Below are 438,132 nucleotides of genomic sequence, written 5' to 3' on the forward strand. Positions count from 1 at the left end.
CCATAGGGTAGTTTGGCCACGTGTTACTGAGCTATCTGCTACGAATATGAATTCGTACAACTAGCATGGCTAAATCGAACTCCAATAGCAATGACCTCCGGCAGGATCAACCGGAATGTTCCCACACGGAAGTGTGGGGGTTGGCGGAAATTGCGTATTCGAGGTGTATGGTGTTCGACGAGATCCGATCGGATATCGCCGAACCAACCAAGGCTCATATCAGATTCAGTCTTGACGGCGGACCGCAGGGGCTGAATCCTCATACGTGGGTGGACGCACCGTCCTAGGGTGGGTCCTGGGCACCCCGTCGCCCGGGGCGCCCTTCACATTATGTACGAATGCCCGGTCAATATAAAAGGCCTACGAATCGGGGGCGCACTGACAGGCAATCTCACCGATGAATGTTCGATAACAATAGGGCAACGCATGGCAGGGAGATTCACCATACGGATTCAAGTTCGGAAAGTCCGGGATTCGATATAATAGTATGTTCGTGTGCGTGCGCGTAGAGCATCAAATCGTCCCAACGAGTTCCACGTCACCGTCACCATTCGGGTACGTCCCTGCGGCGTCACGAGAAGGGACTCAGACCGGCATCCGGGTCCCTCGTCGACGGCAGCATTGTCTCTCGAATCGGCGACCGACAGTTGATGCACGAGACCGTCGACGAGGTCGTCTCGAATCAGCACAGCACGCCGAGTCACACCCGCCCGAGGTGGGAAACGTCGATCGTCTCTGTGAGGGCCGAGTCCATCGACGCGCCAGTTGCGCTCGACGGCCACAGCGGCGAAAGTGGGCCACGGACCGACGAGCCTCAAGAAAATTTTGCCGGTACTTCAACGGAACAAACATATTATTACAGATATTTTCCCCGTTCGTTATTCGGAATCAGGTGTGGTAAGAGCCGTTGGATGGGCCACTTGTGTGGGTACTGCTCCCAAATCACGGTGTCTCCGGGCGGTGGAAATGAACCGAAAGCTACTAATATCCTATGCTGATTACCGTTGGCCCGGATGTCTGACAAAGACACACAACCGTCACGGCGTAACATTCTCAAGGCGACCTCGGGCGCACTTGCGGGTATGGGCGTCATCGGCCTCGGTGCTGCGGCACCTTCCGACAAGGTGGAGGTAAACGTCGGCTTCGACGGCGCGAGCGGACGACGCGCGACGCTGAGTGCAGCTGACGACGTCGTACGCGAGTTCAACTTCGACGCGGCGACGATTCAGCTGCCGAAGAAGGGCGCAGAGGCACTCGCCCGGAACCCGAACGTTCGGTACGTCGAGGAGAACGGCACGATGTACGCTCTCGCCCAGACCCAGGGCTGGGGTATCGACCGTACCGACGCAGACGTCGCACACGCGAACGGAGAGACGGGGTCGGGCGCGGACATCGCCATCCTCGACACGGGTATCGACTCAGACCACCCCGACCTGCAGGCAAACCTCGGCTCCGGGAAATCGTTCGTCCAGTGTAGTACGAAAGGTGGCTGCCGCTTCGGCGCGAAGCCAGCGGACAACACCTGTTACGAGTCCTGGGACGACGACAACGACCACGGCACGCACTGCGCGGGAATCGCGAACGCAGTCGACAATACGGAGGGCGTCGTCGGCGTCTCCACGCAGGCGACACTCCACGCGGTCAAGGTCCTCGACAAGTGTGGGTCGGGTTCGTTCTCCGACATCGCCGCCGGTGTCGAGTACACGGCCGACCAGGGCTGGGACGTCGCCAGCATGAGCCTCGGTGGCTCGTCAGGCTCCCAGGCGCTGCACGATGCGGTCCAGTACGCGGTGAACAAAGGTGTGTTCGTGGTCGCGGCTGCCGGTAACGACGGCCCGTGTTCGGACTGCGTCGGCTACCCGGCAGCATACTCCGAAGTCGTCGCGGTCTCTTCCACGAACTCGTCGGACGGGCTCTCGTCGTTCTCCTCGACCGGTCCGGAGGTCGAGATCGCGGCACCGGGCACCGACATCTACTCGTCTGTCGCCACGAACGGTGGCTACGACACCTTCTCGGGAACCTCGATGGCCTGCCCGCACGTCGCGGGTGCGGCCGGCCAGCTGATGGCGAACGGCTACACCAACACGGAAGCCCGGAACCAGCTTACGTCGACCGCCGAGGACATCGGTCTCGCGTCGAACGAGTCCGGTGCTGGCCTGCTCGACGTCGCCGCAGCTCTGGGACTCGACTCCAGCGACAACTGAGCGGCTCCATCACTCTCGGCGCTGTTATTTTTGTCGTATTGATTTTTTGCGTTTTCCCAGCGAACCCATGGTTTTAATCACTTCTGTATCCATTGGCTATTCGTAATGGCATACCACGACATCGATGGTTCGCGTCGACAGCTCCTGAAGGCGACTGGCGGTGCACTCGCAGCCGGCGGTCTCACCGGGCTCGCGTCGGCGGGCGCGACAGACGAAACGGTACAGGTGAACGTCGGCTTCTCCAACACCCGCGGGAAGCAGGCGGCCGAAGCCGCGGCCAAGTCGATCGTCTGGGAGTTCGCGTTCGACGCGATGACCATCGAGGTCGCAACGGCGGCGGTCGACGGTCTGCAGGAAGCAGCGGGCATCCGGTACGTCGAGCCGGACGAGGAGATGGAGGTCCTCGCGCAGACCGAGCCGTGGGGTATCGACCGCGTCGACGCCGAGGTCGCCCACGCGAACGGTGAGACCGGCGACGGCGCAGACATCGCCATCATCGACACGGGTATCGACCGGGGCCATCCGGACCTCGCCGACAATCTCGGGGAGGGCGTTTCGTTCCAGGGCGGAATCCAGACCAACCAGTGGAACGACGACAACGGTCACGGCACCCACTGTGCGGGTATCGCCGACGCCGTCGACAACTCCCAGGGGGTCGTCGGCGTCTCGACGAACGCCACACTGCACGCGGTCAAAGTTATGAACGCGGCAGGGACCGGTTCGACCTCCGACATCGCGAAGGGTATCGAGTGGACCGCCGACCAGGGCTACGACGTCGGAAGCCTCAGCCTCGGTTCCTCCTCGGGGTCGGAGACCCTCAAGGACGCGGTCTCGTACGCCGCCGACCACGGCGTGTTCCTCTCGGCAGCTGCCGGCAACGACGGAGAGTGTAGCGACTGCGTCGGCTACCCGGCAGCCTACCCCGAGTGCGTTGCGGTCTCCTCGACGAACCAGAACGACGAGCTCTCGAGTTTCTCCTCGCAAGGACCGGAGGTCGAGATCGCCGCACCCGGTTCCGACATCTACTCGACGTACCTGGCTGGCTCGTACAACACCCTCTCCGGGACCTCCATGGCCTGTCCCCACGTGTCGGGGGCGGCTGCCCAGCTGATGGCGAACGGCCAGACCGCGAGTGAGGCACGGAGCACGTTGAAGAGCAGTGCGGAGGACATCGGTCTCTCTGCGAACGAGTCCGGCGCCGGCCTGCTCGACGTGGCGGCGAGTCTGGGACTGAACTCGAGCGACGACTGACCGTCCGGTCGTAGCACGACCGTTCTCTCCGGAGTGCAGATTCGAAGACGACGCGTTTCCACTAGAGTTCCGTTCATTCCGATTGTTAATTTTGTAGTTAGAAACTCTAATTCACAGCCATCAACCGATAGATTTAATCGTGGCGCGATGGTCGTCACCAAGTGTCATGCCATCGGGCAACAACCGAATGTCGCGGCGACGGCTGCTACAGGCAACTGGTGGAACGCTCAGCGCGGCCGGAGTGGCCGGACTCGTGAGCGCCAGCCGGGGAGAGAAGGTCGAAGTGAACGTCGGATTCGACGGCGCACGGGGACGCGCACGCGTCGAGCGGGCGGCGAGTTCGGTCTCGCGCCGCTTCTCGTTCGACGCGATGACCATCGAAGTGCCACGGAAGGCGCTGAAAGGACTCCGGAAGAACCCGAACGTCCGGTACGTCGAGGAGAACGGACGGATGCACGCCATCCCGAACCGGCCGAGCACCCACAAGCCCCCGGGCAAGTGTAGTCCGTGGCCCGACTGCAAGGACGGCGGCAGCGGCGGCGGCGACACCAGCCAGACCCTGCCGTGGGGCATCGACCGCGTCGACGCCGAGGTAGCCCACGCGAACGGGGACACGGGCGCGGGCGCGGACATCGCCATCCTCGACACGGGTATCGACTCCGACCATCCCGACCTGCAAGCGAACCTCGGCTCGGGCACCTCGTTCGTGAAGTGCAAGGGCAAGGGCTGCAACTACGACTGGGACGACGACAACGAGCACGGCACCCACTGCGCCGGGACCGCCGGCGGAGCCGATAACTCTCAGGGCGTCGTCGGCGTCTCCACGCAGGCGACCCTGCACGCGGTCAAGGTCCTCGACAGCCGCGGTTCCGGAAGCTTCTCCGACATCGCGGCCGGCATCGAGTACGTCGCCGACCAGGGCTGGGACGTCGCCAGCATGAGCCTCGGGGCATCCTCTGGTTCCCAGACGATTCGCGACGCGGTCCAGTACGCCGACCAGCGTGGCGTCTTCCTCGTCGCCGCGGCCGGGAACTCCGGGCCGTGTTCTGACTGCGTCGGCTACCCGGCGGCCTACCCCGAGGTCGTCGCCGTCTCGTCCACGAACGACGCCGACGGGCTCTCGAGCTTCTCCTCGACCGGCCCCGAGGTGGAGATCGCCGCTCCCGGCTCCGACGTGTTCTCGACCGTTCCCGGCGGCTCCTACGATACGTTCTCCGGGACCTCGATGGCCTGCCCGCACGTCGCCGGTGCCGCCGGTCAGCTGATGGCCGGCGGGGCCTCCGCCTCGAACGTCCGGAACACCCTGACGAGTACCGCCGAGGACCTCGGCCTCCCGTCGAACGAGCAGGGAGCAGGTCTCCTCGACGTGGCCGCGGCGCTGAACCACGACTCTTCGAACAACTGAGCGGAGCTTCCCTCGGACGGCCTCCGGGGACTCCGCTGGTCCCCTCCACCGTCAGGGCGGCTGCATCGTCGCCGCCGGGAATCGACGGGAGAACGATTCTCTTCCCCTGTGAGCTGTCACCGTACAGCATCCTTAACCGTCCTGAGGACTACTGACTACATGGAGCGACGTTTCTCACGTAGAGCACTGCTTCGGGCCGCGACCGGAGCCATCGCGACCGCCGGCCTCGCCGGCGTCGCAGTCGGCGATACACCCGGAACCGAGCGCGTCCGTGTCAACGTCGGGTTCGACGGCCCACGAGGACGCGCGGCCGCTGTCCGGGCAGCTATAACCGTACATCACGAGTTCGCCTTCGACGCCCTCACCCTCACGGTCCCGCGGGCAGCCATCGAGGGGCTCGCACGTAATCCGAACGTCAGGTACGTCGAGGAGGACGGGACGTGGCAGGCGATTCCCCGGTGGCCGGGAGCCGCAGCCCCACCCGGCGGCTGCACGCCCTGGCCGGAGTGCAAGAACGGCGGCGGGGACGAACCGGCACCCGCCGAGACGCTGCCGTGGGGCATCGACCGCGTCGACGCCGAGGTCGCCCACGCGAACGGGAACACGGGCGCGGGTGCGGACATCGCCATCCTCGACACGGGTATCGACTCCGACCACCCCGACCTGCAAGCAAACCTCGGTGCCGGCAAGTCGTTCTACAGCTGTCAGGAGCAGGGCGGCGGCGGCAAGGGGAAGAAGCCGAGAGAGACTCGCTGCATCGAGACGTGGGACGACGATCACGACCACGGCACCCACTGCGCAGGCATCGCTGGTGGAGTCCACAACGACCTGGGCGTCGTCGGGGTGGCACCTGGTGCGACCTTGCACGCCGTCAAAGTCCTGAACAAGGACGGCTCGGGGCGCTGGAGCGTCATCGCGGCCGGCATCGAGTACGTCGCCGACCAGGGCTGGGACGTCGGAAGTCTGAGCCTGGGCGGCTCGTCGGGTTCACAGGCAGTCGCGGACGCCTGCAAGTACGCGGTGGACAACGGCGTCGTCCTCGTCGCCGCGGCAGGGAACGCAGGCCCGTGTTCTGACTGCGTCGGCTACCCCGCCGCGTACCCAGAGGTCGTCGCCGTGAGTTCGACCGAGAGCGACGACGACCTGTCGTACTTCTCGTCTACCGGCCCTGAGGTCGATATCGCCGCGCCCGGCACGTCCGTCTACTCGACGGTGAAAGACGGCGGCTACGACTGGTTCTCGGGGACGTCGATGGCGACGCCGCACGTCTCCGGTGCGGCGGCACTGCTGCGGGCGGCTGGAATCGCCCCCATAGACGTGAAAGGCGTGTTGACCGGGAGCGCCGAGAACGTCGGCCTGACCGATACCGAACAGGGTGCGGGATTGCTCGACGTCGCCGCAGCCCTCGGGCTTGACTCGTCGGACGACCTGAACTGAGTCACCCGGCCTGTCGGCGCTCGCGCCACTCCCGCGCCAGCAGCCCGTAGGTGTGGACGTCGTGACGCGAACCGCGCGCGAACCGGGCTTCGCGCCGGACTCCTTCGTGCGTGAACCCCAGTTTCTCCAGCAGCGACTGCGAGGGGTCGTTGAACTCGTACGCGTACGCGCAGATTCTGTGGAGTCCGAGTTCGTCGAAGGCGTAGTCGAACAGCAGTTCGCAGGCCGCCGTCGCGTATCCATTCCCGCGTTCGTCCGGGACGACGTGGACGCCGGCGTTGGCAGTGTCGTCGGGGCGACTGATGCGCTTGAGCGTGACCATCCCGACGTACTCGCCGTCGCGACAGATCGCGAGGGCGACCGTGTCGTCGGCTCGGAGCCACTCCATGTAGTCGTCCATCTCGTGTTCGTCGAACGGTTCCGGTGGCCCGCCGGCGCTCACTCGCGTCTGGGGGTCGTTACGGACTCGCTGGAGGTGAGGGCGGTCCTCGTCTTCGATGGGGCGCAGTTCGACCCGGTCGTCGCGGACGAACACCGGTCCGGGCATCTCAGTCCTCGTACTCCGCGCGGAGCTCTTCGAGAAGCTGACGGGCCGCCCGCCTGACCGCCTCGTCGCTCGACTGGCTCGGCTCCCAGCCGAGCGCGGAGAGCTTCTCGATGGACAGGCGCATCTTCGGGACGTCGCCGGTCCAGCCGCGGTCCCCGCCGGTGTACTCGTACTCGGGGTCGAGTCCCATCTCGTCGGCGACGATGTCGGCGATGGTGTTGACCGAGGTTGTCGTCCGCGTCCCGAGGTTGTAGACGTTGTAGTCCTTCTGGGCGGTCTCGACGACGTGACACATCGCGTCGATGCACTCCTCGACGTGGAGGTAGGACTTCTCCTGCAGGCCGTTGCCGAGGATGGTCAGCGTCTCCGGGTTCTCGAGCAGTTTCTCGATGAAGTCCGGGACGACGTTGCCCCGCTGGTTCGGACCGACGATGTTGGCGAAGCGGTAGACCCACGCCTGGACGCCGTAGGAGTGGGCGTACGTCGAGATGATCGCCTCGTCGGCGAGCTTCGACGAGCCGTAGATGCTGATGGGTTCGAGCGGCGCGTAGTCCTCCGGCGTCGGCATCGGGGCCTCGCCGTAGACGGTCGAGGAGGAGGTGAAGGCGAGCTTGTCGCAGCCGACCTCGTCCATGCGCTCGAGCACGTTGTAGGTCATCACGCCGTTCTCCTCGAACAGCTTCCGGTCGTCGTCGTAGTTCGTGTCGGTGTAGGCCGCGAAGTGGAAGACGATGTCAGTCTCCTCGGTGATGACGCGAGCCACGTCGTCCGGGTCGCACATGTCCGCCTTGTCGAACTCGACGTCGTCGGGGACGCGCTCGCGTGTTCCCTTCGAGAGGTCGTCGGCGACGAGGACGTCGTTGTCGTCGGAGAGCTTCGCAGCGAGGTGCGAACCCACGAGGCCGGCACCGCCGGTCACGAGGACTCGCTTTCCGGTGAGTTCCATGCTTTCGGGTGCACAGGCGGCGATTAAGTGCGTTCTGGTGTCGTCGGGCGGCGCGCCGTCGCGAGCGAGACACCGGGTGCCCGCCGGAGATTGGTCCGCGACGGCGACGTGAATCCCGCCGATTCGAGCCAGCCCGCTATCGACTCGTACGGGTAGACGCGCCCCCCGAGCAGGATACGGTAGTTCAGTCCGACGAGTGCGTTCATCGTTCGGGCGGTGGCGACGGGGCCGCTTCCCTCGAACTGGTCCAGCACCACGATTCGGCCACCGGGGGCGAGCGCGTCGAACAGACGGTCGAAGAGGCGGCGGTTCTCGGTGGGGTCGAACCCGTGGACGACGTTGAAGACGAGTGCGAGGTCGTACCCCGTCCCGAGTTCGTCGGTGAGGAGGTCGACGCCTCGCGTCTCGATGCGGTCGCCGAGTCCCGCGGCCGTGACGTTCTCGTCGGCGACAGCGAGGGCTGCCGGGTCGTCGGCGATGGTCGCCGAGACGCCGGGCGCCGACTCGCAGAGCCCGATTGTGTATCGGCCGTGCCCGCCGCCCGCATCGAGCACTCGTTCGACGCCGGACAGGTCGATAGCGTCGATGACCGCGGGGAGGGTGAGCCGGGCTGTGGCTTCGAACCCGCGTTGGGCGGAGGGCCAGCGGTTCTCGTTGTCGCCCAGCCACTCGTAGACGGTTCGGTCGGGCTCGCCAGTGCGAACCACTTCGGCCGCGGTGTCGTCCCAGAACGGAAACACGACGCGGTCCCAGAAGACGAACCAGTCGACGAGGGAGACCTCACCGACCATCCAGCGCTCGCTCAGCGGAGAGAGCGAGAACGCGCCGCCGTCCCGGTCCAGGTAGCCGGTCCTGACGAGGAAATCACAGAGGAGGACGAGCGAATCAGGATGGGCGTCGAGGGCGTCCGCGAGTTCGTCGGGTGTCGCCGGCGCATCCGCGAGCGCGTCGAAGAGCCCGACCTCGGCGGCGAGCGCGACCGACTTCAGGGTCCCGGCACCGAGCAGGTCGTAGATCGAACCGGGTGCCCGGTTCGCCCTGAGGACGTAGAGACGTTCCAGGAACCCGGGAACGTGTGGCATGGTCCCCGGTTGTCGCGCGGGCGAGAAGTAATTGGTGCAGGAAGGAGTGATGCTGGTGCAGGAGGGGATGAGGCAGGCACTAATGGTGTAGGAGGGAAGCGTCCCGGAGAGGACCCCGGGCCGGCTGCCCCTGGAGCCATCGCACCTGCACCGGAAGCGAAACCCCCTAACCCCTGTGCAGGCAAGGAGCGCCCATGCAAGGCGAACCCGAGGTCGCCGTCTGTCGGCTGGCACACCGGCCGGGGCGAGACGACCGGATGACGACGCACGTCGGGCTCACGGCGCGAGCCCTCGGCGCGGACCGGGTCATCTACCCGGACAACGCCGACCAGTCGCGCCGAACCGTCGAGGACATCACCGGCCGGTTCGGCGGCCCGTTCGAGGTCGAACTCGTCGAGTCGACGAGCCGCATCGTTCGGAACTGGGACGGCTCGGTCGTCCACCTGACGATGTACGGCGAGCGCGTACAGGACGTCGAAGAGGAGATCCGCGCCGTTCGAGCGGGGGACGGCGACGCCGACGCGGGCGACCCGCTCCTGGTCGTCGTCGGCTCCGAGAAGGTCTCGTTCGACATCTACGAGACTGCCGACTGGAACGTCGCCGTCACGAACCAGCCCCACTCCGAGGTCGCCGGTCTGGCCGTCTTCCTCGACCGGCTGTTCGACGGCCGCGAGCTCGACCGCGAGTGGGCCGACGCGGAGAGTCGAGTCGTCCCGATGGAGACGGGCAAGAGGGTCGTGCCCGCGGACGAGGAGTGAGACTGTCCGGGAGACGTGGCTGCGGGATAGCACATCGGTGGCGATAGAGTAACCGGTTGCACAGGCGTCCTCGAGGCAGGAAAATATCGAACGGCGAGTGACAAGACTTAATGGCGATACGGCCCCCAATTCGACGTAATGGCTTTTGAGGGACTGCTGGAAGACCCCGTCATCCAAAAGTATCTCCACGAACTCGTCGGTCCGAAGGGGATGCCCGTCGCCGCAGCCCCGCCGGACGGCGAGGTTACGGACGAAGAGCTCGCCGAAGAACTGGACCTCGAACTCAACGACGTCCGTCGCGCCCTGTTCATCCTCTACGAGAACGACCTGGCGACGTACCGTCGACTCCGTGACGAGGACTCCGGCTGGCTGACCTACCTGTGGACGTTCCACTACGAGAACATCCCGGAGAACCTCGAAGAGGAGATGTACCGTCTCCTCGACGCGCTCGATGAGCGTAACGACTACGAGCGAGACCACGAGTTCTACCTCTGTGAGGTCTGTTCCATCCGCTTCGAGTTCGGCGAGGCGATGGACTTCGGCTTCGAGTGTCCCGAGTGTGGCTCGCCGCTCGAGTCGATGAACAATCAGCGCCTCGTCGAGGCGATGGAAGACCGGCTCGACGCGCTTCGAGACGAACTCAACGTCGAGGCAGACGTGGAGCCGAGCGCATAATGGTCGTACTCGCGACCAAAGTCTACGTCTCCGGCGACGCACGCGACCGGGCCCTGGACGGCCTCCGTTCGCTGGTCGACAACTCGATCGGCGACCTCGACGTCGAGTACGACGTCGGCCTGCGTGGTGACGACTTCCCGAGCGTCACCATCTCCGGCGACGACGAGGTCGTCGCCCGGAACGTCCTCCGCGAGGAGTGGGGCGAGGTCGTCCCACAGCTCGAAGACGGGGAGACCTACGTCGGCACGCTCGAGTCGTGGGACGACGAGGGATTCGTCCTCGACGCCGGCCAGGACGTCCGCATCCCCGCCGACGAACTCGGCCTCGGCCCCGGCACCCCACAGCAGATTCGCGACCGCTTCGGGCTGGTCCAGCACCTGCCGATGCGGTTCGTCTACGGCGACACGCCCCGCCTGGCGGACGAAGAGCGCGACCGGCTGTTCGAGTGGACACGCGGGAACGGCCGCGTGAACGTCAACAGCGCGACCCGCGGCGAGACCCGCGCGACGGTCAACCGCGCCGGCCACGCACGGGACATCGTCACGGTCGAGCGGCTCGGTCTGCTCGAGCAGTCCATCGTCTGCACCGAGGGGACGGACCCGCCGGGTCTGCTGTCGAGCATCGGCGGCTACCTCCCGGCCGAACTGAAGTGCGTCGTCCCGTAGGATTATGAACCGGCGACTCCTCCTCGGCGTCGGGCTGCTGTTCGTTCTCGTCGCCAGCGCCGGCTGTACCTCTATCTTCGGTGGCGGTGTCTCGGACGAGAAACTCGACGAGAACGCCACCTACGACTGGGACCAGGTCCACGGTTGGGACGTCGACGAGAACGGAACGGCCAGACCGGTGAAGTCGAGCGAGACGACCGACGCCTACGTCAACGTCACGGGCGAGTCCTACCACGCGGTCTACCACCTCGAGAACTACTCGAAGGAGGACTTCGAGATGTGGACCCGCGGCATCAGCAACGAGGACCCCATCGACATCTGGGCGCTCCGGTACCGCTACCCGAACGGGACCGTCGTCAAAGGGTCGGAGCTGAACGTCTACAAGACGAACTACCGGACCCACGTCGAGCTGCCGAAGAGCGCGAACGGCACGAACGGGACCATCGCGTTCAGTGCCTCGGCAGAGCCGAAGAGCTTCTACCAGCCGAACTACATGGAGGGCTCGTACGAGGTCGTCCTCCCGAAGGGGATGCGCACCTCGTTCTTCCTGTTCGGTCAGATAGTCCCCGGCCCGGACGAGACGAACATCGAGGACGGCCGCCTCCACATCCGCTGGGAGAACGTCGACCGGACCATCTCGGTCAAGTACTACCTCCAGCGTGACTTCTACATCTTCATGGGGGCGGTCGGCGTGCTCGGATTGGCGACCATCATCGGGATGGCCTACTACTGGTACCGCATCAAGGAGCTGACCGCGCTCCGTGAGAACCTCGGGATGAGTATGGAGTTCGAAGACGACGGGAACGACCCACCCGGCTTCTGAGGGTCGGACCTCCCTCGCCCACGAGGCCAACTCGAACACCGACGAATCCGCCGCGGTGCTGGCATTCTTTACCGTCCACCACGAACGACGAGCCATGCAGGCAGCCGTGGTGACGGTCGGCGACGAACTGCTGAGTGGCGACACGGAGAACACGAACGCGACGTGGCTCTGTCGGCAGTTGACCGGCCGCGGCGTCGACGTCGAGCGGGTGTTCACCATCCCAGACGACATCGGTGACATCGCACAGATAGTCAACGAGAGCCACGCCGCCTACGACGCCGTGGTCGTCACCGGTGGGCTTGGGCCCACCCACGACGACATGACGATGGCGGGCGTCGCGGCCGCGTTCGGGCGAGACCTCGAGCGGAACGAAGCGGCTGAGGACTGGCTGACGGAGCACGGTGGATACTCGGCCGAGGACCTCGCGGAGGGCACGACCCACCTGCCGACCGGGGCCCGCGTCCTCCACAACGAGGTCGGCGTGGCCCCCGGCTGCGTGGTCGAGTCGGTCTACGTCCTCCCGGGCGTACCCGCGGAGATGAAGGCGATGTTCGAGCGCGTCGCCGACGAGTTCTCGGGGACAGTCGACCACGTCGAGACGGTCGAGGCCGCGGAACCGGAGTCGTCACTCGTCGGTCGGCTGGAGGAGCTCAGAGAGCGCTTCGACGTGACCGTCGGGAGCTATCCCGGTGAGCACGTCCGTGTCAAGCTGTCGGGACCGGACGAATCCGAGGTCGAGGAAGCGGCCGCCTGGCTCAGAGAGCGCGTCGAGTCCCCAGAAGGAGTGTAATCGGTCGGTCACCGCGCCGTCACTGGTCGGTCGCAGACCAGTCACCTGTCTCGCCGGTTTGTCGCCCGTCTCGCCAGTCGGTCACTCGTCTCGCCGGTCAATCGCCGCTCTTCAGGAACCCGTCGCGTATCTTCGCGGCGACTCGCCGGAGCATCGCTCGGGGCGACCGGTCGTCGAGGCCGAGCTGCTCGGCGACGCCCAGGGCGTCTTCGAAGCGCCAGACCTCCGCGATGCGGCCCTTCTCGAACCGGAACCGGAACACGGTCGGGACGCGGAACCGCCGCCCGGTCGCCGGGTAGACTCCCCGGCCCGGGATGGGGAGGTCACCGGTGTGGCGGCCACGGACGGTACAGTGCGCGACGAGCTCGTCGCCGTCCGTGACGGTGGCGTCGACGCCGATGGAGCAGTCGGAGAATATCTCGTGTTGACGGTCGATGTGTCGGCGGAGTGCACGCTGGCCTCGGACCGAGGTCCCCCAGCGGGCGAGGTGCAACACGGCGTCGGGAGTGAACAGCTCGTCGACGACGTCGGTCTCACCACGTGAGAACAGCTCGTCGAGTGCTCGTCGGGCCAGTATCCTGTTCGCGACGGCGCCGGAGCGCTCACCCACGCGTAGCTCGGTACTCATGCCCTCGATACGCGATGGGAGAGGATAGCGGTTCCGTCGTTTCAGTTCGTGTATATGTGGTACAGCCAGCCGACGGTGATGAGCAGGCTGGCGACGAGGACGACCCATCCCGTTCCTGCGAATGGCAGGGCGTTTCCGGTCTCAGCGAGTAGGACGTTCATGTGGGGGCGGTTCCGGGCGCGGTGGCTTAAGCGTTCACATCCGAGACAGCGGTCCGGGGGTCTCGGACGCGCCGTACCCGTCGGTGGGCCGTACGACTGCGCGGCGAGGTTCCCGGAAACGCGGGCTTTTTCCTCGCGTGTGCGTAAGCCGACGGTATGCGAATCGGGTTCGTCGTCAATCCCATCGCCGGGATGGGCGGCCGTGTCGGATTGAAGGGAACCGACGGGAAGGTCGACGAGGCACGGGCGCGCGGCGCCGAACCGAGGGCACCGGACCGGGCCGTCGACGCGCTGACCACGCTCCGCGAGACCGCACCCGACCTGACCCTGTTCACTGCAGCCGGCGAGATGGGTGCCGACGAGGCCCGGGAGGCCGGCATCGAGCCGGTCGTCGTCTACGGAGAGGAAGCGAGTGGAGACGGCTCGGCTGCGGAACCAACGGAGACGAGCGCCGACGACACTCGCGCCGCCGTCTCGGCGTTCCTCGATGAGGGCGTCGACCTGGTGCTGTTCGTCGGCGGGGACGGGACCGCCGTCGACGTTGCCGAGACCCTCACCGCCGCAGGAAGCGACGTCCCGATGCTCGGTGTGCCCGCGGGCGTCAAGATATACTCGTCCGTGTTCGGGGTCACGCCCCGCGCCGCTGGCCGTATCGCCGGCTCGTTCGACCGGGTCGAGGAACGGGAGGTGAACGACATCGACGAGGACGCCTACCGGGGCGGCGAGGTCGAGACCGAACTGAAAGCCGTCGTTCGGGTGCCCGTCGCAGAGCAGGTTCAGTCGTCGAAGCAGGTCGGCGGCGGGACGGTCGAATCCCTCGCAGAGGGATTCGCAGACGACGTCCGTCCGGGCGTCACGTACGTCCTCGGGCCGGGCAGCACCGTCGGCGCCATCAAGCGGGCGCTCGGGTTCGAGCCGTCTCCGCTGGGGGTCGACGTCTGGCGTGACGGCGAGGTACTCGTCCGCGACGCGACCGAGGCGCAGATTCTCGATGCACTGGGCGAGCACAACGAGGTCGTCGTCTCCCCCATCGGTGGCCAGGGCTTCGTCTTCGGGCGCGGGAATCACCAGATCTCGCCCGACGTCATCAGACGGTCAGAGGTGACCGTCGTCGCCTCGCGGTCGAAGCTCGACGACGTCGGCGTCCTGCGCGTCGATACCGACGACGAGGCGGTCGACGAATCGCTCCGCGGCTGGCAGAAGGTCCGCGTCGGCCGATACGAGCACCAGTTGTTGAAGGTCGTCTGAACCCTCGCCCCCGCCAGCGGCCAGTTACTGACGGCATACCGACAGTTTCAGAGTTGCCACCACCGAAGAATATTTGTACAACGTATTAGTCTATGCTGCTGAATATAAGGTACACACAGTCAGATATAAGGCTATGCTGGGGGTACGGGTGGACATGGAGACGCGAAAGGTGCAGCGGCTGGGTCCGTCCACGCTCGCCATGACGCTACCGGCCGAGTGGGCCAAAGAACACAACGTCGACAAGGGCGACGAGGTGTCCCTCCGCATGGGCGGGAAGGGCACCCTGACCGTCCTGTCCGAATCGGCGAGCACCGAGGAGTCGGAGGCCATCATCCACGCCGACAACCTCGACGCGGACGCCGTAGAGCGCGCCATCGTGGCACAGTACGTCCTCGGGCGTCGAGTCATCCGCGTCGAACACGCTGACGGCACGCTGCCGTCGGCGCACATCAACGCGGTCTATCGCGCGGAGACACAGCTGATGGGCCTCGGCGTCATCGAGGAGACGCCCGAGAGCATCTCCATCCGCTGTTCCGTCGACCCCGAGGACTTCACGCTCGACAACCTGCTCGAACGGCTCGAATCGACCGGCAGCACGATGCGAGGCGAGGCCATCAAGTCCCTCGCCCACGGCAACCCGGACCTCGCCCAGCGAGCCCTCAACCGGGAGCGACAGGCGAACAAGATCTTCGTCCTCCTGCTCCGCCTCATCTTCACGGCGTACCAGAACCCGAACCTCGCGCGCGCGGTCGGTCTCGACTCCGGCTTCCCGCTCATCGGCTACCGCTCCATCGCGAAGAACCTGGAGCTGACCGCCGACAACGCGGAGGACATCGCCGACATCGTCCTCGAGGCCGAGGGTCACTCGCTCAACGTCGATTCCGCGACGATGCGTCGCATCCGGGAGTTCACCGAGCAGGTCGACGAGCTGACCGCACTCGCCGTCGAGTCCGCGGTGACCCGGAACTACGACAAGACCATCGAGGCCCGCGAGCTGTTCCACGAGATCGGCGACCGGGAACGGGAGATACTGAACGACCTCCCGGAGATGGACAACGGCGACCTCTTGCAGGTCCGTGAGGTCCTCGTCAGCCTCCAGCAGACGGCCCAGTACGCGATGCGGAACGCGGAGATCGCCGTCAACCTGGCGCTCAACGAGGAGTCCGAGCACACGACCATCAACTGAGTCGGTACCGGCTCGTGCGGTCGGCTCTCCGTTTTCACCGAGGACATCCGTTTCGAATCTCACGCGGAGACAGCGGCCGCTGTTCACCGGCAGTGGTTACCTGAGACGTCCGAGAGACGGCACCACCGCTATCCGAGATGGTCTCTCTGCGCAAAAGGACGACGTCGACGACGGTGCCTCAGTCGGCTGAGGCGGTCACCCCGTCGGCGACGGTCTCGGGCTGGTCCGACTCGGTCCGCTCGGCTTTCGCGACCTGCAACGGACTCCGACTCGTTATCGAACAGTCGAACTCGGGATGCTCGGCGAAGTGGCGGACCAGCATGTGCCGGCGGGAGCCGGTGATGCCCGTCCGTCCAACCGCCTCTGCACCGAACTCGTCGGGGAGTCGGTCGTAGAGCCGTCGCAGTTCGGTGAAGCTCGCGAACACCTTGGCGTTGCCGGCGGAGTCTGCACCGCGTCTCGTCACCTCGTAGGAGCCGTCCTCGCGGTGGGCACCCGCGGTCCGGAAGAACTCGCGGCGCTCGACGAGGGCATCGCCGATCTGTTCCTGGAGGGCGATGGCCTCGCGTCTGCTCAAGGTACGCTCTGTCTCACCGATAGAAACGACGACCGATTCACAGTCTGATTCGACGGCAATCTCGTTACCGTCGGAGAACTCGACCAGGAGACTGGGTACTCCGGTTCATGTACTCATAGCTGTGAGAGCCCGGAAGTTAAACGTATCGCCGGTGGCACGAATCGCCAGTAGCCCGCTATCGAGGAGCCCGTCGTCGGTGGTGGTCGTCGACCCCTCCCCTCCGTCGCCAGCCGTGGTGGTCGGCTCAGACGTGGTTGTCGAGCCCGTGGTCGTGGACTGCCCCGCCGTGGTCGTTCCGCCGTCCGTCCCACTCGAACCGTCCGAGGAGTCGGTCGACGTCCCGTCGTCACCGTCGGTCGTCGACCCAGCGCCCCCGTCGTCCGTCGACCCAGCGCCCCCGTCGTCCGTCGACCCAGCGCCCTCCTCAGTCGTGGTCGTTCCCTCACCGGTTCCTGCAGAACCGTTACCGGTGGCGTTGGCCTTGTTCCCGAAGATGTCGGTCTCGATCGTCTCCTCGTAGGTGAACTTGTCCATGGGCACCCGGACGCTGGTCCCGCTCACGTCGAGCGTCGCGTCGAAGTCTATCTTCAGGTCGGTCGTCTGGTTCCGTTCGATGTGGGTCACCCACCACTCGTCGAGCTTGTCGTTGTCGATGCGGGTGACCGTCGTCACCTTCGTCACCTGACCGGACTGCAGGACGTACTCACGGGTGTTCGTCCCGTTACCGACGGAAACGTTGTTCATCGTGATGTCGTACTCTATCTTCGAGACCGGAATCGGGTACGGCTTCGGGTTGTAGAGGTAGAAGTCGAGTACGATGGGCGTCTCCTCGCTGGTGACGTTGCCCCACTGCCCGGCCGTCTCGTTGACGTAGAGGACCGGGTCCGAGACGAACGCTCTGTTCGCGTTCACCTCGCGGGTCTCGGTGGAGTTGAACGACGAGAGGATGTCGGTCTGCACCGTCTGCTGGTTCGTCACCGGGAACGACCGGCCGATGAGACCAGAATCGATGGACGCCTCGATCTCTACGTCCGTCTGCTCGCCGTTCTGGAGGTGGCTGACCCACCATGCGGGTATCTTCTCGTTCTGGAGTCCGGTCCGCATCGTCACCGTCGAGTTCCCCGGTGGCGTCGATATCTCGTCTTTGTGCCCGCTCGCCATCTCGATGCCGTTCATCGAGACGGTGTACTCTGCGGAGGCGTCGAGGAACTTCGAACCGATGGGATTCGGATTCGAGACGTGCAGGTCGGAGACGACGACGGTCTCCGACTCGTTGACGTCGCCGAAGCGGTTGTCGACCCCGTCGAGCGTCGGCAAGCCGACGCCGAGGACGCCCGCGACGACGACGAGTGCGAGCACGAGCGAGAGGAGCGCGATGCCGGCGATGCGTAATTTGCTCCCGAACAGTGCCGACACCACGCCGAACCCGCCGTCGTCTCCGTCCGATTCGCCCGAACCGTCGGTACCAGTCGCCATTCGGTCAGAAACACGCACCACGGGCTAGAAATAGGTGACGCACCCGAGCCGGATCGACGCAGGGCGGCGGCGACCCCCGCGTCGGGGGTCGACCCGGCCGCCGCGGACAGTGAGAACTAAGGGTCTGCCCCGGGAAACGACGGCTATGACCGCGACATCGAGCCAGTCGTCCGACAAGGGACTCGGCATGGGCCTGCTGTTCGGAGCCGCGACGATACTGAGCGCCGCCGGGATGGTTACCTTCGGCGTCGAAGCACTGACCGCGGAGGGCCACGGCGCACAGCACGCAGGAGCGTTCGCCTTCGCCGCCGCCACCATCTTCGCCATGCTGTCCATCGTCGCTATCCAGTGGTACGAGGCGTAGACGAAACTGCCCAAGCGACAATCGTTATTAGCGTGAGTAACGTAGACACCGCTAGACGATGAGCGACTACTCCGAAGAGGAGACCAAGATTCTGGCGTACCTGCACGACAGCGTGTCCCGGGGCCAGCAGTACTTCCGCGCGAAGAACATCGCGGACGCCCTCGGCCTCTCATCCAAACAGGTCGGCTCGCGGCTTCCGCGGCTCGCCGAGAAGTCGGAGGACGTCGAGATCGAGAAGTGGGGCCGCTCTCGCTCGACGACCTGGAAGGTAACGCTCAGCTGAAGGGATTCCACGACGCTTTTTACTGTATAGCGACCAGCAATCGTATGACAATCCGGGTAGAGCGGACGTTCACGTTTCCAGTTCGACCCGAGCGCGTCTGGGAGTTCATCGCAGACCCGGAACGCCGGGCACGGCCCATCAGCGTCGTCTCCGACTTCGAACTCGACGACGCCGAGGGCCGACGAGCCACCTGGTACGTCGAACTCCCGATTCCACTCCTCAACAAGACCGTCCCGGTCAAGACGCGCGACGTCGAGCGGCGCGAACCCGAGTTCGTGAAGTTCGTCGGACGCTCGCGCGTGATGGAGGTCACCGGCGAACACGAACTGACGGCGACCGACGACGGCTGTCGGCTCACGAACCGGTTCGTCGTCGAGGGGAAGCTCCCGGGCGTCGAACGGTACTTCAAACGTCACCTCGACGGTGAACTCGACAACCTCGAAGCAGCCATCGAGGACTACCTCGCTGCAGAACGATGAAACTCGCACTCGCACAGCTGGCGGTGGAAGCCGCTGACGTGGAGGGTAACCTCGACCGCGCCGAGACCGCCATCGCGGACGCCGCGACGGCCGGTGCGGACCTCGTCGCGCTGCCGGAACTGTTCGACGTCGGCTACTTCGCCTTCGACGTGTACGACCGGTTCTCGCAGGGGCTCGGCGGTGAACGCCTCGAACGTCTCTCGACGGCCGCCGCCGAGAACGACGTCGCCCTCCTCGCGGGGAGTATCGTCGAGGACCTCGCGGAAACGGCGGCCGAGACCGACGTCGAGACGCCCGCCGACGAGGGACTCGCGAACACGGCCGTCCTCTTCGATTCGAACGGAGAACGACAGCTCGTCTACCGGAAGAACCACCTGTTCGGCTACGACTCGGCCGAGTCCGAACTGCTGACCCCGGGCGAAGCGACCCCGGTCGCGGAACTCGGCGGATTCACCGTCGGTGTCACGACCTGCTACGACCTCCGCTTCCCCGAACTGTACCGGGACCTGGTCGATACTGGTGCGGACCTGGTGCTCGTCCCCTCTGCGTGGCCCTACCCCCGCGTCGAACACTGGAAGACGCTCCCGCGAGCCCGCGCCATCGAGAACTTCTCCTACGTCGCCACCATCAACGCGAGCGCCGAGTTCGACGACGCGACCCTCGTCGGTCGCTCGACGCTGTACGACCCGTGGGGCACGCCCGTGGCGACGACCGACGACCGTCCAGACATCGTGTTCGGCGAGGCCGACCCCGACGAGATCGCTCGCGTCAGGGAGGACTTCCCCGCGCTCGACGACAGGCGCCGGTGATGCGTGCCGAAGTCACGGGGTTTATACGTGATGACGGCGAAGGTGCTGTTGCCGGTTAGGCGCTTTTCACGTCGATTCCGGCAATCCAACGCCCGTCGCACCCACGCCCGCGCCCACAGGCCGCTCCGCGGGGCTACCTAGGAGCCTAGCGCGGAACGGCCACATCTCGCCTCTCGTCCTCATTCGTTCAGTACCTCCGACTCGTCTTCAGTCACGACGCCGGCTGCCGGACTTCCGAGCGACAGCTATGCCGAGCTATCGGACGTCGGCTGGAGAATCGGGCTGGCGGCGTTCGCGTCCTCAGTGGCGCTGTCGATAGAGCTCTCGTTCGGTCTCTATCGCACGTCTCTGTACCGTATCGAGGGCTTTCTGCCGGTCATCCATCGTCGGCCTGGGTCGTTCCGGGTCACGGCGGAAGACGCTGGACAGTCGGGACCGTACGCGACCAATCATGCCATTGTGTAGCATTGTCTCAGTCTTAAATGTTCGCCGTCTGCCGGGTGTCGTCTGTTTCGACCAGGAGTAGGCTGTTCCAACAGCGGGTCGACGGATGAACGCGTCGCTCGGTCGGGTAGGAACCGAAAGAATCGTCGGTTGGGTGAGTCGCAGACCGGTTCAGTCGTCGGACGTCTTGATGTCCGCAGAGAGACCCTGGGCCATCTCGATGTCCTTCGAGTTGTTGAGCGTCCAGGCGGTCCGCTCGGTGACGGCCTCGATGACCTCACGCGCGGACGGGTAGCCGTTACCGGACTTCTTGACACCGCCGAACGGCAGCTGGACCTCGGCACCGATGCACGGCAGGTTACCGTAGGCGAGGCCGACCTCGGCGTTGTCGCGGTAGTAGTTGATCTGGCGGTAGTCCTCGGAGATGATGGCGCCGGCGAGACCGTACGGCGTGTCGTTGTGGATCTCGACGGCGTCCTCGATGTCGCCCGAGTACTTCATCAGGGCGACGTGCGGGCCGAAGCACTCCTCCTTGATGCAGCGGAGGTCCGGGTCGTAGTCGACCTCGTAGACGAACGGGCCGACCCAGTTGCCTTCCTCGTGGCCGTCCGGAATCTCGTCGTCGTCGAGTTCGAAGCGGTCGACAAGCACGTTGGCACCCTCCTCGCGGGCGAGCTCGTTGTGCTTCTGTATCTTCTCGACGTGGCCGGGCTCGATGGCCGGGCCCATGAACGTGTCCTCGGAGAGCGGGTCGCCGACGGAGACGTTCTTCGCGACCTCGACGTAGCGCTCTTTGAATTCGTCGTAGACGTCCTCGTGGACGATGAGGCGCTCGGAGGAGACACAGCGCTGGCCGGTCGTCTTGAAGCTCGACATCACGGCCGAGTGGACGGCGATGTCGAGGTCCGCCTCCTCGGTGATGACGATGCCGTTCTTGCCGCCCATCTCACACGCCGCGAGCTTGCCGGGCGTGCCGCCGACCTTCGAGGCGACCTCGTGGCCGACCTCGGCGGAGCCGGTGAACAGGACGGTGTCGGTGCGGTCGTCGTCGACGATCGCCGCGCCGACGTCACCGTAGCCCTGGACCATGTTGAACACGCCGTCCGGGATACCGGCGTCTTCGAACATCTCCGCGATGATCTGTGCGCACCACGGCGTCTGTTCGGCGGGCTTGAAGACGACCGTGTTGCCCTCGACCAGTGCGACCGCCATGTGCCAGTACGGGATGGCGACCGGGAAGTTCCACGGGGTGATGCAGCCGATGACGCCGCGCGGCTTGCGGCGCATGTAGGCGTCCTTCGCGGGAATCTCGGAGGGAACGACGTCGCCCTTCGGGTGGCGGGCGTCGCCGGCCGCCCACTCGACCATGTGGTACGCCTCGATTACGTCGGCGCGACCCTCGGAGATCTCCTTGCCACACTCCTTCGTCACGACCTCTGCGAGCTCCTCGGTTCGCTCTCGGAGCTCGTGGTATACCTCCCAGAGGTACTCGGCACGGTCGATGTGCGAGAGCTCTTTCCACTCCTCGAAGGCGTCCTCCGCGGCCGCCATCGCGGCGTCGACGTCGCTCTCTGTCCCGCGCTGGAACTCGCCGAGGGTCTCGCCCGTCGCGGGGTTGACGCTCTCGAAGGTCTCGTCACCCTCACCGTCGGTCCACTCACCGCCGATGTAGTGCTGGTAGGTTCCGGTGGCCTGCTGGCTCATAACAGGAGAAAATTTCTCTGGGCCGGGTCAAAAAGCCTGCTATGTGACGGACGAACCGTCGTCCGGACGACGGTTCGCGACCTTCTCCAGCTCCCCCTTGACCTGTGCCGCGTCGAAGTCGTGGTCCGGGCGCATGTTGACGAAGTCGAGGAACTCACGCGCCGCCAGCAGGTCGTCGACCGGGTAGACCTCGGCGGCGACGGCGACGGTCTCTCGGGCACCGATCATCGGCGCGAGGACGGCGAGCGCACAGGCGAGGTCGTACGCGCGAGCACCCGCGATGCCCTCGTCGCGCACGCTCGTCGCGTCGATGAAGAATATCTCGCCGTCGACGACGAGTACGTTCTCTCCGCGGACGTCACCGTGGGCGAGCCCGTTCTCGTGGAGCTGCTGGAGGACGCGAAAGAGCGGCTCCGCCAGTTCGCGCGTCTCCTCTGTCGAGACGTCGTCCAGCGTCCGGAAGTCCGGGAGGAACTCCAGAACGAGGACGCCGAGGTCGTCGACGGCGAACGTCTCGACCGGTTCCGGGGCGTTCAGACCGATGGCACGCATCCGTTCGGTCGCCTCGAACTCGTGTTCGGCCATGTGGAGCGGACTGGCGAAGTGGTCGAAGAAGCCCTCGGTGCCCGACGAGAACGCGCCGAGGTTCCGTCCCGCGGTGAACAGGGCGTGCACGAACGAGTTCTGCGGCGAGACGACCTTGACGAACCAGCGCTCGTCGACCACCATCGGCGTCGAGAGCCAGTTGTCGGCGTCAAGGAACTCGATGCGAACGGCGTCGTTGGGACTCCGCCGGGCCAGCTCCTGCCCGACCCGTTCGAGCTCCTCCCACGGTACGCTTCCGCGCACCCAGTTCCGCAGAGACATCTACTGGTTACGACGAGGCGACGGGGAGAGAAAACTCTTGTCTGGATGGGAGACCGCGCCGGCTCACAGAAGACTTTATTTCCGTTCTGGGCAAGCATTGCGTATGGACTTCGCTCTACCGGACGAGCACCGGATGATCCAGGAGGAGGTGCGCAAGTTCTGTGACGAGGAGATAGAACCCATCGCACAGGAGATAGAGAACGAGCACCGCTTCCCGGAGGAGATCTTCGACGAGCTCGGGAAGCTCGACGTGATGGGCGTCCCCATCTCCGAGGAGTACGGTGGACTCGGCGGTGACACGCTGATGTACGCAGTCGTCGCCGAGGAGCTCGGCCGCGTCTCCGGCTCCGTCGCCCTCTCCTACGTCGCGCACACCTCGCTGGCCTCGAAGCCGCTCGAACTGTTCGGAACCGAGGAACAGAAGGAACGCTGGCTCACACCGCTCGCCTCGGGCGAGTACATGGGTGCGTGGGCCCTCACGGAACCGGGCTCGGGCTCCGACGCCTCCGACATGGACACGACGGCCGAGAAGGACGGCGACGAGTGGGTGCTCAACGGCACGAAGCAGTTCATCACGAACGCCAACGTCGCCGGCAGCATCCTCGTGAAGGCAGTCACCGACCCCGGCGAGGGCTACGACGGCATCTCGACGTTTATCGTCGACCCCGAGGAGGACGACGGCTTCGAGGTCACGACCGTCTGGGACAAGATGGGCCTCAACGCCTCGCCGACGTGTGAGATACAGTTCGACGACGTCCGCCTCCCCGAGGACCGCATGCTCGGCGAGCGCGGCGAGGGCTGGAAACAGACGAAGAAGACGCTCGACGGCGGCCGCATCTCCATCGCCGCCATCTCGACCGGTCTGGCCCAGGGCGCCTACGAGGCCGCCAAGTCGTACTCGAAAGAGCGCGAGCAGTTCGGCCAGCCCATCTCGAAGTTCGACGCCATCCGCGACAAGATCGTCGACATGGAGCGCAAGATAGAGCGCGCCCGCCTGCTCACCCACAAGTCCGCGTGGGAGTACGACCAGGGCCAGCGCGTCACCAAGTCCTCCGCACTCGCGAAGCTCGACGCCTCCGAGGCCGCACGGAAGGTCGCCGAAGAGTCGGTGCAGGTGCTCGGCGGCTACGGCTACACCGAGGACTTCTCCCCGCAGCGGTTCTACCGCGACGCCAAGCTGATGGAGATAGGCGAGGGCACGTCCGAGATCCAGCATCTCGTCATCGGCCGCGAACTCGGGCTGTAGAACGGGTCGAACAGCCGCTCCTCTCTCGGTCTCAGAATCCGCGTCGCTCGTCGTCGTTCCGCTCTCGAAGCGTCTCCCTCGCCTTGTCCAGGTTCGCCCTGAACACCACGAGCATCCCCGCGAGCAGGACCACCCCGATGAGCGACCCGAGTAACTGGTGTCCCTGCGCGCGCAGCCACGGGAACAGGATGAGACCGTAGAACAGCAACACGGCGGCGTAGAGCCGGGAGTGGTTCTTGATGAAGTCGGTGGCCTGCGTGAGCGGCGAACGGGACGAGTCCTGCATGTTCGGCAGGCTACCGTTCCTGGCGGCAAGAAAATACCGGAGCAGTCGGTCGCTGATGCGCTGATTCCGGTCTACGGCCAGTTGCCGGCGCCCTCGTAGGCGTCGACGACGCGCTGGATGGCGTTGACGTAACAGGCCGTCCGGAAGTTCGGCGCGTCGTTGTTCTCGTAGGCGTCGGTCATTCGGTCGAAGGCGTCGACGATGATGGTCTCCAGTTCGTCGTTGACGCGGTCTTCCGACCAGTAGAAGCGCTGTCGGTTCTGGACCCACTCGAAGTACGAGACGGTGACGCCGCCCGCGTTCGCGAGGATGTCCGGGACGACGTAGACGTCGCGCTCGGTGAGCACGTCGTCGGCCTCGGGCGTGAGCGGTCCGTTCGCGGCCTCGACGATGACGTCGGCCTGCACTTCCTTCGCGAGGTCGCCGTCGATGGCGTTCTCGAGTGCGGCGGGGACGAGGAGGTCGACGTCCATCGTCAGCAGGTCGTCGTTGGAGAACTCCTCTTTCGCATCCTCGTAGCCCGTGACGGAGCCGGTCTCGCGCTTGAAGTCCTTGACGTCGACGGGGTCGAAGCCGTCGGGGTCGTGGATGGCGCCGGAGGAGTCGGAGACGGCGACGATGTCCGCGCCGAGCTCGTCGATGAGCTTCGCGGCGATCCAGCCCGCGTTCCCGTAGCCCTGGACGGCGACCTTCGCCTGCGAGATGTCGCGGTCGAGATAGTTGAAGACCTCGCGGGCGGCGAGCATGGTGGAGCGACCCGTTGCCTCGACGCGGCCCTCACTGCCACCGGACTCGATGGCCTTGCCGGTGATGACGCCGGGGGCGGTCGTTCCCTCGAGCGTCTCGTACGTGTCCTTGATCCAGTTCATCTCGCGCTGGCCCGTGTTCACGTCCGGCGCCGGGATGTCTTTGTCCTCGCCGATGATGGGGCGCAGCTCCGTCGCGAACGACCGGGTGACCCGCTCGAGTTCGTCTGCCGAGTACTCAGCCGGGTCGATGACGATGCCACCCTTGCCGCCCCCGTACGGGATGCCGACGGTCGCGCACTTGTACACCATCCAGCCGGAGAGGGCTTTGACCTCGTCGCGGGTGACGCCCGGGTGGTACCGGATGCCGCCCTTGTACGGGCCTCGGTCCCCGTTGAACTGCGACCGGTAGGCTCGGAACAGTCCGATGGAGCCGTCGTCGAGTTCGACGGAGAGGTTCGTCTCGAGCACGCGCTCGGGATTCTTGAGGCGTTCGAGGACGTCGTCCCCCACGTCGAGGTAGGCGGCCGCGTCGTCGATCTGCTCCTGGAGACTCTCGAACGGATTGGCCTCGTCTGTCATCAGGTGACAGCACTCAGACGGGCGGGTTAAGCGTGGCGAAAATATAATGGATGTCTACGATTAAATCCAAACTAAGGTCCTTATATCTTGTCGGCGGCCCGAGCCCGCTCGAGCACCCGCTCCGCCTGCGTGATGAGCGGCGCGTCTATCATCTCGCCGTCGACCTGGAAGACGCCGCGACCGTCTTCGTCCGCCTCCGCCTTCGCCTCCATGACCGCCCGGGCCCACTCGATACGGCCCTCGTCGGGGGTGAACGCGTCGTTGATGACGTCGACCTGCACCGGATGGATGGCCATCTTGCCGTCGTAACCGAGCTGGATGGCGAAGCGGGTCTCCTCAGCCAGCCCCTCCGAGTCGGAGAAGTCCGTGTAGACAGTGTCGATGGCGTCGACCTCGTGGGCCGCCGCCGCGACGACGACCTTCTCGCGCGCGTAGAGCACCTCGGTTCCCTCCTCGGTGCGCGTCGCCCCCACGTCCGCCGAGAGATCTTCCGCCCCGAAGACGAGCGCATCGGTCGACTCGGCCGCCGCGATGTCGGCTGCACCGAGTACCCCCGCCGCGGACTCGACGAGGGCGAGGACCGGCGGCGTCTCACCGACGTAGGCCTCGTCGAGGGCATCGACGTCCTTGCCGCTCGTCGCCTTCGGGAGCATCAGGGCGTCGAGCCGGAGGTCGTCGAGGTCGCCGTCCCCGGCGAGCCCGGCGATATCGTCCACCATCCCCGTGTCGACCGGATTGACCCGGACACAGACCTCACACTCGGGGTCGAACCCGTCCTCGGTGAGCAGCTCGCGGACCGCAGAACGGGCCTCGTCCTTGCGCGAGGGTGCCACGGCGTCCTCGAGGTCGAAGATGATGGTGTCGGCACCCGTGCCTGGCGCTTTCCGCATCAGTTCCGGTCGGTCGCCGGGAGAGAACAGCACACTGCGTCGAACCATGAAGGAGGCGACGGCGGCGGGGGTGTTGAATCCTGCCGTCCGTCCGTGTTCCCGGCCGTCGCAAACCCTGCTACTGGAGCCAGCGGAGCCACCGCCCGTGCCCCTCGTACCGGGCCAGTGTCGTTGTCTCCCGCTTTCGTCCGTCGCCACCGAAGTCCGTCCAGGTCAGCGTCATCCCCGGGTCACCGTCGTCCTCGACGGTCGCGTCTCCGGACAGCCAATGGAGCGCCCGCCCGGCCGCGACGGCCGACAGGACCTCGTCGAACCGCTCGCGTTCCGCCTCGGTGAACTGGTACCGGACCTGCGTGTCGAAGCCGACGACCGGGAGGCCATCGGGCAGGGCCGCGACGACCTCGGGGAGTACGTCGAGCGCGTCACCAGCCACCAGCCGCGGTGGGTCGCGCCGGGCCAGCTCACAGGCCGCGGTCAGCCGTTCCAGTCTGTCGGTGTGCTCCGGCCAGACGAGCGCCCGGAGCCAGTTCACGTCCGCCTCGTCGGTCACGTCGAGCGGGTTGACGTCGATACCGGCGCGTTCGGCCACCGTCGGCGGGGTTGGCGGTAGCGTCGGGTCGCCGCCGCGCAGAACGGTCTCGACCGAGACGGAAGAGTGCTCGTGGCCGACCCGCCGCTCGCCTGCAGCCGTCTCGTAGCGATACCGGTACCGGTCGAACAGCAGGTTGAGCCCGGCGCTGCAGCCGACCTCGACGAGCGCGAACGGTTCGCCGACCCGTTCCGCGACGTGGGCGAACGCCGGGTAGAGGGCGGCACACCGCCCGACCGCGTTCGTCTGGGTTCGGCGGGTCGAGACGAACTCTCGAATCCGTTCCTCGTTCGCGACGACGAACTCCCGGAACGCCGGGACAGGGTCGACGTCTTCGGGAGAGACAGGGTCGTCGACGACGCTCGGGTAGAACCGACGAACCGGGTGGTCGACCCCGTCGAGCAAGAGCGCGTGAACGGCCGCGAAGAGGTTGTTGGGGCCCGGCTGGTCGGCGGGGACCGCGCCGGCGATGGCGAGCAGGTCGTCGTCCGCGGCCACGCCCCTCGCGAGTCGGGCGTACAGTGGCGACGTGCCGTCGCACCAGCGGGCGAAGTCGGTGAAGGCGGCTGGGTCGGTCACAGTGACGCTTCTCACGGGGACGAGAAAACTGCTGAGGTGTCGGAGACGAAGTTCGTCGAGATCGCCGAATCAGGGCCAGAGTCCGCGTGCCTCGTGCGCCTCGGCGACGCGGGAGAGGGCGACGATGTACGCGGCGTCACGCCAGGTGACGTCGCGTTCCTCGACCTCGTCCTTGACCGCGTTCCACGCCTTGAGCATCTCCTCGGAGAGCTCCTCGTTGACGCGCTCCAGCGACCACTGGCGGCGGTTGATGTCCTGGAGCCACTCGAAGTACGAGACGGTGACGCCGCCCGCGTTCGCGAGGATGTCCGGAACGACGGGGATGTCGCGGCGCTCGAATATCTCGTCGGCGGCGATGGTCGTCGGGCCGTTCGCACCCTCGACGATCATGTTCGCCTGTACGTCGTTCGCGTTGTCGGCCGTCAGCACGTTGCCGATGGCGGCCGGGATGAGCACGTCGACGTCGAGTTCGAGCAGTTCCTCGTTCTCAAGCTTCTGGGGGGCATCGTAGCCCGAGACCATGCCGGGGCGCTCGTCGTGGCCCTCGACGTCCTGGGTGTCGAGCCCGTCGGGGTCGTAGATGGCACCCTTCACGTCGGAGACGGCGACGACCTTCGCGCCTGCTTCGTCGAGGTAGCGAGCCGCGTTCGCGCCGACCGAACCGAAGCCCTGCACGGCGACGGTCGTCTCCTCCATGTCCCAGTCGTAGTACTCGATGGCTTGCTCCGCGATGATGCCGACCGAGCGACCGGGGGACTCCTCGCGACCGTAGGAGCCGCCGATGACGGGCGGTTTGCCGGTGACCACGCCGGGCGTCGTCTCGCCTTCCTGCATCGAGTAGGCGTCCATGAACCACGCCATCTCCTGCGGCCCGGTGCCCATGTCGGGCGCCGGGATGTCGTGTTTCGGCCCGATGACGTCACGAAGCTCCTCGGCGAAGCGGCGGGTCAGCCGCTCCTTCTCCTCGGTGCTCAGCTGCTTCGGGTCGACGACGACGCCGCCCTTGCCGCCGCCGAAGGGGATGTCCATCACGGCACACTTCCAGGTCATCCACATCGAGAGGCCGACGCACTCCTCGGCGCTGACGTGCGGGTGGAAGCGGAGGCCACCCTTGAACGGGCCGCGGACGCTGTCGTGCTGTGCGCGGTAGCCGGTGAAGACCTCGGTCGAGCCGTCGTCGCGTTTCAGCGGGACGGAGACCTGGTGGACCTTGTGCGGGTAGTTCAGCCGCTCGATGATACCGCTGTCGACGTCGAGATGCGCAGCTGCCCGCTCGAGCTGTCGTCGGGCAGTCTCGACTGCGCTCTCTTCGTGCTGTTCTTCGTCGGTCTCGGAAGATGTCGCTGATGCCATGATTACTGGGTGCAGTGATGGAGTGGTTGTGCGTCGCAATGACACGGGGCCAGTCCAGAAGCCACCAGCGGTCGCGTCCCACTCGTGGGGCGTCGCTGGCGCATCTAGGCGAATTTCCGTGGACGCGCACAAAAACCCTTCGTATAATACTTCGGGTTTGTGCAGTAGTTGCACGGCACAAAAAAGGCGGAATCGACGGGCCGAGCGGCGACGTTAGTTCGCGCGGTGCAGGCCGATGAGCGCAGCCAGGGAGACGCCGAGGACGACGGCGACCGGACCGAAGCCAGGCGAGCCGCCCGACTCACCCTCCTCGGTGGTCGTCTCGCCAGCGGTCTCGGTGGCGGTCTCAGTGGCGGTCATCTCGCCGGTCGTGGTCTCTTCCTCGCCGGTGGTCGTGGTCTCTTCACCGGTGGTCGTCGTTTCGTTCGTGGTTGTTGTCGTCTCGGTAGCCGTCGTGGTGGTCGTCGTCTCGTTGGTCGTCTCCTCCTGCACGGCGACGGCTGTACCACTGACTGCGGCGAGCGCCAGCAGCCCAACTGCGAGAACACTCAGGATTGCGGACTTTCTTTCTGTCATGTTGTGTAGATTGCGCCGGTTGCTGTCCGGCGTCGGTTCGCAGTTGAACCGAGCGCCTCACACCACCTAACCCCCTGGCCAAATCGACTAGGAAAGTGCCTGAAACAACCGAAATCAGCACTTTAGTGGTTTCGATAATGTGGGCGGTGATGTCGTGGTTTCTCGCTTGCCCCCGTTCCCCGCGAACCGCACCGGCTTTGAGTCGGGGCCGAGACCTCTCGGTCATGCCCGGACTGTACTACGAGGAGTTCGAGGTCGACGAGACGATCGAACACGAACGGCGACGGACCATCTCCGAGAGCGACAACCAGCGCTTCTGCGACATGACGATGAACCAGCAACCGCTCCATCTCGACGAGGACTTCGCGAGCGAGACACAGTTCGGCGAACGCCTCGTCAACGGCATCTACACGATGGCGCTCGCGGTGGGCATCTCCATCCCGGAGACGACGGACGGGACGATCGTCGCCAACCTCTCCTACGACGACGTTTCCCACCCCGCTCCGGTCTTCCACGGCGACACCATCCGCGTCCAGTCGACGGTGACCGACAAGCGCGAGACGAGCGACGGCCAGCGCGGCGTCGTGACGATGAAGGTGGAGGCTTTCAAGCTCGAGGACGACGGCGACGAGACCCTCGTCTGTGAGTTCGAGCGGACGGTCCTCTCTCTCAAGCGCGAGAACGCGGAGTGAGTCGGTCTGGGTGCGGTGACGTCCCCTTACAGCCAGCCTTCTCTCCGGAAGTAGACGACGAGGACGGTGGTGATGCCGACCATCCCGAGCATCGTGGCGTGGTACGCGTACTGCCACTGTAGCTCCGGCATCGTCTCGAAGTTCATCCCGTAGACGCCGACGACGAACGTCAGCGGGAGGATGATGGTCGCCACGACGGTCAGTGTCTTCATCACTTCGTTCATCTGCATCGACAGCGAGTTGAGGTAGATGTCGCGTGCGCCGGTCACGAGGTCACGGTACGTCTCCGCGAGCTCGACCAGCTGGACCAGCGAGTCGTAGACGTCGCGGAAGTACTTCTCGTGGCGCTCCTCGATGAACTGGGAGTCGCCCCTGGAGAGCATCGCGACGGCGTCGCGGGACGGCCAGAGGACGCGTCGCACCGAGAGCAGCTCGCGCCGGAGACTGTTGATGTCGGAGAGCGTGTTCGGGTCGGTCGCCTCGAGGACATCCTCCTCGACGGCCTCGATGTCGTTCTCTATCTCGTCGATGACGTCGAAGTACCCGTCGACCACGTTGTCGAGTATCTTGTAGGCCGTGAAGTCCGGGCCTCGGCCGACGATACGCTGTTCCGCACGGGTGACGCTGTCCCAGACCCGACTGACGGCTCGGAGCGTGCCCAGCGAGAGCGTGACGATCCAGTCCTTGCCGACGAACATCCCGACGGTTTCGGACTTGATCTCCTCGGCGAACGTCGTTTCGCCGGCTCGCAGAGCTGCACTCTTCATGAGGATGAAGACGTGTTCGTCGAAGATTTCGGTCTTCGGCCGAACCTCGTTGCGGATGTCCTCTATCTCCAGCTGATGGATGCCGAACACCTCCGCGACGCGCTGTATCTCGCGGTCGTCCGCGTCGGAGACGCGAATCCACGTGGTGCCAGGGGCGTCGCGGGCTACGTCCAGCCGGTCGTAATCGTCGACGCCGTTCGTCGAGAAGACGTGCGACTGGATCGTCATTCTCCACCACCCCGGAGACCGGCCGGTTCCTCCCAGCCGACGGCCAGAAGCGTCAGCCCCACCATCACGGCCGTCAGCGAGAACGCTCTCCCCGGGTACGGCACCGCGATGCCCACGAGATAGCTCACCGCGCCGAGGGCAGTGAGCGTGATACCGGCGGCGAACGTCGCATCCATGCTCCGGTGGTCGCCCGCCCGGGGCAAAAACGTTCGCGCCGACGCCCGAAACCGTGAGAGCGATGACCCTGGGAGACGGACGCTCGGCCATGGCCACAGTGACGCAGCTGTTCGGTGGAGACGAGTCGACGACAGGGGCGGCCGGCGCGCTCGCACTCGCGGACACGCTCGTCATCGTCGGACTCATCCTCTCGGGCGAGCTCCGCCACGGCGTCGACCCCATCGCACAGGCACCACGCGTCGCGGCGACGGTTCTCCCGTTCCTCCTCGGCTGGTACGCGGTCGCCACGCTCGCCGGTGCCTACGGCGAGCCCGCCTTCGCTGGGGGTCGTTCGACGGCTCGGATCACGGTCGCTGCCTGGCTCGGGGGTGTCAACCTCGCACTCATCGCTCGTGGGTCGCCCTACCTCCCCGGCGACTCGCCGTGGACGTTCGCGCTCGTCATGAGCGGTCTCGGTGCGGTCGTACTCGGTGGCGTGCGCCCACTGGTCGTCGGCTGGCTGAAAGACTGACGGACGGATTCATCGCCGGGCAAGGACGAAACTCGCCACGCCGCCGAACAGCCCGATACCCGCGAGGGCGTAGAAGAGGGCCGCCGTATCCGCGTAGGTGAGCAGCGCGCCCGCGAGCACGCCGCCGAGTGCACCGATACCGAACACGCCGAGGTAGGTGTAGCCGTACGAGAGTCCACGCGTGCCCGCGGGCGTGTGCTCGGCGACGGCCGCCTGGTACAGCGGCTGGGGGACGAACAGGACGAAGCCGAGTAGCCCACACAGGGCGAGGAACGGGACGAGTCCGAGCGACGACACCGGCAGGAACGCGAGGGCGATGACGCCGAGGGCGGGGAAGACCACCACGAGTGCACGGCTCGGTTCGACGTGGTCCGTGAGCCGGCCGCCGACGTACTGGCCGACCATCCCGACCATCAACAGTCCGGCGTAGACGTACCGGGCGGGCTGGAGCTCCTGCCCGGCGAACTCGATGGGCGCGAGCGACGGGAACCCGCCGAGTATCTCGGGCAGGAACGTCAGGACGCCCCGGTAGTAGAGGCCCGAGGCCATCACGACGGCGAAGATGACGAGGAAACCGCCGGCGAACAGCCGCCGGCTTCCGGTGACGAACTCTCCGAGCGAGGAGACAGCGTCTGCTTTCGAGTCACCGTCACCGCCGTCAGCGACCGCGGCTCGCTCGTCGACGTCGATGGTCACCGCGACGAGGGCTCCGAGGACCGCCGGGACCGCGAGCACGAGTGCGACCTCGCGCCAGTCGAGGAACAGCAAGAGCATGGTCGTCGCGAGGGGGCCGAGTGCGATGCCGAGGTTACCCGCCATCCCGTGGTAGGCGAATGCACTCCCGCGGGACTCGACGCCCCGACTGATGAGCGACAGGCCGGAGGGATGGTAGACGCTCGCCGCCGCACCCCAGAGGAGCAGGGCGACGGCGACGACGGGAATGCTCGGAGCCACCGAGAGCAGGGCGAACGAGCCCGCCATGCCGAGCAGACAGCCGACGATGAGGCGTTTCGAGCCGATGGAGTCCGCGAGGACACCACCGGGGAGTGCGCCGAGTCCGAACAGACCGTAGCCGACCGCAACCACGACGCCAACCGTCGCCTCGCTCACGCCGAACACCTCGGGCGCGAGCCAGACGCTGACGAAGATGGGGATGGATAGCTCGTACGTGTGGACCATCGCGTGCCCGAGCATCACGAGGCCGACGATGGCGCGGTCGTTCCGGTTCACGAGACAGGCGTGGGTTGTCTGTCGCTTCAACGCATCGGTTACGGCAGATGCGGGAATGGGAAAGCATATAACAGAAACTCAGAATCCAGATGAACCATTGGTAAATTCGGGAAAATCGCAAGACGGCGCGGCTTTCAGAACTGGATAACGTATCCATAAGTTATGAGAATGCGATGCCGCATTTACGAATCATTCACTGGTGGAATATCGGGCACCTATGGCCGTAAGATTTATAATGTAGATTCCCCTATTTTCTAATAGATTATGACTGGGTATTACGACGTCGTGCTAGGATTGATTCCAGTATCGCTCCTCGGTGGAACCGGTGCGCTCACAATGCTCGCGGATCTCGAACTCACGACCGCAGTCCCAATCGCTGCACTGTTCGCCGCGTTCCTCGTCGGCCACGCGATGTTCGTCCGCGGCCCGACGGACCACCACCCGGAGGCCGAGCCCTCCCAGTCGTCCGCACCGAACGTCAAACCGCCTCACGCAGACTGACGACTCGTACCCAGCACATCATTTTAGTCGCTGGTTCTCGAACCTTCGCCCATGACGGACGCGCTGTTCCTGACAAGTGACGACGTTGCCGGACTCGCAGAACCCGCAGAGTACGTCGATGCCGTCCGCGACGGCTACCGACAACGTGGCGAGGGCGCGCCCGCGAAACCCCGAACCACCCTCCGGAACGACGACCCGCCGGGGATGCTGTTCAGCTACTCCGCCGTCCTCCCGGAGACGGGCGCGATGGGCGGTTACATGTACTCGGCCGGGTTCGCTCGGACCGACGCCTGGTTCATGACGCCACTGTTCGACGCCGAGTCGGGCGCACCGCTCGCTCTCCTCGACGGCGCGAGCATGAACCCGTACAAGACCGGCGCGGCCGGCGCGGTCGCCGTCGACGCGCTCGCTCGCGACGACGCCTCGAACCTCGCCATCATCGGGACCGGTGCACAGGCACGCGGCCAGCTCAAGGCGACGATGACCGTCCGCGACTTCGAGACGGTCAACGTCTTCTCCCCCACGAAGGAGAACCGCGAAGCGTTCGCCGCAGAGATGAACGAACGGTACGACGCCACTATCGCAGCAGTCGCGTCCTCGTCGGCCGCCGTCGAAGGGGCCGACGTGGTCATCACGGCCACGACCGCCTCGGAGCCCGTGTTCGACGGCGACCTGCTCGACCCGGGGACGCACGTCACCGCGATGGGGCAGTACAATCCGAAGAAGCGGGAACTCGACCACACGACCATCGAGCGTTCGACCTACGTCCCCGACCTTCGCGAGCGCGTGACCCAGGACGCCGGCTCGTTCATCAGCGCGATGGAGGCGGGCGTCGTGAACGAGGACCACGTCCACGCGGAACTCGGCGAGGTCGTCGCGGGGGCTGCTCCCGGCCGAGAGAGCGACGAGGATATCACCGTGTTCGACTCCGGCGGAACGGGTATCGAGACGACAGCCGCCGCGCACCTGCTCTACGAACGGGCGAACGAGCGCGGCCTGGGGCAGACGGTCTCGTTCGCCCCCGCGAGCGAGGCGCTGACGGGGGAGTAGTCCGCCCCCGGAGAGACGGTACCGGAACCCATAATTTCTGGACGTTCGTTATCGATTCCGTTACTTTCATTCACTAACTGGGTGAGATTTGGGTGGCTTTCTGGAAAATCCTCTTTCATAGGTCGTCCGTCGGTTCGATCGTGCCCACCCGGCACGGTAGTACCCAGATGTCCGACGACACCACCCAGCCAGACCGTGACAGCATCGAGACACTCACCGAATCCGTCCGTGACCAACTGCGTTCGCGCCGGAGCTTCCTCGGCGGCGCAGCGGCGGCCGGCGCAGCCGCCGTCGGCCTGACCGGCTCTGCGGCAGGGCAGCCCGCCGGCAGTTCCGGTACGAGTGCAGCTGCGTCGCTGCAGTCCCAGGAGGACGCACAGACCGACCTCGACATCCTCAACTACGCCCTGACGCTCGAACACCTCGAGGCGACGTTCTACGAGAAGGGCCTCGAGGACTTCACCGGCGAGGAGATGATGACCGCAGATGCGGTCTGTGACCGCCTCTGCATGGAGACCCGCGAGAAGATTCCGGAGTACGTCCAGATGGTCGGCGAGCACGAGGCAGCCCACGTTGAACAGCTCACGACGGTCATCGAGGACCTCGGCGGTGACCCCGTCGAACCCGCCACCTACGACTTCGGCTACGACTCTCCAAGTCAGTTCCTGCAGGTCGCGAAGGACCTCGAGAACACCGGCGTCGCCGCCTACGCGGGCGCGGCACCGGCCATCCAGAACGACCAGCTCCTCGCGGCCGCGCTCTCCATCCACAGCGTCGAGGCCCGCCACGCAGGGACGTTCAACTGGGTCGCAGGCCACTCGCCGTTCCCGAACGCGTTCGACGAGGCGAAGTCGATGGAGGAGGTGACGGAGATAGCCGGTCAGTTCATCGTTCAGGACTGACGCCTCCGACGCCCTCGGTCCGAGCTGTTCTCCACCCCTCTGCACGCCGTTTTTGAACCCGTACTCGTCGCACACGCGGCCAGTGACACATAGGTTTCGGCCCGCCTAAAAATCGACGGGCTTTTCAATTGTTAGGCGAGCCTAAAACGTATGCAAGAGACGAGTTCGACGCGGAGGGAGTACCTGCAGGGGGGAATCGCTGGAATCGGCAGTCTGCTGGTTGCCGGCTGTCTGGGCGGTTCGTCGGACGACGGCTCGACCGAACAGCCGGGTTCCAGTGAGGACGGTCAGACCGCGACCGACGGAACGTCCACCGACGGGGGACAGGAGCAGACCGGTGGACCCTACACCGTCTCGATGGCACCCGTCGGCGAGGTAACCTTCGAGAGCGTCCCGGAGACATGGGTCGCCAACAACGGGAGCTGGGCCGACATGGGTATCGCGCTCGGCCTCGAGCCGCCGAAGGGCGTCTGGCTCACGAGTCGCTACCACACCCAGTACTACGACGAGATACCGGACGTCTCGGTCAGCAAAGAGGAGATGGTCTCGCTCTACCAGGACGGCGTCAGCAAGGAGCTGTTCTACGAACTCGACGCCGACGTCCACGTCATGGACCCGAACTTCCTCACGAACCGCTTCAAGAACTGGAGCGAGGCGGACGTCGAGGAGATCTCGCAGATCGGCCCGGTGTTCGGCAACTCCATCTACGCCAGCCACTACCCGTGGCACGAGGACTACCGCTACTACACCCTCATGGAGGGCTTCGAGAAGCTGGCGCAGGTGTTCCAGCGGACGGACCGGTACGAAGCGTTCGTCGGCGTCCACGACTCCTTCCAGCAGAACCTCTCGAGCGTCGTTCCGAGTGAGAGCGAGCGACCGTCCGTCGCCGTCGTCTGGGGCAGCGGCGACGCGCCCGAGAAGTTCTACCCGTACATCATCGGCGACGGCACCGGGTTCAAGCACCTCCGCGACCTCGGCGTCTCGGACGCACTGGCGAACACCGACGTGAAGGACTTCCACGGGAGCCGCGCCGCCATCGACTACGAGACCCTACTGGAGGTCGACCCCGAGGTGCTGTTGCTCCGCGGGCAGGAGTCGAAGACGGCCGAGGAGTTCCAGAACACGGTCGTTGCGTCGATGGAGGACCACCCAGTCGGGAAGGACCTCACCGCCGTACAGAACGGCGAGGTCTACCGCGCCGGCGGCCTGTACCAGGGCCCCATCACGAACCTCGTGCTGACCGAGCGACTCGCGGCAGACCTCTACGGCGTCGAGAAGGAACTGTTCGACCGGAAGAAGGTCGCAGACATCGTGAACGAGGGTGCGTGACCGTGCGAGAAGACTCCGGCACAGACGACCCCGCGCCCGCGCCCCAGAGTCGCCGCAACTACCTCCGGGCTACGGCTGCCGCCGTCGGTGGCGGCCTGCTCGCCGGCTGTCTCGGTGGCGACTCGAGCGACTCGGCACCGACGGGGACGACGAACGGTTCACAGGCTACCGATAGCGACTCGACGGCCGGAACGGACACGGCAGGAGAGGTCACGGTCGAGATGGCACCCATGGGTGAGGTCGCCTTCGACCAGCCTCCGGAGACGTGGATGGCCTACTTCAGCACCTACGGCGACATGGCCATCGCCCTCGGCCAGCTCGACGGCCTGGCGGGGCTCATCTTCACCGAGAACTGGCCGATGGCGTTCTACGACGCCCTCCCGGGTGTCGACGTCGCGTTCGACGACGTTCCCCAGCTGATGGGTGACAACGGTATCGACAAGGAGGTGTTCTACGAACTCGACGCGGACGTCCACCTGTTCGACCCGAACTTCATCGGACTACTCGACGACAACTGGAAGGAGGCAGATTTCGAGGAGATATCGACCAACGTCGCCCCCATCCTCGGGAACTCCATCCGTCGCCGCAACGAGGACTGGCACGATTACGAGTACTACGAGCTCTACGAAGCGTTCGAGACGGTCGCCACGGCCTTCGGTGAGCGAGAGCGGTACGAGGCACTGAAGCAGATCCACGACGAGACCATCTCGACGGTCCAGGAGCAGCTGCCCCCGGAGCCCGACCGCCCGACGGTCGGGCTTCTCTCGGCCAACTCGAACTTCGAGAAGGGTGCGTTCTACGCCTACCCGGTCCACGGCGGCAACGGCCACAAGCAGTACCGCGACCTCGGGATGCGAGGCGCGTTCGACGACCACATCGAAGGCAGTTACGCCGAGTGGGACTACGAGCAGCTGCTCGAAGTCGACCCCGATGCGCTCGTCTTCCAGTACGGCTTCTCGCACGTCTCCACCGAGGCGTTCCAGTCCCGTCTGGACGCCATGCGTGACCACCCGGTCGGCTCGGAGCTCACGGCGGTGCAGAACGACCGGCTCTACCGCGGTGGGACATCCTACCAGGGACCGCTCATCAACCTGTTCCAGACGGAGGCCGCCGCGAAGCAGTTCTACCCGGAGACGTTCGGCGAGTGGAACGGGCTCGACACCCTCTCGAACACCGACATGCCGCTGTTCGACCGGCAGCGAGTCAGCGACATCGTCACCGGAGCGAACTGAGCATGGACCACCCAACCCAGTTCGACCACGACGTCGCGGTCGTCGGGGGTGGGCCAGCCGGCTGCGCCGCGGCCGTCTTCACCGCGCGGTACGGCCTCGACACCGTGGTCTTCGACCGCGGTAACTCGTCGCTCCGGCGGTGCGCATCCCTCGAGAACTACCTGGGTTTCCCCGGTGGCGTCGACATCGACACCGCTCTCGGTCTGTTCCACGACCACGTCGAGGTGGCGGGTGCGGCCATCGTGTCCGAGCTCGTCGAATCGGTCGAACAGCTCTCTCGAGAGATGGACGAAGGGGCGACCACCGGCTTCCGCCTCGAAACACAGGACGGTGACGCCCTCACGGCTCGCGCGGTCGTCGCCGCAACGAAGTACGACTGTTCGTACCTCCGCGGGCTGGACGACCCCGACCGACTGTTCGAGACGCGCGGCCACGGCGAGAACACGTACCAGCACGTCGCAGAGGGTTACGTCGGGCGCGATGGATCGACGCCCGTCGACGGACTCTACGTCGCCGGGCCGCTCGGCGGGAGCGGCGACCAAGCCATCATCGCGGCGGGCCACGGCGCACAGGTCGCCCGGACGCTCGTGGGCGACCGTCGCCGCGCCGCCGGCTGCTGGGGAGACATGGTCACCCACTACGACTGGCTCCGGCGGGAGACGGAACTGACCGACGAGTGGCGAGACCGCGAACGGTGGCGAGAGTACTTCGGAGACCCGCCGGGCGACAGTGACGTCAAAACCGACGCAGACCCGGAACGGGTCCGGGAATCGGTCATAGACGACCGGCTCGGCACGTATCTCACGGACGAGGAGATCGAGCGCCGCACCAGTCGAGGGCATCGTCGTATCGCCCGACAGCTCGACCCCGATGCCGTTCTCGACGCGCTCGACGACGAGGTAATCCGCGCGTACCTCGAGGAGCGAGAACGCGGAGCCGGATCGGAGGTGTCTCAGGCGTGACGCGGGAACCCAGGACATCACCCGGAGACGACGAGGCGCGAACCGACGGCGGAACGACCGCCCACCACGGGTCGAGCCGGTTCGACTGGCTCGACGGCTCGCTGTTCACGCTCGCCGTCGCGAGCAGTACGATAATCGTCCTCGGCGGCCTCGTGCAGGTGAGCTTCGGGACGTACTCGATGTCCATCGAGGAGGCGTGGCAGGCGGTCTTCGACCCGGTCGTCTGGACGAATCCCGGAGTTCTACTCGGGTTCTTCCTCGGCGACGACCTGACCGCCTCGCTGCTCGGGCTGTTCGGTATGACCCCGACTGCGGTCGACCTCCCGCGCGAGACGCTCATCGTCTGGAACATCCGGCTCCCGCGCGTGCTCGTGGCCGTCTTCGTCGGCGCGAACCTCGCCATCTCGGGCGCGATCTTCCAGGCGGTCACCCGGAACGAACTCGCCTCGCCGTTCGTCCTCGGCGTCAGCTCCGGTGCTGGCCTCGCGATACTGGCGACGCTCGTCGTCTTCAGCGGCCTGACGACGATCCTTCCAATCGTCGCGGCCCTCGGGGGAACGGCCGCGTTCCTGCTCGTCTACGCCATCGCCTGGAACGACGGTACGAGTCCCGTCCGACTGGTTCTCGCCGGCGTCGTCGTCTCGACGGTGTTCAACTCCATGCAGCGCGGGCTGTTCTTCTTCGCCGAGGACCTCGCGGTCGTCCAGTCCGCGCTCGCCTGGACGACCGGCTCGTTGACCGGCGTCGACTGGGTACAGGTCCGGATGCTCCTGCCGTGGTCCGTCGTCTCCATCGTCGCGGCCATCGTCGCCGCCCGCCAGCTGAACGTCCTGTTGCTCGGCGAGCGGACCGCGAGTGCGCTCGGCATGTCCGTGGAACGGGTCCGGTTCGCACTCTCGGGCATCGCCATCGTCGCTGCCGCGGCGAGCATCGCGGCTGCCGGTATCGTCAGCTTCGTCGGACTGGTCGTCCCGCACGTCGTCCGGAATCTCGTCGGGAGCGACTACCGGCAGGTGCTCGTCGGCTGCCTGTTCGTCGGGCCGGCCCTCCTCGTCGGGGCCGACGTGGGAGCCAGGCTCGCGCTCAGCCCGACCCAGCTCCCGGTCGGGGTCGTCACCGGCCTCGTCGGGGGCCCCTACTTCCTCTACCTGATGCGGAAGAAACAGCAGGTAGGTGGTCTCTGATGCCGCGGGAGCTCACCGGCCGAAACCTGGCCATCGGCTACTCAGGGTCGGACGAACCGGTCGTGGAGTGCGAGACCGTCGTCGTCCCCGAAGGCGAAGTCACGGCGCTGGTCGGCCCGAACGGCTCCGGAAAGTCGACGCTCCTGAAGACGCTGGCAGACCAGCACGCGCCGACCCGGGGTCGCGTCCTGCTCGACGGCGAGGACGTCCAGACGCTCGGTGCGAAAGAGCTCGCCCGGACGGTCGGCCTCCTCTCACAGGAGAACACGTCGCCGGGGAGCCTGACCGTCGAGGACCTGGCCTACCACGGCCGGTACCCACACCGTGGCTTCTTCGAGTCCGTCACGGAAGACGACCACCGGGCGGTCGAGCGCGCACTCGACCTCGCCGGCGTCGACCACCTCCGCGACAAGCAGCTTGCGAACCTCAGCGGCGGTCAGAAACAGCTCGCCTGGATCGGGATGGTCCTCGCCCAGGAGACGGACGTCCTCCTGCTCGACGAGCCGACGACCTACCTCGACCTGCACCACCAGCTCCGCGTGTTAGAAGTCCTCCGGACGCTCAACCGCGAGACCGGCATCACCGTCGGCGTCGTCCTCCACGACATCGGCCAGGCGGCCCGGTTCGCGGACAACCTCATCGCGATGTGCGACGGCGTACTGTACGACTGGGGCCCGCCGACGGAGGTCGTCACCGAGGACCTGCTCGCCGAAGTGTTCGAGGTCGACGCACGGGTCGAACCGGGCGAAGAGGGTCCGAACATCGAGCCACGGCGGGCGCTGGGAGGCGATTGAACTGGCCAAACGGGCCACTCGGTGCACCGTCCCCACGGTTTCCGGCGAATGCCGCACGAACGAGCCCCCGTCGTCGACGGAGTATTCTATAGAGCGACATACAGTATACGAGTCGCGTCTGGGACTGTCATTCGCTCCCACGGCTCGTCAGCGTGAAGCTGCAGAAACCGGCTACGGCCGAAAAACGCGCCATCTGCGACGGGCTGGACCGCGGTGTTCCCGCACTCGACGATGAGTCCTGGAACTGGCTCACGAACGAGATCCGTACCGTCGAACCGGTCCACGAGTAGCTGGCCGCGCTCGACCGACGGCCGCGAGTCGTGCCGCAGCAGCCGCGCTCAGACGCTGTCCGTGATACCGCCGTCGACGCGGAGGTTCTGTCCCGTCACGTAGCTCGAATCGTCGGAGGCGAGGAAGCCGACCGCGTCGGCTATCTCGTCGGTCTTCGCGGCCCGCCCCATCGGTATCTCCTCGAGCGTCTCGTCGTCGACATCGTAGCTGTCGGCGAAGCCGGGGAGGACGCAGTTCATCCGGATTCCATCCGCAGCGTACCGGTCGGCGTAGAGCTTGGTGAAACTGCCGAGCCCCGCCCGGAGTGCCGACGAGACGGGGAAGTCGAGCGAGGGTTCGTACGCGGAGAACGTCGAGACGTTGACGATGCTGCCACCACCCTGTTCACGGAAGACGGGCGTGACGAGACGGGCCATCCGGACCACGTTCAACAGCACGAGGTCGAGCCCGTCGTGCCACTCCTCGTCGTCGATGTCGAGCAGGTCTCCCTTCGGGGGGTGGCCGGTGTTGTTCACGACGACGTCGATGCGGCCGTACCGGTCCATCGCCTCGTCCACGAGCGCTTCGAGGTCGGCCGGGTCGGTCACGGAGCCCTCGAAACCGACGCCGCCGAGTTCGTCGGCGACCTCGCCAGCGGCACCCGATTTCGAGAGGAGAACTGGCGTGTACCCGTCGCCGGCGAGTCGCCGCGCACAGGCGGCCCCGATTCCTCGTCCCGCTGCCGTCACGACTGCGACTGGCTGATCGTCCATGCGACGAGAATCGAGGAACGGTGGTTTGGCTGTTCTGGAAGCGGAAGTAGACGCGGGAAGGCGACCGGTCTCAGAGGCCGAGTGCAGCGAGCAGCGGAATTCCGCTCGCGAGCGCACCGACGAGGTAGCCGCCGATCGCACCGCCGTTGAGGAGCGGGAGGCCGGCGTGAGCCCGTCCCTTCATCACCAGCCAGAGAAGGACGAGCAGACCGGCGATTGTCCCGATCATCGCGGTCAGCGCGGGGAGGTTGAGCAGCACTGGGTCGGTGAGGAGCGGTTCGACCGTGTTCGCCGCTCCGCTGTGGAAGTAGGCCGCCGAGGCCACGATGATGGTCGGCATCACGGCGTCGCCGAGGCCGATGAAGAACGCGTCACGGTCGAGGGCGGCGTCGCCATCGTCGGCTGTTTCGGGGTCACTCTCCGCGGGAGCGGCTACGTCGTCAGTACCGTTTCCGTCGGCCGCCGCCACGGCATCCACGTCGGTTCCCTCGACCGATTCCTCGTCGTTTGCGCTCCCCAGTTCGAGGAACGAGAACGAGAGGGTCGTCGGGATGACGAGGATGACGGGCACCTTCATGTCCATCACGCCCTCCGCGAGGGTGAGCATGTGCTCGGTGCCGTAGACGGAGATGGCGTCGTAGACTGCGAGCAGCGAGAGGAGGACGATGGCGGGGAACAGCCCGAAACTGATGCCGAACAGGCCGGCAGCTGCAGCGCCCATCACGACGCCGGCGATGTCGATTACGTACCACTCGGGATACACCAGCAGGGTGAGTGCGACCGCCCCGCCGGCCCCCAGCGCGAGCGGTGTCGAGAGGAACACCTCGAAGACGTAGTACGAGAGCATCCCGCTCGTCAGGACGATGAACCCACGGATGACCCACTGGAGGTCGTACTTGAACGCGAGCAACATCCCGCCGGTCGCGACGAGGATGGCGACGATGTAGACCAGGCTGTTCGTCGCGTCCTGGGGGTTCTCGACGACCTGCCGGCCGCCCTCCTTGAACGGTTCGAGCAACGAGAGCGCGCCGAGTTGCACCAGCAAGAAGATGGTGACCGCGAGGCCGACGGCCCCGAGTACCCGGATTCGGTCGTTCATATTCGGGAGTTCTGGCCCGCGCTATTTCGGTGTTCCGTTCGGGAAACCCCGACTCAGCGAGCGTAGAGCGTCTGTCCGAGCAAGAGCGCCGGGTCGCCGTCGCCCGAGACGGCCACGTACGGCCGCGAGACTGGCCCGAAGACGTCGACGATGCGCCCCACGTCGTCGAGGTTCTCGTCCACGACCGACTGTCCCATCCGTGGCTTCTCCTCGTCGTCGGTGCGGGCGATGGCGAGTCCCTGTGCGACGCGGACGACCTGCCCAACGCGCTTCATTCGCGGAGGGCGTTGACGTAGGCGGCAGCCGCCTGAACGATGTCGTTCTTCGAGTCGTCGGTCGGGTTCTTCACGAGGACACGACCACGGGTTCGGTGTCCTTCACGGGAGTACGCGACGTCACGCTCGATGACGGTGTCGTAGCCGACCTGCTGTACTGCCTTGGCGATCTCCTCGACGGTCGGCTCTTCGACGGCGAGGGCCTCCGGGACGCGTCGCCCTTTCTTCCGGGTGAGCTCGGCGTCGAGGTAGGCGGGCCAGATGACGTTCTCGACCATATGTGCGAGAATAGTGGGGTCGGCCGTTAACAACCTTTCCGAGTCGGCCGGCCGACGGTCGGCATAGAGAAGAGGATAGCGTCGCTGCTCAGTCCCGCCGTGCGAGCGCCGTGAGCGAGACCAGTGCGGCGAGTGCACCGACGGCCGTGAAGCCGGGCGAACCGCCGTTCTCACCCGCGGTGGAATCCTTGGAGGTGGTGGCGGTCGCAGTCGCGGTCTCGGTGGCACTCGTCGTCGCCGTCGTGGTGTTCGTACCGGCGCTGACGTCACCGCGGACGCTCGCGTTCGCCTCGGCGTACGCCTCGGGGTACCAGGTCTTCGCGAGCTGGCGCATCACCTCGATGCTACGCGGAGCGGGCTGGCTGACGAGGTTCGCGTCGAGGACGACGGTCTGGTTCTGCTTCACCGCGACCGTGTTCTGGTACGCGGGCGAGTCTGGGACGCGCGGCTCGGGCGCGTCGGAGTTGAGCAGGAGCCACTCGACCTCCATGTCCGCGACGACTTCCGGGTTGATCTGGGCGTACCCGGCCGCGGAGTACTCGAGGTCGGCGTCGGCAGCGAGGTTGGTCGCACCGGCGGTGGTGATGAGGTCGTGGATGTAGGTGTTCGGTCCGGGCGTGTAGCCGCCGAAGACGTAGAGCGCCTTCGGTGATTCGGCGTTCGCGGACGCCTTCTGGACGACTTCGACCTCGGTCTTCATCTCGTCGACCGATTCGGTCGCGCCCTCACAGGCGCCGACAAGTTCGCCGGTCCGTTCGACCTTCTGGTAGACGTCCTCGAGCGAGGAGGCGGAGTCGAACTTGTAGACCGTGATACCGGCCTGTCGGAGCTTCTCGACGGTCTTGTCCTGCACGATGTTCTCGGCGAGGACGAGGTCCGGCTCCTGTGCGATGACCGCTTCGACCGAGACGAACGCGAAGCCGGACCCGGAGACGTTCGCGCGCGAGTCGGCGCCGTCCAGGTAGCTCGCGTACTGGGTGGTCGCGACGACCTTGGACTTCGCGCCGATCTCCCACATCGTCTGGGCGGATGCGGGGCCGAGCGTCACGACCTTCTCGGGGGCCTCGTCGAGGGTCACTTCGGTTCCCGTCGCGTCTTCGGCACTGAACGGGAACGAACAGTCCGCGGTCGTCTGCTGGCTCATCTCGGGTGCGGGTGCCCCGGAAACAGGCGCCGCGACGGCGCCAAACGCGGCGACCACGACGAGCAATGCAACGAGCAGTTCGCGTATTCGTGTCATCACATCCACCTCGACACGTATGCAATAAGTATTTACCTAAAGCAAGTGCATTTGCGATAGATACACGGCACGATGCACACCGCCTCGCGGACTGTCGGCTGGTCAGCGGCGCTCACGCTCCTGTTAGCCGTGACTGTGGTCGCGTGTGCGGCGGTCGGTCCCGTCTCGATACCCTACGCTATCGTCGCGAAGTCGCTTCTCTCCCAGCTCGCCGTCGTCGACTTCGCGGTGCCGAAGACCGCCCGCCTCATCGTCGTCGACGTGAGGATGCCACGCATCGCACTGGCGGCGGCGGTCGGCTTCTCGCTCGCCGCGGCTGGCACCGTCATGCAGGGATTCTTCCGGAATCCGATGGCCGACCCGTCCATCGTCGGCGTCTCGTCCGGCGCGTCGGTGGGTGCGGTCGCCGCCATCGTCCTGCCGCTCTCGGTGCCGTACGGGATAGAGGGCGCTGCGTTCGTGGGGGCGCTCGTCACGGCGTTCGTCGTCTACGCGATCGCCACGGAGGGCGGTCGGACGCCGGTCGCGACGCTGTTGCTCGCGGGCGTCGCGGTCCAGACCTTCCTCGGTGCGGTGGTCTCGTTCCTGCTCGTCATCAGCGGCGAGAGCCTCCGGAGTGCGCTCTACTGGCTGATGGGGGACCTGAGCGCGGCCTCGTGGGGCGACGTCGGGTTCGTCCTGGCGTTCACCCTGGCCTGTTTCCCGCTCCTGTTGCTGTTCACGCGCGACATGAACGTCCTCCTGCTCGGCGAGGAGGACGCTCATCACCTCGGTATCTCCGTCGAGAAGACGAAGTTCCTGCTCCTCGCCATCGCCAGCCTCGTTACCGCCGCCGGCGTCGCACAGGCCGGAGTCATCGGCTTCGTCGGACTCGTCGTCCCGCACATGATGCGCCTACTCGTCGGTCCGGACCACCGTATCCTGCTCCCGACCAGTGCGCTCGCCGGGGCGTCGTTCCTCGTCGCGACGGACACGATCGCGCGGTCGACGGCGGAGGTCCTGCCCGTCGGCATCGTCACGGCAGCCATCGGTGCACCGTTCTTCCTCTTCTTGCTCCAGCGGCGGGAGGTGCACGCTCTGTGATCCGACTCGACGACGTCTCCGTGTCGTTCGGTGACGCGACCATCCTGGACGGAGTCTCGCTCTCGGTCGACGACGGGTCGTTCGTCGGGCTGGTCGGCCCGAACGGGGCCGGAAAGACGACGCTCCTCCGCACCGTCAGCGCGGCGCTCGCCCCCGGTTCCGGAACCGTCCGGGTCGGCGGCGACTCGATGCAGGTGCTCGGCTCGAAGGCCGCGAGCAGGCGGGTCGCCGTCGTCCCGCAGGACACGACCATCTCGTTCTCGTTCCCCGTCCGTGACTTCGTCGCGATGGGCCGGACGCCACACCGGTCGCGTTTCTCGCGGGCCACGGCCGAGGACGAACGAGCCGTCGACGACGCGCTCGCCCGGGTCGGTATCGAGGAACTGGCGAGCCGACCGGTCGACCAACTGAGCGGCGGCGAACGCCAGAAGGTCGTCATCGCGCGTGCGCTCGCGCAGGAGACGCCCGTCCTGCTGCTAGACGAACCGACCGCCAGCCTCGACATCAACCACCAGGTCGAGACGCTCGAACTCGTCCGGGAACTGGTCGCCGACGGGAAGACCGTCGTCGCGGCCATCCACGACCTGACGCTCGCGGCCCGCTACTGCGACGAACTCGTGCTCCTCGCCGACGGCGACATCGTCGCGACCGGGGAACCGGATGAGGTACTCACGCGCCCGCGCCTGCGAGACTCGTTCGATGCGGAGACCGTCCTCACCCGCAACCCCGTCACGGAGAGCGTGACCGTCACGCCGCTCGCTCGCGCTCCCGACGAACTCGACTGCACCGTCCACGTCGTCGGCACCGGCTCGCCCGCCGCGAGGGTCGTCGAACGGCTCGTCACCGCGGACGCGACAGTCAGCGTCGGGCCATCGCCCCCGGGCGACGCCGTCGTCGAGACCGCCCGGCTCCTGGACGTCGACACGACGCTGAGCGACCCGTATTCGCCGCTATCTGGGGAGGCAGTCGCGGAACTCGAAATGCGGGCCGCCGAGAGTGACGTCGTCGTCCTCGCCGACCTCCACGTGACGGACGGCAACCGGGCCGTGCTCGATGCAGTAGCCGATTCGGACTCACTCGTCTTCGTGGAAGACGGCCCCTGGCGGTCCCGCGTGGCGAGCGACTATCATACAACCTATCAGCGTATCCGGGACCGGGCCGTCGTCGCCGAGCCGGAGACGGTGCTCGGCGCCGTCGTCTCCGCGCGAACGCGTAAAGAACCTGCCTCGGACTGAGCCGAGAGTTGATGGTGGTTCGATATGTAGTCGGGAGCGATGCGTCCCCGACCCGCCATCTGCTGTGCCCTCCTCGTCGTCCTCGCCGGCTGCGGTGGCTTTGCCGGTAGCCAACAGACACGGGACCCGTTCACCGTCGACGAGACGGCGACCCCGGCTGGAACCGACACGCCGACGACCGCTGGCGGCTCGTCCGGCCAGTTCCACCCCGACCCGGAGAACGACACCATCGGCGACCCGAGAGTGTTCCTCACCTCGCAGGCCAGGGCGCTGAACGGAACCAGCTACACCGTCGGGAGTAGCTACAGTGTCCACGCGGGCAACGGCAGCCTCCTGTACCGCTCGACGGGGGGCGGCTCGTTCGCAGCGAACCGGACCCGGTTCGTCTCGTCCATCCAGACGGGCGGGTCGATACCACCTCGGGAACAGTTCGTTGCGGTGTTCGCCGACGGCGAGAGGGTCTACACGAAGGAGCGCAGGAACGGCTCGTCGCAGGTTCGGCTAGAACGAGGGCCCGACGGCGACCCCATCGACCCCTCCCAGGCGACGGTCAAAGTCACCGGGCGTGGACAGGAGACGCAGTTCCTCTACACCTTCTTCGACGCGGTGAACGTCACGAGCGTCGACAAACGCTTCGAGGACCGTCCGGGACTCGACGGCCCTCTGTACGCGATTCGCGGGACTGGTACGGCCGAGGACCTCGTCGTCAATCCTGTCCCGAACGTGGCGGGGAACGCGACCAACCTGTCGCTCACGGCCCTGGTCGACTCGCGTGGCTTCGTCGTGGAGTTCCACGTGAGCTACGACGTCCATACCGAGGACGGAGTCGTCCACGTCGAACGGTCGCTCTACTACGAGGACATCGGCGAGACGACCGTCCAGACGCCGCCCGAAGTCGAGTCGTACCTGAACGGGACGAACGAGACGACCACCTCGACCCCCGCAGTTCGCTAACGGGAAAGACGGCTGCGCAACCAGCCTGTTGGTCGACGACACGCCCACGCCCAGCGTTGAAGCCGTCTCCCCCCGAACATCAGTCGATGCGCATCCGCCACGCCGCTCTCCTGGTTCTCCTCGTCGTGCTCGCCGGCTGTGGCGGATTCGCCGACGGCAAGACCACCCGAGAACCGTTCAGAGTCGACGACACGGCGACGGCGACGGCGACCTCGACCGATGCGCCTGACGCACGGGGACCGGTCGTGGTCTCCTTCGACACCGGCGAGAACCGGATAGAGAACCTCGAGATCCTGGCCGGCCAGCAGGAGCGCTTCCTGGACGGGACGAGTTACCGGGTCACTGCCGTTTCACGCGTGGTCGCCCAGAATGGGACCGTGGTCCGCGAACTCGTCAGGGACGGCTCCTACGCCCGGAACCGCTCGCGATACGTCTACACCGAGGAGGCAACCGGCACGGCGGTCGAAGAGACGGGCGAGACCACCCTGTTCGCCGACGGTGACAGGGTGTTCCGCCGGCAGTCCGTCGGGAACGAGACGCGAATCACCGTTCTGCGAGACGACGGCGGCGCGCCCTTCTCACCGACCGAGATGGGTGTGTTCCGGGGCGAACAGGCGTCGGTCGTCACCCTCGCATTCGAGACCATGGCCGTGACCGACGTGGACCAGCTCGCCAGAGCACCCAGCGACGCCGACGAACCGCTGTTCAGCGTTCGCTCCGACCGCATTGCAAACAGAACGCTGCTGGAAGGCCAGGTCGGCGGAGCGGTCGAGAACGCGACGCTCGAAGCCATCGTCACCCAGCGAGGGTTCGTCCGCGAGCTCCGCTTCGAGTACGTCGTCGTCCGCGACGGGGAGCGCCGAACCGTCACGCGACTGCTGGTCTACCGTGGGGTCGGCACGACGACGGTGGAGCGACCGGGCAGGGCCACGCCCGATTCTCAGACCAGCGGGTGAGCGAACCATCGCGAGCCGTCGACGAGGAACTGGTTACAACTGGACACTGGCGCTTCTCGATGCGATTTTCCGCACATTCGGTCGAAACGAGAGCGGTTGTTCTGCCACCACATTCGATATAGCGACATACGATTCATTTGTGCGGTCTCGGCCGCACGCCGACCCCGGTTTCGATGAACCGAGAGACCATTCATCGCGAAAATCGGCCTCAGAGCAGGGAGTAGACGTTCGCTTCGTAGACCTCGCGGACGCGGCCACCCCAGTTGTGGGTGTAGGTGTCGACGATGTCGCTGGCGACGTCCCCGCGGAGGTACTTCACGATGCCTCTATCCCCGGTTCGGTCCCGCAGATGCGTGGTGAAGAAGTGCCTGAAGTAGTGCGGCGTGACGTTCTCGGTCGCACCACCGCCGGTCCGGTACCAGCCCCACGCTTTCGCGTGCTTTCTGACGACGTGGCGGACGGACTGGGCGGTGACGCGCTCGCCCCAGTCACCACCGGTTCCAGTGAAGAGAGCCGGGGACGGACCGTCCGGCCGGAGGGCCAGCCAGGCCACGAGCACCCGCTTCAGTTCGTCGTCGACCGGGACGACGGTCGAACGCTTCCGCTTGTTGGAGTCGACGCGGACCTCGCCGTTGTACTCCGTTCCCCGGGCTGGTTCGGCGGCGACGAACAACGAATCGGGACGTCCTTCCAGCTGAACCCGGTCCCCGAGGTCGTACTCCTGCCGTACCTCGGGCGAATCGAGCGACAGATCCCGGACGTCGAGGTTGCAGAGCTCCCCGACACGCATCCCCGTCTTCAGCAGTGTCACGACCAGAGCTCGCTCCAGTGGGTGGCCGATACCGGCGACGAACTCCCGCATCTGCGGTACCGAGAGCTCCCGTCTCGTCGGGTCTTTGTCGATGGATTCGTCCATCTCTTCCACGACGAGCGCCATCGGGTTTGCCTCGAACTCGCCGACCTGGGTCATGTACGCGTAGAATCGGTGGACGTAGGAGGCGTACGAGGCGACCGTGCTCGGCGCGAGCTCACCCCGTAGGGAGTGTACCCACGCCATGCACTCCCGCCTACCGGCATCCGCGGGCGTGAGCGACTCGCCCGCCGGACCGCAGGCAGGGTCGTCGAGGAACGACTCGAACCGGCGCAGGACCCGTTCGTAGGCCTCCTGCGTCCGTTCGGCCTTCCCGTGGTAGGTCTGGTCCTCGAGGAAGTACGCGACGGCGTCGGTTGCCGCCATCTCAGCCCTCCGTGACGACGTAGCCGCCGTCTCTACCACTGTATCGGACGCGTCCTTCCCCCTGGAGCGACTGCAAGGCGTCGTCGAGGCGGCTCTCGACGTCGTCGCTCACGTCGGCGAGCAGGTCGTCCCACGACTTCGCTCCCTCTGCGTCCCGGAGGATGTCGAGAACGCGGGGTTCGAGGCCCGAATCGGCCGGCGTTCCCGACTCACCCGATACGGGGCCGTTCGCCGGACTGGCCGACCCGCCATCGGGTGACTCGGGGACGCCGAACTTCTTGCGACCCGCCTGGACCATCGTCCGGACGAACTCGCTCTGACTCATCTCGAGTTCGTCGGCGTGGTCGACCCACGCCGATTTCTGGAACGCCGGCACGGTCGTCTTCACGACGACTCGCTCGTCGGTATCCTCGCTCATTGCTGACACCCCACACACCATGCATATTCATGCTCAGGGGGGTGTGTCTGGAACGGTGTTTTGGAGGGTCGAACCCCAGGGGTTGCGTGCTCGAAAGAGGGTCGCAGGAAACGCCGCATTTTCGGCAAAAGTTGCCTGTTCTGGTGGTTCGACGTCGTTCCCGAGCGTCGTCGACGTCGCGGAGAGCGGCCCGGCACAACTATATCAGATTCTGGAACGTTCGTCTGCACGGTCGGTCTGGTTCGACCAACTCAGTGCCGATACTTCAACTTGTCCCCCAGTTCGGGATAAGAGACCTTATCTTCAACAGCAGACCACTCAATCGGCGCAGCAACCCAGCTTATCTTGAATAGTAGTACTACGATTCCAGCACTATTGTACCACAGTTCGAGATATTATCTGCGAACTCTGTCCCACGACAGTCAACACGTTTCTGGATTCGCAGCAGCTCGCTCGTGAGAATCGTATCGAAACGGATTCGAAATCTTGTTCGTATTTCTGTTATTTTTGCCTGTCATCGGTGTGGTGTCGTCGCCTAACGGGAGGAAGCCGGCAGTCGTCGTGGTACAGAAAACGGGCCTTGCTGGGGAGGTCGTTCGACGAGGGGTCTCGTCGATCTCTGGTCGTCCGGTCGAGGACCTCTCGGAGTCGACGCAAGGGGTTGTACTCACTACCGAGAAAGTTCGGTCTGAACGTACTGCTGTTTCAGTTCTGGTTCCCGCCTGTCTCGTCGCCTGGTCGCACCCTGGGAGGTGTGAGTGTGACGTTCGACCTGGAGGCTTCAGCTCCGGATGCATCCACCCCTCACCCTACAGCACACAGAGGACCGCCGAACAGCCTGTGCTGCTTCAACGGTTGAGAAACGGTCCAGGAGCGCCACGTTGTCCACGAGATGGACGAAGACGTTTTCGAGTGGTGAAACACCTCAGCGGCGGCCTCAGACGCTTCTCGCAGCCCGCCGGTTATCCGAGTGAAAGGACCGGACGGCCGCGAGCGAACTGATGAACTTCATGTCGCTATATCGTTTCACCACTCCCAGTCCCGATGGACGGAAGTGAGAGCCGGACCGTCGAACGGTAGCCTGAGCGGTCAGTTGACGGCGAGTTCCGTATCGAGGTCTGCCTCGCTGAACAGCTGTTTGACCACCGTTGCGGCCTCGCCCGACTCGGCTTCGTTCTCCATCAGGACCGTCTCGCTCGGGAACAGTCGCGTCCCGAGTTCGAGGCCGTGGTCGCGGGCGGTTGACCCCGTCATCGTGAGGTAGACGCCTGCGCCGACCTCGGCGATGGCGGCCTCCTCCTCGACGCCTTCCGGCGGATAGCAGAACTCGATCCCCTCGATGGCGTCGGTCCCGAGGACCGCCTCGACGAGTCGCTCGTACCGGGGAGAGATGCACAGCGGCCCGGTGTAGTCGTCGATGAACTCCCGCGACGCCCCGTCGGCGTAGCCGTCGAGGAGTTCGGGCGTGGCCATCAGCGTGTGGTAGACCGTGTCGCCGAGACCGGTGACGACTCTGACGTCGGTGTCGTGCGGGTCGATCCGGGCGTTGACGTCCGCAATGTCCGAGAGCGGCTCGGGGCGAAGGCCGACGACCTCCTCGAGGACGAGGTCCGCGCTGTCGAATCCGAGCGCGAACGAGTGCGTGCGCAGGGCGCGGAACGGCTCCTCGCGGCCGACCAGCTGGACGTCGTAGCCGTCGACCGGGATGGTGACGCTGTCGAAGACGATCCGGCGAGGCATCCCCTCGCGGTCGTCCCGGAGCAGGGTGAACTCCGGCAGGCGATGGTCCGACAGGTCGCTGTACGACGCGAGTCGGTCGTAGACGTCGCGCTCGTCGACCTGCGAACCTTTCGTGATCGCCTTCTCGTAGCGCAGGGTCGAGATGATCTCGTCGGCCACCTCGGTGGCTCCTGCACGGTTCGCGATGCGCTCGAGGACGGCTTCGAGCGGCCGCCCCTTGCGCGGCACCGCGACAGCTATCGAATCGGCCATTTTGCGGGAGAACGGGACGGGCGCTAAAAACAGGTTCGCTTCAGGAGAACATCTCGCCGAGCTGGTTGCGCCACTCGGTTATCTCGGTGACCTCCTCGTCGAGTTCCTCGACGGTCTGCTCCAGTTCGTCGAGGTCGTCTCTGAGCTCGTCGAGCTCCTCGCGCGTATCGCTCACGGCGTCGGCGTTGTCTGCGGTCTCCTCCCGGACGGATTCGAGTCCGGTCTCCAGGTCCTCGGCCGTCGCCTCGGTCTGCGAGCGAAGGTCCTCCAGTTCGTCGTCGAGCGCGGCAAGGTCGTCGTCGACCGCGGCGACCCGTTCGTCGACGGCCTCTACGTCGGAACGGACACCCGAGAGGTCCTCGAGAACGGATTCGATGGCCTCGTCGTTGGTCGTGACCGCCTCACGGAGTTCGACGACGTCCTCACGAAGGGAGGCGACCTCCGCCTTGTACTCTTCGAGCAGCTGCTGGGCGGTCCCCTCGTCGTCGAGGAACTCCTCGAGCGCGCCGGTGTAGGCGGCGACCTCCTCGATTCTGGACTGGAGGTGTGCTATCTTCGCCGTCTCGCTCCCGGACGGTTCGAGCGCGAGTTCCGAGCGCAGGACGTCGCGTTCCGCCTCGGAAACGGAGCCGTCTCTGAGTTCTGCCACGAGTGCGTCGACCACGCTCTCGACGGCGAGCTCGGGTTCGTCGTCCTCGTTCGCAGAGACCTCCCGCTCTTCGGACTCTGCTCCATCCTCGGGTGAGTCCTCGTCATCGAGTTCCACGTCTATGTCGTCCGACGAGTCGTCGGCCGCGATGTCGGCTTCAGGTTCGTCGGTCGCGATGTCGGCTTCAGGTTCGTCGGTCGCGTCATCGGCTCCGGACTCGTCAACCTCGGTATCGGATTCCGCCTCGTCGGCGTCCAGCTCGGGGTCGGCGGCGTCTGCAGCGACCGCTTCGGCGTCTTCCTGCGCTTCGGGCTCGTCCTGCCGAACCTGGGCCTCGGCCGCTTCGAGGTCGAGCTCGATGCCGCCGTCCTCGCTCTCTTCGTCCTCTTCCCCGCTCGAATTGTCGATGTCCTCGTTCCCTTCAGGCGCGTCTCCCTTCTTTTCGAGACCGGGAATCTCGTCGTCTCCGGCGAGCATGTCCTTCACGACCTGATTGGAGTCGTTTCCGACGATGTCGTCGATGGTGGTCTCGGCGTCGACCTCGCCGTCTGACTCGCTCTCGTCTTCCTCGCCTTCGACGGCGACGTCTGCGATACTCGGTTCGGTGAGGAACTTCGGGACCTCGGACTCCCCATCGATTCTGATTCCGTAGACCGTCGTCAGATCCTCGCCCGGCTCCAGCGTCCGGCGGAACTCGACGTGGTGGTCCTGGAAGGCGGTCCAGTCGTCGCTGTAGTAGTCGGGGTGGAACCCGACGCCATCCATCGGGAACGATTCGGGGATGTCTTCTCTGAGTCGGACCGTCACCGACTCGTCGCGGCTCGAGCTGATGACGAACCGGATCGCGGGGACCGGAAACTCGTCGGCGGCGAACGACTTCTCGACAGAGACGCCGTTGGCCTCGACTTCGATGGTCCGCTCTAGGTCGACCTCTGAACTCATACCCACACGTATCCCCACCACCATCATAAAGGGAATGGGCGGGTAGACACCCGGTTTCTCCGCCGACGAGGCGAGGTCCCTTGGAACACGACAACGCTTACGGGCGTCCCTCCCGCACTGTCGCGCATGACGCGAAGCGACTGGGGAGACTGGCTCCCACGCGCGGTCGAATCGGCGACACCCGACGGTATCGCGGTCTGGTACCTCGGCTGCAACGGCTTCGTCCTGAAAGCGAGCGACGGTACCACCCTGTTCGTCGACCCATACGTCGGCCTCGGCGACCCGCCACGGACCGTCCGGATGATACCGGTCCCGTTCGACCCGACGGACGTCGAGGAGGCGGACGCGGTCTTCGCCACCCACGAGCACACCGACCACGTCCACGGCCCCAGCCAGGCACCCATCCTCGAACGGACCGGTGCGGAGTTCTACGCACCCGACGACAGCCTCGCCGTCGCCTTCGAGGACGAGGCGTGGCCCGAGGAGTACGACGTGACCGACGAGCAGTTCACCGAGGTCGGCGAGGGTGACACCGTCGAGGTCGGCGGCTTCACCGTGCACGTCGAACCCGCATACGACCCCGACGCCACTCACCCCGTGAGCTACGTGTTCGAACACGAGGGCCGGACCGTCTTCCACGGCGGCGACACCAAGCCGAGCGAGCAGTTCGCCGACATCGGCGAGTCCTACGATATCGACCTCGGCATCCTCGCGTTCGGGACCGTCGGGAACATCCCGGACAAACAGACGCGAGAACCGAAGCGAACCCGCTGGTACAACGACGAGAACCAGATCGTCGAGGCCGCGAGCGACCTCCAGCTCGACCGCCTGCTTCCGAGCCACTGGGACATGTGGAAGGGATTGACGAGCGACCCGAAGGTGCTCCACCACCACACGAAGAGCTTCGAGTACCCCGAACGGCTCGACATCGTGGAAATCGGCGACCGCGTCGACGTCTGAGCCTGCCCGTCGACGCCTGAGCTTCTCCCGCCGGCACACCAGAACGACTGATTCTCCGCTCGTCCGTCGTCAACACCTCCGAAGAGCACGAAGCCATTTGTACGGTGAAGCCCACCAGCCGTACATGAGTCTGCTGTCGCTCGGCATCGTTCTCCTCGTCCTTCTCGCACTCGCGGGGTCGCTGGCGGTGGTCGTCCACCTCGATCGGCCCAGGGGGACGTGGGGCCGCCACCTTCGTTCACGCCTCGTCATGGGCGTTCCCTGGGGGACGTTCGTCCTGGTCGTGTTCGTCGTCACGATGTACCTCGTCGTCCAGGACGGCTGGTCCCACTGGCACGCGCCCACCACCATCCCGTTCCGCGCCTGGTCGTACCTCTACCCGACCGGGATGGTTCTCGCACCGTTCTCCCACGCCGACGCGGGTCACTTGACGGGGAACATGCTCGCGACGCTCGTCCTCGCACCCATCGCCGAGTACGCCTACGGACACTTCCCGGACGAACGAGGGTCGTCGACGTTCTCGTCGCTGTCTCACAATCCCTGGGTCCGGGCGCTCGTCGTGTTCCCGGGGGCGGCCCTCGCCGTGGGGCTACTCACCTCGGTGTTCGCCATCGGCCCGGTCATCGGATTCTCCGGCGTCGTGTTCGCGTTCGCCGGGTTCGCGCTCGTCCGCTACCCGATGACGACAGTCGTCGCGGTCCTCGGCGGCCAGCGGCTCCTCTCGTTGCTCTACAGTTCGTTCCGAGAGCCCATCGTCACCGCGACCGCCCAGCCGTCACCCCCGTCGCCGCCGTGGTGGGCCGGTATCGCCATCCAGGGGCACGCGCTGGGGCTGTTCCTCGGCATTCTCCTCGGACTGTACGTCTTCATCGGCCGAGACGACCGGCCGAGTGCGCTCCGGCTCTGGCTCGCTGTGCTCTTCTTCGCGGTCTCGAAGAACCTCTGGGCCATCTACTGGTACCAGGGCGACCAGACGTTCCAACTGTTCCGCGGCCCCGGACTCGTCCTCGTCGTCACGCTCTCCGTCGTCGTCGCGACCGCCTTGCACCTTCGCGAGCGAGACTTCGATTCCTTCGGCCTTCGCTCCGGTTCGTTGCTCGTCCTCGTGGTCGTGACCGCGCTCATCGTGGGTCCGGCGGTTCCCGTCAATCTCCTCACGGTGAGCGACGACACCGTCCCGGGCGAGTCGGTGACCGTCGGCGACTACGAGGTCACCTACGCCGAGAACGTCCGGAACGAGATGGTCTCGGTCATCGACGTGGAGGCGTTCGGCCAGAGCACGAACATAACCTCCTCGGGCGTCATCGTCGTGAGCGACGACCGAAACATCTGGTACGAGGCCGTCTCAAAGGGCCGGCTCGCCTACAGCGGTGGCTCGCGTGTGAAGCTGGGTGGAGTCGGCTGGCACGAGACCGTCCAGGTCGGCCGCGACGGCTGGTCCGCCGTCGGCGGGGGGACGACCTACCGCGTGTTCATGAAACCACCTGACGGCGACTGGCGACAGGTACACGCGTCCGGTAACGCGACCGCCGAGGCGACCATCGAGGGGAAGAACGTCTCGCTCACCGCGACCGAGGACGGCTACACGCTGCTCGTCCACGCGAACGAAACCGTCTTCGACCGGACTACCATCCCGAGCGGAAACGGGACCGTCACCGTCGGCGGAATCGACTTCGTCCGCGAGCCGAGGCAGAAGGGGGGAGACCGCATCTACGCCGTGATGGGTGATACCCGAGTTCGGGTGTTCGTCAAGGAGACGTACGAACGCTGACCGAGGGAACCGTTCGAACGCGCCAGCGAATCACTCGTCGTTCCACTCGATTCTGAAGACCTCGGTCTCGATGTCCTTCGAGGCCTCCTCGTGGAAGTCGAACTGCCTGTCGAGGGTGAACTCCGCGGCGTAGGCGTGGGTGACCTCGCCCCCCTCGTCCGCGGCGAACGCCTCGATGAACTCGTGGCTTCCGGCGTTGTGGATGGAGTAGGAGACGTCCGAGAGCGCGGCAGCCGACTCGAGGAAGGCCCTGTCTGCGTGCTCGTGACCGCGCTGGGCCCCGAACGGCGGGTTCATCACGACCGTCACGTCGCCGCCGTCCGACGGGCAAAGCGGCGGACGAGTCGCGTCACCGCAGACCCAGTGGACGGTGGCGGCCGCGCCGACGCGACCTTCGTTCTCGCGCGCGGTGTCGAGTGCGTCCCGATCGACGTCGACGCCGACGACCTCGCGGGCACCGCGGAGCGCCGCGCCGAGCGCGAGCATCCCCGTTCCGGTACCGAGGTCGACGACGGTCCGGTCGGCCACGTCGTCCGCCATGTCCGCGACGTGAATCAGCGATGCCGCTACCTCGGGTGGTGTCGGGTACTGTTCGAGTTCGACGCTGGGCGAATCGAAGCCTGCGACCACGCCGAGTTGCTGGGCGAGGGCGCGACGTGTGCTCATCTGTGAGGATCAGCGGCCGAGACTGATGGGTCCGTCGAGTTCGAGGGCGACGCCGTCGCGACGTGCGCGCTCGGCACAGGCCTCCAGCGCCGGGCGGACCTTCTCGGGGTTCGCGACGTCGGTACAGGTGACGACGACGGTACCCACGCCGAGAAACGCCGCAGCGCGCACGTGGTCACGGACCTCGTCCGCGACGCGCTGGGTCGCGAGGGAGCAGTCGTCGTCGAACCGCGCCCTTACCTCGAGCACCGACGGGACATAGCCCTCGACGGCGAGTTCGTGTTTGAGGTCGCGCAGGTACTCCGGCGCGGTCGATTCGAGCGTCGCGGCGTCGAGCCGGACGGGCTGCGCGTCTTCGGGCTGACACCGTTCGATGGTCCGCTGGACGTCGGGAGAGGGGGTCGCGCTCATGCTGCTAACGCATACATCGTAGGAATACAAAAAGGTTGGTGTATGCATAGTAGTAATCCATTTCCGGATTCGGGACCCTTCGACTACGATACATCACTGCCCACCGTGAGAGAATGGAACACGCTTATTATTCCGGCAAAATAGAAGCGCGTATGAAAGAGTGCCCGCGGTGTAGTTCGTCGCTCAGCCACTACGCGCTGAGCGACGTGGAGGCGTACGGGTGCGACGGCTGCGGGTGGGTCGGGGTGGACGTCGAACACCGGTCGGAGCCGGTCCGACTCGAATCGTGGCAGGACGCCATGCAGCGCTTCTACCAGCAGTTCCGGTACGACGACCTGCCGGAACACGCGGCGAACCTGGAGCGGGTCGAGGCTGAGCGGCGGGCGGTCGTCGATGCGGACGACGTGGCGGCAGCAGGTGAGGACGCAGACGATTCCGCCGCGGAGTCCGGGTCGGAGTCAGAGGACTCCAGTGCGGACGAGCCGTCGACTGATAGCGAGCCGTCGACTGATAGCGAATCGTCGAGAGACGTCGCGGGCGACGGCGAAGAGGCAGACGACACGGACCACGGCCAGGAGGCGGGCGACGAAACTGGAGAGAGCGCGGACGCCGACGGGACCGACGTCGCAGGCGACGAGATGGACGACGGAGCCGGCGACACGAGCAATGCAGCTGACAACACGGACGACGCAGCTGACTCGACAGACGATGCGTCAGACGCCGCTGCTGACGCATCCAGCGACACGGACGACGAAACAGTGAACGATTCCAGCGACGACACCGCGGGCGACCGGGAGCCGGCCGCATCGCAAGCGAAGTAGTTCTGAGTCCTCTTCTCACGGCGAAGTAGTTCTGAGTCCTCTTCTCACGGAGTAGATCACGCTCGAAGTGTAGCGTCGTAACTCTGCGTGCTCGGCAATCGCCAAAAATTGAGGATACGGTCGAGCCGCGTTTACTCGTCCGCCGTCGGCGCTTCGGCTTCCTGTTCGCGCTCGTCGACGTCCTCGTCGGAGCGAGCGGCGACCAGGGAGCCACGGGCGACCGAGTAGAGGGGTTCGGTCGCGTGCGAGACGCCGCTGATGGAGAACGGGATGTTCGCGTCCTCGAGATGGTCACGGAACAGCGCCTCGAAGCCGCTCGGGCTGGAGGTGCCGCCGGTGACGACGACGGGGACGTCGAGGCCCTCCTCGATGTCCTCCTCGTCGACCTCGCGGACCACGTTCTCGATGACGTAGTCCAGCAGGTTCTCGTAGTAGATAGACAGCGCGCCCTCGACACCACCGACGTCGGTCGTGAAGTCCAGCTCGAAGTCGTTCTCCTTGATGGACGTGACCTTGTCGACCGGTGTACCCGTCGCCTGCGCGGCCTGCTCGTCGACCCAGTCGCCACCCCGGGCGACCGAGAACTTCATGACCGGGACCGCGTAGTACGCGAGACAGACGTTCGTCATCCCCGCCCCGAAGGAGATGCCCAGTCCCGTGAAGTTGTTGTCCGCCAGCTCGGAGTAGATGACCGCCATCCCCTCGTTGATGGGCTCCGCGTCGTAGCCCATGTTCGAGAGGAACGACTCGATGGTCTTCTGGTGGTAGAGCGTGCTCAGGCTGGAGTCGCTCGGGTCTGCCGGGACAGAGAAGTAGAGCTTCTCGTCCGGGTAGTTGGGTTCGCCGACGACCTGCTCGATGATGAGCTTCATCATCGGGATGGCCGACTTCTCCTGGCTGGAGAGGATGCCGTGCTTCATCGGACGGCGGGTCTCCTTGTTGAAGATGTTCGCGAAGTTCAGTGCGTCGTCACCCACGACGTACACCTTGTCGTCCTTCCGGATGTGGAGGACCTCAGAGCGCGAGAGCATCTGCTCCGCCATATCGGAGTACTCGATCTCGACGAACGAATTTCGCTGCTGTACGAACACCGTGTCGTTCCCATCCTGTTGCGCCGACAGGATGTTCATCGTGCCAACGTCAAGGCCTTTCGCCATATCAGGCAAGTCCAACCCACCGATTGATAAAACTATGTGAGATTAGTCTTTCATTATCGGTATCGGAATTATCAAGAACTAAAACAAATGTGTTGTGGCCGGCCTGTCAGCGACCGAGCGCGCGCTTCACTCTCGCCACGAGCCCGCCGACGGAACGCTCGTTCTGGGCCGACGCCGACGCAGCCTCCTTGCGTTCTTTCTCTCGTTCTCGTCGCTCTCTGAGTTCCTTGAGCTTCTGCGTCTGGTCGTCGACGGTCGACTTGGAGGTGGCCGTCTTCTTCTCCCCACCTTTCATCGCCTTGAGATTCGCGATCTGTGAGTCGACTCCCTGCGACCGGGTGACCGTCGCGGTCTTTTGACTGAAGCCCGAGGCATCTATCTCAGCGTCGTCGATGTCGAACTGAAGACGACGATTGTCGCTCTTCTCGACGCCTCCCCACGATAGATTGACACCTTCCATCGCGCTGTCGATGTCGGCCTGGATGTCCGCGTCGGACCACGACTCCTCCTCGTCCTCGTCGTCATCTTCCATCGGCTCGATGTCCGCGGGACCGGGCATCCGCTGGCGTTCGAGCTGTGCGGCGACCAGCGCTGCGCCGGTCGAACCGACGACGAGCACCAGCCCGATGGCGTAGACCGCGACGATGGGGATGGTGTAGTCTGCGCCGTAGCCGTTCCAGTTACCCGGATACGCGGCAACCCAGAAGAACCCGACCGCGGCCAGGTCGATGACGGCCCCCGTCACCGAGGCGTAGACTGCGCGTTGTTCGACCGGTAGCAGTACCACGATGCCCATGATGAGCGTCGGAAGCGAGAGCATCCCGAAGCCGTAGGCCGGTCCCATCCTGATGAAGTACGCCGGCGTCCGCGCCTCGTACGTCCCGCCCCAGACGAACAGTCCGAGCGCGACGATCGCGAGCGCGATTCCACCGAAGAACAGACCGAAGCCGAGATAGACGTCCGTCTCCTCGTCCGGTTCACCGATGTATCGTTCGTAGAGGTCGTACAGCGGATTGACCGGGGGCCCACCCTCGGAGCGACCCGCCGACGCTCCTGTTTCCTCGTCTGACATTGTCCCTCATTACAGGGTCATCTCTCAAGACTGTTTGGTACACATTTCAATCGAAGAATACGTCTCCCGGGGGGTGCGCGTCAGACGCCCGTCTGACGCGTCAGTCCTTGCGCTTCACGACGTCCCCGAGTGTCTGGGTGGTCCCGGCGGAGTCGCTGCTCCACTCCTTGTCGTCTTCCCCGCTGGAGCCGGCACTCAGGCTGATTCCGAGGTGCTTCTCCAGCTTCTTCTGCATCCGGTCGGAGGGAAGCGTGTCGCCGCGTTCGAGCTTACGGACAAGACTGGCCTTCTCGTTCAGCTCTCTTGCGAGGTCCTCCTGGCTGATCCCCTTCTTCTCCCTGGCGTTCCGGATCCGCGAGTCGTAGTCCTGGGCGATCTCCTCCATATCGTCGAACATGTCCGAGCGGCGGCGAGAGCCGCCGGAGCTCGACGAACCCGACGAGGTGGACGCTCGGCTCGCCTTCGAAGAAGAAGAACTCGAGGAGCTGGTAGAGTACTTGGTAGAGGAACTCGAGGACTGCTGGGTCCGGACCTCGGTCCCGAAGCCGGCGCAGTTGTCACAGACGTCGAGCTCTGCGCCCTCGACTTTCACCGTCTTCGGTTGCGACGTGTCGGCACCACACATCTCACACTGAACCATGCTCGACAGTTGCGTGCCAGCGATGATAAAAGGTACGCCGCGTCGCCGTCGGGGTCGAGTAATAGGGGAAAAACATCTCGAGCGGTCGGTCTCCGGACCGGAACCGTCCCGCGCGGTCAGTTGAGCGCCTTCCAGGCACCCCAGAATCGCTGGAGTGCGGTGACGTGGCCGACGACCGCGAAGACGACGAGCAGCCAGCCGACGACCGTGAGTCCGAACGCCGACCCGGTGACGAAAGCGGCGAGGAAGCCGACCGCACCGGAGAGTGCGAGTCGGTCGGCCCGGCCCAGGTAGCCCGCGTAGACACGGCCGACGCCGACGGCCTGCGCCTGCGTTCCGAGGTAGGAGGTCATCAGGACGCCCGTGACCGCGGCCAGTCCGAGGTCGTACCGCCCAAGCCCGGCAGCGAACCCCGCGATGATGACGAGGTCGGCGTACCGGTCGAGGACGTGGTCGAGCATGTCGCCCGCATCGCTGGCGACGTTCTGCGCCCGGGCGAGTTCGCCGTCGATGACGTCGAGCCAGCCGTTGAGGGCCACACACAGGCCGCCGACGGCGTACCAGATGGGGTCGCCACCGCCGACCGACGCGAACTCCGGGCCGGCGAAGCCGAACGCGAGCCCGGCGCCGACGGCCAGTGCGAAGGCGATGACGCTGACGCCGTTCGGCGAGAGCCCGACCGAGTCGGCCAGTCTGACCCACGGGTCCAGCAGCGAGCTGATCCGGGGGCGGAGCTGGTCGAGCGTCATAGGTAGTCGATGAAGTCCACGTCGCCGGCACTCGGGTCGCGCTCGCCTTCGACGACGGCCGCGATGTTGGCCGCCACCTCTTCCGGGGACCGGCCGGTCGTGTCTATCTCGTAGACGTTCTCCAGCCCGTGACGGTCGACTGCCTCGGAGAGGACGACGTCGAGTGCCTCGCTCTCGGCGTTCTCGCTCGCCTTCGATTCCGTCTCGCCGCGGCCGAGCAGCCGTGCTTCCAGTTCCTCGGGTGCACAGCGAAGCACGACGACGCGGTCCGCTTCCAGGTAGTGCGCGAGGTGGGAGTCGAGCAGCACGTCGTCCCGGTCGCCGACCCAGTCAGCGAGTGCGTCGAGGTCGACGACGACGCTGTCTCGCTCCTCGTCGACCTCGGAATACAGCTCTTCACGTTCGATGACCTCGTTCAGGTGGACCACGTCGAGACCGATGCTGAACTCCTCGTTTCCAGCGAGGATATCGGTCGCCGTCGTCTTCCCGGTTCCGGGGGTCCCCGTGACGACCACCCTCACCGGGCGAGCACCTCGTTGAGGACCTCGACCGCCTCGCGCGTCTCCGCCTCGGTCCCGCAGGTGACGCGGACACAGCCGGGCAGGCCGAAGCTCGTACAGTCGCGGACGATGACGCCCGCCCGCTGGCTCTCGTCGGCGACGGAGGCACCTGATTCGGGGCCACGGGCCTCGGAAACGTCCACGAGGACGAAGTTGCCCTCTGATTCCCAGACCGGTGCGTCGAGTTCGTCGCGCATGTACTCGCGTGCCCAGCGAGCCGTCTCGACAGACGTCTCCACGTGCTCGTCGTCCTCCAGGGCGGCGAGCCCGGCCCGGCAGGCGAGCTCGCTGGCCGCGAACGGCGTGTTGACCCGGGCGTAGGCGTCGGACCACTCTTCGGGGACGAGTGCGTAGCCGAGTCGGACGCCCGCCAGGCCGTACGCCTTCGAGAACGTCCGGAGGATGGCGACGTCGTCTCGCTCGTCGAGCAGAGAGCGGGCGCTCTCGGTCTCGGCGTACTCGCCGTACGCCTCGTCCACGACGACGAGCGTCTCCTCGTCCGTCTCGGCGGCGATGGTCTCTATCGAGCCGAGCGAGAACGTCCCGCCGGTCGGGTTGTGGGGGCTGGTGAGGTAGACGACGCGCTCACCGTCGTAGTCCGCGAGGACCGTCTCCGCGTCGAGCCTGAACTCGGGCCGCGAGAGGCCGTAGGTCGAGACGTCACCGTGGTGGAACCGGGCGCTCATGCCGTAGTAGGCGAATCCCGGGTCGGGGACGAGGACGGTGTCGCCCGGCTCGAGGGTCGCACGAGCGAGGTAGTCGAGTGCGCCGTCGCCGCCGTTGGCCAGCCAGACCTGCGCCGGGTCGCAGTCCCAGCGGTCGGCGATGGCCGCGGTCAGGTCGGCGTGGGCCGCCTTCGGGTACGAGGAAATTCCCGGTGCGGTCTCCTGGATTGCCTCGATGGCCGCCGGCGAGGGGCCGTGCGGGTTCTCGTTCGACGCGAGCTTCGTGAGGGTCGCCGGGTCCACCCCGAGGTCCCGGGCGACCTCCTCGATGCCGCGCCCGGCCTGGTAGGCGACGTGGGCCGAGAGGTCGCGTGGTTGCATGTGCGAGGAACCGGACCGCGGGGCCTTAATCGGCCCGGTCCGTCCCGCAGCAGGCGGTGCGTCGCTCTCGGCGGCGGTCATCGGCGCGGGACCGCGCCTTCGCGACGACTGGTGGCCGGCCGCTGAGGGTGAGTCGAACACGCTCGCCGTACTCGATGGACCCAACGGTCGCGTGCTCGTAACACCACGAGACGAACCGCATCGACTCGTCACTGTTCGGTATCTCGAACGTGGCCGATTCGGTCGGAAGTGGCTCGACCACTCGCTCGCGAAGCGTCTCCAGTCCGGCATCTTCGACGGCGCTCACGGGGACGGGGTCTGGTGCGACGTCGGCCAGTTCGGCGGCCTTGCGTCGAATCTCCTCCTCCGGGGTGAGGTCGGCCTTGGTGAACGCCGTGACGACCGTCGCGTCGGTGTCGAGTTCGGCGCGGCAGGTCTCGATTCGCTCGCGCATCTCCCGTACGCCGTCGCTCGCGTCGACCGCGAGGACGACCACGTCCGCGTTTCGAACCTCGGTCAGCGTCGAGCGGAACGCTTCGACGAGGTCGTGAGGCAGGTCCCTGACGAAGCCGACCGTGTCGCTGACGAGTACGCGGCGACCCTCGATGGTCGCCCGGCGGGTCGTCGTGTCGAGCGTTTTGAACAGCCGGTCCTCGACGGCGGCGGTGCCGTCGCCGAGGTCAGCGTGGGCCGGGGTTTCGTCGATCGAGAGGTCGTCCGCGAGTCGGTGCAGGAGCGTCGACTTCCCGGCGTTCGTGTAGCCAGCGAGGGCGACGAAGTCGAACCCGTCCTCCCGTTTCCGGTCCCGCGGAGCGGTCGGGTCGTCCGGCAGGTCGTTCAACCGGTTCTGCGCCCGGTCGATCCGCTGTTTGACCTCTCGAATCCACTCTCCCTCCGGGTCGCGGATGGTCTGGAGTCCCTGCCACTCCTCGTTTCGGCGTTGCTCCTCGCGACGGTGATGTAGTTCGTGACGGAGTCTGGCGAGTTCGACCTGTAGCTGGGCTCGTTTCGTCTGCGCACCCGCCTCGAAGATGTCGAGGATTAGCCGGTACCGGTCCCGGACCTCGGTCCCGTCGGGGAGCCTGTCGGTGAGTTCGAACAGCTGGGCTGGCGTGAGCCGGTTGTCGACGATGACGGTCGACGCGCCGGTCTCCCGGACTGCATCGGCGACCTCGTCGACCTTTCCCGGCCCGAGGTTGTAGGTCGCGTCCTCCGGGCGCGTCTGTGTCAGGATTCGGGTCACCTCGAATCCGGCTGCCTCGGCGAGGGCCTGAATCTCGGTCGTGTCGGGCTGTTCCTGTGCTGTGCGTGCGGCGAGTACTGTCTGTCGTGACATCTGGGGTCTGGTAACTGGGCGATCGGTGAACTGGGCGATGAACGGCGGGGCGCGATATCGAACGTAGCTGTGCCGACTGCACGGCCTGATACACTCGTCCGACACGCGGACGAATGTCGCCGCTCATGGGGTGACGAGGAACGAGGGTCGGAGCGGCGACGCCATCGTCTCTGCGAGCGGCGTCGCTCGTCGCGTGCGGACCTCGTCAGAAAGTGGATAGGGTCTCCATTCGACCTGTCAATAAGTCGTCGATGGCGCGACATAAAGTTTCGCGCGGAGTGTGGGGTGGTGGCATGGTGGCTCGTCGGGCTCGGTGCGGTCGCGGGTGTCGATCGAGCCCCGAGACATCCCTGGGGGAATCGAGACGGAGTCGGAGCCAACCCGCCCGAAATCGAACCAGTGGTGACGATTTTCCAACTATTCTGCCGAATTATGGCTGTCTGTTGCGAGCCATATACACCATATTTCGCTATACGAAATTGCCTTCGGTCTACCACTGGTATGCGTTCCAGCGAACAGCCGTTTCAGGGCGGCAGCGGTCCCAGTTCGTCGTCGATGTCGACCCGAGAAGGGTGACCGGACGAAGCGACTCGGACAGCAGTGACCTGATGACTCGACACGCGAACCGCAACTGCATTCCCCACCTGCACAGAAAATCCGACCATGTCCTGGCCTATCCTGTTCGTCGCCGCCCTGTTCGAGGTCGGCTGGGCCGTCGGCCTCGAGTACACCGAGGGCTTCACCCGGCCCGTCCCGAGCGTGCTGACCGTCCTGTCGATGGTGGTGAGCATGGGCCTGCTCGCGCAGGCGGTGAAGACGCTCCCAATCGGGACTGCCTACGCGGTCTGGACCGGCATCGGCGCGGTGGGGACCGCGGTTCTCGGTATCTATCTGTTCGGCGAACCGCGCGGACTCCAGCGGTTGCTGTTCATCGGCTGTATCGTCGTCGGTGTCGTCGGGCTGCAGTTGACGGGGAACCACTGAACGCGAAGTTCAGAGTTCGGCGCCGAGTCGGTCCGCCACCCGGAGCGCGAGCGCCGCAATCGTGAGTGTCGGGTTGAGTCCCCCACCCGTCACGAACACCGACGACGATGGAATCCACAGGTTGTCGAGGTCGTGGGCCCGGCAGTTCCCGTCGACGACGCTCTCTGCGGGGTCCTCGCCCATCCGCGTCGTCCCCATGTGGTGGAACGCGGGGCCGGTGTTGTCCGGACCGACGACCCACTCTATCTCCGCGCCGAGTTCCTCCATGATGGCTCGCTGTTTCTCGACGGCGGCCGCGACCGTTCGACGGTCACGGTCGCTCAGCGACCAGTGTATCTCAGGGACCGGGTTGCCGTGGTCGTCGGTCACGTCCGGGTTCAGGGTGATTCGGTTCTCCTTCCGGGGCTCTTGCTCGCAGAGTCCAGTGACTTCGAGGTAGTTCCCGTAGGCGTCCTGAAGCTCGGACAGCAGCCCGTCGCCCCAGGCCTCCTCGGTCTCGCCGGAGAGTGCGAGGCGAGCGGGCGACGGGCCCGCGTAGTTCGAGAACTCCAGTTTGAACGGCCCGTGGTCGTCCGTCGACTCGTAGAACTGGTGGCTCTCGCTCGTGATGAAACCGACGTGCTTCTGTCGGGTCTCCCGGTCGAGACGGCCCCCGACGCGGGCCCCGAGGTGGTCCATGAAGTACCGGCCGACGAGTCCGGACGAGTTCGCCAGACCGTCCGGGTACTGGTCGGACGCCGAGAGGAGGAGGAGTCTCGGTGTCTCGACGCCGCCGGCGGCGAGGACGAACTGGTCTGCCTCCTGTCGACGTGTCTCGCCATCCGGAGTGGCATAGACTGCCGCCGTGACGGTTCCGCCGGCGCTGTCGTGTTCGAGCCGCTGCACCGGGACCCGGTCGAGAACCGTCGCACCGGCGGCCTCGGCGCGGGTGACGTGGACCGTCGCGTCGTACTTCGCACCGGAGGGACAGACCGGCTTGCAGGTGCCGTAGCCCTGGCAGGGGACCCTGCCGTCGAACGCCTCGCTGTTCCGGGCGTTCGGCGACGAGTGGGTCGTTATCTCGAGCGACTCGCACGCCTCGGCGAAGATGCTGTCCGAGTGCGACGGCGGGAATGCCGGCATCGGATACGGTTCCTCGCGTGCGGGCGCGAAGGGGTTGTCGTCGGCTCCCGCGACGCCGAGTTCGGACTCCGCCTCGGCGTAGTACGGCTGGAGGTCCTCGTACCCTATCGGCCAGTCCGTCGCGACGCCGTCGCGGCTCTGGCGCTCGAAGTCCGCCTCGTGGAGCCGGTAGACCATCCCCTGCCAGTGCAGCGTGGTGCCGCCGACGCCCTTCACCCGAGACAGGTTGAGGGGATAGTGGTGCTCGCCTTCGTTGGTGAAGGCGTCCCGGTCGCCGCCCACGTCCCAGACCGATTCCGGACCGTGAGATGGGCGAACGTGTCGTTCCATGCGTTCCACCCGGTCCGACCGGTCGAACCGAGGCCCGGCTTCGAGGACGACGACCTCGCGTCCCGCCTCGGCGAGCTGCGCCGCGACGAGCGCCCCGGCCGGGCCGGCACCGACGACGCAGACGTCGGCCCCGGGAACGGGGGCCCGGTCTCCGCGAGACACGTCACTCATCGGTCGGCCCCCGCTGGTAGCTCTGCGTTCCACCGGGGTGACCGATGGGGTTCTCGATACCCACCAGTTCGCCACCCGTGGGCGAGGTGTAGAAGGCGTACAGCAGCTCGTTGACGAGGTAGTAGCGGACCTGTTCTGCGGACGTCCCCTCCGGGTCGGGCCCGACCCCGTCGACGCCCATCGACCGCAGGAGGTCGCTCCGGGCGGTCCGGTCGAGTGTGCCGAAACTGGCGTCCTCCCACGTCTGTGCCCGGTCGTCGACCACCGCGAGCGCCTCTGCCATCCCGGCACGGTAGTCGGGGCGGTCGGCGGTTCGACCGGCGACGTACGTCCGGACGAACGACTCGACGTTCGAGACCTCCGAAGGATAGACCGCTTCTGCGACCGCGACGAGCGTCTCGATGTCGACGGAACGCGCGACCTCGTCTTCCGCATCGCGGAGGGCGGATTGCGATAGTGCGGCCGCACCGCTTCCGACGACGATGCCCGCCGAGGTGAGCGCCGCCAGCGCATCGCGTCGCGTCAGTTCCATGTCGGCTGGATTAGGCCGATACGAACCTTAAGCGCTGGGAATCTCGACGGTGTGCACCAGTCTCCCGACGCCCTCGACCTCGACGACGACCTCGTCGCCGTCTTCGAGTCGGCCGACGCCCTCGGGCGTCCCTGTCGCGACCACGTCGCCGGGTTCGAGCGTCATGTACGACGTAATCTCCGCGATGAGCTCCGGGACGGAGAAGATCATCTGGTCCCTGCTCCCGTCCTGCCGGAGCTCGCCGTTGCAGTACGACCGGACGTAGGCGTCCTCGGGGACCTCGTCGGGCGTCGCGAGGACAGGGCCGACCGGGGCCGCTCCGTCGAACGCTTTCCCGCGGACCCAGTTCGTCTCCTGACGCTGGTCGTCGCGGTTCGAGAGGTCGTTGACGCAGGTGAAGCCGGCGACGTAGTCCATCGCATCCTCCTCGGCGACGTCCCTGGCCTGTTCGCCGATGACGACGCCGAGCTCTGCCTCGAAGTCGAGTCTGTCTTTGCCCGCCGGCAGCGTGACCCTGCTTCCGTGCGCTGCAAGCGTGTTCGGCGGCTTCAGGAACAGAAGCGGACGGTCCGGAACGTCCGAGTCCATCTCCGCGGCGTGGTCGGCGTAGTTCCGGCCCACGCAGACGACCTTGCTCGGCTCGCACGGCGGGAGGACCGTGACCTCCTGCTCGTCGTACCGTCGGCCTGCCGCGTGAATCGTGCCGTCGTCCCACTCGCCCGTACGCGTCGCCCCCGCGGGGTCGCGAAACCGAACTCGTTTCATGCAAGAGGCCTCTCCGCGGGGCAGGATAAGGATTGAGGCACCGGCGAGCCTCCGTGACTACCACTCCCAGACGCAGCACGTAACGACAGGTTTAAAATCGAACGACGGAAATTATCGAATGCGCTCGGTTGGTGTAGTCCGGCCAATCATTTCGGCCTTTCGAGCCGATGACCGGGGTTCAAATCCCCGACCGAGCACTTCTCACGAAGCAAGTCACCGAGCGATAGCGAGGTGCTTGCGAGAATAGAAGCGCACAGGGAGTGGGATTTGAACCAGGCGGCGAACGGAGGAAATGAGTTCAAATCCCAGACCGGAAACTCGGTACTCGACAGAACCAGGCCGTGACACCCCTGGATATTGGGCACAAGAAGTTATACGGTAGAACGATAGAACCATTGACATGGTCGACGTCGGCGACGCTGCCCCCCAGTTCACACTCCCAGGAACGGACGGTTCAGAGATAACCACGTACTCCCTCGCTGATTACACCGAGGACGGAATAGCCGTCCTGGCGTTCTATCCGTTCGACTTCAGCCCGGTCTGTACGGACGAGCTGTGTGAGTTCAACGACGTGGAGTGGCTGAACTTCACCGAGGACGTCTCGCTGTTCGGTATCTCGACCGACAGCGCGTACGCCCATCGAGCGTTCATCGAGGAGTACGGTCTGACGTTCCCCCTGCTCAGCGACAGTAGCGGGCAGGTCTGTGCCGACTACGGCATCCAGTACGACAGCTGGGAGGAACACGAGAGCGTCTCGAAGCGTGCGCTCTTCGTCGTCGACGAGGAGAACACGGTTCGCTACCGGTGGATGACCGAAGACGCACTCGAGAGTCCGTCGCTCGACGACGTGCTCGCGGCGATGGAGTCGGTCGGCACGTTCTCGCTCTGAGCCGCTGGCGGTTCCGCTGGTGCCTCGGTCGGCAGACGTTACACGGCCTCGTCCTCCCTCCGTACCGCGTGTTCGCCGCTCGCGACGAACCAGTAACCCTATTGTGGACGATGTGGAGTGAGCACCAACGGCGCAGACCATGACATCACAGGGTGACACGAAGAAGGAGGTCGAGACCGACGGAGGGACGAGCTTCGTCGAGTATGGCATCGAAGACGAACCACCGCTGCTGACGTCGCTGTTCCTGGGCGTCCAGCACTATCTGACGATGGTCGGCGCGAACATCGCGGTCCCACTCATCCTCGCGGGGGCACTGGGGATGCCGGGTGACGTGACGGCGAAGTTCGTGGGAACGTTCTTCGTCGTCTCGGGTGTCGCGACGCTGGCGCAGACGACCATCGGGAACCGCTACCCCATCGTCCAGGGTGCACCGTTCTCGATGCTCGCACCGGCGCTGGCCATCGTGGCGACGGCGCCAGTGCTCCCGGGAAGTGCAGGGTGGGAGAGCAAACTCCTGTTCCTGCAGGGGGCCATCATCGCGGCAGCGACGACCGAGGTGTTCATCGGCTACCTCGGCATCGTCGGGCGGCTTCGTCGGCTCCTCTCACCGGTCGTCGTCGCGCCGACCATCGCCCTCATCGGGCTGTCGCTGTTCGGCGTCCCGCAGATAACCTCGGCGACGCAGAACTGGTGGTTGCTCGGCCTGACGGTCGGGCTCGTGGTCCTCTTCTCGCAGTACTGGGGTGACAGGCACAGGGTGTTCGACCTGTTCCCCGTCCTGCTTGCCATCGTCATCGCGTGGCTGGTCGCGGCGCTTCTGAGCGTCGCGGGCGTCTACACGAAGGGAACGCCCGGTTACGTCGACCTCGCATCCGTCACCGACGTGAGCCTCGTCTTCGCCATCTACCCGCTGCAGTGGGGGATGCCGCAGTTCGAGGTCGCGTTCGCGGTCGGCATGTTCGCCGGCGTGCTCGCGTCCATCATCGAGAGCTTCGGTGACTACCACGCGGTCGCCCGGCTGACCGGTAACGGCGCGCCGAGCGAGTCCCGTATCAACCACGGCATCGGGATGGAGGGCCTGATGAACGTGTTCGCGGGTATCATGGGCGCCGGGGGCTCGACCTCGTACTCGGAGAACATCGGCGCCATCGGCCTGACCGGCGTGGCCTCCCGTCGCGTCGTCCAGGTCGGTGCGGCCGTCATGCTCGTCGTCGGCTTCTTCGGGCCGTTCGGGAAGCTCATCGCGACGATTCCCAACCCCATCGTCGGCGGGCTGTTCGTCGCCATGTTCGGCCAGATCGTCGCGGTCGGCCTCTCGAACCTGAAGTACGTCGACCTCGACTCCTCGCGGAACGTCTTCGTCATCGGCATCTCGCTGTTCACGGGGCTGTCGATTCCGAGCTACATGAGCAACGTCGGCGGCGTGTCCGCGCTCCAGTCCAGTCTCGCCGAGGTCGTCCTCGTCGGGCCGGTGCTCACGGCGCTCTCGGAGATTCCCGTGCTCGGGGCGGTCCTCGGACTGGAGGGCGTCGCCAACATCATCTTCGTCATCGGTGGTACCGGGATGGCCGTCGGTGGGCTCGTCGCACTCGTGCTCGACAACACGATTCCGGGCACCGAGGAGGAGCGCGGCGTGACGGCGTGGCAGGAGATCGCAGAGGACGACGACGACTTCGAACCGGTCTGGGAGTAGCGGGAACCGTTCTCACCTCGACCCTCGCGGGTCGAGCGCATCGCGGATGGCGTCGCCCAGAATCGAGGCGGCGACCACCGTGAACGCGAGCGCGAGGACCGGCCACAGGGCGATCCAGTAGACGTAGGGGAAGGAGGCGCTGAACGTCGACATCCCCTGGGCGGCGAGTTCGCCCCACGATGGGACCATGATGTCGTTCATGTTCATGTACGAGATTGCCGCCTCGATGACGATTATGACCGGAATCTGGCGCGTCAGTCCGATTATCGCGGCGTTGGAGACGTTCGGCACGACGTGTCTGATGAGGATGGAACGCTCCGACGCCCCGGCGCTCTTCGCCGCGAGCACGTAGGCGTCCTCGCTCCGCTGAATCGCCTCCGACCGGACGAGCCGGGCGATGCCACCCCACGAGAGGAGGCCGAACACGACGACGAACAGGAACAGAGACCGTCCCCAGTACGTGAGCACGAGGTAGGCGACGAACGCGGGGATGGTCTGCTGGACGTCGACGTAGCTCATCAGGAGGTTGTCCACCTTGCCGCCGTAGTACCCCGCGACGGAGCCGACCAGCGTCGCGACGGGGACGATGATGGTCCCGGTGACGAGCGCGACCTTCACGGCGACGTGCGCACCGGAGAACAGCACCGGGACGATGTTCTTTCCGTACGGACTCGTCCCGAGTGGGTACCGGAGCGTCCCGTAACATCGGTCCGCGGTCTCGACGCCGAGACAGGGATCGGCGAGCCGCGCAGGCCCCCAGAGGAACGCGGGCGGCTGGAACGCGTGTGCCATGTTGAGGTCGGGTCGCCAGAGCGAGGAGCCGACGAATCCGACGAAGACGACGAGTAACAGGTACGCGAGACTCACCAGCGCAACGGGCCGCCGTCGGATGACCGGCCAGTAGGTCCCGCGGACGCGCGACGAGGTCGCGAGCGGCCAGCAGACGAACACCAGCACGGTCCAGGCCGAGCCGACGTACAGCCAGTCGACCTGTACGAAGTTCCAGGTCAGCGGGGTGACGAGGAAGAACCCGAGATCGACGCGCGGGCCGAGAGCGGCCAGAGTCGGTCTCGACGCCGGGAGAACGAAGGAATCGTAGAAGAAGAGGGTGGCGAGTCCGAACAGACCAATCAGATACGTAGCAACGCGCCGACTCGGGAGTCTGGTCCCACCATCGAGCTCGTCCCAGTCGACCGTCTCGAACGTGTCGGTCATCCTCGCACCCTCCTCCGAACGGGGACTCGAACGGGTCGTGACGTCATTCTGCGTCGCTAGACGGAGACGTAGTGTAAATACGCAACAGTATGTGAAACAATCACTGTCGTCACCGAGATACTTTTGCGCACGGCAGGCGTCGTCGCCGGACGATGGACGTTCTGACAGTCGATGGACAGGGGTGGGTCGCGTGAGCCGTCTCACGTACCTCGCCCGCCGACTCGGCTTCTCGGTCTTCGCCGCGTACGTTGTCATGACGATATCGTTCGTCACCGTCGCCGTCGTCCCCGACCCGAACGTCGGGTTCGCCGCCTGGCTCGCGAAGGGCGATAGCGACGCCGCGGCGAATGCGGTCAGACAGGCGAAGAACCTGGACGAACCCCTGCTCGACCGGTATCTCGACTGGGTTGTCGACATCGCGACGTTCGACTGGGGCCGGTCCATCGGAATGTTCGGCGAGCCCGGCGCGCCGGTCACGCTCCTCCTCGAGCAGTCGCTCCCCGTCACGCTCGCCTACCTCGTGCCGGCCCTCGTCATCTCGACCGTTCTCGCGCTCGTGATCGGCTCGTACGTCGCCCTACGGCCGACGTCCCGGGTAGCCCGCGGCCTCTCGTACGTCAGCTATCTCGGTCTCGGTCTCCCGAGCTTCTTCGTCGCCGAACTGGTCCTCTTCGCGGCCTACAACGAGGTCGACTGGTTAACGCTCGAGTTCCCGCGCGTCGTCGACCTCACCGACCCGGTGTCGCTGTGGCCGTACCTCGTACCAGCGACCGTCGTCGGGACGACGCTCGCGGCGGGCCAGTTGCGCTACGTCCGGGCCGAGTCCTCGGAGATACTCGGTGCCGAGTTCGTGAAGGTGGTCCGCGCCAAGGGTGCGACCGACCTCCGGGTGCTCCGCCACGTCCTCTCGAACGCCGCCCTCCCCCTGGTCTCGCTGTTCTTCGCCGACCTCGTGTCGACGATGGTCGTCCAGCTGTTCGTCATCGAGTACGTGTTCAGTCTGCCCGGACTCGGCTTCCTCGCGCTACAGGCAGCTAGCGCCCGGAACATGCCCGTCATCCTCGGGACCACGATGGTCATCGCGTACGCGGGCATCGGCGTCAACTTCCTGCAGGACGTGGCCTACGCCTGGTTCGACCCGCGGGCAGATTTCGAGTGACGACGCGCTTCGACTTCGAATGAACAGGTTAATTAGCGCCGTGGCAGTGAGTTTTCCGTACTGACTATGTCCGATAAACCTGCCTCGATGTACCGGGAAATCGACAAGCCCGCGTACACTCGCCGCGAGTACATCACGGGGATTCCCGGTTCGAAGATCGCCCAGCACAAGATGGGCGACACGAGTTCGGAGCCCGACGACTGGCCGGTTCAGATTTCGCTGGTGCTCGAAGAGGAGTGTCAGATCCGCCACGGCTCGATGGAGGCGTCGCGGCTGTCTGCGAACCGCCACCTCATCAAGGAGCTCGGCGAGGGCACGTACTACATGATCCTGCGGAAGTTCCCCCACCAGGTCCTGCGCGAGAACAAGCAGGCGACGGGTGCGGGTGCGGACCGTGTCTCCGACGGGATGCGTCTGGCGTTCGGGAAGATCGTCGGCACGGCCGCACGCTGTCAGAAGGGCGACCGACTGTTCACGTGCTGGTGTACGGTCGAGCAGGCACCGGTCGTCAAGGACGCGCTCCGCCGCGCGTACAACAAGGTGTCGCCGCCGTGCCGCATCGTCGTCGAACGCGGCGAAGAACAGCTCATCGCGTAGACTCGTCGTTTGCGACTCCGTCGTTTGTGTCTCCGTCGATCCGTTCGACGATTCGAGGCCGCGACTGCGAGCCGAACCGTTTCTCTCCGGCTGACCGAAGGTGGACGATCGCCACGGTCGCGAGCGTCCAGACGAACAGCCCCGCATACGTCAGGTCAGGTAGCATCCCGAACGGCGCGACGTCGAGCCAGGCCAGCCCGGTGAGGAGCCCGAATACGATGGCGAGACCGAGATAGAACTCGCTCCAGAGGAGCTCTTCTTTCGGCACGACCTCGAGGTAGATCTCGAACTCGGAGAGGTTGTCCGTGGCCGCGACCGTGCCGCGCGATTTGTCGTAGTGGATGATACCGGATTTGTCCATCGTCGGCAGATGCGTCTGGACGAGAGAGGTGTACACCCGTTTCCGTTGCTTGTAATCGAGCGCTTCGGCGGCGACGCCACATTCGGCGGCGGCCACGTATGCGGTGAGCTGGCGGACGGTGAGCTGGTCGTGGTCGGCGAGCGCCTGGAGCACGAGTCGCCGACGTTGATTGCTCAACGTCTGGAAGACGGTGTCCTTCGAGAACACGGGAACGAGTGCGTCCTCCTCGACGGGTGGTCGTGGCACTGGTAACGACTGCGACCCACCGTCTCCTCCCGGTCGTGGGGTGATATCGGACAGTGGAGACATGTGGTTCACTAGTAGTTTACAGGAGATGGAGGAATCTTAACCTTTCCCCTGAGCTAACGAGTCGTCTGAAACCGTCCGAAACAGTCTCACGACCCTCAGAATAAATAGGTGTGTTCCGTCGGAGAAGTATGGCGGCTGTACCCGTAGAGCGGCCCGGGACCGCGGCGGGTAGCCCTGTCATACCTATCCACGTATCACGTGTACGTAGCGACATGGATGGTCGCACGTTCGTCGGCCGTCCGGGGAAACACATGCAACAGACAGGGATTTCGTCGGGGGTTGACTCGATAGTGGAACGGATACGGCGCCCGGAGTACACCGGGGAGAACCGTTGCATCCCGTGTACTGCAACGAACCTGGTCATCGGGGCGGGGCTCACGGCTGGCGCATTCGTCGTCGCACCCATCGCGTCGGTGCCGGTGGCGGTGACGTCGATCGCGATGATCTACTTCCGGGGCTACCTGATTCCGGGGACGCCGGAACTGACCAAACGGTACTTCCCGGACTGGCTGCTCCGGAAGTTCGACAGGGGACCGACGCAGTTCGACCCCACGGGATTCGATATCGAGACCGCGCTGGTCGACGCCGGTGCGCTCGAAGAGGACGTGACGGGGACGGACCTGCAGCTGACCAGGGGGTTCGCGGCCGCCTGGGAAGAGAGGATGGAACTCGTCGCGATGCGCGACGCGGACGTCCACGAACTGGCTCGCATGCTCGACGTCGAGCAAGACCGACTCGCCCTGACCGAACAGGACGGCGACGCCTTCACCGCGTGGGTCGACGGCGACTGGCTCGGCCAGTGGGAATCCAGGGCGGCCTTCGTCGCAGACGTCGCGGCGACGAAGGAACTGGAACGGAGAGTTGACCGCTGGGCCGACCTCCCGATGGTCGTCCGGTCGGAGCTCCTCGGCGGTCTTCGCCTGTTCGTCGAACACTGCCCGGGCTGCGGTGGCCAGGTCGCCTTCGGTCAGGAGGTCGTCCAGTCTTGCTGCCGGTCGTACGACGTCGTTGCAGCATCGTGCCAGGACTGTGGCTCGCGACTGTTCGAGAGCCAGGTCGACCTCGATACGCTGCAGCGGTCTTCGGCGTAAGCGGCTCTCTTTTTGCGACTCTTGATCTTCCGTCGGTGGGCGTAGATTCGTACGCTGGTAGCCTCGGAGATACCGTACGCTGGCACCCTCGAGACCGAGGGATTCGCGGTTACACGTCGAAGACAGTGGACCAGTAGTCAGGGGCTCAAACAGCGAGAAAAGCGCGACTCAGCGTTTCAGGTTCCGCAGCAGTGCGAACCGGGACTTCCAGAGCTGATACGTGGTCGACCCGGCGAAGATTGCCAGGAAGCCGCTCGCCCACAGGAGCGGGTCGACCAGCGCGAGGCCGGGGACGCCGGCCAGCGAGCTGACGACGGTGAACAGGCCGAGGACGCCCATCCCCCGGTAGTACTCCGCCCAGGTGATTCCGTGTGCGGTCACGACCTCCATGTAGATGTTGACGTCGCGAACGCCCTCCAGCAGCGCGACCGACTTCCGGTCGGCGTCGTACTCGAGCACGCCGAGCTCGTCGAGCTTCGGCAGGTGCGTCTGGTGCAACGAGACGTAGACCGCGTCGCGAACGTTGCGCGGTGCCGGAGTCTCGCCCGACTCGATGGATGCGATGAGCTCCGAGAGCTCACGCAGGCTCACCGTGTCTGTCATCCGGTTCAGCGCTCTGAGCGTCTCGCGACGCCGTGGATTGCTCAGAATCTGGTGGATATCACATTCCTGTAGCTGGTTCTTTCGTGTAAGTGTCGGTAACATCACTTCCCCCGCACGCTGGCCGCGGTGGCAGCTCGTAGCGTGTCCAAGACGGGTGTACGACTGTTCGGGGGTTATGTATTCGTCGCTTACCTGATGGTATGGTCCCAGCTCACTGTTTCAGGTGAAACCGAAAGACTGGGCCACGGTATGCAACGGTTCAGGGTGGACGAACTCCCCGTGAGACCGCCTCGAACCGGCCGTTCGTTCGTCCTATTCGCCCGTTCAATCGGTCTAGGTAACACTTCAGAACACCTAGGAGCAGCCTCGAAGTTCTCGAAGTCGGTCATAAGTAAACCCACATACGACCGAGAGAGAGCCAACCCACAGCCGTCGAGGACTCCCCGGGGGAGAACCAGGGGGCGGGGTACCCGAACAACACACGAAACCAACCATGACACAAGACAACAAGATATCGCTGTCTCGCCGCCAGGTACTGGCGGGGCTCGGAACCATCGGGGTCGCGAGCGCGGGTGCCGGACTCGGCACGACCGCGTTCTTCAGCGACACGGAACGACTCTCCGGCTGGTACGAGGCGGGCCGCGTCGACCTGTTACTCGACTACCGGACCACGTACATGCCGTGGGAGCGCTACGACCTGCAGATGGTCCCCGAGGACCAGCGCCCACCCGTGGTCCCCGAGACCGGCGGGATGACCTACCAACTCGACTCCGTCCCGGACTTCGGTGAGGTCCTGACCCACGACGAGTGGGGCCGCCGCGTCATCGAGCTCGACGCGTGTGCGGACCCGAAGGACGAGTTCTCGGCCCAGCTCATCGACGGCGAAGCGGGGATGTTCATCGACCTCGACGACATCAAGCCGCTCGACCGCGGTGAGACCACCTTCTCGCTGCACCTCTGTGGCAACCCATCGTACCTGAAGATCCGAGCGGCCGACATCGAGTACGCCGAGGACTATCGCGAGGGAGTCAGCACGCCGACCGAGCCCGAGCGCGAGCACGGCGACGACGACGAAGTCGGTGAGCTACAGGAGTTCATGCACGTCTGCCTCTGGTACGACCCGAACTGTAACAACCTGCGAGACACCGAGCAGCAGACCGTCTGCGTCCAGCTCGCGCTGGACAACAGCGACTCGATGGATGCGGAGTACGTCCCGGGTGGAGAAGCAGACCCGACCAAGCTATCGACCGTGAAAGCCGGTGCGCTCGCACTCATCGATGCGCTCGAGGACGAGGTCGACCCCGACGACGATGACCTCACGCCGAAGAAGGTCGGCGTCACCCTGTTCAACGGTGACGGCGACGAGAACCCGGTCATCAACGCCGACAGTATCGACCCGACGGCGGACGCGGCGACCCTGCGGACGCTCATCAACGACGAGTACAACGGTGACCAGGCAGACGCCGACGGTAGCGTCGCAGCAGGCATCACCGATGCGGCAGACCGCGTCGAGGACTGCGCAGACTACAACATCGTCGTCGTCGTCTCGAACGGTGTCGAGAACATCGTGGACGCTCGTGACGCCGCCGACGAGGCGCTCGGCAGGGACGGCATCGACGAGGTCATCATGGTACTCATCCAGCCCGGCGACGCCACCGTGGCCGAGTTCGCCGACTTCGATGGACAGGTCTTCGAGGTCGATACGCCCGAGGACATGGAAGACGCCTGGCTCAGCATCGTCCAGCAAGTCGTCGCCGCACAGGTCGTCGCCGGTGAAGAGGTCTGCGTGTTCGAGGGCACCCTCGCACAGCTCCTCGACGTCATCGACGACGGCGACGTCATCCTTCCGCCGGCGACCGGCGAGGGGGCGTCATGCACGCTCGGTGAGGCGACCAACACCGCGGACAACTGCTTCAAGGAGGGTGTCCACTGCTACGCGCTGGAGTGGTACATCCCGTGCAAGCTGTTCGGTACGCCGGAGGAACCCGGCTTCGCCGACCTGAACGTCTGTGGGTACGAGAACATGGCCCACTACCTCCTGGAGCGGTTCGAACTGAACGACCGCAGTGAGATCGAAGGGCTCGTCAACGTCGCACAGACCGACACGGTGCACTTCGAGCTGATATTCACGGCCGAACAGTGCCGCCACAACACGGTCGAGAAGGAGGAGGAGGAGCCACAGGAGCCGATATCGACGAACTGAGCGGAAACCACACGTCGGTTCGGAGACAGACCGACGACCTCCGTCTCGTCTCTGGAGAGACGGGGCGGGCCGCTGAGAGTGCCTATCTTCGACCCACACTGGAGACGCGATAAATCGCGTCAGGGCGGTTCGATTCCGCCGGTGGGTTCTGACCCGTGACGAGGGGCCATCCCGGGACGGGTGAGACACGGCTCGACCACTACCATGACGAAACAGACTTCCATCGGACTATCACGCCGTCAGGTACTGGCGGGACTCGGGACGCTCGGCGTCGCGACCGCGGGTGCCGGGCTCGGTACGACCGCGTTCTTCAGGGACGACGAACGACTCGCGGGCTGGTACGACGCCGGCCTCGTCGACCTCAAACTCGACTACCGGACGACGTACCGCCCGTGGGAGCGCTACGACCTCCAGCAGGTTCCCGGGGACCAACGACCACCGGTCATCCCTGGGACGGGCGGGATGACGTACGAACTCGCCGCTGTGCCCCGGTTCAACGGCGAGAACGAGCCGCCGCTGACCCACGAGGAGTGGGGCCGGCTGGTTCGGGAGATGGTCGTCTGCGAGGGGGAACCGGGATACGACCGCGAACTCGACGCACAGCTCGTCGACGGCGAGGCGGGAATGTTCGTCGACCTCGACGACCTCAAACCGAAGGACGAGGGGGAGACGACGTTCTCGCTACATCTCTGTGGCAACCCCGCCTATCTGCTGGTGAGGTCGCTCGCCGAGGACGGGAACGGGAACCCGCTCCCGCGGTTCCCGGAGTCGGAGACGACGGAACCGGAGCGAGAAGCCGGCGACGATAGCGCGACGGAAAACGGCGACAACGCGATGGGCGACGGCGAGCTGGCCGACTACATGCACGTCACCATCTTCGTCGATGGCGACTGCGACAACCGCGAGGAGCAGGGAGCGGACCTGGTACTCTACGCCGGGTCACTCCGCGGCTGGCTCGACCTGCTCGACGACCAGGGAGCGGTCGCACTGCCGGGCGACAGCACGGCGCTGACGGGCTGTTTCACGCCCGGGGCGCACTGTTTCGTGCTTCGGTGGGTGCTCCCCTGTGATGAGGCCGACTTCCGCGAGCTGCCGTCGCACGCTGACGCCATCTTCGGGTTCGAGAACGTCGACGGAGACGACTCGTTCACGTTCAACGACGAGCTCCGCGAGCGCGGCTACGTCGTTACCGACGCCACGGGCACCATCCGGACCGCGAACAGTAACGTCACCCAGACCGACGGGGTCCACTTCGGACTGGGCTTCCGCGCCGTCCAGTGTCGGCACAACGCCGACATCGGTCGCCGACCGGTAACGCCGTCCGGGGAGAACGCACGGCCCGCTACAGAGGCAGCGACGACGGTCGGGACGACTGCTGACGACACCGGCACGACCACTGCAGACACCGGCAAGACCACTGCAGACACCGGCACGACCACTGCAGACACCGGCACGACCACTGACGACGCTGGCACGACCTCGACCGGACCCGGGCCCACCACGAACGGTCCCGGCACCACGACCACCACGAGCGATGCTGGTACCACGACTACCGACAGAGCACCCTCGGAGGAGGGTACGCAACCGGCCACCGGGCCGAAGAACGGCCGAGGGCAGCCGGTCCAGTTCCTGCCGCGCGTCTCGGCGACGGGTACCGGCGGCGAATTCGGCTGTCTCGAGTGTACGCTTCCGCTGGACTCCGACCCATCAGACGAGCTCGTCATTACGTCGTTCGATACCGAACGGTTCCCGTCCGTGGGAGTCCGGCTCCAGACCCCGCCATTTCGGGCGGTTGACCTGGAGACGGGGGCCGTCTGTGAGGACGGCTGTGGACGGCAAGCGACGCTCGAACAGCGCGACGCAGGCGACCAGGTCGACGTCGTCTTCCTGGTCGACGTGTCGACGAACATGGTCGACCCGCTCGGCGACGTGAAAGCCCGGCTCACGTCCGTCGTCGACGGAATCGAGGCCGACGGATACGACGCCCGCTACGCCTACGTGGTCTACGCGGACGACGACCGTGTGTCGTGGGACGACGCGACCCGCGCCGCGGTCCACGTCCACACCGACTTGGACGATGCGGCCTCGCCGTTCGTTAACGCCGGCACGTTCCTCGCTGCGCTGGAGGGGACCAGACCGGGGGACGACGTCGGGTTCGGCGGGTCCGACGGGTCACAGGACGGCTACGAGGCGATACTCGCGGCCGATAGCCTGTCGTACCGAGAGGGCGCCCAGCGCGTCATCGTACAGGTGACCAACTCGCCGAACGAGGAGGACGGGCCCGGCGAGAGCAGAGCCGATGCGGAGTCGGTCCTGGCGGACTACACCTACGTCGCCGTCTCCAGCAACCTCGACGGGCGGCACCAGCCGAAGTCACTCGCCGCCGCGACGGGTGGCCCGTGGATACACATCGACGACGGCGACTGGTCCGCGATCAACGCGGCGGTCGAGCTCGGGACGCGGGCCGAGTATGTACTCTGGTACGTCTCGCCGAACGAGGGGCCGGACGGGTCAGAACGGGAGGTGACGGTCGGCGTAACCGTCGACGGCGCGGTCCACCACGCCCACGGAGCGTACGGTGCGCCGTGACGAGCCCCCGGCGCGCCGTGCTAGCAACGGGCGCAGCGAGCCAGCGTATCCCGAAACTCGACCTCACGAGAATCGAACGCCCGCGACGCCTCGAACGGGTCGTTCGACCTGCTCGGCCAGCTCGCACGTCTCGTTCGGGGGACCGACACGAGCCGATACCGGTCGATAGACCGACCATACCTAACCTATCAAACAACCTATGGGAGTTGGACGCGGGTGGACCGAGGAGATACAGTCCTGTCGCGAGCAGCACCGTCGTCCTGTAGATCGCAACGTGAACGGTTCCCGTCTCCGGTGAAGGGCGAGTCGCAGTGATTCGTCCGGGTGGTTCGACCCCACCGACGGGCGTCCCTTCGGGGAGAGTGAGAGTCGGGCCGTGTGGCCCGAACGAGGGGAGATACCATGTCGAAGAAACCTACATCTACCCGGCGATGGCACGGAGGGACACCGCACAGGGCCGCGTTGAGCGCGGTCGCGCTACTACTGCTGGTTGCGCTCGTCGTTCCATTCGTCATCTACTCGGTCCCACAGGTGGTGGGCGCCGACCAGAGCTACGTCGTACTGACCGGCAGCATGGAGCCCGCGATATCGCCCGGCGACGTCGTCGTCGTGGCGAAGGTGAGTCCCGCTGCCGTCGAGGTCGGGGACGTCATCATCTTCAACCGCGAGGGACGGTCGGTTCCGACCACGCACCGCGTCATCGAGATCGTCGAGACGCAGTCAGGTGAGCGTGGCTTCCGGACCAAGGGTGACGCGAACGAGGACGCCGACTCTGGAGTCGTGACGCCCGCGGCGTTCATCGGGAAGATATCGATGACCCTGCCGTACGTCGGGTACGTGGTCGAGTTCGCGAACTCGACCACCGGGTTCATCGCGCTCGTGCTCCTGCCGTTCGCCCTGCTCATCCTGAACGAGCTCTGGAGCATGTTCCGTATCTGGCGAGGCGACGGAGGGGAGACCGCAGCTGTCGAGACTGATGCCGGCGCGACGGCCGAGGTGGATGCAGCTACGATAGATTCAGGCGAGACGGAAGCAGCCGAGGCGGGGGCGGCTGCGGTGGGGGTGGCGGAAGCGACCCCGATCGAGACGGTGCGGCCGGCAGTCACTACCGCGGCGGGCGGTCGACCAACCGACGACTCGTTGCTCACCCTCACGCGAGACGGCGTCGCCTTCGGCGCCGGCGTCGCGGGGCTGTTGACGCTGTACAGTGGGGCGGTCCTCTGGATAGCCTACTCGCGGGCGCTCGCGTTCCAGCAGTTCGTGACGCTGACCATGATAGCGTTCGTCGCGTCGGTCGGCCTGCTGCTCGTCCTGCTGCGGGCGTACACGACGCTCTCGGAAGGAGGCGACCGGTTCGACGGTCCCGTTCCCGTCGACGGTCCCGTTCCAGCCGACGAGCCCGACGAGGGTCGGTCGTCGGCCACCGACGGTGGCCGGGACGTCGACCTGACTGACTCGGCAGCGGACCTCGGAGGCGACGGCGATGAGTAACCTTCGACTTGTCGGCGTCGTCCTCGTCGTTCTCACACTGCTGACCGCCGGGACGGTCGGCGACGGCTCGACTGTCTCCTCGCTCCGCGACGGCGAACGGCTCGCCGGGACGTTCAGCGCGGGTACCTGGGAGTCGGACACGCGAACCCTGGCCGGCTTCGTCGTCCTCGAGGACGGCGTCGTCACCAGCGACTGGAACGACTCGATTCGCGTCACCGACGAACGCGGCGAACCGCTCACCATCGAAATCGTCTCCGGCGGCCAGGGGCAGCTCGAGCTGCGCGTCTCTCGGGAGATTCCAGATTCGGTCCGAGTCTACTTCGAGACCGGCAAGCTCGCTACTGCACTCGGCGTCTCGGAACGTGACCTCGCGTCTGCGTCGCTCGAACTGGACGGCGTTCCGCTGGCTTACGAACTGGTCACGGCCGACGACGGGTACACCTATCTGACGTTCGTCATCGACCACTTCTCGGTCCGCACGGTGATGTTCGTGGTCGAGCCCGAGCCGGCATCAGACGACACGTCGTCCGAAGGTGCGGCAGGTGTCGGGAACGAGAGTACCGACCCGGACAACGTGAGTACCGGAACGGGCAACGAGTCTGCAGAGATGGACAACGGTACTGTCGGAATAGACAACGAGACCGCTGGCGCGGACAACGAATCTACCGCAACGGACAACGAGACTGCCAGCGCAGATACCGAGCCTGCTGGCTCGGAAAACGAGTCCGCTGACTCGGAAAACGGGACCGACTCTGGCTCCGAAGCCGGGAACGAGAGCGCCTCTGATTCCGGGGCCGGAAACGTGACCGACGACGGGACGAGTCCGGTCGGCGAGTCCGAACCGCCGGAAACCAGCTCTGCCACGGTGACCGATACCACCGACGACGGTGTGTCCACTCGTGAGGATGGGACCGTCTCGGTAATCGACAATCCTGCCGCGCTCACCGGTTCAGATCCCGTGACCGATGGCTAGACAGTCGGAGTCGGGGGCTGGTCGACGCGGGTCGGCTATCAGGACTCTCCTCAGTCTCGTCGGCTCATCTCTCAGTTTCGGACGCACCGTTTCGGTACTCCGGCGGTCGAGCTATCGGGTCGTTCACGTGCTCGGGTTCCGGGCGAACTCCCCGAAACGCAACGTCCTGCTGCTCGTGGTCTACCTGGTCGTTTCAGTGTACGTGGCCGGAGTCGTCGTCAGCATCCTCTGAGACGAAGACCAGACCGCACCCGGGGGTTACTTCTGTGTCGGAGGTAGTTCACGGAACCCGGACTTGTGCCGTGGTCGACGTATCGTTTCGTCGGGGCAGAAAGAACCGAATCGGCGGGATTTAAGCGGCCACAGGGCGGCGGTCCAAACGCAATGAAACTACACGAATACCAGGCGAAGCAAGTCTTCGCTGACGCCGGTATTCCGACGCCGGACTCGTCGCTCGCCGACAGCGTCGAGGACGTCGTCGCGGCGGCCGAGGAGATCGGGTATCCGGTCGCCGTTAAGGCGCAGGTACAGGTCGGTGGCCGCGGCAAGGCGGGCGGCATCAAGCTCGCCGAGGACGAAGCCGAGGCACGCGAGGCAGCCGAGTCCATCCTCGGGATGGACCTCAAGGGCTTCCACGTGGACAGCGTCCTCGTCGAAGAAGCCGTCGACTTCGTCGACGAGCTCTACGTCGGCGTGACGATGGACCGCGGCGAGGGCAAGCCCGTGGCCATGGTCTCGACGAAAGGCGGCGTCGACATCGAAGAGGTGGCGGAGGAGACGCCCGACGCCATCGTTCGAGAGCACGTCGACCCCGCGTTCGGGATGCACCCCTACCAGGCCCGCAAGGCCGTCTACGAAGCAGGTGTCGACCGCGACGTCGCCCGTGACGTCGCCTCCGTCCTCCAGACGCTCTACCAGCTCTGGGACGACAAGGACGGCGCCGACGCCGAGATCAACCCGCTCATGGTCACGTCGGACCGCGAGGTCATCGCGGCTGACGCAGTCATGAACATCGACGAGGACGCGCTGTTCCGCCAGCCCGAACTCGCCGAGATGGAGGATGACGCAGCCGGCGGCGACGAGCTCGAGCAGAAGGCCGACGAGTACGGCTTCGACTACGTTCGTCTCGACGGCAACGTCGGCATCATCGGCAACGGTGCGGGCCTCGTCATGACGACGCTCGACCTCGTCGATTACTACGGCGGCAAGCCCGCCAACTTCCTCGACATCGGGGGCGGCGCGAAGGCAGACCGCGTCGCGAACGCGCTGGACATGGTGTTCTCCGACGACAACGTCGACTCCGTCGTGTTCAACATCTTCGGTGGTATCACACGCGGCGACGAGGTCGCCAAGGGTATCAACGAGGCGCTGGAGCAGTTCGACGAGATCCCGAAGCCGGTCGTCGTCCGCCTCGCGGGCACGAACTGGGAAGAGGGCATGGAGATCCTGAACAAGGACCTCGTCACCGTCGAGAAGACGCTGGAAGACGCGGTCCAGCGTGCGGTCGAGTTCTCCAAGGAGGTGAGTGACGAATGAGTGTACTCGTCGACGACGACAGCAAGGTAATCGTACAGGGTATCACCGGCGGCGAAGGCAAGTTCCACGCCGGCCAGATGATCGAATACGGCACGAACGTCGTCGCCGGTGCGGTGCCGGGCAAGGGCGGCCAGGAGGTCCACGGCGTCCCCGTCTACGACACCGTCCAGAAGGCAGCCGAGGAGCACGACGCCGACGCCTCCGTCATCTTCGTGCCGCCGGCGTTCGCGGCAGACGCCATCTTCGAGGCGCTCGACGCGCCCATCGACCTCGCGGTCGCCATCACGGAGGGCGTCCCGACGCAGGACATGGCGAAGGTCTACAAGCGCCTATCCGAGGTCGACACGCGCCTCATCGGGCCGAACTGTCCGGGCATCATCACGCCGGGCGAAGCGAAGCTCGGCATCCTGCCGGGCAACATCTTCGAGGCCGGCAACGTCGGTCTCGTCTCCCGTTCCGGGACCCTCACGTACCAGGTCGTCTCCAACCTGACCGAGCGCGGCATCGGCCAGTCCACCGCCATCGGTATCGGCGGCGACCCCATCATCGGGACGGACTTCATCGACGCCCTCGAGCTGTTCGAGAACGACCCCGACACCGACGCCATCGTCATGTGCGGTGAGATCGGTGGCGAGGACGAGGAGGAGGCCGCAGCCTACATCGCAGAGAACGTCGACACGCCGGTCGCCGGCTTCATCGCCGGCCGCACGGCGCCGCCGGGCAAGCGCATGGGCCACGCGGGCGCCATCGTCTCCGGCTCCGGTACCGGTACCGCCGAGTCGAAGATCGATGCACTGAACGACGCGGGCGTTCCGGTCGGCGACACCCCCGAAGAGGTCGCAGACCACATCGAGAGCTTCCTCTAACGAGGACGCTACTTTCTTCTCTCCACCGCACCGACAGCGACGCCGCCGGTCGCTGTCAGGTCTGCAGAACGCGTTCGAATCACCGAGTCGCTGTCCGGTCTGCTGTCACGAAGTACGTGGGTTCCGCGATGAGAGAATTGTGACCAGAACGGACCGACCGGTCAGAACAGACCGCGAATCGCACCGAGGAGCTTTCCGACGAACCCTGTCGACCCACCGGACTCGTCGGCGCGTCCCGGTTCGTCGGTATCGCTCGACCCGTCGGCAGTGGTCGGTTCGGCAGCGCGGGTGCTCGAACCATCGGCCACAGTCGGCTCGTCGTTGGCGACAGCGGCCGACTCCGTCGCTCGCGCGCCGTCTTCCGAAGCACCGTCAGCGCCGGCGGATTCCGTCGACGAGGGGCCGGTCGTCGCGGCGGTGTTCGTCACCGCCCCTTCAGCCGCGATGGGTTCAGAGTCGTCGGCCGTCGACTGCGTCTCCGGCTCGGATTCCGGTTCCAGCTCCGGCTCCGGCTCCGGTTCTGACTCCGGCTCCGGCTCCGGTTCTTCTGCGACCGGTGCAGATTCGACCTCCCGCACCTCCGGTGCCGGCATCGATTCGGCCGACGAGTCGGCTGGTTCCGCCGTCGGCTCGACTGCAACCGGCTCGTCCGAAGTGGTCTCGGCCGCGGCGGAAGGCTCTTGCGCCGGTTCTGGGGTGTCTGGTGCCGGTTCCGATGGACTGCCGGCCGACTCCGGCTGTCGCGCGGGCGCCGGCGCCGGTTCGGATGGGGGGGCAGTTCGACCGGAAGTCGAATCCGAACCCGATTTGGCCACGTCGTCGACAGCAGGCTCGGTATCGACTGAGGCCGAATCGGACGCCGGTTCGGATGCTGCACCGGTGGTGACCGGCTCTGCCGAGACGAATCCGTCGGCTGGCTCGGCCTCCGGTGAGGCTGGGCTTTGCTCGTCAGCCCCCGTACCGCCGAGCAGTTCCTCGAGCGACCGGCCGCTCGACTGGAGTTCCACGCCCGTATCGCCACCGGCCCCGGCCGACGCCTCGATGGACTCGAAGATGTCGTCGAGTGCGGTCTCAGCTTCCGTCTTCGCCGACGATTCGGCCTCGGCGGCGACCGCATCGTCGTCGCTCCCGTCGAGGTCCACGTCGCTCAGGTCTGCGACGCCGTCGCCCAGCCAGCCCTCGGTCGAGCCATCGACGCCGATGTCCCCCCTCGACGAGTCCGACGCGGTCGCATTCGATGCACTTGTCGAGGCCGAACTCGCCCCCGCAGCATCTCCTCCAGCGCCGACGGCGGTCGCCAGGTCTGCTGGTCGTTCGTCGTGCAAGAGCGGCTCGCCGAAACACTGGATGCCCGTTCCGTAGTGCTTTTCCAGGGCGTCGAGCCGGTCTGATTCGAAGAGGACGAACCGCCAACGGTCCGCTTCCCAGTTGGAGAGCATCGCGAAGGTGAGCGGAACGCCGTCGAGCAGGTCGTTCTGGACGGCGGCGATCAGTGCAGGATAGTTGTTCGACCCCAACGAGCTCTCGGGATATTCGAAGGTGGTGGTCCGCTGGTTGCCGTTCGGGTCCTCCAGCGCGATGCGGAAGGGCTGGACGGGGTCTGCACCGGGTCCGATCGGGTCGCCGGACCCGTCGAGGAAGTGTATCGAGAACCCGAACCGTCCGAAGACGGTATCCAGCTGCTGCGGGACCGCACTGTCGGGGTACTCGCGTGGGACGTCGATACCTCGACTCGACGTCGCGAGCACCCGGTGCGTCTGGTCGTAGAGGTTGCGTGGAGTGACGTCCCCGTCGAACGACCGTTGTACGACGACCTCGGGTGTCACGTCGTCTGGTGGGTCGGTGACGCCGTACACCTCACAGATCTCCGGGTCGGACAGTCCGCAGCGTCGCAAGATGGTGATGTGATGGGAGAGGAGATTCTCGGTTTCGACCATACGACATGACACCGGGGTCGGATGCTTAGGCGTATTGGCCGTTTCGGAACCCTCGAACCGACCGGCATCGGGTGGATTCAGGGGCGACACGAGTCCTCCGCTCAAGCATGTCGTTGATGAATACTGGTTCGAAAACCGACTCGAACCGTCGTCCACCGGCAAGCCGGAGATGGTCAGCCCGTGAGGATGGACCGAATCTTGCTTGCGATGCCACCGCCGCTGCTGTCGTCATCGTCATCGGACGCTTCGTCGGTGACATCGTCGTCGTCATCGGCGTTCCCGGTGACATCGTCATCGGCCGTTTCGTCGGTGACATCGTCGTTCTCGTCGGCATCTGCCGGTTCCGGTGCGCTCTCACCCGCCGATGGCCCGGGACCGACTTCTGACTCGTCGCCCGGCTCCTTGCTTTCAGCCGTCTCGCTCTCCCCTGAGAGGGTCTCGGCCTCCTTCTCCTCGCGCAACTCAGCGGTGAGGGGGATGTCGGACGGTACTTCATCTTCCTCCGCTTGGGGCACGCCGGCGAAGATGGATTCGGGCTTCTCGTCGGGGACGCCGGTCGTCACCTCTGCTGGACTGGGGATGTCGCTCGCGTCACCGAGGTCGATGTCCTCAGAGGTGGGGACGGCCTCGTCTCCGGTCCGGTCCCTGGAATCGGTGTCTGTACCGGTCGCGGTGTCTGTACTGTCGGCCGGGTCGGAACCTGCGTCACCGTCGGTACCATCGTCGACCCAGAGGAAGCCGTCCTCCTCGGTTCGACCTTCGAGAAGCAGGTCGTCGAGGAGTTCGTCGTCGGCCGCGATCGCGTCGTCTACGGCCTCTACCTCCTCCGGCTCCTCGTCGGCGGAGGCGATTATCTCCTCGGGCGATTCGTCAGAGAGCTCGTCGTACAGCTCGGGGTCGTCGGTGGCTGAGTGATCCGCGCTGAGCTGCTGGAAAAGTTCGCCTGCTGTCACGTCTTCGATGTCTTCTTCTGACGGGTCTACCGCGACCGACGGCTCTGTCTTTAACTCCGTCGGCGGGGCTTCTGCATCGGCGAAGAGGGCGTCGAGGTCGAGTTCGTCCGCCGACTCGCCGCCGAACCCTGTTGGGTCTGCGTCCGGCTTACTGTCGGTCATCGGGCAGTTACCGCGTGAGTTGGTCCCACAGACGGTTAGTTGTTGCTATCGCACCATCGGAGAACACCGTCGAGAAACTCTGGGCCGGGTGGGACTGCCACACTGGGTATTTTACGAGACGGTCACGATGGTTGTCATATGAGATTCGGCGTCCTCTCGACAGCGAACATCGGACTGAAGTCGGTCCTCCCTGCAATCCGTGGGTCAGAACACGACCTGGTAGCCATCGCATCCCGGAACGGAGACCGAGCTAGCGAGGTCGCAGAGGCGTACGACATCCCGCAGGCGTACGGGTCCTACGAGAACCTGCTTGCCGAGGCGTCCATCGACGCGGTATACATTCCGCTTCCCAACGCCCTCCACGCCGAGTGGACGAAGCGGGCCGCCGACGAGGGGCTGCACGTCCTCTGTGAGAAACCCCTCGCAGTCGACGCAGCGGAGGCGCGTGAACTCGGCGAGTACTGCGACGACGCCGACGTGACGCTGATGGAGGCGTTCATGTACCGCTTCCACCCACGGACCGAACGGGCGGTCGAGGTCGTCCGGGAGGAACTCGACGTCGTTCGCGGTGCGAGCGCGACGTTCCAGTTCCCCCTGCGAGGCCGTCCCGACGACATACGTCTCGACCCCGACCTCGCGGGTGGCAGCCTGATGGACGTCGGCTGTTACGCGGTCAGTGCGATACGGACACTGCTCGGAGAGCCAGAACGCATCTACGCCCGGACCCTCGACACGCGGGACTGCGGCGTCGACACGCATCTCGCGGGCACCCTCGAGTACCGGAACGCGACGGCACAGGTGTCGTGCAGCTTCGACACCCAGACCGTTCAGCGATACCGCATCGAAGCCGAGGACGGGTGGCTCGAGGTTCACGACGCGTTCAATCCCGCGAACCCCGACGACGTGACTCTCGAGTACTCTGTCGACGGCCGGACGGTCACCGAGACCTTCGACGAGGTCGACCAGTACCGGCTGCAGGTCGAGCACTTCGCCGAGTGCGTCGAGCGTGGCGAGAGTCCGCGAACCGACGCCGACGAGGCGGAGGCCAACATGCGCGTCATCGATGCACTCTACGAGAGCGCAGATTCCGGGAAGACGGTTCGGCTGGATTGAACGTGGGACTTCCCGACGACTGCTGACTGCATTCTTCCTCGACGGCGCATCTCTCAAGACCGTCGCGGCCCCAGACGAACCATGAGCCGATTCGACGGTGTGATCCTCGACGTGGACGGGACCGTCCTCCGGGGCGACGAGGCGCTCCCGGGTGCGCCAGCCGCAGTCACAGCCCTGCGCGAAGCCGGCTGTTCTGTCTGTTTCTTCTCGAACAACCCGACGATCTCTCCCGAGGCACTCGCCGCGAGACTGACGCGGGCGGGTGTCGAAACCGCGCCTGCGGAGGTCCTCACCTCCGGGTCGGTGACGGCCGAGTTCCTCGCGGCTGACCGGCCAGACGACCGGCTGTTCGTCGTCGGAGAGGACGGCTTCTGCGAGCAGCTACGCACGCGTGGCCTCGAACTGACCGGCGACCACGCGGCCGCCGACACGGTCGTCGCCTCCATCGATAGAGCGTTCACGTACGACGACCTGAAGCGGTCGCTGTGGGCGCTCACAGACGACGCGGTCGGCTTCGTCGGCACCGACCCTGACCGAATCATCCCGACCGCCGAGGGCGACGCGCCCGGCTCGGGTGCCATCGTCAACGCTGTCGCGGACGTCGCAGGGCGGAGGCCAGAGGCCATCCTCGGCAAGCCGCACGAGGGTGCGCGCGACGCGGCACTCGCCGTGCTCGACGTCCCGCCGGAACGGTGTCTCGTCGTCGGAGACCGCCTCGATACGGACATCGCGATGGCCGAGTGGACCGCGATGGAGAGCGCGTTGACCCTCTCGGGCGTCACCACCACCCGCGACCTCGCGAGTGACGTACGTGACCCCCACGCTGGTCTCCCGGACCACGTCGTCGACTCGCTCGATGAGGTGGTCGACCTGCTCTGACTTGACAGGACCCGGTCCGTCCCGGTGGTCGTTCTCTGCGTTCTGTCGTGAACGCCTGTATTCTCACTAGAGTCCGGCGGAATCGCTTTTCTCGGTTCGACGACTAGTATACGGGATACCATGACCGGCATCGAGTACGACGACTTCCTGGACCTGGACTACGAACCGACCGGTACCGACCTGCTCTGTGAGTTCAGGGTCGCCCCCGCCGAGGGGATGTCCTGGGGTGCCGCGGCATCGCGGGTCGCGAGCGAATCCTCGAACGGGACGTGGGCCGCGCTCACCGTCGACGAGGCCGAACTGACCGACCTCTCGGCGGTCGCCTACGACATCGACGAGGAGTCGGGTACCGTGCTGGTCGCGTACCCGTCGGACCTGTTCGAGGCGGGCTCGATGCCGCAGATACTCTCCTGTATCGCCGGCAACATCATGGGCATGAAGGCGGTCGACAGCATCCGCCTGAACGACTGCGAGTGGCCCGAACAGCTCGTCTCCAGCTTTCCCGGCCCGCTGTATGGCTCTGCGGTGATGACCGAGAAACTCGACGCCGTGGGTCGACCCGTCCTCGCGACCGTGCCGAAGCCAAAGGTGGGCCTCTCGACCGACGCCCACGTCGCCATCGGGGAACAGGCCTGGCGCGGCGGCGTCGACCTCCTGAAGGACGACGAGAACCTGACCGACCAGCCGTTCAACCCCTTCGAAGAACGGGTCGAACGCTCCCTCGCGAAGGCGCACGAGCTGACCGAGGAGACCGGCGAGAGGAAGGACTACCTGGTGAACATCACCGCAGAGACCGAGGAGATGCTCCGCCGGGCCGAGTTCGTCGCCGACCACGGCGGCGGTTTCGTCATGGTCGACGTGGTCACCGCCGGCTGGGCCGCCGTCCAGACCGTCCGCGAGCACTGCGAGGACCTGGACCTCGCCATCCACGCTCACCGGGCGATGCATGCCGCCTTCGACCGCGTGCCGACCCACGGCGTCTCGATGAAGGTTATCGCGCAGGTCTCTCGCCTCTGTGGCGTCGACCACATCCACACCGGCACTGCCGGACTGGGGAAACTGGAGAACGAGGACACGCCGGGAATCAACGCCTGGCTCAAGTCCGACCTGTTCGGCATGAACGACGTGCTGCCGGTCGCTTCCGGTGGGCTGCACCCGGGCGTCGTCGGCGAACTCATCGACGTGCTCGGCCCCGAGATCGGCATCCAGGTCGGCGGGGGTATCCACGGCCACCCTGGTGGCACGGAAGCCGGCGCACGTGCCCTTCGCCAGGCGGTCGAGGCCAGTATGCAGGACGTCTCGCTTTCGGAGTACGCCGCAGATGGACACGACGAGTTACAGGCAGCACTCGACACGTGGGGGAGTGAGACGCCGCGGTAGGAGCTGTGGGTGAGATCGACAGGGAGCGGCGGGGAAAAGTCCCGCTACTGTGTATCGGGCCCACACGACCGAGGTGCGCTTACTACCCGCCACGACAGTTCTCGGACGACGATGAGACTCGAAGACGACCCACTCGACTGCGAGAACTGCGGTGAACTCACCCACGACGAGATAGAGACCATCGAGAACGTCCCGCAGATAGACCCGGAGACCTTCGCGATGGGCCCGGACGCGACCGACGTGTTCCTCTGTGCCGGGTGCAAGGACGTCATCGGGGTCAGGTGAGTTCCAGAATTCTGAACCGGTCAACTCGAATATTCCGAGCCCTCTACTGACCGATTCCACTTTCAGTCCGAGGTGTCGGAGACGGCCGGGTTTCGCCCCCAACCCTTTCAGTCGTCGGCGGGTTCGGCGGTCGCCAGCTCCGAGGGTGCCACGGACTCGAACCTGACCACGGCGTCGAAGTGCTCCAGTGCGAATCGGTCGCCCGAGGTGATGCCCCGGGCCTCGTGGTTCCGGAGGGTCCGGTCGACGAACCGCTCGGCGACGAGGGCGGTTCTGGCGTCATCCAGCTCGGCGATATCCGTCTGCGCCTCGGCCAGTAACAGCGAGGCGGTGAACGCGTCGAAGATAAGGTCTGCGAGTTCTTTCGCCCGCAGCTGGGCGTACTCGGTATCCTCGGTGGCGAGCGTCGTGAGGGCGTCGCTCAGTTCCTTTAGCCCGACGGCGACGGCCTCTCTCGTCTCCGAAAGGACGGGATGGTCGACGTCGTCGAGATTCGACTGGATAGCCTCGAGTAACGGTTCGTGGGCGTTCTCCCGGTCGAGCGCCCGGAGTACGTCGAGGGCGAGGACGTTCGAGGTTCCCTCCCAGATGGGGAGCACCTGTGCGTCCCGAAGCAACCGGTGGGTCACGAATTCGTTCACGTAGCCGTTGCCCCCCTGTATCTCCATCGCGTAGGAGGCCGTGTCGACGGCCATGCGAGCGGTCCGGGACTTCGCGATGGGGACGAGAAGTCGCATGAGGCGATGGGCGTCGTCGCTGTCGTCACCACCACGCTCTCGCCGGTCGAACACCCGTCCCGCCTCGAAGGTGAACGCCGTTGCCGCCTCGTGGTCGATTGCCATGTCGACGAGGTCGCGCTTCATCAGCGGATACTCCTGGATGGACGAGCCGAACGCCTCGCGGGTCGCCGCCTGCACCTTCGACTCGAGGAGACACCGACCCATCAGGGCGACCGAGGCGGCGGCGTTCGACAGCCGCTCGAGGTTGAGCATGTCGGTCATGTACCGGAAGCCGCAGCCCTCCTCCCCGACGAGGTAGCCGGTCGCCCCGTGTAGTTCGACCTCTCCGGTCGGCACCGATATCGTGCCGAGTTTGTCCTTCAGCCGGCGATACAGCTGGTCGTTCAGCTCGCCGTCGACGGTGTGCGGGACGAGAAAGAGCGAGAGCCCCCTCGTCCCGTCGGGTGCGTCCGGTGTGCGTCCCAGGACGAGCGTCCCCTCGGCGTCGACGTTCGAGCAGAACCACTTCTCGCCGGTGAGGCGGTACTCCCGTCCCTCGACGTGCTCGGCGAGCGTCTCGTTCGCACCCACGTCGCTGCCACCCTGCCGCTCGGTCAGGAACATCGCCCCCTCGACGTTCTCGTCGCCGTCACGCGTGACGAGTCTCTCGTAGTACGACTCGAGGACGGGGTCGCCGTCGGCGTACTTGTCCAGCACGAGGGCGACGCCCGCCGTCATCGCGACCGGACAGGTGAAGCCCGGGTCGGCGTAGGAGAGCAGGTACTCCATCGCGAGGTGGTGGGTGAACGGCATCGGTTCGTCACGGCCGGGCGGTGCCTCGAAAACGTCGGAGACGATACCTGCTCCGTAGGCCAGCCGTTCGTTCTCGTGCTGTTTCGGGTGGTACTCGACGTGATTCCAAACATCGCCGTGTGCGTCGTAGGTGTGGAGAATCGGACCGTGGCTGTCGACGGTGTCGGCGTTGTCCGCGATGGTGTTGCCGACGACCGACCCGAAGTCGGCGAGGCGCTCGTGTGCCCACTCGTAGTCGGGCTCGGACGTAACGCGCGAGACCTCGCGCTGGAGGGTCCGGTCGAGTTCGAAGTAGTTGCAGTGTCGTCCCGACTCGAACCGACCGTAGTCGATGGGGTCCATACTGCCCCGTCGACGGCCGGTACCGAAAAAACCATGGTACGGGATGACAGGCCGTGCTCGGCGTGGGGGGCCGTCAGGCGACCCGCCCTGCGAGTCCGAGCACGACGACGGTGGCGAACACGCCCAGCGCGAGCAGCAGCCAGTTCGCGACCGTGTTGTCGGCCCGCGTCAACCGCAGCGAGTAGTTCCGCGAGGACAGCGGCCGGAGCGGTTCGATTCCCATGGGCGTGAGGACGTCACCGAGGAGGTGGGCGACGATGGCGAACGTCCCGACGGCGAATCCGAATCGGGCGAGCGTCATCGGCGCGAGTTCGAACAGGCCCGCCGAGTAGTACCCGACGGCTCCTGTCCCGGCCCCGACCACGAGCGCGAACCAGAGCGTGTGAGTGGGACCGCGGTGGGGAACGAACGGAATCCGGAGGTCGACGTCGGGAAACGACGCGAGGGCGACCATCACGGTTCCGCCGAGGACCGCGAGTAGTGGCGCGTCGGCCCGAAGCAACGCGGCGCCGACCGGGGCGTAGACGAGCAGCGAGACGCCGTAGTGGCCGGTTCGATACACGGAGGAAGTTTCGAGGCGGGCCCTCTCGAACGTTTCGACGGCGAGCCGTCCAGCCGAACGCCGGGCCGTAGGTCGGTTACAGGAACGGGACGGCCGGCCGGCGACTGCTCTTAAGAGACCCGGGAGGAATAGGGAGACCATGGTCACCGAACTCACGGCGTTCCTCGCGGGGTTCTCGCTCTGGGAGCGGACTGTCATCGTCCTCGGCATCTCCCTGGCCGCTGCCGTGGTGCTCGAGGTCGTCGTCCTCCGGGCCGCCCGGCGATTCGTCTCACGCACCGAGAGCGTCTTCGATAACATCCTCATCGAGGAGCTCCGCTGGCCACTGGTCGTCTCGGCGGCGCTCGGTGGCGTCTGGCTGCTGACGACGCCCGACGCCATCGGGGCGGACGTCGCCTTCCAGACGGAGCTGCGACAGTTCTTCGGGAACCCCTCGCTGGTCGTCATCGTCCTCGTCTGGGCGCGAGCGCTCAACAACATCGTCAACCGGTTCGTCGACGAAGTCAAGGACCACGGCGGCCGGTACGACTTCGCACCGGTTTTCTCGAACGTCTGGACGCTGGTGGTCCTCGTCGGGGCGTCGGCCGCGACGCTCGCCATCCTCCACATCGACATCACGCCGCTGCTCGGGGCAGCCGGTATCGCCGGCATCGCTATCGGTTTCGCCGCGAAGGACACCGTCGCGAACTTCTTCGGCGGACTCGCGCTCTACTTCGACGACACGTACAAGATCGGCGACTACATCGTTCTCGACACCGGCGACGCCGGAACCGTCGTCCGTGTCGGCATCAGGTCGACGACCCTGCTGACGCGAGACGAGGTGATGGTGACCGTTCCGAACTCCGTCCTCAACTCCGCGCGCATCATCAACGAGTCCGCACCCCAACGAAGGAAGCGCATCCGCATCCCCATCGGCGTCGCCTACGGGACCGACCTCGACGAGTTCGAGGAGGTCGCGATGACCGTCCTCGAGGAAGAGGATCTCACGCTCGACTCCCCGAAGCCGCGGCCCCGGTTCCGCCGGTTCGGCGACTCCGCGCTGGAGTACGAGCTGCTCGCGTGGGTGAACAACCCCAATCGCGAGCAACGCGCTCGTCACTCGATAAACCGGACGCTCCACTCGGAGCTGAACGACGCAGGCATCGAGATACCGTTCCCCAAGCGCGACGTCTCGGTCTCGGTCGCGGGTGAAGCCGGCTCGGAGCGACTCGGGGCACGACCGGGGGCGATAGCCGAGCGGCCGGTCGACGACGCCGAAAGATAGACCGAAGTACCGTCGGGCCGTCAGTTCGTGTATGCTCTCGCTGGTCGGCGACCTCTACCAGACGTTCGGCCCGTTCGTGATACCCGCGACGTTGTTCGCGCTCGGTATCGTCTTCTACGCGATCCTCGTCTACCTGAACCAGATCCGGCTGTAGCGGCTCACTCCTTGACGACGACTGTGCCCGTCATCCCCAGATTCTCGTGTGGCGTACAGACGTACTCGTAGGTTCCGGGCACGGTGAACTCGAACTCGTAAGTGTGGGGCGGGTCGTACGTCTTCGTCTGGTCGCCGGTTCCCTGCCACTCTGCATCGGCCGGCTGACTCCGGACGAACACGTTGTGTTGAAGCGACTTCCAGTCCCACGTCACGGTCGTCCCCGCCGACACCGTGATTTCGGCGGGAGCGAACAGGTACTCGCCCTCGGGTCCGACCAGGACCGTGTTCTTCGGTGCGTCGTAGCCCTCGTCCTCACCGCCGCCGAGACAACCTGCGAGTGCGACCGGGAGCGAGAGGCCGGCGACACGAAGGAACGCCCGACGTGACCGTCGTTCTGTCATCACCGGAGATAGTGATGCGACCGGTAAAAGCCCGTCTGTCGTTCCCGGCGGATGAGAACCGACGCCGCGAGTCGCCGGCACCTCGGCGGCGAAACTACTTCACACCGCGGGATAATCGTCCTGCATGCCGAACAATCGTGCCCGGTCGTTTCGGTTCGACGCGGAGGTCGACCCCGGGGAGAAACGCCACTTCAAGTACGAGATAGGCGAGACGTATCTCGGTGACTCGGTCGAGATTCCGGTCACAATCATCAACGGGGAACAGGACGGGCCGCGGGTGTTCTGCTCGGCGGCGATCCACGGCGACGAGCTCAACGGCGTGAAGGTGATACAGGAGGTCTCCGCCCGCTGGGACCCGGCTGACCTCCACGGCACGCTGATATGTCTCCACGTCCTCAACGTCCCCGGTTATCTCGCCCAGCAGCGGTACATCCCCATCTACGACCAGGACCTCAATCGGTCGTTCCCCGGTAAGAGCCACTCGAACACGGCCGAGCGCATGGCGAACGCCATCTACCGGACGTTCATCAGCCAGTGCGACGTGGGCATCGACTTCCACACCTCGACGCGGAACCGGACGACGATGTACCACGTTCGAGCGGACATGAACAACCCAGTGGTCGCTCGACTGGCGCACGCTTTCGGCGCGAACGTCATCCTCTCGGGCGAGTCCGAACCGGGGATGCTCCGGACGGTCGCGACCAACGACGGGATTCCGACCATCACGGTCGAGATGGGCAAGGCACACCGGTTCCAGCCCGCCCTCATCGACCGGGCCGTCGAGGGCGTCGACAGCGTCCTCGCGGAGTACGGCGTCCTGCCGACGGAGCCGGTCGTCTGGCCGGGTTGGCGCAAGGTCATCGACGGGGCGAAGGAGAAGACCTGGCTCCGCGCAGATACCGGCGGGCTCGTCGAGATGGAGTGGGGACCGTACCCGCTGGTCCACGAGGGTGAAACCATCTGTACCATCTCGGATCACTTCCAGACAGAAGAGCGGATCATCACCGCGCCGTTCACCGGGCTCATCGTCGGCGTCCTCGAGAACCCGCTCGCCCAGCCAGGGCATCCGCTCTGTCACCTCGTCCGTATCGACGAAGACACGCGGGTCGAGATAGAGGCGGAGATAGCCGCGGGGAACGGGACCGGCTACCGGGCCGACGGCTTGCAGTGGGCGAACTCCGGCGAAGCGGAGTGACCAGCGTCGGCGGCGCTCGCGACGTTACGTGATTATCTCGGCGTCGTACCCTGCCATCCTGATCTTCTCGAGGACCTCGTCGGGGTCCACCTCGCCGACGGCGGTCACCTCGTTCGAGTCGTCGGCGAACTCGACCCGCTCGACGTTCGCCGCCATCTCGATGGCCGTTTGGACCACTTCCTCGTGCGTACGGTAGGTCATGTCGGTGACGCGGATTCGCGTCGTCATAGGTCGTTATGCGACTCCGTACCATAGAAACGTTTGGGTGCGACAGCGAGAACTGGCCCGACGTCTCCGGCCACCAGTGGAGGCATATCCCGAAACCTTTTGCTTTCCACCGTCTACCACGCTGGTATGAAGGACTCTCTGATGGACATCCTCTGCTGTCCGCTGGACAAGGGCGAACTGACGCTCGAAGACGAGAAACGAGACGGCGACGAGGTCGTCGCCGGGTCGCTCGTCTGTGCGGACTGTGGCGAATCCTACCCCATCGAGGACGGAATCCCGAATCTCCTGCCCCCGGACATGCGCGACGACGTCCCGGCCTGAACCGCCAGCTGACGCTCCCACGAGTAACGTATGCCGGACAACTCACTACAGCTCGACATCAGCAAGTCGGCCCTTCACAGCATCGAACCCGCTGTCGAAGCGTTCGAGACCGACGGGTCGTTCACCGTCTTGCTCCGGAACCACGGCCGCTCGGTCCACGTCCACTGCAACCTGGACGACGACCTGGCGAGCGTCGCGAGCATCGAGGAGACGAATCACTTCGTCGAGACGGACTCGACCACCGGTGTGAGGGTGGAGGTCGCACCCGATGCGCCCCGTCCGGTGAGCGGGCGACTGAAACTCGTCACCGGCTACGGTGCGGAAGAGAAGTTCGTGCCGGTGAAGCTCGTCGACTCCCGGGGCGTCGAATCGCGAACGGTGCCCGAGGCGGCATCGACCGAACCGTCACGGTCATCGTCGGTCGAGCGACCCATCGACCTCGATGGCTCGTTGCCCATCGTCGCGCTCGCTGGCGTCGCGCTGCTCCTCGCCGTACTCGCGTTCGTTTTCGCGAACAGCCTCGCCGTGATGCTCGGCGTCCTCGTCGTGCTCGGCGGAATCGTGGCGGCGCTCGTGCTGTTGTACCGGTAACGAACCGCGGGTAGCCTCACGGTGGCTGTTCCCGGGCGCTCCCCGGCCGTCGTGAGTCGCTCCCCGGCCGTCGTGAGTCGCTCCCCGGCCGTCGTGAGTCGCTCCTCGACCGTCGCCGAGTCACTCCTCGCGCTCTCTGCCGATGTGACCCTCTTCGTCGAAGTGCTTCGCTCGAAGGTAGCGCGTCCGGTAGCGGTTCGCACCCTTGTACACGTCGGCCTCGCGGATCTCGTCGACCGTACCGTCGGCGACCGCGTCGATGATCGCCTCGAGCTGGTCCATCTCGCTCTCGGTCAGCGTGAGCTCGTAGGTTCTCTCGTCCTCCTGCTCGAGCTTCGTCCACTTGCGAGCCGCCGCGACGACCAGCGAACAGGGTTCACGGCAGGGGAACGCGCCGTCACCGCCGGGTACCGCGAGCTGGTCGTCCTCGTCGTACTGCCACTCGCGCCGTTTGAGACACTGGGAGTCGACGCAGCACGATTCCGCGACCCACTCGACGGCCTCGCGTGGGAGCTCGTCGATGATATCGTAGATACCAGTCTGCCGCTCGGCGGTCTCGCGCCAGTGACTCACGTCGAGCGTCCCCTGCTGCTCGAGGTGCCAGTTGGCGACCGTCGCGGGGTAGAGGAAGTCGAGCGTCGAGAGCAGTTCGCGACTCGTCAGGTCGGGGAAGACGAAGCCACCGGGAAGAGTGGGCGCAGTCTTCAGCGGCCGGTACCGGCCGCGTTCGTCGTACTTCGCGAGCTGTATCGCCGACCGGGGCTCCTCGTACGTCTCGAGTTCGTCGCGGTCGACGTCGACGTCCTCCCGGTGACGTATCTCGTACCGACGGTAGCCAACGGTTCCGAGGTCGACAGTGAGTCGGAGTTCGCCCCATTCGGTGACGAGCTCACCCGACTGGAGGGCGTCGTACCGTTCGGCGACCGGAAGACTGTCGCCCGCTTCTAGCTTCCGGAGGAACGCCCGACGTGCTGTGCCGTGGCCGGCGACGACCTCCTCCCAGAAGTACCAGTTCGTGACCCAGTCGGCGTTCGCCCGGCAGACCCGCTCCAGCTCGGATTCGGAGAGGTGCTTCCGGGTGAGGTCGGGGACCTCGAACACGTAGCCGTCGTCCTCGTAGCCGACCCACAGCCCATCGAAGTCGATGGGACCGCTGCGGACCGCCTCGACGAGCGCGTCGAACTGGTCCGGTTCGACGGAGTCCGATTCGGTGGCCGCCATCGTCAGTCACCCGTGGCGGAGACCCCACCGGTCGCGTCACGAACCCGTTCGATGGCCGTCTCGACGTCGGCGCCGGCCTCCAGCGTCCGCTCGAGGATGACGTCCGCCATGAGCGGTTCCGTCCCGACCGCACCGGCGTACCAGATGCGGTGGCCGTCGACCTCGGCAGGGGTCTCCCAGCCCTCGCGGTAGTCGTCCGTCAGGCCCATGTCCTCGGGGATGTCCTCCTGGGTGTGGTAGCCGTCCGCGACGAACAGTGGAACGACGACGACGTCCTCCGACTCGAAGTAGTCGGTCACGTCGTCGACCTCCGGTTCCTCGTCCATGTAGAGCGCCTGCACCTCGTCGAACCGGGCCATCTCGCGGATGCGGTCGGCGTGGTACTCGATGGCCTTTGCGGAGTTCTCGTTTCGCTCGGTGCCGTGGCCGACCACGGCGATACCGAAGCCGGGACCGACGTCGGGGTCGCCCGTCACCGTCTCGGCTCGCTTAACGATGACGTCCGACATCGCGTCGTGGGTCCCGACCGGCCCGCAGTAGTGGACCGTCTTGTCGACGTCCGTCGCCCGGAGCGTCGCCTGTGACGCGCTCGTCCCGTCGGAGTCCCACAGTTCGGTCTCCCAGCCGTCGAGTCTGAGTTCGCGGGGGATGACCTCCTCGGTGAAGTAGCCCTCGCTGATGAACAGCGGAACGACGTACACCTCGTCGGACTCCACCGTCCGGAGTACCTCCCGGACGCTCGGTTCCTCCTTCCAGAACGCCTCGCGAACCTCGTTGAACCCACCCGCGTTCCGGATGGTCTCTGCGTGCTCGAACGTCGGCGTACTGGACGCCGGGTTCAGGTGCGACCCGTGTGCCACGATGACCAGCGCCTGCATGGTCGGTGGTCAGGACGGTGGCGACTTAGCAACTTCGTCTCCGGGTGTTTGGGAGACAGTATGCGGACCTTACCGCAGCTGGGGGTCACCTTGAAATCCCCGACGTCTACAGTCTGTAGGTCGATTCGATATATCTTTGATTGGTTCCCTGAAGTTCCTACTCGGCTAATAACGATATCTTCCTTCCAACTCCCCCTGAAGGGACTTCAACAGATTTCTCGACCCGAAAACAGCTTCAAATTACAACCCTCTCCCTGTAAGACACGTTTAACAATGTACGTCCGAGGCGGAATTCCCGACAGTACACGCCGAGCTCCCACCTATGACTCTCTCAGCGATCACCGATAATCTCGATGTAACCGCACTATACAATCGGATACCCGATCGTGTACAGCCTGTCGTCAAGAAGTGGTACTACCGTGTCAATCCCTGGCTTTCCTGGAGAGACCGGAAGCGAAAGCGGGAGACAGAGGAAGCGTTCCTCGGGCGGTTCTTCGACGATAGATCGGAGTATTTGCACTACCGGGACGAGTTCAACGCGGGCAAAGTCCCTGCCGTTATCACTGATTCGATGCAGGAGTTCCAGAAAGAGGATCGCAAACGGTTGTTCGACTCCCACCTCGAAGAGTGCCAGAAAATCTATGCGTACATCCGAAAGTACGAGCCGGAGGTCCTCGTTGAAACCGGCGTGTACAACGGCGTCTCGACTGCCTCGTTGCTTTACGCACTACACCGGAACGGCCACGGGACGCTCTACTCCCTCGACCCCTCCACCTATCTCCGGGGCATCGACGACGAAGACCCGGCCTTTCGTTCGTGGCGTCGGTCTCGGCCCTCCTGCTCTGAAGCCGGGAGCGCCCGGTGCCCGTCGTCCAAACAGACCGGGTGGCTTGTCCCGGACGACCTGCGGCAGTACTGGAAGCAGTCGTCCGGCTGGAGCCGACGTAAATTGCCATCGCTCCTCGACGACGTCGGGGAAATCGATCTCTTCTTCCACGACTCGGATCACTCGAAATCGACCATGCTGTTCGAGTTCGAGCACGCGTGGACGCACCTGGCTCCCGGTGGAATACTCTTTTCAAACCACGTCGGGTGGAACGACGCATTCGAGATCTTCACTGGCGACCGGACTGACGACTGCGGGCTCGTCACCTGGCACTACAACCCGAAGCGGGACTATCCGATGCCTGGTCGTGCCGGCTACGCGGTGAAGCCTGCGGACGGCGTCAGTCCCGACATTCAGGGCTGAAGAGACGCGCTCCCAGGTGTGGTCCAATCGAACGTGACCAAAAGGGGAAGTCGTGTGTTCAGTCACCGTCAGAAGGCAGAAAGAAACCGGATACGCCGGTTGGTTAACGTTCTGTCCCCAGTCAGACGCTCGGCTCTGGCTGCACCGATGTCTCGAAATCCGCCTGCTTGGCCGGAATCAGCAGCAACACCTCACCCTGCTGGGTCTCGACGAGTTCTCGACCGGTCTCCTCGTCCCAGAGCTGTGGCGTCCACTCGTCGGCTTCGATATGTTCGACGACCTCGGACGCCGTGTAGTAGTTCCCGTCCGAACCGACGAACACTGCCATCTACTGGACCCTCGCGGGTGCCGCCTTACGGTCAGCTGCCTCTCTCGCCTCGGCTTCCGCGTCCGATTCGATGGTCGAGATCCTGTCTTCGACCGTCTCGACTGTCCCGTCGTTGATACAGGGTGTGACGTTGACGAGCTCGCCGTTCTCGTACTCGGCGAGCGCCAGGGTCGGCAGCTCCTGCACCATGTACTGTTGTTCGACGAGCTGCGATTCGAGGACTCGTTTCGGGAAGAACTGGTCGACGTTGGCTCCGTTTCTGTCGGCCCACGAGCGGAACTCCTCCACGGTGTCGAGTATCTCCGACCCCTCTTCCGTGCGGGCCGCCATCGTCGAGAACCCGACGCGCTTTCCCCACAGGCGCGCGGTCACGTCGTCGAAGTAGCCCTCCGATTCCAGCGATTCGAGGGAGTCGAGCACCGTCGCGCGCTCGCGCGACGCGCCGAAGGGTGAATGCGACCGGACCCACAGTTCTGCGGTTCGTTCGTCGGTCGAATGTTGGCTAGTGTGAGGCACGTCTCTATATCTGCGTTCTGCTCCCTAAAACGTTCCTGTATTACGACAATCTCTGCCGAATTCCGTAAAATGGGTGCTGTATATATAGACGCGCCCTGCGTGGTCAGGGCCGATGGCAATTTCCGGGTTACCGGTCCTCTTCTCGCTCTCGTCGCTCGTCTCCTCGATTCCAGACGTTGGTGACTGAGTCGCCGTTCGGTGGAGTGTGACTGACGTCTTTCATGGTGCGCTTGTCGCGTTTCATGTGTGTTGCTTCATAGCACGATGCCGGTAGATAAGCTTTTCTGGCAAATCATTATAAGATTCATTAGCATATAAGGTCCTTAATGTTTGGTTCCTCGTCCGCAGGACCCGCCTGCGAACGAACGCCGTTACGTCAAGGCATTTACTCGCGCGTGCCGAAGAGGGCCTATGGAATACACTACCGTCCGTGACACACGAGTCCCTCGAATCGGTCTCGGAACGTGGCAGCTCTCAGGGCAGACCTGTTACGGCGCGGTGAAGACGGCGCTCTCGGTCGGCTACCGCCACATCGACACGGCACAGGCGTACGACAACGAACAGTTCGTCGGGAACGCCCTCCACGACTCTCCCGTCGAGCGCGAGGACGTCTTCCTCACGACGAAGGTCCGACCAGACCGCTTCGCACCGGACAAACTGAAGCGCTCCGTCGAAGACAGCCTCCGTAAACTCGATACCGAGTACGTCGACCTGCTGCTGCTCCACTGGCCCAACCCGCTCGTCGACCTTCGGGACACGATGCAGGCGATGGCCGACCTCGTCGAAGAGGGGTCGGTTCGGCACGTCGGCGTCTCGAACTTCTCGAAGAAGCGACTCATGCGCGCGCAGCGCGTCTCTCCGGAACCCATCTTCACGAACCAGGTGAAGTTCCACCCGTTCAAACCACAGCGCGAACTCCTCCGCTACTGCCAGGATGCCGACATCCTGCTCACGGCGTACTCCCCGCTCGGGACCGGAGGCCTGCTCGACGACGACGTCCTCCGAATCCTCGGGCGGAAGTACGACAAGACGCCCGCACAGGTCGCGCTCCGGTGGGCGACCCAGCACGAGCACGTCTCGGCCATCCCCAAGGCGACGAGCCGGGCGCACATCGAGGAGAACATCGACATCTTCGACTTCAAGATGACCCGCGACGAGCTGGATAGGATCGCACGACCGTCGCCCGTGAAGAACGGACTGACGTTCGCCAAGGCGACCCTCGGCCTCTGAAGACGACGGACACAACGCTAATCCACACCCCGACCGTACCCGCGACCGAGACGCTTCGATGGCAGGTCCTGGTGACCGAACACCGACCGGCGAGCGACTCCCCGGCATCGACCCCGAGCCCGGGGACGAAGAGCGCATCGTCTGTCACGTCGACATGGACTGCTTCTACGCGGCCTGCGAACGCCTCCGAGAGCCCAGGCTCCGGGGCGAACCCGTCGTCGTCGGGATGGGCTACGAACCTGGCGATTCGACGGGCGCGGTCGCGACCGCCAGCTACGAGGCGCGCGAGTTCGGCGTCGAGAGCGCACAGGCGATAACGACCGCTCTCGAACGGCTCCCGCGTCGGGAGTCGTCGGACGACGAGGGCGACACCGGCGGTTCCGGAGACACAGCGTTCTACCGACCCGTCGACCTCGACTTCTACAGCGAGGTCGCGAGCGAGGTCAAGGACATCCTCCACGACTGTGCGGACGTCGTCCGCGAGGTGAGCATCGACGAAGCGTATCTCGACGTGACCGACCGGACCGCCTGGGAGGTCGCAGACGGACTGGCTCGACACATCAAACAGCGCATCGAGCGCGAGGTCGGCGTGGTCGCCAGTATCGGCGTCGCCCCGAACATGAGCGCCGCCAAGGTAGCGAGCGACCACGACAAGCCGGACGGCCTGGTCGTCGTGCGACCCGAGGACCTCCGCGAGTTCCTCGCGCCACTACCCGTCGAGGAGATACACGGCATCGGCCCGGTCACGGCCCGGACACTCCGGGACGCGGGAATCGAGACCGCAGGGGACCTCGCGACGGCCAGCCGGACCGAGCTCGTCGACCGGTTCGGCGAACGCGGCGGCGAACTCCACGACCGGGCACGCGGCGTGGACGACCGGGAGGTGACGCCGCGCGGACTCCCGAAGAGCTTCTCGCGAGAGTCCGCCTTCGGCGACCCCGTCACCGACGCCGAGCCCAAGCGAGAACAGGTTCGGACGCTCGCACAGGCCGTCGCCGACCGGGCCCAGCGCGAGGGAGCGCTCTACCGGACCATCGGCATCAAGGCGGTCGAACCGCCGTTCGAGGTCAACACCCGCGAGCGCTCCCTCTCCGGGCCCGTCGAGGACGCCGAACTGCTAGAATCGACGGCGCTGGACCTGCTCCGCGAGTTCGCGGACGTCCCAGTCAGGAAAGTGGGCGTTCGCGTCTCCAACCTCGTCTTCACCGAGCGTGAGCAAGCGAGTCTCGACGCCTGGCCAGGGACGGCCGACACGTCGCCGTACCGCCCGCCTGCGGCTCGTCGTGACGACGGCGACGACGAGACCGGCGACGATGGGACCGGCGAAGAGACGGGAGAAGATGGAAGGAGGACGGTCGGTACGTCTCCCGACGGTCAGTCGTCGCTGACCGACTTCTGAAGGTATCGTCTCGACGCCGGCTGTGATTCCTCGTAGCACGGATGCCATTGCAACTATAAGCCCCCGTCTCCTCTTCCGTGATTGACGAGAGCGCACACGCATGTCAGACGATGAGATGACCTTCTACGACCTCCTCAAGCTGGACGAGGACGCGTCGCAGGAGGAGGTGAAGAAGGCGTTCAGGACACAGGTCCGCCAGTATCATCCAGACCTCAACGACCACCCTGACGCACCGGCACAGTTCAACGCTCTCAAGAAGGCGTACAACACCCTGAGTGACCCGGCCGAACGAAACGCGTACGACCGGCTCGGTCACAAGGACTACGTCCACAAACGGAAGATGAGCTTCCCCTCTGGTGACATCTGGAACCGGGGGAAGAAGGGCTCCTCGAGCGGGAGCTCGTCGACGTCCCGTTCTACGTCGGGCTCTCGGACCACCTCACGAAGCGACGGGAAGACGAGCACGAGTTCCACGCGGTCGAGTAGCCGGTCGTCCCGCTCGGGAACGTCGTCGTCGCGCTCCAGAACGTCCTCGTCGGGTTCTCGAACGTCCGGGTCGACCTCGCGTGCTTCGAGTACCGGTTCGACCGGCTCTTCCGCACGGTCGACGAGTTCCGGCCGGTCGTCGAACTCGGCGTCTACTGGCTCCACCTCGGCAGCGGCGAAACAGCGGACACGGACGAGCGACGGACGCGAGACCGCGTCCACTGACAGCTCCATCGGCACCGGAACCGGTGGACGAACGAGTTCGTGGACGGACAACGCCCTGTTCAACTGGTGGAACGGTCTCCGGCTGGGCTGGCCGCTGATGCTCACCGCAACCCTGCTCTACGTCGGTGGACTCGCACAATACTCGCTCGCCTCCCTCGGCGGGGTCAGAGAGCTGGTCGCCGCGCTCACTGCAGCGGGAGCTGACCCGGACGCCCTGTTCGCGGCCGTATCGGGCTCCAGATACGGCATCCCACAGCCGGTCGACTTCGTCCTCGGGAGCGCCGCACTCGTCTCGGAACCGCCGCTGCCCACACGGCAGTGGTACGGCGCCCTGGCAGCCGTCGTCCTCCTGCCGATTCTCGGTTTCGCGGTCAACCGGGGCTGGCGAGCGACCAGACCGTACAAGTGGGTGAGCATCAACGAGCTCGTCGGTATCTCGCTCACGATGGGGCTCGCGGCCGCGGCCGTCGGCGGGGCCTTCCTCGCGGGCGTGCTGGTGATGCCGTTCGTCTTCCTCGTCATCATCAAGCACACGCACAAGTCCCAGCAGTTCCGGCCGTCGTACCTCTACATCGTGGGGGTGTCCACACCGCTGGTCGGCCTCGCGCTCGATTACGCGGGCGTCGCGCCGATGCTGTACGTCGACCTCGCGGCCCTCGTGCTGCCGGTCCTGACGGTCGTCGTGTTGCTGCTGTCGGCGTTCGTGCGGCCGAGAATCGCTTCCCTGTTCGACTAACCGACCAACGTCGCGACGCCCTTCGTCTGTCTGTAATCGGAGTTCAGGATAGCCGTGAGCCTCTTTTCGAGCGCCTCAGCGTCCCCGTCGGCCCACGAACCCGGGTCCTTCACCGGGACGACCATGAACCCGCGGCCGCGGATTTCGGTCGCGTGGATGGCGTCTTCGTCCAGCTGCTCCGGGAACCGGTGCCTGAGCGTCGAGTACTCGCGAAGGACGTGATCGATGGCGCGCGAGCCGACGGGGAGCAGGATGTGGGCGTTGATCGCTCGCAGTTCCGAGTCGAAGTAGCGCTCGAGCTCCCAGTAGGCGTCCTCGCTCGGCGGCTGCCCGTTCGAGACGCGGGGGAAGAACAGGTAGTTCAGGAACAGGTTGTCCGCACGTGGTTCGTCGGCGTACTCGTCGGCGAGGAAGCCGACCGCGTGAAGCACGCGCTGGAGGCGCTCGCTCCCGACCGTCTCGGTGAACGGGACGCCGGTCCGGTCGCCGCCGTGGACGCCACTGTGGTCGCCGATGACGTGGAAGTCGGCGTTGGCGTCGCCGTAGCCCGGGACGGCGACGGGGCCACCGTCTGTGGGGAGGTACTTCTCGGGCGGGCGGAAGTCGAACGGGTTCGACACCCTGTCGGTAACGTTCTCCACGACGCAATCTAACGGCGAACCAGGGTATAATCGTCTCGCTTGCCGGTGGCGGGTCGGACGTACGTCGTGGCCGCTCACTGCGGTTCCGCACGCGTTCGAGCCGGCTCGCGGCTCCGCCGAACAGCACTACGATTGATAGCCCACGGGGACGTCCGGTCGGCCATGAGCGACGACGAACCCATCGACGACTCGGCGCACGACGAGGTCCCGGCGATGACGCGGTTCGAGGTTCCGGACCGCAGCGAACTCCCCGAGGACCTCCGGGAGCGGATCGACGAGGAGGAAGAGCGCGCCGGCTTCGTGCCGAACGTCTTTCTCGCGTACGGCTACCGGCCCTCGCACTTCCGGGCGTTCTTCCAGTACTACGACGCGCTCGTCGAACACACCGAGCTGGAACGCGAGGAGATAGAGATGATCATCGTCGCCGTCTCCGGCGTCAACGACTGCTACTACTGCAACGTGGCCCACGGGGCCCTGGTGCGCATCTACGCCGACGACCCGTTGCTGGCCGACCAGCTCGTCTCTAACCACCGGACCGCCGACCTGAACGACGCCCACCTCGCCATGCTCGACTTCGCGGTGAAGCTGACGGAGGAGCCGGCGAAGGTGGACGAATCGGACTTCGAGACGCTCCGGGGCCACGGCTTCTCGGAGAGGGCCATCTGGGACGTCGGCAGCGTCACCTCGTTCTTCAACCTCTCGAACCGGATGGCCCACCTGGCGGATATGCGCCCGAACGCGGAGTTCCACACGCTCGGGCGGTGACGTCGGGGATGCCGATAGGACGGTGACCACGGTCCGGTGGCCCCCTGGTGGTGACTACGGGAGCGGGAAGCTGACTGGTCGGGCGTGTCCGATACCCGACCGGATGCGGTCAGAAAACGATTCCGAACGCTGGTTCGGAACGGTTCCGAACGCGGGTTCAGAATGATTCCGAACGAGGGTTCAGAACGGGTCGTCGAGGACGACCGTGTCGTTCCGGTCCGGTCCACAGCCGACGGTCATCACGGGCGCGTCGAGCTGCTCGGAGACGTAGTCGAGGTAGGTCCGGGCGTTCTCCGGGATGTCCTCCCACGTCTCGACGTCGGTCCAGTCGACGTCCTCCCAGCCGTCGAACGAGCGGAAGTTCGCCTCGCACTCGCCCCATTTCTCGGTCGTCGCCGGCATCGTCATGATCTCCTCGCCGTTCAGCGTGTAGGAGTGCCCGACCTTCACCTCGTCGAGTCCGGCGAGGACGTCGACGTGGTTCACCGCGATGGCCGTGAAGCCGTTGACGCGAGCGGCGTGGCGGAGCATCGGCATGTCGAGCCAGCCGACGCGGCGGGGGCGGCCTGTGACGGTACCGTACTCGCCACCTTCGTCGCGGATGAACGTCGCGAGTTCCTCCTCGTCCGCGGGCTGGTCACCCTCGTAGTCGGGTGTCTGGCCCTCGACGCCGCCGAGTTCGGTCGGGAGCGGGCCCGTTCCGACACGGGACGTGTACGCCTTCACGATGCCGATGACCTCGCCCTGTCCGACGGTCGTCGGCGGGAGGCCGGTTCCCGTACAGGCACCGCCGGTCGTCGGATTGGACGACGTGACGTACGGGTAGATGCCGTGGTCGATGTCGATGCTGGTGCCCTGTGCGCCCTCCATCATCAACTCGTCGCCCTCAGCGACGCGCTCTGCCAGGAAGGTGCCGCAGTCGACGGCCATGTTCTCGTCGGCGATGCGCTCGCCGAACTCGCGGTACTGCTCGAACAGGGCGTCCACGTCGAACGCCTCGTCGGTCTCGATGCCGAAGACGTCCTCGGCGAGTGCCTTCTTCTGCGGGACGACGTACTCCAGTCGCTCGCGCAGTATCTCGGGGTCGAGCAGGTCGCCGATACGGACACCGCGGCGTCCGGCCTTGTCCTCGTAGGTCGGGCCGATGCCGCGGCCGGTCGTCCCGGCGGCGAGGTCCCCTTCGGACTTCACGTCCTCTTCGATGCCGTCGAGAACGCGGTGGTACGGTAGGATGACGTGCGCGCGTTCTGCGACCCGTACGTCGGGGTCGAGTCCGCGGTCACGAAGCTTGTCTATCTCCTCGAACAGCGTCGCCGGGTTCACGACGCAGCCGTTGCCGAGGACGCCGACCTTGCCGCGGACGACGCCGCTCGGGACGAGCGAGAGCTTGTATTCGGTGCCGCCGTGGACGACGGTGTGGCCGGCGTTGTCACCGCCCTGATAACGGACGACAACGTCGACGTCACCGCCGAACAGGTCGACGACACGACCTTTGCCCTCGTCGCCCAGCTGCGACCCGACTATGGTTACGGTCATTTACACGGCCCGATTCTGTAGCTCCCGGTAAACCGGTTTCGGTACGCACAGCGTTGTCCCATTCCTCGCAGGGTCCGTTCTCTTCGGTTCCGCTGGAACGATGATGTGAAATGGTCTCACTGAACAGAAGACCTATACCTGACCTCTTCTTACCCTCGGACTCCCCCTTCTCGTATGCCATCTGTACAACAAGGTTTAAAACCTACAAAGACAAGTTAACAAATGCCATGATAGACCGACTGGAGAAGGAAGTCGATATGCTGGAACGCCATCTGCAGGTTCTGAAGATGGTGATCGAGAACGAACCCATCGGCATCGTCAAGATGTCGAACGAGACGGGCTACCCCCACCACAAAGTTCGCTACTCCCTCCGCGTCCTCGAAGAGGAGAACCTCATCGAGCCCTCCAGCCAGGGTGCGATCACGACCGAGCGCACCAGCGAGTTCGTCGACGAGCTCGACGGCAAGATCGACGAGATCGTCGAGAAGATGGATGGCATGAAGATCGAAGGCGCGGCAGAAGTCGAGAACTGAGGATTCGTTTCGTCCCGCTCTAGAGTTCCGGGACGTTTATGTGGAACTCCCCGCCACGCGACTCCACCAGACACAGGTGGTAGCCCGACTTTCGTGAGAGTTTCACGTAGCTTTTCTTCGAATCGCGGCTGAGGAAACTGCCGCTCGTCGCCTCGGCCGCGGTCTCGAGTGCGCCCGGGTCGAAGAAACTGGAGGTCACGAGGAACGCACTGGAGAGCTCGTCGCTCGTCTCCTTGACGCGAGAGGCCCGGTCCTCCAGGTCGACCATCATGTCCTCGGTCGCCGGGTCGCGCGAATCGTTGAGGTTGGCGACCGCGAGCGGGTTGCCCATGCGGTCACGGACGACCACGTCGAACCTGGTCTGTTCTCTGTGCTCCTCGCCGTCCTGCTGGTAGACCAGCGAGACCGACCCACCGAGTTCGGCCCGGTCGGCTTCAGGGATGGCGTCGTACAGGTCCGCCATCGCGTTCGCGTTGCCGGTCTCGCGGATCTCGTACAGGAGGTCACGGACGAACCACTCGACGAACTGGTACTCGATGGTCCCGTGGAGGAACTGTTCGAACGCGACGCCGTCGACGGCCGCGTCGCCGGCTTCGAACTGCGTGTGGTGTTCGAGTCGGAGGTTCCCGTTCACCTCTGCCGCGTCCGCGTCTCCGTCGCGCGCCGTCTCGAGGGTCGCCGCGCTCTTCGAGTCGTACCGCACGAACAGGTTCGTGCCAGCCAGCGCCTCCGCAGGGCTGAGCGAGAGACTCGCCGATGCGCCTGGACCGGCCTGCTGGGCGAGTCGGGACTCCAGGTCGGCTATCTGCGCTTCGAGATCTGCGACCTGCGTCTCGAGGTCGCTGACCGTATCGCGGAGTTCCTCGTTCTCCTCGTCGAGGCGGTCTCGCTCGGCGGCGAGTTCGTCGCGGACCTCCTCGACCTTCGAGAGTCGCTGCTGGAGCTGATCGATCTTGTCCTCACGCTCCAGCATGTCCCGTTCGAGCGGCTCGTTTCCGGGACCCTCACGCCGACGGGGCTTCGGCTGCCGCCCGTTCGCGCCCCCGCCCGAACGGGTCGGTCGCTCCGACGCCTCACTCGCCGATGGCGAGCGAGCTGGTCGCTGGGTTCGGGATTTCGCAGCCTTCGCGGGGGCACTGGTCGACTGCCCGGACGATGCCGAGTTGTCGGGGTTGATAGACGGAATCGACCGTGTCTCGCGCCACTGTGCCTCCTCTTGCAGGACTGGATCGGAGTCAGATTCCGCTTCCTGCTCGACGGCTTCGAGGACGTCGTCGGGAATCTCGACTGGTTCGGCCGAGACCTCTGCCGAGACCTCCTCCCACTGTTCCTCACTGCTGGGCTGTGAAACGTCGGTCGCCGGGTCCGACGGCGGGTGCTGTTCTGCTGGCTCCCGGGGTGCGTCCGTCGGTTCAGTCGCCTCGGGTCCAGCGCTCGCGGCCGTCCCAGCACGGGTTCGTCCGGTGTCGGCCCGTCCCGCCGAGTGGTCACCGGGTCGTGCAGCCTTCTCGCTCGTCTCGGAACGTCCGCGCTGGGCGGGGTCGGCCTCGGAGAGACGGTCTCCCGTCTCCGACGAAGTCGTCGGGTCCGCGGTCCCGGCCGTGCCGGGCTGTCGTCTCTCCGGTTCCGACGTTCCGCGCATCGGTTCGGCCGCCGGCTCGTCCGGTCTCCCCGTCTCATCGGCGTCTGCCGCGGGCATCGGCTCTGCCTCGGTCGCGACGGTCGATTCCGGCTCCGGTTCCGGTTCCGCGTCTGCCGCCGGTGCCGGTGTGGGTTCCGGCTCTGGCTCAGGTTCGGGCTCTCCGCCCGGGATGTCGATGATGTCGACGTCGACGTCCCAGACGGTGTATATGCCGACCTCGTCGTCGGCCCGCTCGAACGCCTCGTCCTCGGTGAGCAGCCGTTCCTGGTTGCCGACGAAGGCACAGCTCATCGAGCGCCCGCCGTGATAGACGACGTAGTAGTCGCCGCTGAGGACGTTCTCCGACAGTTCCACGTAGCCGGTGAAGTTCGCCGACGAGAGCGTCGAGTCAGCCTCGCTGATGGACGTATCGTTCGTGTAGTATTTCGCCCGCTCTTCGCCTCCCGTCTCTCGCATCGTGAACAGGAGGGGAAGCGACGGATGGGGTGCCTCGTACGCCGTCCCAGACGCACCGTCGTAGTCGTCGATAGAGCCGTCGAAGACGCCGACGACGCGCCCGTTCAGCATGAACAGGTGCGTCGGGCCGGAGACCACACAGCCCGAGAACGACGCGTCCGCGAGGGCACGAAGCCCCTCGAACCCGTCGCCGTACGGCTGGGAGTCCCAGCTTTCGACGTGCTCTAACGTGTGCGCATCCATATAATTGCTAAAACCGGAAGTGGGACAAATAGTTTCCGGGGATTTCCACCACCGGCCGCCCGTCCTGTTGGAAATCTAAACGTTCGTCTATATCTTCGACTCGGCGTCGTCGGCGAGCTCTTCCATCCGCTTCTGGATGCGGCCAGCACTGGAGAACTCGTCCTCGCTCATGGCGCTCGCGAGTGCGTTCCCGAGCACGAACACGGCGTGTTTGTGTTCGCTCTTCGACTTGTGGACGTCGGACGGGTCCACGTCGAGTTCGTGGTACTGCTCGAACAGTTCGTCGGGGATGTCGTCACGTTCCTCGAAGTACTCCATGATGGTGACCATCTCTTCGTGGAGTTCGAGAAGCTCGTCCTTGTGCATGCACAGGTGTATGTGAGTTCTCGATTTAAGCGTTGCCGCTCGTGTGGACCCTCCTCGTGCGGCATCGGGCACCATCCGGCCATGCAATCTTTTTTAAAACAGTCTGTCGTAGCCGTCGACAGATGCCGACCCTCCGTCTGGACCTCCCAGAGGCGCTGATACAGAAGCTCGACATGGAGACCGACCTCCTCGGGTTCGACGACGTCCAGACGTATCTGGCGTGGATAATCGGCAACCGTGCCGCCATCGAGGGCGGCACCGAACGCGACCAGCTGCTCACCGAATACGCCGCCCGGGTCGACGAGCTAGAGGAACAGCTGTCGGCGTCTGCCGACGGTTCCGACGCTACAGGGGACAACCAGGCCGACGGACGGGCGCAGACCGTTCCGATAGAGACCGGCGGTACCGGTGAGACGTTCGTGCCTGCGACCGCCGACACCGACCACGAAGGACTCGGCGGTAACTTCCGACCCGAACGGGTCGAGCGGTTCACCGACGAGGACCTCGACCAGCACGCCGGGGTCCTGGCGGGCGTCGAGGGCGAGCGGCTCGACGAGTTCGCCCGTCGCGCCGTGGCGAAGACCCGTAAACAGCTCGGGCGTGACCCGACGACGGGACTCAGCTACAGCTCGCAGACGAGCATCGCCCGCTCCGACAACGACGTTCGGCCGGGCGAGGATCTCGCCGACCTCGACGCCATCGATGTTCCCGGCAGGTCCCCCGAGAAGTGCGAGCCGCGACGCGAGGCGGTCGGCGCGGCCGTCGCCTACTTGAAGGACGTCGACCGGGCGAAACGGTCGGACTTCGTGGGGGCGCTGTACGAGGAGTTCCCGGCGGGCTACGACTCGGAGGCGGGCTGGTGGGACTGCATCAAGACCGGGTTGAAACAACTCGACACAGTCGACGGCGGTGACGGGAGCCGAGTGTGGCGCTTCCGACGAACCGAGATCTCGAACGAGGCAGGCACGTTGCGAGGCCGCGGGCCGAAACGGATCGTCGACTCGGGCGATTGAGCCGTTTCCTCCCGTTCGTCTCACTCCGATTACCTCCGATGACAGAACCTTCATAGGCTATACACCCCTTCTCCCGAACGTCAGATGGACAACCAGCGACGTCGCCTCGCCCTGTTCCTGCTCACGCTCGTTGGCATCATCCTGGTGTACACGAGTACCTACATGTTCGTCATGTCGCAGTTCGAGGGCGTACAGCGGTCGTTCTGGTCGTCGCTCAACGTCGTCGTCGAGTCGATGACCTCGGCCGGGTACGGTGAGGACTCCAGCATCTGGTCGCACCCGGTGACCATCATGTTCGTCATCCTCGTCCAGTTCACCGGCATCATCGCCGTCTTCGCGGCGCTCCCGCTGTTCATCGTCCCGCTGTTCGAGGCGCGGCTCAGCCGGTCGCCTCCGACCTCGGTCAAGGAACTCTCCGAACACGTCGTCGTCTGTGGCTACACGCCCCACGGCGCGACGCTCATCGACGAGCTCGAACAACGCGACGTCGACTACATCATCGTCGAGAACGACGAGGACCTTGCGACCGACCTTCACGTCGATGGCCGGTCGGTCGTCCATGGTAACCCCGAGCAGACGGACGTGCTCGAGACCGCGCACGCCCCGTCCGCCCGAGCCATCGTCGCCGACGGGACCGACGAGGAGAACGCGAGCATCATCCTCTCGGCTCGCGAGTGCGCAGACGGTGTCCCCATCGTCAGTCTCGTCGAGCGCCCCGAGAACGAGCAGTACCACCGGTACGCCGGCGCAGACCGCGTCATCTCGCCGGAGCACATCCTGGGACGCAGCCTCGCCGACAAGGTGACTCGACGGGTGACGGCAGAGCTGGACCGCGATTCCCCGCAGTCGGCGATGCCCACCGGAAAGGACTTCGAAATCGTCGAGCTGTCGGTCCAGCGGAACAGCAGGGTGTGTAACCGAACGCTGGCCGACAGCCGTATCCGCGAGCAGACGGGCGCGAACCTCATCGGCATCTGGGACCGCGGCGAGTTCACTGCACCGCCGTCGCCGGACATCGTCCTCGACGAAGGGACCGTCCTGCTGGCCGCAGGAACCGAGTCACAGCTCGCGAAGCTGACGGCGATGACCCGTTCGACCATTCGACACCACCGCACGGGTGAGGTCGTGATAATCGGTGCCGGCGAGGTCGGGTCGACCGTCGCCGACGTCCTCGCCAGCCGTGACATCGACACGACGATGGTCGACGTCACGGACAAACCAGGTGTCGACGTCGTCGGCGACGCACGGGACGAGTGGACGCTCCAGTCGGCCGGTATCGAGAGCGCACGAACCGCCATCGTCACCCTGCCCGACGACACCACGAGCGTCTTCACGCTACTCGTCATCCGCGAACTGAATCCGGAGGTCGAGGTGGTCGTCCGAGCGGCGACCGGCGAGAGCATCCCGAAGATGTACCGCGCCGGCGCGGACTACGTCCTCGCGCTGACGACCGTCTCCGGCCGGATGCTCGCCTCCATCGTCCTCGACGAGGACGTTATCTCGCTGGACACCCAGATCGGTCTGGTGCGCACCCCGCTCCCCGCACTCGTCGGACAGTCACTGGCCGAGGCGGATATCCGGGCGAAGACCGGCGTCACCATCGTCGCGGTCGAACGGGACGAGCGAGTCGTGACCGACATCCATCCCGACTTCGAGATACGCGAAGGAGACGAGGCGATCGTCGCGGGGACGGACGACGACATCAACGAGTTCCAGGCGTGGGCGTGCCCGACCAGCGCCGAGACGGCCGACTGATGCGCCGAGACGGCCACCAGACGCGCCGAGAGGGGCAACCGGTGAACTGAGGCAGCCTGTCGATACGCCGAAGCGGCCGACCGAAATCACTTCTCAGGCCGTCACGTTCCGCGCCGCTCGCTCGTACCGCCAGGCGGTCCAGAACGCCCAGCCACCGACCGCGACGGCACCGACCGCTTCCGGAACCGCGAAGAACGTCCAGATATCGTCGCCCGTGAACACCATCGCCTCGAGGACGACCCAGACGACCCAGACGAGTAGATGCACGACACCAATCCAGACAACGGCCAGGCCCGTCCGGGGCGCACCTGCGAGCACCCGGCCTGAGCCGTACAGAAGGAGGGCAACGGTTCCGAGGAAGAAGAACGTGACAGCGAACAGGAAGTGCAACGAGGCGAGGGGTCCGTCGAGGTAGGCGACGCCGACGCCGGCCATCGCGGCGAGTGCGACGACGAAGGTGGCGACGCCCGCTCGCTCCACGAGGTTCTCTGCGTCGAGCCAGAGCCGGTAGGCGAAGGGCTGCCCCAGAATCCCGCCCAGGACGAGGCCACTGTTGAACAGGAGGAACGCCAGCTGGTCGCGACTGGCGAGCGCGAACAACGAGTGTGGCGTCGCCTCTCCCATGCTTGAGAGCGAGCGCGTCGCCCACGAGTACTGTGGGTCGACGACTGTCGCGAGGAAGAGCGTACCGAGAGAGATGGCGGGAGTGAGAAGTCCGAACCGGTTGAGCAGTCGGCGGTCTATCATAGATTCGTCAACGACTTCTTTGGATAAATATGTGTTTGCCGCGTCGAGCTCTCGTCGCCTACTCCCCCGATGGCGCTTCTGCACAACGGATTTCGCCACCACGGGCGAACACCCACCCATGTCCGGAATCGTCTTCTTCGGCAGCGAGGACTACGAATCGATAGCTCGGTTCTACCGGGACGAAGTGGGTGCGTCGGTCTGGCTCGAACAGCCCGCCTGTACCATCCTGCAGTACGACAACCTGCTGTTCGGCTTCTGTGAGGCCGAGAGGTCGGAGACCGACGGCGTACTCACCTTCGTCACCGCCGACCGTGCAGGCGTCGACGAGTTCTACGACCGGTTCGAGGAACGAGCGCGTGATGAACCGTCGGGCGACGAGCGCTTCGACATCTACAACTTCTTCGCCGAGGACCCCGACGGGCGAACGATGGAGTTCCAGACGTTCCTGCACGAGACGGAGCCGATCTGACCTGACGCACGTGGCGGATTCCGGAATCCTCTCAGAAGACGTTCACGTTGGTGAACTCGAACCGTGCACCGCCACCGTCGCCTTCGGCGTCTGTGACGGCGACCAGCCAGCCGTGGGCAGTTGCGATCTGGTTCACTATCGCGAGTCCGAACCCGGTTCCGTCCTCTCGCGTCGTGAACCGCGTCTCGAAGACGTGCTTCTTCGTCTCCTCCGATATTCCCGGTCCGTCGTCCTCGACGAAGAACCCGCCCTCGGTCGTACCGATTCGAACTGTGACGTCGTCGCCACAGTGGACCAGGGCGTTGCTGAACAGGTTCCCGAACAGCTGCTCTAGCCGAGGCTCGTCGGCCGCCAGGACGATGTCACACCAACACTCGAGTGTCCCCCGCCCTCCGGACGCCGATTTCCAGGCGCGGGTCGCGACCGTTCGGAGTTCCGTCGGCTCCGGGTCGCGGATGCGCTCACCCTTCTTCGCGAGATCGAGAAGGTCGTCGATGAGCTTTCTCATCCGAGACAGGGCCGCGTCCGCGGCTTCGAATCGTTCCGTGTCGCCTGTCTCCATACCGGCGTGCAGGTTCGCCTGTGCAGTCGTCAGGGGATTGAGCAGGTCGTGCGAGACCGTCCCCGCGAACTGCTGTAAGAACTCGTTCTGTTTGATGAGCTCTTGCTCGCGAACCTGGTTCGTCATGTCCCGGGTAATCTTCGCGAAGCCGACAAGCTCGCCGTCGGTCTCGAGAGCGGTCAACACGACGTCGGCCCAGAACTCGCTTCCATCCTTCCGTACCCGCCAACCGCCGGTCGCCAGCCGGCCATTCTCGGCCGCCTCGGCGAGGTTCCGTTGGGGGATTCCCGCTTCGATGTCCTCGTCCCGGTAGAACAGCGAGAAGTGCTCTCCGACGGCCTCCGCCGCGGTGTACCCCTTGATCTTCGTCGCACCGCGGTTCCACGTCTTGATGACACCCTGCTGGTCGAGGAGGAATATCGCGTAGTCTTCGATGGTCTCGACGAGCAGTCGAAACTGGGTCTCCGTTCGGTCCGGCGCGAGTTCGAGCATCGCCCGGTACTGCGTGACCAGGTTCCTGATACGGTTCGCCAGTATCAGGAACTGGATTCGCCCGGCTTGTTTGTGGACGTACTCCGACAGACCAGCCGCCAGCACGCGAGTCACCACGTCCTCCGCCTCGCGTCTGGTGAACAGGACGAACGGAAGCGTCGCGGACCGCGACCTGACCTCTGCGAGCAGTTCCACCGCCGTCCCATCGGTGAGTCGGTAGTCGCTGACGACGCAGTCGACCCGTTCGCTGGAATCCAGGTACGTGAGTGCGTCGTCGATACCCGTGGCGGAGTCTATCACCGTGTCTGGACACTCCGCTTGCAGGTAGTCGACGAGCTCGGACGTGAGCGTCTCGTCGGAGTCGACGTAGAGGACGTGAATCGTTCCCCTCTGAAACCTGTCTGTCAGGGACGAGCCCCTCTCAGCGGCCGCCATAGCCTCGGGACCTGGTTCTTGCCTGACCGCTCCAGACGCCGCAACCGGACTGGCCTGTCAGCCCCGATATCGTGGGGCTGGACGGAGACCTCCTACTGTCGAGCAGATTGAATACTGGTAACATACACCAAGTAGGTGGGCCGTGAGAATACCGATGTTGGTCAGGTGTCGTCGACCGGAATTGTTGGACGTGTCCGGCCCGGAGCGAGGTGTGCAGAGGTAGCGGTCTCGAACGCGGTTAATCACCGGTCTTCCCACCATCTTTTTGGCAAGCCTAAAGTACCGGTAGACCCGAGGCAGAACCGATGAGTCAGGAGTCCACGGACGAGGAACCGTTCACGTTCGACGACGTGGCGGTCGTGATGGGGACGTACAACGAGGAGGAGGCGATATCGCACGTCCTCGAGGACATCGAACGTGTGACCGACGGACGAGCCGCCGTCGTCTGCGTCGACGGCTCGGACGACCGGACACCGGAAATCGCGAGAGAACACGGAGCGACCGTCATCGAACAGGAGCCACAGGGCTACGGCGTGGCCGTCCGCGAGGCCATCCTCACGCCCGACCGCCCGATCGTCGTCACGACCGACTGCGACGATACCTATCCGATGGACGCGCTGCCCCGGTTCCTCGAACTGGTCAACGAGGGCTACGACGTGGTCTCTGGAGACCGCCTCCACCACGGCGCGAAGGCGATGCCCGCCTTCAACCGGTTCGGGAACCACCTGTTCGCCCTCCTCGCTTCGGTGTTGATGGGTGAACGGGTCCACGACACGACGACCGGGATGCGGGCGTACCGACGCCAGGTCGTCCAGAACATCGGGTGGACAGAGAACACCGGCCTGTCCGCGGAACTGCTTATCCGTCCCGCGATGCGGGGCTACCGTGTCATCGAGACGCCCATCGAGTACGCCGAGCGGAAAGGCGAGACGAAGCTCGACCCGCTCGAGGGCGGTGCTGCTATCGCGAAGTCCATCGTGAAGGTCTGTCTGGAAGAGCGGTTCCGGTAGTCCGGACGCGATACCCGCGCCTTCTCCGATTCCGTTAGCGTGCCGTTGACCCAGACGCCCTCAAGATGGGTCCCAGGGTGGTCGGGCAGGTAGGTACCCCGAGTTCCACAGTCGGTCGTGAGCCGGCAGACCGAGGTTTGTGGCGGCCAGACCACCTGCACTCGGCCGTCCCGGACTCGGGTGGAGAACTCTTGTCGATACGTCAGCGTCGAGCCGCCGTCGTAGTTGAGGACGATGGCGACGGCGACCTCCTCGGCACCGTCCACATGGAGCCCAGACGGTCCGTTCCCGCCGAGTGCCCGGACGTTCTCGTCGGTCAGCCTGATTCCGTCTGAGGTGAGCGTCCAGTTGACCGAGAGCCGTTCACCCGCCGAGGCCGTGATGGGTTCGTCGAGGTAGAACTCGCGGACGTCACCACCGGCTTCCAGCCGGATGACGGCGCTCGTCGCACCCTGTGGGACGCCGATTCGCGTCGTCCCCGAGAACTGCTCACCCTCGCGAACCCCGAGGCGCTCGAGTTTCGGCGTCACTCGGCTCTCCGGGTCCGGGTCCCAGTGACCGTGGTAGGTGTACCGGTACGGCGTCCGGGTCGGATAGGCGTCGAGCAGTTCGAAGTCACTCTCTGCGTCCTGGTGGAGTCCGTAGACCACGTCGCCGTCGAATCCGGGGCGGTTCCGAAGCGACTGGAACGGGTGGTTCATCCAGTCCCCGTAGGGATTCGGGACGAAGACGAGGGCGTTCTCGAACTCGTGTGACTCGAGGGGCTCGTATGCACGGGTGTACTTCTGTGTGTGGTCCGCGTTGGTTTCGACCGGGTCCGACAGGGCCGCCTGCTCTGCGACCCCGACGATTGGGACGGTCAGAACGAGGAGCGCGAGGAACGCGACCCGGGCGGAGCGGCCGGCCAGTCGGTCCGTCACGAGCGTACGGAACCGCCTCGCACCGGTCACGATGCCGTGAGCACCGAACACCGAGAGCGGGAGCAACAGGTCGAAGTGGTAGAACGGCCCGAGCAGCCCCATGAGGCCGTCCCCCGACCGGTCGAGCCCGGCCTGCACGTTGTAGCTCCCCCAGAAGAAGAGGTTTCCGACGACGACGCAGGCAAACACGCCGATGACGAGCAGGCGGAGCGCACCCGGGGAGAGGTGAGGTCGGTCGAAAGTAGGTGAGGGAGCAGCCCGCGCCCGAGTGATCCACGCGCCGACTCCACCGAGGAACGCGACGGTTCCCAGCCAGCCGCCGGCGGTCCAGTCCAGCGCGAACTGCCGGAGCAGGGCGGCCGTCGTCCGCAGTGAGAGCAGTGGCGTCCAGACGAGCTCGTGGTCCAGGATGACCCGTCGGCCGAATCCGAGCCCGTCCAGCGGGGCAAACGCCTCGTAGGGGAACAGGAGCGCGTCGCCGGTGACGACCGCGTTGTACCCGAGGGTGACGCCGACGCCCGCCAGCCCGAGCATCGCGACAACCCCGTTCCGCACGAGGTGGGGACGCAACCGTCCCCCGTCGGCTCGAGCCGCGACCCAGAGGGTCCAGCAGGCGTGGCCGACGAACGGGAGCGCGAACAGCAGCGCCGTGAAGGGACGGGCGAAGAAGGCGAGGGCGACCGCGAGGCCCGCGGCAGTGGCGTAACCGAGGCTGGTTCGCGAGTCCCGTCGCCTGACGGCCCGGACGTACGCCAGCGCGAACAGCAGGTTCAGGAACGTGGTGGGCGCGTACGGCAGGAAGACCGAACTCGTGAGCAGGAACATCGGCGAGAGCAGGAGGAGGATACCCGCGGCGACGCCGGTTCGGCGGTCGAACGCCTCGGTTCCGAGTGCGACGACGAGGGCAGTGCTGGCGGCGGCGATGGCCGCGAGGACGAGCCTCGGAACGCCGACGGCCATCCCCAGTGCGAACATCGCGGCGGGGACCGGCGCGTACTTCGGGTACATCGCGCTCCCGTCGACGACGAAGAACCAGGGACGGAACTCGTCGGTCAGCTCGGCGGGCGGGCGGAGGAACAGCTGCCCGTCGAGGAGCATCGACGCCTGCTGGAGGTAGACGCCTTCGTCGTGGTTGTTGGAGTGGTACGGAAAGAGTTCGGTCGCGGTGGCGAAGACGACGAGCGCGGCGAGTAGCGCGAGCAGCAGGGTCGGGACGTACCGGCGGGTGAAGACGGTTCGGAACCGGTCGAACGCTGTCAGACCGGATCGGTCCGAGTATCGACTCATCCCGTCAGTCGTCGGCCTCTGCGAAGGTCCCGTCCTCGTCCATCTTCGGGAACCACGCCAGGTCGTGGTCGGCCGTCAGGTCGACGCGCACGTTCTGGTCGAGTTCGACCTGGTCGGTGTGGTTGTGCATGCACTCGATGACGTCGCCGTTATCGAGTTCGACCCGATAGAGGATGGTCGGTCCGAGGTACCGCCGGTAGACGACACGGCCGTTGGCCTCCCCGGACGGACAGGGGTTCGCCGAGATGTCGTCCGGGCGGACGAGCACGTCGAGTCGGGTCCCGTCGTACTCCTGTGCCAGCCCGTGCATCGTCTCGCGGTCGATGTCGCCGACACCGGTCTGGACCGTGTCGCCGCGGAGGAAGCCCGAGAGGAACGAGGCGTGGCCCAGGAAGCCCGCAACGAAGCGGGACTCTGGATGCTGGAACACCTGTTCCGGCCGACCGACCTGCTCGAGGTTGCCGTCGTTCATCACGGCGACGCGGTCCGAGATGGACATCGCCTCCTCCTGGTCGTGCGTGACCGAGATGGCCGTGACGCCGGCCTCTTTCAGGATGCGACGGACTTCCTCGCGCATCTCGACGCGGAGGTCGACGTCGAGGTTCGAGAACGGCTCGTCGAGCAGGAGGATGCGCGGCTCGGGCGCGAGCGAACGGGCCAGGGCGATGCGCTGTTGTTGGCCGCCCGAGAGCTCGTCCGGGTAGGCGTCGCGGTGGGACTGGAGCCCCACGAGGTCGAGCATGTCGTCGACGCGGCGCTCGGTCTCCGCGTCGCTCTCCTCGGTCAGACCGAACGCGATGTTCTCCGCCGCAGTCATGTGCGGGAACAGGGCGAACTCCTGGAAGACGACGCCGACGCCACGCTGTTCCGGCGGGACGTACGTCGTCGAATCGGAGACCGTCTCTCCGTTCAGCGAGACCGCGCCCCCGTCGATGCGCTCGAGGCCGGCCACGAGCCGGAGCGTCGTGGTCTTGCCACAGCCCGATGGGCCGAGCAGGGTCAGTATCTCGCCCTCGCGGACGGCGAGCGAGAGGTCCGTGATGACCTCCTCGCTACCGTAGGACTTGGCGACGCCCTCGAGTTCGAGGACCGTCTCCGAGTCCTCGACCGAGGGTCGTTCGTACACCGTCTCGACGTCTGCGGTTATCGTAGCTTCACTTGACATCGTATCCCTCCTGAGAGAGTATCACGAAGATTGAGACGGCGGAGACCCCGAGCAGGATGAGCGCGGGGACCGCCGCGTCGTAGAACGCCTGGTTCTTGTGGGCCTGCCAGATGTGCGTGACGACGGTCTCGTAGCCGGACGGCCGGAGCATCAGCGTCGCCGGCAGCTCCTTCATCGTCGTCAGGAACACGAGCGCTGCGCCGCCGAGCAGGCCCGGAGCGGCGAGCGGGAGCGTGATGGCCCGGAAGGCACCGACCGACGACCGGCCGAGCGTCCGGGCGGCCTCCGGCAGCGACGGGTTGACCTGCAGGAACGACGCGCGGGTCGACCCGACGGACTGCGGCAGGAACCGGACCACGTAGGCGAACACCAGAATCGGGAGCGTGTGGTACAGCTCCGGAACGGTCCGCGTCGTCAGGTAGACGAGTGCGAACCCGATGACGACGCCGGGTGCGGCGTAGCCCACGTAGCTCACGCGCTCGAACAGGTCGCCAACCACGGTGTCGTGCTTCGCCGAGAGGTAGGCGACCGGGAGCCCCGCGAGCGTCGCCACGACCGCGGCTCCGACGGCGAGGCTCATCGAGTTCCAGAGGTACTGCAGCTCGAACGGGATACGCCAGTTCGAGCCCGGACCGGCGAGCAGCCAGCCGACGAGAACGACGACCGGCACGACGAGTGCGACGAGGACGACGCTCCCACAGAAGGCGAGCGCGGGCCACTTCCAGTGTCCGAGCCGGGCGAGCGTCGAGCGGCCACCCTGGCGGCCGGAGGTGAACTTCTCGGTCGAGCGCATTCTGCTCTCGACCGCGAGGATGAACACCGTCACGACCAGCAGCTGGAGCGAGAGGAGCGAGGCCAGCCCCATGCTCCCCGTCTCCGTCTCGGACTTGATGACCGTCGTGAAAACCGGGTACCGCATGATGGCCGGGGTCCCGAAGTCCGAGAGTGCGTACAGTGCGGTCAACAGCGACCCGGCCGCGATGGACGGGCGAAGCTGCGGGAGCACGACCCGCCGGACGGCCTGGAGTCGCGTGTGTCGAAGCGTCCGGGCCGCGTCGATGAGCGACGTGTCGACCGTCTTCAATCCGGCGCGGGTCGTGATGTAGACGTACGGATACGTGTACAGCGTCAGGACGAGAATCGCCCCTTCCAGTCCCTTCACTGCCGGCAGCGACTCGATACCGAGGGGGGCGAGGACGTTCTGGAGTTCACCGCGCTGGCCGAACGTCGCCGTGAACACGAACGCGCCGATGTAGCTCGGGATGACGAGCGGGAGCGTCACGAGGACGGTCCAGACCCGTCTCCCAGGAAGGTTCGTCCGGACGGTGAGGTACGCGAGTGGGACGCCGATGACGATGGAGAAAGCGGTGACGCCCGTGACCATCACGGCGCTGTTGACGAACACCGAGACGGTTGTGTCTCGGGTGAGGAGGTCGAGCGCGTTGGGAAGCGCGACGTCGCCAGCCGCGACGAACAGCCAGATGAGCGGGAGGACGACGACCGTCGAGACCACCGCGCTCAACAGCGTGAGACCGAGGGGATACGACCCGCTCGAGCTGCCGGATTCGGCCGCCGAACTGGTCGCTGACTCCTCGGTCGCCATGGCTTACACCTGGATTCCGACGTCTCGCATCAGGTCGATGGTCGGCCCGATGTCCGAGAGCTTCGAGAGGTCGAAGTCGGGCGTCGCGAGCTCGTCGACCGGCGGGAGGTCACCGACCGGATTGACCTCGGGGATGACCGGGTACTCGAACGTCCGGGTCGCGAAGTACTCCTGCGCCTCGGACGAGAGCAGGTGCCGGACGAAGTTGACGGCCGTCTCGCGCTGGTCGGCCGACTGGTCCTTGTTCTCGGAGTTGTCGACGACGCAGGCGCCTGCGACGTTGAAGATGGCACCGGCGTCGTTCTTCGTGAACGCGGTCTTGATCGGCGCGTCGGGGTTGGCGTCGAGGACGCGCTGGATGTAGTAGTGGTTCGTGAAGCCGGCCTTGATGTCGCCGTTTGCGACCGACCGGGCGACGATGAACTCGTCGGGGTAGCGCTCGACACCGGAGTCGAGCATCCCCTTGAGCCAGGACTTCGTCTTCTCGGGGCCGTTCATCAGGCGCATCGCGGTGACGAACGCCTGGAACGAGCCGTAACCGGGGGCCCAGCCCATGTTACCGTCGAACTTCGAGTCGTCCGGGAATGCGAAGATGTCGTCCGGGATGTCCGACTCGGAGAACTCGTTCGTGTTGTACGGGATGGTGCGGGCGCGACCGGAGGTCCCGGTCCAGGCACCGCCGTCGGCCCGGTACTGTTTCGGGACCATCTCCTGAATGTCGCTCGGGAGTGCCACGGTCCGGCCCGCGTCAGCGAGCAGGCCGAGTGCGCCCGCGTTTACCGAGAAGAAGACGTCGGCGTCGGTCGCGGCGCCGGCCGTCTGGATCTCGTTCGCGAGCGTCGTCGACGCACCGTACTTCGTGACGAGTTCGAAGTCGTCGTACTTGCCCTCGATGAACTCGACGAGTTCGTTGACGAGGGGCTTGCCGCGGCCGGAGTAGAGCGTCAATTTGCCGGAGAGTTCGGGCATCTCGCCCATCGGCGTGCCGCCGGGCGCGGGGCGGCCGTCCATCCCGGAGCCGATGAGGCCGAGGTCGGAATCGTCGTTCGTCTTCGTCTCCTCGTCAGAAGAATCGGTGAGCGAGCCGAGGCAGCCGGCCGTAGCCGCGAGGCCGGAGACGGCGGCTGTCCCGAGGAAGCGCCGGCGACCGACGCGTCGCCGATACGAGTCACTCTCGTCCTGTCGTCTCATACATGAATTTAGGCCTGCCTAAACCACTTAAGAATGCCGATTCGATGTCGCACGTGCATGCGACTTACCGTGTACCCGCTAGCGTCTACCCACTAGCGTCGGTACGACCACAGGCGTCGGTAGAGAGCTACCACCAGCGCCGATAGAGCGGTGATCAGGTCGCTTTCAGACCCCTCAGGGTCTGCGAGCCGAACTCGTCGGTTCAGTCGTCCGCGGTCGCGGCGACGGGGTCGTGACCGGGAATCGGATCCAGTGCGTCGAGGCAGTCGAGCCAGTCGCGGCAGTACTCGCCGACGTGGTTGAGGAACTCACCGTTCTGGTAGTCGTCGAAGTCGCCCTCCGCCAGTGCGTCGGCCATCGCCGCCATGACCTCTGCGTAGCTGTTCGCGTCGTCGCCGACCTCGTCGACGACCTCCCAGAAGTGCTCGTTCAGTTCGAGCCCTGCGACCTCGTTCTGCAGGTCGTCGAACGTCGAGCGCGGGGCTTTGTTGTGCTCGCACAGCGGGAAGCCGTTGACGAGGGTGTCGTCGAGGACGTCCGCGGCGCGCTTGAGGAAGACGCCCGACCAGATGTCGTCGAACCGGCCGACGTTCCACGGGTTGTCGTCCATCGGGCACTGGTAGAACGCCGGGATGACCTCGCGCCGGAAGGCGAGGTTCATCGAGCAGACCGTGAGGTAGTTGCCATCCTCCGCGACGAACTCGCGGTCGAAGTCGTCCGCCGTGGTCCGGGTCTGGGCCTGTCCCTCGAGGTCGCCGTCCATCAGGATGCGGACGGCGTCGAGGTCGGGGACGTTCGTCCAGAGACCCTGCGATGCGACCGCGCCGTCGACCTCTGTCGTGTCCGTCTCGACCGTCTCGTCCATCGCGGCGTAGGGATAGCCGCGCGGGTAGAGGTCGTGACGCTCGGCGCTCTGGTAGAGGACGTTGACCCACCGTTCGTCGGACGAGACGGACTCCAGTTCACCCTCGTACTGCAGGTTCTCGAGGTGGCGGCCGAAGAAGTCCTCGTCCATGTGCGGGAGGGTGTCGTCGTCGATGAAGAAGCCGTACTCGAACTCGTCGTGCGCCCACATGTAGAGAAGCCCGAAGGAGGTCTGGGCGTGGCTCGCAGCCGGAACGAGGTGTGAGAACTCGGCGACGTCGTTGGCGTCGTACCACGCTTCTCTGTCCGACTCGTCGAAGACGCGGCCCGAGACGTCGAGATCGTCGAGCATCGTCCGCATCCCCTCGGTGTCACAGAAATCCTCCGTGACGAGCACGACGTGTAACCGTTCGGTGTCGAAGCCGTGCTCTCGAGCGTTCTCGATGTATGTCCGCATACACTCGTACTCCCGGATGGTCGGGACGACCACGCAACAGTCCTCGCTCATTCGTGTGCTAGCCTGTTTAGGGCAGCCTAAAAGCCTGTCTATCTTCGCTCGCACTGCCCACTGGCCGTCCCTACCACTCTGCAACGACGTCTCCGATGCAGCCGACGTCGGGTCTGTCGTAGTCGAAGTGGCTCGGCACGTAGTCGACGTTGTGGTCCTCGTAGTTCGACGGTTCCGGGCCCTCACAGCCTTCCTCACCGACCGCGGAGTCCCACTCCGCACTCGTGTACGCCCAGTTGAGCACGTTGTCCTCGTCCTTCCAGAAGTTGTCTACCTGGCCGACGGCGCCGGCGAGGTCGGGACCGTATCTCCCCTCCGTCGAGACGGCGTCGTTGTCGGCCGCACCACCGAGCAGTGAGAGCGAATCGACGTAGTCCGTCACGCCGGAGTAGTTCAGAACCTCGATAGCCCGAAGGACGACCCGCGCCCCGAGCGAGTGTGCGACGAGTCTGATGCTCGTCCCGGGGTTCCGGTTCCGGTAGTCGTAGACGAACTGCGCCAGTTTCAGGCCGTTCTCTTCGGCGATCTCCGTCGAGTCCCACCAGCCGAAGACGCTGGAGTCGGAGTCCCAAGTGAAGCCGACGACCGGATGATTGTACCCCTCGTCGCGGTACGCGGCTCTCGCCTCGCGGAACCCCTCGACCGCCTGATTAGGCTCGTTCCGCCAGCCGTGGACGTGGACGAGCAGCTCGTCGGGTGCTCTCGAATCCAGGCCGGGGATGGTGCCGACCGTATCGTATTCCCACTCCGTGTGCCCGTCTTCGAGCACTACCGAGCCGTACCAGGTGACGTCGAAGTGCCCGCGCGTCGAAACGCGAGGGAAGGTCTCTTCGGCGGTGACGCCGGTACTCGTGACGCCGACGAGGCCGAGACCGGCGGTCGTGACTCCGGCCGCTCGCAGGAGACCCCGTCTGCTCGTCGTACTCTCGTTCGCCGTCTCCGTCGTCTCCACCCTCTCCGTCGAATCTGGCGTCTCCGTCGAATCTGACGTCTCCGCCGTCTCTGTCGTTCCTACCCACTCCATGGTCGCTCGTGTCTCTGCCGTGGCTCGGGCCGTGTTCGTCGTGGCGCGTGCGCAGTGGTGACGTGCATCGGTGTCGCGAGACATTACCTCACAACACATGCCCAGGTAATTTATAGTAATACCATTACTGCGATGTGTAAAATTTAACTACGTTCACAGTACTCAGCGAGTCGGCTCGTCGGTCGGCGTCGAGCGTATCGACTATCGCTGGGACACTGCTGGATGCACGGGGTGCTACCCACCTGCCCTGCGTGGTCTGCGTCTGCTCCGCGAACACCCGTACTGCGTCGAACGTAGACTCGTCACTCGGGGAGTTCGTCGATGAGGACGACGGCTTCCCCGTCGATGATGACCGTCTCTTCGGTGTCGTCTTCGATGACGGTCGAAAGCCGGTACTGGCCGTTGCCCAGAGATTCGATTACTTCGACGGTCGCGGTCACGCGGTCACCGATACGGACCGGCGCCTGGAACTCCACGTCCTGCGAGAGGTAGATCGTCATCCCTGGCAGGCGCGCGAGCGCGGCACTGATGAGCCCGGAAACGAGGGTCCCGTGGACGATGGGCCCCTTGAACCGCGTGTTCTTCGCGAACTCCTCGTCGAGGTGCAGTCGGTTCGTGTCGCCGCTTGCGCTCGCGAACTCGCGTACGTCGCGGTCGTCGATGATCTTCGAGAACCGGACGACATCGCCCACCGTGATGTCCCTCGGTCTCTCGACGGTCCGCTCGAACGTCCAGTCGGCCTGCTCGTACGCGAGCGAGTCGATGGTACTCTCGAGCACTTCGACGTCGGGCTCGGCCGACTTCGAGCGCACCCGGAATGAGGGGGGTGTGAACGCAGCGAACGCAGCACGGTTCGCAGCAGTGGCACCCCTGAACGCGTTCTCAGCGAACCGTGTCCAGGCCGTGGTCATCGCCGCGAGGGGAGACGCCGTGTCGCTTGCTCCTTCAGTCATGCTACCCTCCGTAGTAGGGTACACGCGTGTATACCTCCTTTGGCTGTACAGCCGGTTTCGCGTACATTCTCGTACATATCGTGGAACGACCCCATTGTGGGACGGTCGCTGGGTGTCCGCACCTTCATACCATTGAATGGTTCCCAGCGGTATTGAATGGTTCTCAGCGGAAACCTTAAGTTCACCGGCACGATACATTGTGGTGATGACGGACGATTCGCCGAAGATGCCCTGGTCGCCGTTCTCCATGCAGCAGATGCAACAGCAGATGCAGCGGCAGATGCAGGAGGCCGGAGAGCAGATGATGGGCTCCCCGCAAGACCTGTGGAAACAGTTCTTCCAGATGGGGGGCCAGTCGTCCGACACGATGTCGGAACTCAGTGCGATGAGTCTCGGGACGGCGATGTTCAAAACGCGCGTCCAGAGCGGCGGCCGAATCAGCATCCCCGATGCAGAGCGCGAAGCGCTCGACATCGGAGAAGGCGACATCGTCCAGACCATCGTCATCCCGGTCAAACGCAAAAGTGATTCCAATGAGTGAAACCCAGTTCCAGAACCCGATGAAGCCCGTCTTCCAGATGCAGCGCGCCATGATCGAGCAGAGCCAGAAAACGACACACGACGTCATCGAGGCCCAGAAGGAGGCCGTCCACCAGATGACGGAGTCGATGAAGAACTTCCAGAAGCTCTCCGAGCAGAACAACGAGCTCTCGAAGAAGGCGCTCCACGCCTACTTCGACGCCGTCGAGTCGATGATGCCGGAGGACTCCGTCGACTTCGAGGAGTTCGAGAAGGCACTCGACGAGCAGTACGACGCGCTCACCGAGAGCCAGAAGCAGATGATGGAGTCGACGCTCGACGCCTGGAAGGAAGGCGAGAAGGCGTTCGACGACTACGCTGACTCCTACGCCGACGCATTCGACAACGGCTTCGACAGCTTCCTCGAGGCGCACGAGCGCGTCGAGGGCAGCTTCGAGGACGTGTCGAAGGACCTCTCCGCCTAATCAGGCGGTTCCTTTTATCAATACCCCACACCATATTTCGAACATGACAGACTCTTACCCCCAATCCGGCGTACCGACAGACTGGAACAAATTCGCCTCCCAGATGAACGAGCAGTTCTTCGAGGCGATGGAGAAGAACATGGAGGCACAGGCCGAGTTCGTCGAGAAGTGGTCCGAGACCGTCGAAAGCGGCGAGTTCGGTGAGATGAAGTTCGGCGACAGCGTCGAGGGCTACAGACGCGCCTACGAGGCGTGGATGGACGCCGCCGAGCAGATGGTCGAACGCGCGAACGACTCGATGGAAGGCGAGGACGTCGAGTTCGAGGAGTTCCGCGACATCTGGCTCAACACCGCGAACAAGGCGTTCAAGGAGGTCATGAACACGACCGCCTTCGCCGCCTGGACCGGCTCCTCCGTCGGTCAGATGCTCGAGATGCAGCAGCAGGCCGACGAGGCTGCCGAGGAGACGCTCCACCAGCTCGGCTTCGCGACCGAGGGCGACGTCACCGAGATCGGCGACCGCCTCGTCGAGCTCGAACGCCGTCAGCACGCCGTCGAACAGAAGCTCGACCGCGTCCTCGAGCACCTGGAGGAATAAGATGCAGAACCCGTTCGCGGCCACCTTCGACGTCCAGAGACAGGCGTGGGAGAACGCCGCAGAACTCGTCGAGAAGGCGCGTGCTGCACCCGACAGCGCCAAGACCTTCCAGGACGTCGAGGTCGGCCAGACACCCAGTGAGGTCGTCTACGAGGAGAACAAGCTCAAACTGCTCCACTACGAGTCGACGACGGACGAGCAGCACCCCGTGCCGATACTCATCGTCTACGCCCTCATCAACCGGCCGTACATCCTCGACCTGCAGCCGGACCGGTCGGTCATCAAGACTCTGCTCGACAACGGCTTCGACGTGTACATGATCGACTGGGGCGAGCCGTCCAACATGGACCGGTCGCTCACGCTCGACGATTACGTCAACCGGTACATCGACAACTGCGTCGACGTGGTCCGCGAGCGCTCCGATCAGGAGAAGGTCAACGTGCTCGGCTACTGCATGGGCGGCACGATGTCGACCATGTACGCCGCACTCCACCCGGAGAAGGTCCACACGCTCGGACTGATGGCGGCTGGCCTCTGCTTCGCCGGCGACGCCGGCGTTCTCGAACTGTGGGGCGCGGGCGAACACTACGACCCGCACAAGGTCACGGACACGTTCGGCAACGTTCCCGCGGAGTTCCTCGACATCGGCTTCGCGCTGATGGACCCGGTGCAGAACTACGTCACGAAGTACATCCGACTGTACGAGAATGTCGAGGACGAGGACTTCATCGAGAACTTCGCCCGGATGGAGGAGTGGCTCGGTGACGGTATCGACGTGGCCGGTGAGACGTACAACCAGTTCATCACCGACGTCTACCAGGACAACAAGCTCTACGAGAACGAGCTCTACCTGGACGGCAAGCACGTCGACATCGAGAACCTCACGATGCCCGTGCTCCAGATCGTCGCCGAGTACGACCACCTCATCCCGCCGGAGGCGTCGAAGCCGTTCAACGACGCCGTCCCGAGCGAAGACAAGACCATCATGGAGTTCCCGACCGGTCACATCGGGATGTCCGTCTCCTCCCGCAGCCACGCCGAACTCTGGCCCGATGTCTGCGAGTGGTACGAGGAACGGATGGTCGAGGACACCGGCGAGCCCGAACCGACTCTCGAAGACGTGAAGGGCATCGGCCCCGCCTACGCGAACCGGCTCCGTGACGCCGGAATCGACTCGGTCGAACTCCTCGCCGAAGCCGACGCCCAATCTGTCGCCGAGAAGACCGACATCAGCGTCGAGCGGGTCGAGGACTGGATCACGAACGCCACCGAGCTACTCGACTGAATCTGGCAACCGGCCAGTCAGTGGCGGTCGACTCCGACCATCATCTATCCGGTCGACTCCGGCCATCATCTATCCGGTCGACTCCGGCCATCATCTATCCGGTCGACTCCGACCACCGTCTGGGCGGCTGGCTGCTCGCTCCACCGCTCTGAACCACACTCGACGGCTCGAGAGATATCACCCTCTTCTGAGGAATACTTAAGTCGATTATGCGCGACAGTTCCCCTAGAGTCGGACGGTCAGTGGCGCCTCGCCCTGTCAAATCGAAGACCGGCGGCTAGGCAGACGCGTATTCCGTGGCGAGTACTTCACCCACCGGACCGCCCGCAAGAGATTTACAAATTATGTCAATGGATGGACGAACGTGCCTCGTCACAGGCGCAGGACGCGGAATCGGGAGCGGTATCGCAGAACACCTCGGAAAACGAGGAGCCAACGTCGTCATCAACTACCGGTCGTCGGCGCACGAGGCTGAGGAGGTCGTCGACACGATCCACCAGCACGGTGGACAGGCCATCACCTCGCAGGCGGACGTCACCCGCATCGAGGAGGTCGAAGCGATGCGAGACGAGGCGCACGACGCCTTCGGCCCCATCGACGTCCTCATCAACAACGCCGGTATCACGAAGGACACCCGCTTCGTCAACATGTCCCGCGAGGAGTGGGACCAGGTGATGGACGTGAACCTCGGCGGCGTGTTCAACTGTACGAAGACGTTCTACGACGACATCTGGGAGTCCCCGGAAGGCCGGCTCATCAACATCTCGTCCATCGTCGGCAAGCAGGGGAACTTCGGACAGGCGAACTACGCGGCCGCGAAGGCCGGGATGTTCGGGTTCACCCGGACCATCGCTATCGAACTCGCCTCGGGCGGTTCGACCGCGAACTGCGTCGCCCCCGGGTTCACGCGCACCGAGATGCTCGAAGCCGTCCCGGACAAGGTCAAAGACCGTATCGTCTCACAGATTCCGCTCGGCCGATTCGCAGAGGTCGAGGACATCGCCGCGCTCTGTGGCTTCCTCGCCAGCAAACAGTCCTCGTACATCACCGGCGAGGTCATCGACGTGAACGGCGGCATGGACCTCTAGCGCGGGGCGACGTCGGTCATCTTCTCGATTTTCACCACCTCTCCAGAACGGAATCTGTGCGGAAGTCCTGTGTCGCGTCTCGCCGGGTAGTATAGTGACCTCCACGCCTCCGTCCTCCACTAAACGCTCGGAGAATCAGCCGTCTAACAGGGGGTTCAGAGAATCAGCCGTCTAACAGGAGGTTCAGAGAATCAGCCGTCCACCAGATGCTCGGAGAGTCAGTCGCCCATCGGTGAAGACCTTACACTGAGTACATCTCGGGATACCTCTCTTGCCAGCAACAATCGTATGGAACGGTGACTGCGGGTCGGAAAAGCATACCGACGGAAGCCCTCGAGCCGAATCCAGTTCACCGAATCCCGTTGAGGTTGGCGACCGTCCGAAGGTCCGAGAACCGCTGCTTCATGTCGAGTTCGTCCTCGAGCGCGGTGAGCGCGGATTCGAGTGGCACGTCGAGCTCGTAGGAGTAGAAGTTCCCCCGGGACCCGGAGCGGTTCTCACGGGCGGTGAGGATGCCGAGCATCCGGAGGTCCGAGAGGTGGTTGTGGACCGACCGCTGGGCGAGGCTGTCGACGCCGTACCCGTCACAGATGTTCAGGTAGCGGTTGTAGATGGCGCGCGTCCGTTCCGGCGTGCCGCCCTCGGCGGCGATGGAGACGACCGCGAGCAGTGCGAGGTGGCCGTGCTGGGTCAGCTGACGGATGCCTTCCTCGACGCGCTCTCGCTCGAGGACGTGACGTGCTTCCTCGACGTGCTCCTCGGTGACGCGGTGGTCGTCCGCGTTCTCGGCCTGCTCGGCTGCGACGAGGAGCAGGTCGAGCGCCTGTCGTGCGGACCCGCGGTCCTTCGCCGCGAGTGCGGCACAGAGCCGGATGACCGCGTCCTCGTAGGTGTCCTCCCTGAGGGCGATCTCGGCGCGGGAAGAGAGGATGTTGTTCAGCTCCTGTGCGTTGTACGGCGGGAACTGGAGTTCCCGTTCACAGAGCGTGTCCTGGACGCGGGGGTCGAGCTGGTCGCGGAACTTGAAGTCGTTCGAGATGCCGATGATGCCGACCTTTGCCTCGGTCAGGTCTCCCTTCGAGCGCGCCCGCGGAAGTTCGTAGAGGAGTTCGTCGCGCTCGCCGATGGAGTCTATCTCGTCGAAGACGAGCAAGATGGTGCCCCCGAGCTTATCGAGTTCGTCGTACAGCTTGTTGAAGACGGTCTGTTGCGGATAGCCCGTCGTCGATATCTCGGCGCCGTCGGGGCGCAGTTCGTTGACGAGCTCGACCGCGACCTGGTAGGACGACGAGAGCGGCTTGCAGTTGAGCGAGATGACCGAGAGGTCGACGTCGTCGTACTGTTCGGCGTCCTCTTGCAGGAGGTTCATCAGGTACTCCGTGACCGCCGTCTTCCCCACGCCCGTGTTTCCGTACAGGAAGATGTTGTTCGGTTCCCACCCGTCGATGACCGGTTGGAGCGCGTCCATGTATGCCTCTATCTCCTCGTCACGCTCTTCGATCTGGTCGGGCTGGTAGCTCTCCCGGAGGGCATCCTTGTTCCCGAAGACCGCGCGTTTCCGCTCGAACCGGCGCATACCATCCCGGTGTCACTCCGGGTATAAAAGAACCGCCATTACAAGTGATTCAAGTGTTTCATGTGAAAGCTCACGGTCGTTCACTGTCGGTGGAGTTGTGAGGACCGGTAGTGGTCCATGCTAGCTCCCTCCATGGACACACAGACACCACTGTTACGAGTGAAGCTAGAACTAGCTAGTCTACTAGAGAGCAACACACCACCGTTTCCCGTGAAACATCGTGGTGCTATCTTGCCGGTTCTACCGAGGTGCCTCCCGAGCTAGTAGCGGCCAGACCCCAGACGAGGGAAGAGGTTGAAATTCAGTAGCACACTTATTGCTCTGATCGGTGATTCACTCGGGCTCGTATCAGCGAACCGGTATTCGTCCGAGGCGCCGCGAGGACGGGAACCCACTCACCACCATTGCAAGTGAAGATGCCCGAAACAAGCTCCATAGAGCTTTGATAGTGCCATTGGACACGGAGCACGCGTCTTACTCACGTACCGTTCCTCGCTCGTATCCTCTCCTCCGCGACGCCACCCACCCTCCCACCCTCGTTCGTCCCGCTTCACTCGTAACAGTGGTGTCTGTGTGTCTGGACCGGCATCGGCCATGTCGGGAAACGTTCACTCGAAACGGTGGTGTCTCTCTATCCGGAAGCGTGCCTCACGACTCGATGCCCCTCGTCACTTGCAACGCCGGTGGGGTCTACGCTGCTCGAAGGCCGAGTTCACTTGCAACGGTGGTGTGTGGGTAGCACGGGCCCGTCTCGGCCGTCTACTCGATCGCAACCGTCTACTCGCTAGACTGGTTTCACTCGTAATCACGGTGGGAGTGGAACACATCACGGCCGCCCTCTGTCGCATCATCGAGAAAAGTGGCGATGGTTCCGAGCGGGTGGTCCGAGCTACTGCACCTCCAGCGGACGAAAGGATATCGACGTCGAGTACCAGAGTCCGAGTGCGAACCGAGATTCACTTGCAACGGGGGTGAGTGGCGGGGACGGTAACGGCGGAACGTGAGGGCGGACCGAACTGACAGAAATTCCGGTCAGGAACAGAACTAAATCGTAGCCGTGAGTGGCTTCTGACATGGAACGCGTAGCAGTCATCGGCGCCTCGATGACGAAATTCGGAAACCGGGACGAGTGGATCATGGAGCTGCTCGCCGAGGCCGGGGAAGCCTGTCTCGACGACGCCGGAGTCGGTCCCGACGAGGTCGACCACCTCTACGTCTCGAACATGGCCAGCGGTGAGTTCGAGGGCATGACAGGCGTGATGAATGCACTCGCGCACGACCTCGGCTGTATGCCGGCGTACACCCAGCGCGTCGACCAGACCTCCTCGTCGGGTGGCGCCGGGATGTACGCTGCGTGGCAGTCCGTCGCCTCGGGTGCCTCCGACATGACGTTGCTCGTCGGCGGCGAGAAGATGACCCACAGGACGACGGAGGAGGCGACCGACGTCATCGCATCGATCACGCATCCGGTCGAGTACAAACACGGCCTCACGCTGCCGAGCTTCGCCGGGCTGACGGCGCGTCACTACCTCGAGAAGTACGATGCCCCGCGAGAGTCGCTCGCGAAGGTGGCCGTCAAGAACCACAAGAACGGCGTGAACAACCCGCACGCGCAGTTCCGTAAGGAGGTCGACCTCGAGACGGTGATGGAGTCGCCCATTGTAGCCGACCCGCTACGACTGTACGACTTCTGTCCCATCACGGACGGGAGCGCGGCCCTGATGTTCTGCCCCGAATCGGTCGCGAAGGAGTACACCGACGAGTACGTCACCCTGTCGGGCGTCGCAGGTGCGACTGACACTCACGTCGTCCACGAACGTGACGACCCGACCGTCATGGGTGGTGTCGTCGAGAGCGGCAAACAGGCGTTCGAGATGGCCGACCTGTCTCCGGAAGACGTCGACGTCGCAGAGCTTCACGACATGTTCACCATCCTGGAGTTCCTCCAGATGGAGGGACTCGGTTTCGCCGACCCTGGAGAGGCCTGGGAACTGGTCGAGGAGGGCTACACCGAGATGGACGGGGAACTCCCCATCAACACCTCCGGTGGCCTGAAGTCGAAGGGGCACCCGCTCGGCGCGAGCGGCGTCGCACAGGGCTACGAGATCTACCAACAGCTGGTCGGCGGTGCGGGCGACCGACAGCTCGACGACGTCGACGTCGGTCTCACGTGTAACGTCGGCGGATTCGGGAACTGTGTCATCACCACCATCATGGAGGCAGCACAATGACGATGGAAGCCTACGAGTACGAGGACGGAACGATCAGCTACCCGGGCCACCCCCGCAGTCGCGACGGGGCAGAGCCCGTCGGAACCATCGACCTGAGCGAGTACACCGCCGAGGTCGTCACGTGGACGACGAGTATGTCGACGCCACCGGGCGTCAGGACGCCGAACACCATCGCGGTCGTCGAGTTCGAGGTCGAGGGCCAGTCGGTGCGTGCTATCGGCCAGACGACGACCGACGACGTCCAGACCGGTGACGAGGTCCGACCCGTCTACGTCGACGAACTTCGGGAGCCCGGCGCTGGCATACGCGAACCCGCCAGCCAGGACTGGGACGGCTACCGGTTCGAACCGGTCTGAACCGGACGTTCGGTACCGCCGGGCATCCGGTACCGCGGGGGCGCTCGATACCGCAGCAACCGGTGTCGATTCCTGAGGCGAGAACTACTTCTTCACGACGGTCCGCTCGGGCAACTCCCAGTCGATATCGACGAGACCGGTCGGCGAGCCGCGTGCACCATCACGACTCACCACCTCGAACGTCCGGTCCTCGCTCTCTGGCGTAAACAGCGCCGCGACCATGAGACGTGCGACGTCGGCTCGTGGAATCGTCCCGCTGACCGTCTCGCCGCCCTCACCGACCAGGACCTCCCCGGTCGCCGGGCCACTGGTCAGGCCGCCGGGTCGAAGTATCGTGTACGAGAGCCCCGACGCTCGAAGATGGGCCTCCGATCGTCCCTTCGCGTCCAGTACCCGCCCGAGCAGCAGCCGGAACGGCAACGGTAGCTTCGACTTCGAGTTTCCGACACCGATGGACGACTCGTAGACGAACCGTGTGACGCCGGCACTCACGGCCGCATCGATTAGTTCGACGACCCCCGCTCCGTCGACGAGGTCGTCCCCGAGGACCAGCTTTGGACCCGGCCCCGTTCCGACGGCACAGAGGACTGCATCGACACCTTCGACCGCCATCTTGGCGTCGTCGGGATAGTGCAGGTCTCCGACGACGACCTCGTCGGCGCCCTGGATGCGGAGCGTCTCGACGTTCCGGGGGTTCCTCGTGAGCGCGCGCACACCGACACCGGCGTCGAGCAGCACGTCGACGAGTTCTCGTCCGGTTCTGCCGCTCGCTCCCGCGACGAGGACCGTCATCTCACCTGGCTGTTGCATAATCCTACACACGGGCCACAGGGGTATCTCGTTTGTGTGTGACTGACACGCCCCGCGGCCGGTCGACGACGCGGCCGTAAAAACAGCTCTCTTCTGTCACGACCTTCCAGCGATTCCTTCTCGCGGACCGTCGACGGCGCCTGTATGGCCCCATTATCCAACTCGGGCACGAACCCGGACCTCGGCCAGTTACTCCGGGGTGTCGGCTTCCAAATCGCGGTTCCGTCACACAGAATCCTTGTCACCGGAACTTCCGTCGGGGGAACCGGCGCCAGAACCGCATCAAGTGGTTGCGTCATCAGGGCCATCTTCGACGGCTTCGTCGCTCGAATCGCCCTCGCCATCAGCGCCGTTCGATTCATTCCCGGCATCAGCGCCGTTCGATTTATTCCCGCCATCCGCGTCGCCGTACCGTCGCCTCAACGTCTCGAGTTCGGCATCGACGTCTATCTCGACGGGTTCGTCTGCCGCCCCCTCGTCTCCCCCGTCCTGTTCGTCCCCGTGTCCATCACTCACGCCGTCACGCCCACCTGACTCGCGGGAGCCATCTCGCGTGCCGGATTCCGAACCTCGAGTGTATTCGTCCAGCGAGTGGTCTTCGCGACGGCTGGCTCCGAGCTGTCGCTGGATCTCCGCACGGATATCACGCGCCTCTTCGAGGATACTCCTCGCCGTCTCGTCCTCGGGCAGTTCGGTTCCTGCGAGGACGGACTGTAGTTCTGCGAGGGCGTCGCTGGCGCGACCGAGGGTCTCCCGGCTCAGCGACTCTGCCCTGGAGTGTGCGGACTTCCCGGCAGCTTCCCCGCGCTCTCGCGCCCGCTGCCCGCCCTCCGCGAGTCGAATCGCCCGCTGGAGCGCTTCGAGTAGTTTGATGTTCGTCTCGAGCAGTGCGATGGTCGCCGGAATGGCGACCTCGTCGGCGAACTTGACGAACTCGCGAGGAGTCGGTGGTCTGGGCACGCCGAACGGACCGCGGGGTGGTTCGGGCCGCTGACGCGCGAGCTCGGTTCGGAGTTCCCGAAGTTCTCTGGCAAGGGCCGCGGCATCCTCGGCCAGCTCGCGATCGTCCCTCGATTCGCTCATGGTACCACCTTCTCGCCTGACCGACAAAAACCGTCCGCCCCGTCGGTTCGTGCCGTCCATGGACTGGACGCACCGGGCGACTCCGGCCCGAAACCGCCCCGTTCCAGCCGTAGATGCGGGGAAGTGGGTGTAGACGAATTCTAGTCTGGTCCCCAACACAATATTTATCGGAGACCGACTCGTCAATTAGGACCGAATGAGGTCCGAGCACGGTGGGGGCGTGCCAGACAGTACGGCGTTCGCCCAGACGCTGAGGACGATGCGACAGGAGGGGAGTTGCATCCTCGTCGTTGGACCGGCCAGTTCGTCCGCCCACCGCGAAATCTGCCACCGACTCGCTGGCGAACTCGGCACCGAGTCGCGACAGCGGATTCTCGTCGACGTCCTCGACGACGCTTCGACGGCTCCGACCGAGGGCGGTGAGGGTCTCACGGTGCAGATTCACCGTGGGCGCCGCCCACCAGACGAAGGTCAGCGGGGAGCGACCGAGACGTCCGGCGCAGGACGAGGGACGAACGACGCAGGACGAGGGACGAACGACGAGAGGCAGCGAACTGCCGATGCAGGCGAGTCAGGAGCGGTCGTCCAGTCTCCGCTATTGAGTACCATCGGCGCAGCGGTACTCGAAACGGTAGACGAAGTGGCGGACGAGACCGACCTCGACTCAGCAGACCTCCGCCTCTGCTTCGACGCCGTGACACCCATGCTCGATGGACACGAGCCACAGACCGTTTTCCGGCTTCTGCATATGCTGACGTCGCGGACGCGCGAGCTCCGCGGAATCGGCCACTTCCACCTCCCGCTGGAGCGAGACGACGACTACGTGCGACTGCTCCAGCCGCTGTTCGACGCGGTCGTCGAAATCCGACGTTCCGAGGATGGCGACGAGCGAACCGGTGAGCTCGAACAACGCTGGTCGCTCCGTGACCACGACGGCGACAGTGGCTGGCTCTCGCTTGAAGACGAGTCAGTGAGCCGTGACTGAAGACGCGGACTCCCGCTGAAGCGGAACGTCTCCGGCTCAGCTGTACGATTCGACCAGTTCGACGAGCGTCGACTGTTCCTGAACGCCCACCAGCCGCTTCGCCTGTTCACCGCCCGCAAAGAGCAGTAGCGTCGGAACCCCGCGGACCTGGTGGTCCTGTGCCAGCGACTGTAGTTCGTCGATGTCGACCTTCGCGACGACGGCGGCCGTCTCGGTAGCGACCGTCTCGACGACCGGATCGAGCATCTGGCACGGACCACACCAGTCCGCGTAGAAGTCGACAAGGACGACGTCGTTCTCGGTGACGAGGGCCGTCAGGTGCTCCGCGCTCTCGACGTGGACCGGGTCCGAGTACTCCGTGGTCGCTGTCGAAACGTTGTCCGACTGTACTGTACGTTCGGATGGGCCGTCAGACTCGCTCATGTGGTCGGTAGGGAGAGTCGATACTTAGCGGTTGCTCGCGTCGTCGCCGCCGCCGCCGCACGACCATATCTTCGGAGGAAGCGGCCCAGCGACGCGGAACCGATCCGAATCAAGTTTCGATTTCGACCGAACCACTATTAGAAAACTCGTCGTAGACGGCTACCAGATACAATGGTCGAGGTCAGCATCGAGGTGCTGGCGGGCATCGCCGTCACCATCTTTCTCATGTTGTTGTTCCTCGGGGTGGTGGTGGCGTGGGACATCGCGCTCGCACTCCGGGACGTTGCGGAGAGGATAGACTCGCTCGAAGACGACGTGGACGAGGATCTGGGCACCATCGACATGACGCTCACCCGCATCCACGACCGGCTCGGCGGGCTGGCGCAGGGAGCCGCTGCTTCGAGCGACGCGACTCACGGCGACCCCGCCGGTGCCGGTGCCGTAGCGTCGTCACAGCCGTCGCCGAGCGCGGCCGCCGGGGCGAACGCCGTCGGTGTCGGGCGGCCGGGCGGCTCGACCGGAGCGGGTGTCGGGCAGTTCCAGCAGACCGGGCAGGCCGCCGCACCGTCGGCAGCGGCCCCATCGGTAGACGAGAGGGGCGATAAAGTCGACACGACGAACGCAACCGAGTTGGGCGACGATGCAGTGGACACCACGGGGGCAGACGAGAGCGGTACTGACGACGAGCAGGATGGAGAAGACGTCGCTCCCGACGACGCCACCGACGATGAAGGCTCGGACGACCTGGACGACGGCGACGGCGAAAACGACGGCGACGCCGATGAGGTGGACGAGGCCGACGACCTGGACGACGCCGATAACGCGGACGAGGCCGATGGGGCAGACAACCCTGCGCAGGACGCTGACGACGAGGACATTCGCGACGACGAGGACGTCCGCGACGGTTCGGAAGACGCGGACGACGGTTCGGAAGACGCGGACGACGATTCGGAAGACGCGGACGACGGTTCGGAAGACGCGGACGACGGTGAAGAGGGAGAAGGCGGCGACGGCAACGATGGCGAGGAGTCGCCCGATGACGACAGCGAATCAGGGATGCAGGACCCCATCGCACTCGAAGCATCCGCAGCCGAGTACAGTCAGGACGTCGACGAGGAAGCGGTCGCAGAGGCGCTCGGCGTCGACGTCGCCAAGCTCGATGATCTCGAGCCGGAAACCTCGACCGCGGAACTGGTCCAGAACTTCGGTCGAGAAGCCCGGACGAACCGCGGGCTCGCATCACCAGGTGGAGTCGAGGCGATGGGATTCGACGACGAATTCGAGTACGTGGACGCGGTGGTCGAGGACGTCGAGACGAGGACCATCGAGGACCTGGAAGCCACGGCGACCGACGAGGATACGGGGACTGCAGCCGCCAGTGGCGCCAACCTCGGTCGATTCGCCACGGAAGACGAAGCCTGGTACGAGGTCGACTTCGACGGACGCGTCGCCGGAGCGACCGACGCCGCGCGAGACAGAGCGGACGCCACGCGAGACAGAGCGACCGACGCCGCGCGAGACGGGGAGACCGACGACGTGGAAGGCGAGGCTGGTGACTCGGGCGGAATCGAGGATGCCGTCGAGAAGTCCGATATGGACGCCGCCGCCGAATCTGACGCCGTGACGGACGCAGCCGACGCCGAAATCGTGGACAGTCCCGAAGACGACGGGACCGCTCAGCAGTCGCCCGAACAGCCGGACACGTCGGACGACGACGCCGAGCAACCCGGTCGAATCGTCGACGTCGTCGACCAGCAGCTGACCTCGCTCGCGGAGGAGGCCGGTGGCAGCAGTCTCGGACCGGACGTCTCCGACATGGTGCTCACGCAGGCCGTCTCGGAGCTCGACGGCTCGAGCTTCAGGTTCCCCCTCTCGTCACGCACGTGGAACCTGTCGGCTGCAGTCGACGGTGGGGCGGCGTCGCTCCGTCTCAGCCCGGAGGAATCCGTCACCTTCGATGCAGCGCGCAAGCAACTCCTCCGGTACCAGCTCCGGAACTACCTGGACAAGGACCGGATGACCCACGCGGACATCGAGGTGGACGACTCCGACGTGGTCCTCGAAGTACCTGCCGCGACCGGCGAGTCGCTCGACGCCTGGGCCGACGCACTCGTCCAGATCGTCGACCGGACGTTCTACCTGACCGGCGACGACTGACCGTCCATCGCCTGCGACGATCGGCCTGTTCTTCGCCGCCGCCGACTGACCGTTTTTCTGCTGAGACCCGGATCCCGGTTCGACCCTTGTCCTCTGCCTCGTCCGAAAGCGGTAGGTTCCTTCGAGCCGGCCGTCAGGTATGGTCGGAACCCGCGACGAACCCTTCACGACAGACATCGACATCCGATTCAACGACGTCGACCTGGCCGGTCACGTGAACAACGCGATCTACGTCTCCTACCTGGAAGAGGCGCGCGTCGATTACCTGACCGAGGTCATCGGCGGTCTCGACTCGCTCGATGGCGTCATCGCTAACCTCGAGATAGACTACCACCGACCCGTCACGCTCGATGACGAGGTCGAGGTCGCGGTCGCCGTCACAGAGATAGGGTCGTCGAGTTTCGAGATGACCTACGAGGTACGGGCATCCGGCGACGTCGCCGCGACGGGCTCGACCGTGATGGTCGCGTACGACTTCGACACGGGCGAGTCGCGACCCATCCCCGAGGAGTGGCGAGAACTCGTTCGCGAGTACGAGGGCCTCTGAGCCGGGTCGGTGCCCGCCGAGTCGCACGGGAGAGACGACAGGTTTTCGACGGCCCTGCTCTTCGTTCGAGTGTGCGAATCGAGAACAGCTTCATCCCGGTTCGAGGGGTTGGCGAGCAGACCGAACGGAAGCTCTGGCAGGCGGGCATCACCCACTGGGACGACTTCGACGGTTCCGTGGTCGGATCGACGACGGCCGACCGTATCGAGGCGTTCATCGACACCGCGCGGGACCACCTCGCAGCGGGCGACAGCCGCTTCTTCGGTGACGCGCTCCCCTCGGCGGAGACCTGGCGGCTCTACGAGAACTTCCGCGACGAGACCTGCTTCTTCGACATCGAGACGACCGGCCTCTCCAAATCGCGCGACCACGTGACGACGGTCTCGTTCCATCAGGGTGGCGAGACGACGACGCTGGTACGTGGTGACGACCTGACAGCCGACGCCCTGCGAGAGCAGTTCGCCGACGCGGCGCTGGTGGCCACCTTCAACGGCGCACGGTTCGACGTCCCGTTCCTCGAGCGGTCGTTCGACGTGAACATCGACGCCCCGCACATCGACCTGATGTACCCGTGCAAACGTATCGGGCTCGACGGTGGCCTGAAAGCCATCGAGAAAGACGTCGGTATCGCCAGGGATGGTCCGGACATCTCTGGACGTGACGCCGTCAGGCTCTGGAACGAGTACGAACGCGGCAGCCAGTCGGCACTCGACACGCTCGTCGAGTACAACCGCGACGACACCCGGAACCTCCAGACGCTCATGGACGTCGTCGCGGACGGGCTCCATGCGGACCTGTTCGACGGTGCGACGAGCGCGTAGCTGATCACCGAGGCGGTCGGGTCTCCTCCCGACATATCTGAGTAACTCTCGACGTGTCTGAAAACGACCCACGGCCGGGGCAGGGCCGCGGTCGGAGTGGATAACGGAGTCGGCAGGCCGTGGACACGGCTGCTGACAGGCTGGTGTCCGAGGTCGCGCGGGTGGATGTCTTGACTGCGGGGAACGACCGGACGGCACGGCGGGGACGTTGCCGAGCCGCGGTCGACTGGTGGGCGACTGTCCTGCCGACATTCGAAACGTTGGGTGGAATTGTCATAAGAATGGCTCTAGGTGAAATCGCTCTTTTCGTCACCACCGGCCCGGCCGTGACCGCCCTACTCGTTGGCTTCGACGAACTCTACGACTTCTTCTGGCGTGTCGACCGTCTCGATTCCGGGTACGTCGTGCGTCCCGACGCCGACGAGTGGCTTGCCGAAGACCTGTGCGAAGCCGATCTCCGAGAGCGTGCCGGGCCCGCCGTCGATGGCGACGACGACCTCGCCGTTCATCACGACGAGGGCGTTCCGGGCGTGCCCCATGCCGGTCGCGATGGGGACGTCGACGAAGGCGTTCGCCCCGTTGTAGTTCTCGCCAGGGAGGATACCGATGGTCGTCCCGCCACCGTTGTTGACACCCTCACAGATCGCTCGCATCACTCCGGTCAGGCCGCCGCAGACGACGGTGTGTCCCCGACGCCCGAGCTGGTAGCCTATCTCCTCCGTGCGGTCGTACACTTCGTCTGGAACCGAGCTCCCGCCGATGACACTGACGCGCATTCGTGTGCCACCTCACTGGCGGAGAACAGGGCCGTTTCGGTTCGTTCTCTGCGACAGACACGACTGACGCCCCGCCTGCTCAGGCGGCCTCGATAGCCGCGAGGAGTTCCTCTTTCTGCTTCAGCCCGACTAGTCGCTGGACGGTCTCGCCGTCGCGGAACACCAGCAGGTTGGGGATACCCTGGACGCCATACTGGCCCGCCAGTCCCTGATGCACGTCGACGTCGACCTTCAGTACGGCGGCGGTCGATTCGGCGGCGACCTCGCCGATGTACTGGCCGAGGGCCTGGCACGGCCCACACCAGTCAGCGTAGAAGTCGACCAGGACGACCTCGTACTCGTCGAGCGCGGCCTCGAACTGCTCGACGCTCTCGACGTGAATCGGCTCGTCCGGTGTCGAACCAGGTCGCGCGGCGTCCACCGCGTCCTCGCTCGCCTGGGACAGAAGTGCCTGCTTCTTGGCTTCACGGATGGCCTCGAGTTCGTCGGAATCGGTCATCGTAGCCAGTGGTACGGATCGGAGAGACATAACGGTTGTGTGTATATCTCCCAAGACTGTTGGGGCGACACGTTTCGACCGCAACCCGAGCATTAACGACCCCCACTATCCAAGCCACGCATATGCCCAAAGCAGAGATTTCGATGTCCGACACGCTCGACGCAGAACTGGACCGGCTCGTCGCCAGTGGTGACTTCCTGAACCGCGAAGACGCCGTCGAAGAGCTCATCTCGCTCGGCATCTCCGCCTACGGTCCTGCCGAGGAGACCCGCGAGGAGCGCGGCGACCTCTTCAACCAGTCGCTCAACGACCAGCAGGACCCGGCCGCGCGGAACGATACCGACGGCTACGGGTACTGAACGACTCTCTCGATTCTCCGTTCTCGTGGTCGACGAGCGACGCACTCCCGGACTCGATTAGCAACGCGAATAACGACGCCGGGATGCAACGATTCGTACTACGGCCCCTCTCCCCGCTTCGCGCTCTGATTCGCAACACACGCCGTTCGCGCTCTGATCCGCAATCCCCACCGTTCGCTCTCCGTTCTCAGCGTGTTCGAAGAGGAGAGCCAGGGGTGGGATTCGAACCCACGAAGTCTCGATTACAAGTCGAGTGCATGAACCGCCCATGCTCCCCTGGCACGCTTTCGTACGTCAGTCGTGGTCCTTCGCGTTAGTATCACTTTCGACTCGGACTCGCTTCTCCATGACGACGCGATGTTCCTCGTAGCCCTCCCGAGCGTAGAACGAACGGGCGCGTTCGTTGCCGGCCATCACCTCGAGCTGGACCGAGTCGACGCCCCGGTTCTGTAACGCCGCTTCGGCAGCCGCGAGTAGGGTCGGTCCACGGCCTGCGTTCCTGTACTCGGGAACCACGTAGAGGTTGTGTATCATGCCCCGGGTGACGTCGAGCGAGAGGTCGCCGCCCGAGACCTCGAACATGACGAAGCCGACGATTCGGCCATCGGCGCGGTCGACCAGCACGCCGTCGTCCACGATGTGCCGGGCGAAGTTCGTCCTGATGACGTCGCGGTTCTCGAACGCTCGGATGTAGCTCCCGTGTGGTCGCTGTTCGTGGGCGAGATCGACCCACCGGTCCGCGAGTTCGTCCAGGTCCGCGAGCGTGGCGAAGTCGACCAAGGGTCTACCAGTTGGCGGCCTCGAGCGCTTCGACGGCCGGCAGGTCGCCGCCGGTCAACATCTGCAGGCAGGCGCCCCCACCGGTCGAGAAGTGGTCGAAGCGGTCCTCGAGACCGAACTTCCGGACGGCCGCGGCGGTGTCACCGCCACCGACGATGCTGTAGTCTACCTCGCCGGCGGCCGCGTACAGTTCACGCGTCCCTTTCTCGAAGGCCGGATCCTCGAAGACACCAGCCGGGCCGTTCAGGATGACCGTCTTCGCGTTTTCGAGTACGGAGCGGTAGATGCGGAGGGTCTCGTCGCCGATGTCCATCGCGGCCTCGTCCTCCCGGCCGGGGAGGGCGTTCAGACCGATTTCGCGACGTTCGCCGTCGCGCTCGACCGCGACGTCCTGGGGGAACCGGATTCGGTCGCCGTGTGCGTCCAGGAGATCTCTCGCGCGGTCTATCTCGTCCCAGTAGCCCTGGTCCATGATGAACTCGGTACTCGCGTCGCCGATGTCGACGCCGTCTGCGACGAGGAAGACGTTCCCGACGACTCCGCCGGTCAGTATCTGGTCGGCGAGACCCGACTCGAGGACGCTCCAGGCGACGTCGATGGAGTCGGGGACCTTCGCACCGCCGAGACAGTACACGCGCGGGCCCGCGGTGGACTCGATATCTCCGAGGACGTCTATCTCCCGTTCCATCACCCGGCCGGCGTAGCTCGGCAGATGCTGAGGGAAGCCGACGAGCGACGGCTGCGACCGGTGTGCGGCCGCGAACGCGTCGTTGACGTAGGCGTCGAGCACCGGGAGCAGTCCTGTTACGAGGTGCGTCTCACCGGCTTCGACCGGGTCCCAGGTCATGTACTCTTCGCTGTAGAACCTGGTGTTCTCCAGCACGACGGCCTCTCCGTCGTCGAGCGATTCGACGGCGTTCCGTGCCGCCGTCGTGAACGTCGCGTCGACGTAGCTGACGGGGTTATCGAGCAGTTCGTCCAGTCGCTCGGCGTGTGCCTCGAGCGTCTCGAAGTCGTCCCCGCCAGGGCGACCCTGATGTGCGAGAATCACGACGCGACCGCCGCGTTCGAGGAGCTCTGAGAGCGTCTCCTCGTGCGCGCGGAGCCTCGCGTCGTCGGCGAGACCGTCGTCTGAGAGCGGACTGTTGATGTCGACCCGTACCCCGACCCGACGGCCGTCTACCGCGAGGTCATCGAGGGTCCCTACCGGCATATGGATGTGCGTGCGAGGGGCCCAAGCATAGACCTTTCTCCTTGGTGGCTTGGGAACGGGCTTCGTTCGCTTTCGTGTGTTTGAGCGTCTCTACCACGATTTTCCGGCAAGACGTATCAGGTCCATCTCGTATGCTGGCGAGATGTCCGACACAGGGACGCTAGCGACGGTCTCACGTTCGTCTGGAGAGGCCATATATCCGACCAATCACGCGAATCAGAAACGCCGGATAGACGTTGGTATACCTATCCACGTGTGGCGTTATCAGGAAAGATTTAATGGGTGGTTCTCTCCATTGTGGGTAGGGATAGCGAATGGGTGTCAATAACACTGTAGACCGTGGCAGGCAGTTCGTCCTCGAGAATCCGGGGGCACTGCTCGTCGGGGCCATCGGCGTGTTCTTACTCGTCGATTTTCTCCGGCGCATCGCTACCGGCGACCTGGCTTTCTCGAAGGTAGCCACAAACGTCTATGACGGCCTGCTCCGTGGGCTCGTCATCGGACTCGCCGGTATCGGTCTGTCGATGACGTACAGTATTCTGAACTTCGCGAACTTCTCGCATGGGGACTACCTCTCGACCGGTGCGTTCGTCGGCTGGGGGACCACCTACCTCATCGCGGGACTCGGCGCCGAATACACGCTGGGGTCGCGCCTGCTGGTCGGTGCCGGACAGAGCGTCACCGGCTCCCAGCTCGGCATCGGTATCGCCAGTACGCCGCTGGCGATTCTCGTCGGTGTGGTCATCGCCGGCGGATTGACCGCGGGACTCGCGCTCGCGATGGACAAGATGGTGTACAAGCCGATGCGCGATGCAGACGGTATCAGCCTGCTCATCGCGAGTATCGGTGTCGCGTTCGCGCTCCGGTACCTGCTCGCGTTCATCTTCGGTCCCGCGAGCCGCGGGACGACGAGTTTCGACGCGAACCCCGCCATCTCGTTGTACTTCATCGACGGTAACTTCACCATCAGTGCACACGACATCACGCTCGTGGTCATCTCCGTCGGGCTGATGGCCGGCGTTCACTACCTGCTTCAGTACACCAAGCTCGGGAAGGCGATGCGCGCGATGTCCGAGAACGAGGACCTCGCCCGCGTCACCGGCATCCCGACCGAACGCGTCATCAAGTCGACGTGGGTCATCGGCGGCGCCCTCACGGGCATCGCCGGCTACATGCTCGTCCTCTGGAGCGGGACCATCTCGTTCCAGGACGGCTGGTTGCTACTGCTGCTCATCTTCGCAGCAGTCATCCTGGGCGGTATCGGTTCCATCTACGGCGCGATCGTCGGCGGCCTGGTCATCGGTGTGACCGCGTCCATCGCCGTCTTCTGGATTCCGTCCAGCTTCGCCCGCGTCGCAGCGTTCGTCGTGATGATCGTCATCCTGCTGTTCAAGCCGCAGGGTATCTTCAGTGGGAGGTCGACCTCATGAGTGCAGAGATGTCCACCGCAGACGACGGCGCACAGCCCGGCGACGGCGACGGTCGTGCAGAGGCCAACTCGTCGCTGATAGAGACGGTGTTCACCGAGGACTGGATGATGGTGCTCGCCGTCATGGTGAGCCTGTACGCCGTCTACATCGTCACCGGCCTGGTGCTCGGCTACCCGCTTCGCGGTCAGCTGAACTCCATCGGGACGTTGACGACCTGGATAGCCCTGTTCGCGATGTTCTCACTGGCGCTCAACCTCCAGTGGGGGTACACGGGACTGTTCAACATCGGTATCATCGGCTTCGCCGGCGTCGGTATCTACACGATGGCCATCGTCTCGAACTCCTTCTCCGCCCCCAGTAGCGGGCAGGTTGGAGGGTTCGGACTGCCGTGGGTCGTCGGCATCGTCGCGGGTGTCGCCGTGGCGACCGCATTCGGGTTCATCGTCGCGCTGCCCGCACTTCGCCTCCGCGCCGACTACCTCGCAATCGTGACCATCGCGTTCTCCGAGATCATGCGGTTCGCCTTCCTCTCGGGCGACTTCGAGGTCATCACACTCGGTAAGTACGGCATCCTGCCGGCACAGAACATCGGCCTGGGTGGCGGGAGTGGTATCATCTACGACTTCCCGTCCCCGATGGACGCCCTCGTCGGCGGGCTCGGGCTCTCGAGCTTCTACGGTGGTCTCGTCCACTGGTTCGGGAACGACCTTCCCGGCCTGTTCGGGGCGGCAGCCATCGAGAATCCGAAGCCCATCGTCGACCAGCTCGTCTACGGCTTCCTCCTGCTCGCAGGCGTCTACGGCTTCTACTGGCTCCTAAAGCGCACCGGCGAATCCCCGTTCGGTCGCGTGCTCAAGGCCATTCGTGAAGACGAGGACGTCGCCCGCGCGCTCGGGAAGGACACCGACCGCTTCAAGATCCAGGCGTTCATGATCGGCTGCGGTCTCATGGGTCTCGTCGGCATCCTCTGGCTCTGGGGCCAGGGGACGGTGACGCCGACCAACATCCGGCCGCGGATGACGTTCTTCATCTGGATCGCCCTCATCCTGGGGGGCTCCGGGTCGAACACCGGGAGCATACTCGGCGGGGCGGTCTTCGCGGGGACCCTGTTCCAGGGCCCGCTCTACCTGAAGAACGTGCTCAATCAGGTCCTCCCCATCCAGAATGCGCCGGCAACCTTCGGGCAGGCCGGCGGGGAGGTCATCAACGGGCTCGATCCGGTTCCGATGATCGCGTACATCTTCGCGAACATCCGGCAGTTACAGCTGGTCATCATGGGTATCGTCCTGATCCTCGTGATGATCTACCGCCCGCAGGGTATGCTCGGCCACCGGACGGAGACGGCGGCAAGCATCTCTCTCGACCGACCGCGGCTGCGTCGGTCCGCGGGGAACGACGGAGGTGAGTCCGATGAGTAGTGACACGAACTCCGAAACGACGCTCGAGACGGCGACCGGCGGCCCCGACCTCTCGGAGACGCCGCTGCAGGTCACGGACCTGAAGAAATCCTTCGGTGGTATCCAGGCGGTCAACGGTGCCTCGTTCGAGGTCGAATCGGGGACGCTGACGGGTCTCATCGGCCCGAACGGCGCCGGCAAGTCGACGACGTTCAACCTCATCACCGGCATGCACAAGCCCGACAGCGGGCAGGTGCTGTTCAACGGTGAGGACATCACCGGCTACGAACCGCACGAGATCGCGCTCAGCGGACTGGTCCGAACGTTCCAGATCGCCCGTGAGCTGGAGGAGATGACGGTTCTCGAGAACCTTATGCTCGCACCGCAGAACCAGCGCGGCGAATCGTTCGCGCAATCGGTGCTCCCCTGGACCCGCAGTGCCGTCCAGAACGAAGAGGAGGAAATCCTCGACCGCGTCTGGGAGACGCTCGACTTCTTCGACATCGAGCACCTCGCGCATCAGCAGGCCGGTGGCCTCTCCGGCGGCCAGCGGAAGCTGCTCGAACTCGCCCGTGCGATGCTGACCGACCCGGACATGCTCCTGCTGGACGAGCCGTTCGCGGGCGTCAATCCGACGCTCGAAAAGCGGCTTCTGGAGCACATCCACGAACTTCGCGAGCAGGGCTACACGTTCCTGCTCGTCGAACACGACATGGACCTCATCATGAACAACTGTGAACACGTCATCGTGATGCACCAGGGCTCTATCCTCACCGAGGGAACGCCCGCGGAAGTGAAGTCGAACGACCAGGTCATCGACGCGTACCTCGGAGGTGACGTATGAGCTCAGCGACCACGGAACGCGAGTTCCTCGTCCCCGACGAATCGCTGCTCGAGGTTCGGAACCTCGACGCCGGCTACGGCGACCTGCAGATCCTCACCGACGTCCAGATGGACGTCGCGGACGGGGAGTACGTGACCATCGTCGGCCCGAACGGCGCCGGCAAGTCGACGGCGATGAAGTCGGTCTTCGGCCTGACGACCCACATGGGCGGCACCGTCACGTTCGACGGCGTCGACATCACGGGTCAGAACCCCGAGGAGATCATCTACGAGGGACTGGGCTTCGTCCCCCAGAACGACAACGTGTTCCCGAACCTCACGGTGCGGGAGAACCTCGAGATGGGCGCGTACATCCTCGACGAGGTGCCACAGGACGCGCTCGACGCCGTCTGGGACCGCTTCCCCATCCTCAAAGAGCGCGAAGACCAGAAGGCGGGAACGATGTCCGGCGGCCAGCAGCAGATGCTCGCCATGGGCCGTGCGCTCATGCTGGAGCCGAAGCTGCTGATGCTCGACGAGCCGTCGGCAGGGCTCGCGCCCGACCTCGTCGACGACATGTTCGATCGCATCGACGACATCAACGACTCCGGGACGGCCATCCTGATGGTCGAGCAGAACGCCAAGGAGGCGCTCCGGCGATGCGACCGCGGCTACGTGCTCGTCCAGGGTGAGAACCGGTACATCGACACCGGCGAGAAGCTGCTCGGCGACGAGCAGGTCCGTCAGGACTTCCTCGGCGGATAAGCCGGTCACGACGCGGCTTCGGTGCGGTCTTTTCTTCGACTACCCGGCTTCTAGACGAAGCGCTCACTGGCGACGAACTGGCAGTTCTGTGCGTCCCTGGACCATAGATGACGGCCCTCTATCGGAGGCACGCTTGACTCCAGGAGACATCGTGTTCGGTGCTGCCGACGAATCCTGTGTGACCTCCCTCTACCGTCGACCCCGGGGAGACGACCACAGCGCCAGGTCGGCGACGGATACGACGACGCCGTACTCCGGCGTCCGGATCAGGTGGGTACCGCGGCAGCCGACGCGCGGCTCGCTCTCACGACCGTAGTAGTGGGAGCCTGCGGCTCGTCGCCTGTGGCCGGTCGAAAAAATTGCTCGTTCGTGTCCGGGCGCCGACTCAGGGCTTCGACTGTGCCTCCTCGATGACCGAGGTGTAGGAGGACTCGCCCTGGTTGTACGCGACCTGATTCCAGACCTCGCCGCCGTGCTTGTCCTTGAAGACCTTGGCGAACTGGTTCGAGAGCTGCTGGCCGTAGTCGTTGTTGACGTACAGCGTCGCGGCGGTCTTACCTTCGAGTCGCTTCGACGCGACCTGTGCCATCACGGCTCCCTGGAGCAGGTCGGACGGTGCGGTCCGGAAGATGTAGTCGTCGTCTTCGAGGTTCGTGACGCTGAGCGCCGTACTGGACGGCGAGCAGCCCACGACCTTGTTCGGGATGAAGACCTGCTTCGACACCGGGACGTTGACACCGGACGATGCGGACCCACAGACTGCGGGGTAACCGGCGTTGACCAGCGAGTTGGCGGCGTTGACACCGGCAGACGGATTCGTCTGCGTGTCTTCGACCTGCTGGTCGACCTCGAGGTCGAGGTCGGAGTCGTTGACCTGCTTGGCCGGGATCTTCGCGGCCTTGATCATCAGCTGCCCGACCGACGCGAGGGCACCGGTCTCCGGGAGGAGGACGCCGACCTTGATGGTCCGTCCCATCCCACCGGATGCGCTGTCCGCGTGCGGGCCGGAGCCATCGGGGTTGTCACCCTCGAACTGCTGGACGTCGACGTCGTTGGTGTCCTGGTTCTTGATGTTCCAGATGGAGTAGGCTGCGGACGCGGGGTCACCCTTGTCGTTGAAGTTGGTCGCACTCGAGGCACCCTGGTAGTTGATGTCCTCGCCCTTCGCGGCTGCTTCGACGCCTTCGACGAAGTTCTGGGGACCAACCTCCATCCCACCGGGGTTGGCGATACGGCGCATCTGGTCGCGGATGGCTGTACCGTCGTTCTTCCCTGCTGCGGCGTTCGCGAGGATGAGGATGGCGACGGAGTCGTAACACTGGGAGTTGAAGACACCCGGTGCCTCGCCGTACTCGTCCTTGAACAGCTGGTTGAACGTCTCTTTGTTCGGACCGCCCGCTGCCGGGGCGGTACCGGTCAGTGCCTTCATGTCACTGCCGACTTGCTCCGGCAGCTTGTCGTCGCGGAGACCGTCGGGGACCAGGATCTTCTGTTCACCTGGGTCTGCCGAGTAGTAGTCGCGGAAGAGCTGGATGCCGTCTTCTGGATAGCCGATTACGACCATCACGTCCGGCTTCCCGCCGCCGGAACCACCACCACCCCCGCCGATACACCCAGCGAGACCAGCGATTCCTGCAGCACCTGCACCCTTCAGCACGTCTCGTCGTTGTATATTCCGTGCCATGGTAGCGTCCTACAGGTTTCACTGTTATAAATATACCTGCCAGTTGTTTACTTCGTGACCGTAAGACGGGGCCGTGACACACCGTCAGATTTGTCGGCAGTCGGGGCAGACCAGCTGACCGTTCGCCTCGAACAGTGACGCTGTAAGGGCGCCACAGAGCTCGCAGACGCCCTGTGTCCCGAATTCGTCGCCGGTTCCACCGTTCGCCAACGGCTCCGACTGGGTGTCGTCGGCCTCCTCGGGGGGAGAATCCGACGTGGTGATGCTCCGCCGCGCTCTGAGCGGCCCGGTCGCATCGATGACGTCACGCTCGGTCAGGACGCCGACGATGTCGTCGCCGTCGGTCACGAGCAAGTTCCGGATCGTCTGTCTGGACATCACGTCTGCGGCCTCGGAGAGAGAACGGTCGGCAGCGATCGAGACGACCGGCCGAGACATCAGCTGGTCGACCGTCGTCTCGGCGGGGTCGGCGTTCTCTGCGACCATCTCGAGAACGTCGCGCTCGGTCATGATGCCGACCGGTGTGCCGCCACGCATGACCAGCACGCTCCCGGCCGCCTCGTCTCGCATGAGTCGAACCGTACTCAGAACGGTATCCGATTCGCTGACGCCGACGTACTCTCGCGTGGTCACGTCACGTATCGACACGTCGCGTTCCATGTGTGACTAGTTAGCAGTGTTCGTATAAAATCTACCCCCGCCACGTTTAATGCCGTACCCGACGAACGTCTCGGGTCAGTCGAACGGCCGAATCGGGCCGGCCGAGCCGATGAGTCCTTTCAGTCGAACGCGATACTCGTACCGTGGGCGCGACACTCCTCGAGGGCGTGTTTCGCCGCGAAGCCGGCGGCGTGCGCGTGGGCTCCCCGCCCGACACCGACCTGAAGGTCGATTCCCGTCTCCTCTTTGACGTGGTCGAGAGCGTCCCTGTACTCCGCGTCGCCGAGGTCCGGACAGGTAGCGATGATGTTGTCGCCGCCGACGAAGAACGAGAGCGAGTCGTGCGCGCTCCGCATGTAGCGCATGAGGGAGGCGTACGCTTGCTCAATCTCGATGAACGAGTCGTAGGCGTTCAACTCGTCGGTGAACTTGCCGGTCGCGTCGATGACGTCGAAGTGAGCGATCTGGACGTCGTCGTCGCGTCGGAACTCGTCGTCGATGGTCCGCCCGCGCAGTATCTCGCGGCGGGACTTGTCCTGTGCACTACCGGCGTCCTGTAGGAGGTCGGTGGCGTCCGCGAGCGCCTGTGCCGGGTTCGTCCCGGTCGCGACGGCGAAGCTGACCGTCACGGGATAGCGGTTGCCGACGGACTCCTGGATGAGCGCGTGGTCGTCCATGTCCAGCCCGTTCGTGACGGCGACCATGTTGTCGAAGCGGGTGAAGAAGACGTACCCGTCTCGGTTGCCGACCAGCTGCGAGAGGTCTGCGTACAGCCGGGACTGGAGCGTCTGGAGGTCCACCTCGCGTCGCGGTTCGGGTGTGACCGTCCACGGACCGTAGTTGTCGATCTGGATGAGGGTGACCTGCGTATTCGTCACTGTTGGCCGTGCCTAACGGACGAGACCGTATAAGTGAATCTGAACCGGTCGAACACGCTCGACCCGTTTTCGGTCGGTGTGATGTCGGTTCGACGTTACGCGGGCTTGACGTTGGACTCGCCCGCCTTCGGATGGTAGTCCCAGAAACCGCCGGACCGCATCGCCTTTCCGACCGCCTTGTGGAACGAGACGATGTCCTCGAACTCGTCTTCGGTGACGTGCTCGAAGATGTCTGCGACGCTGACGACGCGCTTCGAGTTGAGTCGAATCGGCTCGTCGGCGTGTGCCTCGACGAAGTCGGCCTTCTGGAGCGGGAAATCCTCGTCCTCGTCCAGCTTTTTCGCGAGAATCGCCATCCCGTACTTGCGCATCCCCTCGCTGCCCTCCTCGCCGTCGGGGTCGTGGGGCCACTCGTTGCTCATACCCGGTGCTGTGGCTGGCATGCGCAAAAGGATTACTGAAACGGCGGCAGTGAGAGCGGAATCAGTTCGACGATGCAGCGGTCAGTCGTCGCTGTTCGCCGTCGCGGTCCCGTCCCTGGCCCCGTCCGAACCGAGCAGTTCCTCGCGGTGCTCGTCCAGCAGGGGCGCCCGCCGCGTCGGGCTGGTCGACGCGCCCGAGAACTTGATGGGGCAGCCGGCGACGGTCACGCCGCGGTCCGCTCCGGGCTGTTCGACCTCGGTGAGCATCTCTCTCGCGTGCACGTGGTCATCATCGAAGATATCCGCGGTGTCCTGGACGGGGGCGACCGGGACGCGGCCTTCGAGCGCGTCGACGATTGTCGACTCGGTGTGCTGGCGCGTCCAGTCCGTTATCTCGGCGCGCAGCGTGTCCCGGTTCTGCAGGCGGCTTCCGGCGTCTGGGTAGTCAGCGACGAGGTCCGGTCGGTCCATCGCCTCGCAGAGGGCGCGCCAGTGGCCGTCGGAGAAGGCGGCGACGACGACGTGCCCGTCGGCCGCCTCGAAGGCGTTGTACGGGAACAGCGTCGGGTGGGAGTTACCCTGGCGAGAGAGCACCTCGCCCGTATACGAGTAGGTGTAGACGGTCCGCTCGCACATCGAGACCATGGCGTCGTACATGGCGGTGTCGACGTACTGTCCCTCGCCGGTCCGCTCGCGGTGGTGGACCGCGGCGAGGATGCCGACGGCGTTGAGGACGGCGGTGAACAGGTCGCCGATACCGGGGCCGACCTTCGTCGGTGGACCGTCCTCCTGGCCCGTTATCTCCATCACGCCACCGAGCGCCTGCGCGATGAGGTCGAAGCTCGGCTGACCCTGCCGTTCGGTCTCGCCCGTGCGGGGGTCGCCGAACCCGCGGATGGACGAGTAGATGATGGACTCGTTGCGTTCTCGCAGCTGTTCGTAGCCGAGGTCGAACTTCTCCATCGTGCCCGCGCGATAGTTCTCGACGACCACGTCGGCCTCCTCGACCAGCGAGAGGAAGTCCTCGCGGTCGCGGTCGTTCCCCAGGTCGAGTTCGAGCGAGCGCTTGCCCCGGTTGACCGACTGGAAGTAGCCGCCGTAGGACTGGTCGCCGGGGTCGGTCCCCTCTCCGTTCTCGTCGTCGACGAACGGGGGATTGGAGCGTATAAGGTCGCCGCCCGGTCGCTCTATCTTGATGACGTCAGCGCCCATGTCCGCGAGCAGCATAGTGCAGTACGGGCCGGCGAGAACCTGTGTCAGATCCAGTATCCGAAGGTCAGAGAGTGGACGCATGGGCGAATCGACCGACTGCGACGGGTAAAACCTTACGGATAGATGATGAGGGATTCCTTCCTGCCGTCTAAGCTCCTATGAGAATATAAGGAGTATTATCATGAACAATCATTATCTTTAAGGAATGTTCATGTTTAGTGGCAGATGCGCAATGCCCCCGACAGTCATACTCGGCGTCATCGGCTCCGATGCACACGTCGTCGGAATCACCATCCTCGACCAGGCCCTCTCGGCGGCCGGGTTCGAGGTCGAGAACCTCGGCGTCCAGACCTCGCAGGAGGAGTTCGTCGAGGCCGCGAAATCCCACGACGCAGAGGCTGTACTCGTCTCCTCCCTCTACGGCCACGCCGAACAGGACTGCCAGGGCTTTCACGAGCTGCTGGCGGCCGAAGGCGTCGACTGTGTCACCTTCATCGGTGGCAACCTCGCCGTCGGACAGGACGACTTCGAGCAGACGCGGAAGACCTTCCGCGCGCTCGGATTCGACCGCGTCTTCGACAGCGAGACGACGCCGGAAGAGGCCATCCGTGCCCTGGAACGTGACCTGAACGTCTCCCCCCGCGAGACAGAGACCGACCGAATCAGCGCCTGATGTTACGCGACGAAACACTCTCCACAGACGAACTGCGGCGTATCGACGAGCAGATTCGCGAGGACTGGCCCCCCGCCCAGACGATAGACTTCGAAGAAGCGGTCACCTACCACGAGACGCTGCCGGAGCACAAGCGATTCGCCGACGTGCTCGAGTCGGCGGACCGTCCCCTGCTCCAGCCTCGCGCCGGCGTCCCGCTGCTCGACGACCAGGTCGACCTGCTCCGTCACCTCCACCACGAGGGCGGTGCGGACCTGCTCCCTACGACCATCGACTCGTACACACGCGACAACGAGTACGGGAAGGCCCAGGAGGCCCTCGACAAGGCCCAGGAGTCCGGTGAGGATACCCTCAACGGCTTCCCGGCCGTCAACCACGGCGTCGAGGGCTGTCGACAGCTCATCGAGCGGGTCGACGCTCCCATCGAGGTCCGACACGGGACGCCGGACGCCCGGCTGCTCGCGGCCGTCACCTACGCGGGCGGCTTCCAGAGCTTCGAGGGCGGTCCGATCTCGTACAACATCCCGTACTGTAAGGACCGCGACCTCGCCCAGACCATCGAGCACTGGCAGTACGTCGACCGCCTCGCGGGCGCGTACACGGAACGAGGTATCACCATCAACCGCGAGCCGTTCGGCCCGCTGACCGGCACGCTGGTTCCACCGAGCATCTCCATCGCCATCATGCTCATCGAGGGGAAGCTCGCCGCGACGCAGGGCGTTCGCAGCCTGACTCTCGGCTACGGGCAGGTCGGCAACGTCGTCCAGGACGTCGCGGCACTCCGCGCCCTCCGAAAGCTCGGTAACGAGTACCTCCCGGACGAGGTCTGCGTCACGACCGTCTTCCACGAGTGGATGGGCGGCTTCCCGCCGGACGAGGCCCGCGCGAACGGCGTCATCGGGCTCGGCGGGACCACCGCGGCCATCGCGAAGCCGGACAAGGTCATCACGAAGTCCCCGCAGGAGTTCGCGGGAGTCCCGACCAAGGAGGCCAACGCGGCCGGCCTCCGGACCACTCGCCAGCTCATCGACATGGTCGTCGAGCAGGCCATCGGTCTCGACGGCGTCGACGAGGAGCAGGAGCTCATCGAGCGCGAGACCTGGTGTCTCATCGATGCCATCGAGGCCCACGGCGACGGCGACGTCGCCCAGGGAACGGTCGCCGCGTTCGAATCCGGCGCGCTGGACGTGCCCTTCGCCCCGAGCAACGCGGCCCAGGGAACCGTCCTCCCCGCGCGGGACGATGACGGGCGGGTCCGCATCCTCGAGTGGGGCGACCTCGCCATCGACGACGACATCAAGGAGATGCACGAGGCTCGCCTCGACACGCGAGCCCGGACGGAGGGCCGCTCCCAGTCGTTCCGGATGGTCGCCGACGACGTCGACGCCATCAGCGACGGGAAGCTCATCGGCCGTCCCGCATCCAAGCAGTCTCGCACCGACGGAGGTGAGACACGTGCGGATTGAGCGAATCCGGGCGGTTCCCACGGTGTCGGGGTTCTACTTCGACGACCAGCGCGCCATCAAGCGGGGCGCGACACAGGACGGCTTCGCCTACACTGGCGAACCGGTCACACCCGGCTTCGACCGGATTCGAGAGGCCGGCGAGGCGCTCACCGTCGAAATCGAACTCTCGGACGGGACCATCGCCTCGGGCGACTGCTGTGCGGTCCAGTACTCGGGGGCGGGCGGGCGCGACCCGCTCTTCCGAGCCGAGTCGTACCGCCCTGTCGTCGAGGGGACCGTCGCGAGCGAACTCCGGGGACTCGACCCCGCCGAGTTCGGTGAGAACGCGACCATCGTCGAGGAGCTACCGCCCGCGAGGACCGAGACGGACGGACGGACCGACCGCGACCAGCTCCACACCGCCGTCAGGTACGGCGTCTCGCAGGCACTGCTCGCGGCCGCGGCGTGCGCACGCGGAGAGACGATGACCGAGGTGCTCGCAGACGAACTCGGCACGGAGCCGGCGACGACACCGATTCCGGTCTTCGGCCAGTCAGGCGACGACCGCCGGGTCAACGCCGAGAAGATGATGATCAAGGGCGTCCCGGTCCTTCCGCACGGGCTGTTCAACTCCGTCGAGAAGGTCGGCGAGTCCGGCGAGAAGCTGCGAGACTACCTCGACTGGCTCTCGACCCGCGCCCGCGAACTCGGGCCAGATGGGTACGAGCCGACCATCCACGTCGACGTCTACGGCATCCTCGGCGAGGTGTTCGAGGCTCCCTACGACCGGGCGGAGCTCGCGGACTACTTCGCGAGCTTGCGCGATGCCGCCGCCCCCTTCGACCTGCAGGTCGAGGGCCCGATGGACGAGGGCGGCCGTGCGGAGCAGATCCACTCGATGGCAGAGCTACGCGACGGCCTCCGCGATTCTGGTGTCGCCGTCGACATCGTCGCCGACGAGTGGTGCAACACCTTCGAGGACGTCCGCGCCTTCGTCGACGCGGGCGCGGCCGATCTCGTGCAGGTCAAGACGCCCGACCTGGGCGGCATCCAGCGCTCGGGACAGGCGGTCCGCTATTGTGAAGGGACCGACACCCGGGCGTACCTCGGCGGCACCTGCAACGAGACGGTGACCTCCGCGCGAGCCTGCGCACACGTGGCCCTCGCGACCGACGCGGCCCAGACCCTCGCCAAGCCCGGCATGGGGTTCGACGAGGGGTTCATGGTCGTGACGAACGAGATGCGACGTACACTGGCGCGCATGGAGTCACCACCGACGGCGACGGCAGCCGACCGACCGAACCCGGCAGACGACTGAGAGACAGTGCAGCTAGCTTTCGATATGGATATCACAGATTCAGACACGTTCGAGACCGTCCTGCAACGAGTCGAGACGCGCGAGAAGGGCAACTGCTTCGAGGACTTCGCCGAGGGCGACGTACTCGAACACGCGCCCGGTCTCACGCTCTCGAATCACGCGCACGAACTCTGGGCCAGCCAGACGCTCAACCACGACCCCGTCTACTGGCGCACCGACGCCGCCCGGGAGGCCGGCTTCGAGGAGCCACCGGTCCACCCGGACTACCTCGTCGCGGCCGTGATGGGGCCGACCGTCGAGGACCTCTCCGAGAAGGGCGGCTACTTCCTCGGCCGGACGAACCTCCGCCATCACGAACACGAGATCTACCCCGGAACCGAGATACGGGTCAGGTCGACCGTTCAGGCGAAGAAGGCCTCGTCCTCGCGCCCCGAGTACGGCATCGTCACCTGGGAGACGGAGGGCGTCGACGCCGACTCCGGCGACCCGCTGCTCAGCTACGAGCGGACGAACATGATCCCCCGGCGCGAGCCGATGGCGACCGACGGCGGGGCGCAGGAGCTCGGCGACGAGCCAGACGACGACGGGCCGACGCTCCCGGCCGAGTTCCTCGCGCCGGACGGCCCGTACTTCGAGGACTTCCGGGCCGCGCTCGACGAGGCAGACTCTCGAGATGCGGCCGTCGCCTACCGACACGAGCGCGGTCGGACCATGGACGACGTGATGGTCGCCACGCTCCCGCTCGCGACGCTCAACACCGCGAAGCAGCACCACAACGTCGACGTGATGGCCGACTCGCCCTCGGGCGACATCGTCGCCTACGGGGACGTGACCCGGTCGGTCGCGCTGGGGCACGCCCGCTCCGACGAGGCGACCTACCGCGAACTCGGCTGCGACGACGAACGGTTCCACACCTTCGTCACGCCCGGCGACACGGTCTACGGGTTCACCCGAGTCCTCGACGCCGAGTCGACCCACGACTACGCCGGCACCGTCACCTTCGAACACGTCGCGTTCAACCAGCGCGACGAACCCGTCTACTCGGGCACTCGCCGGGCACTCGTCCGGACGCGCTCGAACTGAGCTTCAGAGATCATCTACACCCACTACGAGACACGACACATGGCAGGACTCGCACGCACGTTCCAGACCGCACCGGCCGCCGTCCCCCGCGACAACACGGCGAAGTACCTCGACTCGGCCCTCGGCGCAGAGGGATTCGAGTGCCCCGACTGGCTCATCCCCGACCTCGAGGACGGGACCGCACCCGACATGAAAGCGGAGGGCCTCGACAACATCGTCGACCGGCTCCCCGACCACGCGGACGGGTTCCCCGGCGAGATTCGCCCCCGCGTCCAGTGGGCACACGACGACGAGGAGACTCGCGACCGCGGCGCGACCGAGATACGCCGGCTCGTCGAGGAGGTCGGCGACTACATCGACGGCGTGGTCGTCCCGAAGGTCGGGCGGCTCGAAGACGTCGAAGAAGCCGCGGGCGTCGTCGCCGACGCCGAGCGTGAGTTCGGGCTCGCGGACGGCTCCATCGGACTCGCAGTCATCGTCGAGACGCCGGAGGCGAAGTCCGACCTGCGCGAGATATCGCTGTTCGGCGGAGGCTCTCGACTCGACGGCCTCGTCTTCGGCCCGGTCGACTACACGGCCGCACTCGGTGGGCGGGAGATCGGTGACGGCCGACCCCGCTGGGATGGCCTGCTGGAGGACCTCTCGAACGAGGCGAGCGCGAACGGCCTCACCGCCATCGGCGGGCCGTTCGACCGGCTGTTCAAGGAGCGCGCCGGCGTCACGTTCTACAACGCCGACGGCTACGCGGACCACGTCGAACGCGAGGCTCGCGTCGGACTCGACGGCTCGTGGTCGTTGTACCCGAAACAGACCGCACAGGCGAACCGTATCCACATGCCGACTCCGGAGGAGCTAGACCGGGACGTCCGCAAGATAGAGGCATTCCAGGAGGCCAAGGCCGGTGGAACGGGTGCGGTCACCGTCGAAGGCCAGATGGTCGACGAGGCGACGTTCAAGAACTTCGTCAACACCGTCGAGACGGTCAGAGAGATAGACGCCGTCCATCCGAAACAGACCGACGAACTGTACGAGGAACCGCTCCTCGAGCGGGCGCTCACCGTCGATACGACCTGGAACTAGTTCTCGAGCGAGCGCTTCAGCAGGTCGACGTTCTTCTCGTTCGCTTTCCACGCCGCGTCGAACAGGTCACCGATGACGGGTATCGCACCGATTCCCGCGTCGACGGCGACGTTGGCGACCATCCGGCCGATGGTCGGTTTGGACACGCCCGCGCGCCACGCTTCCACGATGACGTACAGTGAAAGTGCGGTGGCGGCCGCGTCACCGAGTCCGGGGACGAGGCCGAGCACGGGGTCGAGTCCGATACGTCGGTCCGTTCCGGGGATGCGAATCGACTCGTCGAGGAGCCATGCGACCAGCTCGGCTCGCCGCACTGCAGGGTGGGTCGTTTCTTCCATATCCCGAGAGAGGCACTGGACGGGCAAAGGGTTGCGCCCAGCATTGGAAGGGCCGCCCGCTCAAGCGGGTTCGATGCCGACGAACTCGAACCGTGCGCCGCCCTCGCTTCCCTCGGTCACCCGGCAATGCCAGCCGTGAGCTTCCGCGATTCGCTGAACGATGGCGAGCCCGAACCCCGTGCCGTTCTCCGTCGTGGTGAAGCCGGACTCGAACACCTGGCTCCGGTGTTCGGGGTCGATTCCCGGACCGTCGTCCTCGACGAAGAAGCCGATAGGGTCGACGACTGACCCGCCCTCGTCCGTCGTGCCGAGTGGTCCGACCCGAACCGTAACACACGCATCCGAGGCCGAATCGGCGTTTCGACAGCGGCGTTCGTATCCGCCCGTCTCGCCCCTCGACCCGTGAACGAGGGCGTTCCGGAAGAGGTTCTCGAGTATCTGGGTCACACGCGACGGGTCCGCCTCGAACTGGACGTCGTCGACGAGCTCGAGCCGTCCGGCTGGCGTCTCCAGACTGTCCCACGCCTCGGTCGCGAGGCTGGCGAGCGAGACCGGAACGGTCTCGTCGATGGTCTGTCCGCGCCGGGCCAGCGTCAGGATGTCCTCGATGAGCGCCATCATCCTCTCGAGCGCTCCCTCTATCGCCTCGAGGTGCTCGCCGTCGTGTTCCTCTCGCGCGAGCTCGGTCCGGAGGGTCGCGACGGTCAACGGGTTCCGGAGGTCGTGGCTCACGACGCTCGCGAACTCGTCGAGGCGCTCGTTCTGTCGCTCCAGCTCCTCCTGCCGTTCCAGTTCGTCCAGCGCTGTGGCCGCGCTCCGTGCCAGGATGTTGGCGAGGTTGACCTCTTGCTCGGAGAACTCGTACGGATCGAGCACTCCGCACGAGAGGACGCCGTGATGACCGATCGGGGCGATGACCGTCGCCTGAACCGGCATGTCGTTCGACAGTGTGTCCGAATCGACCGCTTCGGACACGATGGTCTTCCCGGACTCGAACAGCGACCAGAGCCAGCCTCCACGCGGATGAACGGGGTTCGGTTCCCCCGATTCGGCGAGCCGGCGTCGGTGCTCGTCGGTCCCGGCTGCAAGCTCCAGTCCGGACCCGTCCTCGCGAACGAACCAGACGGTCGGCGACGGGAAACCGAGTATCTCCTCCCCCGACACGACCGTTATCTCGGCGACTTCTTCCGGGCTTTCGGCGTCGACGAGTCGAAGCGCCGCGTCGTGCAGCAACTGCAAGGTCTCCTCGTGGCGTTTCCGCTCGGTGACGTCCCGGGCAGAGCCGACTATCTGGACGACCTCGTCATCGATTATGACGGGAGTTAGCTTGGTCTGCCACACCCGTTCCTCGCCCGTGAAGTCGAGGCGCTCCTCGTAGCTGATCGGCTTGCGCCGTTCCAGACACTGCCGGTAGTTCGCTTCGAGTTCGCTTCCGATCTCGTCACCGAACGCCTCACGTGGTGTCTTCCCGGAGATATCCTCGGTTCGCTTCCCGGTCGCCAGCTCCTCCGATGGATTGAACCGAGAGTACCGAAGCTCGTCCCCGTCGACCGTAACGAGGAACAGCGCGTCCTGCACGTTCTCGAAGACGGCCTCGTACTCTTCCTTGAGGCGGCGTAACTCTCGTTCGCGCGCGGTCATCTCCGTGATGTCGCTCGCGAGGCCGACGACACCGAGGATCTCGCCCGCCTCGCTCTCGTAGGGGAACTTGTTCTCGTAGAAGACGTGCTCGGTGCCGTCGACGCACGCGACGGTCTCGCAGGATTCGTGCTCGCCCGTCCGGATGATCCGCTCGTCGATCGCTCGAAGCCGTTCCGCGGTCTCGGCGTCGAAGAGGTCGTAGTCTGTGAGTCCTCTCACCTCGTCCGGCGTCATGTCGAAGTACGACGCTCCCGCCTCGTTGATGAACTCGTACCGACCCTCGGTGTCCTTGATGAAGATGGCGTCCCGGGTGTTCTCGATGATGGCGTTCAGCTGGCGTTCCTTCTGCTTTAGCTCCGTCACGTCTCGCGAACTCACGACCAGAGAGGGATTCTCGGCGTCCGCATTCCTTCCATGGACGGTCGCTTCTAGCCAGCGCCAGCGCCCGTCGCCGCCCTCGACACGGAACTGTATCGCGTCGACGTCATCGCGGACCGCTCGCTCGAACGCACACTCGACGGACTCCCTGTCTTCCGGATGGACGTAGTCGAAGACGCTCGTTCCGACGAGTTCAGCCTGGTCGTAACCGAGCACGTGCTCGACGGACGGACTGACGTACTCGATGCCGCCGGTAACGTCGTGGACAGTCACGATATCTGTAGAGTATTCGAGAATGAGGTTGTGCCCCTCGATACTGTCCATTGTGTTCAATAAATGGTAGTACGCGAATATAAGAATTGGGCGTTAAAAAGGACTAAATGAGTACAATCGATAGGGCTCTCATTTTATCTGTCATTTATCTATATTTGGAAAAACTTCGGCATTTAAATATTATCTGACATAAGTCGTCGCTGTCGACCCTCGTTATTCATCGTGAGAATGCGGTGGGATTGGGATTCGAACTCACTCGCAAATCACAGATTTGCTCGCTGCTCGAATCCCACTCGTCTACGCATCGCTCCTCGCGAAAGTGCTCGGAGCGAATGCGGTGGGATTGGGATTCGAACCCAAGAGGCCGAAGGCCACCTGCTTTCAAGGCAGGCGCAATAGTCCACTCTGCCATCCCACCTCGCTAGTCGATTACCGTGGGTCCCTATAAGGCCTGTCGGTCTACTGTCGTACGAGACGGGCTTCTCCTTCCTGGTGGACGACGGACAGTCCGAGGTCGTCGAAGAACGCGGTCGTGTGTTCCGGCACGATACGCCCAGCTCGCTGTCTGGCTCTGACGAGCGAGACGACGGTGCAGAGGTCGCGACCCGACTCGACCGTCGGATAGTGCGGCAGGAAGTCGACGTCCAGACCGGCGTCGAGGGCACGGTCGGTGAGCGTCTCGACGGTCGGCGGGGCGAACGCGCCGTCGAAGTCGACCGGTTCGGTGAAGGCGACTCCCCAGACCCGCCCGTCCGTCGCGGGGCCGAACACGGCGTCGTAGCGCCGCAGCTTCATCGAGGCGTTGTCGATGTCCTTCCGACCGACGAGCGGCGCGGTCGCGTCGACGACCAGGACCGAGGCGTGCTCCTCGGTGTCGAGGAGGTGCAAAACGGTGTTGCCGACGCGACCGTCGTAGGTCGAGCCGACCTGGACCTCGAAGCGGATCTCCTCGGCTGCGTCGCCCAGTGCCTCCTCGGCGACGGCCCGGACTTCGGATTCAGCGTCGGCGTCGCCCGTCCCCGCGAACTCGTCGGGGAGCAGGTCGTCGGAGCGGTAGTTCACGAGCAACTCCCCGCCGGAGGACTCCGCGGCGACCATCGCGTCGGCGAGCATCGCCCGGTAGCAGTCGGCGGCCTCGGCGGCCGATAGCGGTGTCTCCTCGGCGAGTCTCGGCAGACAGAGTCCCTCGCGCGGCGGGTCGGCGAGGAGGACCACGAGCGTCATACGCAGGGATGACGGGCCGAGGGCCTTCAACTCGCCGCTTCGGTCGTCGCCGCCGTCCGACCGCCGGGATTGAAGAGCCAGCCAGCCGTCGACGGAGGCATGACTCGATTCAAAGCACTCGGGATGCTCGTCCCTGTCGCCATCGTCTTCTCTGGGCTGGTCGCACTGGTCGCACTCGGCGTCAACCTCGGCTCCCTCGCCGACGTGGCCTCGTCGACGGCGGTCGCCGCAGGTATCGCGGTGGTCGTACTCGTGATGGGTGGGGTGAGCGCACTCGGGGCGCGCTCGAAGGAGTGGCTGGAGAACACGTACTGGTGAGTGGAGCGACGGCTTCCGTCGACGCTCATCGACTTCGCCGTCCCTTCGTCTGGCGGTAATCGGTCGCCATCAACCTCGCGAACCGCTCGACGAACGTCTGGGTCTCCTCTTCGGTCTGTTCTGCCGGGTCGATCATCGGCACGAGTTCGAAGCCGCGCCCGCGAATCGTCTCGCCGTGATGCTCGTGGACGTCGAGTTCGGCCGCCGGTTTCGTCGTGTACTCCTCGCCGAGTTCGGCCAGGGCTCGCTCGCCGACGGGGACGAGAATCTCGGGGTTTATCATCCGTATCTCGGCGTTCAGGTACGGTTCGCAGGTCGCGATCTCTTCGTCGGTCGGCCCTCGCTCCGGGTGTCGACAGCGGGTGAGCGTGGTACAGAAGACGTTCGCCAGCTGGGGGTCGTCGATGGGACTGTCCGAGGCACAGAGCATGAGCCGCTCGAGGATGGACCGGAACGTCTCGTCGGTCGCCAGCGGGACGCCTGCCGCTTCGTCGCCGGCCGACGGTGCCTCGCCGACGAACAGGAAGTCCGCGCCGACGTCACCGTAGCCGTGGACGACGCGCTCGCGGGTCTCGCAGAGACTGCAGTTCTCGCAGTCCTCGTCCATGCCGTACGGGTTGGCGAGGTCGTCCTGGTTCGCGTTCACGACGGGAACGAGGGTCGGCCCGGGGGTAAGCGCTTCGGACCGGTCAGCGGCCGAGCCCGCCGCGTTCTTTCACGTCGAGGATGAACTTCACGTTGCGGAGTATCTCCTCTGGCGACGTGTCCTCGTCCTCGTCGTAGAGGTCGCTCGTCCGGTAGAGGACGTTCGACAGCTGTGCCGACTCGGACGTCTCGCCGCGGATCTCGTCGGCTATCTCCCGGAGGAAGGCGACCTTCTCCTGGTCGGGCTCGAACCGGGGGGACTCCCTTTCGTCGTCGGTGGCTGAACCGTCGCCCTCGTCGCTCATCTGTTTCTCGTGTGCTGCTGTCGTCGGACGAAGCCGACGTTGTCGGCCACGTTCGCCGTTATCTCACGGAACGCTTCGCCCGTCTCGCTCTCGTGGTCGAGGACGACCGGCTTCCCCTCATCGCCGCCGGTCCTGACGGCTGGGTCGAGCGGGACCGAACCGAGGAACGGCATCTCGTGGTCGTCCGCGAACCGCTGGCCGCCGCCCTCGCCGAAGATGGCGTGTTCACCGCCGCAGTCGGGGCACTTGAACGAGCCCATGTTCTCGGCGATTCCCAGCACCACGGTGTCGTGCTTTCCGAACATCTCGAGGCCCTTGCGGGCGTCGTCGAGCGCGACCTCCTGCGGGGTCGTGACGATGACGCTGCCCGTGACCGGGACGGTCTGGAGCATCGTCAGCTGGGTGTCGCCCGTGCCCGGCGGCAGGTCGATGACCATGTAGTCGAGGTGGCCCCACTCGACGTCCTCCCAAAGCTGGGTCAGGACCTTGTGGACCATCGGACCGCGCCAGATGACGGGGTCGTCCTCGCCGACGAGGAACGCCATCGACATCAGCTTCATCCCGAACTTCTCCGGGGGGACGAGCTTCTCGTCCTTCGTCGCGCCCGGACGCTCCGTCGCGTCGACCATCCGGGGGACGTTCGGCCCGTAGACGTCTGCGTCGAACAGGCCGACGCTCGCGCCCATGTCGGCCAGCCCTGCCGCGATGTTGACCGCCATCGTCGACTTGCCAACGCCGCCCTTGCCGGAGGCGACCGCGATGACGTTGTCCACGTTCGGGAGGACCGTCTCCTGCTGGGAGACGCCGGTGTCTACCTCGGCCGAGAGGTCGATTTCGAGGCCGGTATCGGCGAGTACCTCCCGTACCTCGTTCGCGAGTTCGGTCTCCTTCGGGGAGTACGGTGCGCCGAGTGCGAGCGAGATGGAGACGGTGTCGCTCTCGACGGAGACGTCGTTCACCAGTCCGAGCGAGACGATGTCGTCTCCGAGTGCCGGGTCCTCGACCTGTCGTAGTCGGTCGAGGATCGCGTCTGCGTCCATGGGCGTCTCTCGGGACGAACGGGCGAAAAGGGTTGTGTTACCGCGAGTGTCAGCGCTCGACCGGTCGTTCGGCCGCAGGTCCAGTCACGGGTCCGCGTCCAGCTTCTCCGCGACGGCGAAGTCGTCCTCGACGCGCTGGACCTCGGCACGCACCCGCTGGCCTGGCTTCGTTCCTGGAACCATCACGACGAAGCCCTTCTGACGGCCGATTCCGTCGCCGCCGTCGCCGAGGTCTTCGATCTCCAGTACGATCTCGTCGCCGATCTCGACCGTGGCGGAATCTCGCTCTGCCATACTCGGTGGTACCAGCCGAGGGACCGAGAGCGAACTGCCGAAGGGAATTGGACCAGTGAATCCACCGGTCGGATACCGAGAAGGTGCGGAGAACGGTCTTCGTGCCGCGTTCGCCCTTCGAGCGCCCGGCGGGGACCCGTCGCGGCCCTCCACGGAACCGCACCGGCGGGAAGTCAACCGTGCTAGGAGTGACCATGTAACAGACAGATTGATGTGAAACGAGTGATACGATGTGTACGAGACAGACAGATGCTCCCGCTCATCCTCGTTCGCGCCTGATTCTTCGGGCCGCCCGCCCCGGGCGGCACGGGCCGGCACCGACGCGGCCATAGCCGCAGCACTGCGGCTATCTCAGCGAAACCGCCCCCCAGCCGTGACCTCGTCGCCGACGACGGTCCGGTCCAGCGACGACCGACGCCGTAGCCCAGACTGCCGAACGAAGCTACACTCACACATACACACGAATGACAGACACGACACGAGACGGCACAGACGACGAAGACGACACCTTCGAGGAGCAACGCGCCCGGGTCGACCGACCCATGCTGCGCCTGTTCCGCGAGTACGGACGCGAGCACTGGCTGGCGATCGTGGGGGGAATCGTCATGGGCATCGCCGCCCACACGATGGCATTGCTCCCGACCTACGTCCTCGCGGAGACCATCGACGCGGTCTTCCTGCAGGAGACCGCCCAGTATCAGCTCCCGCTGATTCCGCAGTGGGTCGTCCCGGCGACCAGGGCGGGCCAGTTCTGGTTCTCGGTCGGGCTCGTCGGACTGACCTACCTCAGTTCGACCGTGTTCACCTGGCTGATGGGCCTGGGGCTCAACTCGTTCGCCCAGTCCGTCCAGCACGAGGTCCGCTCGGACAGCTACGACGCCATGCAACGCCTGGACTACGAGTTCTTCGCCGACAAGCAGACCGGCGAGCTGATGAGCGTCCTGAACAACGACGTCAACCGACTCGAGCAGTTCCTCAACGGCGGCATCTTCATCGGCACGATGCTGTTCGTCAACGTCGGCGTGACCGCCGTCTTGCTCGCGCTGCTCCAGTGGCAGCTCGCCATCCTGACGATGGTGACGGTCCCGCTCATCGGCTACTTCACGTACAAGTTCGTCCAGGTCATCCAGCCGATGTACTCCGAGGTCCGCTCGACCGTCGGCCAGCTCAACTCGCGGCTGGAGAACAACCTCGGCGGCATCGAGGTCATCAAGGCGAGCACGACCGAGGACTTCGAGGCAGACCGGGTCGGCGACGCCTCCTACGACTACTACGAGAAGAACTGGGACGCCATCACGACCCGCGTGAAGTTCTTCCCCGGACTCCGGTTCACCGCCGGCATCGGCTTCGTGCTGACGTTCGCCGTCGGCGGCCACTGGGTCCTGACGGGACGGGCACCCCCGTTCATGAGCGGGAGCCTCACAGTCGGGACCTTCGTGGCGTTCGTCTACCTCGGCCAGCGGTTCATCTGGCCGATGAGCCAGTTCGGCGAACTCGTCAACCTCTACCAGAACGCCCGCGCCTCCGCGGAGCGGATATTCGGGCTGATGGACGAGCCGAGCACCCTCGACGCCGGGGCCGACGTCTCCGACCTCGTGGTCGACGAGGGCCGCGTCGAGTACGACCACGTCGACTTCGGGTACGACGACGACGAGACCGTCCTCAAGGACGTCTCCTTCGACGTCTCCGGCGGCGAGATGCTCGCGCTCGTCGGCCCGACCGGGGCCGGCAAGTCGACCGTCCTCAAGCTCCTGCTTCGGCTGTACGACGTCGACGACGGAGCCATCCGCGTCGACGGGCAGGACGTCCGCGATGTCACGCCCGATAGTCTCCGCGACGCCGTGGGGTACGTCTCGCAGGACACGTACCTGTTCTACGGCAGCGTCCGCGACAACATCGCGTACGGGCAGTTCGACGCGACCGACGAGGAGATAGAGGCCGCCGCGAAGGCCGCCGACGCTCACGAGTTCATCTCCGAGTTCTCGGACGGCTACGACACCGAGGTCGGCGAGCGCGGGGTCAAGCTCTCCGGCGGCCAGCGCCAGCGCATCGGCATCGCTCGGGTATTACTGCGCGACCCGGACATCCTGCTGCTCGACGAGGCGACCTCCGACGTCGACACGGAGACCGAGCTCCGTATCCAGGAGAGCATCGACGACCTCGTCGCGGACCGGACCGTCATCGCCATCGCACACCGACTCTCGACGGTGAAAGACGCAGACCAGATACTCGTGCTGGAGGACGGCGCCGTCGAAGAACGCGGCACCCACGAGGAGCTCCTGGAGGTGGAGGGTACCTACGCCGACCTCTGGGGCGTGCAGGCGGGCGAACTCGAGACCATCCCCGGGATGTGAGGTTCGGAGACGCTCCCGTCTCACCTCCGGCCGCGCGTAACCGTTCTCGGTTACGTCAGCCCCCATCTCGACGGCGGATTTAAGCACGTTCGACCGAACGTGTGAGATATGCTCTCAGACGAGTTCGGGCGCGAGGTCTCGGGGGTGCGTGTCTCGCTCACCGACCGTTGCAACTTCGACTGCGTCTACTGTCACAACGAGGGGCTGGGTGACACCAGGGGACCGATGGACCCCCAGGAGGACGAGATGACCGCCGACGAGGTCGTTCGGTTCCTCGAGGTCGTCGCCGAGTTCGGCGTCGAGAAGGTGAAGTTCACCGGCGGGGAGCCGATGCTCCGGCAGGACCTCGAAGAGATAATCAGCCGGACCCCCGACTCGATGGAGGTCTCGATGACGACGAACGGGACCTTCCTCCCCGGCCGAGCCGAGGGACTCGTCGAAGCCGGTCTCGAACGTGTCAACGTCTCGCAGGACGCGATGGAGCCCGAGGCGTTCGCCGAAGTCACGAAGACCGGCGCGTACGAGCGCGTCATCGAAGGCGTCGAGTCGGCGCTCGACGCCGGTCTCGACCCCGTGAAGCTCAACATGGTCGTGTTCGAGCGAACCGCGGGCTACGTCCCCCAGATGGTCGACCACGTCGCCGAGAACCCCGGCCTCCAGCTCCAGCTCATCGAGTACATGCCCGAGCTGACCGGCAAGCCCGAGTGGGCCATCGACATCGAGCGCGTCCACAACTGGCTGGCCGAGCAAGCCGACGAGATAGAACACCGCGAGATGCACGACCGAAAGCGGTACTGGATCGGCGGCACCTCCGACGAGGACGGCGGGATGGTCGAGATCGTCGACCCGGTCGAGAACCCGACGTTCTGCGCGAACTGCCACCGCGTCCGCGTCACTCACGACGGCTACCTCAAGGGCTGTCTGAACCGCAACGACGACCTCAAACCGATGGGCGACATGACGCGAGATGAGATTCGCGACGCCTTTCGGGAGACCGTCGCCCAGCGCGTCCCCTTCTACGGCGAGTACATGGTCAGAAACGGCGACGGCGAGTGGGAGATGAACGACGACTACCTCGACTTCGGGCAGGTCACGTCGGACTGACACCGTCTCGTCCTCGTTCTCTGGCCGTGGTGCCGTATCCTGTAGCGCTACTGCTACTGCATTCCTGTAGCGCTACTGCATTTGACTGTTCGCGTACGCGCGAGCGAAAATTCCCTGCCGGCACCGTCGTGACACGCACTCACAGCCGGCGGGCGTTCCGTTGGGCTTAAGTAGTGTACGGGAAAAGTTGCATCTGCAATCGAATGTAGGGGCGCCGGGTCCCGAGTCCACACGGGCGACAATAGACCACGAGTTGTGGTAGCCAAGCCTGGCCCAAGGCGCAGGGTTGCTAACTCTGTGGCGTCAAGCCTCCGGGGTTCAAATCCCCGCCACAACGTCGGACCTTTCACACCGCCGATTGGGCACGGTGTGAGTCTTCCAACCGAATCGGAAGTGCGACGAGCACTTCCACGACACACCACATATGAGTGCAGAAGAACCACAGGGCGAACAAGACGACGAAGACCTTCGGTACTTCGTCCGCATCGGTCAGACAGACCTCGATGGGACGAAGACGGTCGAGCGTTCGCTCAGCGAGATGAACGGCATCGGCCGACGTACGGCTCGAATCGTCGCCGAGGAGGCCGGCGTGGACCGAAAGGCCACGTTCGGTCGACTCGACGACGACGAGATCGACGCCGTCGTCGAAACCGTCGAGAACTACGCCGACAACGTCCCGAGCTGGCTCATCAACCGCCAGAAGGACTTCTACTCCGGCGAGGACCTCCACGAGGTCGGCAACGACCTCCAGATGACTCGACGCCACGACATCAACCGGATGAAGATGATCGACTCCTACAAGGGCGTCCGCCACAAGAAGGGACAGAAGGTGCGCGGTCAGCGCACGAAGTCCACCGGACGTACCGAGGGGACCATCGGCGTCAACGTCGAGGAGATCCGCGAAGAACAGGCAGCCGAAGAGGGTGGTGACGAATAATGGCGCTCGGTAGCAACACCAAGTTCTACGAGACGCCGAACCACCCCTTCCAGGGCGAGCGTATCAGCGAGGAACACAGCCTCGTCGACCGCTACGGCCTGAAGAACAAAGAAGAACTCTGGCGTGCACAGTCCGAGCTGCGCGACCTCCGTCGCGAGGCTCGTTCGCTGCTCGGACAGGCACAGTCCATGGAGGAAGCAGAGGCGCAGGCGACCGAGTTCCTCGGCCGCCTCAAGCGCATCGGCATCCTCGGCGAGGAGGACAAGCTGGACGCAGTCCTGGCTCTCGAGATCTCGGACATCCTCGAGCGCCGCCTCCAGACCGTCGCGTACCGCAAGGGTCTCGCGAACACGACCCGTCAGGCGCGACAGTTCATCGTCCACGGCCACATCACCGTCGACGGCGCACGCGTCCGCGTGCCCTCGTACACGGTCGACGTGGACGAGGAGGACAGCATCGCCTTCGACGAGAACAGTCCGCTTGCGGACGATCTCCACCCGGAACGCGCGGAGGGTCAATAACATGGCAGAAGAGACGAAGCAAGACAAGTGGGGCATCGCCCACGTCCACGCATCGTTCAACAACACCGTCATGACCGTGACGGACCTCACGGGCGCAGAGACGCTCGCGAAGTCCTCTGGTGGGACGGCCGTGAAGCAGAACCGCGACGAGGCGTCGCCCTATGCGGCGATGCAGATGGTCGAGTCCATCGCGGACGAGATCCGCGCGGCTGGCATCGAGGGTCTGCACGTCCGCGTGCGCGGCCCCGGTGGCAACCTGCAGAAGTCCCCCGGCCCCGGTGCGCAGGCAGCGATTCGCGCACTGGCCCGCGAGAACTTCGAGATCGGTCGCATCGAGGACGTCACGCCGATTCCGCACGACGGCTCTCGAGCACCCAAGGGTAAAGGCGGGTTCTAAGCCATGGACGAGGACTACGAGGTCGAGTTCGTAGAACGCGGCGAACGCGAGGCACTGTTCCTCGTACGAGGAGTGACGCCTGCGTTCGCGAACGGTATCCGACGGACGATGATCGCGGACGTTCCGACGCTCGCGTTCGACACCGTCCGGTTCATCGAGAACTCGTCGGTCATGTTCGACGAACAGATCGCGCACCGTCTCGGGATGGTGCCGCTTTCGACCCCCGAAGGCGAGTTCGACGAGGACAGCGTCGTCACGCTCTCGATGGACGTCGAGGGGCCGGCGACGGCGTACTCGGGCGACCTCGTCACGTCTGACAGCATGGTCGAGCCTGCGGACAAGAACGTCCCCATCATCGACCTGAAGGACGGGCAGCGACTCGAACTCGAAGCCGACGCGGTCCTCGATTCCGGAAAGGCACACGCCAAACACCAGGGCGGCGTCTCGGTCGGCTACCGACACCTCCAGCGAGTGGAGGTCGTCGGCGATGCCGCCGAGTTCGAAGAAGAGGAGCCCAACATCATCCGGGGCGTCGTCGAGATCGACGGCGAGCTCGTCAACACTGCCGAGTTCGACAACGACCTCACGAAGAAGTTCCCGGGCAAGGAGATAACGGTCGAAGACGTCGAGAAGGCGTTCGTCTTCCACGTCGAGACCGACGGCTCCATGACCGTCGACGAGCTCGTCAACCGCGCCATCGACTCCATCGAGGCGCGCGCTGCGGAACTGAAAGACGCGGTATCGCTATAACAGAAACGTGACCCCTTCCAACCACACCCTGACGGCCGCACGCCCCACCACGAGCGCTGGCTCCGCCACCGCTCGGTTCGCGAGCGAAGTCGCTCGCGTCGGGCGAACGCGGTCGATAATCGAAAGTGGTTTTAAGGGGGGCACGGAACAATTGAGTACCCGCAAGGGTGCGAGCAGGGATAGCCAAGTCTGGCCAACGGCGCAGCGTTCAGGGCGCTGTCGTGTAGACGTCCGCAGGTTCAAATCCTGCTCCCTGCATCACTTCTCTCGAAACTATCAGGAGGAAAGTCATGAGTAAGACGAATCCACGGCTCAGCAGTCTCATCGCCGAGCTGAAGTCGGTGTCCCGTACAGAAGACGCTGACATCTGGAGCGACGTTGCAGACCGTCTGGAGAAGCCCCGGCGTACGCACGCTGAGGTCAACCTCGGTCGCATCGAACGCTACGCACAGGAAGACGAAACCGTCATCGTCCCGGGCAAGGTGCTCGGGTCCGGTGCGATCCAGAAATCGGTCACCGTCGCCGCGGTGGACTTCTCGTCCAGCGCGAAGACGAAGATCGACCAAGTCGGCGAGACTCTCGAACTTGAACAGGCAATCGAACAGAACCCCGAAGGGACCAACGTCCGGGTGATCCGATGAGTCTCGCAGAGTTCGACGCCGACGTCGTCGTCGACGCCCGAGACTGCATCATGGGTCGCGTCGCGTCCCAGGTCGCAGAACGCGCACTCGACGGCGAGACGGTCGCCGTCGTGAACGCGGAACAGGCGGTCATCACCGGCTCGAAGGACGACATCATGTCGGTCTACGAGAAGCGTGTCGAGATCGGCTCGGACCAGGGTCCGTACTACCCGAAGCGACCGGACCGCATCTTCAAGCGTGCCATCCGCGGCATGCTTCCGTACAAGAAGTCGTACGGTCGCGAGGCGTTCGAGGGCGTTCGCGTCTACGTCGGCAACCCGTACGAGGACGACGGCGAGATCCTCGACGGCACGTCGCTGGACCGACTCTCGAACATCAAATTCGTCCAGCTGGGCGAAGTCAGCGAGAAACTGGGTGCTAACGTCACATGGTAACGAACACGTCCGGAAAGAAGAAGACGGCCATCGCCCGCGCGACCGTCAAGGACGGCAAGGGTCGCGTTCGAATCAACTCCAAGCCGGTCGAACTCGTCGACCCCGAGACGTCCCGTCTGAAGATGCTGGAGCCGTTCCGCATCGTCGACGACGTCCGCGACGGCATCGACATCGACGTTCGCGTCTCCGGTGGCGGTATCAGCGGTCAGGCAGACGCCGTCCGCACCGCCATCGCACGCGGTATCGTCCAGCACACTGGCGACGCCGAGCTCCGCGATGCGTACATGGAGTTCGACCGTTCGCTGCTCGTCAACGACGTGCGCCAGTCCGAACCCAAGAAGTGGGGCGGCCCCGGCGCACGTGCCCGCTACCAGAAGTCCTACCGCTAAGGTGATTCATCCATGATGGTACCAGTCCGGTGTTTCACGTGCGGCAAGGTCGTCGGCGAGCACTGGGAGGAATTCAAGGCGCGAACGCGCGAAGGCGACGAAGACCCGCAGAAGGTCCTCGACGAGCTCGGCATCGACCGGTACTGTTGCCGGCGGATGCTCGTCTCGCACAAGGACCTGGTCGACATCGTCTCCCCCTATCAGTGATGCCACGACAACGCTACAACCGATACGAGAAGGCCCGCATCCTCGGTGCACGAGCGCTGCAGGTGTCCTACGGGGCACCCGTGCTCATCGACACTGACCAGACCGAGCCGATACTGATCGCGGCAGAGGAGTACGACGCAGACGTACTCCCCTTTACGGTCAAGCGCGGTGAGGACAACGCATGACGCTCATCACCGACGTCCGACTCCGGCGCGTGCTCGACTCCCGCGGGAACCAGACGGTCGAGGCCGACGTGTTGACAGAGAGCGGTGGATTCGGTCGCGCTGCAGCACCCTCGGGTGCGAGCACGGGCGAGTACGAAGCCATCGAGCTCCCGCCGGGCGAGGCCATCGCGAGTGCTCGCGAACACGCCGTCCCTCGTCTCGAGGGCAAGGCGTTCGCCGGCAACCAGCGCGAGGTCGACGCAGCACTCCACGCCGCAGACGGCACCGACGACTTCTCCGAGATCGGTGCGAACAGCGCGGTCGCCATCTCGATGGCGGCTGCGAAGGCAGGCGCGGACATGCTCGGTGCGCCGCTGTACCAGCACCTCGGTGGTGCCTTCCGCGGCGAGAACTTCCCGATTCCACTCGGAAACGTCATCGGTGGCGGTGAGCACGCCGCCGACGCGACGCACATCCAGGAGTTCCTGGCGGCACCCGTCGGCGCACCGAGCGTCGCGGACGCCGTCTTCGCGAACGCGGCCGTGCACGCCGAGGTTGCAGACATCCTCGACGAACGAGACGAGCCCTGCGGGAAGGGCGACGAAGGTGCCTGGGCGCCGTCCATCGACGACGCCGAGGCCTTCGAGATCCTCGAGCAGGCGACCAGTAGGGTCGCCGACGAGTTCGGCTTCGAGATCCGTTTCGGCCTCGATATGGCTGGCGCGGAGCTCTACGACGCCGACGAGGACGGGTACGTCTACGGCGACGAGGTCAAGACGACGACCGAACAGGTCGACTACGTCGCAGAACTCGTCGACGAGTACGACCTCGTCTACGTCGAGGATCCGCTCGACGAGGACGACTACGATGCGTTCACGGAGCTGACCGAGCGGGTCGGTGACCGGACGCTCATCTGTGGAGACGACCTGTTCGTCACGAACACGGAGCGTCTCCAGACCGGCATCGACCAGGGTGCCGCCAACAGCATCCTCATCAAGCCCAACCAGATCGGGACGCTGACCGACGCGTTCGACGCGGTCGAACTCGCGGTCCGCAACGGCTACGAGCCGGTCATCTCCCACCGGTCGGGCGAGACCGAGGATACGACCATCGCACACCTCGCCGTGGCGACCGACGCGCCGTTCATCAAGACGGGCGCGGTCGGTGGCGAGCGAACCGCAAAGCTCAACGAACTCATCCGAATCGCAGACGACGCACTATGACAGAGCAAGAGCAAGAACAGGAAGGGCTCGACGCCTCCGACGTCGACGTGGACCCCGAACCCGCCGAGGGTGCGGGGCCGGCGGCCGAAGTCGAGGAAGCCGAGCCCGTCGACGCAGAGGACGCCGAAGCCGCGGAGGCCGAGGCTGAAGAGCCAACGTTCGACGAGGACGTCATGTCCGACGAGGAGGCCGACCTCCTCATCCCGGTCGAGGACTACCTCGGTGCCGGTGTCCACATCGGTACCCAGCAGAAGACCAAGGACATGGAGCGGTTCATCCACCGCGTCCGCACGGACGGTCTGTACGTGCTGGACGTCGGTAAGACCGACTCTCGTATCCGCACGGCTGCGGACTTCCTCTCGAACTACAACCCCGAGCAGATCCTCGTGACGAGCTCGCGCCAGTACGGTCGCTTCCCGGCGAAGAAGTTCGCCGACGCCATCGGGGCACGCGCCCGTACCGGCCGGTTCATCCCGGGCACGCTGACGAACCCGAAGTACGACGGCTACATCGAGCCGGACGTCGTGGTCGTCACCGACCCCATCGGTGACAGCCAGGCCGTCAAGGAGGCCATCACGGTCGGCATCCCGGTCATCGCGATGTGTGACTCGAACAACCAGACCAGCAACGTCGACCTCGTCATCCCGACGAACAACAAGGGTCGCAAGGCCCTCTCGGTCGTCTACTGGCTGCTGGCCAACGAGACGCTCGACCGCCGCGGCGCCTCGCCGAGCTACTCGCTCGACGACTTCGAGAGCGCGATTTAAACCTCCGTTTCGACTTCGTTTTCTCTCCCCAGCTCTCGTAGTGGCGACGCTCTTGCCCGATTCGCCCGCGACCGTCGTATACGGCGGCTGAACAGTATCGTTTCGTGTACGATTTCTGTACAAATTAGGGGGATTCAAGTAGGCGTCCGACCCTATTCACCGGCCGAGATGGACGCAGATGCACCCCCCTTGCGGCGAGCAGTCGCTGTTACGTTGCTCGTCGTCGCGGCTGCGGCGGTCGGTGGCTCGGCAGCCACCGCGACGACAGCATCGAACCTGCACGGTGGCTACGTCGACCCCGGAACTGTCGAAGAGAACTCCACGGTCGAACATACGATTTCGTTCGCCGTCGATAACGTGAGCGCTGACGGTGACACGGACCGGTTCTACGTCATCTTCCCAGACGACGTTGAAATGTCGCCGGACCACGTGATGGTGACGGATCGGTCGAACGGCCGGATGATTCGGGTGACCTCGTCGCCGGAGGTGGTCGACGGTCCCGATCAGGACGGCGTGGAGGACACGCTGACGTTCGCGATCAGTCCCGACGGCGAGGATCCGGTCGACGTCCGGGTTCGGCTCTCGAACACGGTGACCTGGCCGGATCTCGCGAGCACTCGTGACGTCCAGGTCGAGGGCTCGGTCGAGGATAGCTCCGGCGAGAACGTCGAGCCGACGCTGGTCGATACGGTGACGGTACGGGACTCGGGAGAAAGCGGCACGACGACCACGACCGAGACGCAGACCACCGTGACGACGACTCGAACCACCGCGACCGAAACGCAGACGACCAGGACGACAGCAACCACCACGGAGACGACAGTCACATCGACTGCGACGCCGAGTGACACCGTCGAGACGTCGGCGACCACCAACCAGACCGCCGCGGTGACCGGCGTCGACGAGGAGGGAACGGCCGGGACCCCGGGGTTCGGAGTCGGCGCGGCCGTGGCTGGACTGACGGCCGGCGGGCTTCTGGCACGCCGCCGAAACTGACGGACCCGACGCCCCGGAGTCGATTCCGTTCCGATGACAAGGTCGCTATCGGTGAGCCAGGAGACGTCGGCGACGTCGAACGGCTCCTCCGACGCTGGACGGCTCCTCCGACGCTGGACGGCTCCTCCGACGCGCCAACGGTCACCCGTGAACCGGTCATCGGGTCGGATACGGCGGTGGGGTGGTACCACACCACAGTTCCAGAGACCGAGTACGTGACCGAAGAACGGAGTATCCTCTCCCTACGACTGCCACCGGTTTTGCCGTGAAACAGTGTTAGGAGTGGGATAACTATGCCGTTAGCATTTCAGCTCTGTAATATGATTCTCGATGGAATCGTCTCGCGGCGGTCCGTTGCGATGGTCGGACTCCTCGTGGCGATCGTTTCACTCGGCGGCGTGGCAGGTATCACCGGCGCCGCATCTGATCTCACCGACGGCGATGTCGAACCGAACAACGTCGAGGAGGAATCGACGGTGGAACATTCGGTGCAGTTCAGCGTCGATAACGTCAGCGCAGATGGGGAACCCGACAGGTTCTACGTCATCTTCCCCGACGACGTCGAGATGTCACCGGATACCCTCCTCGTCACCGACGAGCGAGACGGCTCGACCGTCGCCGTGAGTTCGGGTCTCGATGTCGTCGATGGGCCGGACAAGGACGGCGTGCAAGACACGGTTACCTTCGCCATCAACCCGGATGGCGACCAGCCGGTTCCGGTGACGGTCAGGTTCGCGAACACCGTGACGTGGCCGGACGTCTTCGGCGACCGGAAGGTCGAGATTCTCGTGTCCGTCGACGATAGCTCGGCAGCCGACATCGGGCCCACGCAGATAGCGACCGTGTCGCTGTCGGACAACGACCAGCAGACCACGACGACGACGACGCAGACCACGACGGCGACGCAGACGCAGACCACGACGGCGACGGCGACCACGACGACGACGCCGACCACGACGCAGACGCAGACCACGACGGCGACGGCGACCACGACGACGACGCCGACCACGACGACGACGCCGACCACGACGGCGACCACGACGACGACGCCGACCACGACGGCGACGGAAACGCAGACCACGCGGGAAGGTGATGACTCGGGTGGAGATCCGACGACGACGGAGTCCGGCACGACGACGAGTTCCACCGAGGAGACCGAGACGACCGAGGATACGGCGACCGAAGAGACGGCGACCGCGTCCAGCACGTCGACCGCGGGAACGACGACGATCGGCACGTCCGACACGACGAGCGGTTCGACGGGGACCGACGCGACGGACACGACGTCGTCCGGTGAGACCGGCCAGTCGGCCACCGACACCGGCACCGTCAGTAACGAAGCCGGTACGGGCGACTCCGGCACCTCGGGGACGCCCGGATTCGGTGTCGGCCCGGTGCTCGTCGCGCTCGTGGCGGCCGCGATGCTCGCACACCGGCGGCACTGAACCGGCTGCGAACAGCCCGGACTCGATTCGACAACACTCTTTGTGGCGGCCGGGCGAGAGGCAGTATGCACACGGCAAGCGCTCCCGGGAAGGTCTACCTGTTCGGGGAGCACGCCGTCGTCTACGGCGAACCGGCGATACCATGCGCCGTCGAGCGACGGGCGACGGTCACGGTCGAGGGACGGGACGACGGACGGCTCCGGGTGGACGCGAAGGACCTCCAGATAGAGGGGTTCACGGTCGAGTACGGGGCGACCGACTCAGGGCCGGCGGTGGACGTCTCCGACTCACTGCTCGAGGCCGCGACGAAGTACGTCGACGGAGCCATCGAACAGGCACGGGACGCGGCGGACGCGCCGGACGCCGGCTTCGACGTCGAAGTGGAGAGCGACATCCCGCTCGGGGCGGGACTGGGTTCTTCGGCGGCGGTCGTGGTGGCGACTATCGCGGCCGCGACGGCCGAACTCGGCGTCGACCTCGACGCTCGCGAGGTGGCCGACCGGGCGTACCAGGTCGAACTCGACGTTCAGGACGGGCAGGCGTCCCGTGCGGACACCTTCTGCTCGGCGATGGGCGGCGCGGTTCGGGTCGAGGGCGACGACTGCCGGACGCTCTCGACGCCGGACCTCCCGTTCGTCATCGGCTACGACGGCGGCAGTGGCGATACCGGGAAGCTCGTGGCCGGCGTCCGCGACCTCCGCGACAGGTACGACTTCGCAGCAGACACCGTCGCGGCCATCGGGGATCTCGTGCGCGAGGGTGAGCGGCTGCTCGAACAGGCTGGTGAAGACGGCGGTGAGCCGGACGAGGAGGCACTCGAGGAACTCGGCGGCCTGATGGACTTCGACCACGGTCTGCTCGAGGCACTGGGTGTCTCTGCCCGCTCGCTGGACGACATGGTCTGGACGGCCCGCGAATCGGGTGCCCTCGGCGCGAAGCTCACCGGTGCCGGCGGCGGTGGCTGTATCGTCGCACTCGACCCCACCGACGGGACCGAGACAGCGCTGACCTACGAGTCGTCGTGCGAGCAGGTGTTCCGCGCCGAACTCGCGACCGAGGGGGTGCGTATCGAATGACGACCGTCCTGAAGCTGGGTGGGTCGGTCATCACGGACAAAGAGCGCGCCGAGACCGTCGACGGCCCAGCGCTCGACCGTGCCGCCGATGCGGTCGCCGGTCACGACGACCTCGTGCTGGTTCACGGCGGCGGCTCGTTCGGCCACCACAACGCGAAGGAGTACGGCGTGAGCACCACTGACGGAACGCACGACGTCGAGGGCGTCCTGGACATCCACAACGCGATGAAGGCGCTGAACGGACTCGTCCTGCGGCGACTCCACGCCCGGGACGTCCCCGCGGTTCCGGTCCACCCGCTCTCCGCGGCCAGCCGGGATGCCGACGGGGAGCTGACCCTCCCTGCACGACAGGTGGAGACGCTACTCGACGAGGGGTTCGTCCCCGTCGTCCACGGGGACGTCGTCGCCCACGCTGGCGAGGGGGTCACCGTGCTCTCTGGTGACGAGATAGTGACCTCGCTGGCGACGAGCCTCGACGCCGACCGTGTCGGCCTCTGCTCGACGGTGCCCGGCGTCCTGGACGCGGGCGACGTGGTCATCCCCCGGATCGGTGCGTACGAGGACGTGGCCTCCGTGCTCGGCGGCGCGGACACCACCGACGTCTCCGGTGGCATGGCGGGGAAGGTTCAGACCCTGCTGGCGCTCGAGACACCGGCGAGTATCTTCGGACTGGACGACCTCGCGGGATTCCTCGCCGGCGAGTCGCCCGGGACGACCATCGATTGACGCGGCCTGGCGGGCGGACTCGACCGTTCCCCTCCCTCGTTCTCCGGAGTCCGTGGCAGCAGTGTTGGCGCTGGCTCAACAGAAGTTCTGCGTGACGTAGACGTGCGTTCGGCCGTCGCGCTGGTCGACGACCACGCCGATACCCTCGCGGTTCCAGTAGTCGCGAAGCAGGTTCTCCCGGTGACCCGTCGAGTTCATCCAGCCGTCGACGGTCATCCGGGCGAGTTCCGCCTCGGTGTAGTCGTAGCCCGTGTACCGGGCGTAGTAGATGTTCTCGCCGCCGCTGGCGTATCGCCCATCGCCCGTCGACACCCGGCAGTCGTAGCCGAAGGCGTCGTACCTGTCGCTCATCGTCTCGCCGTCGGGTGCGGTGTGTGCGACGTACTCGTTCTGGGCCATATCCCGGCCGTGGTAACGGGCTATCTCGGCGAGGGCGGCATCCCGTTCGAGCGCCTCGAGTCCACGGCTCGTCCGGACCTCGTTCACCTCGCCGTGGACCAGCCGTTCGAGTCTCGCGACGTCGATATCCGCGCGCGGGGCGACCGTCGGTGTCCCGCGGCTCTCGCCGGTTTTCTGACCGCCTCCCTGGGACCTCGCGCCGTCACTGTCGGGACCGGATGCAGTCCCGGGCCCGTCCGTCACCCGGGGTGACGGGAGTTCGGGGTCGAACTGCCCGTCGTCGACCACGGAGTCGAACGTCTCTTGCAGGTCGACGACCCCGCCTGCCTGCAGGAGGACGAGGGCCGAGAGCGCGAGGGTGAACAGGGACCGGAGGGACCGTCTCATCGGAACTACTAGCGATTCCAGCGACAAAAGCAGCGTCCCTCACCCGTGCGTCCCCACTCGTGACTCCCGGGCGCGCGTCGCTGCATCAGCTCTCCCGGGCACGCGTCGCTGCATCAACTCCCACCCGTCGTGGTTGCTCAGACCTCTCTGCGGGCAGTCATTCGACGCGGCGGCGAAGCCGACGAAGCGGCAGCAACAGCCGGTCGAGCACGCTCGTGAACGAGGTGTATCCACCGTCGAATCGACGGGTCCGATCGTGGCGGTCGCCGGGATTCCCGATGAACGTACCGGCCCCCGTGGGCCTGTCCGCGATGCGGCCGAGCTGCTGACAGCGGTGGCGCTCCGGAAGCCGATGTGCTCCGCAGTGGGTCTTCCCGCACTCGTTGCAGGTGAACGGGAGCCCGTCGGGTGTTTCACCACAGAACGAGCACCGTGGCATACCGAACGCTAGCTCTGCAGCGACGTAAGCTTGTGCTATGATATCACGGGCCTGGGCGTGGCGGGTGGATGACCGCTCGACAACCCACGCGCTTTTAATCCTGGGGGTTGAAAGCCCCAATACCAGAGCCCGCGGGTAAATGTGGTGGTGGCCACGGCAGGGGTGCCGTCGGCCGTTTCGGGTCGCGCGCTACGACCACATAGCGGGATTCACGCCGACGTGCTGCAAGACGCCGGGGCGAGTGTCCTTACAGTCGCGGGTGTTTGCATACCGAGAAGCGGTATTTCGGTGCTACCAACAATGGAAATCGAAATTGCGACCATCGGCGGTTACGAAGAAGTCGGCCGGCAGATGACTGCCGTCCGCGCAGGCGACGACGTCGTCGTGTTCGACATGGGCCTCAACCTCTCGCAGGTGCTCATCCACGACAACGTCGAGACAGAGAAGATGCACAGTCTGGACCTCATCGACATGGGGGCGATTCCGGACGACCGCATCATGAGCGACCTCGAGGGGGACGTGCAGGCCATCGTGCCCACACACGGCCACCTCGACCACATCGGTGCCATCTCGAAGCTGGCCCACCGGTACAACGCACCCATCGTCGCGACGCCGTTCACCATCGAGCTCGTCAAACAGCAGATCGAAGGCGAGCAGAAGTTCGGCGTCGAGAACGACCTGGTGAAGATGGACGCGGGCGAGACGATGTCCATCGGGGACTCCGGGCAGGTCGAACTCGAGTTCGTCAACGTCACGCACTCCATCATCGACGCCATCAACCCGGTCCTCCACACGCCGGAGGGTGCCGTCGTCTACGGCCTCGACAAGCGGATGGACCACACGCCGGTCATCGGCGACCCCATCGACATGAAGCGGTTCCGTGAAATCGGCCGCGAGGGCAACGGTGTCCTCTGTTACATCGAGGACTGTACCAACGCGAACAAGAAGGGCCGCACGCCCTCCGAGGCCGTCGCGCGACGCCACCTCAAGGACGTGCTCTACTCGCTCGAGGACTACAAGGGCGGCATCGTCGCCACGACGTTCTCCAGCCACATCGCCCGTGTCAAATCGCTCGTCGAGTTCGCCCGTGATATCGGCCGCCAGCCGGTCCTGCTCGGGCGCTCGATGGAGAAGTACTCCGGTACGGCAGAGCGACTCGGCTTCGTCGACTTCCCGGGCGATCTCGGGATGTTCGGCCACCGCAAGTCCGTCGACCGTACCTTCAAGCGGGTCATGAAGGAGGGCAAGGGCAACTTCCTGCCCATCGTGACCGGCCACCAGGGCGAGCCCCGTGCGATGCTCACCCGGATGGCCCGTGGCGAGACCCCGTACCAGCTCGACGACGGCGACAAGGTCGTCTTCTCCGCCCGCGTCATCCCGGAGCCGACGAACGAGGGCCAGCGCTACCAGGCAGAGAAGCTCCTGGGCATGCAGGGCGCTCGCATCTACGACGACATCCACGTCTCCGGTCACCTGAACCAGGAAGGTCACTACGAGATGCTGCAGGCACTCCAGCCCCAGCACGTCATCCCGGCCCACCAGAACATGAAGGGCTTCTCCGGCTACGTCGACCTCGCAGAGAGCGAGGGCTACAAGATGGGGCGTGACCTCCACGTGACTCGGAACGGGAACATGATCCAGCTGACCGAATGATGAAAGACGCCGAGACGAGAGAACAGACCGTGCTCGATGCGGTTGGCCAGCGACGCGAGCTGGTCAACGACGCCATCACCGAGGAACTGCCCATCAAGCGTCCGGAGCGCCTGTACGAAGCGTCGCGCTACCTGCTCGACGCGGGCGGCAAGCGTCTCCGGCCGACCGTCCTGCTCGTGGTCGGTGAAGCGCTGATGGACGTCGAGCCGCTGTCTACGGACTACCGGGAGTTCCCGTCGCTCGCCGACGAACCGGTGGACCTGCTGGCAGCCGCGGTGAGCGTCGAGGTCATCCAGACCTTCACGCTCATCCACGACGACATCATGGACGACGACGACCTCCGCCGCGGAGTTCCGGCCGTCCACAAGGAGTTCGACCTCGACACCGCCATCCTGGCCGGTGACACGCTCTACTCGTCGGCGTTCGAGATCATGCTCAACACCGACGCCCCCGCGTCACAGGTCGTCGAAGCGATGGACACGCTCGCCTCGACCTGTACGAAGATCTGCGAGGGCCAGAGCCTCGACGTCGCCTTCGAGCAGCGCGAGAACGTACTCCCCGAGGAGTACCTCGAGATGATCGAGCAGAAGACCGCGGTGCTGTACGCCGCCTCGGCGGCGATCGCAGCCCAGCTCTGTTCCGCCGACCAGGAGGTCGTCGACGCCCTCTACGGGTACGGGCTCGACGTCGGACGCGCGTTCCAGATTCAGGACGACGTGCTCGACCTGACCGTCCCGTCGGAGAAGTTGGGCAAACAGCGAGGTTCCGACCTCGTCGAGAACAAGCAGACGCTCATCACGGTCCACGCACGCGACCAGGGCGTCGACGTGGCCGACCTCGTCGACACCGAGCGCGTCGAGGACGTGACCGAGGCCGAGATAGACACGGCAGTCGCCCAGCTCGAGGAGTCGGGCAGCATCGAGTACGCCAACGAGAAGGCCATCGAGCTGGTCGAGCGCGGCAAGGAGCGCCTCTCCGTCCTCCCGGACAACGAGGCACGCGACCTGCTGTGCGACATCGCCGACTACCTCATCGAGCGAGAGTACTGAGACGCGTATCGAGGCTCGTTCCCCTCTCTTCTCGCAGTTCTCGCCCGACTCAGTCGCTGAGTCGAGGGGTGATTCGACGCTCGAAACCGTCCGCGGTTTTACTGGGGTACCGGTACCAGTCGTAGCCATGCCACAGGACAGCACAACGATGACTCGACGGCGGCTGCTCGCCGGTGGGGCGGCGACGGTCGCGTTCGGACTCACCGGGTGCCTCGGTGGAACGGACCAGGTGGAGTCCAGTCAGCCGGACGGTGATGGCGAAGGAACGCTCGGTGAACTCAGGTGGATTCTGACCGAGGAACACGGCATGGACGTGACGAGTATGACGTACGCGGACGGGCTGGTGGAGCTCTCGTACGCGTCGCAGGCAGGAACCAGTGCAGAGTCGCGAAGCGAGATCGGCCTCGTCATCTCGGCGTACGGGCTCATCGTGGACCACGGCGGTCCATCCGAGCGCCTGGACGTCACCATCGAGGACCGGTTCGAGTCGCAGGCGACGTCCTACCACGTGGAAGCATCGTGGGTGAAGCAGTGGCGGAACGGAGACATGTCGGACTCGCTGGTAGCCCAGCGCGTGTTCAACACGCGCACTTTCCCGAAGGCGGCTACCCAGTAGGTTCCCTGTCAGTGGCTGTGTCGGCGACCCCGGCACTACGGGCGGATTCGCGGTGCGGGCGGAAGACGATCTCGGCGGTTCGCACGACCGGCGTATCCCGGTCACACGTGGAGGCAACCACAGGCGAACGGCGATGCGGTTCGGCGGAGGCAACGACTTCGGCAGAACGTGTAGGTTCGGAACGTTGGTGTAGAACGCACCGGTTCGACGATTCGGCCGGCGACACATCACGACTGTTTTGACGGCGGTGTCTGTACGTGTGGGTAATGGACGATGCACTCCGCGAGCAGGTCGAAGAGGAGGCAGAGAAACACGCCCTGTTCAACGCCATCAAGCACGAGAGCGAGGCGAACGTCGGGGCGGTGATGGGGCCGCTGATGGGCGACAACCCGTCGTTCCGCGAGCACGGCGACGAGATTCCGGGCATCGTGGGCGCGGTCTGTGGGCGCGTGAACGGCCTCGACCACGAGGGCAAGCGCGAGCGACTGGGTGAGCTGGCTCCCGAGATGCTCGAGGAGCTCGACGCCGAACCGGAGGAGGACGACCGCGTCCTCGGCGACCTCCCGAACGTCGACGCCTACGACCAGGTCCGGATGCGCTGTGCGCCGAACCCGAACGGCCCGTGGCATCTCGGTCACGCCCGCATGCCCGCCGTCATCGGGACGTACAAGGAGGTCTACGACGGCTGGTTCTGCGTCCGTTTCGACGACACCGACCCCGAGACGAAGCGACCCGACCTCGACGCCTACGACGGCATCCTCGAGGACGTCGAGTACCTCGGCTTCGAGCCCGACGAGGTCTTCAAAGCGAGCGACCGCGTCGAGACCTACTACGACCACGCTCGCGAACTCATCGAGATGGGCGGCGCGTACACCTGCTCGTGCTCGGGCGAGGAGTTCTCCGAGCTGAAGAACAGCGGGAAGCCGTGCCCGCACCGCGACAAGGACGCGGAGACGACGATGAGCGAGTTCGAGGACATGGTCGACGGGGAGTACACCTCCGGCGAGATGGTCCTCCGGGTCAAGACCGACATCGAACACAAGAATCCGGCACTCCGCGACTGGGTGGCCTTCCGGATGATAGACACGCCGCACCCGCGCGAGGAGGCCGAGGACTACCGGTGCTGGCCGATGCTCGACTTCCAGTCCGGCGTCGACGACCACCTCGTCGGCATCACCCACATCATCCGCGGCATCGACCTGCAGGACTCCGCGAAACGCCAGCGCTTCCTCTACGACTACTTCGACTGGGAGTACCCCGAGGTCGTCCACTGGGGCCACGTCCAGGTCGACGCCTACGACGTCAAGATGTCCACCTCGACCATCAAGCAGCACATCGAAGAGGGCAAGCTCGACGGCTGGGACGACCCCCGCGCGCCGACCATCAAGAGCCTGCGCCGCCGCGGCATCCGCGGCGAGGCTATCGTCCAGTCGATGCTCGAACTCGGAACCTCGACGAGCGACGTCGACCTCGCGATGTCGACGGTCTACTCGAAGAACCGCGACCTCGTCGACGACGAGACCGACCGACAGTTCCTGGTCCGTGAGGGAACAGAACTCGCCATCACCGGCGGCGCACCCGGTGCCGGCCACCCGGCGGTCCACCCGGACCACCCGGACCGTGGCGACCGCGACATCCCCGTCGGGAACGCGGTCCTGCTCGAGCCCGACGACCTGCCCGAGCGCGAGGAGCGCGTCTGGCTGAAAGGACTCGGCTGCTTCCGCTACACCCGCGACGCCCTGCAGTACACCGGCGACGACATCGACGCGGTCCGCGAGGAGGGCGTCGACGTGGTGCACTGGGTCCCCGCCGAGGACAACGTCCCGGTCGAGCTGTGGACGATGGACGGTGTGGTCGAGGGCCACGCAGAGCCCGGCTTCCGCGACCAGCCCGTCGACGCACTCGTCCAGTTCGAGCGCGTGGGCTTCGCTCGCGTCGATGCACACGGCGAGGACGGCTCTGTCGCGTACTTCGCGCACAAGTAGAACGGTCGCGTACAGTAAGACCGTCGCGCACCAGTAGAACAGGCGAAACGCGTCCCGGCCTCAGAGGAGGACGGCGACGACGAACCCCACGAGCATCGAGAGGGTCAACAGCACCTGGACCACCGCGCTGGCGAGGATGCCGACGGTCGTGTAGGCGGCGGCCCTGGCCGCGTGTTCGTGGTCCCCTTTCTGGTACAGCTCGACGACGAAGACGGTGCCGGCGACGCCGACGATGATACCCAGCGGGCCGGCGACGAACAGGAGCACGAGTCCGGCGAGTCCGGCCAGTGCGGTCGTCGTCCACGATGCGCCGCTCGCCTTCGTGGAGACGACGCTCGCGAGCTGGTCGACGACGACGGCGAACAGCCCGACGAGCACGAGCGCGATCGCGGCGAGCGTGCCGAGCCCGTCACCGACCCACCAGTAGCCGAGGACGGCGACCACGGAGACGAGTGGGCCGGGGAGCGAGGGGACGGCGCTACCGACCACGCCGACCAGTAGCAGGACCACGGCGACGATGAAGGGGAGGTCGATACCGCCCACGGTGGCGAGCGGAGCGGCGAGCGAGTGGCCGGTGATCGACGCGAGTGACGTGCCGGCGACCGGACTGGAGAAGGCCCCGGCGAGGGCGGCGACCGGAGTTGAGGGCATACGGTGAGTACTCGGGTCGGTGTCATGACTCTTTCTCTCACATCGGTTCTGAACGAATGGATACCCTCGATTCCCCACGAATCCAGCCGGCGTGATTCCCCAGACGAACGAAGAAATCGCCCGCGAGCGCCGTCGTTCACGAACGTAGATTTAAGTTCCTGCCGTTGGATGCCACTAGGTGACAATGGCCATAGACCCGAACTTCGAAGACAACCGAACTGTCGTCGATGAGCACAACGGACACGACGTGTGGGGCCCGGTCGACGAGCCGGAGGAGCTGGGTATCCACGGGACGCACGTCGCGGTGGACTTCGACATCTGTCTCGCCGACGGCGCCTGCCTGGAGGACTGTCCGGTGGACGTGTTCGAGTGGGTGGATACGCCGGGACATCCGGAGTCGGAGATAAAGGCCGATCCGGCCAACGAGGCGCAGTGCATCGACTGCATGCTCTGCGTCGACGTCTGCCCGGTCGACGCCATCGACGTGGACGCCGGCCGACAGGGGCGGGCCTGAGGTGGCCAGATAGATGCACATCGCAGTTCTGACCAAGGGGGTGCCCGACTTCCGCGAGGGGCAGGTGTCCTTCGACGAGAACGGCCACCTCGAACGTGGCAAGACACCGACGGTGATGAACCCGAACGACAAGTTCGCGCTCCGTGCCGCACTGCAGACGAAGGTGCGCCACGGCGGTGACGTGACGCTCCTGTCGATGGGACCGCCCGGCTACCAGGGTATCCTCGAGGAGGGGATGCGGGACGTCTACGCCGACGACCTCGTGCTGGTGTCGGACCGGGAGTTCGCCGCGGCGGACACCTGGGCGACCTCCATCACGCTCTCGGCGGCGCTGAACCAGATGGAGAACCCGCCGGACATCGTGTTCGCGGGCTTCAAGACCGCCGACGGGGAGACGGGCCACACCGGTCCGCAAACCTGCTGGTGTCTGGACTGGCCCATCGTGACGCACGTCCTCTCGCTCGATATCGACGAGGAAGCAGGGAAGCTCCGCGCGGAGCGACTCGTCGAGGGCGACGTCGACGAGATAGAGACGGTCGAGGCACCGCTACCCTGTTTCGTCGTCACCGACCCCGAGTTCGAGCCCTCGTACCGGCGGGCGGAGTACCGACTCCGGCACAAGGACCTCCGCGAACAGACGAAAGAGCGCGCCGAGAACTACGAGGACCACCTGGAGATGTGGGACCACGAGGCGCTCAACCTCGACCCCGACTACGTGGGCCTCGACGGGTCGCCGACCATCGTGTCCTCCGTGGACCCGATTCCGAAGGCGCCAGCCGAACGGGAGGCGACGATGGTCACGCCGGACGACACCGAGGGGATGGAAGCGGTACTCGAAGAGCTGACGCCGTTCGCGGCGGGTGACTGACGATGACAGAGTTCGATCCAGGGGAGTACGACATCTCGGAGCTGGGACCGGCACTGAAGGACATCGAGGACGTCGACGAGCTGACGGCCATCCTCGAGGCGGAGGAGGAGGGACAGGACCGTGCGGCCGCGAAGAAGCTCATCGAGAGCCGCATCGAGAAGTTCACCGCCGACGACGAGGCGCTCGACGCCGACTCACTCGACCCCGGCGACATGTCCGTCGCCGATATCGGGAACGCGGTGCGCGATATCGACGACGTGAGCCAGCTCGAGGCGCTGCTCGAGCGGGAGACGGAGGGGCAGGACAGAAAGAGCGCGAAGCGACTCATCGAGAAACGCATCGATGACCTCTCCGAGTCCGACGAGGAGGCCGAGGAAGGGGAGGTCGAGCCCGACCTCCCGCCCGAGGAGAAGTACCCCGAACTCGACCACCCGACCGCGGACAAACAGCACGTCAGGGCGCTCGCTGACGGTACCTACGGCGACATGTGGGTGTACTGTGAGACCCAGCGCGGCGACCTGCTCGACGTCTCGCGCGAGATGCTCGGCAAGGCTCGCGAGCTGATGGACGACTACAACGACGACTACGGCGAGGACGAACGAGTCGTCGCGGTCCTCATCGGTGACGACGTCGAGAAACACGCAGACGAGTGTATCGCCTGCGGTGCCGACGTCGTCGTCTACACCGAGGAGGAACGGCTCGACCGGTTCCGGCACAAACCCTACACCGAGATATTCTGCGACATGGCCCGCTGGGGCGGCGAACCCGGGGAGGGTGACCCCGAACCGTCCGACTGGCGCGACTACGACGAGCCGCGGTACGTCCTGTTCCCGGCGACGAACAACGGTCGCGACCTCTCCGCCCTCGTGCAGGGCGAGCTCGACTCCGGGCTCGCCTCGGACTGTTCGGGCCTGTACATCGACTCGGCGGAGATATCGAACCCCGTGAAGACGGGGAAACCGGGGACGACGAAGACGTTCGAGCGCATCCTGCACATGAAGCGCCCGGACTTCTCCGGCTTCGAGTACTCGACCATCCTCTGCATCGACAACCCGAATCGAGAGTTCCACCCGCAGGGTGGCTCGGTCATCCCGGGTAGCTTCGACCTGCCCGAGCAGGACCCCTCTCGCGAGGGCGAGGTGGTCAGGCGCGACACCGAACTCGACGACGGCTGGTTCCGGGTCGAGGTGCAAGACGCAGACGTCCTCGACTCGGGCGTCGACCTCTCGGGTCGCGACGTCATCGTCGCGATGGGTCGTGGAATCGGCGACGACCCGACCCGTGGGATGGAACTCGGCGTCGAACTGGCCGACAGCTTCGAGGACGCCGACGTCGGCGTCACCCGCGGCATCGTCACCGGCTCCTACCAGTTCGACGGGCACGTCGAACAGTACACGAAGGAGGAACGCCAGATCGGCGAGACCGGCCAGGTCGTCGAACCGAAGCTGTACATCGCCGCGGGCATCTCCGGGGCGGTCCAGCACAAGGTCGGCATGGACGAATCGGACGTGATAATCGCAATCAACACCGACCCCGACGCGCGGATTCGGGACTTCTCGGACTACTTCATCGAAGGAGACCTGTTCGACGTGATGCCACGACTCATCGAAGCCGTCAAGACCGGAGAACTGGAGGCCGCGATCGCAGACGCCGCGGTTGCCGGAGGTGACGACGATGACTGATCGAGAACACTACGAGGCGGTCGTCGTCGGCTGTGGCCCGGGAGGCGCGGCCGCCGCGGCCAGGCTCGCCGACCACGGTGTCGAGACGCTCGTGCTCGAACGCGGCGTCGACGCCGGCTCGAAGAACGTCTCGGGTGGCCTGCTCTACGCGGAGCAGTCGGCACCGTACACCATCGACGACCTGTTCGAGGACTTCCGCGAGGAGGCGAGCGAACGCCCCATCACGGACTACCACATGGACAACCTCGCCGGCGGGAAGGTCAAGTCCTACGACCTCACCCGGCTGCACGAGAACGACACCGAGTGGTGCGACGCGGTCCTCCGCCGGAAGATGGACTCGTGGCTCGCAGAGCGCGTCCACGAGAAGTGTCGCGAGACCGGCGGCGGCCTGCTGACCGAGGTTCGCGTCAACGGCCTCCTGCGCGAGAACGGCGAGATTATCGGCGTCACCTGCGACGAACTCGACGACATCGAGGCAGACGTGGTCATCGCCGCGGACGGCGTCAACTCCGAGCTCGCCCGCGACGCCGGGCTGATGGACTGGGAGGACCCAGAGGAGTACTTCCAGGGCGTCAAAGCAGTCGTCGACCTGCCCGAGGGGCACGTCGAAGACGAGTTCGACGTGGGCGAGGACGAGGGCGTCGCTCGCCTGTTCTCCGGCGACCTGTTCGAGGGCGTCCGCGGCGGCGGATTCATGTACACCAACCAGGACACGCTGTCCATCGGGACCGTGTTCCACCTCGACAGCCTCGCCGCCGAGCGCGCCGAGCCACACGAACTGCTCGACGCCCTGCTCACGCATCCCTACCTCGCGCGCTGGCTGCCCGAGGAGTACGTCGAACTGGAGTACTCCGCGAAGCTGGTGCCCGACTCGAAGAAGGCGGCGCTGTCGAATCCGCACCGGGACCGGCTCCTGGTCGTCGGCGACGCCGCCGGCCAGATGCAGGCCCAGGGCCCCATCATCAAGGGGATGAACCACGCGGTCTCCGCGGGCGCGCTCGCGGCGGACGCCTTCGTGACGGCTCGCGGCCGTTCGGGGACGACGGCCGGCCAGCGGTACACCGAGATGCTCCAGCACGAGGGAATCATGGAGAAGCTGAAGCCGCGCGCCTACCGGGCGTCGAGACGGCTCAGCGAACGAGACGCGGTCTCGGACCTGGTCGACACCGTCGCGACCTCCGCCGTCGGCCGGTTCGTCCTCAAACGCGGCGTCAGCGAGAAACTGGTCGGGCGCGCGTTCAACTCGCCGACGATGATGGCGATGCTGCCCGACATCCGGACGGCGTACGTGACGCTCCCGTCGCTCATCGGCGAGGTACAGGGTCTCCCCGTCGGGGGAGAGAGCCACGTCGAACCGCCGAGTCTGGAAGAGCGCATCGGCGACCTCACGTACGACACCGACGTCGGGAACCCGCACATCGTCGTGAACGACGAGTCGTACGAGGCGAGCGGGACCGCGGTCACGGCCTGCCCCGTCTCCGCGGAGGGATTCGGCGGCGGCTGCTACCGTTCGGAGACGGTGAAGCGGAACGGCTCCGAGGAGAGGGTCGTGAGCCTCGATACCCAGCCCTGCGTCGAGTGTGGCACCTGTGCGGTCGTCGCCGATACGACGTGGGAACACCCGCGCGGCGGGAAGGGCGTCGAGTTCAAGCAGGGCTGACCCGTGCCGGAGACGACGAGGAGTGGTGGCTCGGACGACGGTGCTGACGACAGCGCCGACGGGGTGAGTGCGAACTCGTCCGACGAGAACCCCGCCGTCACGGCCCGCGTCGACGAACTGGAAGCCGAGGTGGCGGCCGCCGAGTCGTCCTTTGCGGTGCCCGACGACCCCGATGCGCGTGCCATCCAGTACTGTCGCGAGGGCGTCGGCCCCACCGTCTTGCTGTACGCGGACTGCCGCACTGGCGGCCCGCATCTCCCGGCGGTCGAGTGCCGACGGCTCGAGCGCATCCTGAACCGGTGGCTTGACCTCTACGTCCGGTGCTACGGCATCGAGATGGACTGTTCGTTCGCCCTGCAGACGGCGGCCGAGGTGTTCGTCCAGACCCACAGCGCCCGCGACGTCGCACAGCTGTTGACGACGGTGCCGGACCGGAACTGAGTCGGGGCCCCGTCTCCACCATTCCTCGTGATTATCGCTCCCCGAGCGGTGCGCTCGACGACGACCTTCTCACGATAAATGATTAAGTAGCGTGAGATGGTAACAGATACCATGAAACTCACCGACAAACTGAGCTTCGACCACGAGGACCGCCAGCAGCTCTACGAGTACGTCGAGAGCCACGGAACGGTGAAGCGAAAGGACGTCGAGAAGGCACTGAAACTCGACCCACGAGCGGTGAGACACCACGTTGCCATCCTCAAGCGCGACGGCTACCTGTCCGACGACGACGGGGTACTGAGCGTCGCGTTCGAGGACGAGGGTGCGGCCGAGGAACACCAGGGCGAGGACTGCCAGTTCGTCATCCGGCAAGCCCACCAGTCCGACCTGTCCGGACTCATCGGTGCCGTCCGGCACGTCGCCGACGAGGGTACCTACATCGAGGCCGAGGAGGTCGCCGACATCCTCGACCACGAGGAGGTCCTGCTCCGGCATAACGAGCTCGAGTCGCGCATGTTCTTCGTGGCGACGGTCGACGACGAGGTCGTCGGCTGGGTCCACATCCGCGCCCCCGAACTGGAGAAGCTCCACCACACCGCCGAGCTGACCGTCGGCGTCCTCGCGGAGTACCGAGGGAACGACATCGGCGCCCACCTGCTCGAACGCGGCGTCAACTGGTCGAAGCAGAACGACTACGAGAAGCTGTACAACAGCGTCCCGGCGACGAACGAGGACGCCATCGGCTTCCTCGAGAAGCACGGCTGGGAGACCGAGGCCGTGCGTGCGAACCACTACAAGATCAGCGGCGACTACGTCGACGAAGTGATGATGGCCGTCTCACTGTAAGTCTCGACTTCACCCGTCCCTCTTTCTCAGCGCCACTCCGACTCCATCCCCTCGAGCGGCTCGGCCACGATTCCGTCCTCGTGTACCTGCGCCCGTGCGTGGGCGACACAGACGTCCCTGTTCTCGTCCCACGGGACGTGGAGTCTGACGGCGGCCTCCCGTTCGCAGTCCGGCGTCGCACACTGCATGGACGGTACTTGGGGTGCCAGCCTCTCCAATCTACCCCTGATTCGAGCCGTCCTCTTCGCGGTGGCGTCGTGCCTCTTCTGCAGCGACCTCGTCCCCGTAGGCGTCGACGAGGGGTCGGAGCCCTTCTCCGAGCGCTCGCATCGCCAGCCGAGAGGAGTGGTAGCCGAGTTCATCCGCGACGGTCTCGGCGTCTCTCGCCTGCAGGACCCGCATGACGAGGACCCGCTCGTGCTGCGGTGAGAGGTCGGGCGCGCCAGGGGCGGGGTCGACGAGGTGTTTGACGGCCAGCTCACGGAAGGGTGTCGGCGCGACGTCGTACAGGCCGGCCCCGTAGGCCGTCCCGGCGACGGCGCGCCAGTCTCGTTCGTCCAGGTCCAGGTCGACGGTCGCGTCACACGCCGCAAGCGCCGCCCGGACCTCGTCGGGGTCCATGTCCCGGAGCGCGTCCGTGAGGACGCCGCCGATTCGGCGGGCGAACCAGCCGGCGTGCCGGTCGTGGAGCGCTTCGCCGGCGGGTGAACAGGGAGAGAGCATCACGGCGGAGTACTCGCCGCTCACGTCGTTCCGGGTCGTCGAGAGGTGGACGGTCCGGTAGCCGTTGCGGTCCCAGAACCGGAGCAGTTCGGGGGTGGCACCGTAGCCGACGCCGAGCCAGTCGACCGCGTCGGCGAACTCCGCGCGGATGCGTTCGAGGAGGTGCGAGCCGAGGCCGCCGGAGCGGACGGCGTGGTGGGTCGCGATGCGGACGACGCGGTGGCCGACCGGCCCGGCGGCCGCTTCGTCCCGGAGCTGGCTGGTGAGCACGTCGGGTATCATGTTCCCGTTGATGCGGCCGCCCTCGTAGCAGGCGGCTCTGGTCCGGGCGTCCAGGCCGCCCTCGCGGGCGAGCAGGGCGACGCTGACGACGTGGCCCTCGTGGGTGAGTGTTCGAACCCTGAGGTTGGGGGCGTCGAGCAGCCGCGCGAGGTCGTCCGGGTCGGTCCGGTAGTGGGCGAGGACGAGCAAGCCGAAGGTCTCGCGCAGGAGCGTGGGGTCCGCGAGGAGGTCGGCCGGGGTGGGGCGGCCGTACTCGACGGTATCCGGCGTGGCGTCGGCGACGAGCGGGTCCACGGCGGGTCTGGCATCCAGTCCGAGCGCGGCGAACGACCAGACCTCGACGGGGTCACCGGCGGCGTACCGGATGGGTTCGGCGAGGCGGGACTCGCGAACCTCGTGGTCGCTCTCGTCGAGGTGGTCCCGAAACCGAACCGCGAACCCACGGCCGGCACCCTCGTAGCCGTGGACCGTGGATGCGTAGGCGACCCTGTCGGCCGCGAGCGTCGCGTCGAGCAGTCGGACAGATATCGCGGCGGCCTCGTCGACCACGAGCACGTCCGGTTCTTCGGCGGTAGCCGCCGCGACCTGCGGGGGTTCGTACCGGACTGCACCCCCCGTCGTCGTGACGAGATGGGTGTCGTTCGGGTGGTCGCCGGCGACGTCGAGCGTCTCGAGCAGGTCGCGGGCCCGGTCGAACGCCTCGGCAGCGTTGGCGAAGCTCGGTGCCGTCACGAGGACGTCTTCACCGTCGGCGGCGAACGAACCGGCGGCGATTCCGGCCGCGCTGGACTTCCCCCTCCCGCGGTCCGCTTCGAGTACGAGCGCCCGGTTCGACTCACGGAGGAACTCGAAGTCGTGGACGGTCTCGACCTGGTCGACGGTCCGGCAGGCCTCGTAGGCAGCACGGGGGAAGGTGTGGCCGGTCGGGACGGGGAGGTCGTCGGAATCGTTCTCGTCCGAACCTCCACGGACGAGTCGTGGTGCCGGTCGCGTCAGTCCGTCGTCGAGGACGGTCCCGTCGTTGACGTCGACGGTGGCGATACCACGGTGGGCGCGGAGCGTCTCCACGAACCTGGTCCGGAAGTTGCCGGTCACGTCGTCGACCGAGAACGGCGGGACGGCCATCCCTGCGTCGAACCCGTCCCGTCGAGTCGGCCAGTCGTCCAGCGGTGGTGCGAGCAGGACCAGTAGACCGCCTCCGTCGACCGCCCCGACCACCTTCCCGAGGGTGTTCGGCCTGAGCTGGTCGTGGGCGTCGACCACGATACACTCCGTCGTGGTCCCGAGCAGTTCGCCGGCCCGACGAGGCGTGACCTGTCGACAGCGGAGGAAATCTCGCTCGCCGACGAGCGCCGTGGCCGCGATGGGAACCGAGATTCCGTCGAGGACGACCGAGACCGCGTCGTAGCAGGCGTCTCGCTCGCCGGAGAGGACGAGCAGCCGCCGCTCGTTGGTCGCCTTCGCCTCCGCGCGGAGTGCCGTGGCGACGTCGACCGGATTCATGCCGACGGATTGGGTGGGTACCGGCAAGTGCGTTGTCGTTCGGCGGGTGGTTACGGACCTGATACGTACTGCGGTCAACTATAAGTTCGCCGGCGACTACTCTCACTCATGCCTGGGGGGCAACAGAACCTGCAGAGTGCAGAGTACGAACGGATAGTGCGCCGGCTGGTCACGATGGGCCAGGATGGGGGCGACCCGACGGTCTTCTACGAGCACGTCGCACCCGACTGCGTCCTGATGTCGGACCCCGGCCGACGGTTCGGCGCGCACGACCTCGCGGAGCGGATGAAACGCTTCCACGACGCCGTCCCGGACGTCTCCGAGAACGTCGAGAACGTCCACGTCGACGGCGAGACCGTGGTCGTCCGCACGACCCGGACGGGGACGTTCGAGCACGAGTGGCGACAGACCATCGACGGCGAGGAGCTCGTCTTCAAGCCGACCGGGATGCGATTCACCTGCGACCTCGTCTACACGGTCCGGTTCGACGGCGACCAGATCGTCGAGGTCGACGGCTACGGCCACAACGACCTGTGGTTCGCGATGGGAATCGTTCCCGACCCGTACACGTTCGCCCGCTGAACCGCTCTCCGACCGGCGCCAGCGGGTTCGTGTTCCGTCCTCGCACACCGCCGCGCGTTTGGACACCCTTATTAACGACCGTCTTGTATCGACGTGATACGCCCTACGCGGGGTTGATGATGCTCCTAGCCACACAGGAATCCGGCCGCCGTCTTCCCAGCCGGCGGTCAGTGGGGGATTCCCCCCACGAAGGCAGGGGAGCGCGAGCCCACGCGTGGGAGTAGGTGAACAACCATGCCAGTATACGTCAACAAAGAGATCCCAGCCGACCTCGCCGAGGACGCCCTCGAGGCGCTCGAGGTCGCCCGAGACACAGGAAGCGTAAAGAAAGGAACGAACGAGACGACCAAGGCCATCGAGCGCGGCAACGCCTCGCTCGTCTACGTCGCCGAGGACGTCACGCCCGAGGAGATCGTCATGCACATCCCCGAGCTGGCGAACGAGAAGGGCATCCCGGTCGTCTTCATCGAGACCCAGGACGACGTCGGTCACGCCGCTGGCCTCGAAGTCGGTAGTGCCGCCGCAGCCGTCGTCGACGCTGGCGAAGCATCGAACGACGTCGAGGACATCGCCGGCAAGCTCGAGGACCTGTAGAGGTAATCCATGAGTGCCGAAGAGTCCGAAGACGGATCCACCTCCGCGGAAGTCATCGAGATCGTCGGCAAGACCGGCATGCACGGTGAAGCCATGCAGGTCAAGTGCCGCATCCGCGAAGGGGAAAATCAGGGTCGCATCATCACGCGAAACTGCCTCGGCCCCGTCCGCGAGGGCGACATCCTGCAGCTGCGGGAGACCGCCCGCGAGGCCGACTCCATCGGAGGTCAATAAATGGTCAAAACCCGAGACTGCGAGTACTGTGGCGACGACATCACGCCCGGCACGGGCACGATGTTCGTCCACGTGGACGGGACGACCGTCCACTTCTGCTCGTCGAAGTGCGAGAAGAACGCATCGCTGGGTCGCGAACCGCGTGACCTCAAGTGGACGAAAGAAGGCTCCCGCTCGGCCGCACCGGAGGAGACCGAAGAATGAGCGAGCACGAGCGCACCTTCGTCATGGTCAAGCCGGACGGCGTCCAGCGCGGCCTCATGGGCGAGATCGTCTCTCGCTTCGAGGACCGCGGTCTGAAGCTGGTCGGGGCGAAGTTCATGCAGATCGACCAGGAGCTCGCCGAGGAACACTACGGTGAGCACGCCGACAAGCCGTTCTTCGACGGCCTCGTCGACTTCATCACGTCCGGTCCGGTTCTGGCGATGGTCTGGGAGGGCCAGGACGCCATCCGCCAGGTCCGCGGCATGATGGGCGAGACGGACCCGGCCGACTCCGCGCCGGGCACCATCCGCGGTGACTTCGGTCTGGACCTCGGTCGGAACGTCATCCACGGCTCCGACCACGAGGACCCCGGCTCCAACGAGCGAGAGATCTCGCTCTTCTTCGACGAGGACGAACTCGTCGACTGGGAGAAGGAGACCGCGACCTGGCTGTACGAGTAAGCCGGTCGTTTCGAGCGGTTTTCGGTTCTTTCGTTCTTTCTCGTCGTCGAGCGGCGCTGTCGTCTGTCCTTTCCTGTGATACTGGTACGTCTCTCGATTCCGTCGTCGCTCACCGTACCAAAGAAGCAGTTCACGAATCACGACGGGAGAGTGACGGCTCCGCCCCGGGAAACAACTATACGACGACCACGCCGTGTGTCAGGTACGAGTGACACGAGAGACGACGCGCCGTGCTATCCTCACGGCGGTCCTCGGGGCGGGGGTCGGCGGGATGACGCTCACCGACGCGAAGCGTTACCTCGACCGGTTCGCACCCGGGTCGGGGACCGTCTGGGGAGCGGCCGATGACGCGACCGACCGGAGGGTCGAGAGCCCGTACGGGTCGGCGACCGTCAGCTACGACGACGACCACGTGCCACACGTCCGGGCCGACGACGAGCGGGCGGCCTACTTCGCGGTCGGCTACTGCCACGGCGCGGACCGGTACTTCCAGATGGACCTCTACCGGCGGCTGATGGCGGGTGAACTGTCCGCCGTCGTCGGAGACGTCGCGCTCGACTCGGACCTCTTCCACCGGCAGATGGACTTCGCCGGAGCGGCCGAGGCGACCTGGGAACGGGTGGAGGGGACCGACACGGCGGCCGTGGTCGAGGCGTACGTCGACGGAGTCAACGCGGCGCGGGAACGGGAGACGACGCCGCTCGAGTACCGGCTGCTGGCGTTCGAACCGAAGCCGTGGACGCCCCGGGCGTCGATGCTCGTCGAGAAGCAGATAGCGTGGGGATTGACCGGCTCATTTCGGACCCTCCGGAAGGCGCTCGTCAGGAACCGACTCGGCGGTGCTGCGGCGGAGAGACTCTATCCGCGGCTGCTCCAGCACGACTCGCCCATCCTGGGAGAAGGCGAACCGGAATCGCCCGGAGAGTCGGCAGACGCGACGGTGCCCGAGCCCGGGCTCGTCTCGTGGCTCGCGAACTTCGAGACCCGGCCGGGTATCGGTTCGAACTCCTGGGTCGTCTCCGGCAAGCACACGGCCTCGGGAACGCCCATCGTGGCGAACGACCCGCACCTCCAGCTGACTGTACCGCCGGTCTGGTACGAACAGCACGTCGTCGGTCCGGACCCGCTCGACGTCCGCGGGGTCACGTTCCCGGGCGTCCCGTTCGTCGTCATCGGCCAGAACCACGCTGGTGCGTGGGGATTCACGAACGCTGGTATCGACGTCATCGACTTCTACCGGTACGATACGACCGGCGACGGTGGCTACCGGTACGGCGACGAAACTCACCAGTTCGACGTCCGGACGGAGACGGTCGACGTTGCGGGCGGCCCGGACCGCGAGGTCGACGTGACGAAATCGGTCCACGGCGCCGTCCTCTCGCAGTTCCCCGACGGCGACGAGCTCCGGGTCGCCGACCGGCTCGGGGTCGCCTGGACCGGCCTGTCGGCGACCCGGACGGTCGAGTCGATCCACGCGCTGAACCTCGCGAACGGCGTCGACGACGCGAAGGCGGCCCTTCGGCTATTCGACGAACCGACACAGAACTTCGTCTACGCGGACCGCGACGGCGAGACGCTCTACTGGGTCACGGGACAGATACCGATCCGGACGACCGAGGGCGTCGCCGTCTCCGGGACGCGAATCTTCGACGGGTCCGCCCGCGAGGGGGAGTGGGGAGACGGCTACACGCCCTTCGGCGAGTCGTCGTGGGAGGGGTTCGTCCCGTTCGACGAGCGCCCCCACGTCGAGAACCCTGACTACGTGGCGACCGCCAATCAACGGCTCGTGAACGACCCGGCGCACTACCTCTCGGAGGGGTACGCCCCACCGTTCCGGGGCGAGCGCATCGACGACCTCCTCGACCAGCGAGTCGCCAGCGACGACCCCGTCTCTTCCGAGTTCTGCGAGTCGGTCCAGCTCGACACCTACGACCCCCGGTTCGAGCTGTTCAGACCCACTCTCGCGGGTGCGAGCGCGGAATCGAGCCGGGCGGACTTCCCCGACCTCGAGTTCGATCCGTTCCGCGTCCTTCGAGGCTGGGACGGTCGGATGGACGCCGACTCGGTCGCGCCACTCGTCTTCGAGCACTGGCTTCGCGCCTACCGCGAGCGGACCTTCGAGCCGGAGTTCGCGGAGTCGGGGCTCCCCGAGGACTTCGCACTCCCGAACGACTGGGTGCTCGGAACGCTGGACGACGAGCGGTTCGACGCAGACGCCGTCGCGGCGATGGAAGCCGCGGCGGCGACCATCGCGGAGGAGAGCTGGACGGACTACGGCGACTGGAACCGCGTCCGGTTCACCCACCCGTTCGACCGGCCGTTTCTCAACTACCCGCGGCTGCCGACCGCGGGTTCGCCAGGAACCGTCCGGAACTTCCACTCCGAGGAGAGCACGGGCGCGAGCTGGCGAATGGTCGCGACGTTCGACGGGACCTCCCGTGCCATCCTCCCGGGCGGGAACTCGGGCTCGTACTTCTCCGAACACTACCACGACCAGCTCGAGCGCTGGGCGGCCGGCGAGTACAAGCCGATGGAGCGGTCGGTTCCGAAGGGCGTCGACCGCCGGTTCGTCGCCGTCGCCCTCGAGACCGATGAGGTGGTCGAACGGTGACCGTTCCGCGGCTGGCCGACCTGCGAGGCGACCGCCGGAGGCGGGCCGTCGCGACGGCCGCGGCGGTCGTCGTCGGCCTCGGTCTCGTGTGGGTCCACTGGCTCGGGCTACTACTCGCGGGCGCACTCGTCGCGCTGCCACAGGAGCGGGTCCGTCGGGGAATCGCCGCGGCCCTGTGCTTCGGGACGTTCGTCCTCTGCGTCTTCCTCGTCGAGTTCGCACTCGTCGGCGCGCTCGGGAAGTTCGGCGGGATGGGCACCGTCGCCACCCTGCCGGTCGCCATCGCCCTCGGACTGCCGACGTTCGGGTCGCTGTCGAGAGCTATCGTCTAGTTGGCAAACAGAGACAAGTAGTCCGGGTCTGGAGGTACAGCACGACCGACTGGTACATGTCGCCGTGACGACGACGGGCCGACCTCGATGACGTCTACAAATCCATATACGGTGGCGCTACTGCTCGTCACCGTCACGATGATCGTGCTGTCAGGGTACTCCTTCCGTGCCCGGTCAGTTCCGGGCGCACTCCCGTTCGCCGGATTGACGGCCGGAATCGCCGTCTGGACGGGAGCGCACGCGTACCGAATCTGCGCGACGGCCCAGGACACGTACTTCCTCCTCGCCAACGTCGAGTGGATCGGCATCCTCGTCGTCGCACCCACCTGGTTGCTGTTCACGCTGGCGTACACCGGCCGACGCGACGACATCTCATTCCGTCTCGTGACACTGCTCAGCCTCCAGCCCGCCGTGACGCTCGGCATCGTCTTCTCGAACGAGAGCCACGGCTGGTTCCGACAGGTGGAGTCGTTCCAGCCTGCGGGCCCCGGGCTGGCGACGTGGACGGGGACGAACGGGGACGTCTACTGGCTCGCCGTCGGCTACCTCTACCTCGTCGTCCTCGTCGGCTCCATGGTCCTCCTCGGCCTCTCACGACGTGTTCCTCAGCTCTACCGGGGACGCACGGCGGTCCTGCTGACCGGTATCCTCGTCCCGTGGCTCGGGACGGTCCCCACGCTGCTCGACGCCCGCCCGGTCGAAGGGCTGAACCTCGGACCACTCGGCTTCGCCGCGTCGACCGTGGCCTTCGGTGTCGCACTGTTCGGCCACCGGCTGTTCGGGGTCGTCCCCGTCTCCCCATCGGTTGCCACCGACGCGGTCGTCGAGGAGATGTCGTCAGGGGTCGTCGTCCTCGACGCTCAGGGTCGAATCGCGGAGACCAACCCCGCAGCCGACCACATCCTCGCGGTGAGCGACCCGGTCGGTGCGCAGCTCGGCTCGGTCCACGCCGAACTCGGGGAGGCCGTCGACGCCGGTGAACCGTCGAACCTCCTGTTGCACGATTTGGCCGGGCGGGAACGTTACGTTACCGTGGAGACGGCACCCGTCTACCGCTCGGGCGACCTGCTCGTCGGCCGTATCGTCACTCTGCACGACGTGACCGACCGGGTCCTCCGCGAACAGCGCCTCGACGTGCTCAACAGGGTCCTCCGTCACAACGTCAGGCACGAGACGAACCTCATCCTGGGACACGGCGAGCTGCTCGCGCCGGGCGTCGACACCGACGACCAGGTCCACCTCGACGCCGTACTGGACGCGGCGGAACAGCTGGTCGACTGGTCGGACCGGGCCAGGTACGTCGAACGGGCGCTGGACGACGCCGAGGCAAAACGCCGCGAGATACCCGTCGGCAGCGCTATCGACCGCGCCGCAGAACGGGTGCGAGAGGAGTATCCCGGCGCAGCCATCGTCACGCCCGCGAGTGCGACCCAGTCGGTCCTCGCACACACGACCCTCGAGTGGGCCCTGTACGAGCTGATAGAGAACGGGGTCGACCACGCTGACCGGCCGGACCCGACGGTCGTCGTCGGGGTCGAAGCCGACCCAACCCAGGTCACCGTCACGATATCCGACACCGGGCCGGGCATCCCCGAGGAGGAGCGTCGGGTTCTGGAGTCCGGGGAGGAGACGCCGCTCCAGCACGGGTCGGGGCTCGGCCTCTGGCTGGTCAACTGGACCGTCCGGGCGGTCGGCGGCGAGATAGAGTTCACCGACAACGAGCCGACGGGGACGGTGGTTCGGCTGACGCTGACCCGGGCGAACTGAGGTCGCAGCAGGGAACGGGGACCGCACACCTCCTGAAAGCTTTTGCCGGGAGACGAACCAGGGCTGGACGTGAACCACGAACGCGAGGCGAACCGCCGCAACTGGGACGAACGGGCGGCGGTCCACCCCGACTCCGACTACTACGACGTCGACGGCTTTCTCGCCGGCGAGTCGTCGCTCTGGGACCTCGAACGCGACGAACTTGGCCCCCACGTTGACGACGCGACGACGATGCTCCACCTCCAGTGCCACTTCGGGCTCGATTCGCTCTCGTGGGCCCGCGAGGGCGCACGGGTGACGGGCGTCGACTTCTCCGGCGAGGCGGTCAGAACGGCGGAAGAACTCGCTGACGAAGCCGACCTCGCCGACCGGACCGAGTTCGTCGAGGCGGACGTGCTCGAGCTCGAGCTCGACCGCGAGTTCGACGTCGTCTTCACCTCCTACGGCGTCCTCTGTTGGCTCGCCGACATCGAGGCGTGGGCCGACACGGTCGCTCGCCACCTCGCACCCGGCGGCGTCTTCTACATCGCGGAGAACCACCCGCTGGGCGGGATGTTCGAGTCCGTCGCGGGCGACACCGCCGAACTCGCCTACCCGTATTTCTCCGGCGAGACGATGCACTTCGACGTGCAGGGGAGCTACGCCAGCGACGCCGAGTTCGAGCACACCGACCACTACGAGTGGGCGCACTCCCTCGGCGACGTGGTGACGGCACTTGCGAGCCGTGGGCTCACCATCGAGTTCCTCCACGAGCAGCCGTGGTGTACCTGGCAGCGGTTCGAGACCATGGAGGAGGACGACCGCGGGCGGTTCTGGCTGCCCGAGGACGTACCGGTGGACCTGCCGCTGACGTTCTCGCTGAAGGCGCGAAAAGAGGAGCTGGAAGGGTAGAGAGGAGGCGTAGACAGGGTCGACAGAACGGGTGGGGCCGATTCTCTCAGTCGTCGGCCGGTGCCGGCGATGCGGCGACCTCTATCTCGCCGGCGTCGAGTTCGGCCTCTATCTCGCGGGTCGCCTCTACGAGGTTTTTCATCTTGCCGTAGGCGACCTTCCGGGGCAGGAGCTTCAGGCCGCAGTCGGGCGAGACGATGAGGCGCTCCGGGGGCACGACCTCGAGGCCCTTGCGGATGTTCTCCTTGATCTCCTCGACGGACTCGACCTCGGCGACGTGGGCGTCGACCACACCGAGGGCGAGGTCCTTCGTGAACTCGTCGGCGGTGAAGACGTCGAGCTGGTCGTAGTCGCCGTTGCAGAGTTCGAGGTCGAACTCGTCAACGGGGTAGTCGAGAATCTCGGGGTAGATGCGCGAGTAGTCGCCGTAACAGACGTGGAGGCCGATGCGGACGTCCTCCGGGATGTCATCCGCGATGCGCTCCAGACACTCGCCGACGATGGCGTGGTCGTCCGGAGTCGTCGCGAGCGCGGGCTCGTCTATCTGGATATAGCGAGCGCCGGCCTCGACGAGCTTCTCTATCTCCGTGTTGACGAGGTCCGCGAGGTCGTAGGCGAGCTGTTCGTCGTCGTCGTAGGCCTCGTTGAACGACCAGTTCGCGAGCGTGTACGGGCCGGTGATGGGCACCTTCACGGGCTTCTCCGCCACGTCGGCCGTGAACTCGTACTCGTCGACGAGCCAGGAGTCGGCGTACTCGACCTCGGAGACGACCGACGGCTTGTCGAAGTAGTTGTGGCCCCAGACCTTGACGGGTCCGTTGAACTCGTAGCCGTCGATGCGGTGGGCGAAGAACTCCACCATCTCGTTGCGGCGCATCTCACCGTCGACGATGACGTCGAGACCGGCGCGCTCGTGCTCGTCGGTGATGAGGCGGGAAGCGTCGTCCTTGGCCTCCTGCCAGTTCTCCTCGTCGAAGTCCGCCTCGTCGTCCTCGTACAGCTCTTTCGCGCGGTTGAGCCACTTGGGCTTGGCGTAGCTGCCGACGACGGTCGTCAGGATGAAGTGGTCGTTCGGGTGGTCCTCCGGCTTGAACTGGTCTCTGTTGGGGTTCTCTGTCGTCATGCTGTCACCTCCGCGTCGGCGAGGGCGACTGCCTCGCCGACGGCGTTCAGTTTGTCCTCGAACTTGGCGTAGGGCAGGTGGAACAGTCCCGTGTTCGGCGTCACGTACGCTTTGCCGAAGTCGGTCACGGGCAGGTTCTCCTGGACCCAGTCGACGCGGTCGAGGATGGCCCGGGGTTCCTCGACGAGCGTGTTCTGGCCGTCGAGGAGTCCGAGAGCCACGTCGTCCGTGGTGCCATACTCCTGTGCGTTGTACAGGTTCTGCTCATGGTCGCTGACGAAGTCGTAGCCCACGGCGTCGACCTCGGCGTCGAGCAGGTGTGCGTAGACCTTCTCCTCGAGTGCGCCCCAGTACGGGAAGACGACGACCTCGGCGTCGACCGCATCGGCGACCGTCGTCACTGCCTCGGGGACCTCCGCGTCGAGGTCTTCGCCGGGAGCGTTCTCGACGAGCGAGGGCTCGAGCAGGAACAGGGTATCCACGTCGGGGAAGGCGTCTGCCTCGCCCGCGAGGAAGTCCGCGACCGCGTGGAGGAAGTCTGCCTCGTCGCCGTAGTACTCGTCGGTCGCGAGGTCGGCCAGGGAGTACGGGCCGGGGAGTACCGCCTGCAGCCCGTCGTCGACGAGCTCCGCGGTCGCCTCGAGTTCGGCCGCGACGTCACCGTCGAAGGTGAGCTCGTCGCGCACGACCGGCTCGCGGTAGAAGTTGTTGTTGTCGTAGTAGCGGACGATGCCACGGGTCTCGACGTTGTCGTGCACCGTCAGCGGGTGCGCGAGCATGTCGTCCCAGCGGAGCTGGCCCTCGCCGACGAGGTCGAGGCCGGCGTCCTGCTGTGCCTGTACGACCTCCGCGCGCGTCTTCTCGTAGACCGCCTGAATCTCCGGTCCTTCGTCGCCGGAGATGAGATCGTGCTTCTGATGGCCTTTGAGGCCAGAAAGTTCCGCTTTCGCCCAGTCGGGGAGCGGGAACAGCCCCGGTGTGGTCGAGACGAGTTCTGTCATTCGTACTCCTCGCTTGGAAATGCGGGCCTTTAATATTTTCGAACCCGACAAATGAGCCGTAGTAATTCGAAGGGCGTGCGTCTCACCGCGTCAGTTTGAGCACGGTGAGCGTCTCGAAGGGGAACGACTCGTCCCTGAGAGCGACGGCGCTGAAGCCGTTCTCGGCAGCACGCTCGACGACCTCGTCGACGCCGGTCAGGCTGGAGACGAGCAGATAGACCGCCCCGCCGGGAGCGAGCACGCGGGGGACGGAATCGAGGAACGGGTCGACCACCGCACGGCCGTCCTCGCCGCCGGTGAGTGCGACCTCCATCCAGTCGTCGCGGGCGGCGGCCGCGTCCTCGGGGAGGTACGGCGGGTTGAACAGCACCGCGTCGAAGGCGCCGTCTCTGAACCCCGAGACGAGGTCGGCGCGGACGACCGAGACGCCGTGGTCCGAGCGTTCCCGGGCCTGCCGGCACGCGTGCGGATTGATGTCCGTGGCGACCACGTCCAGGGCCGTCTCCGCCGCGACCGATTCGGCGACGTAGCCGGAGCCGGTGCCGACCTCGAGCGCGAGTCCCCCGGTTCGACCGGCGAGGTCGTCGACCGCCGCCTCCGCCAACAGGTGCGAGTCCTCCGCGGGCTGGTACACCTCGGTCTCGACACCGCGTCGCTCCGCGAGGTCCTTCGGCATCTATTCGCTCCCTCCATCGTTGGCCCCTCCACCCGACGCATCCTCGCCACCGTCCGCCGACGCCGCAGGCGAGGTCTTCTCTGCAGCGACGCCCTCGTCCGCGATGCGGAACCCGCCGGTCTCGGCACGGCCGGAGAGCTCGCGTTGCGGGTAGGGGATCTTGATGCCCTCGGCGTCGAAGGCCTGCTTCACTTCCTTCACCACGGCGGTGTTGGCTCGCCACATCCGGCGGGCGCTCGGCTTGTCGATCCAGAATCGGGTGGCGAGGACGACGGAGGAGGAACCGAGTTCCTTCACCACCACCTGCGGGGTCGGAACGGTGAGTATCTCGTCGACCTCGTCCAGCGCGTCGTCGGCGACCGACACGGCGTGGTCGACGTCCGCGTCGTAGTCGATGCCGACCTCGACCTCCAGCCGGAGCCGACCCTTCCGCGACCGGTTGACGACCCGCTCGCTGCTCACGAGGTCGTTCGGAATCATCACGTACTCCCCGTCGAACGTCTGGATGCGCGTGTTGACGATGGAGATGTCCGTGACGATGCCTTCGCTGTCGCCGACCTCGACCCAGTCACCGATTTCGAAGGGGCGCGCGAACATCAGCACGAAGCCCGCCAAGACGGCGCCGAGCGTCTGTCGGGCGGCCATACCGACCACGATGCCGGCGAATCCGGCACCGACGAGTAGGCCGGTGAGTTCTATCTCCCAGACGCTCAGGACGACCAGCAGCGCCATTATCCAGATGACGACCTGGCTGACCCGGTAGGTGAGCCGTCGCTGATGCTCGGTCACGGCCTCGGACGTCTTCAGGAACTGCTCGACGAGTCGCTTGACGACGCGCGAGACCAGGTGGGCGGTCAGCCCGATGATGAGCGTGATGATGAGCTTCGGAACGTCGCCTCGGTCGATGAGGTTCGAGTCACGGAGCGCGGCGGAGAGGTCCTGTGCCATCGCCCAGACACCGATGACGATGATGGCCGAGGTGAGAAACGTCACGCCCACGATGGCGATGGTCAGGAGGTCCGCGATGCCATCGCCGAACGAATCGCGGAGCCGGGTCTGGAGTCTCGTCGTGAGGTAGCCGATACCGACCATCAGGCCCACCGCGAGCACGGTGACTGTGAGTTTCAGGACGGGATTGTCGACGACCGTCGCGAGCGAGTCTATCGGGTCGATGAGCCAGGACCAGTCCGGATGGGTCTGCAAGGTGAGGTACCCGTCCGACTGCGGCGAAAGCGTCGCGCTCGCTTCAGTCATCGCTCTCGTCACGGCCGACGTCCGCCGCCAGCGTGGCGAGTTCGGCGAACGTCGCCGGGGGAACGTTCCCGGCTCGTTTGCCCATCAGTTCCTCGTCTGCCGCGTCGACGACGGCGTCTGCGTCGTCAAGTCCCGAGATGTGTGCCGTGTTCCGGACGGCGTTCCGCATCGTCTTCCGGCGCTGGGTGAATACCGCCTTGACGAAGTCGAGGAAGAACGTCTCGTCGTCGACCTCGTAGTCGGGGTCGCGCGGCTCGCATCTGACCACCGCGCTCTCGACCGCCGGCGGCGGCGAGAACGCCTTCTTCGGGATGGTCTCGACGATCTCGACGTCGGCGTAGTGCTGCGTGCTCACCGAGAGCCGGCCGTAGTCACCTGAACCGGACTCTGCGACCATCCGCTCTGCGAACTCCTTCTGGAACATGAGGACGAGCGGACGGTCCAGCGGGAGGAGACGGAACGTTATCTGGCTGGAGACGCCGTAGGGCAGGTTCGAGACGCAGGCGGTGAAGTCGGGCAGGTCGACCTGCAGTGCGTCACCTTCGACGACGTCGAGTCGCCCCGCGGCGATCTCCTCGGCGAACTCCTCGCGAAGGAACGCAGCCAGGTTCGGGTCGCGTTCGATGGCGGTGACGTGGTCACCTATCGCGAGCAGCCGGTCGGTCAGTGCGCCGTTTCCTGCACCGATCTCGAGCAGGTGACTGGTGTCCGTCTCGTCGGGAAGATAGCTCGTCAGCCTGTCGAGGACACGGTCGTCGACCAGGAAGTGCTGGTCGCGGTTGGGGTCACCGCGTACGCCGGCCCGCGACAGCAGTCCGTCGGGGTCTCTCATCGATTGGCGGACGGTATGGGACCGAACGGGGTAAAACTGCCTACTCGTCGGCTCGCCCGACGAACGTCTTGTACTTGAGGTCCTCGTCGCGGAGCTCCTCGAGGATACGTTCGACGAGCACCCCCTGCGGGTCGTGGAGACCGGGGACACGCTCTTCGAGGTCCTCGAAGCTTTCGAACGGCCTCTGTTTGCGCTGGTCGAGGATTGAGTTGCGCAGCTTCTTGCCGATACCCGGCAGCAGGTTCAGCTGGTGGAGTCGGAGCGTGATCGGCTGTGCCTCGTTGAAGAAGTCGACGAACCGCTGTTCCTCGTTCGCCACGACGTCCTTGACGATGTACTCGAGTTCCGCCTGGGCGCCGCCGGAGATGTCCTCGTAGTCGACCTGCCGGATTCGCTTGATGCTGTCGGCCTGTGGCTCGACGTCGACGTAGTCGTCGATGCCGACGTCCGGTTTCTCGCGGAACGAGATCTCGAACAGCCGGAAGTCTCGCGTGCCGAGGGCGTACGCTAGCGGGTCCTTCCCGAACCCGCGCTGTCCGTCGTTCGAGCGGCCGTTCGGAAAGATATCGAGCACGACCGCCTGAACCTGTCGCTGCTCGTCACGTTCGGAATCGGTCATTCTAGTAGTATGATACGGGGAGGGCGTATTTAAAAGATGGGCGTCAGGCGTACTTCGCGACGACGTTCAGTATCTCGTCGAGCTCGTCGCCGGAGAGCGAATAGCGCTCCTGGGCGTACAGGGCACGGAGTTCGGTCCGGTCCTGGGGCAGCAGGTTCGCTATCTTGTACGCGGTCGGCTCTTCGACCTTCTCCAGTTCGAGCAGGTCCTCGACGAGCGCCTTGGAGTCCTCGACGGAGAGCACGGCGAACCGGTTCGCGTGCTCGATGGCCCGGGCGAGCTCGTAGCGCATCTCTCGGTCCTCGTCGAGCGCGCGCTCCTCTTCGATATCGGCGAGGAGCTCCTTCGTCTCCGAGACGGTGAGATACTCCTCGTCGAGCTTCTCCTTGAAGATGGTCATACGATTACTGCTGAGCCTTCAGGTGTGCGGGTGCGGAGATGAGCTTCTTCTCCTTGCCGCCGTCGGTGATGAGGACCTGGAACGCCGAGCCCTGTTTCCCGACGACTTCGCCGGTCTGGCCGTTGAAGCGCGGGTGGAAACGACCCTTCGCGACCGAGGGGTCGATCTTGAGGTGGACCTTCTGTCCCTCCTCGAACTCCTGGATGGAGCGCTGCGGCGGCGAGGTACCGCGCTCTCGAGGGTGGTTCTTCAGCTTGTTACGCGTCCCTTTGAGTGGGCCGTGCGAGTTGGGCATAGTCGTACGACCCTCTTGTTCCGTGCCCGTTATAAAACGCACGTTGTTCGTCCGCCAGCCGATGTTCCAGGGTCGCAACGCAAGAGTAACCCGTCCCGACGTCGATGTGCCGCGCATGGACGACGACGACTTCCGCATCGAGACGCGCTCCATCCACGCCGGCCAGGAACCGGACGAGGAGACCGGCGCGCTTATGACGCCCATCTACGCGAACTCGACGTACAAGCAGGACGGTCCCGGCGAGCACCGGGGCTACGAGTACTCGCGTACGGGCAACCCGACCCGCGCGGACCTCGAGGCGAACCTCGCGAGCCTGGAAGGCGGCGAGTTCGGTCGCTGTTTCTCCTCCGGGATGGGCGCCATCAACACCGTGCTCAACCTGCTGGAGGCGGGCGACCACGTCGTCACCGGTGAGGACGTCTACGGCGGGACCCACCGCATCTTCACGCAGGTCTACGAGCAGTACGACCTCGAGTTCACGTTCGTCGACATGACCGACCTCGACGCCATCGAGGAAGCGATGCAGGACAACACCGAGCTGCTCTGGCTGGAGACGCCGACCAACCCGCTCATGTCCATCGTCGACATCCAGGGTGCGAGTGAGGTCGCACACGAGTACGGCGCCCTCTGCGCCATCGACAACACGTTCGCGACGCCGTACCTCCAGCGACCGCTCGAACTCGGGGCCGACATCGTCAGCCACTCGCTGACGAAGTACCTCGGCGGCCACTCCGACGTGGTGGGTGGCGCGCTCATCACGGACGACGAGGAGCTCGACGAGCGAATCGGCTTCTACCAGAACTCAGTCGGCGCGACGCCCGGCCCGCACGACTGTTTCCTCGTCCTCCGCGGGACGAAGACCCTGCCCGTCCGGATGGACCGCCACTGCGACAACGCCCGGGCCATCGCCGGCTGGCTCGACGAGCACGACGCCGTCTCGAAGGTGTTCTACCCCGGACTCGACTCCCATCCCGGCCACGAACTCGCGGCAGAACAAATGGACGATTTCGGCGGCATGCTCAGCTTCGAGGTCGACGGCAGCCTCGACCAGGCCAGCACCGTCGTCTCCGAGACCGAGGTCTTCACGCTCGCCGAATCGCTCGGCGGCGTCGAGTCCCTCATCGAACAGCCGGCCGTGATGACCCACGCGGCCATCCCGAAAGAAGAGCGCCTCGAAGCGGGTCTGACGGACGGCCTCATCCGCGTCAGCGTCGGCATCGAGCACGTCGGCGACCTGAAAGCCGACCTCGAGCGGGCGTTCGAGGCGGCCGGGCTGTAGCGGGCCAGCTCTCCGTCTTCGTTCTCCGGCACTCTCGGCCCTCGTTCTCCGGCATCTCTCACGCTGGTCTCGCCAGTACGGACTGTAGCTGTGGAAGAAGTGGTTATGAAGCGACCAGCTCAGATACGGCCGACTTCGTCGACGCCGACGCTCTCGACGCCTTCGACGCCGCTGAAGGCCTCTTCGACCGCTTCCGTGCCACCAGCGTCGTCGGGGACGATGACGGTCGGGAAGAGCGCGACGAGACCGAACGCGACGTCCTCACGGTCGACGCGGTTGATCTTGGCGCCCTCCGGCAGGGAGTCCTCGAGACGGTCCTGGAGCGCGTCCAGGTCGACGTCCGGGCTGTTCGGCATGACCTTCATGCGGGCTGCGACCTTTCCCATGTTTACGGCCCCTCGAACTGGCAGTTCGGACAGTTGTACAGGTTGCTCTGCTTGCGGCACTTCGCGCAGCGGTAAATCTGCTGCCCGCAGTCAGGGCACTTGAAGGCGGCCGCGTTCGTCCCGGAGATGTTGATCCCACAGGAGACGCACTTGCGTCGTGCGCGCTGTTCGGATTCGCTCATATCGTGGCTTTCCGGCCGGTCGGTTTTAACGATTGTCTTTCGCTCACGTCGCCAGGGGGACGAGCAACACACCCATGCAGTAGACGCGCCGGGTCCCCAGCCGCGTCGGGACGAGCCCGACGCCCGTCGCCGCGACGAACGCGACCAGTCCCAGAAGACCCGCGAACAGCCACGACAGCGAGACGAGCAGACAGAGAGCGCCCGCCGATAGTCGCCACGGGTCGAGTCGTCCGACGACTGCGAGGTACCGCTCTCCGACCGTCACCACCAGTGCCGCGGCAAGCGCCCCGGCGACCACGACCGCTGCCAGTGCAACACCGAGCGACGGCGGCCCCCCGACCCGGTCGACCGCCACCAGCACACCGCTCCGTGGCGTCCCGAGCGCCACGAGCGCGAACAGCCCGAACACCGCGTTCGCCGTGTTCACCCCGCTGGTCGCCACGACGTAGCTCCTGTCGCCCGCGTCGCTGGGGAGCGCCGCCAGTGCCGCCGTCGCCGCGATGGCGGACGAGACGCCCGGAAGGTAGCCCACGGCGCCGCCGGCCAGCGTTCCGGCACCAGTCGAGACCGCGACGCGTCCGCGGCTGGTACAGAGCTGCGCGTCGTCCTGCGGCGGAACTCCCTCCCCCGAGAGTGCGTCCAGCAACACGGGCGCACCGAACAGCCCCGCGAACAGCGGCGTCAGGATGCTCGCAGGGAGTGGAGCCGCCGGTTCGAGTGGCAGCGTCACGACGCCGAGCCAGCCCGAGAGTGCGAGGACGACGACGCCACCGATTCGCGCCCGCCACGACGGTTCGATGGCCAGCGTGAGCAGGACGATGCCGAACAGGACGAGTGGCAGGTTCCCCCGAACCGTCGGGTACGCAGCCGTCATCATCCTCGTCGCCGGAACCGCTACCGGAATCGAGAGTGCGAGCGCTCCGAGACTCCCCAACGCCGACAGCAGGAGCGCCTCCCGTCCCCGGCCGGCCATCACCAGCCGATGGCCGGGCAGGGCCGTCACCGCCATCGCCGCGTCCGGTACCCCGAGCGCGAGCGCGGGGACCACGTCGAGGAACGTGTGGGTCACGCCCGCGGCGAGCATCGCGCTGACGACGCAGGTCGGCGGCGCCGGAACCGCTGGTGCCGCGGCTGCGAGCAAGAGTGCGAAGTTGTTCGCGTGGAGCCCGGGCGTCAGTCCGCTCGCCGTCCCGAGGGCGACCCCAGCGAGGACCGAGACGAGCACGAGGAGACTCCAGTCGTCGACGACCATCGCCCCTCTTGGCCGCCCGTTCGTACAAGAACTGTCGGGTGAGAAATCTAGATCCCACCGCCTCCGTCCGCCACCGAAATCTCGGCCTCTGCTCGACGCTCGTGGTCACTCTTCTCGTTTCCACGGTCGTCGTTGCGGGTCGTCGATTCGCGCTCCTTCTGGTTCGCTCCCTTCTGCGAGCGCATCGCGAGTACGACGACGAACGACGAGACGAGCAGCAGGGCTGCACCGGGAAGGAGTGCACCCGTCGCGAGGGCACCGACACCGAGCAGGGCAGCGGCGAGGGCTGCAGCACCGTACCCATCGAGTTCAGGGGATGGCAGTCACACGAGCGGCTCCTCACCAGACGGCGAAGTATCCTATCATTATATTGACAGTAACGGGGATGCGAACGAGCGACGGCGTCGCCACTCCGGGAGTGACGCGCGAAAGAATGTGTGTTTCGTGGGTACGGCGAGTTCAGCCGAAGAGGTTGCCCAGGCCCTCGCCCGAGGCTTCCTCTTCCTCGTCGTCGTCGTCGTCGTCGGCCGTGTCCGGCACGTCCGAGACCTCTTCTTCCTCGTCCTCGCCACCCTCGTCGGCACCGCCCGAGGCGCCACCAGCGGCCGCGCCGCCCGCGGGGACGGCGGCGGCCTCTGCGACGGCCTCCTCGATGTCGACGTCCTCGAGTGCGGCGACGAGCGCCTTCACTCGGGACTCCTCCACGTCGACGCCTGCGGCGTCGAGCACGGCGGTCAGGTTGTCTTCGTTGATCTCCTCGCCCGATTCGTTCAGGATGAGTGCTGCGTAAACGTACTCCATTGTAAGTTATCCGAACATGTTGCCGAGGCCCGCTGCGCCGTCGTCTTCGCCGTCGGCGTCGTCGGCGTCGTCTTCGTCCGCGGCGTCTGCGGTCTCGGTAGTGTCTTGGTCGTCAGTCGATTCGTCGTCGGAAGTCTCCTCAGCCGAGGCAGCGGGCGCCGAAACGCCGCGCAGTTCCTCGGGCAGAGCCTCCTCGTCCTCGATGTTGGCCGCGAGCGCGCGAAGCTGCGCGTCGGCCTTCCGGATGAGGTCGTCCGCGAGGTCCGGGCTCTCGATCGCTGCGTAGAGACCGAGGCTCTTGGCCTCGCCCGTCGCCTTGGCGATGAGCAGGTTGGCCGTCTGAGCCGTCGGGTACGCTGCGTTGACCGAGAGGTTCCGGGCCTGTGCCGCCGCAGCCTGCACGTCGCTGCGGTAGGCGTCCACGTCGATGTCGAGGTCTTCGGGGTCGAACAGGACTCCCTCACTGTAGACGGAGCGCAGGTCGAGACCCACTTCCTTCGGCTCGATGCCGAGTTCGCTCAGGACGTTGGCGAGCTGTTCGGAGACTTCTTCGCCAGCGTCGAGAACGTGCGAGTCCTCGGTGACCTGGATGGACCCGTCCATGATGCGGGCCTGTGCACCGACCTGCTGGAGTTCGCCGACGAACGGACCCGGGTCGACACCGGTGTCGCCCTCGGGAATCACGATGTCGTTCGGCGCGATCTCCCCAGCGTTGATGGGTGCAGGCGTCTTGGACGCCTCCAGCTTCTTGAACAGCGCGAACGGGTTGCTGTCCGTCGCGATCAGACCGACCTGGCCCTCGAGCTCCTCGGTGAGGACCTCGATGCCGTCGTCGACCTGCTCGAGCGCTCGGGTCAGCAGCGTGTTGCGGCTCATCCGGAGCACGGTGTCCGGGTAGAGCTCGGCGCGCATCGCCTGGAGCTGTCGGCTCGGGATGCCGGTCACGCCGACGACGCCGATAGAGTCGTAGGACTCGATGAGGTCGACGAGCTCGTCGACCTCCTCCTTCTTCCACTGCGGAAGGTTCTCGGTCTTGCGCTCTGCCTGTTGTGCGCTCATGCGTTCACCTCCACGGAGGGACCCATCGTCGTCTTCACGTAGATGGAGTCGACGTTGAGCGGTCCCTTCTCGAGGTTGGCGTGCAGCCGGCGGATGATGACGTCGATGTTGTCGGCGATGTCGTCCGCACTCATGTCTTCTGCACCGACACGGGTGTGGAACGTGCGCCGGTCACGGCTCCGGAGCTGCACAGTGTTCTTCATACGGTTCACCGTCTCAACAACGTCTTCGTCGAGGCCGAGCGGAGTCGGCATCTTACCGCGCGGACCGAGTATGGTACCGAGGTGACGAGCGACGTCTTGCATCATGTTCTCCTGTGCGATGAAGAAGTCGGTCTCGTCGGCGAGGTCCTTTGCACGGTCGTCGTCGTCGCCCAGATCGGCCAGTTCGGAGCCGCTGAATACTTCGTCAGCGACATCCTCTGCACGAAGGCCTGTCTCGCCTTCGGCGAAGACCACGATTTGGGTCTCCTGACCGGTTCCGGACGGCAGGACGACGGACTCGTCGACACGTTGCGACGGATCGTTGAGGTCGAGGTCGCGCAGGTTGATTGCGAGGTCTACCGTTTCGCGGAAGTTCCGCTCAGGTGCCTCATCTAGTGCGCGAGAGACTGCGTCTACTATTTCCTGGTCTGCCATCGTTCACCTCCGTAGTACGCGTAGTGCTCCTACGGGTCAGTGAAACAGGCAAAAGCCTGTCTCGTTCGGTCGGTGGCCCAGCGTGGACTTAAAGCCGTCGAACCGGAGATGGGTTGGGGAGCCCTCACATCGGCCCGTGAGACGGTCCTCGCGAGGGACCGACGGCGGCGCTCATCACGGTGCGTCGCTTCTCCGACTTCCGAACGGTTCCGGCGAGAGCCACGGCTGGGAGACGGGATGAAGAAGTGGTAGAACGGCGACGACCGAGATTATTCGTCGTCGAACTGGTCGTCGTACTCGCCGGCGTCGAGCTTCTCCTTGAACTCGCGGGGGTCGTTCCCCTCGATGGTGACACCGAGCGAGGTGCAGGTCCCGACAACCTCCTTCGCGGCGTTCTTGAGGTCGTACGAGAGCAGGTCCGACTGCTTCTGTGCGGCGACCTTCTTCACCTGGTCGACCGTCATATCGGCGACGAAGTTCTTCTGGGGTTCGCCGCTGCCGGTCTCGAAGCCGACCTCGTCCTTGATGAGGGCGGCCGTCGGCGGGACACCGACGTCGATGGTGAAGCTGCCGTCGTCCTCGTACTCGACGGTGACGGGGACTTCCATCCCGTCGAATGCAGCGGTCTGTTCGTTGATCTCGTTGACGACTTCCTGCACGTCTACAGGTGTCGGACCGAGCTCGGGGCCGAGCGGCGGGCCAGGGTTGGCCTTGCCACCCGGGACGAGCGCTTCGATAGTTCCAGCCATATGTGACAGGTGCCTCGCGGCGTTTTTAACGCTTACTTTTCGTGAGGACGAGTCCGGCCGGCCCCCAAACGTCGTGCAGCAGGGTCGCCATCCGTCACGTGGCGTCGCCGTCGGGCACATCGGCCGGCGAGTCGACCGCATCGGTGCGCCAGTCGGCGAACGAGGGCAGCACGAACGACTCCTCGAAGCGTTCGATGCAGGGGACGTCGTACGGATGCAACGATTCGATGCGCTCGACGAGCGCCTCGCAGGCCTCGTCGGTGGTCTTCACGAGCAGTATCACCTCGTCGTCGTCGACGACTTCACCCTTCCAGCGGTAGGTCGACCGGCAGCGCACGCGGTTGACGCAGGCCGCGAGCTGCTCCTCGACGAGCGTCGTCGCGAGTTCACTGGCGGCATCCGGCGGGGCGGTGACGTAGAGGGTGGGCATGGGCGCACGGTCGCCGGCGACGGAGAAAAGCGTACTCCCGCCGGCGCCGTCACAGCGTCACTCCTCGCAATCGCGGCGTCACTCCTCGCAATCGCGGCGTCACTCCTCGTCGTCCGGCTCCGTCCCGGCCTTCCGTTCCGGTCCCGACTCGTCGCGCGCGGTCCGCGTGACGGCCCTTACCTCGACCGACTTGTCTGCAGCCTCGGCGGCTGCAGCTTCCTGCAATCCACGAGCCACACCGTCTGCGACGACCTTGTACGTGAGGCCCACCAGCCCACTGAGCGAGATGACGGCGCCGACGACGATGAGGATGAAACCCAGGACGGGTGCGATGTCGCGGACGAACAGCACTGCGCCGAAGAACGTCGGCACGCCGCCGACGAACACGACTGCGGCGACGCGCTCAACCAGCGACAGTCCATACTCGAACGCCTCGTCGGGTGCGACCCTGTCCATACCTCGGCTGAAGGTTGGGGGTCAGAAGAATCTTCGTGACGAGCGACGGTCGTCGTGCTACTCGTCATCGCGTCTTCGATGGTCTCCGACCAGCACGCTACTTCGGGGGGGAAAGGAACCTGCTGTCACTACTCTTCGATGGGGCTGAACGTCCCATCGATGTTCCACTCGTGGATGCAGTGCGGGTTCCCGACCGCGTCCTCCGTGATACGCCACGCTTCCACCTCGTCGTTCCACCGCTCTTTCCTGTCGCACCGCTCACACTCGCGGGCGGTCGGCTTCCGGAGCTTCGTCATGCGGTATACTGGGAGCCGAGGGAATATAATGCCTCATCCTCATGGTGGCGGCGTCCGTACCATGTTGTGTGGTGGCGGCGACCACGGAAGACGGTTTCCGGCCGTGGCCTCGACGCGCCACGACCGACCAACTACGATGACTCCACGAATCACCAGCCAGTTACTGCTCGAGACGGCAGCGTTCACGGACGGCGATGCGATACCCGCGACGTACACCTGCGACGGGGAGGACGAATCCCCTGAGTTCGCCATCGGGCGCGTTCCACCGGGGACGGAGACACTCGCGTTCGTCGTGGACGACCCGGACGCACCAAGCGGGACGTTCGTACACTGGCTGCTGTGGAACGTCCCGGCGGACACCATCCGGCTGCCACGGGGCGTGAAACTGGGGCAGACGGTCTACGAACTCCGTGGCGCACGACAGGGGTCGAACGGCTTCGGGACCGTCGGCTACCGCGGCCCGTGTCCGCCGGTCGCGCACGGCCCACACACGTACCGGTTCACCCTGTACGCCTGCGACAGAGAACTCGACGTGCCGGCGGGTGCATCCATCAACGACCTCAGACCAGCCATCGAGGCCGCACAGCTCGATTCGGCCCGACTGACCGGAACCTACGAGCGCCACTAACCCGGCCACTGGTCTACTTTTCGCACAGTGGGGACACCCCACACATCGGTACATCCAAGACGGCACCGGGCGTTGCCCCGACTGTCATGATTAAACTGGTGAACCTGCTGGTTCGCAGAGACGGAATGAGCCACGAGGAGTTCCAGGAGTACTGGTACGAGGAGCACGTCCCGCTCGCGAAGGACCTGCCGAAGGCCCGCAAGTACGTCACCAGCGTCCCGGTCGACCCGACCCGTGCCGAGTACGACGGCATGGTCGAGCTGTACTTTGACTCCATGGGCGACCTGAAGGAGGCGTTCGACTCCGAGGTCGGTGAGGAGGTCATGGCCGACCTGCAGAACTTCGCCGACCCCGACGCCGGCCCGACGATGTACGTCGAGGAGACGGTACAGCACGACGAGGACGCATGAAGACGGCGGAGAGAGTCGTCGACGGACTCGCCGCGCTCGACACCGAGTTCGTCTTCGGCTATCCCGGCGGCCGCGTCATCGAGGTGTTCGAGGAGCTCGCCGACCACCCCGAGATACAGATCGTTCGCCCGCGCGACGAGCGCGAGGCCAGCGTCATGGCCGAATCCTACGGTCGGATGACCGGAAAACCGGGCGTCCTCGCCGGCCAGGGCCCGTGGATCGGCAGTCTCGGAAACATCGGCCAGATGGAGGCGCGGCTCGCCTCTTCTCCGATGGTCGCACTCACGGAAGCGTCCGAGCGCGGTGACTACTCGACGCTCGCACCGTATCAGCAGTCCCGCGGCGACTACGGCGGCCTCTCGCTCCCGAAGATACTCGACGGCGTCACCAAAGAGTGGTGGTTCCCGCGCACGCCCACGGAGACCGTCCGCTCCGTCCAGCTCGCGTTCAAGCACGCCACAGCCGGCCGCCCCGGCCCCACCGCTGTCATCCTCGACGGCGACGCGATCTCGGACGAGTACCCCGAGGACGCGACGCCGAAGGTGTGGGACGAGGTCGACCAGGTGAAGAACTGGGAGTCGCAGCCGACGAACCGCGACCTCGATGATGCCGTCGAGGCGCTCCAGACGGCTGACCGACCCGTCATCCTCGCCGGCAACGGCGTCCACGCCGCGAACGCGTACGACGAACTCGTCGCGGCCGCCGAGGCCTACGACGCGGTCGTCGCCACCTCTTACCTCGGGAAGTCGACCATCCCGGAGACCCACGAACGAGCCGCCGGCGTCATCGGGTCGTTCGGCCACGAGGGCGCGAACCAGGTCGTGAGCGAGGCGGACACGCTGCTCGTCGTCGGCTGCCGGATGAACCCGATGGACACCAACTGGCAGGCCGAGGACTTCATCCGACCCGACGAACAGACCATCGTCCACGCCGACATCGACACCCGCAACGCGGGCTGGGTCTACCCCGCCGACGTGGGCCTCATCGGCGACGCCGCCGAGTCGCTCGCCGCGCTCGCGATGGCCGGCGGCGCGACCAACGACTGGGCGCTCGACCGGGCCGCCGAGGCACGCGAGGACTTCTCCGCGCCGGAGTGCGAGTCCGATTCCGTCCCCATCAAGCCACAGCGCGCCTGCAAGGCCATCGAGCAGGTCGTCGATTCGGACACGGTCGTCACAGCAGACTCCGGGAACAACCGCTTCTGGCTGCTCAACTACCTCCAGACGCCCGACACGGAGACCTACTACGGCTCCGGCGGCGTCGGCGGGATGGGCTGGGCGGCACCCGCTGCGGTCACGGCCGCACTGCTCGGAAAGGACGCAATCTGCGTCGCCGGCGACGGCGGCTTCACGATGACGATGACGGCCGTCGAGACCGCCGTCGACCACGACGTCGCCCCGACGTTCGTCGTCCTCAACGACACGAGTCTGGGCATGGTCCGCCAGATGGACGACTCCATCCCCGGCGTCGAATTCCACGACACCGACTTCGTCAAAGTCGCGCAGGCGCTCGGCGGCGACGGCCAGCGAATCACCGAGCCCGGCGACCTCGTTCCCGCACTCGAGGACGCGAAGGCGAGCGACGTTCCGACCGTCCTCGACGTCCGTATCGACCGCGACGAGGACATGGCCGAGACGCTCCAGTCCTCGTTCTACGCACAGGTCGGCGGCCTGCACGAGTAGGCACCGACCGTGTTCCGGATGGTCGTCGGGGGGTTCTTCGTGCTGTTCGGCATGAGCTGGCTCGTCGGCTGGGCGGCCGCGCCGCCCGCGCCGTACGACCCGGTCCTCACGGTCGGTCCGGCTGGCGTCGCCTTCGACGGCTTCGGCGGTTCGGTTCCTGGGCTCGCCGCGCTTCTCGGGATGGGGCCGGTCGCTATCGGCGTCGTGCTGTTCGTGACGGGCTGGGTGGAGTCGACGGCGAACCGATTATGACGTCGGGTCCCGACCCGTTTCGTTCCGCGATTCACGTCTCCTGAGCAACCAGACCACGACCACCATCGGGACCCCCGCGACCGCCGCCGTCCCGAGCACGACCAGCCAGTCGACGACGCCGAGCGGGACGACGTGGAACGCCTCCTGAAGCGGCCGAACAGAGAGTACCGCGAGCTGGAGTATCATCGACCCCGCTACCGCGACGACGAGCCAGGGGTTCCACTCGGTGTGGCCGGGTATCCAGCGGACCGCGAACAGCTTGACGAACTCGACGACGACGAAGGTGGTGAACACCATCGTGACGACGTACTCGCTCGTGCTGTCGGCGAAGCCGTTTCCGAGGGTGCTCGCGGCGAACGCGGGTAGCCCCGACCCGTCGCCCGACAGCAACCACGCCGTCAGCGCGAGCATCACGACGCTGGTCGAGAGCCCGATACCGAGGATCGCGCGTTTCATCTCCCCATCCAGGATTCCCTCATCGCGGTCTCGCGGTGGTCGGTCCATCACGTCACCGCTCTCGGGGTCGACGCCGAGGGCGACCGCCGGCAGGCCGTCGGTGAGCAGGTTTATCCAGAGCAGCTGTGCCGGCGGCAGAACGAGGTAGCCGAACAGCGACGCGACGAAGACGAGTACCACCTCCGCGAGGTTCGCGGAGAGGAGGTAGGCGACGAACTTCCAGACGTTGTCGAAGATGGTCCGGCCGTTCCTGATGGCCGCGGTGATGGTCGCGTAGTTGTCGTCGAGCAGGACGAGGTCCGACGCCTGTTTGGCCACCTCGGTCCCGCGCTGCCCCATCGAGATACCTACGTCCGCGTGCTTCAGTGCCGGCGCGTCGTTCACGCCGTCACCGGTCATGGCGACGGTGTGCCCGTTCTCCTGCAGCGCCCGGCAGATGTCGACCTTGTGCGTCGGGAGGACGCGGGCGAAGACGTCGTGTGTCTCGACGACCCGCCGGAGCGCGCGCTCGTCCATCCCCTCGAGGTCGGAGCCGGTCACGACGTCGCCGCCGAGGCCGACCTGCGCGCCGATGACGCTGGCCGTCCGGCGGTCGTCCCCCGTGATGAGCTTCACGTCGATTCCCGCCGCCCTGGTCCGGGCGATGGCATCGGCGACCTCCTCGCGGGGCGGGTCCTGCATGCCCTGGACGCCGACGAAGACGAGGTCGGATTCCGGGTCGGATGGGTCGCCGTAGGCGAAGCCGAGCACCCGCAGGGCGTCGTCCGCGAAGTCGTCGACCCGGGAGCGAATACGGGCGCGAGCCGCGTCGTCGAGGTCGACCGGTCCCGACGCCGTGAGAAGTCGCGTCGACCGTTCGAGCACGGTCTCCGGTGCGCCCTTGACGAAGCTGTGGTCGTCGTGGACGGTCGCCATCCGGCGACGCTCCGAGGAGAACGGGTGTTCCGAGCGGCGGGGTCTGGCCTCTCTGGCCGTGTTCGGGTCGACCCCCGCCGCGGCCGCCGCCTCGACGAGCGCCACCTCGGTCGGGTCGCCGTGGTCGTGGGTCGCGTCGTTACAGACGGCACCGATCTCGAACAGCCGCCTCGCCACCTCGTCGTCGGCCTCGACGGCACCCGGTTCGAACTCCCGACCGTCCGCCCACGCCCGCGTGACGGTCATCTTTCCCTTCGTGACCGTCCCCGTCTTGTCGGTCGCCACGACGTCGACCGAGCCGAGGGACTCCACCGCCGGGAGCCGCCGAACCAGCGCGTTCTGGTCGGCCATCCGCCTGACGCCAAGCGCCAGCGTGAGCGTGACGACCGCCGGCAGGCCCTCGGGGACGGCGGCGACGGCGAGCGAGATGGCCGTCAGCGCTGCCCGGACCAGCTCTGCACCCCCCGCGACGAGTACTACGCCGACCACGGTGGCGAGCCCGAGGACGGCCACGCCGATGGTTCGACCGAACGCGTCGAGGTCGGTCTGGAGCGGCGTCTGGCCGGCGTCGACCGTCCCGAGCTCCGCCGCTATCTCTCCGACCTGCGTCTCCATCCCGGTCGCGTAGACGACAGCCCGACCCGACCCGCGGACGACCGTCGTCTGCTTGAAGACGAGGTCCTCCCGTTCGGTGACGATGCCCTCTGCAGGGTGGCCGTCGGTGGGGTGGCTGTCAGCAAGTTGGCCGTCGGCGGGCCGACCGTCGGCCGGTTCCTTCGACACCGGCACACTCTCGCCCGTGAGTGCTGCCTCGTCGACGGCGAGGTCACTGGAGGTGACCAGCTCGGCGTCGGCCGGGACCGCGTCCCCGGCGGTGAGGACCAGCACGTCACCCGGGACGACCTCGGTCGCGGGAATCGTCCGCGGCTCGCCGTCGCGGAGGACCGTCGCGGTCGGAGCGGCGAGCTCCCGAAGGGCTCGCAGGCTCGACTCGGCACGGTAGTCCTGTGCGAAGCCGAACAGTCCGTTCGCGACGACGATAGCCATGATGAGGGCGGCGTCGACGGGGTCGCCGACGAACGCGGCGACGAGAGCGGCGGCGACCAGTACCCAGATGAGGACGCTCCTGAACTGGTCGAGGAGGATGTCGACCGGTCCGCGCCGCTCGCCCTCGACGAACTCGTTCGGCCCGTATTCTTCGAGTCGACGCGCTGCCTCGGCTGCCGACAGCCCGGGCTCGTCGGTCTCGGAATCGTCGACGAGCGATGAACCCGACGTGCTGGCGGGGTCGTCGTGTCTCTCCACTGATACCGACTTCGACTGTCGACGACATTATAGTACGTGGTGGACGAGGTCTTCAGCGGCAGAACGGACCGGCGAACGTCCGGACGATCCCCGTGAGCAGGTTCGAGAGCCTGTAGCGCAGGCCCTCTCTCGGTGTGTCGACCGTCTGGAACGTCGCCAGTTCCTCTGACGGAACGCGCACGACGGTCCCCGTGTTCTGTCGGCGGCCATCGACGTCGGTCACTCGGAGCAAAGTCGCCCCGCCGGTCGACGGGCGTCCGACGACCGGTAGATACCTGGCTCACCGTCGAACGAATCCGGGGGTCGAGCGTGGTCGGAGGGAGCGAGCACAGTCACGGCTCGGACGAACGAGGGGGAGAGCCTGCCGATTTCTCCCGAGACACCTGTCTCGCCGGCGAGTCCTGCTCGGTCGCGATGGTCGGGAGGGTGGACCGTCCCTGCGGGGCGGTGACACGACTCGTTACGCGAAGCTTTTTGCGGATACTGGCAGATGTTGCGGACGATGACAGACAGCACGGTACTCGTCACTGGTGGAACGGGATTCATCGGCTCGTACGTCGCGAAGGACCTCGTCGACCACGGCCACGACGTGGTCGCCTACGACCTCTCGACCGACCCGCGCATCCTCGAGAAGCTCGGCATCGCCGAGGACGTGGAGATCCGCCGCGGCGACGTCAGCGACGCCACGGACGTGTTCCGCGCGGTCAAAGAGACCGGCACGACCCACATCGTCCACCTCGCTGCCCTCCTCACGAACACGGCCCGTGACAACCCCCGCGCCGCGATGCGGGTCAACATCGAGGGAACGAACAACATCTTCGAGGCGGCACGCGCACTCGATGACCAGGTCGAACGCGTCGCCTGGGCCTCCTCCGCCGCGGTCTACGCCCCGCCGCACAACTACGACGACGGGAGTGACTGGTGGGTCACCGAGGACGACCTGGTCTACCCCGACACCCTCTATGGCGCGACGAAGGAGTACAACGAGCACCAGGCTCGCGTCTACTACGAGGACCACGGCGTCTCCCACGTCGCCATCCGTCCGACCGTGGCCTACGGCCCCTACCGCGAGACCGGTGGCTCGGCGTTCCTCGCGAACATCATCGAGAAGCCGGCCGTCGGCGAGGCGTTCTCGGTCGAGTACGGCGACCAGGAGATCGACTGGCAGCACGTCGAGGACATCGCGCAGGCGTTCCGTCTCGCCGCGTTCACGCCGGACGACGACCTCAGCCAGCGCGTCTACAACGTCCGCGGCGAACTCGCGACCATCCGTGAAGCCGCAGAGACGGTCCAGAAGATCGTCCCCGACGCCGACATCGAGGTCTCCGACGAGGGCGAACTGCCGTGGACCCAACGTCTCGACATGACGAAGTTCCAGGAGGACACCGGCTACGAGGTCCAGTACGACCTCGAGTCCGGCTTCCGCAAGTACATCGACGTGCTCCGCGAGGAAGCCGGCATGGACCCGCTCTGAGCGGTCCCGTTCCGAAGAGATCGCCCATTATTCTTAGATAACCGACATAAGCACCAAGACCCATGCCCAACAACCGGTGGCTGATACTTCCACATGGTGGCTGGATTCGACATCGGGACGGCGGTGGTGACGGCGGCGCATTCTGCTGACGAGTTCGACTCGCTCCCCTCGCTGGTGACACCGACCGACGCGGACGACCTCGTTGCGGCAGGCTTCGACCCCGACGACCTGCTCGCACTCGAACGACGCGGTACGGTCTACGTCCTCGGGACCGACGCAGAGACCGTCGCCGCGGAACTCGACGCGACGGCTGAACCGCTTTTCGAACACGACGTGCTGGTTCCACACCAGTACGACCGGGTCTTCCTCTCCGAACTCGCAAGCGCCGCGCTCGGCGACCCATCCCACACTGGACAGGTCTGCTACACGACGCCGGGTCGGGTCCGGGACCGAGACCTCCCAACCGAAGCCCACCGCGAGACGGTCGCGGCAGCGCTCTCGAAGGCGGGCTACGATGCGACCCCGATTTCGGCCGGACTCGCTGTCCTCTACGACCAGCTCGACGGCGGTGCCTACACCGGCCTCGGCGTCGCGGTGCGGGAGGCCACGACCAGCGTGTGTCTCGCCTACTACGGCGTTCCCGTCCTCTCGTTCTCGCTCCCGAGCGGACTGGACTGGGTGGTCGAGACAGCCTCGGCCGACGCTGGCGAGTCCACCGAGATCGTCCGGAACGAACTCCCGACGTTCGCGCTCGACCTCGACGTCAGTTCGTCGGGCGTCGAAGGTGCGCTTGCGACCGCCTACAACGACCTCGCGGGGAAGGTCGTCGACGCCCTCAGGGCAGAGGCCGACGACGCGGACCTCCAGACCGGCGTCTCCGCGCCGGTCGTCCTCGCGGGAGCCGGCAGCGTCCCCGGGTTCGAGATGCTCCTCGGTGGCCGTCTCGACCCGGTCCCGCTACCCTTCTCGGTCGCCAGCGTCCGGCGAGCCGCCGACCCCGCCAAAGCGGTCGCCCGGGGCGCGCTGGCTGCTGGCGTTGCCGGAATCGACGGCTACGAGGGCGTTTCGTGGGACGCCGAGGAGGAGGGGTCGGGCGACGACGGTTCCTCGAGCCAGACGACGCTCGCCACCTCGGCGTCCGCGAACGCGGCTGCGACCACCACGTCTCCCACGAGCGCGGACCGGTCCGCCGACACCGAGAACCGGGCCATCGACCAGTTGTTCGAGCGACTCGGCGACCGAGACGACGAGATAGCGGCGGTTCGCGCCGACCTCGAGACGCTCTCCACCTCGCTCGACGACCTCCGAGCCGAGAGCGCCCTCGTCGACGACCTCGCCGCCCTCTCGGACGAGGTGGAGTCCGTCGCGACGAGGCTCGACGACCTCGCGACGGCGGCCGCGACCGAGGAGACGGTCGAGGACCTGGGTGAGCGGGTCGGAGATATCCGTGCCGAACTCACCGCCCTCGACGAGCGGGCAGCCGACGCGGCAGCGCTGACCACTCTGGACGAACGGGTGGACGGCCTCGCGGCCACGGTGACCGACCTGCGGCAGTCCATCGACGACACGGCAGCCGAGCTCACGCGACTCGAAGGGTCCCTCGTAGGCACCGACGAACGGGTCGACGAGCTCGAGGACCTGAGCGAGTCACTCCGGGAAGAGACGGAATCACTCGGAGCGGACGTGGATTCCCTGAACGAAGCGACCGACTCTCTGGGCGACGACATAGAGTCGCTCAGAACGGAGACGGCAGCGGTTCGAGAGACGAACGAGTCTCTCGACGAGGCGGTCCGGTCGCTCCGAGGGGACCTCGACGACCGACTCGGGTCACTTCGCGAGGACTTCGACGACCACGTCTCGCACGCGGCAACGGTGGCCGACCTCGACTCGGTCTCCGAGGAGGTGGCGTCGGTGGAGGCCGACCAGGACTCTCTCCGCGCGGAGGTAACCGACCTCACTGACCAGACCGCCTCCGAGGAGTCGGTGGCCACCCTGGCGGCCGACGTCTCCACGGTCGAGACCGCAGTCGAGGACCTCTCGTCGACGGTCGAAGACCACCAGCGTGCGACCGACGAGCGGCTCGGCAACCTCGAGGACGTCACCGACGGGATGGACGAACTCGTCACAGCCGTGGCCGAGGTACAGACCAGTCTACGAGCCGTGGACTCCGAGGTTGCCGAGGTCGAGCTCCAACTGGAAGACCTGGACGCCGAACAGACCGCCCTCCGAGCCGACCTCGACGCGAACGAGTCGAGGCTGCAGACGCTCGAAGACGATGCGGCGACCGCAGCCGACCTCGATTCCCTCGCCAGCGACCTCTCCACCGTGAAGGGACGTCTCGAGACGCTCGGAGACGACCAGGCGTCCGCCGAGGACCTCTCGGCGCTTCGCGACGACCTACTGGAGCTCGATTCGGCCGTCGCGGACGTGCGTGAAGAGCTTGCCCGGACCGAGCGAGAGAGCGTCGACGCCGGGCGCGTGGACGAGTTGACCGAGACCGTCGCGAGAGTCGAGGCCGCACTGTCCACGACGGAGGAGACCGCGAGGGCAGCCCGGGAACTCGCCGAGGGGGTCGACGACTCGGCTATCGACCGGAGCGACCTCGATTCCCTCGCGGCCGATGTCCGTGAACTGGACGACCGGGTCACCGACCTCGTGGATACGGTTCACTCCACGAAGGACCTTGCCGACCTCTCGGACCGCCTGGATTCGCTCGAAGCCGACGTCGTCTCGCGCGACGAACTCGAATCGGTCCGGACGGGCGTCGAGAGACGCGACGAGGAGCTGGAGCGCGTGAGCGCACTCGACGACTCGGTATCGACACTCGCCGAGGAGGTCGACGCGCTCCGTTCGGCAACCGCGAGCGCGGAGACGGTCGAAGACCTGCGGACGGAGCTCGAGGCCGTCCGTCGGGAACGTCAGGATGGGACGGCTGTCGAGTCCGTCGCCACACAGCAGGGCGCAGGGCTCCGGGGTCGATTCGGCGCCGGGCTGGCGGGTGGTGGCCTCGTCGCTGGCGCCCTCGGCCTGGCACAGGGGGCGGGGATGGCGGCCGAGACCGTCGGTGCCGTCCTGTTCCTCCTCGGGCTCGTCCTCGGGGTCGTCGTCTACTGGCTCGACGGCGAACGCTCGCGGGCGAGTGCAGAATAGTAAGAAAACATATACCTATTCTCTCGGGAGAGAGACGTTACGAAGCTCGCCTCCACACTTCGGACACTCGTTCTCGGGCGTCATCTCTGTTCGGAGGCCGCAGCTCAGACATTCGTACTCTGTAGATGCTGTCATGATGACTATCGTAGGAGACCAGATGTGATAAGTGTTATCGTGGCCTTCACTGACGGGTGCCCTCGGCACCGGGAGGTACCCACCTCCGGTACCGGCGACTCGTTCTCACTCCTGCGTCTGGCTGTACTTCGCCACCCACTCCTTCAGGGTGATGCCCATCGCGGACTGGGTGATGGCGTTCGACGACGCCGAGTTGGCCGACTTTACTAGCTCGGCCTCGAGCGTTCGCTTCGGTACCTCGCCGAGGAAGTGCGGGATGGCCCGCTGGACGGTGAGAGGAACGCCGACTTCGTGGGCCAGCGCGTAGCCCGAGATGGAGTGTGGTATCTCCTCGCTGGCGTAGCGTTCGCGGTCCGGCTCGTCCAGCGTCTCGTCGTCGACGTAGTCGACGTACTCGTAGCACTTTCCCACGTCGTGGAGCAGACAGGCGGCCACGATGACGTCCACGTCGGGGTCGGCACCGTGAAACTCGCGCTGTATCTCGGCGGACTCGATGGCGATCTTCGTCACGCCGCGGACGTGCTCGACGTTCGTGACCTCGTGGATGTTCCAGGCGTACGGGATATCGGCGACGTCCCGCCAGCCACCGCGTTCGAGGCCGAGACACCACGCTTCGACGACCTGGTCGCGGAGCCCGTCGTCCTCGATGCGGTCGAGCTCGGGGAAGGCGTCCCGGACCTGCGCGTCGTAGTCCGGCGCGGCCATCTCAGTAGCCCTCGAGGTCGCCGACCTCGTTCTTCACGAGGCGCTCCTGGCCGATGAAGCGGGGCCGCTTCTCGATGGCGAGGAAGTTGTCGACGTCCTCGCGGGCCGCGGCTGCGACCTCGCGGGTCGGGTCGTAGTCGCGCGAGCCCTCGCTGCCGAGTGCTTCGTGCAGGTCGTCGAGCGTCTCGAAGTACAGCTCGGCGACGCCGTCGAACTCGGAGTTCTCCGGGTCCGAGGGGTAGACGGTCTGGTAGCGGACGACGCCCTCGATGTCCTTCGCGAGCGGCGAGTGGTTGTTCTCCCAGTAGTCGCGGAACTCCTCGTGGGTCATGCCGTCCTTGCGGACGAGGAACGCGGAGTGCTTGTACAGGCCGTCGGTGTCGCCGTCGACCTCGTCCTTCCAGACCTTCTCCTCGCCGATGAAGCGGGGTCGTTTCTCGATGGCGAGGAAGTTGTCGACGTCGGCTCGGGCCTTCGCGGCGACCTCTCGTGTCGGGTCGTAATCGCGCGAGCCCTCGCTGCCGAGCGCCTCGTGGAGGTCGTCGAGCGTCTCGAAGTACAGCTCGGCGAGCCCGTCGAACTCGGAGTTCTCCGGGTCGTTCGGGAGCACCGTCTGGTAGCGGACGACGCCTTCGATTTCACGTGCAATGGGGGTGTGCTGGTTCTGCCAGTAGTCCACGAACTCGTCGTGGCTCATCCCGTCTTTCCGGACGAGGAGGGCGACGTGTTTGTACATACGGGTCCCACGTCGACTGCCCTGGCAATAAAACCCAACGGACCGCTCGTCGCCCAGAACTGCCGTTTTCGCAAGACGTGGCGACGATGTGTCAAACAAACACACCGACTGAAACACTTAAATGCCGCGCATATGCGGGCGAACTGCTTTACGGGATTTTTAACAATCAACAATGCATGGCACGGGATACCAATAACCGCATAGTGGGTGCCGAATCTCACCGGTCGACCGGGGGGTCGCGCCGGACGTTCCTGAAGGCCGCAGCCGGGACGAGCACGGTAGCGCTCGCAGGCTGTCTGGGTAACATCGGTGGTGCTGGTGGCAGCACCGACAGCCTGACCTACGGCGTCGTCAGTCCGGTGACGGGAGCGTACAAGGGGCTCGGACCGAACCAGCGGAAGGGTGCGAAACTGGCCATCGAACAGCTCCAGAACGACGACTCGTTCGAGTTCGAGGTCGACGCCGTCTACAAGGACACCGGAACCGACTCCACACAGGGAACCAAGGAGGCGAAGGCGGCCGTCGAGAAGGACGGCGCGAACTTCCTCATGGGGGCTATCTCGTCCTCGGTCGCCATCGCGATGAACAAGCTGGCGAAAGACCAGCAGGTCATCTACAACCCGGGTGGGGCGGCGGTCCCGGTCACCGGGTCGGAGTGCAACGAGTACGTCTTCCGGGCCGAGACGAACACGGCGCAGGTCGCGGAGGCGGTCTCGGACTACACCGTCAACAACCTCGGGACGAAGGTCTGGTTCCACATCGCCGACTACGCCTACGGCACGTCGGTCCAGAACCGCGTCCAGAAGCGCATGGAGAAGTCGAGTGCGGACGTCGAGATCGTCGGCACGTCGAAGTCGGAACTCGGCGCGCGAAACTTCGACACGTACATCTCCGACATCAAGAACTCCGACGCGGAGGTCGTCGTCATCGGAATGACGGGCGGTGACCTCATCACCTTCGTCCAGCAGGCCAACGACAAGGGTCTCAAAGAGCAGGTGAACCTGATGGCCCCGACGATGACCTTCCAGGTCGTCCGCGGCGCGCTCGGCTCCGCGGCGTACGGGACCTACGGCGGTGTCCGATACGTCGCCGACCTCGACGTCGGGACGAACAAGTCGTTCGTCGACGCCTACATGAACAAGCACGACTCGCCACCGGACAACTTCGCCCGCGTCGGCTACCAGTCCATCATGATGACGGCTGAGGGCGTCAAGAAGGCGGGCTCGACGAACTCCGACGACGTCATCGACGCCCTGGCCGGCCTCGAGATGGACACCATCCTCGGCACGAACCAGTTCCGCGAGTGCGACCACCAGGCGCTCAACCCCACCTGGATGGCCGAGCTCGTCGAACCCAGTTCGGGCGAGATGGCCGACGTGAAGGTCCTGAAGAAGGTCGAGGGCAAGGACGCGATGATTCCCTGCTCCGAGACCGGCTGTTCGCTGTAAGATGGCGGGGACAGAGGCACTCGTGCTGCAGGGCGGCACCGTCCTGCTCGACCAGCTCATCAACGGGCTCACCATCGGGATGGTGTACGTGCTGCTGGCGGCCGGGCTGTCCATCATCTTCGGCGTGATGGACGTCATCAACTTCGCCCACGGCGAACTGTTCGCACTCGGCGCGTACTTCGCGGTGGCCATCGCCGCTGCCAGCTTCGGGAGCTTCTGGCTCGCCCTGCTCGTCGCCCCGCTCGCCGTCGCCCTCCTCGGGGGAGCCATCGAACGCTTCACCATCAGACCCCTCTACGGGCGGAACCCGCTCTACCACATCCTGCTCACGTTCGGGCTGGTCCTCATCCTGATGGACACCATCGAACTCATCTGGGGGAGCCAGTCGCAGGGAACCCTCGACACCGGCGTCCTCTCCGGGACCGTCTCCCTGCTCGGCTACACGAACTCGCTGTACAGCTACTTCGTCATCGTCGCCGGTGCGCTCGTCGCCGCCGGCGCGTGGCTCGTCCTCGAGCGGACCCGGTTCGGTCTCATCGTCAGGGCCGGGTCGATGGACCGCGAGATGGTACGCCACCTCGGCATCGACATCGACCGGTACTACACGCTGGTCTTCGCCTTCGGTGCCTTCCTGGCGGCCGTCGGCGGTGTCATCCTCGCCGGTCGGCAGTCTGTCGAGCCGTCGCTTGGCGGCTCGGTCATCATCCCGGCGTTCATCGTCGTGGTGCTCGGCGGCCTCGGCAGCTTCCGGGGCGCGGTGGCGGGCGGCCTGCTCGTCGGCGTCGTCCAGACGCTCGTTCGCTGGCAGGCGGCCTACCTCGAGGGGCTCGTCGTCTTCCTGCTGATGATCGGCGTCCTGCTGGTCCGGCCCCAGGGTTTGTTCGGCAGTCCCGAGTGGCACGACCCTGGCGAAGGCGGCGACCTGCTGACGGGCGCCGGCGGCGGCGTCCTCTCGAGCGCGCGGCGGAAACAGCTGGGAATCGCTGCCGTGGTGTTGCTCGCACTGGCGCCGCTGGGGATCGGCGTGCTCTGGAAGGCGTACTTCGTGAACACCTTCCTCGTCGAGATACTCATCTGGGCACTGTTCGCGCTCAGCCTCGACTTCGTGATGGGCTACACGGGACTGGTCTCGCTCGGCCACGTCCTGTTCTACGGGGTCGGCGCGTACGCCGCGGTGCTGTTCGCGCTCTACATCGTCCCGTCCGTCTTCCTCGCGCTCGCGGTCGGTATCGTCGTGGCGGCCGCGCTCGCGTGGGTGGTCGGCCAGCTGTCCATCCGCGTCTCCGGCGTCTACTTCTCGATGATAACCCTCGCGTTCGCTGAGCTGTTCTACAGCCTCGCGCTGAAGATACCCTCGATACGCGAACAGCTGAACCCGACGCTGGCCGGCATCGGTCTGCCGACGGTTCCGCCGCTGACGAACGGCGAGAACGGCATCGGGGTCGACGAGATGGTCTACGGCCTCACGTCGGGGCCGGGCTTCGGCGACGTCTCGCTACTCGGTGAGATACACCTGAAGTACTACGTCGTCCTCGCGCTCGTGGTCGGCGGCTACCTCGTCGCGCGACGGCTCATCGGCGCGCCGTTCGGCTCCGTGATGCTCGCAATCCGGGAGTCCGAGCAGCGGGCGTCGTTCCTCGGCTACGACACGGTCGCGTACAAGCGCCGGGCGTTCGTCGTCTCGGGTGGGCTCGCCGGGCTGGCCGGTGGACTCGCCGCGACGGAGAACGTCTTCCGCGCATCCTTCGAGATGCTCCACTGGACGAAGTCCGGGGAGGTCATCGTCATGACCATCCTCGGCGGCATGGGGACGCTCTACGGCCCGATGCTCGGTGCTGGCGCGTACCTCCAGCTCGAGCAGTGGCTCCAGGACATCCTGCCCGCGGTGCTGGGGGCTCTCGGACTCGGAACCGAGTCCGGCGTCGTCCCCTGGCAGGGCTTCCTCGGCATCGTCTTCGTCCTGTTCGTCATCTACGTCCCGCGAGGGCTCGTCTCGCTGCCGGCGACGATACAGGACAAACTGGAATCGCGTTCCGGACAGGGTGGCGACCCGACGCCGGCGGCCGACTCCACGGAGGCGAGTGACTGATGGCGACCACCGAATCCACGACCACGTTCGAACCGACCGGGGACGTCGTCCTCGAAACGCGCGGCCTCACCAGACGCTTCGGCGAACTGGTCGCTACCGACCACCTCGACCTCGAAGTCGAGCGCGGCGAGTTCCGAAGCGTCATCGGTCCGAACGGGGCCGGCAAGACGACGCTGTTCAACCTCATCTCGGGTGCGCTCGCGCCCTCTTCGGGTGCCGTCGTCTTCGACGGCGAAGACGTCTCCGAGCTCCCACCGCACGAGCGGGTCAGACGCGGAATCGGCAGGTCGTTCCAGATAACGAACGTCTTCGGGGCGCTCTCCGTGCGTGAGAACGTCCGGCTCTCCGCACAATCGGTGACCGGCCAGCGCGGTCTGTTCGCGGACCTGTTCGGCGACAAGGACGGCTTCGCGGACGTGAACGACCGAACCGACGCGGTGCTGGACCGCATCGGTCTCGCAGACCGGGGGAACGAACGAGCCGGGGCGCTCTCCTACGGCGACCGACGCACGCTCGAGATCGGTCTGGTGCTCGCGACCGACCCCGAACTGGTCCTGCTCGACGAGCCGACCGCCGGCATGGGGGCCGAAGAGACCCGGGCGACGATGGACCTCATCACCGACGTGCTCGCCGACCGCACCCTGTTGCTCATCGAGCACGACATCGACCTCGTGATGAACGTCTCCGACCGGATTACCGTCCTGAACCGGGGGGCCGAACTCGCGACCGGCACGCCGGAGATGGTTGCTGCGAACGATCAGGTACAGGCTGCGTACCTCGGAGGTGTCGAGCCATGAGCGTGCTCGAACTCGACGACGTGTACGCCGGCTACGGCGAGACGGAGGTGCTCTCGGGCGTCTCCATGCACTGCGACGAGGGCGAGGTCGTCTCGCTGGTCGGCCGGAACGGCGTCGGCAAGACGACCACGCTCCGGAGCATCGTCGGCGTGGTCGAACCGCACGCCGGGACGATTCGCTATCAGGGAGAGGACGTGACCCACGCCTCGCCGGAAGCCATCGCCCGCACCGGCATCGGCTTCGTGCCCGAGGAGCGGCGCGTCTTCCCCGGTCTGACCGTGACGGAGAACCTCAGGATCGGCCAGTTCGGTGGGAGCGAGAGCGCCCACCGGCGGTCCGTCGAGGATATCTGGGAGTTAGACGCGTTCGAGAATCTGCGCGAGCGGAAGGAGTCCCGCGGCACTGACCTCTCCGGCGGCGAACAGCAGATGCTCGCCATCGCCCGGGCGCTGGTCGCCGGGGCGGACACGCTACTGCTCGACGAACCGACCGAAGGGCTCGCCCCGCTCATCGTCGAACGGGTCGCCGACCTCGTCGATGAGCTGAACGAGGAGGGCATCACGGTCCTGCTCGTCGAGCAGAACGTCGCCGTCGCGAGCGAACTCGCCGACCGCGTCTACATCCTCGACAAGGGCCGTATCGTCTTCGAGGGGACGCCCGAGGAACTGGACGAACAGCCCGAGGTTCGCGACCGCCACCTCGGGGTGCGGCTCTGACCGGCGAACCGACTCACAGCACCCCCCATCGACCGACACCCCACCGAACCGACCGCCAATCCACCGAATCGACTGACAGCAAGCCCACGAACCTATTTACCGATACGAAAGATGGTACGAGATATGGTATACAACGACATCGAAACCGCATCACGCGACGAACTCACGAGACTTCAGAACGAGCGGCTCCGAGAGACCGTCGAACACGTCTACGAGAACGTCCCGTGGTACCGCGAACAGTTCGAGGAGCTGGGAATCACACCGGCGGACATCGACGGCGTCGACGACGTCGAGAAGCTCCCGTTCACGACGAAGGAGGACATCCGCGACAACTACCCGGACGAGCTGTTCGCCGTCGACCACGACGAACTCCGTCGCGTCCACGCCTCCTCCGGGACGACGGGTAAGCCGAAGATCGTCGGCTACACCGAGGACGACCTCGGCGTCTGGCGCGAGGTGATGGCCCGGTCGCTCGCCGCGGCCGGCGTCGAGCCGGGGATGATGGTCCAGAACGCCTACGGCTACGGCCTGTTCACGGGCGGTCTCGGCTTCCACGACGGCATCGAGGAGCTCGGGGCGGCCGTCATCCCGACCGGCGGCGGCAACACGGCCCGACAGATATCGATGCTCCAGGACATGGAGTCCGACGTTCTCTGCTGTACGCCGTCGTACTGCCTCTACCTCGCCGAGCAGGCGGCGGAGAAGGGCATCGACGTCCGGGAGCTACCGCTCTCGCGGGTCGTCATCGGGGCCGAGCCGTTCACCGACCCGATGCGCGAGGAGATAGAGGAGGCACTCGGCGTCACGGCCGTCGACGTCTACGGCCTCTCCGAGATAATCGGCCCCGGCGTCTCCATCGAGTGCGCCGAGGCACAGGACGGCCTCCACGTCTGGGAGGACCACTTCTACCCCGAGGTTCTCGACCCCCACACCGGCGAGCCGGTCGAGCCGGGCGAGGAGGGCGAACTCGTCATCACCTCGCTCACGAAGCAAGCCTTCCCGATGATTCGCTACCGGACCGGCGACATGACGCGACTGAACTACGAGGAGTGCGAGTGCGGCCGCACCGCGGTCCGGATGGACAACGTCACGGGCCGCGCCGACGACCTGCTCATCGTCCGCGGCGTCAACGTCTACCCGAGCCAGATAGAAGAGGTCATGCTCGACATGGCGGAGGTCGCTCCGTACTACCGCATCGACCTCTACCGCGACGGGAACCTCGACACGATGGAGCTCACGGTCGAGCACCACGAGGAGTTCGACGGGACGGCGGGCGACCTCGAGGCCAGCATCGAGGCGCGCATCGAGGAGATTCTCGACGTCTCCCTCGACACCATCGAGGTCGTCGCCCCCGGTGAGATAGAGCGCACGGAGGTCGGGAAGGTCAAGCGCGTCTTCGACCACCGGGAGTAACGAGCACACCACTTCTCTCGTTCCCCAGATCGGGGGCGCGGTTCCACGGCTTCGCGGTTCAGTCCACGAACCGGTAGACCCGTCCTCGGAACGTCGCCACGCGCTCCCCGTCGTCGACAGTCTTCACGGCTATCTGGTACTCGGCGGTCCGGCCGGCCATGTGGCTCTCCTCGGCGGTCGCACGGACGGTCTGTCCGACCTCTGCGGCGGCGAGGTAGCTCATGTTCGTCTCCAGTGCGACGGCACTCGTCCCGTGCGAGTTGGACGCGGCGGCGAAAGCGGCGTCCGCGAGCGAGTAGATTGCGCCGCCGTGGGGCGTGCCGTGGAAGTTGCACATGTCGTCGGTGAGTTCGAGTTCGAGCGTCGCGGTGCCCTCGTCGAGGTTGACCAGCTCGATGCCGAGCGATTCACAGAACGGGTCCGCGGCTATCTTCTCCCGCAGTTCGTCGGGAATCCCATCGTCGCCGGCACCAGTTTCGTCGCTCATCGTGCCACCTCCTCGACCCGGGCGCCGTTGACGAACAACTGCTCGGGTGCGAGGCGCTCCTCGTGGTAGTCGTCGTGGTACTGCATAAGCTGGAACAGGGTGCCCGTCGCGTTCCGGGGCGAGACGAACGCCTCCGTCCAAGTGTCGAACTCGGCGCGGTCGACGACCCGGAAGTCGGCGGCCTCGACGGCCTCGATGACCGCGTCGATGTCCGCGACTTCGAGAGTGACGTGGTGCAGTCCCGGCCCGTGTGCGTCGAGGAAGTCGGTCAGGAACGTGTTCTCGGCTACCGGTTCGATGAGTTCGATGCGCGAGGCGTCGCCGAGGCGGTAGTACACCCAGCGGAACCGGTCCTCGACGGTCTCGTCGGACAGTTTCTCGCAGCCGAGTGCGAACAGGAGCGGTTCGGCGTCTGCGACCGATTCGACGGCGATACCGACGTGGTCGACCCGGATGGGCGTGTCGTGCGAGGGGACGTCATCGTAAGACCGAGACCCGTCGTGTGTCATGGTACGACAGGACGCGGGCTGGTGTCTTAGGCGTACAGGGCCGAGGGCTGGTGGCGGCTCCAGTGGCAGTCCGCATCGGGTCCCAATCGTAATCCTGTCTTCAGGCGTGCTTCCGGACGAGCGACTCCAGGTTGCCCCGAATCCGTGCGCTGTCGGCCGTCGTGATGTGGAGTCTGTCGCGCGACTCGTCGGTCTCTGCCCACTCCGAGAGCAGGCCACCGCGGCGGTCGACCTCGACGATGACGTCGACGGCGTCCGGACCCGGCGCACAGATGAGTTCGAGCTCGTCGAGTTCGCCGCGGAACTCGCCGCCGCGGGGTTTGAACTCGAACTCCTGAACGAACGGCTGGCTGTGGCCGAACGGTGCTTTCTCCACCTCGGCGCTGTAGAAACTGAAGCCGAGCTCTTCGACGGCGTCGAACAGTGCCCGCATCCGGTCGTCGGCCCGGACGTCGACGTGGTCCGTGTCCTTCGGGTCGACGGCCCAGTCGATGTCGAGTCCCGTCTTCACCCACACCTTCACGTTGCCCATCGTCAGCGGTGCACTGTACGGGATGGTTATCTCGACGGTCTCCTCGCGGCGCTCGCCCTCGCCGATGGTGAAGTTCTCGCCGACGCGGAACTTGTCGAGGACGGCGTCTCGGTACCCGTCCTCGGTCCTGTAGCGCGTCATCAGCGCGAAGTAGATGTCGTCTATCTCCTGTTCGGAGGAGCCGCCCGCTATCTCGACGGTCGCCTCGACCGTCTCGCCAGGGTGAAGCGTCGTCTTCGGGAGGATGGTGTCCACACTGGCCGAGCCGATGCCGACGCTAGAGAGTATCTTCTTCATGGGGTCGTCCGAGTCTTGTCCGAACCCCGGTATAAACTTTCTGCGAGGAACCCCCCGTGACCAGCCGCCGTGTGCGCCGGTCTGTCACCGTAGTTTCTTAGGGACTCTACGGGTAGGGGTGAGTATGTACGAGCGAACCTTCATGGAAGGGACGCGGGGTACCCAGGCGGTCGACTGGGAAGAGCGAATCGACGTGAAGCGACTGCGGGAGGAACGCTTCGCGAAGGCGCTGGCGCGGCTGGAGGATTCCGACCTCGGTTCGATGCTCCTGGTATCGGACCCGAACATCCGCTACGTCACCGGGCTCGCGATGACGGGCGGTTCCGGTGCCGACCACTACACACTGCTCACCGAGGAGGGTGACGTCGTCCACTGGGACACGGCGGACCACGCCACGAACCAGCGGTTCAACTGCCCGTGGCTGAACGACATCCGCTACGCCTGCCCCGGCCTCGGGAACGTCCCGCGTGCCTCAGGCAGCGACTCGGCCCGAAACTGGCTCAAACAGAAGATGGCAGACATCGTCACCGAGGCGATGGCGGAGTACGGCGTCCACAAGGAGCCGATGGGTCTCGACGTCGGCAACGCCGGTCTCATCTCCGCGTTCGAGAACAACGACGTCGAGGTGCGCACGAAGGAGTGCGTCGACCTGATGCACGACGCTCGGAAGGTGAAGACCCGCGACGAGATAGAGTGCCTGCGTCAGGTCGCCGCAATCTGCGAGGCCGGCTTCCAGCAGGTCGTCGAGAACGCCCGGCCCGGCAAGCGCGAATCCGAGGTCTGGGGCGACGTCACGAAAGAGCTCTGGCGCCACGGCGCCTTCGTCGGCGGCGGGTACCTCACCTCCGGCCCGAACACGTGGCCGAAGCACCAGGCGAACACGACGGACCGGATGATCCGCCCCGGCGACATCGTCTACGCCGACATGTACAACATCGGCTACCTGGGCTACCGCTCCTGCTACTACCGGACGTTCTCCATGGGCGAGCCCACGCAGGCACAGAAGGACGCCTACGAGACCGCTCGCGACAACCTCTACGACGTCCTCGAACGCATCGAACCGGGCGCCACGACGGACGAGATATGCAAGGGCTTCCCGGACATGGAGGGCGAGCACGCCGACTGGTACGGCGCGACCGACCACTGGCAGATGACGACCAACCACTGGGCGCACGGCCTCGGCCTCCAGCTCTACGAGGTGCCCCTCATCTGGCGCGGCCTGTCGCCGGAGCACCCCATCGAGATAGAGGAGGGGATGACGATGGCAGTCGAGACGATGGAACCCGCCGACCGTCAGGGCGTCCGGGTCGAGGAGATGGTCGTCGTCCGCGAGAACGGCGTCGAAGTGCTGAGCCAGTGGCCGGTCGAGGAGATAACGCGCATCGACTACTGAGGCGAGAGCGCCGCTTCGCACGGCTCCTCGATTGTGGGTCCGTACCATACCGTCCGCAACCTTTTACCCGACAGCTTCGAAGCGACCGCACATGGTCGAGAAGGAGACCGTCCGGCGTGGGTACGACCAGCTGGCGACGGTGCACGATGCGGAGCGAGACGAGAGTGGGCAGGGGATGACTATCCTCGACGAGTTCCTCGACGCCTGTACGAATCTGGACCGTGTCCTCGACGCAGGCTGTGGTAGCGGCCGACCCGTCCTCCGGCTGCTGACCGAGCGAGCTGACGCGGTCGGGCTCGACGTCTCCGCTGGACAGCTTCGGCTCGCGTGCGAGCGTGCGCCAGCGGCCGCGCTCCTGCAGGGCGACATGGCATCGCTCCCGTTCGCTGCCGACAGCTTCGACGCTGTCGTCGCGTTCTGGTCGCTCATCCACGTCCCCGAAGACGAACACCAGCGCGTCCTCGACGAGTTCGCCCGAGTCTGCCGGCCGGACGGTCGGGTACTCGTCTGCGAGGCGTCGGGAGCGTGGAACGGCGAGAACCCTGACTGGCTGGACGAGGGCGTCGAGATGCAGTGGAACATGGCGGGTGCGGAGGCGACACTGGCCCAGCTCGAGGACGCTGGCTTCTCCGTCGAGCAGACGTGGGGTGCCCCGACGTCGCTCGAGTGGGACCGGAAGAACGCGGCGGACGACGATGGCACGACCGACGGGAACGGAAACGGCGAAGCTGCCGAGAACGAGGCTGCCGACGATGCGGCTGCCGAGAACGGAGGCGGCGAGAACGAAGACGACGAGTCCCCCTGGACGTTCATCGCCGCGAGACTGCCGGCGTAGACCGCTGGCGAGCGACGATTCGAGCGACTATCGCTTGGCCAGTACTGCCCGCTCGCTCCCGTCCGCGGTCTGGACGACCGCCGACACCTCTCCCTTCTCCAGCCCGGTGACGGGCACGCGAACCAGTGCGGTCGAGAGCTGGACCTGCTGAGCGCACGTCGCGTCTTTCTCGTCGATGGCGGCCCGGACGCGCAGGCGGCGGCCCCGCTCGACGCCCTGCACTGCGAGCGACTTGCACGGGCTCCCGACGCGGGTCTGGACCGCGACGATGGTGTGCGACGAGAAGTCGGTCTCGTCCGTGAACACCTTCGCGTCGGCGTGACCGTCGAGGGAGAGGCCGTCCGCCGAGGTGAACGCCTTCACGTCGTACTCGTGTGCGTCGCCCTCGACCGCGAGGGAGTCGGCGTAGAGCGAGTCCGTGTGGTGGAGGTGGACGGACTCGTGCGAGACGGATTCCGGGGCTTTCAGGTCGAAGGTCCCGACGGACTGGCCGTCGACGGTCAGCGAGACCGACGCGGGATCCGTGTCCTCCGCGGGGATTCGCGCGAGCACCGTCTCGTAGGTGACGGCCTGTGCGCCCATCTCGGGCGTCTTCACGGTCGCGGAGACCGCCAGATCCGCGCCGGCGCGCTCGACCGAATCGAGTGAGAACTCCTTGGAGATGCTCGAGAGGTAGGTCTGGACGACGAGCAGATCGTGGCTCTCGAAGTCGGTCTCGTCGACGAACGCGGTCGTGTCGGCGTCGAGCGAGCCCGAGACGAACTGGTTCACGTCGGCCTCACCTGTCAGGACGGTGGCGTAGCGGTCGCCGACGGAGTCCGGTCCGAGACCATCCTCGACGACGAGGTCCATCGAGCGGTAGTGATGCGCCTCGAACTCGACCGAGCGAGGGGTCTCACCGGAGCCGTCTCCGGGCGTGGTCGAGACGTCGCTCAAACAGCCAGCAGCACCGGCGAGGGCTACGGTTCCGAGGGTTCGGAGCAGGGTTCGTCTGTTCGTCTGCATGGTAGGGTAGATGGAGTACGTAGATGAATCCTTTCGGCTAGCTCAGAGAGCTATTTCACCGAGAACGATTGATACGACGCTCGTACTGACGGTCTAGCTGAGCAAGGTTTCTCCTCCGCCACCATGGGTAAAGCTATCGTCCCACACGCAAACGAGACATCACCATGGTGGAGGATTCGACGTCGCTGGACGAGGCTGCCGACGATGTGACCGAGGGTGAAGACCACGGGCGGTCGACGGAACTGGGCTGGACCGATCTGCTGGTCGCGGTCGTCGCTGCCGGCGCGTACCTGCTCGCGAGAGAACCGCTCGGACTGCTCGGAGCCCTCGGGCTGGCGGTCGTGGCCGGGTTCGCCGTCGGCGGCGTCCTCGCCTACAGCAACTTCAAGTAGATGTTCTCGTCGTAGCTCTCGCCGCCGATGGTCGTCGTGGCGCGCTGGACCTGCTCGAAGCCGAGCCGGTGGTAGAAGGCGTTACCCGGTTCGTTCGCGGTCAGTACCATCGATTCGACGCGGTCGACGCCGCGGGTCTCGAAGTCGTCCATCGCGTACTCGACGAGTGCCCTGCCGACGCCATCGCCGCGGTGGTCCGGGTCGACGTAGACGCGCATCAGGGTCCCCGTGTCGTCGTCCACGATTCCGTGTGCGAACCCGACGACGGTGTCTCCATCGGCGGCGACGAGTACGCTCGTGTCGGCGGCCCGGATATCCGCTTCGAGCCGGTCGTCGGAGTACCACTCGTGGACGCCCTCCACGATGCTCTCACGGCTGACGATAGCCGGGTAGTCCTGCTCCCAGCTTCGCTGTGCGACTCGCTGGAGGGCGTCGATGTCGTCGACGGTGGCGTGACGGTAGTCCATGTCAGAAAGTAACGTGCCCCTGGGGGATGACTGTTGCTCAGGAGCTGGTGTCGAGGGGAAGAGGATGGGGCCTTGCGACTGCGGGTCGAAGTCGTCTCTCAGCCGCCGAGATACAACTTCGAGACTTCGGGATTGTCGAGCAGGTCGCCGGCGCGGTCCTCGAACTCGACCGAGCCCTGGTCGAGGACGTAACCGCGGTCGGAGATCCCGAGCCCCTCCTTCGCGTTCTGTTCGACCATGAGGATGGACGTCCCGAGTTCGTTGACCTTCTTCACGTTCTGGAACACGTCCTGGACGATGTTCGGCGCGAGGCCGGCGCTCGGCTCGTCGATGAGCAACACGTCGGGCTCCATCACGAGCGCCCGGGCCAGTGCCAGCACCTGTCGCTGGCCACCCGAGAGCGTCCGCGCCTTCGCCTGGCGCTTCTCGTCGAGGACGGGGAATCGGTCGTACAGGCCATCGATGGTCGATTCGAGCCCGCTCTCTTTCGCGACGCCACCCATGCGCAGGTTCTCGTCGATGGTGAGCGAGCCGAACACGTTCTCGACCTGCGGGACGTAGCCGACGCCCTCGCGGACGAGGTCCTCGGGAGCGGTCCCGGTGATGTCCCGGTCGCCGACGGTCACGGTGCCGGACCAGGGCGTCAGCAGGCCGAAGACGGTCTTCAGGACCGTCGACTTGCCGGCCCCGTTCGGACCGATGATACAGACGATTTCATCCTCGTCGACGTGCAGCGAGAGGTCGTAGAGGACCTGTGCCTCGCCGTAGCCGGAGTCGACCGACGAGACGTCGAGTGCGCGGCGGCTCATTCGCCACCTCCGAGGTACGCCTCGATAACGCGTGGGTCGTTCCGGACTTCGTCTGGCGTTCCCTCCATCAGCACACGACCCTGGTCGAGGACGATTATCGGGTCCGCGAGGTCCATGATGAACGACATGTCGTGCTCGATGATGCAGAACGTCTGTCCCTCGTCGTTGAGTTCTTTGATGAACCGTTTGATGTCGTTCGCGAGTGTCGGATTGACGCCGGCGACGGGTTCGTCGAGCAACAGCACGTCCGGGTCGGTCGTGATGGCGCGTGCCAGTTCGACGAGCTTGAGCTGGCCGCCCGAGAGCTCGGTCGACGGCTGGTCGATGAGGTGGTCGATCTCGAACCGTTCGAGCAGGTCGATGGCCCGATCGATGTTGAACGACTCCTCCTCGGTGACCGAACTCGGGGAGGTGAACAGCGAGAGGACGGACTCACCCACCTGCGGGCGGGGACCGACCAGCATCGCTTCACGGACCGTCATGCCCTCGAGCCGTCTCGGGGTCTGGAAGGTCCGGACGAGGCCCGCGCGAGAGACCTCGTGAGGCGGGGCGTCCGTGACTTCCTCGTCGTTGACGAACACCTGACCGTCGTCGAGGTCGTAGAACCCCGAGACGAGGTTGAACAGGGTCGACTTGCCGGCCCCGTTCGGGCCGATGAGGCCCGTGATGGAGCCGCGTTCGACCTCCAGCGTCACGTCGTCGGTGGCGACGAGACCACCGAACGCCTTCTTCAGACCGTCGGTCCGGAGGACCGGGTCGTCCTTGTTCAACACCGCGCCGGAGTAGTCGAGTTCGTTCAGACTCACGAGTTCTCACCCTCGTTACGCCGTGAACCGGGCCAGATGAGCTCCGACCGGGGCGGCAGCAGGCCGTCCGGCTTGAACCGGACGACCAGGATGATGAGTATGCCGACCAGCAGCAGCCGCATCGAGGCGACGTCGATGCCCTGGAAGAGCGCCACGTCGTTGATGAAGCGCGTCCCCTCCAGGATGGCGATGATGGTCATCCCGCCGAGGAGCGCACCGCGGTTGCTTCCGGTGCCGCCGAGGATGACGGCGACCCAGATGTAGAACGTGGTCAGCGGCACGAGGTCGGACGGGTCGATGTACAGGTTCAGGTGGACGTAGAACGCCCCCGCGATGGCCATGATGACGCTCCCGAGCACGAACGCCTGCATCTTCAGGCTGAACGTGTTCTTGCCGAGCGCCTTGGCGAGGTCCTCGTCGGACCGGATGGTCCGGAGGACGCGGCCCCACGGCGAGCGCTGTACGCGCCGGAGGAACAGGTACACGAGTCCGATCAGCACCACGACGATGGCGAGGTTCGTCGCCTCCTGGGTCAGCGGTAGCCCCTCGAACAGACTCGGGATGCCGCTGATACCGGAACTGCCCGCGGTCCAGTCGCGTTCGTTCCGGATGACGAGACGGATGACCTCGGCCAGTCCCAGGCTCGCGATGGCGAGGTAGTCCTCGCGCAGCTTGAGCGTCGGGATGCCGATGAGGACCGCGATGAGCGCGCTCACCACGACCGCGGCGACGAAGCCCACGACCGGATGGAGCCCGAGCTGGAGCGGCGAGTTCGGTGCGGACAGCAACGCGGCCGAGTACGCACCGATACCCCAGAAGGCGGCGACGCTGAAGTTGATGAGGCCGGTGTAGCCCCACTGGACGTTCAGCCCCATCGTGAGCAGGACCCACGAGCCTCCGAACGCGAGGATGCGCAGCAGGTACGGGAGCTGTAACACTCCGGCCGCGAGGAGGAGCAGCACGAGCGCGCCGCCGGCTGCGATAGCCGCAACGACGTGGCTGTCTTCCTCGACGGACTCGCGCATCGAGTCGACGACGCTCATCTGCGACCACCCGTCATGCGGCATCACCCATGATACCGCTCGGTCTGGCCAGAAGGATGGCGACCATCAGCAGGAACGCCACAGCAGGCGCGTAGTCGATGCTGAGCGGGATGCCGAAGGTGTCGAAGATGAGCGGCGTCAGCTCGTGGACCATCCCGATGACGAAGCCACCGAGCATCGCGCCGTAGACGCTCCCGATGCCGCCGAGGATGACGGCTGCGAAGACCACCAGCAGGATGTCGAAGCCCATGCGCGGGCGAACGAGCGTCTCCAGTCCGAGGAAGACGCCACCTGCGGCGGCGAGCGACGCACCGATAATCCACATCGCCAGCGTCACCTCGCGGGTCCGGATGCCGCTCACCCGGGCCAGCGAGGGGTTGTCCGCCGTCGCGCGCATCTTCCGTCCGAGCGTCGTGTACTGGAGCAGCAGATGCAGAGCGCCGACGAGGACCACCGCGATGAGGACGATGGAGATCTTCCGCGGCGTCACCGAGACGTTCAGCGCGTCCCGGACTGCCGGAATCGGTCCGGTCCGGGTCACGCCGTACCGCGTCCCACCGGTCTCCAGCGGGCTGAGGTAGACCAGTGCCCGGTACGACAGCGCGACCCCGATGCTGGTGATGAGGAGCTCGATGGAGCCGGCGTTGGTATCCTTCAGCGGTTCGAAGACGATCCGGTCGGTCACGACCGCGACGATGGCCGACAGGGTCATCCCGACGAGCAGCGCCACGAAGAACCACGCCGGCAAGCCGAAGACGCCAGCGTCACCCAGCATCGGCTGGAGTACTCCGGCGGTGCCGAGTGCACCGAACGCACCGACGGTCATCAGGTCGCCGTGGGCGAAGTTCGCGAAGTCTGCGATGCTGTACACGAGCGAGAGCCCGATGGCAGCCAGCACGATGATGCTGCTGTAGACCACGCCGTTGACGACGTACTGGAGCGGATTGATGCTCACCTGCAGGACGAGGCTCACGCTACCGACCCCCGTTGCCGTGTGGTCGACGCCGAAGCCATGTCCATCCCCATCTTAGCTGGTGATGTAGTCGCCGTACTCGTACTCGTGGTTCGCGACGCTGTAGACCTGGTAGAAGCCCGGCGGGTCGCCGTTCTCGTCGAGGTCGACCGGACCGCTGACGCCCTGGTAGTTCACGTCGCTCGGGCTGCCACCGTCTTGCAGGATCTTGGCGGCCTCCTCGTAGGTGAACACCTCCTTCCCGTCGGGGCGGGTCACGTCGCGGACGACCGATTCGATGCTCGAACCGGAGAAGTCGTCCGCGGCGGTGATGGCGATCGCCGCGACCGTCACCGCATCGTAGGCGTACGCGGACCAGACGGTCGGTGTCGCGTCGTACTCGCTCTCGAACTCCGAGACGAAGTTCTTGTAGTTCTCCTGGTCTGCGGGAGCGCTCTCGGTGATCCCCTTCATGCCGTCGATGCTGCCTTCCGGCGTGTTCCCCAGGATCTCGTCGGCGACCGTCGACTCCGCACCGAAGTAGTCGACCTGCTCGTTGTAGCCCTGGTCGAACGCGTTGTTGGCCATGACGGTGAACTCGTTCGCGTAGGTGAGGAAGAGCCACGCGCTGGCGTCGGTACCGGCCATCTCCGTCAGCAGGCTGCTGTAGGAGGATTTACCCTGGTCGTGCGGCTCGTTGTACGCGACGGTCCCGGAGAACTCGTCTGCGAAGACGCCCTGAAGACCCTGGCCGTAGTCGTTGTTGATCCACGTGACCGCGACCGTGTCGTGGCCCTCGTTCGCGACGAACTCCGCGAGCGCCTTCCCCTTGGCTGCCCCGCTCGGACTCATCCGGTTGAGTCCCTTCCGGGTCGTGAGCTCCGGGCTCGTGGAGTTCTGGCTGATCTGGACCACGTCGTTGCCCTTCACGACACTGTCGTAGATGGCGATGGAGACGCCACTGCCGACCGACCCGAGGAGCAGCGGGACGCTGTCCTGGTTGACCAGCTTCGACGCCGCGTTCACGCCGGCCTGGTTCGTGCTCTCGTCGTCCTCGACAGATATCTCGAGCGTTCCCTCGCCGTTCGGGCCGACGCCGACGTCGTTGATCTTCGAGAGCGCGAGTTCCTTGCCGCGCTTGTTGCGCTTTCCGTACGGCGCGAGCGAGCCGGTCAGGGAGTCGACCATCCCGATGGTGTACGTCGACTGGCCGCCGGACCCGGAGTCATCGCCACCGGACCCGGAGTCCCCGCCGCCACCGCCACCGCCGTTTCCACCGGAGCCCCCGTCGCCCCCGGAATCGCCGCCGTTCGAACTCTCGTCGTCCTCGAGGCACCCAGCGAGAAGCGTTCCCACCGAGACGCCCGACCCTATCAGTACGTTCCTGCGCGAAATCCCACGATTGTTGTTCGGTTTCATGGCGAACTGGCGTTCGCTAACACGACACGGAGGATAAGGGGTCGACCGACCATGGTCGGGGACGGGTTATATTCACGGTATCGAGACAGAAATGTTTGGTCGGGTGGTGATTTAGGATGGTTCTCCGACGAGTCGGTTGACATGATACCACCTATCGCACGGAACTTCGTCGCGGGTGAGTCGCCGTCGGCTGCAATCGACCACGCGGAAGAGACGACGAGACGCGACGTCGGCTGTATCCTGAACCTGCTGGGCGAACACTACGAGGAGCGCCCGCCGGCCGACGAAGACGCAGACGAGTACGTCGACCTCGTCGCGTCCATCGCCGACAGCCCCGCGACGGCCTGCGTCTCGGTCAAGCCGTCCCAGATCGGCCTCGATCTCGGGGACGATGTGTTCGCTGAGAACCTCGAACGCATCGTAGCGCACGCGACCGACCACGACGTCTTCGTCTGGGTCGACATGGAGGACCACACGACCACCGACGCGACACTCGACGCGGTCGAGGAGCTGGGCCACGCGACCGACGGGAACGTGGGCGTCTGCCTCCAGGCGAACCTGAAGCGGACCCCGAGCGACCTCGAACGGCTGGCGACCGTCCCCGGGAAGGTCCGGCTCGTCAAGGGTGCCTACGACGAACCGAATTCGGTCGCGTACAGGGACAAGGCGCGGGTCGACGAGCAGTACCGCGAACTGCTCGAGTACATGTTCCGAGAGTTCGACGACGGCGTCGCCGTCGGGAGTCACGACCCGGAGATGATCTCGTACGCCCGGAAGCTACAACAGGAGTACGGGACGCCATACGAGGTACAGATGCTGATGGGCGTTCGAGAATCCGCACAGTTCGAGCTCGCCGCCGATGGCGTCGAGGTGTGGCAGTACGTCCCTTACGGCGACAAGTGGTTCCAGTACTTCTACCGGCGGGTCCGTGAGCGCAAGTCGAACGCGCTGTTCGCACTGCGGGCCGTCCTCACCGGGTAATCAGGAAGATTCCGGGTCGAGAAGCTTCGACTCCGCCTTCCGAAGGTGCTCCAGCAGCGTCGTCTTCGAGACGTCCAGCTCCGAGGCGAGTTCCCGCGTCGAGACACCGCGAGGCCACTGGTAATATCCTCGTTCGCGGGCGTGCTCGAACACCTCGCGCTGGGTATTGGTCAGCGAGTCTATCCGCCACCGGTTCTCGTTCAGCGGGGTGTCGAACGACGTGATGCTCGCCACCTCGATGTCCGCGCCCGCCGTCTCGCGGACCGCGTCCAGTTCGGGTTCGACCTGGTCGCGCGTGCCCGAGAACACGACCTGCCAGTACTCGCGGCCACCCTCGATACGACACGGGGCGTTGTGGACGAACCCGTGTGAGAGCAGCGTCGGACACACCATGTCACCGGGGTTGTAGTCGAGGAAGAACTCGCGGGCGACGTTTCCCGGCGACGACGACTGGCCGGCGTAATCGAAACGTTCCTGGAGTTCGTGGACGTCGCCGGTGAGCCCCGACCGCTCGATGGTCCCGAGCAGTGTCTCGACCTCGTCGGTCGTCTTCCCGTAGGCGGTGAACAGACCCCGGACCGTCTGGTCAGCCGTTCCGTCCGGACCGTCGTAGATCGCGTGAGCGATGACCCCACCCGGGACCTTCTCGGTCGATTCACACGCCCAGCAGTTGGGGTGCCACAGGTCGAGCGTCAGCCGAGTTCCCTGGAACCGGTCCCCCTCGTTCGTCCCCGATGCTCCAGTCATTGCAGTCTAACTGGAGGCACCGTTGAAGAGTATGTTGCCAACCGTCTCCTCCCCAATATATCTCTGCTGCCAGTTCTCGAGGCCTCTACCGGCCGATTCAGAGTGGCTCCCAGGTCCGCGGCGAGTCGTTCAACCGTTCACAGCCATCGTCGGTGACGACCACGAGGTCCTCGATTCTGACGCCGAACTCGCCGTCGACGTAGACGCCGGGTTCGACCGAGAACACCATCCCCGGTTCGAGCTCGAGGGCATTCCCCTCGACGATGTAGGGCGGTTCGTGGACGTCGAGGCCGACGCCGTGGCCCGTCCGGTGGATGAACTGCTCGCCGTAGCCCGCGTCCTCGATGACCTCGCGGGCTGCCCTGTCGACCGCCTGCGCCTCGACGCCGGGTTCGACGGCGGCGACGCCAGCCTCGAGCGCCTCCTGAACGACGGCGTGGACCGCCTTGAACTCCTCCGAGGGGTCACCGGCGAAGACCGTCGTCCGGGTCTGGTCGCCCGGATAGCGGTCGACCCACGCACCGAAGTCGAGGACGACCGGGTCGCCCCGCTCGACCTCGCGCTCGCCGTGGTGATGGTGCGGTTTCGCCCCGTTCGGCCCCGAGCCGACGATGACCTCGAACGAGAGTCCGTCGCCGCCCGCGCTCGCCAGCGAGGACTCTATCTCCTCGGCCAGCTCGCGCTCGGTCAGTCCGATGGCACTCTGCCCCAGCTTGCGGACCTCGGTGCTCACCTGGTCGGCCACCTCGCCGGCACGACGCAGGGCGTCGAGTTCCGTCTCGTCCTTGCGAATTCGGAGGTCGTCGAACACCTCGCTCGCGAGGCCGAACGTCGCCTCCGGCAGCGCAGCCCGCAGGTCCTGGGTGAACAGCGCCCACATCGTGTCGTCGACGAGGACGTACGCCCCGCCGTCGACCAGCGGTCCCAGCACGTCGCGAACGTGTTCGACCGGGTCCTCGCCGTCGGCCCACGTCCGCACGTCGTCGACCCACGTCTCCTCACGTACCTGCGAACCGTACAGCTCGGGCACGAGGAACACCGGCTCACCCTCGGCCGGGACGAACAGGAACAGGTGGCGTTCACCCGGTTCCTCGTGGAACCCGGTCGCGTAGAACAGGTTCGGACTGGGGAACAACACCGCGGCGTCGACGTCCTGGTCGCGCAATCGCTTCTGGCAGTCGCGGGTCCGGCGCTCGAAGGCGTCCATGTCCTGCCATTCGTGGGCCGGGTGTGTAGTTGTATCGCGTTCGGCGAGCCGATCGGTCCCCACCCTTTTCACCTGCCGAACCGAACGGTCGTTTCTCCAATGCCCACAGCCGAGGACGCAGAGCGGTTCGCCAGCACCGAGGACTACTACGCCAGCTACCGACCCGGCTACTGCGACGAGGCGTTCGACCTGCTCGCCGAGCGGTTCGAACTCGACGACGACGCCCGGGTGCTCGACCTCGGTTGTGGCGCGGGGCAGCTCACGCTCCCGATGGCCCGGCGAGCGGGCGACGTCGTCGCCATGGACCCGAACGACGAGATGCTGGCCAACGCGAAAGAGCGAATCGACGGCGAAGCCCTGTCCAACGTCGAGTTCGTGCTCGGGTCCGACGCGGACCTTCCGGCACACACCGAAGACCTCGAACCGCTCCGACTCACGACGATGGGCCGGTCGTTCCACTGGATGGACCAGGAAAGAACCCTCGAGATCCTGTACGAGCTGACCGAACCGGACGGCGGCGTCGCCATCATGACCGACCAGGAGTGGCTGACGAAGGGCACGGAGCCGTGGCAGTCGGCAGTCTACGAGGTGGTCGACGCCTACCTCGACGACCTGCCGGAGCGCGTGGACCCTGCGGAGGTCGAGTACGAGGTCTCGTGGACCGATCTGCTGGCCGAATACGGCTTCACCGACGTTCGCGAGGACGTCTTCCGGGTCGAGCGCGAGTGGGACGCCGGCAGCATCGTCGGCTACGTGTTCTCGCTCTCGTTCTGCTCGCCGCGACGCTTCGGCGACCGGAAGGAGACGTTCGAGGCGGACCTCCGAGCCCGACTCGACGAACTGGGCGGCCCGTTCACCGAGACGGCACGTGTCGAGGTGCTGTCAGGAGTGAAGCCAGCGAACTGACCGGTACCGCCCACGTTCCGGATGGCGAACGATTTTCACGACCCGCGGCAAAAATCACCAGCATGAAACTCGGCACGGGGCTGTTCACCTGTCAGAAGCGCCCGGACGACGACCGGACGACGACCGAGATATACGACGAGATGCTGGACCTCGGCCGGACCATCGACGAGGTCGGCCTCGACAGCATGTGGGTCTCAGAGCATCACTTCACCGAGGACGAGTACCTCCCGGGAACGATGCCCTCACTTGCGGCCCTGGCGGCCCAGACCGAGAACGTCGAACTCGGGACCTGCATCGCACTCGCACCCCTGTACGACGGGGTCCGACTCGCCGAAGACGCGGCGACGGTCGACCACGTATCGCACGGACGGCTCACGCTCGGACTGGCAATCGGGTCCAACCCCGGCGAGTTCGAGGCCTTCGGCGTCCCGCAGGACGAACGAGTCGAGCGGCTGGAGGACCAGGTAAACCTCTTGCGAGCCGCCTGGTCCGAGGGACCCCTCGACTACGAGGCACGGTTCCACGATATCGACCCGAGCGTGTCCGTCACGCCGAAACCGGTCGACGGAGACGTACCGATCATGCTCGGCGGCGGCGCGAAACCCGCGGTCCGACGGGCCGCACGGACCGCCGACGCCTGGTGTGCACCCTCGAAGATCTCCCTCGGCGGGCTCAAGAAACGCGTCGACGACATCCGGAACGTCCGCGAGAAGGAGGGCATCGACGGCGACTTCGAGATATATCTCATCAAACACGGGTTCGTCGCCGACTCCCGGGAGGAGGCCTGGAACCTGATGAAGCCCGGCTACTTCTACATCCAGCGCCGCTACGCCGAGATATTCTCTGGTGAGACGGTCGAGGAACTCCCCGAGGAGCGAAAGCAGGAGCTGAAAGAACAGGCGATCTTCGGCACGCCTGAGCAGGTCACGGAAGAGCTGTCGAAGTACCGCGACGCGCTCGGCGACGACGTCCACTTCATCTTCCGAACGTACCACCCGGGCATCGGCACCGAGACGATGAAGGAGTGCATCCGGCGACTGGGCGACGAGGTCGCACCGGAACTTCGCTAAGCGAGACGGCCGCCACGACCAGACTCGTCCGGTTCCGACGGGTCCTGTTCTTCCACCCACTCCGCGGCCAGGATTCCCCACGACAGCAGGTCGTGGTAGTCTCCATCGACGAAGGCCTTGTTCCGGGCCGTCCCCTCGTGCGTGAACCCGGCCTTCTCGAGGACCGCCTGCGACGCCTCGTTCCCGCCGACAGTGGCGGCCTCCACCCGGTGTAGTCGCAGGTGGTCGAAGGCGTACTCGAGGGCGAGCCGGACCGCTGCCGAAGCGTAACCTTCGCCCTGCCGGGCGGGAAGCACGAAGTACGAGAGCCGGCAGATGCCGGACTGCCAGTGGATCCCCTTGACCTGACAGCAGCCCACGAGCCCGTCGGCGTCGATGGCGAAGGGAACGAAACCGTCGTCGGCCCGCCACGACTCGTACAGTTCCCGGAAGTCGGCTTCCGATTGTGGCTCGACGGTGTCCAGCATCTGCCAGACCGTCGGGTCGTTCCAGGCGGCACGGAGCGATGGCAGGTCCGACGACTCCACCGGTCTGAGCGACACCCGGCCGTCGGTCAGGAAGGCGTGTTCGGTCACGGCTTCGAGTCGTCCGGGTGAGAGAAAAGTCCACCGACGTCGGGGAACCTGGCGACGCTGCGATCCCGACCCGTCCACTGGTTCCGCGTCTGACGCTTCACTTGTGACGGTGGTGGGGGTGGTCGGGGACGACGGACGTACAGCTACTTGTCCGTCCCCTCCGAAGCGGTTCTATGGGCTTCCATACGTTCCCGGTCGACCGGGCCGACAAGCTCGACGACCCCTCCCGGTACCGGTACTGCTCCCGCGAGGAACTCGTCGCCGCACTCTCGCTCGACGGCGAGGAGACCGTTGCGGACCTCGGCTCCGGGACCGGCTTCTACACCGACGACGTGGCACCCTTCGCGGACCGAACCTACGCGGTCGACGTGCAGTCAGCGATGCACGAGCTGTACCGGGAGAAGGGCGTGCCGGAGACGGTCGAGCTCGTGACGGCGGAGATCGGCGACCTCCCGTTCGAGGACGGCCACCTCGATGCGGCGTTCTCCACGATGACGTACCACGAGTACGCCGACGAGGAGGCGCTGGCGGAACTTGCCCGGGTGCTCGCTCCTGACGGGCGTCTGGTTACCGTCGACTGGCGCGCGGGGGGCGACGAGGAGGCTGGGCCGCCGGTGGCGGAGCGGTTCTCTCTGGACGAGGCGGTCGACCACCACGAATCTGCCGAGTTCACGGTCGAAACGGCGACGGAGCGACCAGAGACGTTCCTGCTTGTCGGTCGTCTCGGCTGACACGGAAGGCGTGGACGAACGTCCAGTTCTCGAATATAATCGAATCTAATGACCTTGGATTGGTCCGCAGAGTACCTACTCGTTTCAGGGGAACGTTTACCTGTGTGAGTGAATCCCTTGCAGATACGATGGTACGAACCGACCCCTATTCCCCGAATCGAGCAGAGTACGAGTGCGTCCGCTGTGGTGCACGCGTCGAATCGGCGGCTGCTGACTGTGAACATCCATTCTGCGAAGGAACGGTGCGGAACGTCGCGGTCCCGCGGGAGTAGTCGACGCCGCGTCGACCCCACTCGCTACCCCTACCTGCGGTCTCAGAACTCCGGGAGGTCCTCCGGTGGCTCGTAGTCGGCCTCCCAGTCGATGTACTCGTCTTTGAGCACGTCACAGACCACCTGTCCCAGTTCGGTCAGCGAGGCGTTGATGGCCGAGACCGTCCCCCACGACGAGAGGTCCGGGTGGTAGGTTCGCTCCTTCCAGTCCTCCGGTATCCCCGGCGCGTGGTAGCCTACCCTGTCGGCGAAATCGTCCCAGAAGAAGTCGTATCTCGCGAAGAGGTCCATCTCCTTGGCGATGCGGAACTCGTCCTCGGTGAGGTCGGTGTGCTCGGCCCACTCGTTGAACGAGCGCTCCCAGGCACCGTCGTGGAGGAACGCTTCGAGCTCCTCGCGGCGGTAGTCTGCGTCCGCAGCCACGGTGGCGTCGTCGTACTGGTTCGGGTCGACCGACGCCAGTTCGGGTGGCTGGGGCACGGCAACGTTCAATCCCATACCGGCTGATAGGATGCGTGACCGGATAAGGCTAGGCTCCGGGCGTCAGAGCGTTCCATCTACGCCCATCTCACGGACCTCCAAGGCACGGTCCCGTATCGCGTCGAGCTCCTCGTCCGACTTCCGGTCGAGGTTCGCGTACAGCAGTCCCATCCGGTGGTTCGAGCGGAGCCGGTCCTCGTGGCTGTCGAGGAACTCCCAGTAGAGGCTGTTAAACGGGCACGCGCCCTCCCCGGTCGTCTGCTTCGGGTCGTAGGCGCAGTCGCCGCAGTAGTCGGACATCTTGTTCACGTAGTTCGCCGAGGAGACGTACGGTTTGGTGGAGAGCACGTCGCTGGCGAAACTGCCCATCCCGACCACGTTCGGGGTCGTGACCCAGTGGTAGGCGTCGGCGTAGGCGAAGTGGAACCAGCGGTTCAGCTCCTGGGGACTCGCGCCGTACAGCGTCGCGAAGTTCGAGAGGACCATCAGCCGCTCGATGTGGTGGCTGTAGGCGTGGTCCCAGACGTGTCCGACGGCGGAAGAGAGGCAGTGCATCTCGGTGTCCCCGGTGTAGTACGCGTCCGGTAGGGCCTCGTCGTGGTCGAGCTGGTTCGCCCTGGCGAGTTCGGGCATCGCCCGCCGGTAGGCGTGGCGGACGAACTCGCGCCAGCCGACGACCTGTCGGACGAACCCCTCGACGCTCGGGAGGGGCGCGTCGCCGTCCTCGTACGCCTGGAGCGAGGCCTCGATGACCTCTCTGGGGTGGAGTAGTCCGATGTTCATCGCCGGTGCGAGCAGCGCGTGGTTCAGCGACCACGACCGCTGGACCATCGCGTCCTGGTACGGACCGAACGCTGGGAGGCGGTTCTCGACGAACTCCTCGAGTGCAGCGAGGGCCTCCTCGCGGGTCACCGGCCACGCGAACCGCTCCGGATCGCCCCACGTTTCGAACTCGTCGGCAACCCAGTCTCGTACGTCGCGGGTCGTCTCGTCCGGCTCGAACCGCGGCGGGTCGGGGAACGTCACGTCATCGTCCGGGGACGCCCGGTTCTCGTCGTCGTAGTTCCACTCGCCACCATCGGGTTCGCCGTCGTCGTCGACCAGGTAGCAGGTCTCCCGGCGCATCCACCGGTAGAACTCCTCGTGTCGGAACCGGTCGCGGCCGCCGGCCCACTCGTCGAACGCCTCCGACGGGCAGAGGAAGAGCTCGTTCTCGACGAGGTCGAGTCGGCCGCCAGCGTCCTCGACGATGGACGTGAGCCGGTCGCCGGCACCGTGACCGGACGGCTCCATGAGGATCAGTTCGTCGCCGGGATGAGCTTCCAGATGGTCACGGATACCGTCGGCGAACGTCTCCGTCTGGTGGTAGTCGACCGCGTATCCCGCCGCCCGGATCTCGTCCCGGAAGTGCCGCATCGCGCTGAACACCAGCACGAGTTTCTGCGCGTGATAGGGCAGCCGACGAGCGAATCCGTGCGCCTCTATCATGAGGACGCGGTCCTCGTCGGGCGAGGCGGCGGTGAGCGGGCCGACCGCCGTCGTCAACTGGTCGCCCAGCACCCAGATGGTCATACCCGTTCTGGGCGTTCTATCGGTAAATAGACCAGTCCCCCTAGAGGCAACGACCACGACGCGATACCCCGTGAGAGTGGTGGACACGCCGCCCAGAGTATTATACCGGTGACACGAGTCTGCTCTCCTATGCCCGACTTCGTCACGCCCCCACCCGTCGAACCCGGCGACCGCGTCGCTATCGTCGCACCGGCTTCGAACGTCGCCGCCGAGTTCCCCCACGTCTACGAGCTGGGCCTCTCGCGCATCCGCGACGAGTTCGGTCTCGAGCCGGTCGAGTACCCGACGGCGACGAAGCCAGCCGACTGGCTCTACGACGAGCCCGACGCCCGTGCGAGGGACGTGATGGACGCCTTCCGCGACCCCGAGGTATCGGCGGTCATCGCGAACATCGGCGGGAACGACCAGATTCGGATGCTCGACCACCTCGACCCGGCCGTACTCCGCCAGAATCCGACGCGATTCTACGGCTGGTCGGACAACACGAACCTCGCGCTCACCCTGTGGAACGAGGGTATCGTCTCCTACTACGGCGGCTCGACCCTGCTGGAGTACGCGATGGACGGCGGGATGTTCGACTACACCGTCGAGTATCTCGAGCGGGCGCTGTTCGACGAGACCATCGGCGAGTGGGAGGAGGCAGACCGCTTCACCGACCAGCCCGGCGACTGGGAGGACCCCCGTTCACTCGACTACCACCGGGACATCGAACCAGCCGACGGCCGGACCTGGGCCGGCGGCGACGAGCCGGTTGAGGGTCGCATCTGGGGCGGCTGCTTCGAGATACTGGACCAGTGGCTCGTCCACGGCGGGTACGTGCCCGACCCGGAGGTACTCGAGGGCTGCATCCTCGCCATCGAGACCAGTGAGGAACTCCCCGACACCGGGCTCATCACCGGCTGGCTCCAGGCACTGGGCGAGCGAGGCTTCCTCCAGCGCTTCGACGGCTTCCTCGTCGGCCGCGCCTGCGCCCGGAACCACACCGAGGCCGGAGACTGGCCCCGCCACGAGCGTGAGGCATACCGAGAGAACCAGCGGGAGGTGTTCGAGACGGTGATTCCGCAGTACAACCCGGACGCGCCAATCGTGCTCGACTGCGAGTTCGGCCACACCTACCCGACCTGCCCGATACCTATCGGTGGACTGGCACGACTCGACCCGGATAGCGAGTCCATCGTGCTGTCCTGACATCTGTGCTGTTCTGGCCTCCGTGCTGTCCTGACCCCTTCCCTCGTTCGAAATCGTCCGGATTTTTCTCTCGTTCCCGCGTCTACCCGGCCGTGCCTACCATCCGCCCCGCGACCACCGACGACGCCGAGGCGATTCACGGCATCTACGCGCCCTTCGTCGCCGAGACTGCCGTCTCGTTCGAGACCGAGGTGCCCACTCGTGACGATATCGCGGCCCGTATCGAAGCGACCCAGGAGCGATTCCCATGGCTCGTCTGCGAACGAGACGACGAACTGGCAGGGTACGCCTACGGCCACGCCCATCGGGGCCGTGGCGGCTATCGCTGGTCCGCGGAGGCCTCGGTCTACGTCGCCGAAAGACACCGGCGGAACGGGGTCGCCCGCGGGCTGTACGAGTCGCTGTTCGCAGTCCTCGAGCTACAGGGCTACGTCAACTGTTACGCAGGCATCGTGATTCCGAACGAGGAGAGCGTCGGCTTCCACGAGGCGATGGGGTTCGACCTCGTCGGCGTCTACGAGGACGTGGGCTACAAACTCGGCGAGTGGCGCGACACGCAGTGGATGCGTCGGCGACTCCGCGAACCGCCGGCGACCCCCGACGAACCGGTTCCCTTCCCGGAGATTCGAGAGACGACGGTCTGTCTCGAGGCCATGGAGACGGGCGAAGAATCGGTCCGGTGACCCGGAGAATCGACCGAATCAGTTCTCTTTCGCGTTCACGGCCGCGTCGTACAGCGTCTGGCCCCGCTCGGTGTCGATAGTGAGTTCGGGCACCGTCGTCGGGTTCCGGTCGTCGTCGATAGCGACGAACACCATGTACGATTCCGTGGTCAGCTCCGTTTCGCCGGTCCGGAGGTCCTCCTTGTAGACGCGGACCCGGACCTGAACGCTGGTCTTCCCGGCGTCGAAGACGTAGGCCCGGATGAGGGCGGCGTCTCCCTGCGGGATGGGCCGCCGGAAGTTCGTCTGGTCCATCCGGGCGGTGACGCAGGTCTCGCCCGCGAAGCGCATCGCCGACATCGCACCGACCTCGTCCATCCACTTCATCACGTTCCCACCGTGCGCCGCCCCGAGGATGTTCGCGTCGTCGGGATTGACGAGGAAACGGTTCTCGATGTAGGTGTCCATCAGACTCGGCATGGCTGGCGCTTCGTGGAGGGGCCGGAATAGCCTGCCGGGTTCCTCCCGGTCTGTGGGTGGAACACCGTTCGCACGTCGACTCCTGCCATGGCACATCCTCTCGCCCCGTCTCCGACAACCGTTTAGGGGGGGAGGAAGAAGCGACACCCAATGAGCGAACGAGCCGACCCCCCGGTCCCGGAGCCGCCAGACCCTCCGGGTACCGGTGAGGGGTCAGTCCACGTTCTCGGGACGGCACACGTCTCCGAGAAGTCGGTCCAGGAGGTTCGCGATACTATCGCGACGGACCAGCCCGACGTCGTGGCGGTCGAACTCGACGAGGGACGGTACCGACAGATGCGCGGCGAGACGCCGGACGACATCGAACCACGCGACCTGCTGAAGGGGAACACCGTCTTCCAGTTCCTCGCGTACTGGATGCTCTCGTACGTCCAGACCCGACTCGGCGAGCAGTTCGACATCCAGCCGGGTGCCGACATGCTGGCCGCCATCGAAGCAGCGGAGGAGCACGGCAGGGGTATCGCCCTCGTCGACCGCGACATCCAGGTGACCATCCAGCGGTTCTGGCGGCGGATGTCGACGAAGGAGAAGTTCCAGATGGTCGCCGGGCTGACCTTCGGCGTGGCGGACGCGCTCGTGGTCGGCGTCACGGTCGGCCTCGTCGCCGGGATGTTCTTCGGACCCCTGCTTGGCCTCGCCGCCGGGCCCGTATTCGGCGCGACGACGGCCCAGTTGCAGGCCGTCACCGCCGGTGGCCTCGTCGCCCTCGTCGCCGGCTACCTGCTCTGGGAGTTCGCTGCCGCGAACGCTTCGCCGGATGCGGCGGTAGCTATCGGCGCAGGTGGCGGTGTCACCATCGGCGCGATAACGGCGCTGACGGGCGTTCTGAACGACCCCGTCGGTGGCCTCCTCGGTGGCGGGCTCATGCTCTCGATCGCAGCCGGCTTCGTCGGTGGCATCGTCGGCGGGGTCACCCTCGGCGGCCTGCTCGGCGGGCTGATGGCCGTACTCGGCTACGACGCAGACCCGGAGGAAGAGTACGAGGAGTTCGACATCGAATCGATGACCGATGCGGACGTCGTCACGGTGATGATGGAGGAGTTCCGGCAGTTCTCCCCCGGCGGCGCACAGGCGCTCATCGACGAGCGCGACGCCTACATCGCCCACAAACTCCTTGCCCTGAGAGAGCAGGGCTACTCCGTGCTGGCGGTCGTCGGTGCGGGCCACCGTGCCGGCATCGAGAACTATCTCGCAAACCCCGACCAGCTCCCGGCGCTCGAATCCATCGAGGGGACCGACCAGGAGAAACGCTTCTCGGTGTTCAAACTGTTCGCCTACGCGCTGGCGCTCGGCTACGTCGCCTTCTTCGGTCTGCTCGTCATGGCCGGGGTCGGCAACGTCTTCCTGCTGAAGCTGTTCGTCGCCTGGTTCCTGTTCAACGGGGTCATCGCCTTCGCGCTCGCAAAGCTCGTGGGCGCACGCTGGACCTCGGCCGCCGTCGGCGGGGGAATCGCCTGGCTCACGAGCCTCAACCCCCTCCTCGCGCCCGGCTGGTTCGCTGGGTACATGGAGCTTCGCCACGACCCGGTCAACGTCGGCGACATCGCCAGACTGAACGAGATACTGGCGGACGAGGAGAGCCCCATCCGGGACGTGCTCGGCCGGATGTTCGACGTCCCGCTGTTCAAGCTCATCATGGTCGTGGCGGCGACCAACATCGGGAGCATGATTGCCAGCCTGCTGTTCCCCGTTACCGTCCTCCCGTGGCTCGCACAGGGACGAATCGAGAACGTGGGTCAGCTGATGGACCTGCTCATCCGTGGCGCCCAGAACAGCCTCGACGTCATCACGGGGGTGCTCTGAATGAACTTCTCTGCCGGTGAGATACGGGACCTCGCGGTCGCCTGGATCGCGCTCTCGGTCGCCTTCGCCATACTCACCGTCGGCCCGAACGCCATCCTCGGCGCGTCGCCGTCCCAGCTCGTCGTGGTGCTCGCGTTCACCGGAATGACCGCCGGCATCGGCTTCCTGCTCCACGAACTCGCACACAAGTTCACCGCGATGCGGTTCGGCTATCCGGCCGAGTTCCGCGCCGACCACCAGATGCTACTGCTCGCCATCTTCAGCGCCATGGTCGGCTTCCTGTTCGCGGCACCCGGCGCGGTCTACCACCCGTACACGAACGACCGCGAGAGCGGCATCATCGCCGTCGCAGGACCGCTGACGAACGTGGCGCTCGTCGCCGTGTTCTTCCCGCTCATCGCGTTCGACGGGATACTCGGAACGGTCGGGAGCTACGGCGTGTTCATCAACGCCTTCCTCGCCGGGTTCAACATGATACCCTACGGCCCGCTCGACGGACGGAAGGTGCTTCGGTGGAGCAAGTCCATCTTCGCCGTCACGTTCCTCCTCTGCGGAGGGCTGGCACTGGCGGTGCTCACGGGAACGCTCCCGAACCCGTTCTGAGGCCCTTTACACCCTCTCTTCCGTTCGTCTTCTCCACTTACTCGGCCGGAACGTAGCGACGTTTCTGACAGGTGAGTTATCAATATATCTACCCTCACGGCGTCTATAAGCGACATGAGCGTCAGCAGACGGGCCGTGCTCCGAGGGGGAAGCATCGCCGCGGTACTGTCTCTGGCCGGCTGTCTCGAGGGGTTCGCCTTCGGCGGCGGGGGTCAGACGGTAGATGGACCGACGACCAATTTCGTGTACGACCACCGGGAGCTACTGGACGGCAACGCATCGTTCTTCTTCCAGCTCGACGGCAGCGCACTCGCGACGGCCTTCGCGCCGAGTGACGCCGACGCGAAGGTCGAAGACGCGGTCGACGCCGTCGGAACCGTCGACGAACTCCTCGCCGTCGGGTTCCTGAAGACCGGGTCGAAACAGCAGGGCGGCGGGACGGTTCTCGCGAGAGGCTCGGTCGACTCGGGAGCCGTCGCGAACGACCTGACACGGAAGGGGATGCGGTCGACCGGCAGTCACGCCGGCTACGACATCTATCGGGCCGACACCTCCTCGGGGATGGACGTCGCCACCGCCATCGCCGGGAACGCGGTCGCCTACGGTGTCGGGACGGCGGCTGTTCCGGCAGCCGACGCCGTGACGTCGTTGCTCGATGCAGGTCGTGGGAAGGTCCCCCGCCGGCCCGACGCGAGCGCCGACGCGAAGCGCCTGATGAACCGATTCGCGACCCGTGAGACCCTGCCGCACGGCGTCTTCGTCGGCGAGTTCGACGGGAGCGCCATCGACGACCTGTTTCCGAGCCTCAACCCCGGACTTCGGGCCGTCTTCCGTAACGCCCGGGCCGTCGGAATCGGGTTCACGGTCAACGGGACGGGGACGGACGTCGAAGCGGCGCTCGTGTACGGAACGCCCGCAGAGGCGGCGAGCGCCGTCACGTCCGCCCAGAGCGTCATCGCCCGGATGGCGAGCGACGAGACTCTTCCGGACCCACTGGTCGGGGCCTGGAACGCCCGCGTCTCGACTGAGGGGACCACCGTCGTCGTCACCTTCGGCACCGAGACCGCCTCGCTCTGGGGGCTCGTCGTCGGCCCGTTCTACAGCCTCGCGACCTCGTTGACCGACATCGACACCTCGGCGGCCCCGAACGTCGGGTTCTCGTACATGCAGGCAGACGGCGGGAAGATACGAGTCACGCACGAAGCGGGCGACCCGGCGACCCACCTCCGGGTGGTGTACACCAGCCGCGGTGAGAAGGTCGAAGAGTGGTGGGCCGGACAGAAACAGGTCAAACCGGGTGACACGCACACGACGAAGCAGGCGGTCAGCTTCGACCAGCCGCTCCAGGTCATCTGGTACGGCGGCCCGGTCCCGATCATCATCGCGCAGTACGACCCGACCGCGGACGACGCGAGGGACAAGGAGCGGAAAGCGAGAGAACAGAGGGAGACCGAACGCGAACCGCCGAGCCGGCGACGGTAGACGAGACGAACGCGCCGGACAGACCGGTGGGCTTTTGCGGGTGCCCGTGGCTGCAACTCGTATGACCGAGGACGAGGAGGAACTTACCTACGCCGACGCGGGCGTGGACATCGGGGAGAGCGAGGCGGCGACAGCCGCCCTTCTGAACGCCGTCGGGAACGTCGTCGACACCGAGTACGCGGGGCTGCTCGACATCGGCGACCAGTACCTCGGGCTCGCCACGGACGGGGTCGGCACGAAACTGCTCGTCGCCGAGGCGCTCGGCGACTACTCCACCGTCGGTATCGACTGCATGGCGATGAACGCGAACGACCTCGTCGCAGCGGGCGTCGAACCCGTCGCCTTCGTCGACTACCTCGCGGTCGACGAGCCGAGCGAGGAGTTCGCCGAACAGGTCGGCGAAGGACTTGCCGAGGCGGCCAAGCGTGCAGGCGTCGCCCTCCTCGGCGGCGAGACCGCCGTCATGCCGGAGGTCGTCAACGGTCTGGACCTGGCGGGGACCTGTGCGGGAATCGCACCGAAGGACGCCGTGTTCGACGGCGAGGCGCAGGCCGGAGACAAACTCGTCGGCTGGCCTTCGTCCGGTATCCACTCGAACGGTCTTACGCTCGCCAGGAAGGCCATCACCCGCGAGTACGACTACAACGACCCGTTCCCCGCGGACCCCGACCGGACCGTCGGTGAGACCTTGCTCGAACCGACCCGCATCTACACCGACCTCCTCGAACCGATGCACGAGCACGGTGTCCACGCAGCCGCGCACGTCACCGGCGGCGGCTGGACCAACCTCCTGCGGATGGGCGAGCTCGAGTACGACGTTACCGACCCGTTCGGCGCGCAGTCCGTCTTCGGCCTCGTCCAGGACCTCGGGAACGTCTCGCCCGAGGAGATGTACCGCACCTTCAACATGGGGACCGGCTTCGTCGCCGCGGTCCCGGCCGAGGCGGCCGAGGCGCTGGCCGACGCGACGGAGGATGGAAAGATAATCGGCGAGGTTCGCGAGGGCGCGAGCGTCGAGATCCGCGGGCTGTCGCTGGACTGAGCCAGCGCTTCGGTTCCTACGGTTCGTCTCCGGGAAGCGCCCGCTTCAGGGACGTCATCACGGCTCCGCCTCCGACGACTGGGAGCCGAATCGGTAGAAGCGTGCCGACTCAGGAGAGTCGCGCAGCGATGTCCGCCTCGGTGATGATGCCGAGGGTCTCGCCACCCTCCGTGACCATGACCGCCTTGTAGTGGTCGAGCAGGTTCGAGACCTCCTCCAGCTTGGCCTCCTTGGAGACGGTCGGGAACGATTCGCTCATGTGCTCTCGAATCGGCTCGTCCTTCGCGTCCTCGTCGACGTGGACCAGGTCGGACTGGCTGATACTGCCGACGGGGATGCCGTCTTTGATGACCGCCAGCTGGGAGTAGGCGGCGTCCTCCATCTTGCGAACCGCCTCGCGGATGGGGTCGTCCGGCGCGACGCTGATGACCTCCTCGTGCATGAGGTCGCACGCACGGACGATGTCGCCTTCCGCCTCGTCGAGTGCGTTGACGATTCGGCGGAGCGTTGACAGTCGCGGGTCGACGTCACCGCCCTCTATGCGGGCGATGAGGGGCTGTGACACGCCTGCAGCGTCTGCGAGTGCGCTCTGGGTCAACCCCAGCTCGTTGCGGCGTTCACGAAGGTCCGCCGGGGTAGGAAGTTCCATGGATACGGATAACCCCGGGTTATAAAATAAGCTTTCGGCGTCCTACTGCTCTTCGTCCTCGGGGTCGCGGTTGACGACCTCGACGACCTTCAGGGGAACGTCGCGCAGTGCGCCGCCGACCTCGCTCTTCGCGATGCGCTTTGCGTGCTCCTCGCTGTCTGCGTTGAAGACCTCCATCTCGAGGACGAGTCCGACCAGCGCGGTGTCGGCCGCGATGTAGGCGGAGTCGAAGCCCTCGCCGCAGGCCGGACAGCCGGTGATTCCCACGTCGACCTCAACGTAGTCCTTCCCCTGGCTGTTTAGGCGCTTACCCGCCTCGCTCACCGCGACGCCGATGGCGTCGTCGATCTCTTTCACGTCACGAACCAACCAGGCTGCTTCCATCGCAACCAGATAATTGCTCATGCTTCGAACGCATGGGCCGAAGCAAGGCTTGCTTTGCGGTTCGGCCGTGCCGCCCCGCCCGACGTATTATTCTCATAACTTATCGAAACGAGGGAGGAATCTGAGCCATCAGGGACTGGAAACTCGCCCGGATTTCCGCCTCTGCTTGTGTTGGATGCAAAGTGGGATTGAATCGGCAGACAGCGTCGGGGTGAGTCGTGGTTGCACGCGAGAAACTTGGAGTAACAGCTATATACTCCTCTCCATTCAGGCCATCCTGAAGGCAGATGAAACACACGGCCATCCGCGCCGCCCTGTTCGCGCTGTACCAGCTCAGTATCGCTCTCGGCATCGTACTGATGCCGCTTGCACTCGCGATGCGCCGACTCGGCGTTTCGCTCCCGGTGGGCAGACTCGTCGAGTCGACCGCCGGCGCCTACGAACGTGCCACCGTGAACTGAACCCCGTTCGACAGACCTCCGACCATTCGTGCGGTTCACCTACCGACCCGCTGAGCCTACCGCTACGACCGTCCAACGAAGAGTCCGCTACGGGCCCGCGGCGGCAGCTACCTGCCCCAGAGCCGGAGTCGATGGAGCACCTCCAATCGGTCTCCATACCGCGGTTTAACGTCCCGTTCCGGACGCGCCGAACTGTTCACTCGGTGGGCTGAAGCCTCCCTTACACACCGTCTCAGCTCCCGTAACCCCCTGTTCGCCGAGTTGAAGTTCCCCATAGGTAACTCCTCTAATATCCTACAAAAGCCGACCCTCGGCGGACTCCGATTCCGGTGGGCCGGGGCACCATACAGATACCATGACGAACAAGACATCGAACAGCATCTCACGCCGCCAGGTTCTGGCGGGGCTCGGAACGATCGGCGTCGCATCCGCGGGTGCGGGCCTCGGCACGACAGCCTTCTTCGGCGACACGGAACGGCTCTCCGGCTGGTACGAAGCGGGTCGCGTCGACCTCATCCTCGACTACCGCTCGACGTACAAGCCGTGGGAGCGCTACGACCTCCAGATGGTCCCCGAGGACCAGCGCCCGGCTATCGTCGCCGACACCATGGGGATGACCTACGAGGTCGGTGCCGCACCAGCCATCCGCAACACGGAGACGGGCGAGGCGCTTTCGCACGAACAGTGGGGTCGGCTCGTCACCGGACTGACCGACGTTCCCGTCGCGTGTGACTTCGACGACCCGACCGACATCTCGGGCTCATTACCCGATGGCTTCGAGACCGTCAGCGACGGCACGTACCGGCCAGGCTACATCGACGGGCAGGACAACGGCGACTCGACGAAGACGGCGATGTTCGTCGACCTCGACGACATCAAGCCCTACGACGAGGGGGAGACCACGTTCAGTCTCCACCTCTGTGGCAACCCGTCGTACCTCACGGCACGCCTGCTCGAATCGATGGACCTGGAGAATCCCGACGGCTCCGAAGACCCGATCGAACCCGAGCGGGAGGCGGGCGAGCCCGCGGTCGGTGACCGAGACGCAGACCTCGAGGCGATCTGGAACGGTGGCGAACTCGGCGACTACATGTACGTCATCGTCTCGACCGACCCGGACTGCGACAACCTGACCCTGAACGATATCCTTGCTGCGCCTGACGAGGACGACCTCGGCGACGAGCAGGACGTCGACATCGACCCGGACTTCGGCGTCATCCGGGAGAACGTCCTCTACGCCGGCTCGCTGAAGGGCTGGATCCAGCTCCTCGACGATGGCTTCGAACTGCCCCCGTCAGGTGCCGGTGGAACCGGTGGAGCCACCAACGGAGTCCAGATACAGGCGGTCAACGGTGATTCGACCACCGTTGTCGCCCAGTACTGCGGGGCGTTCTCGCCGGGTGCGCAGGCACAGCAATGTCTGGGCTGCTTCGACGACGACTGTGAGGTCGTCGGCGAGGTGACCGACCTCTCCGGGTTCTGCTACACTGGTGACATCCCTGCGGATGCGACGCACGTGACGCTCAAGGCAGCGAACGGCTGCTACCTCGCGGCACTGGAGAGCGACACGGAAGAGGTCTGCATGCCCGACGACCCGGGTGTGGGAGCCAACCAGTACGGCGAGATCAGCAACGCCACGTTCTACAAGTGCGACGACGGCCCTGACTTCCCGCCGTCGGGCGAGCCCTCGCCCGGGGACTGCTTCAAGCCCGGCGCACACTGCTACGTCCTCGAGTGGTACCTGCCGTGCAGGGAGGTCGACGAGGTCGGTCGCGGTTTCCGCGAACTGCCCATCTACAACGCCATCGACCGGGACGGCAACCCCATCGAGGAGCAGGACGAGGACGGCGAGGGCGTCGACGGGGCGAACCGCCTCAGCTTCAACGACGAACTGCGACAGCGTGGCTTCGTGACCGAGAACGACGAGACCATCGACGTCAACGTGGCACAGACCGACTCGTGCCACTTCACCATCGAGTTCGAGGCGGAACAGTGCCGCCACAACTCGCGACCGAACGGGTCAAGCATTCCGGCCTAACCCAATCCGGTCTGACCCGATAGATTCGGAGACCGGCCGTCGTCGATGACGGCGGTTCTTCGGTATCCTCTACGCTCACGTCCGTGCCTCGTGTTCTTCTACTCCGGACGACTCGACGGACTCATTTTTATATGAACGCGCCGAACTCCCGCCCAATGAAGACCATCAAGGACAGCGTTCACGACCACATCGAGGTCGAGGGCGTCGCCAGGGACTTGCTGGACACCCCGGAGATGCAGCGGTTGCGACACATCAAACAGCTGGGAACCGTCTCTCTCGTCTATCCCTCCGCGAACCACACCCGGTTCGAACACTCGCTGGGCGTCTACCACCTCGCGTGCGAGGCGCTCGACCACCTCAGCGTCGAAGGCAAGCAGGCCGAGCGCGTCCGGGCGGCCGCGATGCTCCACGACGTCGGCCACGGGCCCTTCAGCCACAACCTGGAGGCGCTTACGCATCGGCGGACGGGCAAGTTCCACGACGACGTCCACGACCTGCTCGAGAAGGGCACGGTGGGCGACGTGCTCAGAGACCACGACCTCGAACCGTACCGCGTCGCCGACCTCGTGGCCGGAGACGGCCAGTTCGGCCAGATAGTCTCCGGCGAACTCGACGTCGACCGGATGGACTACCTCGTCCGCGACGCCCACCACACGGGCGTCCCCTACGGCACCATCGACCACGCGCGGCTCGTGCGCGAGCTCACCTTCGTCGACGGCCAGCTCGTCCTCGACGAGGGCAACGTTCAGACCGCAGAGAGTCTGCTCGTCGCCCGGGCTCTGATGACTCCGACCGTCTACAGTCATCACGTCGCCCGCATCTCGAAGGCGATGCTTCGACGCGCCTCTGAACGACTCCTCTCCGCCTCCGCCGTCTCGGCGGAAGCCCTCCGTCGGATGGACGACCACGACCTGCTGGTCTCCCTGCGGCGCTGCCGGCAGACCCACGACTTCGCCCGTCGCTTCGACCAGCGCGACCTGCTGAAGCGGGCCGTCTGGACCGAGCTGGACGACGTGCCACAGGAGCTGCTCGGCCTCGACCACGAGGACGTGCGGGGCTACGAACTGGAGATCGCGGACGAGGCCGGTATCGACGCCGACGACGTGGTGCTCGACATCCCCGGCAAACCGTCGATGACGGAATCCTCCTCGCGGGTACTCGTCGGCGGCGAGGTCCGGCGACTGGAGGAGCAGTCACCCCTCGTGGACGCACTCACTTCGGCACAGGTCGCCCAGTGGCGCCTCGGCGTCTACGCCCCGGAGGCCGCGACCGACGCCGTCGGCAGCGCGGCGGTCCGCGTGCTCGGCCTGGACATCGACGGCGCGCTCGTGAGCGAGGTTCGGGGCGGGCTCCACGCGACGCTCGACCAGTTCGCCGGCGAGGAGGGGGAGTGACATGGAGCTCGAAGGGACCATCCTCCGCGGCGAGTCGTTCGAACCGGTCGAGGGACGCGTCGTCGTCGATGACGGCGAGATAACGGCCGTCGAGGAGACGGAGACCGAGAGCGACGCCATCGTCTGTCCGGCGTTCGTCAACGCCCACACCCACATCGGCGACTCCATCGCGAAGGAGGCCGGTGGCGGCCTCTCGCTCGTCGAGCTGGTCGCCCCGCCGGACGGGCTGAAACACCGACTGCTTCGACAGGCGAGCTTCGAGGAACTCGTCGACGCGATGCACCGGTCGCTCCGGTTCATGCAGTCCGGCGGGACGGCGACCTGCATCGAATTCCGCGAAGGTGGCGTCGAAGGCGTCGAGGCAATCCGCGAGGCGGCGAAGGGGCTCGGCATCGACCCGGTCGTCCTCGGCCGCGAGACCGTCGACGCGATGGCGCACGAGGGTGCCGACGGTTTCGGTGCGTCAGGCGCGAACGACGCCGAATTCGGGACCGAGCGGGAGGCGACCCGCGAGGCGGGCAAGCTGTTCGCCATCCACGCCGGAGAGGGTGACTCCTCCGACATCGACCCGGCGATGGACCTCGACCCCGAATTCCTCGTTCACATGGTCCACCCCGAGCCGCGACACCTCGACCGCGTCGCCGAGGAAGGAACGCCCATCGCGGTCTGCCCGCGTTCGAACCTCGTCACCGGCGTCGGCCTGCCCCCCATCCGGGAGTGGCTCGACCGAACGACCGTCGCGCTCGGGACGGACAACGTGATGCTCAACTCGCCGTCGATGTTCCGCGAGATGGAGTTCACGGCGAAGCTCTGCGACGTGACCGCGACGGAGGTCCTGCGGATGGCGACGCTCTCTGGTGCGGAGCTCGCCGGGCTGAACTACGGCTGCATCGAGCCCGGGCGCGAGGCGAAGCTGCTCGTCCTCGACGGCGACTCCGACAACCTCGCCGGCGCCCACGACCCGGTCCGGGCGGTCGTCCGACGAGCGGGTGTCGACGACGTGAAGCAGGTCATCTGCTGAATCACGGCTCCAGTCCCCGGTCGTCGCGTACCCCGGCGCCGGCGGGGGATACAACTAAAGCCCACGGGAGACGTACGTGGTAGCATACCGCATGTACGACCGGATACTGGTGCCGACGGACGGGTCCGACGGGGTCGAACGCGCGATTCAGCACGCGGTCGACCTCGCCGCGGAGAACGGAGCGACCCTCCACGCGGTCTACGTCCTCAACTCGGCGAGCTACGGCGGCGTCCCCATGGAGACCTCCTGGGAGGGGCTACACGACATGCTCTCGCGGGAGGGTGAGCACGCCATCGATAGAGTCCGGACTCTCGCTGAGCCCCGGGACGTGCCCGTCGTCGCGACGATACTCGAGGGGTCTCCGAGCAAGGAGGTCGTCCGGTACGCCGAGGAGAACGACTGCGACCTCATCGTCATGGGGACCCACGGCCGTGGCGGCATCGACCGACTCCTTCTGGGCAGCGTCGCAGAGCGGGTCGTTCGGTCCTCGTCGGTGCCGGTTCTGACGGTGCAGGTGAAGGAGTAAAGGGAGCGACTGCGCCTCACTCGGCCGGCCGAAGGTGCTCGCAGTCGCCAGCACTCACCCGCTTCGTCCCGTCTTCGGTCTCGACGACGAGCGTCCCGGGGTGCTCGACGTCCACCGCCTCGCCGACCACGTCGCCGCCAGGCGTCTCGACGCGAACCCGCTGTCCGAGCGTGATGGCGTGCTCGCGCCACGCGGGGAGGATGGAGTCGAAGTCGGTGGAGAAGTCGTGGAAGTGTTCCAGCACGCGCTGGCAGAAGACCCGTCGGTCGGCCTCGCCAACCAGCTCCCTGACGCTCGTCGCCGTCTCGGGCAGGTCTTCGACGTCCACGTCGACGTTGACGCCGATGCCGACGACGACCCAGGAGACGCGGTCGGCCTCGCCCTCCATCTCAGTGAGGATGCCGGCGAGTTTCTTGTCAGCGTCACCGATGGGCACGAGGACGTCGTTCGGCCACTTGATGCCCGCCTCGACGCCGGCTTCACGTGCAGTCCTGGTGACGGCGACGGCCGCCGCGAGGGTGAGAAGTGGCACCTGCGCTGGTGGGACCTGCGGCCGGAGAAGTATCGACGCCCAGACCCCGCCCGAGGGTGCGTTCCAGACGCGGTTCAGCCGACCCCGGCCGCCGGTCTGTTCGTCCGCGACGACGACCACGTTCTCCGCGCCCTCCGCGGCGAGCTCACGGGCACGGCTGTTGGTCGAGGCGATGCTGTCGTGGTACTCGACGGTGTACGGCGCGTTCAGCCCGTGCTCGATCGCGAGTCCGCCGTACTCTGGGACGCCGGTGAGGATGTAGCCGTCGTCCGAACTCTCGACGGTGAACCCCTCCTCACGGAGGGCCTCGACGTGTTTCCACACGGCGGCCCGGGAGACGCCGAGCGAGTCGGCGAGGTCTGGCCCGGAGATGGGGCCGTCCTCGAGGGCCGCGAGGACGGCGCGTCGCGTCTCGTTCATGGCGTCGGGTAGGAAAGCGGGTGTCTTGAATCCGTCCGAACGGAGTCGGCGTGGGCGAGTACTGGCGTCGGTGTGGGCGAGTACTGGCGTCGATGGGGACGATTTACTCGCCGCGGATCTCGCGCAGCTTCGCGCGACCCGGTTCGACGAGCTCGTCCAGGTAGGTCGCCAGCGTGTTCTTCGCGTCCTGCGGGTGCAGTTCGCCCGATTCGAGGTCGGCCTCGAGGGAGGCGTAGTCGTCGTAGGTCAGGTCGCCGCCGTACTTGTCGGGGCGCTCGACGGTGACCGACTCGAAGCGCGGGAAGACGTGGTAGCGAAACAGTTCGAGCACGGGGTTGTGGCGCTCGTTGCCGTCCTCGTCGGGCTCCGGGTCCGCGGTCGGCGGGCAGAACGCCGAGTTGACCTTCTCTTGCAGCTCCTCGCTCGAGTCCTCCATCGAGATGGTGACGCCCTTCGAGGAGGACATCTTGCCCGAGCCGGTCGTGAGGTCGGCGACGATGGGCGTGTGGAGGCACGGCCGGGAGTCGTAGCCGAGCGCGGGAATCTCCTCGCGGTGGAGCATGTGGACCTTGCGCTGGTCCATCCCACCGATGGCGAGGTCGAGGTCGAGGTACTCGATGTCGAGCGCCTGCATCAGCGGGTAGACGACGTGGCTGACCTTCGCCGTCTCGCCCGACTGGAGCTCGGCCATCGCGCGCTGGGCGCGGTTGAGACTCGTGTTCAGTTCGAGCTCGTGGAGGTCGAGCACGTAGTCCTCGTCGAGTTCGAAGTCGCTCCCGTAGACGAATTCCGTCTGCTCCTCGTCGAGGCCGTAGGCGAGGAACTGGGCGCGCATCTGCTCGGCCGTCTCGCGGATCTCCTCGAAGGTACCCTTCCCGTTGAGGTAGGCGTGGACGTCGGCGAGCAGGATGACGACGTCCATCCCGGCCTCCTGCAGGTCGATGAGCTTGTTCGCGGTGAGCAGGTGGCCGAGGTGGAGGACGCCCGACGGCTCGTAGCCGACGTAGACGCGCTTGCCCTCGGGGTCGGCCGCGAGGTCTCGAACCTCCTCCTCTGTGATGACCTCCTCGGTGTTCCGAGTGATCAGGTCGTAGGTGTCCATACGGACACGATTTCGCCCGGAGGGTTTGAAGGTTTTCGACCTGTGTCAGGGGTTCAAAACGGCCTGAACACGGTCTCGACCGAGTCGCGCACCGACCCCGCGATGTGACCGCTCGCGGCGCCGAAGCCCGCGCCGATGCCGGAACCGACGGGTCCCAGCGGACTGCCGAGACTCGCGCCGATCGCTGCGCCCTTCTTCGCTCCCTCCTTCGCGTGACGGTTCTTGCGTAGACATGGCGGCTTGAGTGGATTCATCCCAGCAGGGCGGTTCGTGGCCGAAATATAAAAATACGGACCCGTCAGCCCTGGAGATGGACGGTCCACGCGACCAGCCGGAACCGGCCGACGGCGGCCGATAGCATCGACGTCAGTCGGTGACAGCCGTATCGCCGGAGGTATAAGCCGGTTCGACACCCTCCTTCGACCACGATGAACGCGCCAGCGCGACGAACGGAGTCGACCACGGTCCCGAAGCCGAGAGCCGTCCCGAAGCCGAGACCCTCCCTCGGCGGGGGAACGTAGATGGAGCTCGACCCGACCGAAATCGACGGCAGCCTGTACCGGACCCTCTCGGGTGCGGTCGTCCCGCGACCAATCGCCTGGGTCAGTACGACGAGCACCGACGGCGTCGACAACCTCGCGCCGTACTCGTTCTTCACCGTCGCGGCCATCGACCCACCCGTCCTCGCCTTCTCGCCGGTCGACGCCCCGGACGGCCTGAAGGACACGCCACGGAACGTCCGCGACACCGGAGAACTCGTCGTCAACGTCGTGACCGGAACGACGGTCGAGGCGATGAACGAGACGAGCGCGACCCTGCCGAGAGAGGAGAGCGAGTTCGACCACGCCGGCGTGACGCGAGCCGCGTCTACCCGCGTCGAGCCGCCCAGGGTCGACGAGTCACCGGTCGCCTTCGAGTGCGAACTGTACGAGATGCACGACGTGGGCTCCTCGACGCTGGTGCTCGCGGAGGTTGTCCACGTGCACGTCGACGACGAGGTCGTCACCGACGGGAAGCTCGACGTCGAGAAGCTGGACGCGGTCGGCCGCCTCGCGGGCTCGCTCTACGCCAGCACCGAGGACAGGTTCTCGCTGGAGCGTCCGCCCTGATACCCTCCTCCGTTCACGCTGAACTCGTCTCTGCGAGGAGGAGTCGTTCGATGTTGGCGAGCGCTCGCTGACAGACGGGAACGTAGAGCGCCCCGAACATCGGCACCTCGAACACGACACGACACCGTCCTGGTCCCAGATACTCCGCCCGATGGCCAGTCGCCCGGATTCCGCCGACGTCCCACGTCCACCGCTCCCCGTCGCAGAAGGTCACCTCGAAGGGGACCCAGAGGCCGCCGACCGTCCTGACGCGGCCGATGTCGCCGGTCGCGATGAACCGGTGGTCCAGGTCGACGGCCGTGACGCTCGGGCCCCAGTCGGGCCAGCGCGTCGTATCGGTCAATAGTTCCCAGGCGCGGTCCCGGTCGACTGCGAGGTCCGTCCCGACCTCGATGCGTCGACCATCTGGCGTGGAAGCCAGGCGTACCTGTGTCTGTTCGGACATATGGTATGGTGAGTCACGGCGATGGAAAAGCTTGCCGTGGAACCGCTAATTGTTAGCGATATTACAACGGTGGCCGGTATATTCAACAGGGGAGACTTCCTGGCTCTCGGTATCCAATGATAACCGTCGAGGACCTTCGCAAGGAGTACGACGGATTCGTCGCGGTCGACGGGAGTACCTTCGCCGTCGAGCGCGGCGAGGTCTTCGGCGTCGTCGGGCCGAACGGGGCCGGGAAGACGACGACGCTCAAGATGCTCGCCGGGCTCATCGAGCCGACGAGCGGGTACATCTCGGTCGCCGGGCAGGCAGCGGGCGACCCTGAGATGCGGCGGGAGCTCGGGTTCCTGCCCGAGGAGTCGCCGCTGTACGAGGAGATGACCGCGCAGTCCTATCTGGAGTTCTTCGCCGACCTCTACGACGTCCCGGGCGACGTCGCGAGAACGCGCATCTCGGACGCCCTCGACCGGCTCGACCTGGAGCATCGCGAGCGCCGCATCGGCGACATGTCGAAGGGGATGAAGCGGAAGGTCGCCATCGCCCGCTCGCTCGTCAACGACCCGGAGGTACTCATCTACGACGAGCCGGCGTCGGGGCTCGACCCGCTGACGACCAACTACATCATCGAGTTCACCGAACAGCTGGCCGACCAGGGCAAGACCATCGTCTTCTCCGCGCACAATCTCTACCACGTCGAGAGCATCTGCGACCGCATCATCATCATGAACCACGGCGAGATAATCGCCCGCGGCTCCATCGAAGAGATTCGGCGCGAACACGGCCGAACCACCTACCACGTGTTCACCGACGTCCGGGTCGATGGATGCGACCCAGCGGACGCGGCCCGCGACGGGGGTGACCGGCGGTTCGAGACCGTCGTCGGCGATATGGACGCGGTCGAATCGGTTCGTACCCAAGCGCAGGCCCGCGGCGGCGCGGTCGTGGACATCCAGACGCGGAACCCGAGTCTCGAGGACATCTTCCTCGACGTCGCCGGCGAGTCGCTGTCCAGCTCCCGTACGGCAGAGCGCGACCGGACAGTCCCGGAGGCCGACACGTGAGTCGGCGGGACGCCCTGCGCCAGTTCCTCTCGATACGCAAGACGCTCAGAATCGCCCGCTGGGAGGTCGAGAAGAGCGCCGGTTCGCTCGACAGGCGAACCCTGGTTCTCGCCGCCGTCCTCGTCGCTGTCGGGGCCATCGTCGGGCCCGCGGTCGTGGCGGACGGCGTCGGACTCTCCGACGGAATCTACCGGGTCGGCGTCGACGAGTCGTCCCCGTACTACGACGTGGTCCAGGAGAGCGACGAGTTCGTCGCCCGCCCGGCGGACGGGAGCGTCGCCGCGCTCAAGGCAGGCGAGATAGAGATTCTGATACCCGAACGAGGCCCACCCATCGCCCGCGACACTCGGAAGGGACGGGCGGCCTACGCGGCGTTCCGGACCGCCATCGAGTCGTACAACGACAGGGCGATGGCCCGCGAGGAGGACCCGTACGCGGCCTTCCCCGTCGCGGTCGAACTGACCTACGAGAGTCGAGCGAGCGACTCGGGCGTCCCGTCCGGCGGAGAAGGTGGGGCCGGGAACGGTGGCTCGGGTGCCGGTTCAGGGACCGGCGGTGCAGGCGACGGCGAGGGAACCGGCGGAAGCGCCGGTGCCGGCTCTGACCCCGCGGGCTCCGGTGACGACGGCCGGGTCAGGGCGCCGAACCTCGGCGGCTCCAGCATCGTCTCGGGGTCGACGAGCGGGACGCCCGGGAGCATCAGCCCGCCGTTCCCGTTCGCGTCGCTCGTGCTCGCGTTCCTGTTCATCGTCCCGATGAACTTCGTCATCCAGGCGTACGGGAGCACCATCGTCAACGAGCGGATCAACCGCCGTGGCGAGCTGTTGCTGGTCGCGCCCGTCTCCCGACGGGACATCATCGCGGGCAAGACGCTTCCGTACTTCGCGGCCCTGGTCCTCGTCACGACCGCCATCGCGGTCCTCATCGGCGGTTCACCGGTTTCGGTCGCGGCTATCCTCCCCATCGCCCTCCTGTTCCTCGCGTCGACCTTCGTCGGCGCGATGTTCGCACGGTCGTTCAAGGAGCTGACCTTCGTGACCATCACGGTCTCCGTCTTCTTGACCTCGTACGTGTTCGTCCCGGCCATCTTCACCGACGTGACGCCAATCGCGCTCATCTCGCCGCTGACTCTCGTCGTGATGGACCTGCAGGGCGAGGCCGTCGCGCTGGGCGAGTACGCCTTCTCGACGACGCCGTTCCTGCTCTCGGCACTGGTGCTGTTCACGCTCGGGGCGGGCACCTACCGCGAGGAGGATATGTTCAGCCAGCGCCCCGTCCTGCGGAAGGGGCTCGACGCCATCGCGACGCGGGTGCGGAGCAAGAAGAGCGTCTTCCTCGTGACGGTGGCCCTGCTCCCGTTCGTCTTCGTCGCCGAGTTGCTCGCCATCGCGCTGTTGTTCGTCGTGCCGCAGGCGCTCTCGGTGCCGGTGCTATTCGGCGTCATCGCCCTCATCGAGGAGACGGCGAAGAGCATCCACGTCTACGCCGGGTTCGAGTACAACCGATTCGAGCGCTCGCCGCGAACCGCGCTCGCCCTGGGGGTGACGAGCGGGGTCGCCTTCTTCCTCGCGGAGAAACTGACGTTGCTCGTCCAGCTGGTCCAGCTCCAGACGCTGGACCTCGGCGCCCGGGCGTATCCGGAGGCGGCGGCGACCGACCCGGTCGTCGTGGTCGGGCTGCTGTTGCTTCCGCTCGGGCTGCACACCGTGACGGCGAGCATCTCTGCGCTCGGAGCGCAGCACTCGAGACGAGCCTACGGCCTCGCCTTCGCCCTCGCCTGCATCGTTCACGTGGTCTACAACATGGGGGTGAGCCAGCTTGTCGCGTAAGCCGCCACGAGTCGGTTGCGACCCGGAGGATGGGACCGGTGCGGACAGCCACGGCGACGGTGGGTTCCGCGCCTCCTGGCGAGCCCGTGGCGCCATCGCGAAGCGAGAGCTCGCCTCCCTCCGGAGCGAGAAGACCATCGTCCTCGCGCTGCTCATCCAGCTGTTCGTGGCGTCGTTCTCGTCGTTCCTCGTCGTCGGGCTGGTCTCCCTGTACGACCCCGGCTCGGTCGAGGGGTACGAACTCGACATGGCCGTCACTGGCAACGCCTCCGAGGAGGTGCTCGCGGTCGTCGCCGACCAGCGCGGAATCGACCCGATACGGTACCGGTCGGCCGAAGACGCCCGTGCGGCGTTCCACAGCGACGACCCACGGAGACGGGTGGACGCGGTCCTGGTCGCAAGCTACAGCACGGGCGGGCGCGTCCAGGTGCAGGCGACCGTTCCGGACGAGAACCTCCGGACGACCATCGTCGTCGTGCAGGTCCGCGACACGTTGAATGCCCTCGAAGAGCGGCTCAGAGACGACTACAGCGGCCGTCTCGAACACGAGCCCGTCGACGTGCCACCGAAGCAGGGGTCGAGCCCGTACTTCGGGTTCACCTACACGGTGCTCGTGCCACTGCTTCTGTTCCTCCCGGTCTTCATCAGCGGCTCCATCGCAGTCGACTCCTTGACCGAGGAGATCCAGCGCGGCACGATGGAACTGCTCCGCGTCGCGCCGGTCTCGCTGGGTGACATCGTCGCCGCGAAGTTACTCGCGACGGCGAGTCTGGCACCGCTGCAGGCGATTCTCTGGCTCGCGTTGCTGTGGGTCAACGGGACGGCCGTCGAGAACTGGGGACTGCTCGTCGGGGTCGTCACCGGGCTCTCGTTCGCCGTCGTCGCGACCGGACTCTCCCTGTCCCTGCTCTCGACGGACCGGCGGCAGGCCCAGTTCCTCTACTCGACGGGCATCCTCGGCGCCATCACCCTCGCTGGCCTGCTCCCCGAACATCCGGCGAACACCATCGCCCGGCTGGCCATCGGAAGCCCCGGAACCGGGACGCTCCTGTTCGCCTGGGGGTACATGCTCCTCGGCGTGGTCACCTATCTCGGCCTGCGGGTCGGGATCGGCCGCGTCGACGCCGAGGCGCTGTAGCTGTCGCGGCCGTCGAACGAACGAGGACGAGCGGCCACGTTTTAGTCGACTCCTCACGTCGACCACGTCATGGAGTACACCACGCTGGGTGACACGGGGATGCAGGTCTCGCGTATCTGCCTCGGCTGCATGAGCTTCGGCTCGTCCGACTGGCGCGAGTGGGTGCTCGACGAGGACGAGGGCATCGAACTCGTCGAGCGCGCACTCGACCTCGGTATCAACTTCTTCGACACGGCGAACATGTACTCGAACGGCGAGTCAGAACGGGTGCTCGGGAAAGCGCTCGAGGGTCGCCGGGACGAGTGCGTCGTCGCGACGAAGGGCTACTTCCAGATGGACGAGGACGACCCGAACTCGGGCGGGCTCTCGCGCAAGGCCATCGAGCAGGAGCTCGAGAACTCGCTCGAGCGTCTCGGGATGGACACCGTGGACCTCTACCAGATACACCGCTGGGACGACGAGACGCCCATCGAGCAGACGATGCGGGCGCTCGACGACGCCGTCCGCCGCGGTCAGGTACGCTACCTCGGCGCGTCGTCGATGTGGGCCCACCAGTTCGCCGAAGCACAGCACACGAGCGACTCGCTCGGTCTCGACCGGTTCGTCACGATGCAGAACCACTACAACCTGCTCTACCGGGAGGAAGAGCGCGAGATGCTGCCGCTCTGTGCGAAGCAGGGCGTGGCAGTCATCCCGTGGTCGCCGCTCGCCCGCGGCTACCTGGCGCGGCCGCACGAGGAGTTCGACGCGACCGCTCGCGGGAAGTCGGACGAGCACGCACGCAACCATCCGTACTTCGAGGGTGGGGGACGCGAGGTGAACGAACGGGTGCAGGAACTCGCCGCGCAGGAGGACGCGACGATGGCACAGATCGCACTGGCCTGGGTGCTGTCGAAGGACGTCGTCGACGCCCCGATAGTCGGGACGACCAGCGTCGAACATCTCGAGGAAGCGGTCGCGGCGCTCGACATCGACCTCTCGGACTCCGACGTCGAGTGGCTCGAAGAGCCGTACGAGCCGGTTCCGGTCTCCGGCCACAGCTGAATCGATCACGGCGGTCAGACGGTCCGACCCACAGACATTGGCCGACGGGTTTGGTGGCTCGAGGCCCGACCGTGATACATGCTCCTCGACGACCCGTCGATACAGGTGACGACCCTCGGACCGGACGACGAAGAACCGGAGCTCGCGGTCGTCGGCGGTATCCACGGCGACGAGCCCGCCGGTGTCCGCGCGGTCAGAACCGTGCTGGAGACCGAACCAGCGCTCGAACGTCCGGTCAAGTTCGTCCTCGCGAACCCCGCTGCGGCGGAGGCACACCGCCGCTACCTCGACACCGACATGAACCGGACGTTCCCGGGGGACGCCGACGCCGACGCGAAAGAGGACCGGCTGGCCGCCCAGCTGGTCGACGAACTCGAAGACTGTCTCGTCCTCTCCATCCACACGACCCACTCCTGTGACGACCCGATCGCCTTCGTCGAACGGACGAACGAACACTCGACCACCCTCGCCGCGAATCTGCCGGTTCCGTACGTCGTCGACGAGTACGACACGGCGGACGGCGCGTTCGTCCACCACGCGGACGTGGTCAGCGTCGAGGCCGGCAAGCAGCTCTCGGACGATGCGACCGAGAACGCCATCGACCTCGTCAGAGCGTTCCTCCGCAGGACTGACGCCCTGCCCGATGACCCTCCCGAGTGCGACCCGGACTTCTACTCGATGCGCGAACCGGTGGACAAACCCGAGGAGAAAGACGAGTACGAACTGCTCGTCGACAACTTCTCGCAGGTCGACGCCGGCGAGACGTACGCCGAAGCCGGCGACGAGGAACTCGAAGCCGACGAGCCGTTCGTGCCCATCCTGATGTCCGAATGTGGCTACGAGGAGCGCTTCGGCTACCGTGGTGAACAGGTCGGCGAAACGCTGGAAGAGGCGCGTGAGAGCTGGGAGTCGAGGTGAGCATTCATACCCGATGACGCGGCAACCGTCGGCGTGACCTGAACGGTGCCGCGCGCAGGTCGAGGCTGGTGTGCGACGAACCGCGTGCGGTCGGACGTGCGTCGCCTGTTCGCCCGTATTCGCGGAGCCACGGCTCCGTGACGCTCTGAACCGGCTGCTTTAGGCCAACCAAAATCTATATGTCTCCAGCTGCGCCTACACTGATTCGATGAGTTCCCCATCGGTGGAATCCGAGGAGGAAGAGGTAGATTCGCCGGTCGTTCGAGCCAACCGCTCGTCGCCCGGAACCATCGTCTTCACGGAGGACGGTAACGCAGACGGCTGGATCGCGACGGACGTCATCACAGAGTGTCGCCGGTGACCGAATCGCACATTCAGCAAAAGAATCGACCGTAGAGCCTGTTCTCTGTCCCCTCACTGGACGAGGGTGTCGTCTTCGAGGTAGTGGTGGAGGCTGTGGACGTACTCCTCCAGTTCGAGCAGCTGCTCGCGGAGCATGTGCGCCGTCGCGTGGTCGCCAAGGTTGGTCGTCAGCTCGATGTGCTCGCGCATCGTCTCGATGACGTCGCCGCCCATCTCCATGTCGTTCTCGAGGGAGTTGCGGAGGGTGTAGACGTGCTCGTCCTCGGGCGTGACCGGGGACTTCTCCGCGAGTGCCTTCATCCCGGCGATGGGGACGCCGCCGAGCGACTGGAGTCGCTCCGCCTGGTGGTCGGCCGCTTCCTCGAGCTCGTGTGCGAACTCGCCGAGGAAGACGTGGATGTCACGGAACTCCGCGCCCTCGACGTTCCAGTGGTGCTTCTTCACCTGGTGGTAAAGGGTGTACGTGGCCGCGAGATCGGTGTTCAACGCGTCGATTATCTGCTCTGCCTTCTTCGAGTCGAGACGGAGTGGGTTGTGCCTGACTTCGTCGGACTGTTGGCGGACTGTCTTCTGGGTGCTCATCGTCACCCTATATATCATCGCTGACAGCATAAGTGTGCTCGTCAGCTACGTCTTCGCACACTGAGGCTAGCGTATTCGTGGTATCGAACCAAAGATGTGTTCGGTATCGAACCAGTGAAGCGTTCAGCCCCGGGCATCGTTATTTCGACGCCGAGTAAATTTTTTAGTGCTGGGGAACAGATGTACAGGTATGGCTACGACCACTGCACAGCGCAGAGAGCGGCTCCTCATCGGCGGCGAGTGGGTAGACGCCGACGAGCGGCTCTCGGTGACGGACCTGGCCGACGGAGGTCACTTCGCGGAGGTGGCGGCTGCGACGCCCGAACAGGCACAGGACGCACTCGCGGCGGCGCACGCGATGAAGGAACCGCTACGGGAGACGACCATCGTCGAGCGGGCCGAGTGGTGTGAGGAGATAGCGGAACTCATCGAGGCGCGGGAGGAGGAGCTCGCGGAAGTAATCGTCCGCGAGGCGGGGAAGCCCATCTCCAGTGCCCGCGGCGAGGTCGGTAGTGCGGCGGAGCGCTTCCGTCGCGCAGCCGAGGAGATCCGCCACATCAAGGGACAGTACCGCGAGGGAACCACGGCGGGACACGAGGGCTGGGAGGCCATCGTCAAGCACGAGCCCATCGGGACGGTGCTCTGCATCACGCCGTACAACTATCCCCTCGCGACGACCGCACTGCAGGTCGCCCCTGCACTGGCCGCCGGGAACAGCGTCGTCCTGAAGCCGGCCTCGAAGACGCCCATCAGCGGGGCCATCCTCGCAGAGATAGTCAACGAGGTCGTCCCGGACGGTGCCATCAACTTCGTCACCGGCAAGGGTTCGGTAATCGGTGACGTCCTCGCCGGGGACGAGCGCGTCAACGCCATCGCGATGACCGGCTCTTCCGGCGCGGGTGAGCACGTCGCTCGCGAGTCCGGGATGGTCGAACTCCACATGGAACTCGGCGGGAACGCGCCCGAGGTCGTCTTCCCGGACGCCGACCTCGACGAGGCCGCCGCCGCAGCTGCGAAGGGCTCGCTCAAGTACGCCGGTCAGCGTTGTTCCGCCGTCAGCCGCGTCCTCGCACACGAGGACGTCCACGACGAGCTGGTCGAGCGCATCGACGAAGCGATGGACGAGTGGGTGAAAGGCGACCTCTTCGACGAGAACACCGACCTCGGCCCGCTCATCTCCGAGGATCAGGCCGAGTGGGTCGAAGAACTGGTCCAGGACGCGCTCGACAAGGGGGCGACGCTGGTTCGCGGTGGCGAACGCGACGGCCGTGACTTCGAGCCGACCCTGCTCGCCGACGTGCCTCGCGACGCTCGCATCATCGACGAGGAACAGTTCGGCCCCGTCTGTGCCGTGACGAAGATCAGCGACGAAGCGGACGCGGTCGAGCTCGCCAACCGCAGCGACCTCGCCCTCGACGCCTGCGTCTTCACGGCCGACTACGACCGCGCGATGCGTCTCGCGGACAAGATCGATGCCGGCGCGGTCCGCATCAACGGCGCACCGAGTCACGGGCTCGGCGACATCCCGTTCGGTGGGAACAAGAAGTCCGGTATCGGTCGGGAGGGCATCGACGCCTCCATCCACGCCTTCCTCCGTCAGAAGAGCATCGTGCTGTAAGTCGGGACTCCCGTTTTCAGCGTAGACACTGCAGCTCGTAGCGAGCGAGCACCCTCGGCGCAGAGTCGTCGTCGACCACGTAGCGGAGTTCCAGCGCCGTATTCGAGTCGTAGCCGTTCACGTCGACGGTGAACTGGTCTCCCGCGTTCAGTTCTGCCTTCGTGAACGATACGTCCTGTTCATCCGAACCAACTACGACGGCCAGCTTGCCCGTCTCGACCATATCGCCACCGTTGTGGGTGACCGTGACCCTCTCGTTCTCCGCGTCACAGTGGAACGAGAACGAGACCTCCGGGGCACGGGACTGTCGCTCCGTCTCCGCCGCATCGGGTGTGAGGAAGTCGAACTCGTCCGTCGGGAGCGACCCCGCTACCGAGAGAACGTCCGCCGAGCCCGTGGCGTCCTCCCACTCGTAGTCTGCGAACCCGCCCTGGTTCGCGACCAGTTCGTCGAGTTCGGCCGGGTCCCGCTCGTCCTCGAACGCGAGCGACACGGTGAGGTCGGTCGTCTTCGCGCCGAAGGACCAGGCGAGTCCGGTCCCGGTGGCGTCGGCCGTGATTCCGGTCCCGATACCACCGCGGTTCGACACGTCGAACACGACGAGGTCCCCCGTCGGAAGCGACTCGAACAGCGTGTCCATCGCGGACCGTACGTCGCCGAGGCGCTTCGAGTCGCCCGCCTTCGCGTCGAGTGCAGCCGTCACGAACGCGTTCGCGTGCTGGCCAGCGCCGACCACGACGAGCCCATCGGTCGGAGCGGCGACCACGGAGCCTGCCGCGACGGTCTTCTCGTACAGTGTGACCTGACCGTGCGACCCGGCGGACGAGAACTCGCTCTCGGTGAGAGCTCCCTCGACGTCGTCGGCGTCCACGCGAACGAATCCGCCGACGCTGCCGGTGACGCTCTCTTCGATCGCGTCGGGAGCGAACGGAAGCCAGCGGCCGTGACCCATCGTCTGGGCGTCGAGCGCCGTTCGCACCCGTTCGTCGAAGTCGCTGGTCCGCTTCTGGATGGCCGCCACGTTCGCATAGAGGTAGCCCGAGGGCAGCGCTGGGTTGGACGACGCGGGAGCGGGGAACCATTCTTCGTAGGAACGAACACCCGACTCGTGTTCGGACTCACCGGCCATCGGGAGGGAACTGGTACAGCCAGCGAGAGTTCCGAGGAGGGCAGTCGAACCGATTCCTGCGACGAATTCTCGTCTCGATTTCACGAGTTCCGTTCTGGATGCCGTCATGAAAAACCTGCCGACGTGGGGGGACGGGCGAGACACTTTTCGTGGTCCTCACTGAAACCGGCACCGTGACAGACGATACCAGCACCGGGACCGACGACACGGGAACCGGGACGGATAACACGGGCACTGTCGCTGCGAGGAAACACCTTCAGCGAACGCACGCCGACCTCTTCGACGCGGTCTGGGACTGCGCTGACGCCGTCGCCGAGAGCTGGGATGACGAACCCAGTCAGCGGGAGGCCGTCGTCGTCCCGTTCACCGCTCTGCTTCGCAAGCGTGACCTCCTCACTCGTCTCCCTGCCGTCCTCGCCGATGCGGTCGACGCCGCGGGCTACGAGCTCGCCGCCGAACCGGTGGCTGCACCGCCGTACGTCGTCGTGACGAGCACGGGTCCGGTCTGTCGGGCCACCGTCTCGGAGGGTCGTCTCGTCGTCTCGCTCAACTGTTTCGACATCGACAGGGGTGCCGATGGAGTTAGGTACGTCCGGCGGAGCGGCGACGCGAGAACCGCACTGGAAATATCGTTGATAGCCTAATATTTTTGGGTCGGGAGCATAGACACCTCATCCATGCACCCGAGCGCAGCGGAGTTCGTCGCCGAGGCCCGGAGCAGATACGACTTCGAGCCAGCCGTCGAGGAGTTCCCGGAGGGAACGAGGACTGCGCACGACGCTGCCGGGGCCATCGGCTGTGACGTCGCCCAGATCGCGAGCAGTATCGTCCTCGTGGCGGACGACGAGGTCGTCGTCTCGGTCACGTCGGGATCGAACCGCGTCGACACGAGCAAGATATCGGCCCTCTGTAGAGCCGAGACGACGCGACTCGCCAGCGCCGACGAGGTGAAGGAAGCGACCGGCTGGACCATCGGTGGCGTCCCGCCGTTCTGCCACGATACCGACCTACGGGTCTTCCTTGACGACACCCTAACCGATTTCGAGACGGTCTGGGCCGCTGCCGGGACGCCGCAGGCGGTGTTCCCGGTCGAGCCCGCCCAGATCATCGCGTTCGCCGACGCCGAGATAGCGACCGTCGCCGAGTGACTTCGCTTCGCGTCTGCCGAGCGGAATCCCGCGGCAGACGGTCATCTTTTTCGCCGCATCCGGCCGGAACGATGCCGTTCCGACCGAACACACCCCCGTTGCAAGTGAACGTTCTCGCCTGTCTTCCCGTCGTTTCCCGGTCGGCACCTGGTTTTATCTCTCAGCCACACGACTGGTCATCTGATGGGACCGTTGACAGGCCTGTTCAGGCCAGCACGAATCGCGGTCGTCGGTGCGACCGACCGGGAGGGCTCGGTCGGACGGGCCATCCTCGAGAACCTCGAACCGTTCGACGGCGACGTCGTCGCCGTGAATCCCGGGCGTGAGGAGGTGCTCGGCCGGCCGTGTTACCCGGACCTCGCGAGCGTCCCGGACCCGGTCGACCTCGCGGTGGTGGTCGTTCCCCCACAGGTCGTCGTGGAGGTCGTCCGCGATGCGGGCGAGGCTGGCGTCGAGAACGTCGTCGTCATCACCGCGGGGTTCGGTGAGACCGGCGGGGACGGCGCGAAGCGCGAGCACGAACTCGTCGACGTGGCCGAGCAGTACGGACTCAATCTCGTCGGCCCCAACTGTCTCGGGGTGATGAACAGTCAGGTCGGGATGAACGCGACGTTCGGCCCCGACATGGCGCTGCCGGGGAACATCTCGCTCATGAGCCAGTCGGGTGCGTTCATCACGGCCGTCCTCGACTGGGCGAACGACCAGGACATCGGCTTCAAGGACGTCGTCTCGCTCGGGAACAAGGCCGTCCTCGACGAGACCGACTTCGTCAGGTCGTGGGGCGACGACCCCGACACCGACGTCGTCCTCGGTTACCTGGAGTCGATACGTGACGGGCGCGAGTTCATAGAGGTCGCGCGCGAAACGACCCAGGATACACCGGTCGTCGTGGTCAAGTCGGGCCGGACCGACGCCGGCGCGAAGGCCGCCTCGAGCCACACCGGGGCGATAGCCGGAAGCGAGGCGGCCTACGAGGCTGGACTCGAACAGGCTGGCGTCCTGCGTGCCGAATCGGTCCAGCAACTGTTCGACGCGGCCCGCGTCCTCTCGGGACAGCCGGTTCCCGAGTCCGACTCGGTCGCAGTCGTGACCAACGCCGGCGGTCCCGGCGTGATGGCGACGGACGCCATCGGGGACAGCTCGCTCTCGCTGGCGTCGTTCTCCGAGGAGACGCTTTCCCGGCTCAAGACCGAGCTGCCCGCCGAGGCGAACGTGTACAACCCGGTCGACGCCATCGGCGACGCGGACATCGGACGCTTCGAGTCGGCAATCGACGCCGTGCTGTCGGACGAGAACGTCTCGGCGGTCGTGGTCGTCAGTGCGCCCACGGCCGTCCTCGACTACGCCGACCTGGCCGAACTCGTCATCGAGCAACAGGCCGAACACGGGAAACCGGTCGTCACCTGCTTCATGGGCGGCGACCGCACCGCCGAAGCGGCTGACCTGCTGCGAGAGGCGGGCATCCCGAACTACTTCGACCCGGGCCGTGCGGTCGACAGCGTGGACACGCTCGCCCGGTACCGGCGCATCAGCCAGACGACCTACGAACCCGCGGCCCGGTTCGACGTCGACAGGGACGCGGCTCGAGAGGTACTCGAAGGGGCGAAAGAGCGAGGAGATCATCGGCTCGGCGTCGAGGCGATGGGCCTGCTCGACGCGTACGGTATCCCGACACCGGCGGGAGAGATCGTCGATTCGCCGGATGAAGCTGTCTCAGTCGCGGCGGACATCGAGGGGCCAGTCGTCATGAAGATAGTCAGCCCCGACATCCTGCACAAGTCGGACATCGGCGGTGTGAAAGTCGGCGTCGAGACCGACGACGTCGCGGATTCGTTCGAGGACCTCATCACCCGGGCGCGGAACTACCAGCCCGACGCGACCATCCTCGGCGTGCAGGTACAGGAGATGGTCGACCTCGACGCCGGCACCGAGACCATCGTGGGCGTGAACCGGGACCCGCAGTTCGGCCCGCTCGTGCTGTTCGGCCTCGGCGGTATCTTCGTCGAGGTCCTCGAAGACACGACCGTCCGGGTCGCACCCGTCTCGGAATCCGAGGCGCGAGCGATGGTCGACGACATCCAGGCCGCCCCGCTCCTGCGCGGGGCCCGGGGCCGGACGCCCGCAGACGTCGACGCCGTCGTCGAGACCATCCAGCGACTCTCACAGCTGGTCACCGACTTCCCGCAGATACTCGAACTGGACGTCAACCCACTGGTCGCCGGCCCCGATGGGGTGTGCGCGATCGACGTCAGACTAACCGTGGACACGGAGGAACTATGAAACCGTTACTCGTCACCGCGAACGCAGAGAGCACCGGCAAGACCGCCATCACGCTGGCGCTCGCAAGAATCGTCGCCGAACAGGACGGCTCGGTCGGCTACATGAAGCCGAAGGGTACGCGCCTCCAGTCGAACGTCGGCAAGACGCTCGACGAGGACCCGATGCTGGCGCGCGACCTGCTCGGGATGGACGCCGAGATGCACGAACTCGAACCCATCGTCTACTCGCCGACGTTCGTCCAGAGCGCGATACGGGGGACGGAGGACGCCGATTCGGTCCGGGCTCGCATCCTGGAGGCGTACGAAGACCTGGCCGCGTCCTACGACACCGTCTTCCTGGAAGGCGGTGGGCTCGTCGCCGGGAAGATCCTCGAGATAGCCGACGGCGACATCGCCGAACTGGTCGACGCAGACGTGGTGCTCGTCTGTCGGTACGACGGGCTCACGGCCGTCGACGACGTGCTCGCCGCGGTCGACGATGTTGGCGAGGAGCGCCTCCGCGGCGTCGTCTTCAACGGCGTTCCCGACCAGCTGTTCGACGAGTTGACCACGGACGTCGTCCCGTTCCTCGAGGGGCGGGGAATCCCGGTGGTCGGCGTCGTGCCGCGACAGCGCGACCTCGCCGGCGTGACCGTCACCGAACTCGCCGACGAGCTCGGCGCTGAACTGCTCACAGACGTGCCGACGGACGGGCTCGTCGAGCGGTTCAGCGTCGGGGCGATGGGTGCGGACGCCGCGCTCCGTGGCTTCCGTCGGACGAAGAACGCGGCCGTCATCACGGGGGGTGACCGCGCCGACCTGCACGCGGCAGCGCTCGAGTCGCCGGGCGTGAAGTGTCTCATCCTCACCGGTGGCCACCGGCCTTCGGGTGCCGTCCTCGGCAAGGCAACCGAGAAGGGTGTCCCCGTCATGCTCGTCAGGTCGAATACCATCACGACCATCGACCGGGCCGAGGACGTGGTCCGGAGCGGTCGAACGCGAGACGAGACGACCGTCGACCGGATGGTCGAACTCCTCGGTGCGCACGCAGAGGTCGACGAGATACTCGACCGCGACACAAGCAAGTAGGGAGGCAGCCTTTTCGTCGCCGACCCGTCGGTCGACGTATGAAGCTCTCAGGATACGTCGTACTGGCAGGTGCGGTCATGTTCGTCATCCCAGAACCCATCACGTCCATCCTCGGTGCGGTGACGCTGCTCGCGGGCGTCGTTCTCAGGTACGCCTTCGGACTGTAAGCTGAGTGGAACGAAGCGGGACCACCCGACGGAGAATCGGTGGTCGACGACGCGTCGACCGAGGTCGGGTGATGTGGTCGGTCGCGGTGGCAGACCGCGCCGACCGGTGATGCACCGAACGACAGATGAGTCGCGCCGACCCGTGTGAATCCGTCGCAGTGTCGTGACGGGTCGAAGCTGTCTCGGGGGTGATTTCCTCACCCTCACTGGTACAGAAGTCGGATTCCTGGATAAGCGGTACCGTGATCCTGTGGTGACGAAACGAGCCGTGAGTGAGTACAACCAGGCCGCCACCCGTTGGGGGTGAGTACAACCAAGCCGCCCGTCGGAGGTGAGTGCGACCCCTTGGCGCTCCGTGGCTCAGTTGTCTTCCGGATCGGCGTCGAGCGGGTCGGTCTGTTCTCCGGTGATGGTCTCCCAGGCGTCGGTCGGTGTGACCAGACCGACCATCTCGTCGTCGCTGGTGACCAGTGCGAGCTCCTCACCGACCTCCTGGAACCGGTCGATGGCGTCCGAGACGGTCGTGTCCGCGGGGAGCGTCATCACCGAGCTCGCACACTCCTCGAGTTCCCGTTCTCCGTCGCGAAGTTCGTCGAGGTGCTTCACGAGCTGCGGGACGTACACGGGCCCCCGATAGTCGTCGAACCCGTCGCCGACTAACGGGAACCGGGTGTGTGGCCGCTCGCGGATGCGGTCGAGGTTCTCCTCCAGCGGATCGCCGGCCTGGAGCGCGACCACGTCGTCGATGGGGACCATTATCTCCTCGACCGGCGTGTCGCCGATCTCGAGTGCGGCGATGACCTCCTGTCGCCGCTCCGGACTCAGACCGCTCTGGCTGAGAACACTCCCCATCTGGGTTCTGAGTTCGGCGCGCGAAGCGAGGTTCGTCCCTTCGTCAGCGCCCTCTTCGAGCTCTTCCTCGGCCCACGAGCGCGTCATCTCGACGCCAAACAGGCTGAGAATCGCCTTCGCGGTCCAGTCCGACAGCCGGATGAACGGGGACATGAGCTTCGTCCACAGGTAGAGCGGACGGGAGCCGTGCTTCGTCGCGGTTTTGGTCCGCTCGACCCCGAAGTAGGTCGGTGCCTGCTCGCCGATGACGACGTGCAAGAAGTTCATCAGGGCGAAGCCGGTACCGGCAGCGAGTGCGGTGTGCGACCCGGGCTGGGACAGGCCGATAGCGACGAACAGCGGGTTGACCGCCGCGGCCAGTGCCGGTTCGGCGACGACGCCGAGACCGATGGAACAGACGGTGATACCCACCTGACAGCCCGAGAGATAAATCTCGAGCTCTTCGGTCATCTCCCAGGCTCGTTCGAGGCCAGGGTGGCCGGTGAACTCCGCCTCGGAGAACTGTCGAACCCGCGTCATCGCGAACTCGATGGTGACGAAGTAGCCGTTCCCCAGCAACAGGAGGAATCCGCCCAGCAGCCGAAGGCCGGTCATCATCGCACTCTGGCTCATCAGTGCAGTCGCTAGTGGAGCCACGGACTTAGTTCACCGACCAACCCGGACCGAAGAGCGGACCTGGGTCGACGCAGCTGATAGTAGAGGCGTCAGCGGGGACCGGGGCGGCGCTCGAACGGCGCGACATCCGTCGACTCTATTTCGCACCGCTCACGGTGAGAAGTCTGGGGGGAGTTCCCCCAAAAGACGACGGTCGGCTCGGGCAAAACCGACCGTCGAAGGCCGGATTGTCAGAGGCACCCCGGCATCAGTAGATATACCCCCCGGGCCCTTACCCTCACCCACCAAGAGACTCACCGAGAGCTGAACAAACATATAAAAAACTTTTGTGTATTGAAATGCTCAAGCGCTGCGCTCGCCGCAGCCAGCCGGTCACGTCCCCAGAACACTCAATGGTGCGGGCGCCGGAGCGGTGCGTATGTTCCCCGCGATCGCGTACCTGGAGTGGATCGACGGACGGCCCGAGGCGGCCGAGTACGACCTCGGGTCCAGCGACCTGCGCGGGACGCGGAGCGAGCAGTTCGGTCCGATTCCCGGTCGACTCGCCGGACTGGACGATCCGCCAGCATCACTTGACCTCCGCTCGCAGCTCGCCGAGGTCTACGATGTCGACTCGGAGAACGTCCTGTTGACTCCGGGCGCGACCACGGCGAACTTCGTCGCGATAGCGACCGCGCTCACCGCCGTGACCGGGGAGGACGACGAGAGTGGCGACGATGAGCCCGAACGCGACCCGCAGGTCCTCGTCGAGAAGCCCGGGTACGAACCGCTCCGGGCGACGTCACAGGCGCTGGGCGGCCGGGTCGACCGGTTCCTCCGGCCAGCGGAAGACGACTACCGGCTCGACCCCGAACGCATCGGGAGCGCGCTCGCCGACGACGCGGCCCTCGCAATCACGACCAACAGGCACAATCCGTCCGGCACCCTGACCGACCGCGAGACCCTCGCCGAGGCGGCTAGCGTCGCCGGCGAGTACGGCATCCCGGTCCTCGTCGACGAGGTGTACGCCCCATACACGACGACCGCGGAGGAGGGCGCCTTCGGCGGACCGACGGCTGCGGGGCTCGACGGCGCCGTCGTCACCGGCTCGTTGACGAAGTTCTTCGGACTGGGCGGACTTCGCCTCGGCTGGCTGGTCGCCGAAGCGGACTTCGTCTCCCGGGCGCGGTCTGTCGCCTGGCACATCCCCGCACTCGCAGAGCCGAGCGTCACGCTTGGACGCAGAGCGCTCGCGCACAAGAGCGATCTCGAACCGGTCCAGCGCGACCTGTGCGCGACGAACCACGAGCAACTCGCCTCGTTCGTGGAGAGCCGTCCGGACGTCTCGGGCGACGTTCCGGCGGGAAGCCCGTTCGCGTTCCTCTCGGTCGACGGAATCGACGGCGACGAACTCGCAGCACGCGCCTGGGAGGAGGCCGACCTGCTCGTCGTTCCCGGCCGATTCTTCGAGATTCCGGACGCCGTCCGCGTCAGTCTCGGGCGGGCCCCGGAGGAAGGGGCTGCCGCCCTTGAACGGTTCGGTGAACTGCTCGATTCACTGGCGTGAGTATCTGACCAACTATTAAGACCCGCGTCTACGTCGAGGTGGATATGAACGGGACACCCCAGGAGATAACCTCTCTCGTCGGCCGAGAAGTCTACTCGAACAACGGCGTCTTCGTCGGTGAGATCGAGGACGTTCGTCTCGACATCGAGAACCAGATCGTCACTGGACTGGCGCTGACCGAGCTCAACCCGGAACTGTTCGGGGGTCGCGTCGGCGCCGCGCGCGGCGTCCTGATTCCGTACCGCTGGGTCCGTGCGGTCGGTGACGTGGTCCTCGTGAACGACGTGATAGAGCGCCTGAAGACCCCGGAAGAGGAAGAAGAAGTCGCTGCCTAGGACCCGTTCGTCGTCTCTCCGCTTTCGACGCCCATCGCCTGGAACAGTTTTCGCTTGACTGCCTCCTCGGTGAGCTGGAGCAGCGTATCGCGGTTCTCGTCGTTCGTCTCGATGCCGGTGAAGATGCCCAGCGAGATCTCCGCGCTGGCCTGTGTCGAGTGGCCGGCAGCCTCGCCGATCTCGCCGTAGGCGTCGGCCAGCACCTTCCCGATGTTCATGCGGATGTCCTTCGAGCGCGCCGCCAGGAAGATGGTGTCGTCGGCGATGCCGAAGACGGCCGTCGTCGTGATGCCCTCCAGGTTGAGGAGGTGCTGCGCCGCCTGCGCGAGCGCCTCGCGGTCGCGGATGAAGCCCGCGTTCGAGACCAGATGGCTCCCCTGTACCTCGCGGTTCTGGATGGCTTCGGCGAGCACGTCCAGCGTCTCCGGGCTCATCGACGGCGACTCGACCTGTTCGAGCAGGTCGTGGTTCGCGAAGGGGTAGAGGTACGCCGCCGCGGTCAGGTCGGCCGGCGTCGTGTCGCGTTTGAAGTCCAACGTCTCCTCGCGGATGCCGTAGAGCAGCGCCGTCGCGACGGCCTCGTCGACCTTCATGTCGAACTCCTGGATGTACTTCGTCATGATGGTCGACGTCGAGGACATGTTCGGGCGCACGTCCACGAACTCCGCGTCGAGTTCGTCGCCCGGCTCGTAATGGTCGATGACGATGTCGACGTTCACGTCGACCTCCTCACCGCTCTTCGCGTGGTCGACCAGGGCGATGGTGTCGTAGGCGTCCTTCTCCTCGACGTCGGCCCAGTTCAGCAGCTCGATGCCGAGCAGGTTGACGAAGGCGCGGTTCTCCTGGTGGCCGATGTCGCCGAGGTAGCAGATGTCGGCTTCGACGCCCAGGTGCTCGGCGATGGCCTGGAGCGCGGCAGCAGAGGCGATAGAGTCGGGGTCGGGGCTGTCGTGGGTGAGGATGGCGACGCGCTCTTTGGTGTCGGTGAGGACCTCTGCGAGCTGGTTCGCCTTGTACTCCAGCTCGCCGGATTCGAGCGAGCGCATCGCGGCGTCGGCGATGACCGACGACGGATTGATGACCACGTCGGCGCCCATCTCGGTGAGCTCGTCACCGGAGACGGGGTCCGACGCGCGGACCACGATGAACTGGTCGCTCCCCCGGTCGCGGATGTTCTGGACCGCGGCCTTGTTCGCCTCCACGTCGGAGGCCATGATGAGCACCACGTCACAGCCGGATATCTCCTCGACGACGCTCTCGTCCCGGATGTCCGCCATCTGGGCGTTGAGGTCCTGGTCGCGCAGCGCCTCGACGCGCCCCTCGTCGCGGTCGACGATGAGGACGTTCTTGCCCTGCTCGGCCAGCTCCTCGGCGACGGCGTGGCCGACGCTCCCACAGCCGAGGATGGCGTACTTCGACATCGAGGAGATACTGACCCCGGTCGTCATGTATCGAACACCTTTCGCCCGGGGCACTTAACGCTCCCGAACCGGGCGAGTAGTCGATCAGGCCGACACCGTCCCCGGATTTCGGCCGAAACCAGGCTCGGGTCTATTACCCATGAAACCCACTGACGAACCCGAATCGAATGATAACCCTTTTTAACAACCACCAGCAAGGTGTGATTGCAGTTGGGCCGGTAGCTCAGTTAGGCAGAGCGTCTGACTCTTAATCAGACGGTCGCGTGTTCAAATCGCGCCCGGCCCGCTTTTCAGGATGCTACAACGCGAGCGAAGCGAGCGGTCAGCATCCTGAAAACGGAGATGGCGGGATTTGAACGCAGGGAGCAGCTCCGCTGCGACCGTGTGTTCATAATCGCGCCCGGCCCGCTTTCTCAACGACTGATTCACAGTCGACCAGTCCTGTCTGAGTCGTTCGAATCTCTTCGCCAGAGCGGCTAGAGTCTTTCTATGAGTCCCATTCAGGCATCTCAGTTCAACAGCTCGGTAACGCGATTCGCGCTCGACCACCATCCTCGGAACGCGCCAGTCAGCTCCGTCTTGCGATTTCTGTGAGTCGGGCTCCCCGCCAGTACCTCCCTCGCCCTACTCGTCGCTCGAGTGCGCTCTCCGCCCCGGTAGCCCGTCCCCAGCCCGAATCCGGTGCAGGAACGGGATGTGGCTGCCGTCGGTCTCGATGACGCCCACCCTGTCCATGAAGCGATAGACAGTCAGCGAGAGGACGTAGACGACGGGGACGATGGCCAGTTGCCAGAGGAGCGTCCCCGTCGGATCGAACCCGATTGCTGGCTCCCAGAACCGCCTCGTCGCGTGGATGAGTCGGAACACTGGAACGTGGAGCAGGTAGATGCCGAGTGCGTGCCGGCCCACCGACGGGAGGCTCGTATCTCTCCCCAACTGGGGGTTCGAGAGCGCGTAGGCGAACACGGCGACGACGAAGAAGACCGTCGAGATGGTGTACTCCGTCAGGAACAGTTCCTGACTGAGTGTGTTCTCGCGGATGACGTACCCGATGGCGTACTGCTCGAGTAGTTGGACGCCGGCCAGGGCGACGACGGCGCCGAGGTACAGCTGGCTCCGGTCCTCGCTCGGTGACCAGTCGACCGTATTGAACGTATAACCCAGGGCGACGTAGAAGAACCCGAAGAAGAGGGCGTCCCGCGTTCGAAACGGGACGTGGACGAGCAGCTGGAAGTTCGTGCCGAGGAGACCGACGACGTGGAAGAGTGCCGCGACGGGCAACAGATAGCGGGTCTTCCCGACCCTGACGAAGAGCGAGACGAACACGATGGAGAAGAGGAGTGCCGTCAGGAACCAGGTCGGTACCGCCGCTGCTTTGCCGTAGTACAGTACGTCGAGCAGGCTGTAGCTGGCGAGGCCGTCGACGAGGGTCGACGCCACCGGTTCGCTCGCTACGAGCGCGATGACGACGACTGCCGTCACGGAGAGTATTCGCCCGAACAGGTAGAGCGAGCCGAGTTTTCGGGCGGTTCCGAGTACCTTCGACGCGACGTTCTCGGCGGTCAGGGTCGCTGCCAGGAAGTACCCGGACGTGAGGAAGAAGAACGGCACGTCGAACTGTCCGAGCGTATCCAGCACGAAGTAGACGTAGTTCCCGTACGTTCCGAAGCCGCGAAACGGCTGGACGTGGGCGGTGACGACGAAGAAGACGGCGATAGCTCGGAGCGTGTCTATGCTGTGGATTCGTTCTCTCATGATGAGGAGAAGACGTACCCGGACATCACCACCTCGTGTTGATAAGGCGTCCGAAACAGCCAGGAAGGTTACCGACGGTTTCTGGTCTAGCCGCCACCGACCAGCTTGCTCATTTCGACCAGTAGCCACCACAACGCCTCGAACATCCACTTCGTGAGGTAGATCGACCCGAACAGCGCGCCGGCAACGGCGACGGGGACGAGCACGTTGAGCAGCAGGAAGAATGCGCTCCACTCACCCACGGACCGGAGCGACGAAGCCGTCCCGTCCACAGGTCGTCGACGAGGGTAAGCCCCAGGGCCAGGGGGACGCCGTAGATGAGGGCCAGGATTGGGTACCAGTACGCCAGACCCGATGCCTCCCACCGGAGGAGGGAGAGAGGAGCGGGCTCGGCGAGGAACTCGTACGCCAGGGTCGTCGCGAACAGTCCGACAACGTAGACGACGGCGTACGCGAGGACGAACGCACCGACCACGACGAGCTGGCTCCGGCTGACGTCGCCGTCGGGGGACGTGGCCGCGACGCGTTCCGAGATGTGGTCGAAGAACCGGGCGACGACGGGGAGTCTCCGGAAGACGAGTGTCAGGAGCTTCGAGAGTACGGCAGTGACGACGGTAGTAACGAGTGTCAGTCCACCGAAGGAGAGGAGACCCGGGATGCCGAAGAAGAGGAACAGACCGACGACGATCTTCGCTATCTGTACCAGCGAGTCGAGCGAAGCCCCCATACAACATGATACTCGGCGGACAGTAGTAATGGCGCAGCCAAATCACAGCCTGGGAGGAGGCTTGAGGCGATCGCGGAGGAGTTCGACAGCGTACGTCGTTTCTCACAGCCTACGCTAGTACTCGACAGGACACAGCTTGAGGTGTACAGCACACTCTCGACTTCCAGTAGCACTTTCGACGGAAGAACGACGGTGCCTGCTCACTCGATGCGCGCGATGTCCTCGCCGCCACATCCCGGGCAGATGCTGTACGCCGTCTCGTACTGCTCCTCGCAGAACCCGCACTCGTAGATGGCGGTCGATTCTTTCGTGCCCGCCCCGATGGCGTTCTTGATGGTGTTGATGACGCTCATACCTCTACTGATAGCCATCGAGCCAATGCTTGTTAACTGTTAACACTACACAGATTGGCACGAAGACAGAGACAGTTCGGGTTCCGTGCCGGTGAATTCGCCACCGGGGCATATCCAGTCAACAATCTGCTATTATTCTGGTGGTTGCGAGACGGGACAAGACCCTGTAGGCCCCACGGCTTTTTTCGTGCCTGCCGAAGCACGGACTGCGATGTCCGACTTCGAGACACGCACCTGTGCGGCGTGTGGGACAGAGTTCAAAGTACATCCGAGTTCGAACGCTGCAGAGAACGAGTACTGCTCTCCCGCCTGTCAGTCCGACGGGTAGCGCTTAGCTCCCGTCGGGCTTGTAGTTCGGTGCCTCGTCCGTGATGAGCACGTCGTGTGCGTGGCTCTCGGTCTGACCCGCCGCGGAGACGCGCACGAACTCCGAGCGCTCCTTGAACTCGGGGACTGTCTCGGCGCCGACGTAGCCCATACCGGACTGCATCCCACCGACGAGCTGGTGGAGCTCCTTGCTCAGCGGCCCTTTGTACGGCGTCGCGGCTTCGACACCCTCGGGGACGTAGTCCTCGTCGTCTTTCTCGTCCTTGAGGTAGCGCTGGCCGTCGCCGGACTGCATCGCGCCGACGGAGCCCATGCCGCGGTATTGCTTGTACTTCTTGCCCTTCATCGTGACGACGCGACCGGGGGCCTCGTCGGTGCCCGCGAAGTACGAACCGAGCATGACCGCGTCCGCACCGGCGGCGATGGCCTTGATGGCGTCACCAGAATACCGGATGCCGCCGTCGGCGATGACGGGCACGTCGTGCTTCGACGCGACGTCAGCGACCTCTGACACGGCGGTTATCTGGGGCATGCCCGACCCGCTGACGACGCGGGTCGTACAGATGGAGCCCGGGCCGATACCGACCTTGAGACCGTCCGCGAAGTCGACGAGGTCCTCGGCCGCCTCTCGCGTGCCGATGTTGCCGACGACGACGTCCGCCTCGACGTTCTCCTTTATCTCGCGCGCCCCGTCGATGACGTTCAGGTTGTGCGCGTGCGCGCAGTCGATGAACAGTACGTCTACACCGGCTTCGTCGGCGACGATGGCACGGTCCGTCTCGAACGGGCCGACTGCGGCACCGGCGAGGAGTCGGCCGTCGTCGTCGCGGGCCGCGTTGTCGTACTCGCGACGGTGGAGGATGCCCTGCATCGTGACGAGGCCGATGAGGCGGTTCTCCTCGTCGACGATGGGGACGCGCTCGATCTTGTGCTCGTACATGAGCTCGAGCGCTTCGCGGGCGGTGACGCCCTTCTGTGCAGTGATGACCTCCTCGGTCATCGCCTCGCGGACCTGGTCCTGCTCGCCGACTTCGAGGTACGGACGGATGTCGGTCCCGGAGATGATACCGAGCACCTTGTCGTCGTCGTCGATGACGGGCGCGCCGTTGACGCCCTCGCGCTCCATCATCGCGTCGACCTCCTCGACGGTCATGTCCGGCTTCGCGGTCACGACATCGCGGATGATGAGCTCGTCGGCGCGCTTGACCTTCTCGACGTGCCGTGCCATCTCCTCGGGTTCGAGGTTCCGGTGGATGACGCCCAGCCCACCGTGGCGGGCCATCGCGATGCCCATGTCCGCCTCGGTGACGGTGTCCATCGCAGCGGAGAGGACCGGGACCGGCACCTCGACGTTCTTCGATACGCGCGAGGTCAGGTCGGCCTCGTCGGGCTCGACGCGGCTCTCCTTCGGTCGGAGCAGTACGTCGTCGAACGTGAGTGCCTCTGGTACGCGGAGCTTCTCGGAGAATGTGTCGCGGTCAGGAGCGTCCTTCGCCATATAAGCGGTCCGTCCGATTCGCACAAAAACGTTGCGAGACACGTCGCTCCGTGGGTTCTCGTCACATATCTCTCTGTGATGATTGGACGGCGTCGAAACGCCGGACTGACTGGCCGGTTCGTCGGCCGATTAGAGATATCGTCTACGGAGATTAGCCACTACTTATAAAGGGGCCAAGGATGCCTCGTCGATTGAGGGCTCGTCTCACACAATCTTTATCATTCACGCACCCTGTTACGTGAGTATGAACTCCGCCACTACGTTCGGAGCGCGCACGGTCCGTCAGGTACGCGACGACACCGCCCGCTCGTTCCCGTTTTTCGCGGCGGAGACACTTCTACGCGCCCGAAAACGGCTCGCCGCTCCCGACGAGCGTCGCCCCCGTTATCGTTCCCGCGCCTCGGGTCACGGCACGTCTGAGTCCCGATGAGCGCGTCACGCCACCCCATCGCCCTGAAGCTCGAGGGCATCGTCGGCGGCAAGACGAAGCTCCTCGCGACCGTCATGGGGCTCTCGCTCGTCGACGGCATCTTCCCGGCGCTCGTACTCGCCGGGGCACTATCTGACCCGCTGGGAATCGTCCAGATAGGGCTGCTCGTCTTCGGCGGCAGCGCCACCGTCGCGGTCATCCTGGCCGAGATGGAGGGGACCCAGCGCGAGATCGTCACCAGCGTCGCCATCGTCGGCATCGCCATCGTTGCACTGGCAGCCATCGAGGCGGCCATCGCACCCGCCATCGACAGCATCCTCCACACGGCCCGGTTCAAGCGCGCCGCCGCGCTGGTCATCGCCGCCGTCGCCGCGAAGACCGCGTCCGCGACGGTCGGGGAATACCTCCCGCGGCCCGCCGTCATCGTCGGCATCGGCCTGCTGGTGAGCCTCGACCTCTCGAACCCGCAGCTCGCGTTCGCCCCCGACATGGCTCTCGTGGCCCGGGCCGCCGCTGCTGCCGCGGTCGGCGCGACATTCGCCCTGCTGGTCGCCATCACCGGGCCGCACCTCCGTCGCCGGATGGACGTCGACCGCTTCCGCTTCGGTAGCGCGGTCGCACTCGGCCTGCTGTCGCTCTCCATCGCCGGCCTCGTCGAAGTCGGCTCCGCCCCGCTCGCCGTCGTCGTCGTCGCCGCGGTCCTTGCGCTCGACACGCCCGCGGACGAGACGCCCGGCGAGACCGCCGAAGCGGCTGACTGACCACCACCATTCTCCCACGGCCGCCCCCGTTCCGGAGGGCTTACGGCCCCGGCGCGACGTTCTCGTTCCATGGCAGGCAACCGCGTCGTCCAGGGACGCATGGTCACCCCCAAGAAGCTGGCAGAGCTCGTCGAGGGCGACTCCGTCATGGAGGCCGAGAACATCGAAGACGCCGACCGGGACTGTCCGGACTGCGGCGGCGACGTCCTCTCGGTCGTCTACATGCCGAGCGTCACCGAACTCGTGACGGGCTACAAATGCCAGGACTGTGACTGGGCCGAGGACGACCGCAACTGATTCCGAATCGAAACCCCTTTAGTAGAAACCGCCAAACGAGGAAGCGAGGGGACGTGGCCAAGCCAGGCATGGCGACTGACTCCAGAGGCCACGCGCCCGGGACGAAACTCCAGACTGATATACCGAGCGGCCGACTGATCATCGGTACCGCGACGACGACCCTCTGGAGTTCCGAGGCGCACACACCGGAGATATCAGTCGATCAGGGGTTCAAATCCCTTCGTCCCCATTCCGTCCTTAAAGGAACTACACACCCAGAAGCGCCGCTTCTTCGAGCCGACCACTGGTGAAAAGACAGAAATTTGTGACTTCTGTGGCGGCTGGATAGACGACCATCCGCAGGCCTGTCCAGCACTAGACGAAGGGGGGTGTCTCCCGTGAGGTGCTCGACACATCCTGGCGTCGAGATGAGTCTCTCGCACAGCCACGACGTGCCGAGGTACGTCTGTCCACAGTGCGAGGCAGACCGGGGGCGGTACTGATGTCGGTCGAACAGCCACACGGCGCCGACCGACTAGACCTACACCGTGAGACCATCGAGAATCAGCTCCACGTCGGCCCGCTGCGGTTCCCCGACGACTGGACGATGAGCGGTTCGTGGCACCGCGCACAGGCCGCACCTGCCACCTGCGGCCCAGTCAACGCCTCCGAGTTCTACGTACTCATAGGGTATACTGACAGCGACGAACTCGGAGATCGACACCGCGTCACGTTCGCCATCCACCACGGCCAGCTCGTCGCCGACTGCGACTGTGAAGCCTGGACGTGGAACGACTGGTGCGCCCACGTCGCATACCTCTGGTGGGAGTGGAGTCGTGACCAGCTCGGTGTCACCGATGTCGACACCGGCCACGTCTACACGACGCCGCCTGTCTGGCTCCGCGTCAACGAGCCTGACCGGCCAGTGGCTTCTACAAGTCGTGCCCGAACTGACGGAGGTGCCCAGCGGTGACGGGCTCTCACGATGGGTCTTCCGAGCGGCCGAACAACCACGTCTCAACGTTCCCGTACCCAGGCGGGAAGGGCCGTGGGTCGGACTGGATACTCGAGAAGGTTCCACAGCACCGGTGTTTCGTCGAAGTCTTCGGGGGCAGTGCCGCCCTAACGTACAACAAGCCACCCAGCCAGAACGAAGTCTACAACGACGTGAACGACGACCTCGTGCAGTTCTTCACCGTCCTTCGCGAGCGAGGCGACGAACTCGCCGAGTGGGTGAAGAACGTACCCTACTCCCGGTCACTGTATGAGGATTGGGTGACGGACTTCTTCGACGGTGTGCGCCCTGACAACCCCATACGGCGGGCAGGGCGATTCTGGACGCTCCGGTATATGCAGTTCGCCGGAGACATTTCGATGCCGAACGGCTTCAAAACCCGAACGAAGCGGTCACCGGCACGGACGTTCGATAACGCCCGCTACCGTCTCGAGGAGCTGGCAGAACGCTTCCGAGATGTCCTCATCGAGAACAAGGACTACACCGCGATTCTGGAAGACTACGATCGCGAGCAAGTCCTGTTCTACATGGACCCTCCTTACGTAGACCGAGAGCACTACTACGGGTGCGAGTTCGACCACGACGAGTTCGTCGACGCACTCCACGATGTTGAGGCCGACTGGATGGTCTCCTACGAGACGCTACCAGGCGGCCTCGAGCACTTCCACATCCTCGAACGGAACCGTCGACACCGAATGTGCCGGAGCAATTCGAGTGCCACTGAGAGACTCGTCTGCAACTTCGACCCGTCGACGAGAGACCGCTTCCTCGGCGAGGGGTACGCTCAGGCGAGACTCAGCGGAGGTGTTCAGCAGTGACTGACTCCAACTCTCGGTCTGTCACCCGGCGACGATGGCCTCGCACGCACACGCGGTTGGGCCGCGCCCGCGCGAGTCGCTTGAACGCCTCCCCCCACCCCCGTGCATACGGGTTACTCATTGCCGCCCCCTCTGGGTATTCTCACCGTATGCACGAGCCACGGTCTGCATACGAGTCCACGGAGGTGACCTGCTGATGGTGATGGACCACAACCCCGACTCTCGGCATTCCTTCGGCATCGAAGACGAAGCGTGGGCCGAACTTGGGGAAGTCGTCGCCGCCGAAGATCACGAGTCAAAGTCTCACCTGCTCCGAGAACTCGTATACGACAAGCTTCGAGAGTTCCGCGACGACGAAGACCACGACGATGGCTTGCACGTCCCCAGCAGATCCGAAGAACGAGCTGTCTACCTCGCGGCGCTCGAAGCGTCCAACGAGCATCTCCGATTCCACGAGCGCCACTCCAGCCGAGTTGCGCAGAATCTGAACACGCTCAACAAAAGCGGCGTCGAGGCCGTCCTTCAGGACCTGCGCCGGAGTGGCTACGTCTCGCTGATGGGTCACACTCCGGACTGTGTCTCGAAGAAGGTCTACCGAATCAAGCCCCGTATGGTCCACCCCGACGACTGGACCCACGACGAACGCGACCACGGCAAGGACCGGGACATCTCCCACCTCCTCACCCACTCAGGAGAGAGCCGATGTATCGGACACCACCCGAACCCTGACGGGACCGAGTGCCTGAAGTGCGGGGCAGATCTCGTCGACGAGCACGATCCCGACCGCTGCACATGTAGGGCCATCCTCACTGACGTCGAAGAAGAGTGCCCAAACTGCCGAGCTATTACGGACGATCTGACTGTTGATGCCTGACTGAGTAATCTTCTCAGGCATTAGATATTCCTCCCCTTCCGTCCACCATCAAACTATGCGTGTCGATTACATTGACGAATCTCGACTATCCATCGGCCAGCGGTACCATATGGATGATCTGAAGAAAATCTATGACGACGGTGGCTTCTTTCGTGGTATCAATACCAGAACCGACGACAGTGGCGAGATAGAATTCATTGTGCTCACGTCAAGTGGAGATAGCCACTACTCAGACGATCTTCACGGGGAACGATTCAGATATATCGGCGAGGACTATGGAGACGGGGACCAACGGAAAACAGCAGGGAACGGACGACTCATTGCACAGTGTGAGGAACTCACTGTTCCGATTTACTTCTTCAGTAGGAACAAGAAGGGGGAAGATTGGGAGTATGAGGGCCTCGTCGACGTGGTGGACCACGAATACATTTCTGAGGGTGGGAGGATGATAAACCGGTTCCTATTGGAGAAACTTGAGGTCACATCCACCCAGGAGTATGAAGAGGTAGAGGCTGACGTTGAAGACGAGAGTAGTAATCCTCCTTTGAAAGAAGACGAAGAACAGGAAGCGAAGATAGGAAAGCGAAAGGTCAGATCCAGTCTTTTCCGAAGAAGAGTGAAACAGTATTACGACGAGACTTGCGCCATCTGTGGCTCCAATAGGAAGTCACCTGAGGGGAACCCCGAGGTAGAAGCTGCTCACATCTACCCTCGTAGGGAGAACGGTCGTGACCACTATCGGAACGGCCTGGCATTGTGCCGATTGCACCACTGGGCCTTCGACAACGGCTGGATCTCCGTTTCGGATGATTTCGAAGTCCTCGTTCAAGACCAGTCTGACCGTAAAGAACCCGAGGAGTTTGCGGATCTCCGTGGAAACACGCTCGTGCTACCTGATAATGAAAATCATTGGCCTCTGCCGAAATATCTCAGAAAGCACCGGGAAATTCATCAAATCGACTGAATAGGAATGTCAAGTGATTACGGTTGTTCCTGCCTGCTGGTTTGTACTTCCTCGCTCTCAGGAGGCTTGTACGGAAGCTTAGCTACCCAGTGTCTTCCGAAGCCCCGCAATCGCTCCATCGCAAAGCGAAACGGGACGAATAGCCCCATCACGAACGCCAGCAGCAGGGTAGGGTCGACGAGATTCACGCTGACCATCCCATCATTGATCGTCTGCGGCCGTCCTCGTTGTGATGTCGAAGGTCTCGAACTATCGTGGTCGGTCCTGTCCCGGATAGTGCATCGTGGTGGCCAAGCGCACGAAGCTCGACCCGAGACCCCATACTGCTCCCGTCCATCTCCGCGACCGTCGGCGACGAGTACACCCAGCCATCTGTCGCGAACGACCACACCTCGTTCCCTGTCGCAGCGTCAACTGCGAAGAGATTCTTGTTCTCAGAGGCCATATACACGGTTCCTCTCTCCACAGTTGGGGCCGGTCGCGTCGTTCCACCAGCCGAGAACTGCCACTCCTCGGAACCAGTCGCCGCATCAAGGGCGTACAGCTCAGAATCCAGCCCAACGTATACAGTTCCGCCAACGACAGATGGCGACGATCGGGGCCAGTTGGTGCTCGCGGTGAATCTCCATCTCTCGGATCCGTCGGACGCATCGAGGGCGTAGAGATTGAAGTCGTCAGAGGCGATGTATACCGTTCCATCGACGACTACTGGCGAGCATTGGACGTTCCCCCCGGTGGAGATCGACCACTCTTCCGAGCCAGTGTCCGCATCCACGGCATAGACGTTGTCGTCGAGACCGCCGAAATAGACGGTTCCGTCCTTGACAGCTGGTGACGACCGAACGCCACCATCACCTCCCGTCGCGAAACGCCACTCTTCATCCCCAGTGGCAGCATCGAGCGCGTAGAGTTTTCCGTCGTGTGACCCGATGTATACTGTCTCATCGACAACTTCGGCCGGTGAGCGGTCGGTATTTGCCCCAGTCGTATATGACCATATTTCGTTTCCGGTGGCTGCATCGACTGCGTAGACGTTGTTGTCGTAGGACCCGACGAATACCCGACCGTCGACGATGGTCGGCGAGACGTTGTCCGTACTCCCTCCCGTGGTGAAGGTCCATTCTTCGGCACCAGTCGCCGCATCGAGCGCGTAGATTTTCTGGCCACCACCACCGATATACAGTCTTCCATCTACAACGGTGGGTGACGCCCTAAGGATGGACCCGACCGATGCCGTCCACGTCTCGGTCCCGGTCTCTGCATCTACCGCTTGGACAGACCCGCTATCCGATCCAATAAAAACAGTCTTGGACACGGGTTATCCCCACGCCTCGAACTGCACGGTTCCGTCTGACCCAGCTGACGGGTCGCGTCGGACCCAGATTTTCGACGTATCTGCCGGAACACCGATGATTGGAGCCTCATCGGTGGTGTAGGGAACGCCGATGTCATCATTCCGATTCGGGTCGGCAAACGCCACTTCGACGTTCGCGTTCGTCACCCGAAGGTCGATGCTCGAAGCGACGAGGCCGAACTCGATGGCGTCAGACCACTCGGAACCGGCGGTCACGCTCCCGGTCGAGTAGTTCGCCGTCTTCTCCCGGTACTCTTCGCTGGCCTGGTCGAGCGCGTCGATGAGGTCCTGGCCACGCTGTTCGAGCAGCAAAGCCATCAACAGCCGGTCAGTGTCCGACTGCAGCACGTCCGAGACCCACGAGTGAGCACCGAGTCCGTACTCGGCCAGCAGTTTCTCGATTTCGCTGTTCGGTCCCGTCATCGAATTCCCTCCTCGACGAGCGCCTCACGGTTGCGTCGAACCTCCGTATCGAGACCGTCCCAGCCGTCCACGTCTGCGTCGCCGAAGACTGCCGCCTGCAGTTGGTTGATGGCGAGGAAGATCGACGTAGCGAACCCACCGAGTGCGACTATCAGTGCGACGGACAGGCCCGCGACCACCTGCAGCATGAGTGACATCGTCGGCGTCATGCTGCGAGTGACGCACCCCCGGTCGCGTAGGCCTTCCCACCGTCGGCCAGCTCGTCCTTGAACAGAACGAGCAGTGCGATAGCCCCCAGCGGGACCATCCACCACTGGAACCAGTCACCGACGACGTTCTGCCCGACTTCCGTGTAGGCGTCGGTGAGGCCGCCGAGAACGTGGCTCGCGCCGTCGATACCGACATCGACTGCGTCCTCGGCCGCCTTCTGCGCCTCGTCAGCCAGACCGCCGCCGGTCGTGCCGTCGAACTGGCGGCGAACTGCCTCGTCGCTCGTCCCTGCGGCCGCATCGAGGATACCCGCCAAGCCCTGATACTGCTGACCAGCGGCTTCGTCGAGACCACCGAATGCGGCGTCTCCCATGCCGGCAACGTCACCGGATTCGAGCGCTGTCCAGAACCGGCCGGTCGCCTCGTCGACGTTCCCACCGAGGGCGTCACCGACGGCGCCGATGTCCCCGTTCATGATGCCCGTGGTCGCTTGTCCGGCCGCCTCGTCGAAGCCACCGGCCAGATTGTCCGTGACTCCCGCTACGTCGCTGCGCCCGGCTGCGGCCGCTGCACGGCCCACAGCCTCATCCGTCGACCCGGCGGCACCGTCCGCGATGCCGGCCGCGCCGTCGTAGGCTTGCTCTACGGCGTGCTGCAGGCCGCCGAAGAAGTTACCCACGCAGGCCACCTCCGACGAGGAAGACGAGCGCGACGACCGCGAGAGCGCCCAGCAGGAGATTGTCGATGGGGAGCGTGTCTGCCGGGTTCTGCGATTGGGTGTTCGAGGGTGCCGACGTGGTCTGGACTGCGCCGCCACTCCCGATGTCCTCCGTCTCGGCCGTACTCCCGAACGCACGGCCGCCAGTGGCCGTCTCGACGGCCTGCTCGACCTGTTCGATATCGGCGTTTGACGCACTCGAAGAGACCGACGTGAGGCTGATGTTGTCCTCTCGTTCGGTGCCCTTCGTGGCCGTGCCCGAACCCATCCCGCCGAGGGACTCTTCGGTTCGGCCAGTGTTCTTGTCCAGTTCGATGTCGAGGTTCGCACTGCCCACCGCGTCTAGAAGCTGGTAGTCGTCGCTGGCCTGCGTCTCGTCGTCCTTCTCCGGGTCGTCCCGAAGACGAGTGCCGCTCGGTGCCGGTGCCACGCCGTCCGCGTTCATGATCGCCATCTACGCCACCTCCAGGTAGAGCGTGATGACCGTCGCTGTCGCGTTCACCAGTACCGCGAGCGCCAGCAGTTCCTCGAACGACAGCGAGAAGCCGCCGATTCGGACTGCTTCGCGGTTCGAGACCGCCGGTTGGCTGCCCGTCGAATCGCTCACGCTGGTAGCGGTGGTGTAGGCGGACCCGGAGTGACCGCTTGCAAGGCCGCCCTGCATAGTTCTAACTCAGCCCCGCGATGTCAGCCTTGACGGCATCCTTCAGGCCAGGAACGCGAGCCTCAGTCTGTGCACGCGGCACGGACAGGAGTGCGTTCGTCGCCGAGGTTCCCCGCGTCGATTCCTCGAACTTCACAGTGTAGGGCGCGTTGACCGAGACCTGCACGACCCACTTGCGCGGGACGGTGTCCTGCAGGCCAGTCCGACCGAGGTCGAACGACAGGGGGTCCTTCGACTGGTCGCGAGTGTGGGCGATGGCCGTCGGGATCTCGAACAGCGGTTGCTTGATGGTGCTGCCGCCACCCGGTGCGACCTTCTCGAACTCGACGACGGCCGGATTGCGCGGGATGTAGTAGACGTCGAGCGTCTCTGCTGCCCCGCCGTCGGTGTAGTCGAACGAGTTCGCCGCGTAGTCCACAGAGCCCGGTTGGACGGGCGAACCGTCGGACCAGAGAACGAGCGCCTCTGTCGCCGGCGTGTCGATGATGTCGTGAGAGAGACTGTGGGTCTGTGCAGTACCGGACCCGTCGGTGGTGAAACTTTCGTAGGCCGGGACTGCGAGGTCCATTTCGCGGTCCTCGCGGAGCCGGATGGGTCGCGGTGCCGCGTAGGTGGCGACGACAGACTTCTCGCCAGTCGTGTTGGTCGAAAACGTCCAGTCGCGGAGCGAGATGTAACCCGGCTTCCACGGGGCGTTTTCGAGCTGCTTCTGCACCGACATGGTCACTCGATGTCCACCTCATCGACCGCGTCCTGGTCGATGTAGATCTCGCTGTTCGAGTGGTCGATCTGGACCGAGGAGTTCAGCAGCAGGTAGGCCTTGTCGATGTCGCGCACCTCGAGGCGCGAGCTCTTCAGTTCGTGCTTGACGGAGTCGACGTTCTCCCGGTTCTGCTGCTCCTGTATGGTCTTCTTGCGGTACGTGCTGATGTTCGACATCGGGATGGAGACGACGTGGAAGCTGTCGTCAGTGGGCGACTCGTAGCCGAGTGCGAGCCGCGAGTCCAGCGGCAAGTCCGCGTCGCCGCCGTCCTTGAGGTCGGCGTAGATCGGGAATCCCTGTCGCTTCTGACCCACGTCGACCGCGTTGTGGATGAGGAGTCCGACACCGTCGTCGGGCTGGATGGTCGCGATGGGGGTGAGCTGGCCGGTGACGTTCGTCTGCGTGGTGACGTAATCCGAAGTCGTGCCTTCGGCGGCGAAGAGAGACTCTGCCATCTGTCTACGCCCCCACGCTCGTGACCTTGTCCTTCAGCCCGAACCGCTGGGCGAGCACGTCCAGCGTGTAGACGCCGGAGCCGACCGAGACCATCCGGTGGTCGAACTTCTCGCCTGCGTAGATGCCGAGGAGCCCGTAGGCCTCGTTCGGTACGTCGAAGGGAGTCATGCCCTCGGCCACGTTGGCGAAAGCCATCGGGCCGAGGTAGCCTGCCGCCACCTCAGCGGCGTCCATCCAGGTGTCGTCGTCTGCGAGCGCGTCGAACGCGCCTCCAAAATTCATTGTCATTGCGTCGGTCTAAGAAATAGATGACTCGATTATGAAATACCGAGTCAGGCTGACTTGGAAAAACCGTAATTGAACACCAATGGTCGTCACTCTAAGTCAGTTCGTCAGATCACCACCACACGATTCTAGCAATGCTTTTTCGCGAACAAATTTATACCATCACTGTTCAACAACTATAGAATGTCTGAACACAGTCTGGCTGACTTTTTCGAGGAAAATTCTCATTTATTTACTGTAATGGGGGTATTTGGTGCGATCTCTGTGTACTTTACACAGCTAACTGTAGATAGCCGGTGGAGCCGACTTGGAATCGTGTCCTCATTAACTATATTTCTATTAGTCGCACTTACAATTCAAAAAAGAGTCTCACCACCGTCAAGTGAAAGAAATACTTTCGATTTTTTGGTGAATTCACAGTGGAAAAGGTCCAAGCACATTCTGTTCTATGTGGCCTTTTGGTCAGTCGTGGTTTCTATCACTGCAATTGTGTTAGAATTTTCAAACACGTTTTTATTTCTATTCCAGTTCGTATGCTTCTTGCTGGGTGTTGGAACAGCTCGTTGGTGGGTTGGTAGAGGATCGCAAGAAGGTCCTGTCACATTAGGTAGAGACTCTGAAGCCCCAGAATTTCTGGGATATGTGATGAAAGGAGGGGTCGAGAATATCGCGATTGGTGGGGGATTACTCTCCCTTCTGTGGAATTTAGAACTCTTGCCAATAAACCTAATACTAAATTTTAAATCACATTCGTTGTTTCTCTCGATAGCAATTGGCATATTGTCCGGAATGTTATTTGCGGGAGTACTATACACCTTCACGTATCTGATGGCATTTGCAACCCATTTCTTCCTTAGCTCGATTCCAGACGAAGAGCTCGAGAAAATTCGGGATTCGATATACTCGGATGCCTCAGAAACCGAGTGATGTCCAAATTATCTGGCGTCTTTAAGGAAGGCTATTTTGCACTCCATCCCAACTTCCCATCAAATATCCAACAACCTCTGGTCTCGATGGTTCGTACCCCAATTTTTTGGTTAGTTCAAGTTGAATCTCTTGAAACCGTTCTGCTTTCCCGCTACGTAGGGTAATGTCTGTACGCATTCTTAGAAAGGATGCCTGATCCTTTTTCGGTCACTTCCGTAGTGAGTACTCACCATCCCGAAATCACGGGAATCGAGGCGTTGGAGATTCTTCCCATCGGTGTAGACCCACTCACTCCCGACGGTGTGTCCCTCGGCGTCGGTGAACCGTCGAAGGGCAAGCGGTTCCCCGTCGACGCACAGCTCATCAGGAAGGTTGTCTATTCGGTCTTTGTCCTTGAGATGAACCTCGGCAGGGTATTCGATGGTATCGAGTTGGCCGATGTCTTGCAGAGACCCGAAGCCACCAAGCAGTGAGGCCGTACACTGTGAGAGCACGTCCTTGTCGATTTTGGCGAACCGTTGGAACATCCAGCAGACACCGAAGCCGTCGCCGTGATACGTCGTCGCCAGAGTGTCTATCTCGTCGGGGTAGTTCCCCCGCTGGGGAGCGAAGCGGTGCGCTTCGTCGAGCACGAGGAACACGGACAGGTCCATCTGTTCGAGGCCTAGAATCAGGTTCGCCAGTAGCTCCTGCCACTGCTCGTCCTTCATCCCCACACGGACGATCTGCAGTCCTGGCACTCCCGACACGAGGTCCTGCCACTTCTCCGGTGAGATGTTCTCGGTCCCACGAGGCGCAGTCATGCGCTTCAGGTAGCCCGTTTCGACGAGACCACTGTACTCGTCCTTGTAGTCGAGCACGACCGTCACGTCGTAGTCTTCGGCGTTCTGCTCGATGTAGGAGTGGCTGACGTAGGTCTTCCCCCAGCCAGTCTGAGCGGCGAACGCGAGGTTCACCGCTGGCCCCTCACGTTGTCGTCGATCTCAACTCTCGCGGAGATTCCGACTGCATCATCCAGCAGGCGTTTGTTCTTCGTCTCTCGGCTGTGGCCGTCGTAGCCACCGACGGGCGTCTCGTTCTCCAGGCACGACGCTTCGAGCCACGTCTCGTACTCCGGTGGGACGTGGTGGGACACCTGCCCCGTCGGCAGCACGAACCAGATAACCGGCCAGTCGCTCCCCGTTCCGTCGTAGTAGTACCCGGCGTCACAGCCGATTCGTTTCCGGTTGACCGCCATCGACAGCGAGAGGAGGTTCCGGTCTTCGTAGGCCTTCTCGGCCTGGTCTCGCGCCTCGTCCAGTCCTTCTCTTGAAAGACTCTCCTCGAAGCCCTGTGCGAGTCCGCGAGCTGCACCTTCGACGAGGTTCCCGAATGTGCTACTCATCGGTTTCACCCTCCTGGAGTTCTACAGTCACGCGCTCGATGCCCTGGTTCGCCTTCAGCACGCCAGCCGCGATGACTGCTTTCAGCTCCTCAGCCTGACGCGAGTTCTCGCTCTCGGTTCGCTCCGGCCACTCGACGACGAGGGACCGGAACTCTTCGAGCGTACAGCCGTACCGTGAGCGAACGTATGCCCCGGCGAGTTCGTCTGTCTCTCCCTCGGTACCGTTCTCTCGAAGCAGGTCGGCCCATCGCCTTTTCTGGGCGTTCCAGTCGTCGATGTCGGCCTTCTCAGCCGCCTCTTCTGCGTTCTCGAGTCCACTGATGTGCGCCACCCACCACGAGGGGAACCGACCGTCGAGCTTCGCCTCTACCACCTGCCGAATCTGCTCTTTGCGGTCCTGCTTCGGTGGTACAACCGTGATGCACTCATCGTCGTCAAGTCCGGCCGCTGACTGCAGGTCCACCACTGATGAGACGAGTTCGTGCTCGGCTGTAGCGACGATGTTCAGCGTCGCCGCCCCCATCTGCGAGTCGAGGAGCTTCCGGGCAAGCTGGCGCTTCATCCCGTCCGTTATCGCCGCTCCCATCATGCGCCCACGCCCTCCATGACCGCGTTCGAGAGTTCGGCGTCTTCGACCATCACGGAGCCACAGAAGACGATCGTGAAGACGAGGATGCCCTGTCCGGGCGTGAGTTCGTTCGACTGGCCGTGCTCTTCGAGCCAGTCGTCGATGAACTGGTCGAGGTCGAGCTGCCGGGCGAGGTCGGCATACTCGTCCATCGCTGCCTGACGATCTTCCACCTCGCTCCCGTGCCGGTCCTTCGCCGCGACCGTCGCCATCCCGAGCGCGTTGCAGTACACATCCCCGAGCGTGGTTCGGTCGGTCTTCGGCGCGGTCGACTGAACGGAATCGTCTACCGTTTCGTCGATAGCCACTTCGGTAGCGTCGCTTTCGCCGTTCTCGGCTGCTTCAGTTTGCTCTGCGTCTGCTTCAGCTACTGCGTCCGCTACGTCGTCGGGAATATCGACGTAGTCTTCGTCACTGAGGTCCGGCCCCTTTGGAGCATCGTGAGCGTCTGCTTCAGGGTGCTCTTCCGCCGGTTCTGACGTCTCTGCCTCAGTCACTGGAGACCACCCCCAGATTGACGGCTCATGCCCCCACTGTTCGACTCTTCCAGGTTCTCACCGTCTGGCGTTCCGCCGGTCGCCGATAGCTCGTCAGAAGTTCGTCGACGAGCCAGCCAGAAGAGCACCACTGCGAGCACTACACCGACGATCAATACGGTGGTAGTCGAGAACGGAATCGGAATACCACCGCTTCTACCGTCGCTACCACCGTCTGAAGCACCGTTCTGGGTGCTACTTTCGATGGTAGTTTCAGTGGTAGTCTGGTTATCGTCGTCTTGCGATTCTTGCTTGCTCCACTGCTGCTCGATTTCTTCATCTGTGGCCATGTCCTCCTCCTCGGTGGTGCTACCCCCGTCTGAAGTGCTGCTCTCGACGGTAGTCTCGGTAGTAGTCTGGTTATCGCTGTCTTGCGATTCTTTCTGCTCGTCGGTGCTTGTCTCGGTGGTAGCGCCGTCGGTAGCGTCGCTACCTTGCTTCTCTACCACCTGTTTCAGGTCCTTCCAGACGTGCTCGCCGTCGCCTTTCGCACTGATGTGTGTCCGGACCTGCGTGTGCGTTTTCTCGCTCGATTCGCCGAAATCGCACCCCTCTACGGGGCAGAAGTAGTCACTCATGCTTGCCAGTCGATGTCCGCGTTCGTCAGTTTCTGATCGCCGAGTTCCTCGAACGAGACGAGGTCTCGGTCGTACTGCTGATGGATTTCGTTGATGCCGGCCGCCGCCTCTTTCGCCTCGGCGATGGCTATCTGGTACTGCTGCCAGAGTTTGCTCTTCGACCCGTGGACCTCGCCGGGTATCTCGGTACTGTCGTCGAGGATGGCCGCGACCTGCTCGTCGCCGAGTCCACAACCGTCACGCAGGAACTCGCACGCCTCTTTGTCGCCGTTCTCGCAGTGGTCGACCGCGTGGTCACACTGTCCGTCGAGTGCCTGTTCCAGGTCGGCTAGTCGCTCGTCGTTCGACGTATCGGCATCCATTCGCTGGCCTCGCTCGTCCCGGCTCGCACGTTCCATCACGCCACGGTGCTCGTCGACGGAGAGCGTGACATCGTAGTACGAGAGCCAGTCGTCGACACCTTGGTCGGTCGCGATGGCCTTCACTGCCTGTGCGTGAGGGACCGACGCCCGCGCCTTCGAGAAGTCAATGCGATCTCGTTCGCCGTCGGTCAATGCGAGCTGGCCCACGCCGTTGTGGTCCTCGCGGGAGACTGCCGAGGCGACGGCGGCCTCGTCGAGCACGCGGTCGGGCAGGTCCGAGACAAGAGTGACGGTGAGTTTTCGCCGGTCGTCGTCCGGACAGAGGTATTCCTCGTGGTCGTCGCGGAATACGCTCGCGTCGGCGAGGCTTCCGAACTCGAAGTCCGGCAAATTTATGCCCAGGGAATTAACCCAATGCTTGGTTGATTTACTATCATTCGATTAGAATATATCGCCAATACTGATGTAATGTTGCGAAAAATCACAAAAATACAATGCTACGATCAAACTGCCTCATCTAGTTCTATGACAATATCTTTTAACAGCATTCAACATATCGAATCAGAAGGAAATCGGAATCGTCAAGGGTCGACTTAGTATACTTTCACTTCCAATCCAGACGGCTAACTATCATTACCCCCTGATTCTAATGTAGAATCAAGAAGCGAATGAACCGACCAAGAGATTAAGAGTAATCATGAATGTAATCGAACTATTCGTTACCGCAGCAGTAGGAGCGGTAGCGACTATAGCAATTCAAGAACTATTGCCCAGAGATTTCAAGACAAGTATTCGGGTAAAATCGAATTATTGGAGCAATAGGCTTCTTAGAGGTGATTTTGTGGTTGAGTCTAAGCTCGCAAAAGGGTATCAGATCTCGAACCCTCCCGAATTAGAAGAGCTAAGCGAGGAAGTATGGGACCTCTTTGGAACCCAACCTACTGGGAATGACGACCGATTCACATTCACGGAAAGTCGAGGGAATCAAGATTTTGAAGTTGAAGTGAGATTAGAATGGGAATCCAATAGTGAATTCGTAGGAATGGCTGGTGCAGTTGCCGATCCTACCATTGGTGGTCAGGAGGAGCAGAAGTTAGTTGAGGCAATAAGAATCAGTGTCCAAGCTACCATTCCATACGACCAACTTGAGAGAAGGCTGTTTAGATCGTATGATCTTCTCAGGGACGTCGAACAAGAGATTCCAGAGCAGATGAGTGGAAATGCGTATTCACTTGCCTGTCGAACTGGACAGCCTCCACTTATTAACAAATTCATGGGAGAGCTCGGCTTCACTGAAGTGATCGCGACAGATGAGAGGGGCCTTGAAATCGAAACTCGGGAAGATAGAATTAGGGTCAGAAATCTAGAAGATAGTGAGGTTGACGAAGCGATCGCCACCACCTCTAAAATGGTGACTCTATTCGGCTGAAAGTCAGATGTGATGAAGAATTATTCTGCTCCAATATCTAGCCATCTCATCATCGTCCCAATTACCCCAGAACACTACAGACGAATTTTTCTCTGAAATTCCGACCTTTCGTTCGAAGGATTTGGATTCGAAAATCACCCAGACCTTCTGACCAGTCTTCTCCAACCGAGCCGCTGTGCTAGATTCTTCGAGTTCGCCCGCCAGCGAAGCGCTAGACGTGTTTTCGTCTACCCCTTTGTAGGTGGCTCTTGACTCAACTATGCAATCATCATCTAATATCGAAAGTATGTTCTCAGTATCGATATTGACTTTTTCAATCTGGTCTGCCTCAATTGAAAAGAGATCCAATAGGCGTGACTCAATTTGGGAATGGAGGTCGCTTTTTCCAATGACTAGAACCCCACCGTCTCCAACTGAGTCTGTGAATCGAACCCTCACCGTGGTCTTTTCACGCCTGTATTCTCGACCATCCCAAGTGGATCGCTTTTTCGGCAGCTCGAATGCCATTGATGCTGAAAATCCAGTTGAGGTTTCATGTATATCGTCAAAGCGAGTTCTCAGTGGGCCGTCAACCTTGGGCTCATCACGTGATAGTTGAACTTCCCCAATCTTCTTCTGAAGCTCATCAATGTCGTAGCCTTCTAGCACTTCATAGAGCCCAGTTGATACAGGAGCCATATTGACTTGTCAACAAAGTAATCGAGTAACAGTATAATACTTTTGTCCTATGGTAATTCGGGATGTCTATATTATTCGTAAGTGGGGAACAATTTCGTGGTCGACAAATTGGAAAAATTCCCTCGTACTAAAATTACTTGGCTGATATACGTCCACGTACCCACTTTCCGCTAAGAATATTCGCATCTCTTTGTTTTTGTACGTATAATCGAATCCCAGCTGATTGGTTTTTGTAGAATTGAATATCTCTTTAAAATCCTTATCTCCAAGAACATTTGAACCGTGTACGACACCATTTTCTGCTTGTCCGTGATTTCCGTAGAACCCCAGTTTCCAAAGGGAAAAATCATCGTCACGTAGGTTCTCCTCAAGAAGTGATTCTAAGTCCAGGGTAGAAGCGAGGGGTGTCACGGGGGAATGCCGGTTGATAACTTCTGTTGCAAAACTTCCTGAACTACTCTGGACGGCTAGGAAAGAACCAGGCAAATAAAGGAAATCGGTATACTTGGTCACCTTCTCCTTTTTCGCCACATTAGTTATTCCATCTTCAAGAATCTGCACATCGTCGACTTCGCCGATCTGCTCTGCAGCTGCTCTACCGACTTGGCCGGTTCTCCCGTCAGGGAGAGAGATATTGTTCACTATATCCACCGCATGGGACAACGTGTCAAACTCCTCCTGATCTGGCAATTCCACGAAATTTCGGAAGCTGTTCATTTGCTTGCCGTCCCCAACTTTGTAGATTAAGCCTGAGTCCATACCCAACGATAGTACTGATGTCATTTAGTCTTAGAGATATTAGTCGTTCGTACTAACCGTCTGAAAAATTCTCACCACTATCTCTCCGAGGGTTGCTATAGGGGGGAATTTCAAAAATTATGGAGTGGGCTGGCGATTCGTAGTTGTATAACAAGTACGACGGAATCCAACAGATAGAGCCGAATTAGACCGGATTTTTCGGGTGGGGAAGATTCTAGGTGTCGTAGTTGTCTTGACTACTGTATGCGCATCGAACGCAACGAGAACCAGCATTCCTACCGATGCTGGATGACGCCAGACGAGTACGAACGACTCAAACGGGCAGCTGGGAGTTACCGTGACTCTCTAATAATCCGATTGGGCGGTGAAGTGGGGCTTCGTTCGTTCGAGATCCCCCAGGTCAAGCCGGAACATGTGCGTCAGGTGGACGGGCACGCTCGACTACGGGTCCCCCGCGGGAAGGATACGGAGGGGAGCGGAGGGAAGCCAAGAGACGCATACCTACCAGAGGATGTTGAGTCGGACCTGCTGCGCTTTGCAAACGTCGAAGGAATCGGCCACGATGAGCAGCTCGTTTCAATCAGCGACCGGCAGGTCCAACGGCGCGTGAAGTCGACTGCAGTGCAGGTAGCGGACCAGACGGGGGACGACGACTGGCGAAAGCTGAGTAGCCACGATCTTCGTCGTTACTACGCGCAGGACTTGCTGGTGCGAGAACAGATGAATCCCCGAGTAGTGATGGCGGTGGGTGGCTGGAATTCGTTCAGTGCGATCGAACCATATCTGAACGCGCCAACGTCAGAAGTTGTGAACGCTGCGTTCGAAGAAACAGGCCGAGTCTGAGATACCGATACGATTCCCGGAATTATCGGTATTCCGGATAGCTGCTCTGAATATGTGGGTTAGAGAACTTCTATCCAATTATCAGGGTGTTACCCGAACTTCCGGAATGGACACTCTAACTGCTAAATGGGTGTCTATCTACGAACAAGTGCATGCATCCCCCTGACGAGAATTCGGTCCAATCTATCGATGTGACAGTTACCCTCTCAGATGATACCGTCGAAGAGGTCGAGGAGGAACTTTGCAAAAGGGGTCGGGAGAAAGACGGCAGTGCATTCCTGGATTTGGTGATGCAGAGACTCGACATCGAGTTCGGGAATCTCCCGAGCTACTGTGATTCAGCCCCCTGAATCACTCAGCAAAGACTTGTGGGCTCGGATCTTCCTTCCAATCTTCCAGAATTGCACGAATGACCTCACTCCGAGTCACGTCGCTATCCAGGTCGCCGTTTGCTTGAAGTTGGATAATCGCCTGCTTGAAATCCTCATACTCCTCTTCGTCCCATTTGAAAGTGACCGTCGTGAGGTTTCCCATCTTGTTTGTTGTATTACGGTCTTACGGTAAAACGATATTGCATCCGGGGGTAACACAATAATCTAAGGACACAGTAACACCTAAGTGGTCGGTGGTAACACAGTAATACGCAATGCCCGCTGAAGATACCACGACTCAGGTCACAGTAAAAATCAGTGACCGCAAGAAGCAACGCATCAACGAGATAGCGATAGGTGAGACCGAGGTTGGGAATCGCGTCACGTCGAGTGACGTAATCCGCGAAGCTGTGGAGGATTACATCGCGAAGTACGATGCACAGCCTGAGAACTGCCAGCCGTCCGAGCGTGGCAAGCTCGGCTGTAGTAACGAAGAGGGGGCCGCCTAAACATGTCCAGTGCTCCGGAGGCCCCCGAATTGGACGAAGAGAGCCGCCACGAAAAGAATGACGCACCCGACCCGCGAACCTCGTCTGCCGAGGAGTTTGCAGAAATCGAAGTCAGTCAGTGCCAGGCCGACAACCGTCACGGGAACCAGTGTGGTCGAGATTCGATTCCGGGCACGTACTTCTGTCCGCTACACCTGCCCGAGCACGCCGACGATACAGAACTACTGAAACAAGATGGCATCATCCACGCCGACGACCTGACAGAAGAGGTAGACGGCGTCATCGTCGCCACAACGGACACCACGAACCTCCGCTACCGGCTCGAAGCCAGCGACGACGCTATCCTGCACCCCATCGACGACGGTGAATCTGTCACGATGCTGTACCAGGAACTCGCGGCGAAGTACAAGCAGGGTGAAATCTACTGTCCCGAGTGGTCCCCGACGGGTTTCTGCCAGACGCTCGAAGAACTCGCGGACACGGGACGCACGAACTACACGGCCGACGCACGCGACCCCATCGAGGCCGGGACGACGCGGGGCGAGCTGCAGACGGACGGCGGCTTGCCCGAGTCGGAGCTCACCACCGAGGGAGTCGTCGACCCCATTCCTGTGCCAGCAGAGGAGACCGGAGGTGAGTCTGCATGAGCAGCGTGCAGGCCAGCATCTTCGGACAGACCGAACACGCGGACGTGGCGGACATCGACACCCACGCGCGAATCATCCGGCCACTGCTCCACGTCCCCAGCGCGCTCGTCGACGAGACAAAACTGCACGTCGCCGAGGACGGACTTCGATCGAAGTTCGTCGACCCGGCGAACGTCGCACTCGGCCATATTCACGTCACGCCGAGAGCCTTCGACTCCTACGAAGTAGCCACCGAGTCGACGGTCGGGCTCAACCTCGGTGGACTGCGGAAGCTGGCGAAGCGCGCCCGGATGCGCCGGTCGAACCCGGACTTCATCCGGCTCGACATCGACCAGCGCCGAACGCTCGTCACCACCGAACGGGAGTACGTCGATACGACGGTCCACCAGACCGACGATCTCCAGAACATCGACCCAGACAGTGTCCGCGACGAACCCGAGGAGCCGGACCTGAAGCGCGACTGGCGTGCTGAACTCGACGTCGACGCCTTCGCGGACGTGGTCGGCAGTCTCCACGACACCAGCGAAGCCATCGACATCTACGAGGAAGACGGAACGCTCGTCTTCGCGGGGAGAGGCGACAACGGACAGAAGTACGCCAGCGTGGCGGACTTCGGTCACGTCGCCGAGTCCATCCACGATGACTCCGCCCCTGGTGCATCCTCGACGATGTCGACGGGCTACCTGCGGGACTGCGCGACCGCGATAAAGAAGGCGAAGCTCGAGACGCTCACCCTTCGGTGGGGCGAGTCCATCCCAATTCGCCTGGACTTCGAGCGCCACGCCACGGTCGACGACGAGGAGGTCGTGGCCTACGGCGGCCACCACACGCTCGCACCGCGAATCCAGAGAGATGGTGACGAAGTGTGAGCGACGCACCAAGCGATCCGGGCGATCTCTCACCACGCGATGCCCGCGATAGGTTCCTCGCCCGTCGGGCCACAGACGCGACAGACCGTACTCTCCACAGTTACAACAATCGACTCACGCGGTGGGTCGAGTGGTGCGAAGAGAACGGTATCGAACGGGTCGGCGACGTAACGCCGTGGCACATCGACGAGTACGACATGAGTCGCCGGCAGAAGGATTACGCGGCCACGACGATCAAAGGCCAGCTCACGACGCTTCGTATCCTACTGAAATATCTCGCTCGTATCGGGGCAGTCGACGAGAAACTGCCAGAAGCAGTCGACGTACCGAACCTCGACCCGAAAGAGGAGTCCAGTGACGAGCGCCTGTCGGCCGAGGATGCTACGGCACTCCTCGCGTGGTTCCGCGATTCTCGCGCCCAGTTCGGGACGGCGAAGCACGCATTCCTCGAGGTGGCGTGGAACACGGGGGCGAGAGTCGGTGGTATTCGTGCGCTCGATATCGACGATTACGACGGCGACGTGGGCACTCTCGCGTTCCGTCATCGCCCGAAGACTGGAACTCCCCTGAAGAACAAGGAGGACGGCGAGCGTATCGTCGGCATCCCGCCGGCGGTCTGTGAAGCGCTGGACGTCTACATCTCTCGCGAGCGCACTGACAAGCGAGACGACCACGGACGCCAACCGCTATTCGCAGCTCGCCAAGGACGTCCATCGTTCAGTACGCTTCGTGCCTGGAGCTATCTGGCTACGCAGCCGTGTCTTCACTCTCCGTGCCCTCACGGTCGAGAGAGGCCTCGCTGTGAATACGTTAGTCGGAATGGCGCGAGTAAGTGCCCCTCGAGTCGGTCACCACATCGGATTCGGACAGGATCGATTACGGAGCAGTTGAATCGCGGGTTCGATGTGCAGAAGGTCTCGACGAGGGTCAACGCCACGCCGCAGGTTCTTCGAGACCACTACGACGTGGCAGATCAGGATGAAGAATTTGAGCAACGACGCCGCGCGGAATTCGCGGATTTCGACATCACCGCAGATGCCAATGAGTAAATCAGAAAACCAAGGATTTCGGACGGTGGAGAGTCTTCAAACCCCGAGTTTCGAAAGACCCTTCGTCCCCATTTTTCCGCAGCGCAATACGACGAGCGAAGCGACCGGGGAGACACGGCCTTCCGCCCGTCGGCACACGATCATTATTACCCGCTCTCTCCCTACAGTTCGATACCGTGCGGTACGACGAACTATACCTCGACGTCCAGCTGGAATCCGCTCATAGACGTATCCTCGACCGAGTCTCGGACATCCGGTCGAGACGACGCGACGGGCGAGTAGAGTACCGCACCAACACCGGCACCCTCCTCGCCACGCTCTCGGCGACCGTCCTCGATTCGGGCGAACAGGGGTCGAAGCTACGCTACCGGACGACGCTCATCAGCGCTCCGATGGCCCATGCCAGGACGCAGGCACAGGCGATACGGCGGGCCGTCGACGAGTTCAGGACGACGGACGGTACGAAGCCGTTTTGATTCGGCCGAAGCTACGCCTCCCCTCTGGTTCATGGCCTACGTGTGTCACAGTACGAGGTCCACTCCGTCGAGTATAGCGCCACGACCACCGACGACTGGAGCGCCCCCGCAGAGAGCGAATTCGACACGGACGACCTCTGCGAGATAGCCGACCATTTCCTGCTCTCGTCGTCGGGCTTCCCGCCCGAGGACTTCGGAGACCTCTCCATCCCGCTCGTCGACGCCGAGGGACGCCTCAACTTGAACGCCCTCGAGACGGCCTACGCCGGCGGCCACAGCGTCGAGCAGGTCGAGGACATCGACGACGAGACGGTGGGACAGGCGAAGGGAATCATCCAGTCGCTCGCGTCGGAGGCGTTCGACCACGACATCGGCGACTGAGCTGCCCGACCACTTTCACTTTCACCCCGGGTCTGGCGCACGTTCAAACTGCTCTCCTGCGTCGCAATCGACGTGACAGACTACAGCGAAGCGACACGATTCCGCGCGACCGTCGAGGCCGGTGTCCTCGACGCGGTTCTCGACGTCGTCGCCGCGGTCGCCGACGAGGCACTGTTCCAGCTCCGCGAAGACGGCCTGTTCGTCCGGGTCATCGGCCCCGCCGAGGTGGCGATGGTCGACCTCGACCTGCCCGCCGAGGCGTTTGTCGAGTACGAGAGCGACGGCGGTGTCCTCGGCTTCGACGTGGCGACGCTGGCCGAAGCGAGCGGGCTGGCTGACGGGAGGGAGGCGCTGCTCTCCCTCGAACTCGACGCCGATACCCACCGGCTGGACGTCGCCGGCGAGCACTTCTCGTACGCCATCGCGCCCATTCACCCCGACAGCATCAGGAGCGTTCCACCTGTCCCGACGGTCGACCTCCCGAACTCGGTCACGCTGGATTCGGACCTGCTCGACCGGGCCGTGTCGGCCTGCGACCGGCTGGCTCACTCGGTCCACGTCGCCGTCGAGCCGGCCGACGAGACTGTCAGCTTCCGGGCCGAGGCGGACGTCGACGACCTGGCGTTCACCTACGGCGCGGATGCACTCGCCGCCATCGAGGCGAGCGAGGAGTCTGAGACCATCCTGTCGCTTGACTACGCGAGTCGCATCGTCGGGGAGATGGACGGCGAAGTGACGCTGCAGCTCGGGACGGAGCAGCCGGCCTTCTTCGAACACGAACGACGTGGTGCGACGGTCAGGAACATGCTCGCGCCACGGTTCGTCCGCGTCTGAGGCTCGCGAGGCTGGTGCTGGTCAGAGTAGACGATGTATGAGTTTACGGTATGTGAGGATGAGAACAGCGGGGGGCCAGAGACGGGTCACTTGACCAGCGGCCGGCGGGTCGCTTCCCGAGCGGCGTGGTTCGCGGCGAACTCCTGTTTCGCATCTCTGATTCGCCGTTCGTGCAACAGCTCCGAGAGGGCGGCTTCCACCACAGCCTCCTCGTACGTCGCACTCGCGTCGTGCAATTCCAACTTCAGTTCCTCCTTTCGGGCGTCGAATTCGACGGCCCACGAACCCCGTGTCATCGCATCACCACCCAGTACGACCACGGTTATAATGATTGTGGGTCGTTCGCACATTCACGTATCCGAACACGTCTGCGAGAGGATTGGCTCCCCGCACACCGGCAGAAGTGCAACCGAATCCGGTTACGAAAGAGCCTACTTGTTCTCACTATCAGTTACGCACATGCCGAGCAGGCGCCAGCTCCTGGGCTCGCTGGGTGGGGTCGCGGCGGGAGGCGTCGCAGGTGCGTCCCTCGCGGTGACCGAGGAGTCGGCGGAACAGCCGACGGCGTTGGTCGCGGGCTCGTTGCTCACGGTCGCCACCGAGACGCCCGGCGCGACGGTCGAGGCACACGGGTCCGCAACCGTCCACAACCTGGTCGTCGACGGGCTCCGAGAGCCCGACGTGGTCGCACTCGCGGACCCTGTCTTGTTCGACGGAATCGCCGACGAGTACACCCTGTTCGCCACGAATGCGCTCGTGCTCACCTACGACCCGACCTCGGACCACGCGGAGACCATCGCGGCCGACTGGCGCTCGGCCTGCCGGCGCGCCGAGGTCCGCGTCGGCCGGACGGACCCGATGCGTGACCCGCTTGGCTACCGAACCGTGATGGCCCTGGAGCTGGACGACGAGCTGGACCCGGCCGCCGTCCTCCCGCGAACCCGGACGTTCGCGGAGACGGGGCTGTCGAACGCGCTCGAAGCCGGTGGCATCGACGCCGCGTTCACCTACCGGAACATGGCGGTCGAACGGGACCTCCCGTACGTCGACCTCCCGACATCTATCGATTTCTCCGACCCGGCAATGGCCGACGAGTACGCACGGGCGAGCTACGACATCGGCGGCCGAACCGTCCGTGGGGCGCCCGTACGGTACGGCATCGCGGCGATGACCGACGGCGGGTCGACCTGGCTGGCGTCGCTCACCGGAGCGAGGGCTCGCCTCCGGACGGCCGGGTTCGAGGTTCCGGGCTCGTATCCCCGGATGGCGGGTATGCAGTCGGGAGATCGGGGATGACCGCCGGCTTCGGAGGCAGTGAACGGCAGACGACCAACCGCCACGTCGACCGGCGCGTTTATGCGCTCCGCTCTCACGTATCCCGACATGACGCTGGCGGAAACGACCAGGGCGGCGGCGGACGACCATCCATTCCTCGTCGAGGCGCTCCGTGCCGGGGTGGTGAACTACTCCGCGGCGGCGCGGTTCCTCGAGGTGGACGGTGAGGCCGAGGCGGTCGCGACGGCCCTCCGACGGTACGCTGAATCACTCCCGGCGTACGAACCGACTGCGCGGGACGTGCGTGTGACGATGGAGAGCGGACTCGGCCGCGTCTCTCCCGACGATGCCGAGGAGCCGCTGCTCCGCGTCGGCGACGCGACCTTCGGGTCGGCGAGCGGCGGGGGCGAGACGGCGATACTCGCGACGGGCTCGGTCGACGCGTCGCTCTGCCGGCGCGCGCTCGGGCGGCTCGAGACGGCCGACGTGTCGGTGGTGGCGATGGGATTCACCGAAGACGTGCTCGTCGTCCTCGTCTCCCGGCTGGACGCGGCGAACGCGGTTCGAGCGGTCGAGACGGCCGCCGCTTCCGTACCGACGGCATAACCGGGGCGCTGCCGTGCCGACGGCGTAACGTTGCCCGGAGGCCGGCGCCGTGCGGCGGCTGTGTGGCGTGCGACCCTGGCGCGGTTGCGACGCGACTGACTCGCCACCGCATCGATTAAAAGGGCTCACGCGGAAAAAACGGGTAATGACCCTGTACGTGTCGAACACGCTGACGGGTGAGAAGGAGGCCTTCGAGCCGCAGGACCCCGACGACGTCTTGCTCTACTACTGTGGCCTCACCGTCTCCGACCCCGCCCACCTCGGCCACGCCCGCGGCTGGGTACACGTCGACGTGATGCATCGGTGGCTGGAACAGCTCGGCTACGGCGTCCGACACGTCGAGAACTTCACCGACGTGAACGAGAAGATCGTCGCACGTGCGGGCGACCCGGAACTCGGCGAGGACGAGGCTGCCGTCGCCGAACACTACATCCAGGACGTGCTCGACGACATGCGCGGACTGAACCTCAAGCGGGCCGAGGTCTACCCGCGCGTCACCGAACACATTCCGGAGATCATCGACCTCATCGAGACGCTCGTCGAGAAGGACTACGCCTACGAGTCGAACGGCTCGGTCTACTTCGACGTCACGAAGTTCGACGATTACGGCAAACTATCCGGCCAGCAGGTCGACGAGATAGAGGAGCAGGGCGACCCCGACGAGCTCGCGGAGAAGCGCCACCCGGCCGACTTCGCGCTCTGGAAGGCCGACGGCGTCAAGCCGGAAGCGGTGCGCGAGCACCGGAAGGAGGGCCACCCGCTGGGCGAGGACGACTGCCCCAGCGGCCAGACCTGGGACTCGCCGTGGGGCGAGGGCCGACCGGGCTGGCACATCGAGTGCTCGGCGATGTCGATGACCCACCTCGACTCGTCCATCGACATCCACGTCGGCGGGATGGACCTCGTCTTCCCGCACCACGAGAACGAGGTCGCCCAGAGCGAGGCGGCGAGCGGCGAGCAGTTCGCCAAGTACTGGCTGCACGTCCGTCTGCTCGAGACGAAGGCCGAGAAGATGTCCTCCAGTCTCGGGAACTTCACGACCGTCGCGGACCTCCTCCGTGAGGACGGGCCGAACGTCACCCGGATGTTCCTGCTCTCGACGGCGTACCACAACAAGGCGGTTTTCTCGGACGAGACGCTGAACGAGGCGCGCGAGCGCTGGGAGCGGCTGGAACGCGGCTACCGGGCCGCCGTCGAGGCCTGCGACTCGGTCGACGCCCGGACGAAAGTCACCGACCGAACCTTCCGCTCGACCCTCGAACGTGTCCGCCGCGAGTTCCGCGAGGGCATGAACGACGACTTCAACACGCGCGAGGCGACGACGGCCCTGCTCGAGCTCGCGAGCGCGGTCAATCGACACCTCGACGACCGCGACGAGTTCGACTATCGTGGTCTCAACGATGCCATCGACACGTTCGAGGAACTGGGCGGGACGGTACTCGGCTTCCAGTTCGGCGCGGAGACCGGCGGACAGGTCGAACTTGCGGACGACGTCATCCAGCTCGTCCTCGACGTCCGCGAGGCAGAGCGTGACGCCGGCAACTACGAGCGGGCCGACGACCTGCGCGACGAACTCGAGGCACTGGGCGTGACGGTCGAGGACGGGGACGACGGCGTCAGCTTCCACTACTGACGGCCGCGGGTGTCGCTGCTGGCTGGAGGCTTCGACGCCGGCTGGCGTTTCGGTACACCACCAACTTCGGGCTTCGCGCCGGTACACTACAGATCGTCTCCAATCAGCCTGCACACCGTACTGCTCCGTCCGGACCTGGAGAAAGACGCCGGAGGACGCCGTTCCGCCCGTCGACGATTCGGGCAAGTTTTTGTATCGTGACGGCTGACGGGGGGATATGGAACTGAACCGCCGTGCGTTGCTCGCGAGCACAGCGACCGGTATCGCCGCCTCCGCTGGCTGCATGGGCCTGCTCTCCGGCGACGCGGAGTTCGCCGCGGAGGTCGCGGTTGCCAACGAGTCGGTTGCGAGTTCGAACAACTACGTCAAACAGCAAGAGAAAGAACAGGTTATCGAGAAGACGTTCTCCGCGGCCGGCCAGGAGAAGACGGTGTCGGTCACGAACTGGATCACCCAGTACAACAAGACGCTCGACCTCCCCGTCCTGAAGAACCAGAAGGCGGGCGTGTTCGCCGTCGTCTCCACGCCGAAGGTCGAGGTTCTCGGCCAGTCGTTCAACCCCATCAAGGACTGGGAGCCGAAGAAGACCGCCCAGACGCTACAGAAACAGTACGAGGGCTTCTCCATCGGGAAGGAGGTCGGCTCCGGCGAGATACAGGTCCTCGGCTCGTCGACGTCGATGTCGAAGTTCGAGGGGACGGCCACGCTCGCCGGCCAGTCCGTCGACGTCTACGTGATGATCGCGCAGGCGGTCGATCACGGGAGCGACTTCGTCCTCTCGCTCGGTGTCTATCCCCAGCAGACGGACGAGGAGGGAACGATAACCGAGCTGATGAAGACAGTCGAACACCCGGCCTGAGACGCCGCACTCTCTCTGCGGTCAGTAGCCGACGGTCGCGTCGCGGACCACGATACGTTCGTCGTTCTCGGCACTGACCTCGTGTAGCGAGACGTGCAGGAACGTGATCGGCGGCGGGAAGAGGCCGTCTTCGAGTTCGAGCGAGGGCTCGACGGTCTCGAGAGCCGGGTCGTAGACGAGTTCGGCGGACTGTTCGACGTTCGTCGGGCCACCGATGATGGCACCTTCGACGTACGCGCTCCCGCTGACGATGCAGACGTCCCAGCCTTCGCAGCTCGACTCGCTCGAAAGTGCTGCCTCGTTCGGCTCATCCTCGCCGACGGCTGGCTCGTCGCGAGGTGCGTAGATGGTCCCGTAGAACTTCGTGCTCCCACCACCACCGGTTATGGCGACCTGCATGTCCGACGTTCCGTATATCTGCAGCCGAGAGGCGTCACCCGCGATGCCCGCCTGACCGTTTCGCATTCCGAAGTTCCCGTTCGTGTAGACGCGGAACACGTGGTCGTCGGTCGGATTTCGGATGTCGATGTCCGCCCCGTCGAGGGAGATACTGCCGTTGAGGATGAGCGTCACGTTCCCGTCGGCGAGGTCGACCTTGACGTCGTTGCTGGAGAGGTCGATGTCCTCGTCGATGTAGTACGTGCTCCCGTTCCCGAGCGTGTTGTACGCCGGATTGACCGACGGGAGCGAGCTGTTGTTCCGGGCGGCTTCGACCTTCAACTCGATAGCCGGGTCGAGTTCGTACAGCCCGGACTCGAGGTTCGGTATCTGTGGGCCGGTGATGACGCCGGCACCGTCGACGTCGATGTCTCCCTCCGCACGGACCGGTCCGTCTATCTGGGCGTTGCCGTTCCGGACGACGATGTCGCCGTCGTCGCCACCGGTGGCGAAGACGCCCTGGGCGAACCGCCCGTTGACGATGGGACGTCCGAGCTTCACGATGACCGTCTCGTTGGCCTCGTCGACGGAGACGGCCATGTCGCTGGTCTGTTCACGGAAGTACTGCGCCCAGCCGCCGTAGTACTCGCTCTGTATCTCGACGGTCACGAGTTCGCCCTTAACGTAGCCGACCTCGTTGAGTGGCGCCTTCGTCGACCGCTTCTTCAGCGTGACGACGCCGTTATCGAAGCGTTCGTCTCCCGAGAGAATCGGGATGGGCAGGTTCAACGTGCCGTCCTGGTACCGGAACTGCGGCGACGAGACCATCACCGCGTTGGCACCGGTCCCGCGCCAGATGCCGCCAGCCTGGTAGGCGTAGACGGTCTCACCGCGACGGTACTCGATGGAGCCGAACGACTCGTTTGCGATATCCACGTTCTCGGTGTAGACTTCGATGTGCCCGGTGTTCTCGCGCTGGATGGAGCCCTCGCTGGTCGCGGTATCGAAGTCGATGCGTTCGTTCGAGCCCTGGCCGAGGGCGACGGAGTTGACGTCCTTCCCCAGCGCGACGAACGACCGCTCGACCCGCTCGTCCGTCGCCTTGTCAGTCTGTCGTTCGAGTGCCATCCCGCCGAGCATCACGATAGACACCGTTCCCACGGTGACGATTCCGACGAGTAGCACGACCGCCAGCAGCGGTGTGACTCCTCTCGCGTCCTGTACCCGGCGACGGCCGCCCCACGCCCGCGAGCTGTCTCCCCCCTTCTCAGGGAGACGGTTCATGACGCAGAGGTTGTCATACAGTTATAAATAGAGAACGGATGTGTTCTCGATACCAGAACATTCATCGTTCTGAATATATCGATGATTTTCTCATCAAATAGGAGAATAAATTCAGCAGAATCGAGTATACAGTCTTTCGAAGCCGCACCACAATCTTGTCAATATAAATATGTTGGGGCCACAAAGTATTCATTTGGAACCGCTATCTGGCGACCCGCCGCCAGTATAAGGATTGTGGCCACTGGTCACGATGCTGTCCTGCGAAACCGGGGACCGACGCGTCCCCGAGGACGATGTTCCCCGAGCTGAGTGGGCCTCGCCGAAGCCACGTTCTGCTGGATGAGCACCCGCCGCCGGTTGCGGTGGCTCCCGCGACGAGCCACCCACGTTCACACGCGGTCGGGGACAGAAGCAGAGCCGACGGAATTTCGACGGTCGGACGGTGACCCGACCCGTCACCACGCGCTACAGCGGAGCGGGTTTTCTCGTCCTCAGCGTTCGGTCCACTCCGGTTCTCGGTCCTCGAGGAACGCGTCGATACCCTCGTTCTTGTCGTCGCCGGCGAACAGCAGCGCGAACAGTTCGGCCTCATACTCGATGCCCTCCTCGAGCCCCATCCGGGAGCCGGCCTTGACGGCCTTCTTCCCGATCTCCAGTGCGAGCGGCGACTTCGTCGCCATCTTCCCGGCGAGGTCGTATACGCGGTCGTCCAGGTCGTCGGGATCGCACACCTCGTCGACGAGCCCGATGTCGGCGGCTTCTTCGGCGTCGATGAGTTCACCGGAGAGGATGAGCCGCATCGCCTGCCCCTCTCCCACGAGACGGGGCAGTCGCTGCGTGGCGCCACCGCCCGGGATGATGCCGAGGTTGATCTCCGGCTGGCCGAGCTTCGCGCCAGCCTGTGCGATGCGCACGTCGCAGCCGAGCGCGAGTTCGGAGCCGCCACCGAGACAGTGGCCGTTGATTCGAGCGATGACCGGCTTCTCCAGGTCGTCGACGTGCTCGTAGACGCGCGGGCGCTTCGAGGCGTCGCGCTGTTCGATCGCGTCGCGCTCGCGCAGTTCCTTCACGTCCGCCCCGGCGACGAAGGCGCTGGACTCGTCGGAGCCGGTAAGTACCACGACGCGAACCTCGGGGTCGTCCTCGACCGCGTCGAGCACCGACTTCAGTTCGCGACGGAGCTGGCCGTTGAGGGCGTTCCGCGCGTCCGGCCGGTCGAGCGTCACGGTCGCGACGCCCTCGGCGCGGTCACCGACCGCGAGCGAGACGAGCTCGAAGTCGGCTGCGACTGCCGTGGCGTCGGTGCCGTCGTCGCTCATTCGTCGTCACCCCAGTCGCCGGACGTGCCGACGATTTCGCCGTCCTCCCAGACGTAGAAGCCCTCGCCCGTCTTCTTACCGAGCTTTCCGGCGCGGACCTTCTGCTTCAGCAGCTGCGGCGGGCGGAATCGCTCGCCCAGCTCCTCGCGGAGGTACTCGAGGATGTGGAGACGCACGTCCAGGCCGACCACGTCGCCCAGCTCGATGGGTCCCATCGGGTAGTTGTAGCCGAGTTCCATCGTGGTGTCGATGTCCTGAGGTGAGGCGACGCCCTCCTCAAGCATCCGGATGGCCTCGACGCCCAACGCGACGCCCAGCCGGGACGAGGCGAAGCCGGCCGAATCCTTGACCGTCACCGGCTCGCGGTCGATGCCTTCGACGAACTCCTCAGCGAACGCGATGGTCTCGTCGCTGGCCTGTTCGGGCGCGACGATCTCGACCAGCTGCATCAGGTGAACCGGATTGAAGAAGTGAAGTCCGACGGCGCGCTCGTCGTGCTCCAGCACGCTGGCTATCTCGGTGACCGAGAGCGAGGAGGTGTTCGAGGCGATGATGGTGTCGTCGTCGACGGATTCCTCGACCGAGTCGAAGGTCTCCTTCTTCAGGCTCATCTCCTCTGGCACCGCCTCGATGACGATGTCGGCACCCGAGACGGCCTCCGAGAGGTCGACGGCGGTCTCGATCCGCGAGAGCGCGGCCTCCATCTCGTCGGCCGTGACCTTGTCGCGGTCGACGCCCCCCTGTAGGTTCGACCGGATGCTCTCGAGACCGGCGTCGGCGAACTCCTGTTCGATGTCACGCATCGTCACCTCGTGGCCAGCCATCGCACAGACCTGTGTGATTCCGTGACCCATCGTCCCTGCGCCGAGTACGCATACTTGCATACCACAACGCGCACGGCCGAGGTGGTAAACGTTGTCTGTTCGTACGATATTGCCTGCTTTCGGTCCAGGCGGCGATAGCCGCCGTCACCGGGAGCAGGACTCACTCGTGTGCCGGGTCGAACAGCCAGAGTTCGTTCGGGTGGTGCGGGCCGTCTTCGCCGATAAGCACTCGACCATCGGGTAGCACAACGACGTTATCGGGTCCCCAGAAGGTCTTTCGGGAGCCGACGACGGCGGGGTCGATGCGGGCGACGTCGAACGACCCGTCGAGTTCGGCACAATACAGCGCTCCCTGCTCCACCTCCTGCAACCGGACGTCGTCACGAGGCGTCGCGTATGCGCCAGCGACCTCGTTCCCGAGCATCGTCCCTCGAACCGACGAGACTGCGAGGAAGAGGAAGTCCCCCGGTTCCGCTCCCGGTCGAACGTTCACGCCTTCGAGTTTGTGCCACTCCGCGGTGGCTCCCGCGGCCTGTGCCGCGCGCCTGGACTCGAGGAATGCGACCCGGTCGTCGGACGCGTCTCCGCGTGCCCACGCCGCTATCTCACCGCGACCGATGTAGCGAGACGCCGTCGGTCTGCGGTCGTACTCGGCGACCCAGCGGGCGACGTCGGCTTCCCGCCCGTGTGCGAGTTCGACCCAGGAGACGTCGAAGCCGGCACGGCCGGGGTCCCTCTCCTCGTCCTGCGTGAGCTTCGCGGCGTACAGCATCCCCGAAGCGAGGTCTCCCGGCCGGTCCGCGACGAACTTGAACAGGACGCTCGCGGTGCCGTCGTCGGTCAGGTAGACCGTGCGCCGGTCGGGCATGACGACCGCGTTCTCGTGCGAGAACCGTCCCATGGCGAAGCGCCGGACGAACCGGGGCGTCGGCGCGAGCGGTGCCGTCACCTCGACGATCCAGCCGTACCGGTACGGGTTCCCCTCGCGTCCGAGGTACCGGTTCACCAGCTGGTGGCTGTTCTTGTAGGATACCCCCCGTGCCCACTGGCCCGCGTCGGGTTCGTACTCCTCGGAGAGCAGCGGCGTCCCCCACGGCGAGACCGTGCCGAAGCAGGGGTTCCAGATACCGTCGACCGGACGCAGGTCGAGGTTCTCGCTCCGGACGACCGACCACGGTCCGTCTACACCACCCCCGTCACGGCGGAGTTCCAGCCGGCTGACGGCACCGGGAATGTGCTCCCACGCCGTGAACAGGTGGCCCTCGCTCTCGCTACCCGGGAGCGGGACGAACCCGTTGAAGTCCGGCTTGCTCCCGTCTGTCAGCTCGGCCCCCGTCGGGTCGGTCGTGATGCCCAGCCGCTCGCCGGTGGTCGTCGGGTCGCCGCCGTTGGCGAGGACCCGATGCGTCCCGAACTTCGTGCGGAACGTGCGCCGTCCGATGCTGGTCCACGTCGGCGGCAGGCTGTCGAAGTCGGTCGGTAGGCTCCGCACGTCGACACCCTCGAACACACCGATTCCGCCCCGGTCGTACGGCGGCGCGTTTCCGCCGTCTGGATGGGCGACGTTACAGAACAGCGTCCCGTCGTCGGTGAGGAACAGACCGGTGAACTCCGCGCCGGCGACGGTCGTGGCGACTCGCCGAACCGCCCCGTTCGGACAGTCCAGTCTCGTGAGCCGCCCACCCAGGGCCCGGCCGCCCGCACCGAGTGCGAGCGCCGACGCGCCGACGAGCGAGAGGCTCTGCCGGCGCGTGAGTTCCTTTCGCATGGTCACGAGAGATAGGAACCCGGCGGTGATTACCTCGCGGAGAGGTCGTCACCACCCGGGAACGTCGTACCTACCAGCGAACGTGGAGAAAGCAGGTTTCGCGGCGATAGTTGGTAGGTTGAGAGTTCCGTCCGTACGCTATCTCGCGACGTGGCAGTGACGTGCAGTTCGAATCACGCTCACGCCCGTCCGGCGACACGCCGGGTCAGTTCTCCGGGCGAATCTTTCGGCCGTACCGCGTCACGCCTTCCTGCGTGTAGATTCGCCGAATCGTCGTCTCGACCGCGTCCCCGACGGAGACGGCCCCGGGTACCGCGTCGGTCACCTGCGCCGGCATGCTCACCGACCCGCCGTTCGGCCCGTCCAGTGAGACGATGGCGACGGCGAAGTCGCCCGACTTCGCCTGTTGCTCGGCGAACTCCGGCGGGGCGCCACCCTGTGAGATTGTGGTGACGGCTTCGACGGTTCCCGTGCCTGGGAGTTCCACCGGGTCGAACTCGTCGCGCGAGCCGCAGTCCCGGCAGGCACCCTCCGGCGGGAAGTTCAGCGAGTCGCACGCGGGACAACGACCGGCTTCGAGCCGGTAGCGCTGCGGGATGGTCCGTCGCCAGGAGGGGACCGAGACGTAGGCGCCCCCGCCCGACGGCGGCCCCGAGGTGACCTCGCCGCGCTGGCGAAGGTACTCGGCGTAGCTGAGCGGTGCGTCTCCGTCGAGCCGGATGGAGTGGGGGAGTCCCACCTCGCTCTCGATGATGAACGCGTCGGCGCTGCCACCGCTCCCGTATCCGACCCCGAGGACGGTCTCGTTGTCGTCGGTCGAGAGCGCCTCGACGAGTCCGAGCGGGACGCTCGCGGCGCCCGTGTCGCCGAGTTCGGAGACCGTCTCGACGGCCGCGATAGCCTCGGAGTCGACACCGATGTCGCCGGCTGCCCGGTACGGAAGCCGTCCATCGGGTGCCTGGACTGCGGCGACGTCCGGTTCGTGGTCGGCGAGCTGGTCGACCGCGCCGGCCACGACACCGCGGAACGCCTGCCGGTCGTAGTTCGTCACGTCGAGGCCCTCGACACGGCTGCTTCCTTGCTCGCGGAAGCGAGTACCGGGATACGGTTCAGAGTAGGTCGCCCGGTCGACCACCTGCGCCGGCCCGTCGGCCGCGAGGACGAAGGCTGCGGCCCCTGCGCCTGCGGCGTGGTCCGTGGACGAGTCGAGGTCACCCGCCGGACAGTCCGCCGCGACGACGAGTCCGATGCCGCCGTCGAGGTCGGCGTCGAGGGCCGTCGTCAGGGCGCGGGTCCCAGCACGGGTGCTTCCCGAGAAGAGGTGTCGTTCCGCCGTCTCGGGGACGCCGAGCATCGCACCGAGTCGGGCGGTGAGGTCCTCCTCCTCGAGCGGCGGCGTCGACGTGGCGAGCGCGAGGAACGAGATCTCGCTCCCGGGCGTCTTGTCGGCTCGGAGGACGTCCCGTGCGGCCTCGGCTGCCATCGTCAGGGCGTCTTCGTCGGCGCCTGGAACCGCCTTCCGGTCGATACCGCTCGCTTCGAAGCGGCCCCACGCCTGTTGGAACTCGTCCGCCGTGATACGGAAGCGGGGGGCGTACGCCGCGACGGCACGGATACCGGGTGCCATCAGGCCAGCACCTCCGTCTCTCGCTCGAAGAGGTGGACGACCGCCGCGCCGCCGCTCCCGCCGACGTTGTGGGTCAGGCCACGGGTCGCCCCCTCGACCTGTCGGTCGCCCGCCGCGTGTGTGAGCTGTTTGAACGCTTCGACGACCTGGCCAGCCCCCGTCGCGCCGATGGGGTGGCCCTTCGATTTGAGTCCGCCGGAGGTGTTGACGACGACCTCGCCGCCGTAGTCCGTCGCCCCCGACTCGACCAGCGTGCCGCTCTCACCCGGCTCGCAGAAGCCGAGGTCCTCGTAGGCCATCAGCTCGGCGATGGCGAAGCAGTCGTGGACCTCCGCGAAGTCGAGGTCGGCGGGGGAGACGCCGGCCATCTCGTAGGCGGTCTCCGCGGCGGAGACCGTCGCGGGCACGTTGACGTAGCTGTCGCGCTGGAAGAGCCCGACGTGGTCCGAGGCTGCACCGACTCCGGCGACGCGGACCCGTTCCTCGGTGAAGTCGCCGACGACGTCCTCGCTGGCGATTATCGCACAGGCAGCCCCGTCCGTGGTCGGACAGCAGTGGTAGAGCGTCAGGGGGTCGGCCACGGTCGGCGCGTTGCTCGCGTCCTCCAGCGAGCACTCGAACCCGAGCTGGGCGTCCGCGTTCATCGCGCCGTGTGAGTGGTTCTTGACGGCGACGTGGGAGAGCTGGTCCGTCGTGGTCCCGTACTCGGCCATGTGGGCGCTGGCCATCTGTGCGTAGACGCCGGCGAAGGTCGTCCCGGAGAGCCGCTCCCACTCCGTCTCGCCGGAGACGCCGAGCCAGTACTTCGTCGCGTCGCTCGAGGCGTCCGTCATTATCTCGACCCCGCCCGCGAGCACTACGTCGGCCATTCCCGACTTCACGGCCTGGACCGCCTGTCGAACCGCGTAGCCGGATGCCGCACAGGCGTTCTCGACCCGGGTCGTCGGTATCCCGTGGAGACCGACGTGTTCGGTGACGGCGGGACCGGAGAGGCCGAGCTGCCGGCCACCTACCCCGAGTGTGCCGACGACCGCCTCGTCGAAGTCGTCGGCGTCGATACCTCGCTCGACGCTGTCGACGGCGGCGTCGAACGCCGTCTCGAACAGCGAGCGGTAGCTCTCGTCGGGGAACGAGCCGAAGGGCGACTGACCCGCGCCGACGACGTACGCTTCGCGCATATATCACACTGTGCGGGGCGGGCGACGAAATAAGTGGGTGACGCGGATGCGAGCTGTGAACGCTTCCCGTGTCGGGCGTGAACTACAAGCGTACTCGTCTCATGGGTCCGGTCATGAGCACGGACCGCGTCACCGTCTCCCTCGACGAAGACGCCCGCGCAGCCCTCGAAGACCTCACCTCACGGACGGGACGGGGCCAGAGCGAACTCGTCAGACGGGCGCTGACGTTCTACGCCGCCAACTTCCAGGCGGCGACGACCGACGCGAGCGAGAAGCTCGAAGACTACCACAAGATGCTTACCGGGGGCGAGCACGTCCTCCTCGACGTCGACTTCCTGCATTGCTTCCTCGATTACGTCTCCGACGGCGAAGGCGACCCCGACCCTGAGTTCCTCGACCGGGCCGACGCCGTCTCGGACTACCACGCCCGCGAGTACGATGGCGAGTTCGCGAGCCTCGACGAGGTTCTCGAGTGGCTCTCGCTCTGCGGGTTCCTCTCGGTCCGGCGGAGCGACGAGAACCGCTATCACGTCGTCTTCCCCTCCGAGGAGATCCGTTGGTTCATGACGCGGTTCATCGAGCGGAGCGTCGTCGACCTCCCGTTCGACATCGACATCGAGGAGGGATTCACGAAGGTGATGATAACGGAGTACGTCGACGACGGCCAGTGAGACGGGGGAGGAACCGACAACGGCCAGTGAGACGGGGGAGGGACCGACAACGGCCAGTGAGACGGCTGGGCGACAGTCGACCGGCGGTACCCCGAAGGGCGTGCCGGGACGTCGGTGGCCCTACTCGGCGCGGGGGTCGCTGACGAATTCGAAGAGCTGGCTCGAATCGTGAACCATCTCGACGTAGCCCCGGTATTCCAGTTCGTCGACGCGGTTGAAGATGCTCGTCTCGCTGAACGGTGTCTGGCTGGCGACGTTCCCCACGGTCGATAGCCCCCAGGGGTTCCCGGTACCCCGTTCCTCCTGTAGGTGGTCGAGAATCACCGCGTCGGCTTCCCGCAACGTGAAATCGTCCATGAACTGTTAATCGCGTTGGTAATGTAAAGTACCTGGGATTTGAACGTCGGCCTTAGAGACACCCCGCTCGCTGGCCGGCACCAGCAGTCCGGTGAGGCGATTCATACGAGTTCACACTCGTTCATACTGGGTGCGCAGAATCGCCGGCAGACGTGTTACTGGGTAACAATAGACTATATGGTGCCCTGTCTCATGAAAACGAGTGGCATGACGGGAGACCGTAGATTCGCAGACGAACTCAGACGGCGGCGGTTCCTCCGCTACGCGGGGGCGCTCGGGGTGGGTGGCCTCGCAGGCTGTCTGAACCAGGGAGAGCTCCAGGGAGAGACCAGCAACGGTGGCGACGACGGCGGTGACGGCGGCTCCGGTGGCGGCGGTGGAGGCGGCGGCGGTGACGACGGTGGCGACAGCGGCGGGGACAGCGGCAGCAGCGAACCCATCACCGTCGGTGTGACCATCCCGTTCAGCGGCGATCTCAGCGACTTCGGTGAGCCGATGCTGAACGCGATGAAGATGGCCCAGAAGGACATCAACGACGCCGGTGGCCCACTCGGCCGGAAGATAGAGCTGGTCGACGGCGACACGGGGACCGACTCGACCCAGGGCGTGAACGCGGCCAACAAGGCCGTCAACACGGACGGCGCGAAGTGCATCATCGGCGCGGTCTCCTCGGGCGTCACCATCTCCATCGCGAATTCGGTGACCATCCCGAACGAGATACTCCACATCACGTCGGCGTCGTCCTCGCCGACCATCAGTACACTCGACGACGACGACTACGTGTTCCGGACCCGGACGAACGACCGGTTCGTGGCGAAGGTGATGGCGCGAATCATCGAGGAGCAGGGCGCGTCCTCGGCCGCCGTCATCTACGTCAACAACGACTTCGGGAAGGCGCTGTCCGACACGTTCGAGTCGAACTTCTCGGGCACGACCACGGCGACGGTCGGCTACCAGTCCGGTCAGTCGAGCTATCAGCAGGTGCTCTCGAAGGCGTTCGCCGACGACCCCGAGTTCGTCGCGTTCGCGGGCTATCCCGAGAGCGGGACGACGATGCTCAGCCAGTGGAACGAGGGCGGCTACGGCGGCAACTGGGTCCTGCACACCAGCCTCCTCTCCGAGGACGTCATCTCGAACGTCGGCGCTGACGTGATGGACGGGATGTTCGGCGTGCGGACGAAGCCGCCGACGGGCGACGCCACGGAGTCGTTCGTCTCCGACTACGAGTCGAAGTACCCCGACGCCGACGTGTTCTCGCCCTACTCGTGGAACTCCTACGACGCGCTCGTCTCGTACGCGCTCGCCGTCCACGCCGCGGGTACCGACGACCCGTCGAAGGTCAAAGAGCAGATGCGTGCCGTCTCGAACGCCCCCGGCGAGAAGGTCGGCTACGCGGGCTTCGGAGAGGGCACGGCGAAGCTCGATTCGGACACCGAGATAGACTACAGCGGACCGAGCGGGACCGTCGACTACGACGACAACGGCGACGTGGCCAGCGACATGGTCATCGTCCAGGTCGCAGACGGGACGTTCGAGGACCAGACCGTCATCCCGGCGGACGAACTCGTCTGACCACACCGGCATCCCGATTTTCGATACGATGAACCAGCAGATGCACCCACCGAACACCGACCGGACAGTAATGCATTCCGAAGACCAGGAAGCAGACGACTCGACGGGGGGAACGACGTGACCGAGGACGCCAGAGTCGGCGTCGACATCGGCGGGACGTTCACCGACCTCGTCACCATCCGGAACGGCACCGTCGAGGTACTGAAGACGCCCTCGACCCCCTCGAATCCGGACCAGGGCGTCATCGACGGTCTCGATGCGGTCGCCGAGCGGGACGGCGTCGACCCCGGCGCGGTCGACTTCCTCGGCCACGGGACGACCGTCGCGACGAACGCCGTCCTCGAGGGGACCTGGGCCGACACCGCGCTCGTGACGACGGCGGGCTTTCGGGACGTGCTCGAGATCGGCCGTCAGGCCCGCCCCGACATCTACGATTTCCAGGTTGAGAAGCCCGAACCGGTCGTCGGCCGCGACAGGCGATTCGAGGTCAGCGAACGGCTCGACGAACGTGGCAACGTCCTGCTCGAACTCGACGAACACGACGTCTGTGACATCGTGACCGAGCTGCAAGCGACGGACGTCGAGTCCGTCGCCGTCAGCCTGCTCTACTCGTTCGAGAACGACCAGCACGAACGGCGCATCCACGACTTGCTCGACGAACACCTCGACTGTTCGTTCTCGCTCTCCTCTCGGGTTCTCCCCGAGATACGGGAGTACGAACGGACCCTGACGACGTCGCTCAACGCGGCTCTCAAGCCGGTGATGGACCGCTACATCGGCCGGCTCGAACAGCGGGTCGTCGACCGCGGCGTCGGTGCGGACCTGAAGATCATGCAGTCGAACGGCGGCATCATTACGGCGGAGTCCGCCCGGGACCGGCCCGTGAACACGCTGCTCTCGGGGCCCGCGGCTGGCGTCCAGGGTGCGACGTACGTCGCCGGGCTGGCGGGAATCGACGACCTCGTGACGATGGACATGGGCGGCACCTCCTGCGACGTCTCGCTCGTCCAGGGCGGCGACCCGCTCGTCTCGACCGACGTGACCGTCGGCGACTACACCGTCTCCGTGCCGATGATAGACGTCCACACAGTCGGTGCCGGCGGTGGCTCCATCGCATGGATAGACGCCGGGGGTGCACTCCGCGTCGGCCCCCGCTCTGCCGGTGCGGAGCCGGGTCCGGTCTGCTACGGTCGCGGCGGCACGCGACCCACAATCACGGACGCACACGCCCTGCTCGGCCGCATCGACCCGTCGAACTTCGTCTCGGGCGAGTTCGACACCACGGACCGGGCGGTCCGCGACGCCGTCTCCGAACACGTCGCGGACCCGCTGGAGATGGACGTCGAGGCCGCCGCACAGGGCATCCTCGACGTCGCGAACGCCAACATGGCTCGGGCACTCCGGGTCGTCTCGGTCGAACGCGGCTACGACCCCCGGGACTTCGGCCTCGTCGCCTTCGGCGGCGCGGGACCGCTGCACGCCTGCACGCTCGCCGCGGAGCTCGGCATCCCGCGCGTGGTCGTCCCCCGGTCCGCAGGCGTCCTCTCGGCGCTCGGGCTGCTCATCAGCGACATCCTCTACGACCACAGTACCTCGAAGGTGCGGCCGTGGAGTGAGGTAACGCCCGAGACGCTGACCGAGACGTTCGAGACCTTCAGCGAACGCGGAGAGGACCAGCTCGCCGACGCGGACATCGAGTCCGGCCAGATGGCGTTCGAACGCTCGGTCGACATGCGCTACGCCGGCCAGTCGTTCGACCTGTCGGTCCCGCTTCCGGGCGGCGAGATAACGGACGCGATGCTCCAGACCGTCGTCGACCGGTTCCACGAGGCTCACCGACAGCGCTACGGCCACGCCTACGAGGACGAACCGGTCGAACTCGTCACGGTCAGACTGCGCGCCCGGGGTGTCGTGGAGACGCCCGACCTCCGGCCCGACCCCGTGGGTGGGACGGTCGACGACGCGGTCACGGAGACCCGCGCCGTGGTCTACGACGGCGAGGAACACGCGACGCCGATCTACGACCGGACGAAGCTCCCGACGGACGGGTCGTTCGACGGCCCGGCAATCGTCGAGGGGACGGAGAGTACCGTGGTCGTCCACCCCGGCCAGTCGGCCGAGGTCGACGAGTACGGCACGCTGCTCGTGGAGGTGAACCAATGACGATAGACTCGGTAACGCTCGAAGTCGTCCGCAACGCCTGTATCGCCATCGCGGAGGAGATGAACGCGAACCTCATCCGCACCGGCTACTCGCCGAACATCAAAGAGCGCCGGGACTGCTCCTGTGCCCTGTTCGACGACGACGCCGAGATGATCGCCCAGGCGGAGAACATGCCGGTCCACCTCGGCGCGATGCCGTTCTCGGTCAAGGCGGCTATCGACCGGTTCCCGCCGGAGACGCTCTCGCCGGGCGACGCCATCCTGCTCAACGACCCGTTCTACGGCGGCGCACACCTGCCCGACCTGACGCTGGTGACGCCCATCTTCGCGGGCCCCGACGGCAGCCCGGTCGACCCCGGAACCGACACGGAAGACCGAGAACTGGTCGCCTTCGCCGCGAACCGCGCCCACCACGCCGACGTGGGCGGCTCGCAGGCCGGAAGCGTCGCGGCCGACTCGACCGAGATCTATCAGGAGGGAATCCGTATCCCGCCTGTCAAACTGTTCGTCGGCGGCGAAGCGAACGAGGCCATCTTCGACATGATACTGTCGAACGTCCGGACGCCCGACGAGCGTCGGGGTGACCTCCGGGCGCAGGAAGCCGCGAACCAGACAGGCACCCGGCGGTTCCTCGAACTCGTCGAGAAGTACGGCCAGGAGACGCTCACCGAGGCGCTCGCGGAGGTAAAGGACTACTCGGAACGCCGGATGCGAGCCGAGATCCGCGACCTCGACGACGGCACGTACGCCTTCGCGGACATGCTCGACGACGACGGCTGTGGCAACGAGGAGCTGCCCATCGAGGCCGAAGTCACCATCGAGGGCGACCACGTCACGGTCGACTTCGAGGGTTCGGCGCCACAGACCGACGGCCCGGTCAACGCCGTCTTCGCGGTCACTGCCTCCGCGACCTACTACGCGGTCCGCTGCGTGACCGACCCGGACATCCCGCCGAACCACGGCTGCTACCGGCCCATCACTGTCGACGCGCCGTCTGGTACCATCGTCAACCCCGAACCGCCGGCCGCGGTCGTCGGCGGCAACCTGGAGACGAGCCAGCGCGTCACGGACGCCGTGCTCGGCGCGCTCGCCAAGGAGTCGCCGGAACGCGTGACCGCGGCCGGACAGGGGACGATGAACAACATCACCTTCGGCGGGACCGACCCGCGCGACGGCTCACCCTACGCGTTCTACGAGACGCAAGGCGGCGGATTCGGCGGCCGGAGCGGCAAGGACGGGATGGACGGCGTCCACGTCCACATGAGCAACACCATGAACACGCCGGTCGAGGTGCTCGAGACCGCGTACCCCCTCCGGGTCACCCGGTACCAGCTCCGACCGGACTCCGGCGGTGCTGGCGAGTTCCGCGGCGGTCTCGGCCTCCGGCGGGACATCCAGGTCCGCGACCACGAGGCGCGGTTCAGCCTGCTCGCCGACCGCCACCGCCACCAGCCATACGGGCTGGCCGGCGGCGGTCCCGGGGAGTGCGGTGCCGCGTACCTCCAGACCGACGGGGAGTCGAGACGGCTCCCGCAGAAGTCGACTCACAGCCTGCCGCCGGGTGCGACCGTCAGCATCCGGACACCCGGGGCTGGCGGCTACGGCGACCCGGCGGACCGGAATCCGGCCGCCATCGAGCGCGACCTGCGGCTCGGGAAGGTCTCGGCGGACGCGGCGCGTGAACAGTACGGCTACGAAGCGACCGACGAGTCCGACCGGCTCGCCGGTGTGGCGACCGGTGAATCGAGCGCCGATACGGAGGGAAGCGATGCGGAATGAGCGTCCCGGCTCGCCGGCACCGCTTCGCACCGCATCTGCTCGTGGCGAGCGTCGGCTACGTCCTGTTCACGTTCGCCGCCCTGCCGGACCTGTTGACCACCCGACTCGGCATCGGCCTCTCGGCGTTCGGCCTGCTGATGAGCGCACCGCTGACTTCGTTCGTGGTCGTTCAGTGGCCGGCCGGCTGGCTCCTCTCGCGGTTCGACGCGAGTCGAATACTGCTGGCAGCTGGAACGGTGCAGGCGCTGCTCGGACTGACGTTCGACACGCCGGTGCCGTACCTGCCGATGCTCGCGCTCAGGGCCGCCTGGGGGCTCGCTGGCGGGCTGGTGCTCACCGCGGGGTCGACCCACGTCTCCCGGTCGTTCGCCGGAGACTCGGCGACCCGACAGCAGGGCGTCTACGGCGGCCTGCTCACGCTGGGCGGCGCAATCGGGTTCACGCTCGCGCCCTGGCTGGCGAGGGCCGGGCTCCCGTTGCACCTGCCGGGCGCGCTGCTCGCGGTTCCGGCACTCGCGCTCTTCGCGACCGCTCCAGCGAGCGGTGCGTCCACGACGGACCGGCCGGACGGGAGTCCGTCGCAGGTCGCCACCGACTCGACCGTCCTGCTCGCCGCACTGTGCTACGTCGCCGTCATCGGCTCGTACATCACGCTGTCGACGTTCGTGACGGCGTACCTCGCGGACGTGGGCGTGGTCGGGCCGCTCTCTGCGCTCGTCCTCGCGACGGCGACGCTCGGGCGGGTGGCCGGCGGCGAGTCCGTCTGGCGCGCCCCGGTGAGCAACGCGGGGCTGGTCGGCGGTTCCGCGGTCCTGGCCGCGACGGGCTTCGCGGCGCTGGCGGTCGTCTCGAACCGGACCGCGCTCGTCGTGCTCCCGTTCGCCGTCATGTTCGCCGTCTCGCTTCCGTTCGGGGCGATTCTGGACGAAGCCTCGCGAGCGACCAGCTCCGCGGGGGCCGCCATCGCGACGGTGGTCGCGGCCGGCAACGTCGCCGCGCTCGTGCTCCCGCCCGTGACCGGCGCCCTCCGGGAGACGACCGGGAGCTACGCCGGCGCGTTCGGCCTGCTCGCGCTCTTGAACTGTCTCGCGGTAGCCGCCGCGTGGCGGTTGCACGGGGCGAGCCGCACTCCGGGGAACCGGCGACCGTCGGAGGAGAGGAGGTGAGCGGATGGTAGACAACGGCCTCCTCGACGCGCTCGTCACCGGTCTCGTGACCGGGAGCGTCATCGCCGCCGGCGCACTCAGCCTCTCGCTCATCTACAGCATCGCCGAGGTACCGAACTTCGCCCACGGGGACATGATAACCGTGGGTGCGTACCTCGCGCTGCTGTTCAACCGGCCGGGAGAGATACCCTTCGTGCCGGACAGTCTGCCCATCGTGGGCAGCGTCCCGCTCTGGGTCGCCGCGGTCATCGGCCTCGGCCTCGCGGCCGGGGTCGGTGCGCTGTTCGAGCACGTCATCTTCCGGAAGTTCAGGCGACGAGACGCCGACATGGTGACGATGGTCATCGTCTCGCTCGGGCTGGCGCTCATCCTGCGGAACGTCGTCCTGTTCCTCGTGGGCTCTCGCAACATCAGCTACCGGACGCCGACCATCCGCGACGTGAACTGGGACCTGTACCTGACCGGAAACGGCGTCACTGTACAGGTGACCCAGCGCCAGGCCGGCGACATCGCCCTGCTGACCGAGTGGGGATACCCGTGGGTGCTCGCCCTCGGCATCCTCGCCGCGACGGTCGCCGTCGGCTACGGCGTCTACCGCTGGCGGAGCGCGGACGCGGGCTACGACACGGTCCACGTCATCTCGCCGCGCATCCTCGGCGCACTCGCGGGGGGTGCGACGTTCCTCGGGCTCGCGGCACTGCTTCGGCTCGACCCGCAGGGGACCGCCGCGCTCTGGTCGACGCGCATCGGCCTGTCCGAGAAGGACGTCGTCGTCGTCCTGCTCGTCGGAATCGCGATGTTCCTGCTCAACCTCGTCCTGAAGACGACGAAGCTGGGCAAGGCGATGCGGGCGACCTCGGACAACATGGCGCTCGCGGAGGTCCGCGGCGTCGACGTCGACCACGTCCAGCTCGTCGTCTGGGTCATCGCCGGACTGCTGACCGCGCTCGCCGGCGTCCTCGCCGGCTGGAACGCATCGAACCTCAACCCGAACATGGGCTTTACGCTCCTGTTGCCGGTGTTCGCGGCGGTCATCCTCGGCGGCATCCGGTCGCCCTACGGTGCGGTCATGGGCGGCCTCGTCATCGGCATCAGCATGGACGTCGGCGTCTATCTGCTGCCGGCCGACCTCGCCACGTACCGGATCGCGATCGCCTTCGTCGTGCTCGTCGGGGTACTGCTCGTCGAGCCCGACGGCCTGTGGGGTGACGTCTGATGGCACTCGCTGACTTCCTGGTCACGCTCGTCACGTTCGTCGCGGTGTACAGTCTGTTCGGCCTCGGCCTCAACGTCAAGTACGGCTACACGGGGCTCATCGACTTCGGCCACGTCGCCTACTTCATGGTGGGTGCGTACGTGGCCGCGGTCCTCACGATGCCACCAGGGGCCACGGCCGGCTACGACGGCATCACCGGCCTCGGCCTCCCGATGCTCCTCTCGGGCATCCCGTTCGGCGGACTCCTCGGCTGGTTCCTCGGCGTGCTCGGCGGCATGGTCGCGGCCGCACTCGTCTCGCTCCTCGTTGGCGTGCCGACCCTACGCCTGCGCGAGGACTACCTCGCCATCACGGCGCTCGGCATCGCGACCATCGTCAACGCCGTCTTCACGAACGAGGTCTGGCTGTTCAACGGCCCGTTCGGCATCCAGTCGGTCTACAAGCCGGCGGCGGGGGTCTTCCCGCTGAGTCTGGGCAGCTTCACGGTCAACATGCTCGTCTTCGGCGGGCTGAGCCTGCTCGTCATCGGCTACGTGGCGTACCAGGTCGGCCGGTACGTGCGCGGCGTCGACCTGGCGGGCGCCGGACTCGTCACGCTGGCAGTGCTCTCGCTCGCGGGCGGCATCGTGGTGGTCGCCGCCGGTGGAACCGCCGCGCTGCTCGGCGGACTGGCACTGCTCGCGGTCGGTGGGTACGTCGGCCGAGAGGCGATGCGCCGGACCACCTCGGTCGAGAAGACCCTCGCCGTCGGCGTGGTCGTCCTGTTCGCTCTCTGGTACGTCGTCCAGCCGGTCGTCACCGGCTCGAACCCGGTCGTCGAACTCCAGAAGAACCTGATGTTCCTGTTCGACCCGGTCGCCGGGCCGAACGGCGGCCTCGACTACGACCGCTTCCTCATGTTGCTGAGCGTGGGGATGCTCGCCGTGGCCTACGTCTGGGTCCAGCGAACGGTCAACAGCCCGTACGGGCGGGTCCTCCGCGCCGTCCGGGACGACGAGGACGTGCCGAAGGCGCTCGGGAAGGAGACGTTCCGGTACAAGGTGCAGTCGCTGATGTTCGGCTCCGCGCTCGCCGGCGCTGCCGGCGCGCTCTGGGGCGTCCACCTCGGCTTTATCAGCCCGGAGCAGTTCGCTTCGACGCTGACGTTCTTCGCGTTCACGGCCGTCATCATCGGCGGCACCGCGAACAACCGTGGCGTCATCCTCGGAACGGCCGTCTTCTGGGCCATCAACAGCGGGACGCAGTTCCTCAACGCGTACTTCCCGTCGAAGTACGCGGTCCAGCTGGCGGCGGCGCGCCTCATCCTCATCGGGGCGTTGCTCATCGTCATCCTCTACTACCGGCCCGAGGGCGTGCTCGGCGAGCAGGACTACCCCATCTCGCTCGGCGACGATTCCGGGGCCGGTACAAATACCGGTTCCACCCCAGCCCACGGGGGTGGTGACGGTGACTGACGGACCGAGCCGGTCCGGAGCCGGCGACGGACACGTCCTCGAGGTCGAAGGACTGGAGAAACAGTTCGGCGGCATCAAGGCCCTCGACGGCGTCGACATGACCGTCGACCAGGGAATCACCGGACTCATCGGGCCGAACGGGGCCGGCAAGACCACGCTGTTCAACTGCATCACCGGGTTCCTCTCGCCCTCCGCCGGCGCGGTCCGCTTCGACGGCGAAGACGTCAGTGGGCAGGGTCCCGCGAAGGTGGCCCGCCAGGGGCTCGTCCGGACGTTCCAGATTCCCCACGAGCTCCCCGACATGACCGTGCGCGAGAACCTGCTGCTCGCACCCCCCACGCAATCGGGCGAGGGGCTCGTGAACGCCTGGCTCCGCGGTGGCGACTTCGCCCGGGACGAGCGCGCGGCCAGAGAGCGCGTCGAGGAGATGGCCGCGTTCTTCGAGATAGACCACGTGCTCGACGAACCCGCGGGCAACCTCTCGGGCGGCCAGCGGAAGCTGCTCGAACTCGCCCGTGCGCTATTGACCGAGCCGGAGATGGTCCTGCTCGACGAACCGCTCGCGGGCGTCAATCCGACGCTCGAACGGAAGATACTCGACCGCATCCACGAGCTGGAGTCGCGCGGCTACACGTTCCTGTTCGTGGAACACGACATCGACGTCATCATGGAACACTGCGAACGCGTCGTCGTCCTGCACCAGGGCCGGGTGCTCACGGCCGGCGACCCCGACGAAGTACGGCACGACGAACGCGTCATCGAGGCCTACCTGGGTGACGAACCATGAGTCTGCTCGAACTCTCGCGGGTCGACGCCGGCTACGGCGACCTGCAGATCCTCACCGACGTCGACATGGTCGTCGACGACGGCGAGTACGTGACCATCGTCGGTCCGAACGGCGCCGGCAAGTCGACGGCGATGAAGTCGGTGTTCGGCCTGACGACCCTGATGGGCGGCGAGATACAGTTCGGCGGCGAACCCATCCACGACGTCGACACCGAGGAGATAATCCAGCGCGGAATCAGCTACGTCCCCCAGACGGAGAACCTGTTCCCGAGGATGACCGTCCGGGAGAACCTGGAGATGGGGGCGTACATCTTCGACGAGGTGCCCGAAGACCGTCTCGACGTCATCTTCGAGCGCTTCCCCATCCTCGAGGAACGCCAGCGTCAGCGCGCCGGGACGATGTCCGGGGGCCAGCAGCAGATGCTCGCGATGGGGGCGGCGCTGATGCTCGACCCGGACCTGCTGCTGCTCGACGAACCGTCGGCGGGGCTGGCACCCGATCTCGTCGCCCAGATGTTCGACAAGATAGACGAGATAAACGACGCCGGGACGGCCATCCTGATGGTCGAACAGAACGCCAAGGAGGCGCTCCGGCGCTGCGACCGCGGCTACGTCCTCGTCAACGGTGAGAACGCCTTCGAGGGCCCCGGGTCGGTGCTGCTCGGCGACGAGGAGGTCCGACAGCGGTTCCTCGGCGGCTGAGCGCGTTCCGGCCTGCACCGGGCCGCTGTGACACTCGCCCCCTGACACCGCGGAACACACCTCTCCTCACGTTTATACATCAGCGAGGAGTACATATCCCTATGGTCAGTTTCGACGAACGAAGCTCGGAGAACGGGTTCTGGCTGAACGCGCTCATCGGTGGCGTCGTCGCGCTCGTGCTCGGCTTCGTTCCGTTCTCCCCCGTCCTCGGTGGCATCGTCTCTTCGTACCTCCAGCGAAGTACGGACCGGACCGAGAACCTCAAGATAGGCGCGGCAGCGGGTCTCGTGGTGATGATTCCCGGATTCCTGCTGGCGATATTCGTCTTCGGTGTCGTCGGACTGTTCGGCGTCGTCGGTGGGGCCGGTGGCGCACGGGCGGGGATTCTGGTCTTCCTCCTGTTCGCCATGGTCGTCGCCGCCCTCGCGGCAGTCTACACCGTCGGCCTCAGCGCTCTCGGTGGACTCCTCGGGCACGTCATCTGGGAGGACGACTTCGAGCGCGACAGACGTGGTCGCGAGGCCGAATCGACGCCCGGCAACGACGAGTCACGGTACGGCTCCGACTTCGACTGACGGACGACCCATCGCAGCGGTCCTCGCCGACAGTATCCTTTTTACCCTCACCGGGTGAACCGGTCGTTCATGGCTTTCAGTTACGAACCGCACTACTTCGAGGATATGGAAGAAGGGATGACGTTCGAGAGCGCCGGCCGGACCGTTACAGAGTCCGACTTCGTCTTCCACTCGATGTTCGCCGACGACTGGACCGAGCTCCACACGAACGCGGAGTACTCCGAAGACGGCCCCTTCGGTGAGCGCATCGGCCACGGCCCGATGACCTTCATCCTCACGACGGGGATGGTCCAGCGGTGTGGCTTCGTCGAGCGGACCGTCATCGCCTTCCTCGGTATGAACTACATGGACGTGCCGAATCCGCTGACCATCGACGACACCATCCGGTGCGAGTTCGAGGTCACCGAGACGAAGGAGTTCGAATCCCGCGAGGACGCCGGACTCGTCGTCATCGACGCCGAGACGACGAACCAGGACGGCGAGATATTACTGCAAGGAGACATGAAGTTCATGTTCAAGAAGAGAGACTTTTACGGCGACAAGCCCGGACATCCCTGAGCTGAAGCCCTGTCGAAGAATTCTCTCCAGGCCTTCGTCCAGACCTCGGCGGCGACGACCAGCGGTCACCCGACCACGAGAGCGAGACGCTGCCCACCCGGGTGGAACACCACTACGACCGGGACACGGGGGACGAGTCCTCCGGCCACGTACCGCAGCGTGGTCCGACCGGGTCCCTGACGCCGGCCGGTCGCCGTAAGAAATGTTCGTGTCTCTCGATTTCCGTATTCGGTCGCATTCGTCTGACTCGTCTGACCGATACCGGGTTGCCGTGTCCGTCGTCGGGACGCCCTTAGTGCAGCACTCCTGGCCAGGAACGGCAGTCCCCAGAGACGTCGGCCGCCGGTCGATCCGCATGGACGCCAGCCCTCAGAGGTCGGCCCTCAGACGCCGGGACCGGGTTTCGTGGCCGGGGGAGCGACCTGGCCGGACTCGAGCAGCTTCTTCGTCCCCATGGCCACCGCGATCAGCGAGATGCCCGAGACGAGCAGGTTCGCCCCGAACAGCAGCCCGACGGCCCACGCCGCCGTCGACGGGAACCCGGCGAGCAGCATCAGGCCGAGCAGCAGCCCGATGACGCCACTCGCGACCAGCCACAGCCACCGCGGCTGCCCGTTGAGCTGGAGCCCCATTACGATCTCTACCAGCCCACTCACGACGAGGTAGGCCACGAGCAGCAACGTCAACGTCGTCATTCCGAGTACCGGGTTGGCCAGAACGAGGATGCCCGCGATACCGTAGACGATGGCGAGTAGCGTCTGCCAGACGAAGCCCTGCCACCGCTTGGCCGAGAACGCGTGCGCGACGTTGACGAACCCGCCCACGACGAGCGCTGCCCCGAACACGATCGCGAGCGAGAAGCTCGACGCGATGGGGAACACTATCGCAAGGAGACCGATGAGCGCCATGACGATACCGACCCCTACGAGGGCTCGCCACGTCGTCTCGAGGCCGACCCCCTCCAGGTCCGTCGTCGTGGTCGCAGTGGTCTCGTCCTCGATGATGTCGTCTATCTCACGTCTATCGTCGTCGTACATGGTCACCGGTAGGTACGCCGGGAGACGGATTAACGAGCGTCCGGATATACCTGCAACCGGGACGACACCTGTCGACTAACGAGGCGTTCGAGTGCCTCGCCAACAGGGACGTTTTTCACGTCGCCCGACGCAGACAGGGACATGGCTCTCCCGAGCGTCGTCGACACCGACGACCCCCGAATCATCGACACGCACGCCCACCAGCCGACCGAGGAGTTCCTCTTCACGGCCGGCGGCGAGATGATGCAAGACGCGGCGAAGCGCTTCGGCAAGGAGATGGTGCCGAACAGTTACGACGAGATGGTCGAGGAGTACCGTGCCGTCGGCATCGATAAAGCGGTCCTGCTTGGCTGGGACGCCGAGACGAACACCGGCAATCCGCCGGTTCCGAACGAGTACGTCGCCGAGGTCCGCGACGAGTACGACGATTTCTTCATCGGCTTTGGAAGCGTCGACCCGCTGAAAGACGACTGCGTCGAGGAGGCCCGTCGCTGCGTCGAGGACCTCGACCTCGTCGGCTTCAAGTTCCAGCAGATCGCGCAGGGCTTCGACCCATCGGACCCCGAGCACGACGAGCTGTGGGACACCATCGAGGACCTCGGCGTCCCCTGCGTCTTCCACGGCGGGAACTCGACGTTGGGTGCCTGCGCGCCCGGTGGCCGCGGACTGAAGATAAAGTACGGCGACCCGATGCTGCTCGACGACGTTGCGGCCGAGCACCCGGAGCTGCAGATACTCATCGCCCACCCGGCGTTCCCGTGGGAGAAAGAGCAGCTCGCCATCTGCCAGCAGAAGGGCAACGTCTACATGGACCTCTCCGGCTGGATGCCGGCGTACATCGACGAGCAGGTGCTACACTACGCGAAGACGCTCTTGAAGGACAAGGTCATGTTCGGCACCGACTACCCGATGCTCGACCCGGCGAAGTGGCTGCACCAGTTCGCCGAACTCGACTTCCCCGAAGAGGTACAGCGCAAGATACTCTGGGAGAACGCCGAGGAGTTCCTCGGGCTATAGGGCCGCCGAACAGCCGCCCCGATAGAGGCAATTTTTGCGAGGACGTGCACGCTTGACCTCCCTCGTCCCGAACGAAAGTTCATGCACAAACCACTGTTGGCGACCGACTTCCTCGACAGGGCACGGCGACACTACGGGGACGAGGTGGGCGTCGTCGCGACGACTGGCGAGCGTTTCACCTACGAAGAACTCGGCGAGCGGGCTGACCGATTCTCGGCGTTCCTTCAGGACGCGGGGATCGAACGGGGCGACCGTGTCGCGGTGCTGGACCCGAACACGCACTACCAGCTCGAGGCGGCGTACGGGACGATGCAGGTCGGCGCGGTTCACACCCCGCTCAACTACCGGCTGACGCCCGAGGACTACGAGTACATCCTGTCGGACGCGAGCGTGTCGGCCATCTACGCCGACCACGAGTACGCTCACCTCGTCGAGGAGGTCCGGGACGAGGTGTCGACCGAAGTGTTCGTCACGAACGACGCCGACGCCGTTGACGGTGACTGGCAGTCGTTCGACGAAGTGCTCGAGGAGGCGGGTACGGACTACGACCGACCCGAGCTGGCGGAGGACGACGTCGTCACCATCAACTACACCTCCGGCACCACGGGTGACCCGAAGGGAGTCTGCCGTACCCACCGGGCGGAGACCATCCACGCCTACCTCATCACGGCCCACCAGAACATCACGGACGCGGACGTCTACCTCTGGACGCTTCCCATGTTCCACGTCAACGGCTGGGGCCATATCTACGCCATCACGGGTGCCGGAGCGACCCACGTCTGCGCTCGCGGGGTCGACGCTGCCGGCGTCTTCGAGACCATCCAGACCGAGGACGTGTCGTACCTGTGTGCAGCGCCGACCGTCCTCAACATGCTGATGGACCACTACGCGGAGAACGACGTCGACACGACCGGGGACAACCCCGTCAGGGCAGCGACCGCCGGTGCCGCGCCGCCCGAATCGACGCTCCGGACGGTCGAAGACGAGTTCGGGTGGACCATCATCCACGTCTACGGTGCGACCGAGACCGGCCCGCTCATCACCACGTCACACGCACCGCGACACCTCGAGGGGAAGTCGGACGACGAGCGCTTCTCCCTGATGAAGCGTCAGGGAATCGGCTACCTCGGGACCGAGATTCGAGTCGTCGACGACGAGGGGAACGACGTGCCTCGAGACGGTTCAACCATCGGCGAGATCGTTGTCCGTGGCAACCAGGTGATGGACCGATACTGGAACAAGCCCGAGGCGACCGAGGAGGCGTTCACCCAGTGCAAGGAGGGCTACTACCACATGGGCGACCTCGCGACCTGGGACGAGAACGGCTTCGTCGCCATCCAGGACCGTCGCAAGGACATCATCATCTCCGGCGGCGAGAACATCTCGAGCATCGAACTGGAGGACGTGCTGTACGACCACCCCGACGTCTCGAAGGCTGCCGTCATTCCCGTCCCGAGCGACCAGTGGGGCGAGACGCCGAAGGCGTTCGTCGTCCCGGTCGAGGGAGCCGACACCGACGCCGAGGAGATCCGGTCGTTCGTCTCCGACCGCGTCGCCGGCTACAAGCGGATCTCCGCGGTCGAGTTCGTCGAAGAACTGCCGACGACGGCGACCGGGAAGGTCCAGAAGTACGAGCTTCGTGAGCGCGAGTGGGAGGACGAGGAATCGATGGTCGGACAGGGGTGACCTCGGCTCCCGGGTTGAACCGCGGCTGACGGCGCTTTTTTGTCGGTCCACTCCACCCGTACTGCATGGACCTGCGACTCGATCACGTTCCGACCGCCTGGCAGGACGGAGCTGCAGCGGTAGCCGCCATCGAATCGGTCGGCCTGCCGACCAGCGTCGGCGGCGAACACGCCGATGGCACGACCGAGATGTACGTCGTGGGCTTCCCCGACGGGAGCTATCTCGAACTCATCACGAACACCGGGGAGGAGACACCCTCGCGGTGGCCCGCCTTCATCGCTGGCGACGCGGGACCCTGCGCGTGGTGTCTCGACGTCGACGACATCCGCGCGTTCATGAAGCAGACCATCGACGCGGACCTGCACGTCTCCGGGCCGGACAGGGACGGTCGCGAGCGCCCGGACGGCGTCTACGTCGAGTGGGAGACCGCCACCGTCGGGGACCACCTCGGCCTGACGCACCCGTTCGCTATCGAGGACCGGACACCGAGGCGGTACCGGGTGGCGCCGGACCCGGCGCTCGACGAGGGACCACTCGTGGGGCTGTCGGAGGTGGTCGTCCTGACCGACGAACCAGCGCCGCTCGTCGACGACCTCGACCGCTGGCTCGGGGTCCCCCGGCAGCAGGTACTGGACCGTCCCGAGTTCGGTGCGCGACTGCGACGGTTCCCTGGTGCGCCAGTCGCGGTGGCCACACCGACGGGCGACCGGCTCGAGAACCGTCTGGCCCGGTTCGGCCCCGCAGTGTGCGCCGTCCTCGTCGAAACGACGAGCCTCGACGCGGCGGCCGAGCGGTTCGACCTGACCGACCCCCGAGAGTGGGGGTCCGACGCGGTGGCGTGGTTCGACCATCCGGACCTCCATCGGCGGGTCGGAGTGGTCGAGTACGGCCACTGAGTGACGGAGGATTCCCACCGAGACCGGACCATCGTGCAGGCTGAGTCTCGTCTTCAGGACCGTCTCGATGTCGTCTCCGGTCCCGTATCGAGGGCGACCGGGCCGTTTTTCGCGCCGTGGTTCCAAACCTCGTCAGTGATTCCTGCCGCCGACACCGGGACGTTCGCCGACCACCAGTTCGTCAGATCGGGTGACGGCTCCCGGGTTCTGCTCGTTGTTCCGGGGTTGAACGACCCGCTCTACACCGTCGCCGGCTCGTGGTGGTTCGCACGGCTGATGGCGGCGTACCTCGGACGGTACGGCGACACGCACACGGCGTACATGGTGAGTCGGCCGCACGGGCTCGCCACCGGAAGCACTACCGGCGACATGGCCCGCGGCTACGAGGCCGTCCTCGACGAACTCTGCGACCGCGAGTCTGTCGAGACCGTCGACGTGCTCGGTCTGTCGATGGGCGGGTTCATCGTCCAGCACCTCGCGGCGCGGGACGACCGGGTTCGGCGGGCAGTGCTCGGTCTCTCCGCCGCCCAACTGAGCGACGAAGGTGCGACGGTGGTCCGCCGGTGGCGTGCCCTGGCTGCCCGGGGACGCTGGGGTCCCATCTACCGCGAAGCGTACGGAATCGTCGCCGACGGGGCGCTCGCCAGGTCGCTACAGGCGGGCGCCGTCGTTTACGACCTCTTCTCCGAACCGACCGAGCCTGCGGACTTCCTCACCTCGGCCGATGCCTGTCTCGCCCACGACGGACGCGACCTGCTCGGCGATATCCGCTGTCCGACGCTCGTCCTCGGTGGCGACGAGGACGTGTTCTTCACCACAGAGGCCTATCGCGAGACGGCCGCGACGCTTCCGGAGGGAACGTTGGCGATGCTCCGCGGCGCTGGCCACGAGTCGCTCATCGAGTATCCCAGGGCATTCGACGGGTGCATCACGCGGTTCCTCACGGGCTGAGCGCGACCAGTCGAATATATATTCCCCCTTATCGTATCGACAGGAATGTCTGAAACTATCCAACAGACGCTGCACCTCGCGAAGTGGGAGACGAGACTGGGAGCGTGGCTCATCGACGTGGTCCTGGTGAGTGCCGTCCTCGAGGTGTTCGACGAGTTCCTCGTCGGCGTCCCGTCGCTCCTGTCCGTCGAGTTCGGTACCATCGGCGGCTTCGGGCTGTTCTTCGGCGCCAACGGACTCGCCCTGTTCGTCTACTGGGCGCTCTCGGAGGGTATCTGGGGCCGGTCGGCCGGGAAGGCGGTCTTGGACCTCCGGGTGACCGACCGTTACGGGAACCATCCAGGCTTCCTCGCGGTGGCAGTTCAGGCGTTCGGGAAGGCGTTCTTCCTGCCCATCGACTGTCTCGTCGGCTGGCTGGCGATGGAGGGGCAGAAACTGCGACTGACCAACCGCCTCTCGAACACCATCGTCATCGCAGTCCCGGCCGAGGAGCCCGAGGGCGTCGAGTACGTGGTTCCGAAGGAGTGACCGGCTGCTCAGTCCCAGTCCGGGTTCCGTCCTTCGAGGAACGCGTCGACGCCCTCTTCGTGCTCGTCGGACATGTAGGCCTGCACCTGCAGGAGGTTCTCGTAGTCGAGCGCCTTCCGCCAGTCGTTGTCCAGGTTCTCGTGGATGGCCTGCTTCGTCATCCCGATGGTCCGAGTCGGGCGTCGAGACAGCTTCCCGACCAGTTCGTCGACGACCTCGTCCAGTTCGTCGGCCTCGACGGCTTCGTTGACCAGACCCATCTCCGCAGCCTCCTCGCCGGAGAAGAACTCCCCGGTGAATGTGAGTCGTTTCGCCGTCCGGAGGCCGACGAGCCGCGGGAGGGTGAACGTCGCAGCGGTGTCGGGGACGAGACCGACACGGATGAACGCACACGAGAACGTCGCGTCGGGGACCGTGTAGGCGAAGTCCGAAGCGGCGACCAGTGCGAGACCGGCACCGACGCAGTCACCGTTCACCTTCGCGACGATGGGAACGTCGCAGTTCAACATCTCTGAGGCCGCCCGGTTGAAGGTCTCCGCGACTCGTTCGTACGCCTCCCGCGGTCCCTCCTCTCGCTCCTTCATCGCCATGATGTCACCACCGGCGGAGAAGGCCGGGTCGTCGCCGGTGATGATTACGGCGTCGTGTTCGGCCGGGTCGGTTTCTCCGACCGCGTCGGCGAGTTCCTGGGCGACTTCCAGGTTCATCGCGTTCATGACGTTCGGTCGGTCGAAGGTGATGGTACGTACGCCGTCGGCGTCCTCTACGCGCATAGTTGGTGAACTTTCCCGGGGTGCTTAATTGTTGGTCTCCGCTGCCCGTCGGGTGCCGTCAGTTCCCCGAGCGGACCGAACCGTCGGCACCGTCGACGACGACCACTTCGAAGCGAGCACCGCCGTCCTCACCATCGGTCGCCGTGATGGTCCAGCCGTGGGCTTCGGCGATACTCTCGACGATGGACAGGCCGAAGCCGGTTCCCTGTGTTCCGGTCGAGTAGCCCCGGTCGAAGACCTTCTCCCGCTCCGATTCCGGGATGCCCGGACCGTCGTCCTCGACGAAGAATCCCCGGCCGTCGTCGAGCAGGCCGACCCTGATGGTGGCTTTGTCCCCCGCGTACTGGACGGCGTTGGCCAGAAGGTTCTCGAACAGCTGGCGGAGCCGAAGTTCGTCTGCTTCGACGACGTACTCGCCGGTCTCGATCACGAGTTCTGCGCGACTGCTCCTGACCGTCCCCCACGCCGCCTCGACGAGAGCTTCGAGCGCGACGGGGTCGGTCTGCTCGACGCGTTGCCCCTCGCGAGCGAAGGTGAGGAGGTCGTCGATCAACGCTTCGATGCGTTCGTGCGCCGCTTCGGCGCGGTCGAAGTGTTCGGGATCGCCGTGTTCGCGGGCGAGCCTGAGGGAGGCTTGCGCGACCATCAGCGGGTTTCGAAGGTCGTGACTTACGGCACTGGCGAACTCGTCGAGACGGTCGTTCTGACGCCTGAGTTCCCGCTCTCGCTCTCTCAGCTCGGTGATGTCACGCCCCTCGGGAACGAGCAGGTCCACCTCGCCTTCCTCGTCGGTCACCGGTCTGAGTGAGAAGTCGATCCGTGCCACCCGGTCGTGGCCCTGAACGTCCATCTGGGTCCGGACGAAGTCGCCGCGGCTGGCCCGGTCGACGAGCTCGCGGACCTGTTCGGCCTCCTCTGGTGGGAACCAGGGCGTCTCCCACAGCAGGCGGCCGACGACGGCGTCGCGGTCGAACCCACCGAACTCGAGCGCCGTCTCGTTGGCCTCGAGGATGGTCCCGTCGGGTTCGAGCAGTCCCATGAACTGGAACGTCTGGTTGAAGATCGCCTCGAAACGGCGTTCGCGCCGTTTGATGTCGGTTACGTCGATGACGACGCCCTCGAGCGCGAGCAGTTCGTCGTCGGCGAAGACACCGCGACCCCGGTCGGAGACCCAGCGTACCGATCCGTCACGGGTTTGGATGCGGTAGGTTAGCTCGTACGGATCCCCGGTCGCGACGCGGTCCTGTACGGTCCCCCAGACCCCCGCGCGGTCGTCGGGGTGGATGACGTCGCGGGCGTACGAGACCGTGCCCGCTTCCAGCGACGTCGCGTCGTGGCCCGTCAGGTCCCGACAGCCGTCGCTGACGAACGACATCGGCCAGTCTTCGTCGTTCTCGCAGCGGTAGACCATGCCGGGGACGTTACGTATCAACGTGGCGTACCGCCGCTCGCTCTCCGCGAGGGCTCGCTTCGTCCGGAACTCCGCGGTCGCCCGTTCGATGCGGTTGGCCAGCACGGTGAACTGGTCCGTCCCCGTCGACTTCTGCAGGTAGCCGGTCACACCCTCCTGGATGGCTTTCCCGGCAATCTCCTCGCTTCCCTTGCCCGTGACCAGGAGGAACGGGAGGTCGCCGTGCATCGACCGTACCCGGTCGAGGAACGCCAATCCGTCCATGCCCGGCATGTCGTAATCGCTGACCACGCAGTCGAACGGCGTGTTCGAGAGCAGCTCGAGACCCTCCGACGCGCTGTTCGCCGTGGTCGTCTCCAGACGGTCCGACTCCCGTTCGAGGAATCGTGCCATCGTCGCCGCGAAATCCGGGTCGTCGTCGACGCAGAGAACGTCGATGGGAGACTCATCGCTCGCATCGACGTCGCCACGCCACCGTCCGGGCTGGTACCAGGACGCCGACCGGTGTCTATCGAACAACCTCTGGTTCTCCCTCGTTGACCTCTCGCGACCCGGTCCGTCCGCTTCTCCGTCGTCTGTTCCCCCGCCGTCCGCTACGAGGGTCGTCGAATCTGGACCCCGTTCCAGTGTCGAACGACCCAGGCGGTGCTGTCGTCCTTCTGGACTGTCCCCCATCAAGTTCATCTCCTACAGGTATGTTAGCATCCACCAAACATAATTGACCGGGGTATGGACTTTCATGGCATCGGTCCACTCCGAGAACGGCGTTCGCTCGAGAGTGTCGTACCGTCAGAAGGGGGGTTGGGGGGAGTATGGGGGGTGGCAACAGCGGAATGCTGTGTGATTGCCGATTACAGATAGGGTGTGAGAGGGCGTAACGCTTCACTCTAGTCTGTTAGTCACCGTCGTAGTGAGACTCTCATAGATTAGAGTCACGTCCTGCAGCACCGTCCGGTGACCCGGTGTGAATCGCACTCGAAGCCAGTACATCGACGCTGCGTGCCAGGCGAGGACGCCGTTCCTGAACGGTTAAGGGTCTCCCCTGTGGAGCCAGTCACATGGACGTAGAGGAGTTCTTCGAGACGATGCCGTTCGCCGACCTGCTCGGCATCGAGGTCACGGAGGTCGCAGATGGCCACGCCGAGGGGCACATCGAGATGCGAGAGGAACTGTCGTGGAACGCCGACCAGCTGATGGCCCACGGGGGCGTCACCTTCACGCTCGCGGACACCGTCGGCGGGGCCGCCCTCGTCTCGCTGGTCGACCAGCCGGTACCGACCATCGACATGCGGATCGACTACCTGGCGGCGGGAACGGGTGACCTGTACGCCGAGGCCGACGTGGTCCGTTGCGGCGGCGACGTCGGGACGGTCGACGTTGACGTCTACGCTTCGGACGACGACACGCTCATCGCGGACGCGAGGGGCGTCTACAAGACGGGATAGGGCGGCGACGGCCGTTTCTCTCAGTCGAACACTTGCTCCATCAGCGCAGCCTGTCCCCGCCGCAGCCGCTCGAGGAAGGCGGACTTGCTGATTCCCAGTGCCTCGGCGACTTCCCCGGCCGTCGTCCCCCGTGGCACGTCGAAGTAGCCCATCTCGTCTGCCGCCCGGAGCGCGGCCTCCTGTGCGGGCGTGAATCCCCAGCGCTGGGCCACGACCTCGTCGTCCTCGCCACCGAGGGGGTAGATGCGTTCCAGGGTGACGCCGACAGTCTCGCCCGCGGCCTCGAGGACGCCTTCCAGCACGTCGTGGCCGACGACGGCACCGGTGTAGGTCTCGACCCCGTCCCGGTAGCGGAGCGACTCGGCCATGAACCCGGCGTCCGACAGGGTGTGGACGACGCAGGGCTGTTTCGAGAGACAGCGGTAGTTTACCCGGTCGCCGGTGTCTGCGGCGTGGAGGTACCGTATCCGGTCGTCGGCATCGAGGACGCGCGCGAGGTCCGGGTCGACGGGTGCACTGAACCGGAGCAGGTCGTTACCGTCGCTCCGGTGCTGTGGGGGATGTGCGTCGACGACGGCACCCGTCTGGCGGGTCGCTCTCGCGAGCGGGCAGTCGTCTCCCGTCACGCGGAACTCGACGACGAGGCATTCGTCTATCACGCTGGGGAGTACGGCCGACCACCTTATAAACGCCGCGTATGGGCGGGTTAACCTGTTTGCCCCTCCGGTGGGTACTAGATGGCGAACGATCATGGACATCGAGGAGGTCAAAGAACGGGCTGGGCCGCGGGCGTTCAGTCCAAAGGACGACATGCCGAAGGAGTATCGGGAGGCGGCGACGCGGATGATCCAGTTCCACGCGAATTCGGAGATAATGGGCGCGTACCTGGAGAAGCCGTTCATCCGGCAGGCGCCGAGCCTCGACCGGAAGCTCGCGTTCTCCGCGAAGTGTCAGGACGAGATAGGGCACGGACAGCTGCTCTACCGGGCCGCCGAGAGCCTGGGCATCAAGACGCGCGACGAGATGCTCGACGAGCTCGCCGAGGGGAAAGGCAAGTTCCTCAACTGCTTCCACTACCCGATGAAGAGCTACGTCGAGACGCCGATGATCGCGTTCTTCGTCGACGGCGCGGCGATGCGCCGCCAGGCGACCCTGAAGAACACGTCGTGGGAGCCGTACGCCCACGCGATGGACAAGGTCTGCTTCGAGGAGGGCTTCCACGTCAAGCACGGTGAGGCCATCCTCCACGAGCTGATGACCGGCTCGAAGAAGGAACAGGAGATGGTCCAGGAGGCCTTCGAGGAGTGGTGGCCCCGCATCATCCAGTTCTTCGGTCCTACGAACGAGAAGTCGACGCACCACGGCTTCGCCAGCGAGGTCGGCCTGAAGCAGATGTCCAACGACGACCTGCGGAACGCGTTCCTCAACGCGTACATCCCGAAGGCGGAGAAGTACGGCCTCGAGATTCCCGACGAGCCGCGCATCACGAAGCGCGACGACGGCACCTACGAGGTCGTCGAGGAGGACCTCGACTGGGACGAGTTCTTCACCATCGCGAAGAACGACTACGACGGCAGTCACACCCAGATCAACGGGCGCAAAGCGGCACAGGAGGCCGTCGAGTGGGTCCGCGAATCGATGAACAACCACGAGGAGCGCGTCTACGGCGGGACGCAGCCCCAGGCCGCCGACTAGACCCATGATATTCGAAGTCTTCCGACAGGAGAAGGAAGGTGGGTATCACACCCACTGTGGCAACGTGCACGCGCCGGACCACGAGATGGCGCTGCTGTTCGCCGAGGTACAGCACGGACGACGCAAGCCGACGAACAGTCTGTGGGTCGTCCCGCAGAAGGAGATCGGCGAGGTCGACACCGAGGACGCGAAGTTCGGCGGCACGACCGACAAGTCCTACCGCTGGGCCATGACCTACAACTTCGACGCCTCGTTCGCCCAGGAGATAGCCGACTCCGAGAAGGAGCAGGCCGCTGCCAGCGCACAGCGGGGTGGTGACTGATGGCGGCCGCTGAACTGGCCGCCCCCGCGGACCTCTCCGACGAGGAACGCGAAGCCGTCCGTCACCAGCTGTTCCGACTCGCAGACGACGAGTTCGTCATGGCGGAGCGATACACCGAGTGGCAAGTGCTCGCACCGACGCTCGAGTCGGACATCGCGCTCGCCAACATCGCACAGGACGAGTACGGGCACGCCCGCCTCTGGTACGACCTGTTGCAGGACTGGGGTGCCGAGGAGTCCGAACTCATCTGGGAGCGGGTTCCAGGAGAGTGGCGCCACTCGACGCTGTGTGAACTCGAGTACGAGTCCGGCGGCTGGGCCGACGCCATCGTCCGTTCGTACCTGTACGACACGGCCGAGGACATCCGCCTGAAGGCGCTCGTCGACTCGTCGTACCCGCGCATCCGCGACCGCGTCGGAAAGATCCTCGGCGAGGAGGACTACCACCGCGAGCACGCGATGAGCTGGCTCGAACGGCTCTGCGAGGAGGACGAGTCTCGCGCTCGAGTGCAGGACGCCCTCGACCGGCTGTTCCCGTACGCGCTGACGCTGTTCCTGCCGACGGACGAGGCGGTAGACGACCGCATCGTCCAACTCGGCATCCGGACCGAGACGCTCGACGACATGCGCGAGGAGTGGCTCGACGAGGTCGTTCCGTACCTCGAATCGCTCGACCTCACGGTCGACGAGCGAGACCTCCCCGAGGCCAAGGGCCGCGACCAGACCCACACCGACGACTGGTCGGCACTGTACGACGACTTCACCCACACCTACCGCGAGCTCGGCCGGACGAAGGCCGACCGCATCATGAAAGACCCCGACGATGAGTGACGTGTACGACCCGGACGACGTTCCCGAGACGATAGACCCCGCAGCCGACGACTGCGCGGAGCCGACCGCCTGTGCGTACACGAAGTACGTCGAAGGCGAAGCCTCTGACGAGGTTCCCGCGACCGGCGAGGGGGCCGAGGGTCTCGAGCGCGCCGTCTGGGACGTACTGTACGAGATAGAGGACCCGGAGATGCCCATCTCCATCGTCGACCTCGGCCTCATCTACGGCGTGGCCGCGGACGACGGGACCGGCGAGGTGACCATCGACATGACGCTCACCTACTCCGGCTGTCCCGCCCGGACGATGCTGCAGGACGAGATGCGCGAGGCAGTCGAGTCGGTCGACGGCGTCGAGTCCGTCGACCTGCGCCTCGTCTGGTCGCCCGAGTGGAACCTGGAGATGGTGACCGAGCAGGGCAAACAGGACCTGCGGGAGTTCGGCCTGAGCATATGAGACGACCCGACCCATCCGTCACGACGAGCGGCGAGACCGAAGGCGCGGAGTGCCCCTACTGCGGCTCGACGGACACCGTCCGCGAGCACCCGAAAGGGCCGTCGCTCTGCCGGTCGATGCACTTCTGCAACGGCTGCGAGCAGCCGTTCGAGAAGATGGGCTGAACTGGCTTCCGGACCGGGCTGTCCGGTGCGAGGGACCGAGTCGCCCCCTTCGGCGGGAGGGACCGAACCATCCCCCTCGGTGCGAGGGACGAACCGGCAATACAGCTTTTGTGTGTCTGGTGCATCGGTCGGTCACATGGGCGAGTCAACGCTGGCGGTCATCCGAGCGCCGTACGCCGTTCTGCGACGGATGGTCGCACTCGCCGGGTTGCAGCCGTCGCCCGGAAGGGAACCGTACTACGACGAGATGCTCGTCCGTCTCACGAAGGACTGTATCGACACCCCTGCAGGGAGCACGGCGTCCTCGCTGGCGACGTACTGCACGGTCGAACTCGACGTGCTGTCCGAGTACGACCACCGACACGACGACGCTGTCGTCGCGGTCTTCCCGATCCAGGAGGTGCTCGACTGGCTTGCGTGGGTCTCGACGGACGCGGCACTCGATACGGGCGACAACATCGCCGTATCGTTCGTCGGCGACGAGGAGACGGGGAACGTCTCCGAGATGCGCATCGAAGGCGGCGAAAGTACCGTGACCGTCGACTGCCACCTCGACCCGGTCCTTCTCGAACAGATCACCCTCGAGCTACCCGACCGGTTCGACGCTGACGACCGGTTCGCGCTCGAGGACGGCTCGCTGGCCCCCACGGTCGTCGAGACCACCGTCGACGAGCTTCGACGGCTCACGCGGGCAGTCGACATCGACTCCGGCCGGTCCTCCTACCCGTTCGTCGTCCGGGACGGGACGCTGTCCCTGACGCTCTCGGTCGGCTGTGAGACGCGAGCCGAGACGACGCTCTCGGCGTCGGTGGACGGTCCCGACGTGCACAACGAGTACGGGCCCGAACTGGCATCGTTGCTCGAGGTGGTTTCCGGGGACGTGACGCTCCAGACGGGGCCCGACGAACCCCTCGTTCTCGTCCGGGAGAGTCCGCTCTTCACGCTTCGCTACGTGCTGATTCCGGTCGGCTGGTAGGAGAGGGGCGCCGCCTCAGTTGGGTCGCGCTACTTCCAGTGTGTAGTCCGAGCGGATCCACGCTTCTTCGTTCTCTGAGTCGTAGATCTCGACGGCACCGTCGTCGGTGTCGCGCGCTCTGTACTGGTCGGGGATGCTGGGCGGTTCGGGGTCGGCGGTATCGTTCGTGCGGTTCATGGGTTGTGTCTCGTCGGCCCGCTTCTGTGCTACATGTAAACGATTACCGCGAATGTATAACAATTGTGGTCCTACACACTTTGCTGTCGGTTCGAAAGACCGCGACGGCGCTCACCGGTGGCGTCTGGCGCGGGAAGAGAGTCTGTGGTAAGAGTGGTGAGAAACACGTCGGGACGCCGCTGGACGCTACTCGTACTCTTCGACCAGCCGGCTCGCCGCTCCCTCCCGCGTCCTGAAGTACCGTCTCTCCCCATCGCCGGTCCGCACGGCCCACCCGTGCTGGTCGCTGTCCGGGACGTACCAGTGCTCGCTGTACCGTTCCATGATTCGCTCGACATCGACCTCCGGAACTGCATCCCCGTCGTCGACGGACCCCGGGGACTCGGCCGTTCCCACTCCCCTGAAGACCGGTCCGCCGGTTGAACCACCGTCAGAAGGCGAGTGTCCGCCGCTCTCGAACTCCTCGGTCACGCCTCCCGATTCCCGGGGTGCCTCCGCGGGGTCCGTCACTGGCTCGACCAGTAGCTCGTGCCCGGCGTCCGCATCGCCGACCGCTATCCCGCGTTCGAGTTCTCGCGACCTGGCAGCCATCGTCATCGACATGAGGGTCTCCTGCGTGTCACGGACGGACTCGTCGTCGGCCGGCCTCACCTGTTCGTAGGTCCCGTCGCTCTGCATCACCCATCGGCGACGATTGTCCGACAGCGAGGTCTCGAGGACGAACCGGAGCTGTTCCCGGATGTCACGCGACTCGACGGGCATCACTGCCTCCACCCGATAATCCAGGTTCCGGGTCATCCAGTCCGCCGACCCGGTGTACCACTCGGGGTCGCCCCCGTTACGGAAGTAGAAGATGCGCGAGTGTTCGAGGAACCGACCGACCACCGAGTGGACCCTGACGGTATCGCTGATTCCGTCGAGCCCTGGGCGAAGTCGGCAGATGTCCCTGACGATGAGGTCTATCTCGACGCCGGCTATCGACGCCTCGTACAGCTCACGGACGATTGCGGGGTCCTCGAGCCCGTTTATCTTGACGACGATGCGGGCAGGTCGGCCGGCACGGGCGTGGGCAGCTTCACGACGGATGCACTCGGTGAACCGTTCTCGGAGGTTGACGGGCGCGATAAGCAGTTTCCGGAACTGCTCGTCGAGGGTCGGTCCGGTGAAGAAGTTGAACACCTTGGTCAGGTCCTGGCCGACGTCCCGGTCGGTCGTGAGAATTCCCAGGTCGACGTACCCTTTCGCCGTCTCGGAGTGATAGTTTCCGGTGCCGACGTGGGAGTAGAGCTTCACACCGTCGTCCTCTCGTCGGACGACCAGCGCGGTCTTGGTGTGCGTCTTCAGCCCGACCGTACCGTAGGCGGCGTGGATTCCCTCCTCCTCCAACTTCCGGACCCACTCGAGGTTGTTCTGCTCGTCGAACCGTGCTTTCAGTTCGACCATGACCGCGACCTGTTTGCCGTTGTCGGCCGCGTCGATGAGGCTCTGGATGACCTTCGAGTCGCTGGCCGTCCGGTAGATGGCCGCCTTCACGGCGAGCACGTCCGGGTCGTTCGCCGCGGCGTCGAGGAATCGCTGGACGGTCCCTTCGAACGAGTGGTAGGGATGGTGTGCGAGGATGTCGCCACGCCGTATCTCCTCGAAGATGCCGTCTACACCCCCGGCGGAGTCGTACTTGCCCGTCGCCTTCACGAGCCGTGGATGGGGCTGTGGGGTCCAGTCCGACGTCTTGAGGTCGGGCCGGTCGATATCGACCAGGTCGAAGAAGTCGCGGTAGTCGATGGGCCCGGCCCGTCGGAACACCTCTCGGTCCGACAGCTTCAACTGCTCTTTGAGGATATCGAGCGACTCGTCCGGCATGTCCTCGGCGACTTCGAGCCGAACGACGGTCGCGAAGCGCCGTTGCTCGATGACCTCCTCTATCATGTCGATGAGGTCCTCTGCGACCTCCTCGTTGCGTCTGACCTCGGCGTTCCGCGTGACGCGGAACTTCGAGACGTCGAGGATATCGATGTTCGGCAACAGCAGGTCGATGTTCGCTTCGATGAGGTCCTCCAGGAGGAGGTATCCGGTCGTCTCACCCGGAATCTCGACCAGACGGGGCTGATTCTGCGGGACCTTGATTCGCGTGAACGTCACGTCGTCGTCGACTGCCGACTCGGACAGGACCGCGAGGGACAGCGAGAGGTTCGAGATGAACGGGAACGGGTGTGCTGGGTCGAACGCCAGAGGCGTCAGCGTCGGCTGGATGGACTCCTCGAAGTACGACCTGAGCGCCTCCCGCTGGCTCTGTGAGAGGTCGTCGAACTCGTGGACCGCGACGCCGGCGGCTGCGAGTGCAGGGCGGAGCTCCGTCTCCCAGCAACTCGCCTGCTGCTCGAACAGGGGACGTGCAGTGTCGAGGACTTCCTCCCACTGGCCCTGCGGAGTCCGGCCGTCCGGCGTCTCTTCGGTGACGCCCGCTTCGATCTGCTGTTTCAGGCCGCCGACTCGCTTCATGAAGAACTCGTCGGTGTTCTTGGTGAAGTACGCCAGAAAACGGACTCGCTCGAGGAGCGGGTTCCTCTCGTCGAGTCCTTCGTGTAGTACACGCTGCTGGAACGCGAGCTCCGAGAGCTCTCGGTTGAGGTAGTACGTACTGTCTCCCAGGTCGACGGGACGGTCGGCCGTCACCTCCTCACTCATCGGTTCGCACCCAGCCAGTCGCCCGGCGGTAGCCTCCCCCATCGTTCCAGTGGCATGATGTACGATAGCAAGGGAACAGTATAGATGAAACTGTTGGACGGAACGGCGTTTCAGCACCGTTCTCGCACCGATATCTCGGTAAAACAGCGTTCGACATACGTAGCCTGTACATACGACTCTTCCTGGTTAGCCCGCACGGTCGGCGAGCTGACAGTCGTGGCAGTGACGGAAGAATCGTGCCAACCCGACTATCTCGTCGAGCGAATCGACGTCGGGATACTCCTCGACGAGGGACGGCGACCAGTCGTCCCGCTGGCGGTGCTCTGCGATGAGGGCCTCGATGCGGTTTCCGATCCGGTAACAGTCGGCGGCGGTCGGCTGGTCGTCGAGTGATTGCCGGGCCGCTTCCTCGACGAATCGGCGGTACCGGTCGGTATCGAGCCGCCACTCCGACTCCGTGACCTCTAGCCCGGCTAGTTCTGGACGTTCGTCTGGATTCGGTCGAGAGGTCTGAATCATGCGTAGAGTATCCTCATGTTTGGTGTTCACTCGCACGGATATTGAGTGTTCCCCTCTCCGCTTCGACCATTCCTCGCCCGTCTCCTGCAGTCCAGCGTGGAGGGAGTGTCACGGTCCGCCGTCGCTCCTCCAGTCGTTCACCAGTCGCCGTATCGGGACGCATATACAACCGCGGCGTTTACGCCTGCCACATGAGCGAGGACGTCGCGGAACGGGGCTGGTTCGTCGGGCTGGACCGCGAGGACCGAGACGGTGCCCGTGACGCCATCCGGTCGGGGTCGGCCGACGCTCCCGACGACTGGCCGTCGCTGGCCGTCGAGTCGGGCTTCGCCGACGACGAAGCAGAGTACTACGAGCGACTGCACGATGCGACGGTGGCGGCCACACGGGCCCAGGCCACTGAACGGGAGCGGGCCGGCGACCAGCAGCTCGTCCACGCCGTCAGGGCGATGGACGACTGCAGCCGGACGGCGAACGAACTCGCCGAACGGCTCACCGAGTGGGCGAACGCGCTGTTCGACGAGAACGACTCCGGCGTCGGCTACGCCAGAGAGCTCGTTGAACGCGAGCCGGTCGGCCCGGACGAGGAGCGCGTCGTCTCGCTCGCCGGTCGTGTCGTCGACCTCGCGGACGAGGCGGACGACCTGCGGGCGTACGTCGAGGCCCGCGCGCCGGACGTCGCGCCGAACCTCTCTGCGATGGCCGGGCCGGTGCTCGCCGGGAGGCTCATCTCCCTCGCGGGGGGCCTCGAATCGCTGGCGAAGAAACCGAGCGGGACGGTCCAGGTACTCGGCGCGGAGGACGCGCTGTTCGCCCACCTTCGCGGCCACGCCAGTTCGCCGAAGCACGGCATCATCTACACGCACGACGCGGTTCGCGGGACCCGTCGTGAGGACCGGGGCTCCGCGGCGCGCGCCGTCGCCGGAAAGCTAACCATCGCGGCCCGCGTCGACCACTACTCGGGCGAGCGGAAACCGGAGCTCGACGAGGAGTTGCGCGAACGCATCGAGACGATACAGGCACGTGCCGAACCGGACGAGCCGGCTGCTGGCGATGGAGGTAACGACGAATGACTCGCCCAGAACTCCCCGCGGGCGTCGAATACCGGACCATCGCCGGCGACGAGCGGCTCGCGACCCGCGGAGAACCGGTCTATGGCGAACCCACCGAGGACGGTTGGCGCGCGTGGGACCCGGGCCGGTCGAAGCTGGGGGCGATGTTCCTCCGCGAGATGGAGACGGGACTCGCCGGCGACGACACGGTCCTCTATCTGGGCGCCGCCAGTGGGACGACCGTGAGCCACGTCGCGGACTTCGCGGGGCCGACCTACGCCGTCGAGTTCGCCGCCCGCCCGGCGCGGAAGCTCTGCGGCGTCGCCGACGGACGACCGAACCTCTTCCCGCTCCTGAAGGACGCCAGGAAGCCGGAGACGTACGCCCACGTCGTCGAGAGCGAGGTCGACGCCATCGTACAGGACGTCGCGACGCGCGGTCAGGGCGAGGTCGCCTGCCGGAACCGGCGGTTCCTCGCCGACGACGGTCGGCTCGTCACCGTCATCAAGGCTCGGAGCGAGGACGTGACCGGCGACCCGAAAGACGTCTTCGAGGCCGTCCTCGACGACATCGAGCGAGAGTACGAGGTTCTCGAGACGGAGCGGCTCGACCCGCTCCACGAGGACCACCTCGGGGTCGTCGCGCGTCCGCGGTAGGACTACCCGACTCCAAACGCCTTTTTAACAGGGCCCGCGAAGGGAAGAGCGATGGAGCGAGGGTCGCCCGACGCGTTCACCGATCAGGGGACGCTTGGAATCGAGGAGGAGTTCTTCGTCGTCGACCAGCGAGGCCGCCCCGTCTCGGGGAGCGACGAACTCGTGTACGAGGGAGACCCGCCGGAGATTCTCGACGGGCGACTCGACCACGAGCTGTTCAAGACGGTCGTCGAGACGCAGACGCCAAAGTCGACCGACCTGGCCGACGTCGAAGAGAACCTGTACGCAGTCCGGGAGTCCCTCGTCGAGTACGCCGCGGAGTACGACTTCCGTATCGCGGCCGCAGGTCTCCACCCCGCCGCCAAGTGGCGCGAACTCGAACACGCGGAGAAGGACCGGTACCGGGCACAGCTGGACCGCATCCAGTACCCACAACACCGGAATACCACCGCCGGACTCCACGTCCACGTCGGCGTCGACGACGCCGACAAGGCGGTCTACGTCGCGAACGAGCTCCGCTGGTACCTGCCGGTCATGCTCGCCCTCTCGGCGAACTCGCCGTTCTGGAACGGCTTCGATACCGGGCTCTCCTCGGCGCGGGCGAAGATATTCGAGAACCTGCCGAACACCGGCATGCCCACCGCGTTCGACGACTTCGACTCGTACCTCGCGTTCGAGAACCTGATGATAGACACGGACTCGATAGACGACCGCGGTGCGCTCTGGTACGACGTACGGCCGCACTCGGCGCACGGGACGGTCGAGGTTCGGACCCCCGACGCGCAGGCGGACCCCGCCGTCGTCATGGCGTTCACCGAGTACACCGAGGCGCTCGTGACCGACCTCTCGGAACGGTACGAGGACGGTGAGACCGGAACTGGGACGGACGGCCTTAGACGCGAGGTGCTCGACGAGAACAAGTGGCGAGCCATGCGACACGGACACGACGCCGCGTTCGTCACCCGGGACGCCGACGGGACGGTCGACCTCGGCGAGGTCGTCGACCGCGAGTGCGATCGACTCGGCGTGACGGGCATCCGCGACGTGTTCGACGCCGAAAGTGGCGCCGAACGACAGCGACGACTGCTCGACGAGGAGGGCTTCGATGCGGTCTGTGAGTCGCTCGTCCTCTGAGCAATGGGTTTTTACTGCTCGGTTTCTTGTGTCCCACCGAAGACGACATGTCTGCGGACGATGCAACTGACACAGACGAGCACGTGACAGACGACGAGCCACCTGCAGATTCGGACCGCTCGACGCGTGACCGGGCAGTCGAGGGGTTCGACCAGGGACTCGTCGATCTCCTCTCGTGGGTGCTCGACACCGAGACGCGAGCCAAGATATACGTATTCTTACAGCAACAGCCGGGGAGTACCAGCGAGGAGATCGCCAAGGGCACCGGCCTCTACCCGAGCACCGTCCGCGAAGCCCTGGCGGCCCTCCACGACGAGGAGAAGGTCCACCGGGAGAAGCGCGAGAGCGCGGGCGCGGGCAACAACCCCTACGAGTACACGGCTATCCCTCCGAGCGAACTCGTCGGGAGTATCGTCGGACAGGTGCAGTCGGAGCTGAACACCGTGTTCAACCTCGACAAACTGCTCGACCGAGAAGGTGAACTCGCCGAGTCGACTGCCGAACCGGTGACCATCACCGTCGAGGAGGTCTCCGGAGACGATACCGACGACGCGACGGAGGCGGACGCCGGAGCCGACGACGCTGACGCGACCGACGACTGACCGACCCCGCAGTGACCTCCCGTTTCGACTCTTTTATTGCACGGGCAGGTGATTGACCGGGCATGAACGTTGCGCTGGGCGGGACGTTCGACCCGGTGCACGACGGGCATCGTGCACTGTTCGAACGGGCGTTCGAACTCGGCGACGTCACCGTCGGGTTGACGAGCGACCACCTCGCCCCGAAGACCAGGAACGTAGACCGTGTGGTGCGGCCGTTCGACGAACGAAAGCGTGACCTTGAGCGAGAACTCGCAGGCTACGCCGAGGAGTACGACCGCGAATACGAGATTCACGAACTGGTCGAACCGACCGGTATCGCGACCGAACCCCGCTTCGACTACCTGGTGGTCTCCCCCGAGACCGTCGAGGGCGCGAACCGCGTCAACGAGATTCGCGAAGAACGTGGCCACGACCCGCTCGAGATAGAGGTCGTCGAACACGTGCTGGCAGAAGACGGCGACATCATCTCCAGTACCCGTATCGTCAACGGCGAGATAGACGAACACGGCCGGCTGACGCCCGAAAGCCAGGGTCGCAGTTCGTCCCGGTAGTTCTCACATCGACCCGGTAGTTCTCACATCGACCCGGCAGTTCTCACATCGATCCGGCACTCACCACGACGGCGGTTCGAGACCTGCCGATTCGAGGACCTCCTTCCACCGCTGTTGTATCGAGAGACGTGACACTCCCACGGCGTCGGCGACGGCGGTCTGGGTGCGCCCGTCGCTCGCAACCAGTGACCCGGCGTAGAGACTCGCCGCCAGCGCCGGTCGCTTCGACCGGTCTGCGTCGGGGACCGACGAGAGGAACAGTTCGACGGCGTACGAGCGCGCGTCGCCGCCGAGGTCGAGTCGGTCCGCGGCTGCTTCCAGCTCAGCCAACCACTCCTCGTTCTCGACTTGATCCCGGGCGCTGTACATACCCGTGCTTACGCGGTCCGGTTCTTAAACCACGTGGCTACAGTCGTCCGAACCCGACAGGTTCTTACTGGTCTCGGGGGAAGTGGGAGTCGCGCGTGGGTAGCCAAGCTAGGAAACGGCGCAGCGCTTAGGACGCTGTCTCGTAGGAGTCCGCCGGTTCAAATCCGGTCCCACGCATACCGTCTCGAACGCCAGTGAGAGACGTGTATGCGCAACGAACGGATTTGAACCAGGGAGCGAGCGTCAGCGAGCGACCGTGGTTCGAATCCGGTCCCTTTCGGGGAGGCCCTCGGCACGAACGCCAGTGAGGGACAAGTCTGCACCACGAACCGACTCGAATCTTCTATTGCGTCACGCAAATGGTCCTCCGCGTGTCACAAATCCCGTCTACATATCGACTCCCGCCACTACTGAAGGCGGATACCCGTAGTTTCCAGCGATAACGAGCGGCCGGACCAGCGCAGGGCTCGTCGTCGGAGACTGTTGGGAATTCATCCTGTCTCACGGCCGAAACACCCATTGCTCCAACCAATCCTCAGATACTATGGCAACCGAAAACGATACAGCTGGAGACCCCGAGCCGACAGCAGAGACAGCTGAGACATCCAAGGAGGAGACAGTCTTCTGTAGGGATTGTGGAGAGACGATCTCCAAGCGGGCGGAGATCTGCCCAGAATGCGGTATCAGACAGCGGTCCCCGGGGGGCGGTTCGAGTGCTGCGGGCTTCGAGGACAAACAGCCCGGCATCGCGGCTGTGGCGTCGCTCGTCATACCGGGTGCGGGTCAGATATACCTGGGGGAATTGAACAGGGGCATTCTATTCATCGTGGCATCCGCGGTGGCCGGTGTGATGTCTATGTTCCTCATCGGGATTCCGTTCCTGTTCGCCATCTGGGTATACGCCATCTACGACGCGTACAATCTGGCATCGGACCCCGAGGAGTGACGGCAGTCTGATCGGCGTAGCTGAACCACGAGTATCGCGACGGGACCTCGAGTTCGAGTCGGCCCTCGGTTTCCGCACGACGTTGACGGGGCGAGACTGAACGACTGGGCGGCATCGGACCCCGGAACGGGTGAGATACCCCCCTGCGAATTCGGACATTCGTCCACTTGCAAGACTGGTGTGTGCTGTGCCAATATTCCGCACACGGCCTTCGTTAAATGCCTCCAACGGCCAGCAGAGACAAATACGCGAATCGTGACGGTTCTCTCATGACTGGGGAACGGGGTGTGTCGTCGGTCGTGAGCACGGTGCTGCTCGTGGGTGTCGTCCTCATCATGGCCGTCACGACGACCGTCTACGCACTGAACTTCACAGACGAGAAGCGCGAGCCGTCGCCGCAGATGCACGCGACGATGGACCCGGTGTCGGCGAGCGACGGCGCGCTCGTCGTCGAGACGAGTGGGGGTGACCCGCTGGAGATGACGAACCTCGAGGTGGTCATCCGGAGCGACCAGGCCGGTGGACAGGTTCGGCTCGTGGACCTGCCCGGGTCCGGGGGAAGCCTCGACGCCTCGAACATGGAGGGCAACACCAGCATGGTGGACGGTTCATCCGCGTCGGGCGAACTGACCGCGGCAGGTGGCGCCGACGGGATGCTCACCGCCGGCGACAGGTTGGCGGTGAACCTGACGGCGGTCGACCAGGGCGACCGGGTCACCGTGCTCATCGTCCACACGCCGACGAACAGCGTCATCTGGCGGTCGGCGGACAACGCGACGGCCTGACCGAACGTGTCGAATCGACGTGTCTACCCCGCAAACCTTTTTCACTCCGGGTTAGTTGTACCTCCCAATGGCTAATCTGGGCGAGCTGTTCGGTGAAATACTCGCAGACGTGGATGCGATCGTCCTGTTCTCCCCGAGCGGCTCGTACTACGAGCGGTTCACTGCGATGGAGGAGCCCGACGTGGTGGTCGTCGGGACGGAGAACACGGTCGGGGCAGACGCGTTCGTCGAACTCCCGCTGGAGTTCGAAAACGTCGCAGAGCGGGTGCGCTTCGGGCTGGAAGGGGCCCTCGACGCGGGACTCATCGACGACGGCGACGTGTTGCTCTGTGCGACGAGCGTCTTCGACAGCGGTATCGACACGGTGTCGCGCGTGCGCGCCGACGCCTCGAAGCAGTCCGGCGTCTACGACCTCTTCTCCAGCTCGCGCGCCGAGCCGAGCGTCATCAAGGACGTCCTCGAGCTCGCCATCGAGCTCGGGAAGAAGGGACAGAAGGGCGAACCGGTCGGCGCGCTGTTCGTGGTCGGCGACGCGGGGAAGGTGATGAACAAGTCCCGACCGCTCTCGTACAATCCGTTCGAGAAGAGTCACGTGCACGTCGGGGACCCCATCGTGAACGTGATGCTGAAGGAGTTCTCGCGACTCGACGGCGCGTTCGTCATCTCCGACTCGGGGAAGATCGTCAGCGCCTACCGCTACCTCGAACCGTCGGCGGAGGGCGTCGACATCCCGAAGGGACTCGGCGCGCGCCACATGGCCGCGGGTGCCGTCACCCGGGACACGAACGCGACGGCCATCGTCCTCTCCGAATCCGACGGGCTGGTCCGGGCGTTCAAGAGCGGCGAACTGCTGCTGGAGATCGATCCGGAGGACTACTGACCATGGTCGACTTCGGTGTGGCTCGCACCGTACTGCTCTCGCAGGACGGCTTCCTGACCACGACGGACCAGCCGACAGGCGGCGGATTCGACCCGGGAGCTCTCCTCAACGAACCGCTGGTGCTCGCTCTGGCGGTCGTCACGGTCGGTATCATCGCCGGCCTGCTCGTCGGTCGCCTGAACGAGCGGCTCCTCACGGCCGTCGGCGTGCCAGGGATGGTCGAGGGGACGCCGTTCGAATCGAGCGCGCGGAGTCTTGGGACCTCGACGGTCGAGATAGTCGCCCGGATGAGCTCGTGGTTCATCTACGGTATCGCGGTGCTCGCGGCGGTCCACGTGGCGAACCTCGTCAGAACCGACCAGTTCTGGCTGAGCGTCGTCACCTTCGTCCCGGACCTCTTCGTCGCCGCGCTGGTCCTCATCATCGGCTTCGTCGTCGCGGACAAGGCGGAGCTGTTGACGAGCGAGCGCCTGCGCGGCATCAAACTTCCCGAGGTGAACGTGCTTCCGCGAATCGTGAAGTACAGCGTCATCTTCGTGACGTTCCTGCTCGCGTTCGCCCAGCTGGGGGTGAACGTCCTCGCACTCATCGTGCTGCTCGCGGCCTACCTGTTCGCGCTCATCTTCCTCGGCGGGCTCGCCTTCCGTGACTTCCTGCGGGCCAGTGCGGCCGGCGTCTACCTCCTGCTCAAACAGCCCTACGGCATCGGTGACTCCATCCAGGTCGGCGACAAGACGGGCGTGGTCCAGGAAATGGACCTGTTCGTGACGCAGTTCGAGTCCGAGGGGAAGGAGTACATCGTGCCGAACAACCAGGTCCTCGAGACCGGCGTCGTCCGGGTTCGAGAATAGCCGGTCGCGTCCGTCGTTCTCTACAGCGGTTCTCCCCAACTGCTCTCCGTCATCTACAACCACTCTCCGTCATCTACAACCACTCTCAGTCGTCGTCGCGCATCGCCCAGTCGCTCATCGGCCGAGCCGGGACGCCGGCGACGGTCTCGTCAGCGGGCACGTCCTGCGTGACCAGCGAGTTGGCCGCGACCTGTGCATCCTCGCCGATCTCGACGCCGGGCAGGACGATGGCCCCCGCGCCGATCATCGCCCGGTCGCCGACGACGACCTCGCCGGTGCGGTATTCGTCCTGCAGGAATTCGTGACACAGGAGCGTCGCATCGTAGCCGACGATGACGTCGTCGCCGAGCGTGATGAGCTCCGGCCAGAACACGTCCGGCGTGGCTTCGAGGCCCCAGGAGACACCGTCACCGACCGTGACGCCGAGGCGGCGCAGGAGCCAGTTCTTCAGTCGGAGCGAGGGTGAGGTGCGAACGAGCCAGACGACGAGGTAGTTGACCGCGACGGTGAGCGGCGACTTCGCGTCGGTCCAGTACTGGAGCGAGTTCAGCGGCCCGGGCGTCGGGTGGGCAGTCACGCGGTCGTGTCGGGACTCGTCGGCCATCGGGCACGGGTTCGTGACGGGTCGGCAAGAAGGCCCCGGTAGCGACGACCGAGACGAGACGTAGGGCACCTCTCCAGCGGGAAGGTCCTCCTCCGGCGGTGTACTCATGGCCGTTCCTCGCCTATCTGCGCCATGGAGTCCGACAGCACGGCCGTCGCAGACGTGGTCGTAGAACTCGTCAGGGAGGTCCGCGAGTGGCCCGGCGTCCGACTGGAGGCCCACCGATACGGCGGAACGGCCTTCCTCGTCGGCTCGCGCGAGATCGGCCACGTCCACGAGTGGGGGATGCTCGACGTGGCGTATCTCCGTGCGCTCCGAGACGCACTCGTCGCGGAGGGACGGACGGCAGAACATCACCTCCTCGCGAACTCCGGGTGGACGACGTTCGAGATAGAGAAGCCCGGCGACCTGGAGCACGCCCGCTGGCTGGTGCGGCTCTCGTACCTCTACCACGTGAACGCCCTCCAGCAACGAGGAACCGGGGACGCCGAACTCGACGCGGTCGACGTCGAGCACGAACTCGAGGCACTGGGGGTCAGCGACGCGGTCCGTGACGCGTTCTTCCGGAAGCCGCCGGCATCGGCGACGTGAGAATCGGTCTTTCGGATGGGTGCTCTTCTACCGACCTCTTTCAGACCGTGCCTACTCGTCGCGCAGGGAGGCGACGTGGTCGATGCGCTGCTGGACGAGCTCGGCCGTCCCGATGTCGTGACGCATGTGAAGGCCCTCCTCGCCGGCGACGGCGAGCGCGTCTTCGGCTATCTCTTCTGCCTCCGCGATGGTGTCGGCGACGCCGACCACGGCGAACGAGCGCGAGGTGGTCGTGTAGATGCCGTCGTCGCGCTCGTCGACGGAGGCGTAGAACAGGAGCGCGTCCCCCGCAGAGTCCTCGTCCACCTGTACCTTCGCACCGGCCTTCGGGTCGGTCGGGTAGCCCTCGGGGACCGCGTACTTGCAGACGGTCGCCTTGTTCGCGAAGTCGAGTTCGGGCAGGCGGTCGCCGTCGCGGGCCGCCCGGACGACCTCGAAGAAGTCCGTCTCCAGGACGGGGAGCGTGTTCATCGCCTCGGGGTCGCCGAAGCGGGCGTTGAACTCGACGACCTTCACACCGTCCGCAGTGAGCATGAACTGGCCGTAGAGGATGCCACGGTAGTCGTCGAGGCCGGCGACGGTCGCCTTCATTATCTCCATCGCCTCGAAGGAGTCGAGCTCGGTCATGAACGGGAGCTGGAAGCCCGCGTCGCTGTAGCTCCCCATCCCGCCCGTGTTCGGTCCCTCGTCACCCTCGTAGGCGCGCTTGTGGTCCTGGACGGCGGGCGTGATGAGCACGTCGCCGTTGGCGACGAACGCCTGGATGGTGAACTCCTCGCCGACGAGGCGCTCTTCGAGGACGACCTTCTCGTAGTCGGATTCGCGGAGGTACTCCTTCGCTTCCTCCTTGGTTATCTGGTCGCCCGTGACGCGGACGCCCTTTCCGCCGGTGAGTCCGGCGGGCTTGACGGCGAGGTCGCCGTCGTACTCGTCGATGTACTCGCAGGCGGCGTCCATGTCCTCGAAGACGGCGAAGTCGGGACAGCCGGGGACGTCGTTCTCGGCCATGAACTCACGCTGGAAGGACTTGTCCACCTCGATGCGGGCGTCGGCCTGCTTCGGGCCGAAGGCGTAGACGCCGGCTTCCTCGAGTGCATCGACGACGCCCTCGGCGAGCGGTTTCTCCGGGCCGATGACGGCGAGGCTCGCGCCGACGTCCGCGGCGTAGGCGACGACAGCATCGGTGTCGCTCGTGTCGAGTGCTTCGAAGCCATCGACGAGGCGGGCGATTCCCGGGTTCCGGTTCCCGGCGCAGGCGTACAGGTCGAACTCGGCTCGCTCGGGCGAGTCGTCGAGTGCGCGGGCGATGGCGTGCTCACGGCCGCCACCACCGACGAGCAGGACGGTCTCGGACATACGCGAATGCGGTACGCAAGAGAGTGTAAAGGTTGCCCTTCGGGAAGCCGGATATATGCAAGGTCGTGAGGTTTCTGGCGTCCCGAAGCGACAGCCGGAGTCGCACGGTTTTACCCGACGTCGGCCCAATGGTCGCCCATGAGCGACCCCATCGCGCGAAACCGGCTCGACGAGGAGGCATCGCCCTACCTTCGCCAGCACGCGGACAACCCCGTCAACTGGCAGCCGTGGGACGAGACGGCCCTCCAGCACGCGAAAGACGAGGAGAAGCCGATCTTCCTCTCGGTCGGCTACTCGGCGTGTCACTGGTGTCACGTCATGGAGGACGAGAGCTTCGAGGACGACGAGGTCGCGGCCGTCCTCAACGACCAGTTCGTCCCCATCAAGGTCGACCGCGAAGAGCGGCCCGACCTCGATTCCATCTACCAGACCGTCTGCCAGGCGGTCACCGGCCGCGGCGGCTGGCCGCTCTCGGTCTGGCTCACGCCCGAGGGGAAGCCGTTCTACGTCGGGACCTACTTCCCGCGGAACTCGCGCCGGAACATGCCCGGCTTCCTCGACCTCATCGAGAACGTCGCGAACTCGTGGAGCGACCCCGAGCAGCGCACAGAGATGGAGAACCGTGCCGAGCAGTGGGCGAGCGTCGCGACGAACCAGCTCGAGACGATAGAGTCGCCCGGCGAGGACGCACCCGGCGACGACGTGCTGACCGACGCCGCTGACAGCATCCTCCGGAGCGCCGACCGCGAGTACGGCGGCTTCGGCAACCAGGGGCCGAAGTTCCCGCAGGAGGCCAGGCTCCACCTCCTGCTCCGCGCCCACGACCGGACCGGGCGGGACACCTACCGTGAGGTGGTCGAGGAGACGCTCGACGCGATGGCGGACGGCGGCCTCTACGACCAGCTCGGCGGCGGCTTCCACCGGTACTGTACCGACCGCGACTGGACCGTCCCCCACTTCGAGAAGATGCTCTACGACAACGCTGAGCTCCCCCGAATCTTCCTCGCGGGCTACCAGGTGACCGGGGAGGACCGCTACCGCGAGGTCAGTGAGGAGACGTTCGAGTTCCTCACGCGCGAGCTCCAGCATCCCGACGGGGGGTTCTTCGCGACGCTGGACGCCCAGTCCGCGGGCGAAGACGGCGAACAGGAGGAGGGCGCGTTCTACGTCTGGACGCCAGAGCAGGTCCACGAGGCCGTCGACGACGAGGAGACCGCTCAGCTGTTCTGCGACCGCTTCGGCGTCACCGAACGCGGGAACTTCGAGGACGGCCGGACCGTCCTCACCATCGATGCCAGCATCGACGAACTCGCAGACGAGTACGACCTCGAAGAGGCCGACGTGGAGCGTCGGCTCGCGGCTGCTCGCGAAACGCTACGCGAGGCACGCGAGGACCGGCCACGCCCGCGCCGCGACGACAAGGTCATCGCCGGCTGGAACGGCCTCGCCATCTCCGCGTTTGCGGAGGCGGCTATCGTCCTCGACCCGTCGTACGCGGAACCGGCCGAACAGGCGCTCGAGTTCGTCCGTGAACAGCTCTGGGACGAGGACGAGCAGACGCTCACCCGCCGGTTCGCCGGCGGCGACGTCAAGGGCGAGGCGTTCCTCGAGGACTACGCCTTCCTCGCTCGCGGCGCGTTCGACCTCTACCAGGCGACCGGCGAGCACCGGTTCCTCGCGTTCGCGCTCGACCTCGCACGGACCATCGAGCGCGACTTCTGGGACGCCGAGGAGGGAACCATCTTCTTCACGCCGGCCGACGGCGAGTCGCTCGTCGCCCGTCCACAGGAGCTACGCGACCAGTCCACGCCGTCGTCGCTCGGGGTAGCGCTCGACGTCCTCCTCTCGCTCTCGCACTTCTCGGACGCCGACTTCGACGGTATCGTCGAATCGGTGCTCTCGACCCACGGCGGCCGCATCGAGTCGAGTCCGCTCGAGTACGCGTCGCTCGTCCTCGCGGCCGACCGCTGGACCACCGGTGACGTGGAACTGACGGTGGCTGCCGAGGAGCTTCCTGCCGGCTGGCGCAGGGCTATCGGCGAGACCTACCTGCCGACTCGCATCCTCGCGCGACGACCCCCGGCCGCTACCGACCTCGAGCCCTGGCTCGCAGCCCTCGACCTCGTGACCGTTCCGCCCATCTGGGCGGACCGGGACGCGACAGACGGGGAGCCGACCGTCTACGCCTGTCGCGACTTCTCGTGCTCGCCGCCGACCCACGACGTCGAGGAGGCGCTCGACTGGCTGTCAGACTGACGCCGACGCTCGGCAGTGGACGGAGAACACGAAGAACAGGCGTTCGAGTGTCGAATCAGACGTACTGTTCCAGTTCGTCTGCGAGCCAGACCGCGATGGGTCGGTCCTCCTCCTCGACGAACCGGGCCATCTCCACGCCGTCTTCGTCCTCGACGACGACCGTCGGGATGAGTTCGATGTCGTAGGCGTCGACGCCGGGGCCGACCTTCTCGCCGTCCTCGCGCTCGACGGGGTAGTGTTCGATACGGTCCTCTGGGACCTCGGCCGCGGCGAGCGCCGCGCCGAAGTCGGGTAGCTGCGACCGGCAGTCCTTGCACCAGTCGCCGCCCCAGACCTTCACGACGATCTGGTCGGCGAGCGCTGCCCACACTTCGACGGTCTCCTCGTAGGCGGCCCCGTCCCAGGCCGGGTTGGGTCGCATCGTCTCCAGTTCCATGGCTCGTGGTTCGTGAGTTCCGGATAAAAGCGCGACGCTACCGGTCCATCTACTCACGGTTCGTTTCTACCCGGTCACGCTCCGTTCAGAACAGCCCGCTCCTACTCAGTCACACTCCGCAGAGAGCGGCGACGAGGGGACCGCGGCGGCGTCGAGCTCGTCGACGAGCGGGTAGGACTCCGTCTGGTGGTGGACGATACCGGCGACCATCCGGCTCCGGGTCGAGTACTCGTGTGCGAGCGAGAGCGCCTCGGTCGCGTCCTCGCGCGTCGCGACCGGGACGTGCCAGACGCTCGTGCCCGCGGGCCCGACGTCGAGGACGAGGTAGGCCTGCGGGAACGAACAGAGCGCCGGGGCGACGAGCTCTCGGACGCCCGCCGTCTCGGCGACGGCCGGCACGTGGAGATGGCCGGAGAGGTACAGCGGTGCCCCGATTCGTGCGAGCGTCTCGCCGAACGCCTCGGCCTCGCGCATCGGGAAGGAGCCGCGCCACGAACGGCCGCCGGTCGCGTCCAGAAGGCCGGGCAGGTTGTGGTGGCCGACGACGAGCGGGGCATCTACCTCGGGGAACGTCTCGGCGAGCCACTCGCGCTGGTCCGGCGACACCCAGCCCTCGTGGGTGTCGTCGAGCGAGCCATCGGGGGCCGCGGCGGTGTTCAGGGCGAGCACGTCCACGCCGCCGAACTCCACGTGGAAGGGGAGGCCACCGGGTGTGTACTCCCGTTCGAAGCGTGAGAGGGACGGGACTGGGTGTTCGTCGAAGGTCTTCGGTGCGTCGTGGTTGCCCGGAACGGCGACGAACTCGTGTTCGAGGTCCGAGAGGATCTCACTGACGAGTTCGAAGTCGCTCGTCGCGCCGTTCTCGGTGAGGTCGCCCGCGAAGACGACGCCGTCCAGGTCGTGGTCGTTGAGGTCCGCCACGGCTCGCCGGAGGAGTGACTCGGTCCGGTGGAACGCCTTCCACGTCCCCGTCTCGCGCGTCGAGAGGTGGACGTCCGAGACGACCGCGATGCGAGTCGGACGGTTGGCGGTCGGTTCGGAGAAACGGGCGAGGAGACACTCTCCGTCGGACCGGAGGGGGACGGAGGGGAACTGTTCATCGGTGGGGGAGGGGGCGAAGTCGGCGGTGGTGGCACCGTCGTCGCCGAGCCACTCGGTCGCCGCAGCAGCCGTGAAGCCCGGATTTCGGTCCCCGGACGTCGGGTCGCCGTCGTCGCCGGTCATCGGTCGAATGGGGATTGGTGCGACGAGACATAACGTTGCCGGGGCACCCCTTATCACGGCGTCTCGCCTCTCTACAGAGGTTTTGCAGTCGAACCGTCCTCGCATCGCACTCGCCTACTGGCGTGATGACGGGAACGTGCTGAAGCGACGGGCCTTCGAGCAACTCGCCGTCCAGGCAGACGTGGTCTGGCTCGACCCGGAGCGAGAACATCCGGAACTCGACACCCTCGGTCTCGACCTGTTCCACGCCGCGAAGTGGCGACCTGGTTCGCTCGCGGACCTCGACCGGGCGGCGGCGGCAGGTATCGAAACGGTGAACGACCCCGTCGGTGTCCGCCTCGCCAGCGACCGCCTCGCCCGACGAACCGTGCTCGAACGGGTCGGAGTACCGTTGCCGCGGGCGGACTTCGGGCCAGCCTCGGCCATCTCGCTCACGCCGCCGGTCGTGGTGAAGTCGCGGCTGGAGGGAATCGACGGGAGCCACGACCACCTGTTCGTCCCCTCGGGGACACTTCGATTCGAGGGGGAGCAGCTCGTGGAGCAGTACGTCCCGCACGACGAGACGACGAAGTATCACGTCGTCGGGGACGCCGTGCGCCCGGTCCGCGAGGTCGGCGGCACGGTCGTTCCAGGTTCGCTGGACGACGAACACGCCGCCGGGGAGTTCGTGGACAGCGTCCGGGATGCGTTCGGGCTCTCCGTATTCGAGCTGGACGTCATCCGCGACGAGATGGGCGAGTTGCTCGTCGTCGACCTGAACCCGGTGGTCAGTCTGGGGGGAGTCCCCGACGCGGTCGAGCTCTACCACGGGTTCCTGTGCGACCGTCTCGGCATCGACAGTCGGGCTGAGCCGACGGCCGCCACGACAGCTACCTTTGCCGGAGACCCGGACTGGTTTATTCGTGGACGAGCAAGGACGGGGTATGAAACGGAGCATACTGGACACCATCGGGTCCCCTCTCGTCCAGCTCTCGTCGCCCCCCGGCGCGACCGTCGCCGCGAAGGTCGAGTCGTTCAACCCCGGCGGCTCCGCGAAGGACCGGCCGGCTCGCGAGATGGTACTCGCGGCCGAGCGAGCGGGCGAACTCGAACCCGGCGACCGGATCGTCGAGCCGACCAGCGGCAACACCGGCATCGGTATCTCGATGGTCGGCGCGGCTCGCGGCTACGACGTGACCATCGTCATGCCCGACGACATGTCGGTCGAACGTCGCCAGATAATGGAGGCCTACGGCGCCGACATCGAACTCGTCGACGGCGACATGACCGTCGCGAAGGAGCGCGCGGACGAGATAGAAGAAGAGACCGGCGCGTTCCAGCTCCGCCAGTTCGAGAACGAGGCGAACCCCCGCGCTCACTACCGGACGACCGCCGAGGAGATACTCGAGCAGGTCGACGGCCGCGAGATAGACGCCTTCGTCGCCGGCGTCGGCACCGGCGGTACCTTCTCGGGTAACACGAAGCGGCTCAAAGAGGAGTTCCCCGACATGACCGCCGTCGCCGTCGAACCCGCCTCCAACGCGGTCCTCACGGAGTGTGAACCCGGTGACGACGACTTCCAGGGGATGGGCCCCGGCTTCGTCTCTGACAACCTCGACACCGACCTCATCGACGAGGTCGAGACGGTCAAACTGGAGGACGCCGAGGCCGAGTGTCGCCGACTCGCCCGCGAGGAGGGCATCCTCGTCGGCCAGTCCTCCGGCGCGACGAGCCTCGTCGCCAAGCGGGTCGCAGAGCGTATCGCAGACCCCGCCGCGGAGTGCCCGCCCGGGCCGGCCGACCTCGACGAGCAGGTCGAAGCCGACGGCGGCGAGGGTGCGTACGACGACTGCCCACTCGTCGTCACCGTGTTCTGGGACTCCGGCGAACGGTACATGTCGCTGGGGCTGTACGACTGATACTTCGGTCGAAGCGGACGAACCGGCCCGTCACTGCGGTTTCTGCACGATGAGCGTCTCGGCCGCGTGCTGGTGCGGAACTCCCATCGAGTCGTCGTCGAAGACGAACGCCTCCTCGTCGAGGACCCGCCAGTCGTCGTAATAGTCCGCCAGTTCCCCCGGCTGGTAGAAGTGTTCCTCGTCGGTCCAGTCCGGTGGCGTGGGGACGCCCTCGTGATCGACGAAGGCGAACATGGCGTGGACGCCGCCCTCTGCGGTCTGGGACTTGAAGTGGTCGAACTGGTCCTCCCGGTTCCCGGGTTCGATGTACTGCAGGGCACCGATGGAGTAGAAGACGTCGACCTGCCACGGGACGAACAGGTGGTTCGCGTCGGCCTCGACGGTCCGGATGGAGACGCCGCGTTCCTCGGCGAGTCGTTCTGCCTTCTCCAGCCCTGCCGGTGAGATGTCGGAAGCGAACACGTCGAACCCCTGTTCAGCAAAGTAGACCGCGTCGCGCCCTTCGCCCGCACCGATGTCGACCAGTTTCAGCCCGTCGTGGTTTCCGGGGACGTGCCGAAGTGTCTCCGCCGCGAGGTCGTTTCGCTCGCGCCCCCAGTAGTAGGCGTCCCGTCGGTAGAGACGCTCGCGTTCCTCGAACTTCATCCTCGAGTGATTCCCGTCCGACATATATACGTGGTTCGGCCGATTCGCGAGGGATGCGCTCCGGAACCGGGGCCAGCAGCCGCCAGTCCCGCTATGCTCCCTCTTCGGGCGGCGTCGCGTCGGTCTCGCCGTTCAGGAACTCGAGCAGGACCGCGTCGAACCGGTCGGGATGCTCTCTCGGGGTCCAGTGGCCGCAGTCCTCGAAGACCTCCAGCCTCGACTCTGGGAGACGCTCGTGTGCACGTCTGGCCCACCTGACCGGAAACAGGGGGTCGCCCTCGCCGTGAACGAGCAGGACGGGCATCGACAGCTCGTCGACCCGGTCGGCGTAGTTCGTCTTCGCCCGGCCGGCGGGCCCGACCTCGTTCCGCTGGAACGCGGTGAAGGCGCTTCCTGCGCCACGCCGTTTCGCCCGGTCGCGAACCTCGCCGACGAACTCTCCGGGGATGGCGTTCGGGTCGTGGACGACGTTCGCCAGCCCCAGCGTCGTCGCCTCGGGCGACGCGCCCATCATCGACCAGCCGGCCGCGTTCGCGCCGGGGACGTGGGCGAGCGTGTACCAGAACGAGCCTGCGGGGATGGTCGGTCCGAGCCCGTAGCTGTCGACCAGCGCGAGGTTCTCGACGCGCTCGGGGTTCTCCAGGGCGAACCCGAGTGCCGCTGCTCCGCCCATCGAGATGCCCACGAGCGAGACGGAACCGAGACCGAGCGCGTCGAGGAAGCCTCCCAGCACCCTGACGTAGCTCTCGGTGGAGTGCACGTCGATGGGGTCGCTGTCGCCGTAGCCGGGCCAGTCCGGCGCGTACACCTGGTAGCCCGCCGCGGCGAGACTCTCGATGGTGTGCTTCCACGAGAGTTCGGCGTCGTCGACGCCGCCGCCGTGCAGCAGGACGACCGCCGGGCCGTCGACGCCCGCCCGTCGGTAGTGGATGCGCCTCCCGTCGACCCTGGTGACGCCGTGGCCCCCCGTCATGCGCCGAACTCCTCCGCGGAGACGCGCACCGCGACGGTATCTGAGACGTCCGGGTGCAGGTCGTAGGTCGGCAGTTCGTCGGCGTCGTCGCGGCGCTGGACGAACAGCGGTTCGAGCAGCTCCGGCGGTCCCTCCTCTGGCCGGCGCAACCCGTAGAGCTTGTAGAACTGGTCGGTCTCTTCCGGCCGAACCGCGTCGTTCCGGACCTTCGTCGCGAGCTCTCGCGACAGCCACTCGTCCTCCACGATGGAGGGTTCACGGACGAGTTCGTCGGCGACGAACCGGACGAGGTACCAGTCGAGGTCGTTCAGGAGCGAGACGGCCGCGCCGACGCTGACGGTTCGGCACGCGATGGCGTTCTCGAACGGCTCCCAGAGGTCGTAGGTCGAGAGCGCCTCGCGCGAGGTTTCGCGCGAGAGCAGTTCGTACCGCAGGAGGCAGTCGTCCGAGCCGATGAGACAGACGTCGGTCACTGACGGGGTTTGGACGGGGGGGAGTATGTGGATTTCGCCTGTGGGTCGGGAGATGTCGCTCGCGGGTAAGGACGATGCGGTTGGTGACGGAGCGGTCGGCCCGAAAACGTCTACAGCACCGAGAAAAGGGCGTCAGACGTCTATCTTCGACGCCTGCTCGACGACGGCTTCCGCTCGCTCTCGCAGGTCGTCCGGCTCCTTGGCTTCGACGCTCGGAAGCGAGCCCTTCGTCTCCGGCTGGTCCGGCACCATCCGGTTGCAGCCAGCGGGGATGGTCGAATCGTGGAACGTCCCGATGTCGCGGGCCGCCTGGACGATGTCCTGTTTGTCCCAGGTGAACAGCGGCCGGTGGACGGGGACGCCGGTGACGGGCGTGGTGACGGCGAAGTTCTGGGCCGTCTGGCTCGACTTCTGGCCGAGCGCCTCGCCGGTGACGATGCCGGCAGCGCCGACCTCCCTGGCGACCGCCTCGCCGACGAGGAAGAGGAACCGGCGGAAGACGAGCATCCGGCCGGAGTCGACCGAATCGACGATGTCGGATACGACGTCGCCGGCCGGGACTCGCCAGACGGTGCAGTCGAAGTTCGGCGCGTACTCGGAAAGGGTCGAGACCGTCTCGACCGCCCGCGCCTCGTGGTCCGGGCCGCCGTAGTCGCCGAGGTCGACGTACACCGGGACGATGGGGCTGCCGCGTTTCATCACCTCGAACGCGGCGACCGGCGAGTCGATACCGCCGCTGACGAGTGCGACCATCGGCGTCTGGGTGCCGAGTGGCAGGCCGCCGGGGCCGTCGTGTCGTCCGAGGGTGACGAACGTCTCCTCCTCGCGAATCTCGAGTTCGAAGGTGTAGTCGGGGTCGTCGAGGTCGACTGCGGGCTCGAACGAGTTCTCGGCCACGTCCCAGATCGCCTGTCCACCGAACCGCTGTGCGTCCTCGCTGGTGAATGGGAGCGACTTGTCCGCCCGGCGAGCGTCGACGGCGAAGGTGCCACCGTCGTAGTGTTCACGAGCGGCTGCCGCCAGCGCGTCTTCGATGGCCTTCCTCTCCGACGGCACGGAGCAGGCGGCGCTCGTGGAGACGACACCGAACGCTCGAGCCGCGACCTTCGCAGCCGCCGCGACGGCGTCTGTGTCCGTCCGAATCAGGAGTCGAGACCATCGTACCTCGACCTCACCGGGTACGTCCGCTGCGGCCAGTAACGCCTCGACGTTCTCTCCCAGTCGCCGTTCCATGCGGCGCTGGACGCCGGTGCTCTTCACGTTGAGGTCGCCGTGACGGACGACGACCGTGTCCGCCCCCGGGGGATGCATGCCCGCCCGTACCTCGCCGAGACGTAAACCAGCGTCGGACGGTCGCGGGTGACCGTGAGGGGAGAGAACTGTTCGTCCGGGAGAACGTCTGGCGACAACAGTCATGAGTCATCGACTCCAAGATTTCGGTAACGATGAGCCCCAGGGCCGTAGACGAGAGACCGGCTGATGGTGAGACGCTTTCAGGTGCCACCAGTGCCGCCGAAACCGTTCAGGTCCTGCTCGTCGACGACGAGGAAGAGTTCCTCGACCTCACTACGACGTTCCTCGAGCGCGAAGCGCCCGGAATACAGGTGACGAAGGCGTCGACTGCCAGTGAGGCACTCGAACGACTCAGGACGCAGTCGTTCGACTGCGTCGTCAGCGACTACGACATGCCCGTATGCGACGGTCTGGAGCTCCTCGCGGCGGTCCGGGAGCACGACCCGGCCCTGCCGTTCGTCCTGTTCACCGGGAAGGGCTCGGAGGAGATCGCCAGTAAGGCTATCACGGCCGGCGTCACGGACTACCTGCAGAAGGGCGGGAAGGACCAGTACACGCTGCTCGCGAACCGCGTCAAGACGCTCGCAGAGAAGCGGCGGGTCGAGATCACCCTCGAGCGGCGGATGCAGGCGATCGAAGCGGCTCGCGAGGGAATCGGTCTCCTAGACGGGAAGGGGCAGTACATCTACCTCAATCGTGCCTACGCATCCATGCACGGCTACGGCGTCAGTGAACTGCTCGGACGGAGCTGGGAGGTACTCTCGACCGACCGTGATATCGATGTCTTCAATCGCGAGATACTCCCCGAACTGGAGCGGGAGGGAGCCTGGCACGGTTCCGTCATCGGTGTTCGAGCGGACGGGAGCACGTTCCCGAAGGACCTGTCGCTGACGCAACTGGAAAGCGGTGGTCACATCTGTATCATCAAGGAACTGGACGACGATGGGCGAGAAGGCGACTCAGATTCGGTCGACGAGTCGGTGTTGACCGCCCAGCAAGCGGGAACGATGCTCGTCGACGGGGACCGCATCCTCGCCGTCGGCAACGGTTTCCTCGCGCTGACCCGGTACGACCGCACCGACCTGGTCGACAGTCCGATCTCGGTGCTCGGTCGGTCGTTCGTCGATCTCGCCGAGCGGGCGCGCGATACGGGGACGTCACAGAACCAGACCGTGGCACTCACCGCCAAATCGGATACAGTCGCCGAGTGCGAGTGTCGTGTGGCTCCGGCAGGAGATGGTCGGCTCGCGGTGCTCGCGTTTCCTGTCCAAGCGGTGCAATCCGGATGAAGGTAGGTCAGAACGCCAGAGAAAGTGATTAGAACGCCGAGGAGACGATCAGAACGTCGTGAGCTCGCCCTCGATGACGCGACGGGTGATGTCCGTCACGTTCGCGAGCTCGCGGTCGACGATGTCGACGACGTCCGCTTCGATGTCGGAGAGTTCGACGTCATCCTGGGTGACGACGTGTGCGTCTGCCACGTGCGGTTCGTCGATGGGCCGGCCGATCTGCGAGAGGAGCCGGATACGCATGTCGCGGATGCCGTCGACCTCGGCGACGACCGACTCGGCGATCTCGGTGCTCAGCAGGTTGTAGATCTTCCCGATGTGGTTGACCGGGTTCTTGCCGGAGGTCGCCTCCATCGACATGGAGCGGTTCGGCGTGATGAGGCCGTTCGCACGGTTTCCGCGGCCGACGGAGCCGTCGTCGCCCTGTTCCGCCGACGTCCCGGTGGTCGTCAGGTAGATGGCGCCCTGCTCGTAGTCGTCGGCGGTGTTGACGTGAACCTCGACCTCGCGGTCGGTGTGTTCTTCGGCGACGTCGCCGACGAATTCTCGGATGGCCGTGATGACCTCCTTGTACTCCTCGATGTTCTCGACGTAGCTGTCGACGATGGCGGCGGCGACGGTGATGTCGATGCGGTCGCCCTCGCGCTTGCCCATTATCTTCACGTCCTGCCCGAGCGCGGGATACTCGTCGTGGAACTCGCCGTTGAGGCGCTGCTCGGCCTCCTTGACGATGGTCTCCGTCTCTGTGAGGGGCGCGTGGCCGACGCCGAAGGAGGTGTCGTTCGCCATCGGGACGGTCGCACCTTCCTCCGAGAAGACCTCCTGCAGGTCACCGGAGCCCTCGCCGAGCTTGACGTCGACGACGACGTCCGTGCCGAAGTCGATCTCGGGGAAGTTCTCGCCGAGGTATTCACGGGCCGCCTTCAGCGCCACCGTCTCGGTCGGGATTCGGTACTCGACGCCCTCGTCGTCTACGTAGTACTTCGTGGCGCGGCCGACGATGAGGAGATAGATGGGTTCGATGACTTCGCCGCCGCCGAAGGCAGGCGCAGCCGTTCCGGCGACGAGCTGTGTCTCGTCCGTGTTGTAGTGCAGGACCTTCCCGACGCGGTCCAGGTACGTCTTCGCGAGAGCCTGCGAGACGCACTCAGCGATACCGTCGCAGATGGAATCGGGATGCCCCAGCCCCTTTCGTTCGACGATTTCGACCTCCTGGTCCTCGACCGCTCTGCGGTCGATAGGCTCGACGCGAATATTGCGCTCGGTCATTACCCGCCATTGTCATCGCCCGTTTCTATAACTTGCGAAAAGCTGAGCGCGCCGAGATATGTTCAGCAGTAATCTCAGGGGTGCCTGGGAGTCACTCCTCCGCGACGGATTCGAGTAGCAGACCGAGGTACGACGTGCGAAGCTGCTCTTCAGGGTCCAGACCGAGCGATTCGAGCACTGCGTACGCGCCCTCACGGGCGTCCTCGACGTCGGCACCGTCGTCGACTTCCACCTCGCACTCGACGAACTCACCGAGCCCCGAGACCGCATCCAGCGTCACGGTGTAACCGTCCAGTGCGAACCGCTGGCGTCGCTTTCTGACCGTGGCCGCCGGTTCGAAGCCAAGTCGTGCGAGTATCTCGTCCATCGTCTCCCCTTCGGCCACGAACGTCTCGAACTCCTCACGGGTCTTCGACTCGGCCTCGACGAGCGGCCCCTTGTAGGTGACGTGGGCGTCGAACGCCGCCGGGCCGAGTGCGCCCTCTAGCGCGTCCGGGTTCCGTCCGTCGTCGGCGTCGATGTCGGCTTCCCGACGGATACGGAGCGCTTCGTCCGTCTCCGCGAAATCGCGGTGGGGTGCGTCGTAGTAGGTGTCCAGCTGCACCACCGCGTCGATTGGCTCTGCGCCTTGCTCGCGCAACCGGTCGCGAACCGTCACGTGGTCTGCTCTGACCTTCACCTCGACCTCGTACATGGCCGACAGTCGCGCCGGTGGCCCGAAAAGTCTACCCGTCACCGACGACGCAGAAACGTGGTTCTTAAATGCTGACCGTGAGACGCATTACGTATGACCGATGACCAAGAGGCCGAGATGGCCGAGAAAGAGGAAGAAGTGAGCGAGGAGGCTGAAGACGAGACGACAGGACTCCAGGACGGCGACTTCGTCCTGCTCGGATACACGGCGCGAACCGCCGAGAGCGACCAGCTGGTCGACACGACCGACGCCGAGGTCGCCGAGGAAGAGGGCATCGACGACGAGGGTCGCCCGTTCGAGCCCCGCGTCATCGTCCTCGGCCAGGGTCACATGTTCGAGGCCGTCGAAGACGAGATCCGCGGCAAGGAGGTCGGTGACTCCGGTCACGTCACCATCCCCGCCGCCGAAGCCTTCGGCGAGTACGACGACGCGCAGGTCCGCACCGTCAGCGCCGAGAAGATTCCCGAGGACTCCCGGCGCCCCGGCGCACAGGTCCAGGTCGACGGCGAGCAGGGCTACGTCAACACCATCATCGGTGGCCGCGCCCGCGTCGACTTCAACCACCCGCTCGCGGGTGAGGACCTCGAGTACGACTACACCATCGAGGACGTCGTCGAGGACCGAATCGAGAAGGCGAAGGGTCTGATGGAGATGTTCTTCGACGTCGACCTCGAGATGTGGTTCGAGACCGACGAGGTCGAAGAGGAGGTCCCCGTCGAGTCGGACGACGACGACGAGGACGCAGAGCCGGAGTTCGAGACCAAGACGGTCGAGAAGAAGACGCTCTACATCGAGTCCGACCCGCAGCTGCAGATGAACCAGCAGTGGATGTTCGGCAAGCAGCAGGTCGCACAGCAGCTCATGCAGCACCTCGACATCGACCGCGTCATCGTCCAGGAGACCATCGACGGTGGCATGGGCGGTATGATGGGCGGCATGGGTGGCATGATGGGCGGCGCTGGCGCAGGCGGCGCAGGCGCGTCCGCGGCCGACATCGAGGAGGCCCTCGAGGACGCCGACATCGACGCCGACGAGATCGAAGCGGAACTCGACGAGGAGTAAGTCGATCCTTTCAGTTTCTCCGTTTTTTCACCGGCCGTGAGCGGCTGGTGTTTCGGGCCTACCGACCAGGAGACGACGCGTCAAGTTCGATGGCCCCGGGTGCAGCAGACTCACAGTCGAACGTCTGAGAACCCTCCTCGACGACGACCGTCCTGGTCGAATCAGCGAGCGTACTGGATCCATCCCGGAGGCGGAATCGAAGCGTCGCCGTGTCTCCGATAGCGAGCGTCTCGTCGTCCTCGACCAGCCAGAACAGCTGGACTCGCTACCGGCCCACGCCGGAGACCGACTCGGTCGTGGACTTTCCCGACTCGACGAGCGTCACTTCGAGGACGTAATCCGCGTCGGTGCGGGGCCAGTGATGCCGGTTGAGCGGCGTCGAGACGTGAACGGAGCCGTACGTCCCGACCATATCGCCAGGCGTTCCTGCGGAGGTACAGGTGTACGAGGAGGCGGTTCCGTCTCCGGGCATGTCCATGTCGTCGTTCAACCGCACCGAGAGGTCGACCTCCTCGATGCTCCCCTCGCCAGCAACCCCGCCGAACGGGAGGCCACCGACCAGCAAGATGCCGATTCCGGCCGCTGAAAGGAGTACGATCGCGCCGATCGCGGCCAGTCCGATGAATCGGCCGTGAACCGGGGGACGGAGAGCCACATCCGTGATTCGTGACAGTGATACAAACAGTTACTGGTGCCCGACGTCACCAGCGGGACACAGCCGACCGTCCTCAGCCCAGATACCAGTCCTTCAGCGTCTCCGCGAACACCGAGACGTCCTCGGTCTTTATCAGCTTCAGCAGCGCGAGCTTGTTCGACTTGTTCGCCTTCTGGAGCACTTCCTCGGGCGTGGCGGCGATGTCCCGAAGCAGTTCGTCGTATCGCTCGTTCGAGCCACGGTACAGGAGTTCGGTCATGAACAGCCGGCTCTTCGCCCGCGGTGCGACCCGGGAGTGCCAGAGCATGTCGTAGATGGACATCTGGTGGGCGGAGGTGTCCTGTTCGCTGTGGGTCAGGACGCGGTCGGCCGTCGTCGCCGCCGCGCGGCCGGAGCGCATGCACTTGTCGATGCCCTCGCCCCAGAGCGGGTCGACGGTCGGGACCGTGTCGCCGATAGCCATGAAGTTGTCCGTACTCAGCTGGTTCGGGAGCTGGATGTGTGCCGAGCCGCGGTGTTGCTTGCCCGCGATGCGCTCTGCGTTCTCGAAGCGCGGGTCGGTGTCCATCCAGTACTGGAGGTAGTCGTCGATGGTGTAGCCCGACTTCGCGTTGTGGCGGTGCGCGGAGTTCTGGATGTAGCAGACGCCGACCTTCGCGGTGTCGGCGCCTGTGTGGAAGATCCAGGAGTAACCGCCAGGTGCGATGTCGTGGTCGAGACGGAGCATCATCGTGTCGGTGAGGTCTGCGTACCCCTCGCAGTCCAGTTCGACACCCTCGAGCTCGAACTCGATACCGATGGCCTGTTTCTCACGTTTGAGGTCGCAGACGTCGAGCGCCTTCGCGATGGGTGCGCTCGGGCCGGTAGCGTCGATGACGATGTCACCGTAGACCTCCTCGGTCCGGTTGTAGGTGACGCCGACGATCTCGCCGTTCTCCATGATGGGCTTCGAGACGCGGGCGTCGAACCGGTACTCGGCGCCGTCGGCGCGGGCCTCGTCGACCAGCCAGTTCTTGAAGTCGGCGAACTCGAGGACTGCGCCGGGCTGGTACCGCTTGTAGTGGTGGTTCGGCGACTCCAGAACGACGTCGTCGGTGAAGTTCATCACCACGTCGTCCGGGATGCCGAAGTGCGACATCGTGGACGGGAACGTCCCCGCCGTCGACTTGTTGCTCCTGCTCGGGAACTCTTCCTCGGTCTCGGTCTCCAGGACGACGACGTCGTACCCTCGCGACGCGAGGTCGCGTGCCGCCTGTCCGCCCGCAGGGCCCGCCCCAGCGATGACCACATCGTATGTTCGAGTCATGATAGAGTATACCTCATCGCGACGTACCGGTTCGCGTGTTGTGATGGCCTACTGTCCCATCAATGTAAGTAGTTCTGATTTCGGATACTCACCGTGACCGTCACGTGTGCGGTGCGTAGAAGTCGGCGACGAAGGTCCCGTCTCGCGCGGGGGCGGCCCAGAATCAGGCGATGTCGCGCGAGGTGTCGATGGCGACCTGGTCGGCGAGTTCGAGTTTGACGGTCTCTGTGAGGGCGGTTCCCCCGCGGAACTTCGGCACGGCGAGGCGGTTCTCGAGTTCGGTTCCGCGAACCTGCGTCGTCAGTTCGAACACGACGTCCGACATGTGGAGCGTCGTATCTCGATTCTGTGGGACGTGCGTTCCGTCGAGACAGTGCAGGAACGCGATGGAGCCGGTGTTGACCATGTGGTTCTGGAGCTCGGTCATGAAGCTCCGGAATCGATTCCGGTCCCCGCGCTCGAGTACGTCCGCCGTGTCGATGACGAGGTTCGCACCCTCCGGGAGCGCGCGGATGAGCCGGTTGGCCTGGTCGAGCGGTTCGGAACCGGAGATGTCGCGGACGGTCGGACTGCCGACCGGCGCGTTCGTGTTCTCGATGGCGTCGCGGACGGCCTGGTCCGAACGCTCCGTCGTCAGGTAGAGCGTGCCACGAGCGGCGGTCAGCTCGTAGAGCAGTAGCTCCGACTGGCTCGCGGGGCTGGCGCTGAACGCTACGATGGAGCCCGGCGGCAGCCCCCCGTCTAACTTCCGGTCGAGCACGTCGATTCCTGTTTCCAGCCGGCCGGCCATTACGTAGCCTCGTAGACAGTCACCACCTAAATAACTGTATGCCTGAACAGTCGTGCCGTAATACGTTCGTAGGCCTGCCAGACCGCTTCGTCGGCGAGCGGTCGCCGTGCCGATGGGATGGCGCCGAGGACGGGTGCAGCGAGGAACTCGCCGATGCCGTCGGGAACGCGCGTCGAACAGGTGAGAACGACACCACAGCAGGTGACGCCGAGTTCACGGGCCATCGCCGCCGTCTTCGCGGTATCCCAGAGTGACTGCGGGGACGTGTCGGTCACGAGCAGAACCGCATCGGCCGACCGAAGCGGCGTCACCGCTCCCGGTCCGGCTCCGGCAGGGGTATCGACGATGGTCAGACGGTCGTCGGCGGTGGCGAGGGCTGCCAGCGCGTCGGCGACCGAGGACCCGATTTCGGCGGGTGGCGCAGGGACCACTCGAACCCCTGGATACTCCGCGGAGACGAGGTCCGGGGGTGGGTTTCCGGCCAGGACGGTCGCGAGCGTCGGTTCCCGCTCACAGCCTGCCATCGCGTGCAGGTCGGGCATGTCGTAGTCGGTGTCGACGACCCTGACCGGCCGGCCTCGGCGGGACAGCGACGTTGCGAGTGCGAGTGTCGTGGTGGTCTTTCCGACGCCACCTTTACCGGAGGCGATGGCGAGCATGCCGACAGTGGAGCCGTCATCGTACATGAACCCACGGAGTAGACCGATGGTAAACACCGACGGCCGCTACGCTTATTCACGGTGGAAGAAAGGTTCGCCCTATGACACGGGACGGTGGTGCGGGAGGACGGACGGGGCTGTTCACTGCGGTCGGCTCGACGGTGGCGTCGTGGGTTGCACTGGGTCTCCTCCTCGTGCAGGCGGTCGCGTCGATGGTGGGGCCGTCTCCGGCTCTGGAGAGCCTGCCACCCGAGCTAGCCGCGGAGGTCGGTGCCACACGGGGGACGTTCGACAGGGTCGTCGACGTCCTACTCCTCGACGTCGGGAGGTCGTTCACGATGGCGCCCGACGAGTCGGCGTGGTCGGTCGTCGGGACGACGGTCGCGGACACCGGCACCCTGGTCGTCCTCGCGCTGGTTCTCGCGGCACTCGTCGCCATGCCACTCGTCCTGCTCGCACGGCAGGGGAACGAACTGGCCGGTCGAATCGCCGGTTACGTCGGAGCCCTTCCGACGCACGTCTGGTCGTTCGCCTTCTTCGCGCTGGTCGTCAACGACGTGGTACAGTTCCCGAGACGACCGATACCGGCCGACCCGCTCTCCATGGCGGTGCCCGCGCTGGTACTCGCGCTACCACTCGGAACCGGATTGGCCGGTCTGCTCGTGAGAGACGAGTCGCTCGCGGGCGGGCGAAGACAGCGGCTCCTGGAAGGGTCGCTCCGCGCGTCGTGGTTCGTCGGGGCGGTCGTCGTCGTCGAGAACCTCTTCGGCGTCTCTGGGCTGGGCTATCTCTGGATCCGGGCGCTCGGGACGGGAGACGTCCCGGTGTTCGTCGCCGCGACCCTCTCGCTCACGCTGCCGCTCCTCTTCCTCGGCCTCGTCCGTGACCTGGTCTGGACGTTGTTGGACGACGGCGAGCGGGGGAGCACCGCGACGGGCCGGAGACCGACCCAGGCCGACGGCGGTGTGTCAGCCGTCTCGCTCCGGTCAATCGTCGCGGCCGACAGTCGAGTCCGCGCCGGTCTCGTCAGCTTCGTACTCGCGCTGGTGGTCGGTCTCGTTGGCGCGGTCGCCACCACGCGACCACAGGAGCGGGTGTCGAGCGGATTCGAGCCGTCCCTGCTCACCTTCGACCTCTCGGCGGTCGCCCTCGTGACGTTGGTGGGCGTCCTTGTGGGGGGAGTCGGGCTATCCCTCGGTGTCGAGGCGCACCGGTCGGGACCGGTCGAGGGTATCGTCCAGGTGCTCACCGCTCCCGTACTGAACGTGCCTCTGCTGCTCGTCGCTGTGCTGAGCCTCGGCTGGACGGGACTGCTCACGACGGGAGACGTCCTGCAGGCGGAACTGCTGGTGGCACTCGTCGCGGGCATCGCACTCGCGGGTGCTGCGGCTCGCCTCACGGCACGCGGACTCACCGTGTACGCGAATCGGTCCCTCGCGACCGTCGCAGGGGCGGGCTGGCTGGCCCGCGCCGGGTCGGTTCTCGCGTTCGTCGTCGCCGACCTCCTCGTCGTCGGCGGGTTGCCAGGCCACGTGGGGCGGTCGCTGGTCGTCCGGATGGACCCGGTCGGTGGCCTGGCAGCCGCCCTCGTCGCCGTCACCTGGCCCGCGGTCTCGCTGCTGGTCGTCGGCAACGGCCTGCTCGACGCCGCGGTCGAGCGGTGAACCACAAACAGTGAGGTTCAAGGTCCGTGGCCGTGGCCATCCACCTGATGCGCCACGACCACCTGTTGACCGCGAAGCAACTCTCGCGGGACGACATCGAGACGGTGCTCGACCGCGCGGCCGAGGTCGACGCCAACCCGGCGGCGTTCGGTGAGCGCCACACCGGGAAGCTGCTCGGCCTCTGCTTCTTCGAGCCGAGCACCCGGACGAAGATGAGCTTCGAGACGGCGATGAAACGCCTCGGCGGCGACGTGGTCGACATGGGACCGGTCGACTCGTCGTCGGTCAAGAAGGGCGAATCCCTGGCGGACACGATGCGGGTCATCGAGGGGTACGCCGACGCGCTCGTCCTGCGTCACCCGCTGATGGGTGCGGCCAAGATGGCGAGCGAGTACGTCGACGTCCCGCTCGTCAACGCGGGCGACGGCGCGGGTCACCATCCGACACAGACCCTGCTCGACCTCTACACCATCCGCGAGAACGCCGGCCTGGACGACCTGACCATCGGCATCATGGGCGACCTGAAGTACGGCCGGACGGTCCACTCGCTCGCGAACGCACTGACCACGTTCGGTGCGAGCCAGCACTTCATCGCCCCGGAGTCCCTCCGCCTGCCGCGGTCGGTCCGGTACGACCTGCACGAGGAAGGCGCGAACGTCCGCGAACACACGGAGCTCGAACCCGTTCTGGCGGAGCTCGACGTGCTCTACGTCACGCGAATCCAGCGCGAACGCTTCCCCGACGAGAACGAGTACCAGCAGGTCGCCGGCCAGTACCAGATAGACGCCGAAACGCTGGAAGCCGCGAGCGACGACCTGACCGTCATGCACCCGCTCCCGCGGGTGGACGAGATCGCGCCGGACGTCGACGAGACCGAGTACGCGACGTACTTCGACCAGGCACACAACGGAGTGCCCGTACGGATGGCACTGCTGGACATGCTGCTGGAGGGTGAGCAATGACAGACGCAGATAAAGAGCTCCGCGTAGCCAAGATTCGAGACGGGACCGTCATCGACCACATCCGCGGTGGACAGGCACTGAACGTCCTCGCCATCCTCGGCATCGAGGGCGAGAGCGGCGAGCAGGTCTCCATCGGGATGAACGTCCCCTCGGACACGCTCGCGACGAAGGACGTCGTGAAGGTCGAGGGCCGCGAGCTGAGCCAGGACGAGGTCGACGTGCTGTCGCTCATCGCGCCGGACGCGACGATCAACATCGTCCGCGACTACGAGGTCGTCGAGAAACACCGAGTCGAACGTCCGGAATCGGTCTCTGGCGTGCTCTCGTGTCCCAACCACAACTGCATCACGAACGCGGACGAGCCGGTCGAGACCGAGTTCGAGGTGCTCAGAGACGGCGTCCGGTGTGCGTACTGCGAAACGATCGTCCGGGAGGACATCGCCGCACACATCCACGCCAGCTGACGCAGAAAGTATCGGTTTCGGTAACTTTCCACCAGGTGTTACTGTTTGTCGTCTCACACCGGTGCGGGACGAGTTCGACCCGGTTCACGAAGAAATAAATACCCGGGATGTGATTGTTCTGGTATGTCGAAGAAATTCAAACTGGTGTTCGCACTGGTCGCAGCCGTACTCCTCTACAAGATGGTCGCCGGCGGCTCAACCTCCACCGTCGAAGTCGACTACGACGTCGACGAGTAACGTCCGAACGACGCCCCGTTCTCGCTGATTTTCTTGGGTCCGGTCGAACGTCCTATCGGAGAGCGCGTGTGGTATCGAGTCACGAGGAGAGCCGCGGCCAGTATATAAAGACCTTTGATTCCAACGGTGATTACTTTTGGCCCCTCTGTCTGTACCTGTTCCTGCATGTCGACCTCAGGTGACGACCCCTCGGACCCCGCGACCTGCGGCGTAGACTGCGAAGATGGAACACCCTGTCGAAGAACCGTGTTCGGACCCAGACGACGCTGCTGGCAGCACGCCACGTACGAACTGCCAGACGAGTGATTAGACGGCTCTTCAGTCGGTTCGGGCTGGCTTCGTGGGAGGCACCCCCCTCGTTCGCTCCGCCCGGCCGACTGGGCTCGCTCCGGTTTCGAACCACTTACCCCGCTCACACTCCGTAGCCTCTGCTATGTACGGCGTCGTCACGCGCAACGAGCAGGAACTCGACTGGGCGGAGTTCGACCGCGGGTTCTACGAGGTGAAAGACGTGACCGGCAGGGCCGTCGAACCGGTCCCGGGAGCGGTGAACATGGTGTCTTGTTTCGGTGACACCGCGGCGGGCGAGGCCAAACCCGACCTGATCCCCGTCAGTGACGAGGGCGAGAAGGCGACGCGCGAGCAGCCCTACTTCGACTGGGGCTACATCTGCCCGTCCCGTGAACGCTACCGAGAGGGCCTGCTGGAGATGATCGAGGACTGCGCTGCGGTGAACGAGGACGTCCGGCTCGACGACGTGGGCTTCCCGCGGGCGGAGTACTGCTACTGTGACCACTGTGAGGAGGCCTTCGAAGAGAGCGGGTACGACGACCGCTACGAGTGGCGCGCCAGTGTCATCACCGAGTTCGTCGCCGACGCGGCGTCGCGCATCCCGGGCAAGACGTATCTCACGCTCTATCCCGACCCGTACCCGGGACACCTCTACAAACGAGCTGGACTCGACCTCGACGCGCTCGCCGAACACGTCGACGAGTTCGTCGTCCCGCTGTACGACATGGCCTACTCGACGACCTACTGGCTGGAGGTCATCGCGAGCGGTTTCCAGGACGCGCTCTCGAAACCGTTCTCCATCGAGCTCTACGCCGTCGACGTCGACATCGACAAGCTGGCCCACGCGACCGAGGTCGCCGACGCCTACGCGGAGGACGTCTACTTCGGGTACGACGCCAGTCAGGCACGGGCGACCATCCGCCGCATGAAGGCTGACTCGCAGGACGGAAAGTCGTTCGGCAGTCCGAAGTAATCGCCCGCTGCCGGTTCTCCGTCAGAGGTCCAGCCGCATCGAACGGTACGCCTGGTCCATCCCGTACGCCTCGAAGAACTCCCTCCCACGCCGGTTGTGGACGTGCACCGAGAGCGAGAAGAAACCGCAGCCGCGCCGCTCGCCCCACTCGACCAGTTCGTCGAGCAGGGCCGTCGCGACGCCTTCGCGACGGAACTCGGGTTTCACGTACAGGCCGTCGCAGTAGACCGCGGGCGGACGGTCGTAGATGGGCGGCGTCGGCGAGACGGCTCCCGAGACGTTGCCGACGAACTCACCGTCGTCGGCCTCGGCGACGATGAGGACGCGGTCCTCGTCTGAGAGCCAGTAGTCGATGTCGGGTTCGGTCCGGGCTTCGTCTGTCAGGTTGCAGTACTCGGGCTCCCGGTCCTCGGCCGCCTCGTAGGCGGGGACCAGGAGCTCGGTTGCGATGCGTTCGCGGTCGTCGGCTGTGGCCTGTCTGAGTTGCATCTCTCGAGTGTGGGTCGCTGGTGCTGGTGAGACTATCCGCAGGCGTGGTCCGTCAAGGGCGACGGGACCATCCGATGAGACGAGAAGGCGGTGTTGGGATACACCAAGTCAGCGGGAACGGGTCATCCTGTTCGATGAGTCACAGCTCTGGCAGATAAAACCACCAGTCGACGCCGTCGTAGCAAGAGCGTCGTCGGACGGCCGGGAGAAAGTATTTGTCGATACCCTGACAGCAGTTCGGTAACGATGGCCCTCCACTCCCGCGCAGTCCTCGTCGTGGTGCTCGTTCTGGTCGCCGGCTGTTCCGCCACGCCGTTCGGTGACTCGAATACCGAGACCCGCGAGCCGCTGTCGGTCGACACGCGGACGAGCGACGCCACGACGAAGACGGCAGCTACCTGGAGCCGCACAGACCCACCGACCACCGACGACGGCTTCTACCACGCGTTCACCTTCGTCGCGTACGAGGTCGAGCCGGCCGAGATCGCCAGGGAGTACGTCCCGCCCCGTTCACAACTCCACTTCTCGCAACGAACCGTCGCCGACGAGCTGTTCGAGAACGGGAGCACGACGGCCGTCTCGATTCACCCGGTGAGCGCCGACAGCGACCGGGCGTTCGACGCCTTCGACGACGGCGCGTTCGTGCGAGAGAACGGGACCTACTACCGGGTGAGCGCGGAGATCGTCGGCGAACGGACCGCCGACGGCTATCAGATGCACTTCGAGGGCCCGATTCCCGAGGACCGTGAGGACCGGTACGAGCGGGCGAAGCGCGAAGCCGTCGACTGGGCGAACCTGACGACCGGAGACCGGGCACTGGTCGAACACGCCGCTCCATCCGACTCCCGGCGTTCTCACGCCGAGGTCTCGAAGGGGTTCTACTGGGCCCCGCCTGCGGGAACCGAGAGTGGCAGCCTCGTCGATGGCGACCGACACTACGTCCGACACGAGGGCGACCTGTTCCAGGTCGAGCGGGTTCGAAACCGGTCGGTCGTTCGGTACCAGGTCCGGTACGAGCTCGTCAAGGTCGCGTCGTCGGGCGAGTCGTTCGCCGAGTCCTCCCTCGGAAACCTCGTTGTCCCGTTCGACGACTCGAACAGCTCGGAATCGGGTGCGGACTCGCTCGGAGAGGACGGAAGACGGGTCCTGCTCGACGCGCTCACGACCGGGATGGTCGACTGGGACGGAACCTCCTCGACGGTTCCCGACGGTTACCGGGAGGCGGCCCGTTGGATCCGAGAACAGCCGGGCGGCTCGCGGTCCTACGTCGAGTACGAGGGCGATATCTACCTACTGGAGGTCAGAGAAGTCGTTGAGTGAGCCGTTGAACTCGCTACGGCAGTTCGCGGTCTCGCCACGACTGCAGGTCCTTCCGGTCCCGGGTATCCTCTGGAAGCTCGGCGAACCAGCGCGCAGCCGAGATCTCGCCGTCGGGGTCCGCGACCTCCGGCTCGGTCGTCTCGGCGTGTGCCGCGTACACGGGGAGGACGCCGGTCATCGACTGGTCGCCACTGACGATGCGGAGCCGGGTGAGGATGGCCAGCCCGTCGTAGCTCACCTCGACGCCGGCCTCCTCTTCGAGTTCGCGTCTCGCGGCCTCGGCGTAGGATTCGTCCGGTTCGACTCCGCCGCCCGGGAGTACCCAGAGGTCGACGCCCTCGTGCCGCACGAGCAGTATCTCGCCGCTCTCGCGATAGACGATGGTGTGGGCCCCGTAGGGGGCGCCGGTCCGGTTGGTTCGCTCTGCTAGCGTCTGGAACCGCCGGCGTGAGACGTATCGGGTTCGGGTGGTCTCGACCATGCCGTCGTGCTGGTCGGCCAGCTCGTGGTACGCCTGTTCTCCCCGCTGGTTCGCTTCGCGGGCGAGGTACCAGAGGTCGTCCACCCGCGTCATCTGGACCGCGGGTTCGGGCACAGCTCTGGGCCGACACGCGAGAGAGACGGAGTGGCGAAAGTGTTCATTGATGCACTCTACCGTACGGGTCGGCAAAATCGCTTCGGCTCAGACAGTTTCGCTATCACGGCTATCTTCGGTCCCGGCACCACCACCCGCTTCCCCCTCCCTTTCAAACGTGGAAGTACAACTCCTATCCGTATGACGTCCGCACTGTTCGTCGTCAGCGAGGAAGGTTACTGGGCAGAGGAATGTATCGAGCCGCTCACCACGCTCGACGGTGCTGGCGTGGACGTGACCGTCGCGACACCCTCGGGCGACCCGCCGGTCGTCGACGAGCGCTCGCTCGACCCCGACGACATCGGCGAGGAGGAAGCAGAACGGCTTCGTGAGATCCACGAGACCGACGAGCGACTGAACGACCCCGTTCCGGTGGCCGGCGAGGACGCGGCCGACTACGACGCGGTCGTCTTCCCCGGCGGTCACGGGACCGAGTGGGACATCAACCAGGACTCGGACGCACGGCGGCTGCTCAGTGACGCAGTGGCCGGCGACTCAGGCGTCGCCCTCGTCGTCTGTCACGCCGTGGGAATCCTCGGATTCGCCCACGACGACGACGGTCGCTACCTCGTCTCCGGCCGGGACGTCACCGGCTTCCCCAACGAGTGGGAGGAGGACATCGTCGACGAGTACGACCGGATGCCCGACGGGCGGAAGCTCCCGTACTGGGTCGAGGACGAGGTCATCGCCGCGGGCGGCAACTGGGACGCCGAACTCGACAGCGACACGAGCGTCACAGTCGACGGCGACCTCGTGACGGCCCGCGGCCCCGGCTCGTCCGCAGCCGCGGCGGAGACGCTGCTCGACCAGCTCGGTATCGAGGCCGACGCCTGACGCGAGAGTCGCCGACCGTCGTGGTGCGACCGCCAGCAGCAGACGCGAATCAGTCCCTTTTTAATCGGGCCGTCGGTAGGTCGAGTCATGAGCTTCGAGGAAGACGACCGCGTCATTCTGCACGACAAGCACAGCGAGTTCGACGGCATGACGGGCACCATCACGCAGGTCATGGAGTCGATGTTCGGCGAGGCCACCTACACCATCCAGTTCGAGGACGGGCAGGAGCAGGGCATCCCGGAGGACCAGCTGGAGGCCGCCGGCGACGAAGACGCCGAGGAAGACGAAGAGTAACTCTCGCTTTCGATGTCGAAGGTTCCGTTCCACTACGTCGACCTGCGCGCCTTCTGTTACGCCACGGAGGACGAGAAACGCGTCGAGGAGGCGCTCCGCTACTACCTCCCAGAGGAGTACGAGGTAGAGCGCATCGAGAACACGGGCCATCACGGCGACCGCATCGTCATCTTCTCGGCCCGAGTGGAGAACGCGGACGACGTGCGACACGTCCTCTCGCGAGTGGCGGAGCTATCCGACATCGAGGGCGTCATCGGCGAACTCGACCAGCGAGTGACCGACAACTGCGAACTGTTCTTGCGACTCGACAAGCAGGCCGCCTTCGGCGGTGAGACCGAACTCGGGCAGGGCATCACCTTCCGGGCGAAGGTCGAGGCCTACCCGGCCAAGAAGGAGGCCGCCGTCGAGAACGCGCGAGAGACGCTGGAATCGCTCCGCGAGGAGTGACCATGCGCCTGTACGAGGCCGTCCACGCCCACCCCGACGGCGAGGCGACCGTCTCGCGACTGGCCCACACCGCCGCCGAGTACGGCTACGACGGCATCGTCGTCAGGAACCACGGCGACGCTCGAGCCGACTACGACCACGAGCGAATCGCTGAGGAGTACGACATCGACGTCGTGCCCGCGCTGGAAATCCGCGCGGACAACCCGTCGCAAGCGTCCGGCTACGTCGGCAACTACCGACGCCAGTATCCCCTCCTCCTCTGTCACGGCGGCACCGTCCAGCTGAACCGGTTCGCCGTCGAGAACGAGCGTATCGACGTCCTCGCCCACCCGATGCGACGAGAGGGCGACTTCAACCACGTGCTGGCGAAGGCCGCCGTCGAACACGGCGTCCGCGTCGAGTTCAACTTCCGGAACGTGCTCCGGCTCACGGGCGGGGGACGTGTTCAGACCCTCCGCTCGCTCCGCAAACTCCGCGAACTCGTCGAGAAGTTCGACGTCCCGTACGTCGTCAGCGGCGACCCGGAGTCGCACCTCGAGCTGCGCGCCTCGCGGGAACTCGCCGCCCTCGGCGAGCACGTCGGCTTCTCGGCCGACCAGATACGCGAGGGGCTGGCCGAGTGGGGTCGCCTCGCCGACCGCAATCGCGAGCGAGACTCCGAGGGATTCATCGAACCCGGGGTGCGTAGAGGTCGGTATGAAGAGACCGATTGAGGAACACGCCGCCCGCTTCGACGAGATGGCCGGCCGGTACGACGACGAGGTCAACGACACCGACGAGTACCGCGCCTGCGTCTCGCTCGTCCTCGAACACGCCCGCGACGGCCTGACGGACGAGGACACCGTCCTCGACCTCGGCTGTGGCACGGGCGCCATCGGCCTCTCGCTCGCCGAGTACGCCGGCCGCGTCGTCTGTCGTGACATCAGCGAGGGGATGCTGGAGACCGCCGAGGAGAAAGCGACCGAGGCGGGACTCGACAACGTCGAGTTCGGGACCGGCTCGTTCCGCGAGCCGAACTTCGACGGCGACGTCTCCGTCGTCGTCACCAACTTCGCGATGCATCACCTCTCCGACGAGGAGAAACGCGAGGCCATCCAGGTCATCGCCGACCTCGGCCCGCGAAAGTTCGTCCTCGGCGACGTGATGTTCTTCGGCGAGCCCGACCCGGACGAGCCGTTCTACACACCCGAGGTCGACGACCCCTCGACAGTCGGCCACCTCGCCGACGCCTTCACCGACGCGGGGTTCGTACTCACCGCCGTCGAACCCGTCCACGACCAGGTCGGTGTCCTCGTCGGCGAGCGCGTCGATATCCCGCCGGTCGAGGACTGAACCGGCGCCCGAACCGATGACAAACCACCGAACCAGCCAATGAAACACCTCCCCAAACACCTCCGGCCGCGCTGGCGCTACCTCGCCGTGCGACTGGAGTCGACCCCAGACGCGAGCTTCGACCGCGGCGACTTCCAGCGAGAGCTGTGGTACGCCGCCCAGAACCTCGTCGGCGACGTCGGGAGTGCCGACGCCGACTGTACCGTCGTCCGGTTCGAGTTCTCGAACGGAACCGGCCACGCGGTCGTCCGCGCCCATCACGGCGAAGCGGACACCGCCCGGGCGTCCCTCGCGTGTATCGCCTCGGTCAACGGTGACGCCCTCGGCGTCGCCGTCACCGGTGTCTCCGGCACCATCCGTGCCTGTGTGGAAAAGTACTTAGGAAGTCCGTCGGAAGGACCGACCGAGAGAACGGTCGCGTTCGAGTCGGACGACCGTCACGCCGTCGAGCGAGATTCCGTGCTCGACGTCCGTGTCGACGGCGACTACATCGGCGCGACGAACCTCGATTTCGAGTGACACTATGCAGGGACAAGCTTCACAGCAGGCGTACGACCGGGGTATCACCATCTTCTCCCCGGACGGTCGCCTCTACCAGGTCGAATACGCCCGCGAAGCGGTCAAGCGGGGTACCGCCAGTATCGGCGTCAGAACGAACGAAGGGGTCGTCTTCGCCGTCGACAAGCGCATCCGCTCCGACCTGATGGAGCGGACCAGCGTCGAGAAGATACACAAGGCCGACGACCACATCGGCATCGCGAGCGCCGGCCACGTCGCCGACGCCCGCCAGCTCATCGACTTCGCCCGCCGGGAGTCCCAGATCAACCAGCTCCGGTACGGCGAACCCATCGGGGTCGAGACGCTCACGAAGCGCGTGACCGACCACATCCAGCAGTACACGCAGGTCGGTGGTGCGCGCCCCTTCGGTGTCGCGCTCATCATCGGCGGCATCGAGGACGGTGAACCGCGACTGTACGAGACCGACCCGTCCGGCACGCCGTACGAGTGGAAGGCCCTCGCCGTCGGCTCCGACCGCGGCGACATCCAGGACTACCTCGAGGAGCACTACGACGAGGAGGCCGACCTCGACGGCGGTATCGAACTGGCGCTTCGCGGGCTCGACACGGTGACCGAAGGCGGTCTGCGACCCGAAGGGCTCGGGCTGGCGACCGTCGACGTCGAATCCGAGCGGTTCGTCTCGCTGACCGACGACGAGGTCGAGGAGTACCTGGTCGAGTTCGACCTGCTCGCGAGCGAGGAAGACGAGGACGCGGACGACGACGCGGACGTCCAGTAATCCCCGTCCGGCCATCGGTGCGGGAAACACCTTTTTAACTGCCCGACGTACAGTTCAGGTATGATTTCACTCGACGAGGCCGTGACAGCGCGACTCGAATCTCACGGCGCACGATTCGAGGTACTGGTCGATCCGGACGCCGCACTCGCCATCAAACGCGGCGAGTTCGAAGGCGAACTGGAGGACGTCATCGCGGCGGAGGACGTGTTCGAGGACGCCTCTCGGGGTGACAGACCCGCGGAGGAGGACCTCGAGAAGGTCTTCGAGACGACCGACCCCCTGAAGATCATCCCGGAGGTCATCAAGCGCGGGGAGATACAGATAACCGCCGACCAGCGCCGCGAGATGCAAGAACAGAAGCGCAAATCGCTCATCAACAAGATCGCCCGGAACGCGGTCAACCCACAGATGGACAACGCGCCGCACCCGCCGGAGCGAATCGAGTCCGCCCTGGAACAGGCAGGGTTCAAGGTCGACCCGATGGAGCCCGTCGAGAGCCAGGTCGACGACGCGCTGGACGCGCTGCGGCCCGTCATCCCCATCCGGTTCGACGAGGTGACCATCGCGGTGCACGTCCCCGCCGATTATGCGGGCAGTACACAGGCGCAGGTCCGTAACTACGGCGAGCTCGAACGCGAGGAGTGGCAGAACGACGGCTCGTGGGTGGGCGTCGTCACCTTCCCCGCGGGGATGCAGAACGACTTCTACGACATGGTCAACGACCGGACCAGCGGGACGGCCGAGACGCGCATCATCAAGGACGAAGACGACCTGAAGACGCGGTGAGTCGAGGCGCCACGCACGACGAGAACTGACCCGTTTTCGATACGTTTGGGTGGGGACGTAAGGGCGGTGCGGCCGTTCGCTCCAGTACGCACCGACCGAGCGTCATGACAGCGAACACATCATCCGAGGTCGACGACGACGGCGGCCAGTCCACGACTCCCGGTGACGGCCAGGGTGTTCCGGGCTGGCGACGGTTCCGCCAGTCCGTTCTCCTCGGCGCCGACCGTCGGCTCGTCTGGACCTCCCTCGTCCTCGCGATGTTCCTGTTCGTGTTCGGGATGGGATGGGCCGGACTCCTCGGAGTGACGAAGAGCAGCGCCGTGACGCCCGTGTTCAGCGCGACCATCACCGGCGTCTTCACCATCGTGAGCATAGTGCTCTCCATCAACCAGCTGGTCCTCTCGCGGGTGCTCGGGTCGCCGGGCGAACTGTCCGAGAAGATGGACGGCTCCATCGAGTTCAGGGAATCGCTCGAGGATCGGGCCGGGGTGAGTGCCGCCCCGACCGACCCCGGCGAGTTCACCCGCCTCATCGTCGACACGCTCCAGGACCGGGCCGGATCGCTCGACGAACGACTGAGCGACGACGGAGACGACGTGGCCGAGCAGGTGCACGAGTTCGCCGAGGCCATCGAAGAGTACGCCGACAGCGTCGAGGAGAAGCTCGACGGGCGCGACGACGAGACGTTCAACGTGCTCTCTGCGGTGTTGATGGACAACTACTCGCAGAACATGCGACAGGCGCGTCACCTCCGCGACGCGCACGAGGACGACCTTTCGGAGTCGGCCCTCTCTGATCTGAAGGACATCAGGGAGTTGTTGCGGACCGTCGGCGTCGCGAGGCAGTACCTGAAGACGCTCTACGTCCACCAGGAACTCGCCCGGCTCTCGCGGCGGTTGCTGTACGTCGGGGTCCCTGCACTAGCCGCGATGTCGGTGACCGTTCTGGGGTACGGTCTGTCGAGCGGCCCACCCGTGTCCGGCACCCGACTCCTGCTCGTCGTCGCCTTCTCGCTCGCAATCGGGTTCGCTCCGTTCGCCGTGTTGTTCGCCTACGTACTGCGAATCGCGACGATCGCGCGGCTCACTGCGTCGATCGGTCCGTTCACACCGAAAGAAGAGTCGCCCGGTAGCTGAGAACTATCCTTTCTTGAAGCCGAGCAGGAACCCACCGGTGAAGCCCGCGCCGACAGAGAGCGTTGAGATGATCGGTTCGATCCAGCCGGCCTGTACGTCCGTTCCACCTTCGGCGGCCTTCAGTATCCCACCCGAGAGTTCGTCCCACTTGACCGAGATGTAGCCCTTCGACTCGAGGAACTTGAAGAGCGCGAGTTCGAGGCCGACGAGGACCGCGATGAGCTTCGCGATCTTCTTGGCTGCGAATCCGATGACGGCCCCGATGACCGCACCGGACCCGAACTCCAGCCCGAGTTGTTGTGGGTCCAATCCTAGCGGAAGCATAACGGAATACGTACCGTACGTTCGAATAAGTCTTTTGGGCGTCCCTGCGGGCGAATTCCCGCCTTCGAGCGCACCGACGGTCTCGGATTCTGTAGGACCATCTGTACAGCCACCCTGGCAAGAGATTGAAGAGGTACGGGACGCAAGAGACGACTATGGACCGCCGTCGCACAACGGAGGTGCAGGACCGGCACGGTTAGCACGGCCTGCCGGGCGGGCTGTGCCCCGTCCGGAGCGCGAACCGCCACCACGACCGCCAGTGCCGACAGCGGAGGGACGATAACGTTCTAATGAGGGCAATCATCGCGAAACGAGTCGACACCGGGACCGCAGATACGACCGAGATACGGGAGCTCGCCCACGCCGCAGGCTACGACGTGGTCGCCGAGCTGACCCAGTCGCGGTCCGCAGACCCTGCACTCCAGTTCGGAGAGGGGAAGGCGGACGAGCTGGCCGCGCTCGCCAGGCGTGAGAACGCCGAGACGGTCATCTTCGACAACCGGCTCGGCCCGTACCAGATGTACAACCTGGGACAGAAGCTCCCCGACGGGTGTGGGGTCATCGACCGGTTCACGCTCATCCTGGAGATATTCGGCCAGCGGGCCCAGACCCGCAAAGCACAGCTACAGGTCGAACTCGCGGAACTGCGCTACGAACTCCCGCGCGCCGAGGCGAAGACGAGCCTCGCGAAGCGGGACGAACATCCCGGATTTATGGGACTTGGCGAGTACGACGACAGCCGCGAGCAGGACATCAAGGACCAGATCAGCCGCATCCGGGACGAGCTCTCTCGCATCGAGCAGACCGAGGAGAACCGGCGCGAGCGTCGCCACGAGGCCGGCTTCGACCTCGTCGCACTCGCCGGCTACACGAACGCGGGCAAGTCGACGCTGATGCGACGGCTCGCGGCCGACCTCGACGTCGACGAGAACGAGGACGTCCACCCCGACCTCGACCAGACCGCGGAGTCGGAGGACCGGCTGTTCACCACGCTCGGGACGACCACCCGGCGGATGGACCTGGAGCCGCGAGACGTCCTGCTGACGGACACCGTCGGTTTCGTCTCCGACCTGCCGCACTGGCTCGTCGAGTCGTTCAAGTCGACGCTCGATTCGGTCTACCGGGCGGACCTCGTCCTGCTCGTCGTCGACGTCTCCGAGCCGGTCGAGGAGATACGCGAGAAGCTGGTGACGAGCCACGACACGCTGTACGAGCGCAACGAGGCGCCCATCGTCACCGTCCTGAACAAGATAGACGCGGTCGGCGAGGAAGAACTCGAAGAGAAGCGCGCCGCGCTCGCCGCACTGGCACCGAACCCCGTCGCGGTCTCCGGCCGCGAGGGACTGAACATCGACGCGCTGTACGACCGCATCGTCGACGAACTGCCCGAGTGGCAGCGGGAACGGCTCGTCCTCCCGATGACCGACGACACGATGAGCGTCGTCTCGTGGATACACGACGAGGGGAACGTCTTCGAGGTGGACTACGGCGACGACGACGTGCTCGTCGACTTCGAGGCGCGGCCGGCCATCGTCGAGCAGGCACGGGCGAAGGCGGGCGAGCTGTCGCCGTCGGTCGAGTCGATCTGAGTGCCGTCAGTCGTCCGTCTGGACCTGCTTCTCCTTCGATAGTACCCGGACGTCTTCGATACGCGTGTCGGGATACTGCCCGTCGGCGTCCTTCTCCGCGGCCTTGACCATGTCCCATACTACGTTGAGACCGGTCGTCACGCCTTCCAGCGCTTCCATCTCGCAGCCGGTCTTTCCGGTCGTCTCGACGGCGACCCGCAGGGTGACGGTGTCCCCCTCGACCGTGAACTCGGTGTCGACCCCCGTGACGGGAATCTGGTGGCACATCGGGATGGTCTCCCAAGTATGCTTCACCGCCTGTATCGCGCCGATTCGCGCCGTCGCCAGCACGTCGCCCTTCTCGACCTCGTTCGCCCGGATGGCGCCGACGGTGGTCGGTTGGAGGCGGATGGTGCCCTCGGCGACGGCCCGGCGCTCCGAGTCCGGCTTGTCTCCGACGTTGACCATCTGTGCCTCGCCGGAGTCGTCGACGTGGGTGAGGTCGTCTGCGGGACTGGTGTCGGACTCGCCCTCTCGGCCGCTCATTCGCGGTCACCCCACATGGCTCGCGGAATCCCATCCAGCAGGTCGGAGGCGAGCAGACCGTAGCCTTGCTCGTCGACGACCGCGTCGCCAGCCTTGCCGTTGACGTGGGCGGCGACCGCGCCCGCGGTGACGGGCTCTTGCGTGCTCGCGAGCGCGCCACAGATGCCGGCGAGCACGTCGCCGGTTCCGCCGACGGTCATACCCGGGTTGCCGGTCCGGTTGACCCGCGTCGTCTCGCCGTCGGAGACCACGTCGTACGGACCCTTCACCAGCAGGGTCTGCCCCAGGTCCGCGGCGAACGATTCGACCAGTTTCCGGCGCTCGCGCCAGTCGTCGGCGGTCTCCCCGCCCATGTCGACGAGTTCGCCCTGGTGGGGCGTACAGAGCAGGTCGGCCTCGGTATCGACGTCCGGGACGACCCGGAGGGCATCGGCGTCGACGACGGCCGTTCCGTCGAACGAGGAGAGGAACTCGCGAACCGCGTCGAGCGTCCCGTCTGCCCTGCCGAGCCCGGGGCCGACGACTACGCAGTCCACGTCGAGAGCCCGGTCGAGCAGCTCGTCGACGTGCTCGGGCTGGAGCAGGTCGCCCGCGAGCCCGTGGACGATGAGTCCCTCCTCGTAGCCCTGTACCTCGCGAGCGACCTGCTCGGGACAGGCGAGGTGGACGAGGTCCGCGCCCGCCCGCATCGCTGCCTGCCCGGCGAGGGCGGGCGCCCCGGTGTACGGGCCGCCACCGACGACGAGCACCTCGCCGAAGTCGCCCTTGTGGGCCGAGGGGTCCCGGCCGAGGACGCGGAGGTCGCCCCGCTCGACGAACAGCTCCGCGGTGGCCGGGATGCCGATGTCGGCGACGGTCACGGTCGCATCGAGCGAGTCGAGGCCGGGTTTCTCGTCGTGAAACGTGACCACGTGGTCGGCCTCGACCGCCACGCCGTCCGCCTGCCCGGTGTCGGCGTCGACGCCGGAGGGGACGTCCACGGCGACGACGGTCGCGTCCGAGTCGTTGATGGCCTCGGCGGCGGTCGCCTCGGGCTCTCGAAGTTCTCCGGTCACGCCGGTTCCGAGCATCGCGTCGACGACCACGTCGCAGTCGGGGAGGTCGAAGTTCGCCGAGTCACGGACCTCCTCCGTGGTGTACTCCGCGTCCTGCAGAGCGTCCCAGTTCTCGCGGGCGATGTCGGTCGAGATTGTCTCCTCGCGGCCGAGCAGGAACGTCTCCGTCTCGTAGTCGTCGAGAAATCTGACCGCCACGAAGGCGTCCCCGCCGTTGTTCCCTCGCCCGGCCACGACGCAGACGCGGTCGCCGGGGTCGGCGTGCTCGCGGACCACCCGGGCGGTGGCGTTCCCGCTCGACTCCATGAGCTGTTTCCGCGGGACGCCGAGGGCGGCGGCGTTCTCGTCGACCTGCGCCATCCGGTCGCTCGTGATCATACGCGGGGCTTCGCAGGGCGGGACGTAAAGAGTACGGGAGAGCGACCCGAGCACCGTTTCGCCACACGCCAAAGGGTTTCCGGGTCGCCACCGAACCCTCTAGCATGAACCTCCCACCGGTCGGCCTCGGCACCATGGGCATCGACGACCCGGACGCCATCGCCGCCGCCCTCGACGCGGGCTACCGTCACCTCGACACGGCACAGATATACGACAACGAAGCCGTCGTCGGGGAGGGCCTCGCCCGGAGCGATGTGGTCCGGGACGACGTCTTCCTCGCGACGAAGGTCTGGGCGACGAACCTCGCTCCCGAGGACGTGCGCGAGAGCACCGAGGACAGCCTCGACCGCCTCGGCGTCGACTCGGTCGACCTGCTCTACGTCCACCGGCCAATCGAGGCGTACGACCCCGAGACGACGCTCCCGGCGTTCGACGAGCTGGTCGAGGACGGCCTCACTGAACACGTCGGCGTCTCGAACTTCACGCGCGACGAACTCGACGAGGCCCGCGACGCCCTCGATTCGCCTATCTTCGCCCACCAGATAGAGTACCATCCGTTCTTCCAGACGCCCGACCTGCTGGCCGACGCGCGCGAACACGACGAACGGGTCGTCGCCTACTCGCCGCTGGCACAGGGGAAGGTGTTCGACGAGCCAGCGCTCGCGACAATCGCCGACTCCCACGAGACCTCGCCCGCCGCGGTGGCGATCGCGTGGCTCTGTGCGAAGGAGGGTGTCGCGACGATTCCGAAAGCGGGGAGTCGCGAGCATCAGGAGGCGAACCTCGCGGCAGCACAGCTCGAACTGACGGAAGCGGAGTGTGCCCAGATCGACGAGCTGGCCCGGGGCGAGGAGCTGTTCCCGGAGTAAAGAGCAACCGCCAGGACCGTCTCAGTACGTCGTCGTCAACCGCTCGGCCTGGTAGCTGTTCGTCAGCCAGTCGACGAGCCCGGCTACCTGCCGGATGGTGACGAAGTTGTTCGTCTCGGCGACGCCGCCTTCGAGGTCGTAGCGAACGCCGTCCTCGGTCACGAGTACCGCGAGGCCCTTGTGGAGGTTCGGCGCTGCCTCGAAATAGGCGTCTCGAACGGCGCGAAGCTCCTCGTCCGTGCCCTGCCACTTGCCCGATTCCTCGTGGAGACCGTCGAGCACGCGCCGTTTGAGTGCGGAACCGTCGACCGCCGCCGGGACGAACGCCTCCGGGTGGCCGAAGTCAGACGCCCCGAAGAAGACCAGATGGCCGTCGAACTCCTGGGACCTCGTCCGGCAGACGGCAGCGATGGCGTCAACGTCGAGAGTGGACTCCTCGTCCGACTCTCTGAGTCGCGCTATCGAGTCTCTCCGCATAGCGGCCTGTTCGGCGAGTGATTCGAGGTAGCGGTCGTTCAGGTCGGCGATGGGTGAGTCGTCGGTCATCGGTGTCTCGGGAACCGGTGGTCAGTATCGGATCCGGAAGTCTTCTTCGTCGGTCGGTTCTTCGTACGTCACCTCGACGTCGGTAACGCTCGCGGCTGGGCTGCCCTCGTGACACCAGTCGACCATCGATTCGACGGCAGATTCTGGCCCCTCGAAAACCGCCTCGACCCGACCGTCTTCGAGGTTGCGGACCCAGCCGGCGACCCCGCGTTCGTCGGCCGTATCGCGGGTGTTCGCCCGGTAGTAGACGCCCTGTACCCGTCCCGTGACGAAGACGTGTGCCCGGACGCGGTCGCTGTCGGTCATGGTCGTCGGTTCGTCGACGGGAGTGAAAAATTCTGGCGTCGGTCACGGGGCCGACGCCGTGTTCGCGCAGTGTCGCCGTCCGATTTCCGAGGTGCTATCGGTATCGGAACTATATCGTATCTATGAAAGAATGGGGAAGTGAGCAGTTAACTGACTACTTGGAGAACTTGCTCGAGAGGGTGACTTCGTCGTCGTTGATGTCGTCGACGGAGTCGTGCTTGAGCTCGAAGGTGTCCTTCTTCTCGTCCTCCCAGCCCAGCTTCTTCCGCATCCCTTTCGAGAGAGTCGATTCCGGCTTGATGTACGCTTTGTTGCCGCTCACTCGCTCGATTCGTCCGATCGTGTCGCCGTCGTTGGACACTACCTTCTTACCCTTGTCGTTGTCTTCGAATTGTCGAACCATTTGTATACTCCGGACGTCCCCGCCCTCCGAATCAGCGGTGGGCGAGTGTCCACCTCCTTATTGGACATTAGAGGATATATAACAACAGCTTGATAATTATTTCTAGGAATCAACAGTTCGATTCTATATCGGATTGACATCATTTTGGGCGGCCCGGTCGTGGAGACGTTCGGCGACGTCGTCGAGGTGTTCGAGGCCGACGACCGCGACCACGTCACCCCGATTCCGGAGTGAGGCCAGGTGTCGGGCCATCGTCTTCTCGCGCGCCTCGTCGAGTAGTGTGAGCGGAAGTGGTGTCTTCGTGGCCCGCCTCAGTGCCCGGTTCCGCGCGATGAACCGACGCTCGTCCTCAGCCTGGACTGCCGGTAGGTCCTCGCGTGTGCAGTCGTGAGATATCTCGGGGACGGCCTCGTCCATCGAGACGAGCCCCAGCGGGCCGACCGTGGCCGTTACTCTGCACTCGAGCGCGTGCCGAGAGAGACCGTACACGTCTCCGAGGACCCGACGAACGGTCAACATCGCTGTTTTCTCGTTCCTGAGTTCTGCGGCCATCGTCCTGAGGAACGACCACGTGGGCGCGTCGATTCCGACGACACTGGCGTCGGTATCCATCGCCTGGATGGCCGCGCTCATCTCACCGCCGCGGCTGGGTGGCGACCGCTCCTCGCGCGCGTACTGCTCGAACAGGGGAACGGCGAGCGGCGCGAGTTCGAGTGCGACCACGTCCGGGCCGTACGTTTCGACCACGTGTTGGACGCGGTGGACACTCGCGGGGTGGTCGTGGACGATTCCGAGCAGGACGAGCCGTCCGGCTGTGGCCGTCGGCGGTACGGTCCGGACGTGGTCGTCGTTCACTCGGGGGTCGTCGATACTATCGAAGTCGATTCCAACGTCATCACTGGTTTCAGCCATCGTGGTGGGGGGAAGCTGAGCGACCTGCCTGCACGTCGCATCGAGATTGAGATGGGTTACGCCCCGAGAAATAAAGCCTTATCGGCAGTCTCACCGCGATGAACTGTCCGGGCGACAGGTTTCACCCGTCGAGACGGTACGGCCGCTTCGGGGCGTTTTTCCCGCCAGCCCACCAACCGCCGTCCATGTCCCAACACCGGAGCAACATCGCGCCGAGTACCCTCGGCGTGGAGTTGCAGGAGGGTGGCGTCGCCGTCGAGTACACTGACGGCCGGTCCGTGTTCTACCACGGCGTGCCGGAGAAGCGAGAGGGGAGCGTCGAGTGTCCCCCGGGCAAGCACGTCCAGGTCCTCGTCACGGACCCGACCGAGACGGAGGGCGTCCTCGTCTACGTGAACGACCTGAAGACAGACGACGACATCCTCGAATCGACCGGTGTCGGTCGACTACTGCTCGGCGCCGGCGAGGAGGAGGAGCTGTTTCCGGGCGTCCACGTGAAACGCGGCGGTGTCCGGACCACCGTCTCCGCGGACCCCGACGAGGCCCGCGGACGCGTGTTCGTCTTCGCCGAAGACGAGATGAGCGAGCACTCCTTCGAGATCGTCTGATGCCGCTGCGGAAGCGCTGGCACGCCCTCGACCGAGCCGTGCTGGGACGGGTCCCCGACCGCCTGGGGATGTACGAACTCGGCGACGAAGAAGGAGAAGTCGTCGAGGTCGGCCACGGCGTCCTCCGTGACGAACTGAAGAACGCGCTCTCGTACTCGCGGGCAGCGACGGTTCGCTGGGAGGCCACCCAGACGCGCGAACAGGCGGCTGCACTCGCACGCGAGCACCGTGACCGACTCTGACTCCCGGGACGTATCGACGCTCGTCCGCGCTCGGCCGCGACGCCGTCACTGGATGTAGGACGGGTCGTCCCCGTCACACTCTGCCTCGTGTGCCCTGGCATCGGCCGGGTCGTCGAACAGGAGGCCGCAATCCTCACATTCGTGCCACGTCGTGCCGTCGAGACTGGTCTGCGTGACCATGTAGCAACCGTGGACAGCCGCACCCTTTGGCGTTTCCCGGGGTCGTCATGTTCGGTGGCGTGACACCTCTCCCGGAGAGGGGAATTCTCAAGACCACGCGGTGAAAAATACCTGTCATGAGCTCTCAGGAAGGGACGGACCTCGTCCTGACGGTGCGAGCCGCCGAGAAGCGCGATGCCGGACGCGGCGTCGCGCGCATCCCAGAGTCCGCGCGGAAGGCTCTCGGGGTTCTGAGCGGCGACACCGTCGTCATCGAGGGGTCGCGCCGGACGGTCGCGAAGGTCTGGCCAGCGGGGTCGGAGGTTCCCGACGGCGTCATCCAGATAGACGCCGACGGACGTGCCAACGCGGGCGCGAAGATCGGCGATACGGTCACGGTCTCGGCCAGGGAGGTCGCCGACGCCGAGGTCATCCGGCTCGCGCCACCGGACTCGGTCGGGCGCGTCCCGGCTGGGCTCGTCCAGCGCGCCATCACGCGTGACCTCGAGGGACGGCCGGTCAGCGTCAACGAACGGATCCGACTCGAGCGCATCTCGACCGCTCCGTTCCAGATCGTCGGGACGGTACCCGACTCGCCGGTTCGCATCACGGCACAGACCGAGATACAGGTCACCGGCTCCGGGTCGGGAGGAACGACTGCCGACACGGGTACGGAGGCCGGCTCCGGCGGCGGCCCGGGGACGGGCAGTGACCGCGGAGCGTCGACCGTCGCCCAGTCGCCGCCACCTGAACAGCAAAGCGGGGTCACCTACGAGGACATCGGTGGGCTGGACGACGAACTCGAACTCGTCCGCGAGATGGTCGAACTCCCGCTCTCCGAACCGGACCTCTTCCGGAAGCTGAACATCGACCCGCCGCGCGGGGTCCTCCTCTACGGCCCGCCCGGCACGGGGAAGACGCTCATCGCGAAGGCCGTCGCCAACGAGGTCAACGCCGAGTTCATCACCATCTCCGGCCCGGAGATAATGTCGAAGTACAAGGGCGATTCCGAAGAGCGCATCCGGCGGACGTTCGAGCAGGCTCGAGAGAAGGCACCGGCCATCATCTTCTTCGACGAGATAGACTCCATCGCGGGCAAGCGCGACGAGGAGAGCGACGTCGAGAACCGCGTCGTCGCCCAGCTCCTCTCGCTGATGGATGGGCTCGAATCCCGCGGCGACGTCGTCGTCATCGGCGCGACGAACCGCATCGACTCGCTCGACCCGGCCCTCCGTCGCGGCGGTCGCTTCGACCGCGAGATAGAGATCGGCGTCCCAGACGAGCGCGGCCGCCGCGAGATACTCGACGTGCACACCCGCGGGATGCCGCTCGCAGAGGACGTCGACCTCGACAGAATCGCGGCTCGGACGCACGGCTTCGTCGGCGCCGACCTCGACAGCGTCGCGAGCGAGGCCGCCATGGTCGCCATCCGGAACCGGCCCGCCGACGACGAGGGACGACGGGCGTGGAACGAGGACCCGAAGGTCTCGAGGGCGGACTTCGAGGCCGCCCTGGCGTCGGTCGAACCCAGCGCGATGCGTGAGTACATCGCCGAGAAGCCGAACGTGACCTTCGACGACGTGGGCGGGCTGCACGACGCCAAACAGACCCTGCGCGAGTCCATCGAGTGGCCCCTCTCCTACGGTCCGCTATTCGAGGCTGCGCGGACGAATCCGCCCTCCGGGGTGTTGCTCTACGGGCCTCCCGGCACCGGGAAGACGCTCCTGGCGCGTGCTCTCGCCGGGGAGACCGGCGTGAACTTCATCCGCGTCGACGGGCCGGAGCTGCTCGACCGGTACGTCGGCGAGTCGGAGAAGGCGGTCCGGAAGGTGTTCGAACGCGCCAGACAGGCCGCTCCCTCCATCGTCTTCCTCGACGAGATCGACGCCGTCGCTGGCGAACGCGGTGACGACGGTCACGAGGTGACCGAGCGCGTCGTCTCACAGCTCCTGACCGAACTCGACGGGCTGGCCGAGAACCCGAACCTCGTCGTGGTAGCGGCGACCAACCGCAAGGAGTTCCTCGACCGAGCACTGCTCCGGCCGGGACGACTCGACACCCACATCGAGGTTCCGGAGCCGGACCACGCCGGCCGCCTGAAGATACTGCAGGTCAAGACCGCAGAGAAGCCCATCGGCGACGACGTCGACCTCGATGCGCTCGCCGGCGAACTCGAAGGGGCAACCGGTGCAGATATCGAGGCGTTCGTCAGGGACGCCTCGATGCGCGCCATTCGGGAACTCGCCGACGGACTGCCGCCCGAAGTGGCGAACGCGAAGCGCGACGAGCTCGTCATCGAGGGCCGTCACTTCGAGGCCGCGATGGAACGGCTGTCCCGGTAGGACTCCACGACCCGGTTCTGTCGGCCCACCCCGTGTTTCGGTCGACGACCGCCGGACCCGAAGGCCCATACCAGCCTCCGCCGAACCCCCGGTTATGAGCGACGTCGTCATCGAACAGCTCCCACCCGACGAGGCGTTCGAACTGCTCGGACACGAGACGCGCTTTCGCATCCTCGAAGAGCTCGGCGACGCGGACGGGAACCTCTCGTTCAGCGAACTCCGAGAACGCGTCGGCGTCCGCGACACCGGCCAGTTCAACTACCACCTCGGGAAGCTGACGGGACGGTTCGTCACGAAGGCGGAGCCAGACGACGGTGACACTGGGGGCGATGATGACGATGGGAGCGAACACGACGACGAAATCGGTGGCTACCACCTCACCGGTGCGGGACGGCAGGTCGTCGGCGCGGTCCTCTCCGGCGGGTACACGAAGGCGATGGACGCCGAGACTGTCGAGATGAACGCGACCTGTCTCGACTGCGGCGAACCGATGGAACTCGCGTTCGAGACCGACTCCGTCCGGGTCACGTGCACCGACTGCGGGATGCAGTTCACGGACGTCGAGGTCCCCGCGGGTGTCCTCGAAGGCTACGGCCCGGACGCTGCCGCTGCGGTCGTCGACCGGTGGCTGAAACGACATCTCGGAATCGCATCCCTCGGCTTCTGTCCGACCTGTCACGGCCAGCTCGCGCGACGACTGCAGGTCCCTGCCGACCCCGACGCGCCGGACTGGCTCCCCGACGACGACGAGTTCGAGGTCGTCTCTCGCGCGGAGTGTCGTCGCTGCAGCCAGAACTGGTACAGCGACCTCGGGGCTGCGCTGCTCTCGCATCCAGCAATCGTCGCATTCCATCACGAGCACGGCGTCGACGTCCGAAGTCGGCCGATGTGGGACCACGAGTGGCTGTCGACGAAGACAGCCGACGTGGTTCAGCGAGAGCCCCTCAGGGTCGAACTCGCGCTGTCGCTCGACGACGAGCGGCTCGTCCTCACCGTCGACCGGGACCTGCAGATCGTCGAGGAACGACGCGAACCGGTCGACGCGAACGATGCTCCCACGGATCCTACGGCGTGAGGAGAACGTACCCGACGAGATAGCCACCGAGTGCGAACGTCACCGTCGCGAGACTGGTTCCGAGCCCACGCAGCGCGGTCTCCCGGTCGATTCCGTCCGACGTCGCCAGTGACGGAACGGCACCGATAACGAGTCCCGTCCCGATGGCTCCGAGCGCGAAGTGGTACGCGAGGTCGAGCGTCGGCGGCTGGATGTAGAGCGCGGCGACGGCGAACCCGGTCCCGAGGACGGCTCGCGACGTGACGAACTCTCCGAGCCGTCGCCCTCGAAGCGAGAGGTAGGTCCAGATAGCGGCCCAGGCGAGCACTACCTCCAGCGAGAACAGCAGGACGAGGTTGACCGTCGGGTCCGACGCGAGTGCGAGCTTCGACTCCGGCCCTACGGACGAGAGTGGGTACAGGAGCGTCGGTGGTGACCCCATGAAGAAGTCGCCGAAGGGGTGACTGAGGAGCCCGACAGCCGCGGCAAGCGCGATGAGTCGCGACGGGACCGCACGTCGCAGTCCGGCGACCGTCAGGCCAGAACACGCGAGTAGATAGAGCGTGATGGTCACCGCACCCAGCCGCTCGTGGCTCGAGAGGACGATGGCGTAGAGGAGGCCGACGACGACCAGCAGCCCGATGCCTGACAGTGCCTGCCTCGTCCGGTCTGTTCCCGCCCGAACCGCTCCCAGCAGGCAGACGAATCCCGCCCCGAGCAGCCCGACCACGAGCGAATGCGTCAGTGCGCGGTGGACCGCCCACGAGCCTGCCTGCGCCCAGACGTGCTCCGTCGTCGGGAAGAGGTTCTGCGGGCCAACCTGCACGACGACGTAGAGCGTGTACGCGAGGTCGACGTCGGGCACCATGCCGAAGCCCCCGGCGAGGAATGCGAGCGAGAGCGCCCGAGAGCGCGTGGCTGTCAGCCGTCGGCTCAGGAGGCCCCCGAGGGCGAACCCGAGCAGTCCGTGCCCGATGTACACGTTCCATTCTGCCCCGTTCTCGGCTATAAATCCGCGGGTCGGTCCCGGTCGGTCCCGGTCGGCTGCAGACCCGCGCGTGTTCGTTCTCAGACCCGTGCGTAGCTGTTCTCAGACCCGTGCGTAGCCGTTCCAGAAGATATCCGACGCCCGGTGGCGGTCGTCGTAGGCCTTCAGGCCTCGACCAAGGAGTCCCCGCAGGTACAGGTCGTCGTACAGCGTCGAGTGGGTGTAGTCGACGAACGTCACGGGGACGACCAGGTCGCCGTCCTCACGGAGGACGCTCCCGACCGCGGTGTAGGCGTGTTTGTGCCGGTAGTCCGTGACGACGCCGCCGAAGACAGGAGCGGACTGCTCGTGGGCGGGGAGGGCGTGGAGCGCCTCGATGGACCGGTGGACGAACTCGTAGCAGAACAGGCCCGTGTTCTCGCCGGCGAGCAGTGCATCGAAGCTGACGGGGGACTCGAAGTGCCGGCGCAGGTCGCCGTGGCCCATGAGGACGTTATCCTCGACCGAGCCGGCGGTATACCGACGGAGATCGTAGTTAGAGTACTGCCGGAAACCACCGACCAGCCCCTCGACGATGCCCTTGGGCTCGGCCGCGTCGGCACCGGTGAATCGCCGGACCGTCTCGGTCGTGGTCGGGCGATACCGGTCCCCGCGCAGTCGCATCACCGTGAACGGACGGGTCTCTGCGTCTCGGAGGCGGTCGAAGAACGACCCGTACTGGTGGAACTCGAACCGGACGGCCGGCAGCTCGGCCGCGTTCTCCGCACCTCCCATCGCTGCGAGAATCGGGTCGTCACGGACGAGTTCCTCGACGACGCCCGGCAGGCCGTGGCGTTCGTCGATTGCGGCGCCCTCCTCCGAGCCGGTTCCGGCGAGGGAGATCGTCGTCTCACCTTCCTCCCCGGTCAGTGTCAGCTGGCCGCCGCCTGCGAGCGTGACTCGCGTTCCGTCGACCGTCGTCTCGAACGGGGTCGGGCCGAGCCGCTGACCGGAGAGCGTCGCGAGGTCCTGGGTTATGAGGTTCGTTCCGAGCAGGACGCCGTAGCCGAGGAACACGTTGTCGACGGCCTTTCCGGCCCCGAGCGCCGTCAGCCCGCCCGCGCCAGCGAGCAGCCGGCGGCGGGTGACGTGTGACGAACTGGTGTCGGTGGTGTTGGCGCGTTCAGCGTCGTCACTCTCCACGTCGTTCTCGTTACCGGCGACGAACGAGCCTGCTCGCCGTCGAACCGCCTCCCAGTTCACACCTGACACTCCGCTGGCGCGAGGGTAAACCTTGTGTCACCTGTCGACCAGCTGTGTCACGGATTCACCAGCTCTATCACCGGTCGACCAGCACCGTCTCGCCCGCACGAACGGTGTCGCCCTTCTCGACGAGCAGGTCCTCGCGCTCGACTTCGGGCGGGAACAGCACGTCTGCCCGGCTGCCGAACGCGATGTGGCCGAGTCGCTGGCCGCGAGCGAGTTCGTCCCCAGCTTCGACCCAGGGATGGATCCGCCGGGCGAACGCGCCGGCGATGAGCGTGACCTCGGTGTCTCCCGCCTCGCTGTCGAGTCGGATGTGGACCTTCTCGTTCCTGTCCGAGTCCTTCGAGAACGCGGGACGGTGCAGTCCGGGCGAGTGTTCGACCTCGGTGACGGTTCCCGAGACGGGGGCACGATTGACGTGGACGTCGGTCACGTTCATGAACACACCCACGCGAAGCCGGTCACCCTCTTCCCTGACGACGGAGACCGTACCGTCGGCGGGCGAGACGGTACCTGACTCCGGCGGCGAGCGCGGCGGGTCGCGGAAGAAGTGGAGCGTCGCTGCCGCGCCCAGCAGACAGGCGATTCCCGCGAGGGGTGTCGCGAGTACGGTAGCGATAGGCGAGGCCGCGGCGAGGACGGCGGCGTATCGGCGGCCGGCGGGTACGAAGCGCATCTCGTTCGGGAGGCGGTGTCGAAGGGGTTTGTGCGTTTCGGGGTCGGTTCGTGCGTTCCGGGGACGGTTCGTGTGTTCCGGGGACGGTGTGCGGTTACATCCCGGAAACTACGACCAGAAACTCTGCGTCCGGGCGTACTCGCGCTCCTGGGCCAGGATATCCCGGTAGAAGTCCTGTTCGTTCTCCCTGAGCTTGCTGATGATGCGCGCCGCGTTGTGCGGACCGACCCCGCGGGCGGCGAGGGCGACGACGGCCTGTTTTCCGTGGGACTGCACGAGACTCGCGGCTCGGTAGGCTCGCTCCGTCTGCTTCTCCTGCTCGTCGTCCTTCTCGCTCGCACGGACGGCCGAGACGACCTCCTCGGCCCACGGGTTGAGCGCCGCTATCATCGTCGAGCCGCAGTTCGGACACTCGGGCTGGTCCCGGACCCGTCGCACCTTCGTCTTCTGTTTCCAGTCCTTGCAGTGGACACAGCACAGGAGGACGCGGTCGTTCTGTATGCGCTCTTTGACAGTCTCGATGACGCTCGCGTCGGCGTTCTCAGGGGCGAGCAGCTCCTTTCCGGCGGAGTGGCCGTCCGTCCCGATGGGCGTCAGCTCGCCGTGGAAGACGACCTCGACCTCCCCGGACTGGATCGCCCGGAGCAGCCGGCTGGCGTCGTCGACGGCCAGGTCCTCGTGGAAGACCTCGCGCACCGCCTCGTCGTACATGGGGGTGTCGCGCAGCGCGGCAAGGAGTCGGTCGCCCGACATCCCCCTGCCCTCCCACCGCTTCAACGACCCGAACTTCGCCGCGACCTGTGCGAGCCGGAACTTGAGCGCGTCGGAGTTCTTCAGCGAGAGTTCGATGAGCGGTTCGACGTGGTCTGGGTCCGTCGTCTCCAGCACCTCGACGAGCTCTGCGGGGCGGAGATTCGACGGGACCTCCAGTTCGATGCGGTACGGGTCCGAGTCCATCCCGATGGTCGAGCCCGTCCGCTGGCCGAGCAGCGCGGACAGGAGGCGCCCGAGCGTCTCGTTCACCTTGTGGCCGTAGGGCGCGTTCACGACGAACGTCTTCGCTCGCCCCTCGACGACGATGCGGTCTGCCGTCGGCATCGGCGCCTCGGCGTCGACCTGTCGCTCCAGCTGTTCCAGTGCGGAGACGACCGTCGTCTCGTCGGCCGGATACCGGTTACAGAACTCGCGGGCGACGGCGGTCCGGGGCGCACCGCGCTGGAACTGCGGCTCGGCGACCGCGCGCAACTCGCCGACCTCCCGCGCGACCGACTCGGGGACGGGAATCTCCTGGCCGATCCAGGTCGGAACCTCGCCCGCAGGGTCCTCGATGGGAGAGACCTTGACCTTCCCCTCCTCGTCGTCGACCTCGACGATACGCCACATCTCGCCGCGCTGGATGAACACCTCGCCGGTCGTGGCGAAGTTGACGACGAAGCGTTCGTCGAGCGTCCCGACCTGCTGGCCGGCGGCCATGTCGTAGACCTCGTAGGTCTCCTCGTCGGGTATCATCGAGAGGTTGGCGTAGACGTACTGCCACGTCCCACCGGTCTTCTCTATCTGGTCGGCCTCCTCGTCGAGCCAGACGACCCGGTTGCCGTGGAGTTCGCGAACGACGCCCCGGAACGCCTCCTCGGAGAGGTTGCGGAACGGGTACGCCCGCGTGACGAGTTCGTAGGCCATGCGCGCGTCGATCTCGCCCTCGTCCATGCAGAGCCCGGGAATCTGGTTGGCGACCACGTCGAGGCTCCCGTCGTGGATGGCCGCCGGCTCGACCTCCCCCGCCCTCGCCTGCCGGGCGATGGCCATCGCCTCGAAGGTGTCGTCGGCCCGGGTCGTCACGATAGTCCCCGCCGAGACCTCGTCCCGGCGGTGCCCCGCCCGGCCGACGCGCTGGAGCAGCCGGGCGACCTCCCGCGGGCTCTGGTACTGGATGACGTGGTCGATGCGACCCACGTCGATGCCCAGCTCCATCGAGGAGGTACAGAGCAGCGCGTCGATGTCGCCCGCCTTGAACGCGTCTTCGACCTCGATTCGCGCCTCCTTCGAGAGCGACCCGTGGTGGACGCCGATGGGCAGGTCGAGCTCCTTGAAGCGAGAGCCCAGCGCCTCTGCGGTCTGGCGGGTGTTGACGAAGATGAGCGTCGAGTCGTGGTCGTCGACGATGTCACGGATGGTCCGGACGTGACTCGCCACCGTCGCGTCCGTCATCAGCTTCCCGGCGAGGCGTTCGTCCTCCTCGGTCACCTCGGGTTCGAGCACTCGCAGGTCGAGGTTGCTCCCGACGGAGACCTCCCGGATGGCACAGTCGCGACCTCCGGTGAGGAACGCCCCGACCTCGGCCGGGTCGCCGACCGTCGCGGAGAGGCCGATTCGCTGGTACGGCCCGGCGAGCTCACGGAGCCGCTCCATCGCGATGGTCAGCTGTGCGCCCCGTTTCGAGGCCGCGAGTTCGTGGACCTCGTCGACGACCAGGTGGTCGAGGTCCGAGAGCGCCTCGCGAAGCTTCGAACCGGTCAGCATCGCCTGCACCGTCTCGGGCGTCGTCACCAGCACGTCCGGCGGGTCGTTCGCCTGCTTCGTCCGCTGGTACTGCGTCGTGTCGCCGTGACGAACGTCGATGTCGAGGCCGAGCGTCTCACCCCACCAGTCCAGCCGCTCTCGCATGTCGCGGTTGAGCGCCCGAAGGGGCGTGACGTACAGTGCGCCGATGCCGAATCGCTCCTCACCAGCGGCGGCAGCCTCGTTCGCCTGTACCAGTGCGTCGAACACGGGGAGCATCGCCGTCTCGGTCTTGCCGGTGCCCGTCGGCGCGACCACGAGCGTGTGTCGACCCTCGCCGATGGCGGGGAGAGCCTCACGCTGGGTCGCCGTCGGCGTCTGGAAGCCTCGCTCCGAGAGCGCGGCTCGCACCTCGTCGCCGAGTACTGTGAACGCGGCGGCACCGGCTGTCATCGGGCTCACTAGTGGAGCGAGTACAATGAATCGCTCGCCGCACTTTCTTTCAGCAATTCCCGTTGGCGAGTTGAGCAATAGGACTATCGTCTCCTGTCACACTCTCTTCGTCAGGTAATGAGTGTATCCGGTGGCTGGTATGGGGGATACACGGTGGACGCCGAATGGGACGGTGTCACGGTGAAGAAGGGGCTCGACCTGACGACTGAACCGCTCCCGGCGATAAAGTTCGCGTTCGAATCGGAGCGCGACTCGACCGTCGGGATACGATTGACAGAGCAGTTACCCGACGAGGTGACGTTCGACCACGTCGCGGTCCACACCGACCATGGCGGTCGGAACTGGACCGCGTTCGAGGACGGGAGACTCGTCTTCACTGGAGCCGTGTCTCCGGGTGAGACCGTCATCACCCTGTTCATGGTCTGGCTCGAACGACCCGAACACGTCTTCCGGTTCCTGACGGAGCCGTACGTCAGGGGGACCTCGGACCCGAACGCGCCCTCCCTGCGGCCGGTCGGCGTCGAGACGACCCTCCGCGTCGTCGATGGGTCGTTCACCGCCGACGAACGGTTCGCCGACGTGCGCGCCGACGTTGCCCGCTCCCTGGGCGAATCGACTGCCACGTCTACCCCGGACTCGGCCGAGCCGGCCCTCCAGATAACGGTCGACCACGGCACGACGGCCTGGCCGCACCCCGTGCATCGCGTGGGGAACTGCGACCTCGACCGGCCCACGACCGACGACCTCGAACATCTCGCACCGGAAGCGGGCGCGCGTGGCGACCACTTCGTCCGCGTCGAGACGCGCGATACATATCACGGCGGCGGCGCCGTCGTCGTGGTGCAGGAGCTGGCGAACGCCTTCGACATCCGCGGTCGTCGCGTCATCGGCGAGGGGACGGTAGACGTGGTCGAGGCCGTCATCAGGACGGACCAGCCGATCGACCGTATCCTCACCTCCCTCGCCGAGCGCGAGCAGGTGTCGGACGTGCTCGTCTCGCCGCTATTCGAGTCGGACGCGCCACAGCCGTTGCCCGCGCCGCCGGGGACGATGGGGCCCGACACTGCGAGCACGTTCGAAGAGCTCCAGTCCACCTTCGACCCGGTCGATGCCGCGGAGCTCGAGGCTGAACTCGACGCGGCGTCCTTCCCGGAGCTGTGGGACGACGACGACCTGAGCATCGACGAGCTGCTCGCGGCGGTCGACTCGGAGGCAGATTCGACCGCCTCGAGCCCGTCGGGAGATAGTCCACCGGCCGAGGAACCGGCACGCGAAGGACGCTCGGACGATGCGGACGACGGGACATCGACAGGGTCGGAGGCACGTGCCGAGAGTGACGTCGAGTTCGACCCGCCGGACGACGACGAGATACGCTGGGTCGTGGCGACTGAGCAGAGCGACTTCGCGACCCGACCTTCGACGTGGCCCGACGTCGCCGAGCTACGAACCGGCCCCAGTCCCGTCCCAGACGGTGAGTCCGCCGATGCTGAAGGGAGCGGTTCCACGGGCCAGATTCATGGCCCTGACCCGCTCGACTCCGGCGCTCCGACCACGGCGAGAGTGGGCGAGACTGGAGTGGGCGAGGCCGGTCCCGATGAGGTGTCAGAGACCGAGATTGCGGAGACCGAGGACGGTGGTGACGAGACTTCCGCGAGCGTTCCGGTCGACGGCCCGCCGGCCTGGGGTCGCACGTTCGAGCCGTTCGCCGACGATGCCGCCGATTCGGAGACCGCAGCCGAGGTCGAAGCACTCACCGAACTCGTCGAGGACCTGCAGACACGCCTGACCGCGCTCGAAGCGGAACTCGAGGAAGAACGGGCGGAGCGTCAGACCCGCTGATACGGGCCGAGCCGCGTCCCGTCGAGAAGGTACGCATCACCGCCGACGAGCCCGTCGGGGAGGAACGGCGAGAGGAAATCGTTGTTCGCGTTGACCCACGTTCCGCCGCAGAGTTCGTTGAACGCCGGAAAGACCACCAGCGACGGGTCTCGCCAGTCCGCTATCAGCGACTCGTCGTGGGCGGCGAACGGGTCCGGAGAGAGCCTACCACGGAGCCAGACTCGCTCGATTCGTCCACCGCCGACCTCGTCGGTCAGGCGCACGCACGGATGTTCGTGTCCCATGCAGACGACGTCGGCGGCGAGTACCTCACGCGATGGCCAGGTGTGGCCGTGTGTGAAACCGACGTCGCCGATCCGCGTCCCGCGGCCGTCGGTGACCGCCGCGTCGATCCACGTCTCCAGGTCGCCGTCGTGGTTCCCCTTCACCACGGTCGTCGGAACCGGGAGCTCCTCGAGCAGAACCTCTATCTCGCCACGCTCCGCGCCGCCGGGACCGCCGATGGAGTGCATGAAGTCGCCGAGAACGACGAAGCGGTCCGGCTCGGTCTCGTGCACGAGGGCGAGGACTGCCTCCCGACGGTCGGACGCGTGGCTCTGAACGTGAACCCCGCGTTCGTACCGAAACGCGTCCTCGATACCCGCGTGAAAGTCTGCGACGACGAGGAGTCGGTCGCCAGCCGTCTCGACGACGGCTGCCGGACTGTCCGGGACCGGCTCCACGCTCGCCATCAGATCGGCTTGAGCGTGTCGTCGTCGGGCTCGTAACAGTGCCCGCCGATGAGCGCGTTCTGGATGGCGTCGTCGACCTCGTCTTCGGTCGCACCGGTGTCGGCGACGACCCGTTCGACGACCGCGGCGCGGTTCGCGCCGTCACCGTCGTCCAGGTCCGACATCACCTCGATGACGTAGTCGTCGAGGTCGACGTCGACCTCGTCACCGGCGTCGGCGTCGCTGTCTTCGTCGGCCTCACCGGCGTCGGCCGATTCTGTGGCTGCATCCTCGGAACTCCCGTCAGCGTCCTCGGTGGCCGGTTCCGGTTCGGCTTCCTCGGGCGGTTCGGGCGTCTCGATGTCCGATTCGCCCGCATCGGGTACGTCATTTCCGGAGCTGAACTCGGTTCCGAACTCCGCTTCGATCTCGGCGCGCTCCTCGTCGTCCATCTGGTACATCCCGTCGGCGCTGGCCGCCGCGGGGTCCGCGCCGGCGTCGGAGTCTGCTGCCTCGACGGTCCCCGGTTCGGGCTCCTCCTCGACACCCAGATCGCCCGGCTCGAAGTCTCCGAGGCTGCCGTCGTCGGCCGAATCGTCGGCTACCGTGTCGGCCGCTTCCGGTTCAGTCTCGGCTGACTCGCCGGTTTCGCCGACCGAGGTCTCGTCCGAGAGCTCCGACTCGGCTTCGGTTCCAGTGCTCGATGCACCCGACGCGCTGGCGGTCGCTGCGACCGTCTCCGGCTCGGTAGTGGCCGGCTCGGATTCCGACGGCGTCGGCTCGCTCGCGGACTCGGAGGGCCCAGAATCAGTCTCGCTCACATCGGTATCGGATTCGCCGAGGTCGACGTCGGATTCGCCGAGGTCGGACCCGGATTCGCTCAGGCTGACATCAGCCGTCTCGGCCCCGGAACCCTCCGCTGTCGGCTGTGCGTCCTCGTCGGCCGTTTCCGAAGGGGCCGGCTCTGCCCTCGCATCGACCGGGACGACGCCGAATGCGCTCCGGTCGCGGTCACGCAGGGATTCCCAGGTGGCCGTCCCGTCGCCGGACTCGTCCGGTGCGAGCGAGAACTCGCGGACCTCGTCCCGGTCGCCGGCGACGACGCGGACCGCGTCGAGGGCGACCTCGCGCAGACCGGCGAGGTACGCCGGCGTGGTCCCGTAGTGGTCGAGTGCGAGCGGGATACCCGCGGCCAGCCCCGGCGGGACACCTTCCGCTTCGAGGGCACGGCGGAGCTCGTCGCCGGTCGCGTCCATCGTCGCGGCCTCGGCCATCGTGGCGATACGCTGGAGCGTCTTCTCCGCGCAGGTTACGACCCAGCGGTCGCGGGTGTCGGCGTCGACCGCGTTGATGCTCTCCGGGCGGATGGAGGTGAACACGCGGTCGGAGTCGTCCGGCGAGAAGGTCCGTGCCTTCCCGGTGATGGCGACGAACGCCGGCGGCGTGGTCGACTCGAGGACCGCCATCTCGTCGGGCTGGTACTGGCCGGCGTAGACGACGAACGCACCGGTCGGGTCGACGACCCGGCCGCGGAGCACGTCGTCGTTGACCGATTCGACCTCGGTCAGGACGCCGACCGCGAACATCCGGTTCGCGCGGGCACCGGTCGGGGTCACGACGTAGTTCGGGGCGCGCTCCTCGTCGGACTCCTGGTGTGAGAGCGTCGCGTCGTCGAACTCGTTCGCGAATAGTCTGTAGGCGACCTCGCGGCGCTGTATCTGGCTCATGCTTCGACCCCCGTGAGCAGCGCAGCAGCACGGTCGGCGGGGTCGTCCTCCGTCCGGCCGAACTCGGTCGCGTCGAGGTTCGCACCGTAGTCGTCGACCGAGAAGTGGCCACGGACCCGGTACTCGCGTCCGACGATGTGCTGGCGGATGCTGTCTGCCACGACCTCCTTGTCCATCGCCTCGCGGGCCTGCGCCTTCGCGTCCTCGATGGTGCCGTCGTACACCTGTTCGGTCAGTTCGCGGTCGAGTACGACCGTCGCGGTCGAACTCCCGTCGTCGAGGATGGCCTTCACGCGCAGATCGTCCTCGCCCTCCACGTCGCCGTGGGCGCGGCACTGCCCGTTCTGGACGACGCGGTTGCACTCGGGACAGCGCTCTATGAGGCCGGACCCCTCGCGGACCGCGATGACGCTCCCGACGAGCGCCACGTCGTAGATGCCGCCGGAAGCGACCGCTTCGGCTATCGACATCTCGCTCGCGGCCGAACCGACCGAGACGTCGCGGTCGAGTTCGGTGACGGTGGTGAACTCGGAGACGTTGACCTCCGGGACACCACGGTACTCACGGACGTACGCGTTCTCGATACGGACCGGTTTGCCCGCCTCGATGGCCGGGTCGACCTCCCAGCAGGTGAACGGGAGCCGGCCGGACTCGTCGCCGAAGACCCCGCTCAGGATGTCCGTCTCGCCGTTCCGGCCGTCGATGGTCCGGCGTTCGACCTCCTCGACGGCGACCTCTACGGTCACGCCGCGGTCGCCGGAGCGAAGGTCCCGGAGGGTCGCCTCGCCGCCGACGTCGTAGGGGACCTCGAGCGCTTCCTCGAGGAACGAGAGCGACGTGCTCTCACCGAGGTTCAACTCGGCCTTGCCGTCCCACTCGCGGACGCCGGCGTTGCCCGCCTGGACCGTGTCTCCGGCGGTGAGCCCGAAGTCGGTCCACGCGGTGTAGGATATCTTCCCGGTCTCGTCGGCGAGTTCACCCTCGAAGATGACCGTCTCCTCGCCCTGTGCCTGGATGGACCGCTTGCCCACCGTCAGGACGCGCCCCGTGACGCTCACGCTGGAGTCAGTCGGGGCGATGTCGGCAATCTGTTTCTCGGACGGTGCGGAGCCGCCGCCGCCACCCGAGTCGTCGCCGTACTTTCGGCGAAGGCTCTGGACGGCCTCGTCCATCGGGACGCTGTACGAGCGCAGGTTCTGCAGGTCGGATTTGACCTCCTCTTTGTCGACGCCAAGGTCGGAGGCGAGCTCCTCGGCGCGGTCGTCGAGACTCATGGCAACTCGTTCGGCGCCATCGTTTAAAAGGATTCGTGGGACCGAAATCCATTCATCGCGGACCCCGTACCCGGAACCATGTACGTCCACGTCAACGCCGCGATGAGCGCCGACGGCAAGCTCGCCGCCCGCACGCGGGAACAACTCAAAATCAGCGGGTCGCAGGATTTCGAGCGCGTCGACCACATCAGGGCGCAGAACGACGGCGTCATGGTCGGCGTCGGAACCGTGCTCGCCGACGACCCCTCGCTGACCGTGGACGCCTCCGAGCGACTGGACAAGCGGGAGGCACAGGGATTGAGTCGACAGCCTGCCAGGATCGTTGCCGACTCGCGGGCGCGGACCCCGACGGACGCCCGCATCCTCGACGAGTCAGCCGAGACGTACGTTCTGGTGGGTTCGGCCGCCCCAGACGACCGAGTCGAGGCACTCGAGGCGGCCGGCGCGACGGTCGTCGTCGCCGGTGACGAGCGTGTGGACCTCGGCGAGGCGCTCAACTCGCTCGAAACGCACGGCATCGAACGCCTCATGGTCGAAGGCGGCGGCGAGCTCATCTTCTCGCTGTTCGAAGCCGGGCTGGTGGACGAGATGACGGTCTACGTCGGCGCGCTCGTGGTCGGCGGTCGAGACGCGCCGACGCTGGCCGATGGCGAGGGGTTCGTCGACGATTTTCCGGAACTCGACCTGGAGGGAATCGATGCGATGGACGACGGCGTCCTGCTCCGCTGGAAGGTACTGTGACTGGGATGCCGCGACGTTCGTGGTGGATTCACCAGATAGTTGGGCGATAGAGTTACATGGGCACTGTGCTTAGGTACCCATTGTCATGGGAGACACCAAGCGTGGACGCGAACGCAAGCACCTCGGTAAGGAATCCCAGATACTCGAAGAGGACATCGAGTATGCGAAGAAGGTGGTTACAGGAGAGAAGGCCGAGGAACCACCGCTCGGCGACGAAGATGAGGACATCGAACTCGACCTCGAGACAGAGATCCTCTACGTAGCACCGTCCGACGACTAGGCTGACGACCCACGACCCATCGACGATTTTTCGAGTGCGTCCCTGACGAAGGAATCGACGCGAGCGACCGGTATGCCACCGACCGCGTGCTCCGCGGGCGGAATCGTCTTCGGGAGCGTCAGCTCCGCCTCGGTGAAGACCTGTCCGACCACCTCGTCGCCTTCACCCGCTCGCTTTCGAGCGACGAGGTCGCGAGTCCGCCGGATGATGCTCGCATCGACGAGTTCGACGGCGTCGAGCTCGTCGAGGAACGAGGGGAAGTCGAGCGTCGGGAACCGGTGGGTATCCCGGACGTACCTGGCGATGAGCACCGCCCGGACGACGTAGAGAGTCCGTTTCACGGTCTGGTCGCACGCGCCCGCCGCGAACCGGTCGTCTCCCTTCGAGACCCTGACGAGCGATTCCGCTGTTCGAGAGGGGGACACCGGCTCGTCGGTCGGTCGGCACAGCCACTCGTCGGCGGTCTCATCGACCACGACGTAGGCCGGTTCGCCGTCCGCGAGCAGCCGGCGCTGGAGGTACTTCCGGAACTGACGCTCGGCCAGCGACCGGTAGTGATGGTAGAGGCGCATCCGCTCGAACTCGTCGGCCACGTCGGTTTCGAGCGCCGCGAGCGGCTCGAACTCCCGGTACCGAACCGGCGTGTGAAGGAACTCCAGGGCCGTCGGATTCGACTCGACGAGCAACTCCGCGAACCGCGTCAGGTTCCAGCCGGTCAGCTCGAGCGCGGGCGGGTAGCTCGTCTCGACCGTCTCGACGTAGCCCCGGAGCGTCGCATATTCCGCGGCTGGCTGTCTGAACAGGAAGGCGACGTCGTAGTCACTTCCGTCGTCGTCGAGCCCCCACGCGCGGCTGCCGAGGTCGCGGGCGGCGAGCACGGTGAAGTCGTGGGTCGATTCGACCTCGGCCAGGGCATCGTCGAGGCCGGGGAGAACGACGGTCATGGCTACAGGTTCGGCGGCCGTCGGAAAAAGGACGAGTGTGGTGTGGTGGCACGGCGGGTCGTCGACCGAGCCGACCCACGGACCCGCGCCGGGTCCGAACGAGCGTCTCGCTCAGTGCTGGTGACCGGTCGCCTCACCGAAGGTGACGCCGAAGCGCTCTTCGAAGAGGTCCATGGCGCTCTGTTCGACGGCCTCGAGGTGTTCGTCGGCATCCTCGCCGTGGTGGACGATGTGGTGCGCACGGGAGGCGAACGAGAGCATCGTGATGTCGCCGACGACCTCGGCGGGCGACTGTTCCCCCTCCGCGAGCAGCTCGACGAGGTCGAGCGGCAGTGTCACTTCGTCGGCGTCCTCATCGGATTCGATACTGAACGTAACCGTCTCGATGTCGTCTGCCATGGTTCACCCGAAGTCCGGCGGCCGTAAAGCCTCTGTGGGTTCGCTGTCCTGTCCCGCCACGAGAGAGGCGACGGTTCGAAGAAAACGAGGACGATGGACGAGTTCGGTCCAGTGTCACTTCGGTCCCTCGTCCTCGAACGCCCCGCCGAAGCTGAACTTCGCTCCACCGGCGTCGCTCTCCTCCAGTCGGAGCTTCCAGCCGTGAGCGACCGCGATGCGGCGAACGATGGCGAGCCCGAATCCGGTACCGTCGCGGTTCGTCGTGAAGCCACGCTCGAACACCTCGGAGCGATGCTCGGGGGGGATACCCGGGCCGTCGTCGGCGACGAAGAAAGCGTCGTCGTTCGCCCCGACTGTGATGGTCAGCGAACCGTCATCTCCTCTCCTGTCGATGTCGTTCGCCTGGGCGTTCGACCCTCCGTTGGCGATGGCCTCCGCGGCCGATTGCTGGTGGCTCTGCGAACTTCGTTCTGTGACGTCCCCCGTCTCGGAATCGCGTTCCGGCGTTCCGTGTTCTATCGCGTTCCGGAACAGGTTCTCGAGCGCCGTCCTGAGTCGCTCTCGGTCCGCGAGCACCGTCCGGTCGGTCGTCACCTCGAGTGTGGCCTCGCCGGAGTCGATGGTCGACCAGGCGGCGCGGGCGACACGGTGGAGCGAAACCTCGGTCTTCTCGCCGATATCCGCCCCCTGCTTCGAGAGGGTCAGTAGCTCGTCGATGAGCCGTTCCATGCGCATCGCAGCATCGCGGATATCGTCGAGGTACTCCAATTCGCCGGTCTCGGTGACGTGTTCCGAACACGCGACGACCACCGACAACGGACTCCGGAGGTCGTGGCTCACGATGCTGGTGAACTCGTCGAGCCGTTCGTTCCGTTCACGGAGGGCTCGGCGCTGTGCGGCCTGCTCGAGGGCCGCACCGGCGTTCCGCCCGAGGATGGTGAGCAGTTCGACGGTCGAATCGGCGAGCTGACCTGCGTGGGGGATCCCGGTTGCGAGGAGGCCATGCGTTCCGAGGGGGACGAACAGCGTCGTCGAGATCGGAAGGTCGGGATGCGAACGGTCGGGCGTCTCTTCGAAGTTGTCGACGAGGACGCGCTCGTCGTTCTCGAACACGTTCATCTCGAACGTGTTGGGGTGTATCGGGCGCAGGTCGAGGGATTCGGCACCGTCGATGACCCGAGCACCATCGGTTCCGGCGACGCCGTGCAATGGACCCGAGTCACCGTCTCTGAGCCAGACGGAGACGAACGACTGGTCGAGGACGCACTCGGCGACGTTCACGGTCGTCTGGGCGATGACCGACTCGTCGTCGGCCGCGAACAGGTCCCGGCTCGCCTCGCTCAGCGCGGCGAGGCGCTCCTCGTGGGACAATGGCTCTTGCCCACGTTTGAGCACGACGATCGTCTCGCCGTTCGTCGTCTTCACGAGGGATAGTCGTGAGACCTCCCGTCCGACGCCGTCTGGTCGGGCGATTCGACCGAACCATCTCCCAGTCCGTTCCATCGAGGAAAGTCCTTCACGGAACACTCCGTGGGTCTTCCGAGGGAGGGTCTCTTGCCACTCCGTATCGAGGAGGATTGCTGGGTCGTCGTAGCCCAGTCGCTGGGCGTACGCCCCGTTGGCGAACACGTATCTCCCTTCGTCGTTGAGGACGGCGACGCCGACCGAGCGGTCGATGTACTGCTGGACGGCACTCGCCTCTCGTGAACCCATCGTCGTAGCAAAAAGGTCGGGAACCGTTAAAAAACGGCTACCAGAGTATACAGGCTAATCGTCGGCCTTCGCGGCGGATTCGGCTCCGGCTTCCCCGGCAGCCGGGAGACTCTCGAGGTACTCGTCGGCGTCGATAGCGGCCTTGCAACCCATGCCGGCAGCGGTGACAGCCTGCTGGTAGTGGTAGTCGACGACGTCGCCAGCGCCGAAGATACCCTCGACGCCCGTCGCGGTCTGGTCGCCACCGAAGCCCCCTTTCGTCTTCAGGTACCCTTCCCCGTCCATCTCGACACCGGTTCCCTCGAGGTACTCCGTGTTCGGCGTGTGGCCGATGGCGTAGAACACCGCACCGACGTCGAGGTCGTACTCGTTCGTCCCGGGGTCGTCGAGCTTCTCTGTCGGGTGCCCTTCGGGATTCTCGACGAGAGTGACGTGGTCGACGCCCTCCTCTTTGGTCCCGTGAATCTCCGTGAGTTCGGTGTTCCAGAGCACCTCGATCTCGCCCTTCTCGGCCTTCTTCATCACGCGGTCGATCCAGACGTCCTCGGCGCGGAACTCGTCGCGGCGGTGGGCGATGTAGACCTTGTTCGCGAACTTCGTGAGGAACGACGCCTCCTCCATCGCGGCGTCGCCCCCTCCCACGACGAGCATGTCCTCGTCGCGGAAGAACGCGCCGTCACAGGTCGCACACGTCGAGAGCCCGTAGCCCATCAGCTCCTCCTGGCCGGGCACGTCGAGCATCCGGGCGGATGCACCGGACGCAGCGATGATGCTGTCGGCGGTGTAGACGTCGCCGTTGCTCATCTCGACGCGGAACGGACGCGACGACGCGTCGACGTCTGCGATGATGCCGTTTTTCGTCTCGGCACCGAACTTCTTCGCCTGCTCTTTCATGTTGTTGATTAGGTCCGGGCCGGAGATGCCCTCGGGGAAGCCGGGGTAGTTCTCGACGTCCGTGGTCAGTGTGAGCTGCCCGCCGGGTTCGTCGCCCTCGATGACGAGCGGCTCGTTGTTGGACCGCGCAGCGTAGATGGCGGCCGTGAGGCCGGAGATTCCGGTTCCAGCGATGATCATGCGGCGGTGCTCGACGACGTCGCCGGTGCCGTCCGCGCGTGCGATTCCGAGCTTCTCGTCGAGTTCGCCCGTCTCGTCGAGGGCGGACGTATCGTCCCAGCCGCCGATGAGTTCGTCGTCGATGAAGACCTCGGGCGCGGTCTTGCGACCGCCGGCGCGCTCGACCATCTCGTCGAACAGTTCCTCGTCACCTGTCACGTTGTAGGTGACGTAATCGACGCCCTTCTCGTCGAAGAGCGCCTTCGCCTTGTCACAGTAAGGGCAGTTCTCCTTCGTATAGATCTCGACGTGGGGCGCGTCTGTCATGGGCGATTCTACTGGATAGACGGGTTTTATAGTTGCGTTGTCGGGCACTCGATGCGCCAACCTGTTTTGGGATGGCATACCGTTCGGTCACAGGGCCCCCATCGCTACGAGTGCAGAATGAGACGAATCGACCTGAGCGCTGTCGCCCGGTCCCCGGCGTCACCCAGCGAGGGTCGCCGTATCGTCACGCATCACCTGCGACCCATCGCTCGACGGCTGCTGGCTGGCCGATATCTGTTGCTCGGTGAACTGGACCGTGACCCTGACGTCGGTCCCGGTCCGTTGCTCGATTCTCGACTCCAGCCTGCCGGCGAGACCCGGGTACGTCCGGTCGGCCGGACGGTTCACGACGACGGTCACCCCGCGTTCGGTGCCCTGACCGAGGTCGATACCGGTCATATCGGTCGACACCGAGACGAGCTCGAGTCGCTCGTACTCCTCGGCTTCGAGCGCCTTCGAGACGGCGTTGTTCGTCTGGGAATCGAACGACGCCTTGCCCATGAGGACCGTTCCGGCGGCGGTGACGATGAGCAAGAGCATGAACAGCGCGGACAGCGTCGGCCAGTGCTCGCGCACGTCGAGTAGGTCTCGCGGACCGTCCCATTCCGCCGGCCGGTAGCCGAGGTACCAGAGCACGGTGAACCCGGAGATGTTGACCGCGACGGCGTTCGCGACGAGCAGGACGAACGCACCGACGGCGACGGCCGGTTCGCCCCATGCGAGACCGATACCGACCGCGGCCGCCGCCGGGATGAGCGCCGCGGCTATCATGACGCCGACGAGGGAGACCGGCAGGGCCGTCGCGAGGCCGAACGCTCCCGCGCCCCCTGCACAGACCGCAACGAGTAGCGAGAGCAATCCGGGTGAGATGCGCTTTGCGACCTGGCCGACCGACGAGACCTGCAACGAGACCGGCACGAGTGCGCCGGACTTTATCGCGAGCCCGAGCAGTGTGGTGCCGATGATGGCGACCGTGTATCCGGCCAGCTGGGTCCGGATACCCAGGCTGATCATCCGCCGGTCGTTGAGCACCATCCCGACGCTGGTGATGAGCGCGCGCCCGACCTGTGGGGCGATGACCATCGCGCCGACGACGATCGCGGGCGAATCCAGCAACAGGCCGATAGCGGCCACGGCCGCGCTGAACAGCGTCATCGAGTAGTAGACGACCGCGTTCCGGTGCATCCCGAGGGCCTTTCCGCGGATCTCCTCGGGGGTGACGGTGTCGTCCTCCTCGACGCCCGCGACGAACCGGTCCTCCAGCTCGTCGTAGTTCCGGGTCTTGGCGGTCTCGGCGGTCGAGATGACGGTGTACTCTCCGTCGTCCAGCCCCGCGTCACGGAGCTGGTCGAGGACGTACTCGACGGCCTGCATCGGCAGCGGGAACTCGAGCAGGACGTGGTCGTCCTCGTCGCTACGCGTCTCCGAGGTGAGGACGTAGTCGACGTTCTCCTCATCCAGCACCTCGACGAGGTCTCCAACCTGTTCGTCTGGGACGAGGACACGGACGAGCCGCATTCGTCAGGTCATGCGACTCCCTGACTGATAATGGTAGGGCCAAGTATTGGCCTGCTCGCAACCAGGTACTCTCGAGTCGATCGTCGAGCGGATACGGGTCTCCTCTCGCTACGAAGAAAAGTGCGGGTCGACCGAGAGGCGAATGGGAGGATGTCGGGCTGGTCAGAGCAGACCGTCGTCCTCGTCCTCCTCGTCGTCCTCGTCGGTGGTTTCAGTGGCGTCGTCGACGGTGTCGGTGC

466 protein-coding genes, 8 tRNA genes, 1 rRNA gene and 2 pseudogenes (1 of these 477 only partly in view) are annotated in these 438,132 nt (G+C 65.5%); 258 read left to right on the forward strand and 219 right to left on the reverse strand.

The features are described from left to right. Positions 1 to 117, reverse strand: a 16S ribosomal RNA gene (locus ACSC1Y_RS00005); the annotation flags it as partial. Between the two features lie 896 nt (positions 118 to 1,013). On the opposite strand from ACSC1Y_RS00005, the gene ACSC1Y_RS00010 reads away from it, so the two are divergent. The 4 genes from ACSC1Y_RS00010 to ACSC1Y_RS00025 all read left to right on the forward strand — a co-directional run bounded on the left by ACSC1Y_RS00010 (position 1,014) and on the right by ACSC1Y_RS00025 (position 6,297). Further along, the gene (locus tag ACSC1Y_RS00010) at positions 1,014 to 2,204 is read left to right on the forward strand and encodes a S8 family peptidase (protein WP_435332489.1); all 1,191 of its coding nucleotides are present in this window, start codon (positions 1,014 to 1,016) and stop codon (positions 2,202 to 2,204) included. 105 nt (positions 2,205 to 2,309) lie between these two features. Continuing rightward, positions 2,310 to 3,455, forward strand: a complete 1,146-nt coding sequence (locus ACSC1Y_RS00015; RefSeq protein ID WP_435332490.1) for a S8 family peptidase — start codon at positions 2,310 to 2,312, stop codon at positions 3,453 to 3,455. Positions 3,456 to 3,621: 166 nt separating this feature from the next. Continuing rightward, positions 3,622 to 4,860, forward strand: a complete 1,239-nt coding sequence (locus tag ACSC1Y_RS00020; protein WP_435332491.1) for a S8 family peptidase — start codon at positions 3,622 to 3,624, stop codon at positions 4,858 to 4,860. Between the two features lie 159 nt (positions 4,861 to 5,019). Further along, a complete protein-coding gene (locus ACSC1Y_RS00025) occupies positions 5,020 to 6,297 on the forward strand; it encodes a S8 family peptidase (protein WP_435332492.1) in 1,278 nt (425 codons plus the stop codon). A 1-nt stretch (position 6,298) separates the two neighbouring features. On the opposite strand, the gene ACSC1Y_RS00030 is transcribed toward ACSC1Y_RS00025, so the two are convergent. From ACSC1Y_RS00030 to ACSC1Y_RS00040, 3 genes are read right to left on the reverse strand one after another with little or no spacing between them, the layout of a single operon-like run. Further along, positions 6,299 to 6,844, reverse strand: coding sequence for a GNAT family N-acetyltransferase (locus ACSC1Y_RS00030; RefSeq protein WP_435332493.1), 546 nt, complete (start codon positions 6,842 to 6,844; stop codon positions 6,299 to 6,301). Position 6,845: 1 nt separating this feature from the next. Continuing rightward, positions 6,846 to 7,790, reverse strand: coding sequence for an NAD-dependent epimerase/dehydratase family protein (locus tag ACSC1Y_RS00035; RefSeq protein WP_435332494.1), 945 nt, complete (start codon positions 7,788 to 7,790; stop codon positions 6,846 to 6,848). A gap of 23 nt (positions 7,791 to 7,813) precedes the next feature. Continuing rightward, positions 7,814 to 8,872, reverse strand: a complete 1,059-nt coding sequence (locus tag ACSC1Y_RS00040) for a class I SAM-dependent methyltransferase (RefSeq protein ID WP_435332495.1) — start codon at positions 8,870 to 8,872, stop codon at positions 7,814 to 7,816. Between the two features lie 194 nt (positions 8,873 to 9,066). Here ACSC1Y_RS00040 and ACSC1Y_RS00045 point away from each other — a divergent pair, with 194 nt between their 5' ends. From ACSC1Y_RS00045 to ACSC1Y_RS00065, 5 genes are all read left to right on the forward strand, one after another. Beyond that, positions 9,067 to 9,630 carry a tRNA (cytidine(56)-2'-O)-methyltransferase gene (locus ACSC1Y_RS00045; protein WP_435332496.1) on the forward strand — a complete coding sequence of 188 codons (564 nt, stop codon included), beginning with the start codon at positions 9,067 to 9,069 and terminating at the stop codon, positions 9,628 to 9,630. 138 nt (positions 9,631 to 9,768) lie between these two features. After that, complete coding sequence (locus ACSC1Y_RS00050) at positions 9,769 to 10,305, forward strand: transcription factor (RefSeq protein ID WP_435332497.1); 537 nt, start codon at positions 9,769 to 9,771, stop codon at positions 10,303 to 10,305. After that, positions 10,305 to 10,970 (forward strand): DUF2110 family protein, encoded by a 666-nt coding sequence (locus ACSC1Y_RS00055; RefSeq protein WP_435332498.1) that lies wholly within the window; start codon positions 10,305 to 10,307, stop codon positions 10,968 to 10,970. Before ACSC1Y_RS00050 ends, ACSC1Y_RS00055 begins: the two co-directional genes overlap by 1 nt. A gap of 4 nt (positions 10,971 to 10,974) precedes the next feature. Next, positions 10,975 to 11,793, forward strand: a complete 819-nt coding sequence (locus ACSC1Y_RS00060) for a DUF5803 family protein (protein WP_435332499.1) — start codon at positions 10,975 to 10,977, stop codon at positions 11,791 to 11,793. Positions 11,794 to 11,887: 94 nt separating this feature from the next. Continuing rightward, the gene (locus ACSC1Y_RS00065; protein ID WP_435332500.1) at positions 11,888 to 12,583 is read left to right on the forward strand and encodes a competence/damage-inducible protein A; all 696 of its coding nucleotides are present in this window, start codon (positions 11,888 to 11,890) and stop codon (positions 12,581 to 12,583) included. A 97-nt stretch (positions 12,584 to 12,680) separates the two neighbouring features. On the opposite strand, the gene ACSC1Y_RS00070 is transcribed toward ACSC1Y_RS00065, so the two are convergent. Further along, positions 12,681 to 13,211, reverse strand: coding sequence for an ester cyclase (locus tag ACSC1Y_RS00070; protein ID WP_435332501.1), 531 nt, complete (start codon positions 13,209 to 13,211; stop codon positions 12,681 to 12,683). 317 nt (positions 13,212 to 13,528) lie between these two features. Here ACSC1Y_RS00070 and ACSC1Y_RS00075 point away from each other — a divergent pair, with 317 nt between their 5' ends. After that, complete coding sequence (locus ACSC1Y_RS00075; RefSeq protein ID WP_435332502.1) at positions 13,529 to 14,620, forward strand: ATP-NAD kinase family protein; 1,092 nt, start codon at positions 13,529 to 13,531, stop codon at positions 14,618 to 14,620. 154 nt (positions 14,621 to 14,774) lie between these two features. Further along, entirely contained in the window at positions 14,775 to 15,806 is a 1,032-nt protein-coding gene (locus ACSC1Y_RS00080) for a PhoU domain-containing protein (RefSeq protein ID WP_435332503.1), read from the forward strand. Between the two features lie 178 nt (positions 15,807 to 15,984). On the opposite strand, the gene ACSC1Y_RS00085 is transcribed toward ACSC1Y_RS00080, so the two are convergent. Both ACSC1Y_RS00085 and ACSC1Y_RS00090 read right to left on the reverse strand, forming a co-directional pair. Then, positions 15,985 to 16,443: a DUF7528 family protein gene (locus ACSC1Y_RS00085; RefSeq protein WP_435333160.1), complete on the reverse strand. Its 459-nt coding sequence runs from the start codon at positions 16,441 to 16,443 to the stop codon at positions 15,985 to 15,987. Between the two features lie 45 nt (positions 16,444 to 16,488). Next, positions 16,489 to 17,859: an LEA/WHy family protein gene (locus ACSC1Y_RS00090; protein ID WP_435332504.1), complete on the reverse strand. Its 1,371-nt coding sequence runs from the start codon at positions 17,857 to 17,859 to the stop codon at positions 16,489 to 16,491. A 145-nt stretch (positions 17,860 to 18,004) separates the two neighbouring features. On the opposite strand from ACSC1Y_RS00090, the gene ACSC1Y_RS00095 reads away from it, so the two are divergent. Genes ACSC1Y_RS00095 through ACSC1Y_RS00110 form a run of 4 tightly spaced genes read left to right on the forward strand, consistent with a single transcriptional unit; the run spans position 18,005 to position 19,794 of the window. Beyond that, a complete protein-coding gene (locus ACSC1Y_RS00095) occupies positions 18,005 to 18,223 on the forward strand; it encodes a DUF7525 family protein (RefSeq protein ID WP_435332506.1) in 219 nt (72 codons plus the stop codon). A 58-nt stretch (positions 18,224 to 18,281) separates the two neighbouring features. Further along, positions 18,282 to 18,506 (forward strand): DUF7123 family protein, encoded by a 225-nt coding sequence (locus ACSC1Y_RS00100; RefSeq protein WP_435332507.1) that lies wholly within the window; start codon positions 18,282 to 18,284, stop codon positions 18,504 to 18,506. Between the two features lie 44 nt (positions 18,507 to 18,550). Next, positions 18,551 to 18,985: an SRPBCC family protein gene (locus ACSC1Y_RS00105; RefSeq protein ID WP_435332508.1), complete on the forward strand. Its 435-nt coding sequence runs from the start codon at positions 18,551 to 18,553 to the stop codon at positions 18,983 to 18,985. After that, a complete protein-coding gene (locus ACSC1Y_RS00110; RefSeq protein ID WP_435332509.1) occupies positions 18,982 to 19,794 on the forward strand; it encodes a nitrilase-related carbon-nitrogen hydrolase in 813 nt (270 codons plus the stop codon). Before ACSC1Y_RS00105 ends, ACSC1Y_RS00110 begins: the two co-directional genes overlap by 4 nt. Before the next feature lie 300 nt (positions 19,795 to 20,094). Here the strand turns inward: ACSC1Y_RS00110 and ACSC1Y_RS00115 are convergent, their stop codons facing one another. The 3 genes from ACSC1Y_RS00115 to ACSC1Y_RS00125 all read right to left on the reverse strand — a co-directional run bounded on the left by ACSC1Y_RS00115 (position 20,095) and on the right by ACSC1Y_RS00125 (position 22,809). Then, a complete protein-coding gene (locus ACSC1Y_RS00115; RefSeq protein WP_435332510.1) occupies positions 20,095 to 20,247 on the reverse strand; it encodes a hypothetical protein in 153 nt (50 codons plus the stop codon). A gap of 162 nt (positions 20,248 to 20,409) precedes the next feature. Then, on the reverse strand, positions 20,410 to 21,942 hold the full coding sequence (locus ACSC1Y_RS00120) for an aldehyde dehydrogenase family protein (RefSeq protein ID WP_435332511.1): 1,533 nt from the start codon (positions 21,940 to 21,942) through the stop codon (positions 20,410 to 20,412). 39 nt (positions 21,943 to 21,981) lie between these two features. Then, positions 21,982 to 22,809 carry an RIO1 family regulatory kinase/ATPase domain-containing protein gene (locus ACSC1Y_RS00125; RefSeq protein WP_435332512.1) on the reverse strand — a complete coding sequence of 276 codons (828 nt, stop codon included), beginning with the start codon at positions 22,807 to 22,809 and terminating at the stop codon, positions 21,982 to 21,984. Between the two features lie 103 nt (positions 22,810 to 22,912). Between ACSC1Y_RS00125 and ACSC1Y_RS00130 the strand changes: the two genes are divergently transcribed. After that, positions 22,913 to 24,055, forward strand: coding sequence for an acyl-CoA dehydrogenase family protein (locus ACSC1Y_RS00130; RefSeq protein ID WP_435332513.1), 1,143 nt, complete (start codon positions 22,913 to 22,915; stop codon positions 24,053 to 24,055). Between the two features lie 31 nt (positions 24,056 to 24,086). Here the strand turns inward: ACSC1Y_RS00130 and ACSC1Y_RS00135 are convergent, their stop codons facing one another. The 6 genes from ACSC1Y_RS00135 to ACSC1Y_RS00160 form a co-directional block, all read right to left on the reverse strand. Beyond that, the gene (locus ACSC1Y_RS00135; RefSeq protein WP_435332514.1) at positions 24,087 to 24,341 is read right to left on the reverse strand and encodes a hypothetical protein; all 255 of its coding nucleotides are present in this window, start codon (positions 24,339 to 24,341) and stop codon (positions 24,087 to 24,089) included. A 71-nt stretch (positions 24,342 to 24,412) separates the two neighbouring features. Then, entirely contained in the window at positions 24,413 to 25,669 is a 1,257-nt protein-coding gene (locus ACSC1Y_RS00140; protein WP_435332515.1) for a Glu/Leu/Phe/Val family dehydrogenase, read from the reverse strand. An 80-nt stretch (positions 25,670 to 25,749) separates the two neighbouring features. After that, a complete protein-coding gene (locus ACSC1Y_RS00145; protein WP_435332516.1) occupies positions 25,750 to 26,607 on the reverse strand; it encodes an HpcH/HpaI aldolase/citrate lyase family protein in 858 nt (285 codons plus the stop codon). Positions 26,608 to 26,677: 70 nt separating this feature from the next. Further along, the gene (locus ACSC1Y_RS00150; RefSeq protein ID WP_435332517.1) at positions 26,678 to 27,727 is read right to left on the reverse strand and encodes a DUF2332 domain-containing protein; all 1,050 of its coding nucleotides are present in this window, start codon (positions 27,725 to 27,727) and stop codon (positions 26,678 to 26,680) included. A 69-nt stretch (positions 27,728 to 27,796) separates the two neighbouring features. Then, positions 27,797 to 29,080 (reverse strand): glutamate dehydrogenase GdhB, encoded by a 1,284-nt coding sequence (gene gdhB / locus ACSC1Y_RS00155; RefSeq protein WP_435332518.1) that lies wholly within the window; start codon positions 29,078 to 29,080, stop codon positions 27,797 to 27,799. Positions 29,081 to 29,293: 213 nt separating this feature from the next. Further along, on the reverse strand, positions 29,294 to 29,656 hold the full coding sequence (locus ACSC1Y_RS00160; protein WP_435332519.1) for a hypothetical protein: 363 nt from the start codon (positions 29,654 to 29,656) through the stop codon (positions 29,294 to 29,296). A gap of 224 nt (positions 29,657 to 29,880) precedes the next feature. Here ACSC1Y_RS00160 and ACSC1Y_RS00165 point away from each other — a divergent pair, with 224 nt between their 5' ends. Next, positions 29,881 to 30,348 (forward strand): MaoC family dehydratase, encoded by a 468-nt coding sequence (locus tag ACSC1Y_RS00165; protein WP_435332520.1) that lies wholly within the window; start codon positions 29,881 to 29,883, stop codon positions 30,346 to 30,348. Positions 30,349 to 30,374: 26 nt separating this feature from the next. Here the strand turns inward: ACSC1Y_RS00165 and corA are convergent, their stop codons facing one another. Both corA and ACSC1Y_RS00175 read right to left on the reverse strand, forming a co-directional pair. Then, positions 30,375 to 31,343, reverse strand: coding sequence for a magnesium/cobalt transporter CorA (corA, locus tag ACSC1Y_RS00170; RefSeq protein WP_435332521.1), 969 nt, complete (start codon positions 31,341 to 31,343; stop codon positions 30,375 to 30,377). Continuing rightward, entirely contained in the window at positions 31,340 to 31,519 is a 180-nt protein-coding gene (locus ACSC1Y_RS00175; RefSeq protein ID WP_435332522.1) for a hypothetical protein, read from the reverse strand. The genes corA and ACSC1Y_RS00175 overlap by 4 nt, the downstream gene beginning before the upstream one ends. A gap of 89 nt (positions 31,520 to 31,608) precedes the next feature. Here ACSC1Y_RS00175 and ACSC1Y_RS00180 point away from each other — a divergent pair, with 89 nt between their 5' ends. After that, entirely contained in the window at positions 31,609 to 32,031 is a 423-nt protein-coding gene (locus ACSC1Y_RS00180) for a DUF3054 domain-containing protein (RefSeq protein ID WP_435332523.1), read from the forward strand. A 9-nt stretch (positions 32,032 to 32,040) separates the two neighbouring features. On the opposite strand, the gene ACSC1Y_RS00185 is transcribed toward ACSC1Y_RS00180, so the two are convergent. Beyond that, the gene (locus tag ACSC1Y_RS00185) at positions 32,041 to 33,261 is read right to left on the reverse strand and encodes an MFS transporter (RefSeq protein WP_435332524.1); all 1,221 of its coding nucleotides are present in this window, start codon (positions 33,259 to 33,261) and stop codon (positions 32,041 to 32,043) included. A 264-nt stretch (positions 33,262 to 33,525) separates the two neighbouring features. On the opposite strand from ACSC1Y_RS00185, the gene ACSC1Y_RS00190 reads away from it, so the two are divergent. The 9 genes from ACSC1Y_RS00190 to ACSC1Y_RS00230 all read left to right on the forward strand — a co-directional run bounded on the left by ACSC1Y_RS00190 (position 33,526) and on the right by ACSC1Y_RS00230 (position 41,505). Further along, entirely contained in the window at positions 33,526 to 33,762 is a 237-nt protein-coding gene (locus ACSC1Y_RS00190; RefSeq protein WP_435332525.1) for a DUF8015 family protein, read from the forward strand. A 51-nt stretch (positions 33,763 to 33,813) separates the two neighbouring features. Then, positions 33,814 to 34,812 (forward strand): ornithine cyclodeaminase family protein, encoded by a 999-nt coding sequence (locus tag ACSC1Y_RS00195; protein WP_435332526.1) that lies wholly within the window; start codon positions 33,814 to 33,816, stop codon positions 34,810 to 34,812. Positions 34,813 to 34,979: 167 nt separating this feature from the next. After that, positions 34,980 to 35,714, forward strand: a complete 735-nt coding sequence (locus ACSC1Y_RS00200; RefSeq protein ID WP_435332527.1) for a ferritin-like domain-containing protein — start codon at positions 34,980 to 34,982, stop codon at positions 35,712 to 35,714. A gap of 150 nt (positions 35,715 to 35,864) precedes the next feature. After that, entirely contained in the window at positions 35,865 to 37,043 is a 1,179-nt protein-coding gene (locus ACSC1Y_RS00205; RefSeq protein WP_435332528.1) for an ABC transporter substrate-binding protein, read from the forward strand. Beyond that, positions 37,040 to 38,275: an ABC transporter substrate-binding protein gene (locus tag ACSC1Y_RS00210; protein ID WP_435332529.1), complete on the forward strand. Its 1,236-nt coding sequence runs from the start codon at positions 37,040 to 37,042 to the stop codon at positions 38,273 to 38,275. Before ACSC1Y_RS00205 ends, ACSC1Y_RS00210 begins: the two co-directional genes overlap by 4 nt. 2 nt (positions 38,276 to 38,277) lie before the next feature. Beyond that, positions 38,278 to 39,237, forward strand: a complete 960-nt coding sequence (locus ACSC1Y_RS00215; protein ID WP_435332530.1) for an FAD-dependent oxidoreductase — start codon at positions 38,278 to 38,280, stop codon at positions 39,235 to 39,237. After that, positions 39,234 to 40,421, forward strand: coding sequence for a FecCD family ABC transporter permease (locus ACSC1Y_RS00220; RefSeq protein ID WP_435332532.1), 1,188 nt, complete (start codon positions 39,234 to 39,236; stop codon positions 40,419 to 40,421). Before ACSC1Y_RS00215 ends, ACSC1Y_RS00220 begins: the two co-directional genes overlap by 4 nt. Next, positions 40,421 to 41,215 (forward strand): ABC transporter ATP-binding protein, encoded by a 795-nt coding sequence (locus ACSC1Y_RS00225; RefSeq protein ID WP_435332533.1) that lies wholly within the window; start codon positions 40,421 to 40,423, stop codon positions 41,213 to 41,215. The genes ACSC1Y_RS00220 and ACSC1Y_RS00225 overlap by 1 nt, the downstream gene beginning before the upstream one ends. Positions 41,216 to 41,367: 152 nt before the next feature. Next, positions 41,368 to 41,505 carry a hypothetical protein gene (locus ACSC1Y_RS00230; RefSeq protein ID WP_435332534.1) on the forward strand — a complete coding sequence of 46 codons (138 nt, stop codon included), beginning with the start codon at positions 41,368 to 41,370 and terminating at the stop codon, positions 41,503 to 41,505. Between the two features lie 48 nt (positions 41,506 to 41,553). Here the strand turns inward: ACSC1Y_RS00230 and ACSC1Y_RS00235 are convergent, their stop codons facing one another. The 5 genes from ACSC1Y_RS00235 to ACSC1Y_RS00255 all read right to left on the reverse strand — a co-directional run bounded on the left by ACSC1Y_RS00235 (position 41,554) and on the right by ACSC1Y_RS00255 (position 45,150). Further along, on the reverse strand, positions 41,554 to 42,258 hold the full coding sequence (locus ACSC1Y_RS00235; RefSeq protein ID WP_435332535.1) for an SDR family oxidoreductase: 705 nt from the start codon (positions 42,256 to 42,258) through the stop codon (positions 41,554 to 41,556). A 70-nt stretch (positions 42,259 to 42,328) separates the two neighbouring features. Continuing rightward, positions 42,329 to 43,357 (reverse strand): presenilin family intramembrane aspartyl protease PSH, encoded by a 1,029-nt coding sequence (locus tag ACSC1Y_RS00240; RefSeq protein ID WP_435332536.1) that lies wholly within the window; start codon positions 43,355 to 43,357, stop codon positions 42,329 to 42,331. 53 nt (positions 43,358 to 43,410) lie between these two features. Continuing rightward, positions 43,411 to 43,632, reverse strand: a complete 222-nt coding sequence (locus tag ACSC1Y_RS00245) for an H/ACA ribonucleoprotein complex subunit GAR1 (RefSeq protein ID WP_435332537.1) — start codon at positions 43,630 to 43,632, stop codon at positions 43,411 to 43,413. Continuing rightward, entirely contained in the window at positions 43,629 to 43,910 is a 282-nt protein-coding gene (srp19, locus tag ACSC1Y_RS00250) for a signal recognition particle subunit SRP19 (protein ID WP_435332538.1), read from the reverse strand. Before srp19 ends, ACSC1Y_RS00245 begins: the two co-directional genes overlap by 4 nt. Before the next feature lie 88 nt (positions 43,911 to 43,998). After that, positions 43,999 to 45,150: a PGF-CTERM-anchored ABC transporter substrate-binding protein gene (locus ACSC1Y_RS00255; protein WP_435332539.1), complete on the reverse strand. Its 1,152-nt coding sequence runs from the start codon at positions 45,148 to 45,150 to the stop codon at positions 43,999 to 44,001. A 72-nt stretch (positions 45,151 to 45,222) separates the two neighbouring features. On the opposite strand from ACSC1Y_RS00255, the gene btuC reads away from it, so the two are divergent. From btuC to ACSC1Y_RS00275, 4 genes are all read left to right on the forward strand, one after another. Next, positions 45,223 to 46,233, forward strand: coding sequence for a vitamin B12 ABC transporter permease BtuC (btuC, locus tag ACSC1Y_RS00260; RefSeq protein ID WP_435332540.1), 1,011 nt, complete (start codon positions 45,223 to 45,225; stop codon positions 46,231 to 46,233). Next, a complete protein-coding gene (locus tag ACSC1Y_RS00265) occupies positions 46,230 to 47,468 on the forward strand; it encodes an ATP-binding cassette domain-containing protein (RefSeq protein WP_435332541.1) in 1,239 nt (412 codons plus the stop codon). Before btuC ends, ACSC1Y_RS00265 begins: the two co-directional genes overlap by 4 nt. Before the next feature lie 39 nt (positions 47,469 to 47,507). Then, a complete protein-coding gene (locus tag ACSC1Y_RS00270) occupies positions 47,508 to 48,422 on the forward strand; it encodes a hypothetical protein (RefSeq protein WP_435332542.1) in 915 nt (304 codons plus the stop codon). Between the two features lie 86 nt (positions 48,423 to 48,508). Next, on the forward strand, positions 48,509 to 49,378 hold the full coding sequence (locus ACSC1Y_RS00275) for a hypothetical protein (protein ID WP_435332543.1): 870 nt from the start codon (positions 48,509 to 48,511) through the stop codon (positions 49,376 to 49,378). 208 nt (positions 49,379 to 49,586) lie between these two features. On the opposite strand, the gene ACSC1Y_RS00280 is transcribed toward ACSC1Y_RS00275, so the two are convergent. From ACSC1Y_RS00280 to ACSC1Y_RS00295, 4 genes are all read right to left on the reverse strand, one after another. Continuing rightward, positions 49,587 to 50,615, reverse strand: a complete 1,029-nt coding sequence (locus tag ACSC1Y_RS00280; protein WP_435332544.1) for a tyrosine-type recombinase/integrase — start codon at positions 50,613 to 50,615, stop codon at positions 49,587 to 49,589. 1 nt (position 50,616) lies between these two features. Beyond that, on the reverse strand, positions 50,617 to 51,033 hold the full coding sequence (locus ACSC1Y_RS00285) for a DUF5805 domain-containing protein (RefSeq protein ID WP_435332545.1): 417 nt from the start codon (positions 51,031 to 51,033) through the stop codon (positions 50,617 to 50,619). Positions 51,034 to 52,122: 1,089 nt separating this feature from the next. Next, the gene (locus ACSC1Y_RS00290; RefSeq protein ID WP_435332546.1) at positions 52,123 to 53,025 is read right to left on the reverse strand and encodes a phosphoribosyltransferase HisG-related protein; all 903 of its coding nucleotides are present in this window, start codon (positions 53,023 to 53,025) and stop codon (positions 52,123 to 52,125) included. A 40-nt stretch (positions 53,026 to 53,065) separates the two neighbouring features. After that, positions 53,066 to 54,616, reverse strand: a complete 1,551-nt coding sequence (locus tag ACSC1Y_RS00295) for a hypothetical protein (protein ID WP_435332547.1) — start codon at positions 54,614 to 54,616, stop codon at positions 53,066 to 53,068. A gap of 126 nt (positions 54,617 to 54,742) precedes the next feature. Here ACSC1Y_RS00295 and ACSC1Y_RS00300 point away from each other — a divergent pair, with 126 nt between their 5' ends. Then, entirely contained in the window at positions 54,743 to 55,576 is an 834-nt protein-coding gene (locus ACSC1Y_RS00300) for an MBL fold metallo-hydrolase (RefSeq protein WP_435332548.1), read from the forward strand. Between the two features lie 124 nt (positions 55,577 to 55,700). Further along, positions 55,701 to 57,347, forward strand: a complete 1,647-nt coding sequence (locus ACSC1Y_RS00305) for a rhomboid family intramembrane serine protease (RefSeq protein WP_435332549.1) — start codon at positions 55,701 to 55,703, stop codon at positions 57,345 to 57,347. A gap of 30 nt (positions 57,348 to 57,377) precedes the next feature. Here ACSC1Y_RS00305 and ACSC1Y_RS00310 read toward each other — a convergent pair whose 3' ends face one another. Both ACSC1Y_RS00310 and ACSC1Y_RS00315 read right to left on the reverse strand, forming a co-directional pair. Next, positions 57,378 to 58,013: an METTL5 family protein gene (locus tag ACSC1Y_RS00310; RefSeq protein ID WP_435332550.1), complete on the reverse strand. Its 636-nt coding sequence runs from the start codon at positions 58,011 to 58,013 to the stop codon at positions 57,378 to 57,380. A 9-nt stretch (positions 58,014 to 58,022) separates the two neighbouring features. Continuing rightward, positions 58,023 to 58,424 (reverse strand): DUF7961 family protein, encoded by a 402-nt coding sequence (locus ACSC1Y_RS00315; RefSeq protein WP_435332551.1) that lies wholly within the window; start codon positions 58,422 to 58,424, stop codon positions 58,023 to 58,025. 152 nt (positions 58,425 to 58,576) lie between these two features. Here ACSC1Y_RS00315 and ACSC1Y_RS00320 point away from each other — a divergent pair, with 152 nt between their 5' ends. Then, complete coding sequence (locus ACSC1Y_RS00320; RefSeq protein WP_435332552.1) at positions 58,577 to 59,245, forward strand: TFIIB-type zinc ribbon-containing protein; 669 nt, start codon at positions 58,577 to 58,579, stop codon at positions 59,243 to 59,245. A gap of 131 nt (positions 59,246 to 59,376) precedes the next feature. Here ACSC1Y_RS00320 and ACSC1Y_RS00325 read toward each other — a convergent pair whose 3' ends face one another. From ACSC1Y_RS00325 to hflX (ACSC1Y_RS00355), 7 genes are all read right to left on the reverse strand, one after another. Continuing rightward, positions 59,377 to 60,402, reverse strand: a complete 1,026-nt coding sequence (locus ACSC1Y_RS00325; RefSeq protein WP_435332553.1) for a disk-shape morphogenesis protein volactin — start codon at positions 60,400 to 60,402, stop codon at positions 59,377 to 59,379. Between the two features lie 106 nt (positions 60,403 to 60,508). Continuing rightward, positions 60,509 to 61,474 (reverse strand): cell division protein CdpA domain-containing protein, encoded by a 966-nt coding sequence (locus ACSC1Y_RS00330; RefSeq protein ID WP_435332554.1) that lies wholly within the window; start codon positions 61,472 to 61,474, stop codon positions 60,509 to 60,511. A 100-nt stretch (positions 61,475 to 61,574) separates the two neighbouring features. Next, complete coding sequence (locus tag ACSC1Y_RS00335) at positions 61,575 to 62,114, reverse strand: multiprotein bridging factor aMBF1 (protein WP_435332555.1); 540 nt, start codon at positions 62,112 to 62,114, stop codon at positions 61,575 to 61,577. Positions 62,115 to 62,230: 116 nt separating this feature from the next. Next, a complete protein-coding gene (locus tag ACSC1Y_RS00340) occupies positions 62,231 to 62,863 on the reverse strand; it encodes a CDP-alcohol phosphatidyltransferase family protein (RefSeq protein ID WP_435332556.1) in 633 nt (210 codons plus the stop codon). Continuing rightward, positions 62,860 to 63,384 carry an adenylate kinase family protein gene (locus tag ACSC1Y_RS00345; RefSeq protein WP_435332557.1) on the reverse strand — a complete coding sequence of 175 codons (525 nt, stop codon included), beginning with the start codon at positions 63,382 to 63,384 and terminating at the stop codon, positions 62,860 to 62,862. The genes ACSC1Y_RS00340 and ACSC1Y_RS00345 overlap by 4 nt, the downstream gene beginning before the upstream one ends. Next, positions 63,381 to 64,469 (reverse strand): histidinol-phosphate transaminase, encoded by a 1,089-nt coding sequence (gene hisC, locus ACSC1Y_RS00350; protein ID WP_435332558.1) that lies wholly within the window; start codon positions 64,467 to 64,469, stop codon positions 63,381 to 63,383. Before hisC ends, ACSC1Y_RS00345 begins: the two co-directional genes overlap by 4 nt. A 25-nt stretch (positions 64,470 to 64,494) precedes the next feature. Beyond that, positions 64,495 to 65,805: a GTPase HflX gene (gene hflX / locus ACSC1Y_RS00355; protein WP_435332559.1), complete on the reverse strand. Its 1,311-nt coding sequence runs from the start codon at positions 65,803 to 65,805 to the stop codon at positions 64,495 to 64,497. A 663-nt stretch (positions 65,806 to 66,468) separates the two neighbouring features. Between hflX (ACSC1Y_RS00355) and sugE the strand changes: the two genes are divergently transcribed. After that, positions 66,469 to 66,789 carry a quaternary ammonium compound efflux SMR transporter SugE gene (gene sugE, locus ACSC1Y_RS00360; RefSeq protein ID WP_435332560.1) on the forward strand — a complete coding sequence of 107 codons (321 nt, stop codon included), beginning with the start codon at positions 66,469 to 66,471 and terminating at the stop codon, positions 66,787 to 66,789. A gap of 9 nt (positions 66,790 to 66,798) precedes the next feature. Here the strand turns inward: sugE and ACSC1Y_RS00365 are convergent, their stop codons facing one another. Genes ACSC1Y_RS00365 through ACSC1Y_RS00375 form a run of 3 tightly spaced genes read right to left on the reverse strand, consistent with a single transcriptional unit; the run spans position 66,799 to position 69,709 of the window. Beyond that, positions 66,799 to 68,412: a GMC family oxidoreductase gene (locus tag ACSC1Y_RS00365; protein ID WP_435332561.1), complete on the reverse strand. Its 1,614-nt coding sequence runs from the start codon at positions 68,410 to 68,412 to the stop codon at positions 66,799 to 66,801. Continuing rightward, the gene (locus ACSC1Y_RS00370; protein ID WP_435332562.1) at positions 68,405 to 68,944 is read right to left on the reverse strand and encodes a gluconate 2-dehydrogenase subunit 3 family protein; all 540 of its coding nucleotides are present in this window, start codon (positions 68,942 to 68,944) and stop codon (positions 68,405 to 68,407) included. Before ACSC1Y_RS00370 ends, ACSC1Y_RS00365 begins: the two co-directional genes overlap by 8 nt. 27 nt (positions 68,945 to 68,971) lie before the next feature. Further along, on the reverse strand, positions 68,972 to 69,709 hold the full coding sequence (locus ACSC1Y_RS00375) for a fumarylacetoacetate hydrolase family protein (RefSeq protein WP_435332563.1): 738 nt from the start codon (positions 69,707 to 69,709) through the stop codon (positions 68,972 to 68,974). A gap of 122 nt (positions 69,710 to 69,831) precedes the next feature. On the opposite strand from ACSC1Y_RS00375, the gene ACSC1Y_RS00380 reads away from it, so the two are divergent. The 3 genes from ACSC1Y_RS00380 to ACSC1Y_RS00390 all read left to right on the forward strand — a co-directional run bounded on the left by ACSC1Y_RS00380 (position 69,832) and on the right by ACSC1Y_RS00390 (position 72,291). Beyond that, a tRNA-Glu gene (locus ACSC1Y_RS00380) sits at positions 69,832 to 69,906 on the forward strand. Between the two features lie 203 nt (positions 69,907 to 70,109). Continuing rightward, complete coding sequence (locus tag ACSC1Y_RS00385; protein ID WP_435332564.1) at positions 70,110 to 70,598, forward strand: redoxin domain-containing protein; 489 nt, start codon at positions 70,110 to 70,112, stop codon at positions 70,596 to 70,598. Positions 70,599 to 70,737: 139 nt separating this feature from the next. Next, positions 70,738 to 72,291: a uracil-xanthine permease family protein gene (locus ACSC1Y_RS00390; protein ID WP_435332565.1), complete on the forward strand. Its 1,554-nt coding sequence runs from the start codon at positions 70,738 to 70,740 to the stop codon at positions 72,289 to 72,291. 12 nt (positions 72,292 to 72,303) lie between these two features. Here ACSC1Y_RS00390 and ACSC1Y_RS00395 read toward each other — a convergent pair whose 3' ends face one another. After that, entirely contained in the window at positions 72,304 to 73,506 is a 1,203-nt protein-coding gene (locus ACSC1Y_RS00395; protein WP_435332566.1) for an ABC transporter permease, read from the reverse strand. 190 nt (positions 73,507 to 73,696) lie between these two features. Between ACSC1Y_RS00395 and ACSC1Y_RS00400 the strand changes: the two genes are divergently transcribed. Together ACSC1Y_RS00400 and ACSC1Y_RS00405 are read left to right on the forward strand one after the other, a co-directional pair. After that, a complete protein-coding gene (locus ACSC1Y_RS00400) occupies positions 73,697 to 74,665 on the forward strand; it encodes an ABC transporter permease (protein ID WP_435332567.1) in 969 nt (322 codons plus the stop codon). Between the two features lie 66 nt (positions 74,666 to 74,731). Then, on the forward strand, positions 74,732 to 75,262 hold the full coding sequence (locus ACSC1Y_RS00405; protein WP_435332568.1) for a 50S ribosomal protein L16: 531 nt from the start codon (positions 74,732 to 74,734) through the stop codon (positions 75,260 to 75,262). On the opposite strand, the gene ACSC1Y_RS00410 is transcribed toward ACSC1Y_RS00405, so the two are convergent. Continuing rightward, complete coding sequence (locus ACSC1Y_RS00410; protein WP_435332569.1) at positions 75,252 to 75,869, reverse strand: DUF7344 domain-containing protein; 618 nt, start codon at positions 75,867 to 75,869, stop codon at positions 75,252 to 75,254. The two genes, ACSC1Y_RS00405 and ACSC1Y_RS00410, sit on opposite strands and share 11 nt — an antisense overlap. A gap of 353 nt (positions 75,870 to 76,222) precedes the next feature. Between ACSC1Y_RS00410 and ACSC1Y_RS00415 the strand changes: the two genes are divergently transcribed. After that, positions 76,223 to 77,023, forward strand: coding sequence for a DUF8054 domain-containing protein (locus ACSC1Y_RS00415; protein WP_435332570.1), 801 nt, complete (start codon positions 76,223 to 76,225; stop codon positions 77,021 to 77,023). Positions 77,024 to 77,191: 168 nt separating this feature from the next. Here the strand turns inward: ACSC1Y_RS00415 and ACSC1Y_RS00420 are convergent, their stop codons facing one another. Then, a complete protein-coding gene (locus ACSC1Y_RS00420) occupies positions 77,192 to 77,728 on the reverse strand; it encodes a DUF7344 domain-containing protein (RefSeq protein ID WP_435332571.1) in 537 nt (178 codons plus the stop codon). 391 nt (positions 77,729 to 78,119) lie between these two features. Here ACSC1Y_RS00420 and ACSC1Y_RS00425 point away from each other — a divergent pair, with 391 nt between their 5' ends. The 6 genes from ACSC1Y_RS00425 to sucD all read left to right on the forward strand — a co-directional run bounded on the left by ACSC1Y_RS00425 (position 78,120) and on the right by sucD (position 87,284). Beyond that, positions 78,120 to 79,829 (forward strand): vWA domain-containing protein, encoded by a 1,710-nt coding sequence (locus tag ACSC1Y_RS00425; RefSeq protein WP_435332572.1) that lies wholly within the window; start codon positions 78,120 to 78,122, stop codon positions 79,827 to 79,829. Between the two features lie 204 nt (positions 79,830 to 80,033). Next, positions 80,034 to 82,418: a hypothetical protein gene (locus tag ACSC1Y_RS00430; RefSeq protein WP_435332573.1), complete on the forward strand. Its 2,385-nt coding sequence runs from the start codon at positions 80,034 to 80,036 to the stop codon at positions 82,416 to 82,418. A 462-nt stretch (positions 82,419 to 82,880) separates the two neighbouring features. After that, on the forward strand, positions 82,881 to 83,909 hold the full coding sequence (locus ACSC1Y_RS00435; RefSeq protein WP_435332574.1) for a signal peptidase I: 1,029 nt from the start codon (positions 82,881 to 82,883) through the stop codon (positions 83,907 to 83,909). Beyond that, positions 83,902 to 84,882 carry a hypothetical protein gene (locus tag ACSC1Y_RS00440; protein ID WP_435332575.1) on the forward strand — a complete coding sequence of 327 codons (981 nt, stop codon included), beginning with the start codon at positions 83,902 to 83,904 and terminating at the stop codon, positions 84,880 to 84,882. Before ACSC1Y_RS00435 ends, ACSC1Y_RS00440 begins: the two co-directional genes overlap by 8 nt. 384 nt (positions 84,883 to 85,266) lie before the next feature. Continuing rightward, complete coding sequence (gene sucC / locus ACSC1Y_RS00445) at positions 85,267 to 86,418, forward strand: ADP-forming succinate--CoA ligase subunit beta (RefSeq protein WP_435332576.1); 1,152 nt, start codon at positions 85,267 to 85,269, stop codon at positions 86,416 to 86,418. Further along, the gene (gene sucD, locus ACSC1Y_RS00450) at positions 86,415 to 87,284 is read left to right on the forward strand and encodes a succinate--CoA ligase subunit alpha (protein ID WP_435332577.1); all 870 of its coding nucleotides are present in this window, start codon (positions 86,415 to 86,417) and stop codon (positions 87,282 to 87,284) included. Before sucC ends, sucD begins: the two co-directional genes overlap by 4 nt. A gap of 161 nt (positions 87,285 to 87,445) precedes the next feature. Here sucD and ACSC1Y_RS00455 read toward each other — a convergent pair whose 3' ends face one another. Together ACSC1Y_RS00455 and ACSC1Y_RS00460 are read right to left on the reverse strand one after the other, a co-directional pair. Continuing rightward, positions 87,446 to 89,221 (reverse strand): hypothetical protein, encoded by a 1,776-nt coding sequence (locus ACSC1Y_RS00455; protein ID WP_435332578.1) that lies wholly within the window; start codon positions 89,219 to 89,221, stop codon positions 87,446 to 87,448. Between the two features lie 173 nt (positions 89,222 to 89,394). Then, complete coding sequence (locus ACSC1Y_RS00460) at positions 89,395 to 90,336, reverse strand: hypothetical protein (protein ID WP_435332579.1); 942 nt, start codon at positions 90,334 to 90,336, stop codon at positions 89,395 to 89,397. Positions 90,337 to 90,474: 138 nt separating this feature from the next. Between ACSC1Y_RS00460 and ACSC1Y_RS00465 the strand changes: the two genes are divergently transcribed. The 4 genes from ACSC1Y_RS00465 (at position 90,475) to ACSC1Y_RS00480 (ending at position 93,993) form a co-directional block, all read left to right on the forward strand. Beyond that, positions 90,475 to 91,449 (forward strand): Gfo/Idh/MocA family protein, encoded by a 975-nt coding sequence (locus tag ACSC1Y_RS00465; RefSeq protein ID WP_435332580.1) that lies wholly within the window; start codon positions 90,475 to 90,477, stop codon positions 91,447 to 91,449. Between the two features lie 81 nt (positions 91,450 to 91,530). Next, positions 91,531 to 92,328, forward strand: coding sequence for an HAD-IIA family hydrolase (locus tag ACSC1Y_RS00470; RefSeq protein WP_435332581.1), 798 nt, complete (start codon positions 91,531 to 91,533; stop codon positions 92,326 to 92,328). A gap of 120 nt (positions 92,329 to 92,448) precedes the next feature. Beyond that, entirely contained in the window at positions 92,449 to 93,708 is a 1,260-nt protein-coding gene (gene rbcL, locus ACSC1Y_RS00475) for a type III ribulose-bisphosphate carboxylase (RefSeq protein ID WP_435332582.1), read from the forward strand. A 111-nt stretch (positions 93,709 to 93,819) separates the two neighbouring features. Continuing rightward, positions 93,820 to 93,993 (forward strand): hypothetical protein, encoded by a 174-nt coding sequence (locus tag ACSC1Y_RS00480; RefSeq protein ID WP_435332583.1) that lies wholly within the window; start codon positions 93,820 to 93,822, stop codon positions 93,991 to 93,993. Between the two features lie 107 nt (positions 93,994 to 94,100). Here the strand turns inward: ACSC1Y_RS00480 and ACSC1Y_RS00485 are convergent, their stop codons facing one another. Continuing rightward, entirely contained in the window at positions 94,101 to 95,867 is a 1,767-nt protein-coding gene (locus tag ACSC1Y_RS00485) for an acyl-CoA dehydrogenase family protein (protein WP_435332584.1), read from the reverse strand. Positions 95,868 to 95,940: 73 nt separating this feature from the next. Next, on the reverse strand, positions 95,941 to 96,429 hold the full coding sequence (locus ACSC1Y_RS00490; protein WP_435332585.1) for a metal-dependent hydrolase: 489 nt from the start codon (positions 96,427 to 96,429) through the stop codon (positions 95,941 to 95,943). 139 nt (positions 96,430 to 96,568) lie between these two features. On the opposite strand from ACSC1Y_RS00490, the gene ACSC1Y_RS00495 reads away from it, so the two are divergent. Together ACSC1Y_RS00495 and ACSC1Y_RS00500 are read left to right on the forward strand one after the other, a co-directional pair. Continuing rightward, on the forward strand, positions 96,569 to 97,693 hold the full coding sequence (locus ACSC1Y_RS00495; RefSeq protein ID WP_435332586.1) for a mechanosensitive ion channel family protein: 1,125 nt from the start codon (positions 96,569 to 96,571) through the stop codon (positions 97,691 to 97,693). Positions 97,694 to 97,724: 31 nt separating this feature from the next. Further along, a complete protein-coding gene (locus tag ACSC1Y_RS00500; RefSeq protein WP_435332587.1) occupies positions 97,725 to 97,847 on the forward strand; it encodes a hypothetical protein in 123 nt (40 codons plus the stop codon). Positions 97,848 to 97,851: 4 nt separating this feature from the next. Here ACSC1Y_RS00500 and ACSC1Y_RS00505 read toward each other — a convergent pair whose 3' ends face one another. After that, a complete protein-coding gene (locus ACSC1Y_RS00505; protein ID WP_435332588.1) occupies positions 97,852 to 98,250 on the reverse strand; it encodes a plastocyanin/azurin family copper-binding protein in 399 nt (132 codons plus the stop codon). Between the two features lie 124 nt (positions 98,251 to 98,374). On the opposite strand from ACSC1Y_RS00505, the gene ACSC1Y_RS00510 reads away from it, so the two are divergent. Next, positions 98,375 to 99,445: a succinylglutamate desuccinylase/aspartoacylase family protein gene (locus tag ACSC1Y_RS00510; protein WP_435332589.1), complete on the forward strand. Its 1,071-nt coding sequence runs from the start codon at positions 98,375 to 98,377 to the stop codon at positions 99,443 to 99,445. A 24-nt stretch (positions 99,446 to 99,469) separates the two neighbouring features. On the opposite strand, the gene ACSC1Y_RS00515 is transcribed toward ACSC1Y_RS00510, so the two are convergent. Continuing rightward, a complete protein-coding gene (locus ACSC1Y_RS00515; protein ID WP_435332590.1) occupies positions 99,470 to 99,673 on the reverse strand; it encodes a hypothetical protein in 204 nt (67 codons plus the stop codon). Between the two features lie 126 nt (positions 99,674 to 99,799). On the opposite strand from ACSC1Y_RS00515, the gene ACSC1Y_RS00520 reads away from it, so the two are divergent. Next, complete coding sequence (locus ACSC1Y_RS00520) at positions 99,800 to 99,994, forward strand: methytransferase partner Trm112 (protein ID WP_435332591.1); 195 nt, start codon at positions 99,800 to 99,802, stop codon at positions 99,992 to 99,994. Positions 99,995 to 100,024: 30 nt separating this feature from the next. Then, entirely contained in the window at positions 100,025 to 100,585 is a 561-nt protein-coding gene (locus ACSC1Y_RS00525) for a DUF7524 family protein (RefSeq protein ID WP_435332592.1), read from the forward strand. Between the two features lie 120 nt (positions 100,586 to 100,705). On the opposite strand, the gene ACSC1Y_RS00530 is transcribed toward ACSC1Y_RS00525, so the two are convergent. Together ACSC1Y_RS00530 and ACSC1Y_RS00535 are read right to left on the reverse strand one after the other, a co-directional pair. Continuing rightward, complete coding sequence (locus ACSC1Y_RS00530; protein WP_435332593.1) at positions 100,706 to 101,806, reverse strand: DR2241 family protein; 1,101 nt, start codon at positions 101,804 to 101,806, stop codon at positions 100,706 to 100,708. 2 nt (positions 101,807 to 101,808) lie between these two features. Further along, positions 101,809 to 102,684 (reverse strand): CbiX/SirB N-terminal domain-containing protein, encoded by an 876-nt coding sequence (locus ACSC1Y_RS00535; protein ID WP_435332594.1) that lies wholly within the window; start codon positions 102,682 to 102,684, stop codon positions 101,809 to 101,811. 322 nt (positions 102,685 to 103,006) lie between these two features. Between ACSC1Y_RS00535 and ACSC1Y_RS00540 the strand changes: the two genes are divergently transcribed. Further along, positions 103,007 to 103,933: a class I SAM-dependent methyltransferase gene (locus tag ACSC1Y_RS00540; protein WP_435332595.1), complete on the forward strand. Its 927-nt coding sequence runs from the start codon at positions 103,007 to 103,009 to the stop codon at positions 103,931 to 103,933. Between the two features lie 121 nt (positions 103,934 to 104,054). Here the strand turns inward: ACSC1Y_RS00540 and ACSC1Y_RS00545 are convergent, their stop codons facing one another. The 3 genes from ACSC1Y_RS00545 to ACSC1Y_RS16140 all read right to left on the reverse strand — a co-directional run bounded on the left by ACSC1Y_RS00545 (position 104,055) and on the right by ACSC1Y_RS16140 (position 105,021). Next, a complete protein-coding gene (locus ACSC1Y_RS00545; RefSeq protein ID WP_435332596.1) occupies positions 104,055 to 104,261 on the reverse strand; it encodes a hypothetical protein in 207 nt (68 codons plus the stop codon). After that, complete coding sequence (locus tag ACSC1Y_RS00550; protein WP_435332597.1) at positions 104,262 to 104,777, reverse strand: HTH domain-containing protein; 516 nt, start codon at positions 104,775 to 104,777, stop codon at positions 104,262 to 104,264. 127 nt (positions 104,778 to 104,904) lie between these two features. Next, positions 104,905 to 105,021, reverse strand: a complete 117-nt coding sequence (locus tag ACSC1Y_RS16140; RefSeq protein WP_492772532.1) for a DUF7989 family protein — start codon at positions 105,019 to 105,021, stop codon at positions 104,905 to 104,907. A 167-nt stretch (positions 105,022 to 105,188) separates the two neighbouring features. Between ACSC1Y_RS16140 and ACSC1Y_RS00555 the strand changes: the two genes are divergently transcribed. The 3 genes and pseudogenes from ACSC1Y_RS00555 to ACSC1Y_RS00565 form a co-directional block, all read left to right on the forward strand. Beyond that, positions 105,189 to 106,007 (forward strand): aldo/keto reductase, encoded by an 819-nt coding sequence (locus tag ACSC1Y_RS00555; RefSeq protein ID WP_435332598.1) that lies wholly within the window; start codon positions 105,189 to 105,191, stop codon positions 106,005 to 106,007. 58 nt (positions 106,008 to 106,065) lie between these two features. After that, complete coding sequence (gene dinB / locus ACSC1Y_RS00560; RefSeq protein ID WP_435332599.1) at positions 106,066 to 107,406, forward strand: DNA polymerase IV; 1,341 nt, start codon at positions 106,066 to 106,068, stop codon at positions 107,404 to 107,406. Positions 107,407 to 107,521: 115 nt separating this feature from the next. Next, positions 107,522 to 107,650: pseudogene (locus ACSC1Y_RS00565) on the forward strand (DnaJ domain-containing protein); the annotation flags it as partial. A gap of 77 nt (positions 107,651 to 107,727) precedes the next feature. Here the strand turns inward: ACSC1Y_RS00565 and ACSC1Y_RS00570 are convergent. Next, the gene (locus ACSC1Y_RS00570; RefSeq protein WP_435333180.1) at positions 107,728 to 108,126 is read right to left on the reverse strand and encodes a hypothetical protein; all 399 of its coding nucleotides are present in this window, start codon (positions 108,124 to 108,126) and stop codon (positions 107,728 to 107,730) included. Between the two features lie 88 nt (positions 108,127 to 108,214). Here ACSC1Y_RS00570 and ACSC1Y_RS00575 point away from each other — a divergent pair, with 88 nt between their 5' ends. Next, positions 108,215 to 108,853 (forward strand): hypothetical protein, encoded by a 639-nt coding sequence (locus tag ACSC1Y_RS00575; RefSeq protein WP_435333181.1) that lies wholly within the window; start codon positions 108,215 to 108,217, stop codon positions 108,851 to 108,853. Here the strand turns inward: ACSC1Y_RS00575 and ACSC1Y_RS00580 are convergent. Beyond that, entirely contained in the window at positions 108,850 to 109,494 is a 645-nt protein-coding gene (locus ACSC1Y_RS00580) for a uracil-DNA glycosylase family protein (protein ID WP_435332600.1), read from the reverse strand. The two genes, ACSC1Y_RS00575 and ACSC1Y_RS00580, sit on opposite strands and share 4 nt — an antisense overlap. A 162-nt stretch (positions 109,495 to 109,656) precedes the next feature. Here ACSC1Y_RS00580 and ACSC1Y_RS00585 point away from each other — a divergent pair, with 162 nt between their 5' ends. Next, the gene (locus ACSC1Y_RS00585; RefSeq protein WP_435332601.1) at positions 109,657 to 110,259 is read left to right on the forward strand and encodes a peroxidase-related enzyme; all 603 of its coding nucleotides are present in this window, start codon (positions 109,657 to 109,659) and stop codon (positions 110,257 to 110,259) included. Between the two features lie 180 nt (positions 110,260 to 110,439). Here ACSC1Y_RS00585 and ACSC1Y_RS00590 read toward each other — a convergent pair whose 3' ends face one another. Continuing rightward, positions 110,440 to 111,795: an adenylosuccinate synthase gene (locus ACSC1Y_RS00590; protein WP_435332602.1), complete on the reverse strand. Its 1,356-nt coding sequence runs from the start codon at positions 111,793 to 111,795 to the stop codon at positions 110,440 to 110,442. Between the two features lie 227 nt (positions 111,796 to 112,022). Between ACSC1Y_RS00590 and ACSC1Y_RS00595 the strand changes: the two genes are divergently transcribed. After that, the gene (locus tag ACSC1Y_RS00595) at positions 112,023 to 112,328 is read left to right on the forward strand and encodes a hypothetical protein (protein ID WP_435332603.1); all 306 of its coding nucleotides are present in this window, start codon (positions 112,023 to 112,025) and stop codon (positions 112,326 to 112,328) included. A 19-nt stretch (positions 112,329 to 112,347) separates the two neighbouring features. On the opposite strand, the gene ACSC1Y_RS00600 is transcribed toward ACSC1Y_RS00595, so the two are convergent. Further along, positions 112,348 to 114,669 carry a DUF7527 domain-containing protein gene (locus ACSC1Y_RS00600; protein WP_435332604.1) on the reverse strand — a complete coding sequence of 774 codons (2,322 nt, stop codon included), beginning with the start codon at positions 114,667 to 114,669 and terminating at the stop codon, positions 112,348 to 112,350. Between the two features lie 87 nt (positions 114,670 to 114,756). Next, positions 114,757 to 115,035: a UPF0058 family protein gene (locus tag ACSC1Y_RS00605; RefSeq protein WP_435332605.1), complete on the reverse strand. Its 279-nt coding sequence runs from the start codon at positions 115,033 to 115,035 to the stop codon at positions 114,757 to 114,759. A gap of 122 nt (positions 115,036 to 115,157) precedes the next feature. Between ACSC1Y_RS00605 and ACSC1Y_RS00610 the strand changes: the two genes are divergently transcribed. Continuing rightward, complete coding sequence (locus ACSC1Y_RS00610; RefSeq protein WP_435332606.1) at positions 115,158 to 116,048, forward strand: hypothetical protein; 891 nt, start codon at positions 115,158 to 115,160, stop codon at positions 116,046 to 116,048. An 84-nt stretch (positions 116,049 to 116,132) separates the two neighbouring features. Beyond that, positions 116,133 to 117,803 carry a potassium channel family protein gene (locus ACSC1Y_RS00615; protein ID WP_435332607.1) on the forward strand — a complete coding sequence of 557 codons (1,671 nt, stop codon included), beginning with the start codon at positions 116,133 to 116,135 and terminating at the stop codon, positions 117,801 to 117,803. A 93-nt stretch (positions 117,804 to 117,896) separates the two neighbouring features. Here ACSC1Y_RS00615 and ACSC1Y_RS00620 read toward each other — a convergent pair whose 3' ends face one another. After that, positions 117,897 to 118,550: a DUF998 domain-containing protein gene (locus ACSC1Y_RS00620; protein WP_435332608.1), complete on the reverse strand. Its 654-nt coding sequence runs from the start codon at positions 118,548 to 118,550 to the stop codon at positions 117,897 to 117,899. A 118-nt stretch (positions 118,551 to 118,668) separates the two neighbouring features. Between ACSC1Y_RS00620 and ACSC1Y_RS00625 the strand changes: the two genes are divergently transcribed. Continuing rightward, the gene (locus ACSC1Y_RS00625) at positions 118,669 to 119,019 is read left to right on the forward strand and encodes a VOC family protein (protein WP_435332609.1); all 351 of its coding nucleotides are present in this window, start codon (positions 118,669 to 118,671) and stop codon (positions 119,017 to 119,019) included. A 31-nt stretch (positions 119,020 to 119,050) separates the two neighbouring features. Here the strand turns inward: ACSC1Y_RS00625 and ACSC1Y_RS00630 are convergent, their stop codons facing one another. Next, positions 119,051 to 120,508 (reverse strand): response regulator, encoded by a 1,458-nt coding sequence (locus tag ACSC1Y_RS00630; protein WP_435332610.1) that lies wholly within the window; start codon positions 120,506 to 120,508, stop codon positions 119,051 to 119,053. Between the two features lie 305 nt (positions 120,509 to 120,813). Between ACSC1Y_RS00630 and ACSC1Y_RS00635 the strand changes: the two genes are divergently transcribed. Next, a complete protein-coding gene (locus ACSC1Y_RS00635; protein ID WP_435332611.1) occupies positions 120,814 to 121,518 on the forward strand; it encodes a dolichyl-phosphate hexose transferase in 705 nt (234 codons plus the stop codon). Between the two features lie 197 nt (positions 121,519 to 121,715). On the opposite strand, the pseudogene ACSC1Y_RS16145 reads toward ACSC1Y_RS00635, so the two are convergent. From ACSC1Y_RS16145 to ACSC1Y_RS00670, 7 genes and pseudogenes are all read right to left on the reverse strand, one after another. Then, a pseudogene (locus ACSC1Y_RS16145) lies at positions 121,716 to 123,725 on the reverse strand (DUF7846 domain-containing protein); the annotation flags it as partial. 4 nt (positions 123,726 to 123,729) lie between these two features. Further along, a complete protein-coding gene (locus ACSC1Y_RS00645; RefSeq protein ID WP_435332612.1) occupies positions 123,730 to 124,890 on the reverse strand; it encodes an ABC transporter ATP-binding protein in 1,161 nt (386 codons plus the stop codon). After that, on the reverse strand, positions 124,880 to 126,493 hold the full coding sequence (locus tag ACSC1Y_RS00650; protein ID WP_435332613.1) for an ABC transporter permease: 1,614 nt from the start codon (positions 126,491 to 126,493) through the stop codon (positions 124,880 to 124,882). Before ACSC1Y_RS00650 ends, ACSC1Y_RS00645 begins: the two co-directional genes overlap by 11 nt. 3 nt (positions 126,494 to 126,496) lie before the next feature. After that, entirely contained in the window at positions 126,497 to 127,684 is a 1,188-nt protein-coding gene (locus ACSC1Y_RS00655) for an extracellular solute-binding protein (protein WP_435332614.1), read from the reverse strand. A 202-nt stretch (positions 127,685 to 127,886) separates the two neighbouring features. Then, positions 127,887 to 129,056 carry an alpha-1 4-glucan-protein synthase gene (locus ACSC1Y_RS00660; RefSeq protein ID WP_435332615.1) on the reverse strand — a complete coding sequence of 390 codons (1,170 nt, stop codon included), beginning with the start codon at positions 129,054 to 129,056 and terminating at the stop codon, positions 127,887 to 127,889. A 70-nt stretch (positions 129,057 to 129,126) separates the two neighbouring features. Next, positions 129,127 to 130,164, reverse strand: coding sequence for a DUF726 domain-containing protein (locus ACSC1Y_RS00665; protein ID WP_435332616.1), 1,038 nt, complete (start codon positions 130,162 to 130,164; stop codon positions 129,127 to 129,129). Between the two features lie 218 nt (positions 130,165 to 130,382). After that, a complete protein-coding gene (locus ACSC1Y_RS00670) occupies positions 130,383 to 131,033 on the reverse strand; it encodes a MaoC family dehydratase (protein ID WP_435332617.1) in 651 nt (216 codons plus the stop codon). A gap of 205 nt (positions 131,034 to 131,238) precedes the next feature. On the opposite strand from ACSC1Y_RS00670, the gene ACSC1Y_RS00675 reads away from it, so the two are divergent. From ACSC1Y_RS00675 to fabG, 5 genes are all read left to right on the forward strand, one after another. Beyond that, positions 131,239 to 131,574, forward strand: coding sequence for an AbrB/MazE/SpoVT family DNA-binding domain-containing protein (locus ACSC1Y_RS00675; RefSeq protein ID WP_435332618.1), 336 nt, complete (start codon positions 131,239 to 131,241; stop codon positions 131,572 to 131,574). Continuing rightward, entirely contained in the window at positions 131,567 to 132,037 is a 471-nt protein-coding gene (locus ACSC1Y_RS00680) for a hypothetical protein (RefSeq protein WP_435332619.1), read from the forward strand. Before ACSC1Y_RS00675 ends, ACSC1Y_RS00680 begins: the two co-directional genes overlap by 8 nt. Before the next feature lie 43 nt (positions 132,038 to 132,080). Continuing rightward, entirely contained in the window at positions 132,081 to 132,635 is a 555-nt protein-coding gene (locus ACSC1Y_RS00685; protein WP_435332620.1) for a poly(R)-hydroxyalkanoic acid synthase subunit, read from the forward strand. A gap of 1 nt (position 132,636) precedes the next feature. After that, positions 132,637 to 133,920 (forward strand): class III poly(R)-hydroxyalkanoic acid synthase subunit PhaC, encoded by a 1,284-nt coding sequence (gene phaC, locus ACSC1Y_RS00690; RefSeq protein WP_435332621.1) that lies wholly within the window; start codon positions 132,637 to 132,639, stop codon positions 133,918 to 133,920. Between the two features lie 344 nt (positions 133,921 to 134,264). Beyond that, positions 134,265 to 135,008 (forward strand): 3-oxoacyl-[acyl-carrier-protein] reductase, encoded by a 744-nt coding sequence (fabG, locus tag ACSC1Y_RS00695; RefSeq protein ID WP_435332622.1) that lies wholly within the window; start codon positions 134,265 to 134,267, stop codon positions 135,006 to 135,008. Positions 135,009 to 135,357: 349 nt separating this feature from the next. Here fabG and ACSC1Y_RS00700 read toward each other — a convergent pair whose 3' ends face one another. Further along, entirely contained in the window at positions 135,358 to 136,584 is a 1,227-nt protein-coding gene (locus ACSC1Y_RS00700; RefSeq protein ID WP_435332623.1) for an orc1/cdc6 family replication initiation protein, read from the reverse strand. A 1,073-nt stretch (positions 136,585 to 137,657) separates the two neighbouring features. Between ACSC1Y_RS00700 and ACSC1Y_RS00705 the strand changes: the two genes are divergently transcribed. Together ACSC1Y_RS00705 and ACSC1Y_RS00710 are read left to right on the forward strand one after the other, a co-directional pair. Continuing rightward, positions 137,658 to 138,815: a thiolase family protein gene (locus tag ACSC1Y_RS00705; RefSeq protein WP_435332624.1), complete on the forward strand. Its 1,158-nt coding sequence runs from the start codon at positions 137,658 to 137,660 to the stop codon at positions 138,813 to 138,815. Beyond that, positions 138,812 to 139,171, forward strand: coding sequence for a nucleic acid-binding protein (locus ACSC1Y_RS00710; protein WP_435332625.1), 360 nt, complete (start codon positions 138,812 to 138,814; stop codon positions 139,169 to 139,171). The genes ACSC1Y_RS00705 and ACSC1Y_RS00710 overlap by 4 nt, the downstream gene beginning before the upstream one ends. 84 nt (positions 139,172 to 139,255) lie before the next feature. On the opposite strand, the gene ACSC1Y_RS00715 is transcribed toward ACSC1Y_RS00710, so the two are convergent. Further along, complete coding sequence (locus tag ACSC1Y_RS00715; RefSeq protein ID WP_435332626.1) at positions 139,256 to 139,981, reverse strand: SDR family oxidoreductase; 726 nt, start codon at positions 139,979 to 139,981, stop codon at positions 139,256 to 139,258. A 282-nt stretch (positions 139,982 to 140,263) separates the two neighbouring features. Further along, positions 140,264 to 141,064: a DUF7547 family protein gene (locus ACSC1Y_RS00720; protein ID WP_435332627.1), complete on the reverse strand. Its 801-nt coding sequence runs from the start codon at positions 141,062 to 141,064 to the stop codon at positions 140,264 to 140,266. 196 nt (positions 141,065 to 141,260) lie between these two features. Between ACSC1Y_RS00720 and ACSC1Y_RS00725 the strand changes: the two genes are divergently transcribed. Further along, positions 141,261 to 142,049: a DUF7504 family protein gene (locus tag ACSC1Y_RS00725; RefSeq protein ID WP_435332628.1), complete on the forward strand. Its 789-nt coding sequence runs from the start codon at positions 141,261 to 141,263 to the stop codon at positions 142,047 to 142,049. A gap of 36 nt (positions 142,050 to 142,085) precedes the next feature. Here the strand turns inward: ACSC1Y_RS00725 and trxA are convergent, their stop codons facing one another. Beyond that, positions 142,086 to 142,472, reverse strand: a complete 387-nt coding sequence (gene trxA / locus ACSC1Y_RS00730; RefSeq protein WP_435332629.1) for a thioredoxin — start codon at positions 142,470 to 142,472, stop codon at positions 142,086 to 142,088. Between the two features lie 171 nt (positions 142,473 to 142,643). Here trxA and ACSC1Y_RS00735 point away from each other — a divergent pair, with 171 nt between their 5' ends. The 3 genes from ACSC1Y_RS00735 (at position 142,644) to ACSC1Y_RS00745 (ending at position 145,997) form a co-directional block, all read left to right on the forward strand. Next, on the forward strand, positions 142,644 to 144,629 hold the full coding sequence (locus ACSC1Y_RS00735) for a hypothetical protein (protein ID WP_435332631.1): 1,986 nt from the start codon (positions 142,644 to 142,646) through the stop codon (positions 144,627 to 144,629). A 139-nt stretch (positions 144,630 to 144,768) separates the two neighbouring features. Beyond that, positions 144,769 to 145,176, forward strand: a complete 408-nt coding sequence (locus ACSC1Y_RS00740) for an acyl-CoA thioesterase (RefSeq protein ID WP_435332633.1) — start codon at positions 144,769 to 144,771, stop codon at positions 145,174 to 145,176. A gap of 71 nt (positions 145,177 to 145,247) precedes the next feature. After that, positions 145,248 to 145,997 carry a ribonuclease H-like domain-containing protein gene (locus tag ACSC1Y_RS00745; protein WP_435332635.1) on the forward strand — a complete coding sequence of 250 codons (750 nt, stop codon included), beginning with the start codon at positions 145,248 to 145,250 and terminating at the stop codon, positions 145,995 to 145,997. 335 nt (positions 145,998 to 146,332) lie between these two features. On the opposite strand, the gene ACSC1Y_RS00750 is transcribed toward ACSC1Y_RS00745, so the two are convergent. Continuing rightward, entirely contained in the window at positions 146,333 to 146,773 is a 441-nt protein-coding gene (locus ACSC1Y_RS00750) for an SLOG cluster 4 domain-containing protein (RefSeq protein ID WP_435332636.1), read from the reverse strand. A 79-nt stretch (positions 146,774 to 146,852) separates the two neighbouring features. After that, positions 146,853 to 147,272 carry a thioredoxin family protein gene (locus ACSC1Y_RS00755; RefSeq protein WP_435332637.1) on the reverse strand — a complete coding sequence of 140 codons (420 nt, stop codon included), beginning with the start codon at positions 147,270 to 147,272 and terminating at the stop codon, positions 146,853 to 146,855. 122 nt (positions 147,273 to 147,394) lie between these two features. On the opposite strand from ACSC1Y_RS00755, the gene ACSC1Y_RS00760 reads away from it, so the two are divergent. Next, positions 147,395 to 147,631 carry a ribbon-helix-helix domain-containing protein gene (locus tag ACSC1Y_RS00760; protein ID WP_435332638.1) on the forward strand — a complete coding sequence of 79 codons (237 nt, stop codon included), beginning with the start codon at positions 147,395 to 147,397 and terminating at the stop codon, positions 147,629 to 147,631. Between the two features lie 207 nt (positions 147,632 to 147,838). Here ACSC1Y_RS00760 and ACSC1Y_RS00765 read toward each other — a convergent pair. From ACSC1Y_RS00765 to ACSC1Y_RS00775, 3 genes are all read right to left on the reverse strand, one after another. Then, positions 147,839 to 147,912 (reverse strand) — tRNA-Thr (locus ACSC1Y_RS00765). Positions 147,913 to 147,925: 13 nt separating this feature from the next. Beyond that, positions 147,926 to 148,411, reverse strand: a complete 486-nt coding sequence (locus ACSC1Y_RS00770) for a GNAT family N-acetyltransferase (protein ID WP_435332639.1) — start codon at positions 148,409 to 148,411, stop codon at positions 147,926 to 147,928. Between the two features lie 4 nt (positions 148,412 to 148,415). Then, positions 148,416 to 149,624: a phosphoglycerate kinase gene (locus ACSC1Y_RS00775; protein WP_435332640.1), complete on the reverse strand. Its 1,209-nt coding sequence runs from the start codon at positions 149,622 to 149,624 to the stop codon at positions 148,416 to 148,418. A 314-nt stretch (positions 149,625 to 149,938) separates the two neighbouring features. Between ACSC1Y_RS00775 and ACSC1Y_RS00780 the strand changes: the two genes are divergently transcribed. The 4 genes from ACSC1Y_RS00780 (at position 149,939) to ACSC1Y_RS00795 (ending at position 154,038) form a co-directional block, all read left to right on the forward strand. Next, positions 149,939 to 151,054: a branched-chain amino acid ABC transporter permease gene (locus ACSC1Y_RS00780; protein ID WP_435332641.1), complete on the forward strand. Its 1,116-nt coding sequence runs from the start codon at positions 149,939 to 149,941 to the stop codon at positions 151,052 to 151,054. A 104-nt stretch (positions 151,055 to 151,158) separates the two neighbouring features. Then, entirely contained in the window at positions 151,159 to 152,472 is a 1,314-nt protein-coding gene (locus tag ACSC1Y_RS00785) for a branched-chain amino acid ABC transporter permease (RefSeq protein WP_435333162.1), read from the forward strand. Beyond that, positions 152,465 to 153,295 carry an ABC transporter ATP-binding protein gene (locus ACSC1Y_RS00790; RefSeq protein WP_435332642.1) on the forward strand — a complete coding sequence of 277 codons (831 nt, stop codon included), beginning with the start codon at positions 152,465 to 152,467 and terminating at the stop codon, positions 153,293 to 153,295. The genes ACSC1Y_RS00785 and ACSC1Y_RS00790 overlap by 8 nt, the downstream gene beginning before the upstream one ends. After that, positions 153,292 to 154,038 carry an ABC transporter ATP-binding protein gene (locus tag ACSC1Y_RS00795; protein WP_435332643.1) on the forward strand — a complete coding sequence of 249 codons (747 nt, stop codon included), beginning with the start codon at positions 153,292 to 153,294 and terminating at the stop codon, positions 154,036 to 154,038. Before ACSC1Y_RS00790 ends, ACSC1Y_RS00795 begins: the two co-directional genes overlap by 4 nt. A 385-nt stretch (positions 154,039 to 154,423) precedes the next feature. Here ACSC1Y_RS00795 and ACSC1Y_RS00800 read toward each other — a convergent pair whose 3' ends face one another. The 5 genes from ACSC1Y_RS00800 to mct all read right to left on the reverse strand — a co-directional run bounded on the left by ACSC1Y_RS00800 (position 154,424) and on the right by mct (position 158,975). Beyond that, positions 154,424 to 155,722: an ABC transporter substrate-binding protein gene (locus ACSC1Y_RS00800; protein ID WP_435332644.1), complete on the reverse strand. Its 1,299-nt coding sequence runs from the start codon at positions 155,720 to 155,722 to the stop codon at positions 154,424 to 154,426. A gap of 84 nt (positions 155,723 to 155,806) precedes the next feature. Beyond that, on the reverse strand, positions 155,807 to 156,382 hold the full coding sequence (locus ACSC1Y_RS00805) for a CBS domain-containing protein (RefSeq protein WP_435332645.1): 576 nt from the start codon (positions 156,380 to 156,382) through the stop codon (positions 155,807 to 155,809). Positions 156,383 to 156,501: 119 nt separating this feature from the next. Continuing rightward, entirely contained in the window at positions 156,502 to 157,260 is a 759-nt protein-coding gene (locus ACSC1Y_RS00810) for a GTP cyclohydrolase III (protein ID WP_435332646.1), read from the reverse strand. Between the two features lie 95 nt (positions 157,261 to 157,355). Then, positions 157,356 to 157,682: a DUF5785 family protein gene (locus ACSC1Y_RS00815; protein ID WP_435332647.1), complete on the reverse strand. Its 327-nt coding sequence runs from the start codon at positions 157,680 to 157,682 to the stop codon at positions 157,356 to 157,358. Between the two features lie 81 nt (positions 157,683 to 157,763). Then, the gene (gene mct, locus ACSC1Y_RS00820; RefSeq protein WP_435332648.1) at positions 157,764 to 158,975 is read right to left on the reverse strand and encodes a succinyl-CoA:mesaconate CoA-transferase; all 1,212 of its coding nucleotides are present in this window, start codon (positions 158,973 to 158,975) and stop codon (positions 157,764 to 157,766) included. 151 nt (positions 158,976 to 159,126) lie between these two features. On the opposite strand from mct, the gene glmS reads away from it, so the two are divergent. Genes glmS through citE form a run of 5 tightly spaced genes read left to right on the forward strand, consistent with a single transcriptional unit; the run spans position 159,127 to position 164,493 of the window. Beyond that, the gene (glmS, locus tag ACSC1Y_RS00825) at positions 159,127 to 159,567 is read left to right on the forward strand and encodes a methylaspartate mutase subunit S (RefSeq protein ID WP_435332649.1); all 441 of its coding nucleotides are present in this window, start codon (positions 159,127 to 159,129) and stop codon (positions 159,565 to 159,567) included. Continuing rightward, positions 159,567 to 161,033 (forward strand): methylaspartate mutase subunit E, encoded by a 1,467-nt coding sequence (locus tag ACSC1Y_RS00830; RefSeq protein ID WP_435332650.1) that lies wholly within the window; start codon positions 159,567 to 159,569, stop codon positions 161,031 to 161,033. The genes glmS and ACSC1Y_RS00830 overlap by 1 nt, the downstream gene beginning before the upstream one ends. After that, the gene (locus ACSC1Y_RS00835; protein WP_435332652.1) at positions 161,023 to 162,330 is read left to right on the forward strand and encodes a methylaspartate ammonia-lyase; all 1,308 of its coding nucleotides are present in this window, start codon (positions 161,023 to 161,025) and stop codon (positions 162,328 to 162,330) included. Before ACSC1Y_RS00830 ends, ACSC1Y_RS00835 begins: the two co-directional genes overlap by 11 nt. A gap of 24 nt (positions 162,331 to 162,354) precedes the next feature. Continuing rightward, entirely contained in the window at positions 162,355 to 163,413 is a 1,059-nt protein-coding gene (gene mch / locus ACSC1Y_RS00840) for a 2-methylfumaryl-CoA hydratase (protein ID WP_435332653.1), read from the forward strand. Positions 163,414 to 163,452: 39 nt separating this feature from the next. Next, on the forward strand, positions 163,453 to 164,493 hold the full coding sequence (gene citE / locus ACSC1Y_RS00845) for an L-malyl-CoA/beta-methylmalyl-CoA lyase (RefSeq protein WP_435332655.1): 1,041 nt from the start codon (positions 163,453 to 163,455) through the stop codon (positions 164,491 to 164,493). Here citE and ACSC1Y_RS00850 read toward each other — a convergent pair. The 4 genes from ACSC1Y_RS00850 to ACSC1Y_RS00865 form a co-directional block, all read right to left on the reverse strand. Next, entirely contained in the window at positions 164,490 to 164,831 is a 342-nt protein-coding gene (locus tag ACSC1Y_RS00850; RefSeq protein WP_435332656.1) for a DUF4112 domain-containing protein, read from the reverse strand. The genes citE and ACSC1Y_RS00850 overlap by 4 nt on opposite strands. A gap of 60 nt (positions 164,832 to 164,891) precedes the next feature. After that, positions 164,892 to 167,174, reverse strand: a complete 2,283-nt coding sequence (locus ACSC1Y_RS00855; protein ID WP_435332657.1) for a PAS domain-containing protein — start codon at positions 167,172 to 167,174, stop codon at positions 164,892 to 164,894. Between the two features lie 284 nt (positions 167,175 to 167,458). Next, positions 167,459 to 167,541 (reverse strand) — tRNA-Ser (locus tag ACSC1Y_RS00860). A gap of 41 nt (positions 167,542 to 167,582) precedes the next feature. Continuing rightward, entirely contained in the window at positions 167,583 to 168,347 is a 765-nt protein-coding gene (locus ACSC1Y_RS00865) for a DUF2064 domain-containing protein (protein ID WP_435332658.1), read from the reverse strand. Between the two features lie 99 nt (positions 168,348 to 168,446). Here ACSC1Y_RS00865 and ACSC1Y_RS00870 point away from each other — a divergent pair, with 99 nt between their 5' ends. Continuing rightward, on the forward strand, positions 168,447 to 168,665 hold the full coding sequence (locus ACSC1Y_RS00870) for a hypothetical protein (RefSeq protein WP_435332659.1): 219 nt from the start codon (positions 168,447 to 168,449) through the stop codon (positions 168,663 to 168,665). A gap of 25 nt (positions 168,666 to 168,690) precedes the next feature. On the opposite strand, the gene ACSC1Y_RS00875 is transcribed toward ACSC1Y_RS00870, so the two are convergent. From ACSC1Y_RS00875 to ACSC1Y_RS00890, 4 genes are all read right to left on the reverse strand, one after another. After that, complete coding sequence (locus ACSC1Y_RS00875; RefSeq protein ID WP_435332660.1) at positions 168,691 to 169,311, reverse strand: uracil-DNA glycosylase; 621 nt, start codon at positions 169,309 to 169,311, stop codon at positions 168,691 to 168,693. A 43-nt stretch (positions 169,312 to 169,354) separates the two neighbouring features. Beyond that, on the reverse strand, positions 169,355 to 169,615 hold the full coding sequence (locus ACSC1Y_RS00880; RefSeq protein WP_435332661.1) for a DUF7976 family protein: 261 nt from the start codon (positions 169,613 to 169,615) through the stop codon (positions 169,355 to 169,357). Then, the gene (locus ACSC1Y_RS00885; protein WP_435332662.1) at positions 169,612 to 170,655 is read right to left on the reverse strand and encodes an Mrp/NBP35 family ATP-binding protein; all 1,044 of its coding nucleotides are present in this window, start codon (positions 170,653 to 170,655) and stop codon (positions 169,612 to 169,614) included. The genes ACSC1Y_RS00880 and ACSC1Y_RS00885 overlap by 4 nt, the downstream gene beginning before the upstream one ends. 84 nt (positions 170,656 to 170,739) lie before the next feature. Further along, the gene (locus ACSC1Y_RS00890) at positions 170,740 to 170,949 is read right to left on the reverse strand and encodes a TRAM domain-containing protein (RefSeq protein ID WP_435332663.1); all 210 of its coding nucleotides are present in this window, start codon (positions 170,947 to 170,949) and stop codon (positions 170,740 to 170,742) included. Between the two features lie 464 nt (positions 170,950 to 171,413). Between ACSC1Y_RS00890 and ACSC1Y_RS00895 the strand changes: the two genes are divergently transcribed. The 19 genes from ACSC1Y_RS00895 (at position 171,414) to ACSC1Y_RS00985 (ending at position 185,079) form a co-directional block, all read left to right on the forward strand. Beyond that, positions 171,414 to 173,303 carry an ABC transporter ATP-binding protein gene (locus tag ACSC1Y_RS00895; protein ID WP_435332664.1) on the forward strand — a complete coding sequence of 630 codons (1,890 nt, stop codon included), beginning with the start codon at positions 171,414 to 171,416 and terminating at the stop codon, positions 173,301 to 173,303. Positions 173,304 to 173,411: 108 nt separating this feature from the next. After that, complete coding sequence (moaA, locus tag ACSC1Y_RS00900) at positions 173,412 to 174,407, forward strand: GTP 3',8-cyclase MoaA (protein ID WP_435332665.1); 996 nt, start codon at positions 173,412 to 173,414, stop codon at positions 174,405 to 174,407. A 252-nt stretch (positions 174,408 to 174,659) separates the two neighbouring features. Then, positions 174,660 to 174,744: transfer RNA gene (locus ACSC1Y_RS00905), tRNA-Ser, on the forward strand. Between the two features lie 87 nt (positions 174,745 to 174,831). Further along, entirely contained in the window at positions 174,832 to 175,344 is a 513-nt protein-coding gene (locus ACSC1Y_RS00910) for a 30S ribosomal protein S13 (RefSeq protein WP_435332666.1), read from the forward strand. Further along, a complete protein-coding gene (locus ACSC1Y_RS00915) occupies positions 175,344 to 175,865 on the forward strand; it encodes a 30S ribosomal protein S4 (RefSeq protein WP_435332667.1) in 522 nt (173 codons plus the stop codon). The genes ACSC1Y_RS00910 and ACSC1Y_RS00915 overlap by 1 nt, the downstream gene beginning before the upstream one ends. A gap of 1 nt (position 175,866) precedes the next feature. Beyond that, positions 175,867 to 176,262, forward strand: coding sequence for a 30S ribosomal protein S11 (locus tag ACSC1Y_RS00920; protein ID WP_435332668.1), 396 nt, complete (start codon positions 175,867 to 175,869; stop codon positions 176,260 to 176,262). Between the two features lie 3 nt (positions 176,263 to 176,265). Continuing rightward, entirely contained in the window at positions 176,266 to 177,012 is a 747-nt protein-coding gene (locus ACSC1Y_RS00925) for a DNA-directed RNA polymerase subunit D (RefSeq protein ID WP_435332669.1), read from the forward strand. A gap of 173 nt (positions 177,013 to 177,185) precedes the next feature. Continuing rightward, positions 177,186 to 177,270: transfer RNA gene (locus ACSC1Y_RS00930), tRNA-Leu, on the forward strand. 17 nt (positions 177,271 to 177,287) lie between these two features. Continuing rightward, positions 177,288 to 177,653 carry a 50S ribosomal protein L18e gene (locus ACSC1Y_RS00935; protein ID WP_435333163.1) on the forward strand — a complete coding sequence of 122 codons (366 nt, stop codon included), beginning with the start codon at positions 177,288 to 177,290 and terminating at the stop codon, positions 177,651 to 177,653. After that, complete coding sequence (locus ACSC1Y_RS00940) at positions 177,650 to 178,087, forward strand: 50S ribosomal protein L13 (protein ID WP_435332671.1); 438 nt, start codon at positions 177,650 to 177,652, stop codon at positions 178,085 to 178,087. The genes ACSC1Y_RS00935 and ACSC1Y_RS00940 overlap by 4 nt, the downstream gene beginning before the upstream one ends. Beyond that, on the forward strand, positions 178,081 to 178,476 hold the full coding sequence (locus ACSC1Y_RS00945) for a 30S ribosomal protein S9 (protein WP_435332673.1): 396 nt from the start codon (positions 178,081 to 178,083) through the stop codon (positions 178,474 to 178,476). Before ACSC1Y_RS00940 ends, ACSC1Y_RS00945 begins: the two co-directional genes overlap by 7 nt. Positions 178,477 to 178,488: 12 nt before the next feature. Further along, the gene (locus ACSC1Y_RS00950) at positions 178,489 to 178,683 is read left to right on the forward strand and encodes a DNA-directed RNA polymerase subunit N (protein WP_435332674.1); all 195 of its coding nucleotides are present in this window, start codon (positions 178,489 to 178,491) and stop codon (positions 178,681 to 178,683) included. Then, a complete protein-coding gene (locus ACSC1Y_RS00955; protein WP_435332675.1) occupies positions 178,683 to 178,868 on the forward strand; it encodes a DNA-directed RNA polymerase subunit K in 186 nt (61 codons plus the stop codon). Before ACSC1Y_RS00950 ends, ACSC1Y_RS00955 begins: the two co-directional genes overlap by 1 nt. Beyond that, positions 178,865 to 180,070 carry a phosphopyruvate hydratase gene (gene eno / locus ACSC1Y_RS00960; RefSeq protein WP_435332676.1) on the forward strand — a complete coding sequence of 402 codons (1,206 nt, stop codon included), beginning with the start codon at positions 178,865 to 178,867 and terminating at the stop codon, positions 180,068 to 180,070. Before ACSC1Y_RS00955 ends, eno begins: the two co-directional genes overlap by 4 nt. After that, on the forward strand, positions 180,067 to 180,837 hold the full coding sequence (gene rpsB / locus ACSC1Y_RS00965; RefSeq protein WP_435332677.1) for a 30S ribosomal protein S2: 771 nt from the start codon (positions 180,067 to 180,069) through the stop codon (positions 180,835 to 180,837). The genes eno and rpsB overlap by 4 nt, the downstream gene beginning before the upstream one ends. Positions 180,838 to 181,005: 168 nt before the next feature. Beyond that, positions 181,006 to 181,833 carry a PGF-CTERM sorting domain-containing protein gene (locus ACSC1Y_RS00970; protein ID WP_435332678.1) on the forward strand — a complete coding sequence of 276 codons (828 nt, stop codon included), beginning with the start codon at positions 181,006 to 181,008 and terminating at the stop codon, positions 181,831 to 181,833. Between the two features lie 320 nt (positions 181,834 to 182,153). Then, a complete protein-coding gene (locus ACSC1Y_RS00975) occupies positions 182,154 to 183,278 on the forward strand; it encodes a PGF-CTERM sorting domain-containing protein (RefSeq protein ID WP_435332679.1) in 1,125 nt (374 codons plus the stop codon). 65 nt (positions 183,279 to 183,343) lie between these two features. Further along, entirely contained in the window at positions 183,344 to 184,354 is a 1,011-nt protein-coding gene (mvk, locus tag ACSC1Y_RS00980; protein WP_435332680.1) for a mevalonate kinase, read from the forward strand. Further along, positions 184,351 to 185,079 carry an isopentenyl phosphate kinase gene (locus ACSC1Y_RS00985; protein ID WP_435332681.1) on the forward strand — a complete coding sequence of 243 codons (729 nt, stop codon included), beginning with the start codon at positions 184,351 to 184,353 and terminating at the stop codon, positions 185,077 to 185,079. The genes mvk and ACSC1Y_RS00985 overlap by 4 nt, the downstream gene beginning before the upstream one ends. Positions 185,080 to 185,154: 75 nt before the next feature. On the opposite strand, the gene ACSC1Y_RS00990 is transcribed toward ACSC1Y_RS00985, so the two are convergent. Continuing rightward, positions 185,155 to 185,865 (reverse strand): CAP domain-containing protein, encoded by a 711-nt coding sequence (locus ACSC1Y_RS00990; protein WP_435332682.1) that lies wholly within the window; start codon positions 185,863 to 185,865, stop codon positions 185,155 to 185,157. 157 nt (positions 185,866 to 186,022) lie between these two features. After that, positions 186,023 to 186,304 carry an AN1-type zinc finger domain-containing protein gene (locus ACSC1Y_RS00995; RefSeq protein WP_435332683.1) on the reverse strand — a complete coding sequence of 94 codons (282 nt, stop codon included), beginning with the start codon at positions 186,302 to 186,304 and terminating at the stop codon, positions 186,023 to 186,025. 300 nt (positions 186,305 to 186,604) lie between these two features. On the opposite strand from ACSC1Y_RS00995, the gene ACSC1Y_RS01000 reads away from it, so the two are divergent. From ACSC1Y_RS01000 to ACSC1Y_RS01015, 4 genes are all read left to right on the forward strand, one after another. Then, positions 186,605 to 187,957, forward strand: coding sequence for an RNase J family beta-CASP ribonuclease (locus tag ACSC1Y_RS01000; protein ID WP_435332684.1), 1,353 nt, complete (start codon positions 186,605 to 186,607; stop codon positions 187,955 to 187,957). After that, the gene (gene idsA3 / locus ACSC1Y_RS01005) at positions 187,957 to 189,006 is read left to right on the forward strand and encodes a geranylfarnesyl diphosphate synthase (RefSeq protein WP_435333164.1); all 1,050 of its coding nucleotides are present in this window, start codon (positions 187,957 to 187,959) and stop codon (positions 189,004 to 189,006) included. The genes ACSC1Y_RS01000 and idsA3 overlap by 1 nt, the downstream gene beginning before the upstream one ends. A gap of 127 nt (positions 189,007 to 189,133) precedes the next feature. Further along, complete coding sequence (locus ACSC1Y_RS01010) at positions 189,134 to 189,622, forward strand: DUF8159 domain-containing protein (RefSeq protein WP_435332685.1); 489 nt, start codon at positions 189,134 to 189,136, stop codon at positions 189,620 to 189,622. Positions 189,623 to 189,888: 266 nt separating this feature from the next. After that, complete coding sequence (locus tag ACSC1Y_RS01015; RefSeq protein WP_435332686.1) at positions 189,889 to 191,607, forward strand: glutamate--tRNA ligase; 1,719 nt, start codon at positions 189,889 to 189,891, stop codon at positions 191,605 to 191,607. A gap of 60 nt (positions 191,608 to 191,667) precedes the next feature. Here ACSC1Y_RS01015 and ACSC1Y_RS01020 read toward each other — a convergent pair whose 3' ends face one another. Beyond that, on the reverse strand, positions 191,668 to 192,258 hold the full coding sequence (locus ACSC1Y_RS01020; protein ID WP_435332687.1) for a DUF456 domain-containing protein: 591 nt from the start codon (positions 192,256 to 192,258) through the stop codon (positions 191,668 to 191,670). Positions 192,259 to 192,442: 184 nt separating this feature from the next. Between ACSC1Y_RS01020 and ACSC1Y_RS01025 the strand changes: the two genes are divergently transcribed. From ACSC1Y_RS01025 to ACSC1Y_RS01050, 6 genes are all read left to right on the forward strand, one after another. After that, positions 192,443 to 192,772 (forward strand): 4Fe-4S dicluster domain-containing protein, encoded by a 330-nt coding sequence (locus ACSC1Y_RS01025; protein ID WP_435333165.1) that lies wholly within the window; start codon positions 192,443 to 192,445, stop codon positions 192,770 to 192,772. Between the two features lie 13 nt (positions 192,773 to 192,785). Further along, positions 192,786 to 193,640, forward strand: coding sequence for an electron transfer flavoprotein subunit beta/FixA family protein (locus ACSC1Y_RS01030; protein WP_435332688.1), 855 nt, complete (start codon positions 192,786 to 192,788; stop codon positions 193,638 to 193,640). Between the two features lie 2 nt (positions 193,641 to 193,642). Further along, entirely contained in the window at positions 193,643 to 195,322 is a 1,680-nt protein-coding gene (locus ACSC1Y_RS01035) for an electron transfer flavoprotein subunit alpha/FixB family protein (RefSeq protein ID WP_435332689.1), read from the forward strand. Further along, positions 195,315 to 196,982 carry an FAD-dependent monooxygenase gene (locus ACSC1Y_RS01040; RefSeq protein WP_435332690.1) on the forward strand — a complete coding sequence of 556 codons (1,668 nt, stop codon included), beginning with the start codon at positions 195,315 to 195,317 and terminating at the stop codon, positions 196,980 to 196,982. Before ACSC1Y_RS01035 ends, ACSC1Y_RS01040 begins: the two co-directional genes overlap by 8 nt. Positions 196,983 to 196,985: 3 nt before the next feature. After that, on the forward strand, positions 196,986 to 197,423 hold the full coding sequence (locus tag ACSC1Y_RS01045) for a DUF8055 family protein (RefSeq protein ID WP_435332691.1): 438 nt from the start codon (positions 196,986 to 196,988) through the stop codon (positions 197,421 to 197,423). A gap of 111 nt (positions 197,424 to 197,534) precedes the next feature. Then, positions 197,535 to 198,269 carry a GNAT family N-acetyltransferase gene (locus tag ACSC1Y_RS01050; RefSeq protein ID WP_435332692.1) on the forward strand — a complete coding sequence of 245 codons (735 nt, stop codon included), beginning with the start codon at positions 197,535 to 197,537 and terminating at the stop codon, positions 198,267 to 198,269. Between the two features lie 26 nt (positions 198,270 to 198,295). Here ACSC1Y_RS01050 and ACSC1Y_RS01055 read toward each other — a convergent pair whose 3' ends face one another. After that, the gene (locus tag ACSC1Y_RS01055; protein ID WP_435332693.1) at positions 198,296 to 198,457 is read right to left on the reverse strand and encodes a DUF8014 family protein; all 162 of its coding nucleotides are present in this window, start codon (positions 198,455 to 198,457) and stop codon (positions 198,296 to 198,298) included. Positions 198,458 to 198,488: 31 nt separating this feature from the next. Continuing rightward, complete coding sequence (gene tmcA, locus ACSC1Y_RS01060) at positions 198,489 to 200,777, reverse strand: tRNA(Met) cytidine acetyltransferase TmcA (RefSeq protein ID WP_435332694.1); 2,289 nt, start codon at positions 200,775 to 200,777, stop codon at positions 198,489 to 198,491. Positions 200,778 to 200,885: 108 nt separating this feature from the next. Between tmcA and ACSC1Y_RS01065 the strand changes: the two genes are divergently transcribed. The 9 genes from ACSC1Y_RS01065 (at position 200,886) to ACSC1Y_RS01105 (ending at position 208,453) form a co-directional block, all read left to right on the forward strand. Further along, the gene (locus ACSC1Y_RS01065) at positions 200,886 to 201,359 is read left to right on the forward strand and encodes an ester cyclase (RefSeq protein ID WP_435332695.1); all 474 of its coding nucleotides are present in this window, start codon (positions 200,886 to 200,888) and stop codon (positions 201,357 to 201,359) included. A gap of 234 nt (positions 201,360 to 201,593) precedes the next feature. Continuing rightward, the gene (rpl7ae, locus tag ACSC1Y_RS01070) at positions 201,594 to 201,953 is read left to right on the forward strand and encodes a 50S ribosomal protein L7Ae (RefSeq protein ID WP_435332696.1); all 360 of its coding nucleotides are present in this window, start codon (positions 201,594 to 201,596) and stop codon (positions 201,951 to 201,953) included. Positions 201,954 to 201,962: 9 nt separating this feature from the next. Further along, a complete protein-coding gene (locus ACSC1Y_RS01075; protein ID WP_435332697.1) occupies positions 201,963 to 202,187 on the forward strand; it encodes a 30S ribosomal protein S28e in 225 nt (74 codons plus the stop codon). Next, a complete protein-coding gene (locus ACSC1Y_RS01080) occupies positions 202,188 to 202,391 on the forward strand; it encodes a 50S ribosomal protein L24e (protein ID WP_435332698.1) in 204 nt (67 codons plus the stop codon). Then, entirely contained in the window at positions 202,388 to 202,852 is a 465-nt protein-coding gene (ndk, locus tag ACSC1Y_RS01085) for a nucleoside-diphosphate kinase (protein WP_435332699.1), read from the forward strand. Before ACSC1Y_RS01080 ends, ndk begins: the two co-directional genes overlap by 4 nt. A 208-nt stretch (positions 202,853 to 203,060) precedes the next feature. Continuing rightward, positions 203,061 to 205,463 carry a penicillin acylase family protein gene (locus tag ACSC1Y_RS01090; protein ID WP_435332700.1) on the forward strand — a complete coding sequence of 801 codons (2,403 nt, stop codon included), beginning with the start codon at positions 203,061 to 203,063 and terminating at the stop codon, positions 205,461 to 205,463. Next, the gene (locus tag ACSC1Y_RS01095) at positions 205,460 to 205,795 is read left to right on the forward strand and encodes a hypothetical protein (RefSeq protein WP_435332701.1); all 336 of its coding nucleotides are present in this window, start codon (positions 205,460 to 205,462) and stop codon (positions 205,793 to 205,795) included. Before ACSC1Y_RS01090 ends, ACSC1Y_RS01095 begins: the two co-directional genes overlap by 4 nt. Before the next feature lie 111 nt (positions 205,796 to 205,906). After that, positions 205,907 to 207,562, forward strand: a complete 1,656-nt coding sequence (locus ACSC1Y_RS01100) for a histidine kinase N-terminal 7TM domain-containing protein (RefSeq protein WP_435332702.1) — start codon at positions 205,907 to 205,909, stop codon at positions 207,560 to 207,562. Between the two features lie 69 nt (positions 207,563 to 207,631). Then, the gene (locus ACSC1Y_RS01105) at positions 207,632 to 208,453 is read left to right on the forward strand and encodes a class I SAM-dependent methyltransferase (RefSeq protein ID WP_435332703.1); all 822 of its coding nucleotides are present in this window, start codon (positions 207,632 to 207,634) and stop codon (positions 208,451 to 208,453) included. A gap of 46 nt (positions 208,454 to 208,499) precedes the next feature. Here ACSC1Y_RS01105 and ACSC1Y_RS01110 read toward each other — a convergent pair whose 3' ends face one another. The 8 genes from ACSC1Y_RS01110 to ACSC1Y_RS01145 all read right to left on the reverse strand — a co-directional run bounded on the left by ACSC1Y_RS01110 (position 208,500) and on the right by ACSC1Y_RS01145 (position 214,653). Continuing rightward, complete coding sequence (locus ACSC1Y_RS01110; protein WP_435332704.1) at positions 208,500 to 209,576, reverse strand: methionine synthase; 1,077 nt, start codon at positions 209,574 to 209,576, stop codon at positions 208,500 to 208,502. Continuing rightward, positions 209,573 to 210,577: a 5-methyltetrahydropteroyltriglutamate--homocysteine methyltransferase gene (locus tag ACSC1Y_RS01115; protein ID WP_435332705.1), complete on the reverse strand. Its 1,005-nt coding sequence runs from the start codon at positions 210,575 to 210,577 to the stop codon at positions 209,573 to 209,575. Before ACSC1Y_RS01115 ends, ACSC1Y_RS01110 begins: the two co-directional genes overlap by 4 nt. A gap of 82 nt (positions 210,578 to 210,659) precedes the next feature. After that, a complete protein-coding gene (locus tag ACSC1Y_RS01120; RefSeq protein ID WP_435332706.1) occupies positions 210,660 to 211,253 on the reverse strand; it encodes a HemK2/MTQ2 family protein methyltransferase in 594 nt (197 codons plus the stop codon). Continuing rightward, the gene (locus ACSC1Y_RS01125; RefSeq protein ID WP_435332707.1) at positions 211,254 to 212,507 is read right to left on the reverse strand and encodes a mechanosensitive ion channel family protein; all 1,254 of its coding nucleotides are present in this window, start codon (positions 212,505 to 212,507) and stop codon (positions 211,254 to 211,256) included. Then, a complete protein-coding gene (locus ACSC1Y_RS01130) occupies positions 212,500 to 213,339 on the reverse strand; it encodes a 16S ribosomal RNA methyltransferase A (RefSeq protein ID WP_435332708.1) in 840 nt (279 codons plus the stop codon). The genes ACSC1Y_RS01125 and ACSC1Y_RS01130 overlap by 8 nt, the downstream gene beginning before the upstream one ends. A 40-nt stretch (positions 213,340 to 213,379) precedes the next feature. Next, the gene (locus ACSC1Y_RS01135) at positions 213,380 to 213,958 is read right to left on the reverse strand and encodes a DUF655 domain-containing protein (RefSeq protein WP_435332709.1); all 579 of its coding nucleotides are present in this window, start codon (positions 213,956 to 213,958) and stop codon (positions 213,380 to 213,382) included. A gap of 43 nt (positions 213,959 to 214,001) precedes the next feature. Next, complete coding sequence (locus ACSC1Y_RS01140) at positions 214,002 to 214,358, reverse strand: RNA polymerase Rpb4 family protein (RefSeq protein ID WP_435332710.1); 357 nt, start codon at positions 214,356 to 214,358, stop codon at positions 214,002 to 214,004. Positions 214,359 to 214,362: 4 nt separating this feature from the next. Continuing rightward, complete coding sequence (locus ACSC1Y_RS01145) at positions 214,363 to 214,653, reverse strand: 50S ribosomal protein L21e (RefSeq protein ID WP_435332711.1); 291 nt, start codon at positions 214,651 to 214,653, stop codon at positions 214,363 to 214,365. Between the two features lie 115 nt (positions 214,654 to 214,768). On the opposite strand from ACSC1Y_RS01145, the gene ACSC1Y_RS01150 reads away from it, so the two are divergent. Further along, on the forward strand, positions 214,769 to 215,932 hold the full coding sequence (locus ACSC1Y_RS01150; RefSeq protein ID WP_435332712.1) for a cystathionine gamma-synthase: 1,164 nt from the start codon (positions 214,769 to 214,771) through the stop codon (positions 215,930 to 215,932). Positions 215,933 to 216,051: 119 nt separating this feature from the next. On the opposite strand, the gene ACSC1Y_RS01155 is transcribed toward ACSC1Y_RS01150, so the two are convergent. The 10 genes from ACSC1Y_RS01155 to ACSC1Y_RS01200 all read right to left on the reverse strand — a co-directional run bounded on the left by ACSC1Y_RS01155 (position 216,052) and on the right by ACSC1Y_RS01200 (position 222,181). After that, positions 216,052 to 216,318: an elongation factor 1-beta gene (locus ACSC1Y_RS01155; protein WP_435332713.1), complete on the reverse strand. Its 267-nt coding sequence runs from the start codon at positions 216,316 to 216,318 to the stop codon at positions 216,052 to 216,054. Positions 216,319 to 216,320: 2 nt separating this feature from the next. Further along, a complete protein-coding gene (locus tag ACSC1Y_RS01160) occupies positions 216,321 to 216,500 on the reverse strand; it encodes an HVO_2753 family zinc finger protein (protein ID WP_435332714.1) in 180 nt (59 codons plus the stop codon). A gap of 43 nt (positions 216,501 to 216,543) precedes the next feature. Continuing rightward, on the reverse strand, positions 216,544 to 217,752 hold the full coding sequence (locus ACSC1Y_RS01165; RefSeq protein WP_435332715.1) for a tripartite tricarboxylate transporter permease: 1,209 nt from the start codon (positions 217,750 to 217,752) through the stop codon (positions 216,544 to 216,546). A gap of 459 nt (positions 217,753 to 218,211) precedes the next feature. Continuing rightward, complete coding sequence (rpl12p, locus tag ACSC1Y_RS01170; RefSeq protein WP_435332716.1) at positions 218,212 to 218,553, reverse strand: 50S ribosomal protein P1; 342 nt, start codon at positions 218,551 to 218,553, stop codon at positions 218,212 to 218,214. Between the two features lie 6 nt (positions 218,554 to 218,559). Next, positions 218,560 to 219,612 (reverse strand): 50S ribosomal protein L10, encoded by a 1,053-nt coding sequence (locus tag ACSC1Y_RS01175; protein ID WP_435332717.1) that lies wholly within the window; start codon positions 219,610 to 219,612, stop codon positions 218,560 to 218,562. Further along, positions 219,609 to 220,250: a 50S ribosomal protein L1 gene (locus ACSC1Y_RS01180; RefSeq protein WP_435332718.1), complete on the reverse strand. Its 642-nt coding sequence runs from the start codon at positions 220,248 to 220,250 to the stop codon at positions 219,609 to 219,611. Before ACSC1Y_RS01180 ends, ACSC1Y_RS01175 begins: the two co-directional genes overlap by 4 nt. Before the next feature lie 269 nt (positions 220,251 to 220,519). Then, positions 220,520 to 220,999 carry a 50S ribosomal protein L11 gene (locus tag ACSC1Y_RS01185; RefSeq protein WP_435332719.1) on the reverse strand — a complete coding sequence of 160 codons (480 nt, stop codon included), beginning with the start codon at positions 220,997 to 220,999 and terminating at the stop codon, positions 220,520 to 220,522. Between the two features lie 94 nt (positions 221,000 to 221,093). Next, positions 221,094 to 221,429, reverse strand: coding sequence for a divalent-cation tolerance protein CutA (cutA, locus tag ACSC1Y_RS01190; RefSeq protein ID WP_435332720.1), 336 nt, complete (start codon positions 221,427 to 221,429; stop codon positions 221,094 to 221,096). 99 nt (positions 221,430 to 221,528) lie between these two features. Continuing rightward, the gene (locus ACSC1Y_RS01195; protein WP_435332721.1) at positions 221,529 to 221,885 is read right to left on the reverse strand and encodes a hypothetical protein; all 357 of its coding nucleotides are present in this window, start codon (positions 221,883 to 221,885) and stop codon (positions 221,529 to 221,531) included. Between the two features lie 128 nt (positions 221,886 to 222,013). Then, on the reverse strand, positions 222,014 to 222,181 hold the full coding sequence (locus ACSC1Y_RS01200) for an HEWD family protein (RefSeq protein ID WP_435332722.1): 168 nt from the start codon (positions 222,179 to 222,181) through the stop codon (positions 222,014 to 222,016). Between the two features lie 136 nt (positions 222,182 to 222,317). On the opposite strand from ACSC1Y_RS01200, the gene ACSC1Y_RS01205 reads away from it, so the two are divergent. From ACSC1Y_RS01205 to ACSC1Y_RS01220, 4 genes are all read left to right on the forward strand, one after another. Beyond that, a complete protein-coding gene (locus ACSC1Y_RS01205) occupies positions 222,318 to 222,809 on the forward strand; it encodes a YbhB/YbcL family Raf kinase inhibitor-like protein (RefSeq protein WP_435332723.1) in 492 nt (163 codons plus the stop codon). A gap of 86 nt (positions 222,810 to 222,895) precedes the next feature. Next, positions 222,896 to 223,219, forward strand: coding sequence for an EthD family reductase (locus tag ACSC1Y_RS01210; RefSeq protein WP_435332724.1), 324 nt, complete (start codon positions 222,896 to 222,898; stop codon positions 223,217 to 223,219). Next, the gene (locus tag ACSC1Y_RS01215) at positions 223,216 to 224,901 is read left to right on the forward strand and encodes a thiamine pyrophosphate-binding protein (RefSeq protein WP_435332725.1); all 1,686 of its coding nucleotides are present in this window, start codon (positions 223,216 to 223,218) and stop codon (positions 224,899 to 224,901) included. The genes ACSC1Y_RS01210 and ACSC1Y_RS01215 overlap by 4 nt, the downstream gene beginning before the upstream one ends. A gap of 18 nt (positions 224,902 to 224,919) precedes the next feature. Continuing rightward, a complete protein-coding gene (locus ACSC1Y_RS01220; protein WP_435332726.1) occupies positions 224,920 to 225,153 on the forward strand; it encodes a hypothetical protein in 234 nt (77 codons plus the stop codon). Here ACSC1Y_RS01220 and ACSC1Y_RS01225 read toward each other — a convergent pair. Continuing rightward, on the reverse strand, positions 225,148 to 227,829 hold the full coding sequence (locus ACSC1Y_RS01225) for a cation-translocating P-type ATPase (protein ID WP_435332727.1): 2,682 nt from the start codon (positions 227,827 to 227,829) through the stop codon (positions 225,148 to 225,150). The two genes, ACSC1Y_RS01220 and ACSC1Y_RS01225, sit on opposite strands and share 6 nt — an antisense overlap. A gap of 52 nt (positions 227,830 to 227,881) precedes the next feature. Continuing rightward, positions 227,882 to 228,052 (reverse strand): hypothetical protein, encoded by a 171-nt coding sequence (locus ACSC1Y_RS01230; RefSeq protein WP_435332728.1) that lies wholly within the window; start codon positions 228,050 to 228,052, stop codon positions 227,882 to 227,884. A 279-nt stretch (positions 228,053 to 228,331) separates the two neighbouring features. On the opposite strand from ACSC1Y_RS01230, the gene ACSC1Y_RS01235 reads away from it, so the two are divergent. Together ACSC1Y_RS01235 and ACSC1Y_RS01240 are read left to right on the forward strand one after the other, a co-directional pair. After that, entirely contained in the window at positions 228,332 to 229,303 is a 972-nt protein-coding gene (locus ACSC1Y_RS01235; protein WP_435332729.1) for an NAD-dependent epimerase/dehydratase family protein, read from the forward strand. Positions 229,304 to 229,396: 93 nt separating this feature from the next. Then, the gene (locus ACSC1Y_RS01240) at positions 229,397 to 232,453 is read left to right on the forward strand and encodes a disk-shape morphogenesis protein volactin (RefSeq protein ID WP_435332730.1); all 3,057 of its coding nucleotides are present in this window, start codon (positions 229,397 to 229,399) and stop codon (positions 232,451 to 232,453) included. 15 nt (positions 232,454 to 232,468) lie between these two features. Here the strand turns inward: ACSC1Y_RS01240 and ACSC1Y_RS01245 are convergent, their stop codons facing one another. The 3 genes from ACSC1Y_RS01245 to ACSC1Y_RS01255 form a co-directional block, all read right to left on the reverse strand. Further along, positions 232,469 to 232,588, reverse strand: a complete 120-nt coding sequence (locus tag ACSC1Y_RS01245) for a rubrerythrin-like domain-containing protein (protein ID WP_435332731.1) — start codon at positions 232,586 to 232,588, stop codon at positions 232,469 to 232,471. 105 nt (positions 232,589 to 232,693) lie between these two features. Continuing rightward, complete coding sequence (locus tag ACSC1Y_RS01250) at positions 232,694 to 233,293, reverse strand: HD domain-containing protein (protein WP_435332733.1); 600 nt, start codon at positions 233,291 to 233,293, stop codon at positions 232,694 to 232,696. Between the two features lies 1 nt (position 233,294). Continuing rightward, positions 233,295 to 234,029, reverse strand: coding sequence for an EthD domain-containing protein (locus tag ACSC1Y_RS01255; protein ID WP_435332734.1), 735 nt, complete (start codon positions 234,027 to 234,029; stop codon positions 233,295 to 233,297). Between the two features lie 176 nt (positions 234,030 to 234,205). Between ACSC1Y_RS01255 and ACSC1Y_RS01260 the strand changes: the two genes are divergently transcribed. The 5 genes from ACSC1Y_RS01260 (at position 234,206) to paaK (ending at position 240,492) form a co-directional block, all read left to right on the forward strand. Then, positions 234,206 to 235,477 carry a substrate-binding domain-containing protein gene (locus tag ACSC1Y_RS01260; RefSeq protein WP_435332735.1) on the forward strand — a complete coding sequence of 424 codons (1,272 nt, stop codon included), beginning with the start codon at positions 234,206 to 234,208 and terminating at the stop codon, positions 235,475 to 235,477. Between the two features lies 1 nt (position 235,478). Continuing rightward, positions 235,479 to 237,566, forward strand: a complete 2,088-nt coding sequence (locus ACSC1Y_RS01265) for an ABC transporter permease (RefSeq protein WP_435332736.1) — start codon at positions 235,479 to 235,481, stop codon at positions 237,564 to 237,566. Continuing rightward, on the forward strand, positions 237,566 to 238,363 hold the full coding sequence (locus ACSC1Y_RS01270; RefSeq protein WP_435332737.1) for an ABC transporter ATP-binding protein: 798 nt from the start codon (positions 237,566 to 237,568) through the stop codon (positions 238,361 to 238,363). The genes ACSC1Y_RS01265 and ACSC1Y_RS01270 overlap by 1 nt, the downstream gene beginning before the upstream one ends. Continuing rightward, positions 238,360 to 239,079: an ABC transporter ATP-binding protein gene (locus ACSC1Y_RS01275; RefSeq protein WP_435332738.1), complete on the forward strand. Its 720-nt coding sequence runs from the start codon at positions 238,360 to 238,362 to the stop codon at positions 239,077 to 239,079. The genes ACSC1Y_RS01270 and ACSC1Y_RS01275 overlap by 4 nt, the downstream gene beginning before the upstream one ends. A 123-nt stretch (positions 239,080 to 239,202) precedes the next feature. Further along, complete coding sequence (gene paaK / locus ACSC1Y_RS01280; protein ID WP_435332739.1) at positions 239,203 to 240,492, forward strand: phenylacetate--CoA ligase PaaK; 1,290 nt, start codon at positions 239,203 to 239,205, stop codon at positions 240,490 to 240,492. Positions 240,493 to 240,550: 58 nt separating this feature from the next. On the opposite strand, the gene paaI is transcribed toward paaK, so the two are convergent. The 3 genes from paaI to ACSC1Y_RS01295 form a co-directional block, all read right to left on the reverse strand. Beyond that, on the reverse strand, positions 240,551 to 240,979 hold the full coding sequence (paaI, locus tag ACSC1Y_RS01285) for a hydroxyphenylacetyl-CoA thioesterase PaaI (protein WP_435332741.1): 429 nt from the start codon (positions 240,977 to 240,979) through the stop codon (positions 240,551 to 240,553). After that, complete coding sequence (locus ACSC1Y_RS01290; RefSeq protein ID WP_435332743.1) at positions 240,976 to 241,488, reverse strand: VOC family protein; 513 nt, start codon at positions 241,486 to 241,488, stop codon at positions 240,976 to 240,978. The genes paaI and ACSC1Y_RS01290 overlap by 4 nt, the downstream gene beginning before the upstream one ends. A 100-nt stretch (positions 241,489 to 241,588) precedes the next feature. Further along, positions 241,589 to 242,317, reverse strand: coding sequence for a sporulation protein (locus ACSC1Y_RS01295; RefSeq protein WP_435332745.1), 729 nt, complete (start codon positions 242,315 to 242,317; stop codon positions 241,589 to 241,591). 124 nt (positions 242,318 to 242,441) lie between these two features. Here ACSC1Y_RS01295 and ACSC1Y_RS01300 point away from each other — a divergent pair, with 124 nt between their 5' ends. Continuing rightward, the gene (locus tag ACSC1Y_RS01300; protein ID WP_435332746.1) at positions 242,442 to 243,710 is read left to right on the forward strand and encodes a M24 family metallopeptidase; all 1,269 of its coding nucleotides are present in this window, start codon (positions 242,442 to 242,444) and stop codon (positions 243,708 to 243,710) included. A gap of 91 nt (positions 243,711 to 243,801) precedes the next feature. Continuing rightward, positions 243,802 to 244,545 (forward strand): class I SAM-dependent methyltransferase, encoded by a 744-nt coding sequence (locus ACSC1Y_RS01305; RefSeq protein ID WP_435332747.1) that lies wholly within the window; start codon positions 243,802 to 243,804, stop codon positions 244,543 to 244,545. Between the two features lie 27 nt (positions 244,546 to 244,572). Here ACSC1Y_RS01305 and ACSC1Y_RS01310 read toward each other — a convergent pair whose 3' ends face one another. Next, on the reverse strand, positions 244,573 to 245,550 hold the full coding sequence (locus ACSC1Y_RS01310; RefSeq protein ID WP_435332748.1) for a hypothetical protein: 978 nt from the start codon (positions 245,548 to 245,550) through the stop codon (positions 244,573 to 244,575). 164 nt (positions 245,551 to 245,714) lie between these two features. Here ACSC1Y_RS01310 and ACSC1Y_RS01315 point away from each other — a divergent pair, with 164 nt between their 5' ends. Next, on the forward strand, positions 245,715 to 245,942 hold the full coding sequence (locus ACSC1Y_RS01315; RefSeq protein WP_435332749.1) for a hypothetical protein: 228 nt from the start codon (positions 245,715 to 245,717) through the stop codon (positions 245,940 to 245,942). Here ACSC1Y_RS01315 and ACSC1Y_RS01320 read toward each other — a convergent pair. From ACSC1Y_RS01320 to ACSC1Y_RS01345, 6 genes are all read right to left on the reverse strand, one after another. Further along, positions 245,924 to 246,409: a GNAT family N-acetyltransferase gene (locus ACSC1Y_RS01320; RefSeq protein ID WP_435332750.1), complete on the reverse strand. Its 486-nt coding sequence runs from the start codon at positions 246,407 to 246,409 to the stop codon at positions 245,924 to 245,926. The two genes, ACSC1Y_RS01315 and ACSC1Y_RS01320, sit on opposite strands and share 19 nt — an antisense overlap. A gap of 98 nt (positions 246,410 to 246,507) precedes the next feature. Continuing rightward, complete coding sequence (locus ACSC1Y_RS01325) at positions 246,508 to 247,218, reverse strand: ABC transporter ATP-binding protein (protein WP_435332751.1); 711 nt, start codon at positions 247,216 to 247,218, stop codon at positions 246,508 to 246,510. Then, positions 247,215 to 248,024 (reverse strand): ABC transporter ATP-binding protein, encoded by an 810-nt coding sequence (locus ACSC1Y_RS01330; protein WP_435332752.1) that lies wholly within the window; start codon positions 248,022 to 248,024, stop codon positions 247,215 to 247,217. Before ACSC1Y_RS01330 ends, ACSC1Y_RS01325 begins: the two co-directional genes overlap by 4 nt. Beyond that, complete coding sequence (locus ACSC1Y_RS01335; protein ID WP_435332754.1) at positions 248,021 to 249,067, reverse strand: branched-chain amino acid ABC transporter permease; 1,047 nt, start codon at positions 249,065 to 249,067, stop codon at positions 248,021 to 248,023. Before ACSC1Y_RS01335 ends, ACSC1Y_RS01330 begins: the two co-directional genes overlap by 4 nt. Before the next feature lie 13 nt (positions 249,068 to 249,080). Beyond that, on the reverse strand, positions 249,081 to 250,040 hold the full coding sequence (locus tag ACSC1Y_RS01340; RefSeq protein WP_435332756.1) for a branched-chain amino acid ABC transporter permease: 960 nt from the start codon (positions 250,038 to 250,040) through the stop codon (positions 249,081 to 249,083). A 54-nt stretch (positions 250,041 to 250,094) separates the two neighbouring features. After that, positions 250,095 to 251,414: an ABC transporter substrate-binding protein gene (locus ACSC1Y_RS01345; RefSeq protein WP_435333166.1), complete on the reverse strand. Its 1,320-nt coding sequence runs from the start codon at positions 251,412 to 251,414 to the stop codon at positions 250,095 to 250,097. A 165-nt stretch (positions 251,415 to 251,579) separates the two neighbouring features. On the opposite strand from ACSC1Y_RS01345, the gene ACSC1Y_RS01350 reads away from it, so the two are divergent. Beyond that, positions 251,580 to 252,419 carry a proline dehydrogenase family protein gene (locus tag ACSC1Y_RS01350; RefSeq protein WP_435332757.1) on the forward strand — a complete coding sequence of 280 codons (840 nt, stop codon included), beginning with the start codon at positions 251,580 to 251,582 and terminating at the stop codon, positions 252,417 to 252,419. Here ACSC1Y_RS01350 and ACSC1Y_RS01355 read toward each other — a convergent pair whose 3' ends face one another. Together ACSC1Y_RS01355 and ACSC1Y_RS01360 are read right to left on the reverse strand one after the other, a co-directional pair. After that, the gene (locus tag ACSC1Y_RS01355) at positions 252,420 to 253,166 is read right to left on the reverse strand and encodes a helix-turn-helix domain-containing protein (protein WP_435332759.1); all 747 of its coding nucleotides are present in this window, start codon (positions 253,164 to 253,166) and stop codon (positions 252,420 to 252,422) included. A gap of 97 nt (positions 253,167 to 253,263) precedes the next feature. After that, complete coding sequence (locus ACSC1Y_RS01360) at positions 253,264 to 254,373, reverse strand: M24 family metallopeptidase (protein WP_435332760.1); 1,110 nt, start codon at positions 254,371 to 254,373, stop codon at positions 253,264 to 253,266. A gap of 99 nt (positions 254,374 to 254,472) precedes the next feature. Between ACSC1Y_RS01360 and ACSC1Y_RS01365 the strand changes: the two genes are divergently transcribed. Both ACSC1Y_RS01365 and ACSC1Y_RS01370 read left to right on the forward strand, forming a co-directional pair. Then, a complete protein-coding gene (locus ACSC1Y_RS01365; protein WP_435332761.1) occupies positions 254,473 to 255,279 on the forward strand; it encodes a class I SAM-dependent methyltransferase in 807 nt (268 codons plus the stop codon). 62 nt (positions 255,280 to 255,341) lie between these two features. Continuing rightward, positions 255,342 to 256,349: an LLM class flavin-dependent oxidoreductase gene (locus ACSC1Y_RS01370; RefSeq protein ID WP_435332763.1), complete on the forward strand. Its 1,008-nt coding sequence runs from the start codon at positions 255,342 to 255,344 to the stop codon at positions 256,347 to 256,349. Here ACSC1Y_RS01370 and ACSC1Y_RS01375 read toward each other — a convergent pair. Beyond that, positions 256,346 to 256,924 carry a GNAT family N-acetyltransferase gene (locus ACSC1Y_RS01375; protein ID WP_435332764.1) on the reverse strand — a complete coding sequence of 193 codons (579 nt, stop codon included), beginning with the start codon at positions 256,922 to 256,924 and terminating at the stop codon, positions 256,346 to 256,348. The two genes, ACSC1Y_RS01370 and ACSC1Y_RS01375, sit on opposite strands and share 4 nt — an antisense overlap. Positions 256,925 to 257,097: 173 nt before the next feature. On the opposite strand from ACSC1Y_RS01375, the gene ACSC1Y_RS01380 reads away from it, so the two are divergent. Together ACSC1Y_RS01380 and ACSC1Y_RS01385 are read left to right on the forward strand one after the other, a co-directional pair. Further along, positions 257,098 to 257,655 (forward strand): class I SAM-dependent methyltransferase, encoded by a 558-nt coding sequence (locus ACSC1Y_RS01380; RefSeq protein WP_435332766.1) that lies wholly within the window; start codon positions 257,098 to 257,100, stop codon positions 257,653 to 257,655. Between the two features lie 128 nt (positions 257,656 to 257,783). Beyond that, positions 257,784 to 257,927 carry a rubrerythrin-like domain-containing protein gene (locus tag ACSC1Y_RS01385; protein ID WP_435332767.1) on the forward strand — a complete coding sequence of 48 codons (144 nt, stop codon included), beginning with the start codon at positions 257,784 to 257,786 and terminating at the stop codon, positions 257,925 to 257,927. 42 nt (positions 257,928 to 257,969) lie between these two features. On the opposite strand, the gene ACSC1Y_RS01390 is transcribed toward ACSC1Y_RS01385, so the two are convergent. Beyond that, positions 257,970 to 258,425, reverse strand: coding sequence for a DUF7992 family protein (locus tag ACSC1Y_RS01390; protein WP_435332768.1), 456 nt, complete (start codon positions 258,423 to 258,425; stop codon positions 257,970 to 257,972). Positions 258,426 to 258,470: 45 nt separating this feature from the next. Continuing rightward, positions 258,471 to 259,979 carry a cryptochrome/photolyase family protein gene (locus ACSC1Y_RS01395; RefSeq protein ID WP_435332769.1) on the reverse strand — a complete coding sequence of 503 codons (1,509 nt, stop codon included), beginning with the start codon at positions 259,977 to 259,979 and terminating at the stop codon, positions 258,471 to 258,473. Between the two features lie 129 nt (positions 259,980 to 260,108). Between ACSC1Y_RS01395 and ACSC1Y_RS01400 the strand changes: the two genes are divergently transcribed. Further along, positions 260,109 to 261,167, forward strand: coding sequence for a S66 family peptidase (locus tag ACSC1Y_RS01400; protein ID WP_435332771.1), 1,059 nt, complete (start codon positions 260,109 to 260,111; stop codon positions 261,165 to 261,167). A gap of 92 nt (positions 261,168 to 261,259) precedes the next feature. Further along, entirely contained in the window at positions 261,260 to 261,850 is a 591-nt protein-coding gene (locus ACSC1Y_RS01405) for a GNAT family N-acetyltransferase (RefSeq protein ID WP_435332774.1), read from the forward strand. A gap of 18 nt (positions 261,851 to 261,868) precedes the next feature. On the opposite strand, the gene ACSC1Y_RS01410 is transcribed toward ACSC1Y_RS01405, so the two are convergent. Next, the gene (locus ACSC1Y_RS01410; RefSeq protein ID WP_435332775.1) at positions 261,869 to 262,309 is read right to left on the reverse strand and encodes an acyl-CoA thioesterase; all 441 of its coding nucleotides are present in this window, start codon (positions 262,307 to 262,309) and stop codon (positions 261,869 to 261,871) included. A 150-nt stretch (positions 262,310 to 262,459) separates the two neighbouring features. Between ACSC1Y_RS01410 and ACSC1Y_RS01415 the strand changes: the two genes are divergently transcribed. From ACSC1Y_RS01415 to purM, 4 genes are all read left to right on the forward strand, one after another. Then, positions 262,460 to 264,172, forward strand: a complete 1,713-nt coding sequence (locus ACSC1Y_RS01415; protein WP_435332776.1) for a TraB/GumN family protein — start codon at positions 262,460 to 262,462, stop codon at positions 264,170 to 264,172. Further along, on the forward strand, positions 264,173 to 264,775 hold the full coding sequence (locus ACSC1Y_RS01420; protein ID WP_435332778.1) for a zinc metalloprotease: 603 nt from the start codon (positions 264,173 to 264,175) through the stop codon (positions 264,773 to 264,775). Between the two features lie 114 nt (positions 264,776 to 264,889). After that, positions 264,890 to 266,257, forward strand: a complete 1,368-nt coding sequence (locus ACSC1Y_RS01425) for a hypothetical protein (protein WP_435332779.1) — start codon at positions 264,890 to 264,892, stop codon at positions 266,255 to 266,257. Between the two features lie 61 nt (positions 266,258 to 266,318). Next, positions 266,319 to 267,299, forward strand: a complete 981-nt coding sequence (gene purM, locus ACSC1Y_RS01430) for a phosphoribosylformylglycinamidine cyclo-ligase (protein ID WP_435332780.1) — start codon at positions 266,319 to 266,321, stop codon at positions 267,297 to 267,299. 109 nt (positions 267,300 to 267,408) lie between these two features. On the opposite strand, the gene ACSC1Y_RS01435 is transcribed toward purM, so the two are convergent. Both ACSC1Y_RS01435 and ACSC1Y_RS01440 read right to left on the reverse strand, forming a co-directional pair. Then, complete coding sequence (locus tag ACSC1Y_RS01435; RefSeq protein WP_435332781.1) at positions 267,409 to 267,948, reverse strand: CBS domain-containing protein; 540 nt, start codon at positions 267,946 to 267,948, stop codon at positions 267,409 to 267,411. A 42-nt stretch (positions 267,949 to 267,990) separates the two neighbouring features. Next, positions 267,991 to 268,353, reverse strand: a complete 363-nt coding sequence (locus tag ACSC1Y_RS01440) for a DUF555 domain-containing protein (protein ID WP_435332782.1) — start codon at positions 268,351 to 268,353, stop codon at positions 267,991 to 267,993. Positions 268,354 to 268,619: 266 nt separating this feature from the next. On the opposite strand from ACSC1Y_RS01440, the gene ACSC1Y_RS01445 reads away from it, so the two are divergent. From ACSC1Y_RS01445 to ACSC1Y_RS01465, 5 genes are all read left to right on the forward strand, one after another. Further along, positions 268,620 to 268,793, forward strand: a complete 174-nt coding sequence (locus ACSC1Y_RS01445; protein ID WP_435332785.1) for a hypothetical protein — start codon at positions 268,620 to 268,622, stop codon at positions 268,791 to 268,793. Positions 268,794 to 269,148: 355 nt separating this feature from the next. Beyond that, entirely contained in the window at positions 269,149 to 270,831 is a 1,683-nt protein-coding gene (locus ACSC1Y_RS01450; protein WP_435332786.1) for a hypothetical protein, read from the forward strand. Between the two features lie 155 nt (positions 270,832 to 270,986). Beyond that, positions 270,987 to 272,225: an HD domain-containing protein gene (locus ACSC1Y_RS01455; protein ID WP_435332787.1), complete on the forward strand. Its 1,239-nt coding sequence runs from the start codon at positions 270,987 to 270,989 to the stop codon at positions 272,223 to 272,225. A 1-nt stretch (position 272,226) separates the two neighbouring features. Continuing rightward, entirely contained in the window at positions 272,227 to 273,246 is a 1,020-nt protein-coding gene (locus tag ACSC1Y_RS01460; RefSeq protein ID WP_435332788.1) for an amidohydrolase family protein, read from the forward strand. A gap of 91 nt (positions 273,247 to 273,337) precedes the next feature. Then, entirely contained in the window at positions 273,338 to 273,772 is a 435-nt protein-coding gene (locus tag ACSC1Y_RS01465) for a universal stress protein (protein ID WP_435332789.1), read from the forward strand. A 16-nt stretch (positions 273,773 to 273,788) separates the two neighbouring features. Here the strand turns inward: ACSC1Y_RS01465 and ACSC1Y_RS01470 are convergent, their stop codons facing one another. From ACSC1Y_RS01470 to ACSC1Y_RS01480, 3 genes are all read right to left on the reverse strand, one after another. After that, entirely contained in the window at positions 273,789 to 274,724 is a 936-nt protein-coding gene (locus ACSC1Y_RS01470) for a biotin--[acetyl-CoA-carboxylase] ligase (protein WP_435332790.1), read from the reverse strand. Between the two features lie 103 nt (positions 274,725 to 274,827). Then, positions 274,828 to 275,826: a tyrosine--tRNA ligase gene (locus tag ACSC1Y_RS01475; protein ID WP_435332791.1), complete on the reverse strand. Its 999-nt coding sequence runs from the start codon at positions 275,824 to 275,826 to the stop codon at positions 274,828 to 274,830. A gap of 53 nt (positions 275,827 to 275,879) precedes the next feature. Continuing rightward, positions 275,880 to 276,080, reverse strand: a complete 201-nt coding sequence (locus ACSC1Y_RS01480; protein ID WP_435332792.1) for a hypothetical protein — start codon at positions 276,078 to 276,080, stop codon at positions 275,880 to 275,882. Positions 276,081 to 276,347: 267 nt separating this feature from the next. Here ACSC1Y_RS01480 and ACSC1Y_RS01485 point away from each other — a divergent pair, with 267 nt between their 5' ends. Continuing rightward, positions 276,348 to 276,935 (forward strand): flavin reductase family protein, encoded by a 588-nt coding sequence (locus ACSC1Y_RS01485; protein WP_435332793.1) that lies wholly within the window; start codon positions 276,348 to 276,350, stop codon positions 276,933 to 276,935. A gap of 13 nt (positions 276,936 to 276,948) precedes the next feature. Here the strand turns inward: ACSC1Y_RS01485 and ACSC1Y_RS01490 are convergent, their stop codons facing one another. Further along, entirely contained in the window at positions 276,949 to 277,380 is a 432-nt protein-coding gene (locus tag ACSC1Y_RS01490; RefSeq protein WP_435332794.1) for an SRPBCC family protein, read from the reverse strand. A gap of 116 nt (positions 277,381 to 277,496) precedes the next feature. Between ACSC1Y_RS01490 and ACSC1Y_RS01495 the strand changes: the two genes are divergently transcribed. From ACSC1Y_RS01495 to ACSC1Y_RS01520, 6 genes are all read left to right on the forward strand, one after another. Continuing rightward, positions 277,497 to 278,438, forward strand: a complete 942-nt coding sequence (locus ACSC1Y_RS01495; RefSeq protein WP_435332797.1) for an ABC transporter ATP-binding protein — start codon at positions 277,497 to 277,499, stop codon at positions 278,436 to 278,438. Beyond that, the gene (locus ACSC1Y_RS01500; RefSeq protein WP_435332799.1) at positions 278,435 to 280,267 is read left to right on the forward strand and encodes an ABC transporter permease; all 1,833 of its coding nucleotides are present in this window, start codon (positions 278,435 to 278,437) and stop codon (positions 280,265 to 280,267) included. Before ACSC1Y_RS01495 ends, ACSC1Y_RS01500 begins: the two co-directional genes overlap by 4 nt. 94 nt (positions 280,268 to 280,361) lie before the next feature. Next, positions 280,362 to 281,405 carry an ABC transporter permease gene (locus ACSC1Y_RS01505; protein WP_435333167.1) on the forward strand — a complete coding sequence of 348 codons (1,044 nt, stop codon included), beginning with the start codon at positions 280,362 to 280,364 and terminating at the stop codon, positions 281,403 to 281,405. A gap of 69 nt (positions 281,406 to 281,474) precedes the next feature. Further along, entirely contained in the window at positions 281,475 to 282,449 is a 975-nt protein-coding gene (locus ACSC1Y_RS01510) for an aldo/keto reductase (RefSeq protein WP_435332801.1), read from the forward strand. A gap of 78 nt (positions 282,450 to 282,527) precedes the next feature. Further along, positions 282,528 to 283,367, forward strand: coding sequence for a M14 family metallopeptidase (locus tag ACSC1Y_RS01515; RefSeq protein ID WP_435332802.1), 840 nt, complete (start codon positions 282,528 to 282,530; stop codon positions 283,365 to 283,367). Positions 283,368 to 283,575: 208 nt separating this feature from the next. After that, complete coding sequence (locus ACSC1Y_RS01520) at positions 283,576 to 283,728, forward strand: hypothetical protein (RefSeq protein ID WP_435332804.1); 153 nt, start codon at positions 283,576 to 283,578, stop codon at positions 283,726 to 283,728. 53 nt (positions 283,729 to 283,781) lie between these two features. Here ACSC1Y_RS01520 and dpsA read toward each other — a convergent pair whose 3' ends face one another. Next, on the reverse strand, positions 283,782 to 284,312 hold the full coding sequence (gene dpsA, locus ACSC1Y_RS01525; protein WP_435332805.1) for a DNA starvation/stationary phase protection protein DpsA: 531 nt from the start codon (positions 284,310 to 284,312) through the stop codon (positions 283,782 to 283,784). 190 nt (positions 284,313 to 284,502) lie between these two features. Here dpsA and ACSC1Y_RS01530 point away from each other — a divergent pair, with 190 nt between their 5' ends. Next, positions 284,503 to 285,930 (forward strand): aldehyde dehydrogenase family protein, encoded by a 1,428-nt coding sequence (locus ACSC1Y_RS01530; RefSeq protein WP_435332806.1) that lies wholly within the window; start codon positions 284,503 to 284,505, stop codon positions 285,928 to 285,930. Between the two features lie 16 nt (positions 285,931 to 285,946). Here ACSC1Y_RS01530 and ACSC1Y_RS01535 read toward each other — a convergent pair whose 3' ends face one another. Next, positions 285,947 to 287,143, reverse strand: coding sequence for a hypothetical protein (locus tag ACSC1Y_RS01535; protein ID WP_435332807.1), 1,197 nt, complete (start codon positions 287,141 to 287,143; stop codon positions 285,947 to 285,949). Between the two features lie 89 nt (positions 287,144 to 287,232). Between ACSC1Y_RS01535 and ACSC1Y_RS01540 the strand changes: the two genes are divergently transcribed. From ACSC1Y_RS01540 to ACSC1Y_RS01560, 5 genes are all read left to right on the forward strand, one after another. Continuing rightward, positions 287,233 to 287,703 carry a DUF7988 family protein gene (locus ACSC1Y_RS01540; protein ID WP_435332808.1) on the forward strand — a complete coding sequence of 157 codons (471 nt, stop codon included), beginning with the start codon at positions 287,233 to 287,235 and terminating at the stop codon, positions 287,701 to 287,703. A 33-nt stretch (positions 287,704 to 287,736) separates the two neighbouring features. Next, positions 287,737 to 288,207: a YbaK/EbsC family protein gene (locus ACSC1Y_RS01545; protein WP_435332809.1), complete on the forward strand. Its 471-nt coding sequence runs from the start codon at positions 287,737 to 287,739 to the stop codon at positions 288,205 to 288,207. 183 nt (positions 288,208 to 288,390) lie between these two features. Then, complete coding sequence (gene acs, locus ACSC1Y_RS01550) at positions 288,391 to 290,487, forward strand: acetate--CoA ligase alpha subunit (protein ID WP_435332810.1); 2,097 nt, start codon at positions 288,391 to 288,393, stop codon at positions 290,485 to 290,487. After that, positions 290,484 to 291,554 (forward strand): phosphotransacetylase family protein, encoded by a 1,071-nt coding sequence (locus tag ACSC1Y_RS01555; RefSeq protein WP_435332812.1) that lies wholly within the window; start codon positions 290,484 to 290,486, stop codon positions 291,552 to 291,554. Before acs ends, ACSC1Y_RS01555 begins: the two co-directional genes overlap by 4 nt. A gap of 38 nt (positions 291,555 to 291,592) precedes the next feature. Next, complete coding sequence (locus tag ACSC1Y_RS01560) at positions 291,593 to 291,721, forward strand: transporter (RefSeq protein ID WP_435332814.1); 129 nt, start codon at positions 291,593 to 291,595, stop codon at positions 291,719 to 291,721. Between the two features lie 360 nt (positions 291,722 to 292,081). Here ACSC1Y_RS01560 and ACSC1Y_RS01565 read toward each other — a convergent pair whose 3' ends face one another. Continuing rightward, positions 292,082 to 293,185, reverse strand: coding sequence for a CNNM domain-containing protein (locus ACSC1Y_RS01565; RefSeq protein ID WP_435332815.1), 1,104 nt, complete (start codon positions 293,183 to 293,185; stop codon positions 292,082 to 292,084). Positions 293,186 to 293,606: 421 nt separating this feature from the next. Between ACSC1Y_RS01565 and ACSC1Y_RS01570 the strand changes: the two genes are divergently transcribed. Together ACSC1Y_RS01570 and ACSC1Y_RS01575 are read left to right on the forward strand one after the other, a co-directional pair. After that, on the forward strand, positions 293,607 to 294,734 hold the full coding sequence (locus tag ACSC1Y_RS01570; RefSeq protein WP_435332817.1) for a pyridoxal phosphate-dependent aminotransferase: 1,128 nt from the start codon (positions 293,607 to 293,609) through the stop codon (positions 294,732 to 294,734). 44 nt (positions 294,735 to 294,778) lie between these two features. Then, the gene (locus tag ACSC1Y_RS01575) at positions 294,779 to 295,069 is read left to right on the forward strand and encodes a PRC-barrel domain-containing protein (RefSeq protein ID WP_435332819.1); all 291 of its coding nucleotides are present in this window, start codon (positions 294,779 to 294,781) and stop codon (positions 295,067 to 295,069) included. On the opposite strand, the gene ACSC1Y_RS01580 is transcribed toward ACSC1Y_RS01575, so the two are convergent. Further along, a complete protein-coding gene (locus tag ACSC1Y_RS01580) occupies positions 295,066 to 296,517 on the reverse strand; it encodes a DHH family phosphoesterase (protein WP_435332821.1) in 1,452 nt (483 codons plus the stop codon). The genes ACSC1Y_RS01575 and ACSC1Y_RS01580 overlap by 4 nt on opposite strands. A 185-nt stretch (positions 296,518 to 296,702) precedes the next feature. On the opposite strand from ACSC1Y_RS01580, the gene ACSC1Y_RS01585 reads away from it, so the two are divergent. Then, positions 296,703 to 296,776: transfer RNA gene (locus ACSC1Y_RS01585), tRNA-Lys, on the forward strand. A gap of 338 nt (positions 296,777 to 297,114) precedes the next feature. Here the strand turns inward: ACSC1Y_RS01585 and ACSC1Y_RS01590 are convergent. Then, complete coding sequence (locus ACSC1Y_RS01590) at positions 297,115 to 298,245, reverse strand: acyltransferase (RefSeq protein WP_435332822.1); 1,131 nt, start codon at positions 298,243 to 298,245, stop codon at positions 297,115 to 297,117. Between the two features lie 86 nt (positions 298,246 to 298,331). Further along, the gene (locus ACSC1Y_RS01595; protein ID WP_435332823.1) at positions 298,332 to 298,487 is read right to left on the reverse strand and encodes a hypothetical protein; all 156 of its coding nucleotides are present in this window, start codon (positions 298,485 to 298,487) and stop codon (positions 298,332 to 298,334) included. Between ACSC1Y_RS01595 and ACSC1Y_RS01600 the strand changes: the two genes are divergently transcribed. After that, a complete protein-coding gene (locus tag ACSC1Y_RS01600; protein ID WP_435332824.1) occupies positions 298,469 to 298,981 on the forward strand; it encodes a hypothetical protein in 513 nt (170 codons plus the stop codon). The genes ACSC1Y_RS01595 and ACSC1Y_RS01600 overlap by 19 nt on opposite strands. Positions 298,982 to 299,172: 191 nt before the next feature. Here ACSC1Y_RS01600 and ACSC1Y_RS01605 read toward each other — a convergent pair whose 3' ends face one another. Both ACSC1Y_RS01605 and guaB read right to left on the reverse strand, forming a co-directional pair. Continuing rightward, entirely contained in the window at positions 299,173 to 299,325 is a 153-nt protein-coding gene (locus tag ACSC1Y_RS01605; protein ID WP_435332825.1) for a DUF1272 domain-containing protein, read from the reverse strand. 331 nt (positions 299,326 to 299,656) lie between these two features. Beyond that, on the reverse strand, positions 299,657 to 301,150 hold the full coding sequence (gene guaB, locus ACSC1Y_RS01610; protein WP_435332826.1) for an IMP dehydrogenase: 1,494 nt from the start codon (positions 301,148 to 301,150) through the stop codon (positions 299,657 to 299,659). A gap of 426 nt (positions 301,151 to 301,576) precedes the next feature. Between guaB and ACSC1Y_RS01615 the strand changes: the two genes are divergently transcribed. The 7 genes from ACSC1Y_RS01615 to ACSC1Y_RS01645 all read left to right on the forward strand — a co-directional run bounded on the left by ACSC1Y_RS01615 (position 301,577) and on the right by ACSC1Y_RS01645 (position 306,288). Beyond that, complete coding sequence (locus ACSC1Y_RS01615) at positions 301,577 to 302,341, forward strand: DUF5794 domain-containing protein (RefSeq protein ID WP_435332827.1); 765 nt, start codon at positions 301,577 to 301,579, stop codon at positions 302,339 to 302,341. A gap of 69 nt (positions 302,342 to 302,410) precedes the next feature. Then, a complete protein-coding gene (locus ACSC1Y_RS01620) occupies positions 302,411 to 302,638 on the forward strand; it encodes a DUF5795 family protein (protein ID WP_435332828.1) in 228 nt (75 codons plus the stop codon). A 47-nt stretch (positions 302,639 to 302,685) separates the two neighbouring features. Beyond that, positions 302,686 to 302,867, forward strand: a tRNA-Trp gene (locus tag ACSC1Y_RS01625). A 252-nt stretch (positions 302,868 to 303,119) separates the two neighbouring features. Beyond that, on the forward strand, positions 303,120 to 303,590 hold the full coding sequence (locus tag ACSC1Y_RS01630; RefSeq protein WP_435332829.1) for a hypothetical protein: 471 nt from the start codon (positions 303,120 to 303,122) through the stop codon (positions 303,588 to 303,590). Then, positions 303,587 to 304,450, forward strand: coding sequence for a DNA adenine methylase (locus ACSC1Y_RS01635; protein ID WP_435332830.1), 864 nt, complete (start codon positions 303,587 to 303,589; stop codon positions 304,448 to 304,450). Before ACSC1Y_RS01630 ends, ACSC1Y_RS01635 begins: the two co-directional genes overlap by 4 nt. Before the next feature lie 196 nt (positions 304,451 to 304,646). Beyond that, positions 304,647 to 305,324, forward strand: a complete 678-nt coding sequence (locus tag ACSC1Y_RS01640; protein WP_435332831.1) for a hypothetical protein — start codon at positions 304,647 to 304,649, stop codon at positions 305,322 to 305,324. 55 nt (positions 305,325 to 305,379) lie between these two features. Next, positions 305,380 to 306,288, forward strand: a complete 909-nt coding sequence (locus ACSC1Y_RS01645; RefSeq protein WP_435332832.1) for an HNH endonuclease — start codon at positions 305,380 to 305,382, stop codon at positions 306,286 to 306,288. Between the two features lie 184 nt (positions 306,289 to 306,472). Here ACSC1Y_RS01645 and ACSC1Y_RS01650 read toward each other — a convergent pair whose 3' ends face one another. From ACSC1Y_RS01650 to ACSC1Y_RS01690, 9 genes are read right to left on the reverse strand one after another with little or no spacing between them, the layout of a single operon-like run. Next, on the reverse strand, positions 306,473 to 307,603 hold the full coding sequence (locus tag ACSC1Y_RS01650) for an outer membrane protein assembly factor BamB family protein (RefSeq protein WP_435332833.1): 1,131 nt from the start codon (positions 307,601 to 307,603) through the stop codon (positions 306,473 to 306,475). A 3-nt stretch (positions 307,604 to 307,606) separates the two neighbouring features. Further along, on the reverse strand, positions 307,607 to 308,065 hold the full coding sequence (locus tag ACSC1Y_RS01655; protein WP_435332834.1) for a hypothetical protein: 459 nt from the start codon (positions 308,063 to 308,065) through the stop codon (positions 307,607 to 307,609). Beyond that, entirely contained in the window at positions 308,062 to 308,274 is a 213-nt protein-coding gene (locus tag ACSC1Y_RS01660) for a hypothetical protein (RefSeq protein ID WP_435332835.1), read from the reverse strand. The genes ACSC1Y_RS01655 and ACSC1Y_RS01660 overlap by 4 nt, the downstream gene beginning before the upstream one ends. Continuing rightward, positions 308,271 to 308,954 (reverse strand): hypothetical protein, encoded by a 684-nt coding sequence (locus ACSC1Y_RS01665; RefSeq protein ID WP_435332836.1) that lies wholly within the window; start codon positions 308,952 to 308,954, stop codon positions 308,271 to 308,273. The genes ACSC1Y_RS01660 and ACSC1Y_RS01665 overlap by 4 nt, the downstream gene beginning before the upstream one ends. Beyond that, the gene (locus ACSC1Y_RS01670; RefSeq protein WP_435332837.1) at positions 308,947 to 309,447 is read right to left on the reverse strand and encodes a hypothetical protein; all 501 of its coding nucleotides are present in this window, start codon (positions 309,445 to 309,447) and stop codon (positions 308,947 to 308,949) included. Before ACSC1Y_RS01670 ends, ACSC1Y_RS01665 begins: the two co-directional genes overlap by 8 nt. Next, a complete protein-coding gene (locus ACSC1Y_RS01675) occupies positions 309,448 to 309,657 on the reverse strand; it encodes a hypothetical protein (protein ID WP_435332838.1) in 210 nt (69 codons plus the stop codon). A gap of 4 nt (positions 309,658 to 309,661) precedes the next feature. Beyond that, positions 309,662 to 310,378 carry a hypothetical protein gene (locus ACSC1Y_RS01680; RefSeq protein WP_435332839.1) on the reverse strand — a complete coding sequence of 239 codons (717 nt, stop codon included), beginning with the start codon at positions 310,376 to 310,378 and terminating at the stop codon, positions 309,662 to 309,664. A gap of 2 nt (positions 310,379 to 310,380) precedes the next feature. Then, the gene (locus ACSC1Y_RS01685; protein WP_435332841.1) at positions 310,381 to 310,875 is read right to left on the reverse strand and encodes a hypothetical protein; all 495 of its coding nucleotides are present in this window, start codon (positions 310,873 to 310,875) and stop codon (positions 310,381 to 310,383) included. 4 nt (positions 310,876 to 310,879) lie between these two features. Continuing rightward, positions 310,880 to 311,164: a hypothetical protein gene (locus ACSC1Y_RS01690; protein ID WP_435332842.1), complete on the reverse strand. Its 285-nt coding sequence runs from the start codon at positions 311,162 to 311,164 to the stop codon at positions 310,880 to 310,882. 180 nt (positions 311,165 to 311,344) lie between these two features. Between ACSC1Y_RS01690 and ACSC1Y_RS01695 the strand changes: the two genes are divergently transcribed. Continuing rightward, positions 311,345 to 312,088, forward strand: a complete 744-nt coding sequence (locus ACSC1Y_RS01695; RefSeq protein ID WP_435332844.1) for a hypothetical protein — start codon at positions 311,345 to 311,347, stop codon at positions 312,086 to 312,088. 179 nt (positions 312,089 to 312,267) lie between these two features. On the opposite strand, the gene ACSC1Y_RS01700 is transcribed toward ACSC1Y_RS01695, so the two are convergent. The 6 genes from ACSC1Y_RS01700 to ACSC1Y_RS01725 are packed head-to-tail and all read right to left on the reverse strand — an operon-like array spanning position 312,268 to position 315,966. Beyond that, a complete protein-coding gene (locus ACSC1Y_RS01700) occupies positions 312,268 to 313,044 on the reverse strand; it encodes an ATP-binding protein (protein WP_435332845.1) in 777 nt (258 codons plus the stop codon). Then, the gene (locus ACSC1Y_RS01705) at positions 313,041 to 313,472 is read right to left on the reverse strand and encodes a WDGH domain-containing protein (protein ID WP_435332846.1); all 432 of its coding nucleotides are present in this window, start codon (positions 313,470 to 313,472) and stop codon (positions 313,041 to 313,043) included. Before ACSC1Y_RS01705 ends, ACSC1Y_RS01700 begins: the two co-directional genes overlap by 4 nt. Continuing rightward, the gene (locus ACSC1Y_RS01710) at positions 313,465 to 314,061 is read right to left on the reverse strand and encodes a hypothetical protein (protein WP_435332847.1); all 597 of its coding nucleotides are present in this window, start codon (positions 314,059 to 314,061) and stop codon (positions 313,465 to 313,467) included. The genes ACSC1Y_RS01705 and ACSC1Y_RS01710 overlap by 8 nt, the downstream gene beginning before the upstream one ends. Continuing rightward, the gene (locus tag ACSC1Y_RS01715) at positions 314,058 to 314,597 is read right to left on the reverse strand and encodes a hypothetical protein (RefSeq protein ID WP_435332848.1); all 540 of its coding nucleotides are present in this window, start codon (positions 314,595 to 314,597) and stop codon (positions 314,058 to 314,060) included. Before ACSC1Y_RS01715 ends, ACSC1Y_RS01710 begins: the two co-directional genes overlap by 4 nt. Then, positions 314,594 to 315,214, reverse strand: a complete 621-nt coding sequence (locus ACSC1Y_RS01720) for a hypothetical protein (protein WP_435332849.1) — start codon at positions 315,212 to 315,214, stop codon at positions 314,594 to 314,596. Before ACSC1Y_RS01720 ends, ACSC1Y_RS01715 begins: the two co-directional genes overlap by 4 nt. Further along, on the reverse strand, positions 315,211 to 315,966 hold the full coding sequence (locus ACSC1Y_RS01725) for a hypothetical protein (RefSeq protein ID WP_435332850.1): 756 nt from the start codon (positions 315,964 to 315,966) through the stop codon (positions 315,211 to 315,213). Before ACSC1Y_RS01725 ends, ACSC1Y_RS01720 begins: the two co-directional genes overlap by 4 nt. Positions 315,967 to 316,273: 307 nt before the next feature. Between ACSC1Y_RS01725 and ACSC1Y_RS01730 the strand changes: the two genes are divergently transcribed. Then, positions 316,274 to 317,005 (forward strand): hypothetical protein, encoded by a 732-nt coding sequence (locus ACSC1Y_RS01730; RefSeq protein WP_435332851.1) that lies wholly within the window; start codon positions 316,274 to 316,276, stop codon positions 317,003 to 317,005. A gap of 3 nt (positions 317,006 to 317,008) precedes the next feature. On the opposite strand, the gene ACSC1Y_RS01735 is transcribed toward ACSC1Y_RS01730, so the two are convergent. After that, the gene (locus tag ACSC1Y_RS01735; RefSeq protein WP_435332852.1) at positions 317,009 to 317,683 is read right to left on the reverse strand and encodes a hypothetical protein; all 675 of its coding nucleotides are present in this window, start codon (positions 317,681 to 317,683) and stop codon (positions 317,009 to 317,011) included. A 66-nt stretch (positions 317,684 to 317,749) separates the two neighbouring features. Then, positions 317,750 to 318,442, reverse strand: a complete 693-nt coding sequence (locus tag ACSC1Y_RS01740; protein ID WP_435332853.1) for a hypothetical protein — start codon at positions 318,440 to 318,442, stop codon at positions 317,750 to 317,752. A 243-nt stretch (positions 318,443 to 318,685) separates the two neighbouring features. On the opposite strand from ACSC1Y_RS01740, the gene ACSC1Y_RS01745 reads away from it, so the two are divergent. Beyond that, positions 318,686 to 319,285, forward strand: a complete 600-nt coding sequence (locus ACSC1Y_RS01745) for a site-specific integrase (RefSeq protein WP_435332855.1) — start codon at positions 318,686 to 318,688, stop codon at positions 319,283 to 319,285. Between the two features lie 152 nt (positions 319,286 to 319,437). Further along, complete coding sequence (locus ACSC1Y_RS01750; protein WP_435332857.1) at positions 319,438 to 319,635, forward strand: hypothetical protein; 198 nt, start codon at positions 319,438 to 319,440, stop codon at positions 319,633 to 319,635. 1 nt (position 319,636) lies between these two features. Here ACSC1Y_RS01750 and ACSC1Y_RS01755 read toward each other — a convergent pair whose 3' ends face one another. Continuing rightward, a complete protein-coding gene (locus ACSC1Y_RS01755) occupies positions 319,637 to 319,819 on the reverse strand; it encodes a hypothetical protein (RefSeq protein ID WP_435332859.1) in 183 nt (60 codons plus the stop codon). Between the two features lie 112 nt (positions 319,820 to 319,931). Here ACSC1Y_RS01755 and ACSC1Y_RS01760 point away from each other — a divergent pair, with 112 nt between their 5' ends. The 7 genes from ACSC1Y_RS01760 to ACSC1Y_RS01790 all read left to right on the forward strand — a co-directional run bounded on the left by ACSC1Y_RS01760 (position 319,932) and on the right by ACSC1Y_RS01790 (position 324,421). Beyond that, positions 319,932 to 320,165: a hypothetical protein gene (locus ACSC1Y_RS01760; protein WP_435332860.1), complete on the forward strand. Its 234-nt coding sequence runs from the start codon at positions 319,932 to 319,934 to the stop codon at positions 320,163 to 320,165. A gap of 2 nt (positions 320,166 to 320,167) precedes the next feature. After that, a complete protein-coding gene (locus tag ACSC1Y_RS01765; protein ID WP_435332861.1) occupies positions 320,168 to 320,812 on the forward strand; it encodes a hypothetical protein in 645 nt (214 codons plus the stop codon). After that, complete coding sequence (locus ACSC1Y_RS01770; protein WP_435332862.1) at positions 320,809 to 321,681, forward strand: hypothetical protein; 873 nt, start codon at positions 320,809 to 320,811, stop codon at positions 321,679 to 321,681. Before ACSC1Y_RS01765 ends, ACSC1Y_RS01770 begins: the two co-directional genes overlap by 4 nt. Continuing rightward, complete coding sequence (locus ACSC1Y_RS01775; RefSeq protein WP_435332863.1) at positions 321,678 to 322,730, forward strand: tyrosine-type recombinase/integrase; 1,053 nt, start codon at positions 321,678 to 321,680, stop codon at positions 322,728 to 322,730. Before ACSC1Y_RS01770 ends, ACSC1Y_RS01775 begins: the two co-directional genes overlap by 4 nt. Before the next feature lie 176 nt (positions 322,731 to 322,906). After that, on the forward strand, positions 322,907 to 323,206 hold the full coding sequence (locus ACSC1Y_RS01780) for a hypothetical protein (protein WP_435332864.1): 300 nt from the start codon (positions 322,907 to 322,909) through the stop codon (positions 323,204 to 323,206). A gap of 42 nt (positions 323,207 to 323,248) precedes the next feature. Further along, positions 323,249 to 323,587, forward strand: a complete 339-nt coding sequence (locus tag ACSC1Y_RS01785) for a hypothetical protein (RefSeq protein WP_435332865.1) — start codon at positions 323,249 to 323,251, stop codon at positions 323,585 to 323,587. A gap of 72 nt (positions 323,588 to 323,659) precedes the next feature. Next, entirely contained in the window at positions 323,660 to 324,421 is a 762-nt protein-coding gene (locus tag ACSC1Y_RS01790) for a hypothetical protein (RefSeq protein ID WP_435332867.1), read from the forward strand. 86 nt (positions 324,422 to 324,507) lie between these two features. Here the strand turns inward: ACSC1Y_RS01790 and ACSC1Y_RS01795 are convergent, their stop codons facing one another. Then, positions 324,508 to 324,717, reverse strand: a complete 210-nt coding sequence (locus tag ACSC1Y_RS01795; protein ID WP_435332868.1) for a hypothetical protein — start codon at positions 324,715 to 324,717, stop codon at positions 324,508 to 324,510. Between the two features lie 163 nt (positions 324,718 to 324,880). On the opposite strand from ACSC1Y_RS01795, the gene ACSC1Y_RS01800 reads away from it, so the two are divergent. The 4 genes from ACSC1Y_RS01800 to ACSC1Y_RS01815 all read left to right on the forward strand — a co-directional run bounded on the left by ACSC1Y_RS01800 (position 324,881) and on the right by ACSC1Y_RS01815 (position 328,794). After that, entirely contained in the window at positions 324,881 to 325,717 is an 837-nt protein-coding gene (locus ACSC1Y_RS01800) for an extracellular solute-binding protein (RefSeq protein WP_435332869.1), read from the forward strand. Positions 325,718 to 325,804: 87 nt separating this feature from the next. Further along, complete coding sequence (locus ACSC1Y_RS01805) at positions 325,805 to 326,302, forward strand: DUF7523 family protein (protein WP_435332870.1); 498 nt, start codon at positions 325,805 to 325,807, stop codon at positions 326,300 to 326,302. Between the two features lie 145 nt (positions 326,303 to 326,447). After that, the gene (gene cysS, locus ACSC1Y_RS01810; protein ID WP_435332871.1) at positions 326,448 to 327,935 is read left to right on the forward strand and encodes a cysteine--tRNA ligase; all 1,488 of its coding nucleotides are present in this window, start codon (positions 326,448 to 326,450) and stop codon (positions 327,933 to 327,935) included. Between the two features lie 217 nt (positions 327,936 to 328,152). Further along, positions 328,153 to 328,794, forward strand: coding sequence for a DUF6517 family protein (locus ACSC1Y_RS01815; RefSeq protein ID WP_435332872.1), 642 nt, complete (start codon positions 328,153 to 328,155; stop codon positions 328,792 to 328,794). Between the two features lie 21 nt (positions 328,795 to 328,815). On the opposite strand, the gene ACSC1Y_RS01820 is transcribed toward ACSC1Y_RS01815, so the two are convergent. The 6 genes from ACSC1Y_RS01820 to ACSC1Y_RS01845 all read right to left on the reverse strand — a co-directional run bounded on the left by ACSC1Y_RS01820 (position 328,816) and on the right by ACSC1Y_RS01845 (position 337,172). Continuing rightward, positions 328,816 to 330,456 (reverse strand): DUF7289 family protein, encoded by a 1,641-nt coding sequence (locus ACSC1Y_RS01820; protein WP_435332873.1) that lies wholly within the window; start codon positions 330,454 to 330,456, stop codon positions 328,816 to 328,818. Positions 330,457 to 330,947: 491 nt separating this feature from the next. Then, positions 330,948 to 331,775 carry an enoyl-CoA hydratase/isomerase family protein gene (locus ACSC1Y_RS01825; RefSeq protein ID WP_435332874.1) on the reverse strand — a complete coding sequence of 276 codons (828 nt, stop codon included), beginning with the start codon at positions 331,773 to 331,775 and terminating at the stop codon, positions 330,948 to 330,950. Further along, positions 331,772 to 332,659, reverse strand: coding sequence for a 3-hydroxyacyl-CoA dehydrogenase family protein (locus tag ACSC1Y_RS01830; RefSeq protein WP_435332875.1), 888 nt, complete (start codon positions 332,657 to 332,659; stop codon positions 331,772 to 331,774). Before ACSC1Y_RS01830 ends, ACSC1Y_RS01825 begins: the two co-directional genes overlap by 4 nt. Positions 332,660 to 332,759: 100 nt before the next feature. Then, positions 332,760 to 334,367, reverse strand: a complete 1,608-nt coding sequence (locus tag ACSC1Y_RS01835) for an alkaline phosphatase PhoX (protein ID WP_435332876.1) — start codon at positions 334,365 to 334,367, stop codon at positions 332,760 to 332,762. A gap of 205 nt (positions 334,368 to 334,572) precedes the next feature. Then, positions 334,573 to 335,994: a zinc ribbon domain-containing protein gene (locus ACSC1Y_RS01840; RefSeq protein ID WP_435332878.1), complete on the reverse strand. Its 1,422-nt coding sequence runs from the start codon at positions 335,992 to 335,994 to the stop codon at positions 334,573 to 334,575. Continuing rightward, on the reverse strand, positions 335,994 to 337,172 hold the full coding sequence (locus ACSC1Y_RS01845) for a thiolase domain-containing protein (protein ID WP_435332880.1): 1,179 nt from the start codon (positions 337,170 to 337,172) through the stop codon (positions 335,994 to 335,996). Before ACSC1Y_RS01845 ends, ACSC1Y_RS01840 begins: the two co-directional genes overlap by 1 nt. A gap of 113 nt (positions 337,173 to 337,285) precedes the next feature. Here ACSC1Y_RS01845 and ACSC1Y_RS01850 point away from each other — a divergent pair, with 113 nt between their 5' ends. Then, positions 337,286 to 337,843 carry a ribbon-helix-helix protein, CopG family gene (locus tag ACSC1Y_RS01850; protein WP_435332882.1) on the forward strand — a complete coding sequence of 186 codons (558 nt, stop codon included), beginning with the start codon at positions 337,286 to 337,288 and terminating at the stop codon, positions 337,841 to 337,843. A 120-nt stretch (positions 337,844 to 337,963) separates the two neighbouring features. On the opposite strand, the gene ACSC1Y_RS01855 is transcribed toward ACSC1Y_RS01850, so the two are convergent. Beyond that, positions 337,964 to 338,200, reverse strand: a complete 237-nt coding sequence (locus ACSC1Y_RS01855) for an ArsR family transcriptional regulator (RefSeq protein WP_435332884.1) — start codon at positions 338,198 to 338,200, stop codon at positions 337,964 to 337,966. Positions 338,201 to 338,407: 207 nt separating this feature from the next. Here ACSC1Y_RS01855 and ACSC1Y_RS01860 point away from each other — a divergent pair, with 207 nt between their 5' ends. From ACSC1Y_RS01860 to ACSC1Y_RS01905, 10 genes are all read left to right on the forward strand, one after another. Further along, complete coding sequence (locus ACSC1Y_RS01860; RefSeq protein ID WP_435332885.1) at positions 338,408 to 339,772, forward strand: ABC transporter substrate-binding protein; 1,365 nt, start codon at positions 338,408 to 338,410, stop codon at positions 339,770 to 339,772. 117 nt (positions 339,773 to 339,889) lie between these two features. After that, positions 339,890 to 341,935, forward strand: coding sequence for a hydantoinase/oxoprolinase family protein (locus ACSC1Y_RS01865; protein ID WP_435332887.1), 2,046 nt, complete (start codon positions 339,890 to 339,892; stop codon positions 341,933 to 341,935). After that, entirely contained in the window at positions 341,932 to 343,713 is a 1,782-nt protein-coding gene (locus ACSC1Y_RS01870; protein WP_435332889.1) for a hydantoinase B/oxoprolinase family protein, read from the forward strand. The genes ACSC1Y_RS01865 and ACSC1Y_RS01870 overlap by 4 nt, the downstream gene beginning before the upstream one ends. Continuing rightward, entirely contained in the window at positions 343,710 to 344,879 is a 1,170-nt protein-coding gene (locus ACSC1Y_RS01875; RefSeq protein ID WP_435332890.1) for an MFS transporter, read from the forward strand. Before ACSC1Y_RS01870 ends, ACSC1Y_RS01875 begins: the two co-directional genes overlap by 4 nt. 4 nt (positions 344,880 to 344,883) lie before the next feature. Next, the gene (locus tag ACSC1Y_RS01880; protein WP_435332892.1) at positions 344,884 to 346,095 is read left to right on the forward strand and encodes a branched-chain amino acid ABC transporter permease; all 1,212 of its coding nucleotides are present in this window, start codon (positions 344,884 to 344,886) and stop codon (positions 346,093 to 346,095) included. Continuing rightward, on the forward strand, positions 346,095 to 347,549 hold the full coding sequence (locus ACSC1Y_RS01885) for a branched-chain amino acid ABC transporter permease (protein WP_435332894.1): 1,455 nt from the start codon (positions 346,095 to 346,097) through the stop codon (positions 347,547 to 347,549). Before ACSC1Y_RS01880 ends, ACSC1Y_RS01885 begins: the two co-directional genes overlap by 1 nt. Then, on the forward strand, positions 347,542 to 348,336 hold the full coding sequence (locus ACSC1Y_RS01890) for an ABC transporter ATP-binding protein (protein WP_435332895.1): 795 nt from the start codon (positions 347,542 to 347,544) through the stop codon (positions 348,334 to 348,336). Before ACSC1Y_RS01885 ends, ACSC1Y_RS01890 begins: the two co-directional genes overlap by 8 nt. Further along, positions 348,333 to 349,037: an ABC transporter ATP-binding protein gene (locus ACSC1Y_RS01895; protein ID WP_435332896.1), complete on the forward strand. Its 705-nt coding sequence runs from the start codon at positions 348,333 to 348,335 to the stop codon at positions 349,035 to 349,037. The genes ACSC1Y_RS01890 and ACSC1Y_RS01895 overlap by 4 nt, the downstream gene beginning before the upstream one ends. A 101-nt stretch (positions 349,038 to 349,138) precedes the next feature. After that, entirely contained in the window at positions 349,139 to 349,612 is a 474-nt protein-coding gene (locus tag ACSC1Y_RS01900; RefSeq protein WP_435332897.1) for a DUF5518 domain-containing protein, read from the forward strand. Between the two features lie 69 nt (positions 349,613 to 349,681). Further along, positions 349,682 to 350,170, forward strand: a complete 489-nt coding sequence (locus ACSC1Y_RS01905; RefSeq protein WP_435332898.1) for a MaoC/PaaZ C-terminal domain-containing protein — start codon at positions 349,682 to 349,684, stop codon at positions 350,168 to 350,170. A gap of 383 nt (positions 350,171 to 350,553) precedes the next feature. Here ACSC1Y_RS01905 and ACSC1Y_RS01910 read toward each other — a convergent pair whose 3' ends face one another. Then, positions 350,554 to 351,207, reverse strand: coding sequence for an HdeD family acid-resistance protein (locus ACSC1Y_RS01910; protein ID WP_435332899.1), 654 nt, complete (start codon positions 351,205 to 351,207; stop codon positions 350,554 to 350,556). A 141-nt stretch (positions 351,208 to 351,348) separates the two neighbouring features. Between ACSC1Y_RS01910 and ACSC1Y_RS01915 the strand changes: the two genes are divergently transcribed. The 5 genes from ACSC1Y_RS01915 (at position 351,349) to ACSC1Y_RS01935 (ending at position 356,285) form a co-directional block, all read left to right on the forward strand. Next, positions 351,349 to 352,224, forward strand: coding sequence for an amidohydrolase family protein (locus tag ACSC1Y_RS01915; protein WP_435332900.1), 876 nt, complete (start codon positions 351,349 to 351,351; stop codon positions 352,222 to 352,224). A gap of 81 nt (positions 352,225 to 352,305) precedes the next feature. Further along, positions 352,306 to 353,910, forward strand: a complete 1,605-nt coding sequence (locus ACSC1Y_RS01920) for a long-chain-fatty-acid--CoA ligase (RefSeq protein WP_435332901.1) — start codon at positions 352,306 to 352,308, stop codon at positions 353,908 to 353,910. Between the two features lie 65 nt (positions 353,911 to 353,975). Next, positions 353,976 to 354,806: a VOC family protein gene (locus ACSC1Y_RS01925; protein ID WP_435332902.1), complete on the forward strand. Its 831-nt coding sequence runs from the start codon at positions 353,976 to 353,978 to the stop codon at positions 354,804 to 354,806. Positions 354,807 to 354,941: 135 nt separating this feature from the next. Next, positions 354,942 to 355,757 carry an alpha/beta fold hydrolase gene (locus ACSC1Y_RS01930; protein ID WP_435332903.1) on the forward strand — a complete coding sequence of 272 codons (816 nt, stop codon included), beginning with the start codon at positions 354,942 to 354,944 and terminating at the stop codon, positions 355,755 to 355,757. Positions 355,758 to 355,802: 45 nt separating this feature from the next. Next, on the forward strand, positions 355,803 to 356,285 hold the full coding sequence (locus ACSC1Y_RS01935) for an RDD family protein (protein WP_435332904.1): 483 nt from the start codon (positions 355,803 to 355,805) through the stop codon (positions 356,283 to 356,285). 8 nt (positions 356,286 to 356,293) lie between these two features. On the opposite strand, the gene ACSC1Y_RS01940 is transcribed toward ACSC1Y_RS01935, so the two are convergent. Both ACSC1Y_RS01940 and ACSC1Y_RS01945 read right to left on the reverse strand, forming a co-directional pair. Further along, positions 356,294 to 357,058 (reverse strand): enoyl-CoA hydratase/isomerase family protein, encoded by a 765-nt coding sequence (locus ACSC1Y_RS01940; RefSeq protein ID WP_435332905.1) that lies wholly within the window; start codon positions 357,056 to 357,058, stop codon positions 356,294 to 356,296. A 58-nt stretch (positions 357,059 to 357,116) separates the two neighbouring features. Then, complete coding sequence (locus ACSC1Y_RS01945) at positions 357,117 to 358,988, reverse strand: PAS domain-containing sensor histidine kinase (protein WP_435332906.1); 1,872 nt, start codon at positions 358,986 to 358,988, stop codon at positions 357,117 to 357,119. 539 nt (positions 358,989 to 359,527) lie between these two features. Here ACSC1Y_RS01945 and ACSC1Y_RS01950 point away from each other — a divergent pair. Continuing rightward, positions 359,528 to 359,914, forward strand: coding sequence for a PaaI family thioesterase (locus tag ACSC1Y_RS01950; RefSeq protein WP_435332907.1), 387 nt, complete (start codon positions 359,528 to 359,530; stop codon positions 359,912 to 359,914). Between the two features lie 20 nt (positions 359,915 to 359,934). Here the strand turns inward: ACSC1Y_RS01950 and ACSC1Y_RS01955 are convergent, their stop codons facing one another. Continuing rightward, positions 359,935 to 360,573, reverse strand: coding sequence for a helix-turn-helix domain-containing protein (locus ACSC1Y_RS01955; protein WP_435332908.1), 639 nt, complete (start codon positions 360,571 to 360,573; stop codon positions 359,935 to 359,937). Between the two features lie 91 nt (positions 360,574 to 360,664). On the opposite strand from ACSC1Y_RS01955, the gene paaA reads away from it, so the two are divergent. The 6 genes from paaA (at position 360,665) to ACSC1Y_RS01985 (ending at position 364,355) form a co-directional block, all read left to right on the forward strand. After that, positions 360,665 to 361,609, forward strand: coding sequence for a 1,2-phenylacetyl-CoA epoxidase subunit PaaA (gene paaA, locus ACSC1Y_RS01960; protein WP_435332909.1), 945 nt, complete (start codon positions 360,665 to 360,667; stop codon positions 361,607 to 361,609). A 4-nt stretch (positions 361,610 to 361,613) separates the two neighbouring features. Next, a complete protein-coding gene (paaB, locus tag ACSC1Y_RS01965) occupies positions 361,614 to 361,931 on the forward strand; it encodes a 1,2-phenylacetyl-CoA epoxidase subunit PaaB (protein ID WP_435332910.1) in 318 nt (105 codons plus the stop codon). Beyond that, entirely contained in the window at positions 361,931 to 362,761 is an 831-nt protein-coding gene (paaC, locus tag ACSC1Y_RS01970; protein WP_435332911.1) for a 1,2-phenylacetyl-CoA epoxidase subunit PaaC, read from the forward strand. The genes paaB and paaC overlap by 1 nt, the downstream gene beginning before the upstream one ends. Next, positions 362,754 to 363,215, forward strand: a complete 462-nt coding sequence (gene paaD, locus ACSC1Y_RS01975; RefSeq protein WP_435332912.1) for a 1,2-phenylacetyl-CoA epoxidase subunit PaaD — start codon at positions 362,754 to 362,756, stop codon at positions 363,213 to 363,215. The genes paaC and paaD overlap by 8 nt, the downstream gene beginning before the upstream one ends. Next, positions 363,212 to 363,379 carry a 1,2-phenylacetyl-CoA epoxidase subunit PaaE gene (gene paaE, locus ACSC1Y_RS01980; protein WP_435332913.1) on the forward strand — a complete coding sequence of 56 codons (168 nt, stop codon included), beginning with the start codon at positions 363,212 to 363,214 and terminating at the stop codon, positions 363,377 to 363,379. Before paaD ends, paaE begins: the two co-directional genes overlap by 4 nt. 136 nt (positions 363,380 to 363,515) lie before the next feature. Continuing rightward, positions 363,516 to 364,355, forward strand: a complete 840-nt coding sequence (locus ACSC1Y_RS01985; protein ID WP_435332914.1) for a hypothetical protein — start codon at positions 363,516 to 363,518, stop codon at positions 364,353 to 364,355. A 15-nt stretch (positions 364,356 to 364,370) separates the two neighbouring features. Here ACSC1Y_RS01985 and ACSC1Y_RS01990 read toward each other — a convergent pair whose 3' ends face one another. The 3 genes from ACSC1Y_RS01990 to ACSC1Y_RS02000 form a co-directional block, all read right to left on the reverse strand. Then, positions 364,371 to 364,532, reverse strand: coding sequence for a DUF7331 family protein (locus ACSC1Y_RS01990; RefSeq protein ID WP_435332915.1), 162 nt, complete (start codon positions 364,530 to 364,532; stop codon positions 364,371 to 364,373). Positions 364,533 to 364,718: 186 nt separating this feature from the next. Further along, positions 364,719 to 367,217: a polyphosphate kinase 1 gene (gene ppk1, locus ACSC1Y_RS01995; RefSeq protein ID WP_435332916.1), complete on the reverse strand. Its 2,499-nt coding sequence runs from the start codon at positions 367,215 to 367,217 to the stop codon at positions 364,719 to 364,721. Between the two features lie 186 nt (positions 367,218 to 367,403). Next, on the reverse strand, positions 367,404 to 367,736 hold the full coding sequence (locus tag ACSC1Y_RS02000; RefSeq protein WP_435332917.1) for a hypothetical protein: 333 nt from the start codon (positions 367,734 to 367,736) through the stop codon (positions 367,404 to 367,406). 191 nt (positions 367,737 to 367,927) lie between these two features. Between ACSC1Y_RS02000 and ACSC1Y_RS02005 the strand changes: the two genes are divergently transcribed. The 5 genes from ACSC1Y_RS02005 to ACSC1Y_RS02025 all read left to right on the forward strand — a co-directional run bounded on the left by ACSC1Y_RS02005 (position 367,928) and on the right by ACSC1Y_RS02025 (position 371,731). Then, positions 367,928 to 368,809, forward strand: coding sequence for an NOP5/NOP56 family protein (locus ACSC1Y_RS02005; RefSeq protein ID WP_435332918.1), 882 nt, complete (start codon positions 367,928 to 367,930; stop codon positions 368,807 to 368,809). Next, on the forward strand, positions 368,806 to 369,444 hold the full coding sequence (locus ACSC1Y_RS02010; protein WP_435332919.1) for a fibrillarin-like rRNA/tRNA 2'-O-methyltransferase: 639 nt from the start codon (positions 368,806 to 368,808) through the stop codon (positions 369,442 to 369,444). Before ACSC1Y_RS02005 ends, ACSC1Y_RS02010 begins: the two co-directional genes overlap by 4 nt. Before the next feature lie 51 nt (positions 369,445 to 369,495). Then, a complete protein-coding gene (locus tag ACSC1Y_RS02015) occupies positions 369,496 to 370,578 on the forward strand; it encodes a glutamate--cysteine ligase (RefSeq protein WP_435332920.1) in 1,083 nt (360 codons plus the stop codon). Positions 370,579 to 370,625: 47 nt separating this feature from the next. Then, entirely contained in the window at positions 370,626 to 371,180 is a 555-nt protein-coding gene (locus tag ACSC1Y_RS02020) for a helix-turn-helix domain-containing protein (protein ID WP_435332921.1), read from the forward strand. Positions 371,181 to 371,242: 62 nt separating this feature from the next. After that, on the forward strand, positions 371,243 to 371,731 hold the full coding sequence (locus ACSC1Y_RS02025; RefSeq protein ID WP_435332922.1) for a phosphopantetheine adenylyltransferase: 489 nt from the start codon (positions 371,243 to 371,245) through the stop codon (positions 371,729 to 371,731). A 60-nt stretch (positions 371,732 to 371,791) separates the two neighbouring features. Here the strand turns inward: ACSC1Y_RS02025 and ACSC1Y_RS02030 are convergent, their stop codons facing one another. Then, the gene (locus ACSC1Y_RS02030) at positions 371,792 to 372,100 is read right to left on the reverse strand and encodes a cyclin family protein (protein ID WP_435332923.1); all 309 of its coding nucleotides are present in this window, start codon (positions 372,098 to 372,100) and stop codon (positions 371,792 to 371,794) included. Between the two features lie 93 nt (positions 372,101 to 372,193). Here ACSC1Y_RS02030 and ACSC1Y_RS02035 point away from each other — a divergent pair. The 5 genes from ACSC1Y_RS02035 (at position 372,194) to ACSC1Y_RS02055 (ending at position 375,562) form a co-directional block, all read left to right on the forward strand. Beyond that, a tRNA-Leu gene (locus ACSC1Y_RS02035) sits at positions 372,194 to 372,277 on the forward strand. A gap of 367 nt (positions 372,278 to 372,644) precedes the next feature. After that, positions 372,645 to 373,046, forward strand: a complete 402-nt coding sequence (locus ACSC1Y_RS02040) for a zinc ribbon domain-containing protein (RefSeq protein WP_435332925.1) — start codon at positions 372,645 to 372,647, stop codon at positions 373,044 to 373,046. A 269-nt stretch (positions 373,047 to 373,315) separates the two neighbouring features. Then, a complete protein-coding gene (locus ACSC1Y_RS02045) occupies positions 373,316 to 373,831 on the forward strand; it encodes a type IV pilin N-terminal domain-containing protein (protein ID WP_435332927.1) in 516 nt (171 codons plus the stop codon). Between the two features lie 67 nt (positions 373,832 to 373,898). Continuing rightward, positions 373,899 to 374,711: a diadenylate cyclase DacZ gene (dacZ, locus tag ACSC1Y_RS02050; RefSeq protein WP_435332928.1), complete on the forward strand. Its 813-nt coding sequence runs from the start codon at positions 373,899 to 373,901 to the stop codon at positions 374,709 to 374,711. 2 nt (positions 374,712 to 374,713) lie between these two features. Continuing rightward, entirely contained in the window at positions 374,714 to 375,562 is an 849-nt protein-coding gene (locus tag ACSC1Y_RS02055) for a mechanosensitive ion channel family protein (RefSeq protein WP_435332929.1), read from the forward strand. A gap of 85 nt (positions 375,563 to 375,647) precedes the next feature. On the opposite strand, the gene ACSC1Y_RS02060 is transcribed toward ACSC1Y_RS02055, so the two are convergent. Then, complete coding sequence (locus ACSC1Y_RS02060; RefSeq protein ID WP_435333168.1) at positions 375,648 to 376,166, reverse strand: acyltransferase; 519 nt, start codon at positions 376,164 to 376,166, stop codon at positions 375,648 to 375,650. A gap of 132 nt (positions 376,167 to 376,298) precedes the next feature. Between ACSC1Y_RS02060 and ACSC1Y_RS02065 the strand changes: the two genes are divergently transcribed. Continuing rightward, on the forward strand, positions 376,299 to 376,757 hold the full coding sequence (locus ACSC1Y_RS02065; RefSeq protein WP_435332930.1) for a luciferase domain-containing protein: 459 nt from the start codon (positions 376,299 to 376,301) through the stop codon (positions 376,755 to 376,757). Positions 376,758 to 376,808: 51 nt separating this feature from the next. Here ACSC1Y_RS02065 and purD read toward each other — a convergent pair whose 3' ends face one another. Beyond that, complete coding sequence (gene purD, locus ACSC1Y_RS02070) at positions 376,809 to 378,113, reverse strand: phosphoribosylamine--glycine ligase (RefSeq protein WP_435332931.1); 1,305 nt, start codon at positions 378,111 to 378,113, stop codon at positions 376,809 to 376,811. A gap of 138 nt (positions 378,114 to 378,251) precedes the next feature. On the opposite strand from purD, the gene ACSC1Y_RS02075 reads away from it, so the two are divergent. Continuing rightward, entirely contained in the window at positions 378,252 to 380,369 is a 2,118-nt protein-coding gene (locus ACSC1Y_RS02075) for a thioredoxin domain-containing protein (protein WP_435332932.1), read from the forward strand. 55 nt (positions 380,370 to 380,424) lie between these two features. Here ACSC1Y_RS02075 and ACSC1Y_RS02080 read toward each other — a convergent pair whose 3' ends face one another. Together ACSC1Y_RS02080 and ACSC1Y_RS02085 are read right to left on the reverse strand one after the other, a co-directional pair. Next, complete coding sequence (locus tag ACSC1Y_RS02080; protein WP_435332934.1) at positions 380,425 to 380,805, reverse strand: TlpA family protein disulfide reductase; 381 nt, start codon at positions 380,803 to 380,805, stop codon at positions 380,425 to 380,427. Positions 380,806 to 380,910: 105 nt separating this feature from the next. Further along, a complete protein-coding gene (locus tag ACSC1Y_RS02085) occupies positions 380,911 to 382,029 on the reverse strand; it encodes a metallophosphoesterase family protein (protein WP_435332935.1) in 1,119 nt (372 codons plus the stop codon). A 923-nt stretch (positions 382,030 to 382,952) separates the two neighbouring features. Here ACSC1Y_RS02085 and ACSC1Y_RS02090 point away from each other — a divergent pair. Then, on the forward strand, positions 382,953 to 383,927 hold the full coding sequence (locus ACSC1Y_RS02090; RefSeq protein ID WP_435332936.1) for a PLP-dependent cysteine synthase family protein: 975 nt from the start codon (positions 382,953 to 382,955) through the stop codon (positions 383,925 to 383,927). Positions 383,928 to 383,957: 30 nt separating this feature from the next. Here ACSC1Y_RS02090 and ACSC1Y_RS02095 read toward each other — a convergent pair whose 3' ends face one another. From ACSC1Y_RS02095 to ACSC1Y_RS02110, 4 genes are all read right to left on the reverse strand, one after another. After that, positions 383,958 to 384,572: an SAM-dependent methyltransferase gene (locus ACSC1Y_RS02095; protein WP_435332937.1), complete on the reverse strand. Its 615-nt coding sequence runs from the start codon at positions 384,570 to 384,572 to the stop codon at positions 383,958 to 383,960. Between the two features lie 91 nt (positions 384,573 to 384,663). Then, on the reverse strand, positions 384,664 to 385,545 hold the full coding sequence (locus tag ACSC1Y_RS02100) for an alpha/beta fold hydrolase (protein WP_435332938.1): 882 nt from the start codon (positions 385,543 to 385,545) through the stop codon (positions 384,664 to 384,666). Beyond that, positions 385,542 to 386,018 (reverse strand): DUF5804 family protein, encoded by a 477-nt coding sequence (locus tag ACSC1Y_RS02105; protein ID WP_435332939.1) that lies wholly within the window; start codon positions 386,016 to 386,018, stop codon positions 385,542 to 385,544. The genes ACSC1Y_RS02100 and ACSC1Y_RS02105 overlap by 4 nt, the downstream gene beginning before the upstream one ends. A 132-nt stretch (positions 386,019 to 386,150) precedes the next feature. Next, entirely contained in the window at positions 386,151 to 387,329 is a 1,179-nt protein-coding gene (locus tag ACSC1Y_RS02110; RefSeq protein WP_435332940.1) for a tRNA sulfurtransferase, read from the reverse strand. A 134-nt stretch (positions 387,330 to 387,463) separates the two neighbouring features. Here ACSC1Y_RS02110 and ACSC1Y_RS02115 point away from each other — a divergent pair, with 134 nt between their 5' ends. Beyond that, positions 387,464 to 388,600: a response regulator gene (locus ACSC1Y_RS02115; protein ID WP_435332941.1), complete on the forward strand. Its 1,137-nt coding sequence runs from the start codon at positions 387,464 to 387,466 to the stop codon at positions 388,598 to 388,600. 48 nt (positions 388,601 to 388,648) lie between these two features. Here ACSC1Y_RS02115 and ACSC1Y_RS02120 read toward each other — a convergent pair whose 3' ends face one another. After that, entirely contained in the window at positions 388,649 to 389,869 is a 1,221-nt protein-coding gene (locus tag ACSC1Y_RS02120) for a methionine adenosyltransferase (RefSeq protein ID WP_435332942.1), read from the reverse strand. A 91-nt stretch (positions 389,870 to 389,960) separates the two neighbouring features. Further along, entirely contained in the window at positions 389,961 to 390,563 is a 603-nt protein-coding gene (gene cyaB / locus ACSC1Y_RS02125; RefSeq protein ID WP_435332943.1) for a class IV adenylate cyclase, read from the reverse strand. Positions 390,564 to 390,656: 93 nt separating this feature from the next. Between cyaB and ACSC1Y_RS02130 the strand changes: the two genes are divergently transcribed. Next, positions 390,657 to 391,625, forward strand: coding sequence for an FKBP-type peptidyl-prolyl cis-trans isomerase (locus ACSC1Y_RS02130; RefSeq protein WP_435332944.1), 969 nt, complete (start codon positions 390,657 to 390,659; stop codon positions 391,623 to 391,625). A 265-nt stretch (positions 391,626 to 391,890) separates the two neighbouring features. On the opposite strand, the gene ACSC1Y_RS02135 is transcribed toward ACSC1Y_RS02130, so the two are convergent. The 4 genes from ACSC1Y_RS02135 to ACSC1Y_RS02150 form a co-directional block, all read right to left on the reverse strand. Then, a complete protein-coding gene (locus tag ACSC1Y_RS02135; RefSeq protein WP_435332945.1) occupies positions 391,891 to 392,280 on the reverse strand; it encodes a hypothetical protein in 390 nt (129 codons plus the stop codon). Positions 392,281 to 392,353: 73 nt separating this feature from the next. Continuing rightward, on the reverse strand, positions 392,354 to 393,586 hold the full coding sequence (locus ACSC1Y_RS02140) for a digeranylgeranylglycerophospholipid reductase (protein WP_435332946.1): 1,233 nt from the start codon (positions 393,584 to 393,586) through the stop codon (positions 392,354 to 392,356). 163 nt (positions 393,587 to 393,749) lie between these two features. Then, positions 393,750 to 394,376 carry an RAD55 family ATPase gene (locus ACSC1Y_RS02145; RefSeq protein WP_435332947.1) on the reverse strand — a complete coding sequence of 209 codons (627 nt, stop codon included), beginning with the start codon at positions 394,374 to 394,376 and terminating at the stop codon, positions 393,750 to 393,752. Positions 394,377 to 394,402: 26 nt separating this feature from the next. Further along, positions 394,403 to 395,062, reverse strand: coding sequence for a MinD/ParA family ATP-binding protein (locus ACSC1Y_RS02150; RefSeq protein ID WP_435332948.1), 660 nt, complete (start codon positions 395,060 to 395,062; stop codon positions 394,403 to 394,405). A 74-nt stretch (positions 395,063 to 395,136) separates the two neighbouring features. On the opposite strand from ACSC1Y_RS02150, the gene ACSC1Y_RS02155 reads away from it, so the two are divergent. From ACSC1Y_RS02155 to ACSC1Y_RS02170, 4 genes are all read left to right on the forward strand, one after another. Beyond that, the gene (locus tag ACSC1Y_RS02155) at positions 395,137 to 396,699 is read left to right on the forward strand and encodes a hypothetical protein (protein ID WP_435332949.1); all 1,563 of its coding nucleotides are present in this window, start codon (positions 395,137 to 395,139) and stop codon (positions 396,697 to 396,699) included. A gap of 47 nt (positions 396,700 to 396,746) precedes the next feature. Further along, positions 396,747 to 397,661: an aspartate carbamoyltransferase gene (gene pyrB / locus ACSC1Y_RS02160; protein ID WP_435333169.1), complete on the forward strand. Its 915-nt coding sequence runs from the start codon at positions 396,747 to 396,749 to the stop codon at positions 397,659 to 397,661. Continuing rightward, positions 397,658 to 398,125 carry an aspartate carbamoyltransferase regulatory subunit gene (gene pyrI / locus ACSC1Y_RS02165; protein ID WP_435332950.1) on the forward strand — a complete coding sequence of 156 codons (468 nt, stop codon included), beginning with the start codon at positions 397,658 to 397,660 and terminating at the stop codon, positions 398,123 to 398,125. Before pyrB ends, pyrI begins: the two co-directional genes overlap by 4 nt. Positions 398,126 to 398,795: 670 nt before the next feature. Then, a complete protein-coding gene (locus ACSC1Y_RS02170; RefSeq protein WP_435332951.1) occupies positions 398,796 to 399,626 on the forward strand; it encodes a hypothetical protein in 831 nt (276 codons plus the stop codon). Between the two features lie 21 nt (positions 399,627 to 399,647). On the opposite strand, the gene ACSC1Y_RS02175 is transcribed toward ACSC1Y_RS02170, so the two are convergent. Next, positions 399,648 to 400,115 (reverse strand): GNAT family N-acetyltransferase, encoded by a 468-nt coding sequence (locus ACSC1Y_RS02175; protein ID WP_435332952.1) that lies wholly within the window; start codon positions 400,113 to 400,115, stop codon positions 399,648 to 399,650. Between the two features lie 246 nt (positions 400,116 to 400,361). Here ACSC1Y_RS02175 and ACSC1Y_RS02180 point away from each other — a divergent pair, with 246 nt between their 5' ends. Then, on the forward strand, positions 400,362 to 401,435 hold the full coding sequence (locus tag ACSC1Y_RS02180; protein ID WP_435332953.1) for a hypothetical protein: 1,074 nt from the start codon (positions 400,362 to 400,364) through the stop codon (positions 401,433 to 401,435). A gap of 13 nt (positions 401,436 to 401,448) precedes the next feature. Here the strand turns inward: ACSC1Y_RS02180 and ACSC1Y_RS02185 are convergent, their stop codons facing one another. Further along, a complete protein-coding gene (locus ACSC1Y_RS02185) occupies positions 401,449 to 402,009 on the reverse strand; it encodes an NUDIX domain-containing protein (RefSeq protein WP_435332954.1) in 561 nt (186 codons plus the stop codon). 201 nt (positions 402,010 to 402,210) lie between these two features. Here ACSC1Y_RS02185 and ACSC1Y_RS02190 point away from each other — a divergent pair, with 201 nt between their 5' ends. The 9 genes from ACSC1Y_RS02190 (at position 402,211) to ACSC1Y_RS02230 (ending at position 408,195) form a co-directional block, all read left to right on the forward strand. Continuing rightward, a complete protein-coding gene (locus ACSC1Y_RS02190; protein ID WP_435332955.1) occupies positions 402,211 to 402,903 on the forward strand; it encodes a type 1 glutamine amidotransferase domain-containing protein in 693 nt (230 codons plus the stop codon). 87 nt (positions 402,904 to 402,990) lie between these two features. After that, entirely contained in the window at positions 402,991 to 403,197 is a 207-nt protein-coding gene (locus ACSC1Y_RS02195; protein ID WP_435332956.1) for a DUF1918 domain-containing protein, read from the forward strand. 12 nt (positions 403,198 to 403,209) lie between these two features. After that, the gene (locus ACSC1Y_RS02200) at positions 403,210 to 403,644 is read left to right on the forward strand and encodes an RNA-binding protein (RefSeq protein ID WP_435332957.1); all 435 of its coding nucleotides are present in this window, start codon (positions 403,210 to 403,212) and stop codon (positions 403,642 to 403,644) included. 8 nt (positions 403,645 to 403,652) lie between these two features. Next, positions 403,653 to 404,357 (forward strand): RNase P subunit p30 family protein, encoded by a 705-nt coding sequence (locus tag ACSC1Y_RS02205; protein ID WP_435333171.1) that lies wholly within the window; start codon positions 403,653 to 403,655, stop codon positions 404,355 to 404,357. Continuing rightward, positions 404,341 to 404,976 (forward strand): class I SAM-dependent methyltransferase, encoded by a 636-nt coding sequence (locus tag ACSC1Y_RS02210; RefSeq protein WP_435332958.1) that lies wholly within the window; start codon positions 404,341 to 404,343, stop codon positions 404,974 to 404,976. The genes ACSC1Y_RS02205 and ACSC1Y_RS02210 overlap by 17 nt, the downstream gene beginning before the upstream one ends. A 39-nt stretch (positions 404,977 to 405,015) precedes the next feature. After that, positions 405,016 to 405,495 (forward strand): Rpp14/Pop5 family protein, encoded by a 480-nt coding sequence (locus tag ACSC1Y_RS02215; RefSeq protein WP_435332959.1) that lies wholly within the window; start codon positions 405,016 to 405,018, stop codon positions 405,493 to 405,495. 4 nt (positions 405,496 to 405,499) lie between these two features. Next, positions 405,500 to 406,273, forward strand: coding sequence for an archaeal proteasome endopeptidase complex subunit alpha (gene psmA / locus ACSC1Y_RS02220; RefSeq protein ID WP_435332960.1), 774 nt, complete (start codon positions 405,500 to 405,502; stop codon positions 406,271 to 406,273). Positions 406,274 to 406,333: 60 nt separating this feature from the next. Further along, entirely contained in the window at positions 406,334 to 407,059 is a 726-nt protein-coding gene (locus ACSC1Y_RS02225) for a ribosome assembly factor SBDS (protein ID WP_435332961.1), read from the forward strand. Between the two features lie 104 nt (positions 407,060 to 407,163). Beyond that, on the forward strand, positions 407,164 to 408,195 hold the full coding sequence (locus ACSC1Y_RS02230) for a DUF7972 family membrane protein (RefSeq protein ID WP_435332962.1): 1,032 nt from the start codon (positions 407,164 to 407,166) through the stop codon (positions 408,193 to 408,195). A 3-nt stretch (positions 408,196 to 408,198) separates the two neighbouring features. Here the strand turns inward: ACSC1Y_RS02230 and ACSC1Y_RS02235 are convergent, their stop codons facing one another. Further along, positions 408,199 to 408,519, reverse strand: a complete 321-nt coding sequence (locus tag ACSC1Y_RS02235) for an FUN14 domain-containing protein (protein ID WP_435332963.1) — start codon at positions 408,517 to 408,519, stop codon at positions 408,199 to 408,201. A 290-nt stretch (positions 408,520 to 408,809) separates the two neighbouring features. Here ACSC1Y_RS02235 and hflX (ACSC1Y_RS02240) point away from each other — a divergent pair, with 290 nt between their 5' ends. Next, positions 408,810 to 410,108 (forward strand): GTPase HflX, encoded by a 1,299-nt coding sequence (gene hflX / locus ACSC1Y_RS02240; protein WP_435332964.1) that lies wholly within the window; start codon positions 408,810 to 408,812, stop codon positions 410,106 to 410,108. A gap of 6 nt (positions 410,109 to 410,114) precedes the next feature. On the opposite strand, the gene moaC is transcribed toward hflX (ACSC1Y_RS02240), so the two are convergent. Next, complete coding sequence (gene moaC / locus ACSC1Y_RS02245; RefSeq protein WP_435332965.1) at positions 410,115 to 410,633, reverse strand: cyclic pyranopterin monophosphate synthase MoaC; 519 nt, start codon at positions 410,631 to 410,633, stop codon at positions 410,115 to 410,117. Beyond that, entirely contained in the window at positions 410,630 to 412,066 is a 1,437-nt protein-coding gene (locus tag ACSC1Y_RS02250; protein ID WP_435332966.1) for an NAD(P)H-hydrate dehydratase, read from the reverse strand. Before ACSC1Y_RS02250 ends, moaC begins: the two co-directional genes overlap by 4 nt. Before the next feature lie 104 nt (positions 412,067 to 412,170). On the opposite strand from ACSC1Y_RS02250, the gene ACSC1Y_RS02255 reads away from it, so the two are divergent. Further along, a complete protein-coding gene (locus ACSC1Y_RS02255) occupies positions 412,171 to 412,935 on the forward strand; it encodes an aldo/keto reductase (RefSeq protein WP_435332967.1) in 765 nt (254 codons plus the stop codon). A gap of 21 nt (positions 412,936 to 412,956) precedes the next feature. On the opposite strand, the gene ACSC1Y_RS02260 is transcribed toward ACSC1Y_RS02255, so the two are convergent. The 4 genes from ACSC1Y_RS02260 to ACSC1Y_RS02275 form a co-directional block, all read right to left on the reverse strand. Next, the gene (locus ACSC1Y_RS02260) at positions 412,957 to 413,481 is read right to left on the reverse strand and encodes a hypothetical protein (RefSeq protein ID WP_435332968.1); all 525 of its coding nucleotides are present in this window, start codon (positions 413,479 to 413,481) and stop codon (positions 412,957 to 412,959) included. 21 nt (positions 413,482 to 413,502) lie between these two features. Then, complete coding sequence (locus tag ACSC1Y_RS02265) at positions 413,503 to 413,787, reverse strand: acylphosphatase (RefSeq protein WP_435332969.1); 285 nt, start codon at positions 413,785 to 413,787, stop codon at positions 413,503 to 413,505. A gap of 154 nt (positions 413,788 to 413,941) precedes the next feature. Continuing rightward, positions 413,942 to 414,190 (reverse strand): DUF8593 domain-containing protein, encoded by a 249-nt coding sequence (locus ACSC1Y_RS02270; RefSeq protein WP_435332970.1) that lies wholly within the window; start codon positions 414,188 to 414,190, stop codon positions 413,942 to 413,944. 123 nt (positions 414,191 to 414,313) lie between these two features. Further along, the gene (locus ACSC1Y_RS02275; protein ID WP_435332971.1) at positions 414,314 to 415,045 is read right to left on the reverse strand and encodes a TraB/GumN family protein; all 732 of its coding nucleotides are present in this window, start codon (positions 415,043 to 415,045) and stop codon (positions 414,314 to 414,316) included. 242 nt (positions 415,046 to 415,287) lie between these two features. Here ACSC1Y_RS02275 and ACSC1Y_RS02280 point away from each other — a divergent pair, with 242 nt between their 5' ends. Then, positions 415,288 to 415,710, forward strand: a complete 423-nt coding sequence (locus ACSC1Y_RS02280; RefSeq protein ID WP_435332972.1) for a DUF5796 family protein — start codon at positions 415,288 to 415,290, stop codon at positions 415,708 to 415,710. Beyond that, positions 415,710 to 415,952: a DUF7508 domain-containing protein gene (locus ACSC1Y_RS02285; protein WP_435332973.1), complete on the forward strand. Its 243-nt coding sequence runs from the start codon at positions 415,710 to 415,712 to the stop codon at positions 415,950 to 415,952. The genes ACSC1Y_RS02280 and ACSC1Y_RS02285 overlap by 1 nt, the downstream gene beginning before the upstream one ends. A 45-nt stretch (positions 415,953 to 415,997) precedes the next feature. Here ACSC1Y_RS02285 and ACSC1Y_RS02290 read toward each other — a convergent pair whose 3' ends face one another. Further along, positions 415,998 to 416,132, reverse strand: coding sequence for a DUF7128 family protein (locus ACSC1Y_RS02290; RefSeq protein ID WP_435332975.1), 135 nt, complete (start codon positions 416,130 to 416,132; stop codon positions 415,998 to 416,000). Between the two features lie 116 nt (positions 416,133 to 416,248). Between ACSC1Y_RS02290 and ACSC1Y_RS02295 the strand changes: the two genes are divergently transcribed. Both ACSC1Y_RS02295 and ACSC1Y_RS02300 read left to right on the forward strand, forming a co-directional pair. Beyond that, complete coding sequence (locus ACSC1Y_RS02295) at positions 416,249 to 418,453, forward strand: AAA family ATPase (protein WP_435332976.1); 2,205 nt, start codon at positions 416,249 to 416,251, stop codon at positions 418,451 to 418,453. A gap of 94 nt (positions 418,454 to 418,547) precedes the next feature. Further along, positions 418,548 to 419,528 (forward strand): winged helix-turn-helix domain-containing protein, encoded by a 981-nt coding sequence (locus tag ACSC1Y_RS02300; protein ID WP_435332977.1) that lies wholly within the window; start codon positions 418,548 to 418,550, stop codon positions 419,526 to 419,528. On the opposite strand, the gene ACSC1Y_RS02305 is transcribed toward ACSC1Y_RS02300, so the two are convergent. The 4 genes from ACSC1Y_RS02305 to ACSC1Y_RS02320 all read right to left on the reverse strand — a co-directional run bounded on the left by ACSC1Y_RS02305 (position 419,518) and on the right by ACSC1Y_RS02320 (position 425,368). After that, entirely contained in the window at positions 419,518 to 420,489 is a 972-nt protein-coding gene (locus ACSC1Y_RS02305; RefSeq protein WP_435332978.1) for a metal-dependent hydrolase, read from the reverse strand. The two genes, ACSC1Y_RS02300 and ACSC1Y_RS02305, sit on opposite strands and share 11 nt — an antisense overlap. A gap of 108 nt (positions 420,490 to 420,597) precedes the next feature. Continuing rightward, a complete protein-coding gene (locus ACSC1Y_RS02310; protein ID WP_435332979.1) occupies positions 420,598 to 421,737 on the reverse strand; it encodes a hypothetical protein in 1,140 nt (379 codons plus the stop codon). 76 nt (positions 421,738 to 421,813) lie between these two features. After that, positions 421,814 to 422,416, reverse strand: a complete 603-nt coding sequence (locus ACSC1Y_RS02315) for a protein sorting system archaetidylserine decarboxylase (RefSeq protein WP_435332980.1) — start codon at positions 422,414 to 422,416, stop codon at positions 421,814 to 421,816. Positions 422,417 to 422,524: 108 nt separating this feature from the next. Continuing rightward, positions 422,525 to 425,368, reverse strand: coding sequence for a DEAD/DEAH box helicase (locus ACSC1Y_RS02320; RefSeq protein WP_435332981.1), 2,844 nt, complete (start codon positions 425,366 to 425,368; stop codon positions 422,525 to 422,527). A 153-nt stretch (positions 425,369 to 425,521) separates the two neighbouring features. On the opposite strand from ACSC1Y_RS02320, the gene ACSC1Y_RS02325 reads away from it, so the two are divergent. Continuing rightward, positions 425,522 to 427,207 (forward strand): ICP22 family protein, encoded by a 1,686-nt coding sequence (locus ACSC1Y_RS02325; RefSeq protein ID WP_435332982.1) that lies wholly within the window; start codon positions 425,522 to 425,524, stop codon positions 427,205 to 427,207. Here the strand turns inward: ACSC1Y_RS02325 and ACSC1Y_RS02330 are convergent. Genes ACSC1Y_RS02330 through ACSC1Y_RS02340 form a run of 3 tightly spaced genes read right to left on the reverse strand, consistent with a single transcriptional unit; the run spans position 427,195 to position 430,918 of the window. After that, positions 427,195 to 427,938, reverse strand: a complete 744-nt coding sequence (locus ACSC1Y_RS02330; protein ID WP_435332983.1) for a metallophosphoesterase — start codon at positions 427,936 to 427,938, stop codon at positions 427,195 to 427,197. The genes ACSC1Y_RS02325 and ACSC1Y_RS02330 overlap by 13 nt on opposite strands. After that, a complete protein-coding gene (locus ACSC1Y_RS02335; RefSeq protein ID WP_435332984.1) occupies positions 427,938 to 429,644 on the reverse strand; it encodes an RPA family protein in 1,707 nt (568 codons plus the stop codon). The genes ACSC1Y_RS02330 and ACSC1Y_RS02335 overlap by 1 nt, the downstream gene beginning before the upstream one ends. After that, positions 429,641 to 430,918: a Single-stranded DNA binding protein gene (locus tag ACSC1Y_RS02340; protein WP_435332985.1), complete on the reverse strand. Its 1,278-nt coding sequence runs from the start codon at positions 430,916 to 430,918 to the stop codon at positions 429,641 to 429,643. The genes ACSC1Y_RS02335 and ACSC1Y_RS02340 overlap by 4 nt, the downstream gene beginning before the upstream one ends. Positions 430,919 to 430,996: 78 nt before the next feature. On the opposite strand from ACSC1Y_RS02340, the gene ACSC1Y_RS02345 reads away from it, so the two are divergent. Together ACSC1Y_RS02345 and ACSC1Y_RS02350 are read left to right on the forward strand one after the other, a co-directional pair. Continuing rightward, entirely contained in the window at positions 430,997 to 431,659 is a 663-nt protein-coding gene (locus ACSC1Y_RS02345; RefSeq protein WP_435332986.1) for a 2,5-diamino-6-(ribosylamino)-4(3H)-pyrimidinone 5'-phosphate reductase, read from the forward strand. A gap of 85 nt (positions 431,660 to 431,744) precedes the next feature. After that, complete coding sequence (locus tag ACSC1Y_RS02350; RefSeq protein ID WP_435332987.1) at positions 431,745 to 431,939, forward strand: hypothetical protein; 195 nt, start codon at positions 431,745 to 431,747, stop codon at positions 431,937 to 431,939. Here ACSC1Y_RS02350 and ACSC1Y_RS02355 read toward each other — a convergent pair. The 6 genes from ACSC1Y_RS02355 to ACSC1Y_RS02380 all read right to left on the reverse strand — a co-directional run. Then, entirely contained in the window at positions 431,936 to 432,883 is a 948-nt protein-coding gene (locus tag ACSC1Y_RS02355; RefSeq protein WP_435332988.1) for a nucleotidyltransferase domain-containing protein, read from the reverse strand. The genes ACSC1Y_RS02350 and ACSC1Y_RS02355 overlap by 4 nt on opposite strands. A 111-nt stretch (positions 432,884 to 432,994) precedes the next feature. After that, a complete protein-coding gene (locus ACSC1Y_RS02360; RefSeq protein ID WP_435332989.1) occupies positions 432,995 to 433,282 on the reverse strand; it encodes a DUF7545 family protein in 288 nt (95 codons plus the stop codon). A gap of 114 nt (positions 433,283 to 433,396) precedes the next feature. Next, positions 433,397 to 434,995, reverse strand: a complete 1,599-nt coding sequence (locus tag ACSC1Y_RS02365) for an ATP-binding protein (RefSeq protein WP_435332990.1) — start codon at positions 434,993 to 434,995, stop codon at positions 433,397 to 433,399. Positions 434,996 to 435,049: 54 nt separating this feature from the next. Then, the gene (locus ACSC1Y_RS02370) at positions 435,050 to 436,375 is read right to left on the reverse strand and encodes an FAD-dependent oxidoreductase (RefSeq protein WP_435332991.1); all 1,326 of its coding nucleotides are present in this window, start codon (positions 436,373 to 436,375) and stop codon (positions 435,050 to 435,052) included. Positions 436,376 to 436,534: 159 nt separating this feature from the next. Next, positions 436,535 to 437,893, reverse strand: coding sequence for a TIGR00341 family protein (locus ACSC1Y_RS02375; RefSeq protein ID WP_435332992.1), 1,359 nt, complete (start codon positions 437,891 to 437,893; stop codon positions 436,535 to 436,537). Between the two features lie 162 nt (positions 437,894 to 438,055). Continuing rightward, positions 438,056 to 438,132, reverse strand: partial view of a hypothetical protein gene (locus tag ACSC1Y_RS02380; RefSeq protein WP_435332993.1) — the 3' portion only. 1,804 nt of this gene lie beyond the right edge of the window; 77 of the gene's 1,881 nt are visible here — the last part of the coding sequence; the start codon falls outside the window, past its right edge; it ends in the stop codon at positions 438,056 to 438,058.

The sequence above is a fragment of the Haloarchaeobius lipolyticus genome, assembly GCF_051208015.1.
Classification (GTDB): Archaea; Halobacteriota; Halobacteria; order Halobacteriales; family Natrialbaceae; genus Haloarchaeobius.

Excerpts from the sequence above, each read along its gene's own strand:
- ACSC1Y_RS02265 (WP_435332969.1), bottom strand. The coding sequence starts at position 413,787 with ATGACCGACAGCGACCGCGTCCGGGCACACGTCTTCGTCACGGGACGG.
- ACSC1Y_RS00740 (WP_435332633.1), top strand. The coding sequence starts at position 144,769 with ATGGTCGGAACCCGCGACGAACCCTTCACGACAGACATCGACATCCGA.
- ACSC1Y_RS01660 (WP_435332835.1), bottom strand. The coding sequence starts at position 308,274 with ATGACGCCGACGATGTCACTCATGCTGCAGGTGGTCGCGGGCCTGTCC.
- ACSC1Y_RS01210 (WP_435332724.1), top strand. The coding sequence starts at position 222,896 with ATGATTAAACTGGTGAACCTGCTGGTTCGCAGAGACGGAATGAGCCAC.
- ACSC1Y_RS00225 (WP_435332533.1), top strand. The coding sequence starts at position 40,421 with ATGCCGCGGGAGCTCACCGGCCGAAACCTGGCCATCGGCTACTCAGGG.
- ACSC1Y_RS00365 (WP_435332561.1), bottom strand. The coding sequence starts at position 68,412 with ATGAGTGACGTGTCTCGCGGAGACCGGGCCCCCGTTCCCGGGGCCGAC.
- purM (WP_435332780.1), top strand. The coding sequence starts at position 266,319 with ATGACCGAGGACGAGGAGGAACTTACCTACGCCGACGCGGGCGTGGAC.
- glmS (WP_435332649.1), top strand. The coding sequence starts at position 159,127 with ATGCCCCCGACAGTCATACTCGGCGTCATCGGCTCCGATGCACACGTC.
- ACSC1Y_RS01950 (WP_435332907.1), top strand. The coding sequence starts at position 359,528 with ATGGACGTAGAGGAGTTCTTCGAGACGATGCCGTTCGCCGACCTGCTC.
- rpl12p (WP_435332716.1), bottom strand. The coding sequence starts at position 218,553 with ATGGAGTACGTTTACGCAGCACTCATCCTGAACGAATCGGGCGAGGAG.
- paaB (WP_435332910.1), top strand. The coding sequence starts at position 361,614 with ATGATATTCGAAGTCTTCCGACAGGAGAAGGAAGGTGGGTATCACACC.
- psmA (WP_435332960.1), top strand. The coding sequence starts at position 405,500 with ATGCAGGGACAAGCTTCACAGCAGGCGTACGACCGGGGTATCACCATC.
- ACSC1Y_RS00655 (WP_435332614.1), bottom strand. The coding sequence starts at position 127,684 with ATGAGACGACAGGACGAGAGTGACTCGTATCGGCGACGCGTCGGTCGC.
- ACSC1Y_RS02150 (WP_435332948.1), bottom strand. The coding sequence starts at position 395,062 with ATGTACGATGACGGCTCCACTGTCGGCATGCTCGCCATCGCCTCCGGT.
- ACSC1Y_RS00105 (WP_435332508.1), top strand. The coding sequence starts at position 18,551 with ATGACAATCCGGGTAGAGCGGACGTTCACGTTTCCAGTTCGACCCGAG.
- ACSC1Y_RS02320 (WP_435332981.1), bottom strand. The coding sequence starts at position 425,368 with ATGACAGCCGGTGCCGCCGCGTTCACAGTACTCGGCGACGAGGTGCGA.
- ACSC1Y_RS00240 (WP_435332536.1), bottom strand. The coding sequence starts at position 43,357 with ATGAACGACCGAATCCGGGTACTCGGGGCCGTCGGCCTCGCGGTCACC.
- ACSC1Y_RS01360 (WP_435332760.1), bottom strand. The coding sequence starts at position 254,373 with ATGGACGCCTTCGAGCGCCGGACCCGCGACTGCCAGAAGCGATTGCGC.
- ACSC1Y_RS00315 (WP_435332551.1), bottom strand. The coding sequence starts at position 58,424 with ATGAGCGCGACCCCCTCTCCCGACGTCCAGCGGACCATCGAACGGTGT.
- ACSC1Y_RS01465 (WP_435332789.1), top strand. The coding sequence starts at position 273,338 with ATGTACGACCGGATACTGGTGCCGACGGACGGGTCCGACGGGGTCGAA.
- ACSC1Y_RS02330 (WP_435332983.1), bottom strand. The coding sequence starts at position 427,938 with ATGGCGAGCGTGGAGCCGGTCCCGGACAGTCCGGCAGCCGTCGTCGAG.
- gdhB (WP_435332518.1), bottom strand. The coding sequence starts at position 29,080 with ATGGCATCAGCGACATCTTCCGAGACCGACGAAGAACAGCACGAAGAG.
- ACSC1Y_RS02060 (WP_435333168.1), bottom strand. The coding sequence starts at position 376,166 with ATGGCCGACGAGTCCCGACACGACCGCGTGACTGCCCACCCGACGCCC.
- ACSC1Y_RS01040 (WP_435332690.1), top strand. The coding sequence starts at position 195,315 with ATGACTGATCGAGAACACTACGAGGCGGTCGTCGTCGGCTGTGGCCCG.
- ACSC1Y_RS02315 (WP_435332980.1), bottom strand. The coding sequence starts at position 422,416 with ATGCGCTTCGTACCCGCCGGCCGCCGATACGCCGCCGTCCTCGCCGCG.
- ACSC1Y_RS02005 (WP_435332918.1), top strand. The coding sequence starts at position 367,928 with ATGAGCGAGGACGTCGCGGAACGGGGCTGGTTCGTCGGGCTGGACCGC.
- ACSC1Y_RS01870 (WP_435332889.1), top strand. The coding sequence starts at position 341,932 with ATGACGATAGACTCGGTAACGCTCGAAGTCGTCCGCAACGCCTGTATC.
- ACSC1Y_RS00270 (WP_435332542.1), top strand. The coding sequence starts at position 47,508 with ATGCGTCCCCGACCCGCCATCTGCTGTGCCCTCCTCGTCGTCCTCGCC.
- ACSC1Y_RS02040 (WP_435332925.1), top strand. The coding sequence starts at position 372,645 with ATGGCAACCGAAAACGATACAGCTGGAGACCCCGAGCCGACAGCAGAG.
- ACSC1Y_RS01830 (WP_435332875.1), bottom strand. The coding sequence starts at position 332,659 with ATGCAAGTATGCGTACTCGGCGCAGGGACGATGGGTCACGGAATCACA.
- ACSC1Y_RS01555 (WP_435332812.1), top strand. The coding sequence starts at position 290,484 with ATGAAACCGTTACTCGTCACCGCGAACGCAGAGAGCACCGGCAAGACC.
- ACSC1Y_RS01935 (WP_435332904.1), top strand. The coding sequence starts at position 355,803 with ATGTCTGAAACTATCCAACAGACGCTGCACCTCGCGAAGTGGGAGACG.
- ACSC1Y_RS00460 (WP_435332579.1), bottom strand. The coding sequence starts at position 90,336 with ATGACCGACAGTAAGCCGGACGCAGACCCAACAGGGTTCGGCGGCGAG.
- ACSC1Y_RS00625 (WP_435332609.1), top strand. The coding sequence starts at position 118,669 with ATGTCCGGAATCGTCTTCTTCGGCAGCGAGGACTACGAATCGATAGCT.
- cysS (WP_435332871.1), top strand. The coding sequence starts at position 326,448 with ATGACCCTGTACGTGTCGAACACGCTGACGGGTGAGAAGGAGGCCTTC.
- mct (WP_435332648.1), bottom strand. The coding sequence starts at position 158,975 with ATGCGTCCACTCTCTGACCTTCGGATACTGGATCTGACACAGGTTCTC.
- ACSC1Y_RS01295 (WP_435332745.1), bottom strand. The coding sequence starts at position 242,317 with ATGAAGAAGATACTCTCTAGCGTCGGCATCGGCTCGGCCAGTGTGGAC.
- ACSC1Y_RS02085 (WP_435332935.1), bottom strand. The coding sequence starts at position 382,029 with ATGACCGGCGACGACGGCGACCCGACGTCCGGGGACCGAAATCCGGGC.
- ACSC1Y_RS00010 (WP_435332489.1), top strand. The coding sequence starts at position 1,014 with ATGTCTGACAAAGACACACAACCGTCACGGCGTAACATTCTCAAGGCG.
- ACSC1Y_RS01175 (WP_435332717.1), bottom strand. The coding sequence starts at position 219,612 with ATGAGCGCACAACAGGCAGAGCGCAAGACCGAGAACCTTCCGCAGTGG.
- ACSC1Y_RS02340 (WP_435332985.1), bottom strand. The coding sequence starts at position 430,918 with ATGAGTCTCGACGACCGCGCCGAGGAGCTCGCCTCCGACCTTGGCGTC.
- ACSC1Y_RS02020 (WP_435332921.1), top strand. The coding sequence starts at position 370,626 with ATGTCTGCGGACGATGCAACTGACACAGACGAGCACGTGACAGACGAC.
- ACSC1Y_RS00750 (WP_435332636.1), bottom strand. The coding sequence starts at position 146,773 with ATGCGCGTCAGTGTCATCGGCGGGAGCTCGGTTCCAGACGAAGTGTAC.
- ACSC1Y_RS00755 (WP_435332637.1), bottom strand. The coding sequence starts at position 147,272 with ATGACCGATTCCGACGAACTCGAGGCCATCCGTGAAGCCAAGAAGCAG.
- ACSC1Y_RS02115 (WP_435332941.1), top strand. The coding sequence starts at position 387,464 with ATGAGCCCCAGGGCCGTAGACGAGAGACCGGCTGATGGTGAGACGCTT.
- ACSC1Y_RS00970 (WP_435332678.1), top strand. The coding sequence starts at position 181,006 with ATGGACGCAGATGCACCCCCCTTGCGGCGAGCAGTCGCTGTTACGTTG.
- ACSC1Y_RS00670 (WP_435332617.1), bottom strand. The coding sequence starts at position 131,033 with ATGACTGAAGGAGCAAGCGACACGGCGTCTCCCCTCGCGGCGATGACC.
- ACSC1Y_RS01325 (WP_435332751.1), bottom strand. The coding sequence starts at position 247,218 with ATGAGCCGCCGCGCACTCGACGTCTCGTCGGTCGACTCCGGCTACGGC.
- ACSC1Y_RS01255 (WP_435332734.1), bottom strand. The coding sequence starts at position 234,029 with ATGTACAAACACGTCGCCCTCCTCGTCCGGAAAGACGGGATGAGCCAC.
- ACSC1Y_RS00030 (WP_435332493.1), bottom strand. The coding sequence starts at position 6,844 with ATGCCCGGACCGGTGTTCGTCCGCGACGACCGGGTCGAACTGCGCCCC.
- ACSC1Y_RS01575 (WP_435332819.1), top strand. The coding sequence starts at position 294,779 with ATGAACGGGACACCCCAGGAGATAACCTCTCTCGTCGGCCGAGAAGTC.
- ACSC1Y_RS01315 (WP_435332749.1), top strand. The coding sequence starts at position 245,715 with ATGGTGGAGGATTCGACGTCGCTGGACGAGGCTGCCGACGATGTGACC.
- ACSC1Y_RS00525 (WP_435332592.1), top strand. The coding sequence starts at position 100,025 with ATGCCGGACAACTCACTACAGCTCGACATCAGCAAGTCGGCCCTTCAC.
- ACSC1Y_RS00295 (WP_435332547.1), bottom strand. The coding sequence starts at position 54,616 with ATGAGTTCAGAGGTCGACCTAGAGCGGACCATCGAAGTCGAGGCCAAC.
- ACSC1Y_RS01885 (WP_435332894.1), top strand. The coding sequence starts at position 346,095 with ATGGCACTCGCTGACTTCCTGGTCACGCTCGTCACGTTCGTCGCGGTG.
- ACSC1Y_RS02215 (WP_435332959.1), top strand. The coding sequence starts at position 405,016 with ATGAAACACCTCCCCAAACACCTCCGGCCGCGCTGGCGCTACCTCGCC.
- ACSC1Y_RS01695 (WP_435332844.1), top strand. The coding sequence starts at position 311,345 with ATGTCTGAACACAGTCTGGCTGACTTTTTCGAGGAAAATTCTCATTTA.
- ACSC1Y_RS00390 (WP_435332565.1), top strand. The coding sequence starts at position 70,738 with ATGACATCACAGGGTGACACGAAGAAGGAGGTCGAGACCGACGGAGGG.
- ACSC1Y_RS00885 (WP_435332662.1), bottom strand. The coding sequence starts at position 170,655 with ATGGACGCAGACGCGATCCTCGACCGACTACGACAGGTCGAGGACCCG.
- citE (WP_435332655.1), top strand. The coding sequence starts at position 163,453 with ATGGCAGGACTCGCACGCACGTTCCAGACCGCACCGGCCGCCGTCCCC.
- ACSC1Y_RS00100 (WP_435332507.1), top strand. The coding sequence starts at position 18,282 with ATGAGCGACTACTCCGAAGAGGAGACCAAGATTCTGGCGTACCTGCAC.
- ACSC1Y_RS01215 (WP_435332725.1), top strand. The coding sequence starts at position 223,216 with ATGAAGACGGCGGAGAGAGTCGTCGACGGACTCGCCGCGCTCGACACC.
- ACSC1Y_RS00675 (WP_435332618.1), top strand. The coding sequence starts at position 131,239 with ATGACGGACGATTCGCCGAAGATGCCCTGGTCGCCGTTCTCCATGCAG.
- ACSC1Y_RS01515 (WP_435332802.1), top strand. The coding sequence starts at position 282,528 with ATGCTCCTCGACGACCCGTCGATACAGGTGACGACCCTCGGACCGGAC.
- ACSC1Y_RS00955 (WP_435332675.1), top strand. The coding sequence starts at position 178,683 with ATGCCACGACAACGCTACAACCGATACGAGAAGGCCCGCATCCTCGGT.
- ACSC1Y_RS02180 (WP_435332953.1), top strand. The coding sequence starts at position 400,362 with ATGGCCCTCCACTCCCGCGCAGTCCTCGTCGTGGTGCTCGTTCTGGTC.
- ACSC1Y_RS00020 (WP_435332491.1), top strand. The coding sequence starts at position 3,622 with ATGCCATCGGGCAACAACCGAATGTCGCGGCGACGGCTGCTACAGGCA.
- ACSC1Y_RS01020 (WP_435332687.1), bottom strand. The coding sequence starts at position 192,258 with ATGCCCTCAACTCCGGTCGCCGCCCTCGCCGGGGCCTTCTCCAGTCCG.
- ACSC1Y_RS02030 (WP_435332923.1), bottom strand. The coding sequence starts at position 372,100 with ATGTACAGCGCCCGGGATCAAGTCGAGAACGAGGAGTGGTTGGCTGAG.
- ACSC1Y_RS01720 (WP_435332849.1), bottom strand. The coding sequence starts at position 315,214 with ATGAGTGACTACTTCTGCCCCGTAGAGGGGTGCGATTTCGGCGAATCG.
- ACSC1Y_RS00990 (WP_435332682.1), bottom strand. The coding sequence starts at position 185,865 with ATGAGACGGTCCCTCCGGTCCCTGTTCACCCTCGCGCTCTCGGCCCTC.
- ACSC1Y_RS01765 (WP_435332861.1), top strand. The coding sequence starts at position 320,168 with ATGTCCAGTGCTCCGGAGGCCCCCGAATTGGACGAAGAGAGCCGCCAC.
- ACSC1Y_RS01390 (WP_435332768.1), bottom strand. The coding sequence starts at position 258,425 with ATGGGATTGAACGTTGCCGTGCCCCAGCCACCCGAACTGGCGTCGGTC.
- ACSC1Y_RS01125 (WP_435332707.1), bottom strand. The coding sequence starts at position 212,507 with ATGACTGAAGCGAGCGCGACGCTTTCGCCGCAGTCGGACGGGTACCTC.
- ACSC1Y_RS01835 (WP_435332876.1), bottom strand. The coding sequence starts at position 334,367 with ATGCGAAAGGAACTCACGCGCCGGCAGAGCCTCTCGCTCGTCGGCGCG.
- ACSC1Y_RS00685 (WP_435332620.1), top strand. The coding sequence starts at position 132,081 with ATGACAGACTCTTACCCCCAATCCGGCGTACCGACAGACTGGAACAAA.
- ACSC1Y_RS01750 (WP_435332857.1), top strand. The coding sequence starts at position 319,438 with ATGCATCCCCCTGACGAGAATTCGGTCCAATCTATCGATGTGACAGTT.
- ACSC1Y_RS01270 (WP_435332737.1), top strand. The coding sequence starts at position 237,566 with ATGGCGACCACCGAATCCACGACCACGTTCGAACCGACCGGGGACGTC.
- paaK (WP_435332739.1), top strand. The coding sequence starts at position 239,203 with ATGGTATACAACGACATCGAAACCGCATCACGCGACGAACTCACGAGA.
- ACSC1Y_RS01470 (WP_435332790.1), bottom strand. The coding sequence starts at position 274,724 with ATGAACGAGACGCGACGCGCCGTCCTCGCGGCCCTCGAGGACGGCCCC.
- ACSC1Y_RS01745 (WP_435332855.1), top strand. The coding sequence starts at position 318,686 with ATGCGCATCGAACGCAACGAGAACCAGCATTCCTACCGATGCTGGATG.
- ACSC1Y_RS01445 (WP_435332785.1), top strand. The coding sequence starts at position 268,620 with ATGAAACACACGGCCATCCGCGCCGCCCTGTTCGCGCTGTACCAGCTC.
- ACSC1Y_RS02130 (WP_435332944.1), top strand. The coding sequence starts at position 390,657 with ATGACCGATGACCAAGAGGCCGAGATGGCCGAGAAAGAGGAAGAAGTG.
- ACSC1Y_RS00620 (WP_435332608.1), bottom strand. The coding sequence starts at position 118,550 with ATGATAGACCGCCGACTGCTCAACCGGTTCGGACTTCTCACTCCCGCC.
- ACSC1Y_RS00330 (WP_435332554.1), bottom strand. The coding sequence starts at position 61,474 with ATGTCAGACGAGGAAACAGGAGCGTCGGCGGGTCGCTCCGAGGGTGGG.
- ACSC1Y_RS01000 (WP_435332684.1), top strand. The coding sequence starts at position 186,605 with ATGGAAATCGAAATTGCGACCATCGGCGGTTACGAAGAAGTCGGCCGG.
- ACSC1Y_RS01825 (WP_435332874.1), bottom strand. The coding sequence starts at position 331,775 with ATGAGCGACGACGGCACCGACGCCACGGCAGTCGCAGCCGACTTCGAG.
- ACSC1Y_RS00235 (WP_435332535.1), bottom strand. The coding sequence starts at position 42,258 with ATGGACGATCAGCCAGTCGCAGTCGTGACGGCAGCGGGACGAGGAATC.
- ACSC1Y_RS01065 (WP_435332695.1), top strand. The coding sequence starts at position 200,886 with ATGCCTGGGGGGCAACAGAACCTGCAGAGTGCAGAGTACGAACGGATA.
- ACSC1Y_RS01850 (WP_435332882.1), top strand. The coding sequence starts at position 337,286 with ATGAGCACGGACCGCGTCACCGTCTCCCTCGACGAAGACGCCCGCGCA.
- ACSC1Y_RS00245 (WP_435332537.1), bottom strand. The coding sequence starts at position 43,632 with ATGAAGCGCGTTGGGCAGGTCGTCCGCGTCGCACAGGGACTCGCCATC.
- ACSC1Y_RS00985 (WP_435332681.1), top strand. The coding sequence starts at position 184,351 with ATGACGACCGTCCTGAAGCTGGGTGGGTCGGTCATCACGGACAAAGAG.
- ACSC1Y_RS02350 (WP_435332987.1), top strand. The coding sequence starts at position 431,745 with ATGGGAGACACCAAGCGTGGACGCGAACGCAAGCACCTCGGTAAGGAA.
- ACSC1Y_RS00275 (WP_435332543.1), top strand. The coding sequence starts at position 48,509 with ATGCGCATCCGCCACGCCGCTCTCCTGGTTCTCCTCGTCGTGCTCGCC.
- ACSC1Y_RS02360 (WP_435332989.1), bottom strand. The coding sequence starts at position 433,282 with ATGGCAGACGACATCGAGACGGTTACGTTCAGTATCGAATCCGATGAG.
- ACSC1Y_RS01795 (WP_435332868.1), bottom strand. The coding sequence starts at position 324,717 with ATGACACGGGGTTCGTGGGCCGTCGAATTCGACGCCCGAAAGGAGGAA.
- pyrB (WP_435333169.1), top strand. The coding sequence starts at position 396,747 with ATGCGCCACGACCACCTGTTGACCGCGAAGCAACTCTCGCGGGACGAC.
- ACSC1Y_RS01200 (WP_435332722.1), bottom strand. The coding sequence starts at position 222,181 with ATGACGAAGCTCCGGAAGCCGACCGCCCGCGAGTGTGAGCGGTGCGAC.
- ACSC1Y_RS01530 (WP_435332806.1), top strand. The coding sequence starts at position 284,503 with ATGGCTACGACCACTGCACAGCGCAGAGAGCGGCTCCTCATCGGCGGC.
- ACSC1Y_RS02280 (WP_435332972.1), top strand. The coding sequence starts at position 415,288 with ATGTCCCAACACCGGAGCAACATCGCGCCGAGTACCCTCGGCGTGGAG.
- btuC (WP_435332540.1), top strand. The coding sequence starts at position 45,223 with ATGCACACCGCCTCGCGGACTGTCGGCTGGTCAGCGGCGCTCACGCTC.
- ACSC1Y_RS01245 (WP_435332731.1), bottom strand. The coding sequence starts at position 232,588 with ATGACAGCATCTACAGAGTACGAATGTCTGAGCTGCGGCCTCCGAACA.
- ACSC1Y_RS01460 (WP_435332788.1), top strand. The coding sequence starts at position 272,227 with ATGGAGCTCGAAGGGACCATCCTCCGCGGCGAGTCGTTCGAACCGGTC.
- ACSC1Y_RS00805 (WP_435332645.1), bottom strand. The coding sequence starts at position 156,382 with ATGGAACGCGACGTGTCGATACGTGACGTGACCACGCGAGAGTACGTC.
- ACSC1Y_RS00995 (WP_435332683.1), bottom strand. The coding sequence starts at position 186,304 with ATGCCACGGTGCTCGTTCTGTGGTGAAACACCCGACGGGCTCCCGTTC.
- ACSC1Y_RS00060 (WP_435332499.1), top strand. The coding sequence starts at position 10,975 with ATGAACCGGCGACTCCTCCTCGGCGTCGGGCTGCTGTTCGTTCTCGTC.
- ACSC1Y_RS00650 (WP_435332613.1), bottom strand. The coding sequence starts at position 126,493 with ATGGCGACCGAGGAGTCAGCGACCAGTTCGGCGGCCGAATCCGGCAGC.
- ACSC1Y_RS01435 (WP_435332781.1), bottom strand. The coding sequence starts at position 267,948 with ATGGAACTTCCTACCCCGGCGGACCTTCGTGAACGCCGCAACGAGCTG.
- ACSC1Y_RS01690 (WP_435332842.1), bottom strand. The coding sequence starts at position 311,164 with ATGACAATGAATTTTGGAGGCGCGTTCGACGCGCTCGCAGACGACGAC.
- ACSC1Y_RS01675 (WP_435332838.1), bottom strand. The coding sequence starts at position 309,657 with ATGCAGGGCGGCCTTGCAAGCGGTCACTCCGGGTCCGCCTACACCACC.
- ACSC1Y_RS00090 (WP_435332504.1), bottom strand. The coding sequence starts at position 17,859 with ATGGCGACTGGTACCGACGGTTCGGGCGAATCGGACGGAGACGACGGC.
- paaA (WP_435332909.1), top strand. The coding sequence starts at position 360,665 with ATGGACATCGAGGAGGTCAAAGAACGGGCTGGGCCGCGGGCGTTCAGT.
- ACSC1Y_RS01545 (WP_435332809.1), top strand. The coding sequence starts at position 287,737 with ATGCACCCGAGCGCAGCGGAGTTCGTCGCCGAGGCCCGGAGCAGATAC.
- ACSC1Y_RS01250 (WP_435332733.1), bottom strand. The coding sequence starts at position 233,293 with ATGGCCGCGCCGGACTACGACGCGCAGGTCCGGGACGCCTTCCCCGAG.
- ACSC1Y_RS01415 (WP_435332776.1), top strand. The coding sequence starts at position 262,460 with ATGAGCGAACGAGCCGACCCCCCGGTCCCGGAGCCGCCAGACCCTCCG.
- ACSC1Y_RS00050 (WP_435332497.1), top strand. The coding sequence starts at position 9,769 with ATGGCTTTTGAGGGACTGCTGGAAGACCCCGTCATCCAAAAGTATCTC.
- ACSC1Y_RS00200 (WP_435332527.1), top strand. The coding sequence starts at position 34,980 with ATGTCCGACGACACCACCCAGCCAGACCGTGACAGCATCGAGACACTC.
- ACSC1Y_RS00760 (WP_435332638.1), top strand. The coding sequence starts at position 147,395 with ATGCCCAAAGCAGAGATTTCGATGTCCGACACGCTCGACGCAGAACTG.
- ACSC1Y_RS01495 (WP_435332797.1), top strand. The coding sequence starts at position 277,497 with ATGATAACCGTCGAGGACCTTCGCAAGGAGTACGACGGATTCGTCGCG.
- ACSC1Y_RS01305 (WP_435332747.1), top strand. The coding sequence starts at position 243,802 with ATGGTCGAGAAGGAGACCGTCCGGCGTGGGTACGACCAGCTGGCGACG.
- ACSC1Y_RS00340 (WP_435332556.1), bottom strand. The coding sequence starts at position 62,863 with ATGACGCTCGACCAGCTCCGCCCCCGGATCAGCTCGCTGCTGGACCCG.
- ACSC1Y_RS02110 (WP_435332940.1), bottom strand. The coding sequence starts at position 387,329 with ATGCATCCCCCGGGGGCGGACACGGTCGTCGTCCGTCACGGCGACCTC.
- ACSC1Y_RS00280 (WP_435332544.1), bottom strand. The coding sequence starts at position 50,615 with ATGGCGGCAACCGACGCCGTCGCGTACTTCCTCGAGGACCAGACCTAC.
- ACSC1Y_RS01925 (WP_435332902.1), top strand. The coding sequence starts at position 353,976 with ATGGACCTGCGACTCGATCACGTTCCGACCGCCTGGCAGGACGGAGCT.
- ACSC1Y_RS00075 (WP_435332502.1), top strand. The coding sequence starts at position 13,529 with ATGCGAATCGGGTTCGTCGTCAATCCCATCGCCGGGATGGGCGGCCGT.
- ACSC1Y_RS02345 (WP_435332986.1), top strand. The coding sequence starts at position 430,997 with ATGTACGTCCACGTCAACGCCGCGATGAGCGCCGACGGCAAGCTCGCC.
- ACSC1Y_RS02300 (WP_435332977.1), top strand. The coding sequence starts at position 418,548 with ATGAGCGACGTCGTCATCGAACAGCTCCCACCCGACGAGGCGTTCGAA.
- ACSC1Y_RS02255 (WP_435332967.1), top strand. The coding sequence starts at position 412,171 with ATGAACCTCCCACCGGTCGGCCTCGGCACCATGGGCATCGACGACCCG.
- ACSC1Y_RS01395 (WP_435332769.1), bottom strand. The coding sequence starts at position 259,979 with ATGACCATCTGGGTGCTGGGCGACCAGTTGACGACGGCGGTCGGCCCG.
- dacZ (WP_435332928.1), top strand. The coding sequence starts at position 373,899 with ATGGCTAATCTGGGCGAGCTGTTCGGTGAAATACTCGCAGACGTGGAT.
- ACSC1Y_RS01180 (WP_435332718.1), bottom strand. The coding sequence starts at position 220,250 with ATGGCAGACCAGGAAATAGTAGACGCAGTCTCTCGCGCACTAGATGAG.
- ACSC1Y_RS01815 (WP_435332872.1), top strand. The coding sequence starts at position 328,153 with ATGGAACTGAACCGCCGTGCGTTGCTCGCGAGCACAGCGACCGGTATC.
- guaB (WP_435332826.1), bottom strand. The coding sequence starts at position 301,150 with ATGGCGAAGGACGCTCCTGACCGCGACACATTCTCCGAGAAGCTCCGC.
- ACSC1Y_RS01915 (WP_435332900.1), top strand. The coding sequence starts at position 351,349 with ATGGCTCTCCCGAGCGTCGTCGACACCGACGACCCCCGAATCATCGAC.
- cutA (WP_435332720.1), bottom strand. The coding sequence starts at position 221,429 with ATGCCCACCCTCTACGTCACCGCCCCGCCGGATGCCGCCAGTGAACTC.
- ACSC1Y_RS02365 (WP_435332990.1), bottom strand. The coding sequence starts at position 434,995 with ATGGGTTCACGAGAGGCGAGTGCCGTCCAGCAGTACATCGACCGCTCG.
- ACSC1Y_RS01565 (WP_435332815.1), bottom strand. The coding sequence starts at position 293,185 with ATGAGCCAGAGTGCGATGATGACCGGCCTTCGGCTGCTGGGCGGATTC.
- ACSC1Y_RS01275 (WP_435332738.1), top strand. The coding sequence starts at position 238,360 with ATGAGCGTGCTCGAACTCGACGACGTGTACGCCGGCTACGGCGAGACG.
- ACSC1Y_RS00785 (WP_435333162.1), top strand. The coding sequence starts at position 151,159 with ATGATGGTGCTCGCCGTCATGGTGAGCCTGTACGCCGTCTACATCGTC.
- ACSC1Y_RS00725 (WP_435332628.1), top strand. The coding sequence starts at position 141,261 with ATGAGGTCCGAGCACGGTGGGGGCGTGCCAGACAGTACGGCGTTCGCC.
- ACSC1Y_RS01985 (WP_435332914.1), top strand. The coding sequence starts at position 363,516 with ATGGGCGAGTCAACGCTGGCGGTCATCCGAGCGCCGTACGCCGTTCTG.
- ACSC1Y_RS02045 (WP_435332927.1), top strand. The coding sequence starts at position 373,316 with ATGACTGGGGAACGGGGTGTGTCGTCGGTCGTGAGCACGGTGCTGCTC.
- ACSC1Y_RS00720 (WP_435332627.1), bottom strand. The coding sequence starts at position 141,064 with ATGAGCGAATCGAGGGACGATCGCGAGCTGGCCGAGGATGCCGCGGCC.
- ACSC1Y_RS00575 (WP_435333181.1), top strand. The coding sequence starts at position 108,215 with ATGCTCACCGCAACCCTGCTCTACGTCGGTGGACTCGCACAATACTCG.
- ACSC1Y_RS01730 (WP_435332851.1), top strand. The coding sequence starts at position 316,274 with ATGAATGTAATCGAACTATTCGTTACCGCAGCAGTAGGAGCGGTAGCG.
- ACSC1Y_RS00800 (WP_435332644.1), bottom strand. The coding sequence starts at position 155,722 with ATGGCACGGAATATACAACGACGAGACGTGCTGAAGGGTGCAGGTGCT.
- ACSC1Y_RS00385 (WP_435332564.1), top strand. The coding sequence starts at position 70,110 with ATGGTCGACGTCGGCGACGCTGCCCCCCAGTTCACACTCCCAGGAACG.
- ACSC1Y_RS01080 (WP_435332698.1), top strand. The coding sequence starts at position 202,188 with ATGGTCAAAACCCGAGACTGCGAGTACTGTGGCGACGACATCACGCCC.
- ACSC1Y_RS01115 (WP_435332705.1), bottom strand. The coding sequence starts at position 210,577 with ATGACAGAACTCGTCTCGACCACACCGGGGCTGTTCCCGCTCCCCGAC.
- ACSC1Y_RS02225 (WP_435332961.1), top strand. The coding sequence starts at position 406,334 with ATGATTTCACTCGACGAGGCCGTGACAGCGCGACTCGAATCTCACGGC.
- ACSC1Y_RS01685 (WP_435332841.1), bottom strand. The coding sequence starts at position 310,875 with ATGGCAGAGTCTCTCTTCGCCGCCGAAGGCACGACTTCGGATTACGTC.
- ACSC1Y_RS00070 (WP_435332501.1), bottom strand. The coding sequence starts at position 13,211 with ATGAGTACCGAGCTACGCGTGGGTGAGCGCTCCGGCGCCGTCGCGAAC.
- ACSC1Y_RS01300 (WP_435332746.1), top strand. The coding sequence starts at position 242,442 with ATGTACGAGCGAACCTTCATGGAAGGGACGCGGGGTACCCAGGCGGTC.
- ACSC1Y_RS01820 (WP_435332873.1), bottom strand. The coding sequence starts at position 330,456 with ATGAACCGTCTCCCTGAGAAGGGGGGAGACAGCTCGCGGGCGTGGGGC.
- ACSC1Y_RS00125 (WP_435332512.1), bottom strand. The coding sequence starts at position 22,809 with ATGTCTCTGCGGAACTGGGTGCGCGGAAGCGTACCGTGGGAGGAGCTC.
- ACSC1Y_RS01185 (WP_435332719.1), bottom strand. The coding sequence starts at position 220,999 with ATGGCTGGAACTATCGAAGCGCTCGTCCCGGGTGGCAAGGCCAACCCT.
- ACSC1Y_RS01895 (WP_435332896.1), top strand. The coding sequence starts at position 348,333 with ATGAGTCTGCTCGAACTCTCGCGGGTCGACGCCGGCTACGGCGACCTG.
- ACSC1Y_RS01620 (WP_435332828.1), top strand. The coding sequence starts at position 302,411 with ATGGCAGGCAACCGCGTCGTCCAGGGACGCATGGTCACCCCCAAGAAG.
- ACSC1Y_RS00255 (WP_435332539.1), bottom strand. The coding sequence starts at position 45,150 with ATGACACGAATACGCGAACTGCTCGTTGCATTGCTCGTCGTGGTCGCC.
- sugE (WP_435332560.1), top strand. The coding sequence starts at position 66,469 with ATGTCCTGGCCTATCCTGTTCGTCGCCGCCCTGTTCGAGGTCGGCTGG.
- ACSC1Y_RS00430 (WP_435332573.1), top strand. The coding sequence starts at position 80,034 with ATGACGAAACAGACTTCCATCGGACTATCACGCCGTCAGGTACTGGCG.
- ACSC1Y_RS00590 (WP_435332602.1), bottom strand. The coding sequence starts at position 111,795 with ATGACCGTAACCATAGTCGGGTCGCAGCTGGGCGACGAGGGCAAAGGT.
- ACSC1Y_RS01645 (WP_435332832.1), top strand. The coding sequence starts at position 305,380 with ATGCGTGTCGATTACATTGACGAATCTCGACTATCCATCGGCCAGCGG.
- ACSC1Y_RS02335 (WP_435332984.1), bottom strand. The coding sequence starts at position 429,644 with ATGAGCCAGATACAGCGCCGCGAGGTCGCCTACAGACTATTCGCGAAC.
- ACSC1Y_RS01630 (WP_435332829.1), top strand. The coding sequence starts at position 303,120 with ATGTCGGTCGAACAGCCACACGGCGCCGACCGACTAGACCTACACCGT.
- ACSC1Y_RS02095 (WP_435332937.1), bottom strand. The coding sequence starts at position 384,572 with ATGAAGTTCGAGGAACGCGAGCGTCTCTACCGACGGGACGCCTACTAC.
- ACSC1Y_RS01755 (WP_435332859.1), bottom strand. The coding sequence starts at position 319,819 with ATGGGAAACCTCACGACGGTCACTTTCAAATGGGACGAAGAGGAGTAT.
- ACSC1Y_RS00500 (WP_435332587.1), top strand. The coding sequence starts at position 97,725 with ATGCTCTCGCTGGTCGGCGACCTCTACCAGACGTTCGGCCCGTTCGTG.
- moaA (WP_435332665.1), top strand. The coding sequence starts at position 173,412 with ATGCTCTCAGACGAGTTCGGGCGCGAGGTCTCGGGGGTGCGTGTCTCG.
- ACSC1Y_RS02080 (WP_435332934.1), bottom strand. The coding sequence starts at position 380,805 with ATGGAACTGGAGACGATGCGACCCAACCCGGCCTGGGACGGGGCCGCC.
- ACSC1Y_RS01335 (WP_435332754.1), bottom strand. The coding sequence starts at position 249,067 with ATGAGCGTCGTCGACTCGATGCGCGAGTCCGTCGAGGAAGACAGCCAC.
- fabG (WP_435332622.1), top strand. The coding sequence starts at position 134,265 with ATGTCAATGGATGGACGAACGTGCCTCGTCACAGGCGCAGGACGCGGA.
- ACSC1Y_RS01880 (WP_435332892.1), top strand. The coding sequence starts at position 344,884 with ATGGTAGACAACGGCCTCCTCGACGCGCTCGTCACCGGTCTCGTGACC.
- ACSC1Y_RS02260 (WP_435332968.1), bottom strand. The coding sequence starts at position 413,481 with ATGACCGACGACTCACCCATCGCCGACCTGAACGACCGCTACCTCGAA.
- ACSC1Y_RS02155 (WP_435332949.1), top strand. The coding sequence starts at position 395,137 with ATGACACGGGACGGTGGTGCGGGAGGACGGACGGGGCTGTTCACTGCG.
- ACSC1Y_RS00705 (WP_435332624.1), top strand. The coding sequence starts at position 137,658 with ATGGAACGCGTAGCAGTCATCGGCGCCTCGATGACGAAATTCGGAAAC.
- hflX (WP_435332964.1), top strand. The coding sequence starts at position 408,810 with ATGAGGGCAATCATCGCGAAACGAGTCGACACCGGGACCGCAGATACG.
- ACSC1Y_RS00040 (WP_435332495.1), bottom strand. The coding sequence starts at position 8,872 with ATGCCACACGTTCCCGGGTTCCTGGAACGTCTCTACGTCCTCAGGGCG.
- ACSC1Y_RS01440 (WP_435332782.1), bottom strand. The coding sequence starts at position 268,353 with ATGAGCAATTATCTGGTTGCGATGGAAGCAGCCTGGTTGGTTCGTGAC.
- ACSC1Y_RS01605 (WP_435332825.1), bottom strand. The coding sequence starts at position 299,325 with ATGAGCGTCATCAACACCATCAAGAACGCCATCGGGGCGGGCACGAAA.
- ACSC1Y_RS00290 (WP_435332546.1), bottom strand. The coding sequence starts at position 53,025 with ATGGCCGATTCGATAGCTGTCGCGGTGCCGCGCAAGGGGCGGCCGCTC.
- ACSC1Y_RS00850 (WP_435332656.1), bottom strand. The coding sequence starts at position 164,831 with ATGGAAGAAACGACCCACCCTGCAGTGCGGCGAGCCGAGCTGGTCGCA.
- ACSC1Y_RS01990 (WP_435332915.1), bottom strand. The coding sequence starts at position 364,532 with ATGAACCGCACGAACGATACCGCCGACCCCGAACCGCCCAGCATCCCC.
- paaD (WP_435332912.1), top strand. The coding sequence starts at position 362,754 with ATGAGTGACGTGTACGACCCGGACGACGTTCCCGAGACGATAGACCCC.
- ACSC1Y_RS01110 (WP_435332704.1), bottom strand. The coding sequence starts at position 209,576 with ATGACGACAGAGAACCCCAACAGAGACCAGTTCAAGCCGGAGGACCAC.
- ACSC1Y_RS02170 (WP_435332951.1), top strand. The coding sequence starts at position 398,796 with ATGTACGGCGTCGTCACGCGCAACGAGCAGGAACTCGACTGGGCGGAG.
- ACSC1Y_RS01320 (WP_435332750.1), bottom strand. The coding sequence starts at position 246,409 with ATGGACTACCGTCACGCCACCGTCGACGACATCGACGCCCTCCAGCGA.
- acs (WP_435332810.1), top strand. The coding sequence starts at position 288,391 with ATGGGACCGTTGACAGGCCTGTTCAGGCCAGCACGAATCGCGGTCGTC.
- ACSC1Y_RS01380 (WP_435332766.1), top strand. The coding sequence starts at position 257,098 with ATGGGCTTCCATACGTTCCCGGTCGACCGGGCCGACAAGCTCGACGAC.
- ACSC1Y_RS01920 (WP_435332901.1), top strand. The coding sequence starts at position 352,306 with ATGCACAAACCACTGTTGGCGACCGACTTCCTCGACAGGGCACGGCGA.
- ACSC1Y_RS01845 (WP_435332880.1), bottom strand. The coding sequence starts at position 337,172 with ATGCGCGAAGCGTACGTCGTCGGCGCGGGTCAGTCGCCCTTCGGCTCG.
- hisC (WP_435332558.1), bottom strand. The coding sequence starts at position 64,469 with ATGCAACCACGCGACCTCTCGGCCCACGTCGCCTACCAGGCCGGGCGC.
- ACSC1Y_RS00120 (WP_435332511.1), bottom strand. The coding sequence starts at position 21,942 with ATGAGCCAGCAGGCCACCGGAACCTACCAGCACTACATCGGCGGTGAG.
- ACSC1Y_RS00595 (WP_435332603.1), top strand. The coding sequence starts at position 112,023 with ATGATAGACCGACTGGAGAAGGAAGTCGATATGCTGGAACGCCATCTG.
- ACSC1Y_RS02270 (WP_435332970.1), bottom strand. The coding sequence starts at position 414,190 with ATGGTTCGACAATTCGAAGACAACGACAAGGGTAAGAAGGTAGTGTCC.
- ACSC1Y_RS02025 (WP_435332922.1), top strand. The coding sequence starts at position 371,243 with ATGAACGTTGCGCTGGGCGGGACGTTCGACCCGGTGCACGACGGGCAT.
- ACSC1Y_RS02235 (WP_435332963.1), bottom strand. The coding sequence starts at position 408,519 with ATGCTTCCGCTAGGATTGGACCCACAACAACTCGGGCTGGAGTTCGGG.
- ACSC1Y_RS01615 (WP_435332827.1), top strand. The coding sequence starts at position 301,577 with ATGAGCGCGTCACGCCACCCCATCGCCCTGAAGCTCGAGGGCATCGTC.
- hflX (WP_435332559.1), bottom strand. The coding sequence starts at position 65,805 with ATGTCACGACAGACAGTACTCGCCGCACGCACAGCACAGGAACAGCCC.
- ACSC1Y_RS02195 (WP_435332956.1), top strand. The coding sequence starts at position 402,991 with ATGAGCTTCGAGGAAGACGACCGCGTCATTCTGCACGACAAGCACAGC.
- ACSC1Y_RS00635 (WP_435332611.1), top strand. The coding sequence starts at position 120,814 with ATGAGTCAGGAGTCCACGGACGAGGAACCGTTCACGTTCGACGACGTG.
- ACSC1Y_RS02075 (WP_435332932.1), top strand. The coding sequence starts at position 378,252 with ATGAGCGACCCCATCGCGCGAAACCGGCTCGACGAGGAGGCATCGCCC.
- ACSC1Y_RS01600 (WP_435332824.1), top strand. The coding sequence starts at position 298,469 with ATGCGCTCCACTCACCCACGGACCGGAGCGACGAAGCCGTCCCGTCCA.
- ACSC1Y_RS01590 (WP_435332822.1), bottom strand. The coding sequence starts at position 298,245 with ATGAGAGAACGAATCCACAGCATAGACACGCTCCGAGCTATCGCCGTC.
- ACSC1Y_RS00375 (WP_435332563.1), bottom strand. The coding sequence starts at position 69,709 with ATGAAACGAGTTCGGTTTCGCGACCCCGCGGGGGCGACGCGTACGGGC.
- ACSC1Y_RS00660 (WP_435332615.1), bottom strand. The coding sequence starts at position 129,056 with ATGAGCGAGGACTGTTGCGTGGTCGTCCCGACCATCCGGGAGTACGAG.
- ACSC1Y_RS00865 (WP_435332658.1), bottom strand. The coding sequence starts at position 168,347 with ATGACGCTCGTGGTCCTCCTCGCCGACCCGCCGCGCGAGGGACTCTGT.
- ACSC1Y_RS00140 (WP_435332515.1), bottom strand. The coding sequence starts at position 25,669 with ATGACAGACGAGGCCAATCCGTTCGAGAGTCTCCAGGAGCAGATCGAC.
- ACSC1Y_RS01560 (WP_435332814.1), top strand. The coding sequence starts at position 291,593 with ATGAAGCTCTCAGGATACGTCGTACTGGCAGGTGCGGTCATGTTCGTC.
- ACSC1Y_RS00910 (WP_435332666.1), top strand. The coding sequence starts at position 174,832 with ATGAGTGCAGAAGAACCACAGGGCGAACAAGACGACGAAGACCTTCGG.
- ACSC1Y_RS01580 (WP_435332821.1), bottom strand. The coding sequence starts at position 296,517 with ATGACGACCGGGGTCAGTATCTCCTCGATGTCGAAGTACGCCATCCTC.
- ACSC1Y_RS00880 (WP_435332661.1), bottom strand. The coding sequence starts at position 169,615 with ATGAGCGACGAGGGCGACGGTTCAGCCACCGACGACGAAAGGGAGTCC.
- ACSC1Y_RS16140 (WP_492772532.1), bottom strand. The coding sequence starts at position 105,021 with ATGAAACGCGACAAGCGCACCATGAAAGACGTCAGTCACACTCCACCG.
- ACSC1Y_RS01075 (WP_435332697.1), top strand. The coding sequence starts at position 201,963 with ATGAGTGCCGAAGAGTCCGAAGACGGATCCACCTCCGCGGAAGTCATC.
- ACSC1Y_RS00370 (WP_435332562.1), bottom strand. The coding sequence starts at position 68,944 with ATGGAACTGACGCGACGCGATGCGCTGGCGGCGCTCACCTCGGCGGGC.
- ACSC1Y_RS01010 (WP_435332685.1), top strand. The coding sequence starts at position 189,134 with ATGCCACAGGACAGCACAACGATGACTCGACGGCGGCTGCTCGCCGGT.
- ACSC1Y_RS02055 (WP_435332929.1), top strand. The coding sequence starts at position 374,714 with ATGGTCGACTTCGGTGTGGCTCGCACCGTACTGCTCTCGCAGGACGGC.
- ACSC1Y_RS01735 (WP_435332852.1), bottom strand. The coding sequence starts at position 317,683 with ATGGCTCCTGTATCAACTGGGCTCTATGAAGTGCTAGAAGGCTACGAC.
- ACSC1Y_RS00780 (WP_435332641.1), top strand. The coding sequence starts at position 149,939 with ATGGGTGTCAATAACACTGTAGACCGTGGCAGGCAGTTCGTCCTCGAG.
- ACSC1Y_RS00510 (WP_435332589.1), top strand. The coding sequence starts at position 98,375 with ATGCCGAACAATCGTGCCCGGTCGTTTCGGTTCGACGCGGAGGTCGAC.
- ACSC1Y_RS01015 (WP_435332686.1), top strand. The coding sequence starts at position 189,889 with ATGGACGATGCACTCCGCGAGCAGGTCGAAGAGGAGGCAGAGAAACAC.
- rpl7ae (WP_435332696.1), top strand. The coding sequence starts at position 201,594 with ATGCCAGTATACGTCAACAAAGAGATCCCAGCCGACCTCGCCGAGGAC.
- dpsA (WP_435332805.1), bottom strand. The coding sequence starts at position 284,312 with ATGAGCACCCAGAAGACAGTCCGCCAACAGTCCGACGAAGTCAGGCAC.
- ACSC1Y_RS02015 (WP_435332920.1), top strand. The coding sequence starts at position 369,496 with ATGGAGCGAGGGTCGCCCGACGCGTTCACCGATCAGGGGACGCTTGGA.
- ACSC1Y_RS00195 (WP_435332526.1), top strand. The coding sequence starts at position 33,814 with ATGACGGACGCGCTGTTCCTGACAAGTGACGACGTTGCCGGACTCGCA.
- ACSC1Y_RS01155 (WP_435332713.1), bottom strand. The coding sequence starts at position 216,318 with ATGGGAAAGGTCGCAGCCCGCATGAAGGTCATGCCGAACAGCCCGGAC.
- ACSC1Y_RS00570 (WP_435333180.1), bottom strand. The coding sequence starts at position 108,126 with ATGGAGCTGTCAGTGGACGCGGTCTCGCGTCCGTCGCTCGTCCGTGTC.
- ACSC1Y_RS00130 (WP_435332513.1), top strand. The coding sequence starts at position 22,913 with ATGGACTTCGCTCTACCGGACGAGCACCGGATGATCCAGGAGGAGGTG.
- ACSC1Y_RS01680 (WP_435332839.1), bottom strand. The coding sequence starts at position 310,378 with ATGTCGGTGCAGAAGCAGCTCGAAAACGCCCCGTGGAAGCCGGGTTAC.
- ACSC1Y_RS01355 (WP_435332759.1), bottom strand. The coding sequence starts at position 253,166 with ATGACTGGAGCATCGGGGACGAACGAGGGGGACCGGTTCCAGGGAACT.
- ACSC1Y_RS00700 (WP_435332623.1), bottom strand. The coding sequence starts at position 136,584 with ATGCGCCGGTTCGAGCGGAAACGCGCGGTCTTCGGGAACAAGGATGCC.
- ACSC1Y_RS00190 (WP_435332525.1), top strand. The coding sequence starts at position 33,526 with ATGACTGGGTATTACGACGTCGTGCTAGGATTGATTCCAGTATCGCTC.
- ACSC1Y_RS00795 (WP_435332643.1), top strand. The coding sequence starts at position 153,292 with ATGAGCTCAGCGACCACGGAACGCGAGTTCCTCGTCCCCGACGAATCG.
- ACSC1Y_RS01120 (WP_435332706.1), bottom strand. The coding sequence starts at position 211,253 with ATGCCGAAGGACCTCGCGGAGCGACGCGGTGTCGAGACCGAGGTGTAC.
- ACSC1Y_RS00145 (WP_435332516.1), bottom strand. The coding sequence starts at position 26,607 with ATGGTTCGACGCAGTGTGCTGTTCTCTCCCGGCGACCGACCGGAACTG.
- ACSC1Y_RS01055 (WP_435332693.1), bottom strand. The coding sequence starts at position 198,457 with ATGCAGTGTGCGACGCCGGACTGCGAACGGGAGGCCGCCGTCAGACTC.
- ACSC1Y_RS02140 (WP_435332946.1), bottom strand. The coding sequence starts at position 393,586 with ATGACTCGAACATACGATGTGGTCATCGCTGGGGCGGGCCCTGCGGGC.
- ACSC1Y_RS00505 (WP_435332588.1), bottom strand. The coding sequence starts at position 98,250 with ATGACAGAACGACGGTCACGTCGGGCGTTCCTTCGTGTCGCCGGCCTC.
- ACSC1Y_RS00680 (WP_435332619.1), top strand. The coding sequence starts at position 131,567 with ATGAGTGAAACCCAGTTCCAGAACCCGATGAAGCCCGTCTTCCAGATG.
- ACSC1Y_RS00470 (WP_435332581.1), top strand. The coding sequence starts at position 91,531 with ATGAGCCGATTCGACGGTGTGATCCTCGACGTGGACGGGACCGTCCTC.
- ACSC1Y_RS00395 (WP_435332566.1), bottom strand. The coding sequence starts at position 73,506 with ATGACCGACACGTTCGAGACGGTCGACTGGGACGAGCTCGATGGTGGG.
- ACSC1Y_RS01350 (WP_435332757.1), top strand. The coding sequence starts at position 251,580 with ATGATACCACCTATCGCACGGAACTTCGTCGCGGGTGAGTCGCCGTCG.
- ACSC1Y_RS00540 (WP_435332595.1), top strand. The coding sequence starts at position 103,007 with ATGACTCTCTCAGCGATCACCGATAATCTCGATGTAACCGCACTATAC.
- ACSC1Y_RS00480 (WP_435332583.1), top strand. The coding sequence starts at position 93,820 with ATGAGACTCGAAGACGACCCACTCGACTGCGAGAACTGCGGTGAACTC.
- ACSC1Y_RS01260 (WP_435332735.1), top strand. The coding sequence starts at position 234,206 with ATGGCACGGGATACCAATAACCGCATAGTGGGTGCCGAATCTCACCGG.
- ACSC1Y_RS02010 (WP_435332919.1), top strand. The coding sequence starts at position 368,806 with ATGACTCGCCCAGAACTCCCCGCGGGCGTCGAATACCGGACCATCGCC.
- ACSC1Y_RS00535 (WP_435332594.1), bottom strand. The coding sequence starts at position 102,684 with ATGCAGGCGCTGGTCATCGTGGCACACGGGTCGCACCTGAACCCGGCG.
- ACSC1Y_RS02120 (WP_435332942.1), bottom strand. The coding sequence starts at position 389,869 with ATGACCGAGCGCAATATTCGCGTCGAGCCTATCGACCGCAGAGCGGTC.
- ACSC1Y_RS01195 (WP_435332721.1), bottom strand. The coding sequence starts at position 221,885 with ATGGACAGGGTCGCACCCGACGAGGCGTTCGAGTATGGACTGTCGCTG.
- ACSC1Y_RS01385 (WP_435332767.1), top strand. The coding sequence starts at position 257,784 with ATGGTACGAACCGACCCCTATTCCCCGAATCGAGCAGAGTACGAGTGC.
- ACSC1Y_RS00320 (WP_435332552.1), top strand. The coding sequence starts at position 58,577 with ATGAAAGAGTGCCCGCGGTGTAGTTCGTCGCTCAGCCACTACGCGCTG.
- ACSC1Y_RS01875 (WP_435332890.1), top strand. The coding sequence starts at position 343,710 with ATGAGCGTCCCGGCTCGCCGGCACCGCTTCGCACCGCATCTGCTCGTG.
- ACSC1Y_RS00950 (WP_435332674.1), top strand. The coding sequence starts at position 178,489 with ATGATGGTACCAGTCCGGTGTTTCACGTGCGGCAAGGTCGTCGGCGAG.
- ACSC1Y_RS00035 (WP_435332494.1), bottom strand. The coding sequence starts at position 7,790 with ATGGAACTCACCGGAAAGCGAGTCCTCGTGACCGGCGGTGCCGGCCTC.
- trxA (WP_435332629.1), bottom strand. The coding sequence starts at position 142,472 with ATGAGCGAGTCTGACGGCCCATCCGAACGTACAGTACAGTCGGACAAC.
- ACSC1Y_RS01760 (WP_435332860.1), top strand. The coding sequence starts at position 319,932 with ATGCCCGCTGAAGATACCACGACTCAGGTCACAGTAAAAATCAGTGAC.
- ACSC1Y_RS01265 (WP_435332736.1), top strand. The coding sequence starts at position 235,479 with ATGGCGGGGACAGAGGCACTCGTGCTGCAGGGCGGCACCGTCCTGCTC.
- purD (WP_435332931.1), bottom strand. The coding sequence starts at position 378,113 with ATGTCCGAGACCGTCCTGCTCGTCGGTGGTGGCGGCCGTGAGCACGCC.
- ACSC1Y_RS00870 (WP_435332659.1), top strand. The coding sequence starts at position 168,447 with ATGACTCGATTCAAAGCACTCGGGATGCTCGTCCCTGTCGCCATCGTC.
- ACSC1Y_RS00855 (WP_435332657.1), bottom strand. The coding sequence starts at position 167,174 with ATGGACAGTATCGAGGGGCACAACCTCATTCTCGAATACTCTACAGAT.
- ACSC1Y_RS00065 (WP_435332500.1), top strand. The coding sequence starts at position 11,888 with ATGCAGGCAGCCGTGGTGACGGTCGGCGACGAACTGCTGAGTGGCGAC.
- ACSC1Y_RS01860 (WP_435332885.1), top strand. The coding sequence starts at position 338,408 with ATGACGGGAGACCGTAGATTCGCAGACGAACTCAGACGGCGGCGGTTC.
- ppk1 (WP_435332916.1), bottom strand. The coding sequence starts at position 367,217 with ATGAGTGAGGAGGTGACGGCCGACCGTCCCGTCGACCTGGGAGACAGT.
- ACSC1Y_RS01770 (WP_435332862.1), top strand. The coding sequence starts at position 320,809 with ATGAGCAGCGTGCAGGCCAGCATCTTCGGACAGACCGAACACGCGGAC.
- eno (WP_435332676.1), top strand. The coding sequence starts at position 178,865 with ATGACGCTCATCACCGACGTCCGACTCCGGCGCGTGCTCGACTCCCGC.
- ACSC1Y_RS00545 (WP_435332596.1), bottom strand. The coding sequence starts at position 104,261 with ATGGCAGTGTTCGTCGGTTCGGACGGGAACTACTACACGGCGTCCGAG.
- ACSC1Y_RS02250 (WP_435332966.1), bottom strand. The coding sequence starts at position 412,066 with ATGATCACGAGCGACCGGATGGCGCAGGTCGACGAGAACGCCGCCGCC.
- ACSC1Y_RS01670 (WP_435332837.1), bottom strand. The coding sequence starts at position 309,447 with ATGGCGATCATGAACGCGGACGGCGTGGCACCGGCACCGAGCGGCACT.
- ACSC1Y_RS02185 (WP_435332954.1), bottom strand. The coding sequence starts at position 402,009 with ATGACGCGGGTGGACGACCTCTGGTACCTCGCCCGCGAAGCGAACCAG.
- paaI (WP_435332741.1), bottom strand. The coding sequence starts at position 240,979 with ATGAGCGACGAAACTGGTGCCGGCGACGATGGGATTCCCGACGAACTG.
- ACSC1Y_RS01025 (WP_435333165.1), top strand. The coding sequence starts at position 192,443 with ATGGCCATAGACCCGAACTTCGAAGACAACCGAACTGTCGTCGATGAG.
- ACSC1Y_RS00205 (WP_435332528.1), top strand. The coding sequence starts at position 35,865 with ATGCAAGAGACGAGTTCGACGCGGAGGGAGTACCTGCAGGGGGGAATC.
- ACSC1Y_RS00310 (WP_435332550.1), bottom strand. The coding sequence starts at position 58,013 with ATGAGCACACGTCGCGCCCTCGCCCAGCAACTCGGCGTGGTCGCAGGC.
- sucC (WP_435332576.1), top strand. The coding sequence starts at position 85,267 with ATGAAACTACACGAATACCAGGCGAAGCAAGTCTTCGCTGACGCCGGT.
- ACSC1Y_RS01705 (WP_435332846.1), bottom strand. The coding sequence starts at position 313,472 with ATGAGTAGCACATTCGGGAACCTCGTCGAAGGTGCAGCTCGCGGACTC.
- ACSC1Y_RS01910 (WP_435332899.1), bottom strand. The coding sequence starts at position 351,207 with ATGTACGACGACGATAGACGTGAGATAGACGACATCATCGAGGACGAG.
- ACSC1Y_RS01150 (WP_435332712.1), top strand. The coding sequence starts at position 214,769 with ATGGACGACGACGACTTCCGCATCGAGACGCGCTCCATCCACGCCGGC.
- ACSC1Y_RS01140 (WP_435332710.1), bottom strand. The coding sequence starts at position 214,358 with ATGACCATCTTCAAGGAGAAGCTCGACGAGGAGTATCTCACCGTCTCG.
- ACSC1Y_RS01220 (WP_435332726.1), top strand. The coding sequence starts at position 224,920 with ATGGTCGTCGGGGGGTTCTTCGTGCTGTTCGGCATGAGCTGGCTCGTC.
- ACSC1Y_RS00610 (WP_435332606.1), top strand. The coding sequence starts at position 115,158 with ATGCCGACCCTCCGTCTGGACCTCCCAGAGGCGCTGATACAGAAGCTC.
- rbcL (WP_435332582.1), top strand. The coding sequence starts at position 92,449 with ATGACCGGCATCGAGTACGACGACTTCCTGGACCTGGACTACGAACCG.
- ACSC1Y_RS00015 (WP_435332490.1), top strand. The coding sequence starts at position 2,310 with ATGGCATACCACGACATCGATGGTTCGCGTCGACAGCTCCTGAAGGCG.
- ACSC1Y_RS00080 (WP_435332503.1), top strand. The coding sequence starts at position 14,775 with ATGGAGACGCGAAAGGTGCAGCGGCTGGGTCCGTCCACGCTCGCCATG.
- tmcA (WP_435332694.1), bottom strand. The coding sequence starts at position 200,777 with ATGAATCCGGTCGACGTCGCCACGGCACTCCGCGCGGAGGCGAAGGCG.
- ACSC1Y_RS01030 (WP_435332688.1), top strand. The coding sequence starts at position 192,786 with ATGCACATCGCAGTTCTGACCAAGGGGGTGCCCGACTTCCGCGAGGGG.
- ACSC1Y_RS00300 (WP_435332548.1), top strand. The coding sequence starts at position 54,743 with ATGACGCGAAGCGACTGGGGAGACTGGCTCCCACGCGCGGTCGAATCG.
- ACSC1Y_RS01710 (WP_435332847.1), bottom strand. The coding sequence starts at position 314,061 with ATGATGGGAGCGGCGATAACGGACGGGATGAAGCGCCAGCTTGCCCGG.
- ACSC1Y_RS01160 (WP_435332714.1), bottom strand. The coding sequence starts at position 216,500 with ATGAGCGAATCCGAACAGCGCGCACGACGCAAGTGCGTCTCCTGTGGG.
- ACSC1Y_RS01855 (WP_435332884.1), bottom strand. The coding sequence starts at position 338,200 with ATGGACGATTTCACGTTGCGGGAAGCCGACGCGGTGATTCTCGACCAC.
- ACSC1Y_RS01240 (WP_435332730.1), top strand. The coding sequence starts at position 229,397 with ATGGTGGCTGGATTCGACATCGGGACGGCGGTGGTGACGGCGGCGCAT.
- ACSC1Y_RS01310 (WP_435332748.1), bottom strand. The coding sequence starts at position 245,550 with ATGCAGACGAACAGACGAACCCTGCTCCGAACCCTCGGAACCGTAGCC.
- ACSC1Y_RS00165 (WP_435332520.1), top strand. The coding sequence starts at position 29,881 with ATGCCCGGACTGTACTACGAGGAGTTCGAGGTCGACGAGACGATCGAA.
- phaC (WP_435332621.1), top strand. The coding sequence starts at position 132,637 with ATGCAGAACCCGTTCGCGGCCACCTTCGACGTCCAGAGACAGGCGTGG.
- ACSC1Y_RS01640 (WP_435332831.1), top strand. The coding sequence starts at position 304,647 with ATGGTGATGGACCACAACCCCGACTCTCGGCATTCCTTCGGCATCGAA.
- cyaB (WP_435332943.1), bottom strand. The coding sequence starts at position 390,563 with ATGTACGAGGTCGAGGTGAAGGTCAGAGCAGACCACGTGACGGTTCGC.
- ACSC1Y_RS00605 (WP_435332605.1), bottom strand. The coding sequence starts at position 115,035 with ATGCACAAGGACGAGCTTCTCGAACTCCACGAAGAGATGGTCACCATC.
- ACSC1Y_RS01800 (WP_435332869.1), top strand. The coding sequence starts at position 324,881 with ATGCCGAGCAGGCGCCAGCTCCTGGGCTCGCTGGGTGGGGTCGCGGCG.
- ACSC1Y_RS01450 (WP_435332786.1), top strand. The coding sequence starts at position 269,149 with ATGACGAACAAGACATCGAACAGCATCTCACGCCGCCAGGTTCTGGCG.
- ACSC1Y_RS00585 (WP_435332601.1), top strand. The coding sequence starts at position 109,657 with ATGAGCGACGACGAACCCATCGACGACTCGGCGCACGACGAGGTCCCG.
- ACSC1Y_RS00025 (WP_435332492.1), top strand. The coding sequence starts at position 5,020 with ATGGAGCGACGTTTCTCACGTAGAGCACTGCTTCGGGCCGCGACCGGA.
- ACSC1Y_RS00815 (WP_435332647.1), bottom strand. The coding sequence starts at position 157,682 with ATGAGCAACGAGTGGCCCCACGACCCCGACGGCGAGGAGGGCAGCGAG.
- ACSC1Y_RS01475 (WP_435332791.1), bottom strand. The coding sequence starts at position 275,826 with ATGGACACCTACGACCTGATCACTCGGAACACCGAGGAGGTCATCACA.
- ACSC1Y_RS02190 (WP_435332955.1), top strand. The coding sequence starts at position 402,211 with ATGACGTCCGCACTGTTCGTCGTCAGCGAGGAAGGTTACTGGGCAGAG.
- ACSC1Y_RS01400 (WP_435332771.1), top strand. The coding sequence starts at position 260,109 with ATGCCCGACTTCGTCACGCCCCCACCCGTCGAACCCGGCGACCGCGTC.
- ACSC1Y_RS00465 (WP_435332580.1), top strand. The coding sequence starts at position 90,475 with ATGAGATTCGGCGTCCTCTCGACAGCGAACATCGGACTGAAGTCGGTC.
- ACSC1Y_RS00710 (WP_435332625.1), top strand. The coding sequence starts at position 138,812 with ATGACGATGGAAGCCTACGAGTACGAGGACGGAACGATCAGCTACCCG.
- ACSC1Y_RS00055 (WP_435332498.1), top strand. The coding sequence starts at position 10,305 with ATGGTCGTACTCGCGACCAAAGTCTACGTCTCCGGCGACGCACGCGAC.
- ACSC1Y_RS01655 (WP_435332834.1), bottom strand. The coding sequence starts at position 308,065 with ATGACGGGACCGAACAGCGAAATCGAGAAACTGCTGGCCGAGTACGGA.
- ACSC1Y_RS01145 (WP_435332711.1), bottom strand. The coding sequence starts at position 214,653 with ATGCCCAACTCGCACGGCCCACTCAAAGGGACGCGTAACAAGCTGAAG.
- ACSC1Y_RS02210 (WP_435332958.1), top strand. The coding sequence starts at position 404,341 with ATGAAGAGACCGATTGAGGAACACGCCGCCCGCTTCGACGAGATGGCC.
- ACSC1Y_RS01570 (WP_435332817.1), top strand. The coding sequence starts at position 293,607 with ATGTTCCCCGCGATCGCGTACCTGGAGTGGATCGACGGACGGCCCGAG.
- paaC (WP_435332911.1), top strand. The coding sequence starts at position 361,931 with ATGGCGGCCGCTGAACTGGCCGCCCCCGCGGACCTCTCCGACGAGGAA.
- ACSC1Y_RS01420 (WP_435332778.1), top strand. The coding sequence starts at position 264,173 with ATGAACTTCTCTGCCGGTGAGATACGGGACCTCGCGGTCGCCTGGATC.
- ACSC1Y_RS01490 (WP_435332794.1), bottom strand. The coding sequence starts at position 277,380 with ATGTCCGAACAGACACAGGTACGCCTGGCTTCCACGCCAGATGGTCGA.
- ACSC1Y_RS00600 (WP_435332604.1), bottom strand. The coding sequence starts at position 114,669 with ATGGATGCGCACACGTTAGAGCACGTCGAAAGCTGGGACTCCCAGCCG.
- pyrI (WP_435332950.1), top strand. The coding sequence starts at position 397,658 with ATGACAGACGCAGATAAAGAGCTCCGCGTAGCCAAGATTCGAGACGGG.
- ACSC1Y_RS01365 (WP_435332761.1), top strand. The coding sequence starts at position 254,473 with ATGCCCACAGCCGAGGACGCAGAGCGGTTCGCCAGCACCGAGGACTAC.
- ACSC1Y_RS02285 (WP_435332973.1), top strand. The coding sequence starts at position 415,710 with ATGCCGCTGCGGAAGCGCTGGCACGCCCTCGACCGAGCCGTGCTGGGA.
- paaE (WP_435332913.1), top strand. The coding sequence starts at position 363,212 with ATGAGACGACCCGACCCATCCGTCACGACGAGCGGCGAGACCGAAGGC.
- dinB (WP_435332599.1), top strand. The coding sequence starts at position 106,066 with ATGGCAGGTCCTGGTGACCGAACACCGACCGGCGAGCGACTCCCCGGC.
- ACSC1Y_RS02175 (WP_435332952.1), bottom strand. The coding sequence starts at position 400,115 with ATGCAACTCAGACAGGCCACAGCCGACGACCGCGAACGCATCGCAACC.
- ACSC1Y_RS02375 (WP_435332992.1), bottom strand. The coding sequence starts at position 437,893 with ATGCGGCTCGTCCGTGTCCTCGTCCCAGACGAACAGGTTGGAGACCTC.
- ndk (WP_435332699.1), top strand. The coding sequence starts at position 202,388 with ATGAGCGAGCACGAGCGCACCTTCGTCATGGTCAAGCCGGACGGCGTC.
- rpsB (WP_435332677.1), top strand. The coding sequence starts at position 180,067 with ATGACAGAGCAAGAGCAAGAACAGGAAGGGCTCGACGCCTCCGACGTC.
- ACSC1Y_RS00775 (WP_435332640.1), bottom strand. The coding sequence starts at position 149,624 with ATGCCGGTAGGGACCCTCGATGACCTCGCGGTAGACGGCCGTCGGGTC.
- ACSC1Y_RS00920 (WP_435332668.1), top strand. The coding sequence starts at position 175,867 with ATGGCAGAAGAGACGAAGCAAGACAAGTGGGGCATCGCCCACGTCCAC.
- ACSC1Y_RS00110 (WP_435332509.1), top strand. The coding sequence starts at position 18,982 with ATGAAACTCGCACTCGCACAGCTGGCGGTGGAAGCCGCTGACGTGGAG.
- ACSC1Y_RS00645 (WP_435332612.1), bottom strand. The coding sequence starts at position 124,890 with ATGTCAAGTGAAGCTACGATAACCGCAGACGTCGAGACGGTGTACGAA.
- ACSC1Y_RS02000 (WP_435332917.1), bottom strand. The coding sequence starts at position 367,736 with ATGATTCAGACCTCTCGACCGAATCCAGACGAACGTCCAGAACTAGCC.
- ACSC1Y_RS00520 (WP_435332591.1), top strand. The coding sequence starts at position 99,800 with ATGAAGGACTCTCTGATGGACATCCTCTGCTGTCCGCTGGACAAGGGC.
- ACSC1Y_RS01165 (WP_435332715.1), bottom strand. The coding sequence starts at position 217,752 with ATGGTCGTCGACGACTGGAGTCTCCTCGTGCTCGTCTCGGTCCTCGCT.
- ACSC1Y_RS02145 (WP_435332947.1), bottom strand. The coding sequence starts at position 394,376 with ATGGCCGGCCGGCTGGAAACAGGAATCGACGTGCTCGACCGGAAGTTA.
- ACSC1Y_RS00285 (WP_435332545.1), bottom strand. The coding sequence starts at position 51,033 with ATGAGCGAGGATACCGACGAGCGAGTCGTCGTGAAGACGACCGTGCCG.
- ACSC1Y_RS00925 (WP_435332669.1), top strand. The coding sequence starts at position 176,266 with ATGGACGAGGACTACGAGGTCGAGTTCGTAGAACGCGGCGAACGCGAG.
- ACSC1Y_RS02355 (WP_435332988.1), bottom strand. The coding sequence starts at position 432,883 with ATGACCGTCGTTCTCCCCGGCCTCGACGATGCCCTGGCCGAGGTCGAA.
- ACSC1Y_RS00830 (WP_435332650.1), top strand. The coding sequence starts at position 159,567 with ATGTTACGCGACGAAACACTCTCCACAGACGAACTGCGGCGTATCGAC.
- ACSC1Y_RS01510 (WP_435332801.1), top strand. The coding sequence starts at position 281,475 with ATGGAGTACACCACGCTGGGTGACACGGGGATGCAGGTCTCGCGTATC.
- mvk (WP_435332680.1), top strand. The coding sequence starts at position 183,344 with ATGCACACGGCAAGCGCTCCCGGGAAGGTCTACCTGTTCGGGGAGCAC.
- ACSC1Y_RS00180 (WP_435332523.1), top strand. The coding sequence starts at position 31,609 with ATGGCCACAGTGACGCAGCTGTTCGGTGGAGACGAGTCGACGACAGGG.
- ACSC1Y_RS00160 (WP_435332519.1), bottom strand. The coding sequence starts at position 29,656 with ATGACAGAAAGAAAGTCCGCAATCCTGAGTGTTCTCGCAGTTGGGCTG.
- ACSC1Y_RS01805 (WP_435332870.1), top strand. The coding sequence starts at position 325,805 with ATGACGCTGGCGGAAACGACCAGGGCGGCGGCGGACGACCATCCATTC.
- ACSC1Y_RS00715 (WP_435332626.1), bottom strand. The coding sequence starts at position 139,981 with ATGCAACAGCCAGGTGAGATGACGGTCCTCGTCGCGGGAGCGAGCGGC.
- ACSC1Y_RS01035 (WP_435332689.1), top strand. The coding sequence starts at position 193,643 with ATGACAGAGTTCGATCCAGGGGAGTACGACATCTCGGAGCTGGGACCG.
- ACSC1Y_RS02370 (WP_435332991.1), bottom strand. The coding sequence starts at position 436,375 with ATGACAGACGCGCCCCACGTCGAGATCTATACGAAGGAGAACTGCCCT.
- ACSC1Y_RS00915 (WP_435332667.1), top strand. The coding sequence starts at position 175,344 with ATGGCGCTCGGTAGCAACACCAAGTTCTACGAGACGCCGAACCACCCC.
- ACSC1Y_RS00530 (WP_435332593.1), bottom strand. The coding sequence starts at position 101,806 with ATGGCGGCCACCGAATCGGACTCCGTCGAACCGGACCAGTTCGACGCG.
- ACSC1Y_RS00420 (WP_435332571.1), bottom strand. The coding sequence starts at position 77,728 with ATGTTACCGACACTTACACGAAAGAACCAGCTACAGGAATGTGATATC.
- ACSC1Y_RS02090 (WP_435332936.1), top strand. The coding sequence starts at position 382,953 with ATGAAACGGAGCATACTGGACACCATCGGGTCCCCTCTCGTCCAGCTC.
- ACSC1Y_RS00115 (WP_435332510.1), bottom strand. The coding sequence starts at position 20,247 with ATGATTGGTCGCGTACGGTCCCGACTGTCCAGCGTCTTCCGCCGTGAC.
- ACSC1Y_RS01905 (WP_435332898.1), top strand. The coding sequence starts at position 349,682 with ATGGCTTTCAGTTACGAACCGCACTACTTCGAGGATATGGAAGAAGGG.
- ACSC1Y_RS01520 (WP_435332804.1), top strand. The coding sequence starts at position 283,576 with ATGAGTTCCCCATCGGTGGAATCCGAGGAGGAAGAGGTAGATTCGCCG.
- ACSC1Y_RS00735 (WP_435332631.1), top strand. The coding sequence starts at position 142,644 with ATGGTCGAGGTCAGCATCGAGGTGCTGGCGGGCATCGCCGTCACCATC.
- ACSC1Y_RS00790 (WP_435332642.1), top strand. The coding sequence starts at position 152,465 with ATGAGTAGTGACACGAACTCCGAAACGACGCTCGAGACGGCGACCGGC.
- ACSC1Y_RS00495 (WP_435332586.1), top strand. The coding sequence starts at position 96,569 with ATGGTCACCGAACTCACGGCGTTCCTCGCGGGGTTCTCGCTCTGGGAG.
- ACSC1Y_RS00045 (WP_435332496.1), top strand. The coding sequence starts at position 9,067 with ATGCAAGGCGAACCCGAGGTCGCCGTCTGTCGGCTGGCACACCGGCCG.
- ACSC1Y_RS01235 (WP_435332729.1), top strand. The coding sequence starts at position 228,332 with ATGACAGACAGCACGGTACTCGTCACTGGTGGAACGGGATTCATCGGC.
- ACSC1Y_RS00425 (WP_435332572.1), top strand. The coding sequence starts at position 78,120 with ATGACACAAGACAACAAGATATCGCTGTCTCGCCGCCAGGTACTGGCG.
- ACSC1Y_RS00895 (WP_435332664.1), top strand. The coding sequence starts at position 171,414 with ATGACAGACACGACACGAGACGGCACAGACGACGAAGACGACACCTTC.
- ACSC1Y_RS01130 (WP_435332708.1), bottom strand. The coding sequence starts at position 213,339 with ATGAGAGACCCCGACGGACTGCTGTCGCGGGCCGGCGTACGCGGTGAC.
- ACSC1Y_RS02230 (WP_435332962.1), top strand. The coding sequence starts at position 407,164 with ATGACAGCGAACACATCATCCGAGGTCGACGACGACGGCGGCCAGTCC.
- ACSC1Y_RS00940 (WP_435332671.1), top strand. The coding sequence starts at position 177,650 with ATGAGTCTCGCAGAGTTCGACGCCGACGTCGTCGTCGACGCCCGAGAC.
- ACSC1Y_RS00890 (WP_435332663.1), bottom strand. The coding sequence starts at position 170,949 with ATGGCAGAGCGAGATTCCGCCACGGTCGAGATCGGCGACGAGATCGTA.
- idsA3 (WP_435333164.1), top strand. The coding sequence starts at position 187,957 with ATGAAAGACGCCGAGACGAGAGAACAGACCGTGCTCGATGCGGTTGGC.
- ACSC1Y_RS00945 (WP_435332673.1), top strand. The coding sequence starts at position 178,081 with ATGGTAACGAACACGTCCGGAAAGAAGAAGACGGCCATCGCCCGCGCG.
- ACSC1Y_RS00215 (WP_435332530.1), top strand. The coding sequence starts at position 38,278 with ATGGACCACCCAACCCAGTTCGACCACGACGTCGCGGTCGTCGGGGGT.
- ACSC1Y_RS00305 (WP_435332549.1), top strand. The coding sequence starts at position 55,701 with ATGAGTCTGCTGTCGCTCGGCATCGTTCTCCTCGTCCTTCTCGCACTC.
- ACSC1Y_RS01410 (WP_435332775.1), bottom strand. The coding sequence starts at position 262,309 with ATGCCGAGTCTGATGGACACCTACATCGAGAACCGTTTCCTCGTCAAT.
- ACSC1Y_RS01480 (WP_435332792.1), bottom strand. The coding sequence starts at position 276,080 with ATGAATCCACTCAAGCCGCCATGTCTACGCAAGAACCGTCACGCGAAG.
- ACSC1Y_RS00665 (WP_435332616.1), bottom strand. The coding sequence starts at position 130,164 with ATGTCTCGCGACACCGATGCACGTCACCACTGCGCACGCGCCACGACG.
- ACSC1Y_RS00325 (WP_435332553.1), bottom strand. The coding sequence starts at position 60,402 with ATGGCGAAAGGCCTTGACGTTGGCACGATGAACATCCTGTCGGCGCAA.
- ACSC1Y_RS00335 (WP_435332555.1), bottom strand. The coding sequence starts at position 62,114 with ATGGTTCAGTGTGAGATGTGTGGTGCCGACACGTCGCAACCGAAGACG.
- ACSC1Y_RS01050 (WP_435332692.1), top strand. The coding sequence starts at position 197,535 with ATGAAACTCACCGACAAACTGAGCTTCGACCACGAGGACCGCCAGCAG.
- ACSC1Y_RS01370 (WP_435332763.1), top strand. The coding sequence starts at position 255,342 with ATGAAACTCGGCACGGGGCTGTTCACCTGTCAGAAGCGCCCGGACGAC.
- moaC (WP_435332965.1), bottom strand. The coding sequence starts at position 410,633 with ATGAGCGGCCGAGAGGGCGAGTCCGACACCAGTCCCGCAGACGACCTC.
- ACSC1Y_RS00175 (WP_435332522.1), bottom strand. The coding sequence starts at position 31,519 with ATGGATGCGACGTTCGCCGCCGGTATCACGCTCACTGCCCTCGGCGCG.
- ACSC1Y_RS00555 (WP_435332598.1), top strand. The coding sequence starts at position 105,189 with ATGGAATACACTACCGTCCGTGACACACGAGTCCCTCGAATCGGTCTC.
- ACSC1Y_RS02065 (WP_435332930.1), top strand. The coding sequence starts at position 376,299 with ATGGAGTCCGACAGCACGGCCGTCGCAGACGTGGTCGTAGAACTCGTC.
- ACSC1Y_RS02295 (WP_435332976.1), top strand. The coding sequence starts at position 416,249 with ATGAGCTCTCAGGAAGGGACGGACCTCGTCCTGACGGTGCGAGCCGCC.
- ACSC1Y_RS02100 (WP_435332938.1), bottom strand. The coding sequence starts at position 385,545 with ATGACGGGGGGCCACGGCGTCACCAGGGTCGACGGGAGGCGCATCCAC.
- ACSC1Y_RS01485 (WP_435332793.1), top strand. The coding sequence starts at position 276,348 with ATGGAGCTCGACCCGACCGAAATCGACGGCAGCCTGTACCGGACCCTC.
- mch (WP_435332653.1), top strand. The coding sequence starts at position 162,355 with ATGGATATCACAGATTCAGACACGTTCGAGACCGTCCTGCAACGAGTC.
- ACSC1Y_RS00515 (WP_435332590.1), bottom strand. The coding sequence starts at position 99,673 with ATGACGACGCGAATCCGCGTCACCGACATGACCTACCGTACGCACGAG.
- ACSC1Y_RS00440 (WP_435332575.1), top strand. The coding sequence starts at position 83,902 with ATGAGTAACCTTCGACTTGTCGGCGTCGTCCTCGTCGTTCTCACACTG.
- ACSC1Y_RS00975 (WP_435332679.1), top strand. The coding sequence starts at position 182,154 with ATGATTCTCGATGGAATCGTCTCGCGGCGGTCCGTTGCGATGGTCGGA.
- ACSC1Y_RS01455 (WP_435332787.1), top strand. The coding sequence starts at position 270,987 with ATGAAGACCATCAAGGACAGCGTTCACGACCACATCGAGGTCGAGGGC.
- ACSC1Y_RS01900 (WP_435332897.1), top strand. The coding sequence starts at position 349,139 with ATGGTCAGTTTCGACGAACGAAGCTCGGAGAACGGGTTCTGGCTGAAC.
- ACSC1Y_RS01425 (WP_435332779.1), top strand. The coding sequence starts at position 264,890 with ATGAGCGTCAGCAGACGGGCCGTGCTCCGAGGGGGAAGCATCGCCGCG.
- ACSC1Y_RS01740 (WP_435332853.1), bottom strand. The coding sequence starts at position 318,442 with ATGGACTCAGGCTTAATCTACAAAGTTGGGGACGGCAAGCAAATGAAC.
- ACSC1Y_RS02290 (WP_435332975.1), bottom strand. The coding sequence starts at position 416,132 with ATGGTCACGCAGACCAGTCTCGACGGCACGACGTGGCACGAATGTGAG.
- ACSC1Y_RS00485 (WP_435332584.1), bottom strand. The coding sequence starts at position 95,867 with ATGGACCCCATCGACTACGGTCGGTTCGAGTCGGGACGACACTGCAAC.
- srp19 (WP_435332538.1), bottom strand. The coding sequence starts at position 43,910 with ATGGTCGAGAACGTCATCTGGCCCGCCTACCTCGACGCCGAGCTCACC.
- ACSC1Y_RS01135 (WP_435332709.1), bottom strand. The coding sequence starts at position 213,958 with ATGACCGATTCCGAACGTGACGAGCAGCGACAGGTTCAGGCGGTCGTG.
- ACSC1Y_RS00135 (WP_435332514.1), bottom strand. The coding sequence starts at position 24,341 with ATGCAGGACTCGTCCCGTTCGCCGCTCACGCAGGCCACCGACTTCATC.
- ACSC1Y_RS00405 (WP_435332568.1), top strand. The coding sequence starts at position 74,732 with ATGTCCGATAAACCTGCCTCGATGTACCGGGAAATCGACAAGCCCGCG.
- ACSC1Y_RS01840 (WP_435332878.1), bottom strand. The coding sequence starts at position 335,994 with ATGGCACCCGGTATCCGTGCCGTCGCGGCGTACGCCCCCCGCTTCCGT.
- ACSC1Y_RS02200 (WP_435332957.1), top strand. The coding sequence starts at position 403,210 with ATGTCGAAGGTTCCGTTCCACTACGTCGACCTGCGCGCCTTCTGTTAC.
- ACSC1Y_RS00615 (WP_435332607.1), top strand. The coding sequence starts at position 116,133 with ATGGACAACCAGCGACGTCGCCTCGCCCTGTTCCTGCTCACGCTCGTT.
- ACSC1Y_RS01940 (WP_435332905.1), bottom strand. The coding sequence starts at position 357,058 with ATGCGCGTAGAGGACGCCGACGGCGTACGTACCATCACCTTCGACCGA.
- ACSC1Y_RS00630 (WP_435332610.1), bottom strand. The coding sequence starts at position 120,508 with ATGGCGGCCGCTGAGAGGGGCTCGTCCCTGACAGACAGGTTTCAGAGG.
- ACSC1Y_RS01290 (WP_435332743.1), bottom strand. The coding sequence starts at position 241,488 with ATGACACACGACGGGTCTCGGTCTTACGATGACGTCCCCTCGCACGAC.
- corA (WP_435332521.1), bottom strand. The coding sequence starts at position 31,343 with ATGACGATCCAGTCGCACGTCTTCTCGACGAACGGCGTCGACGATTAC.
- ACSC1Y_RS00095 (WP_435332506.1), top strand. The coding sequence starts at position 18,005 with ATGACCGCGACATCGAGCCAGTCGTCCGACAAGGGACTCGGCATGGGC.
- ACSC1Y_RS01205 (WP_435332723.1), top strand. The coding sequence starts at position 222,318 with ATGACTCCACGAATCACCAGCCAGTTACTGCTCGAGACGGCAGCGTTC.
- ACSC1Y_RS00455 (WP_435332578.1), bottom strand. The coding sequence starts at position 89,221 with ATGGTCGAAACCGAGAATCTCCTCTCCCATCACATCACCATCTTGCGA.
- sucD (WP_435332577.1), top strand. The coding sequence starts at position 86,415 with ATGAGTGTACTCGTCGACGACGACAGCAAGGTAATCGTACAGGGTATC.